The sequence below is a fragment of the Nocardioides sp. Iso805N genome, from assembly GCF_000364605.1.
In the GTDB taxonomy this organism is placed as follows: Bacteria; Actinomycetota; Actinomycetes; order Propionibacteriales; family Nocardioidaceae; genus Nocardioides.
Window position 1 is genome coordinate 48,237 of the sequence record NZ_KB822575.1, and the last position, 456,142, is coordinate 504,378.

General features: G+C 70.0%; 434 protein-coding genes, 4 tRNA genes and 1 riboswitch (1 of these 439 running past the window's edge). Of the genes, 140 read left to right on the top strand and 298 right to left on the bottom strand.

Annotated elements, in window-relative coordinates; genetic code table 11:
• Positions 1–444, top strand: a 444-nt coding sequence (locus H036_RS24725; protein WP_036487204.1) for an HNH endonuclease signature motif containing protein, incomplete at its 5' end; no start/stop codon positions are given.
• Between the two features lie 104 nt (positions 445–548).
• On the opposite strand, the gene H036_RS0100200 is transcribed toward H036_RS24725, so the two are convergent.
• The gene (locus H036_RS0100200) at positions 549–2,276 is read right to left on the bottom strand and encodes a glycerol-3-phosphate dehydrogenase/oxidase (RefSeq protein ID WP_017932746.1); all 1,728 of its coding nucleotides are present in this window, start codon (positions 2,274–2,276) and stop codon (positions 549–551) included.
• Positions 2,277–2,398: 122 nt separating this feature from the next.
• Here H036_RS0100200 and H036_RS0100205 point away from each other — a divergent pair, with 122 nt between their 5' ends.
• Entirely contained in the window at positions 2,399–2,788 is a 390-nt protein-coding gene (locus H036_RS0100205; protein ID WP_017932747.1) for a hypothetical protein, read from the top strand.
• A gap of 32 nt (positions 2,789–2,820) precedes the next feature.
• Here the strand turns inward: H036_RS0100205 and H036_RS0100210 are convergent, their stop codons facing one another.
• Genes H036_RS0100210 through H036_RS0100240 form a run of 7 tightly spaced genes read right to left on the bottom strand, consistent with a single transcriptional unit; the run spans position 2,821 to position 10,016 of the window.
• Positions 2,821–3,975, bottom strand: coding sequence for an acyl-CoA dehydrogenase family protein (locus H036_RS0100210; RefSeq protein ID WP_157416912.1), 1,155 nt, complete (start codon positions 3,973–3,975; stop codon positions 2,821–2,823).
• On the bottom strand, positions 3,972–5,159 hold the full coding sequence (locus H036_RS0100215) for an acyl-CoA dehydrogenase family protein (protein ID WP_017932749.1): 1,188 nt from the start codon (positions 5,157–5,159) through the stop codon (positions 3,972–3,974). The genes H036_RS0100210 and H036_RS0100215 overlap by 4 nt, the downstream gene beginning before the upstream one ends.
• Positions 5,156–6,394 (bottom strand): acyl-CoA dehydrogenase family protein, encoded by a 1,239-nt coding sequence (locus H036_RS0100220; protein ID WP_017932750.1) that lies wholly within the window; start codon positions 6,392–6,394, stop codon positions 5,156–5,158. The genes H036_RS0100215 and H036_RS0100220 overlap by 4 nt, the downstream gene beginning before the upstream one ends.
• 28 nt (positions 6,395–6,422) lie before the next feature.
• Positions 6,423–7,445 (bottom strand): phosphotransferase family protein, encoded by a 1,023-nt coding sequence (locus H036_RS0100225; protein ID WP_017932751.1) that lies wholly within the window; start codon positions 7,443–7,445, stop codon positions 6,423–6,425.
• Positions 7,442–8,467 (bottom strand): NADPH:quinone oxidoreductase family protein, encoded by a 1,026-nt coding sequence (locus H036_RS0100230; protein WP_017932752.1) that lies wholly within the window; start codon positions 8,465–8,467, stop codon positions 7,442–7,444. Before H036_RS0100230 ends, H036_RS0100225 begins: the two co-directional genes overlap by 4 nt.
• Positions 8,464–9,258 (bottom strand): SDR family oxidoreductase, encoded by a 795-nt coding sequence (locus H036_RS0100235; protein WP_017932753.1) that lies wholly within the window; start codon positions 9,256–9,258, stop codon positions 8,464–8,466. Before H036_RS0100235 ends, H036_RS0100230 begins: the two co-directional genes overlap by 4 nt.
• Complete coding sequence (locus H036_RS0100240) at positions 9,258–10,016, bottom strand: SDR family oxidoreductase (protein ID WP_026145672.1); 759 nt, start codon at positions 10,014–10,016, stop codon at positions 9,258–9,260. Before H036_RS0100240 ends, H036_RS0100235 begins: the two co-directional genes overlap by 1 nt.
• A gap of 56 nt (positions 10,017–10,072) precedes the next feature.
• Between H036_RS0100240 and H036_RS0100245 the strand changes: the two genes are divergently transcribed.
• Complete coding sequence (locus H036_RS0100245) at positions 10,073–10,720, top strand: TetR/AcrR family transcriptional regulator (RefSeq protein ID WP_017932755.1); 648 nt, start codon at positions 10,073–10,075, stop codon at positions 10,718–10,720.
• Between the two features lie 15 nt (positions 10,721–10,735).
• Here H036_RS0100245 and H036_RS0100250 read toward each other — a convergent pair whose 3' ends face one another.
• The 3 genes from H036_RS0100250 to H036_RS0100260 form a co-directional block, all read right to left on the bottom strand.
• Entirely contained in the window at positions 10,736–11,842 is a 1,107-nt protein-coding gene (locus H036_RS0100250; RefSeq protein ID WP_017932756.1) for a GuaB3 family IMP dehydrogenase-related protein, read from the bottom strand.
• A gap of 45 nt (positions 11,843–11,887) precedes the next feature.
• A complete protein-coding gene (gene guaB / locus H036_RS0100255) occupies positions 11,888–13,387 on the bottom strand; it encodes an IMP dehydrogenase (RefSeq protein WP_017932757.1) in 1,500 nt (499 codons plus the stop codon).
• Between the two features lie 68 nt (positions 13,388–13,455).
• Positions 13,456–14,385, bottom strand: a complete 930-nt coding sequence (locus H036_RS0100260) for a GNAT family N-acetyltransferase (RefSeq protein WP_017932758.1) — start codon at positions 14,383–14,385, stop codon at positions 13,456–13,458.
• An 85-nt stretch (positions 14,386–14,470) separates the two neighbouring features.
• Here H036_RS0100260 and H036_RS0100265 point away from each other — a divergent pair, with 85 nt between their 5' ends.
• On the top strand, positions 14,471–15,163 hold the full coding sequence (locus H036_RS0100265; RefSeq protein ID WP_017932759.1) for a CPBP family intramembrane glutamic endopeptidase: 693 nt from the start codon (positions 14,471–14,473) through the stop codon (positions 15,161–15,163).
• On the opposite strand, the gene H036_RS0100270 is transcribed toward H036_RS0100265, so the two are convergent.
• From H036_RS0100270 to H036_RS0100285, 4 genes are read right to left on the bottom strand one after another with little or no spacing between them, the layout of a single operon-like run.
• Positions 15,160–15,396 (bottom strand): hypothetical protein, encoded by a 237-nt coding sequence (locus H036_RS0100270; RefSeq protein ID WP_017932760.1) that lies wholly within the window; start codon positions 15,394–15,396, stop codon positions 15,160–15,162. The two genes, H036_RS0100265 and H036_RS0100270, sit on opposite strands and share 4 nt — an antisense overlap.
• Positions 15,396–15,899 (bottom strand): RNA polymerase sigma factor, encoded by a 504-nt coding sequence (locus tag H036_RS21325; protein WP_017932761.1) that lies wholly within the window; start codon positions 15,897–15,899, stop codon positions 15,396–15,398. Before H036_RS21325 ends, H036_RS0100270 begins: the two co-directional genes overlap by 1 nt.
• Before the next feature lie 19 nt (positions 15,900–15,918).
• Positions 15,919–16,437 (bottom strand): RNA polymerase sigma factor, encoded by a 519-nt coding sequence (locus H036_RS0100280; protein ID WP_017932762.1) that lies wholly within the window; start codon positions 16,435–16,437, stop codon positions 15,919–15,921.
• Positions 16,434–17,090 carry a hypothetical protein gene (locus H036_RS0100285; protein WP_017932763.1) on the bottom strand — a complete coding sequence of 219 codons (657 nt, stop codon included), beginning with the start codon at positions 17,088–17,090 and terminating at the stop codon, positions 16,434–16,436. Before H036_RS0100285 ends, H036_RS0100280 begins: the two co-directional genes overlap by 4 nt.
• 157 nt (positions 17,091–17,247) lie before the next feature.
• Between H036_RS0100285 and H036_RS0100290 the strand changes: the two genes are divergently transcribed.
• The 5 genes from H036_RS0100290 to H036_RS0100310 all read left to right on the top strand — a co-directional run bounded on the left by H036_RS0100290 (position 17,248) and on the right by H036_RS0100310 (position 21,949).
• Positions 17,248–17,664 (top strand): hypothetical protein, encoded by a 417-nt coding sequence (locus H036_RS0100290; protein WP_017932764.1) that lies wholly within the window; start codon positions 17,248–17,250, stop codon positions 17,662–17,664.
• A gap of 157 nt (positions 17,665–17,821) precedes the next feature.
• Positions 17,822–18,751 carry a hypothetical protein gene (locus H036_RS25190; protein WP_017932765.1) on the top strand — a complete coding sequence of 310 codons (930 nt, stop codon included), beginning with the start codon at positions 17,822–17,824 and terminating at the stop codon, positions 18,749–18,751.
• A complete protein-coding gene (locus H036_RS0100300) occupies positions 18,748–20,031 on the top strand; it encodes a peptidoglycan-binding protein (protein ID WP_017932766.1) in 1,284 nt (427 codons plus the stop codon). The genes H036_RS25190 and H036_RS0100300 overlap by 4 nt, the downstream gene beginning before the upstream one ends.
• A 6-nt stretch (positions 20,032–20,037) precedes the next feature.
• Positions 20,038–20,736, top strand: coding sequence for an ABC transporter ATP-binding protein (locus H036_RS0100305; RefSeq protein WP_017932767.1), 699 nt, complete (start codon positions 20,038–20,040; stop codon positions 20,734–20,736).
• Entirely contained in the window at positions 20,723–21,949 is a 1,227-nt protein-coding gene (locus H036_RS0100310; protein ID WP_017932768.1) for an ABC transporter permease, read from the top strand. Before H036_RS0100305 ends, H036_RS0100310 begins: the two co-directional genes overlap by 14 nt.
• A gap of 14 nt (positions 21,950–21,963) precedes the next feature.
• Here H036_RS0100310 and H036_RS0100315 read toward each other — a convergent pair whose 3' ends face one another.
• From H036_RS0100315 to groES, 12 genes are all read right to left on the bottom strand, one after another.
• Positions 21,964–22,881 (bottom strand): NAD(P)H-binding protein, encoded by a 918-nt coding sequence (locus tag H036_RS0100315; RefSeq protein ID WP_017932769.1) that lies wholly within the window; start codon positions 22,879–22,881, stop codon positions 21,964–21,966.
• Positions 22,878–24,167: an FAD-dependent oxidoreductase gene (locus tag H036_RS0100320; RefSeq protein ID WP_017932770.1), complete on the bottom strand. Its 1,290-nt coding sequence runs from the start codon at positions 24,165–24,167 to the stop codon at positions 22,878–22,880. Before H036_RS0100320 ends, H036_RS0100315 begins: the two co-directional genes overlap by 4 nt.
• A gap of 78 nt (positions 24,168–24,245) precedes the next feature.
• Positions 24,246–24,956 (bottom strand): DUF1684 domain-containing protein, encoded by a 711-nt coding sequence (locus tag H036_RS0100325; protein ID WP_017932771.1) that lies wholly within the window; start codon positions 24,954–24,956, stop codon positions 24,246–24,248.
• A 105-nt stretch (positions 24,957–25,061) separates the two neighbouring features.
• The gene (locus H036_RS0100330) at positions 25,062–25,859 is read right to left on the bottom strand and encodes a DUF1684 domain-containing protein (RefSeq protein WP_017932772.1); all 798 of its coding nucleotides are present in this window, start codon (positions 25,857–25,859) and stop codon (positions 25,062–25,064) included.
• Between the two features lie 29 nt (positions 25,860–25,888).
• Positions 25,889–26,854 (bottom strand): transporter substrate-binding domain-containing protein, encoded by a 966-nt coding sequence (locus H036_RS0100335; protein WP_017932773.1) that lies wholly within the window; start codon positions 26,852–26,854, stop codon positions 25,889–25,891.
• Between the two features lie 26 nt (positions 26,855–26,880).
• Positions 26,881–27,654, bottom strand: coding sequence for an amino acid ABC transporter ATP-binding protein (locus H036_RS0100340; protein ID WP_017932774.1), 774 nt, complete (start codon positions 27,652–27,654; stop codon positions 26,881–26,883).
• A complete protein-coding gene (locus tag H036_RS0100345; protein ID WP_232421777.1) occupies positions 27,651–28,628 on the bottom strand; it encodes an amino acid ABC transporter permease in 978 nt (325 codons plus the stop codon). Before H036_RS0100345 ends, H036_RS0100340 begins: the two co-directional genes overlap by 4 nt.
• A gap of 84 nt (positions 28,629–28,712) precedes the next feature.
• Positions 28,713–30,122 carry an MFS transporter gene (locus tag H036_RS0100350; RefSeq protein WP_017932776.1) on the bottom strand — a complete coding sequence of 470 codons (1,410 nt, stop codon included), beginning with the start codon at positions 30,120–30,122 and terminating at the stop codon, positions 28,713–28,715.
• Complete coding sequence (locus tag H036_RS0100355; RefSeq protein ID WP_017932777.1) at positions 30,119–31,501, bottom strand: LLM class flavin-dependent oxidoreductase; 1,383 nt, start codon at positions 31,499–31,501, stop codon at positions 30,119–30,121. The genes H036_RS0100350 and H036_RS0100355 overlap by 4 nt, the downstream gene beginning before the upstream one ends.
• Positions 31,502–31,511: 10 nt before the next feature.
• Positions 31,512–32,972, bottom strand: a complete 1,461-nt coding sequence (locus H036_RS24085) for an LLM class flavin-dependent oxidoreductase (protein ID WP_017932778.1) — start codon at positions 32,970–32,972, stop codon at positions 31,512–31,514.
• A gap of 145 nt (positions 32,973–33,117) precedes the next feature.
• Positions 33,118–34,746 carry a chaperonin GroEL gene (gene groL, locus H036_RS0100365; RefSeq protein WP_017932779.1) on the bottom strand — a complete coding sequence of 543 codons (1,629 nt, stop codon included), beginning with the start codon at positions 34,744–34,746 and terminating at the stop codon, positions 33,118–33,120.
• A gap of 98 nt (positions 34,747–34,844) precedes the next feature.
• On the bottom strand, positions 34,845–35,138 hold the full coding sequence (gene groES / locus H036_RS0100370) for a co-chaperone GroES (RefSeq protein ID WP_017932780.1): 294 nt from the start codon (positions 35,136–35,138) through the stop codon (positions 34,845–34,847).
• 258 nt (positions 35,139–35,396) lie between these two features.
• On the opposite strand from groES, the gene H036_RS0100375 reads away from it, so the two are divergent.
• Positions 35,397–36,575 (top strand): class I SAM-dependent methyltransferase, encoded by a 1,179-nt coding sequence (locus H036_RS0100375; protein ID WP_017932781.1) that lies wholly within the window; start codon positions 35,397–35,399, stop codon positions 36,573–36,575.
• Positions 36,576–36,763: 188 nt separating this feature from the next.
• Positions 36,764–38,899, top strand: a complete 2,136-nt coding sequence (locus H036_RS21330; protein ID WP_017932782.1) for an MMPL family transporter — start codon at positions 36,764–36,766, stop codon at positions 38,897–38,899.
• Between the two features lie 89 nt (positions 38,900–38,988).
• Here H036_RS21330 and tsaD read toward each other — a convergent pair whose 3' ends face one another.
• Positions 38,989–40,038: a tRNA (adenosine(37)-N6)-threonylcarbamoyltransferase complex transferase subunit TsaD gene (gene tsaD / locus H036_RS0100385; RefSeq protein ID WP_017932783.1), complete on the bottom strand. Its 1,050-nt coding sequence runs from the start codon at positions 40,036–40,038 to the stop codon at positions 38,989–38,991.
• 143 nt (positions 40,039–40,181) lie between these two features.
• On the opposite strand from tsaD, the gene H036_RS24090 reads away from it, so the two are divergent.
• Positions 40,182–42,119: an HAD family acid phosphatase gene (locus H036_RS24090; protein ID WP_157416913.1), complete on the top strand. Its 1,938-nt coding sequence runs from the start codon at positions 40,182–40,184 to the stop codon at positions 42,117–42,119.
• A 12-nt stretch (positions 42,120–42,131) separates the two neighbouring features.
• Here the strand turns inward: H036_RS24090 and rimI are convergent, their stop codons facing one another.
• From rimI to glmS, 9 genes are all read right to left on the bottom strand, one after another.
• Positions 42,132–42,614, bottom strand: a complete 483-nt coding sequence (gene rimI, locus H036_RS0100395; RefSeq protein ID WP_017932785.1) for a ribosomal protein S18-alanine N-acetyltransferase — start codon at positions 42,612–42,614, stop codon at positions 42,132–42,134.
• Positions 42,611–43,240 carry a tRNA (adenosine(37)-N6)-threonylcarbamoyltransferase complex dimerization subunit type 1 TsaB gene (gene tsaB / locus H036_RS0100400; protein WP_017932786.1) on the bottom strand — a complete coding sequence of 210 codons (630 nt, stop codon included), beginning with the start codon at positions 43,238–43,240 and terminating at the stop codon, positions 42,611–42,613. Before tsaB ends, rimI begins: the two co-directional genes overlap by 4 nt.
• The gene (tsaE, locus tag H036_RS0100405) at positions 43,237–44,178 is read right to left on the bottom strand and encodes a tRNA (adenosine(37)-N6)-threonylcarbamoyltransferase complex ATPase subunit type 1 TsaE (RefSeq protein ID WP_017932787.1); all 942 of its coding nucleotides are present in this window, start codon (positions 44,176–44,178) and stop codon (positions 43,237–43,239) included. Before tsaE ends, tsaB begins: the two co-directional genes overlap by 4 nt.
• Positions 44,175–45,233 (bottom strand): alpha/beta fold hydrolase, encoded by a 1,059-nt coding sequence (locus tag H036_RS0100410; RefSeq protein WP_017932788.1) that lies wholly within the window; start codon positions 45,231–45,233, stop codon positions 44,175–44,177. Before H036_RS0100410 ends, tsaE begins: the two co-directional genes overlap by 4 nt.
• Positions 45,230–46,420, bottom strand: a complete 1,191-nt coding sequence (gene alr / locus H036_RS0100415; RefSeq protein WP_017932789.1) for an alanine racemase — start codon at positions 46,418–46,420, stop codon at positions 45,230–45,232. The genes H036_RS0100410 and alr overlap by 4 nt, the downstream gene beginning before the upstream one ends.
• A 68-nt stretch (positions 46,421–46,488) precedes the next feature.
• On the bottom strand, positions 46,489–47,919 hold the full coding sequence (locus tag H036_RS0100420; RefSeq protein WP_026145680.1) for a bifunctional ADP-dependent NAD(P)H-hydrate dehydratase/NAD(P)H-hydrate epimerase: 1,431 nt from the start codon (positions 47,917–47,919) through the stop codon (positions 46,489–46,491).
• Positions 47,916–48,380: a hypothetical protein gene (locus tag H036_RS21340; RefSeq protein WP_017932791.1), complete on the bottom strand. Its 465-nt coding sequence runs from the start codon at positions 48,378–48,380 to the stop codon at positions 47,916–47,918. The genes H036_RS0100420 and H036_RS21340 overlap by 4 nt, the downstream gene beginning before the upstream one ends.
• Positions 48,381–48,439: 59 nt before the next feature.
• Positions 48,440–48,793, bottom strand: coding sequence for a holo-ACP synthase (locus H036_RS0100430; protein ID WP_017932792.1), 354 nt, complete (start codon positions 48,791–48,793; stop codon positions 48,440–48,442).
• Positions 48,794–48,844: 51 nt separating this feature from the next.
• Positions 48,845–50,698 carry a glutamine--fructose-6-phosphate transaminase (isomerizing) gene (gene glmS / locus H036_RS0100435; RefSeq protein ID WP_017932793.1) on the bottom strand — a complete coding sequence of 618 codons (1,854 nt, stop codon included), beginning with the start codon at positions 50,696–50,698 and terminating at the stop codon, positions 48,845–48,847.
• Between glmS and coaA the strand changes: the two genes are divergently transcribed.
• Complete coding sequence (gene coaA / locus H036_RS21345; protein WP_017932794.1) at positions 50,697–51,845, top strand: type I pantothenate kinase; 1,149 nt, start codon at positions 50,697–50,699, stop codon at positions 51,843–51,845. The two genes, glmS and coaA, sit on opposite strands and share 2 nt — an antisense overlap.
• 3 nt (positions 51,846–51,848) lie before the next feature.
• On the opposite strand, the gene H036_RS24095 is transcribed toward coaA, so the two are convergent.
• The 6 genes from H036_RS24095 to rplM are packed head-to-tail and all read right to left on the bottom strand — an operon-like array spanning position 51,849 to position 57,746.
• Complete coding sequence (locus H036_RS24095) at positions 51,849–53,567, bottom strand: hypothetical protein (protein WP_017932795.1); 1,719 nt, start codon at positions 53,565–53,567, stop codon at positions 51,849–51,851.
• Between the two features lie 55 nt (positions 53,568–53,622).
• Positions 53,623–54,723, bottom strand: coding sequence for a hypothetical protein (locus tag H036_RS0100450; protein ID WP_017932796.1), 1,101 nt, complete (start codon positions 54,721–54,723; stop codon positions 53,623–53,625).
• A gap of 39 nt (positions 54,724–54,762) precedes the next feature.
• Positions 54,763–55,344, bottom strand: coding sequence for a hypothetical protein (locus H036_RS0100455; protein ID WP_157416914.1), 582 nt, complete (start codon positions 55,342–55,344; stop codon positions 54,763–54,765).
• Positions 55,345–55,392: 48 nt separating this feature from the next.
• On the bottom strand, positions 55,393–56,754 hold the full coding sequence (glmM, locus tag H036_RS0100460) for a phosphoglucosamine mutase (RefSeq protein WP_017932798.1): 1,362 nt from the start codon (positions 56,752–56,754) through the stop codon (positions 55,393–55,395).
• A gap of 18 nt (positions 56,755–56,772) precedes the next feature.
• The gene (gene rpsI, locus H036_RS0100465) at positions 56,773–57,288 is read right to left on the bottom strand and encodes a 30S ribosomal protein S9 (protein ID WP_026145681.1); all 516 of its coding nucleotides are present in this window, start codon (positions 57,286–57,288) and stop codon (positions 56,773–56,775) included.
• 14 nt (positions 57,289–57,302) lie between these two features.
• Complete coding sequence (gene rplM / locus H036_RS0100470; protein WP_017932800.1) at positions 57,303–57,746, bottom strand: 50S ribosomal protein L13; 444 nt, start codon at positions 57,744–57,746, stop codon at positions 57,303–57,305.
• Positions 57,747–58,053: 307 nt separating this feature from the next.
• Between rplM and H036_RS0100475 the strand changes: the two genes are divergently transcribed.
• From H036_RS0100475 to H036_RS0100495, 5 genes are all read left to right on the top strand, one after another.
• Positions 58,054–59,343, top strand: coding sequence for a citrate synthase (locus H036_RS0100475; protein WP_036487077.1), 1,290 nt, complete (start codon positions 58,054–58,056; stop codon positions 59,341–59,343).
• Between the two features lie 11 nt (positions 59,344–59,354).
• Entirely contained in the window at positions 59,355–60,023 is a 669-nt protein-coding gene (locus H036_RS0100480; RefSeq protein WP_051068567.1) for an HAD family hydrolase, read from the top strand.
• Positions 60,020–60,610: a methyltransferase domain-containing protein gene (locus tag H036_RS0100485; protein ID WP_017932803.1), complete on the top strand. Its 591-nt coding sequence runs from the start codon at positions 60,020–60,022 to the stop codon at positions 60,608–60,610. Before H036_RS0100480 ends, H036_RS0100485 begins: the two co-directional genes overlap by 4 nt.
• Positions 60,611–60,686: 76 nt before the next feature.
• On the top strand, positions 60,687–60,989 hold the full coding sequence (locus H036_RS0100490) for a type VII secretion target (RefSeq protein WP_017932804.1): 303 nt from the start codon (positions 60,687–60,689) through the stop codon (positions 60,987–60,989).
• Positions 60,986–62,059, top strand: coding sequence for a hypothetical protein (locus tag H036_RS0100495; RefSeq protein ID WP_026145683.1), 1,074 nt, complete (start codon positions 60,986–60,988; stop codon positions 62,057–62,059). The genes H036_RS0100490 and H036_RS0100495 overlap by 4 nt, the downstream gene beginning before the upstream one ends.
• 5 nt (positions 62,060–62,064) lie before the next feature.
• Here the strand turns inward: H036_RS0100495 and H036_RS0100500 are convergent, their stop codons facing one another.
• Positions 62,065–62,655 carry a hypothetical protein gene (locus H036_RS0100500; protein ID WP_017932805.1) on the bottom strand — a complete coding sequence of 197 codons (591 nt, stop codon included), beginning with the start codon at positions 62,653–62,655 and terminating at the stop codon, positions 62,065–62,067.
• A 35-nt stretch (positions 62,656–62,690) separates the two neighbouring features.
• Between H036_RS0100500 and H036_RS0100505 the strand changes: the two genes are divergently transcribed.
• Positions 62,691–63,089, top strand: coding sequence for a YbaB/EbfC family nucleoid-associated protein (locus H036_RS0100505; RefSeq protein ID WP_017932806.1), 399 nt, complete (start codon positions 62,691–62,693; stop codon positions 63,087–63,089).
• A 16-nt stretch (positions 63,090–63,105) separates the two neighbouring features.
• On the opposite strand, the gene H036_RS0100510 is transcribed toward H036_RS0100505, so the two are convergent.
• Entirely contained in the window at positions 63,106–64,413 is a 1,308-nt protein-coding gene (locus H036_RS0100510) for a M1 family metallopeptidase (protein ID WP_017932807.1), read from the bottom strand.
• 101 nt (positions 64,414–64,514) lie between these two features.
• Here H036_RS0100510 and H036_RS0100515 point away from each other — a divergent pair, with 101 nt between their 5' ends.
• Positions 64,515–65,186, top strand: a complete 672-nt coding sequence (locus H036_RS0100515; protein WP_017932808.1) for a hypothetical protein — start codon at positions 64,515–64,517, stop codon at positions 65,184–65,186.
• A gap of 27 nt (positions 65,187–65,213) precedes the next feature.
• Here the strand turns inward: H036_RS0100515 and H036_RS0100520 are convergent, their stop codons facing one another.
• Positions 65,214–69,056 (bottom strand): Pls/PosA family non-ribosomal peptide synthetase, encoded by a 3,843-nt coding sequence (locus H036_RS0100520; protein ID WP_017932809.1) that lies wholly within the window; start codon positions 69,054–69,056, stop codon positions 65,214–65,216.
• Between the two features lie 208 nt (positions 69,057–69,264).
• On the opposite strand from H036_RS0100520, the gene H036_RS21355 reads away from it, so the two are divergent.
• Positions 69,265–70,869: a S1C family serine protease gene (locus H036_RS21355; RefSeq protein WP_017932810.1), complete on the top strand. Its 1,605-nt coding sequence runs from the start codon at positions 69,265–69,267 to the stop codon at positions 70,867–70,869.
• A 347-nt stretch (positions 70,870–71,216) separates the two neighbouring features.
• Here H036_RS21355 and H036_RS0100530 read toward each other — a convergent pair whose 3' ends face one another.
• Positions 71,217–72,920, bottom strand: coding sequence for an ABC-F family ATP-binding cassette domain-containing protein (locus H036_RS0100530; protein ID WP_017932811.1), 1,704 nt, complete (start codon positions 72,918–72,920; stop codon positions 71,217–71,219).
• A gap of 63 nt (positions 72,921–72,983) precedes the next feature.
• On the opposite strand from H036_RS0100530, the gene H036_RS0100535 reads away from it, so the two are divergent.
• From H036_RS0100535 to H036_RS0100555, 5 genes are all read left to right on the top strand, one after another.
• Complete coding sequence (locus H036_RS0100535) at positions 72,984–74,354, top strand: dihydrolipoyl dehydrogenase family protein (protein WP_026145684.1); 1,371 nt, start codon at positions 72,984–72,986, stop codon at positions 74,352–74,354.
• Positions 74,355–74,453: 99 nt separating this feature from the next.
• Positions 74,454–74,804, top strand: a complete 351-nt coding sequence (locus H036_RS0100540) for an ArsR/SmtB family transcription factor (protein ID WP_017932813.1) — start codon at positions 74,454–74,456, stop codon at positions 74,802–74,804.
• Positions 74,805–74,806: 2 nt separating this feature from the next.
• Positions 74,807–75,778, top strand: coding sequence for an SRPBCC family protein (locus tag H036_RS0100545; RefSeq protein ID WP_026145685.1), 972 nt, complete (start codon positions 74,807–74,809; stop codon positions 75,776–75,778).
• 101 nt (positions 75,779–75,879) lie between these two features.
• Positions 75,880–76,803 carry an alpha/beta hydrolase gene (locus H036_RS0100550; protein ID WP_017932815.1) on the top strand — a complete coding sequence of 308 codons (924 nt, stop codon included), beginning with the start codon at positions 75,880–75,882 and terminating at the stop codon, positions 76,801–76,803.
• An 87-nt stretch (positions 76,804–76,890) separates the two neighbouring features.
• Complete coding sequence (locus H036_RS0100555) at positions 76,891–78,195, top strand: cytochrome P450 (RefSeq protein ID WP_026145686.1); 1,305 nt, start codon at positions 76,891–76,893, stop codon at positions 78,193–78,195.
• A 63-nt stretch (positions 78,196–78,258) separates the two neighbouring features.
• Here the strand turns inward: H036_RS0100555 and H036_RS0100560 are convergent, their stop codons facing one another.
• Together H036_RS0100560 and truA are read right to left on the bottom strand one after the other, a co-directional pair.
• Complete coding sequence (locus H036_RS0100560; protein ID WP_017932817.1) at positions 78,259–78,861, bottom strand: class I SAM-dependent methyltransferase; 603 nt, start codon at positions 78,859–78,861, stop codon at positions 78,259–78,261.
• On the bottom strand, positions 78,854–79,702 hold the full coding sequence (gene truA / locus H036_RS0100565; RefSeq protein ID WP_017932818.1) for a tRNA pseudouridine(38-40) synthase TruA: 849 nt from the start codon (positions 79,700–79,702) through the stop codon (positions 78,854–78,856). Before truA ends, H036_RS0100560 begins: the two co-directional genes overlap by 8 nt.
• A gap of 37 nt (positions 79,703–79,739) precedes the next feature.
• On the opposite strand from truA, the gene H036_RS0100570 reads away from it, so the two are divergent.
• Entirely contained in the window at positions 79,740–80,483 is a 744-nt protein-coding gene (locus H036_RS0100570) for a DUF72 domain-containing protein (RefSeq protein WP_017932819.1), read from the top strand.
• A 125-nt stretch (positions 80,484–80,608) separates the two neighbouring features.
• Here H036_RS0100570 and rplQ read toward each other — a convergent pair whose 3' ends face one another.
• From rplQ to H036_RS21390, 17 genes are all read right to left on the bottom strand, one after another.
• On the bottom strand, positions 80,609–81,151 hold the full coding sequence (gene rplQ / locus H036_RS0100575) for a 50S ribosomal protein L17 (RefSeq protein WP_017932820.1): 543 nt from the start codon (positions 81,149–81,151) through the stop codon (positions 80,609–80,611).
• Between the two features lie 130 nt (positions 81,152–81,281).
• Positions 81,282–82,298 carry a DNA-directed RNA polymerase subunit alpha gene (locus tag H036_RS0100580; protein ID WP_017932821.1) on the bottom strand — a complete coding sequence of 339 codons (1,017 nt, stop codon included), beginning with the start codon at positions 82,296–82,298 and terminating at the stop codon, positions 81,282–81,284.
• Positions 82,299–82,410: 112 nt separating this feature from the next.
• The gene (gene rpsD, locus H036_RS0100585) at positions 82,411–83,019 is read right to left on the bottom strand and encodes a 30S ribosomal protein S4 (RefSeq protein WP_017932822.1); all 609 of its coding nucleotides are present in this window, start codon (positions 83,017–83,019) and stop codon (positions 82,411–82,413) included.
• A 31-nt stretch (positions 83,020–83,050) separates the two neighbouring features.
• Positions 83,051–83,458, bottom strand: coding sequence for a 30S ribosomal protein S11 (gene rpsK / locus H036_RS0100590; protein WP_017932823.1), 408 nt, complete (start codon positions 83,456–83,458; stop codon positions 83,051–83,053).
• A gap of 77 nt (positions 83,459–83,535) precedes the next feature.
• On the bottom strand, positions 83,536–83,913 hold the full coding sequence (gene rpsM, locus H036_RS0100595) for a 30S ribosomal protein S13 (RefSeq protein WP_017932824.1): 378 nt from the start codon (positions 83,911–83,913) through the stop codon (positions 83,536–83,538).
• Between the two features lie 177 nt (positions 83,914–84,090).
• Positions 84,091–84,204 (bottom strand): 50S ribosomal protein L36, encoded by a 114-nt coding sequence (rpmJ, locus tag H036_RS0100600; RefSeq protein ID WP_004008316.1) that lies wholly within the window; start codon positions 84,202–84,204, stop codon positions 84,091–84,093.
• Between the two features lie 29 nt (positions 84,205–84,233).
• Positions 84,234–84,455: a translation initiation factor IF-1 gene (gene infA / locus H036_RS0100605; RefSeq protein ID WP_026145687.1), complete on the bottom strand. Its 222-nt coding sequence runs from the start codon at positions 84,453–84,455 to the stop codon at positions 84,234–84,236.
• Positions 84,456–84,671: 216 nt separating this feature from the next.
• Positions 84,672–85,706 carry an LLM class flavin-dependent oxidoreductase gene (locus H036_RS0100610; RefSeq protein WP_017932826.1) on the bottom strand — a complete coding sequence of 345 codons (1,035 nt, stop codon included), beginning with the start codon at positions 85,704–85,706 and terminating at the stop codon, positions 84,672–84,674.
• 36 nt (positions 85,707–85,742) lie between these two features.
• A complete protein-coding gene (locus H036_RS21365; RefSeq protein ID WP_017932827.1) occupies positions 85,743–88,046 on the bottom strand; it encodes a transglutaminase-like domain-containing protein in 2,304 nt (767 codons plus the stop codon).
• Complete coding sequence (locus H036_RS21370) at positions 88,043–89,200, bottom strand: DUF58 domain-containing protein (protein WP_017932828.1); 1,158 nt, start codon at positions 89,198–89,200, stop codon at positions 88,043–88,045. Before H036_RS21370 ends, H036_RS21365 begins: the two co-directional genes overlap by 4 nt.
• Positions 89,200–90,168: an AAA family ATPase gene (locus tag H036_RS0100625; protein WP_017932829.1), complete on the bottom strand. Its 969-nt coding sequence runs from the start codon at positions 90,166–90,168 to the stop codon at positions 89,200–89,202. Before H036_RS0100625 ends, H036_RS21370 begins: the two co-directional genes overlap by 1 nt.
• Positions 90,169–90,187: 19 nt before the next feature.
• Positions 90,188–96,379, bottom strand: a complete 6,192-nt coding sequence (locus H036_RS21375; protein WP_051068568.1) for an Ig-like domain-containing protein — start codon at positions 96,377–96,379, stop codon at positions 90,188–90,190.
• Positions 96,380–96,520: 141 nt separating this feature from the next.
• The gene (locus H036_RS0100635) at positions 96,521–97,015 is read right to left on the bottom strand and encodes a hypothetical protein (protein WP_017932830.1); all 495 of its coding nucleotides are present in this window, start codon (positions 97,013–97,015) and stop codon (positions 96,521–96,523) included.
• Positions 97,012–97,452, bottom strand: a complete 441-nt coding sequence (locus tag H036_RS0100640; protein ID WP_017932831.1) for a hypothetical protein — start codon at positions 97,450–97,452, stop codon at positions 97,012–97,014. The genes H036_RS0100635 and H036_RS0100640 overlap by 4 nt, the downstream gene beginning before the upstream one ends.
• Positions 97,449–100,787, bottom strand: coding sequence for a hypothetical protein (locus H036_RS21380; protein WP_157416916.1), 3,339 nt, complete (start codon positions 100,785–100,787; stop codon positions 97,449–97,451). The genes H036_RS0100640 and H036_RS21380 overlap by 4 nt, the downstream gene beginning before the upstream one ends.
• Complete coding sequence (locus H036_RS24100) at positions 100,787–101,359, bottom strand: eCIS core domain-containing protein (protein WP_051068569.1); 573 nt, start codon at positions 101,357–101,359, stop codon at positions 100,787–100,789. The genes H036_RS21380 and H036_RS24100 overlap by 1 nt, the downstream gene beginning before the upstream one ends.
• Positions 101,360–101,497: 138 nt before the next feature.
• The gene (locus H036_RS21390) at positions 101,498–103,504 is read right to left on the bottom strand and encodes an ATP-binding protein (RefSeq protein ID WP_017932832.1); all 2,007 of its coding nucleotides are present in this window, start codon (positions 103,502–103,504) and stop codon (positions 101,498–101,500) included.
• 82 nt (positions 103,505–103,586) lie between these two features.
• Between H036_RS21390 and H036_RS25620 the strand changes: the two genes are divergently transcribed.
• Together H036_RS25620 and H036_RS21395 are read left to right on the top strand one after the other, a co-directional pair.
• On the top strand, positions 103,587–104,267 hold the full coding sequence (locus tag H036_RS25620; protein ID WP_017932833.1) for an FHA domain-containing protein: 681 nt from the start codon (positions 103,587–103,589) through the stop codon (positions 104,265–104,267).
• A 23-nt stretch (positions 104,268–104,290) separates the two neighbouring features.
• Positions 104,291–105,691 (top strand): serine/threonine-protein kinase, encoded by a 1,401-nt coding sequence (locus H036_RS21395; protein ID WP_017932834.1) that lies wholly within the window; start codon positions 104,291–104,293, stop codon positions 105,689–105,691.
• Positions 105,692–105,695: 4 nt separating this feature from the next.
• Here H036_RS21395 and map read toward each other — a convergent pair whose 3' ends face one another.
• The 24 genes from map to rpsJ form a co-directional block, all read right to left on the bottom strand.
• Positions 105,696–106,508 (bottom strand): type I methionyl aminopeptidase, encoded by an 813-nt coding sequence (gene map / locus H036_RS0100665; RefSeq protein WP_442852435.1) that lies wholly within the window; start codon positions 106,506–106,508, stop codon positions 105,696–105,698.
• Between the two features lie 11 nt (positions 106,509–106,519).
• A complete protein-coding gene (locus tag H036_RS0100670; protein WP_017932836.1) occupies positions 106,520–107,095 on the bottom strand; it encodes an adenylate kinase in 576 nt (191 codons plus the stop codon).
• The gene (gene secY, locus H036_RS0100675; protein WP_017932837.1) at positions 107,095–108,414 is read right to left on the bottom strand and encodes a preprotein translocase subunit SecY; all 1,320 of its coding nucleotides are present in this window, start codon (positions 108,412–108,414) and stop codon (positions 107,095–107,097) included. The genes H036_RS0100670 and secY overlap by 1 nt, the downstream gene beginning before the upstream one ends.
• Before the next feature lie 151 nt (positions 108,415–108,565).
• Entirely contained in the window at positions 108,566–109,006 is a 441-nt protein-coding gene (rplO, locus tag H036_RS0100680; protein WP_017932838.1) for a 50S ribosomal protein L15, read from the bottom strand.
• Position 109,007: 1 nt separating this feature from the next.
• Positions 109,008–109,190 carry a 50S ribosomal protein L30 gene (gene rpmD, locus H036_RS0100685; RefSeq protein ID WP_017932839.1) on the bottom strand — a complete coding sequence of 61 codons (183 nt, stop codon included), beginning with the start codon at positions 109,188–109,190 and terminating at the stop codon, positions 109,008–109,010.
• Positions 109,190–109,801, bottom strand: a complete 612-nt coding sequence (gene rpsE / locus H036_RS0100690; RefSeq protein ID WP_017932840.1) for a 30S ribosomal protein S5 — start codon at positions 109,799–109,801, stop codon at positions 109,190–109,192. Before rpsE ends, rpmD begins: the two co-directional genes overlap by 1 nt.
• A 31-nt stretch (positions 109,802–109,832) precedes the next feature.
• A complete protein-coding gene (gene rplR / locus H036_RS0100695; RefSeq protein ID WP_017932841.1) occupies positions 109,833–110,216 on the bottom strand; it encodes a 50S ribosomal protein L18 in 384 nt (127 codons plus the stop codon).
• Positions 110,216–110,755 (bottom strand): 50S ribosomal protein L6, encoded by a 540-nt coding sequence (gene rplF, locus H036_RS0100700; RefSeq protein WP_017932842.1) that lies wholly within the window; start codon positions 110,753–110,755, stop codon positions 110,216–110,218. The genes rplR and rplF overlap by 1 nt, the downstream gene beginning before the upstream one ends.
• A 28-nt stretch (positions 110,756–110,783) precedes the next feature.
• Positions 110,784–111,191 (bottom strand): 30S ribosomal protein S8, encoded by a 408-nt coding sequence (rpsH, locus tag H036_RS0100705; protein ID WP_017932843.1) that lies wholly within the window; start codon positions 111,189–111,191, stop codon positions 110,784–110,786.
• Between the two features lie 84 nt (positions 111,192–111,275).
• Complete coding sequence (locus tag H036_RS0100710; RefSeq protein WP_017932844.1) at positions 111,276–111,461, bottom strand: type Z 30S ribosomal protein S14; 186 nt, start codon at positions 111,459–111,461, stop codon at positions 111,276–111,278.
• 1 nt (position 111,462) lies between these two features.
• Complete coding sequence (rplE, locus tag H036_RS0100715; RefSeq protein ID WP_017932845.1) at positions 111,463–112,050, bottom strand: 50S ribosomal protein L5; 588 nt, start codon at positions 112,048–112,050, stop codon at positions 111,463–111,465.
• A 1-nt stretch (position 112,051) separates the two neighbouring features.
• Entirely contained in the window at positions 112,052–112,414 is a 363-nt protein-coding gene (rplX, locus tag H036_RS0100720) for a 50S ribosomal protein L24 (RefSeq protein ID WP_017932846.1), read from the bottom strand.
• Positions 112,414–112,782: a 50S ribosomal protein L14 gene (gene rplN, locus H036_RS0100725; RefSeq protein ID WP_017932847.1), complete on the bottom strand. Its 369-nt coding sequence runs from the start codon at positions 112,780–112,782 to the stop codon at positions 112,414–112,416. The genes rplX and rplN overlap by 1 nt, the downstream gene beginning before the upstream one ends.
• 187 nt (positions 112,783–112,969) lie before the next feature.
• Positions 112,970–113,242 (bottom strand): 30S ribosomal protein S17, encoded by a 273-nt coding sequence (gene rpsQ, locus H036_RS0100730; protein WP_017932848.1) that lies wholly within the window; start codon positions 113,240–113,242, stop codon positions 112,970–112,972.
• A complete protein-coding gene (gene rpmC, locus H036_RS0100735; RefSeq protein ID WP_017932849.1) occupies positions 113,239–113,484 on the bottom strand; it encodes a 50S ribosomal protein L29 in 246 nt (81 codons plus the stop codon). The genes rpsQ and rpmC overlap by 4 nt, the downstream gene beginning before the upstream one ends.
• A complete protein-coding gene (gene rplP, locus H036_RS0100740; protein WP_017932850.1) occupies positions 113,484–113,903 on the bottom strand; it encodes a 50S ribosomal protein L16 in 420 nt (139 codons plus the stop codon). Before rplP ends, rpmC begins: the two co-directional genes overlap by 1 nt.
• Before the next feature lie 5 nt (positions 113,904–113,908).
• Positions 113,909–114,733 (bottom strand): 30S ribosomal protein S3, encoded by an 825-nt coding sequence (gene rpsC, locus H036_RS0100745; protein ID WP_017932851.1) that lies wholly within the window; start codon positions 114,731–114,733, stop codon positions 113,909–113,911.
• The gene (gene rplV, locus H036_RS21400; RefSeq protein ID WP_017932852.1) at positions 114,733–115,158 is read right to left on the bottom strand and encodes a 50S ribosomal protein L22; all 426 of its coding nucleotides are present in this window, start codon (positions 115,156–115,158) and stop codon (positions 114,733–114,735) included. The genes rpsC and rplV overlap by 1 nt, the downstream gene beginning before the upstream one ends.
• Positions 115,155–115,436 carry a 30S ribosomal protein S19 gene (gene rpsS, locus H036_RS0100755; protein WP_017932853.1) on the bottom strand — a complete coding sequence of 94 codons (282 nt, stop codon included), beginning with the start codon at positions 115,434–115,436 and terminating at the stop codon, positions 115,155–115,157. The genes rplV and rpsS overlap by 4 nt, the downstream gene beginning before the upstream one ends.
• Positions 115,437–115,441: 5 nt before the next feature.
• Positions 115,442–116,278 carry a 50S ribosomal protein L2 gene (gene rplB / locus H036_RS0100760; protein WP_017932854.1) on the bottom strand — a complete coding sequence of 279 codons (837 nt, stop codon included), beginning with the start codon at positions 116,276–116,278 and terminating at the stop codon, positions 115,442–115,444.
• Positions 116,279–116,307: 29 nt separating this feature from the next.
• Positions 116,308–116,613: a 50S ribosomal protein L23 gene (gene rplW, locus H036_RS0100765; protein ID WP_017932855.1), complete on the bottom strand. Its 306-nt coding sequence runs from the start codon at positions 116,611–116,613 to the stop codon at positions 116,308–116,310.
• 2 nt (positions 116,614–116,615) lie between these two features.
• Positions 116,616–117,308: a 50S ribosomal protein L4 gene (gene rplD, locus H036_RS0100770; protein WP_017932856.1), complete on the bottom strand. Its 693-nt coding sequence runs from the start codon at positions 117,306–117,308 to the stop codon at positions 116,616–116,618.
• A 2-nt stretch (positions 117,309–117,310) separates the two neighbouring features.
• Positions 117,311–117,967, bottom strand: coding sequence for a 50S ribosomal protein L3 (gene rplC, locus H036_RS0100775; protein WP_017932857.1), 657 nt, complete (start codon positions 117,965–117,967; stop codon positions 117,311–117,313).
• Between the two features lie 11 nt (positions 117,968–117,978).
• Positions 117,979–118,287 carry a 30S ribosomal protein S10 gene (gene rpsJ / locus H036_RS0100780; protein ID WP_008360994.1) on the bottom strand — a complete coding sequence of 103 codons (309 nt, stop codon included), beginning with the start codon at positions 118,285–118,287 and terminating at the stop codon, positions 117,979–117,981.
• A gap of 580 nt (positions 118,288–118,867) precedes the next feature.
• Between rpsJ and H036_RS0100785 the strand changes: the two genes are divergently transcribed.
• The 3 genes from H036_RS0100785 (at position 118,868) to H036_RS0100795 (ending at position 122,246) form a co-directional block, all read left to right on the top strand.
• Positions 118,868–120,253 carry an ABC transporter substrate-binding protein gene (locus H036_RS0100785; protein ID WP_017932858.1) on the top strand — a complete coding sequence of 462 codons (1,386 nt, stop codon included), beginning with the start codon at positions 118,868–118,870 and terminating at the stop codon, positions 120,251–120,253.
• 104 nt (positions 120,254–120,357) lie between these two features.
• On the top strand, positions 120,358–121,314 hold the full coding sequence (locus H036_RS0100790; RefSeq protein WP_017932859.1) for a carbohydrate ABC transporter permease: 957 nt from the start codon (positions 120,358–120,360) through the stop codon (positions 121,312–121,314).
• Positions 121,311–122,246, top strand: a complete 936-nt coding sequence (locus tag H036_RS0100795; protein ID WP_026145689.1) for a carbohydrate ABC transporter permease — start codon at positions 121,311–121,313, stop codon at positions 122,244–122,246. Before H036_RS0100790 ends, H036_RS0100795 begins: the two co-directional genes overlap by 4 nt.
• 124 nt (positions 122,247–122,370) lie before the next feature.
• On the opposite strand, the gene H036_RS0100800 is transcribed toward H036_RS0100795, so the two are convergent.
• On the bottom strand, positions 122,371–123,747 hold the full coding sequence (locus H036_RS0100800) for a GH1 family beta-glucosidase (RefSeq protein WP_017932861.1): 1,377 nt from the start codon (positions 123,745–123,747) through the stop codon (positions 122,371–122,373).
• Positions 123,748–123,822: 75 nt separating this feature from the next.
• Entirely contained in the window at positions 123,823–124,539 is a 717-nt protein-coding gene (trmB, locus tag H036_RS0100805) for a tRNA (guanosine(46)-N7)-methyltransferase TrmB (RefSeq protein ID WP_017932862.1), read from the bottom strand.
• Between the two features lie 53 nt (positions 124,540–124,592).
• Here trmB and H036_RS0100810 point away from each other — a divergent pair, with 53 nt between their 5' ends.
• Positions 124,593–125,375 carry a hypothetical protein gene (locus H036_RS0100810; protein WP_017932863.1) on the top strand — a complete coding sequence of 261 codons (783 nt, stop codon included), beginning with the start codon at positions 124,593–124,595 and terminating at the stop codon, positions 125,373–125,375.
• A 147-nt stretch (positions 125,376–125,522) separates the two neighbouring features.
• On the opposite strand, the gene tuf is transcribed toward H036_RS0100810, so the two are convergent.
• From tuf to H036_RS0100840, 6 genes are all read right to left on the bottom strand, one after another.
• Complete coding sequence (gene tuf / locus H036_RS0100815; RefSeq protein ID WP_017932864.1) at positions 125,523–126,716, bottom strand: elongation factor Tu; 1,194 nt, start codon at positions 126,714–126,716, stop codon at positions 125,523–125,525.
• 71 nt (positions 126,717–126,787) lie between these two features.
• On the bottom strand, positions 126,788–128,902 hold the full coding sequence (gene fusA / locus H036_RS0100820; protein WP_017932865.1) for an elongation factor G: 2,115 nt from the start codon (positions 128,900–128,902) through the stop codon (positions 126,788–126,790).
• 74 nt (positions 128,903–128,976) lie between these two features.
• Positions 128,977–129,447 (bottom strand): 30S ribosomal protein S7, encoded by a 471-nt coding sequence (rpsG, locus tag H036_RS0100825; RefSeq protein ID WP_017932866.1) that lies wholly within the window; start codon positions 129,445–129,447, stop codon positions 128,977–128,979.
• Between the two features lies 1 nt (position 129,448).
• Positions 129,449–129,820, bottom strand: coding sequence for a 30S ribosomal protein S12 (rpsL, locus tag H036_RS0100830; protein ID WP_017932867.1), 372 nt, complete (start codon positions 129,818–129,820; stop codon positions 129,449–129,451).
• A 176-nt stretch (positions 129,821–129,996) separates the two neighbouring features.
• On the bottom strand, positions 129,997–131,301 hold the full coding sequence (locus tag H036_RS0100835) for an MFS transporter (protein WP_017932868.1): 1,305 nt from the start codon (positions 131,299–131,301) through the stop codon (positions 129,997–129,999).
• A gap of 234 nt (positions 131,302–131,535) precedes the next feature.
• A complete protein-coding gene (locus H036_RS0100840) occupies positions 131,536–131,979 on the bottom strand; it encodes a MarR family winged helix-turn-helix transcriptional regulator (RefSeq protein ID WP_017932869.1) in 444 nt (147 codons plus the stop codon).
• A gap of 58 nt (positions 131,980–132,037) precedes the next feature.
• Here H036_RS0100840 and H036_RS0100845 point away from each other — a divergent pair, with 58 nt between their 5' ends.
• Positions 132,038–132,277 carry a DUF2530 domain-containing protein gene (locus H036_RS0100845; protein ID WP_017932870.1) on the top strand — a complete coding sequence of 80 codons (240 nt, stop codon included), beginning with the start codon at positions 132,038–132,040 and terminating at the stop codon, positions 132,275–132,277.
• Positions 132,278–132,401: 124 nt separating this feature from the next.
• On the opposite strand, the gene H036_RS0100850 is transcribed toward H036_RS0100845, so the two are convergent.
• Entirely contained in the window at positions 132,402–133,187 is a 786-nt protein-coding gene (locus tag H036_RS0100850) for a DUF3027 domain-containing protein (RefSeq protein ID WP_051068570.1), read from the bottom strand.
• A gap of 25 nt (positions 133,188–133,212) precedes the next feature.
• On the opposite strand from H036_RS0100850, the gene H036_RS0100855 reads away from it, so the two are divergent.
• The gene (locus tag H036_RS0100855) at positions 133,213–134,655 is read left to right on the top strand and encodes an MFS transporter (RefSeq protein WP_017932872.1); all 1,443 of its coding nucleotides are present in this window, start codon (positions 133,213–133,215) and stop codon (positions 134,653–134,655) included.
• Positions 134,656–134,665: 10 nt separating this feature from the next.
• Here H036_RS0100855 and H036_RS0100860 read toward each other — a convergent pair whose 3' ends face one another.
• The 3 genes from H036_RS0100860 to H036_RS0100870 are packed head-to-tail and all read right to left on the bottom strand — an operon-like array spanning position 134,666 to position 136,458.
• The gene (locus H036_RS0100860; protein WP_017932873.1) at positions 134,666–135,064 is read right to left on the bottom strand and encodes a cold-shock protein; all 399 of its coding nucleotides are present in this window, start codon (positions 135,062–135,064) and stop codon (positions 134,666–134,668) included.
• 57 nt (positions 135,065–135,121) lie between these two features.
• Positions 135,122–135,823 carry a M50 family metallopeptidase gene (locus tag H036_RS0100865; protein ID WP_017932874.1) on the bottom strand — a complete coding sequence of 234 codons (702 nt, stop codon included), beginning with the start codon at positions 135,821–135,823 and terminating at the stop codon, positions 135,122–135,124.
• Positions 135,820–136,458 carry an HAD family hydrolase gene (locus tag H036_RS0100870; RefSeq protein ID WP_017932875.1) on the bottom strand — a complete coding sequence of 213 codons (639 nt, stop codon included), beginning with the start codon at positions 136,456–136,458 and terminating at the stop codon, positions 135,820–135,822. The genes H036_RS0100865 and H036_RS0100870 overlap by 4 nt, the downstream gene beginning before the upstream one ends.
• Before the next feature lie 55 nt (positions 136,459–136,513).
• On the opposite strand from H036_RS0100870, the gene lepB reads away from it, so the two are divergent.
• The gene (lepB, locus tag H036_RS21405) at positions 136,514–137,233 is read left to right on the top strand and encodes a signal peptidase I (protein ID WP_232421778.1); all 720 of its coding nucleotides are present in this window, start codon (positions 136,514–136,516) and stop codon (positions 137,231–137,233) included.
• 91 nt (positions 137,234–137,324) lie between these two features.
• Here lepB and H036_RS0100880 read toward each other — a convergent pair whose 3' ends face one another.
• From H036_RS0100880 to H036_RS0100890, 3 genes are read right to left on the bottom strand one after another with little or no spacing between them, the layout of a single operon-like run.
• Complete coding sequence (locus tag H036_RS0100880; RefSeq protein ID WP_017932877.1) at positions 137,325–138,353, bottom strand: RDD family protein; 1,029 nt, start codon at positions 138,351–138,353, stop codon at positions 137,325–137,327.
• A complete protein-coding gene (locus H036_RS24110; RefSeq protein WP_017932878.1) occupies positions 138,350–139,879 on the bottom strand; it encodes an FHA domain-containing protein in 1,530 nt (509 codons plus the stop codon). The genes H036_RS0100880 and H036_RS24110 overlap by 4 nt, the downstream gene beginning before the upstream one ends.
• Complete coding sequence (locus H036_RS0100890; protein WP_017932879.1) at positions 139,876–140,697, bottom strand: PP2C family protein-serine/threonine phosphatase; 822 nt, start codon at positions 140,695–140,697, stop codon at positions 139,876–139,878. Before H036_RS0100890 ends, H036_RS24110 begins: the two co-directional genes overlap by 4 nt.
• Before the next feature lie 36 nt (positions 140,698–140,733).
• Here H036_RS0100890 and H036_RS0100895 point away from each other — a divergent pair, with 36 nt between their 5' ends.
• Positions 140,734–142,707 carry a helicase-associated domain-containing protein gene (locus H036_RS0100895; protein WP_017932880.1) on the top strand — a complete coding sequence of 658 codons (1,974 nt, stop codon included), beginning with the start codon at positions 140,734–140,736 and terminating at the stop codon, positions 142,705–142,707.
• A 48-nt stretch (positions 142,708–142,755) separates the two neighbouring features.
• Positions 142,756–144,390: a DNA repair helicase XPB gene (locus tag H036_RS0100900; protein ID WP_017932881.1), complete on the top strand. Its 1,635-nt coding sequence runs from the start codon at positions 142,756–142,758 to the stop codon at positions 144,388–144,390.
• A gap of 45 nt (positions 144,391–144,435) precedes the next feature.
• Here H036_RS0100900 and H036_RS0100905 read toward each other — a convergent pair whose 3' ends face one another.
• Positions 144,436–144,990 carry a hemerythrin domain-containing protein gene (locus tag H036_RS0100905; protein ID WP_017932882.1) on the bottom strand — a complete coding sequence of 185 codons (555 nt, stop codon included), beginning with the start codon at positions 144,988–144,990 and terminating at the stop codon, positions 144,436–144,438.
• A 72-nt stretch (positions 144,991–145,062) separates the two neighbouring features.
• On the opposite strand from H036_RS0100905, the gene H036_RS21425 reads away from it, so the two are divergent.
• Positions 145,063–146,022, top strand: coding sequence for an alpha/beta hydrolase (locus tag H036_RS21425; RefSeq protein WP_017932883.1), 960 nt, complete (start codon positions 145,063–145,065; stop codon positions 146,020–146,022).
• Between the two features lies 1 nt (position 146,023).
• On the opposite strand, the gene H036_RS0100915 is transcribed toward H036_RS21425, so the two are convergent.
• Positions 146,024–146,560, bottom strand: a complete 537-nt coding sequence (locus H036_RS0100915; protein WP_017932884.1) for a SprT family zinc-dependent metalloprotease — start codon at positions 146,558–146,560, stop codon at positions 146,024–146,026.
• Between the two features lie 123 nt (positions 146,561–146,683).
• On the opposite strand from H036_RS0100915, the gene H036_RS0100920 reads away from it, so the two are divergent.
• From H036_RS0100920 to H036_RS0100935, 4 genes are read left to right on the top strand one after another with little or no spacing between them, the layout of a single operon-like run.
• A complete protein-coding gene (locus H036_RS0100920) occupies positions 146,684–147,145 on the top strand; it encodes a phage holin family protein (RefSeq protein ID WP_051068582.1) in 462 nt (153 codons plus the stop codon).
• Positions 147,142–147,381, top strand: coding sequence for a DUF3618 domain-containing protein (locus H036_RS0100925; RefSeq protein ID WP_017932886.1), 240 nt, complete (start codon positions 147,142–147,144; stop codon positions 147,379–147,381). Before H036_RS0100920 ends, H036_RS0100925 begins: the two co-directional genes overlap by 4 nt.
• Positions 147,378–148,421 carry a YihY/virulence factor BrkB family protein gene (locus H036_RS0100930; protein ID WP_017932887.1) on the top strand — a complete coding sequence of 348 codons (1,044 nt, stop codon included), beginning with the start codon at positions 147,378–147,380 and terminating at the stop codon, positions 148,419–148,421. The genes H036_RS0100925 and H036_RS0100930 overlap by 4 nt, the downstream gene beginning before the upstream one ends.
• On the top strand, positions 148,421–148,705 hold the full coding sequence (locus H036_RS0100935; RefSeq protein WP_017932888.1) for a DUF4235 domain-containing protein: 285 nt from the start codon (positions 148,421–148,423) through the stop codon (positions 148,703–148,705). Before H036_RS0100930 ends, H036_RS0100935 begins: the two co-directional genes overlap by 1 nt.
• A gap of 21 nt (positions 148,706–148,726) precedes the next feature.
• Here the strand turns inward: H036_RS0100935 and H036_RS0100940 are convergent, their stop codons facing one another.
• From H036_RS0100940 to H036_RS0100970, 7 genes are all read right to left on the bottom strand, one after another.
• The gene (locus H036_RS0100940) at positions 148,727–149,683 is read right to left on the bottom strand and encodes a formylglycine-generating enzyme family protein (protein WP_017932889.1); all 957 of its coding nucleotides are present in this window, start codon (positions 149,681–149,683) and stop codon (positions 148,727–148,729) included.
• Positions 149,680–151,113 (bottom strand): sulfatase family protein, encoded by a 1,434-nt coding sequence (locus tag H036_RS0100945; RefSeq protein ID WP_017932890.1) that lies wholly within the window; start codon positions 151,111–151,113, stop codon positions 149,680–149,682. Before H036_RS0100945 ends, H036_RS0100940 begins: the two co-directional genes overlap by 4 nt.
• A complete protein-coding gene (locus H036_RS0100950) occupies positions 151,110–152,714 on the bottom strand; it encodes a sulfatase-like hydrolase/transferase (protein WP_017932891.1) in 1,605 nt (534 codons plus the stop codon). The genes H036_RS0100945 and H036_RS0100950 overlap by 4 nt, the downstream gene beginning before the upstream one ends.
• Complete coding sequence (locus tag H036_RS0100955; protein WP_017932892.1) at positions 152,711–153,688, bottom strand: aliphatic sulfonate ABC transporter substrate-binding protein; 978 nt, start codon at positions 153,686–153,688, stop codon at positions 152,711–152,713. The genes H036_RS0100950 and H036_RS0100955 overlap by 4 nt, the downstream gene beginning before the upstream one ends.
• Positions 153,689–153,782: 94 nt before the next feature.
• Complete coding sequence (locus tag H036_RS0100960) at positions 153,783–154,568, bottom strand: ABC transporter ATP-binding protein (protein ID WP_017932893.1); 786 nt, start codon at positions 154,566–154,568, stop codon at positions 153,783–153,785.
• Positions 154,565–155,422: an ABC transporter permease gene (locus H036_RS0100965; protein ID WP_017932894.1), complete on the bottom strand. Its 858-nt coding sequence runs from the start codon at positions 155,420–155,422 to the stop codon at positions 154,565–154,567. The genes H036_RS0100960 and H036_RS0100965 overlap by 4 nt, the downstream gene beginning before the upstream one ends.
• Positions 155,415–156,611: an ROK family transcriptional regulator gene (locus H036_RS0100970; protein ID WP_198289866.1), complete on the bottom strand. Its 1,197-nt coding sequence runs from the start codon at positions 156,609–156,611 to the stop codon at positions 155,415–155,417. The genes H036_RS0100965 and H036_RS0100970 overlap by 8 nt, the downstream gene beginning before the upstream one ends.
• Positions 156,612–156,760: 149 nt before the next feature.
• On the opposite strand from H036_RS0100970, the gene H036_RS0100975 reads away from it, so the two are divergent.
• A complete protein-coding gene (locus H036_RS0100975; protein ID WP_017932896.1) occupies positions 156,761–157,279 on the top strand; it encodes a hypothetical protein in 519 nt (172 codons plus the stop codon).
• A 36-nt stretch (positions 157,280–157,315) separates the two neighbouring features.
• Here H036_RS0100975 and H036_RS0100980 read toward each other — a convergent pair whose 3' ends face one another.
• The 5 genes from H036_RS0100980 to nrdR form a co-directional block, all read right to left on the bottom strand.
• Positions 157,316–157,771, bottom strand: a complete 456-nt coding sequence (locus H036_RS0100980) for a hypothetical protein (RefSeq protein WP_017932897.1) — start codon at positions 157,769–157,771, stop codon at positions 157,316–157,318.
• A gap of 316 nt (positions 157,772–158,087) precedes the next feature.
• Positions 158,088–158,567, bottom strand: a complete 480-nt coding sequence (locus tag H036_RS0100990; RefSeq protein ID WP_017932899.1) for a hypothetical protein — start codon at positions 158,565–158,567, stop codon at positions 158,088–158,090.
• Positions 158,568–158,743: 176 nt separating this feature from the next.
• Positions 158,744–159,877, bottom strand: coding sequence for a peptidoglycan-binding domain-containing protein (locus H036_RS0100995; protein WP_017932900.1), 1,134 nt, complete (start codon positions 159,875–159,877; stop codon positions 158,744–158,746).
• Between the two features lie 421 nt (positions 159,878–160,298).
• Positions 160,299–163,202: a vitamin B12-dependent ribonucleotide reductase gene (locus tag H036_RS0101000; RefSeq protein WP_017932901.1), complete on the bottom strand. Its 2,904-nt coding sequence runs from the start codon at positions 163,200–163,202 to the stop codon at positions 160,299–160,301.
• 107 nt (positions 163,203–163,309) lie between these two features.
• The gene (gene nrdR, locus H036_RS0101005) at positions 163,310–163,801 is read right to left on the bottom strand and encodes a transcriptional regulator NrdR (protein WP_017932902.1); all 492 of its coding nucleotides are present in this window, start codon (positions 163,799–163,801) and stop codon (positions 163,310–163,312) included.
• 265 nt (positions 163,802–164,066) lie between these two features.
• Here nrdR and H036_RS25200 point away from each other — a divergent pair, with 265 nt between their 5' ends.
• A complete protein-coding gene (locus H036_RS25200; protein ID WP_157416921.1) occupies positions 164,067–164,408 on the top strand; it encodes a hypothetical protein in 342 nt (113 codons plus the stop codon).
• Here the strand turns inward: H036_RS25200 and H036_RS21430 are convergent.
• Positions 164,350–164,733, bottom strand: a complete 384-nt coding sequence (locus H036_RS21430; protein WP_017932903.1) for a LysM peptidoglycan-binding domain-containing protein — start codon at positions 164,731–164,733, stop codon at positions 164,350–164,352. The two genes, H036_RS25200 and H036_RS21430, sit on opposite strands and share 59 nt — an antisense overlap.
• Before the next feature lie 317 nt (positions 164,734–165,050).
• On the opposite strand from H036_RS21430, the gene lexA reads away from it, so the two are divergent.
• From lexA to H036_RS0101025, 3 genes are all read left to right on the top strand, one after another.
• On the top strand, positions 165,051–165,782 hold the full coding sequence (lexA, locus tag H036_RS0101015) for a transcriptional repressor LexA (protein ID WP_017932904.1): 732 nt from the start codon (positions 165,051–165,053) through the stop codon (positions 165,780–165,782).
• Positions 165,783–165,846: 64 nt separating this feature from the next.
• Positions 165,847–166,632 carry a phosphatase PAP2 family protein gene (locus H036_RS21435; protein ID WP_017932905.1) on the top strand — a complete coding sequence of 262 codons (786 nt, stop codon included), beginning with the start codon at positions 165,847–165,849 and terminating at the stop codon, positions 166,630–166,632.
• Entirely contained in the window at positions 166,629–168,170 is a 1,542-nt protein-coding gene (locus H036_RS0101025) for an MXAN_6640 family putative metalloprotease (RefSeq protein WP_017932906.1), read from the top strand. The genes H036_RS21435 and H036_RS0101025 overlap by 4 nt, the downstream gene beginning before the upstream one ends.
• Positions 168,171–168,245: 75 nt before the next feature.
• Here the strand turns inward: H036_RS0101025 and H036_RS0101030 are convergent, their stop codons facing one another.
• Positions 168,246–170,219, bottom strand: coding sequence for an ATP-dependent DNA helicase (locus H036_RS0101030; RefSeq protein WP_017932907.1), 1,974 nt, complete (start codon positions 170,217–170,219; stop codon positions 168,246–168,248).
• Between the two features lie 158 nt (positions 170,220–170,377).
• Between H036_RS0101030 and H036_RS0101035 the strand changes: the two genes are divergently transcribed.
• The 4 genes from H036_RS0101035 (at position 170,378) to H036_RS0101050 (ending at position 174,833) form a co-directional block, all read left to right on the top strand.
• Complete coding sequence (locus tag H036_RS0101035; RefSeq protein ID WP_017932908.1) at positions 170,378–171,550, top strand: RtcB family protein; 1,173 nt, start codon at positions 170,378–170,380, stop codon at positions 171,548–171,550.
• 133 nt (positions 171,551–171,683) lie between these two features.
• Positions 171,684–172,883, top strand: coding sequence for a phosphoglycerate dehydrogenase (gene serA, locus H036_RS0101040; RefSeq protein ID WP_017932909.1), 1,200 nt, complete (start codon positions 171,684–171,686; stop codon positions 172,881–172,883).
• 19 nt (positions 172,884–172,902) lie between these two features.
• Positions 172,903–173,517 carry an HD domain-containing protein gene (locus H036_RS0101045; protein ID WP_051068571.1) on the top strand — a complete coding sequence of 205 codons (615 nt, stop codon included), beginning with the start codon at positions 172,903–172,905 and terminating at the stop codon, positions 173,515–173,517.
• 41 nt (positions 173,518–173,558) lie between these two features.
• A complete protein-coding gene (locus H036_RS0101050) occupies positions 173,559–174,833 on the top strand; it encodes an MFS transporter (protein WP_017932911.1) in 1,275 nt (424 codons plus the stop codon).
• Here the strand turns inward: H036_RS0101050 and H036_RS0101055 are convergent.
• Together H036_RS0101055 and H036_RS0101060 are read right to left on the bottom strand one after the other, a co-directional pair.
• Entirely contained in the window at positions 174,801–176,018 is a 1,218-nt protein-coding gene (locus H036_RS0101055) for an RNA polymerase sigma factor (protein WP_017932912.1), read from the bottom strand. The genes H036_RS0101050 and H036_RS0101055 overlap by 33 nt on opposite strands.
• Positions 176,015–176,359 (bottom strand): YciI family protein, encoded by a 345-nt coding sequence (locus H036_RS0101060; RefSeq protein WP_017932913.1) that lies wholly within the window; start codon positions 176,357–176,359, stop codon positions 176,015–176,017. Before H036_RS0101060 ends, H036_RS0101055 begins: the two co-directional genes overlap by 4 nt.
• Positions 176,360–176,504: 145 nt before the next feature.
• Here H036_RS0101060 and H036_RS0101065 point away from each other — a divergent pair, with 145 nt between their 5' ends.
• Positions 176,505–176,849 carry a hypothetical protein gene (locus H036_RS0101065; RefSeq protein WP_017932914.1) on the top strand — a complete coding sequence of 115 codons (345 nt, stop codon included), beginning with the start codon at positions 176,505–176,507 and terminating at the stop codon, positions 176,847–176,849.
• Between the two features lie 57 nt (positions 176,850–176,906).
• On the opposite strand, the gene H036_RS0101070 is transcribed toward H036_RS0101065, so the two are convergent.
• The gene (locus H036_RS0101070; RefSeq protein WP_017932915.1) at positions 176,907–177,626 is read right to left on the bottom strand and encodes a GntR family transcriptional regulator; all 720 of its coding nucleotides are present in this window, start codon (positions 177,624–177,626) and stop codon (positions 176,907–176,909) included.
• 89 nt (positions 177,627–177,715) lie between these two features.
• Here H036_RS0101070 and H036_RS0101075 point away from each other — a divergent pair, with 89 nt between their 5' ends.
• On the top strand, positions 177,716–178,330 hold the full coding sequence (locus tag H036_RS0101075) for an alpha-ketoglutarate-dependent dioxygenase AlkB (RefSeq protein ID WP_017932916.1): 615 nt from the start codon (positions 177,716–177,718) through the stop codon (positions 178,328–178,330).
• Positions 178,331–178,547: 217 nt separating this feature from the next.
• Here H036_RS0101075 and H036_RS0101080 read toward each other — a convergent pair whose 3' ends face one another.
• The 4 genes from H036_RS0101080 to H036_RS0101095 are packed head-to-tail and all read right to left on the bottom strand — an operon-like array spanning position 178,548 to position 182,198.
• Positions 178,548–179,537, bottom strand: coding sequence for a glycine betaine ABC transporter substrate-binding protein (locus tag H036_RS0101080; protein WP_017932917.1), 990 nt, complete (start codon positions 179,535–179,537; stop codon positions 178,548–178,550).
• A complete protein-coding gene (locus tag H036_RS21440; RefSeq protein ID WP_017932918.1) occupies positions 179,537–180,364 on the bottom strand; it encodes an ABC transporter permease in 828 nt (275 codons plus the stop codon). The genes H036_RS0101080 and H036_RS21440 overlap by 1 nt, the downstream gene beginning before the upstream one ends.
• The gene (locus H036_RS0101090) at positions 180,361–181,560 is read right to left on the bottom strand and encodes an ABC transporter ATP-binding protein (RefSeq protein WP_017932919.1); all 1,200 of its coding nucleotides are present in this window, start codon (positions 181,558–181,560) and stop codon (positions 180,361–180,363) included. Before H036_RS0101090 ends, H036_RS21440 begins: the two co-directional genes overlap by 4 nt.
• Positions 181,560–182,198 (bottom strand): ABC transporter permease, encoded by a 639-nt coding sequence (locus H036_RS0101095; RefSeq protein WP_017932920.1) that lies wholly within the window; start codon positions 182,196–182,198, stop codon positions 181,560–181,562. Before H036_RS0101095 ends, H036_RS0101090 begins: the two co-directional genes overlap by 1 nt.
• A gap of 263 nt (positions 182,199–182,461) precedes the next feature.
• Between H036_RS0101095 and H036_RS0101100 the strand changes: the two genes are divergently transcribed.
• On the top strand, positions 182,462–183,703 hold the full coding sequence (locus H036_RS0101100; RefSeq protein WP_017932921.1) for a kynureninase: 1,242 nt from the start codon (positions 182,462–182,464) through the stop codon (positions 183,701–183,703).
• On the opposite strand, the gene H036_RS21445 is transcribed toward H036_RS0101100, so the two are convergent.
• Positions 183,700–186,912, bottom strand: a complete 3,213-nt coding sequence (locus H036_RS21445) for a glucan 1,4-alpha-glucosidase (protein WP_017932922.1) — start codon at positions 186,910–186,912, stop codon at positions 183,700–183,702. The two genes, H036_RS0101100 and H036_RS21445, sit on opposite strands and share 4 nt — an antisense overlap.
• Before the next feature lie 95 nt (positions 186,913–187,007).
• The gene (locus tag H036_RS0101110; protein WP_017932923.1) at positions 187,008–187,484 is read right to left on the bottom strand and encodes a hypothetical protein; all 477 of its coding nucleotides are present in this window, start codon (positions 187,482–187,484) and stop codon (positions 187,008–187,010) included.
• 88 nt (positions 187,485–187,572) lie between these two features.
• Here H036_RS0101110 and H036_RS0101115 point away from each other — a divergent pair, with 88 nt between their 5' ends.
• Together H036_RS0101115 and H036_RS0101120 are read left to right on the top strand one after the other, a co-directional pair.
• The gene (locus H036_RS0101115) at positions 187,573–188,022 is read left to right on the top strand and encodes an SRPBCC family protein (protein ID WP_017932924.1); all 450 of its coding nucleotides are present in this window, start codon (positions 187,573–187,575) and stop codon (positions 188,020–188,022) included.
• A gap of 6 nt (positions 188,023–188,028) precedes the next feature.
• On the top strand, positions 188,029–189,609 hold the full coding sequence (locus H036_RS0101120; protein ID WP_017932925.1) for a phytoene desaturase family protein: 1,581 nt from the start codon (positions 188,029–188,031) through the stop codon (positions 189,607–189,609).
• A 176-nt stretch (positions 189,610–189,785) separates the two neighbouring features.
• Here H036_RS0101120 and groL (H036_RS0101125) read toward each other — a convergent pair whose 3' ends face one another.
• Together groL (H036_RS0101125) and H036_RS0101130 are read right to left on the bottom strand one after the other, a co-directional pair.
• Positions 189,786–191,417 carry a chaperonin GroEL gene (gene groL / locus H036_RS0101125; RefSeq protein ID WP_017932926.1) on the bottom strand — a complete coding sequence of 544 codons (1,632 nt, stop codon included), beginning with the start codon at positions 191,415–191,417 and terminating at the stop codon, positions 189,786–189,788.
• 194 nt (positions 191,418–191,611) lie between these two features.
• Positions 191,612–192,127: a GNAT family N-acetyltransferase gene (locus H036_RS0101130; protein ID WP_017932927.1), complete on the bottom strand. Its 516-nt coding sequence runs from the start codon at positions 192,125–192,127 to the stop codon at positions 191,612–191,614.
• 100 nt (positions 192,128–192,227) lie between these two features.
• Between H036_RS0101130 and H036_RS0101135 the strand changes: the two genes are divergently transcribed.
• Positions 192,228–193,148 (top strand): NAD(P)H-dependent flavin oxidoreductase, encoded by a 921-nt coding sequence (locus tag H036_RS0101135; RefSeq protein WP_017932928.1) that lies wholly within the window; start codon positions 192,228–192,230, stop codon positions 193,146–193,148.
• A gap of 12 nt (positions 193,149–193,160) precedes the next feature.
• Here the strand turns inward: H036_RS0101135 and H036_RS0101140 are convergent, their stop codons facing one another.
• The 6 genes from H036_RS0101140 to H036_RS0101165 all read right to left on the bottom strand — a co-directional run bounded on the left by H036_RS0101140 (position 193,161) and on the right by H036_RS0101165 (position 198,416).
• On the bottom strand, positions 193,161–194,177 hold the full coding sequence (locus tag H036_RS0101140) for a LacI family DNA-binding transcriptional regulator (RefSeq protein ID WP_017932929.1): 1,017 nt from the start codon (positions 194,175–194,177) through the stop codon (positions 193,161–193,163).
• Positions 194,178–194,195: 18 nt separating this feature from the next.
• Entirely contained in the window at positions 194,196–195,047 is an 852-nt protein-coding gene (locus H036_RS0101145) for an SGNH/GDSL hydrolase family protein (protein ID WP_017932930.1), read from the bottom strand.
• Positions 195,048–195,149: 102 nt separating this feature from the next.
• Positions 195,150–196,436 (bottom strand): threonine synthase, encoded by a 1,287-nt coding sequence (thrC, locus tag H036_RS0101150; protein ID WP_017932931.1) that lies wholly within the window; start codon positions 196,434–196,436, stop codon positions 195,150–195,152.
• 9 nt (positions 196,437–196,445) lie between these two features.
• Positions 196,446–196,584: riboswitch (SAM riboswitch) on the bottom strand.
• An 88-nt stretch (positions 196,585–196,672) separates the two neighbouring features.
• Positions 196,673–197,506, bottom strand: a complete 834-nt coding sequence (otsB, locus tag H036_RS0101155) for a trehalose-phosphatase (RefSeq protein WP_017932932.1) — start codon at positions 197,504–197,506, stop codon at positions 196,673–196,675.
• Positions 197,507–197,614: 108 nt separating this feature from the next.
• Complete coding sequence (locus tag H036_RS0101160; protein ID WP_017932933.1) at positions 197,615–198,121, bottom strand: LytR C-terminal domain-containing protein; 507 nt, start codon at positions 198,119–198,121, stop codon at positions 197,615–197,617.
• Between the two features lies 1 nt (position 198,122).
• Positions 198,123–198,416: a DUF3263 domain-containing protein gene (locus H036_RS0101165; RefSeq protein ID WP_017932934.1), complete on the bottom strand. Its 294-nt coding sequence runs from the start codon at positions 198,414–198,416 to the stop codon at positions 198,123–198,125.
• A 119-nt stretch (positions 198,417–198,535) separates the two neighbouring features.
• Here H036_RS0101165 and H036_RS0101170 point away from each other — a divergent pair, with 119 nt between their 5' ends.
• Both H036_RS0101170 and H036_RS0101175 read left to right on the top strand, forming a co-directional pair.
• The gene (locus tag H036_RS0101170) at positions 198,536–199,588 is read left to right on the top strand and encodes a Gfo/Idh/MocA family protein (protein WP_017932935.1); all 1,053 of its coding nucleotides are present in this window, start codon (positions 198,536–198,538) and stop codon (positions 199,586–199,588) included.
• Between the two features lie 77 nt (positions 199,589–199,665).
• Entirely contained in the window at positions 199,666–201,021 is a 1,356-nt protein-coding gene (locus H036_RS0101175) for a helix-turn-helix domain-containing protein (protein ID WP_017932936.1), read from the top strand.
• Positions 201,022–201,080: 59 nt separating this feature from the next.
• Here the strand turns inward: H036_RS0101175 and H036_RS26035 are convergent, their stop codons facing one another.
• Complete coding sequence (locus H036_RS26035) at positions 201,081–201,209, bottom strand: hypothetical protein (protein ID WP_017932937.1); 129 nt, start codon at positions 201,207–201,209, stop codon at positions 201,081–201,083.
• Between the two features lie 388 nt (positions 201,210–201,597).
• On the opposite strand from H036_RS26035, the gene H036_RS0101185 reads away from it, so the two are divergent.
• Entirely contained in the window at positions 201,598–203,025 is a 1,428-nt protein-coding gene (locus H036_RS0101185) for an alpha,alpha-trehalose-phosphate synthase (UDP-forming) (RefSeq protein WP_442852431.1), read from the top strand.
• 49 nt (positions 203,026–203,074) lie between these two features.
• Here the strand turns inward: H036_RS0101185 and H036_RS0101190 are convergent, their stop codons facing one another.
• Complete coding sequence (locus H036_RS0101190; protein ID WP_017932939.1) at positions 203,075–204,070, bottom strand: LLM class F420-dependent oxidoreductase; 996 nt, start codon at positions 204,068–204,070, stop codon at positions 203,075–203,077.
• Positions 204,071–204,166: 96 nt separating this feature from the next.
• Here H036_RS0101190 and H036_RS0101195 point away from each other — a divergent pair, with 96 nt between their 5' ends.
• Positions 204,167–204,823: a uracil-DNA glycosylase gene (locus H036_RS0101195; protein WP_051068586.1), complete on the top strand. Its 657-nt coding sequence runs from the start codon at positions 204,167–204,169 to the stop codon at positions 204,821–204,823.
• Between the two features lie 29 nt (positions 204,824–204,852).
• Entirely contained in the window at positions 204,853–205,626 is a 774-nt protein-coding gene (locus H036_RS0101200) for a dioxygenase family protein (protein ID WP_017932941.1), read from the top strand.
• Positions 205,627–205,693: 67 nt separating this feature from the next.
• On the opposite strand, the gene H036_RS0101205 is transcribed toward H036_RS0101200, so the two are convergent.
• A complete protein-coding gene (locus H036_RS0101205) occupies positions 205,694–206,650 on the bottom strand; it encodes an aldo/keto reductase (protein WP_232421779.1) in 957 nt (318 codons plus the stop codon).
• 19 nt (positions 206,651–206,669) lie between these two features.
• Between H036_RS0101205 and pdxY the strand changes: the two genes are divergently transcribed.
• Positions 206,670–207,518: a pyridoxal kinase PdxY gene (pdxY, locus tag H036_RS0101210; RefSeq protein WP_017932943.1), complete on the top strand. Its 849-nt coding sequence runs from the start codon at positions 206,670–206,672 to the stop codon at positions 207,516–207,518.
• Here pdxY and H036_RS0101215 read toward each other — a convergent pair.
• Positions 207,506–208,117 (bottom strand): dienelactone hydrolase family protein, encoded by a 612-nt coding sequence (locus H036_RS0101215; RefSeq protein ID WP_017932944.1) that lies wholly within the window; start codon positions 208,115–208,117, stop codon positions 207,506–207,508. The genes pdxY and H036_RS0101215 overlap by 13 nt on opposite strands.
• Positions 208,118–208,313: 196 nt before the next feature.
• A tRNA-Thr gene (locus tag H036_RS0101220) sits at positions 208,314–208,386 on the bottom strand.
• A gap of 52 nt (positions 208,387–208,438) precedes the next feature.
• On the opposite strand from H036_RS0101220, the gene H036_RS0101225 reads away from it, so the two are divergent.
• Both H036_RS0101225 and H036_RS0101230 read left to right on the top strand, forming a co-directional pair.
• Positions 208,439–210,220: a glycoside hydrolase family 13 protein gene (locus H036_RS0101225; RefSeq protein ID WP_017932945.1), complete on the top strand. Its 1,782-nt coding sequence runs from the start codon at positions 208,439–208,441 to the stop codon at positions 210,218–210,220.
• A 33-nt stretch (positions 210,221–210,253) separates the two neighbouring features.
• A complete protein-coding gene (locus tag H036_RS0101230; protein ID WP_017932946.1) occupies positions 210,254–211,465 on the top strand; it encodes a DUF4032 domain-containing protein in 1,212 nt (403 codons plus the stop codon).
• Between the two features lie 79 nt (positions 211,466–211,544).
• On the opposite strand, the gene rlmB is transcribed toward H036_RS0101230, so the two are convergent.
• The 3 genes from rlmB to H036_RS0101245 form a co-directional block, all read right to left on the bottom strand.
• The gene (rlmB, locus tag H036_RS0101235; protein WP_017932947.1) at positions 211,545–212,534 is read right to left on the bottom strand and encodes a 23S rRNA (guanosine(2251)-2'-O)-methyltransferase RlmB; all 990 of its coding nucleotides are present in this window, start codon (positions 212,532–212,534) and stop codon (positions 211,545–211,547) included.
• A complete protein-coding gene (gene cysS / locus H036_RS0101240; RefSeq protein WP_017932948.1) occupies positions 212,534–213,943 on the bottom strand; it encodes a cysteine--tRNA ligase in 1,410 nt (469 codons plus the stop codon). Before cysS ends, rlmB begins: the two co-directional genes overlap by 1 nt.
• 69 nt (positions 213,944–214,012) lie before the next feature.
• Positions 214,013–215,518, bottom strand: coding sequence for a molybdopterin-dependent oxidoreductase (locus H036_RS0101245; protein WP_157416923.1), 1,506 nt, complete (start codon positions 215,516–215,518; stop codon positions 214,013–214,015).
• Between the two features lie 21 nt (positions 215,519–215,539).
• On the opposite strand from H036_RS0101245, the gene ispF reads away from it, so the two are divergent.
• Positions 215,540–216,037 carry a 2-C-methyl-D-erythritol 2,4-cyclodiphosphate synthase gene (gene ispF, locus H036_RS0101250; protein ID WP_017932950.1) on the top strand — a complete coding sequence of 166 codons (498 nt, stop codon included), beginning with the start codon at positions 215,540–215,542 and terminating at the stop codon, positions 216,035–216,037.
• A 76-nt stretch (positions 216,038–216,113) separates the two neighbouring features.
• Positions 216,114–217,781 (top strand): glycoside hydrolase family 13 protein, encoded by a 1,668-nt coding sequence (locus H036_RS0101255; RefSeq protein WP_017932951.1) that lies wholly within the window; start codon positions 216,114–216,116, stop codon positions 217,779–217,781.
• 1 nt (position 217,782) lies between these two features.
• On the opposite strand, the gene nirD is transcribed toward H036_RS0101255, so the two are convergent.
• A complete protein-coding gene (gene nirD, locus H036_RS0101260) occupies positions 217,783–218,142 on the bottom strand; it encodes a nitrite reductase small subunit NirD (protein ID WP_017932952.1) in 360 nt (119 codons plus the stop codon).
• Positions 218,143–218,251: 109 nt separating this feature from the next.
• Here nirD and H036_RS0101265 point away from each other — a divergent pair, with 109 nt between their 5' ends.
• Positions 218,252–218,974, top strand: a complete 723-nt coding sequence (locus H036_RS0101265) for an IspD/TarI family cytidylyltransferase (protein ID WP_017932953.1) — start codon at positions 218,252–218,254, stop codon at positions 218,972–218,974.
• A 53-nt stretch (positions 218,975–219,027) separates the two neighbouring features.
• On the opposite strand, the gene H036_RS0101270 is transcribed toward H036_RS0101265, so the two are convergent.
• The gene (locus tag H036_RS0101270; protein WP_081615391.1) at positions 219,028–219,579 is read right to left on the bottom strand and encodes a 2-C-methyl-D-erythritol 4-phosphate cytidylyltransferase; all 552 of its coding nucleotides are present in this window, start codon (positions 219,577–219,579) and stop codon (positions 219,028–219,030) included.
• Between the two features lie 115 nt (positions 219,580–219,694).
• Positions 219,695–220,180 (bottom strand): CarD family transcriptional regulator, encoded by a 486-nt coding sequence (locus H036_RS0101275; protein ID WP_017932955.1) that lies wholly within the window; start codon positions 220,178–220,180, stop codon positions 219,695–219,697.
• Between the two features lie 200 nt (positions 220,181–220,380).
• Between H036_RS0101275 and H036_RS0101280 the strand changes: the two genes are divergently transcribed.
• The 3 genes from H036_RS0101280 (at position 220,381) to H036_RS0101295 (ending at position 222,862) form a co-directional block, all read left to right on the top strand.
• Entirely contained in the window at positions 220,381–221,343 is a 963-nt protein-coding gene (locus H036_RS0101280; RefSeq protein WP_157416924.1) for a hypothetical protein, read from the top strand.
• A 102-nt stretch (positions 221,344–221,445) separates the two neighbouring features.
• Positions 221,446–222,117 carry a hypothetical protein gene (locus H036_RS0101290; protein WP_157416925.1) on the top strand — a complete coding sequence of 224 codons (672 nt, stop codon included), beginning with the start codon at positions 221,446–221,448 and terminating at the stop codon, positions 222,115–222,117.
• A gap of 7 nt (positions 222,118–222,124) precedes the next feature.
• Positions 222,125–222,862 carry a phosphoglyceromutase gene (locus H036_RS0101295; protein WP_017932959.1) on the top strand — a complete coding sequence of 246 codons (738 nt, stop codon included), beginning with the start codon at positions 222,125–222,127 and terminating at the stop codon, positions 222,860–222,862.
• 93 nt (positions 222,863–222,955) lie between these two features.
• Here H036_RS0101295 and phoU read toward each other — a convergent pair whose 3' ends face one another.
• Positions 222,956–223,606 carry a phosphate signaling complex protein PhoU gene (phoU, locus tag H036_RS0101300; protein ID WP_017932960.1) on the bottom strand — a complete coding sequence of 217 codons (651 nt, stop codon included), beginning with the start codon at positions 223,604–223,606 and terminating at the stop codon, positions 222,956–222,958.
• A 122-nt stretch (positions 223,607–223,728) separates the two neighbouring features.
• On the opposite strand from phoU, the gene H036_RS0101305 reads away from it, so the two are divergent.
• Positions 223,729–224,898 carry a sensor histidine kinase gene (locus H036_RS0101305; protein WP_017932961.1) on the top strand — a complete coding sequence of 390 codons (1,170 nt, stop codon included), beginning with the start codon at positions 223,729–223,731 and terminating at the stop codon, positions 224,896–224,898.
• 67 nt (positions 224,899–224,965) lie between these two features.
• Complete coding sequence (locus tag H036_RS0101310) at positions 224,966–225,643, top strand: response regulator transcription factor (protein ID WP_017932962.1); 678 nt, start codon at positions 224,966–224,968, stop codon at positions 225,641–225,643.
• Between the two features lie 136 nt (positions 225,644–225,779).
• Here the strand turns inward: H036_RS0101310 and fgd are convergent, their stop codons facing one another.
• Positions 225,780–226,790, bottom strand: a complete 1,011-nt coding sequence (fgd, locus tag H036_RS0101315) for a glucose-6-phosphate dehydrogenase (coenzyme-F420) (protein ID WP_036487271.1) — start codon at positions 226,788–226,790, stop codon at positions 225,780–225,782.
• Positions 226,791–226,837: 47 nt separating this feature from the next.
• Between fgd and H036_RS0101320 the strand changes: the two genes are divergently transcribed.
• The gene (locus H036_RS0101320; protein ID WP_017932964.1) at positions 226,838–227,956 is read left to right on the top strand and encodes a CaiB/BaiF CoA transferase family protein; all 1,119 of its coding nucleotides are present in this window, start codon (positions 226,838–226,840) and stop codon (positions 227,954–227,956) included.
• 107 nt (positions 227,957–228,063) lie between these two features.
• On the opposite strand, the gene typA is transcribed toward H036_RS0101320, so the two are convergent.
• Complete coding sequence (gene typA, locus H036_RS0101325) at positions 228,064–229,959, bottom strand: translational GTPase TypA (RefSeq protein WP_017932965.1); 1,896 nt, start codon at positions 229,957–229,959, stop codon at positions 228,064–228,066.
• A gap of 131 nt (positions 229,960–230,090) precedes the next feature.
• Here typA and H036_RS0101330 point away from each other — a divergent pair, with 131 nt between their 5' ends.
• From H036_RS0101330 to H036_RS25830, 3 genes are all read left to right on the top strand, one after another.
• Complete coding sequence (locus tag H036_RS0101330; RefSeq protein WP_017932966.1) at positions 230,091–230,555, top strand: PPOX class F420-dependent oxidoreductase; 465 nt, start codon at positions 230,091–230,093, stop codon at positions 230,553–230,555.
• Positions 230,556–230,619: 64 nt separating this feature from the next.
• Positions 230,620–231,603 carry a M4 family metallopeptidase gene (locus H036_RS0101335; protein WP_017932967.1) on the top strand — a complete coding sequence of 328 codons (984 nt, stop codon included), beginning with the start codon at positions 230,620–230,622 and terminating at the stop codon, positions 231,601–231,603.
• Positions 231,600–231,866, top strand: coding sequence for a protealysin inhibitor emfourin (locus tag H036_RS25830; RefSeq protein WP_017932968.1), 267 nt, complete (start codon positions 231,600–231,602; stop codon positions 231,864–231,866). The genes H036_RS0101335 and H036_RS25830 overlap by 4 nt, the downstream gene beginning before the upstream one ends.
• A gap of 11 nt (positions 231,867–231,877) precedes the next feature.
• Here the strand turns inward: H036_RS25830 and H036_RS0101345 are convergent, their stop codons facing one another.
• Together H036_RS0101345 and H036_RS0101350 are read right to left on the bottom strand one after the other, a co-directional pair.
• Entirely contained in the window at positions 231,878–232,567 is a 690-nt protein-coding gene (locus H036_RS0101345; RefSeq protein ID WP_017932969.1) for an aspartate/glutamate racemase family protein, read from the bottom strand.
• A 113-nt stretch (positions 232,568–232,680) separates the two neighbouring features.
• A complete protein-coding gene (locus H036_RS0101350) occupies positions 232,681–233,463 on the bottom strand; it encodes an SDR family NAD(P)-dependent oxidoreductase (RefSeq protein WP_017932970.1) in 783 nt (260 codons plus the stop codon).
• Positions 233,464–233,592: 129 nt separating this feature from the next.
• Here H036_RS0101350 and mshA point away from each other — a divergent pair, with 129 nt between their 5' ends.
• Positions 233,593–234,834: a D-inositol-3-phosphate glycosyltransferase gene (gene mshA / locus H036_RS0101355; RefSeq protein WP_017932971.1), complete on the top strand. Its 1,242-nt coding sequence runs from the start codon at positions 233,593–233,595 to the stop codon at positions 234,832–234,834.
• Positions 234,831–235,310, top strand: coding sequence for a YbjN domain-containing protein (locus H036_RS0101360; RefSeq protein WP_017932972.1), 480 nt, complete (start codon positions 234,831–234,833; stop codon positions 235,308–235,310). Before mshA ends, H036_RS0101360 begins: the two co-directional genes overlap by 4 nt.
• Before the next feature lie 71 nt (positions 235,311–235,381).
• On the opposite strand, the gene H036_RS0101365 is transcribed toward H036_RS0101360, so the two are convergent.
• Positions 235,382–236,254: a DMT family transporter gene (locus H036_RS0101365; RefSeq protein WP_036487115.1), complete on the bottom strand. Its 873-nt coding sequence runs from the start codon at positions 236,252–236,254 to the stop codon at positions 235,382–235,384.
• 74 nt (positions 236,255–236,328) lie between these two features.
• On the opposite strand from H036_RS0101365, the gene H036_RS0101370 reads away from it, so the two are divergent.
• The gene (locus H036_RS0101370; RefSeq protein WP_017932974.1) at positions 236,329–236,820 is read left to right on the top strand and encodes a MarR family transcriptional regulator; all 492 of its coding nucleotides are present in this window, start codon (positions 236,329–236,331) and stop codon (positions 236,818–236,820) included.
• 46 nt (positions 236,821–236,866) lie between these two features.
• Here the strand turns inward: H036_RS0101370 and H036_RS0101375 are convergent, their stop codons facing one another.
• The 4 genes from H036_RS0101375 to H036_RS0101390 all read right to left on the bottom strand — a co-directional run bounded on the left by H036_RS0101375 (position 236,867) and on the right by H036_RS0101390 (position 240,399).
• Positions 236,867–237,595: a GTP pyrophosphokinase gene (locus H036_RS0101375; RefSeq protein WP_017932975.1), complete on the bottom strand. Its 729-nt coding sequence runs from the start codon at positions 237,593–237,595 to the stop codon at positions 236,867–236,869.
• A gap of 289 nt (positions 237,596–237,884) precedes the next feature.
• Positions 237,885–238,274, bottom strand: coding sequence for an AsnC family protein (locus tag H036_RS0101380; protein WP_026145701.1), 390 nt, complete (start codon positions 238,272–238,274; stop codon positions 237,885–237,887).
• A gap of 68 nt (positions 238,275–238,342) precedes the next feature.
• Positions 238,343–239,530, bottom strand: coding sequence for an acyl-CoA dehydrogenase family protein (locus H036_RS0101385; protein WP_017932977.1), 1,188 nt, complete (start codon positions 239,528–239,530; stop codon positions 238,343–238,345).
• A 20-nt stretch (positions 239,531–239,550) separates the two neighbouring features.
• Entirely contained in the window at positions 239,551–240,399 is an 849-nt protein-coding gene (locus H036_RS0101390) for a 3-hydroxybutyryl-CoA dehydrogenase (protein ID WP_017932978.1), read from the bottom strand.
• Positions 240,400–240,488: 89 nt separating this feature from the next.
• Between H036_RS0101390 and icmF the strand changes: the two genes are divergently transcribed.
• Positions 240,489–243,725, top strand: a complete 3,237-nt coding sequence (gene icmF, locus H036_RS0101395) for a fused isobutyryl-CoA mutase/GTPase IcmF (RefSeq protein ID WP_017932979.1) — start codon at positions 240,489–240,491, stop codon at positions 243,723–243,725.
• 39 nt (positions 243,726–243,764) lie between these two features.
• Here icmF and H036_RS0101400 read toward each other — a convergent pair whose 3' ends face one another.
• The 4 genes from H036_RS0101400 to H036_RS0101415 all read right to left on the bottom strand — a co-directional run bounded on the left by H036_RS0101400 (position 243,765) and on the right by H036_RS0101415 (position 246,797).
• Complete coding sequence (locus H036_RS0101400) at positions 243,765–244,517, bottom strand: helical backbone metal receptor (RefSeq protein WP_017932980.1); 753 nt, start codon at positions 244,515–244,517, stop codon at positions 243,765–243,767.
• Between the two features lie 132 nt (positions 244,518–244,649).
• Positions 244,650–245,423 (bottom strand): enoyl-CoA hydratase-related protein, encoded by a 774-nt coding sequence (locus H036_RS0101405; protein ID WP_017932981.1) that lies wholly within the window; start codon positions 245,421–245,423, stop codon positions 244,650–244,652.
• A complete protein-coding gene (locus tag H036_RS21455; RefSeq protein ID WP_017932982.1) occupies positions 245,420–245,977 on the bottom strand; it encodes a dihydrofolate reductase family protein in 558 nt (185 codons plus the stop codon). The genes H036_RS0101405 and H036_RS21455 overlap by 4 nt, the downstream gene beginning before the upstream one ends.
• Before the next feature lie 10 nt (positions 245,978–245,987).
• Positions 245,988–246,797, bottom strand: a complete 810-nt coding sequence (locus H036_RS0101415; RefSeq protein ID WP_017932983.1) for an N-acetylmuramoyl-L-alanine amidase family protein — start codon at positions 246,795–246,797, stop codon at positions 245,988–245,990.
• Positions 246,798–246,890: 93 nt separating this feature from the next.
• Between H036_RS0101415 and galE the strand changes: the two genes are divergently transcribed.
• Entirely contained in the window at positions 246,891–247,868 is a 978-nt protein-coding gene (galE, locus tag H036_RS0101420; RefSeq protein WP_017932984.1) for a UDP-glucose 4-epimerase GalE, read from the top strand.
• A 41-nt stretch (positions 247,869–247,909) separates the two neighbouring features.
• A complete protein-coding gene (locus H036_RS0101425; protein WP_017932985.1) occupies positions 247,910–248,260 on the top strand; it encodes a phosphomannose isomerase type II C-terminal cupin domain in 351 nt (116 codons plus the stop codon).
• A 33-nt stretch (positions 248,261–248,293) separates the two neighbouring features.
• On the opposite strand, the gene H036_RS0101430 is transcribed toward H036_RS0101425, so the two are convergent.
• The 4 genes from H036_RS0101430 to H036_RS0101445 form a co-directional block, all read right to left on the bottom strand.
• Positions 248,294–248,578 (bottom strand): DUF2516 family protein, encoded by a 285-nt coding sequence (locus H036_RS0101430; protein WP_017932986.1) that lies wholly within the window; start codon positions 248,576–248,578, stop codon positions 248,294–248,296.
• A 75-nt stretch (positions 248,579–248,653) separates the two neighbouring features.
• Positions 248,654–249,088, bottom strand: coding sequence for a hypothetical protein (locus H036_RS25625; RefSeq protein WP_017932987.1), 435 nt, complete (start codon positions 249,086–249,088; stop codon positions 248,654–248,656).
• Positions 249,088–249,480, bottom strand: coding sequence for a helix-turn-helix domain-containing protein (locus H036_RS0101440; protein WP_017932988.1), 393 nt, complete (start codon positions 249,478–249,480; stop codon positions 249,088–249,090). Before H036_RS0101440 ends, H036_RS25625 begins: the two co-directional genes overlap by 1 nt.
• An 84-nt stretch (positions 249,481–249,564) precedes the next feature.
• On the bottom strand, positions 249,565–250,524 hold the full coding sequence (locus tag H036_RS0101445; protein ID WP_017932989.1) for an asparaginase: 960 nt from the start codon (positions 250,522–250,524) through the stop codon (positions 249,565–249,567).
• A 40-nt stretch (positions 250,525–250,564) separates the two neighbouring features.
• On the opposite strand from H036_RS0101445, the gene cysC reads away from it, so the two are divergent.
• On the top strand, positions 250,565–252,346 hold the full coding sequence (cysC, locus tag H036_RS0101450; protein ID WP_017932990.1) for an adenylyl-sulfate kinase: 1,782 nt from the start codon (positions 250,565–250,567) through the stop codon (positions 252,344–252,346).
• Between the two features lie 62 nt (positions 252,347–252,408).
• On the top strand, positions 252,409–253,332 hold the full coding sequence (locus H036_RS0101455; protein WP_017932991.1) for a sulfite exporter TauE/SafE family protein: 924 nt from the start codon (positions 252,409–252,411) through the stop codon (positions 253,330–253,332).
• Between the two features lie 44 nt (positions 253,333–253,376).
• On the opposite strand, the gene H036_RS24120 is transcribed toward H036_RS0101455, so the two are convergent.
• The 14 genes from H036_RS24120 to H036_RS0101525 all read right to left on the bottom strand — a co-directional run bounded on the left by H036_RS24120 (position 253,377) and on the right by H036_RS0101525 (position 266,090).
• Positions 253,377–254,939 (bottom strand): glycoside hydrolase domain-containing protein, encoded by a 1,563-nt coding sequence (locus tag H036_RS24120; protein ID WP_017932992.1) that lies wholly within the window; start codon positions 254,937–254,939, stop codon positions 253,377–253,379.
• Between the two features lie 212 nt (positions 254,940–255,151).
• On the bottom strand, positions 255,152–256,909 hold the full coding sequence (locus H036_RS24125) for a DUF1906 domain-containing protein (RefSeq protein ID WP_157416927.1): 1,758 nt from the start codon (positions 256,907–256,909) through the stop codon (positions 255,152–255,154).
• Positions 256,910–256,995: 86 nt separating this feature from the next.
• Complete coding sequence (locus H036_RS24130) at positions 256,996–258,417, bottom strand: glycoside hydrolase domain-containing protein (protein ID WP_081615393.1); 1,422 nt, start codon at positions 258,415–258,417, stop codon at positions 256,996–256,998.
• A 97-nt stretch (positions 258,418–258,514) separates the two neighbouring features.
• Positions 258,515–259,606 carry an acyltransferase family protein gene (locus tag H036_RS21480; RefSeq protein ID WP_017932995.1) on the bottom strand — a complete coding sequence of 364 codons (1,092 nt, stop codon included), beginning with the start codon at positions 259,604–259,606 and terminating at the stop codon, positions 258,515–258,517.
• A 118-nt stretch (positions 259,607–259,724) separates the two neighbouring features.
• Positions 259,725–260,768, bottom strand: coding sequence for a UDP-N-acetylmuramate dehydrogenase (locus H036_RS0101480; protein WP_017932996.1), 1,044 nt, complete (start codon positions 260,766–260,768; stop codon positions 259,725–259,727).
• Positions 260,761–261,195 (bottom strand): MaoC/PaaZ C-terminal domain-containing protein, encoded by a 435-nt coding sequence (locus H036_RS0101485; RefSeq protein WP_017932997.1) that lies wholly within the window; start codon positions 261,193–261,195, stop codon positions 260,761–260,763. Before H036_RS0101485 ends, H036_RS0101480 begins: the two co-directional genes overlap by 8 nt.
• On the bottom strand, positions 261,192–261,593 hold the full coding sequence (locus H036_RS0101490) for an FAS1-like dehydratase domain-containing protein (protein ID WP_017932998.1): 402 nt from the start codon (positions 261,591–261,593) through the stop codon (positions 261,192–261,194). Before H036_RS0101490 ends, H036_RS0101485 begins: the two co-directional genes overlap by 4 nt.
• A 134-nt stretch (positions 261,594–261,727) precedes the next feature.
• Positions 261,728–261,898 carry a 50S ribosomal protein L33 gene (rpmG, locus tag H036_RS0101495; RefSeq protein ID WP_017932999.1) on the bottom strand — a complete coding sequence of 57 codons (171 nt, stop codon included), beginning with the start codon at positions 261,896–261,898 and terminating at the stop codon, positions 261,728–261,730.
• A gap of 49 nt (positions 261,899–261,947) precedes the next feature.
• A tRNA-Met gene (locus tag H036_RS0101500) sits at positions 261,948–262,024 on the bottom strand.
• Positions 262,025–262,079: 55 nt separating this feature from the next.
• A tRNA-Thr gene (locus H036_RS0101505) sits at positions 262,080–262,152 on the bottom strand.
• Positions 262,153–262,234: 82 nt separating this feature from the next.
• A complete protein-coding gene (locus H036_RS0101510) occupies positions 262,235–263,635 on the bottom strand; it encodes an amidase (RefSeq protein ID WP_017933000.1) in 1,401 nt (466 codons plus the stop codon).
• 190 nt (positions 263,636–263,825) lie between these two features.
• Entirely contained in the window at positions 263,826–264,536 is a 711-nt protein-coding gene (locus tag H036_RS0101515) for an LrgB family protein (protein WP_017933001.1), read from the bottom strand.
• Positions 264,533–264,910 (bottom strand): CidA/LrgA family protein, encoded by a 378-nt coding sequence (locus H036_RS0101520; RefSeq protein WP_017933002.1) that lies wholly within the window; start codon positions 264,908–264,910, stop codon positions 264,533–264,535. The genes H036_RS0101515 and H036_RS0101520 overlap by 4 nt, the downstream gene beginning before the upstream one ends.
• Before the next feature lie 7 nt (positions 264,911–264,917).
• Complete coding sequence (locus H036_RS0101525) at positions 264,918–266,090, bottom strand: ROK family protein (RefSeq protein WP_017933003.1); 1,173 nt, start codon at positions 266,088–266,090, stop codon at positions 264,918–264,920.
• Between the two features lie 85 nt (positions 266,091–266,175).
• Between H036_RS0101525 and zwf the strand changes: the two genes are divergently transcribed.
• From zwf to eda, 3 genes are read left to right on the top strand one after another with little or no spacing between them, the layout of a single operon-like run.
• Positions 266,176–267,657, top strand: coding sequence for a glucose-6-phosphate dehydrogenase (gene zwf, locus H036_RS0101530; protein WP_017933004.1), 1,482 nt, complete (start codon positions 266,176–266,178; stop codon positions 267,655–267,657).
• Position 267,658: 1 nt separating this feature from the next.
• Positions 267,659–269,536: a phosphogluconate dehydratase gene (gene edd / locus H036_RS0101535; protein WP_017933005.1), complete on the top strand. Its 1,878-nt coding sequence runs from the start codon at positions 267,659–267,661 to the stop codon at positions 269,534–269,536.
• The gene (eda, locus tag H036_RS0101540) at positions 269,529–270,146 is read left to right on the top strand and encodes a bifunctional 4-hydroxy-2-oxoglutarate aldolase/2-dehydro-3-deoxy-phosphogluconate aldolase (RefSeq protein WP_036487123.1); all 618 of its coding nucleotides are present in this window, start codon (positions 269,529–269,531) and stop codon (positions 270,144–270,146) included. The genes edd and eda overlap by 8 nt, the downstream gene beginning before the upstream one ends.
• Positions 270,147–270,264: 118 nt before the next feature.
• Here the strand turns inward: eda and H036_RS0101545 are convergent, their stop codons facing one another.
• On the bottom strand, positions 270,265–270,822 hold the full coding sequence (locus H036_RS0101545) for a DNA-3-methyladenine glycosylase I (protein ID WP_017933007.1): 558 nt from the start codon (positions 270,820–270,822) through the stop codon (positions 270,265–270,267).
• A gap of 58 nt (positions 270,823–270,880) precedes the next feature.
• Positions 270,881–271,741 carry an oxidoreductase gene (locus tag H036_RS0101550; protein WP_017933008.1) on the bottom strand — a complete coding sequence of 287 codons (861 nt, stop codon included), beginning with the start codon at positions 271,739–271,741 and terminating at the stop codon, positions 270,881–270,883.
• Positions 271,742–271,842: 101 nt separating this feature from the next.
• Here H036_RS0101550 and H036_RS0101555 point away from each other — a divergent pair, with 101 nt between their 5' ends.
• A complete protein-coding gene (locus H036_RS0101555) occupies positions 271,843–272,676 on the top strand; it encodes a helix-turn-helix domain-containing protein (RefSeq protein WP_017933009.1) in 834 nt (277 codons plus the stop codon).
• A 69-nt stretch (positions 272,677–272,745) separates the two neighbouring features.
• On the opposite strand, the gene H036_RS0101560 is transcribed toward H036_RS0101555, so the two are convergent.
• The 12 genes from H036_RS0101560 to H036_RS0101615 form a co-directional block, all read right to left on the bottom strand.
• Positions 272,746–273,351: a hypothetical protein gene (locus H036_RS0101560; RefSeq protein ID WP_157416929.1), complete on the bottom strand. Its 606-nt coding sequence runs from the start codon at positions 273,349–273,351 to the stop codon at positions 272,746–272,748.
• Complete coding sequence (locus tag H036_RS24135; protein ID WP_017933011.1) at positions 273,348–274,007, bottom strand: hypothetical protein; 660 nt, start codon at positions 274,005–274,007, stop codon at positions 273,348–273,350. The genes H036_RS0101560 and H036_RS24135 overlap by 4 nt, the downstream gene beginning before the upstream one ends.
• Entirely contained in the window at positions 274,004–275,176 is a 1,173-nt protein-coding gene (locus H036_RS0101570) for an MlaD family protein (protein WP_017933012.1), read from the bottom strand. Before H036_RS0101570 ends, H036_RS24135 begins: the two co-directional genes overlap by 4 nt.
• Positions 275,177–275,181: 5 nt before the next feature.
• Entirely contained in the window at positions 275,182–276,567 is a 1,386-nt protein-coding gene (locus H036_RS21490) for an MCE family protein (protein WP_017933013.1), read from the bottom strand.
• Positions 276,564–277,604, bottom strand: coding sequence for an MCE family protein (locus tag H036_RS0101580; RefSeq protein ID WP_026145707.1), 1,041 nt, complete (start codon positions 277,602–277,604; stop codon positions 276,564–276,566). Before H036_RS0101580 ends, H036_RS21490 begins: the two co-directional genes overlap by 4 nt.
• Positions 277,601–278,617, bottom strand: a complete 1,017-nt coding sequence (locus tag H036_RS0101585) for an MCE family protein (protein ID WP_017933015.1) — start codon at positions 278,615–278,617, stop codon at positions 277,601–277,603. The genes H036_RS0101580 and H036_RS0101585 overlap by 4 nt, the downstream gene beginning before the upstream one ends.
• On the bottom strand, positions 278,617–279,630 hold the full coding sequence (locus H036_RS0101590) for an MCE family protein (protein WP_017933016.1): 1,014 nt from the start codon (positions 279,628–279,630) through the stop codon (positions 278,617–278,619). Before H036_RS0101590 ends, H036_RS0101585 begins: the two co-directional genes overlap by 1 nt.
• The gene (locus H036_RS0101595; RefSeq protein ID WP_017933017.1) at positions 279,627–281,054 is read right to left on the bottom strand and encodes an MCE family protein; all 1,428 of its coding nucleotides are present in this window, start codon (positions 281,052–281,054) and stop codon (positions 279,627–279,629) included. The genes H036_RS0101590 and H036_RS0101595 overlap by 4 nt, the downstream gene beginning before the upstream one ends.
• Positions 281,051–281,911 (bottom strand): MlaE family ABC transporter permease, encoded by an 861-nt coding sequence (locus H036_RS0101600; RefSeq protein ID WP_017933018.1) that lies wholly within the window; start codon positions 281,909–281,911, stop codon positions 281,051–281,053. Before H036_RS0101600 ends, H036_RS0101595 begins: the two co-directional genes overlap by 4 nt.
• Before the next feature lies 1 nt (position 281,912).
• A complete protein-coding gene (locus H036_RS26145) occupies positions 281,913–283,700 on the bottom strand; it encodes an ABC transporter permease (RefSeq protein WP_081615397.1) in 1,788 nt (595 codons plus the stop codon).
• A 281-nt stretch (positions 283,701–283,981) separates the two neighbouring features.
• A complete protein-coding gene (locus H036_RS0101610) occupies positions 283,982–285,763 on the bottom strand; it encodes an Ig-like domain repeat protein (RefSeq protein WP_017933019.1) in 1,782 nt (593 codons plus the stop codon).
• A gap of 300 nt (positions 285,764–286,063) precedes the next feature.
• Complete coding sequence (locus H036_RS0101615; RefSeq protein WP_017933020.1) at positions 286,064–287,821, bottom strand: Ig-like domain repeat protein; 1,758 nt, start codon at positions 287,819–287,821, stop codon at positions 286,064–286,066.
• A gap of 428 nt (positions 287,822–288,249) precedes the next feature.
• On the opposite strand from H036_RS0101615, the gene H036_RS0101620 reads away from it, so the two are divergent.
• The 4 genes from H036_RS0101620 to H036_RS0101635 all read left to right on the top strand — a co-directional run bounded on the left by H036_RS0101620 (position 288,250) and on the right by H036_RS0101635 (position 291,236).
• Positions 288,250–288,900 (top strand): hypothetical protein, encoded by a 651-nt coding sequence (locus H036_RS0101620; protein ID WP_017933021.1) that lies wholly within the window; start codon positions 288,250–288,252, stop codon positions 288,898–288,900.
• Between the two features lie 312 nt (positions 288,901–289,212).
• Complete coding sequence (locus H036_RS0101625) at positions 289,213–289,428, top strand: hypothetical protein (RefSeq protein WP_157416930.1); 216 nt, start codon at positions 289,213–289,215, stop codon at positions 289,426–289,428.
• Positions 289,429–289,477: 49 nt separating this feature from the next.
• On the top strand, positions 289,478–290,590 hold the full coding sequence (locus tag H036_RS0101630) for a hypothetical protein (protein ID WP_157416931.1): 1,113 nt from the start codon (positions 289,478–289,480) through the stop codon (positions 290,588–290,590).
• 31 nt (positions 290,591–290,621) lie between these two features.
• The gene (locus H036_RS0101635; protein WP_017933024.1) at positions 290,622–291,236 is read left to right on the top strand and encodes a hypothetical protein; all 615 of its coding nucleotides are present in this window, start codon (positions 290,622–290,624) and stop codon (positions 291,234–291,236) included.
• A 302-nt stretch (positions 291,237–291,538) separates the two neighbouring features.
• Here the strand turns inward: H036_RS0101635 and H036_RS24140 are convergent, their stop codons facing one another.
• On the bottom strand, positions 291,539–292,669 hold the full coding sequence (locus tag H036_RS24140) for a helix-turn-helix domain-containing protein (RefSeq protein WP_017933026.1): 1,131 nt from the start codon (positions 292,667–292,669) through the stop codon (positions 291,539–291,541).
• 451 nt (positions 292,670–293,120) lie between these two features.
• Between H036_RS24140 and H036_RS0101650 the strand changes: the two genes are divergently transcribed.
• Complete coding sequence (locus tag H036_RS0101650; RefSeq protein ID WP_017933027.1) at positions 293,121–293,465, top strand: DUF6907 domain-containing protein; 345 nt, start codon at positions 293,121–293,123, stop codon at positions 293,463–293,465.
• Between the two features lie 2 nt (positions 293,466–293,467).
• On the opposite strand, the gene H036_RS0101655 is transcribed toward H036_RS0101650, so the two are convergent.
• A complete protein-coding gene (locus tag H036_RS0101655) occupies positions 293,468–293,746 on the bottom strand; it encodes a helix-turn-helix domain-containing protein (protein WP_017933028.1) in 279 nt (92 codons plus the stop codon).
• A gap of 291 nt (positions 293,747–294,037) precedes the next feature.
• Here H036_RS0101655 and H036_RS0101660 point away from each other — a divergent pair, with 291 nt between their 5' ends.
• The 4 genes from H036_RS0101660 to H036_RS25095 all read left to right on the top strand — a co-directional run bounded on the left by H036_RS0101660 (position 294,038) and on the right by H036_RS25095 (position 298,354).
• On the top strand, positions 294,038–294,406 hold the full coding sequence (locus H036_RS0101660; protein WP_017933029.1) for a DUF6907 domain-containing protein: 369 nt from the start codon (positions 294,038–294,040) through the stop codon (positions 294,404–294,406).
• 231 nt (positions 294,407–294,637) lie between these two features.
• A complete protein-coding gene (locus H036_RS0101665) occupies positions 294,638–295,870 on the top strand; it encodes a helix-turn-helix domain-containing protein (RefSeq protein WP_017933030.1) in 1,233 nt (410 codons plus the stop codon).
• The gene (locus H036_RS0101670) at positions 295,867–297,111 is read left to right on the top strand and encodes a hypothetical protein (protein ID WP_157416932.1); all 1,245 of its coding nucleotides are present in this window, start codon (positions 295,867–295,869) and stop codon (positions 297,109–297,111) included. Before H036_RS0101665 ends, H036_RS0101670 begins: the two co-directional genes overlap by 4 nt.
• A gap of 193 nt (positions 297,112–297,304) precedes the next feature.
• Entirely contained in the window at positions 297,305–298,354 is a 1,050-nt protein-coding gene (locus H036_RS25095; protein WP_017933032.1) for a hypothetical protein, read from the top strand.
• Positions 298,355–298,456: 102 nt separating this feature from the next.
• Here H036_RS25095 and H036_RS0101680 read toward each other — a convergent pair whose 3' ends face one another.
• The 8 genes from H036_RS0101680 to hpnC all read right to left on the bottom strand — a co-directional run bounded on the left by H036_RS0101680 (position 298,457) and on the right by hpnC (position 308,277).
• Positions 298,457–299,455: a pirin family protein gene (locus tag H036_RS0101680; RefSeq protein ID WP_017933033.1), complete on the bottom strand. Its 999-nt coding sequence runs from the start codon at positions 299,453–299,455 to the stop codon at positions 298,457–298,459.
• Positions 299,456–299,529: 74 nt separating this feature from the next.
• Positions 299,530–300,534: an adenosyl-hopene transferase HpnH gene (gene hpnH, locus H036_RS0101685; RefSeq protein WP_017933034.1), complete on the bottom strand. Its 1,005-nt coding sequence runs from the start codon at positions 300,532–300,534 to the stop codon at positions 299,530–299,532.
• A 164-nt stretch (positions 300,535–300,698) separates the two neighbouring features.
• Positions 300,699–302,174 (bottom strand): 4-hydroxy-3-methylbut-2-enyl diphosphate reductase, encoded by a 1,476-nt coding sequence (gene ispH / locus H036_RS0101690; protein WP_017933035.1) that lies wholly within the window; start codon positions 302,172–302,174, stop codon positions 300,699–300,701.
• Positions 302,171–304,117 carry a squalene--hopene cyclase gene (gene shc, locus H036_RS0101695; RefSeq protein ID WP_017933036.1) on the bottom strand — a complete coding sequence of 649 codons (1,947 nt, stop codon included), beginning with the start codon at positions 304,115–304,117 and terminating at the stop codon, positions 302,171–302,173. Before shc ends, ispH begins: the two co-directional genes overlap by 4 nt.
• Positions 304,114–305,199: a polyprenyl synthetase family protein gene (locus H036_RS0101700; RefSeq protein WP_017933037.1), complete on the bottom strand. Its 1,086-nt coding sequence runs from the start codon at positions 305,197–305,199 to the stop codon at positions 304,114–304,116. The genes shc and H036_RS0101700 overlap by 4 nt, the downstream gene beginning before the upstream one ends.
• Positions 305,196–306,545, bottom strand: coding sequence for a hydroxysqualene dehydroxylase HpnE (gene hpnE, locus H036_RS0101705; protein WP_017933038.1), 1,350 nt, complete (start codon positions 306,543–306,545; stop codon positions 305,196–305,198). Before hpnE ends, H036_RS0101700 begins: the two co-directional genes overlap by 4 nt.
• Positions 306,542–307,441, bottom strand: a complete 900-nt coding sequence (hpnD, locus tag H036_RS0101710; protein ID WP_017933039.1) for a presqualene diphosphate synthase HpnD — start codon at positions 307,439–307,441, stop codon at positions 306,542–306,544. Before hpnD ends, hpnE begins: the two co-directional genes overlap by 4 nt.
• Positions 307,438–308,277 (bottom strand): squalene synthase HpnC, encoded by an 840-nt coding sequence (gene hpnC, locus H036_RS0101715; RefSeq protein ID WP_017933040.1) that lies wholly within the window; start codon positions 308,275–308,277, stop codon positions 307,438–307,440. The genes hpnD and hpnC overlap by 4 nt, the downstream gene beginning before the upstream one ends.
• A gap of 77 nt (positions 308,278–308,354) precedes the next feature.
• Between hpnC and H036_RS0101720 the strand changes: the two genes are divergently transcribed.
• Complete coding sequence (locus tag H036_RS0101720) at positions 308,355–309,545, top strand: PucR family transcriptional regulator (RefSeq protein ID WP_017933041.1); 1,191 nt, start codon at positions 308,355–308,357, stop codon at positions 309,543–309,545.
• Here H036_RS0101720 and H036_RS24145 read toward each other — a convergent pair.
• Genes H036_RS24145 through H036_RS0101735 form a run of 3 tightly spaced genes read right to left on the bottom strand, consistent with a single transcriptional unit; the run spans position 309,448 to position 313,161 of the window.
• Positions 309,448–311,487 carry a bifunctional phosphatase PAP2/O-acyltransferase family protein gene (locus H036_RS24145; RefSeq protein WP_157416933.1) on the bottom strand — a complete coding sequence of 680 codons (2,040 nt, stop codon included), beginning with the start codon at positions 311,485–311,487 and terminating at the stop codon, positions 309,448–309,450. The genes H036_RS0101720 and H036_RS24145 overlap by 98 nt on opposite strands.
• Positions 311,480–312,406, bottom strand: a complete 927-nt coding sequence (locus H036_RS21510; protein ID WP_017933042.1) for a DMT family transporter — start codon at positions 312,404–312,406, stop codon at positions 311,480–311,482. Before H036_RS21510 ends, H036_RS24145 begins: the two co-directional genes overlap by 8 nt.
• Complete coding sequence (locus H036_RS0101735; RefSeq protein WP_017933043.1) at positions 312,403–313,161, bottom strand: SDR family NAD(P)-dependent oxidoreductase; 759 nt, start codon at positions 313,159–313,161, stop codon at positions 312,403–312,405. The genes H036_RS21510 and H036_RS0101735 overlap by 4 nt, the downstream gene beginning before the upstream one ends.
• Positions 313,162–313,345: 184 nt before the next feature.
• Here H036_RS0101735 and H036_RS0101740 point away from each other — a divergent pair, with 184 nt between their 5' ends.
• Together H036_RS0101740 and H036_RS0101745 are read left to right on the top strand one after the other, a co-directional pair.
• Positions 313,346–314,989, top strand: coding sequence for a hypothetical protein (locus H036_RS0101740; protein ID WP_157416934.1), 1,644 nt, complete (start codon positions 313,346–313,348; stop codon positions 314,987–314,989).
• Positions 314,990–315,100: 111 nt separating this feature from the next.
• Positions 315,101–317,230, top strand: coding sequence for a catalase (locus H036_RS0101745; RefSeq protein WP_017933045.1), 2,130 nt, complete (start codon positions 315,101–315,103; stop codon positions 317,228–317,230).
• Between the two features lie 56 nt (positions 317,231–317,286).
• Here H036_RS0101745 and H036_RS0101750 read toward each other — a convergent pair whose 3' ends face one another.
• From H036_RS0101750 to H036_RS0101775, 5 genes are all read right to left on the bottom strand, one after another.
• Positions 317,287–318,021 carry an SDR family oxidoreductase gene (locus H036_RS0101750; RefSeq protein WP_017933046.1) on the bottom strand — a complete coding sequence of 245 codons (735 nt, stop codon included), beginning with the start codon at positions 318,019–318,021 and terminating at the stop codon, positions 317,287–317,289.
• Positions 318,022–318,041: 20 nt separating this feature from the next.
• Positions 318,042–318,257, bottom strand: a complete 216-nt coding sequence (locus H036_RS0101755) for a CDGSH iron-sulfur domain-containing protein (RefSeq protein WP_017933047.1) — start codon at positions 318,255–318,257, stop codon at positions 318,042–318,044.
• Entirely contained in the window at positions 318,254–319,207 is a 954-nt protein-coding gene (locus H036_RS0101760) for an iron-containing redox enzyme family protein (RefSeq protein ID WP_017933048.1), read from the bottom strand. Before H036_RS0101760 ends, H036_RS0101755 begins: the two co-directional genes overlap by 4 nt.
• Positions 319,208–319,377: 170 nt before the next feature.
• On the bottom strand, positions 319,378–320,049 hold the full coding sequence (locus H036_RS0101770) for an anti-sigma factor family protein (protein WP_017933050.1): 672 nt from the start codon (positions 320,047–320,049) through the stop codon (positions 319,378–319,380).
• Positions 320,046–320,549, bottom strand: coding sequence for a sigma-70 family RNA polymerase sigma factor (locus H036_RS0101775; RefSeq protein WP_017933051.1), 504 nt, complete (start codon positions 320,547–320,549; stop codon positions 320,046–320,048). Before H036_RS0101775 ends, H036_RS0101770 begins: the two co-directional genes overlap by 4 nt.
• A gap of 151 nt (positions 320,550–320,700) precedes the next feature.
• Between H036_RS0101775 and H036_RS0101780 the strand changes: the two genes are divergently transcribed.
• Entirely contained in the window at positions 320,701–322,272 is a 1,572-nt protein-coding gene (locus tag H036_RS0101780; RefSeq protein ID WP_017933052.1) for an MFS transporter, read from the top strand.
• A gap of 153 nt (positions 322,273–322,425) precedes the next feature.
• On the opposite strand, the gene H036_RS25635 is transcribed toward H036_RS0101780, so the two are convergent.
• The 5 genes from H036_RS25635 to H036_RS21520 all read right to left on the bottom strand — a co-directional run bounded on the left by H036_RS25635 (position 322,426) and on the right by H036_RS21520 (position 329,758).
• On the bottom strand, positions 322,426–322,722 hold the full coding sequence (locus tag H036_RS25635) for a hypothetical protein (protein ID WP_017933053.1): 297 nt from the start codon (positions 322,720–322,722) through the stop codon (positions 322,426–322,428).
• Positions 322,723–323,090: 368 nt separating this feature from the next.
• Entirely contained in the window at positions 323,091–324,836 is a 1,746-nt protein-coding gene (gene treZ, locus H036_RS0101790; RefSeq protein ID WP_017933054.1) for a malto-oligosyltrehalose trehalohydrolase, read from the bottom strand.
• Positions 324,833–327,223: a malto-oligosyltrehalose synthase gene (gene treY / locus H036_RS0101795; protein ID WP_232421780.1), complete on the bottom strand. Its 2,391-nt coding sequence runs from the start codon at positions 327,221–327,223 to the stop codon at positions 324,833–324,835. The genes treZ and treY overlap by 4 nt, the downstream gene beginning before the upstream one ends.
• Positions 327,220–329,379, bottom strand: coding sequence for a glycogen debranching protein GlgX (glgX, locus tag H036_RS0101800; protein ID WP_017933056.1), 2,160 nt, complete (start codon positions 329,377–329,379; stop codon positions 327,220–327,222). The genes treY and glgX overlap by 4 nt, the downstream gene beginning before the upstream one ends.
• 61 nt (positions 329,380–329,440) lie before the next feature.
• Positions 329,441–329,758 carry an STAS domain-containing protein gene (locus H036_RS21520; protein WP_017933057.1) on the bottom strand — a complete coding sequence of 106 codons (318 nt, stop codon included), beginning with the start codon at positions 329,756–329,758 and terminating at the stop codon, positions 329,441–329,443.
• Positions 329,759–329,788: 30 nt separating this feature from the next.
• Between H036_RS21520 and H036_RS0101810 the strand changes: the two genes are divergently transcribed.
• Positions 329,789–330,658, top strand: a complete 870-nt coding sequence (locus H036_RS0101810) for an oxygenase MpaB family protein (protein ID WP_017933058.1) — start codon at positions 329,789–329,791, stop codon at positions 330,656–330,658.
• A 10-nt stretch (positions 330,659–330,668) separates the two neighbouring features.
• Here H036_RS0101810 and H036_RS0101815 read toward each other — a convergent pair whose 3' ends face one another.
• From H036_RS0101815 to H036_RS0101835, 5 genes are all read right to left on the bottom strand, one after another.
• A complete protein-coding gene (locus H036_RS0101815; protein WP_017933059.1) occupies positions 330,669–331,697 on the bottom strand; it encodes a phosphotransferase family protein in 1,029 nt (342 codons plus the stop codon).
• The gene (locus H036_RS0101820) at positions 331,697–332,851 is read right to left on the bottom strand and encodes an acyl-CoA dehydrogenase family protein (RefSeq protein ID WP_017933060.1); all 1,155 of its coding nucleotides are present in this window, start codon (positions 332,849–332,851) and stop codon (positions 331,697–331,699) included. The genes H036_RS0101815 and H036_RS0101820 overlap by 1 nt, the downstream gene beginning before the upstream one ends.
• 180 nt (positions 332,852–333,031) lie before the next feature.
• Positions 333,032–333,652 carry a TetR/AcrR family transcriptional regulator gene (locus H036_RS0101825; protein ID WP_017933061.1) on the bottom strand — a complete coding sequence of 207 codons (621 nt, stop codon included), beginning with the start codon at positions 333,650–333,652 and terminating at the stop codon, positions 333,032–333,034.
• A 30-nt stretch (positions 333,653–333,682) separates the two neighbouring features.
• On the bottom strand, positions 333,683–334,336 hold the full coding sequence (locus H036_RS0101830; RefSeq protein WP_026145711.1) for an MBL fold metallo-hydrolase: 654 nt from the start codon (positions 334,334–334,336) through the stop codon (positions 333,683–333,685).
• Positions 334,333–335,445 carry an S-(hydroxymethyl)mycothiol dehydrogenase gene (locus tag H036_RS0101835; RefSeq protein WP_017933063.1) on the bottom strand — a complete coding sequence of 371 codons (1,113 nt, stop codon included), beginning with the start codon at positions 335,443–335,445 and terminating at the stop codon, positions 334,333–334,335. The genes H036_RS0101830 and H036_RS0101835 overlap by 4 nt, the downstream gene beginning before the upstream one ends.
• 221 nt (positions 335,446–335,666) lie before the next feature.
• Between H036_RS0101835 and H036_RS0101840 the strand changes: the two genes are divergently transcribed.
• The 4 genes from H036_RS0101840 to H036_RS0101855 all read left to right on the top strand — a co-directional run bounded on the left by H036_RS0101840 (position 335,667) and on the right by H036_RS0101855 (position 338,710).
• Positions 335,667–335,858, top strand: a complete 192-nt coding sequence (locus H036_RS0101840; protein WP_198289867.1) for a lipopolysaccharide assembly protein LapA domain-containing protein — start codon at positions 335,667–335,669, stop codon at positions 335,856–335,858.
• Positions 335,859–335,931: 73 nt separating this feature from the next.
• Positions 335,932–336,951 carry a lysylphosphatidylglycerol synthase domain-containing protein gene (locus tag H036_RS0101845; RefSeq protein WP_017933065.1) on the top strand — a complete coding sequence of 340 codons (1,020 nt, stop codon included), beginning with the start codon at positions 335,932–335,934 and terminating at the stop codon, positions 336,949–336,951.
• Complete coding sequence (locus H036_RS0101850) at positions 336,948–338,288, top strand: amidohydrolase family protein (protein WP_017933066.1); 1,341 nt, start codon at positions 336,948–336,950, stop codon at positions 338,286–338,288. Before H036_RS0101845 ends, H036_RS0101850 begins: the two co-directional genes overlap by 4 nt.
• A gap of 38 nt (positions 338,289–338,326) precedes the next feature.
• A complete protein-coding gene (locus H036_RS0101855; protein WP_017933067.1) occupies positions 338,327–338,710 on the top strand; it encodes an SHOCT domain-containing protein in 384 nt (127 codons plus the stop codon).
• Between the two features lie 82 nt (positions 338,711–338,792).
• Here the strand turns inward: H036_RS0101855 and H036_RS0101860 are convergent, their stop codons facing one another.
• Both H036_RS0101860 and H036_RS0101865 read right to left on the bottom strand, forming a co-directional pair.
• Positions 338,793–339,488 carry a tyrosine-protein phosphatase gene (locus H036_RS0101860; RefSeq protein ID WP_017933068.1) on the bottom strand — a complete coding sequence of 232 codons (696 nt, stop codon included), beginning with the start codon at positions 339,486–339,488 and terminating at the stop codon, positions 338,793–338,795.
• A 105-nt stretch (positions 339,489–339,593) separates the two neighbouring features.
• Positions 339,594–341,849 carry an MMPL family transporter gene (locus H036_RS0101865; RefSeq protein ID WP_017933069.1) on the bottom strand — a complete coding sequence of 752 codons (2,256 nt, stop codon included), beginning with the start codon at positions 341,847–341,849 and terminating at the stop codon, positions 339,594–339,596.
• Between the two features lie 114 nt (positions 341,850–341,963).
• Here H036_RS0101865 and H036_RS0101870 point away from each other — a divergent pair, with 114 nt between their 5' ends.
• Positions 341,964–342,575 (top strand): TetR/AcrR family transcriptional regulator, encoded by a 612-nt coding sequence (locus tag H036_RS0101870; protein WP_017933070.1) that lies wholly within the window; start codon positions 341,964–341,966, stop codon positions 342,573–342,575.
• Between the two features lie 15 nt (positions 342,576–342,590).
• Here H036_RS0101870 and H036_RS0101875 read toward each other — a convergent pair whose 3' ends face one another.
• A complete protein-coding gene (locus H036_RS0101875; protein WP_017933071.1) occupies positions 342,591–342,917 on the bottom strand; it encodes a cupin domain-containing protein in 327 nt (108 codons plus the stop codon).
• A 272-nt stretch (positions 342,918–343,189) separates the two neighbouring features.
• Between H036_RS0101875 and H036_RS21525 the strand changes: the two genes are divergently transcribed.
• The 4 genes from H036_RS21525 (at position 343,190) to H036_RS0101900 (ending at position 347,452) form a co-directional block, all read left to right on the top strand.
• Positions 343,190–343,660 (top strand): ATP-binding protein, encoded by a 471-nt coding sequence (locus H036_RS21525; protein WP_017933072.1) that lies wholly within the window; start codon positions 343,190–343,192, stop codon positions 343,658–343,660.
• Positions 343,661–344,181: 521 nt separating this feature from the next.
• Entirely contained in the window at positions 344,182–345,372 is a 1,191-nt protein-coding gene (locus H036_RS0101890; RefSeq protein WP_017933074.1) for a PP2C family protein-serine/threonine phosphatase, read from the top strand.
• Positions 345,369–347,012 carry a sensor histidine kinase gene (locus H036_RS0101895; RefSeq protein WP_198289868.1) on the top strand — a complete coding sequence of 548 codons (1,644 nt, stop codon included), beginning with the start codon at positions 345,369–345,371 and terminating at the stop codon, positions 347,010–347,012. Before H036_RS0101890 ends, H036_RS0101895 begins: the two co-directional genes overlap by 4 nt.
• Positions 347,009–347,452: a response regulator gene (locus tag H036_RS0101900; RefSeq protein ID WP_017933076.1), complete on the top strand. Its 444-nt coding sequence runs from the start codon at positions 347,009–347,011 to the stop codon at positions 347,450–347,452. Before H036_RS0101895 ends, H036_RS0101900 begins: the two co-directional genes overlap by 4 nt.
• On the opposite strand, the gene H036_RS21530 is transcribed toward H036_RS0101900, so the two are convergent.
• Positions 347,385–348,809: an MFS transporter gene (locus H036_RS21530; protein ID WP_198289869.1), complete on the bottom strand. Its 1,425-nt coding sequence runs from the start codon at positions 348,807–348,809 to the stop codon at positions 347,385–347,387. The two genes, H036_RS0101900 and H036_RS21530, sit on opposite strands and share 68 nt — an antisense overlap.
• Here H036_RS21530 and H036_RS0101910 point away from each other — a divergent pair.
• Positions 348,808–349,794 (top strand): LysR family transcriptional regulator, encoded by a 987-nt coding sequence (locus H036_RS0101910; protein ID WP_198289870.1) that lies wholly within the window; start codon positions 348,808–348,810, stop codon positions 349,792–349,794. The two genes, H036_RS21530 and H036_RS0101910, sit on opposite strands and share 2 nt — an antisense overlap.
• Positions 349,795–349,836: 42 nt before the next feature.
• On the top strand, positions 349,837–352,203 hold the full coding sequence (uvrA, locus tag H036_RS0101915) for an excinuclease ABC subunit UvrA (protein WP_017933079.1): 2,367 nt from the start codon (positions 349,837–349,839) through the stop codon (positions 352,201–352,203).
• A gap of 27 nt (positions 352,204–352,230) precedes the next feature.
• Here uvrA and H036_RS0101920 read toward each other — a convergent pair whose 3' ends face one another.
• The gene (locus tag H036_RS0101920) at positions 352,231–352,791 is read right to left on the bottom strand and encodes an NYN domain-containing protein (protein ID WP_017933080.1); all 561 of its coding nucleotides are present in this window, start codon (positions 352,789–352,791) and stop codon (positions 352,231–352,233) included.
• A 166-nt stretch (positions 352,792–352,957) separates the two neighbouring features.
• Here H036_RS0101920 and H036_RS24760 point away from each other — a divergent pair, with 166 nt between their 5' ends.
• On the top strand, positions 352,958–353,833 hold the full coding sequence (locus H036_RS24760; RefSeq protein WP_157416935.1) for a DUF5063 domain-containing protein: 876 nt from the start codon (positions 352,958–352,960) through the stop codon (positions 353,831–353,833).
• Between the two features lie 100 nt (positions 353,834–353,933).
• Positions 353,934–354,263, top strand: a complete 330-nt coding sequence (locus tag H036_RS0101935) for a hypothetical protein (protein WP_157416936.1) — start codon at positions 353,934–353,936, stop codon at positions 354,261–354,263.
• 6 nt (positions 354,264–354,269) lie between these two features.
• Here H036_RS0101935 and H036_RS0101940 read toward each other — a convergent pair whose 3' ends face one another.
• Positions 354,270–354,620, bottom strand: coding sequence for a hypothetical protein (locus H036_RS0101940; protein WP_017933084.1), 351 nt, complete (start codon positions 354,618–354,620; stop codon positions 354,270–354,272).
• A 192-nt stretch (positions 354,621–354,812) separates the two neighbouring features.
• A complete protein-coding gene (locus tag H036_RS0101945) occupies positions 354,813–355,631 on the bottom strand; it encodes an NAD-dependent epimerase/dehydratase family protein (protein ID WP_017933085.1) in 819 nt (272 codons plus the stop codon).
• 63 nt (positions 355,632–355,694) lie between these two features.
• Between H036_RS0101945 and H036_RS0101950 the strand changes: the two genes are divergently transcribed.
• Positions 355,695–356,147, top strand: a complete 453-nt coding sequence (locus H036_RS0101950) for a MarR family winged helix-turn-helix transcriptional regulator (protein ID WP_017933086.1) — start codon at positions 355,695–355,697, stop codon at positions 356,145–356,147.
• A gap of 156 nt (positions 356,148–356,303) precedes the next feature.
• The gene (locus H036_RS0101955) at positions 356,304–357,269 is read left to right on the top strand and encodes a beta-ketoacyl-ACP synthase III (RefSeq protein ID WP_017933087.1); all 966 of its coding nucleotides are present in this window, start codon (positions 356,304–356,306) and stop codon (positions 357,267–357,269) included.
• Positions 357,270–357,949: 680 nt separating this feature from the next.
• On the opposite strand, the gene H036_RS0101965 is transcribed toward H036_RS0101955, so the two are convergent.
• Together H036_RS0101965 and H036_RS0101970 are read right to left on the bottom strand one after the other, a co-directional pair.
• Positions 357,950–359,662, bottom strand: coding sequence for a hypothetical protein (locus tag H036_RS0101965; protein WP_157416937.1), 1,713 nt, complete (start codon positions 359,660–359,662; stop codon positions 357,950–357,952).
• 615 nt (positions 359,663–360,277) lie between these two features.
• Positions 360,278–361,666 carry a DUF1254 domain-containing protein gene (locus H036_RS0101970; protein ID WP_017933090.1) on the bottom strand — a complete coding sequence of 463 codons (1,389 nt, stop codon included), beginning with the start codon at positions 361,664–361,666 and terminating at the stop codon, positions 360,278–360,280.
• A gap of 179 nt (positions 361,667–361,845) precedes the next feature.
• On the opposite strand from H036_RS0101970, the gene H036_RS0101975 reads away from it, so the two are divergent.
• On the top strand, positions 361,846–362,529 hold the full coding sequence (locus H036_RS0101975) for a pyridoxamine 5'-phosphate oxidase family protein (RefSeq protein ID WP_017933091.1): 684 nt from the start codon (positions 361,846–361,848) through the stop codon (positions 362,527–362,529).
• 845 nt (positions 362,530–363,374) lie between these two features.
• Here the strand turns inward: H036_RS0101975 and H036_RS0101980 are convergent.
• Positions 363,375–363,821 carry a hypothetical protein gene (locus H036_RS0101980; RefSeq protein ID WP_157416938.1) on the bottom strand — a complete coding sequence of 149 codons (447 nt, stop codon included), beginning with the start codon at positions 363,819–363,821 and terminating at the stop codon, positions 363,375–363,377.
• Between the two features lie 249 nt (positions 363,822–364,070).
• Here H036_RS0101980 and H036_RS0101985 point away from each other — a divergent pair, with 249 nt between their 5' ends.
• Positions 364,071–365,183 (top strand): hypothetical protein, encoded by a 1,113-nt coding sequence (locus H036_RS0101985; RefSeq protein WP_017933093.1) that lies wholly within the window; start codon positions 364,071–364,073, stop codon positions 365,181–365,183.
• Between the two features lie 419 nt (positions 365,184–365,602).
• On the opposite strand, the gene H036_RS26150 is transcribed toward H036_RS0101985, so the two are convergent.
• Complete coding sequence (locus H036_RS26150) at positions 365,603–365,758, bottom strand: helix-turn-helix domain-containing protein (RefSeq protein ID WP_157416939.1); 156 nt, start codon at positions 365,756–365,758, stop codon at positions 365,603–365,605.
• Between the two features lie 350 nt (positions 365,759–366,108).
• Here H036_RS26150 and H036_RS0102000 point away from each other — a divergent pair, with 350 nt between their 5' ends.
• Complete coding sequence (locus H036_RS0102000; RefSeq protein WP_017933096.1) at positions 366,109–370,101, top strand: SIR2 family NAD-dependent protein deacylase; 3,993 nt, start codon at positions 366,109–366,111, stop codon at positions 370,099–370,101.
• A 287-nt stretch (positions 370,102–370,388) separates the two neighbouring features.
• Here H036_RS0102000 and H036_RS0102005 read toward each other — a convergent pair whose 3' ends face one another.
• From H036_RS0102005 to H036_RS0102060, 11 genes are all read right to left on the bottom strand, one after another.
• A complete protein-coding gene (locus tag H036_RS0102005; RefSeq protein WP_017933097.1) occupies positions 370,389–371,009 on the bottom strand; it encodes a hypothetical protein in 621 nt (206 codons plus the stop codon).
• A 4-nt stretch (positions 371,010–371,013) separates the two neighbouring features.
• A complete protein-coding gene (locus tag H036_RS0102010; protein ID WP_157416940.1) occupies positions 371,014–371,694 on the bottom strand; it encodes a hypothetical protein in 681 nt (226 codons plus the stop codon).
• A 432-nt stretch (positions 371,695–372,126) separates the two neighbouring features.
• Entirely contained in the window at positions 372,127–373,821 is a 1,695-nt protein-coding gene (locus H036_RS21535; RefSeq protein WP_157416941.1) for a DNA primase family protein, read from the bottom strand.
• Positions 373,822–374,098: 277 nt separating this feature from the next.
• Positions 374,099–374,797, bottom strand: coding sequence for a matrixin family metalloprotease (locus H036_RS0102020; RefSeq protein WP_017933100.1), 699 nt, complete (start codon positions 374,795–374,797; stop codon positions 374,099–374,101).
• 1,081 nt (positions 374,798–375,878) lie between these two features.
• Complete coding sequence (locus tag H036_RS0102030) at positions 375,879–379,031, bottom strand: type I restriction endonuclease subunit R (protein WP_017933102.1); 3,153 nt, start codon at positions 379,029–379,031, stop codon at positions 375,879–375,881.
• Entirely contained in the window at positions 379,024–379,305 is a 282-nt protein-coding gene (locus tag H036_RS0102035) for a hypothetical protein (protein ID WP_017933103.1), read from the bottom strand. Before H036_RS0102035 ends, H036_RS0102030 begins: the two co-directional genes overlap by 8 nt.
• Positions 379,298–380,263, bottom strand: coding sequence for a GIY-YIG nuclease family protein (locus tag H036_RS0102040; RefSeq protein WP_026145713.1), 966 nt, complete (start codon positions 380,261–380,263; stop codon positions 379,298–379,300). Before H036_RS0102040 ends, H036_RS0102035 begins: the two co-directional genes overlap by 8 nt.
• Positions 380,263–381,435, bottom strand: a complete 1,173-nt coding sequence (locus H036_RS24155; RefSeq protein WP_017933105.1) for a restriction endonuclease subunit S — start codon at positions 381,433–381,435, stop codon at positions 380,263–380,265. The genes H036_RS0102040 and H036_RS24155 overlap by 1 nt, the downstream gene beginning before the upstream one ends.
• Positions 381,436–381,506: 71 nt before the next feature.
• Positions 381,507–383,261 (bottom strand): type I restriction-modification system subunit M, encoded by a 1,755-nt coding sequence (locus H036_RS0102050; protein WP_017933106.1) that lies wholly within the window; start codon positions 383,259–383,261, stop codon positions 381,507–381,509.
• Positions 383,262–383,690: 429 nt separating this feature from the next.
• On the bottom strand, positions 383,691–383,861 hold the full coding sequence (locus tag H036_RS25210; protein WP_017933107.1) for a hypothetical protein: 171 nt from the start codon (positions 383,859–383,861) through the stop codon (positions 383,691–383,693).
• A gap of 269 nt (positions 383,862–384,130) precedes the next feature.
• Positions 384,131–384,451 (bottom strand): hypothetical protein, encoded by a 321-nt coding sequence (locus H036_RS0102060; RefSeq protein WP_017933108.1) that lies wholly within the window; start codon positions 384,449–384,451, stop codon positions 384,131–384,133.
• A 464-nt stretch (positions 384,452–384,915) separates the two neighbouring features.
• On the opposite strand from H036_RS0102060, the gene H036_RS25215 reads away from it, so the two are divergent.
• From H036_RS25215 to H036_RS0102070, 3 genes are read left to right on the top strand one after another with little or no spacing between them, the layout of a single operon-like run.
• Positions 384,916–385,083: a hypothetical protein gene (locus H036_RS25215; RefSeq protein WP_017933109.1), complete on the top strand. Its 168-nt coding sequence runs from the start codon at positions 384,916–384,918 to the stop codon at positions 385,081–385,083.
• Positions 385,084–385,085: 2 nt separating this feature from the next.
• Positions 385,086–385,982, top strand: coding sequence for a hypothetical protein (locus H036_RS25220; protein ID WP_157416942.1), 897 nt, complete (start codon positions 385,086–385,088; stop codon positions 385,980–385,982).
• Positions 385,979–386,641, top strand: a complete 663-nt coding sequence (locus H036_RS0102070) for a hypothetical protein (protein ID WP_017933110.1) — start codon at positions 385,979–385,981, stop codon at positions 386,639–386,641. Before H036_RS25220 ends, H036_RS0102070 begins: the two co-directional genes overlap by 4 nt.
• A gap of 79 nt (positions 386,642–386,720) precedes the next feature.
• Here H036_RS0102070 and H036_RS0102075 read toward each other — a convergent pair whose 3' ends face one another.
• From H036_RS0102075 to H036_RS0102085, 3 genes are all read right to left on the bottom strand, one after another.
• Positions 386,721–388,913 (bottom strand): tyrosine-type recombinase/integrase, encoded by a 2,193-nt coding sequence (locus H036_RS0102075; RefSeq protein WP_017933111.1) that lies wholly within the window; start codon positions 388,911–388,913, stop codon positions 386,721–386,723.
• Positions 388,910–389,317 carry a hypothetical protein gene (locus H036_RS0102080; protein ID WP_017933112.1) on the bottom strand — a complete coding sequence of 136 codons (408 nt, stop codon included), beginning with the start codon at positions 389,315–389,317 and terminating at the stop codon, positions 388,910–388,912. Before H036_RS0102080 ends, H036_RS0102075 begins: the two co-directional genes overlap by 4 nt.
• Before the next feature lie 311 nt (positions 389,318–389,628).
• Positions 389,629–389,709: transfer RNA gene (locus tag H036_RS0102085), tRNA-Tyr, on the bottom strand.
• An 84-nt stretch (positions 389,710–389,793) separates the two neighbouring features.
• Between H036_RS0102085 and H036_RS0102090 the strand changes: the two genes are divergently transcribed.
• Entirely contained in the window at positions 389,794–390,285 is a 492-nt protein-coding gene (locus tag H036_RS0102090) for a YajQ family cyclic di-GMP-binding protein (protein ID WP_017933113.1), read from the top strand.
• A gap of 187 nt (positions 390,286–390,472) precedes the next feature.
• Here H036_RS0102090 and H036_RS0102095 read toward each other — a convergent pair whose 3' ends face one another.
• Complete coding sequence (locus tag H036_RS0102095) at positions 390,473–391,528, bottom strand: hypothetical protein (RefSeq protein WP_017933114.1); 1,056 nt, start codon at positions 391,526–391,528, stop codon at positions 390,473–390,475.
• A 178-nt stretch (positions 391,529–391,706) separates the two neighbouring features.
• The gene (locus tag H036_RS0102100; RefSeq protein ID WP_017933115.1) at positions 391,707–392,828 is read right to left on the bottom strand and encodes a geranylgeranyl reductase family protein; all 1,122 of its coding nucleotides are present in this window, start codon (positions 392,826–392,828) and stop codon (positions 391,707–391,709) included.
• Between the two features lie 63 nt (positions 392,829–392,891).
• Between H036_RS0102100 and H036_RS0102105 the strand changes: the two genes are divergently transcribed.
• Positions 392,892–393,350, top strand: coding sequence for an RrF2 family transcriptional regulator (locus H036_RS0102105; protein ID WP_026145715.1), 459 nt, complete (start codon positions 392,892–392,894; stop codon positions 393,348–393,350).
• Between the two features lie 224 nt (positions 393,351–393,574).
• Here the strand turns inward: H036_RS0102105 and H036_RS0102110 are convergent, their stop codons facing one another.
• From H036_RS0102110 to H036_RS0102125, 4 genes are all read right to left on the bottom strand, one after another.
• Positions 393,575–394,531: a sulfate/molybdate ABC transporter ATP-binding protein gene (locus H036_RS0102110; protein ID WP_017933117.1), complete on the bottom strand. Its 957-nt coding sequence runs from the start codon at positions 394,529–394,531 to the stop codon at positions 393,575–393,577.
• On the bottom strand, positions 394,532–395,374 hold the full coding sequence (locus H036_RS0102115) for a sulfate ABC transporter permease (protein WP_232421783.1): 843 nt from the start codon (positions 395,372–395,374) through the stop codon (positions 394,532–394,534).
• The gene (cysT, locus tag H036_RS0102120; RefSeq protein WP_017933119.1) at positions 395,367–396,110 is read right to left on the bottom strand and encodes a sulfate ABC transporter permease subunit CysT; all 744 of its coding nucleotides are present in this window, start codon (positions 396,108–396,110) and stop codon (positions 395,367–395,369) included. Before cysT ends, H036_RS0102115 begins: the two co-directional genes overlap by 8 nt.
• Before the next feature lie 128 nt (positions 396,111–396,238).
• Complete coding sequence (locus tag H036_RS0102125; protein ID WP_017933120.1) at positions 396,239–397,264, bottom strand: sulfate ABC transporter substrate-binding protein; 1,026 nt, start codon at positions 397,262–397,264, stop codon at positions 396,239–396,241.
• A 277-nt stretch (positions 397,265–397,541) separates the two neighbouring features.
• Here H036_RS0102125 and H036_RS21545 point away from each other — a divergent pair, with 277 nt between their 5' ends.
• Together H036_RS21545 and H036_RS0102135 are read left to right on the top strand one after the other, a co-directional pair.
• A complete protein-coding gene (locus H036_RS21545) occupies positions 397,542–399,506 on the top strand; it encodes a 2-oxoacid:acceptor oxidoreductase subunit alpha (RefSeq protein WP_017933121.1) in 1,965 nt (654 codons plus the stop codon).
• Positions 399,506–400,618, top strand: a complete 1,113-nt coding sequence (locus tag H036_RS0102135; protein ID WP_017933122.1) for a 2-oxoacid:ferredoxin oxidoreductase subunit beta — start codon at positions 399,506–399,508, stop codon at positions 400,616–400,618. The genes H036_RS21545 and H036_RS0102135 overlap by 1 nt, the downstream gene beginning before the upstream one ends.
• A 97-nt stretch (positions 400,619–400,715) precedes the next feature.
• Here the strand turns inward: H036_RS0102135 and H036_RS0102140 are convergent, their stop codons facing one another.
• From H036_RS0102140 to H036_RS0102230, 19 genes are all read right to left on the bottom strand, one after another.
• Positions 400,716–401,453, bottom strand: a complete 738-nt coding sequence (locus tag H036_RS0102140) for a hypothetical protein (protein WP_017933123.1) — start codon at positions 401,451–401,453, stop codon at positions 400,716–400,718.
• A gap of 72 nt (positions 401,454–401,525) precedes the next feature.
• On the bottom strand, positions 401,526–402,446 hold the full coding sequence (gene rarD / locus H036_RS0102145; protein ID WP_198289872.1) for an EamA family transporter RarD: 921 nt from the start codon (positions 402,444–402,446) through the stop codon (positions 401,526–401,528).
• 28 nt (positions 402,447–402,474) lie between these two features.
• Entirely contained in the window at positions 402,475–403,473 is a 999-nt protein-coding gene (locus tag H036_RS0102150; protein ID WP_017933125.1) for a polyprenyl synthetase family protein, read from the bottom strand.
• Positions 403,470–405,065: an NADH-quinone oxidoreductase subunit NuoN gene (gene nuoN, locus H036_RS0102155; RefSeq protein ID WP_017933126.1), complete on the bottom strand. Its 1,596-nt coding sequence runs from the start codon at positions 405,063–405,065 to the stop codon at positions 403,470–403,472. The genes H036_RS0102150 and nuoN overlap by 4 nt, the downstream gene beginning before the upstream one ends.
• Positions 405,062–406,591, bottom strand: a complete 1,530-nt coding sequence (locus H036_RS0102160; RefSeq protein ID WP_017933127.1) for an NADH-quinone oxidoreductase subunit M — start codon at positions 406,589–406,591, stop codon at positions 405,062–405,064. The genes nuoN and H036_RS0102160 overlap by 4 nt, the downstream gene beginning before the upstream one ends.
• On the bottom strand, positions 406,588–408,483 hold the full coding sequence (gene nuoL, locus H036_RS0102165; protein WP_017933128.1) for an NADH-quinone oxidoreductase subunit L: 1,896 nt from the start codon (positions 408,481–408,483) through the stop codon (positions 406,588–406,590). The genes H036_RS0102160 and nuoL overlap by 4 nt, the downstream gene beginning before the upstream one ends.
• On the bottom strand, positions 408,477–408,785 hold the full coding sequence (gene nuoK / locus H036_RS0102170) for an NADH-quinone oxidoreductase subunit NuoK (protein WP_026145768.1): 309 nt from the start codon (positions 408,783–408,785) through the stop codon (positions 408,477–408,479). Before nuoK ends, nuoL begins: the two co-directional genes overlap by 7 nt.
• Positions 408,786–408,790: 5 nt before the next feature.
• Positions 408,791–409,498, bottom strand: a complete 708-nt coding sequence (locus H036_RS21550) for an NADH-quinone oxidoreductase subunit J (RefSeq protein WP_017933130.1) — start codon at positions 409,496–409,498, stop codon at positions 408,791–408,793.
• Positions 409,499–409,580: 82 nt separating this feature from the next.
• Positions 409,581–410,120, bottom strand: coding sequence for an NADH-quinone oxidoreductase subunit NuoI (gene nuoI / locus H036_RS0102180; protein WP_017933131.1), 540 nt, complete (start codon positions 410,118–410,120; stop codon positions 409,581–409,583).
• The gene (gene nuoH / locus H036_RS0102185) at positions 410,117–411,394 is read right to left on the bottom strand and encodes an NADH-quinone oxidoreductase subunit NuoH (protein WP_017933132.1); all 1,278 of its coding nucleotides are present in this window, start codon (positions 411,392–411,394) and stop codon (positions 410,117–410,119) included. The genes nuoI and nuoH overlap by 4 nt, the downstream gene beginning before the upstream one ends.
• Positions 411,391–413,676: an NADH-quinone oxidoreductase subunit G gene (locus tag H036_RS0102190; protein WP_017933133.1), complete on the bottom strand. Its 2,286-nt coding sequence runs from the start codon at positions 413,674–413,676 to the stop codon at positions 411,391–411,393. The genes nuoH and H036_RS0102190 overlap by 4 nt, the downstream gene beginning before the upstream one ends.
• Positions 413,673–414,965 carry an NADH-quinone oxidoreductase subunit NuoF gene (gene nuoF, locus H036_RS0102195; protein ID WP_036487316.1) on the bottom strand — a complete coding sequence of 431 codons (1,293 nt, stop codon included), beginning with the start codon at positions 414,963–414,965 and terminating at the stop codon, positions 413,673–413,675. Before nuoF ends, H036_RS0102190 begins: the two co-directional genes overlap by 4 nt.
• Before the next feature lie 77 nt (positions 414,966–415,042).
• The gene (nuoE, locus tag H036_RS0102200; RefSeq protein WP_017933135.1) at positions 415,043–415,750 is read right to left on the bottom strand and encodes an NADH-quinone oxidoreductase subunit NuoE; all 708 of its coding nucleotides are present in this window, start codon (positions 415,748–415,750) and stop codon (positions 415,043–415,045) included.
• On the bottom strand, positions 415,747–417,090 hold the full coding sequence (locus H036_RS0102205) for an NADH-quinone oxidoreductase subunit D (RefSeq protein ID WP_017933136.1): 1,344 nt from the start codon (positions 417,088–417,090) through the stop codon (positions 415,747–415,749). The genes nuoE and H036_RS0102205 overlap by 4 nt, the downstream gene beginning before the upstream one ends.
• Positions 417,087–417,860, bottom strand: coding sequence for an NADH-quinone oxidoreductase subunit C (locus tag H036_RS0102210; RefSeq protein ID WP_017933137.1), 774 nt, complete (start codon positions 417,858–417,860; stop codon positions 417,087–417,089). Before H036_RS0102210 ends, H036_RS0102205 begins: the two co-directional genes overlap by 4 nt.
• The gene (locus tag H036_RS0102215; RefSeq protein ID WP_017933138.1) at positions 417,857–418,411 is read right to left on the bottom strand and encodes a NuoB/complex I 20 kDa subunit family protein; all 555 of its coding nucleotides are present in this window, start codon (positions 418,409–418,411) and stop codon (positions 417,857–417,859) included. The genes H036_RS0102210 and H036_RS0102215 overlap by 4 nt, the downstream gene beginning before the upstream one ends.
• A 72-nt stretch (positions 418,412–418,483) precedes the next feature.
• Positions 418,484–418,840: an NADH-quinone oxidoreductase subunit A gene (locus H036_RS0102220; protein WP_017933139.1), complete on the bottom strand. Its 357-nt coding sequence runs from the start codon at positions 418,838–418,840 to the stop codon at positions 418,484–418,486.
• A gap of 204 nt (positions 418,841–419,044) precedes the next feature.
• Positions 419,045–419,734: a demethylmenaquinone methyltransferase gene (locus H036_RS0102225; RefSeq protein ID WP_017933140.1), complete on the bottom strand. Its 690-nt coding sequence runs from the start codon at positions 419,732–419,734 to the stop codon at positions 419,045–419,047.
• An 11-nt stretch (positions 419,735–419,745) separates the two neighbouring features.
• On the bottom strand, positions 419,746–420,360 hold the full coding sequence (locus tag H036_RS0102230) for a hypothetical protein (RefSeq protein ID WP_017933141.1): 615 nt from the start codon (positions 420,358–420,360) through the stop codon (positions 419,746–419,748).
• Between the two features lie 96 nt (positions 420,361–420,456).
• Between H036_RS0102230 and H036_RS0102235 the strand changes: the two genes are divergently transcribed.
• The gene (locus tag H036_RS0102235) at positions 420,457–421,710 is read left to right on the top strand and encodes an isochorismate synthase (protein WP_017933142.1); all 1,254 of its coding nucleotides are present in this window, start codon (positions 420,457–420,459) and stop codon (positions 421,708–421,710) included.
• Positions 421,711–421,772: 62 nt separating this feature from the next.
• Here H036_RS0102235 and H036_RS0102240 read toward each other — a convergent pair whose 3' ends face one another.
• The 7 genes from H036_RS0102240 to H036_RS0102270 form a co-directional block, all read right to left on the bottom strand.
• Positions 421,773–422,057 (bottom strand): YciI family protein, encoded by a 285-nt coding sequence (locus tag H036_RS0102240; RefSeq protein ID WP_017933143.1) that lies wholly within the window; start codon positions 422,055–422,057, stop codon positions 421,773–421,775.
• On the bottom strand, positions 422,057–422,692 hold the full coding sequence (locus tag H036_RS0102245; RefSeq protein ID WP_017933144.1) for an MBL fold metallo-hydrolase: 636 nt from the start codon (positions 422,690–422,692) through the stop codon (positions 422,057–422,059). The genes H036_RS0102240 and H036_RS0102245 overlap by 1 nt, the downstream gene beginning before the upstream one ends.
• Before the next feature lie 33 nt (positions 422,693–422,725).
• Positions 422,726–422,905 (bottom strand): DUF5999 family protein, encoded by a 180-nt coding sequence (locus tag H036_RS0102250; protein ID WP_017933145.1) that lies wholly within the window; start codon positions 422,903–422,905, stop codon positions 422,726–422,728.
• Positions 422,906–423,105: 200 nt separating this feature from the next.
• Positions 423,106–424,986 (bottom strand): Na+/H+ antiporter, encoded by a 1,881-nt coding sequence (locus H036_RS0102255; RefSeq protein ID WP_017933146.1) that lies wholly within the window; start codon positions 424,984–424,986, stop codon positions 423,106–423,108.
• Positions 424,987–425,014: 28 nt separating this feature from the next.
• A complete protein-coding gene (gene menD / locus H036_RS0102260; protein ID WP_017933147.1) occupies positions 425,015–426,670 on the bottom strand; it encodes a 2-succinyl-5-enolpyruvyl-6-hydroxy-3-cyclohexene-1-carboxylic-acid synthase in 1,656 nt (551 codons plus the stop codon).
• Positions 426,654–427,616 carry an o-succinylbenzoate synthase gene (locus H036_RS0102265; RefSeq protein ID WP_017933148.1) on the bottom strand — a complete coding sequence of 321 codons (963 nt, stop codon included), beginning with the start codon at positions 427,614–427,616 and terminating at the stop codon, positions 426,654–426,656. Before H036_RS0102265 ends, menD begins: the two co-directional genes overlap by 17 nt.
• Positions 427,613–428,653, bottom strand: a complete 1,041-nt coding sequence (locus H036_RS0102270; RefSeq protein ID WP_017933149.1) for an AMP-binding protein — start codon at positions 428,651–428,653, stop codon at positions 427,613–427,615. Before H036_RS0102270 ends, H036_RS0102265 begins: the two co-directional genes overlap by 4 nt.
• Positions 428,654–428,690: 37 nt before the next feature.
• Between H036_RS0102270 and H036_RS0102275 the strand changes: the two genes are divergently transcribed.
• The 4 genes from H036_RS0102275 to H036_RS0102290 are packed head-to-tail and all read left to right on the top strand — an operon-like array spanning position 428,691 to position 433,458.
• On the top strand, positions 428,691–430,019 hold the full coding sequence (locus H036_RS0102275) for an MFS transporter (RefSeq protein ID WP_157416944.1): 1,329 nt from the start codon (positions 428,691–428,693) through the stop codon (positions 430,017–430,019).
• Positions 430,020–430,031: 12 nt separating this feature from the next.
• Entirely contained in the window at positions 430,032–431,291 is a 1,260-nt protein-coding gene (locus H036_RS0102280; RefSeq protein WP_017933151.1) for an MFS transporter, read from the top strand.
• A gap of 32 nt (positions 431,292–431,323) precedes the next feature.
• The gene (locus H036_RS0102285) at positions 431,324–432,574 is read left to right on the top strand and encodes an MFS transporter (RefSeq protein WP_017933152.1); all 1,251 of its coding nucleotides are present in this window, start codon (positions 431,324–431,326) and stop codon (positions 432,572–432,574) included.
• A gap of 11 nt (positions 432,575–432,585) precedes the next feature.
• Complete coding sequence (locus tag H036_RS0102290) at positions 432,586–433,458, top strand: 1,4-dihydroxy-2-naphthoate polyprenyltransferase (RefSeq protein ID WP_026145718.1); 873 nt, start codon at positions 432,586–432,588, stop codon at positions 433,456–433,458.
• 25 nt (positions 433,459–433,483) lie between these two features.
• Here the strand turns inward: H036_RS0102290 and H036_RS21555 are convergent, their stop codons facing one another.
• A complete protein-coding gene (locus tag H036_RS21555; protein WP_017933154.1) occupies positions 433,484–433,798 on the bottom strand; it encodes a DUF4229 domain-containing protein in 315 nt (104 codons plus the stop codon).
• Positions 433,799–433,843: 45 nt separating this feature from the next.
• Between H036_RS21555 and H036_RS25225 the strand changes: the two genes are divergently transcribed.
• Both H036_RS25225 and H036_RS21560 read left to right on the top strand, forming a co-directional pair.
• On the top strand, positions 433,844–434,035 hold the full coding sequence (locus H036_RS25225) for a hypothetical protein (RefSeq protein WP_026145719.1): 192 nt from the start codon (positions 433,844–433,846) through the stop codon (positions 434,033–434,035).
• A 180-nt stretch (positions 434,036–434,215) separates the two neighbouring features.
• Positions 434,216–435,169 carry a type IV toxin-antitoxin system AbiEi family antitoxin domain-containing protein gene (locus H036_RS21560; RefSeq protein WP_017933156.1) on the top strand — a complete coding sequence of 318 codons (954 nt, stop codon included), beginning with the start codon at positions 434,216–434,218 and terminating at the stop codon, positions 435,167–435,169.
• A gap of 20 nt (positions 435,170–435,189) precedes the next feature.
• Here H036_RS21560 and ccsB read toward each other — a convergent pair whose 3' ends face one another.
• Genes ccsB through hemL form a run of 6 tightly spaced genes read right to left on the bottom strand, consistent with a single transcriptional unit; the run spans position 435,190 to position 441,228 of the window.
• Positions 435,190–436,254, bottom strand: coding sequence for a c-type cytochrome biogenesis protein CcsB (gene ccsB / locus H036_RS0102310; RefSeq protein ID WP_017933157.1), 1,065 nt, complete (start codon positions 436,252–436,254; stop codon positions 435,190–435,192).
• Positions 436,251–437,858: a cytochrome c biogenesis protein ResB gene (gene resB / locus H036_RS0102315; RefSeq protein ID WP_017933158.1), complete on the bottom strand. Its 1,608-nt coding sequence runs from the start codon at positions 437,856–437,858 to the stop codon at positions 436,251–436,253. Before resB ends, ccsB begins: the two co-directional genes overlap by 4 nt.
• Entirely contained in the window at positions 437,855–438,613 is a 759-nt protein-coding gene (locus tag H036_RS0102320) for a cytochrome c biogenesis CcdA family protein (RefSeq protein ID WP_017933159.1), read from the bottom strand. The genes resB and H036_RS0102320 overlap by 4 nt, the downstream gene beginning before the upstream one ends.
• Positions 438,606–439,223 (bottom strand): TlpA disulfide reductase family protein, encoded by a 618-nt coding sequence (locus tag H036_RS0102325; RefSeq protein ID WP_017933160.1) that lies wholly within the window; start codon positions 439,221–439,223, stop codon positions 438,606–438,608. The genes H036_RS0102320 and H036_RS0102325 overlap by 8 nt, the downstream gene beginning before the upstream one ends.
• A 2-nt stretch (positions 439,224–439,225) precedes the next feature.
• The gene (locus H036_RS0102330; RefSeq protein WP_017933161.1) at positions 439,226–439,897 is read right to left on the bottom strand and encodes a histidine phosphatase family protein; all 672 of its coding nucleotides are present in this window, start codon (positions 439,895–439,897) and stop codon (positions 439,226–439,228) included.
• The gene (gene hemL / locus H036_RS0102335) at positions 439,894–441,228 is read right to left on the bottom strand and encodes a glutamate-1-semialdehyde 2,1-aminomutase (RefSeq protein ID WP_017933162.1); all 1,335 of its coding nucleotides are present in this window, start codon (positions 441,226–441,228) and stop codon (positions 439,894–439,896) included. The genes H036_RS0102330 and hemL overlap by 4 nt, the downstream gene beginning before the upstream one ends.
• A 173-nt stretch (positions 441,229–441,401) precedes the next feature.
• Between hemL and H036_RS21565 the strand changes: the two genes are divergently transcribed.
• A complete protein-coding gene (locus H036_RS21565; RefSeq protein ID WP_017933163.1) occupies positions 441,402–442,661 on the top strand; it encodes a lytic transglycosylase domain-containing protein in 1,260 nt (419 codons plus the stop codon).
• 122 nt (positions 442,662–442,783) lie between these two features.
• Here the strand turns inward: H036_RS21565 and hemB are convergent, their stop codons facing one another.
• The 6 genes from hemB to H036_RS0102370 form a co-directional block, all read right to left on the bottom strand.
• Positions 442,784–443,767 (bottom strand): porphobilinogen synthase, encoded by a 984-nt coding sequence (gene hemB, locus H036_RS0102345; protein WP_017933164.1) that lies wholly within the window; start codon positions 443,765–443,767, stop codon positions 442,784–442,786.
• A gap of 111 nt (positions 443,768–443,878) precedes the next feature.
• Positions 443,879–445,513: a uroporphyrinogen-III synthase gene (locus H036_RS0102350; RefSeq protein ID WP_017933165.1), complete on the bottom strand. Its 1,635-nt coding sequence runs from the start codon at positions 445,511–445,513 to the stop codon at positions 443,879–443,881.
• A 103-nt stretch (positions 445,514–445,616) separates the two neighbouring features.
• Positions 445,617–446,522 carry a hydroxymethylbilane synthase gene (gene hemC, locus H036_RS0102355; protein ID WP_017933166.1) on the bottom strand — a complete coding sequence of 302 codons (906 nt, stop codon included), beginning with the start codon at positions 446,520–446,522 and terminating at the stop codon, positions 445,617–445,619.
• Positions 446,522–447,808 carry a glutamyl-tRNA reductase gene (locus tag H036_RS0102360; RefSeq protein ID WP_017933167.1) on the bottom strand — a complete coding sequence of 429 codons (1,287 nt, stop codon included), beginning with the start codon at positions 447,806–447,808 and terminating at the stop codon, positions 446,522–446,524. Before H036_RS0102360 ends, hemC begins: the two co-directional genes overlap by 1 nt.
• Positions 447,805–448,479 carry a redox-sensing transcriptional repressor Rex gene (locus H036_RS0102365; protein ID WP_036487136.1) on the bottom strand — a complete coding sequence of 225 codons (675 nt, stop codon included), beginning with the start codon at positions 448,477–448,479 and terminating at the stop codon, positions 447,805–447,807. Before H036_RS0102365 ends, H036_RS0102360 begins: the two co-directional genes overlap by 4 nt.
• 119 nt (positions 448,480–448,598) lie before the next feature.
• Entirely contained in the window at positions 448,599–448,847 is a 249-nt protein-coding gene (locus tag H036_RS0102370; protein ID WP_017933169.1) for a glutaredoxin family protein, read from the bottom strand.
• A gap of 45 nt (positions 448,848–448,892) precedes the next feature.
• On the opposite strand from H036_RS0102370, the gene H036_RS0102375 reads away from it, so the two are divergent.
• The 3 genes from H036_RS0102375 (at position 448,893) to H036_RS0102385 (ending at position 452,012) form a co-directional block, all read left to right on the top strand.
• Complete coding sequence (locus tag H036_RS0102375) at positions 448,893–449,795, top strand: HAD family hydrolase (RefSeq protein WP_017933170.1); 903 nt, start codon at positions 448,893–448,895, stop codon at positions 449,793–449,795.
• 125 nt (positions 449,796–449,920) lie between these two features.
• Positions 449,921–450,700 (top strand): sigma-70 family RNA polymerase sigma factor, encoded by a 780-nt coding sequence (locus H036_RS0102380; protein WP_017933171.1) that lies wholly within the window; start codon positions 449,921–449,923, stop codon positions 450,698–450,700.
• A gap of 136 nt (positions 450,701–450,836) precedes the next feature.
• Positions 450,837–452,012 carry a DUF5667 domain-containing protein gene (locus H036_RS0102385; RefSeq protein WP_017933172.1) on the top strand — a complete coding sequence of 392 codons (1,176 nt, stop codon included), beginning with the start codon at positions 450,837–450,839 and terminating at the stop codon, positions 452,010–452,012.
• A gap of 309 nt (positions 452,013–452,321) precedes the next feature.
• Here the strand turns inward: H036_RS0102385 and H036_RS0102390 are convergent, their stop codons facing one another.
• The 5 genes from H036_RS0102390 to H036_RS0102410 form a co-directional block, all read right to left on the bottom strand.
• Positions 452,322–453,473 carry a lysophospholipid acyltransferase family protein gene (locus H036_RS0102390; RefSeq protein ID WP_017933173.1) on the bottom strand — a complete coding sequence of 384 codons (1,152 nt, stop codon included), beginning with the start codon at positions 453,471–453,473 and terminating at the stop codon, positions 452,322–452,324.
• The gene (locus H036_RS0102395) at positions 453,466–454,530 is read right to left on the bottom strand and encodes an NAD-dependent epimerase/dehydratase family protein (protein ID WP_081615406.1); all 1,065 of its coding nucleotides are present in this window, start codon (positions 454,528–454,530) and stop codon (positions 453,466–453,468) included. The genes H036_RS0102390 and H036_RS0102395 overlap by 8 nt, the downstream gene beginning before the upstream one ends.
• A gap of 33 nt (positions 454,531–454,563) precedes the next feature.
• Entirely contained in the window at positions 454,564–454,665 is a 102-nt protein-coding gene (locus H036_RS24765; RefSeq protein WP_017933175.1) for a 30S ribosomal protein bS22, read from the bottom strand.
• Positions 454,666–454,831: 166 nt separating this feature from the next.
• The gene (locus tag H036_RS0102405) at positions 454,832–455,038 is read right to left on the bottom strand and encodes a helix-turn-helix domain-containing protein (RefSeq protein WP_017933176.1); all 207 of its coding nucleotides are present in this window, start codon (positions 455,036–455,038) and stop codon (positions 454,832–454,834) included.
• 195 nt (positions 455,039–455,233) lie between these two features.
• Positions 455,234–456,142 carry the 3' portion of an acetoin utilization protein AcuC gene (locus tag H036_RS0102410; protein WP_017933177.1) on the bottom strand. Its footprint extends 273 nt past the window's final position, so 909 of the gene's 1,182 nt are visible here — the last part of the coding sequence; its start codon lies beyond the right edge, outside the window — the gene reads right to left on this strand; the stop codon is at positions 455,234–455,236.

Here is a 456,142-nt window from a genome sequence, read left to right on the forward strand (position 1 = left end):
ATCCCCATCGAGTACCTGCACAGCGAGCTCGGCATCGCCCAACTCGGCGACACCAACGTCCCCGCCGGGGAAGCACGGCGACTGGCCTGCACCGCCGCGGTCATCCCCTACGTCCTCGGCGGCAAATCCGAACCCCTCGACCTCGGCCGAGCAAGACGCCTCTTCTCACCCGCCCAACACAAAGCCCTCAAGATCCGCGATCGGCACTGCCGCGCCGAAGGCTGCACCGTCCCCGCCACCTGGTGCGACGCCCACCACGAAAACCCCTGGAGCCAGGGCGGACCCACCGACCTGACCAACGCCGCCCTCCTCTGCGGCCACCACCACAGACGAGCCCACGACCCCACCTACGAAACCATCCAGCTCGCCAACGGCGACTACCGCTACCGCCGCAAGGTCAAGATCCGGACACCCCTCCGACACAACCGGCGAGTGTCTCCGTGACGCCCGAGACACTGACCGACGCGGCTCGGACGCGCTGTGGCACGACGGAGCGGCGTACGGCACCCGGCCCTGCGCAGGGGGCCGTCCAGGCGCCCGTCCACGCGTCAGACCAGATCGTCGACCCGGCGGCGCGCCTCATCGGCTTCGGCATCGGTCGTCATCGTCTGGCTCGCCCGCTCGGCGGCGACGCGATGGAGGTACCACTCCACCTGCCGCTCGGTCTCCGCGTCATCCCACCTGAGCTCCGCCGCCATCAGCCGTGCGACCCCCGGGGCCGCCGAGACCCCGCGGTCGAACGTCTCGATCGAGATCCGGGTCCGCCGCGCGAGCACGTCGTCGAGGTGCCGCGCGCCCTCGTGGGTCACCGCATAGACCACCTCGGCGGCGAGGTAGTCCTCCGCGCCCTCGAGCGGTGCGCCCAGCGGGCGACGGTCAGCGATCAGGTCGAGCAGCTCGTCGATGAGACCGCCGTAACGGCGCAGGAGGTGGTCGATCCGCGCCACGTGCAGGCCGGAGCGTCGCGCCAGCAGCACCCGCTGGTTCGAGCGGATCTCGAATCCCTCGGCGCCGAGCAGACGGACCTTGTCGGTGATCGACTCCTGGACGTGCATGTCGGTGGTCGTGCGCAACGAGTGCACAGCGGCGTCGACGGCGTCCCTGGCCATCACCCGGTACGTCGTCAGCTTGCCGCCGGCGATCATCACGAGCCCCGGAACGGGCGTGACGACGGTGTGCTCCCGAGAGATCTTCGAGGTCGGCTCGGATTCGCCGGACAGCAGCGGTCGGAGACCGGCGTACACGCCCTCGACGTCCTCGTGCCCGAGCGGTTCGCGCAGGATGGCGTTGACGTGATCGAGCACGTACTCGATGTCGGCGCGGCTGGCGGCCGGGTGCGCGAGGTCGTAGGTCCATGGGGTGTCGGTGGTGCCGATGATCCAGTGCCGACCCCAGGGGATCACGAAAAGAACCGATTTCTCGGTGCGCACGATGAAGCCGGACTCGCTACGGATCCGGTCGCGCGGAACGACCAGGTGGATGCCCTTGGACGCCTGCACGTGCAGCGCGCCACGGCCGCCGACCATCTCCTGGATGTCGTCGGTCCACACTCCGGCCGCATTGACCACGGTCTTGGCCCGAATCCGGTGCTCGGTGCCCCGCTCCAGATCGCGGGCGATCACGCCGACCACGCGCTCGCCCTCGCGCAGGAAGCCGGTGACCCGCATCCTGGTGGCGACGTGAGCACCGTGTCGCGCCGCGGTGCGGGCGATCGTCATCACCAGGCGGGCGTCGTCGACCTGAGCGTCGTAGTACTGGATCGCGCCGGTGATCGTGTCGGTGCGGAAGTCGGGCGCGATCCGGCTGACGGTCCTACGCGTCAGGTGCCGGTGTCGCGGCAGGCCCATCCCGGCGCTGCCCACCAGTGCCATGCCGTCATAGAGCGCGAGGCCGCTGCCGACGTACCCGCGCTCCCAGACAGGGTGGGTCAGCGGATAGAGGAACGGCACCGGCCGGACCAGGTGTGGCGCCAGCCGGGTGAGCAGCAGGCCACGCTCCTGCAACGCCTCGCGGACGAGCGCGAAATCAAGCATCTCCAGGTAGCGCAGGCCGCCGTGGATCAGCTTGCTGCTGCGACTGCTGGTGCCCGAGGCCAGGTCGCGCTGCTCCAGCAGACCGGTCGAGAGGCCACGGGTGACGGCGTCCAGCGCCACTCCGGTCCCCACCACTCCTCCCCCGACCACGAGCACGTCGAGCTCAGGCTCACCGGCCGAGCCGGTCATCGCCGCGAGCGCGGCGGCACGGGCATCGGGGCTCAGCACTCCGGGCCGGGTCATGTGGACAGTGTGTCAGGGACGACCAGGAAGGCCTCCAGGCAGGCGACCCGTGTGGCGCTGCGCCGGGCGGCCGGATCGGCGATCCGGCCGCCGTGACGGCTCACCTGCGGCACACTCCCGATATGCAAGAGACGGCCCTGGTCCGCGAGCAGACTGCCGGCTCCCGACGTGATCGAGGGGCCGGGTGGACGATCGTCGTGCTCTCGATCCTCGCCGGGGCCCTCCTCACCATCTTCCTCGCCGTGACCACCACGGACTCCTACGACCGGACCCACGGGCGGCGGATGGAGTTCGGCGCCCCGTTCGTCTCGGTCGTCCAGGACCAGACCGCCTCTGATCCGCCGCCGAACACCCGCTCCGGGCTCTCATCTCCGCTGGAGTTCCCGGTGCGCGTGCGGCCCCTGCCCGCGGCGACGGATGTCGTGGTGCTGGCCGCCCCGGTGGCCGTCGTCCTCGGCACGGGCTGGTGGCTCGTCCGTCGTTCGCGACGCGACATCTTCCGGGCCGACTGAGCGGACGGCCGGCCCGGCGACCTCGGCACCGATCAGACGGTGAGCCCCACCAGCTCGCCCAACCGCGCCCGGTGATGACCCGGCAGGCCGAGCGCGATCTGGTCGGCCTTGGCCCGCTTGAGGAAGAGATGGGTCGGGTGCTCCCACGTCATGCCGATGCCGCCGTGCAGCTGGACGGCCTCCTCGGCGGCGAGCACCGCCACCTCCGAGCACCACGCAGCCGCCGTGTGCGCCGCGATCTCCGCCTCCACCGCGCCGGGGTCGGCCGCGAGTGCGGCCGCCGCGTAGCGAGCCACCGCCGAGGCACCCTCCACGGCGGTGTAGAGATCGGCGAGACGGTGCTTGAGCGCCTGGAACCCGCCCACGATCCGGCCGAATTGCCGTCGCTCCTGCAGATAGCCCACCGTTGAGGCCAGGCACTGCTGGGCAACGCCGACCTGCTCGGAGGCGAGCAGAACGGTGCCGGCGAGCAGCCCCGCCCGTATGGCGGAGGTCGCATCACCCGCGACGACGACCGTGCCCGCGGCCGGGTCGACGACGACATCCGCCAGCTGGCGGCTCATGTCGAGCGAGACGACCGGAGTCAGCGTCGCCTCGCTCGCCGCGACGGCCCGCACCTCGATCCCGGTGCCGGCGGCCACCGGAACCAGCAGGGTGTCCGCCTCCAGCACGCCGGCCACGCTGCGCACCGTGGCAGCACCGACGAGCGGGACGGGCCAGGCGAACGCGGTCGGCAGCGGCACCACCAACGCGGCGGTACGCCGACCCGCGGCCAGCTCGGCCAGCAGCTCACGGCCCGCGTCGGTCGGGGCGTGCGCCAGCGCGGTCGCGGCGACGACGGCGCTGGTCAGGAACGGCACCGGGGCCACCGACCGGCCCAGCTCCTCCAGCACGATCGCGGCTTCGCGGGCGGTGGCGCCTGCCCCGGCGTACTGCTCGGGGACCAGCAGACCCGCCAGGCCGAGCTCGGTCGCGAGCCCACGCCACAGCGGCTCGACCATGCCTCGGTCGCCGTCGTAGAGCGCTGCGACCTCGCTCGCCGGGCAGCGATCGCCCAGGAACCCGGCGACCGCAGCACGCAGATCGCGATCGTCATCGGAGTCCAGGAGCTCGAGCTCGTCATAGGCCACGCTGCTCACCGGCTCATCCACCGGCCGATCCAGGGGCCGATCCAGGGGCTGAGTCATCGGGGCACCTCCTTCCAGGCGACGTCCTTGTCGACGCGCGGCTCAGCGGGCAGACCGAGCACCCGCTCGGCGACGATGTTGCGCAGGATCTCCGAGGTGCCGCCCTCGATGGAGTTCCCCTTGGCGCGCAGGTAGCGGTAGACCGCGTCACGCCCGGTGAAGTCGACGTGCTCGGGACGCCGCATGGTCCAGCCCGGCTCACTCTCGTAGCGCAGCCCGTCCTCGCCCCTGATCTCCAGGTCCAGGCCGGAGAGCTGCTGGTTGAGCCGCGCGAAGGTGAGCTTCATCGCCGAGCCGGCCGGTCCGGGCTGGCCGACGGCGAGCTGCTGGCGCAGTCGCTGCCCGGTGTAGCGGGCAACCTCGGCCTCGACGTACAGGCGCATCAACCGGTCGTGCAGCTCGGCCGTGTGCTGCTCCGGGTGCTCGCGCCAGGACGCCGCGACCAGGCCGAGCATGCCGCCCTCGCGGGGCGCCGCATGGCCGCCGATGGCGACACGTTCGTTGTTGAGGGTGCCGTTGGCGACCCGCCAGCCGTCGCCGACCTCACCGACCCGCATCGCGTCGGGGATGCGTACGTCGGTCAGGAAGACCTCGTTGAACTCCGCCTCCCCGGTGATCTGCCGCAGCGGCCGGACCTCGACGCCCGGATCATGCATGTCCACCAGGAAGTAGGTGATGCCACGGTGCTTGGGCACGTCCGGGTCGGTGCGCGCGACCAGGATCGCGAAGTCGGCGTTGTGCGCGCCCGAGGTCCACACCTTCTGGCCGTTGACCACCCACCCATCACCGTCCGGGACAGCCCGGGTCGCCAGACCGGCCAGGTCGGAGCCCGCCCCCGGCTCGGAGAAGAGCTGGCACCAGATCTCCTCGCCGCACCACAGCGGCTCCAAGAAGCGCTGCCGTTGCTCCTCGCTCGCATACCCGAGCAGGGTCGGTGCGACCATGCCGAGCCCGATGCCGTTCGCGCGTGGGTTGTTGTCGGGCGCGCCGGCTGCGGCGAAGAGGCCCTCGACCATCGGCTGCAGCCCCCGCGCCACACCGAGCCCGCCGTGCCCCTCCGGAAAGTGCACCCAGGCCAGCCCGGCGGCATAGCGCGCATGCAGGAACGCGCTCCGCTCGGTCGACGCCGGCGGATGCTCAGCCAGGAACGCCGCGACCCGGTCGCGCAGCTCGGCCGGGCTCATCGCGCCGCCTCCGCCGTACGACGGGCGTGCTGGCGACGCAGCTCGGCCTTGGCGAGCGCGTTCTTGTGCACCTCGTCGGGTCCGTCGGCGAAGCGCAGCGTGCGGATCCCGGCGTAGGCGCGTGCCAGCGGGAAGTCCTGCGAGAGCCCGCCGGCGCCGTGCGCCTGGATGGCCTTGTCCAGGATCCACTGCACGGTGGCCGGCGTGGCGATCTTGATCGCCTGGATCTCGGTGTGCGCACCCTTGTTGCCGACCGTGTCCATCAGCCACGCGGTCTTGAGCACCAGCAGCCGCAGCTGCTCGATGCGCACCCGCGACTCGGCGATCCACTCCCGGATGACGCCCTGGTCGGCGAGCGGCCGGCCGAACGCGACCCGCTCCTCGACCCGTGCGCACATCAGCTCGATCGCCTTCTCCGCCAGTCCGATCGACCGCATGCAGTGATGGATCCTGCCGGGACCGAGCCGGGCCTGAGCGATCGCGAAGCCCATCCCCTCGGCACCGATGAGGTTGCCGGCCGGCACCCGTACGTCGTCGAGCAGGATCTCCGCGTGACCGCCGTGCTCGTGGTCGTCGTACCCGAAGACCTCCATGCCCCGCTTGACCGTCACACCCGGGGCGTCGCGCGGCACCAGGATCATCGACTGCTGGCGGTGTCGCTCGGCGTCGGGGTCGGTCTTGCCCATCACGATGAGGATCCGGGCGTTGGGGTTCATCGCGCCCGTGATCCACCACTTGCGGCCGCTGACGACGTAGGCGGCGCCGTCACGGGTGATGCGGGTGCCGATGTTGGTCGCATCCGAGGAGGCGACATCGGGCTCGGTCATCGCGAACGCGGAGCGGATCTCGCCGCTCAGCAGCGGCTCCAGCCACTGCCGCCGCTGCTCCTCGTCGCCGAAGTCGTGCAGCAGCTCCATGTTGCCGGTGTCGGGAGCCGCGCAGTTCAGCACCGCCGGCGCGAGCGCACAGCGGCCGGTGATCTCGGCGAGCGGGGCGTACTGCAGGTTGGTCAGCCCGGCGCCCGCCTCGCCGGGCAGGAAGAGATTCCACAGTCCACGACGCTTGGTCTCGGCACGCAGCTCGACGAGCGCCGGCACGGTGTCCCACGCCCACGGATCGTCCTGGGCGGCCAGCTGCTGCTCGAACAGCTCCTCGGCGGGCTCGATCTGGCTGGTCATGAAGTCGAGCAGCTGAGCGCGCAGCTCCTCGGTACGGGCGTCGTGGGCGAAGTCCATCGGTGCTCCTCTGGTTGGTCGCTGGGTCTCAGTCTTGGTCGAGGGCGTCCAGCCCCACCGCGAGCAGCGGGTGGATGGCCTCCCCGATGTGCTCGAAGCCCGGCCCGACGGTCTGGCCGTGCAGGTAGCGGTAGTGGATCCCTTCCAAGATGACCGCGAGCTTGAACGCGGCCAGCCCGAGGTAGAACCCGAAGCGGCTCAGGTCACGGCCGCTGCCGTCGTCGTACCGCTGCAGGATCTCGGTCTCACCCAGGTAGCCGGGCGCCTCGCCGACGTCGGAGACAAGGCTGCCGAGACTCGCCCCGAGGCGCTGGTAGAGCAGCATCAACGCCAGGTCGGTGAGCGGGTCGCCCAGGGTCGCCATCTCCCAGTCGAGTACGGCGACCAGCTGGTCGTGCCCGTCCACGAGCACGTTGTCCAGCCGGTAGTCACCGTGCACGATCCCGGGGGCGGACTCCGGCGGCACGCTGCCCGCCAACCGGTGGTAAAGCTGCTCGGCCGCGGGCAGGTCGCGGGTGTGGGAGGCGTCGAGCTGGGTCTTCCAGCGGGCGACCTGGCGAGCCAGGAACCCCTCGGCCCGGCCGAAGTCGGCCAGGCCGACGGCGGCCGGGTCGACCGCGTGCAATGTGGCGAGGGTGTCGACCAGGCGGGTGGAGATGCCGCGCACGCGCTCCGCGCCGAGCGGGCTCAGCTCCGAGGCCCGACGGTAGGGAGTGCCGACGACCTTGGCCATCACGTAGAACGGCGACCCGATCACGTCGAGGTCCTCGCACAGCGCGAACGTCTCCGGCACCGGCACCGCCGTCGGGCGCAGCGCGCTCATCACGCGGTGCTCGCGGGACATGTCGTGGGCGGTGGCGAGGACGTGTCCCAGCGGTGGGCGCCGTAGGATCCAGACGCCGGTGCCGTCGGTGACCTCGTAGGTCAGGTTGGACTTCCCGCCCGCGATCAGGGTCGCTCGCAGGTCACCGTCGAGGGGCCCGACGTAGTCAGGCCACCAGATGCCGAGCCGGTCGAGATCGAGTCCCGGCGGGGTGCTCGGGGCGCTCATGGGTTCTGCCCCACGCCAGCGAGGGCCGGGATGAACACCACCCGGCCGACGGTGTCGCCGTCGGCGAGCCGCTGGACGCCGTCGGCGACCTGGTCCAGCCCCAGCCGCTCACTGACCAGTGGCTTGATCAGGCCCTGAGCGGCCAGCGCGGTCAGCTCGTCGTGGCATGCGCGCACCACCCCAGGGTTGCGGGTGTTGTAGAGCCCCCAGTGCAGACCGATGATCGAGTAGTTCTTGATCAGGGCGTGGTTGAGCGCGGCCTCCTGGATCCGGCCGCCGGCGAAGCCGATCACCAGGATCCTGCCCTCGAAGGCGATGCACTTGGTCGAGCGGTCGTAGGTGTCGCCGCCGACCGGGTCGTAGATCACGTCGGCGCCGCGGCCGTCGGTGTACTCCTTGACCACCGCCACGAAGTCCTCACGGTGCCGGTCGACGACGACGTCGGCGCCGAGCTGCCGCGCGACCTCGGCCTTCGCCTCACCGCCGACCACACCGATCACGGTCGCACCGGCGGCCTTGCCGAGCTGTACGGCGGCGCTCCCGACACCGCCCGCTGCCGCGTGCACCAGCAGGGTCTCCCCGGGTTGCAAGCGGGTACGACGGTGCAACGCGAACCAGCCGGTCTGGTAGCCGATGAAGAGCGAGGCCGCCTCCGCGTCATCGAGCGCCTCGGGGGCCGGGAACGTCATCGCCGCCTCCAGCAGCGCCAGCTCGGCGAACCCGCCGTACGGCATCGTCGGGGCTCCGATGACCCGGTCGCCCGGCGCGAGCCCGGTCACGCCGGCGCCGACCGCGACGACCTCGCCGCAGAGTTCGGCGCCCGGGGTGAAGGGCAGCTCGGGGCGCACCTGGTAGAGGCCGCGGCACATCAGCGCATCCGGGAAGTTGGCCGGCACCGCCAGCACCCGGACGACCAGCTGGCCGGGTCCCGGTGTGGGCCTCTCGACGTCGACCAGCCGGAGCACGTCCCTGGGCTCGCCGAGCTCGCTGACCCGCCATGCCAACATCCCGGTGCTCGTCACGCTCGTGCCTCCTCGATCTTGCGCTGCAGCCGGTTCATGCCGCCCAGCCAGGTGTCGGTGTTGCTGGCGCGGGCGGCGTAGTAACCGGCGACCTCGGGGTGCGGCAGGATCAGGAACCGCTCGCTGCCGAGTGCCTCCCACACCGTCTCCGCGACCACGTCCGGCGCCAGCGCCTCGTCCCGGCTGAGCAGCTGCTGCAGCTCACCGGAGCGGGTCAGCATGTCGGTCTGCACACCCTGCGGGCAGATGGCCTGGACCACGATCCCGCGGTGGCGGTAGGTCGCCGAGAGCCACTCGGCGAAGGCGACGGCCGCGTGCTTGCTCACCGAGTACGCCGGGGCGTCCAGCATGGTCAGCAGGCCGGCCGCGGAGGCCGTCACCACGAAGCGTCCCCTGCCCCGCTCCAGCCACTCCGGCACCAGCAGCCGGGCGGCGCGCACGTGCGCCATCACGTTGAGCTCGTGGGTGTCGGCCCAGTCCTGCTCGCTCATCTCCAGCCCGCGGCCGCGATCGATCCCGGCGTTGCCGAACCACGCGTCGATGCCGCCCAGGTGGTCGCGGGCAGCCTCGACCAGAGACGCGATCCCGGCCTCACCGGCCACGTCCCCAGGTACGGCGAGGGCATCGAGCCGATGCGCCACCTCTGCCAGCGGCTCGGCGTCGCGGTCCGCGACGACGACCCGGCAGCCGCCGGCGGCCAGCCTGCTCGCGAGCGCTCGGCCGATGCCGCGCGCGGCACCGGTGACGACCACCCGGGTGCCGGGCTCCAGGCCCGGCGGCTGCTCGCTCATCAGATCGCCGCCGACCCCACGGTGACACCGCCGTCGACGGTGACCAGCTGCCCGGTCATCCAGCCGGCGTCCTCGGAGAGCAGGAAGGCGACCACACCGGCGATGTCCTCCGGCACGCCGAGGCGCTTGAGCGGGTACGGCTCGGCGACCTTCTCCTCGCGGCCCTCGTAGAGAAGCGTCGCGAACTGCGTCTTGACCACGGCCGGCAGCACCGCGTTGATCCGCACGTTCGGGCCGAGCTCGACGGCCAGCTCCTGGGTGATGTAGTTGAGCATCGACTTGCTGGCGCCGTACATCGCGATCAGCGGGGTCGGGCCGAGGCCGGCGACCGAGGAGACGTTGACGATCGCGCCGCCGTGCTCGGCCATCCAGCCGCGGTGGACCTGCTGGACCAGGCTGATCCCGGCGAAGCAGTTGACGTCGACGGTCTTGCGGGCGGCCTCCAGGTCGAGCTGGAGCAGACCGCCGGCGACCGGGTTGATCCCGGCGTTGTTGACCAGGAGATCGGCGCTGCCGAAGGCCTCGATCGCGGTCGCGACGACCTCGGCCTGGTGGTCCACGTCGTCGACCCGGCCAGCGACCCCGCGGGCGTGGTCGGGACCGCCGAGCGCCGCCACGGCCTCCTCGAGCGGCTCGGGCTTGCGGGCGGTCAGGACCACCCGGGCGCCGTCGGCGACCAGTCGCTGGGCGATCCCGAGGCCGATGCCTCGGCTCGCCCCGGTGATGATCGCCGTCCTGCCCTCGAACCGTCCGGCCACGCGGGCCTCCTTCATGGGATAGTCATATGACTAAGCGCTTGCTTAGGATGGTCACGATGCCGTACGACGCGGCACGGGTCAACACCCTGGATGCGAGCACAGGAGGGCCGATGGGCGAGGTGGCGCAGGGGGCCGGACGTGGTGACCTCACCCGTGCCCGCCTGCTCGACGCGGCTGTGCACGCCTTCGGCGCGAAGGGCTTCCACGGCACGACGACGCGCGATATCGCCGCCGCGGCCGGGATGAGTCCGGCCGCCGTCTACGTGCACCACCGCTCCAAGGAGGAGCTCCTCCACGTCATCTCCCGCGAAGGTCACCGGACCACGCTGGAACTCATCCGCAGCGCCGGTGCGACCGGATCGCCGACGGAGCGGCTCGCGGCGATCGCGCGCGACTTCGGCCGCCACCACGCGCAGGGGCACACCTGGGCCCGGATCGTGAACTACGAGTTGGAGTCGCTCTCCCCCGAGCACCGCGAGGAGATCCGCGACCTGCGCATCGCCATCGAGCACGAGGTGCGCACCGTCATCGAGGCCGGGATGGCATCGGGCGAGTTCGACGTGGCCGACCCCAGCATGGCGACCACCGCAGTGCTGTCGCTGGGCATCGACATCGCCCGGTGGTACCGCGACGACGGCCGCTGGAGCCCCGACGACGTCGGGGACCACATGGCGGTGCTGGCGCTGCGGATCGTCGCCGCCTGAGTCAGACCGCCGGAGTCAGGCGAGCACGACCTCGACGCGCTGGAACTCCTTGACGTCGGTGTAGCCGGTGGTCGCCATCGAGCGCTTGAGGGCTCCGATGAGATTCATGGTGCCGTCGGCGACGTGGCTGGGACCGAGCAGGATCTCCTCGAAGCTGCCGACGGTCTCGAACTCCACACGCTGACCGCGCGGCAGGTCCTGGTGGTGCGCCTCGGCGCCCCAGTGGAAGCCGCGGCCGGGGGCGTCGCTGGCCCGGGCGAACGGGCTTCCCACCATCACCGCGTCGGCGCCGCAGGCGATCGCCTTGGCGACGTCACCCGAGCGGCCGATCGAGCCGTCGGCGATGACGTGGACGTAGCGGCCGCCGGACTCGTCGAGGTAGTCGCGGCGGGCGGCCGCGACATCGGCGACGGCGCTGGCCATCGGCACCGCGACGCCGAGCACGGTGCGGGTGGTGTGGGCCGCCCCGCCGCCGAAGCCGACGAGTACGCCGGCGGCGCCCGTGCGCATCAGGTGCAGCGCCGCCTGGTGGGTCGCGCAGCCGCCGACGATGACCGGCACGTCGAGCTCGTAGATGAACTCCTTGAGATTGAGCGGCTCGGCCTGGCCGCTCACGTGCTCGGCACTGACGGTGGTCCCGCGGATGACGAACAGGTCGACGCCGGCGTCGGTGACGGTCTTGGCGAACTCCTTGGTCCGCTGCGGGCTCAGCGCACCGGCGACGGTGACCCCCGCCTCGCGGACCTCGCGCAGCCGCTCGGTGATCAGCTCGGCCTTGATCGGCTCGGTGTAGATCTCCTGCAGCCGGCGGGTGGCGTCGACGCCGCGGAGCCCGGCGACCTCGGCCAGCAGCGGCTCGGGGTCGGCGTACCGGGTCCAGATGCCCTCGAGGTTGAGCACACCCAGACCACCGAGCTGACCGAGCTTGATCGCGGTGGCCGGCGACATGACCGAGTCCATCGGCGCGGCGAGCACCGGGATGTCGAAGCGGTAGGCGTCGATCTGCCAGTCAGTGCTGACCTCCTCCGGGTCACGCGTGCGGCGGCTCGGCACGATCGCCACGTCGTCGAAGGAGTAGGCGCGTCGGGCCCGCTTGGCACGTCCGATCTCGATCTCGGTCACCGGAGGAGTCTATGGCCCGGGGTGGCCACGCCCGCAAAGTGACGCTCAGCTGTGGTAGTTCGGCGCCTCGACCGTCATCTGTACGTCGTGCGGGTGGCTCTCCTTCAGCGAGGCCGAGGTGATCCGCATGAAGCGGCCCTTGTCCTGCAGCTCAGCGACGGTCCGCGCACCGACGTAGAACATCGTCTGGTGCAGGCCGCCGACGAGCTGGTGGGCGACGGTGGCGAGCGAGCCCTTGAAGGGGACCTGGCCCTCGATGCCCTCGGGGACGATCATGTCGTCGCTGGTGACCTCAGCCTGGAAGTAGCGGTCCTTGGAGTAGGACTTCTTGCCGCGGCTCGACATCGCACCCATCGACCCCATGCCCCGGTAGGCCTTGAACTGCTTGCCGTTGATCAGCAGCAGGTCGCCCGGAGCCTCCTCGGTGCCGGCCAGCATCGAGCCGAGCATGACCGTGTCGGCACCCGCCACGATCGCCTTGCCGATCTCGCCGGAGTAGCGCAGGCCGCCGTCGGCGATCACGGGTACGCCGGCGGGCTTGCACGCCAGCGAGGCCTCGTAGACAGCGCTGACCTGCGGCACGCCGACCCCGGTCACGACACGGGTGGTGCAGATGGAGCCCGGGCCCACGCCGACCTTGACCGCGTCGGCACCGGCGTCGACGAAGGACTGGGCGCCCTCCTTGGTCGCGACGTTGCCGCCGATGACCTGGACGTGCTTGGTGGCCGGGTCGGACTTGAGCCGCTTGACCATGTCGATCAGCATCTGCACGTTGCCGTGCGCGGTGTCCGCGACGAGCACGTCGACGCCGGCCTCGATCAGGGTGGTCGCGCGCAGCCAGGCGTCGCCGAAGTAGCCGATCGCGGCACCGACCAGAAGACGACCCTGAGCGTCGTAGGAGGCGTCCGGGAACTGCTCGCCCTTGACGAAGTCCTTGACCGTGATCAGGCCGGTCAGCTTGCCCTCGGCGTCGACCAGCGGGAGCCGCTCACGCTTGTGGCTGCGCAGCAGCGTGGTCGCGTCCTCGCGGGAGATGTCGGACGGCCCGGTGATCAGCGGCATCGGTGTCATCACCTCGTCGACCTTGGTCGTCGCCCACTCGGCAACCGGCGTGAACCGCAGGTCGCGGTTGGTGATCATGCCGATCAGGCGGGCGTCGGAGTCGACGACCGGGAAGCCGGAGATGCGGTACTCGCCGGCGAGCTTGTCGAGCTGCTCGAGGGTGGCGTCGGGGCCGATGGTGACCGGGTTGGAGATGATCCCGGTCTGGGTCCGCTTGACCAGGTCGACCTGGTAGGCCTGGTCCTCGATCGAGAGGTTGCGGTGCAGCACGCCGATGCCGCCCTGGCGGGCCATCGCGATCGCCATCCGCGACTCGGTGACGGTGTCCATCGCGGCCGAGATCAGCGGCACCTTGATCGAGATCTCGCGAGTGAGCCGACTGGTGGTGTCGATGTCGGACGGCGCGAGGTCCGAATAGCCGGGCAGGAGGAGGACGTCGTCGTAGGTGAGGCCGAGCGTCGCGAACTTCTCCGGGATCTCCATGACGGGATTCTACGTTCGGACCTCCGGCCGCGCCGAAACGAGGCACCAGCTGTTGGCCTGATGTTCGCTCAGAGCATCAGGGGCCGGAGCTTGTGCACCGGTACGCGCACGGTCAGCTCCCCGCCGGCCATCCGGATCAGCCCGCGCATGCCGGCCGCCAGCACCAGCGGCAGCACCGCCTGGTTGTCGGCGGTGGTGGCGAGCAGCAGCGCGTCCGCGCCCCGGGCACGGGCGAGACGGGAGACCTGCACGAGCAGACGGGTGCCGATGCCGCGGCGACGCCAGGCCGGCTCGACGCTGACGGTGATCCGGTAGGTCTCCTCGCCCACCGCACCGTCGACGGCGCCGTCCTGGTCGTGCACCGTGGCCCGGCCGACCACCACGCCGTCCAGCAGCGCCGTCACGGTGGGGCCGTCCACCACATACTCCGGTACGGCGTCGGCGCCCGGCAGCGGATCGCTCGCCCAGGACCCCGATGTCTCCCGGTCCCGCTGCAGGACGTCGCTGACCAGGTCGGCGAGCGCGGCCCCGCGGGCGTGCTCGGTCGCGGTGAAGGGCGTGCGGCGGCGTACCTGGACCTCGACGTCGCCGACCGTCATCTCCATCACGTCGTCGGGGCCGTCGGACCCCTCGGGCTGGAGCTCGGTGTCGGTGTCGAAGAGCCGGCTGACCACCTCGGGGAACGACAGCGGCCGCTCCAGGATCATCTGCGCGGCTCGGATGTAGCGGGTGGGCTGGTCGACCAGCGCGGCCTCCCGCGAGGGCAGCACCACCACCCCGCTGCCACCGCTCTCCTCCAGCAGCACGGCGACCTGTGCCGCGTCCCAGCCGAGGGGGGTGCGCAGCACCAGCTCGTCGGTCACGTCCTCGACGCCGGGGAAGATCTGCAGACCCAGGATGTTGACGCCCGCCTCGCCGCAGCGCTTCGCCAGCACGGCCAGGGCGCCGGGCCGGTCGGGAAGCGTGGTGCGTACCCGCCAGAGCATGGAGTCGATCATTCCTCCACCGTGCAGCGTCGATGTTGCACCGAGGTTTCAGGCGTGCAACGCATCCCGCGAGGCACTCTGGTGTACCTCCGAACCCATGGAAGGTGTCGTCGCGTGGTTGCGTCGGTCGCTGTGGGACGCCGTGCCGCGCGACCACCGCGAACCCCTGCCACGGCTGCGTCGGCGGCAGTGGACGACCGGCGCCTTCGCCGTGCTCGGGGCCGCCGTGCTCGGCCTCACCCTCCACCTGGAGCCCGGCAACGCGTGGTTCTACCCCGCCACGGTGGGGCTGGCGGCGGTGTGGATCGCGGGGGCGTTCGCGTCCGGGCAGCTCCACCTGGGCCGGATCGCCACCGCACGCGGGTTGGCCCGGCCCTGGGTCTCGCCCTTGCTGCTTGGTCTGGCGCTGGCCGCGGTGTTCACCGCCGGTGCGCTGGTGGTGCGCGAGATCCCCTACCTGGGCGACCGGGTCGCCGGCGTGCTCGACTACACCGGCTCCGGCCCGCTGCCGGTGCTGATGCTGGTCACGGCGCTCAACGGCGTGGCCGAGGAGTTGTTCTTCCGCGGCGCACTCTATGCGGCGGTGCCGTCGCGGCCGGTGCTGTGGACGACCCTGGCCTACACCGTGGTGACAGCGGCGAGCGGCAACGTGATGCTCGCCCTGGCCGCGGTCATCCTCGGCCTCGTGGTGGGGCTGGAGCGGCGCGCCTCCGGCGGCGTCCTCGCCCCGATCCTGACGCACGTGAGCTGGTCGCTGGTGGTCCTGCTGGTGCTGCCGCCGTTGTTCTAGGGCTCGTCTGAGGAAACGGCAGGCGCCGACCGGGCTCGCAGCCGCGCGAGAAGGCCGTCGGGGTCCTCGAACTCGGCTCGGGAGACGAGCTGCTCCGCGTCCGCGAATCCGATCTGCGCGGCGACCTTCTGTAGCCGGGCCGTCTCCGACTCATCGTCCGTGTTCTGCGTGCCCACCGAGGTCTCCTCCTGCTGCGTGTTTCCCCCGCTTCGGCTGCCTAACGGATCGCCCATCAACCGCCTTCTTCTTTGTACAGCCTCTCGATCGAGGCGCGCAGCCGACTCACCCGAGTGGTGTAGGCGGTGGCGGTGATCCCCAGGACTGAGGCCGCTTGGTCGGTGGTGAGTCCTCGGAGATGAGCCAGGTCGAAAAGCTCTCGTTGAGTCTCGGAAAGCCGCTGATAGACCCTCCTGCCGACCAGGGAGTCGACAACCTCGGCATCCGCTCCAGTTGTCCTCTGGTGCGCATGATGGGTGCCGTCGTCCAGGTCGGCCTCGGCCCGTCGATGCTTCCACCGCCGCCGGACCTCTTGGCGAATCTTGTTGCGCGCGACGCCGACCGTCCAGGCCGGCCAGTTCTCGTCCGAGCCCGGCGCGACGTTGCGCTTGCGCCAGACCACCTCGAAGGTCTCGCTGACGACGTCCTCGGCGGGCCCCGTGCCCAGGCGTCGCGCCGCGAACGCGAAGACGTCGTCGCGCATCCGGAGGTAGAGCGTGCGGAACTCGTCCTCGGTCACCGCGCCAGGCCCTCAAGACTCATGCCTCGCACCCTTCGAGATCGAACAGGGCGCTGCGTAGCTCGGCGCGGGCCGCCGCGTAACGACTACGCGCCGTCGACGGATTGAGGTCGAGGAGGTCCGCGGCCTCGGTGACGCTGAAGCCGTCCCAGTGCACCAGCAGCATCAGCTCACGCTGCTCATCCTTGAGCCGGTCGACCGCGTCACGCACCGCGATCGTGGTGGCCGGGTCGGCCACGACCACGGGTGCGGCGCGGAGCGACTCGCGCAGCCTCTCCACCAGTGCGCTTCGTCGTCGGCGTGAGCGGCGGTGGTTGCCCAGAACGAAACGGGCGATGCCGAAGAGCCACATCCGTTGGCGGGTGGCGTCGTCACACGGAAGCGCGTCGATGCGACGCCAGGCCGCCATCGCCGTCTCGGACAACAGGTCGGCGGCGTCCTGCCGGTCGGAGAGCCGGTTCTCGAAGTAGGCGATCAGGTCTCGACCGTTGGCCTCCAGCGCCTGCCGCAAGGCGGCGGCCTCGGCAGCCGCGGTCAACGCTGTGCCTCGGGACAGTCATCGCCTGTGATCGGTTGCAGCATGTCGGTGGCCAGCCCGCGGGCGCGCAAGGCGGTGTTCACGCCGCGCATCAGCTCGATGGCAGGGGCGCGGACTCGCATCTGTGTCTCAGTCTCGGGTGGCGCCAGCTCGTCGGGCGGCTCGATCGCCTCCTCACGCTTGTGTGCCGCGATGGCGTCTGCGCGATACCGGGCGAGGACCGCGGGCGAGAGGAGCGATTCCGGATCCACGCTCTTGACGTAGTCGGTGGCCACCTTCCAGACGTCCCGCCACTCGTCGGCATCGTGGGCGATCGGGTCCTCGTCCACCGGAACCACGGTGTAGTCGGCGTGGCAGGTGGTCCCGTCGGGAAGCGGGATCGCGAGCCTGACCGCCCAGGGGTCGTTGTCCCAGCTCTTGCCGTCGTGCGGCTGCGGGAGGAATCCGCCGGCGTCAGCGCCGGCGCCGGCCATCGCGAGGACGACGGCACCGGCGGCGAGACCGAGGAACGTGCGGCGGCGACGACGACGCGGGCGTCGTCTGGCCTCTGCCTCCGCCGCGCGCAGCACGTCGACCATCGCCTCGTGGGACCGCGCCGTCACTACGGATGCCGGCCTCGCCTCCACCAGCAGGCCGTCCAGCTCGTCGTCCATCAGATCTCCTCCGTGCAGTGGCGGTGTCACTCGCTACGTGTCCGCGAAGGCGATGAACGTCCATGCCATCAAGAAATTGTGACTGGATGTGACATCACCGGCCGAGGAGCGATGAGGGGATGGAACGCCGCACTGGGCGGCGTTGGGAAGGAACACGATGAACAAGCTCATCGCACTCACCATGGGTGCACTCGTCGCGACACTCGGCCTGACGACGATGCCGGCTCACGCCGGACCGGCAACGGGCAATGGGCAAGCCGGGCCTGGCGGCACGATCCGCAACCTGTTCGAGCAGAACGTCGACGGCAGCGGCTACACGTGGACGACCTATGGCACCAGCGCGTGTACTGCCACCACCTCCGACGTCGACGACTCGTACGCGGACATGGACAAGCAGCACAACTGGGACAACGTCGCCTCGTTCGCCCACGACTACAACGGCTGCGACACGAAGCTCTACCAGTTCACCAACTTCGACACGGCGCTGACGGGGTGGGTCAACTATGGGTCGGCAGGCCAGAGCCTTGCCGGCGCCGCCCTGAACAACAAGACCTCGTCCTACAAGCTCAGCTAGCTCCCTTCGCATCGGGCCGCGGCCGCAACCTTCCCGGGGCGGTCGCGGCCCGCTGCTCTCCATCTTCGTAAGCTCACGACATTTTGTCCAGATCTGTGTGGACGAATGAGATCTATCAGGACACATAGGTGGCGAGATCCCTTCTGAGGAGGCCACCATGAAGCCCACCCCATTCCCAGCCCGTCTGATCGCGACGATCGCCGTCCTCGGCGTCACTGTGATGTCCGCAGGAGCCTGCGACGCCACCTCGTCGACGCACGCCAACACCAAGCCGCCGGCGATCCACTCCGCCCGCCCCATCTCCTCATCGCGCCAGATCGAGCTTCCCCTCGCCAGCTACCTGGACACTGCCGCCGACGAGCAGGCCTACTTCGCGGCCGTGAGCGTGGAGCAGAAGCGATGTGCCGCGCGGTACGGCGTCACCTCGACCATGCCGATCACGAGCCAACCGAGCGAGCGCGATCTCGCGAGCACCCGCCGTTACGGTGTCGTCGACGCCGACGAGGTCGCCCGTTACGGCTATCACCTGCCGCCTGACATGGCCGGCTCCGATGACGACGACAAGGCCGACGGATGGAACCCGTCGGGTCACGAGCGCGTCGTGATGGATGGCACCGAGCCCGACAGCACCCCCGTCACCACCGACCCCGAGACCGGCAAGAAGCTTCCCCAAGGCGGCTGCGCCGCCGAGGGCTGGCGGGTCCTCGCCGAAGGACAGGCGGCTCCGGGCACCAACGACCTCGTCACAGATCTCCTGGGGCAGGCTTGGAAGGACACCGTCGCCGACCCTCGCGCCCTCACGGCGGCCAAGAAGTGGTCTGCGTGCATGGCCACGCACGGCTACGACTTCAAGCATCGCTGGGATGCCGGCAACTCGGTCGGCCAGGCGTCGCAGCAGACCCAGATCGCCATGGCCAAGCTCGACCTGGCCTGCGCGACCCAGACGGACTACATCGGCGTCTGGTACGCGGTCGACTCGGCCTACCAGCGGCGCCTGATCGACCAGCATCAGGACGAGCTCGAGGAGATCCTCGACGGCAACCGAGCCTTGATGACTCGGGTGAACAAGATCCTCCAGGGACGATGAGCTCGGCACGATCGGCCCGCCGTCCGGCGGCCAAGCTGCTCTGCGCGGCGCTCATGCTCACCATCGCAGCACTGTCGCTGGGCTTCGTCGCCGGACGGATGGTGAAGTCGCCGGCACAGGCACTCGCCGAGACCGCTGCGCCCGCGCCCACCGTCCTCACCGCGCCGGTGACCCGCCAGCGGGTCACAAGATCGGTCACCTTCGATGCGACCGTGACCCGGCGGCGCGTGACGCAGGTGCCTGCCCCGAGCGTGGATGCGCAGAGCGCTGTCGTCACCCGCCTGCCCGCCCGCACCGGGACCCGCATCCGCAGCGGAGATCTCATCGCCGAGATCTCGGGCCGACCGGTCTTCGTGCTGCCCGGTGTGCTGCCCAGCTACCGCACGCTCACCCCCGGGAGCCGCGGGCCCGACGTGCGGCAGCTGCAACAGGGCCTGGCAGCCGCCGGCTACGGCGTCACCGTCGACGGCGCGTACGGAGCGGCGACCGCAGCAGCCGTCGATCGGCTCTACCGCTCTCACGGCTACGAGCCCACCGTGGTCGGGGGCGACGGCGTCAGGAGCGCCGTCGACGCCGTGCGCCAGGCGCAGCGAACGCTGGCGGAGACCCGAGCGAGCAAGGCGGATCACAGCGCACTGAGCGATGCACGCGATGATCTCAGCCGCGCAGAGACCGCACTCATCGCCGCCCGGGCGAAGGCGGGGGCCGAGCTGCCGTGGGGCGAAGTCGTCTTCCTCCCGTCCTTGCCGGGCGAGGTGGGGGCGTTGAGCGTCGCCGTCGGCGACCGAGTCCAGGACGACCTGATGACGGTCACCAGCGGTCCCCTGGTGGTCGTGGGCGCTCCGGTCGCAGCCGACGCGCGGCAGATCAAGACGGGCGACGCTGCTCGAGCGCTGCTCACCCCCGGTGGTGACGTCTCCGGGACGGTCGTGGGCCACAGGGCCATGCCTGTGAGCGACAGCGACGGCGGGGACCAGGCCGCCGGCTCCACCGTCGCCTTCGTGATCCGACTCGCAACGCCACTCAAGCGCCGGCTCGCGGGGTCGCCGGCACGCGTCGTCGTCACGGTCGCCAGCACGCCGACACCGGTCCTGGCCGTGCCGCTGTCGGCGATCGAGTCATCGGCGAACGGATCCACGTCGGTCGCCGTGGTGCGAGGGCGGCGGCGGATCACGATCCCCGTGACCCCCGGCTTCAGTGGCGACGGCGTCGTGGAGATCACCCCTGACGCTGCCCTCAGCGAGGGCGAGCGGATCGTCGTCGGAACCCAGGACGGCTGATCGGCGATGGATCAGGACCTCGCCTTCGAGCTCACCGACGTCACCAAGGCCTACGGCGATCCTCGCGGCCACCACCCGACCTTCGTCGCTCTGCGCCGGGTGACGCTGCGCATCCCGGTCGGCGGCCTCACCACGATCGTGGGGCCGAGCGGCTCGGGGAAGTCCACCCTGCTCGGCCTGCTCGGCCTCCTGGACCGGCCCACCGAGGGCACCCTGCGCATCCTGGGACAGGACACGAGCACGGTGAGCGAGCGCCGCCGGTGCGCACTGCGCGGGCAACACCTCGGCTTCGTGTTCCAGGCCTTCCACCTGATGGCGCATCGCACCGTCCTCGACAACGTCATGGTCGGCGGCCTCTATCGCGGGCTGAGCCGTCCCGAACGCACCAGCGAGGCGATGCGTCGGCTGGAAGCCGTCGGTCTGAGAAATAAGTCGACCGGCCGGGTGGAGACGCTCAGCGGCGGCGAGCGTCAACGGGTGGCCATCGCACGAGCGCTCGTCGGATCGCCGGAGGTGCTGCTGTGCGATGAGCCCACCGGCAACTTGGACAGCAGGAACGGGGAGGCCGTCGCAGACCTCCTGGTGCGGCTGGCCGGCAGCGGCATCACCGTGGTCATGGTCACCCACGACCCGTCGATGGCCGGACTCGGCGACCGCACGATCACGGTGCGCGACGGAGAGGTCACCGACCATGCCACGTCCTGAAGGCCACCCCAGGCCGGACCGCCTCGGCATTCTCGACGAGGCGGTCGCGGCACTCACCCAGCGCAAGACCCGTACGGCGCTCACCTGCCTCGGCACGGTGCTGGGCATCGCCGTACTCGTCTCCGTGCTGGGCCTCACCGCGACGGCAACCTCGCAGATCGACAGTAGGTTCACAGCGCTGGCGGCCACCGAGGTGACGATCACGCAGGCGGACCAAGACGTCTCCGTGCGCACGCTCGCGTTCCCGGACGACTTCGCACAGCGCGCCGGCCAGATCAACGGTGTGGAGCGTGCCGGGCTGACGTGGAACGTGTCCTCGCAGGTCGCGTCGGTATCCGCCTCGGCGCTGCCCGGCCCGCCGGACCCCGGGGTAGCCCAGACGCCGGTGATGGCGGCCACGCCCGAGGCGCTCCAGGTCGCTCGCGCCCGGATGCGGGAGGGCACCGTCTTCAACGGCTTCGATCAGGCGCATGCTGCCCATGTGGCGCTGGTCGGTCCGGTGGTGGCCGCCGACCTCGGCATCGGCTCGCTGGAGGCCGCGCCCAGCATCCGGATAGGCGGCACCTCCTTCACCGTCATCGGCGTCATCGCCTCGGTCACCCGCCATCCCGAGCTGCTCAGCGGCGTGGTGATTCCCGCAGCCACCAGCCGCACCTTGTGGGGCGATCCCACGCCCGCAGACAAGCCGACGGGCTGGGTCGAAGTGCGCCGCGGCGCCGGCCAGGTCGTCGCCGACCAACTCGCGGTCGCGATCTCACCAGAGACGCCCGAGCGCTTCGAGGTCGTCCCGCCACCGGATCCGCGGCATCTGCGCGGCATGATCAGCGGCGACCTGCAGGGACTCTTCTTGATCCTCGCGCTCGTCTGCCTGGTCGTGGGCATGGTCGGCATCGCCAACACCACGTTCGTGACCGTCATGGAACGGGTCGGTGAGATCGGCCTGCGCCGCGCCCTCGGCGCGCGTCGTAGCCAGATCGCTGGACAGTTCTTGGCAGAGGCGGCAGTGATCGGGCTCCTCGGAGGCTTCGTCGGTGCGCTCCTCGGAACCGCCGCCGTGGTGTCGGTGGCGTTGCTGAAGCACTGGAGCGCCGTCGTCCCCTCGGGGCTGATCGTCGCCGGGCCGCTTCTGGGTGCCATCACGGCGGTCGTGGCCGCCACCTATCCGGCGCTACGTGGCGCGCGGGTGGAACCGCTGGAGGCGCTGCGTTCCTAACGGCGCGGAGTCGATCACTCGCCCAGCGCGCGGCGGACCGCTTGCCGGTAGCCCAGCGGCTCGCCGGGGACCAGCTCGCGGATGTCCTGGTCGTGCTGGACGACCTCGTTGCGCATCGAGTCGATCAGGTTGCGGGCGGTCACGGGATCGACGTCGGTCACCAGGGCGATCCAGTACGACGAGAGCCGCGGGGTCAGCACCGGCACCTCGAGGATCGGCAGCGACCGGCCGTGCAGCTCCTCGGCGGCCTGCTGCAGCATCGCGGTGTAGGTGAGCCGGTCGGCGCCGCCGAGCTCGAAGGTCCTCCCGAACGCCGCCTCGTTGCCGACCACGCCGGCCAGGTAGCGGACGACGTCGTCGATCGCGATCGGCTGGGTGCGGGTGCTCGCCCAGCGCGGCACCACCATCGCGGGCAGGTGCTTCACCAGCTGCCGGGTCAGCTCCCAGGAGATCCCGCCGGCACCGACGATGATCGCCGCGCGCAGCACCGTCAGCGGTACGCCGGAGCTGGCCAGCAGCTGCTCGACCTGGCGCCTCGACCGCAGGTGCGCGGAGAGGCCGTCCTGCTCCTCGCCGAGGCCACCCAGGTAGATCAGCTGCCGCACCCCCGCCTCCTGCGCCGCGATCGCGAACGCCCGCGCCGCCTCCGCGTCGCGGCGTTCGAAGTCGGCCTCCCCGAGCGAGTGCACCAGGTAGATCGCCACGTCCACGTCGGTCAGCGGTTCGAGCAGCGAGTCGGGGTCGCCGACATCGCCGTACACCGGCTCGCCGGAGCCGTCGTAGGCATCGGGGTGGCGGGTCATCGCCCGCACCCGATGGCCGGCCCGCGCGAGGACCGGGACCAGACGGCTGCCGACGAAGCCTGTCGCACCGGTGACCAGGACGGTCAGGCCCTCCCGGCCGCCGCCGGTCACCGCGCCCGCGGAGCTCACGCGAACTCGCCCAGCGAGGCGAAGGAGGCGAGCACGGCCCGCGCCGCCCGCGCGCCGCTGACCAGCGCACCCTGGGTCGAGGCGGTGTCGCGGTGGTCACCGCAGACCAGGGTGACCTCGTCGACGCGCTGGCGCGCCCGGAAGTGCAGCGGCGCAGGCTGCACCGGCAGCGCATGCGGTACGACGTCGCGGCGCAGCAGGGTCAGCCCGGCTTCGGAGCCGCCGAGCATCGCCGCGGCGTGGCGACGTACATCCGACTCGGGGGCGGGCTCCGCGCCTGCCGGCAGCAGGCTGGTCGCCTGCACCAGGTGGCGGCCTGCGGGCGCGTAGCTGGGAGCCGCCGCCGAGACGACGCACGCGTTCACGGCCGGACCCCGGTCCTGCCGCACGTCGAGGTGCAGCAGACCGGTGGTCTCGGGCGCCTCGTCGACGGCGTACCAGTCGGTGACCAGGCCCTTCGGCTCCGGCGCGACGAGCCGCGCCCGACCCAGCAGCGACTCCGCCGACCAGGCATCGGTGGCCACCACGACCCGGTCGGTCGTGATCGTCGAGCCGACGGTCCACACACGGGCGCGTCCGTCGATCTCCTCGACGTGCTCCACCTTCTCGCCGAACCGGATCCGGCCCGCCAGCGGTGCGGCCATCGCGTCCGGCAGAGCCTGCATGCCCGCTCGCGGCAGGCCCGGCCGGCCGCGCGCGAAGCTCCTCATCAGCAGCAGCGCGAACGCCGCAGACGTCTCGCCCTCGTCCTCCAGAACGACGCCGGCCAGGTAGCGCTCCAAGGTCGCGCGCAGCAACCCGTGGGCGCCGACCTTGTCCAGCGAGACGCGGAGCGAGGTGTCGGGACGAGCCTGGAGCAGGTGGCGCGCGAGGCCGTGCTCCTTCCGCATCCCGGTGAGCAGCGGCGCGGCCCACTTCCCCAGCGCCCACAGCTCGGCCGGTCGCGGCAGCGCGGTGAGCGCGCTCGCGCCGGCGAGCCGGAACGCACGGGCCGGGTCCGCGACGGTGTGGGCGCCGTCGTCGGCGAGCACCCGAGCGCCGGCCGGGAACGGTTGCACCTCCAGCGCGGCCACATCGACGGCGGCCCTCAGCGCGTTGTACGCCGGGTTGGCCACCTGGAAGCCGCGATCGAGCAGGAAGCCGTCCACCCGGTCGGTGCGGATGCGGCCGCCGACGCCGTCACCCGCCTCGAGGACCAGCACGCTGCGGCCCGCCGCCTGCAGCAGGCCGGCACAGCGCAGCCCGGCAACCCCGGCACCGACCACGACCACCTCGACGTCGTCCATGACGTGCTGTGCCCCGGAGAGGCGGTCGCCACACCCCGGTCGCGGCGGGGGCGCCGGCGGCGCTTCCCCGCCCACCGATCAGAGCCGGGCGAACTCCGGGATCTTCTCCCCCGCCTCGACGGCGAAGGGCAGCGTGTTGCCCGGCGGCGGCACCGGGCAGGTGGCGAAGTCGGTGTAGGCGCAGGGCATGTTCGTGGCGCGGTTGAAGTCGATCTCTGTCCGGCCCTCGGCATCCGGGGCGGGCAGCAGGAGCTGGCGCATCGCGGCGTAGGTCGTGACTCCCGAGGTGGCGTCACGGAACAGCACCCAGAGGCGACCATCGTCCTCGACCTCGGCGGCGAGGCGGTGCTCACCGCCGACGTGCTCGAAGACCACCCGGCCGTCCTCATACGTCGCGGCACGCACCCACCCCGGATCGGCCGGGTAGGTCGGGGTCTCGACGTAGGCGTGCAGGTTGGCGGCACCGGCACGGCGCGGCCGCACGATCGGGCCGCCCGGTCTGGCGGCCACCTCGGCGATCCCTCCCTCGAAGCCCAGCCGCACGCCGTCCTCGTCCAGCGGGCCGAGCACGTGCGTGCCGGGGCCGAGGTCGCCCAGGGACTCACCCTCGGCCAGCGTGACGATCGCGGTCGCGTCGCTGCCGGACCACTCGCCGGGCACGTCGGCGTATCGCTCCGGCTCGGCCCCGAGCCAGCGGATCGAGCTGATGGCGAGCCAGCCGTCAGTCGCCCGCAGGCCGGCCTCCCGCGCCTCGTGCCACGCCTGCCAAGCCTTCGCGAAGTCGCTCACGCGACCCATTGTCCCGCGATGGCGGCGCGGCGGTGCGAGGGCGCCGGCGAGGAGATGGGTGAAGGGGCACGACCGTGCCCCTTCACCCATGTCGGCGCGACGCCCCTAGACCGGCGTCTGCTCCCCCGCCTCGACCGGGAAGGGCAGCCGGTTGCCGGCGGGCGGCAGCGGGCAGGTCGCGTGCGGGGTGTAGGCGCACGGGAGGTTGGTGGCGCGGTTGAAGTCGATGACGACCTCGCCACCGCCCGCGCGTGCGGCCACGGTCAGGCTGCGGACCGCGCCGTACGTCGTGACGCCCGCCGTGGCATCGCTGAACAGCACCAGCACCGTGCCGGCGGCGAACCCCGGGAAGGCGGTCAGGGCGTACTGCTCGCCGTCATGCTCGAACTCGATGCGGCCGACGGCGCCGTACACGTGCTCCAGTCCGTCGACGACCGAGCCGACAGTGGTCGCGACGGGCTCCTCGAAGGGCACGTAGCGCCCGGACACGGCCCACTCCGGGCTCGGCCCGTAGGCAGGCGTGCCGGCGAAGGCCAGCCGCAGCGGGTTCTCCGGATGGCGGGGCCGGATCAGGTCGCTGCCACCGCGCTTGGCAACCTCGATGACGGCGTCGCCGAAGACCGCGTCGACGCCGCCGCGCTCGGGGATGACGCCGAACGCGTGCCGGCCGGTCACCTCGATGCCGTCGACCACCAGCGACTCGTCGGCGGCCAGCTCGACCACGACGCCGTCCGGACCGGTCGACCAGGCGCCGGGAGCGTCGTCCCAGCGACTCGGCTCGCGGGTGAGCCAGTGCAGCCCGGTCACCGCGAGGAAGCCGTGCGGGGAGGCGAAGCTCTCGTCCTTCGCCCGGTGCCAGCGCTGCCAGTCCTCGACGAAGGCGTCGGTCTCCTGGATCGTCATCTGTTGCTCCTGTGCTGTCGTGACGCCGGTCAGAAGGCCGGCGTGGGGTTGAACTCGGACTTGCTGATGCCCGACCCGCCGACGCCCCACTTCTCGAAGATCTTGGCGTAGGTGCCGTCCTGGATGAGCTCGTTGACCGCATCGACCAGCACGTGCGCGAGCGGGGCGCCCTTGGCGGTCACGAAGCCGACGTCGGTGGAGCTGACCTCGCCGAGGAACTTCAGGTTCGGCTGGTGCGCGACGAGATACTTGTCGCCCAGCGTCGGGCCGAAGTAGAGGTCGGTCTGGCCGTTCTGCAGGCCGAGCAGGATCGAGGAGGTGTCGCTGTAGTACTTCGGCGTGTACGGCTTGAGCCCGGCGGCGCTGCACTGCTTGATGCCCGCGTCCAGGATCTGCTGGAAGCTGGAGCCGGCACCGGTGGAGACGGTGTGCCCGCAGACATCGGTCAGCTTGGTCACGCTGGTCAGGTCGCTGCTCTTGGCGGCTACGAAGCCCTGGCCGTCCTTGAGGTAGGTGGCGAAGTCGACCACGGGCAACCGGGCCGAGGTGACGGCGAAGTTGTCCTGGCCGACGTCGTACTTGCCGCTCTGCACGCCGGGCACGATGGTCTCGAAGGCGCCGTAGGAGACCTTCCAGTCGACGCCAAGTACCTTGGCGACGGCGTCGCGCAGGTCGACGTCGAGGCCGATCTGCTTGTTGGAGGTGTCCGAGCCACTGTGCGGCAGGCCCGCCGAACCGGTCGCCTCGGTGGTGCCGAGGGTGAGCACGCCGCTGGACTTGATCGCCGCAGGCAGCTCGTCGTGCAGCTTCGCCACGGTCTGCACCGAGGAGACGACGTCCTGGGTCGGGATGGCGTCGGCCGAGGCAGCGGTCGTCGTCTGGGCGCCGACGGACTGGTCGGCCGCGCTGAGGGTGTCGGACGAGCTGCCGCAGCCGGCGAGTGCCACCAGGCTCACGGCGAGTCCGGCCAGGGCGGTCGGCTTGAGGATCTTCACGGGTTTCCTTCTCTCGGGTGGGGCCGCTAGAGCACGGCGGACAGGAATGCGCGGGCGCGCTCGTTCCTGGGGTTGGCGAGCACTTCGCCGGGAGGCCCGGCCTCGACGATCCGGCCGCCGTCGAGGAAGACGACCTGATCGGCCGCCTCGCGGGCGAAGCCGATCTCGTGGGTGACCACGATCATCGTCAGACCGGCGGCCGCGAGATCCTTCATGACGCCGAGGACCTCGCCGACCATCTCCGGGTCCAGCGCACTGGTCGGCTCGTCGAAGAGGATCAGCTGCGGGTCGTTCGCCACCGCCCGAGCGATGGCGACGCGTTGTTGCTGGCCGCCGCTGAGCTGGCGCGGGTAGGACGCCTCGCGACCGGCGAGACCGACCTTGGCCAGCAGCTCACTCGCACGGGACTCCGCAGCCTTGCGGCGTACGCCGGCGGCCAGCTGGCCCTCGACGATGTTCTCCAGCACGGTCTTGTGCGGGAACAGGTTGAACTGCTGGAAGACCATCCCGATCTTCGCGCGCTGGCGGGTGACGGCACGGTCGGGCAGCTCGCGCAGCCGCTCACCGTCCCGGCGGTAGCCGATGATCTCGCCGCCGACCTCGACGAAGCCCGCGTCCGGCTTCTCCAGGTGGTTCACGCAGCGCAGCAGGGTGGACTTGCCCGAGCCGGAGGGACCGAGCAGCACCGTCACCGAGCCGGCCGGTACGTCGAGGTCGATGCCCTCGAGCACCTGGTGGCGGCCGAAGTGCTTGTGCAGGCCACGGATCCGGACCAGCGCAGGGGTCACCGGGGCGCTCACACGAGCCCCGCCAGGTCGCGACGGACCGTGCCGGCGAACGGCAGGCTGCCGCGCGCGACCTCCCACAGGCCGCGCGGCGCCGGGCCGCCCTTGCCGCGGGCGTAGTGCCGCTCCACGAAGTACTGCCCGATCGAGAGGACCGTGGTCAGGATGATGTACCAGATCGTGGCGACCAGCAGCAGCGGGATGATCAGGTAGTTCTGCTCGTAGATCAGCTGGACGCTGTGCAGCAGGTCGTGCGCAGCCAGGACGCTGATGATCGAGGTGGCCTTGAGCATGCCGATCACCATGTTGCCGCTAGCCGGGACGATCGCCGGCATGGCCTGCGGCAGCACGATCCGCCAGAAGATCCGGGCCTTGCCGAGGCCGAGCGACTTGGCCGCCTCGCTCTGGCCGTTCTCCACCGAGAGCAGGCCGCCCCGGATGATCTCCGCCGAGAAGGCGGCGACGTCGAGGGTCAGCCCGACGTACGCCGCGAGCAGGGCGGTGAACAGATGCGCGGTGTGGATGGTGGCGAAGTGGTGCACGAACGGGACGTCGAGCGAGAGCGTCGGGTAGAGCGAGGCCAGGTTGGACCAGAGCAGGAGCTGCACCAGTGGCGGCACCGAGCGGAAGAACCAGACGAAGCCGAAGCTCACTGTGGCGAGCACGGGGTTGCGCGAGAGTCGCATCACGGCCAGGCCGATGCCGAGGATGTAGCCGGAGACGACCACCGCGACGGTCAGCCAGATGGTCAGCAGCAGACCCTCGAGGATCGAGGGACGCAGGAAGAAGTAGCGCACCACGTCCCACTGGAAGTGCGGGTTGGTGAGGACGCTGTGCACCAGCGCCGCGACGGCGACGAGCGCGACCAGCGCCGAGATCCATTGTCCGGGCTTGCGCCGCGCGACCAGCCGGGCCGCGACGAGCTCGTCGTCGCCCGGACGCCGGTCGAGCGTGTCCACCCCATCGGTGGGTTCCACTGCCAGGCTCACGTCGCCTCCTCGGTAAACTACAAAGTCGATTGATCTTATCGAATTACAAGACAGATGCTAGTACGTCGTCCACATCGCGTCGCCTCAGCCCCGCCGCACGGCGAAGACGAGCGACAGCAGCTGCAGCCCGACGCCCAGCCCCAGCGCCGCGCCGACCCGGCCCGGCGCCGGCACTCCCCCGGCCGTGAGCGCGATGCCGGTCGCGGCCGCGATGCAGACCGTCGCCGAGAGCCGCTGAGCGAGCTGCAGGAATCCGGCCGCCACCCCGCGCGACGCATCCGGCGTGTGGAGCAGCGTGGTGGCCCGGTTGGGCGCGTCCACGCAGCCGCCCGCGAGCCCGGAGACCGCGTTGGTGGCGCAGAGCGTGACCACGGCCGCGGCCGCGCCGAGATGGGGAAGGGCGAGGGCGAGCGCCAGGCAGACCAGCGCCTGGACCCCGATCGCCACCGCGATCAGCCGGGTGCCGAACCTCGCGGTCAGCCGCCAGCTGCGCGCCGAGCTCCAGGCGAACGCCGCCGCATTCGGCAGGAAGGCCGCCGCGACCAGCAGCGGCGTGACGTGCCGGTCCTCGAGCAGGAAGAGGGTGACCACCACGTTCTGGGCCTGCCCGGCCCCGAACCAGAACGTCGAGACCAGCGTCCCGCTGACGAAGCCCGGAGCCGCAGCCAGCGCGGGCGGGACGATCACCGCACCGGGTACGCGAGCGCCGGCGTACCTCTCCCAGGAGACGAACGCGATCAGGGCCGCCAGTGCCGCGGCCACCAGCCCGGCCGCGAGCGGGGTGGGCAGTCCCGGCTGCACGAACGGCAGCAGCAGCGCCATCGTCGCCACCGCCAGGAGGCTCAGGCCGAGCAGGTCCAGCCGGACCCGGGCGCCCGGGTCGCACGGCTCGGTCCGCGGCAGCCAGCGCAGCCCGAGGACCATCGTGCCGAGAGCCAGCGGGGCGCTGAGGGCCACCACCGCCCGCCACCCGATCGCGCCCGGAAGCACCGTGATCAGTGTCGCGCCGATCACCGGCCCGACCAGACCGGACAGGCCCCCAGCCACGCCGTACGCCGCCAGCGCCTTCACGCGGTCGGCGCCGTCGAAGAGATCCTGGACCAGGCCCAGCACCTGGGAGCTGATCACGCCGGCCCCGACGCCCTGCAGCAGGCGCGCCAGGATGACGAAGCCCGCCGCGGGCGCCAGCCCGGAGACCAGGCTGCCGATCCCGAAGAGCGCGATGCCGCCCAGGAAGAGCGGCCGGCGACCGCGGAGGTCGCCGAACCGCCCCGCCGGTACCAACGCCAGTCCGAAGGTCAGCGAGTAGCTCGCCAGCACCCACTGGACCTGCGCCGTCGAACCGCCCAGGTCGCGCGCCATCGAGGGCACGGCCAGGTTGATGACCGACTGGTCCACCAGCGTGGTGAAGCCCGCGGCCAGGCAGACCCACAGCCCCAGCGGCCGGGTCGGCGCCGCATCGATCGAGGTTGCCGACCCGGCTGCCAGGGTCACGCGGTCCGGGCCCCGACGGTCCCGCCGGCACCGTCCACGACACCGTCCACGACCCCCGGCAGGGCCAGGTGGTCGCGCAGCGTGGTGCCCTCGTAGGCGGCGCGGTAGACGCCACGCTCCTGCAGCTCGGGGACCAGCAGGTCGACGATCTCGGTGAGCTGTCCCGGCAGCTGGTACGGCGTGACGTTGAAGCCGTCCACCGCCCGGGTCCGGACATAGTGTGCCCACTCCTCGGCGATCTCCCCCGGCGTACCGATGAACGAGGGGTGCGCGAGCTGCACCTGCCGGGCGAGGTCGACGATGCTCAACCCCTGCTCCTTGGACAGCTCGCGCCAGGCCTGGACCTGCGCATGCTTCCCGGTACGCCGATCGATCGACAGCGTGCCTCGGGACGGATCGAGCTCGCCCTCGGCGGGCTCGATGTCCGGCAGCGGCCCGAACGGGTCGTAGGACGACAGGTCCGTGCCCCAGTACTGCTCGAAGAACGCCAGCGCGCGGGCCGGCGAGACTGTCTGCTCGTGGATCCAGCGCGCCTTGTCCTCCGCCTCGGCGCGGGTGGCGCCGAGCACGACGCCCGCGCCGGGCAGGATCCGGACCGCGTCGACGCTGCGGCCGATCCGGCGCAGCCGCGCGCGCAGGTCCACGGCGTACGCGACCGCCTTGTCGTAGGCCGTGTTGGCCGAGAAGACCACGTCGGCGTGGGCGGCGGCGAGCTCGCGGCCGCCATCGGAGTCGCCGGCCTGGAAGAGCACCGGCCGCCCCTGCGTGCTTCGCGGCACCGAGGCCACGGCTCGGAAGTCGACCAGGTCGGTGTGCCGCTCGACCGTCGTGCCGACCGGTGTGCCCCACAGCTCCTTGGCCGCGTCGACGAACTGGCCGGCGCGGTCGTAGCGACGCTCGTGCTCGAGCCAGCCCGGACGGCGGAAGTTGCCGCCGGTCCAGGCGTTGTCGGTGGTGACGATGTTCCAGCCCGCGCGACCGCCGGAGAGGTGGTCCAGGCCGGCGAGGCGACGCGCCAGGTCGGCGGGGTAGCTGTAGGTGGTGTTCTGGGTCGCCACCAGGCCGATCCGCTCGGTGACCGCCGCCAGCGCGGCGAGCTGGGTGATCGAGTCGGGCCGACCGGAGATGTCGAGCTCGTAGACCTTGCCGCGGTTCTCCCGCAGCCGCTGGCCGTCACCGAGGAAGAACGCGTCGAACAGGCCGCGCTCCAAGGTCGTGACGACCTCGACGAAGGTCGCGACGCTGGTGTGCGACGTCGATTCCGCCCACAGCAGCTGCGGGCCGACGCCGGGATAGAACACCCCGAGGTGGACGTGTGCGGACGGGTCGGGTGCAGCACCGGTGTCGGGGGTGCCGTAGCGCTCGGCGGGACTGGTCATGGGGCCCTCCTCAGGCGGGTACGGCGTAGCGGTTGGCGGGGCGGCGCAGTCCGAGCGACTCGCGCAGCGTCGAGCCGGGGACGGGCGGACGATGCAGTCCCGCCTCGCGCAGCCGCGGCAGCACCTGGGCCGCCAGGATCGCCAGGTCCGCGGCGGAGGTCGGGTGCAGCCGGACGCCGTCGACGGTCTCAGCAAGCCGGATCAGGCGGCCGGCCAGCTCCTCGGCGGCATCAGGCCGATCGTCCAGGTCGACCTGCAGGTCCGCGAAGATCCGGGCCACCCCGCTGGCGTGCGCCCGCTCGATCCCGTCGGGATCGGGGACCAGCGCGATGTCGGCGGCATCGCCGAGCCCCAGGGCGACGTCGGCGATCACGACCACCTGGCCCTGCGGCGGACGCGGCGTGATCAGCGGCCCGACGATGTCATAGGTCGCACCCTCGAAGTCGACCCGGTGCAGGCGGTCGCTGGCGACGAAGCGCCCGGTGGCGACGTCCTTGACGATCGCGTCGTCCTGCCAGGAGTCCCACAGCCGATGGGCCACCTCGACCGCGTCACGCGCCTCCTGGCGGGCCTGGTCGGTGGTCAACGCCGGGCTGCCGACGGTGGCCAGCGCCGCGGTCGAGTCGGGAGCCGTCACGATCCACCCGGCGCGGCCGTCGGTGGCGTGGTCCAGGCTGGCCAGCTGGGTGGCCAGGTGGAAGGGCTCGGCGGTGGTCACCGGCAGGGTCGGCGCCAGCCCGATCCGGTCGGTGAGCAGAGCGGCGTACGACGCCCGGGTGCCGGCATCGACCCCGACCTCCGCAGCGGCGCCGACGCCGGTCGGCGCGCTGGCCGGCGCGTCCGCGAATGTCACCAGCGCGAACCCCTCCTCCTCCGCCCAGCGCACCCACGTCCGCACTCCTGCGGCATCCCGCGTCAGGGCACCGAGCTCCACGGCGAGAACCAGCCCGCGTGCCTCCTGCGCGGCGCCGCCGTCGAGGTCGAGAGCGAACGCGTACAGCACCCGTCCGTCGTCGAGGACGTGGGTCTCGCGCTCGTGCAGCCGCCGGAAGCCCAGCCGTGCGTAGAGCGCGTGCGCGCCCGTCATCTGCGGGCCGCTGTTCATCACCACCCGGGCCCGGCCGCGGGCTCGGGCGAGCTCGATGACGTGCTCCACGAGGAGCCGACCGACACCGCGGCGTCGAGCGCCCGGCGCGACCGCGAGCAGTCGGAAGTCGAGGTCGTTGTGCCGGGCGACCCGGCCGACCGGCCCGTTCTCCCCCGGCGTGGTGACCGCGCCGAGGAGCTCGCCGGACGTCACGTCCTCGGCGACCCAGACCTGGTGGTCGCGGTCCCATCCGGCGACGTCGAGCAGCCGTTCCCGGTAGTCGGGGTCGAGCTGGTAGTCGTTCTCGTAGGCGGCCAGCGTCAGCTGGGCGACCGCGTCGTACTCCTCGCGCCGGATGCGGCGTACCTGTAACGTTGATGTCACAAAGACGATCATATTGATCGAGTTACATGTTTTACAATGTGTCCACGTTGCGAGAGTCCCGCAGCGCCTGAAATGCCGAGTCGGCGCGATCGCAGGCTGTTGCCTGCGATCGCGCCGACTCAGATGGGTCGAGCAATCTTAAAGATCAATGACCGTGGCCGTGCCCGTGGCCGTGACCGGCGGCGGCCGCCGGCTCCTCCTCCTCGGGCTTCTCCACGATCAGCGTCTCGGTGGTGAGCAGCATGGCCGCGATCGAGGTGGCGTTGACCAGCGCGGAGCGAGTCACCTTCACCGGGTCGATGACGCCCTGGGCGACCAGGTCGCCGTACTCGCCGGTGGCGCCGTTCCAACCGTTGCCGACGCCGGCCTCGCGGACCTTGCTGACCACGACGTAGCCGTTCTCGCCACCGTTCTCGGCGATCCAGCGCAGCGGCTCGTCGACGGCCTTGCGCACGATGCGCACGCCGGCGGCCTCGTCACCGGTGAGACCGAGGTCGTTCTCCAGCGCGGAGGCCGCGTGGACGAGGGCCGAGCCGCCGCCGGCGACGATGCCCTCCTCGATCGCGGCACGGGTCGCGGAGACGGCGTCCTCGATGCGGTGCTTCTTCTCCTTGAGCTCCACCTCGGTGTGCGCGCCGACCTTGATCACGCAGACACCGCCGGCGAGCTTGGCGAGACGCTCCTGGAGCTTCTCGCGGTCCCAGTCGGAGTCGGTGCTCTCGATCTCGGCCTTGATCTGACCGACGCGGCCGTTGACGGCGGCGGGGTCGCCGGCACCGTCTACGATCGTGGTGTTGTCCTTGGTGACCACGATGCGACGGGCCTGACCGAGCACCTCGAGGCCGACCTGGTCGAGCTTGAGACCGATCTCGGCAGCGATGACCTGACCGCCGGTCAGGATCGCGATGTCCTCCATGATCGCCTTGCGACGGTCACCGAAGGCCGGACTCTTGACCGCGACGGCGTTGAACGTGCCGCGGATCTTGTTGACCACCAGGGTCGAGAGCGCCTCGCCCTCGACGTCCTCGGCCAGGATGAACAGCGGCTTGCCCGCCTGCATGACCTTCTCCAGGATCGGGAGAAGCTCCTGCACCGAGGAGACCTTGCCCTGGACGAGCAGGATGTACGGGTCGTCGAGGACGGCCTCCATCCGCTCCGGGTCGGAGACGAAGTACGCCGAGATGAAGCCCTTGTCGAACTGCATGCCCTCGGTGAACTCGAGCTCGGTGCTCGGGGTGTTCGACTCCTCGACGGTGATGACACCGTCCTTGCCGACCTTGCTGAAAGCCTCGGCGAGCAGGTCGCCGATGTGGCTGTCACGGCTGGAGATGGTCGCGACCGAGGCCATGTCGGACTCGTCGTTGACCGGGCGGGCGGCGTCGCGCAGCGCCTCGCCGACCTTGGCGGCAGCGGCATCCATGCCGCGCTTGAGGCCCATCGGGTTGACGCCGGCAGCGACCGCGCGCAGGCCCTCGTGGACCATCGCCTGGGCGAGCACGGTGGCGGTGGTGGTGCCGTCGCCGGCAACATCGTTGGTCTTGGTGGCGACCTCCTTGGTGAGCTGGGCACCAAGGTTCTCGAAGGGGTCGTCGAGCTCGATCTCACGTGCGACGGTGACACCGTCGTTGGTGATGGTCGGCGCGCCCCACTTCTTGTCCAGGACGACGTAGCGGCCCTTGGGGCCCAGCGTCACCTTGACTGCGTCGGCGAGCTTGTCGACGCCACGCTCGAGGGCGCGACGGGCGTTCTCGTCGAACTCCAGGATCTTCGGCATGAAAATTTCCTCTGTCTGGTCAGAAATGGATCCGGGACGTCATACGAGTGGCTGCCGGGGCGGCCGGTTCGTATGACGTCCCGGAATCAGGCGCTGTGTCAGGCGATCACAGCGAGGATGTCGCGCGCGCCCAGGATGAGGAACTCCTCGCCCGCGTACTTCACCTCGGTGCCGCCGTACTTGCTGTAGATGACCTTGTCGCCGACCGCCACGTCGAGCGGGATGCGGTTGCCGTTGTCGTCGACACGACCCGGACCGACGGCCAGGACCTCGCCCTCCTGGGGCTTCTCCTTGGCGGTGTCCGGGATGACCAGGCCGGACGCGGTGGTCTGCTCAGCCTCGACCTGCTTGATGACGATGCGGTCCTCGAGAGGCTTGATGTTGATCGACACGGTGTCGACCTCCCCTTCACACTGATCTGCTGTTGGGTGATGAACGTGGTTTGCCTGTCTCCCGGGCACGCCGTCGCGGGGGTCGTGCTCGTGTCGCAGGCGTTGGCACACTCGATCCGAGAGTGCCAAGTCAGACGTTAGCACTCAGCCACAACGAGTGCCAGACCCTCCCCGCCCCGGAACCAGTAGGCCGAGCCTGTCGAGGCGCCTCGACAGGCTCGGCGTACTAGCTCGACGGCCTCGGCGTACGGTGTCGCCGTGGACCTCGATGCCTTCGCCTGGTTGCTCACCGACGCCGGCCAGGAAGTGCTCGCCCGCGCCGTGACGCTCGGCGGCGAGGACCCGCTGAAGGCACAGTCGGCGTTGCGGCGGGAGTTCGCGGATGTTCCCGCGCCGTACGTCGCCGTGGCGATGAGCCAGGCCGGTCTGCGACGCCGGGCGACGGCGAAGTTCGGTGCGCTGGCCTCCTCGATGTACTTCACTCCCGACGGGCTGGAGCAGGCGACCCGGCTGGCCGTGGCCGAGCACCGCGCCGCCCGGCTGGTGGCCTTCGGAGCCGGCACCGCCATCGACCTCGGCTGCGGCATCGGCGGCGACCTGATCGCGATGGCGCGGGCCGGCATCACCGCTGCGGGCGTCGACCTGGACCCCGAGCGGGTCGCGGTGGCGCGTGCCAACCTCGACGCCCTCGGCCTGCCCGTCGCGGTCTCCGTCGCGGACGCGACCGAACTCGACCACACGGCCTTCGCGGTGGCCTTCTCCGATCCGGCACGGCGGACCAACAACCGCTCCCGCGGGCGGCTGCTGGACACCGACGGCTGGACCCCGCCGTGGTCGTTCGTGCTCACGCTGCTCGCGCGCGACGCGTGTGTGAAGGTCGCGCCGGGCATCGCGCACGAGATCATCCCCGAGGGGGTGGAGGCCGAGTTCGTCAGCGATCACGGCGAGGTCAAGGAGGCGGCGCTGTGGTCGGGCCGGTTGGCCACCGTGCGCCGGCGGGCGACAGTGATCGGCGAGGGTGGCCTGGCGACGCTGACCGACGAGGACGACCCGGGCGCGGAGGTGCGGCCGATCGGCGAGTACCTCTACGAGCCCGACGGCGCCGTCATCCGGGCCGGCCTGGTCACCGCGGTCGCGGCCGGCGTCGGCGGTGGCCTGCTGGACGAGCAGATCGCCTACGTCACCGGCGACCAGTCCTTCCGTACGCCGTTCGCGCGCGGCTACCGGGTGCTCGAGGAGCTGCCCTACCGGGAGCGTGCGCTGCGGGCGGCGCTGCGCGAGCGCGGCATCGGCCGGCTGACGATCAAGAAGCGTGGGGTCGCGATCGTCCCCGAGGAACTGCGCCGGCGGCTCGCGCTCGAGGGTCCGAACGAGGCGACCATCGTGCTGACGCGGGTCGCCGACGAGGGCACCTGCCTGCTGGTGCAGCCGTTCTGAGGACCGGCGTACGGCTCTGGGGAACGGCTCCAGGCATGGCCCCGGCGCGCTCTTTTCGGGCACCCGGCGCGCATTTCGTGACACTTGTCAGGGGTCGAGGGTGCGGTTGGTCGTGAATCACCCTGACGTACCCCTGAGATGCCCCTGGCCGGAGCAGAAATGTCGCCTTGCTCGGTTAGGTTAAACCCATGTTCGGAGCCCTAGGCCGCGCCGCGGCCCGTCGTCCTTGGTACATCATCGCCGCCTGGCTGGTCCTGACCGTGCTCGTGGTGGCGTTCGCCCCCAAGCTCAAGTCGACCACCGACCAGTCCGACTTCCTGCCGCAGCACTACGAGTCGATCAAGGCCACCAACCTGATGTCCTCGGCGTTCCCGCAGCAGGACGACGCGGGTGCGACCATCGTCTTCTCGCGGCCCGACGGCTCCCCCCTGTCGACGGCTGACCTGGCCAAGGCGGGCCAGATCGCGAACGGTCTCAAGCTCGGCTCCGACTACACCTCCGTCGGCCAGGTGACGGCCTCGGACTCCAAGCAGGTGGCGATCGTCAACGTCGGGATGACCGACAACGTCACCGGCCAGGACCAGAAGGACTTCGACCAGGTCACCGACATGCGTGACCAGCTCACCGCCGCCACCAAGGGCACGGACCTGAAGGCTCAGACGACCGGCACGCTGCCGCAGTCCTACGACCAGGCGCAGTCGGGGCAGAACGCCGAGGCGATCGTCATGCTCGCCACCATCCTGCTGATCCTGATCCTGCTCGGCATCATCTTCCGCAGCGTGATGGCGGCCGTCTCCCCGATCCTCATGGTCGTGGTCGCCTTCCTGGTGTCCGAGGGCTTCATCGGCATCGCCGCCAAGGTGTTCAACCTCAAGGCCGACAGCTCGCTGACCGTCATCCTGGGCGTGGTGCTCTTCGGCATCGGCACCGACTACTTCCTCTTCTACCTCTTCCGCTTCCGCGAGCTGCGCCGCAAGGGCGTTCCGCACAAGGAGGCCGTGCTGGGCGCTGTCGAGCGTGCCGGGGAGGCAATCGCCTCGGCCGGCGGCGCGGTGATCGTCGCCTTCCTGACGCTCTCGCTGTCCTCGCTGGGCATGTTCCGGTCGATGGGTCCGGCGCTGGCGATCGCGGTGGCGGTCATGCTGGTCGCAGCTCTCACCCTCGTCCCCGCTGTGGTCAACGTGCTCGGCCGTGCGCTGTTCTGGCCGTCCAAGAAGTGGGACCAGGCGCCCAAGGACAGCCGTGGTTTCGGTGCGATCGGCACCTCGCTCGGCAAGCACCCTGCGCGCTTCGCGGCGGTCTCCGGCGGGCTGCTGGTGATCCTCACCCTGTTCATCTTCGTCGGCGGCGGCTACAACCCGACGTTCGACCTGAGCTCGTCCAACTCGGCCTCGGGTGTGGAGTCGGCGCAGGCCACCCAGACGATGGAGGACGGCGGCCTGTCTGCCGGCGCCACCCAGCCGACCCCGATCGTGCTGACCTCCGACAACGGCGCTGCGCTGGACAAGGCCGACTTCGCCGGCTTCCAGGCCACGCTGGCCAAGGTGCCCGGGGTCGCGCAGGTGGCCCCGCAGGCGATCCCGTCGAGCGACGGCAAGACCGCGCTCTTCATGGTCACACTGAAGGACGACCCGTCCTCCGATGCGGCGATCAGCACGGTCAAGAACGACCTGCGGCCCGCCGCCCACGACGCCGCCCCGCAAGGTTCCTCGGCGTACGTCGGGGGTCTGACCGGCGTCTTCGTCGACTTCCAGGCGGCGATGAACCGGGACTACTCGGTCGTCTTCCCCGTGGCGGCGATCATCATCATGATCATCCTGGGCCTGGTGCTGCGCTCGCTGGTCGCGCCGTGGTACCTGATGCTCTCGGTCGCGCTGGGCTTCGGCGCGACGCTGGGTGCGGCGGTCATCGTCTTCCAGCACATCAAGGGTGACGAGGGCCTGGTCTTCATGCTGCCGATCCTGATCTACCTCTTCGTCGTCGCCCTCGGCACCGACTACAACATCTTGATGCTGACCCGATTGCGCGAGGAGGCGCGGGAGGGTCGCGAGCCACGCGAGGCAGCCGCCGAGGCGGTCAAGCACGCCGGCCCGACCATCGCGGTCGCGGGCCTGATCCTGGCCGGCACCTTCGCCTCGTTGATGCTCGGCGGAAACAGCTTCCTGCTGACGCTCGGTTTCTCGGTCGCCTTCGGCATCGTGATGGCGGCGTTCGTGATGGCGATGTTCTTCACGCCGGCGCTGACCGCGCTCATCGGCCACGCGGCCTGGTGGCCGGGTCACGCCGACAAGGTGGACGAGAAGAAGGAGCTCACCAGCGTCTGAGCCGGACCACACACGTCGAGAGGTCACTTTCGGCCGCTTGAGTGTCCACCGCGGTGGACACTCAACGCCCCGAAAGTGACCTCTCGGCGTTAGGCGAGGACGTGGGTCACGGGCTGGGAGGAGTCGGCAGGAAGGTCGAGCGCGGAGGGGGTACGGCCGCGGGCGACCATCTCGGCCCCCAGCGCGGCCACCATCGCACCGTTGTCGGTGCACAGGCCCGGGCGCGGCACCCGGATTCGGATCCCCAGCTTGGCGCCGCGCTCCTCGGCCAGCACCCGCAGCCGACTGTTCGCGGCGACGCCGCCGCCGATGACGATGTCCTCGATGTCCAGCGAGGAGGCGGCGTCGAGCGCCTTGCGGACGAGTACGTCGCAGACCGCCTCTTGGAACGACGCGGCCACATCGGCGACGGGGACGGGCTCGCCGGATCGCTCCCGAGCCTCCACCCAGCGCGCGACGGCGGTCTTGAGTCCGGAGAACGAGAAGTCGAAGCGGTGCCGCTCCAGGTCCCGGCGCGAGCTCAGTCCGCGCGGGAAGTCGATCGCGACGCTCGAACCGGAGGTCGCGGTGCGATCGATGACCGGGCCGCCTGGGAATCCGAGACCGAGCAGCCGGGCCACCTTGTCGAAGGCCTCCCCCGCCGCATCGTCGATGGTGGCGCCCATCGGCTCGATGTCGCCGGTGACGTCACCGACCTTCAGCAGCGAGGAGTGACCGCCGGAGACCAGCATCGCGAGGCAAGGCTCGGGCAGCGCGCCGTGCTGGAGCTGGTCGACGGCGACATGGGCAGCCAGGTGGTTGACGCCGTACAGGGGCTTGTCCAGGCCGATCGCGAGCGCCTTGGCCGCGGCCACGCCGACCAGCAGGGCACCGGCCAGACCGGGGCCGGCGGTGACGGCGATCGCGTCCACGTCGCGCGGCGCGATACCGGCCGTCTCGCAAGCGCGTTGGATGGTCGGCACCATCGCCTCGAGGTGTGCCCGCGAGGCGACCTCGGGAACGACGCCGCCGAAACGGGCATGCTCCTCGACGCTGCTGGCGACGGCGTCGGCGAGCAAGGTGTGGCCCCGCACGATGCCGACACCGGTCTCGTCGCAGGACGTCTCGATGCCGAGGACGAGAGGCTCAGACGACGTCATGGGCCCATTGTGCCGGTCGGTGCCGCGCCGGCCGGCAACGGACCTGCGTCAGATCGTGACCCTTGCGACGCATCCCCGATACATGGTGTCTTTACCGTCAGTCCGTTCATCTCGTGTTCATCATCTCCCATTCCGGAGGCACCATGAGAGTCACCCGTTCCACCGTCGCCGTCGCCGCCTGTGCGGTGATCGCAACGGCCCTGGTCAGCGGCGCCCCGGCGCATGCCGCGGGCCAACTCAACCCGGCCACCACCTTCACCTACACGGTCAACCAGGACGGCAGCGTCGTCGCCCCCACCAACGGCGCGAACATCCCGAACATCGACTCGGTGAAGTCCACGATCCGGGCCTACTACGGCGCCTCCAAGGGTGCCAACCCCGCCCACGCGTTCGACAGCACCGCACCCGCGACGATCTACCTGCCCAACCTGGTCTCCTCCGCCTACGCGAAGAACACCGAGGCCGTCGCCCAGTCGCTGACCGACGGGTTGCCGGCCGCCGGCGCCGGCAAGGCAGTCGTCTTCGACGTCGACTCCACCCTCCTCTCGGACTACGCCAACGAGGAGGAGATGAACTACAACTACTCGGTCCCGCTGAACAACAACTGGGTCGACAACGAGCTCATGCCGGCCGTCCCCGGCATGGTCCAGGCGCTCGAGACCCTCAAGTCCGAGGGCTACGCCATCTACGGCGTCACGGGCCGGCCGGCCCACCAGGAGGCGGCCACGATCGGCAACCTCACCGAGGACGGGTTCACCGCGAACGGCACCGCTGGCGGCACCCCGCTGTTCGGCACCGACAACCTCTACACCAAGCCGGAGACCAACGCAGACCAGCCGGCCTACATCACCGGCTGCACGATCGTCGCCACGGCCACGCTCAGCAAGTGCACCACCGTCCAGTACAAGGCGCAGACGCGCGCGCACATCGCCGCTGCCGACGGCGTCGACATCGTGATGAACGTGGGCGACCAGTGGAGCGACCTCGAGGGCGGTGACGGGGCCGGACACCCGTTGGCATACACCAAGGTCCCGAACCCGACGTACTTCCTGCCCTCGGTCGACGTCGCGGGCGCGCCGGCATCGGACAGCACGATGGTCCCGCCGACGTCGTACACGATGAATCCCGACGGCTCCACCGGCGCCACCGTCACCGACGGTGACACGATCCCCAACGAGGGCAACGTCGTTTCGCTGATCCGGGCCTACTACAAGGCCACCGGCGGCGTCGCGGACAAGAGCAGCTCGCCCTACATCACCGAGCTCGCCTCGCTGGAGTCCACCTGGACGCCGCAGATCACGACCTCCTGCCGGCAGCAGGCTGCCAAGGTCGCCGCTGCGAAGGCGGCGATCGCCGCCACCGGCACCACCCTCGGCCTCGACACCAAGAACGCCGCCAAGGCGAAGAAGGCCGTCACGCAGGCCAAGAAGAAGGTCAAGAGGGCCCACGGCCACGCCAAGGTAGTGGCCAAGAAGAAGCTCAAGGCCGCCAAGAAGGCCTACGCCACGGCTATCGCGGCGGTCGCGCACGACAAGACCACCGGCGCAGGCATCACCATCCCGAGCTCCCCGGCCGTCGTCTTCGACGCCGATGACACCACGCTGTGGAACTACGACCTCGAGGACGGCGCGATGGGCTTCACCTACTCGCCCGCCACCGCCGCGACCTGGATCCAGCAGCAGAAGTTCCCGGCGGTGCCCGGGATGGTCGCCCTGGCCAAGGTCGCCAAGGCCGCCGGCTGCACGATCGTCGGCCTCACCGGCCGGACCTCCGACCAGCAGGCCGACACCATCGCCAACCTCACCAAGGACGGCTACGTCGACGCCGCTGGGGCGCCCCTGTTCACCGCGGCGAACTACTACACGAAGTGGGCCAGCAGCGCGCAGCCGCCGGCCTACATGGACTGTGGGGACGACAAGGTGTGCTCCACGATCGAGTACAAGTCCGGGACGCGCGAGTACCTGGAGACACAGAAGGGCCTCGACATCGTGGCCAACCTGGGTGACCAGTTCTCCGACCTGCACGGCGGGTACGCCGACGCGACGTACAAGATCCCGAACCCGACCTACTACCTGCCCTGAGGCAGGCAGGGGTCACAGTGACAGCTGCAGGATGATCGCGGTGGTTCCGTCCCGGTAGTAGCGGGGCCGCCGATCGATCTCGACGAAGCCGGTGCGCTCGTAGAACGCGAGCGCACCGGCGTTCGTCTCCCTGACCTCCAGCAGCAGCCGCTCGGCGCCCTTCCCCCGCGCGTCCTCCCGTACGGCGGAAAGCAGCGCCACGGCGAGACCACGGCGGCGCTGCTGCGGCGTCACGGCGATGCGTTGCAGTTCGGCGATCTCGTAGACCACCGAGGTGATCGCGTGCCCCACCACCACGCCGTCGGCCTCGGCCACCTGCACCACGACGCTGTGCAGCAACCCTGCGACCGCCTCGGCGAGGTACCCGGCCGGCCAGGGATCCTGCGGGAAGGACTCCGTCTCCAGGACGGCGATCGCGTCGATGTCGGCGGCACGCGCCGCGCGGACGGTCATCGCCTCGCCCGTCATCGCTCGCCGGTCATCGCCGCCGGTCATCGCTGGGCGCTGGCCACGGCGTCGGGCCGACGCAGGTAGAGCGGCTCGGGATCCATCAGCTCGAGCAGCTCCTCGCTGACCGCGTGTGCCAGCCAGCCCGCACTCGGCCGCGTCGGCCCGAAGGCGTTCGGGAACGCGTCCGGGTAGAGCAGGGCGCCCTCCCCCGCGGTGGGCTCGTCGGTGGCGGCCTCCTCGGGGCGGATCACGACCGGTCCGCTGAGGCGATGGCCCTCGGCGGAGTAGGAGGCCAGGTAGACCTCCTTGCGCCGGGCATCGGTGGCGACGGTGAAGGGCCCCGAGGCCACGGTCGCGGCCGCTTCGACGGCGATCACGTCCAGGGAGCAGGCGGCGTAGACCGGGATGTCCAGCGCGAAGCCGAGCGTGCGGGCCGTGACCAGACCGACCCGCAGTCCGGTGAAGGGGCCCGGGCCGGCGCCGACGGCGACGGCGGTGAGGTCCTGCCGGACAGCGCCCGCCTGCTCCAGCGCGGCGGCGATCAGCGGAGCGAGCTGCTCGCCGTGCTTCATCGCACGGTCGGAGACCAGCTCGACGAGGACCTGCTCCCCGTCGTGCAGCGCGACGCTCACCTGCGGGGTGGCGGTGTCGAAGGCCAGGAGCAGCGTCATGAGATCTCCTCGAAGGAGAGCGCGTGCCAACGCGGTCCGACGGGGGTGATCTCGACCCGGCGCGGGTCGGCCTCGCCGTCGAGCTCATCGACAGTGAGCGCGCGCACGATCCGGATCTCCAGGCGCGACTCGGCCAGCCCCTCGGCCAGTCCTTCGCCCCATTCGACTACCGTGACAGCATCCTCGAGGTCGGTGTCGAGGTCGAGGTCGTCGAGCTCCGCCATGCCGCCGAGCCGGTAGGCGTCCACGTGCACCAGGTCGGGGCCGCCGACCTCGGAGGGGTGCACGCGCGCGATCACGAAGGTGGGCGAGGTGACCTGGCCGCGTACGCCGAGCCCCTCCCCGAGGCCCTGGGTGAAGGTCGTCTTGCCCGCGCCGAGCTCACCGGTGAGCACCAGCAGGTCCCCGCGGCGCAGCTGCTTGGCCAGCGACCGGCCGAGCTCGCGCATCGAGTCGGCGTCGGGCACCTCGCTGACCAGGGTGCGCAACGGCCGGCGCATCTCGACGTACGGCGAGCGGCGGCCGATCTCGCGGAAGCCCTGTCGCCGCCAGAACCGCATCGTCCGGGGAAGCTCCTCGCGCGCCACGATGGTGAGGTCCTCATAGCCCTCCGACTCCGCGACCGCCGCCGCGACCATGGCGTGCGCGATGCCGTGGCCCTGCCGGTCCGGCAGCACCGCGAAGCGACGCAGGAACACCGAACGCCCGACGGGGTCGAGGATCAGCGCACCGACAGGCTCGCCATCGGCGTACGCCAGCAGGCCACCGCCCTCGACGAGCTGGATGCCGATCGACTCGACCGTCTCGTGCAGCGCGTCGGCGGGCGGGTCCAGCGCGGGGCGGGCGCCGAAGGCGGCCAGCACGATCGGCAGGACGTCGCCGGCAGCCTCCCGCCCGACGCGGCGCACCTCGACCGTCGCCAGGTCGTGCCCGCTCATGCCCGCTCCGCCGCGGAGAGGAGCTGGTCGAGCGCGGCGTTGACCTGGCCGTGCCGCTCCAGGACGACCATGTGGCCGGCGCCCTCGCACTCGATCAGCGTCGATCCCGGGATGCGACTGTGCAGCTTGCGGCTGTGGCCGACCGAGGTGAGCTTGTCGGAGGTGCCGCAGATGATGGTGGTGGGGATCGCCCCGAGCACGCCGACCGCATCGAACTTGTCCATGTCACGGAAGCCGGGGAAGAACTCCGCGACCACCTGGAACGGCGTCTGCGCGATCATCTCGTCCACGAAGTCCACGTAGCTGGCCGGCACCTTGTCGCCGAAGGCGAAGGTGTCGGTGACGACGGTGGCGAAGCTGGCGCCGAGGCGGCGGACGCCGTCGACCGCGCGATGGCCGCGGGCCAGCGTCCGGATCGCGCCGTCGGCCAGCCCGGCGCCGAGCTTGGCCGGCACCATCGGCATCAGCACGCGCGCCGGGTCCAGGCCACCGGCGGTGGTGCCGATCAGGGAGACGCCGATGATCCGGCCGCCCTGGCTGCGCGGCGCGAACAGCTCGGGGTGCTGCTCGGCCAGCGCGACGATCGTCATGCCGCCCATCGAGTGCCCTACCAGCACGACCGGACCCTCGGGAACGAAGGCGTCCAGCACGTGCAGGAGGTCGCGGCCTAGCTGGTCGATGGTGGCGTTCTCGTGCGACGAGCGGCCGCTGCGGCCGTGCGAGCGCTGGTCGTAGAAGACGCTGCGGACCAGTCCTCGGAACGCGGCCCGCTGGAAGTGCCAGCAGTCCAGGTTGAGGGTGTAGCCGTGCACGAAGACCAATGTCACCTCGGAGTCGGCCTCGTCGATCTCGACGTGCAGGTCCACACCGTCCTCGGTGACGAGGGTGCGGCCTGGCGTGTTCAGGCTGCCGAACGGCGTCGAGCGGCCGTTGCCCGCCTTGCCGTTGCGGCGTACCAGGGCGTGGCGCCTGCGAGTCACGCCGACCACGCCGCCCACCGCCGCCGCGCCCGCGGCCCCGGCAGCGACGGCCGCGATCTTCTTGGTCATGCTCATCGCTCACGCTCCCCCTGGGCGTCGTGCTGGGCGTCGTGCTGGTCGGTATCGCTGTCGACGTACCGCCTGGTCAGCCGGCCACCGATCCTGGTCACGACCTCATAGCTGATCGTGCCGCTCGCCAGGGCCCAGTCCTGCGCGGTCGGCTCCCCGCGCGTCCCCGGTCCCCACAACAGCACCTCGTCTCCCACCTCGGGGGTGTCCCCGTCTAGGTCGACCACGAACTGGTCCATGCAGACCGCTCCCCTGATCGGCCTGCGCCGACCGGCCACGAGCACTTGGGCGGCAGGCTGGTCGCCCGCGGCGGCGCGTCGGGCGATGCCCTCGGCGTACCCGATCGGGACCAGGCCGAGCGTGGTCGGCGCAGGCGCGGTCCAGGTGTGGCCGTAGGAGACCGAGTCACCGGCGTCGATGTGCTTGACCAAGGCCAGGTCGGCGCGCACGGTCATCGCCGGAACCAGCACCAGATCATGGCGCCCGGGCGCCGGATCGAGGCCGTACGACGCCAGGCCGCAGCGGACCAGGTCGTAGCGGCTGCTGGGCCGCAGCAGCGCCGCGGCGGAGTTGGCCAGGTGCCGGACCTCGGGGCGCAGGCCCGCCGCTGCGGCGACGGCGAGGGCCTCCTCGAAGACCTTCTCCTGCTCGGCGTTCGCCGGGTCCTCGGGCACCTCGCTGGTGGAGAAGTGCGACCAGATGCCGGTGATCCGCCAGGCGCCGCCCTGCTCGCCGTCGCGGGCCCGGGCGGCCAGCTCGGGCCATTGCGCGACGGTGGCACCGCCGCGGGAGAGGCCGGTGTCGATCTTGAGCTGGACCCGTGCCGGTCGGCCCGCCTCGCGAAGCCCGGCGCGGGCGGCGGCCTCGGCGACCCGCTCGAGCCCGTCGACGGTGTAGACGGTGACGTCGATGTCGGCGGCCAGTACGGGCGCGAGGTCGTCGGCCGGGACGGTGAGCCAGCACAGCACCCGGCCGGTATCGCCGGCCGCCCGCAGGGCGAGCGCCTCGTCGACGGTGGCCACGCCGAGCCACTCCGAGCCGGCGGCACGCGCTGCGCGGGCGCTGGCGAGCATGCCGTGGCCGTAGCCGTCGGCCTTGACCACCGTCATCATCGCGACGCCGGTGCGCTCGCGCAGGACACGGATGTTGCCCCGGATGGCGGCGAGGTCGACCACGATCTCGGCCCGGCTCATCCGCGGTCCCCGCGGAAGCGCGAGCGCAGCGAGCGCTTTCGTGGGGTGGAGCTCATACCCTCAGTGTTTCATCCCCGGAGGAGGTCTCGAAGCACCGCCCGGAGGTGGTGGGCGATGTCACGCGCGAGGATCGGGCCACCTGCGCTGGCCGCAGTCGCTGCTGCGCCGTGCAACCAGGCGGCTGTGCTGGCCGCGTCGAACGGCTCCAGGCCCGCCGCCAGGAGCGCGCCGACGAGGCCGCCGAGGACGTCTCCGGCACCGGCGGTCGCCAGCCACGGCGTACCGGTGGTGTTGACCCGGACGTGCCCGTCAGGGCGGGCGATCAGGGTGTGCCGTCCCTTGAGCAGCACCACCGCGCCGTACGCCGCAGCAGCGGCGCGGGCGTGCTCCAGCGGACGCGCCTCGATCTCGTCGCGATCCACCCTGAGCATCGAGGCGAGCTCGCCGGCGTGCGGAGTCAGCACCAGGCCGGGATGCGCGGCGGCGCTCGTCTCCGGGCTGAGATGGGCGAGCGCGTCGGCGTCGACCACGACCGGCACCCGGTCCCCGAGCGCCTGCTCGAGGTGGCCGGCAGCATCGGTGTCGGTGCCCGAGCCGACCACCCACGCCTGTACCCGGCCCTCGCCCACGACCTCGGGGTGCTGCTGCTTGACCGGGTCGGCCGCGGAGCCGACGTAGCGGACCATCCCGACCAGCCCGCACGCCGCCCCGCTGACGCTGAGCAGGGCCGCACCGGGGTAGCGCACGCTTCCGGCCCGCACGCCGACCACCCCGCGGCTGTACTTCTGCGCGTCCGGCGTCGGTCGCGGCAGCAACCGGGCGACGTCGGCGGCCTGCAGGCTCTCGACCGGCGCCGGCGGCAGCTCCAGCCCGATGTCGACCAGCTCCACGACGCCGCAGGCGCGCGCCGCCGGGTCGGCCAGGTGCGCGATCTTGTGCGTCCCGAAGGTGACCGTGAGAGCGGCCTCCACGTGCGGCCCGGTGACCTCGCCGGTGTCGGCCTCGACCCCGCTGGGCAGGTCGACAGCCACGATCGGGATGCCGGACAGCTGGGTGAGGATCTCGATGGCATCGGCACGCAGCCGTCCGTGGCCGCCGATCCCGACGATGCCGTCGATGACGATGTCGGGACGGTGGGATAGTCCGGGGCGGAAATCAGGAGTTACCGGCCGGTAGTGCTGATTTCCGCCCCGGACTATCCCGCCACCGGCTCGACGCAGCGCCTCCACGCCACCCGCATGCGCCCGGTCGCTGAGCAACCAGGCCTCCACCTGCACCCCGCGGCGGGCCAGCAGCGCGCCCGCGTGCAACGCGTCGCCGCCGTTGTCGCCGCTGCCGACCAGCAGCAGCACGCGGCGACCGTAGCCGCCGCCGAGCAGGTCGAGTACGGCGTAGGCCAGTCCGGTGGCTGCCCGTTGCATGAGCGCCCCGTCCGGGAGCGTCGCCATGAGGGCTGCCTCCGCCGTACGGACCTGGTCGACGGTGTGTGCTGACCTCACGGGCCCACGCTAGCCGCGCGTCCGCCGCCGGTGAACGCCTCGTCGTCGGTGACCTCGCGGATGACCGGCAGCCAGGCCGGCGGGTCGGCGGGTCGGTCCTCGCCTCCGTCGATCTCGGCGACCAGAGTGCCATCGGCGAACTCGTCGACGGCGATCGCCCTCCCGTCCCGCACCAGATGGTGACGGCGCTTGCGCAGCGACCGGGCCGGCAGGGTGGAGAGCAGCGCCCACTCGGCGTCGTCGAGGTAGAGCGTCGTGTGGGCGATCACCGCCGGCCCGGCCAGCCTCACCTTCTGGCTCAGCTTGCGCACCGTCATTCTGTCGCGGGTCACCTCGCGCAGCCGCAGCCGCGTGCCATCGAGGTAGTGGTCGACGATGTCGGAGACTCCGACGACACCATCGGGCAGGCCGCCGAGCAGGAATCGCCGCTCGGTCTCGAGATGGGCGTACTTCAGGCTCACGTACCCAGACTGGCAGAGCGCCGGGCATCCCTCCCGATGCGAGGGCGTCGACGAGCCGCTCAGCCCTCCAGGACCACCATCGCCGACGCGATGCCGGCGTCGTGCGAGAGCGAGAGATGCACCGTCGCCACCCCCGCGGCGGCGGTCGCGGCGGCCACCGTGCCACGCAGCTCGAAGCGCGGCCGGCCGGAGGCCTCGCAGACCACCTCGGCGTCGTGCCAGTCCAGCCCGGCCGGTGCACCCAGGGCCTTGGCGAGCGCCTCCTTGGCCGCGAACCGGGCCGCCAGCGAAGCCGCGGGGCGGCCCACCTCGTCGCCGACGAAGAGCTTGGCCGCGAGTGCCGGCGTGCGCTCGAGCGATGCGGCGAACCGGTCGATGTCGCACACGTCGATGCCGATCCCCAGCACGCTCACGGGGCCATCACTCGCCCCGGACGGAGGCCCGACTCAACCGGGACGGGTCCATCATTCGACGGTGACGGACTTGGCCAGGTTGCGCGGCTGATCGACGTCGTGGCCGAGCGCGGTCGCCAGCTCGCAGGCGAACAGCTGCAACGGCACCGTGGCGACCAGCGGCTGGAGCAGCACCGGGACCTTGGGCAGCCACACGATCTCGTCGGCGTACGGCGCGATCGACTCGTCGCCCTCCTCGACCAGGCAGATGGTGTGGGCGCCACGGGCACGGACCTCTTGGATGCCCGAGACCATCTTGTCGTGCAGGAAGTCGCGGCCCTCGGGAGGCACGACGCAGAACACCGGCAGGCCGTCGGCGACCAGCGCGATCGGGCCGTGCTTGAGCTCGCCGGCGGCGAACCCCTCGGCGTGCCGGTAGGCGAGCTCCTTGAGCTTGAGCGCGCCCTCGAGGGCGACCGGGTAGCCGGCGTGGCGGCCGAGGAAGAGGAAGGTCTGCGCCTCCAGGTACTCGCCGGCCAGCCGCTTCATCGTCCCAGCGGAGCTCTCCAGCACGGCGGCGATCTGGTCGGGTGCGGCCTCGAGCTGCTCGACCACGGTGGTGATCTCGTCGCCGTAACGGGTGCCCTTGACCTGCGCCAGGTAGAGCGCCAGCAGGTAGCACGCGACCAGCTGGGTCAGGAAGCCCTTGGTCGAGGCGACAGCGATCTCGGGGCCGGCATGGGTGTAGATCACCGCATCCGACTCGCGGGGGATCGTCGAGCCGTTGGTGTTGCAGATCGCCAGCACCTTGGAACGCTGGGTGCGCGCGTGCCGGATCGCCTGCAGCGTGTCGGCGGTCTCGCCGGACTGGGAGATCGCCACCACCAGGGTGGAGTGGTCCAGGATCGGGTCGCGGTAGCGGAACTCCGAGGAGAGCTCGACCTCGACCGCGATCCGGCACCAGTGCTCGATGGCGTACTTGGCGACCAGCCCGGCGTAGAACGATGTGCCCGCCGCGATGATGATGATCTTGGTGATGCCGCGCAGCTCGTCGTCGGAGAGCCGCATCTCGTCGAGCTGGAGCTGACCGTCGGCGTCGCGCCGCCCCAGCAGGGCATCGGCGACCGCCCGAGGCTGCTCGTGGATCTCCTTGCGCATGAACCAGTCGTAGCCGTCCTTCTGGGCGGCCGAGAGGTCCCAGTCGACGTGATAGCGCTGGCCCTGGCCCGGCGAGCCGTCGAAGCCGCTCACACTGACGCCGTCACGAGTGATCGTGACGACCTGGTCCTGGCCGAGCTCCATCGCCTCGGAGGTGTGCTCGATGAAGGCGGCCACGTCGGAGCCGAGGAAGTTCTCGCCCTCCCCGATGCCGACCACGAGCGGGCTGTTGCGCCGCGCGCCCACGATCCGGTCGGGATCCTCGGAGTCGATCGCGACGAACGTGAAGGCACCCTCGAGGCGCTGGCAGACCCGCTGCATCGCGACGGTCAGGTCGGCACCCGTGTCCAGCTCCGCCTCGAGCAGGTGCGCGGCGACCTCGGTGTCGGTCTGGGAGAGAAGGTCGTGACCGGCCGCCTCCAGCTCGAGCCGCAGCTCGGCGAAGTTCTCGATGATGCCGTTGTGCACGACCGCGAGCCGGCCGGCTCGGCCCAGGTGCGGGTGGGCGTTGGCGTCGGTGGGGCCGCCGTGCGTGGCCCACCGGGTGTGGCCGATGCCGATGGTGGAGTCGGGCAGCGGCTCCTCGGCGATCAGCTTCTCCAGATTGGCCAGCTTGCCGGACTTCTTCCGTACGGCGAGGCCCTCGTTGTCGGCGTCGAGGAGGGCGATCCCGGCGGAGTCGTACCCGCGGTACTCCATCCGGCGTAGGCCTTCGACGACGACGTCCTGGGCAGAGCGCTTGCCGACGTATCCCACGATCCCGCACATGGACGCCGAGTCTACCGTGGTGGACCCAGGGATGTGGGTCTCCTGGCAGGCTGCCAGAATCGACGTCATGTCGAGGACAGGGTCCACCCCGAGCCCCGCACCCGCGTCGGAGGCGCCCGATCGGGGCGACCCAGGCCACCGGGGCATCGGTGACCACCGGGGCAACGGTGAGCATCACGGCGAGCATCACGGCCACCACCACGGTGCGCAGGAGTCCTCGCCGTACCTGGAGGTGGACCGCGAGACCTGGGCGACGCTCGCCGCCGAGACACCGAACCCGCTCTCGGCCGAGGAGATCGCCCGGCTCCAGGGTCTCGGCGACACGATCGACCTGCGCGAGGTGCAGGAGGTCTACCTGCCCCTCTCCCGGCTGCTGAGCCTGCGGGTGGAGGCGGCCGGACGGCTGCACCGGGAGCAGGAGGAGTTCCTGCACCGCGAGATCCCGGCGCGCACCCCCTTCGTGATCGGCCTGGCGGGCTCGGTCGCAGTCGGCAAGTCGACCACCGCGCGCGTCCTGCAGCAGATGCTGGCGCACTGGCCCGAGCACCCCAACGTCGCGCTGGTGACCACCGACGGCTTCCTCTACCCCAACGCCGAGCTGGAGCGACGGGGGCTGATGCAGCGCAAGGGATTCCCGGAGTCCTACGACCGGCGGGCGCTGCTCAAGTTCGTGGTCGACATCAAGTCGGGCAAGGAGGAGGTCGAGGCCCCGATCTACTCGCACCTGGTCTACGACGTGGTCCCGGACGAGAAGATCGTGGTCAAGCGGCCCGACATCGTCATCGTCGAGGGCCTCAACGTGCTTCAGCCCGCCCGCACCCGCGAGGACGGCCGCACCGGGCTGGGCCTCTCGGACTTCTTCGACTTCTCCGTCTACGTGGATGCGGGCACCAGCTGCATCAAGGAGTGGTACGTCGAACGATTCCTGCGACTGCGCGAGACGGCCTTCCGCAACCCCTCGTCGTACTTCGCCAAGTACGCCTCGCTCAGCCACGAGGAGGCGGTCGCCGAGGCCTCCCGCATCTGGGACTCCATCAACGGCCCGAACCTGCTGGAGAACGTGCTGCCGACCCGGTCGCGGGCCACGCTGGTGCTGCGCAAGGACCGCGACCACTCGGTGCGCTACGTGCGCCTGCGCAAGCTCTGAGCGCTAGCGGCGCCGGCTCTCCTGCTCGCCGGCTTGCTGGCTCTCCTGCTGGCTCTCCTGCTGGCTGGCGGCGACCAGCCCGGCCAGCAGCAGGCCGGCGCTGGCGGCGGCCACCTGCGGCACAGCGCCCGCCGGCGTACCGGGTGGATCGAGCGCGGCCAGGTCGCCCTCGACCTCGAGCCGATGGCGCTGCACCGCGACCCTGATCTCGGCGGCGCGCTCCTGCGCCCAGGCCGCCACCTCGTCCGGTACGGCGCGGGACGGCTCGTGCTCCGCGGCCCTCATCCAGGCCAGTGCCGTCGCGGCGTACCGAGGGTGTTCGGCTGCGATCGCACGCACCGCGGCCAGCTCGTCGTAGGACCGCGCGGTAGCGGTCCCGACGACGACCGTGCCGGCGGTGGGACAGGCGACGTCCACGCTCGCCAGCAGCGCAGACAGCTCCTCGCTGCCGCCGGCGGCCAGGTGTCGCTCCCACGCGAGGAGGGCCTGGTCGAGCGGCGGGAGCACCACCGTCCGGGTCGGCGACCGACGCCGCCAGCGCCATGGCGGGGCCGGCACCTCGGTCTCCGGCGCAGCGCCGGCATCGGGCGCAGCACCGGCATCGGCCGCCGCCGCCGGCACACGCAGGTCCGGGTCCGGGCCGAGGGCGGGTGTGTCCGACAGCTGGGCACGCTCGACGATCGCCGATGCCGCGGCGACCACCTTCGGCACGCCCAGCAGCAGCGGCCCCCGGGCGGCCGGATCTGCGGCCGTCGGGGCCTGCGGCTCGGGGCCGTCGTGCCGCGGCGGCAACAGCCAGTCGAGCTCGCCGACCACCCGGACACCGAGGGACTGCAGCTCGGTCCAGTCGCGCCGGGTGATCTCCTCGACCTGCTCGTAGCGACCGGGAGACACCCGCGGCTTGCCCTCGGCACGGTCGGCGGCGAACGGCTTGAGCGCCCGCTTCACCCCGAAGCGCAGATAGTGCCGCAAGGCAGCGTCGGACCAGCCGCGCGCGTTGAACTCCACGTTGAGGCGGCGGATCATCTCGGCCTCGGCCCACGACAGCGAGCGGTTCTGGTACCGCGCGTCGCCGCCCGCCACCAGGAACCCGTCGGGGAGGCCCGTCAGCCGCTCCATCACGCGCAGCAGCCAGCCGCGGTCGGACTCGTTGACCACGACGACCGTCACGCGGTCCGCCCCGACGACCTCGGCCCACTGTCGGGTCAGGGTGGCGAAGCCGAACCGATCCCAGAACTGGCCGTCCGGCGCGTTCAGCGGCCTGCCGACGTAACGCTGCCAATGTCGGTCGTAGCCGTCGACGATCCGCTGCTGCCACAACGAGGGCAGGAGCGTGTCGTAGCGCCGGATCATCCGCACGATCTGCACCCGGTCGGCACCGAGGTCGTCGCGCAGCCGCGCGATCCGGTCCGGCGCCGCCCGGCTGAAGGACTCCGAGCTGATCAGGACGCGATCCTCGCCGTACTGCTCGATCTCACGCACGAGCCTCGGCCACGCCTCCGGATCGACCGCGCCGGTGCCGCGGTGGCCGGACGTGCCGGTCAGCGCGAGCGCCGGGCGGTAGACCTGCCAGGCGTCGCCGGGATAGTGGACGCCGTGCGCGCCGAGCCCGTCGCGCGCGTCGGCGAAGGCACCTTGGATGGCGGTCGTGCCGGTCTTGTGGGGACCGATGTGGACGATCCTGCTCCCCTCGGGGAGCAGCAGATCATCGAGGCCGGACATGGCTTGGACCCTATCGCCCGAAGTGAGGCCGCGCCGTGCGCGGCCTCACCCGCGGTCAGTTGCTCTTGTGCTGCATGAAGGTGACGGGCACGCCGTAGAGCCGCAGGTTCGCCACGAGATCGCAGGCACCGGTCGAGGTCGTGCATCGGACCAGGGACTTGTCGGGGTAGCCGATGTCCCCCTCGGGATCGACGGGTACGCCCTTGCCGCCGACGTGCAGAAGCAGCGCGTCGGAGTCCTCCCACACGGGCTGGACGCCGCGCTCGATGCCGAAGCTGCCGCTGAACTCCCGCAGCACCCGGCCGGTCCGGGCCGACCGCACGCGCAGCACCTGGGCCGCCGGCCACGGCGCACCCTCGGAGGTGAGGTTCGTCGCCGTCACCACACGGCGGTCGTCGGGCGAGAAGGAGAGCACGTACTCGTCGGTGCTCGTTCTCCACAGCAGGCGGTGGTCGCCGAGCCGACGGACCTGGTCCTTCCTCCCCGAGCGCGCCACGAAGAGCTTCGCGCCGAAGCTCGCCGGCAGCGCGATGGTCGTCTCCAGCCTGGCCGGCGCGGCGGTCTTGGCCAGCACGCTCACCCGGCGGTGAGCCACATCCCATGAGACCGTTCGGGTCGATTCGTGCACCAGGATCTTGCCCTTCCCGGCTGCCATCACGTTGGACCTACCGGGGAAGGTCCGGGTGGCCACGGTGCGCCCGTCGCTGATCCGCACGATCCGCACGTGCTGCTTGCGGGCGACACCGGTGGCATCGACGTCGCTGCTGAGGATGAGCCATCGACCGTTGGCGGAGACGATGTCGGCGGCGTACGCGCTCTTCGTGGCGATGACCCTGCTCTTGCCCGCGTAGCTGACGAACAGCAGCCGGTGGCGCACACCGGCGTCCTTGATGGACTCGACGACGTAGCCGCCCTTGGCATGCAAGAACGCCTGCGGGTTGGGGCCGTGCAGGGCGATGTTCGGCCGCTGCGGCTGGATGAGCGTCTTGCCCCGCACCCACGCGATGCCTGGAGCGGCACCCGTCGGCAGCGACGTTGGGTCCACGGCGGTGCTCGGAGCCGCGGAGGCTCCGGCCGGCGTGGTGAGGCCGGCGCTCAGGCCGACGACGAAGAGGGCCGCGACGACAGGTCGCAGCCAGGTCCGAGACAGGTTCATGCGTGCACCCTAGGCGGTGCTGACGCGGACGCACGGGAGTCAGGAATGTCCGGCGCGAGAAACAGGTCTGAGCGAGGCGACGATCGCGTCAGCCGCCGCTGCGGTCAGGTCACCGGGCTCGCCCACATCCCGGACGAGGACCAGCACCACCACGCCGGCGGCGGTGTTGCGGCCCACCAGGGTCAGGTGAGCGGTTGTCGGGGCACACGGCCCCACCGGCACGGGTACGTCGAGGTCAGCACGCGACTCCCTCACCACGGGCACCCGGATCGCGGCCGACCCGACGGCCGCCGCCCAGGTGCGGAGCTGGCGGGTCAGCACCTCAGGGACGGTGCCGGGCGCGGGAGCCAGCAGCCCGACGAACGCGCGGCTGCTGCTCGCGGAGGACGGGCAGAAGCCGCTGTCGAGCACTGCCGGGGCGCGCACCTGCGCGTCCGCGGCGTACTCGATCGCCGACGAGGACGGCTCGAGCCGCCAGCCCGTGCCGGGCACGGCCACCTCGACGCCGTAGGCGCCGAGCCACTGTCGTGACGACGAAGGTGAGACAGTGGCGGCCAGGGTGGCGCTGAGTGCGACGGCGAGCACGGCGAGGACGCCGAGCACCCACACGACCCGCCTCATCCGACCCCCGAAACGTCCGACGAACGCTCCGGCAGCCGATGCCGGAGACTAGCCGAGCGACAGCCTACGGCGGACGACGTCGGCGAGGCGGTCGGCGGCGTCCTGGGCGCGCTGCTGGGTCTCGGCCTCCACCATCACGCGCACCAACGGCTCGGTGCCGGAGGCGCGCAGCAGGATCCGGCCGGCGTCGCCGAGCTCCTTCTCCTCCGCCTCCACCGCTGCCAGCAGCTCGGCGTCGTCGGTGCGTGCCTTGTCCACGCCGGTGACGTTGATCAGCACCTGCGGGAAGCGGGTCATCACCGTGGCCAGATCGGCGAGCGAGCGACCGGTCTCGGCCATCCGCTGCAGCACCTGGAGTGCGGTGAGCGTGCCGTCGCCGGTGGTTGCGTGCTCGGACATGACGATGTGGCCAGACTGCTCACCACCGAGCCCGAAGCCGCCGGCTCGCATCTCCTCGCAGACGTAGCGGTCGCCGACCGCGGTCTGCCTCACGGAGATGCCGCGCTCCTGCATGGCTTTAAGGAACCCGAGGTTGCTCATCACGGTGACCACGACGGTGTCGTGCGGCAGCCGGCCCTGCGCCTGCAATGCCTCCGCCATGATGGCGATCAGCTGGTCGCCGTCGACGATCGCGCCCTGGTGGTCGACCCCGATGCAACGGTCGGCGTCGCCGTCGAAGGCGAAGCCGCAGTCGGCGCCGTGCTCGACGACGGCGCGTTGCAGTGCCTCGACATGGGTGGCGCCGGAGCCCTCGTTGATGTCCAGGCCGGTCGGCGTGTGATGGATCGCGATGACCTTCGCGCCGGCGTTCTCGAGGGCTAGCGGCGCCGACTCCGAGGCCGCGCCCTGGGCGCAGTCGATGACGACGGTGAGCCCGGCCAGCGGCTTGGTCAGGGTGCGGTTGAGGTGGGCGGCGTACTCCTGGACCGCAGTGGGGTGGGAGCTGATCCGGCCGACCTCGCCACCGGTGGGGCGGCCGTCCTGCTTGCCGAGCAGCGCCTGGATCTCGTCCTCGAGGGCGTCGTCGAGCTTCACGCCGCCGCGCTGGAGGAACTTGATGCCGTTGTCGGGCATCGGATTGTGCGAGGCGGTGATCACCACACCGAGGTCGACGCCCATGGCGTCGGTGAGGTGGGCGATGCCCGGCGTGGGGATGACCCCGAGGTCGATCACGTCGACGCCGGCCGAGGCGAGACCGGCCATCACCGCGGCCTGGAGGAACTCTCCCGAGATGCGGGTGTCGCGGCCGACCACCGCCATCGGGCGACCCGAGGGCCGCTGGGTCTGGTACTCCCGGTGGTTGAGCAGGACCCGGGCCGCGGAAAAGGAGAGGTCCAGGGCCAGCGACGCGGTGAGAACCTCACCGTTCGCCAGGCCCCGGACCCCGTCCGTGCCGAAAAGGCGTGCCATATGGCGGAAACTACTCGATCAGCGCTTCGAGAACTGCGACGCCTTGCGGGCCTTCTTGAGACCGGCCTTCTTGCGCTCCACGACGCGGGCGTCGCGGGTCAGCAGACCGGCCTTCTTCAGGACCGGGCGGTTGGTCTCGTTGTCGACGTCGTTCAGCGAGCGGGCCACGCCGAGACGCAGCGCACCGGCCTGGCCGGCGATGCCGCCGCCGTGGATGCGGGCGATGACGTCGAAGCGACCCTCGAGCTGCAGCGCGGCGAAGGGCTCGCTGGCGATCTGACGGTGCAGCGCGTTCGGGAAGTAGTCCTCGAACGAGCGGCCGTTGATGGTCCAGCTGCCGGTGCCCGGAACGATCCGGACGCGGGCGACGGCCTCCTTGCGGCGGCCGGTGGCGCGGGCCGGCGCGATGGTGGCCGGGCGGGCCGGCGTCTCGGCCGACGCGTCGGACTCGGAGGTGTAGGCAACGCCCTCGGCGTTGGTCTCGAAGGTCTCCTCGACCTCGCCCTCAGCGGTGTTCACGGTGTTCTCAGTCATGTCCTGGTCCTGGCTCACTGGGCGATCTGCTTGATCTCGAACGGAACGGCCTTCTGGGCCTCGTGCGGGTGCGTCGGGCCCGAGTAGACCTTCAGCTTCTTCAGCTGCTGCCGACCGAGCTTGTTCTTCGGGAGCATGCCCCACACGGCCTTCTCGATCGCCTTGCGAGCGTCCTTCTCGAGGATCTCGCCGATCGGGGTCGCCGTCAGACCGCCCGGGTAGCCCGAGTGGCGGTAGGCGACCTTGGTGGTCGCCTTGTCTCCGGAGAGGGAGACCTTCTCGGCGTTGATGACGATGACGAAGTCACCGGTGTCGGCGTTGGGGGCGTAGATCGCCTTGTGCTTGCCGCGGAGCAGGTTCGCGATCTGGACGGACAGACGGCCCAGACGGACGTCGGTCGCGTCGATCACGTGCCAGGCGCGCTCGATGTCGCCGGGCTTGGGAGCGTAAGTGCGCACGGGTGTGCCTCTTCGTTCGTTCGGCCTCCGGGACGGTTGCCTCGGAGGTGGTGCCTCATCGCGAATCTGACGAACACGGCCGGCTCCCCCATCGCGCATCGAGAGACTCGGCGAGCGACGGGACCGGGCTGCCCCCTCGCGGGAGCGGCAGGAATCACGACCGGACAAGGCTACGCGGGCGCTCCGAGACGGTCAAAACGTCGTACGCACGCCTGGGAGAGGTCACCCCTGGGAGAGGTGTGGAACGCGCCACCTGTTGGGACACCGGCTTACAGGTTGTCAACCACTCCGGTTAACGTTGACTTCCGTGACTGATTCTCTCACCGTGCGTGACAACCGCACCGGGGTGGAGTACGACGTCCCGATCATCGACGGCACCATCCGCGCTGCCGACATCGGGAACATCAAGGCTGCCGATGACGCACCCGGCTTGGCCGTCTACGACCCCGGGTTCGTGAACACCGCTTCGTGCCGTTCCTCCATCACCTACATCGATGGCGACAAGGGCATCCTCGAATACCGGGGATACCCGATCGAGCAGCTGGCGGAGAACTCCAGCTTCCTCGAGGTGGCCTACCTCCTCGTCCACGGCGAGCTGCCCGCCAAGGAGCAGTTCGAGCACTGGGTGCACGAGATCACCTACCACACCTTCGTGCACGAGAACATCAAGGGCTTCATGCAGGGGTTCCGCTACGACGCGCACCCCATGGGCATGCTGATGGCCTCGGTCGGCGCCATGTCGACGTTCTACCCCGACGCCAGCCTCATCGGCGACCCGGAGAACCGTCGTCTGCAGATCATCCGGATGATCGCCAAGATGCCGACGCTGGGCGCCTGGGCGTTCCGGCACGCGCAGGGCAAGCCGTACGTCTACCCGGACAACGAGCTGTCCTACACCGGCAACTTCCTCTCCATGCTCTTCAAGATGAGCGAGCCGCGGTACGCCGCGGACGAGCGCATCGAGAAGGCACTGGACACGCTCTTCATCCTGCACGCCGACCACGAGCAGAACGCCTCGGCCAACGCCGTGCGCGCCGTCGGCTCGACCCAGGTCGACCCCTACTCGGCCGTCGCGGCCGGCGTCGGCGCCCTCTACGGCCCGCTGCACGGCGGTGCCAACGAGGCGGTCCTGCGGATGCTCAAGCGGATCGGGTCGGTGGAGAACATCCCAGCGTTCATCGAGGGCGTCAAGAACGGCAACGAGCGCCTGATGGGCTTCGGACACCGGGTCTACAAGAACTACGACCCGCGCGCCAAGCTGATCAAGAAGGCCTGCGACGACGTCTTCGAGGTCACCGGGGTCAACCCGCTGCTGAAGATCGCCCGGGAGCTGGAGAAGATCGCGCTCGAGGACGAGTACTTCGTCAAGCGTCGTCTCTACCCCAACGTGGACTTCTACTCCGGCCTGATCTACGAGGCGCTGCAGTTCCCGCCGGAGATGTTCACCGTCCTGTTCGCGATCGGCCGCACGCCGGGCTGGCTGGCCCAGTGGCTCGAGCTGACCACGGACAAGGAGCAGAAGATCGCTCGCCCGAAGCAGATCTACACCGGCGACCGCCAGCTCACCTTCACCCCCGCCAGCCAGCGCTGGGCCTGAGCACCGACGCCATGAGCAGCACGCCTCGACAGGCTCGACGTACGGACGTCGAGCCTGTCGAGGTGCATTTCGGGGTCGTCTTCGACTTCGGCGGCGTCCTGATCGACTGGGACCCGGTGCCCGCCGTCGCCGCAGGAGTCGGGGAGGAGGAGGCGCGTCGGTTCTTCGCCGAGTTCGACTTCGCCTCCTGGAACCACGCCCAGGACGCCGGCCGAAGCTGGGACGACGCCCTGCTCGAGCTCGAGGCCAGCCATCCGCACCTCCTACGGCACGGCCAGGCCTACCGCACCCACTTCGACCACGCGCTGGTCGGCGAGATCCCCGGTACGGCGCAGGTCCTGCGCGACCTGCACTCCGCCGGCGTACCGCTCCTGGGGCTGACGAACTGGTCCGACGAGCTGTTCCACGACCACGCACCGCAGCGCTTCGACTTCCTTGCGCTCTTCGACGACATCGTCGTCTCGGGGACCGAGGGGCTGGCCAAGCCTGATGCGACGATCTACCGGCTCGCGATCGAGCGCAGCGGTCTGCCAGCCGAGGAGCTGGTCTTCATCGACGACCGGGTCGAGAACGTCTCCGCGGCCGAGGCGGTCGGGATGCACGGCATCCACTTCACCGACGCCGCGTCGCTGCGCCTCGCCCTGGCCGGACTCGGCCTGCCGATCGAGCACGCATCGTGAGCGAGGTCGACTGGGAGGCCCGGTACGTCGCCGGCGACACGCCCTGGGACCAGGGCGGCCCGATCCCGCTGCTCACCGACGCGCTGGCCACCGGCCTCCTCGGTGAGGCCGGCTCGGCGTTCGCGCCCGGCGCCGGCCGGGGCCACGACGCGGCTGCGCTGGCGGCCGCCGGCTGGGCCACCACCGTGGTCGACCTCTCCCCCACCGCGGTCGGCTACGCCACCGAGCACTACCCCGCCGTGCGCTTCGTCCTGGGCGATGCCCTCGACCCCGACTTCGTGCTGGCGCAGACGGGCGGCCAGGTGGACCTGTTGTGGGACCACACGTTCTTCTGCGCCCTCCCGCCCGCGCTGCGTCGGCAGGTCGGCGTGCTCGCCGCGGCCCTGGTGCGACCCGGCGGGCTGCTGGCCAGCGGTGTCTTCCCGATCGACCATCCGCCGTCCGAAGGTGGCCCACCCTGGTCCTACCGGCCCGAGGACATGGACGCGGTGCTCGACGGCTTCGAGCGAGTGCACACCGGCGACCCGGTCCACCTCAACCCGCACTTCTCCTTCCATCACCGGCTGGCGATCTGGCGGCGCGGCTGAGCGACGCTCGCTCGTGGGCTTGTTTACCTCCGCGACGTGCCGGGTAGGAGGCGCGCACCCCCTCGGAGGAGACGCGATGGTGATCAAGCTCGACCACGACCAGCTCCGCACCCACGCCGGCAAGATCGCGACAGCCGCCGCTTCGGTCGATCAGGCGGCCGACGCCGCCGCCACGGTGACGCTGAGCGGCGACTCGTTCGGCAAGATGTGCGCCTGGGTGCCGCCGGTGTTCAGCTCGCTGATGCCCACCCAGACGGGTGCGATCCGAGCCGCCGGCCGCGCCCTGGACAACGCGCACGACGCGTTGGACTGGGCTGCCGACGACATGCGCGACACCGACGTCGAGATCGCCGCCTCGCTCAACAGGCTGATGCCGTGAGCAACCCCCTGGTCGCGGACAAGGAGCAGCCGACAGCCACCGCGGGCACGTTCCTGCTCGACGACGTCGTCACCCTGTCCGGCGAGCTCTCCTCGGGCAGCTGGCTGGCCGTCGGTCTGACCGGCGTGGGCACCACCTTCGACCTGGCCGCCACCGTCTCGGACCCGATCGGCTCGTTGATCGGCGCGGGCCTGGGCTGGGCGATCGACCACCTGGACCCGGTGAAGACCTGGTTCGACGAGCTGGTCGGCGACCCCGGCCAGGTCGAGGCGTTCGCGAAGACCTACGAGAACATCGCCGGCCGGCTCTCCGGGGAGGCGGAGTTCGTCCGCACCCGGCTGGAGAGCGACCTCAGCGACCAGACGAGCGAGGCGCTCTCGGCCTACATCGCCAAGATGACCGAGTTCGCCGACTCGATCGAGGCGCTGGCCAAGGCCTGCGAGGGCACGGCCGGTGGTCTGAAGTACGCCAGCATGATCGTCGAGGTGGTCCACACCACCGTGCGCGACGCGCTCGCACAGCTGGTCGGCGCCATCATCAGCTGGGCCGCCGAGGAGTTCCTCTCCCTCGGCCTCGCGACGGGTTGGGTGATCGAGCAGATCTCCACCCGGGTCGCCCAGATCACCAGCGAGCTCGGCGGCATGATCCACGACCTGGTCACCTCGATGAAGGCCCTGGAGAAGCTCGTCAACGACCTGGACAAGGCGGTCGGGAAGGGCCGCGACTTCCTCGACCTGTTCCATCCCCACGCCGCCCGCGGCGACCACACCGCGCCGTGGCTGAACCCGCACCAGTCGGCGCACGCTGCGGCGCCGCACACCTCCGCCCACGGCGGAGGGGGTCACGCGCCCGCGAGCGACCACGTGCCGCAGCATGCGAAGTCCGACGCTCCCGGTAGCCACGAGCAGAGCGACCCGCCTGCGCCGCACGAGCCGAAGCACCAGAAGGAGCAGACCCCGGCCGACCGGCTCAAGGACCGGCTCGGGGAGACGGTGAAGACGGAGTTCCCGCGCGACCCGATCGTCGAGGGCCTGATCGGTTCGGGCAACTACTACGCGAACGAGGAGTAGCCGGTCTAGACGGACTGGTCGGGTACGTCGCCCGAGCGTGACGTCAGCACGCCGCGCTCGACGAAGTAGCCCTCGGCATTGGTGCCGCGGACGAGCTCCGGGCGCAGTCGGACCCACCCCTCGACCACCTCGAAGGCCTCGTTCACGTGCGTCAGGCCGCCCTGCAGCAACGCACGCAGCGGGTAGCGTCCAGCGGCGTCGCTGTGCACGAGCAGGCGCTGCGCGGGCAGCTGCGCCGTACCGGTGTGGATGCTGTAGCCCTGGAACTCGACCTTGGTCAGCGATGCCAGGGGCAGCCGCCAGGTCCGCACCACCTTGCGCACGGTGGCGCCGTCGGCGCCGAACGTCTGCTTCTGGAACAGCAGGAACAGCGCCAGGTAGCTGATGCCGATGCCGACGGGGATCAGGATCACCCACAGCACCACCACACCGAAGGTGCCGGGATGCATCGACCGGATCGGCCAGTCGGCCTCGCCGGTCGCGACGGCGGCCACCGCACCCCACCAGATCCCGACTGCGAAGATGCCGACGCCCAGCGCCCCACCGAACCGCAGCGCCGGCCTGACCCGTACGACGACCTCACCGATGCGTCCCATGGTTGGAGTATGCCGTGCCTGGGTAGCGTCCCGGCATGACCTACCACAGCGCGGAGGACGCGCTCGCCGCCCTCGACCGCCAGACCCGCGAGGCGACCGAGCGCGCGCGTGCCGCCGCGGCATTCCGGCAGGGCGTCGACCGGATGCGCGGTACGGCGGGGGTGGGCGGCCTGCGTGTCACCGTCGACCCGACCGGCTCGCTGGTCGGGCTGGAGCTCCCCCGCGACCTGGGCCATCGCAACGGCGAGAGCCTGGCCCGGCAGATCCTCCAGGCCGTGCGCGACGCGCATGCCGAGGTGGCGCGGCAGGTCGAGACCGCGGCGGCGGAGACGTTCGGCCCCGACTCCGGTGCTGCTCGGCAGCTGCGCGCGGAGCTGGACAGGCGGGCCGAGCTGATCGCCCAGGACGTGCCGCCCGGTGAGGTGTTGCGCTAGCTCGGAGGGCTCCGGATCAGGGCAGTGCGGGCAGCGGGAGCCCCCGGAGCCAGGCGTCGAACAGCCCGCTGAGGTCGGTGCCAACGACCTCGGCGGCCAGCGCCTCGAAGTCCGCGGTCGTCACCGTGCCGCCGTCGTGCCGCGCCACCCAGGTGCGCAACAGCCGGAAGAACGTCTCGTCACCGACCGTCAGGCGCAGCGCGTGCAGGGTGAGCGCTCCGCGCTTGTAGACCCGGTCGTCGAACATCATCGCCGGGCCGGGGTCGGCCAGGACCAGGTCCTTGCCCAGCCGCGCCAGCCGGGCGTGGTGCCGACGGGCGTGGGTGTCGCACGACTCGTAGCCGCCGGCCTCGGACCACAGCCACTCGGCGTAGCACGCGAAGCCCTCGTGCAGCCAGATGTCCTTCCACTGCCGCAGCGTGACGGCGTTGCCGAACCACTGGTGCGCCAGCTCGTGGGCGACCAGCCGCACTTCCTCCCACCGGCCGGTGAGGTAGTTGCGGCCGAAGGTCGAGAGCGACTGCGACTCGAGTGGAATCTCGAGGGCGTCGTCGGTGATCACGGCGGTGTAGCGCCCGAACGGGTAGGGCCCGAACGCTTCGCTGAAGTAGTCCAGCATCTCGCGCTGGCGGCCGAAGGAGCGGGTGTAGCCGGCCATCGCACCCTCCGGCACCGCGCCCAGGATCGGGATCCCGTCACCGTCGTCCTCGACCAGCCGATAGCGACCGATCTGCACGGTGGCCAGGTAGGAGGCCATCGGCTCGTCCTGCTCGTAGCGCCAGGTCTCCCCGCTCCCCCGCCGGGTGCGACCGACGAGGGCGCCGTTCGCGACCACGGTGTAGTTCTGCGCGGCCGTCACCGAGATCGAGTACGGCGCTTTGTCGTCCGGCCGGTCGTTGCACGGGAACCACGACGGCGCCCCGTGCGGCTGACCGGCCACGATGACGCCGTCGCTGAGCTCCTCCCAGCCGGCGTCCCCGTGCGGGGCGAGCACCACCGGACGCGGGCGCCCGGCGTACTTGACCTGGACGGCGAACGCCTGGCCCGAGCGCACCTCGCGCTTGAGCGTCAGCACGAGGCGGTGGTCGCGGTGAGCCCACTTCGCCGGTGCCTTGCCGTCGACGGTGACCTTCTGCACCTGCAGGTGGGCCAGGTCGAGAACGACGCGGGTGATGTCCTCATCGGCGACGGCCTGGATCACGGCCGTGCCGGCCAGCCTGTTGCTGACCAGGTCGTAGTCGAGGTCGAGGGCGTAGTGGGTGGCGCTCCAGGACGGATCGCCGTGGCCGGGCAGGTACGGGTCGGCGGTCGGCAGCGAAGTCATGACGCCCCGAGGTTACCGAGGCCGACGTCACGAAACGGTTTTGCCGACGTTTCTTCAGGGAAGGTAGAGCACAACCGACCACAGACCGGACGAGGACACCCATGAACCTCCGCAAGACCGTTGCCAGGGTCGCTGCCCTGGCGCTGCTGGCGACCCCCGTCGCCGTGATCGCCTCCGGCGAGGCCGCCGAGGCCGCTCCGGCCTCCTCGGGTACCACCAGCGCAATCCAGCCGATCTCCGGCGCCATCACGTACGGCACCTCCGATACCGTGAGCATCTACGGCCGGGTCAGCGCGACCGACGGGTCGTATGTCGACAACGGCACCGTCACGCTCCAGGCTGCGCCCTACCCGTACACGAGGTGGACCTCCATCGCCACGTCCACTAACCCGTCCTATGCCGACTTCGACGGCCTCAAGCCGACGATCAGCACCGCCTACCGCATCGTCTACAGCGGCTACAAGACGACCAATGACTATGACGAGACGTACACATCCTCGATCAGCAAGCCGGTCATCGCCCCGGTGGCCCGCAAGCTCACCATCAAGCACAAGGGCCTGAAGATGTGGGGCACGGTCAAGCCGGCCTCCAAGCTCAAGCTGCACTTCAAGATCAAGAAGGGCCACAAGTACAAGAAGTGGTTCACCGTGAAGACCAACAAGAAGGGCAAGTGGACCAAGCACATCCACGGCAAGCCCGGCACGAAGTTCGTCGTCGTGCTGCCCTCGAGCGGTGGCTACGCGGGCGCTGCTGACGCCTACGTCATCTACTGATCGCACCGCCTCGATCGGCCCCTGGACCTACTCGGCCCAGGGGCCGATCGGATTTCCGATCCACAGCGTCTTGTCCGGCAGCGACTCACCCCGCATCACCAGGGAGACCGGGCCGACGACGCTGTGCCGCCCGAGCGTCGCCGCGGGCAGGATCACCGAGTTCGGGCCGAGCGTCGCGCCGCGGCGCAGCGTGACGGTGTCCAGGGCGAGCATCCGGTCGTGGAACAGGTGGGTCTGCACGACCGTGCCGGCGTTGACGGTGGCGCCGTCGCCGAGCGCGACAAGATCGGTCTCCGGCAGCCAGTGCGTCTCGATCCAGACGCCGCGCCCGATCTTCGCGCCCATCAGCCGGAGCCACAGGTTGAGCACCGGCGTCCCCGCCACGGCGAAGGCGAACCACGGCGCCGCCAGCACCTCCACGAACGTGTCGGTCAGCTCGTTGCGCCACACGAAGGAACTCCACAACGGGTGCGTGCCCGGCCGCATCCGGCCCACCAGCAGCCACTTGGCAGCCACCGTGATCGCGGCCGCGACGGCACCGGCGAGCGCGAGCAGCGGCCCTATCAGCACCAGTGCGACCACGACATCGGTGGCGTGCCACAGCCGGATGATCAGATACCCGACCGCGGACGGGAGCAGGGCACCGAGGGTCGCCGGCACCAGCCGGCAGACCTCGATCACCGCACGAGCCACCTTCAGACGCAGCGGCGGCCGGTAGGTACGCCCCGAGTCCGTCTCGGCAGCAGTACGCCGCAACGGCGCCGGCGGCGAGCCCAGGTAGCTGGCACCGGCATGTGCCTTCTTCCGCCGGGGCGCGGCGCTGAGCACCGCGACCAGCGACGCCTTCGGCACCTTGCGACCCGGCGCCGCCATGCCGGAGTTGCCCACGAACGCGCGCTTGCCGATCTTGACCCGCTCGACCCGCACCCAGCCACCGTGCAGCTCGTAGCCCCCGATCAGGGTGTCGTCCGCGAGGAACGCCTCGTCGTTGACCTGGGTGAGCCGCGGGATCATCAGCACGGTCGAGGCCTCGACGTCGTGCCCGATCCGCGCCCCCATCGCCCGCAGCCACAGCGGGGTGAGCATCGAGGAGTACAGCGGGAACAGCCAGGTCCGGGCGTCGTCGAGGACGCGCATGGTCGCCCACACCGACAGGCCGGACATGCTGCGCACCGCGTGCACGCCGGGCTTGATCAGCGTGCCGGCGAGCCGGACCGTGACGAAGACGAGCACGGCGAGCGTCAGGTAACCGATCAGCACCGCGAGCGGGCTCCAGGCCAGCAGCGCACCCACGTCGCCGAGCGACGTCGGCCTGCCGGCGAGTCCCACGGCCGACAGCACACCGACGCCGATCGCCACCGCGGGCAAGAGGGCGAGCACGACCGCTGCTGCGGCGTACAGGCCCACCCAGAGTCGTGAGCGGTGCACCCGCGCCTCCCAGGGCCCTCGGGCGGAGCGGCTGCCGCGCACGGCGGGCGACCCGGACCAGTACTCACCGGGTGGCACCGCCCCGAACACCGCCGACCCGGCGCCGATCTCGGCCTCGGCGCCGACGTCGGCTCCGGGCAGCAGCATCGACCTGGCGCCGACCCGGGCACCGGCGCCGACCGAGATCTGGCCGAGATGGACCACGTCGCCCTCGATCCAGTAGCCGGAGAGGTCGACCTCGGGTTCGATCGAGGCGCCCTGGTCCAGCCGCAGCATGCCCGTGACCGGCGGCAGGCTGTGCAGGTCGACGTTGTCGCCGATCCGGGCGCCGAGCAGCCGCGCGTACCAGGTCATCAGCGGCGCACCTGCCAACCCGTGCGCGCCGAGCTCGTCCACCGCGTGGCTGGCCAGCCACAGTCGCAGGTGCACCTTGCCGCCACGCGGGTGGTCGCCCGGGGCGATGCCGCGCAGGATGAGCCGCGCGGCCGCCGCGGCCAGCAACATCCGACCGGGCGGGGTGAGGAAGACCAGGACCGCCGGCACCAGCAGCCACGGGCTGGGGTCGGGCAGCCCGATCGCCGCCAGTGCGTCATCGCGACCCGCCAGCCAGCAACCCAGAGCCAGCCAGGTCAGCCATCGCGGAGCCGCCAGGCAGCGCACCAGCAGGGCGCCCACGATCTGGCCGGCCTGAGTCTTGACCGGCACGACCGGGATCTCCCGGTCCGAGACCGCGCCGGAGGCGCCCATCGCGTCCAGGTACGCCGCCAGCGCGCCCAGCCGCGGGTGGTCGTAGATGTCGCCCATCGCGACCTCGGGGAAGCGCGTCCGGATCCGGCTGACCATCTGTGCCGCGCTGAGGCTGCCGCCGCCGAGGTCGAAGAAGTCCTCGCGCGGGTCGGTGACACCGGCGCCGAGGACCTCGTTCCACAGCTCGGCGAGCCACGACTCGGTCTCGGTGAGCCCGGCTGGCGCGTCGACGCGGGTCGGCAGCGGCCACGGAAGCGCGTCGCGGTCGACCTTGCCGCTGGTACGGGTGGGCAGCGAGTCCACCACCGCGATGCGCGGCACCATCGCCGCAGGCATCTCCTTGCGCAGCTGGGCGAGCGCGGCGGCCTGGTCGAAGCCGTCCGTGACCGTCACGTAGCCGACCAGGAGGCTGTTGCCGGCCTTGGTCTTGCGCACCGCTGCGGCGGCACTGACCACGTCCGGGAGCTGCAGCAGCGCCGAATCTATCTCCCCGAGCTCGATCCGGCGACCGCCCAGCTTCACCTGGTCGTCGGCTCGGCCGCCGAAGAGCAGGCCCTCGGGGTCGTGCACGACCAGGTCGCCGGAGCGGTAGGCCCGGTCCCAGCCCAGCGTCGGCATCGGCGCGTACTTCTCCGCGTCCCTGGCCGGGTCCAGGTAGCGGGCCAGGCCGACGCCGCCGATGATCAGTTCGCCGGTGGCCCCGACCGCGACCCGCTCGCCGGTGGACGGGTCGACCACCGCGAGGTCCCAGCCGGCCAGCGGCAGACCGATCCGGACCGGACCCTCCCCGGTCATCAGCGCGCCGCAGGCCACCACTGTGGCCTCGGTCGGTCCGTAGGTGTTCCAGACCTCGCGGCCCGGCGCCTGCAGACGAGCTGCCAGCTCGGGCGGGCAGGCCTCACCGCCCATGATCAGCAGGCGCACCTTCGCCAGTGACTCCGCAGGCCACAGCGCGACCAGGGTCGGCACGGTCGAGACGATAGTGATCCGATTGGCGATCAGCCAGGGGCCGACGTCGACGCCGCTGCGCACGAGGGCACGCGGCGCCGGAACCAGGCAGGCGCCGTACCGCCAGGCGAGCCAGATCTCCTCGCAGCTGGCGTCGAAGGCGACCGAGAGCCCGGCCATCACCCGGTCCCCCACCCCGATCGGATCCGCCTGGAGGAACATCAGCGACTCGGCGTCGACGAACGCGGCAGCGTTGCGGTGCGTCACCGCGACGCCCTTCGGCTTCCCCGTCGAGCCCGAGGTGAAGATCACCCAGGCGTCGTCCTCGGGGGTCGGCTCCTCGGGCTCCCGCACCGCTCCCGGGCGCCGTACGTCGATCTGCAGGTCGTTGCCGACCACCGCCGCCACGTCGGCCTCGCCGAACACCAGCCGGGCACGCTCGTCCGGGTCGTCAGCGTCGACAGGGACGTAGGCCGCCCCGGCGAACAGGATCCCGAGGATCGCCGTGTAGAGCTCGGTGGTCCCGCTGGCGAGCCGCACGCCGACCTTGTCCCCGCGGCCGACGCCCGCCTCGTTCAGCTCGACCGCGACGCTCTCCGCGGCCTCCTCGAGCTCGGCATAGGTGAGGACGCCGTTGGCCGCGTCGAGCGCTGGCTCGTCCGCGGCCTGGGCAATGGTCTCGCGGACGATGTCGACCAGGGTGCGGGAGGGTGGAGCCTCGGCACGGCGCAGCAACGGGTCAGGCACACGCGGACCCTCTCGGGATCAGGTGAACAGAAGGTGGCCGGCTCCGGAGCCTGGACAGGGTCGACGCGGTCCGCATGATGGCCATCCTGCCTGTTTTGAGAGGGTGGAAGCATCGGTCGTCCAGGGACTCGTACGGATGACACGAGATTTTGGATCCACGCAGCAGCCTTTCAGGGAACCATCAGAGACCACAGGCAGAGTTGACGACATGAACGACTTCCCTCCTCCGTCAGGTGACGAGCGGCCGGCTGGCGAGCCGACGGGCGAGCAGTCCGACGAGCAGCGCCCGCAGCAGGCTCCCGAGACGCCCGCCGAGCAGACGACCGAGTCCACTCAGCCGCTCTTCGGCGCTCAGCAGCCCTCCCCCTACGGCGGCCAGTTCGGCGGGCCCTCCGGTCCGCCGCCGCCTCCGCCGACCCAGCACCTCTTCGACAGCTTCGGCGGCTTCGGCACCACCGCCGTCGCGGAGAAGCCCGCGCACAACGCGCGCCCGCGCCGGCGCAGCGCCGGCCTGGTGGCCGGCGTGGTCGCCGCGGCCGTGGTGATCGGCGGCGGTGCCGGCTACGCCGGCGCCGCGCTCTACCACCACAACGACTCCGGCGGCGGCAGCGTCTTCAGCTCGTCGGGCACCACCTCGAATGTCGCCAACGAGAAGGCGCCCGCCGCCACTCAGGGCAGCGTCGAGGCGGTGGCCAAGAAGGTGCTCCCCGCGGTGGTCAAGATCGAGGTCTCCGGCTCGACAGAGGCCGGTTCCGGCTCGGGCATCATCATCAGCTCCGAGGGCCTGATCATGACCAACAACCACGTGGTCGCGATCGCCGGCAAGACCGGCACCATCAAGGTCGACTTCAACGACGGCTCGCAGGCCAACGCGACCATCGTCGGCACCGACCCGCTGACCGACACCGCGGTGATCAAGGCCGCCGGCGTCTCCAACCTGACGCCCGCCACGATCGGCAAGTCCAGCCAGCTCGCCGTCGGCCAGAGCGTGGTCGCGATCGGTTCGCCCTTCGGCCTCGACTCGACCGTCACCTCCGGCATCGTCAGCGCGCTCAACCGCCCGGTGAACGTCGGCTCGGACAGCGACGGCAACGCCACCGTCTACCCCGCCATCCAGACCGATGCGGCGATCAACCCCGGCAACTCCGGTGGTGCGCTGGTCGACCTCAACGGCAACGTCGTGGGCATCAACGCCTCGATCCGCTCGACCACCTCCTCCAGCGACGAGGAGGCCGGCTCGATCGGCCTCGGCTTCGCGATCCCGATCGACGAGGTGATGCCGATCATGGATCAGATGATCAAGGGCGAGACGCCGACGCACGCTCGACTGGGAATCTCGGTCGCCGACGTGCCCTCCACGGGCTCGACCGGCTCCCAGGGTCAGAGCGACGGCTCGCAGGGTGACGGCTCGCAGGGTGACGGCTCCCAAGGCGACGGCTCCCAGGGCCTGATCCCCGGCTTCCCCGGCTTCGGCAGCACCCCGGGCGACGGCTCCGGCTCGGACGGCTCCGGTGGCTCCGGTTCCGGCGGTTCCGGCGGTTCCGGCGGCGACAGCGAGTCCGACGTCTTCACCACGCTCGGCGCCCTGGTGAAGTCAGTCAACAAGGGCTCGGCCGCGGCCACCGCCGGGATCAAGACGGGCGACATCGTCACCAAGGTCGACGACCACGTCATCGCCGGCTCCGACTCCCTGGTCGCCACCATCCGGGCCTACCGCCCCGGCGACAAGGTCACCATCACCTGGACCCACAGCGGCAAGACCAAGACCGCACAGATCACCCTCGACTCGGACGCCTCGACCTCCACTTCCTGAGCCGTCCGTCTCAGGCGGCCCCGAAGTCCTCTCCTTGCTGCGGGGCCGCTGCTTATTTCCAGATAGACCGCAACTGCGTTGCTCAGGCGCTGCCGTCAGCCCTGGTAGCGGGTCCGGGCCGGCGCTGCCGTGAGCCAGGTAGCGGATGCGGCCCGGCGTGGACGGGCGCGTGGCGCCCGCAGAGGCGCTGCCGGACGACGCGCCGGCGAGGAACGAGCCGCGCGCGGCGGTAGGCCTGCCTCCAGGACGTCACGCGCCCATCCACGGCGGGGCGCCCATCCACCCCAGGGCGTCCACCCACCCCAGGGCGCCCACCCACGCCCCCGCCGCGCTCACCGCACAGAGCGCTACCGCGTCCGATCGACCCGCCGCTCATCCCACACCGGCTCGGGCGACTCATAGACCCCACCGTCAGCGCCGTACACGACGAACCGGTCGAACCCTCGGGCGAACCAGCGATCGTGCGTGACGGCCAGCACCGTCCCCTCGAACGACTGCAGACCTGCCTCCAGCGCCTCTGCGGACTGCACGTCGAGATTGTCGGTCGGCTCGTCGAGCAGCAACAGCGTGGCTCCCGACAGCTCCAGCAGCAGGATCTGGAAGCGCGCCTGCTGCCCGCCGGAGAGCGAGTCGAAGGTCTGCTCGGCGGCATGGGCCAGCTCGTAGCGGTCCAGCACCCGGCTGGCGGCCTCGCGGCCCATGCCGGCGCGTCCGCTGCCATCGGTACGGCCGTCGCCGCGATGCAGGATGTCGAGCAGGGTCCGGCCGGCCAGCTCCGGGTGGGCATGGGTCTGCACGAACCAGCCTGGCCGCACTCGCGCGCCCAACCGGGCGATCCCGCGGTGCGCGACCGGCTCGATGTGGACCTCGCCGACCGGCTCGTGCTCGCGATCGGGCCGCGTCCCGCCAGCAGCCAGCAGCCGGAGGAAGTGGGACTTCCCCGACCCGTTGGAGCCGAGTACGGCGACGCGCTCGCCGTACCAGACCTCGAGGTCGAAGGGACGCATCAGGCCGGTGAGCTCGAGGTCCTCGCACACCACCGCCCGCTTGCCGGTCCTGCCTCCGGCCAGTCGCATCACCACGTGCTGCTCGCGCGGCTGCTCGGTCGGCGGCCCGGCCTCCTCGAACTTGCGGAGCCGGGTCTGCGCTGCGCGGTACTGGCTCGACATCCCGTCGTTGTACTCGGCCTTGATCTTGAGCCTCAGCACCAGCGCCTTGATCTTGGCGTGCTCCTCGTCCCAGCGGCGCCGCAGCTCCTCGAAGCGGGCGAAGCGGTCCGTGCGCGCCTCGTGGTAGGACGTGAAGCCGCCGGGGTGGGTCCAGACGCTGTTGCCGACACCGTGGCCGCCGCTGGCAAGCTCGACGGTGACGACGCGGGTGGCGGTGTTGGCGAGCAGCTCGCGGTCATGGCTGACGTAGAGGATCGTCTTCTCCGACTCGCGGATGCGCTGCTCGAGCCAGACCTTCCCGGGCACGTCGAGGTAGTTGTCCGGCTCGTCGAGCAGCAGCACCTGGTCGGGCCCGCGCAGGAGGTACTCGAGCACCAGCCGCTTCTGCTCCCCGCCCGAGAGGGTGTCCAGCGAGCGGTGCCGCGCGCGGTCGTAGGGCACGCCGAGACCGGCCGTGGTGCAGACGTCCCAGGTGACCTCGAGGTCGTAGCCGCCGGCATCGGCGTACTCGGCCAGGGCGGTGGCGTAGCGCAGCTGGGTCGGCTCGTCGTCGACGTCCATCATCGCCACCTCGCAGGCGTCGACCTCCGCGGCGGCAGCCCGGACCCGCGGGGGCGCGACCGAGAGCAGCAGCTCGCCGACGGTGGTCGATCCCCGGCCGACCTGCTGGCGCATCACGCCCAGTCCGCCGGATCGGGTGAGGGTGCCGGCGTGTGGCGCGAGCTCGCCGGTCACCAGTCGCAGCAGCGTGGTCTTGCCAGCACCGTTGGCGCCGACGAGCGCGACCTTCGCCCCGTCGCCGACCCGGAACGAGACGTCGTCGAGCAGCACCCGCCCGTCCGGCAGCTCGTAGCGCACCCCAGCGACGTCGACATGACCCACAGTGACGATTCTGCTGCAACACACTCGTGTCGGGCATCTGCTTTACCCGGGTACCGTCGCCCCATGGACGCAGACGTGGTGGTGATCGGTACCGGTCCCGGTGGCGAGTCCCTGGCCAACAAGGCAGCCCAGGCAGGGCTGAAGGTGGTGGCGATCGAGAAACACCTGGTCGGGGGCGAGTGTCCCTACTACGGCTGCATCCCCTCGAAGATGATGCTGCGTGCCGCCGACGCGCTGGCGGAGGCACACCGCGCCGGACAGCTCGCCGGCGACGTGACGATCACGCCGTCGTGGGCGCCGGTGGCGAAGCGGATCGCCGAAGAGGCGACCGACCACTGGAACGACGAGGCAGCCGTACGCCGGCTGCAGGACTCCGGTGCCACGGTGCTGCGCGGCACCGGCCGGCTGGACGGCTCGCGTCACGTCGTCGTCACCCCGAGCGACGGCTCAGCCGAGATCGAGATCGACGCCCGCATCGGCGTGGTGCTCAACCCCGGCACCCGGCCGGCCGCTCCCCCGATCGCCGGCCTGGAGGGCACGCCCTACTGGACCAACCGGGAGGCCCTGCAGACCACCGAGGTCCCGGCGGAGCTGATCGTGATCGGCGGCGGCCCGATCGGCTGCGAGCTGACCCAGGTCTTCGCCCGCTTCGGCAGCCGGGTCACGCTCGTCCAACACGGTCCGCGGCTGCTGCCCGGCGACGAGCCGGACGCGAGCGCCCTGCTGGAGAAGGTGCTGGTCGAGGAGGGCGTGCGGGTGCTGACCGGTGCGGAGCCCGCCGAGGTTCAGTACGCCGAGGGTCGCTTCACCCTGCGCCTCGGCGACGGCCAGCGGCTCGAGGCCGACCGCCTGCTGGTCGCCGCCGGCCGCATCCCCAACCTCGACAGCCTGGGCCTGGAGAGCGTGGGGCTCGACCCCAGGCGGATCGAGGTCGACGAGCGGATGCGCGCCGGGGGCGCCGACTCCGGGCTCTGGATCATCGGCGACGTGACCGGCCACGGTGCCTTCACCCACGTCTCGATGTACCAGTCCGACATCGCGCTGCGCGACGTCCAGGGCACGGACGGGGCGCCGGCGTACTACCACGCCGTACCGCACACGACGTTCACCGATCCCGAGGTCGGCGGTGTGGGGCTGACCGAGGAGGCCGCCCGCAAGCAGGGCCTGAACGTCCGGGTCGGGCAGGCCGACCTGGGTGCGTCCTCGCGCGGTTTCACCCACGGCCCCGGCGCGGCCGGCTTCATCAAGGTGGTCGAGGCGGACGGCGTGCTCGTCGGCGCCACGGCCGTCGGCCCGGCCGGCGGCGAGATCCTGGCCGCCCTGACCCTCGCCGTACACGCGCGGGTGCCGGTGGAGACGTTGCGGACGATGATCTACGCCTACCCGACGTTCCACCGCACCATCGAGAGCGCGCTGCAGGACCTCGACGGCTGACCCCGCCGGCTGACCCCGCTGACTGACCCCGCCGACTGACAGCTCGTCGAAGGCATCGCCCCTTGACGCGCCGCGAAGCGCGGCCTAACGTACAACCAAATGGTTGTAGATGATCGTGCTCTGAGCGACGACGAGGTGGACCGGATCTTCCGGGCCCTCGCCGATGCGACCCGTCGCGACATCCTGCGCCGCACCCTCTCGGGTGAGGCGTCGGTGTCCCAGCTGGCCGCGGCGTACGACATGTCCTTCGCGGCCGTGCAGAAGCACGTCGCGGTCCTGGAGGGAGCCGGCCTGGTGACCAAGCACCCGCAGGGCCGCGAACGCGTCGTCCGCGGCAATCCCGAGACGATCGAGCGGGCCAAGTCGCTGCTCGATCGCTACGAACAGATCTGGCGCGCCCGCATCGATCGGCTCGACGCGCTGCTCGCCGACACCACCGAAAGGCAGTGACCATGCCCATCACCTCCGTGACCAAGGACCCGACCGCTCTGACCATGACCGTGGTCGCCGACTTCCCCGCTCCCGTGGAGCGGCTGTGGGACGCCTACGTCGACCCTCGGCAGCTCGAGCGGTTCTGGGGTCCGCCGACCTACCCGGCACAGTTCACCCGGCACGACGCCGCCACCGGCGGGCTGTCCCACTACGCCATGACCGGTCCCGAGGGCGACGTCTCCCGCGGCTACTGGGAATGGCTGAGCGTGGAGACCCACCGCGGCTTCGAGGTCCTCGACGGCTTCGCGCTGGCGAGCGGCGAACCCAATCGCGAGATGCCCTCCATGCGGATGGCGTTCACCTTCGAGGCGACCGGGGAGGGCTCACGGGTGACGACCACCACCTACTTCAACACCGCCGAGGAGCTCTCCCAGATGCTCGAGATGGGCATGGAGGAGGGCATGCGCGAGGCGATGGGCCAGATGGACGAGGTGCTGGCCGACCTGCGCACGTTCTCCACTGAGCTGCCGATCAGCACCCAGGTCCTCAGCGACACCCAGGTGCGGATCAGCCGGGTCATCCGCGGGTCGGTGGAGGCGGTCTGGCGCGCCCACCACGAGCCGGCGCTGCTGCAGCGGTGGCTGCTCGGTCCCGACGGCTGGACGATGCCGGTGTGCGAGGTCGCCGCCAACGTCGGCGAGAGCTACCGCTACGAGTGGGAGAAGGGATCGGACCGGTTCGGGTTCGAGGGTGAGCTGCTGGAGGCTGCGGCGCCGTACCGCTCGGTCACCAGCGAGCGGATGATCGGGCTGGATGCGCCAGGAACCACCAACGAGCTCACCCTGACCCCTGTCGAGGGTGGCACCCTGCTCTCCCTCGTGATCACCTATCCCGACGCTCAGGTCCGCGACACCGTGCTCGCCACCGGCATGACCACGGGCATGGAGACCAGCTACCAGCGGCTCGAGTCGCAGGTGCTGACCCCCGCCTGACGGACCGGAACGTCCGCCGAGCCTGCCGAGGCGCCTCGACAGGCTCGGCGGACGTGTCCGAGACGCCGTGGGGCTGCCGAACTCGCTGGTAACGTCGCGGCATGCCGCTGGATCCCGAGCTCGCCGTCCTCCTCGACTTCCTCGCCGCCGCCGAAGCCCCATCGATGTGGGAGCAGACGCCGGCCGAGGCACGCGCCGGGTTCCGGACGCTCGCGGTGGACCTGCGGGACCCGGCGCTGCTGCCCGAGATGGCGAAGGTCGAGGACACCACGATCCCCGGGCCGGCCGGGCAGATCCCGATCCGGATCTACCGCCCGCAGGCCGACGGCCCGTTGCCGACGGTGGCGTTCTTCCACGGCGGAGGCTGGGTGATCGGCGACCTCGACACCCATGACCTGACCTGCCGCACGCTGGCCGACGAGACCTCCGCGGTGGTCGTCTCCGTCGACTACCGGCTGGCTCCCGAGCACCGCTTCCCGGCAGCCGTCGAGGACGCACTGGCGGCCGCGACCTGGATCGCCGAGCACCTCGATGAGCTCGGCGGCACCTCGGCCCTCGGTGTGGCGGGCGACTCCGCCGGCGGCAACCTGGCCGCCGTGGTCGCCCAGCAGCTGCGCGAGCGCGTCAGCGCCCAGCTGCTCCTCTACCCGGCCACCGACGTGCCCGGCGAGTACGCCTCGCGGACCGACAATGCCGAGGGCTTCTTCCTCGACCTGCGCACGATGCTCTGGTTCATGGAGCAGTACGTCGCCCCCGACGCCGACCTGACCGACCCGCTGCTCTCGCCGCTGTACGGCGACCTCCAGGCCCTGGCCCCGGCCGTCGTGGTGGTGGCCGAGCTGGACCCGTTGCGCGACGAGGGCCTCGCGTACGCCGCTGCGCTCGAGGCCGCCGGCGTACCCGTGAGCGTGCGCCGTTTCGAGGGGTTGATCCACGGCTTCGTCGACATGGGCCGCCACTCCAAGGCGGCCCAGGCGGCGGTCTCGGAGACGTGCGAGCTGTTCCGCGCACTGCTCCATCCGTGACCCTGAACCGACGCGATCGGCATCCCGGGGAAGGACACGGGGCGACCCGCATGGCAATTGTCAGGTTCGGCAGGCGAGACTAGTGCCATGCTGTTGTCTTCGGTGAAGGATCGGGTGCGCAAGTTCGCCCTGCGGCGAGCGATGCGCAACAGGACCTCGGTGGTCCCCGACATCACCACCCTCCGCAAGGTGCCCGAGCACCTGACGTTCCCGCTGCGCCGTGACGGCGTCGACCCGGTGCCGGCACTCGCCGAGTCCCGCGCCGACGGGCCGGTGTCACTGCTGGGCAGCGTGCTCGGCCTCGACATCTTCCTGGTCACCGGCCACCAGGCCGCCAAGCAGGTGCTCGCGGACTCGCGTTCCTACAGCAACGACATGCGCCACCTGCTGGGCGACCGGCCGCGAACCGACGCCGAGCAGATCGGCGGACTGGGCATGACCGATCCGCCGGACCACACCCGGCTACGCGGCCTGCTGACGCCCGAGTTCACCATGCGTCGGTTGCAGCGGCTCCAGGAGCCGATCGAGCGCATCGTCGAGGAGGCACTCGACGCGATGGAGGCGAGCGGCCCGGTCGTCGACCTGGTGGACGCGTTCGGCTTCGAGATCCCCTTCCAGGTGATCTGCGAGCTGCTCGGGCTGCCCAGCGAGGTCCGCGAGGAGTTCCACCACCTGGGTGTGGCGCGCTTCGATGTCTCCGAGGGCGGCACAGGTGTGTTCGGCGCCGCCGCCGAGACCCGCACCTTCCTCATCGACGCCGTGCGCCAGCAGCGCCAGGACCCCGGCGACGGCCTGATCGGCGAGATCATCCGGACCAAGGGCGAGGAGTTCAGCGACCTCGAGTTGGGCGGCCTGGCCGACGGCGCGTTCCTGGGCGGCTACGAGACCTCCGCGGCGATGCTGTCGATGGGCACCTACGTGCTGCTGCAGCGTCCCGAGGTCTTCGAGCTGCTGCGCACCGGCGACAAGGAGCAGGTCGACGCAGTCATCGACGAGCTGCTGCGCTACCTGTGCCCCGTGCAGATCGCCTTCCCGCGCTTCGCGCGCGAGGACCATGACCTCTTCGGGCAGAAGGTCACCAAGGGCTCGGTCGTGATCGTCTCGCTCGCGGGCGCCAACCGCGACCCGGAAGCGATGGCCAATCCCGAGCAGTTCGACCTGCGCAACACCAAGACCATGAACTTCGCCTTCGGCCACGGCATGCACCGCTGCGTCGGCGCCGAGCTGGCCCGGATGGAGCTGCGCGCCGCGCTGACCGCGCTGGCCAAGCGCTTCCCCCACCTGGCGATGGCGACGGACGACCCGGGCGAGCTCGGCTTCCGCAACCTCTCGATCGTCTACGGCCTCGACCGGCTGCCGGTGCGCCTGGACAGCACGCTCGAGCGCGTCTGAGCCTGGCTGGATCAGCCGAACAGCACGCCTGGCGTCCGGCTTCAGCAGAGTGGCACCTGCAGGTCAGGTCCGCAGCGACTCCAGCACCCGGAAGCCCTTGGCCGACGCCAGCCGCGTCGTGGGATAGCCCTGCTCGATCAGCCAGCGCTGCAGACTGTCGGCGCCCAGGTTCTTGCCGACCACCATCACGGCCCGCCCACCCGGGCGCACCCGGGGCAGCCAGGTCAGCAGCAGGTCGTGCAGCGCTTCCTTGCCGATCCGGATCGGCGGGTTGCTCCAGATCTCCTCGTACGTCGCCGACGGGTCGATCCCCGCTGGCGTCGCCGCACGGTAGCGGTCGGTGACCTGCAGCGCTACGGCGTTGTCGTTCGCCAGCATCACCGCCCGCTCGTTGACGTCGACTGCGGTGACGTCGGCACCCGGGACGAGGGCGGCGATGGCCAGGCCGATGACACCGTAGCCGCAGCCCAGGTCGAGGATGCGGCCGGCAGTGGGGGGCTCGGTCTCGCGGAAGAGGATCGCCGTACCGATGTCCAGGCGGCCCTTGGCGAAGACGCCCGATCCGCTCGTCAGGTGCAGGGTGGTGCCCCACACCTCCGCCTCGACCGGGATCCGCTCGAACGCCACGCTCGGGTCCGCGGAGAAGTAGTGCTCGTCCTCAGTCACGTCCCTGCACCTCGTGCTCCCCTCGTCGCGCTCTGGTCACCAGCAGCCGGCCGGCCAGCTCGTCGTCGCTGGGGTAGCCGACCTCCTCCAGCGTCAGCCCGCGGGCCGAGGCGATGTGGATGTCGGAGGACCGCTCGGCGCGGGCCAGCATCTCGCCGGCCCAGGTCACGTCGCGACGGCCCTCCCCGATCGCGAGCAGACAGCCCACCAGCGCACGCACCATCGAGTGGCAGAACGCGTCGGCCAGCACCGTCATCGTGGCCGTCCCGCGCGCGTCTCGGGCCCACCCGAGCCGGTTGACCTGGCGGATGCTGGTCGCGCCCTCGCGCGCCTTGCAGAAGCTGGTGTAGTCGTTGAGCCCGAGCAGGTCTGCGGCCGCGAGGTTCATCGCCTCCAGGTCGAGCGGCCGCGGCCAGTGCAGCACATGGTTGCGGGTCAACGGGTCGTACGCCGCGGGCGTGTCCGCGACGCGGTAGGCGTAGCGGCGCCAGAGCGCGGAGAACCGGGCGTCGAACGCCTCGGGCACCACCCTCGCGGCATGCACCCGGACATCGGCGTCCAGGATGCCGTTGAGCTTGCGCACCAGCGCCTCCACCGGTGGCACCTGGGCGCGGCCCGCGCTGGCAACGAGCTCGGCCTCCTCGACGTCGAGGTGGATGACCTGTCCGCGGGCATGCACGCCGGTGTCGGTGCGGCCGGCGCAGGTGACCCAGACCTCCTCGCGGCGAAGCGACATCGCGAGCGCTCGCTGGACCTCGCCCTGCACGGTGCGTAGTCCGGGCTGGACGGCCCAGCCGTGGAAGTTGCTGCCGTCGTACGACAGGTCGATCCGGATGCGCACGGGGAGCATCCTCCCATCCCGGGGTACCTCATCGCGCATGGACGGCGTGCACCTCGGCACCTCTGGCTGGACCTACGACCATTGGGCCGGCTCCTTCTACCCCGACGGGCTGGCCAAGGCTCGCTGGCGCGACTTCTACGCGGAGCGGTTCGACACCGTGGAGCTCAACGCCAGCTTCTACCGGTGGCCGGGGATCAAGCCGTTCGAGGGGTGGTCGCGCAGCCTGCCAGACGGCTTCCGGATGGCGGTGAAGGCCTCGCGCTGGCTCAGCCACGGTCGGCGGCTGCGCGATCCCGACGGAGCGTGGGCAAGACGGCTGACCGAGGCGGTGCACGCGCTGGGAGAGCGTGCGGGTCCCGTGCTGGTGCAGCTGCCCGACGACTTCGAGCGCGACGACGACCGACTCGAGGCGTTCCTGGGCACGATGCCCGCCGACGTACCCGTGGCGATGGAGCTGCGTCATGCCTCCTGGGACCACGACGAGGTGGCGGCCGTCCTGGAGCGCCATCGAGCGGCGTACGTCGTCACGCACGGCACGGGGCTGCACACCGTGCTGCGTGCGACCGCGCCCTTCGTCTACTGCCGCTGGCACGGGCCCACGAACCGACCCCGGTACGCCGGTCGCTACTCCCCCGCCGAGCTGCGGCAGTGGGCGGAGCGGATCGACACGTGGCGCCGCCAGGGCCGCGAGGTGTGGGGCTACTTCGACAACGACGGCGGCGGCAACGCGCCGGCCGACGCGCTCGCGCTGCGCGAGCTGCTGGACGGCTCTAAGGGATAGTCCTGGACGCTCTGGTCGGGTCACGGGCGGCTAGGGGAGCCAGAACGTCCAGGACTATCCCCGCTCCACCGACGACAAGAGCCCGTCACCCTCGCGGGTGACGGGCTCTTGCAGTGATCGGTGGATCAGGCCTCGGTGGTCTCCTCGGCGGTCGACTCCGCAACGGCGGTCTCGGTGTCGGTAGCCTCGGTCTCGACGACCTCGGTCTCACCGGTCTCGTCCTCGGCGACGACCTCGGCGGGCGCCTCCTCGGCAGGCTTCTCGACCTTGGCCGGTGCCTGCTTCTTGGCGGCGGCCGGCTTCGGCTGGTAGGCCTCGGTGACGAGCTCGATCACGGCCATCGGCGCGTTGTCACCCTTGCGGGGGCCGATCTTGGTGATGCGGGTGTAGCCGCCCGGACGCTCAGCGAACGTCTCGGCGATCTCAGTGAAGAGGACGTGCACGACGGACTTGTCGCGGATGGTCTTGAGGACCTCGCGGCGATTGTGCAGGTCACCCTTCTTGGCCTTGGTGATCAGCTTCTCCGCGAGCGGGCGCAGGGTGCGCGCCTTGGCCTCGGTGGTGGTGATCCGGCCGTGCTCGAACAGCGCGGTGGCGAGGTTCGAGAGGATGAGCTTCTGGTGGGCCGGGCTGCCGCCGAGGCGGGCGCCCTTCTTGGGAGTAGGCATGTGCCACTTCCTTCCTCTCCGGCCGTGCTAGGTACCGGGGTAGACGATCCGCGGGGTGCGGATCGGTTTTGATTGATCGCTGGTCGAGCCTGCCGAGACCGGGATCTCGACAAGCTCGATCAACGAGTGATCAGTACTGCTCGTCCTCGACGAACGCGTCGTCGTCATCGTCGCCGTAGGCGGCCAGGGCGGCCGACGGGTCGAAGCCGGGAGCGCTGTCCTTGAGCGAGAGACCCATCTCGTGCAGCTTCGCCTTGACCTCGTCGATCGACTTGGCACCGAAGTTGCGGATGTCCAGGAGGTCCTGCTCCGAGCGACTGATGAGCTCACCCACGGTGTGGATGCCCTCGCGCTTGAGGCAGTTGTAGGACCGGACGGTGAGCTGCAGGTCCTCGACCGGCAGGGCCAGGTCGGCGGCGAGCTGCTCGTCGACCGGCGACGGGCCGATGTCGATGCCCTCGGCCTCGACGTTGAGCTCACGGGCGAGGCCGAAGAGCTCGACGAGGGTCTTACCGGCCGACGCGACCGAGTCGGACGGCCGGATCGAGGGCTTGGTCTCGACGTCGATGACAAGCTTGTCGAAGTCGGTGCGCTGCTCGACACGGGTGGCCTCGACCTTGTACGAGACCTTGAGCACCGGGCTGTAGATCGAGTCGACCGGGATCCGGCCGATCTCGTTGTCCGCGCCCTTGTTCTGCACCGCGGAGACGTAGCCACGACCGCGCTCGACGACAAGCTCGAGGTCGAGCTTGCCCTTGTCGGACAGGGTCGCGATCTTCAGGTCCGGGTTGTGCACCTCGACACCGGCCGGGGGCGCGATGTCAGCGGCGGTCACGTCACCGGCACCCGACTTGCGCAGGTACATGGTGACCGGCTCGTCGTGCTCCGAGGAGACGACGAGACCCTTGAGGTTGAGGATGATCTCGGTGACATCCTCCTTGACACCCTCGATGGTGGAGAACTCGTGGAGCACGCCGTCGATCTTGATGCTGGTGACGGCGGCACCCGGGATCGAGGAGAGGAGGGTACGGCGCAGGGAGTTGCCGAGCGTGTAACCGAAGCCCGGCTCAAGGGGCTCGATCACGAAACGCGAGCGGAACTCGTCGACGGTCTCTTCCGACAGGGTGGGGCGCTGTGCGATAAGCACTGATTCTTTCCTTCCCGGACCTACCCGCTATTTGACAGGCCCGAACTTCAGGTGCGACGGAAGTGGTGGTGCCGTCGCCCCGGATGGTGCTCCGGGGCGACGGCGGGGTTCATCAGAGCTTCGAGTAGTACTCGACGATGAGCTGCTCCTGGACCGGGATGTCGATCTGGGCCCGGACGGGGAGCTGGTGGACGAGGATCCGCATGCGGTTGGGGAAGGCCTCCAGCCACGCGGGAACGACGCGCTCGCCGTGGGTCTCGCGAGCCACGATGAACGGGGTCATCTCCCACGACTTCGTCCGCACGTCGATGACGTCGTGCGCCTCGACCTGGTAGGACGGGATGTTGACCTTCACGCCGTTGACCAGGAAGTGGCCGTGGTTGACCAGCTGGCGGGCGTGGCGGCGGGTGCGGGCGAAGCCGGCACGGTAGACGACGTTGTCCAGGCGGCCCTCGAGCAGCTGGAGCAGGTTGTCACCGGTCTTGCCGGCGCGACGGTGCGCCTCGGTGTAGTAGTTCGAGAACTGCTTCTCGAGCACGCCGTAGGTGAAACGAGCCTTCTGCTTCTCACGAAGCTGAAGCAGGTACTCGCTCTCCTTGATGCGGCCACGGCCGTGCTGGCCCGGGGGGTAGGGACGGCGCTCGTAGGACGAGTCGCCACCGATGAGGTCGACACCGAGACGGCGCGACTTCTTGGTCATGGGGCCGGTGTAACGGGCCATGTTTCAGTCTCCTTCTATCGTCTCGGTGAGATCAAACGCGGCGGCGCTTGGGCGGGCGGCAGCCGTTGTGCGGGGTCGGCGTGACGTCCTGGATGGTGCCGACCTCGAGGCCGATGGCACCCAGCGAACGGATCGCGGTCTCGCGGCCCGAACCCGGACCCTTCACGAAGACGTCGATCTTCTTCATGCCGTGGTCCATCGCACGACGCCCGGCGGCCTCGGCGGCCATCTGAGCGGCGAACGGCGTCGACTTGCGCGAGCCCTTGAAGCCGACGGTGCCGGCAGAGGCCCATGAGATCACCGCGCCGGTCGGGTCGGTGATGGTGACGATGGTGTTGTTGAACGTGCTCTTGATGTGGGCTTCGCCCTGAGCGATGTTCTTCTTCTCCTTGCGGCGGACCTTGGTCTTCGCCGCAGCCTGACGGCTCTTCGGAGGCATTCAGTAACTCCTGGGTTGGCTGGTCGGTGAGATCTGCGAGAAAGCAGGCGAGTGATCAACGCGCACAGCGCGTCGGATCACTTGGCCTTCTTCTTGCCGGCGACGGTCCGCTTCGGACCCTTACGGGTGCGAGCGTTGGTCTTGGTGCGCTGGCCGCGGACCGGGAGGCCCATGCGGTGGCGGCGACCCTGGTAGCTGCCGATCTCGATCTTGCGGCGGATATCGGCCTGCACCTCGCGACGGAGGTCACCCTCGATCGTCAGGTTGCGGGACTCGATCTCCTTCGCGAGCTTGACCAGCTCGTCCTCGGAAAGCGCGTGGACGCGGGTGTTGCCATCAACACCGGTCGCGGCCAGGAGTTCCTTGGAGGTGGTACGGCCGATGCCGTAGATGTACGTGAGAGCGATCTCGACGCGCTTCTCGCGCGGGAGGTCGACACCAACGAGGCGTGCCATGGTGTTCCTTCGTGTTCTCGCCAGAGGTGTCGGTCGGCGTACGTCTCGGGGTGGCGCCCCGGGCTCCGGCCTCTGGTCCGGAGGTGGTTCGGCCCCTTCCACGAAGGTCGGGACCTAGTACGTCGATGAGTATTCAGTTCTGTCTGCGACCGGGGACCGGGCTCAGCCCGGCCACCATCAGCCCTGGCGCTGCTTGTGGCGCGGGTTCTCGCAGATCACCATGACGCGGCCGTGGCGACGGATCACCTTGCACTTGTCACAGATCGGCTTCACGCTCGGGTTGACCTTCATGTCAGCCCTTTCTTGATCGTTTCGGCTGCTTACTTGTACCGGTAGACGATCCGACCGCGGGTCAGGTCGTAGGGAGACAGCTCCACCACCACGCGGTCCTCGGGGAGGATCCGGATGTAGTGCTGGCGCATCTTGCCGCTGATGTGGGCGAGAACCTTGTGCCCGTTGCTCAGCTCCACGCGGAACATGGCATTCGGCAGGGCCTCCGTGATGGTGCCCTCGAGCTCGATCACGCCTTCTTTCTTCGGCATGCCCTCTGCAATCTGTTGGTCGGTGACTTACGGTTACTGCGTCGGTCCGCGAACCTCCGCCCGGCGGGAGCCGGGCTGGTGGACCTCGTGATGCCGCCCGCGCGCCCCCAAACCCTCACCGAAGTGAGGACAGCCGCGGGACGCGACTAGGCAAGCCCACGTTGGGCCGACGCATCAGTCTATGCCGAGGCACAACTGATCTCCCAATCCGCACTATCAGACGGCTGCGGCGAGCAGCCGCAGGGTCTCCTCACGCGCCGGAGCGGCCGCCGGGTCCGTGCCGCGGCTCGCACTGGCGATCGGGTTCACCATCACCTCGTCGACGCCGTACGTCGCGGCGAGGTCCTTGATCTGCTGAGCCGCCTGATCCGGGGTCCCGATCACCCAGCGGCCCTCCATCGACTCGGCGATGGGGCGGTGCGCGTCAGGGATCTCGACCTCCTCGGCATCCTCGACCAGCCGCAGCTGCGCGAGCGGAGCGCCGGTGCGCAGCGCCACCATGGACAGCAGCTGCGGGCGGGCCAGGCGACGGGCCTCCTCCTCGGTCTCCGCAACGACCGCGTTGACGGTCAGGAACGTCCGCGGGGCGGCGAGCTCGGGCGAGGGCCGGAACTCCGAGCGGTAGAGGTCCAACGCCTCCGCCGTGCCGGAGCCGGAGAAGTGGTGCGCGAAGACGTACGGCAGCCCCTCCCTCGCGGCCAGCCGGGCCGAGAAGTCCGAGGACCCGAGCAGCCACACGACCGGCTCGGAGTGTGCTGCCGGCGTGGCTCGCAGCTCGTGGCGGCGTCCGCCCACCGACAGCGCCACTCCCTCGGGGCTGAGCATGGCCCGGATGTTGTTCACGTACTCCGGGAAGTGCTCGGCGGCGTCGGACTCGACCGGGCCGCCGTGACGCAGCGCCCACGAGGTCACCGGGTCGGTGCCGGGCGCGCGGCCCAGACCGAGATCGATGCGGTTCGGGTAGGCGGCTTCGAGCAACGCGAACTGCTCGGCGACCACGAGGGGCGCGTGGTTGGGCAGCATCACGCCACCACTGCCCACCCGGATCCGTTCGGTGGCGCCGGCGATCATCGCGATCAGCACCGGCGGGTTCGTCGATCCGACAGCTGGCATGTTGTGGTGCTCCGCCAGCCAGTAACGGGTGTAGCCCAGCTCGTCGGCGGTCCTCGCCAGCCGCAGGGTCGCCGCGAGCGCGTCGGAGGAGGACTGGTCAGTGCGGACGGGGATCAGATCGAGAACGGAGAGCTGCACGTGAGGTGACAACCCCGCGGGGACTGGTGTTGTTCCTCAGCGGGACTGGGTGGCTGGGTGGGGTGTGGCGCCGGGGCGGGTGCCGCGCCGGCGGTGGCGGAAGGTGGTGAGGCTGATCGCTGCCTTGACTCGCTGCCAGCGGGTGGCGGCGTGGGAGAGGCGGGCGCGCTCGTCGTCGACCGCACGCCAGTAGTCGGCAGCCTGCTCAGCCGCGGGCGCGGTGGGTCCGAACACGAGGGCGTCTGCGCCGTGGGCGAGGTGGGGTGCGGCCGGGATGCCGAGGATCACGGCCTGCTCGCGACGCGTCGCCCCGTCGACCGGAAGGCGGTGGCCGAGGTCCCGGGCGTGATCGACCAGCTCGTGCCAGGCGCCCGCGATCCGCGCCGAGGTGCGCTCGGCACCGCGCCGGCGTCGTCGCCGGAGCGCCTTCGCCCCGACGATCCCTCCGATGACGAGAGCGATCAGGAGCAGCGGCACGCCGGCGGCCGCCGCGGTGACCTTCACCCAGCCCGGGATCGCGAACTGATGCTCGCCGGGGTGCCTGGCGATGCTCCGGGCCTTGAGCTGGGACTCCGAGGACTCCCCCGCCGTCGACGGCGGTGGCACCGGTGCCGGCGGCGGGACCACCGAGCCGCTGAGCTGCTCCTGCTGCTGCGGCGGCTGGTTGGCCGGCTTGTCGTGCGACATGAACTGCTCGGTCGGCAGGGTGCGCCAGGTGCCGTCGGCGGCCTGCACCTCAACCCAGGCGTGCACATCGGCACCGGTGACCACCCCGCCCGCTGGCACCACAGCGCCCATCACCACCCGGGCCGGTACGCCGACGCGGTTGGCCATCAGCGCCATCGTCGCGGCGTACTGCTCGTCGTCGCCGACGATGATCGGAGCGTTGACGAACTCGTCCGAGAGCCGCTTGACGTAGTGCCCGGCGTGGTAGATCCGCTCGGTTGAGGCGACCCCGTCGGAGTACTTGCCGTGACTGCGCAGGTAGTCGGCGATCGCGAACACCCGCTTCATCGGCTCGCTCACGCCCTGGGTCCACTGAGTTGCCTGGGTGTCAAGGAAGGCCGCGGCGGTGTTGTTGTCGTCCAGCCGGGTCGAGGGCGATGTCTCGGCCGAGAGCGCGTCATCCCCGAGCACGCCACGGAAGTGGTAGCTGTCGCCGCTCTTCAGCCCGGTGGGCACGATGCCGGTCGAGGTGGCCAGGTCGTAGCGGAACGCGTCCGCCTTCAGCCCCGGGTCGTCGTTGTCGAAGTGCATGGACTGCAGAGCGCCGACGGTCGGCAGCCAGACGCCGTCGTACCCCTGACCCAGCGTCACCTCGACGTCGAGCCGCTTGCCCGCGGTCGGGTTGTCGATCGTGCTCGAGACCCGCTGGAAGGAGTCCGCGCCGGCCTGCTGAGAGGCCCCCCAGACGGTGCCGTCGTAGTGGTCCAGGGCGGCGAAGCGGACCCGGGTGCCGGCCGGGACGCCGGTGATGGTGAAGAGGGTCTTGTCGTGCAGGTTCGCCGGATCGGGCCTGTCCTCGCCCTTGTCGTCGACGTAACGACGGAACGACGACAGCGGCGAGCCGTAGCGGCCGACGTCGAACGGCGGCGTCACGTGGCTGCGCAGCACCGTGCGCTGGTCCCCGGCCGCGGCGCGGCCCAGCGGCAGTGCCACCACCCCGGCGACGAGGAGCATCGCCAACCCGGCGCCGGCCCGCCTGGCCACCACCGACCGCCGCCGACCGGTGGCGATCGCACCGTCCTGCGCGCGCAGGGCCAGCCACGCCAGGGCGAGTACGCCGATGAGCGCACCCTGGATCAGCACCGAGGACGCCCGGTCCACGCCCAGCAGGATCACGGCGACCAGCAGCGCCAGCGGTGCCGCCACCGGCGGTGCACTCGGCCGCAGGCCGAGAAGCAGGGCCCCGACGAGACCGGTGGTCAGACCGAGCAGCCAGGGCAGCACCAGCAGCGGCCCGGTCCCGTCGAGCGGGGGCAGGGTGGTCAGCAGGTCCTTCCAGCCGCCGATGGCCTGGTCGAACAGGGTGGCCGGGTCGAACGGCGTGCGCAGGCACAGCGGCCCGCCGAGCAGCACGAAGAGGGCCGCGGTGACCAGCACCGGAGCGACGATCGGCCAACCGAGCCGACGGCAGAGCTCGACGGACCCCGCGCCGACCAGGAGGCCGACGACACCGACGACCAGGAACATCGCACCGGTGAAGGTGGTGGCGAACCCGGACAGCGCGAGCGCGCCGAGCAGCGCCAGGAAGGCGAGGTCACGCCAGCGAGCGACGCCGGCATGGTGACCGGCACCGAGGCTCCCGGGCGATGGCACGCGGCTCGACGCACGGGTCATCCCAGGCTCCAGCGCAGCAGGCCGGCCAGGTCGTCTCGCGCCGCCAGGTGCAGCACGGTGAGGTCTTCGAGGGCGCTCACCGAGCTCTTCTCGACAGGCTCCACCCGGATGGCGATGCGGCGTACCTCCGGCTCGAAGCAGGTCGCCGCACGACGCAACGTCTCGAGCGTGGTCCCGCTACCGCCCAGCAGGAAGACCAGACTGGTCTCGCGCGCGGTCTGCGCCGCGGCCCGAGCCGCCCGCAGCAGACCCTTCCCTCCGAGGCCGGCACGGCAGACGGTGTCGAGGGCGCGCTGGCCGTGCCCCGCCTGCTCGCCGCACACCATGGTGGTGCCGAACTCGTCGATCAGCGCGCGCATCACGATCGAGCCGGCCACCTCCATCGCGGTCTCGAAGTCGTCCTCGCTCCCCCAGCCATCGCGAGCGTCGTCCACGACCAGGGTGGCGTGACTGCGGCGGGTGTCCAGGTACTGCCGCACCAGCAGACCACTGCCGCCGCTGGAGCCGGCCAGCTTCGCCGAGGAGCGCCAGTGCACGTGCCGCAGGTCGTCGCCGGGCACGTATTCGCGCAAGGCGTGGAAGGCCAGGTCGGCCGGGGAGAGGCTCTCGGTCGAGACGCCCTCGAGGTCACGCAACAGCCCTCCGCCGAGGGACTCCAGCGCGACCAGCTGAGGTCGCACCAGCACCTCGCGCACACCCGAGCTGCGCACGTCGCGAGAGACCAACCCGAGTGGGTCGGCGCGTCGGGTGGTCGCCGGCCCGACCGGGATCACACCGCGACGCTGGGTGCGGATGGTGAAGGTCTCCTCGTGACGCGCCCCCGGTGCCAGCCCGGGCAGGTCGTAGCGCTGCGTGGACCCGCCGACCGGCAGGTCCAGGAGCAGCGACCGGGTACGCCGCTCGGCCGGGTTGGTAGCACTCAGCGAGGCCGTCACGGTGCCGCCGGCGGTCACCCGCTCGGGATCGAGCTGCAGCTCCAGCTCAACTCGGGTCCGGCCCAGCAGCCACGGCAGCGCCAGCAGGAGTACGACGAGGGCAGCGATGCCCACAACCGCCAGCTCGGCCCAGCCGAGCGCAGCACCCACGAGGAGAAGCACCACGCCGCCGCCGAGGGTCACCCAGCCGAGCGGGCGGATCACGCCGAGGAGTCGCATCAGGCCACCCGGTCGGTCGGTGGCACCACCTGCTGCAGCAGTCGCTCGATCACCGACTCCACACCGATCCCGCTGAACTGTGCCTCGGCGTCGAGCAGCAGCCGATGACACAGCACGGGCTCGGCGAGCTGCTTCACGTCGTCGGGCACTACGTGGTCACGGCCGTCCGCGGCCGCCCAGGTCTTGGCCACCCGGATCAGAGCCAGGCAGCCACGGGCGGAGAGTCCGAGTCGCACGTGCTGGGCGCGCCGCGACTCCTCGGCCAGCTCCGCGACGTAGGAGATGACAGCGGGGTCGACGTAGACCTCGTCGGCCAGCTCGCTCATCTGCGCGAGCGCGGTGGCGGTGATGACCGGCTTGACCAGGGCCGCCCGGTCGCGGACCTTGGCATTGACCAGCAGCTCTACGGTGGCCTGCCGGTCCGGGTAGCCCATCGACGTCTTCATCAAGAAGCGGTCGAGCTGGGCCTCGGGCAGGCGGTAGGTGCCGGCCTGCTCGATGGGGTTCTGGGTGGCGATCACCAGGAAGGGGCGCCCCACCTCCCGCGCGACGCCATCGACGGTGACCTGACCCTCCTCCATCACCTCCAGCAGTGCCGACTGGGTCTTGGGCGAGGCACGGTTGATCTCGTCGGCGAGCACAATGGTGTGGAAGATCGGCCCGGGGTGGAACTCGAAGGTGCCCTTGTGCTGGTCGTAGACAGTCACACCGGTGACGTCGGAGGGCAGCAGGTCGGGCGTGAACTGGATGCGCGCGTGGCCGCCCTGCACCGCGTTGGCAAGCGCCCGGGCCAGCATCGTCTTGCCGGTCCCCGGGTAGTCCTCGAGCAGCACGTGGCCCTCGGAGAGCAGGCAGGTCAACGCCAGCCGGACGACGTGCCGCTTGCCCAGCACCGCCTGCTCGATGGCATCGGTGAGGGTGTCGAACGTCTGGCGGAACCAGGCGGCCTGGTCGTGGGTGATGGTCACGTGGTGCTCCTGTACGGGGTCAGTTCGTTGGCCAGGTGCCGGAGAAGTCGGTGGTGGCGCCGCGGCTGTCGGTACAGGAGCCGTGATAGCTCCCGCCGGCCTCGCCGTACGAGCGGGTCAGGTCCTCGTCCACATCACCGGTCATCGGCCCGAACCGGCCCAGCTCGGAGCTGAGGCAGCTCCATCGCACCGAGCCGGTGCTGTCGCCGTACCCCTGGGTGGTGATGTGGATGTAGCCGCAGCTCGGACCGGTGCAGCCGGGCGTGTCGGAGCACGCGTTCGCGGTGTCGCCGCCACACTTCGCGCCCCGCCCCACGCTGATCTTGAGGTCGGGCGTCTTGCCGCTCGTCGCCGACTTCTGGCCGTTGCGCCGCCCGATGTCGCTGATCTTGACCGTCACGGTCTGGGACGCGTTGTAGCCGACGTAGGACGGATCGACTTCGAAGGACTGCACATCGGCATCGGTGGTGGTCCAGCTGCCGAGCTGATTGTTGTCGCCGTCCCTCAGCACCACCGACACGCCCGACCTGCCGTTGCTGTCCACGGTGACCCGCCAGCCCACGTCGTACCCGCTCATGACCGGGTCGATGCCGACGATGTCGTTGTCCCCGAGCGGGCCGTACGTCGTCACGGTCTTCGTGGAGGAGCTGCTGCACTCGTCGTTCTCGTTGCACACCTCGAGATGGAACGAGTAGGCCCGGTCGTTGTCGGGCGTGTTCACGGTGAGGTTCGAAGGCGGGTTGGTGGAGGAGTAGACGACGTCGTTGCCGCGCACCACCTTGAACGTCGAGGTTCCGCCGTGCGCGTTCGGGACGTTGAACCCGTGCACCGACGCCTCCTCGTCGTTGCCGGTGGCGTCGAGCGACCAGCCGCCCCACGGCGCCGGCAGGCCGACCGCCTTCCAGCTCCGCTTGGGCCCGGTCGAGCGGCGCGGCTGGCCGCCGGTGACACCGCTGCCGATACCGGGGCTGAGGGCCTCGACCTGGAACTCGTAGGGGGTGCCGTCGTAGGCGATGTCGGAGAAGGTGCACGAGGTGCCGGTGATGCCGTCGGGGTCCTGGGTGCAGGCGCCGCCGTCGGCATAGGGCACCGCGATGACCCGGTAGCGGACCGGGCCCGGGCCGTTGGGGTCGACCGCGCCCCAGCTGACGGTGACCACTGCGGTGTCCTCGGCGGAGGGCGTGGTGGCGATGGTGGGGGCCGCAGGCGTCCCCGGCGAGCCGACGGACTGGTACGGCGCCGACTGGGCGGGCTCGCTGGTCTGGCCCTTGGCGTTGGCCGCGACGATGGTGAAGACGTAGGTGTTGTCGTTGCTCAATCCCGACACCGTCGCCTCCGGCCGCGGGGTGGAGATCGGCGCACCACCCGGATAGGTCACCGTGTAGGTCACCTTCGAGGTCCTGTTGGCCGGTGCCGTCCAGTGCAGCGTGATCGATCCGTCCGCGACGGCGGTCTGGTTGATGCCGGTGACCGGGAACGGCACGGCGTCAGGCATCGCCGTCGCCGAGGTCGGACTCCAGTCGGACGACCCGACAGCGTTGATCGCGCGCACCTGGAAGCGGTAGTCGACGCCGTTCTTCAGGCCGCCGACCGCGCAGCGGGTGGTCGGGCAGGTCACGCCCGCACCACCGTGGTCGGCGCGCACCTCGTAGGTGGTGATCGGGGAGCCGTTGGCCGCGGGTGCGGCCCACGACAGCTCGACCTGGCCGTCGTCGACCGCGCCCGGATGGGGGGCGGCCGGCCGGTCAGGGGTGGCCTGCAGCGAGAGGGTCAGCGTCCCCTCCACGGTCCGATTGGGCGGCGGGTTGCCGGCGACATCGGACATGACCAGGCGGAAGGACGCCTTGCCGAAGGCCTTCGGTCCGGCGCTCAACGTCAGCGCCGCGCCGTGCGCGGTGGCGTGCACGTCGAGCGCGCTGGTCTGGCTCACCGACACCACCTGCGGTTGGGGCACCGGCACGCCCGCGTGCAGGTACGGCGCAAGGTCGATCGTGCGACTCTGGCCGGCCTTGAGGTCGGAGATGGTGATCGGGGCCAGGGTGGGCGGTGGCACCGCGACGACCGTGATCGGCAGGTAGGCAGGGTCGCTGCCGTTGGCACGCAGCTGCAGGGTGGCGCGGGTCCCGGGTGCCGCGTCGGCCGCAGCCGCAACGCTGACCTGGGCCCCTTGCCCCTGGACGATGGAGAGGCCGGCCGACGAGGTCTTCCAGTCGGCTGCGTAGGTCAGCGACTGGCCGGCCTCGGCGGTCCAGACGTGGCAGATGCTCGCCACGTCGAGCACGATCCGCTGACCCTGCGCCACCGGCAGCGCGGCATTCGGGCAGCGCAGCACCGGCTTGGTCTCGCCCACCTGGACGGGGACGGTCAGGATCGCTGTCACGCGGCCGGTGGTGACCTCGAAGCTGACCGCGCCGGGGCCGGCGTAGTCCTGGGCGGCATGGACGGTGAAGGTGCCCTTGCCGGTGACGGTGGCGCTGACGCTGGCCGCGGGCGCCGCCCAGATCCGGTCCTTGAGGGTGAAGGCCACCGGCCCCCGGGACGGGTTGACCACGTAGTCCGCCAGGTTCGCCTGCACGTCCTGACCGGGTGGCACCGTGATCAGCGCATCGGTGGCGACGTAGGGCGTCGCGTCGCCCTTGGCCGGCACGTAGAGCCGGGCGGTGGCGCTTCCGCCGTCGGCGTCGGTGACCACGAAGGGCACCACCATCGGACGGGCGCCGCGCTCGATGGTGACGGTGCCGCCCCGCACCTGCGCCGTGATGCCCGACGGCGCCGCCACACTGGTGACCTTCAGCGCCGAGGAGGCGCCGTCGGGGTCGTAGGCGCCCCGGAGCACGTTCACGCTGACCCGGGCTGCGCTCGCACCTCCTGCCGCATCAGTGCCGTAGGCGTCCTCGACCACCGGCGGGTTGTCGTAGCCGGTCTGGGTGCGCAGCGTGACGGTCGCCTGCGAACTGCGGACCCCGTCACTGATCGTGTAGTTGACCTGCACCTCGCGGCCGTCGGCCTTGGCCGGTGCCTTGATCCGCATCTCGCCGGTGTCCGCGTCGACGGAGACACCCCTGGGTGCGGGGCGGACCGGCGCCACGGTGACGCGGTCGGTTGCCGCGACCTGGTCGTTGGCCAGCACGTCGACGGTCATCGTTCTGCTCGGTGCCACCGTCGCGGTGTCGTCGACCGCCACCGGCGCCGGAGGCAGGGCCGGTGGGACGACGCCGACGCGCACCGTGCCCGTCGCCGTACCTCCGTTGGGGTCGGCGACCGTGTAGGTGAAGTCGTCGGTGCCAGCGCTGTCGGGGAACGCCTGGTAGACCAATGAGTCCGCGCCGGCCCTCAGCACCCGCCCCAGACTCGGCGGAGAGGAGATCCCGGTCAGGGTGACCGGGTCGCCGTCCGGATCGACACCGGAGCCGGGTAGCTGCAGCCGGACCTGGTCGCCCGCGACGACGCGGCCCTCGAGCACCGTCGGCTCCGGCGGCTGGTTGGGATGATCGGCAGGCACGATGGTGACGCGGAGCGTGCCGGGTGCGGTGTCGCCGCGCTCGTTGGCGGCCACATAGGTGACCGTCTCGGTCACCGTGTCGGTGATGCTCGCCGGTGCGTTGAAGCGCACCGTCTTCCCACTCACGAAGGCCTGTCCGAGTGCGCTCCGCTCCCCCGGGACGTCGACGCCGAGCTGCCCGGCCCCAGCGGTGCCCGCGGCCGGGTCGGTGACCAGGTGAAGCTGCTCACCGTCGGGGCTGTAGTCGTTGTCGAGCACCCCCACCTGCGTGCCGCTGCCGGCCCGCACGGTGACCTCGTCGCCCTGGGTGACGGGGGTGTCGTCCTGGGGCTCGGGCCGCTGACTGACCACGATGTCGCCCTGGATGCCGGAGCGGTCGCCGTCGCTGATCGTGTAGTGCACGACCTGCGGGTTGGGATTGATGTCGGGCCGGGTGGCAGCGATCCGCACCCAGCGTCCGGCCACCACCGCCACGTCGAGCTGGCCGGTGGAGGTGGCGGCAGCGGTCTGCACCACCAGCACCTGTCCAGCGGGATCCACGTCGTTGGCCAGTACGTCGACCATCCCGGCCGACTGCCCGTAGAGCGTCAGACTGTCCGGCATCGCCACCGGAGCCTTGGGCGGATGGTCGGCGGCACGCACGTCGACTCGGACCCGCCCGCGCGAGAAGGGCGCGTTGCCGAAGGCCGCGTCGTAGTCGAGGAAGTAGGTCCTGGGCTCCTCGGAGCGGAAGGTCACGGTGCCGTTGGCGACGTCGGTGTCGACCTGGCCGCCGCCGGTCGAGGTCACCTTGCCGGCCAGCTTTAGACTGGCGTCGGGGCTGATCGGGTCGGACCCGGGCAGATCGTTCTCGAGCGGGTGGATGGCGATCGGCTTGCCCGCCTGTCCGACCACGACGTCCGGCTGCGCGGTGGCGGCGTGCGCCTGATGGTCGGTGCGTGCCTGGACGTGCACCTTCACCTGCTCGGTGACAGGCGCCGCGATGCCGTCGCTGACGCCGTACTCGACGGTGGCGTCGCCGCCTTCTGCCGGCGCGGTGAAGCGCACCTGGCCGGCCGCTGTCACCCGAGCGGTCGCGCCCTGCGGGCCCGAGACCACCCTCGCCGAGGCGAGGCTCAACGGATCGCCGTCGGCGTCGTCACGCCAGTCCGGTAGCACCGGAAGGCTGATCACGCCGTCGGCGGGCACGTCCCAGTGCGGGGCCTGGTAGCCCTTGCGGAGTGCCGGAGGCTGGTTCTCGGCCGCCGTGCGGGCCGCGACCGTGACAGTGGCGTGCGCCGAGACGCCCTGACGGCCGTCGTTGATGTAGTACTCGAAGGTCGTGGTGGCCGCGGCAGCGGCCGGCATGGTGATCTCGACCGTCTGTCCGTCGGGGCTCACCGAGACCGCGGCCCCGGCGGGGCGGACGTCCTGCACCGCCGAGATGGCCAGCAGCCGCCCGGCCGAGGTGGCGTCGTTGTCGAGCGGATGCAGCACGGTGGTCCGGCCCGGCCGCGCGCCGAACTGGTCGGGCCGCGCCTTCGGCGGGCTGCGGTCGGCGGCGGAGGAGTTCTGCTGCTGGTCGTCCTTCTTGTGCTGCACGATCTTCTTCTGGAACGACTGCCAGTCGTCGAGCCTCGTCGGCTGCTTGTCGTCGATGTTCCAGACCGCGCCGGAGCCGGCGTCGTTGAGCACGATCATCCCGCGGTTGATCCGGAAGACCAGGCTGCTGGTCGTGTCGGCGCCCAGCTGGCCGACCTGCGCGGCGCCGCTGCCGCACCGGGTGACGACCAGGCCCGCGGCGCCGCCCCAGGCGCCGTACTGGCATGCGCCCAGACGCGCCGGTCGGGCCGGGGCCCCGCCGAGGTCCTGGGCGAGCGCTGTGGTGGTGCCGTCGTCGAGACCGATCGACAGCAGCCTGCTGCCGTCGGCGACCAGCACCGAGTCGGCCTGCGGGCCCGGCTGCTGCAGCAGCGCGTCGGCGCCGACCTGGGCGTGGGCCCCGACCCGCCCGCCGGCCAGCACCGTCACGGCCGAGGTCGCCGGGTCGAGCAGCACCACCCGGTCGCCCACCGCCGTGAGGCTCAGCCCCTCGCCCGGCCGGTGGGCCAACGTCACGCTGGAGCGGGTGAACCTGCCGACACCAGGGGTCAGGGTCGTCAACCTGTCCGAGCCGGCTGCGGCCAGCACCACCCGGCCACTCGCGGTCAGGGTCATCGCCGCATCAGCGCCGACGGTGGCGATGGGCTTGCCACCGGAGTCGATGGCGCTGACGAGCGGGTCGCCGGTCTCGTCGTCCACCGGCATCGCCCACACCTTGCCGGTGTGGGGGTCGAGCACGGCGAGCGTTCCGCCGTACAGCTCGACCTGGCTGCCGACCGGGATCTGGGCGGTCGAGCCGCCCGGCACCGCGACCGACGACGGATCGATGGCCGAGACGCTGCCGCCCGCGGCGTCGACGCCGACCACTGCGGCACCCTCCTGGGCGATGTCGAGGGTGGCGTCGGTCCGGGCGAACAGCGCGCCGTCCAGCTGCCCGATCGGCTTGTTGAGCCGGCCGTAGTAGCCGAGGCTGGAGTCGGTCACCCAGATCCCACCGTCGTTCAGCTCGGCCTTGTGGGTCTGGTAACCCTGGGCCTGCATCGCGAAGACGACCACCCCGGCGACGACCAGGACGAGCGCGAGGTAGGGCGCGATCCACCATCGACCGCGCCCGCCCCTGAGTCCCACGCAGGGCTTTTACCGCAACGCCGACGGTCGAAACCTGCGCGGCCGAGGAGATCTGGGCCATCAGTGGTCATGACGGGGCCGTCACACCCCAGCGCGCCGGGCCGAGCCGCCGGAAAGCCGCTCGGATGCGGGGTCAGATCATCACGGTCGCGCCGGCAGCAGCCGGATCGAGCCGAGCATGTGGTCGAAGATCGGCAGGTCGCGTTCCTGATGAGCCGCCGACGTCGACGCGCTGAACTGGTACATGCGGGTGCTGCCCGCCCATATCCACGCCTGCAGCTGGAACGTCTCCGGCACGCTCGGATCGGGCGAGTGCCACCGCGCTGTCACGACGTACACTTCGGCGCCGAGCGAGGAGAGCAGGAACTCGCGCTGCCCGACGAACTCGAACTCCGGCGAGCTGTCGATGAGGTGCCCGACGATCTGCTCGGTGAAGTCGTCCCACCAGTCGTGCCCCGGCTCCTCCGGCTCGCCCTCCTGCAGCGTGACGGTCGGGGTGTAGTCGGCATCGGCCGGCCCGTGCAGCGTGACGGCGTACTCGGCGGGGGTCGCCTCCCACTCGTGCGGCACCTGCAGGGAGACCAGCAGGTCGCTGAGGGTGACGTTCGCCCAGGTCGGGGTGGTCTCGGTGCTCACAGCGTGATGAACCTCATCGACTCGAGGGCGGCGTCCCAGATTGCGAAGTCGTCGCGTGCGGTGCTCCGGCCGGCGATGGAGATCAGCCGTCCGTCCGCTGCCGCCGCGCTCAGGTGCAGGTAGGTCCCGTCGCGCTCCACCTCGACCGTGGTCACCGGGCACTCGTCCACGATCCGGTCGACGCGGCCGAGCAGCGAACCCGAGGCGGCGAGCTGGTCGGCCAGCCGCGCCAGCGCCGCGGACCCCTCCGGATCGTCGTCAGGTACGGCGGCGACCACTCGGACCTGGAGGGCCGGGGTGTCGGGGCCGACGGCATCGGCGTCGTCCAGCGCTGCGTAGCTCGCCACGGACTCGCCCTCCTCGACGCACTGGAAGCCGACGGGCAGCTCCAGCGAGACGCCGGTGGCGTAGCTGTAGAAGTGGGTGAGGGTGCTCATTTGCCCTTCAACTTGAACTTCTTGACCTTGCCGTCGGTGACGACGAGGGTCTCGATGGCACCGGCGTCGAAGCCGGCCTCGATCGCCTGCTTGATGGCTTCATCGCGTTCCTCGGTCTTGAAGCGCATCGCGTGCTTGTCCACGACGCGCTGCAGCGTGTCGGGGCGGCGGAACTTGATCCCCGCGTTGCGGATCTCCTGGGTGATCGCGCTGATGGCGGCGCCCTTTCCGGTGCCGTTCTTCCGGTCATTGGCCAGTGTCTGACCCCAGCCGGCCTGCTCCACCAACGTCAGCTTCAGGTCGACGACCGTCGTCCTGGCGGCGTCGACCATCGGGAACCGCTCCGTGATCGCCTGCAGCACGGCCTGGTCGCCGACCGCACCGCGCACGTCCTTGGCGACCGACTTCATCGTCTTGTCGATGATGGCCTGGAGCATCTCCTGGTTCAGCTTGGCACTCGGGTTGGCCAGCACCGTGCGCATGTGGCTCTGCTGCGCCTTCGTCAAGGGGTCACGGAGCTTGTCCATCACCATGCTGCGCCGGACGTTGTCGAGCTCGGAGCCGCCCTGAAGCATGCCCTTGCCGTTCTCCGTGCGCTTCTTCTTCGCCTCTGCCATGCCAGGCACGGTGGGCTCGGCCGTCAGCTGTCCGTTCGTGACGGTGACGACTCCCTGCACGGGAGTGAGCGCCTCCTCGACCCATGCCTTGATCTCCGCATCGCGGGCGCCCGCTGCCAATGCGGCCGAGATCGGCGCCGTGTGCTCCTTGAGGCGCTTGTTGATGCCGTCCTTCTTGACGCCGTTGTCGCCCTGGCCGGTCTTCTTCTCCAGGTAGGCGGCGACCGAGGAGATGACCTTCTTCTTGACCGCCTCGGTCTGCGCGTCGCCCTGCATCCGGGTGATGTTGGAGCTGACCAGCATCAGAGTCTCGATGCGGCAGTCCTTGGTCGTCACCGTGGCGGCAGCGTCACCGAGGGCCGACTTGATGGTGTGGGCGACGATCTCGTTGAGGCCGGGCGTGTCGACCTTGAGCTTCGCGGCGTGCTTGTCGACGATCTTCACCACGCCGGGCTTGTTGAAGTCCTTCTTCTTCGCCATCCCCTGGCTGACATAGGACTTCAGGTCCGACTCGAGGTCGTTGAGCTGGCCGAGCATCGAGCGCATCGCCTGGCTGGTCTTGTACTCGTCCTTGATGTTCTTCGAGCCGGTCGTGTCGATCTTCGCGGCCGTCAGCAGCTTGCCCTGGGCGTCCACGGCGAAGGTGCCGGCCTCGAAGTACTTGTCCATCCGCGCGAGCTCGGCGGCGTACTTGACCAACTCCTGGGCGTCCGCCCCGAAGGTGGTGGAGATCTCGGTCCAGTGCTTGTCGATGATCGCCTGCACCTTGTCGCGCTTGACGCCGTTGTTGCCCTCGGACTCCTTCTTGGAGGCGTACTCGGCGAAGGAGTTGCGGAGCTTGTCTCGGCTCTTGCGCCAGCCCTCCTCCTGCTTCATCCGGCCCTTGAAGTCCTTGACGTCGGTATCGGACTCGTCGACCCACGTCTTGATCTGACCGGCCTCGATCTCGACGTCCTTGGCCTGGCCGCGGAAGGCGTCCTTCGCGGCCTGGGTCATGCCCTTGTCGGTCTCCTTGAAGGTGAAGTAGGGCCGCATGAGGGGGTTGATCTCGTCGAGGATCGTCTGCACCTTGTCGCGCTTGACCCCGTTGTTGCCGTTCATCGCCTTGCTCTGGGCGTAGGCCTGGAAGCTGGCGTAGACCCCCTCGTACCCCTTGGCGAACATCCGCTTCGCCATCGGGTGGTCGGCCGGCAGGTCCTCGCGCTTGAAGTCGGGACCCATCCGGTCCAACGACTTCTGGTCGTCGGTGCGCCCCAGCTCGGTGATGCCCAGGACGATGACCTCGCCGATGCCGGAGAGGTCGACCTCCGCCTCGAGCTCGACCGCGGCGCCGATGCCCAGCGCGGCGCCGAGCGCGCCGCCGAACTTCAGCGTGCCGTCCTTGTCGATCTCGAAGGGCGCCTTGACGTCGTCGTCCTTCGCGCCGTACGCCGACGACTTCAGCTCGGACTCGTTGTAGGTGCCGCTCCCCTTGCCGGCCTTCGACCAGTCACCGCCGATGCCGAAGCTGCCCTTGGCCTTGCCGCCGACACCCGCGTAGACCTCGATCTCGCCCTTGACGCTGACCAGCTTGCGGCCGCGGATCCGGATTCCGGCCGTGCCGCCGACCGACGCCTTCGCACCGGCGAAGGCGGACGCCTCGAACTTGGCCTGGACACCGGTGAGCGAGACGCGGAAGCCGCCCTCGAACTTGCCCTGGACTCCGGCGAAGGCAGCCGCCTCGGCGCTGACGTCGAAGCCCAGCGGGCCGAGGTCGATGGAACCTGACGCCGAGCCCTCCACCCCGGCGCCGGCCTGCGCCTTGGCCTCGATCGAGGCACCGATCCCCTTGGCGGCATTGGCGAAGACCTCGGCCTTGAAGTCGGCCTGCGCGCCGGCCCACGCCTCGATCTTGGCGGCGACCATGAAGGCGAGCGGGCCGAGCTTGGCGACGGCCTGCGCCGACCCGCTGCCCCAGATGCCGGCCTTGATGCCGGCCTCGACGGCGGCGGCGAGCTGCGGGATTCGCTTGCTGCGGTCGATGCTCGCCTCGGCCTTGAGCTCCGCCTGTACGCCGGCGCCGCCCTCGCCCTCGACCTTGCCACGCACCTGGGCCCGGCCGTAGCGGGCACTGCCCTCGGCCGATCCCTTGCCGAAGGCACCCGCGCGCGCCAGCATCTCGACGGCGACCTTGAGCTCCTCGTCGGAGACGCGTGCGAGGGCCTCCAGCTTGGTCTGGGCGCCGACCAGCGTCTCGGTCTCCGTGCGCGAGGTGGTCACGCCTCCGCCCGAGCCGACGACCATGCTCTCGTGCTCGGTCTCGGCAAGGACGCCGGTCGAGGCCTCCTTGGTGGTGGTCTTGTCGACACCGTTGACGATGCCGTTGGCGTTGTAGGTTCTCTCCGCCGTGGTCTCGCTCGAGGAGTGCCGCCCGTACTTCGTCTCGGGCGCACCGTGCTTCTCGGTGAGCTCCTCGATAGGCGTCTTCGGACCGCCCGACTCCTCCGGGGCGCCGCTGCGGATGGACTGGAGGCCGATGTTCTCGGTGCGCCAGCGCTTCGGCGCCGGCGGCGTGGTCACGGTCGGAGTCGGTGTCGGCGCCGGCGCCGGCGGTCGGGAGGCACCCATCACCGGCGGGGTCACCGTCGGCGTGGATGTCGGCGCGCCGGGCCGCGGCTGCGGGCGCGGCGGGATGGGCGGCGGTGTCTTCTTCGCAATTGGGGTCGGGGTGGTGGTCATCAGTGCTCCTGCCCGCAGCCGCACTTCTTCGCCTGGCGCCGAAGGGCGCCCATCACGTCGTGTGCGGCCGCCTCGGCCTCGTGCTCGAGTGGATCGTTCGCCTTGCCGACCGTGCCGCCGGTGCCTCGGTCACGACCTTGGCGCTGCTGGACCACGTGGGTCAGCTCGTGCGCGATGGTGTGCATGCCGGACTCGCTGGCGAGGTCGGTGCCGTTCCCGAGAACGATGTTGTTGCCTGATGTGTACGCCTGGGCGGAGACGTCCGCCGCCGATCGCTCGGCGGCGGAGCCGGTGTGGAGGCGCACCCCCGAGAAGTCGCTGCCGAGCGACGTCTCCATGGTGCGTCGCAGCCCCGCCGGTAGCGGGGAGCCGGTCCCGCGCAGCACCGCGCCCACCGAGGACGGTGCCGCGGCGCCGCCCATCGGATCGAGGGCGTCCACCGGGCGGCTCAGTCCGCCGATGGGGTTGGCCGGCTCGGCCTCGCGCTCGCCGATGACGCTCTCGGCGCCCGGCCGGGCGGGGGCAGGCTCGGAGACGGCGTGCTGCTGCTCCTGCACCGCCAGCTCGCTCATCGTTCCCTCAGCCTTCCGTGGGGCACGGCCGTGCGGCACCGCGCGCCTGCTGGCCGGCGCGAGGCCGGACCGGCCTCATTATGGCGGGGTTGCGGCCTTCGCGGACCGGAATCGCCCAGGACGCTCGGCCAGAAGCCCTCAGCTGCGATGGAACAGGTGGTCGGGCACCATCCGGCCGAGCTTGCGGTACTCCCGGACGGCGGCATGCGCGAGGTGCCGTTGGCCCACGACCCCATGACTCCCCGGTACGGCGCCGGCAGCGGCGTGATAGGCAGCGGCCAACACGATGTTGCGGATGTCGCCGCCCGCGACCTCCGCCGTCTCGGCGAGGTAGGCCACGTCGACCGGGTCGTCGGCGTCGAGCTCCGGCAGCTGCGCCAGGTGGTGCTCCCACAGCCGCGCCCGGGTGGCGGCGTCGGGATCGGGGAAGTTGACGATGAAGCTCATCCGGCGGCTGAAGGCCTTGTCCAGGTTGCCGCGCAGGTTGGTCGACAAGACGGTGATGCCGTCGAAGTTCTCCATCCGCTGCAGCAGGTAGGCGACCTCCTGGTTCGCGTAGCGGTCCCGGGCGTCGCTGACGTCCGAGCGCTTGCCGAACAGCGAGTCGGCCTCGTCGAAGAAGAGCACCACGTCGAGCGCCTCGGCGGCCTGGAAGACCCGTTCGAGGTTCTTCTCGGTCTCGCCGATGTACTTGTCCACGATGCTGGACAGATCCACCTGGTAGAGCTCGATGGCGAGCTCCTCCGCGATCACGTGCGCGGCCAGCGTCTTCCCGGTGCCGGGGTTGCCGGTGAAGAGCGCGGAGATCCCGCGGCCCCGGCCACGCAGGATGCCGGTGGCGCCGAGGCTGTCGCGGTGCCGGGCCCAGCTGACGATGTTGTGCAGGTCCTCGGTGGTGCCCTCGGGCAGCATCAGGTCCGCGAAGGTCGGCCCGCGACCCGTGGCGAGCCCGGAGAACCTGTCGCCGCCACCCGCGCCTCCCACGCGACGGGCGGCCTCGCGGATCTCCGCCGGCCCCAGCTCGGTACGTCGCGCCGCGGCGACGTCGCGCGCGTAGCGGGCCGCCTCGACGATGCTCTCGCCGGGCAGCCGCAGGCCGAGGAGCTGCTCACGCAGACCCACCTGGTCCTCGACGTCGTCGCCCAGCTCGCGTGTCCACAGCTCGACCCGGTCCTCGGGGGTGAAGGGCTCGGCCTCGACCAGGAGCGGCATCTGAGCGCCCCACCCGGCGTTCCACGCCTTGCTGCTGACCACCACGACCGGCGTCGCGGCCGCGCTCAGGACGTCGTAGACACCACGCTCCGCGCCGTCGGCCGCCGCCTCGCCGCCGAGCACGACCAGCCCCCACCCCCGCAACCCTGCGTTGCGGGCGGCTGCGGTGAGCACCTCGGAGAGTCGCTGGGAAGGGTCGTGCCGGTGCAGGTCCACCGCCATCCAGTGCAGCCGCAGCCAGGCGAACGCACCGGCTGCCACGGCGGATCCGCTGTGCGCCGTCGCCGAGCGCACCCACACCAGCGGGACGCCGACCGAGAGAGCATCGGCGACCAGCGCGGTGGCCTCGCCGGCGACGGGGGCCAGCTCGACGTGCAGACGATCGACGTCCGGGTCGGTGGGCAGCCCACCGGCCAGCGTCGCGAGCACCGGCTCAGGACAGCGCAGCTCACCGACCAGCCACGGCACCGAGGCATCCACCACCTCGACCAGACGGTGGCGCTGCAGCCGCGAGCCGGAGCCGAGCAGGGCGAACGCGTCGCCGCTCGCTGTCGGGATGCCGGCGAGCTCCAGCGCGAGCGCGACGGTGGCCCGGCCGCTCGTCGGCAGGCCGCGCAGCAGGCCGTAGGCGATCCCCGAGTTGGCGTCCAGGTCGGGAGCCGCGACGGCCCAGAGCAGTGCCGTCTCGGCGGCGGTCAGGCCGAAGACGTCGGCGATGCGCTCCAACGGCTCGGCACCGATGTCCGGCAGCCCCTCGGCACGTCGGTGCTCCTCCGCCATCGTCGCCAGGCAGTCGGCGAAGGCGAGGCTGTGCGTCCACTCCCCACCCGAGCGTCGGCTCCCCGCCAGGTCCAGGCGGGCGCGCAGGTCGAGCATCGGCGAGTCCTCGACGGGTTCGAGGCGCTCGGGAGCCGGCTGCCGCAACGAGACCATGACACCGCAGCATGCCGCATCCAGGGACCTCTCCTGACGAGAACCGGAGGTTCAGCACGCCGGATCCGGAGATGATGGGGCTGTGGAGGACGATGACGGGTTGATCACCGAGGTGCCGGCGCACCTCCGTGGCCAGTCGGCCCCTCCCCCAGAGCTTCGGCGCGAGCCGGCAGAGCAGCACCTCGAGCCGGCGCTCGAACCTGCGCTCGACGCGCCGCCGGCGGACCACGGTCGGCCCACGGAGCGCACCCAGGTCCGCGCCGGCACCACGCACGCCGGCGGGGTGCTGCGCCAGCCGACCGGCGCGACGGTGCCTGCGGTGTGGTGTCCGGCGGGGCACTTCTCGCCGCCTGACGCGCCGTACTGTCGCTGCTGCGGAGAGCCGGTGCCTGCGCAGCAGCCCCTGCGGGTGCCGCGACCACCCCTCGGCGCACTGCACCTCCCCGAGGGGCAGCGGGTGCTGCTCGACAGACCCGCCGTCCTCGGCCGCCGGCCGCTGCCGCTGCCCGACGGCGACCCGTGGCCGCACCTGGTCGAGCTGCCCGCCGACCTGACGCACCTGTCGCGCAACCACGTCGCTGTCGAGCTCGACGGCTGGCACGTGCTGGCCCGCGACCTCGGCTCGAGCGGCGGTACGGCGCTGCACGCGCCCGGCCGTCCGCCGATCCGACTGCGCCCGCACGACCCCCACGTCCTCGAACCCGGGCAGTCCCTGATGCTGTCAGGAGACTTCACCGTGGCCTTCCGGGCCGCGACCACCTGAAGCAGACCCACGAAAGGCACTCGGTGTCCCAGCCCCAGATCCCCGGATTCACGTTCGTGCAGCACCTCGGCACGGGCGGATTCGCCGACGTCCTGCTCTACGAGCAGGAGTGGCCGCGGCAGCGGGTCGCGGTCAAGGTCGTCCGCGCCGACCTGGTGCTCTCGGAGCGGGAGAAGGAGCTGTTCCGCAGCGAGGCCGACGCGATGGCGCGGCTGGCCGACCACCCCTACATCGTCTCGGTGCTGACCGCCGGACGGACCACCGACGCCCGTCCCTACCTCGTGATGCGCTACTGCCCGCCACCCGACCTCGGTGCGCGGGTGCGGGTCACGCCGTTGAGCGTCGCCGAGACGCTGTCGACCGGCGTGAAGCTGGCCAGCGCGGTGGAGACCGCACACCGCTCCGGCATCCTGCACCGCGACATCAAACCCTCCAACGTGCTGGTCACCGCCTACTCCGAGCCGGCGCTGACCGACTTCGGCATCGCCGGCCTGGTGCACGAGGTCGAGGCGGAGGGCGAGGTGCGGATGTCCTACCCCTGGGCGCCGCCGGAGATGATCGACGGTCGCTCGCACGGCTCGGTCGCCTCCGACGTCTACTCCCTCGGCGCCACCATCTGGAACCTGCTGGTCGGGCGGTCCCCCTTCGCGGCGCCGCACGGCGACAACTCCGATCGGGCGCTCGTGGCACGGATCCTGCACGCACCGCCGCCGGCCACCCAGCGTCCCGACGTACCGCCTGCGCTGGACCGGCTGCTGCAGCAGTGCCTGGCCAAGGACCCCTCCCACCGCCCGCAGTCGGCACTGGAGGTCGCGCGCTCGCTGCAACGGATCGAGGCCGAGCTGGGCTTCGCCCGGACGGCGGTCGCCGTCGAGTCCTCGCAGACGTACGCCGCGACACCCTCCGACGACGCCACCCGGGTCAAGCCGGTCAGCCTCGCGGGCTCGCAGTCGAGCTCGCGCCCCGGTGCGGCGGCGCCCGGCGTCGCGTCGGAGCCGGCCGCCGCCGATGCCCCGGCGCGGGGTCGCGGCTGGATGTGGACCGCCGCCGCCGTGGCGGTCGCGGCCGCCGTACTCGTCGGACTCTTCGTCCGGGGCGGGGGGAAGGACGACCAGGGCGGCGTACCGCCGGTGACGCCGTCCGACTCGACTGCCGTCACCGAGACGGTCAAGCCGCCGACCCCGTCGGTGACGAGCGCCGTCGACGGCTCGAAGGTGCGGTTCGACTGGGTGGTGCCCGGCGGGGCGCAGGACGGCGACACGTTCCTGTGGCAGGAGAGCGTGACCGGTCGCCAGCAGCGGACCGAGGCGACCAGCCTGACGCTTCCTCATCACGGCAAGCGTTGCCTGGAGGTGACGTTGTTGCGAGGTGTCGGCGCGACGTCGGCGCAGTCGGCGCCGTCCTCACCCGTGTGTGCCGGGTGAGGGCTCAGCGACCGCCGAAGGGGACGCCCAGCTTGGCGAGCATCTCCTCGCCGCCGTCGATGGCGGTCAGCACCCACACGCCGGAGCTGGTGACGGTCATGGTGTGCTCGAAGTGGGCGGCGTAGGAGCCGTCCGTCGTGATGACCGTCCAGTCATCGTCGAGGACCACCGTCTCCTTGGTGCCGAGGGTGATCATCGGCTCGATCGCGAGGGCGAGGCCCTCCACGATCTTCGGACCCTTGCCGGCGCGGCCGAAGTTGGGCACGTTCGGCGGCTGGTGCATCGCCGATCCGATCCCGTGTCCGACATAGTCCTCGACGATGCCGTAGCGACCGCTGCGCTTCACGAAGCCCTCGACGGCGTGTGAGATGTCGGTGACGCGGCCACCGAGGCGTGCAGCAGCGATACCGCGCCACATCGCTCCCTCGGTGACCTCCATCAAGGTGGTCACCTCGGCGGGGACCTCACCGACGGCCACGCTGATGGCGGCATCGCCGTGCCAGCCGTCCACGATCGCGCCGCAGTCGATCGAGATGACGTCTCCCGCCGCAAGCACGCGATCGCCGGGGATGCCGTGCACGACCTCGTCGTTGACCGAGGCACAGATCGAGCCGGTGAAACCCTCGTAGCCCAGGAACGACGGGGTCGCACCCCTGCCGCGGATCGAGTCCTCGGCGATGGCGTCCAGCTCTCTGGTCGAGATGCCCGCCCGTACGGCGCCGCGCAGGATCTCGAGCGTCTCGCCGACGACAAGGCCCGCGCGTCGCATGGCATCGATCTGCTCCGGCGCCTTGATCTCGACGCCCCGGTCGAGCAAGCCCATCAGACTCAGGACTCCCGGACGACTTCGAGAGCGTCGAAGATGCGCTTGGTGACGTCGTCGACCTCGCCGAGGCCGTCGATCTCGTGCACCACGCCGCGCTCCTTGTAGACCTCGATCAGCGGCTGCGTCTGCTCGACGTAGACCTCCTGACGGCGGCGGATGACATCCTCGGTGTCATCGGCACGCCCCTCGGTCTGCGCGCGCTGCAGCAGCCGCTGGACGATCTCCTCGGAGTCGACCGTCAGCACCACGACGCCGTCGAGCTCGTGACCGGTGAACTTGATCATCCCGTCGAGCTCCTCCACCTGCGCGAGGGTGCGCGGATAGCCGTCGAGCAGGAAGCCGTGCGCCGCGTCGGGCTCGTCGATGCGGTTGCGCACCATCCGGTTGGTGACCTCGTCGGGCACGTACTCGCCGGCGTCCATGTATCGCTTCGCCTCGACACCCAAAGGCGTCCCCTGGGAGACGTTCGCCCGGAAGATGTCGCCGGTCGAGATCGCCGGGATGCCGAAGTGATCGGCGATGAACTTGGCCTGTGTGCCCTTGCCCGCACCTGGCGGGCCCATGATCAGCAACCTCATCAGCGGAGGAATCCTTCGTAGTTGCGCTGCTGGAGCTGGCTCTCGATCTGCTTCACCGTGTCAAGAGCGACACCGACCATGATCAGGATCGAGGTGCCACCGAAGGGGAAGTTGTTGTTGGCGTTGATCAGCGCGAGTGCGATCAGCGGGATGAGCGCGATCAGACCAAGGTACAGAGAGCCCGGCAGCGTGATGCGGGACAGAACGTAGGACAGGTAGTCCTCGGTCGGCTTGCCCGCCCGGATCCCGGGGATGAAGCCGCCGTACTTCTTCATGTTGTCGGCCACCTCGACGGGGTTGAAGGTGATCGACACGTAGAAGTAGGTGAAGAAGACGATGAGGAGGAAGAAGATCGCCATGTAGAGCGGGTGATCGCCGCGCACCAGGTAGTTGTTGACCCAATCCACCCAGGCCGGCGGGTTGCTCGAGTTCGCCTGGAACTGGGCGGCCATCGCCGGCAGGTAGAGCAACGAGCTGGCGAAGATGACGGGGATGACGCCGGCCTGGTTCACCTTGAGCGGGATGTAGGTCGAGGATCCGCCGAACATGCGACGCCCGACCATCCGCCGGGCGTACTGCACCGGGATCCGTCGCTGCGCCTGCTCGATGAAGATGACCGCAGCCACGAGCGCCAGACCGATCACCATCACGATGCTGAAGGTGCCCCAGCCGTGGTCCTGCTTGACCGCCCACATGGTGGCCGGGAAGGTCGCGACGACCTGGGTGAAGATGAGGATCGACATGCCGTTGCCGATGCCGCGCTCGGTGACGAGCTCGCCCAGCCACATGATCACCGCGGTGCCCGCCGTCATGGTGACCACCATGACGAGGAAGGTCTTGGTGTCGTTGGAGTGCAGCAGCGGGTGCGTGTCGGTGTCGCAGCCCTGGAGCAGGCTGCCGGAGCGCGCGAGGGCGACGATGCCCGTCGCCTGCAGCACCGCCAGGCCCAGCGTGAGGTAACGCGTGTACTGCGTGATCTTCGTCTGCCCCGCCTGACCCTCGTTCTTGAGGGCCTCCAGGCGAGGGATCACGACGACGAGCAACTGCAGGATGATGCTCGCGGTGATGTAGGGCATGATGCCGAGCGCGAAGATCGTCAGCTTCAGCAGCGCTCCGCCGGAGAAGAGGTTGACGAGGTTGTAGAGACCCGCTCCGGAGCCTGACTTGGTCAGGTCGATGCACTCGCGAACGTTCGCAACGTTGACGCCAGGGGCAGGGATCTGCGAGCCGGCCCGGAAGATCACGATGATCAGCAGGACGAACAACAGCTTGCGACGCAGGTCCGGGGTACGGAATGCGTTTGCGAACGCGCCAAGCACGAGAGTTCCTCTTTCGACAACCAGCAAGGAGGCCTCTGCAGGGCGTACCGGCGAGAAACCCCGGGCAGCCTAACAGGCCCTACGACGACGCAAGCGCGGCAGGGGCAGTCTTACGACAGCCCCGGCCGCGCTCGCGTTGGATCTATACCTCTCAGAGAACCGTGATGGTTCCGCCTGCGGCCTCGATCTTCTCCTTGGCGGAGCTCGAGAACGCATCGGCGCTGACCTCGACCTTGACGGTCAGGTCCCCCTGGCCGAGGACCTTCACCGGCTCGCCCTTGCGGACGGCGCCCTTGGTGACGAGGTTCTCGGGGGTGACAGCGCCACCCTCGGGGAACAGCTCGCTGATCTTGTCGAGGTTGACCACCTGGAACTCCACCTTGAAGGGGTTCTTGAACCCCTTCAGCTTGGGGAGTCGCATGTGGATCGGCATCTGGCCGCCCTCAAAGGCGACCGGAACCTGGTAACGAGCCTTCGTACCCTTGGTACCGCGGCCCGCGGTCTTACCTTTGGAGGCCTCACCACGACCCACGCGGGTCTTGGCGGTCTTGGCACCCTGGGCGGGACGCAGGTGGTGCAGCTTGAGCGTCATGTCAGTCGACCTCCTCGACCGTCACGAGGTGACGGACGGTGTTGACCATGCCGCGGATCTCGGGGCGGTCCTCCTTGACGACCACGTCGTTGATCCGCTTGAGACCGAGCGTACGCAGGGTCTCGCGCTGGTTCTTCTTCAGGCCCACGAGGCCCCTGTGCTGGGTGACCTTGAGCTGAGCCATCAGGCCGACACCTCCGCAGCACCGGGAGCGACCTCGGCGCGCGCCTTGAGCAGCGCGGCCGGGGCAACCTCCTCGACCGGGAGGCCACGACGAGCCGCAACAGCCTCAGGCTGCTCAAGCTGCTGGAGCGCAGCCACGGTCGCGTGCACGATGTTGATCTGGTTGGACGAGCCGAGCGACTTGCTCAGCACGTCGTGGATACCCGCGCACTCGAGCACGGCGCGCACCGGGCCACCGGCGATCACGCCGGTACCGGGGGCGGCCGGACGAAGCAGGACCACACCAGCGGCCTTCTCGCCCTGCACCGGGTGCGGGATCGTGCCCTGGATGCGGGGAACGCGGAAGAAGTGCTTCTTCGCTTCCTCGACACCCTTGGCGATCGCCGCGGGAACTTCCTTCGCCTTGCCGTAGCCGACGCCGACCAGACCTTCACCGTCACCGACGATCACGAGGGCGGTGAAGCTGAAGCGACGACCACCCTTCACGACCTTGGCGACACGGTTGATCGCAACGACGCGCTCGATGTAGGCGGTCTTCTCAGCACCCTGGTTGCGACGATCGTCGCGACCACGGCGCTCGCCACCACGCTGTCCGCGCTGGGCTCCGCTCATGAGACTTTCCTCTACTCTCTCTGTCTTGCGATCAGAAGGACAGGCCGGCCTCGCGCGCCGCGTCAGCGAGCGCCGCGATGCGACCGGTGTACTTGTTGCCGGCACGGTCGAAGACGACAGTCTCGACACCTGCGGCCTTGGCACGCGACGCGACCAGCTCGCCGATCTGCTTGGCCTTGGCGGTCTTGTCGCCCGCGGTCGCCCGCAGGTCCGCCTCCATGGTGGAGGCGTACGCGATGGTCTTGCCCACCTGGTCGTCGACCAGCTGCACGCTGAGGTGCTTGGCAGACTTCGTGACCACGAGGCGCGGACGCTCCGCAGTACCGGCGACCTTCTTGCGACCACGGACCTGGCGCTTGAGGCGCGCCTTGACCTTGGCGGCGGTGTGCTTGTTGTTCGACAGCGAGATGGCCATCACTTACCAGCCTTTCCGACCTTGCGGCGGACGTTCTCGCCGGCGTAACGAACACCCTTGCCCTTGTAGGGCTCGGGCTTGCGCAGCTTGCGAATGTTCGCGGCGACCTCGCCGACCTGCTGCTTGTCGATGCCGGAGACACCGAACTTGGTGGCGCTCTCGACCGTGAAGCTGATGCCCTCGGGCGCCTTGAAGTGGATCGGGTGCGAGTAGCCAAGCTGGAACTCCAGCTCGGTCGGGCCCTTCGACAGGACGCGGTAACCCACGCCCACGATCTCGAGCTTCTTCTCGTAGCCCTCGGTCACACCGACGACCATGTTGTTGACGAGCGTGCGGGTCAGGCCGTGGAGGGCCTTGCTCTTGCGCTCGTCGTCGGGGCGCTGGACGTCCAGGACGCCCTCACCCTTCTCGATGGTGATCGGCTCGGCGACCGTGTGGGTCAGGGTGCCCTTCGGGCCCTTGACGGTTACGACAGCCCCATCGATCTGGACGTCGACGCCAGCCGGGACCGCGACGGGGAGCTTGCCAATGCGCGACATGCTTCTTCTCTCCTATCTCGGTCTCAGGTCACCAGACGTAGGCGAGGACTTCCCCACCCACGCCCTTCTGGTTTGCCTGGCGGTCGGTCAGCAGACCCTGGCTCGTCGAGATGATCGCGACGCCCAGGCCGCCCAGCACCTTCGGCAGGCCGGTGTGCTTGGCGTAGACACGCAGGCCGGGCTTGCTGATGCGGCGAACGCCGGCGATCGAACGCTCACGGCTGCGGCCGTACTTCAGGGTGATGGTCAGCGTCTTGCCGACCTCGCCCTCGGCGGGCTCCGTGACGTCGTACGACGTGATGTAGCCCTCCTGCTTGAGGATCTCAGCGACGCCAGCCTTGAGCTTGCTGTAAGGCATCGACACCGCGTCGTGGTACGCCTGGTTGGCGTTACGCAGACGAGTAAGCATGTCTGCGATCGGGTCAGTCATCGTCATGGCCGATTTGGCCCTTTCTCGTTGTGGTTTCCGCCCGCTTTCGCGGAGCGGACCTTCAGCGTCAGTTGGAGGTGGTGAACCGGGTCACCAGGAGGACTTGGTCACGCCGGGGAGCTCGCCGCGGTGGGCCATCTCACGCAGGCAGATACGGCACAGGCCGAACTTGCGGAACACAGCCTTCGGGCGGCCGCAGCGCTGGCAGCGGGTGTAGCCGCGAACAGCGAACTTCGGCTTGCGCGCGGCCTTGACCTTGAGCGCGGTCTTCGCCATGTCAGTTCTCCTTGAACGGGAAGCCGAGCGCCTTGAGCAGCGCGCGACCCTGGTCGTCGTTGGTGGCCGTCGTCACGAGGGTGATGTCCATACCTCGCGTGCGGTCGATCCGGTCCTGGTCGATCTCGTGGAACATGACCTGCTCGGTGAGACCGAAGGTGTAGTTGCCACGGCCGTCGAACTGGTTGCCGTTGAGACCACGGAAGTCGCGGATACGCGGCAGGGCCAGCGAGAGCAGGCGGTCCAGGAACTCCCACATCCGGTCGCCACGCAGCGTGACGTGCGCGCCGATCGGCATGCCCTCACGCAGCTTGAACTGGGCGATCGACTTCTTGGCGCGGTTGACCAGCGGCTTCTGACCGGTGATGGCGGTCAGGTCCTTGATCGCACCCTCGATCAGCTTGGAGTCACGAGCAGCCTCGCCGACACCCATGTTGACCACGATCTTGGTCAGGCCGGGGACCTGCATGACGTTCGCGATGTCGAACTGCTCGCGCAGGGCGGGAGCGATCTCCTCGCGGTACTTGGTCTTGAACCGCGGAGTCGTCGGAGCCGACGACGCCGGACGCTCGATGGTGGTGTCGGTCATCTCAGATCTCCTTCCCGGACTTGCGCGAGACGCGGACGCTGCGCTCGGCGGCGTACGTCGAACCGTCGCGGCGGCGCTTCGTCACGGCCTCGCGCTTGAAGCCCACGCGGACCGGCTTGCCGTCCTCGACCAGCATCACGTTGGACACGTGGATCGCGGCCTCGGTGGTCACGATGCCGCCGGTGGTGCCGGCGCGACCGCCCTGGTCCTGGACCTTGGTGTGCTTCTTGATGCGGTTGACGCCCTCGACGATCACGCGCTCGTCCTCGATGAGAACGGCGATGACCTTGCCCTCGGCGCCCTTGTCCTTGCCGGCGATGACCTTGACGGTGTCGCCCTTCTTGATGTTCAGGCCCTTACCCATCACAGCACCTCCGGAGCGAGCGAGATGATCTTCATGAACTTCTTCTCGCGCAGCTCGCGGCCCACCGGGCCGAAGATGCGGGTGCCTCGCGGCTCGCCGTCGTTCTTGAGGATGACGGCGGCGTTCTCGTCGAAGCGGATGTAGGAACCGTCGGGACGACGGCGCTCCTTCACGGTGCGCACGATTACGGCCTTGACGACGTCACCCTTCTTGACGTTGCCACCCGGGATCGCGTCCTTCACGGTGGCGACGATGACGTCGCCGATGCCGGCGTAGCGACGACCAGAGCCACCGAGCACACGGATGCACAGGATTTCCTTGGCACCCGTGTTGTCGGCGACCTTGAGTCGCGACTCCTGCTGGATCATTACTTCTCCTTGTCGAGCTGGTTCTCATCCGCAATCGCGGCAGATGAGCCTTGCCGAACCAATATGGCCCCAGAAATTGGGATTCGTGGCGGGCGACAGGCCCAGCCACCAATGGTCGCTGGGCCTGCCCCCCAGGGTCAATTTGGCGCTGTACGGCGACACCGAGGGCCTCGCCGTACAGCGTCGATCACTTGGCCTTCTCGAGGATCTCGACGACGCGCCAGCGCTTCGACTTCGACAGCGGCCGGGTCTCCATGACCAGGACGCGGTCGCCGATGCCGGCCTCGTTGTTCTCGTCGTGCGCCTTCAGCTTGGAGCTGCGGCGCAGCACCTTGCCGTAGAGCGCGTGCTTGACGCGGTCCTCGACCTCAACGACGACGGTCTTGTCCATCTTGTCGCTGACGACCAGACCCTCGCGAACCTTGCGGTCGTTGCGCTTCTCTGCAGTCTGCTCGCTCATGCGGCACCATCCTCGTTGCTTGCACCCGGCGCCGTACGGATCCCGAGCTCGCGCTCGCGAACGACGGTGTAGATCCGGGCGATGTCCTTCTTGACCGTACGGAGACGGCCGTGGCTCTCCAGCTGGCCGGTCGCGGCCTGGAACCGGAGGTTGAAAAGCTCCTCCTTGGCCTCGCGCAGCTTGGCCTCCAGGTCGACGGCGTTGAGCTCATCGAGCTCGTGAGCCTTCAGGTCGTTCGCCATCAGAACTCACCTGCCTCTCGCGTGATGAAACGGCACTTCATGGGGAGCTTGTGGATGGCGCGGCGCATCGCCTCGCGGGCCACGTCCTCCGGAACACCGGAGAGCTCGAACATGACACGGCCGGGCTTGACGTTGGCGACCCACCACTCCGGCGAACCCTTACCGGAACCCATGCGGGTCTCGGCAGGCTTCTTGGTCAGCGGGCGGTCCGGGTAGATGTTGATCCAGACCTTGCCGCCACGCTTGATGTGACGGGTCATGGCGATACGAGCCGACTCGATCTGTCGGTTGGTCACGTAGTGACCCTCGAGCGCCTGGATACCGAACTCACCGAAGGCGAGCGAGGTGCCACCCTTGGCCGCACCGGTCCGCTTCGGGTGGTGCTGCTTGCGGTGCTTGACGCGACGGGGCATCAGCATGACGGTCAGCCCTCCTGGCTCGTCGTCTCGGCGGCGGCACCCTCGACCTGGGGAGCCGACGCCTCGGTGGCGGGGGCCTCGGCGTTGCGCTCGCCACGAGCCGGGCGCGAGCCACGGTTCGGACGGTCGCCACCTCGGCTCGGACGGCCGCTGCGGCCGGGGACGCCGGCGCGGGCAGCCTGCTGAGCCTGACGCTCGGCACGGGTGCCGGCGACCTCGCCCTTGTAGATCCAGACCTTCACGCCGATGCGGCCGAAGGTCGTGCGGGCCTCGTAGAAGCCGTAGTCGATGTCGGCACGCAGCGTGTGCAGCGGAACGCGGCCCTCGCGGTAGAACTCGGTGCGCGACATCTCGGCGCCGTTGAGGCGGCCCGAGCACTGGATCCGGATGCCCTTGGCACCCGAGCGCATCGTGGTCTGCATGGCCTTGCGCATCGCGCGGCGGAACTGCACGCGACCCGACAGCTGCTCGGCAACACCCTGGGCGACCAGCTGAGCGTCGACCTCGGGGTTCTTGACCTCGAGGATGTTCAGCTGGACCTGCTTGCCGGTGAGCTTCTCGAGCTCGCCGCGGATGCGGTCCGCCTCGGCGCCACGGCGACCGATCACGATGCCCGGACGCGCAGTGTGGATGTCCACACGGACGCGGTCACGGGTGCGCTCGATCTCGACCTTGGAGATGCCGGCCCGCTCCATGCCCTTGCTGAGCAGCTTGCGGATGGCGACGTCCTCGCCGACGTACGACTTGTACAGCTTGTCGGCGTACCAACGGGACTTGTGGTCCGTCGAGATGCCGAGGCGGAAGCCGTTCGGGTTGATCTTCTGGCCCATTACTTCTTGCCACCCTTCTTGGCCGCCACGATCTGAGCCGGCTGAACGGCCAGGGTGATGTGGCTGGTGCGCTTGTTGATCCGCGTCGCACGACCCTGGGCACGGGGGCGCCAGCGCTTCATGGTCGGGCCCTCGTCGACGTGGGCGACGGAGACGACCAGGTCACCGCGGTCGAGACCCTCAGTGGTCTCGGCGTTGGCGATGGCGCTCTCCAGCACCTTGTAGACGGTCTCCGAGGCGGCCTGCGGCGCGAAGGCCAGCAGCGACAGAGCGTCGTCCACGGGCAGGCCGCGGACCAGGTCGACGACCCGGCGAGCCTTCAGGGGCGTGATCCGCTGGTAGCGGGCGCTCGCGAAGGCGCCCGGCTCGTCGCCGAGCAGCGACTCGCGGCGCGCGCTGACGCGCTGACGGTCGGTGGTAGTCATCGACGACGTCCCTTCCGGTCTTCCTTGACGTGACCCTTGTACGTGCGGGTCGGGGCGAACTCGCCCAGCTTGTGACCGACCATGGAGTCAGTCACGAAGACCGGGACGTGCTTGCGACCGTCGTGCACGGCGATGGTGTGACCGATCATGTCCGGCACGATCATCGAGCGGCGCGACCAGGTCTTGATGACGTTGTGGGTGCCCTTCTCGTTCTCGGCGTCCACCTTCTTCTGAAGGTGGTCGTCGATGAAGGGGCCCTTCTTCAGGCTGCGAGGCATGTCGGTTACTTCCTACCCTTGCCGCTCTTGCGACGGCGGATGATCTGCGAGTCGGAGGCCTTGCGCTTGCGCGTGCGGCCCTCGGGCTTGCCCCACGGGGTCACGGGGTTACGACCACCAGAGGTCTTACCCTCACCACCACCGTGCGGGTGGTCGACCGGGTTCATCACGACACCACGGACGGTCGGGCGGACGCCCTTCCAGCGCATACGGCCGGCCTTGCCCCAGTTGATGTTCGACTGCTCGGCGTTGCCGACCTCGCCGACCGTGGCGCGGCAGCGGATGTCGACGAACCGCATCTCGCCCGAGGGCAGACGGAGCGTCGCTCGGCTGCCCTCACGGGCGACCAGCTGAGCCGAGTTACCGGCCGAGCGGGCGATCTTGGCACCGCCGCCGGGGCGGAGCTCGATGTTGTGGATCGTCGTACCGACCGGGATGTTGCGCAGCGGCAGGTTGTTGCCGATCTTGATGTCGGCGTTGACGCCCGACTCGATCAGCTGGCCCTGCTCGATGCCCTTCGGCGCGATGATGTAGCGCTTCTCGCCGTCCGCGTAGTGCAGCAGGGCGATACGGGCGGTGCGGTTGGGGTCGTACTCGATGTGAGCGACCTTGGCCGGAACGCCGTCCTTGTCGTAGCGACGGAAGTCGATGATGCGGTACGCGCGCTTGTGACCGCCACCGATGTGCCGGGTGGTGATCCGGCCCTGGTTGTTGCGGCCACCCGTCTTGGGCAGCGGGCGGGTCAGCGACTTCTCGGGGGTCGTCCGGGTGATCTCGACGAAGTCGGCCACCGAGGAGCCACGACGGCCCGGGGTAGTCGGCTTGTACTTGCGGATAGCCATGTGTCAGTCAGTCCTTCACTTCAGCCCGGTCAGGAGACCGGACCCCCGAAGATGTCGATGCGGTCACCCTCGGCCAGGCTCACGATCGCGCGCTTGGTGTCCTTGCGCTTGCCGAGGCCGACGCGCGTGCGGCGCGTCTTGCCCTTGCGGTTGATCGTGTTGACCGATGTCACCTTGACGTTGAACACCTTCTCGACCGCGATCTTGATCTCGGTCTTGTTGGCGTCCGGACGGACGATGAAGGTGTACTTGTTGGCGTCGAGGAGGCCGTAGCTCTTCTCGGACACCACCGGCGCCAACAGGATGTCGCGCGGGTCATAGTGCAGCGTGCTCATGCTCAGGCCTCCTCGGCAGAAGTCTCGTCAGCCGCGGCAGCCTTGGCCGGAGCCTTCTTGGCGGCCGTCTTCTTGGCAGCGGTCTTCTTCGCCGGGGCGACCGTCACCTCAGCGCCGGTGAAGGCGGAGTAGGCGGCGGTGGAGAAGACCACGTCGTCGGCGGCCAGCACGTCGTAGGTGTTGAGCTGGTCGGCAGCGACGATGTGCACCTCAGGCAGGTTGCGCAGCGACAGCCAGGCGGCCGACTCGACGCGGTCCAGGACCACGAGGAACTTCGTGCGCTCGGTCAGCCCGGCCAGGCCCGCGGCAGCGGCCTTGGTCGACGGCTTGTCGAGCGCGAAGTCCACGACGTGGACGCGACCGCTCTGGGCCCGGTCGGAGAGGGCACCGCGCAGGGCGGCGGCCTTCATCTTCTTGGGGGTGCGCTGGCTGTAGTCGCGCGGCTGCGGGCCGTGAACGACGCCACCGCCGCGGTGCTCCGGAGCGCGGACCGAGCCCTGACGGCTGCGGCCGGTGCCCTTCTGCTTGAACGGCTTGACACCCGAACCGGAGACCTCGCCGCGGTTCTTGGTCTTGTGCGTGCCCTGGCGAGCAGCAGCCTGCTGGGCGACGACGACCTGGTGGATCAGCGGAACGTTGACGGCAACGTCGAAGATCTCGGCGGGCAGGTCGACCTTGACAGTGTTCAGAGCCATGATCAGGCCTCCGTCTTCTTCGCGGCCGAGCGGAGGACCACAAGACCACCCTTGGGGCCGGGGACGGCGCCCTTGAGGAGGATGAGGCCCTTCTCGGTGTCGACGGCGTGCACGGTCAGGTTCTGGGTGGTGACGGTGTCAGTACCCATCTGGCCGGCCATGCGGACGCCCTTGAACACGCGACCCGGGGTGGCGCAGGCGCCAATCGAACCCGGCTTGCGGTGGTTGCGGTGGGCGCCGTGCGACGCCGAGACACCATGGAAGCCGTGACGCTTCATCGTGCCGGCGAAGCCCTTGCCCTTGCTGGTGCCGGTGACGTCGATCTCCTGGCCCGCAGCGAACGTGTCGACCGCGAGCTCCTGGCCCACGGTGTACGACGAAGCGTCGGCGGTGCGGATCTCGACGACATGGCGACGCGGGGTGGTGCCGGCCTTGGCGAACTGCCCGGCCTGCGGCTTGTTCACCTTGCGGCCCTCGATCTCGCCGTACCCGACCTGGACGGCGTTGTAGCCGTCGGTCTCGGGCGTGCGGATCTGGGTGACCACGTTGGTGCCCGCGGCGATCACGGTGACAGGGACGACGCGGTTGTTCTCGTCCCAGAGCTGGGTCATGCCGAGCTTGGTGCCCAGCAGCCCCTTCACGTTGCGTTCGATCGTCATGTCAGTGGACCTCAGAGCTTGATCTCGATGTCGACACCGGCCGGCAGGTCAAGCCGCATGAGCGAGTCGACGGTCTTCGGGGTGGGGTCGATGATGTCGATGAGGCGCTTGTGGGTGCGCATCTCAAAGTGCTCGCGGGAGTCCTTGTACTTGTGGGGCGAGCGGATGACGCAGTACACGTTCTTCTCGGTCGGCAGCGGCACCGGGCCGGCGACCTTGGCACCCGTGCGGGTGACCGTGTCCACGATCTTGCGCGCCGAGGTGTCGATCACCTCGTGGTCATAGGCCTTGAGCCTGATGCGGATCTTCTGTCCCGCCATCTGTCTCTCTCGTCCTTCTCGTCTGCGTTGCCGCGTGCGTACTCAGGACGTCCTCGGGGTTGAGTCGGTCCAGCCCAGCTACTCGCCGCCCCGCAGACCTTCGACCCCCGAGGTCGGGTGTGTCGCATTAAGAGCTAGCGCTCTGCGACACTGGCCCCTTGACCAGGATCTCCACTCTGCGGTTGTTTCGGCAGCTCCCGACGGTTCGTCGGGTGCGAATCGGGCCTCCCGGTGCGGCGCGGACACAACTGATCACCGACCGACACCCCAGGCCCACAAGAGGCCCTGTTGGGGAGACGCGATTCAGTAATCAAGATGTGCCGCACCCCGGCAGCCCGCCGGAGCAACTAGAGAATCTTGGCAGACGACGGGCCTGAGACCAAATTCGGCCGAACGTCCTTGGCTCAAGCACTTGTGGGAGCGCTCCCAAACTGATGTGATACGCGTTACGCAACCGTTACGGCTGAGGCTCGCCTGAGTCTTGACCAAGAGGAACCTGAACGATTGCATCTGGATGTACGGAGCGGACACAGGTCGGCCCTACCGACCGCTGCTCTCAACGATGAGAGGAAGTAAGCAGATGCGTGCACGCAAGACGCGTCGTGGTGCGGCGGTCGCTGCCGTCGTGGCGAGCGCAGCGCTCGTTCTCGCCGGCTGTGCCAGCTCGGACGACGACAGCTCGAAGGTCTCCGGCACCTGGCCGGGCGCGAAGCTGTCCGAGTGCTCCGGCCTCAGCCAGCTCTCGCAGTACGGCGACCTGACGGGGAAGACGATCGAGGCATACACCTCGATCACCGCGCCCGAGGGTGACGCCCAGGTCCGCTCCTACGCACTGTTCGAGAAGTGCACCGGCGCCAAGATCAAGTACAACGCCAACAAGGACTTCGAGAAGAACGTCCTCGTACGTGCCCAGGGCAACGACCTGCCCGACGTCGCCTACGTGCCGCAGCCGGGCCTGCTCAAGCAGCTCGTCGACACCGGCACCGTGGTCAAGCCGCCGAAGGACGTCGAGACCAACGTCGACAAGTTCTGGAGCACCGACTGGAAGAACTACGGCACGGTCGACGGCACGTTCTACGCCGCCCCGCTGGGTGCGAACGTGAAGTCCTTCGTCTGGTACTCCCCCTCCATGTTCCAGAAGAACGGCTGGAAGATCCCCACCACGTGGGCCGACATGATGACGCTGACCGCCCAGATCCAGAAGTCCGGTACGACGCCGTGGTGCGCGGGCTTCGAGTCCGGCGACGCCTCCGGCTGGCCGGGTACCGACTGGCTCGAGGAGGTCATGCTCCGGACCGCCGGACCGGACGTCTACGACCAGTGGGTCGCGCACAAGATCCCGTTCAACGACCCGCAGGTCTCCAAGGCCCTCGACCAGGTCGGCGAGATCCTCAAGAATCCCAAGTACGTCAACGGCGGGATCGGTGACGTGAAGTCGATCGCCGGTACGGCGTTCGGCGACGCGGGCCTGCCGATCCTCAAGAACAAGTGCGCGATGATGCAGATGGCCGGTTTCTACGCCGCCAACTGGCCCAAGGGCACCAAGGTCGGCCCCGACGGCGACGTCTACGCGTTCTATGAGCCCACCGTCGACCCGTCGAAGGGCTCGCCCGTCGAGGGTGGCGGCGAGTTCGTGGTCGCCTTCAACCACAACCCGGCGACCGAGGCCTTCCAGACCTACCTGTCGACCGACGTCTGGGCGAACGAGAAGGCCAAGGCCACGCCCGACGGCGGCTGGGTCAGCGCGAACAAGGGCTTGGACGTCACCAACCTGACCAGCCCGATCGACCAGCTGTCCGCCAAGACGCTGGCCGACCCCAAGGCGGTGTTCCGCTTCGACGCCTCCGACTCGATGCCCGGCGCCGTCGGCTCGGGCACCTTCTGGAAGGAGATGATCAACTGGATCTCCGGCCAGTCGACGAAGGACACCCTCGACAACATCGAGGCGTCCTGGCCGTCCTCGTGATCGCAGCCATGCAGCACTGAGCATCTGCGCAACAGGCCGGGTCGTGCGGTTCGCCGCACGACCCGGCCTCCCGCCGTCTTCCTCCCGAATCCACCAGGAGTGCCATGTCCACAGGCGAGAAGCTCCTCCAGATGGTCATCGCCATCGTGCTCTTCTTCGCAGTCGTCTCCGTGATCCTGCTGCTGACCCAGCGTCTGCGCTCACGCCGAGGCGAGCTCGTCCAGTCGGCAGCGTTCCTGCTGCCGGCCGTCTTCCTCATCGCCGTCGGGCTGCTCTACCCGGCGATCAACACCATCATCTGGTCCTTCCGCGACAACCTCAGCAAGAACTGGGTCGGGCTGGACAACTACCACGAGATCTTCGGTAGCAACGCCGAGCTCAAGGTTCTCGGTACGACCGCGCTGTGGGTGATCGTGACGCCCGTCGCCGCCACCGTGATCGGTCTGGTCTATGCCGTGCTGATCGACCGGGCCGCCTTCGAGCGGTTCGCGAAGGCACTGATCTTCCTGCCGATGGCGATCTCGCTGGTCGGCGCCTCGATCATCTGGAAGTTCGTCTACGCACCGCAGATCGGCCTGCTCAACGCCGTCTCCGGCTCGCTCGGACTCGGCGGGAACCACTCCTGGTACCAGGACCTCAGCCACTCCCCCTGGAACAGCCTCTACCTGATCGCGATCATGGTCTGGGTCCAGACCGGGTTCGCGATGACGGTGCTGTCCGCCTCGATCAAGGCCATCCCGACCGACATCGTCGAGGCCGCCCGGCTGGACGGCGTCGGCGGCTGGAAGATGTTCCGCTACATCACCGTCCCGAGCATCCGTCCGACCATCATCGTGGTGCTCACGGCCATCACGATCACCACGCTCAAGGCCTTCGACATCGTGCAGAGCATCGGCGCAGGCGGGGCCTGGCACACCAACGTGCTGGCCTACGACTTCTACATCCGGCAGTCGCAGGGCCAGAACGGCACCGCCTCGGTGCTCGCCGTACTGATCTTCATCCTGGTCAGTCCGGTCGTGATCTACAACGTCCGGCAGATGCGAAAGGCTGAGGCTCGATGACGACAGTCGTACCCGAAGGAGCGATGGCCGCCGCGCCGGTCATCTCCGCCCCCAAGGCCGCCAAGCACGCGCTGACCTCACCGTGGGCCTCGCTGGCCGCGGTCGTGCTCGCGATCGTGTGGACGGTGCCGACGGCCGGCCTGCTGATCTCCTCGTTCCGACCCGAGACCGACGTGAAGACGACCGGCTGGTGGCACGTGTTCACCAGCCCGAGCTTCACCCTCGACAACTACCGTCAGGTGCTGTCGTCGGGCTCGCAGACGAACCTGACCGGCAACCTGGTCAACACCATCGTCATCACGCTGCCCGCGGTGATCATCCCGATCTTCCTGGCCACGATGGCGGCGTACGCGTTCGCCTGGATGAAGTTCCCCGCCAAGAACCTCCTGTTCGTGCTGGTCTTCGCCCTGCAGATCGTGCCGATCCAGGTCTGCCTGATCCCACTGCTGAAGCTCTACAACAAGCCGCCGTTCCACCTGATGCCGATCCACGGTGGCGAGAACCCGCCCGCTGGCGGTCTCTACTCGGTGTGGCTCTCGCACACGATCTTCGCGCTGCCGCTGGCGATCTTCCTGTTGCACAACTTCATGCGGGAGATCCCCGGCGAGCTGATCGAGTCGGCCCGCGTCGACGGAGCCGGTCACGTCCAGATCTTCTCCCGGATCATGCTGCCGCTGATGATGCCCGCGATCGCGGCGTTCGGGGTGCTGCAGTTCCTGTGGGTGTGGAACGACCTGCTCGTGGCGATGATCTTCGGGCAGTCGACGCCACCGCTGACCAAGGCGCTGACCGACCTGACCGGTACCCGCGGCCAGGACTGGCCGCTGCTGACGGCCGGTGCCTTCGTGTCGATGGTGATCCCGCTGATCGTGTTCATCGCCATGCAGCGCTTCTTCGTCCGCGGCCTGCTCGCCGGCAGCGTCAAGGGCTGACGCGCGAGCCCGCGGCGAAGGAGCCGGCCGAGGAGCCAGGCCACACCCTGCGACACAACAGGGGCCCGCCACCCAGAGAGAGGTGGCGGGCCCCTGCGCTTGGCGCGGTGGCAGGCAACGGAGGTCAGCCGCGCAAGCGCTCCTGGAGCCAGCGGTACGACGCCTTGGGCGTCCGCTCCTGGGTCTGGGGATCGACGTGCACGATGCCGAAGTACTTCGTGTAGCCCTCGGCCCACTCGAAGTTGTCCAGCAGCGTCCAGACGATGTAGCCGCGGATGTCCGCGCCGGCCTGGCGGGCCCGCTCGGTGGCGGCGATGTGATCCTCGAGGTAGGCGCGCCGGTCCTCGTCCTGCACGCAGCGACCGACTCCCGGCACGTCAGCCACCACGTCGTCGGCGTACGCCGCGCCGTTCTCGGTGACCATCAGAGGCAAGCCGGTGCGCTTGTAGGTCTCCAGGAGCAGCTCCTCGAGACCGTAGGCGTCGACCTCCCAGCCGATGTCGGTGCGCGGCTCGCGGACGACGAAGGTCACCGGCTCGGCGCCTGGGTAGGCGTCGGTCTCCGGATGCCGGACATCCCCCGCCGGGGTCGGCTCCACCGGCCCGGGCCGGACAGGCGTGTAGTAGTTGACGCCCATCCAGTCGGCCGAGCCGCGAATCAGGTCCAGGTCGCCCTCCCGCACCAGCTCGGGGTCGGCGAGCACCGGGGCGACGCGCAGCAGGCCGGCGTCGTACGCGCCGTCGACGAGCGGACCGAGCCAGACCCGGTTGCGGATCGCGTCGATGCCGTCCGCGGCCTCGGGCGGGAGGCCGGGCTCGGGCCAGATCGGGGCCAGGTTGAGCACGATCCCGACATCCTGCGAGCCAGCGGCATGGAGCCGCTCGGCGGCCAGGCCGTGGCCGAGCAGCAGGTGGTGCGCGGCGCGGTGGGCCTCGCCGCCCTCACGGCGGCCGGGAGCGTGCACCGCCGCGGCATAGCCGAGGTACGCCGCACACCACGGCTCGTTGTGGGTAGCCCACACCTTCACCCGGTCGCCGAGGCGCTCGTGGACGACCATCGCATAGTCGGCGAAGGCGTAGGCGGTGTCCCGGTCGAGCCACCCGCCCTTGTCCTCCAGCGCCTGCGGCAGGTCCCAGTGGTAGAAGGTGCCGGTCGGCGTGACGCCGCGCGCGAGCAGCGCGTCGACCAGCCGGTCGTAGTAGGCCAGGCCGCGCTCCTCCACCGAGCCGACGCCGGTCGGGATGATGCGCGGCCACGCCACCGAGAAGCGGTAGAGGTCGGCGCCGAGGTCGGCTACCAGGTCCACGTCGTCCTGGTAGCGGTGGTAGGAGTCGCAGGCGACCGAGCCGTCCTTGCCGTCCTTGGTCGCACCCGGCACCAGGGAGAAGGTGTCCCAGATCGAGACGCCCCGTCCGTCCTCGGCGGTGGCGCCTTCGATCTGGTACGAGGCACTTGCGGCGCCGAGCGCCAGCGCCGGGCCGGAGGGGAGATGCAGGGTCATGGGCGCCATCGTAGCCGGAAAGTGGGAGCGCTCCCATAGCGGGGCGCGAGCAATTCCGGACGGGCGCCAGGACGATCAGGAGCGCGTGTAGGCCAGGTCGGTGATGACTCGGCCCTTGGCGACGCCCTTGCGTTCGAACTTCGTCTCCGGGCGCTCGGCCCAGCGCGGCACCACGCCCCCGCTCAGCGCGGGCTCGGCGTCGAGCACCTCGACCATCTGCTCGGCGTACTCGACCCAGTCGGTCGCCAGCCGCCACGTCCCGCCCGGCGCGAGCCGCGAGGCGACCAGGCGGGCGAAGGACGCGCTGACCAGCCGGCGCTTGTGGTGCCGGGCCTTGTGCCACGGGTCGGGGAAGAAGGTCCACAGCTCGCTGAGCTGCCCCGGAGCCACGGTGTGCTCGAGCACCCAGACCGCATCGACGCTGCACATCCGGACGTTGCCGATGTCGACCTTCTCCAGCCGGCGCAGGGTGTCAGCGACACCTGGCTTCCAGACCTCGATCCCGATGACGTTGTGTGCGGGCCGAGGCACGGCCGCCAGGGTCTCCCCCACACCCGAGCCGATCTCGATGAGGAGCGGCGCCTCACGTCCGAACCGCTCGCTCCAGCTGAAACCCGGGGCGGCGACGTCCTCCTCGGGCACGACCCACTCCGCCTCGCGGGCGTCCCAGGCGCGCTGCTGGCCAGGCGTGAACCGGGCGCCTCGGCGGGTGTAGCTGACCACCTCACGCAGCGGGCGACCGTCCTCGGTGAGACGGGCTCCGGGACGGGCGGGATCGACGATGCCAGACATGTGCCCATTGTCCAGGATGTGGCCGCGATCTCCCGCCTCGGTAGCCTGGCGCGATGTTCTCGGAACGTCTCACCCGTACCGCGGCAGCGACGGCCGGCCTGATGGCGCTGCCGTTGCTCGTCGCGCCCGCCTCCGCCGCGCCGATTCCCGGGCCCATCCACGCCGGCAACACGTTCGGCTGGTACCCGGTCGCCAAGCGCTACGAGTTCGTCAGCCCGCTCGGCTCGGACTGGCAGACCCACGGCAACGTGCGCACCCAGAACGGCATGCTGACCCTGCTCAGCGGCACGCGTGGCGACGTCACCGCCACCCTGCGGGGTGCCGGACATGCCCACGGACGCTGGGAGATCCGCTGGCGCGGACGCCAGTACGGCCACGCACACACCTCCTACCGACTGCAGTCCGCGCTGGTCCCGGTCGCGTCGAGGGCACGCCACTGCGGCGCCCAGGACGTCACCTTCGAGGACAAGACGGCCGGCCAGAACAAGGCCGGGCTGGCGATCAACGCGCTGCCCAACCTCGCCTTCACCAAGACCGTGCGGCCGCGCGGGCAGTCGTTCACCGGCGACCACTGGCACACCTTCGCCGTCGAGGTCACCGGCAAGCGGATCTCGTGGTTCGTCGATGCGCACGTGGTGGCGACGGAGACCCGTCCAGCGGCGCTCTCCGGCGTGCCGCTGACGGTGCGGTTCCGGCTCAAGAGCACCAAGGGCGAGCGGATGGCCCCGGCGCGGATGCAGATGGACTGGCTGCGCTACTGGACGCTGAGCAAGCCGGACGACAAGTCCACCAAGGCGCCGCGACCACACAAGACGACGTACGACGACGCCTGCTGAGTCCGACTCCGGCGCCGAACGACCAGGACCCCCGAGCCACACCGGCTCGGGGGTCCTTGCTTCTTCGCAGCCGTCAGGGCCGCGAAAGGCGAAGGGCGCCCGGCCGAAGCCGGACGCCCTTCAGGGTTGCGGGCTAGCCCGCGAAGATCACTTGTTGATCTTGGTGACGCGGCCGGCACCGACGGTGCGGCCACCCTCACGGATCGCGAAGCGAAGGCCCTCGTCCATCGCGATGGGCTGGATGAGCTCGACCGACATCTCGGTGTTGTCACCCGGCATGACCATCTCGGTGCCCTCGGGCAGGGTCACGACGCCCGTCACGTCCGTGGTACGGAAGTAGAACTGCGGGCGGTAGTTGTTGAAGAACGGCGTGTGACGGCCGCCCTCCTCCTTCGAGAGGATGTAGACCGAGGCCTCGAAGTTGGTGTGCGGGGTGGTCGTGCCCGGCTTGATCACGACCATGCCGCGCTCGACGTCCTCGCGCTTGGTGCCACGGAGGAGCAGACCGACGTTCTCGCCGGCCTGGCCCTCGTCGAGGAGCTTACGGAACATCTCGACGCCGGTGACGGTCGACTTCTGCGAGGTCTCGCGGATGCCGACGATCTCGACCTCCTCACCAACCTTGACGATGCCGCGCTCGATACGACCGGTGATGACGGTGCCACGACCGGTGATCGTGAAGACGTCCTCGACCGGCATGAGGAACGGCTTGTCCGTCTCACGCTCGGGGGTCGGGATGGCCTCGTCGACAGCGTTCATGAGCTCGAGGATCGACTCGCCCCACTTGGCGTCGCCCTGCAGCGCCGGGAAGGCAGCCACACGCACGACCGGGATGTCGTCGCCCGGGAACTCGTACTCGTTGAGGAGCTCGCGCACCTCCATCTCGACGAGCTCGATGAGCTCCTCGTCGTCGACCATGTCGCACTTGTTGAGCGCCACGACCAGGGCCGGCACGCCGACCTGGCGGGCGAGCAGCACGTGCTCGCGGGTCTGCGGCATCGGGCCGTCGGTGGCGGCGACCACGAGGATCGCGCCGTCCATCTGGGCCGCACCGGTGATCATGTTCTTGATGTAGTCCGCGTGACCGGGGCAGTCAACGTGCGCGTAGTGGCGCGCCTCGGTCTGGTACTCGACGTGCGCGATCGAGATCGTGATGCCGCGCTGACGCTCCTCGGGAGCCTTGTCGATCTCGTCGAACGCCGAGGCGGCGTTCAGGTCCGGGTACTTGTCGTGCAGGACCTTGGTGATCGCCGCAGTCAGCGTGGTCTTGCCGTGGTCGATGTGACCGATCGTACCGATGTTGACGTGCGGCTTGGTCCGCTCGAACTTCGCCTTAGCCACTGGGGCTCCTCCTGGTGTGTTTTTTACTTGACTCGTACTGATGGTGGTGTTGCCGAAGTCCCGAAGGCGAATTACTCGCCGCGAGCCTTCTTGATGATCTCGTCGGCGACGTTCGTGGGAACCTCGGCGTACGAGTCGAACTCCATCGAGTACGACGCCTGACCACTGGTCTTGGACCGGAGGTCACCGACGTACCCGAACATCTCGGAAAGCGGCACAAGGGCGGACACGACGAGGTCGCCGTGGTTCTCCTCCTGCGCGCGGATCTGGCCACGACGGGAGTTGATGTCACCGATGACCGTACCGAGGAAGTCCTCGGGGGTGGTCACCTCAACGGCGAACATCGGCTCCAGCAGGACCGGCTTGGCCTGACGAGCGGCCTCCTTGAAGGCCTGGTTGCCGGCGATCTTGAACGCGAGCTCCGACGAGTCGACGTCGTGGTAGGCGCCGTCCTCGAGGGTGAACTTCACGTCGACCATCGGGTAGCCGGCGAGCACGCCGAACTGCATGGCGTCCTGGCCACCGTTGTCGACCGACGGGATGTACTCACGCGGAACGCGACCACCGGAGACGGCGTTCACGAACTCGTAGCCCGCACCGAGACCGGTCTCCGGGTCGATGTTCGGCTCGACCGAGATGACGACCTTGGCGAACTGACCCGAACCACCGGTCTGCTTCTTGTGGGTGTAGCTGTGGTTCGCGACCTTCTGGCGGATGGTCTCGCGGTAGGCGACCTGCGGCTTGCCGACGGTGGCCTCGACGCGGAACTCGCGCTTCATCCGGTCGACCAGGATCTCCAGGTGGAGCTCGCCCATGCCGGCGATGATCGTCTGGCCGGTCTCCTCGTCGGTCTTGACGACGAAGGTCGGGTCCTCCTCGGACAGACGCTGGATCGCGACGCCGAGCTTCTCCTGGTCCGACTTGGTCTTCGGCTCGATCGCGACCTCGATCACCGGGGCCGGGAACGTCATCGACTCGAGCACGACCGGGTTGGCCGGGTCGGAGAGCGTGTGACCGGTCTTGGTGTCCTTCAGACCCATCACGGCCACAATCTGGCCGGCGCCGACCGACGCGATCTCCTCACGCTTGTTGGCGTGCATCTGGTAGACCTTGCCGATGCGCTCCTTGCGACCGTTGGTCGCGTTGAGCACGGTCCCGCCGGCCTCGAGCTTGCCGGAGTAGACGCGGACGTAGATCAGCTTGCCCAGGTGCGGGTCGGTCGCGATCTTGAACGCGAGCGCGCTGAGCGGCTCGTCGTCCGACGGCTGACGGGTGACCTCGACCTCGTCGTTGTTCGGCTTGTGGCCGACGATGGACTCCACGTCCACCGGCGAGGGCAGGTAGTCGACGACGGCGTCGAGCAGGGGCTGGACGCCCTTGTTCTTGAACGCCGTGCCGCACAGGATCGGGTTGAGCTTGTCGGCGAGGGTCGCGCGGCGGATCGCTGCCTTCAGGGTGGGCACGTCGAAGACGTCGCCGTCCTCGAGGTAGACCTCCATGATCTCGTCGTCAGCCTCTGCGAGCGTCTCGACGAGCTTCTCGCGCCACTCGGCCGCCTTGTCGGTGAGGTCCGCGGGGATCTCCTCGACGACGTAGTCCTCGCCCTGCTGGGTCTCGCCACGCCACACCTTGGCGTTCATCTCGACCAGGTCGACGACGCCGATGAAGTCGCCCTCGGCGCCGATCGGCAGCTGAAGGACGAGCGGGGTGCTGTTGAGCTTCGCCACGATCGTGCCGAGCACGCGGTAGAAGTCGGCACCGGTGCGGTCGAGCTTGTTGACGAAGCACATCCGCGGGACGGCGTACTTGTTGGCCTGGCGCCACACAGTCATCGACTGGGGCTCGACACCGGCAACGCCGTCGAAGACGGCGACGGCGCCGTCGAGGACACGGAGCGACCGCTCGACCTCGACGGTGAAGTCGACGTGGCCGGGGGTGTCGATGATGTTGATCTGGTGGTTCTTCCACCAGCAGGTCGTCGCGGCGGACGTGATCGTGATGCCGCGCTCCTGCTCCTGCTCCATCCAGTCCATCGTGGCAGCGCCCTCGTGGACCTCACCGATCTTGTACGAGATACCGGTGTAGAACAGGATGCGCTCGGTGGTGGTGGTCTTACCGGCATCGATGTGCGCCATGATGCCGATGTTTCGGACGGTCTTGAGGTCCGTGGTGATGTCGACAGCCACTGTGTCAGCGTTCCTTTAAGTCTCGGGTGGAGCAGGTGGAGCAGGGGCCCGCGGTGGGGGCCCCTGCCCTTAGGTCACCAGCGGTAGTGCGCGAAGGCCTTGTTCGACTCGGCCATCTTGTGGGTGTCCTCACGCTTCTTCACCGCGGCACCGAGGCCGTTGCTCGCGTCGAGGATCTCGTTCATGAGGCGCTCGGCCATCGTCTTCTCACGACGGTCGGCGGCATAGCCGACGAGCCAGCGCAGCGCGAGCGTGGTGCCACGCGTGCCCTTGACCTCGATCGGAACCTGGTAGGTCGCACCGCCGACGCGGCGGGACTTGACCTCGATAGCCGGCTTCACGTTGTCCATCGCACGCTTGAGCGTGACGACGGGGTCGGTGCCGGTCTTCTCGCGGCAGCCCTCGAGGGCGGTGTAGACGATGCGCTGGGCGACCTGCTTCTTGCCGTCCTGCAGCACCTTGCTCACCAGCTGGGTGACCAGCTGGGAGCCGTAGACCGGGTCGACGTCGATCGGACGCTTGGGAGCGGGACCCTTACGAGGCATCTCACTTCTCCTTCTTCGCGCCGTAACGCGACCGGGCCTGCTTGCGGTTCTTCACACCCTGGGTGTCGAGGGTGCCACGAATGATCTTGTAGCGAACACCGGGAAGGTCCTTCACACGGCCGCCACGAACGAGCACGATCGAGTGCTCCTGGAGGTTGTGACCGACGCCGGGGATGTAAGCGGTGACCTCGACGCCACTGGACAGGCGCACGCGGGCGACCTTCCGGAGGGCGGAGTTCGGCTTCTTCGGCGTGGTGGTGTAGACGCGGGTGCAGACGCCACGGCGCTGCGGAGACCCCTTCAGGGCGGGCGTCTTCGTCTTGGACGCCTTGTCCTGGCGGCCCTTGCGGACCAACTGGTTGATAGTGGGCACCTGGTGGTTCCCCTTCTTTTCTGCTCTCACACCGCGACGACCTGCCGCGGCGGATTCCTACCGATGTGTCGAGGTGGTGCGCTACCGACCGGCCGCTTCTCGCCCCCGAGGTCGGGCGTGTCGCCCTCTGTCAGCGTGGCGTGCGCCCCCGGGAACCTCGATCCTGATCCGAGGCTCTACTTCCGAACACGCGCGACGGCCTGGTCGTCCCAGACACGATCCACAAGGCTACCGGCCGGCTTGAGGGGGGTCAAAACGCTGGACAGGCCCCCACGCAGCCGGACGAGGAGCGCGATCGCCAGCACGACGCCCAGCAACACCATGCTGCCACCCACCCACAAGGTCCAGCGCGGCCCCCACGCCTGTCCGACCCAGCCGATGATCGGGGCGCCGATCGGCGTACCGCCCTGGACGACTGTCATGTACAGCGCCATCGAGCGACCCCGCATGGCCGGCTCCGAGGTGAGCTGGATGGTGGCGTTGGAGCTGTTGAGGAGCGTGATCGTGCAGAAGCCGATGATCGGCGAGAAGACCGCGAAGGCGACGTAGGAGGGCAGGCTTCCCGCGATGATCTCCGCGACTCCGAACCCGGTCGCCGCGAACGCGAGCAGCCGCAGCGGGATGCTGGCGCGCCGGGCCGCCATCAGGGCCCCGGCCAGCGAGCCGACCGCCAGGGTCGAGCCGAGCAGGCCGAACTCGCCGGCGCCCTTGCCGAAGACCTGGGTGGCCATCAAGGAGGAGGTGAGCTGGAAGTTCATGCCGAAGGTGCCGGCGAAGAAGACCAGCACGAGCACGAAGAGCATCTTGGGCTGCGTGCGGACGTAGCGCACGCCCTCCATCAGGGCACCTCGACCACGGATGCGGCCGGGGATGATGCGCAGCAGCGAGGTGTTCATCCGCTGCAGCTGCACGATCACCGCGAGGTAGGACACCGCATTGAGGAGGATGACGATGCCGGTCGCCGTCGCTCCCCCGCCGAACACGGCGATCAGCAGCCCGGCCAGCGCCGGGCCGATGATGCGGGCGGTGTTGAAGGCGGCGGAGTTGAGGCCCACCGCGTTGGTCAGGTCATCGGGCCCGACCATCTCCGAGACGAACGACTGCCGGGCCGGTACGTCGAAGGCGGCACCGACACCGAACATGAAGCTGAGGACGTAGACCATCCAGATCTGCGCCTGCCCGCTGAGCGCGAGGACGCCGAGCATCAGCGAGACCGTCGCCATCGAGAGCTGGGTCAGCTGCAGCATGCGGCGCTTGGAGAAGCGGTCGGCAATGACCCCGGCGTACGGCGTCAGCAGCAGGACGGGAAGGAACTGCAGGGCCGTGACCACACCCAGGTCGGTGCCGCCGCCGTGCAGCGGCTTGAGCACGAGCCAGTCCTGAGCCGTGCGCTGCAGCCAGGTGCCGGTGTTGGAGACGACGCTCCCCACCAGGAACAGGCGGTAGTTGGGGTTGCGCAGCGCTCGGAACGTGGGGCTCAAAGCATGACCTCTCTCTCCTGGCCGTCGCGAGCGGCGGCCAGGGCGTGGGATGGCAAGGCGACTGAGTGAGGCGTCGAGTCGAGCTTGCTCGATCTCGGACGCCGAGCGAGGGAGCCACCGCGCGCAGCGCGGTCGGCGGAGGAGGGAGCCGTGGCGGAGCCACGGTGACCGACGACAACGCAGCCAGCGCGCGTCATGGGTGCCGCGCAGCAGGCTGGGAGGGAGAGGTCGTGCTTATTCGTTGGCGATCCTCTCGAGGATGGGAGCGGCGTCGCGCAGGATCGCGCGCTCAGCGTCGGTCAGGTCGCCGAACCGCCGGGCCAGCCACTCGTTGCGGCGGGCACGGTCGGCGAGCAGGGTGTCTCGGCCCTTGTCGGTCAGCGAGACCACCACCTGGCGGCGGTCGGTCTCGCTCGGCTGGCGCAGGGCGTAGCCGCCCTCCTCCAGGCAGTTGACGGTGCGAGTCATGCTGGGCGGCTGGACCCGCTCGCGCTGCGCCAAGGCGCCCAGCGTCATGTCGCCGAACCGCTCGAGGCCCGCCAGCACGGCCATCGCGCCGATCGACAGGTCGTTGTCGGGGTGACGCTCGGAGACGAGGCGGCGCCGCAGCCGCATGACCGACAGGCGCAGCTCGCTGGCCAGGCTGGCGTCGCTGCTGGATGCACCCGATGAAGTCATATCGTTAGCGTAACTCATTAACATCGCTAACTATTCCTCCGCGCGCTAGGTTGTGCGCGTGCAGGACAAGCCCCGGCGACCGATCGCCGACGTACCGCCTCTCGACGTGGACGGCGTCCGCGCGGTCGAGGTCGGGACCATCATCTGGCTGGTCGCCTTCATCGGGATGCTGCCGTTCTACGGCCGCCTCAAGGACGACGGGCACGGCTGGTGGCTGTGGACCTGCTTGGCCGGCTTCGGCCTCGGCGCGCTCGGCGTCGAGTACTGCCGACGCCGGCGCGCCCGCCACCAGGAGTGAGGGCCCGACGCGCCGCTAGGCGTCGCTGACGTGCGCGGCGCCGAGGCGGAGGCTCGAAGGCGGCCTGGGCGCGAAGCGGCCGTCGAGAGCCGACAACATAGGCGACGTGCCGTCAGCGACGCCTCTAGAAGTTCTCGAGCTCGTCGGGGGTGATGGTGTCGATGACCGGCTCCGGCACGGGAAGGGGCTCCTGCTTCTTCGACAGCCGCACCTCGGAGTGCGCGCCGCAGCCGTGATCCATGCTCACCACCCGGCCGTCGTCGTTGGCATCGCCGTTGGCGCACACCCCGAAGTGCTGCGCCAGGTGTCCCGCGATGCGCATCAGGAAGCCGCAGCTGTGACAGTGGTGCGGCGCGGCCTGCGCGATCGGCGCAAGCGGACCGCTCTCGCTCTCGTACCACCGCTCCGCGGCGGCGTCGTAGCCCTCGGGGCTGAGCGTGCGCACCCGACCCAGGCCGAGGTCCAGGGCGACCTGGCGCACCTGCGCCTTCGCGTCCGCGTCGAGCGGGTCGTCGCCGAAGAAGTAGGTCGGGACCAGCCGCGGGTCGTCGTCACCGACCGGGAGCAGGTCGCCGGGCGAGAGGTCGCCGGGCTGGATCCGCTCGCGGTAGGGCACCCAGGCCGGGGCCACGATCGCCTCGTCGCCGGGGATGAGCACCAGCTCGTCGACGGTGATGGGGCCGCCGTCCAACTGCACCACGGTGACCGACCAGCGCCAGCCGACGTAGCCCTTGCGGGTGCAGGCGAAGAGGTGGGTGACGACGCCGTCGCTCTCGACGACGTTGCCCAGGTGGTCACCGACATCGGAGGCATCACGGCCGAGATCGGCGACGAGCGCAGAGCGAGCGTCCTCGACGGCGGTCAGGACGTTCGGGCCGGCGTACGGCGTGGCGGTGCTGGTCACCCGCATATCCTAGACGTGAAGAATGGAGCGTATGACCTCGGACGAGCAGCGCTGGCGGGATCCGCACCTGGATCCCGACGACGCATACGACGACGAAGCGCTGTCCGGGGCCCACCGTGCGGCAGGTGCTGCGCGCGCGACAGCACGCGGCGTGGCCGCCACTGGACGCGGCCTGAAGGGCTTCGGCCGCTACGCCGTCACACAGGCGCGACGGGCGGCCGATGCCCAGGGAGCCGACAAGTCGGGGCTCAACCGGCTCCTCGAGATGCATGCGTTCAACACGGCCGGCGACGCCGCGGTCGCGATCGCTCTGGCGGGTTCGCTGTTCTTCTCGGCCAGCGACGCCGCAGCCGGCGCGTCGTGGGGTGCTCGTGGACACGTGGCCCTGTTCCTGGCCCTGACGATGGTCCCCTTCGCGGTCGTGGCGCCGCTGCTCGGACCGCTGCTGGATCGCTTCTCCCACGGCCGCCGCTGGGCGATCGGCACCACGATGGCAGCGCGTGCCTTCTTCTGCTGGATTCTCGCCGGAGCCCTCCCCCACCAGTCGGTGATGATGTACCCCGCCGCGCTGCTCGTCCTCGTCCTCTCGAAGGCGTACGGCGTGACGCGGGCCGCCGCCACACCGCGCCTGATCCCGCAGGGCTTCACCCTGGTGAAGACCAACGGGCGGGTGTCGATGGCCGGCATGGTCGGCGTCGCGATCTCCGCACCGATCGCGGGACTGTGCTCACTGGCCGGGGCCGAGTGGGTGCTGCGCTGGGCGACGGTGCTGTTCGTCGTCGCGACGGTGCTCGCCATCCGGCTGCCGGCCCAGGTCGACCACAGCGAGGGCGAGGGCACGATGACCTTCCGTGGCGACCTGACTGCGCCGGCCGATCATGGTGGCGGCACGCTGCGCGTGCCTCAATCGGTGGCCTACGCCCTGCGCGCCAACTGCGGTCCGAAGTTCCTCTCGGGCTTTCTCCTGATGTTCATGGCGTTCCTGCTGCAGGGCCCCCACCATCCGCTCCCGAGCTGGAACTCGACGCTCGTCCTCGGCCTGGTCGCGGGCGGAGCGGGCGCAGGCAACTTCCTCGGCACCGTCCTCGCCTCGCTGCTGCGGCGCGTCAACCCTCGACTGACCCTGGCCGTCGTCCTCGTCTCAGGCAGCGCGGTCGTGCTGCTCACGGCCTTGCGCGCCAACATGATCACCCTGCTGGCGCTCGGAGTCGTCGCCGGCGGCGGCGCCGCGCTGGCGAAGTTCGCGCTCGACTCGAGCATCCAGCAGGACGTCCCGGCGCGGGTGCAGACCAGCGCCTTCGCACGCTCCGACACCACCTGCCAGCTCGCCTGGGTGGTGGGCGGTTTCGTGGGGATCGCGCTGACCCCGCACCAGCACCTCGGCCTCTACGTCGCCTTCGCCCTCCTGACGGCGTGGGCGATCCACGTGCTCTCGCACCGGCCGGGCACGCGCCGGGGCGACGACGTGCTCTGAGACGGGCGGCTCAGACCTCGAACTCGTCGGCGATCGAGCGCAGCGCCGGGCTGACCTTCTTGGCCAGCTCTCGGGTCGGCGGACGACCGTGCTCGTAGCCCTCGCGGATGTCGTCGAGCAGCTTGATGACGTTCTCGATGATCAGGACCATCTCCTCGGGCTTGCGGCGCTGGGCGGCGCGCTGGTTGCGCGCGACCGACTTCGGCGCCTCGAGGATGCGGACCTGCAGCGCCTGGTCGCCGCGGCGCCCCTGCGCGATGCCGAACTCGACACGGGTGCCGGCCTTCAGCGTCTTGGCCGTGCCTTCGGGGAGCGCCTCGGCGTGGACGTACACGTCGGGGCCGTCATCCTGCGACAGGAAGCCGAAGCCCTTGTCGGCGTCGAACCACTTCACCTTGCCAGTGGGCACGGATCCAACCTCTTCTTATTCGGTACGTCTGCCCCGCCGGATCGGGGCCGCAAAAGCCTACAGGCGCGGGACCAGGGTCGCGCCACCAACGACGAGACCGGCCAGGTTGGCGGCGAGCAGGACGAGGATCCACAACACGGTCGGGAGCCTGGTCAGCCGGGCCAGCTGATCGGGATCCGAGCCCCGGCGGCTCGCCTTCGAGCGGCGCAGCAGGTCCACCAGCGGCCGAGGGGCGGCCAGCAGCAGGACCCAGGCGACCAGGCAGGCCAGCACGGCCTGGGTGTGGGCTCCGGCGTACCGGGTGACGGCGGCGAGCCCCGCACCCAGGGCGACGACCGTGAGCAGGCCGTAGCCGTTGCGCACCCACACCAGCACCCCCACCAGGACGACGATCAACAGCCACAGCAGCACCAGCGCCTGACCGTGGCTGAACAGCAGCGTCGCAACGAGGCCAAGTACGGCGGGGGCCAGGTAGCCGGCCATCAGCATCACGACCATGCCGGGACCGCGTGGCCTGCCACGGGAGACGGTCACACCGGAGGTGTCGGAGTGCACCTTGATCCCGGCGAGCCTGCGACCGACCAGCACCGCGACCAGGGCGTGTCCGGCCTCGTGCACGACCGTGACGGCGAGCCGGATCCAGGGCCAGGTCAGGTGCCAGCCGACCAGCACGAATGCGACCAGGCCGCATCCGACCACCCAGCGCGCGTCCGGCACCGGCTGGGTGGCGGTGAGCTGATCCCAGAGGCGGGCGATCACCGAGGCTGGGCGGCGAGGTGGTCCTCGAGCCAGTCCGGGAACTCGTGCAGCGACTCCAGCACGACGTGGGTGCCGGCATCGACGAGCTCGGCGCGCGTGCAGCCGCCGGTGAGGACGCTGACACTGGTCACCCCGGCCGCGAGGGCGCCCTCGACGTCGTGGATGTGGTCGCCGACGTAGATGCTGGCGCCCTCGCGCTGCAGCACCGAGGCCTTGCCGATCCCCCAGACCTCGCCCTCGAGGTGGTCGGCGACCAGCTCCAGGTGATCGAGGTGGAGCCGCGCGTTGCGGGCGAACTTGCCGGTCACCACCAGGATCCGGCCGCCCCGGTCGGCCACCGCCGCCAGTGCCTCGCGCGCGCCGCCGAGGGCGGGCGTGCCGGCCACGGCATAGGACGGGTAGAGCGCCCGGAACCGATCGATCGCAGCAGCCATCCGATCCGCCTCGACGTACGGCCCCAGCAGGAGGTCGAGCGGCGGGCCGAGCTTCGCGGTGAGCTCGACGACGGGCAGCTCGACACCGAGCTCGGAGCCGAGCGCCGTCAGCACGTCGCGGAACCCGGGAGCGGTGTCGATCAGCGTCATGTCGAGGTCGAAGCCGACCACCAGGTCAGCAGGGCGCGACGGCTTCGGCATGGCTTCAGCCTAGTTCGCCACGTCGGCCGACCAGGTGGCGGATAGGGTCCGGGACGTGACGCGAGACGAGACGAAGAGATCCGGCCCGTTGAAGGTCGTCATCGAGACGGTCGTGCTGGTCCTGGTGGCCGTCGTGCTGGCGGTGGGGGTCAAGACGTTCTTCGTCCAGGCGTTCTACATCCCGTCGGGTTCGATGGAGCCGGGACTGCAGGTCAACGACCGGATCCTGGTGGAGAAGCCGTCGTACTGGTTCGGGAACGGGCCCAGCCGGGGCGACATCATCGTGTTCAAGGACCCGGGCGGCTGGCTCACCCCGGCAGACGACGCCAAGCCGAGCGGTCCGATGGCGTCCGTGCTGGCCAAGATCGGGCTCTACCCGAGCGGGGGCCACCTGGTGAAGAGGGTCATCGGCGTCGCCGGCGACAAGGTGGTCTGCTGCGACGCGCAGGGCAGGATCACCGTCAACGGCACCCCGCTGGACGAGGACTCCTACATAGCGCCCCAGAGCGCCTGCAACGGCCCGATGGCGGGGTGCAAGGGCTGGAGCGCGACCGTGCCAAAGGGCAAGCTCTTCGTGATGGGAGACAACCGCGGCGAGTCCGCCGACAGCTCCTACCACCTGTGCACCGCCGCCGAGTCCGCCAGCTGCAACCCCGAGGATGCCTACGTGCCGGTCTCCGACGTGGTCGGCAAGGTCTTCGCGCTGGTCTGGCCGGCAAGCGACGCCAAGTGGATCAAGCGGCCCGCTGACTTCGCCAAGATCGCCAGCCCGTAGCTCGGCCGATGGCGCGGCCCGGCCGATGTCGCGGCCCGGCCGATGTCGGGCGGGTCGGGTCGGGCGGGTCGGGTCGGGTCGGGTCGGGTCCTCACGCCTCGCGGGCGACCGCCATCTCGCGATCGCCGAACCGGACCCGGTCACCCGGCAGCAGCGTGGCCGGCTGGCGAGGAGGCAGCGGCTTGGCCACCCCGCCTCGCAGCAGCACGGAGCCGTTGGTCGAGCCGCGGTCCATCACCACGAGCGTCCCATCGGGTACGACGCCGAACTGCGCGTGCGTCTTCGACAGCGACATGTCGTTGGACTGCAGCGGAACCAGGTGGGCCGCCTGCTCGCCCTGCCGCGGCTCCGGGCTGCGACCGACCAGGGCGAGGCCCGCGACGACGAAGCTCTGGCCGGTGTCGAACGTGACCCGCCAACGCGGCGGGGGCGACGTCGGGGCGGGCGGCTGGGCCGGCGCCGCGACGGACGCCGCAACGGGCACCGGGACAGGCGGCGGGACCCGTGCCGGTGAGGGCGCCTGGGCGGGTGCCTGCGTGGGCCTCGGCGCGGGGGGCGGCGTGGGAACCGGTGTCGGCGCTGACGCCTCGGCCGGCATCAACCGCAGCGCGGTGAGGTTCACGACCCGATCCGGGATCTCCTCCGCGGGCGCTGGGGCGACCGGCTGCGGTCGTACGTCGACGACCACCGACCCGACCACCCGGTCGTGCCAGGCACGGCGCAGACCGGTGCCGTCGAGCGTCGCCATCCAGGCCAGGGTGGCATCGCCGATCCCGAGCGTCGGATAGCCGCCGAGGCCGACGATCGCCTGCCTCGCGAACGCTGCCCCCAGCCCGATCGGCTCGCCGGTCGCGACGCTGACCACCTGCAGGCCGCGTATCGACTTGCCTGGCGTGACGCCCGCCAATCCGGTCATGAGAACGCCGATGAACCAGACCACCAGTGCCACCACCACGACCGCGACCACGCCGAGCACGGTGTGGCCGGGCCGGATGAGGGCGAAGTAGGCGGCGACGCCCGCGACGGCGTACGCGACCAGCGCGATCAGCCTGTCGATCACCCAGGCGTAGAAGCGGCGGTCCGGATCAGCGACAACCCGTCCCGGGACGGGCGGCCTCACGGCTGGCTGACCCTGATGGTGAGGCCGTCACCGAGGTCGATGAGCGCACCGGGCATCAGCTGGACGGGCACGCCGGGGCGCAGCTCCTCCGGGCCCAGGCCGGGCTGCACCACCACGGTGCCGTTGGTGGAGCCGAGGTCGGTGACGACCGCTGCGCCGTGGTCGACGCCCGAGCCCGGCCGGATCTCGACGTGGGTCGAGGAGATCTCCTGGTGAGGGCTCGGCACCGTGACCAGCAGCGGCTGCTCCGCCAGCGAGAACCGACCCGCCTCCGGCGCCCGGCCGATGATCACGACCCGGTCGACGTCGACGCGCTCGCCATGGGAGAACTCCAGCTTCGCGACCGGATAGGCGGTTACGGCAGGCGCAGCCTGCTGGCCCGGGATGCCCGGCGGCGGGGGCAGCAGACCGGCGTCGGGCGCACCGGCTCGAGTGAGACCGTCGTGGTCGTCCTGCGGCGCTGCGGCAGGCTCGGCCGACGACTCCGCCGGCGGCTCGACGCTCGCCGCGGCGCCCCACGAGGGCATGGCCGGCGGCTCGGGCAGAGGCGGCTCCGGCACCGGCGGCACCGGCCCGGCCGGCGGGAACGGCGGTGGGGGCGGGACAGCACCCGGCGCCGGGGATCCCGGCGTCCACGCCGGCGGCTCCGCGGAGTGCTCCGGCTCGGTCGTGGGCTCCTCGGCCGGCACCACCGGGATCACTCCGGTCGGCTCGTCGGCCCAGGACTCGTCCGCCCAGGACTCGTCGATCGGGCCCGACAGCGGATCGCTGGACGCGGACGCCCACGGCGGTACGTCGAGGTCCTCGTCAGACTCCTCCGCGGGCTCCGCGACGGGCTCCGCGACCGGCTCGTCAGCGGGCGCCCCCGAAGCCTCGGCGGCAGCCGACTCCGGCTCGAAGGGATCGCCGAGCGGAAGGTCCGCCGGGGGAAGGACCGGCGAGAGCGGAGCGACCGGCGGCGGCACCGACGGCCCACTTGCCGGGAACGGCAGCACAGCCGCGTAGGGCCCTGAGACCTCGGGCGCATCCGCGACGGGCGGCGTCACCGCGAGCGGCACCGGCGCCGGCGCCGGGGGTCCGAGCGGGCCCGGTGCCGGGACGCTCTGCACCCGACCGGGCGAGACCAGCGCGGCCAGCCGCACCAGGCCGCCGTGCAGCGTCAGCAGCGGCTCCTCGACATCCTCGAGCACGACCGTGAAACCGGTGACCCCGCTCAGCGATCGCTCGACCCAGGTCGAGGAGGCGGAGCCCTCCACCACGACATCGCCAGCATCGGCGACGAAGGTGGCCTTCGACGGTCCACGCACCACGATCCGGGTGGTCGACTCGTCGGTGGAGAGCAGCACGAACCCGGGCAGCGCGCGCAGTCCATCGGAGACGAGCGCATCCAGGACCTCGTCGAAGCCGGCGCCATCGTCGACCAAGGCCCACAGGGTGCCGGCGCGGGCCTTCTCCGAAGGCGGCAGCAGCACCGTCGCGCGCTCACCGACGATGCCGAACCAGGTTCCAGGACGGTAGGAGATCACGGAAGGACTCCGAGTTTCTGCTCGAGACTCTGCCGTTGCACGACAGCGTCGTAGGGACTCTCGTCGGCCCATCCCACCACATCGACGACCACAGCTGTCGCGTTGTCACGCCCACCTGCGGCCACAGCAGCGTCCACGAGCCGCCGAGCGGCGTCCCTGGCATCGCCTTGCCGACCCAGGATCTCGGCGATGGCCGTCGGCCCGATCATGCCGCTGACGCCGTCGGAGCACAGCAGGACGCGCGACCCGGGCGGCAGCATCATGTGGAAGAAGTCGGGTACGGCGGAGGCCACTCCCCCGAGCGCGCGGGTGATCACGTGCCGATCCGGGTGCTTCTCGGCCTGCTCGGGGGTCAGCGTGCCGGCATCGACCAGCTCCTGGACCAGGCTGTGGTCGACGCTCAGCTGGGTGAGCGCACCCTCGAAGAAGCGGTAGATGCGCGAGTCGCCCAGGTTCGCGATCAGCCACTGCGGCCCGGCCGGCGCCTCCACGACCAGGGCCGCGACCACCGTGGTGCCGGAGTGGAAGTCGAGCTGGCCACGGGCCCGCTGGCCGGCGGCGTACTCGCTGATCCGGGTGTCGGCGCTGCGCAGCGCCTCGACGATGGCGTCGATGCCCGCGTCGAGCGTGAACGACCGGCCCGCGAGCCGGGCGAACTCCTGCACCGCGATGCCGCTGGCGACGTCGCCGCCGTCGTGGCCGCCCATGCCGTCCGCGACGACGAAGACAGGCTCCTCGGCGAAGAGGGAGTCTTCGTTGACCTCGCGCACGAGGCCCACGTCGGTGGCGCTGCCGTGGTCCACGACGAGGCGCTTCACGAGCACTCCATCGGCTGTCCCACTAGATTGGGCGGGATGGACAGGGGGTATCGCTCGCTCGCCGACCAGGTGCGTGCCTGGCCGGACGATCGGCTGTCCCGACTGCTGGTCGCTCGACCCGATCTCGCCACTCCTGCCCCTCAAGACTCGGCGCAGCTCGCCGCGCGTGCGGCCACCCGGTCGTCGCTGGTCCGTGCGCTCGATGGTCTGGACCGGCTCGAGCTCACGGTTCTTGATGCCCTGATCTCGGCCGGTCAAACCACCGATGATCAAATCTTGAACAACGTCTCCGCTGACCGGCATTCCACCCGCGCCGCGCTCGATCGGCTGCGCGATCTCGCCTTGGCCTGGGACTCCACCGGCGGCCTGCGCGCCGTCACCGGCCTGGCCGACCTGCCTCTGGTGGCGCCCGACGTCTCCCTCGCCGGACCCGCGGACGGCCCGCCCGCGCTGGCCACTTCCCCGCGGGACGCGACCCTGGTGGACCGGGCCGGGGCGGGAGCGGCGTTCGAGGCCGTGCGTCGCGTCGAGCTTCTCCTCGACGGTTGGGGCGCCGCCCCACCGGGTGCGCTGCGCTCCGGTGGCCTCGGCGTGCGCGACCTCAAGGCGGCGGCCGCGCGCCTCCACGTCGACGAGCCGACGGTGGCGCTGTTCATCGAGGTCGCTGCCGCCGCCGGTCTGCTGGCCACCGGACCCGACGACGACGGCACCCTCGGCTGGCTGCCCACGGTCGCCTTCGACGGCTGGCTGGCGCAGATGCCGGCGGAGCGGTGGACGGTGCTCGCCCGCGCCTGGATCGGCTCGAACCGCACCTCCGCGCTGGTCGGCCATCGCGACCCGGCGGGCAAGGTCTGGAACGCCCTCGTGCCCGAGCTCGTCTCGCCCACCGTCATCGAGACCCGGCGGATGACGCTGACGGCGATGGCCGCACTCCCGACCGGCGAGGTGCTGGCGGCCGGCACCGGCGGACCGTCCGTGCTCGCGCGGCTGGAGTGGCTGCGACCCCGCCGGCCCAAGTCGCGGGCGGCCGAGATCGCCTGGACGTTCACCGAGTCGGCCGTTCTGGGCATCACCGCCCTGGGCGGCCTGGCGTCGTACGCCGGATCGCTGCTCGACGGCGAGGACCCGTCCGACGCCCTCGCCGCCCTGCTGCCCGAGCCCGTCGACCACATCCTGCTGCAGGCCGACCTGACAGCTGTCGCGCCCGGTCCGCTGGAGGCGTCGCTGGCCCGTCGGCTCGGGGTGGTCGCCGAGGTGGAGTCGCGCGGCGGTGCCACCGTCTACCGCTTCACCCCCGCCTCGGTCCGGCGCGCGATGGACCTGGGCTGGTCCGCGGTGGAGCTGCACGACTTCGTGGCCGACGTCTCGCGCACGCCGGTCCCGCAGCCGCTGACCTACCTGATCGACGACACCGCCCGGACCTTCGGCGTGGTGCGGATCGGCTTCGCCGAGGCGTTCCTGCGTGCCGACGACGAGCACGCGCTCACCGAGCTGCTGCACCACCCCGCCGCCGCCGGCATGGGGCTGCGGCGGCTGGCGCCGACGGTGCTCATCTCGACCACGCCGCTCGACGTGCTGCTGCCGCAGCTGCGCGAGGCAGGGGTCGCCCCGGTCGTCGAGGCGCCGGACGGCTCACTGCACGTCGCTCGGCCCGATGCCCAACGCGCCCGCACGCCACGACGGACGCCGGACGGCGTCGGCACCGCCCGGGACGCGGCGCGGGTCGCCGCCGTGGTCACCGCCGTACGTGCCGGGGACCAGGCCGCCGCGGCACGGCCCGCGGCCACCACCGAGACGCTGACCCCGATCGGCTCCCTGGCCGCGCTGCGCGAGGCGATCGACGCAGGGGTGAGCGTGGTGATCGGGTACGTCGACAACCACGGTACCCGGACCGATCGGGTGATCGACCCGCTCTCGGTCGACGGCGGACAGCTGCGGGCCCACGACCGGCGGGCCGACGAGGTGCGGCTGTTCGCGGTGCACAGGATCAGCTCGGTGCGACCCGCGTGACGGTTGTGAGCGTCAGGGTCACAACCACCGCCCCGTAGAATCAGCCCAGTGAACGACGGCCCCCTCATCGTCCAGTCGGACAAGACCCTGCTCCTCGAGGTCGACCATGCGCGGGCCGGTGACGCACGCAAGGCGATCGCACCGTTCGCCGAGCTCGAGCGCTCCCCCGAGCACGTGCACACCTATCGCCTCACCCCGCTCGGTCTGTGGAACGCCCGCGCGGCCGGCCACGACGCGGAGCAGGTCGTCGACACCTTGCTGAGCTACTCGCGCTACGCCGTACCGCACGCGCTGCTGGTCGACATCGCCGAGACGATGGCCCGCTACGGCCGGCTGCGGCTGGAGAAGCACCCGGTCCACGGCCTGGTGCTGGCCAGCAACGACCGGCCCGTGCTGGAGGAGGTGCTGCGCGCGAAGAAGGTCGCCGGCATGCTCGGCGACCGGCTGGACCAGGACACCGTGGCCGTCCACCCCTCCGAGCGCGGCAACCTCAAGCAGGCGCTGCTGAAGCTGGGCTGGCCGGCCGAGGACTTCGCCGGGTACGTCGACGGCGAGGCGCACGCGATCAAGCTCGCCGAGGACGGCTGGTCGCTGCGTCCCTACCAGGCCGAGGCGGCGGAGTCCTTCTGGCACGGCGGCTCCGGCGTGGTGGTGCTGCCGTGCGGCGCCGGCAAGACGCTGGTCGGCGCGGCCGCGATGGCGCACGCACAGGCGACCACGCTGATCCTGGTGACCAACACGGTCAGCGCACGGCAGTGGAAGGACGAGCTGGTCAAGCGCACCTCGCTGACCGCCGACGAGATCGGCGAGTACAGCGGGACGACCAAGGAGATCCGCCCCGTCACCATCGCGACGTACCAGGTGCTCACCACCCGCCGGAAGGGCGTCTACCCCCACCTGGAGCTGCTCGACGCCCGCGACTGGGGCCTGATCGTGTACGACGAGGTTCACCTCCTCCCCGCGCCGATCTTCCGGATGACGGCCGACCTGCAGGCCCGGCGCCGGATCGGCCTGACCGCGACCCTGGTGCGCGAGGACGGCCGGGAGGGCGACGTGTTCTCGCTGATCGGGCCCAAGCGCTACGACGCGCCCTGGAAGGACATCGAGGCGCAGGGCTACATCGCGCCCGCTGACTGCGTCGAGGTTCGGGTGACGCTGCCCTCCGCCGATCGGCTCGCCTACGCCACCGCCGAACCGGAGGAGCGCTACCGGCTCGCCTCGTGCGCCCGGGAGAAGGTCTCCGTCGTCGAACGTCTCGTCGCCAAGCACCAGGGCGCTCCGACGCTGGTCATCGGCCAGTACCTCGACCAGCTGCACGAGCTGGCCGAGGACCTGGATGCACCGGTGATCTCGGGCGAGACGCCGGTCAAGGAGCGGCAGCGGCTCTTCGAGGCCTTCCGCAGTGGCGAGATCGGTCTGCTGGTGGTCTCGAAGGTCGCCAACTTCTCCATCGACCTGCCCTCGGCGGAGGTCGCCATCCAGGTCTCGGGCTCCTACGGCTCACGCCAGGAGGAGGCGCAGCGTCTCGGCCGGCTGCTCCGGCCCGGACGCGACGGCAAGGTGGCGCACTTCTACACCGTGGTCTCGCGCGACACCGTCGACGCCGACTTCGCCGCCAACCGGCAGCGGTTCCTGGCCGAGCAGGGTTATGCCTACCGGATCATGGACGCCGACGACATCTGAGAGGCGGATCGACGCCTGGGTCCACCGAGATATCCAGCCGAACCGTCACTTCTCCTCGTCCAGGACGCCTTCGCGCTTCGCCTCCTCGACGATGCGGCGGACGTTCGCGATCGCGCCGCAGTGCTCGTCGATGAGCTGGTTGCGGCGCGCGGCCCACGTCGTGCCGAGGTCGCGACGTACGCGCTCCCCCACCTCCGTGCGCGCGGGCGAGAGGATGGTCAGCTCCTCCTCGGCGATGTGGTGGGTGATGAGGTTGCTGAGCTCCTCGACCGCATCGGTGAACGCCTGGGTGTCGGTGCCCTTGAGCTCGAGCACGGCAAGGAGCGCCTCGTTGCCCTCGGCGTGCTCCTCGCGGCCGTGCTCGACCTCGTGCTCACCGATGTCGGCGGCCTTGCGCCGCAAGATCGGGTAGACGAGCTCCTCCTCGGCCTCGCCGTGCGCGATGAGTACGTCGGCGAAGGCCCGACGGACCGCGTCCCGGTCCTGGGTCGAGTCGCGCAGCTGGCGCAGGAGCTGCTCGAAGAGGCGGTGGTCGTCGACGATCAGGTCGATCACGTCGCCGGAGAGGGGACGGCCGAGCTCGATGCTGCTGGTGATCATGTGGCGCAGTAGCCCAACGGCGGGAACTTCATTCGGTACCGCGCGCCGGGGATTGTTCGGCAGGATGCCTCCATGGCCGCACCTCTCGCCCTGCGCACCCGGATCTTCGCCACCGTGCTCAAGCGGCTCGCTCCCGAGCCCTCCGACGCGAACGAGATGGTCGCCCTGCGCGGCCGCCGGGACCGCCTGCGCGAGACCTTCGCCGGGCGGCAGATCTTCGGCCGGATCGCGGCCGGCGTGGCGACCAGTGAACGCACGGTCGAGCTCGACGGCAGCACGCAGCGGCTGCTGATCCACCGCCCGACCTCGGCGGGGGTGCGGGACACCCTGCCGATCGTGGTCAACATCCACGGCGGCGGCTGGTGCCTCGGCGCCCCCGAGCAGTCCGCCTGGCTCGCCTCGCACATCGCCGCCGCCACGGGCGCGGTGGTGATCTCGCCGAGCTACCGGCTCGCGCCGGAGAACCCCTATCCGGCCGCGGCCGACGACAGCTGGGCGACGCTGCGATGGGTCGTCGACCACGCCGCCGAGCTCGGCGGCGACGCCGGCCGCGTCGCCGTGATGGGTGACAGCGCGGGCGGCAACCTGGCCGCCGTGTGCGCACTCGAGGCGCGCGAGGCGGGTACGCCGGCGCTGCGCGCGCAGGTGCTGATCTACCCGGCGGTCGAGATGTACGAGAGCTATCCCTCCGAGCAGGAGCACGCACACGCCCCGGTGCTGACCTCGACGCAGATGCACAACTTCGGCCGCCTCTACCTCGGCGAGCGGTACGGCGTGGAGGACTGGCAGGCATCTCCGCTGCGCGCCGCCTCGCACGCCGGGCTGCCGCCGGCACTGATCCTCACGGCGGGCCACGACCCGCTGCGCGACCACGGTCTCCGGTATGCCGAGAAGCTGCGGGCAGCGGGCGTCGAGGTGGACCAGCGCGACTACGGGCCGGCGATCCACGGCTTCCTGTCGCTGCCCGGCGTCGTACCGGTGGCGCGGGATGCTCTCCGCGACATCGCCGCCTTCCTGCGCGAACGGCTCTGACTCAGCTCCGCACTCCGAGCAGATAGCGCTGCCGCGCCCCGCGGATGAACTCGAGCTCCTGCAGGTAGGCAGGGTGCATCGGTGCGAGCTCGCCGTGGCGCCGCCACTCCAGGACGTGGTCGACGGAGAAGCCGCGCGGGTGGCACGTCCGACACGACCGCACCCGCTGCGGGCTCCGGTGCATCGCCACGGTGTGCCCCGCCCGGCACGAGCCCACCCAGGCGCCCGCGACCTGGGGCGCGTCCGGCGAGACACAGCGCTCCCCCGACGAGCCGATCCGACGCGCGACCACCTGCCAGTGGGGCCCGTGCCCGGCCTTCGGCCCGACCAGCGCGTGCGCGATCTCGTGCAGCACCGTCTCGCGGACCTCGGCCTCGTCGTAGAGCCGCATCAGCGGAGCCGAGAGCCCGATCACCCTGCGGTCGTAGCGGCAGATTCCGGCGCGGCGCCGGGCCCGGTCGAGCACGAGCCGCCACTGCGGCAGCCCGTGTCGGTCCATCAGCTCCCGGCCGAGCCGGCGCACCTCCTCCAGATCCATGGCCAGAGGCTAAGCGGCGCCACCGACAGTCCCGGCAACGGCGCCACGAGGCGGGAAGCATCAGTGAGCGCCGGCTGGGCACCGTGAGAGGTGCACGACCTGGTCGACGCTCAGGAGGGCACCATGACCAACGACATTCCCGCGGTCGGGCCGGAAGGCCGGACCGACGTCCGGGCCGACGACCGGACACAGACCCCATCCAAGCCTGCCTCGACACCCGAACTCGTCACCCAGCTCTCGAACGAGGTCACCCGCCTGGTCCGTGACGAGCTGCGGCTCGCGCAGCTGGAGGTGAGCGGCAAGGCGAAGAAGGCCGGCGTGGGCATCGGCATGTTCGGTGCCGCCGGGATCATAGCCCTGTACGGCCTCGGCACGCTGATCGCCACCGCCGTACTCGCTCTCGCGCTCGCCGTCGACGCGTGGCTGGCGGCCCTGATCGTCGCCGTGGTGCTGCTCGTCGTCGCGGGCATCGCCGCGCTCGTCGGCCGCCGCTCGGTGCGCGCGGCGGCTCCCCCCGTCCCGACGGAGGCACTGGCGAGTGCGCAGCGCGACCTCGAGACCGCGAAGGAGGCGGCACACCGATGAGCGAGCACGACAACACCCCGCAGACGCCCGAGGCGCTGCGCGCCGACATCGAGCGCACTCGCGCCGAGCTCGCCGACACCGTCGGCGCGCTCGCGGACCGCGCCGACGTGAAGGGACGCGCAGAGGCCCGGGCACAAGAGCTCGCGCACGATCCCCGCGCACGTGGCGTCGGTGTCGGCCTCGCTGTCGCGGCCGTGCTCACGATCGCGTTCATCGTGTGGAGGAAGCGCCGATGAGCACACCCGCGCACACGCACCGCCACGGGAGCCAGGAGGAGGCGAAGCCCGACTCCCCCACGGACATCAAGAAGCCGTCGTGGCGCTACATCGTGCGGCGGACGTTCCGGGAGTTCGGCACCGACCAGTGCACCGACCTGGCGGCGGCGCTGACCTACTACTCGGTGCTGGCGTTGTTCCCGGCCGTGATCGCGGTGCTCTCCCTGATCGGCCTGGTCGGCCAGGGCCAGAGCACCATCAACGCGATCGTCGACATCTTCAAGCAGATCGGGATCACCTCGGTCGCCAACAACATCGAACCGCTGCTGACCGAGCTCAGCGCCTCGCGCGGGAACGGCCTCGCCCTGATCATCGGCATCGCGGTGGCGCTGTGGTCGGCGTCGGGCTACGTCAACGCCTTCGGCCGTGGGATGAACCGGATCTACGGCTTCACCGAGGGGCGCCCGGTCTGGAAGCTGCGTCCGGTGATGCTGCTCGTCACGCTGATCACCGTCGTGCTCTGTGCGGCCGTGCTGCTGGGCCTGGTCGTCACCGGCCCCGCCGCGAAGGCCGTCGGCGACCAGATCGGCATCGGGAGCACCGCCGTACTCGTCTGGGACATCGTCAAGTGGCCGGTCATGCTGGTGATGGTGATGCTGGTGGTCGCGCTGCTCTACTGGGCCACCCCCAACGTCAAGCAGCCGAAGTTCCGCTGGATCAGCGTCGGGGCGGGCGTGGCCATCATCATCTGGATCGTCGCGTCGGCCGCCTTCGGCCTGTACGTCGCGGGCTTCAGCCACTACGGACGCACCTACGGCTCCCTCGCCGGCGTGATCGTGTTCCTGCTGTGGCTGTGGATCACCAACCTCGCCCTGCTCTTCGGTGCCGAGCTGGACGCCGAGCTCGAGCGCGGCCGCCAGCTCCAGGCCGGGATCCCCGCCGAGCGCGATCTGCAGTTGGAGCCCCGCGACACCAGGACCGCCGAGAAGGCCGAGCGCAAGCAGGAGAAGGACATCGAGCTAGGACGACGGCTCCGGGAGAGCCGCGGCAAGGAGGAATGATGGCGACCAGCACATCCGCGAAGATCCTGTACCGGCCCTGGGGTCTCATCGCCAGCATGCTCGGCGGCCTGATCGCCGGGCAGATCGTGCAGCTGATCTGGCGCAAGGCGGTCCCCGGCGACGAGGACCACCCGCCGAAGCCGCTGGAGTCGGACTACGGGCTGGGCCAGGTGGTGGCGGCCGCACTGGTGCAGGGCGCGATCTTCGCCGCCGTACGCGCGTTGATCGATCGCGGTGGCGCGCGGCTCTTCGAGCGTGCCACCGGGGAGTGGCCCGGCGAGTGAGGCCTGCTTCCGGGCTGTCGCTCAGCGGGCGACGGTCCGGAAGCCCATGTTGCTGGTCGAGGAGTCGGGAGTGTTCGCCGAACGGGCCGCGCTGCGGTAGCGGTTGCAGTAGGAGTCGTGGCACAGGAACGATCCGCCGCGGATGACGCGCATCGTGCCGTCCTGCGGGCCGGTGGGCGAGTCGAGTGGCGAACGGCCGTACCAATCCGGTGCGAACCAGTCGGCGCACCACTCCCACACGTTCCCGACCATCTGGAACAGCCCGTAGCCCTGGGCCGGGAACGCCCGCACGGGGGCGGTGCCCGACCAGCCGTCGGCAGCGGTGTCCACGGTGGGAAACGTTCCCTGGAAGATGTTGGCCAGCCAGGGGTCGGTGGAGAGCTCGTCGCCCCAGGGGTAGCGCTCGCCGGGACGGCCCCCGCGGGCGGCACACTCCCACTCGGCCTCGGTCGGCAGCCGTCGACCCGTCCAGCGGCAGTAGGCCTGGGCGTCGTTCCAGCTCACGTGGGTGACCGGGTGGTCGTCGCACCCGGCGACGGACGACGACGGGCCGCCCGGGTGCCGCCAGTCGGCGCCGCGCACCCCGAGCCACCACGGCGTCTGCGGGGGCTGGCCGACCACCGCGTCGTGGTCGGCCCGCTCCAGGTGGAGATGGAAGACGGCGGAGAAGCCGAAGCTCTCCGCCTCGGTGACGTAGCCGGTCGCGTCCACGAAGGCCGCGAAGTCGGCCACCGTCACCGACGTGGCATCGATCCCGTACGCCGCCACGCGCACCGGGTGGACCGGCGTCTCACCATCGGCTCGGTCACCGTCGCCGTGGGCGTCGCCCATCGCGAACTCCTGGGCCGGAACCGCGACCTGCTCGATCGCGTGAACGCCGTCCGGCCGGGCTCCGATATCGAGCAGATCCGGACCGTGGGCGTGGGCGGCTTGCCGGTCCGGGTCACCGTCGCGGCCGGGCACGCAGCACGAGCTCATGCGTCCTCCTCCAGCAGCGCCGGACGCGGCTGCCCCGGATGGGGTGCGTCGCCGACGCACGCTTGAGCCTGCCACATCTTCGCCTCCAGCCGGGCGCGTAGCTCGCGGTACGCCGGATCCTCGGCGACGTTGCGCAGCTCGTGCGGGTCCTCGAGCAGGTCATAGAGCTCCCACTCGGCCGGATAGGTCCACTCGCCGGTGCCGGGCAGCCCGAGCCCGTCGTTGTAGAAGTAGACGAGCTTGTGCCGCTCGGTGCGGTAGCCGTAGTGCGCGGGCGCCTTGTGGAAGACGTCGTCGTGCTCCCAGTAGCGGTAGTACATCCCCTCGGCCGGCGGTTGTGCCGGCTCACCGAGGAGGTCGGGCCAGAACGAGCGGCCCTGCATCCGCGGGTGTGGCTCGACCTCGCACGCCTCTAGGATCGTGCGGGCCCAGTCGACGTTGGTGACGATGCCGTCGAAGACCCGGCCGCCCTGCAGTCGTCGCGGATAGCTGAGCAGCAGCGGCATCCGCAGCGACTCCTCGTACATGAACCGCTTGTCGAACCAGCCGTGGTCGCCGAGGAAGAAGCCCTGATCGGACGCGTACAGCAGCAGGGTGTCGTCCAGGTCGCCGCGCTCGCGCAGCCGGTCGGTGATCCTGCCGACGCTGTCGTCGACGGAGTCCACGCAGGCCAGGTAGTCGGCCATGAACCGTTGGTACTTCCACTGCGCCAGCTCGTCGTAGGTCAGTCCCGCCGGCGGGTCGACCTTGAGGTCCTCGGCGGTCAGGTGCTCGGCGATCCGCATCGCCGCGCGGCGTGCCGACGACGTACGGGTGGCGTAGTCGTCGTCGAACGTCGCCGGGAGGGGGACCGACCCGGCCGCGTGGGAGGTGGGGCGGGCCGGGTCGGGGATCCAGGGCCGGTGCGGCGCCTTGTGCCACACCAGCACGCACCACGGGTCGTCGCCGGGGAGCGAGTCGACCCAGTCCAGGGCCAGGTCGGTGATGATCTCGGTGGCGTAGCCGGGCACGACGCGCACGCCGTCGGCCGAGAGCAGCTGCGGGTCGACGTACTCGCCCTGGTCGAGGAGGACCTGCCACTCCTCGAAGCCCTCAGGGTCGTGCCCCGGCCCCTCCCCCATGTGCCACTTGCCGAAGATCGCCGTGCGGTAGCCCGCAGCTCTGAGCTGGGAGACGAACGTGGGCTGGCTCGCGTCGATCGGCGTGACCAGGGTCGTGACGCCGTTGACGTGGCTGTAGGTGCCGGTCAGGATCGAGGCCCGGCTCGGCGAGCAGAGGCTGTTGGTGGCGAAGCAGCTCTCGAAGCGCCAGCCGAGCTCGCCGATCTCGTCGATGCGCGGCGTCCGGTTGACCACCGAGCCGTACGCCGAGATCGCGTGCGCCGCGTGGTCGTCGGTGAGGACGAGGACCACGTTGGGTCGCCGTGTCATGCCGGCGCTGCCGGAGCGGCCTCCGTCGCGACGCCCTCTGCCACGACGCCCTCTGCCACGACGCCCTCGGCCATGCCGGCGTACGTCGACTCGTCCAGCCCGCTCATCATCGGGTCGTAGTCGAGCTCGCCGACGTCGTACATCGAGGTCATCCAGTGGTAGAAGCGGTCATCGCGCTCGCGCAGGATCGTGTACAGCCGCCGCATCATCCGCGCGCGCACCTGCCCCATCTCCGGGTGGTGGAACCGGTTCTGCAGCTCGTCGGGGTCGGTGTGGAGGTCGTAGAGCTCGCAGGTGTCGGTCGGGTTGACCACCAGCTTGTAGCGATCCTCGCGCAGCATCCGCTGCGGGTAGGGGAAGTGGTGCCCGTGGAACTCCGCGACGAGGTCGGGCTCCCACGAGGGATGCTCACCAGCGACCAGCGGCAGCAGGCTGCGCGAGTCGACCGCCGGCCCTGCGTCCAGCCCGGCCAGCTCGAGGATCGTGGCCGTGCAGTCGAGCAGGCTGACGAACTCCTCGCGCACCTGACCCTGCGGGCCGCCGGGGATCCTGACGATGCCGGGGGTCCGGTAGATGTCCTCGTACATCGCCGGGCCCTTGTCGTGCAGGCGGTGGCTGCCGGTGAACTCGCCGTGGTCGCAGGTGAAGAAGACAGCCGTGTCCTCGACCAGCCCGAGTCGCTCCATCGCGTCGAGGACCCGCTGGATCTGCTCGTCGATCAGCGCGACATAGCCCCAGTAGACAGCGATCAGCTTGCGGGTGACCTCGATCGGCATGGTGTCGAAGGTCCAGTGGGCGCTGTAGTTGGCCTGCACCGGAGGCTTGTCGGCGAACGTCTCGGCGATCGAGCGCGGCAGGTCAACGGTCTCCGGGTCGATGAGGTCGAAGTACTCGTCGGGGATGACGTAGGGCAGGTGCGGCCCGAAGAAGTGCAGCCCCAGGTAGAAGGGCTTGTCCTCCCGGTGCGCGTCGGCGGCGTACTGCTCGAGGAGCTCGATGGCGCGGGTGGCCAGGTAGTACTCGAAGGTGGCCTCGACCGGCTGGTGCAGGCGCGCCGCCAGCAGGTTGCCCGGTCCTCCGTTCGGGAGCGTGCCCCGCACCCGGTCACTGATCCGGTACGGCGGTAGACCTCGCTCGGCGAGATAGGCCAGGTAGTCGGGATGGTCGACGGGGTTGTGCCAGCCCGGCAGGTGGATGCCGTCCAGCCCGAAGTCGGCCGGCTGGCGGCGGCTGCCGGCGTGCCACTTGCCGATCAGGCCGGTGTTGTAGCCGGCCTCGCTCAGGGCGACGGGGAAGGTGAAGACGTCCTCGGGGAGATCCTCGACGTACCCGACGTTGCGCTCGGCGTTGGCCAGGACCTTGTGCCGGAACGGCGCCTGCCCGGTGAGGAGGCTGGCCCGCGCGGGGGTGCAGATGGCGGTGGGGGTGTACCAACTGTCGAACCGCGTGCCGCTGCGGGCCAGCCCGTCCAAGGCGGGTGTCGGCACCTGGCTGTTGCCGTAGGCGCCGAGGGTGTCCACCCGGTGCTGGTCGGTCATCAGGAAGAGCACGTTGGTGCGCTTCGCGGACCTCCCGAGATCCTGAGGTACGGCGTGGGTCACTTGCCGGCCGCCACGAAGTCGTCGCCGAGGTAGAACGTCTTCGGGTCGACCGCCGAGGTGAGCTTGCCGGCACCGACGAAGTAGTTCTCCAGCGAGGACAGCCACGTGTCGACGGTGCCGTTCTGGGTCATCGTGTCGAGCTGCGCCGAGGTCAGCAGCTTGTCGTGGCTGGCGTCGGCGGTGACGGCGGCCACGGTCTGCTTGAGCATGGAGGCGGTGTCGGCGATCGCCTCGGTGGTGTGGGCGGCGCGATAGTCCATCGCCTCGCGCAGCACCGTGTCCACCATGGCCGTGGTGGCCGCGTTCGGCTTCTCGCCGGACACGAAGGCGGTCGGGAAGCCGAAGTCCTGCTCGAAGTCGCTGTCCTGGGCGAGCTCGACCAGGTTCGGCACCTTCTGCTTGATGGTGTCGATGGTCGGGTAGTAGATGCCTGCGGCGTCGATCTTGCCGGTGTCGAAGGCCGCCACGATGGTCGCGGCGTCCATCGGCACGATGTCGACGTCCTTCTCGGTCATCCCGGCCTTCTTCAGCGCCAGGCCGAGGATCATGTCGCCCGACGTACCGGCCGGCACGCCGATCTTCTTGCCCTTCAGATCGGCCATCGAGGTGATGCCCGGCTGGGCGATGACCCGGTCGGCCCCGCCGAGGGTGTCCACCGCGATGATCTTGGCCTTGCCGGAAGCGGGCAGCCAGATCGCTCCGGGACCGATGTAGCCGTAGTCGAGATCGCCCGCGCCCAGCGCCTGGATCTGGGTGGGGCCATCGGTGAACACCTTCGTGTCCACGTCGAGCCCCTCCTTCTTCCACAGGCCCTGCTTGTCCGCGATCGCCAGCAGGCTGGTGCCGTTGAAGTCGCCGATGTAGCCGAAGGTGATCTTGGTGGCATCACTGGCGGAGTCGCTGCCCGAGCCGCAGGCGGTGAGGGTGAGGGCCAGGGAGGCGGTCGCGCCGGCGAGGGCCAGGAGCTTCTTCATGTCGTTTCATTTCCTTCGTGATGGCGCGGCCGAGCGGCCACAGGCAGTGGAGGGCCGCGCTCCCGGCGGGCCGGGAGCGTGATGGATGGGTGGTTCAGCGAGACGCCGGCGGCGGCCCCTGGTGATAGACGGCGCCCCACACCCGGTTGCGGAGCGCGGTGAACTCGGGACTGAGCCGGACCTGCTCGGTCCTGGGGTAGGGCAGGTCGACGTCGACGATCTCCTGGATCCGGCCTGGCCCGGAGGCCATCACCACCACCCGGTTGGCGAGGAAGACGGCCTCATCGACGTCGTGGGTGATGAACAGCACCGTGCGCCGTTCCTGACTCCACGTCTCCAGCAGCTGCTCCTGGAGCCGGACCCGAGTCAGCGCGTCGACAGCGCCGAAGGGCTCGTCCATCAGCAGGATCGCCGGATCGGCGGCGTAGGCGCGGGCGATCGCACAGCGCTGCTTCATGCCGCCCGACAGCGTCTTGGGCAGCTTGTCGGCGAAGGCGGAGAGTCCGACCAGCTCGAGGTAGTGGTCGACGCGTCGGCGCCGCTCCTGCTTCGGCACCCGCGCCGTACGCAGGCCGAACTCGACGTTCGCGCGCACGGTGAGCCAGGGGAACAGCGCGTACTGCTGGAAGATGACGCCGCGTTCGGGGCTGGGACCGTCGACGGGGACGCCGTCGACGAGGGCCTCACCGCTGGTCGGCTCCTCCAGCCCTGCCAGGATGTTGAGCAAGGTGCTCTTGCCGCATCCGGACGGGCCGACGATCGTGACGAACTCGTTGGCGACCAGGTCCAGGTCGACCTCGCCGAGCGCGGTGAAGTCCCCGAACCGCTTGCCGACCCCCCGTACGGCGATCTTGGGCTGCGCCGCGGGCGTGGTGGTCATCGGCGCTCCTGCCAGACGGTGAGGCGGCGCTCGGCCATGAGCAGGACCCGGTCCATCAGCAGGCCGAGGATGCCGATGGTGATGATGCCGACGAAGATGGTGGGGAGGTCGTAGTAGAGCTCGGCGCTCTGCATCCGGTGGCCCAAGCCCTCCTGCGCGGCGATCAGCTCGGCCGCGACCACTGTCGCCCAGGAGGAGCCGAGACCGATCCGCATGCCCACGAGGATGTAGGGCATCGAGGCCGGGATGACCACGCGCCGGAAGATGGTGAGGTCGCCGGCGCCGAGCACCCGGGCGGCGTTGATCAGCGTGCGGTCGATGCTGACGACGCCCTGGAACGCGGCGATCACGCAGGCCAGGAAGGCCGCCAGGAAGATGACGATGATCTTCGGCGTCTCGTCGATGCCGAAGAGCACCACCGCGAGTGGGATCAGCGCCAGCGGCGGGATGGTGCGGAAGAACTGCACCCAGGGCTCGATCAGGGCGCGGGCGACGGGATACCACCCCATCAGGAACCCGACGGGCACCGCGACGGCGCAGCCGAGGCAGAACCCGATCAGCACGCGGCGGAGGCTGGCCATTGCGTCCTGCTCGAGGGTCCCGTCGGCGAGGAGGTGACCGGCCTGCTTCGCCACGGCCGCCGGCGTGGGGAGGTTGAAGCCGACCTTCGCCAGCGTCCACCAGATCAGGATGCCGGCCACGGCCGAGAGCACGTTGAGACCCAGGCTCCCGGCCCGGGTGAGCGGCCGACGGCGGCGCCTGCCGCGTGGGCGGGCGGAAGCTGAGGTGGGGGTGATGGCCACACCGGCCGCGCTGGCGGACGGAGTGAGGACCGTGTCGGGATGGTCAGGCACGTGCTCTCCAGGTTTCGGCGTCGTCGGGCCGCTCGGCCGAGGACGCGAGGTCGTACTCCGCCAGCAGCGGGGATTGGTGGTAGAGGGCGGCGATCGCACCGCGGGCGCCGTCCTCGTCGTCGAGGCGCGCCGCACGGACCGTCGGCAGGCCGGTGCCGACGGCCTCGAGCTCGGTGGCGATGATGGCGGCGACCCGGTCCACGACGTACGGCGCCAGCACGGGAAGCTGTCCCCCGATCACCACGCGCGCCGGGCTGAGCATGAGCGCCGCGTCCGCGAGCACCCGGCCCAGCAGGTCCGCAGCGCGATCGACCGCCGCGAGGGCCGCCGGCTCGCCCTCGGCGATGGCGCGGCCCAGGTCGTCGCCGTCCACCACCTGCGCGCCGGCGCGGCTGGCCTGGGCGAGCAGCGCTCCGATCGAGGCGACCGTCTCCAGGCAGCCGTGCTTGCCGCAGCGACAGCGGGCGCCGTCCTCGACAACACGGACGTGGCCGAACTCACCGGCGCCTCCGCGACCGCCGGGGACGAGACGGCCGCCGATCACCAGCCCGCCGCCGATGCCTTCGGAGACCCGCACGTAGGCGAGGTCTCCTGTCGCGCCCTCCTCGTCCGACATCGCCTCGGCGAGCGCAGCGAACCGGGTGTTGTTGTCGACCAGCACCGGCGCGCCGAGCCGGTCTGCGAAGGCGTCACGGACCTGGCGACGCATGCTCGCGTCCGGGCCCGCGACCCCGACAGCGACACCTTGGAGCGCGCCGAAGTGCAGTCCATGCTCCGCTGCGACTCGGTCTAGCAGGTCGAAGCCGGCGGCGAGCCGGTCCGGCCACGGGGTGCTGGCGGCGTAGGCGTGGACGCCTGACGCGACCACCTCGTGCGCCGCATCCGCGATCACCACCCGTACTCGGCTGTGCCCCAGGTCGACGCCGACGAACTGCCCGGCACCCGGGTCCAGCGCGAGCAGCTCGGCCGGCCGGCCGCTCCCCTGCCGCAGGTCGAGGTCGGTCCTGGCCACGACCACGGCGCCGCGCCCGATGAGCTCCGCGGTGATCTCCGAGAGCGTGGTCCGGGAGAGACCGACCCGCGCGGCGATCTGGGCGCGGCTCATCGCGCCGCGCTCGCGCAGCACGGCGAGCACACGCTGCTCGTGCGTCCGGCGGACGAGCGCCTGGACGGTTGCGGATCTGGACACGTAAGTCACGTTAGGAACTCGTATTTTTTCCGTCAACCTGGCGGCAGAAATATTGTGCAGTTATTCAGTCAACAAACCTGCTGTCAGCGGAGGGCAGCCCTCTCGCGACGAGCCTTGTGCGCGGCCGGTTAGCGAGTAATTATGATTACATGAGTACAGAGGAGATCCGGGGCTGGCTGAACGGCCGCCTGCCGGAGGAGTTGTGGGAGGCGCTGGTCGAGGTCAGCGTCGATCGTGAGGAGATCACCGTCATCGGCCGCATCGGCGAGCCCGAGCTGGCGGCGGAGGTGAGCCCCGCCGAGCGCGAGGCGACCGTGGAGGGCAAGATCGCGGAGTTCCGCGAGCGGACGCGGGAAGCCCGGATGGGCGTGGCACGGGAGGCCGAGCGCCGGTTCGACCGGAAGGTGTCGTGGGGGGTCGAGTGCGGCGGCGTACGCGCGTTGTTCACGCACGTGTCGGCGCCGGTGATGACCCGGTTGCGCCAGCCCGAGCGGCAGGTGCTCGACCTGCTCGTCGAGGCCGGCGTCGCGCGCAGTCGCAGCGATGCGCTCGGGTGGTGCGTGCGGTTGGTGCAGCAGCACAGCGAAGAGTGGCTGACCGAGCTGCGCGAGTCCTTGGAGCACGTCCGCAAGGTGCGGGCGCAAGGGCCGGATCGAACGGCCGACTGAGGCTGCGGGGTCGCTTGCGGCGTACGCCGTGGGCGCTCAGGGTGCGTCGCTGGCGAGGGCCGACTCGAGGATGATGATCGCCGCGTTGATGTCTTCGGGCCAAGGCCCTCCGCGCGGACCTCCTGTCGCGTTCTCGACAGTTGTCCCTGCGGCGCGGAGCGCGTCTCTCAACACGCGTGCCCGGGCCGCATCGGCGTGATTCCTGGTGCTGGATCCGAGCACCGTCAGTTGGTCCCCCAGCGTCGCGATTTGAGGTTGGAGCGCCCGCCAGGCGCTGGCGATGCGATCCGGGTCGCCTGCCGCCTGCACCTGCGGCAGGACGGTGCGTGCCGTCCATGCCACCTCTGCCTGTGCGGCCCGAAAGTCGGAGTCCCACGCTCGGCGACGTCGCGATCGCGCGAGGAGGAGCACTATCAGGGCCACCGCCACCACTCCGAGCGCTGCCACCAGCGCCCACACCCAGGCGGTCTTGGTGTGGTCGTCGGCGGCCACCTCGCCGTCCGAGGTGCTCGATCCGGATCCCTCCGAGGGGGCAGAGGCTGCCGAGGACCTGTCCTCCTGCTGCCCGGCGGGTGAGCTCGGCTGAGGGTCGGCGGGTCTCTCCGTGCGGGCCGGGCTCCGCGTCGGCGCCGGCGCCGTCCGCGTCGGCGCTACCGAGGCCGAGAGAGCCGGACCTTCTCCACTCCCATCCCCGCCCGTGCCACAACCGACGGCCGTTGCGAGAAGCAACCCCAGGAGTAGCGCGCAGGAGAGAGCTCTCCCCGCGCAAGGAGCGGTCAGGCGAGCTTGCGACACAGGGCGACGCGCCCTAACCCGACACAGCGTCTCGCACGCGGTCGACCATGTCTCGTTCACGGTCACTGACCTGCTGGGCATGAAAACCCATGAACCCGCCGTCCTTGGCGGCCTTGGCGGCAGCCTCTGCCGCGGCGACCAGCCACGCGGCGAACGCGGTGGCCTCTTCAGGCGTCGCCTTGGCCGCGACTGCCGAGTGAACCTCGCGAAGCTCGTTCAGCACGTCCTCACCGACGCCCACGGTCTTGTCGGGCTTGAACCCTTTCAGTGGGTTGTGATGCTGCTGCGTAGCGGCCTGGATCTCGAGTGCCACCTCCGCGAGCAACTCCTCCCGGCTCGGCGGATTGGTGGCCACCTTGAACGTCGCCATCGTCTCCTTGGCGGCCTCGATGGGACCGCCCGGGTCTGCCAGCGAGATGGCGAGCCCCGCCACGAAGGGCGCTCGCACGACCCGCGTCCACTCGTCCTCGGTGAAGTCGCTCTTCGTTGTCACGCGAAACTCCTCTTCCTCGGTGCCTCGGGGCCGGGAGAAGGCCAGGTCACGAGCACAACCACCGGTACCGCGATCGTTCGTCCCCGTCTCGAACGTGCGGCACCCCCATTTCGGGTGACACCTACGTGCCGCGGGCTGCAGCGACGGATCGGAGCCCCGACGTGAACCTCATGCCATCAGCCCGTACCGCCGGGCGTCGTCGACGAGGGTGCGGCGGTCGTCGGAACGGAGCCCGCTGCGGTCGGTGAGCCGGGGACATTCGCGGATCCGGCCTGCTTGGCAGTCGCGATGGCCGCCTCAAGGGCCGCCAGGGTCGCTGCATCTACCGCGCCCGTCGGCGCCACACCGAGGTCCTTCTGGAGCTCTTTCACGGCGTCGGTGAGTTCGGGTGTCCACGTGCCATCGACCGGGCCGTCCCAGTAACCGGCGAGTCTCAGGGTCTGCTGGACCGCCGCCGTACCGGCCGCCGCCTCCTGAGCCGCAGCACCGCCGGCCTGCTGGAGGTCGGCCTGCAAGGCGGCACTCGTCGCCTTGTCGACGGCCCCGGTGACGGGGAGGTCGTGCGCGCGCTGGAGCGCTTCCACGGCCGCCACGGTCGCGGGCCCGTACACGCCATCGCTGGGGCCGTCGTAGTAGCCGGCCTGCGCCAGTGAGGTCTGGATCGACTTCGTTGCGGCATGAACGACGGACTCGGCCTGCTGCTGCTCGTCCTCGGTGAGACATCCGGCGTCGGTGACCAGCCGTGTCCACGCCACCTCGAGGGCGACCGTCGCGCTGTTGAATTCCTGCGACGCCTGGGCAAGGGGCGTCTGGTCGGTGATCCCGCGCATTGCCGTGTCGTAGTCGGACTCGGCGGTCTTGACCTGGGTGACGGTGGCGGCAGGGACGAGGGGCGTCGGGCTACTCGTGCCGGCCGTCGCGGAGGCTTCACCGCTTGGACTCGCGGAGGTTGAGCCACCACGGGCTCGCTCGAGCGCCGCCTGCGCCTCCGCGAGATCTCGCTCGGCCTGCACGACGTGGTCGTGGGCCTCGACCGCATCCTGGGCCGACTGCCCCGCCTCCTCCCCCGGGTCCGCCAGGTCCTTGCCGGCATCCTTGACGTCGCCCACGGTCGGGGCCGTCGCATGCAGCAGGTCGCCGTAGCGGTCGAGGGCGACGATGTAGGCACGTGAGGACTGGCAGAAGCTCGCTGATGCCGTCGTGAACGTCTCCCGCGCGTCGTCGAGTTCCCTCTGCTGGTGAGCGACCTGAGCCTCGGCACGCTTCACCTGCTTGTCCGCGTCGTCGCTGCCACAGGACGCGAGCGCCATCACGACCGACAGTCCGAGAACGGGAGCGCACCACCGAAAGGCGCCCCGCACGCGCAGTCGAGGCCAGCCACCAGGACTCACGAGATCGGGCAACCGCGACACCGTCCCTCTCGTCGACGCCTGGCGGGTGCCAGGCCTCGAGGACACGCTAGGGGCGCCGTGACGGTGTCCGGGTCCCCCGGGACAGGTGAGCCAGTGAGCTGGCACGCCGATCGTCCGAGGTGCCGCAGCACCGACGATCCGACGCAACCGCAGATCGGCGGACGACCGAAACAGGAGACCCGGCTCGCACACGCGAGGCCGGGTCTCCTGTTGGTTCGTGAGATGTCGGGAGTGTGTCCTACTGACCGCGCCTGGGACAGCAGGGACGGATCAAGACATTGCTGACCGATCCAGCCGTGACACTCCCTGCCTGCTCACCTCAGCTGCAGCCGCTGGTCGAGCCGCAGCCCTCGCAGACGTAGCAGGAGCCGGCGGGGCGCATCTTGGTGCCGCAGGTGAAGCAGAGCGGGCTGTCGACGGCCATGCCGGAGATCTGCTCGAGCAGCTCGGCGGTGGTGTGGGCGGCCTTGGGGGCGTCGGTGGCAGCCGCGGTGACGGCCTCCTCGGCCTCGGTCTCGAGCACGTCCAGCTCGTCCTGCGAGAGCAGATGGGCCGAGGTCGACTGCTTCGGCGTGATCGACGGGGCGTCCTCGATCAGCTCCGCGGCGGACCCGGTCTCCTCGACCACGTCGTAGGAGCCGGTCTCCAGGTAGCGCTGGCGCTCGTCGGCCGAGTAGATGCCGAGGGCGGCCCGGTCCTCGAAGGACAGGTAGTCCAGAGCCAGGCGACGGAAGATGTAGTCCATGATCGACTGCGCCATCCGCACGTCCGCGTCGTCGGTCAGGCCGGCCGGCTCGAAGCGCAGGTTGGTGAACTTCGAGACGAACGTCTCCAGCGGGACGCCGTACTGCAGACCGATCGAGGTTGCGATCGAGAAGGCGTCCATCACGCCGGCCAGGGTCGAGCCCTGCTTGCCGAGCTTGAGGAAGACCTCGCCGAGCGTGCCGTCGTCGTGCGCACCGGAGGTCATGTAGCCCTCGGCGCCACCCACCGTGAAGGAGGTGGTGCGCGAGACCCGCGACTTCGGCAGGCGCTTGCGGGTCGGGGCGTAGACGACCTTCTCGACGACCTTGGTCTCCACGACCGCGTCGGCGGCCTTCACGCTCTTGTCCTCGGCCTTGGCGTCGGAGAGCGGCTGGCCGACCTTGCAGTTGTCGCGGTAGATCGCGGTCGCCTTGAGGCCCAGCTTCCAGGACTGCAGGTAGACGTCCTCGATCTCCTCGACGGTCGCCGACTCCGGCAGGTTGACCGTCTTCGAGATCGCGCCGGACAGGAACGGCTGGGTGGCCGCCATCATCCGGACATGGCCCATCGGCTGCAGGGCACGCTTGCCCATCGCGGTGTCGAAGACCTCGTAGTGCTCCGGCTTCAGGCCGGGGGCGTCGATGACGTGGCCGTTCTCGGCGATGTAGTCGACGATCGCCTCGACCTGCTCGGCCTGGTAGCCCAGCCGGCGCAGCGCCCGCGGGATGGTCTGGTTCACGATCTGCAGCGAGCCGCCGCCGACGAGCTTCTTGAACTTCACCAGCGAGAAGTCGGGCTCGATGCCGGTGGTGTCGCAGTCCATCATGAAGCCGATGGTGCCGGTCGGGGCGAGCAGCGAGGCCTGGGCGTTGCGGAAGCCGTTGGCCTTGCCCAGCTCGATGACCTTGGCCCACGCCTTGGTCGCCACCTCGAGGACGTTGCGGTCCGCCGGGTTGATCGAGCGTACGACGTCGTTCGCGGCCTGGTGCTTGCGCATGACCCGCTGGTGCGCCTCGGCGTTGCGGGCGTAGCCGGCGTAGGGACCGACGACGCCGGCCAGCTCGGCCGAGCGCTTGTAGGAGACGCCGGTCATCAGCGAGGTGATGGCCGCGGCCATCGTGCGACCGCCCTCGGAGTCGTAGCCGAGGCCCATCGCCATCAGCAGGGCGCCGAGGTTGGCGTAGCCGATACCGAGCTGGCGGTAGTCGCGGGTGGTCTGGCCGATCGCCTCGGTCGGGAAGTCGGCGAAGCAGATCGAGATGTCCATCGCGGTGAAGACGAACTCGCAGGCCTGGGCGAAGCGCTCGGCGTCGAAGGTGTCGTCGTCCTTGAGGAACTTCAACAGGTTCAGCGAGGCCAGGTTGCAGGAGGAGTTGTCCAGCGACATGTACTCCGAGCACGGGTTCGATGCGGTGATGCGGCCGGTCTCGGGGTTGGTGTGCCAGTCGTTGATGGTGTCGTCGTACTGCAGGCCCGGGTCGGCGCACTCCCACGCGGCCACGGCGATCTTGTGGAACAGCTCGCGGGCGTCGACCTCCTCGATGACCTCACCGGTCATGCGCGCCCGGAGACCGAACTTCCTGCCCTCCTCGACGGCGCGCATGAACTCGTCGGTGACGCGCACGGAGTTGTTGGCGTTCTGGTACTGCACCGAGGTGATGTCGTGGCCGCCGAGGTCCATGTCGAAGCCGGCGTCGCGCAGGGCGCGGATCTTGTCCTCCTCGCGCGCCTTGGTCATCACGAACTCCTCGATGTCGGGGTGGTCGACATCGAGCACGACCATCTTGGCCGCACGACGCGTGGCGCCGCCGGACTTGATGGTGCCGGCCGAGGCGTCGGCACCGCGCATGAAGGAGACGGGGCCCGATGCGGTGCCGCCAGAGGAGAGGAGCTCCTTGGAGGAACGGATCCGGGAGAGGTTCAGACCGGCGCCGGAGCCGCCCTTGAAGATGAAGCCCTCCTCCTTGTACCAGTTGAGGATCGAGTCCATCGAGTCGTCGACCGAGAGGATGAAGCAGGCGCTGACCTGCTGGGGCGACTGGGTGCCGACGTTGAACCAGACCGGGGAGTTGAAGGCGAAGTACTGGTTGGCCAGCAGCCAGGTCAGCTCCTCCTCGAAGACCTGTGCGTCCTGGTCGGTGGCGAAGTAGCCGTGCTCGGCACCGGCCTTGGTGTAGGTCTTCACCACGCGGTCGATCAGCTGCTTGAGGCTGGTCTCACGCTGCGGCGTCCCGACAGCACCACGGAAGTACTTGGTGGTGACGATGGTGGAGGCGTTGACCGACCAGGAGTCCGGGAACTCCACGCCGCGCTGCTCGAAGACCGTCTCCCCGGTCTTCCAGTTGGTCTGGACGACATCGCGTCGCTCCCAGGTGATCTGGTCGTAGGGGTGAACACCCTCGGTGCTGAACACCCGCTCGAGGTGAAGCCCCGCACCGGAGCGGGCCTTGTGACCCGCGCCGCTCACCGTCTCGGTCATTGCCTTGTCCCCTTGTCGCGTGATTGTCATTCGTACGTCGTTGCGCTCTGTCTTGCTTGGAAGCCCGGGCAGGCACGCTTCCCCACGGCCTGCCCGGGCGGTCTGTGTCAGCCGGTGCTGACCGGCTGCATGTCCTCCGCCGTCGAGCGCAGCCTGCGCTCGGTGCGGAGCACCGCGATCTCGTCCTCGAAGTCGTCCGCCGACTCGAACTGCCGGTAGACACTGGCGAAGCGGAGGTAGGCGACCTCGTCGAGCTGGCGCAGCGGCGCCAGGATCGCCATCCCCACCTCGTGGGCCGGCACCTCGGCGTAGCCACTGGTACGCAGCGCGTCCTCGACCTCCTGGCCCAAGCAGGCCAGCTGGTCCTCGGTGACCGGGCGGCCCTTGCACGCCTTGCGCACGCCGGCCACCGCCTTGTCCCGGGTGAACGGCTCGGTCGCACCGGAACGCTTCAACACCGTCAGCTGCATCAGCTCGACCGTGCTGAACCGCTTCTCACAGCCCTGGCACTGTCGACGCCGCCGGATCGAGCCGCCGTCCTCAGCCACCCGCGAGTCGAGGACCTTGGTGTCGCCGTGCCGGCAGTAGGGGCAGTGCATCGCAGTCCTCCTTCAAGGGTCTCGGCAAGGTCGATGTGTGGATTCGGCTGTGGACGATGTCGCTTCAGCTGTGGAGAACCGGCTGTGAGATGTGCAACCACGCCGCTCAATTGTGAACTAGATGTGGATAACTACACCGGTGTAAGTACTAGATGTAGTGGTGAGCCTACGCCGCGACCACGAGGCTTGCAAGTGTCGGCGCGCCGTCCCGGCGTGTCGCGCTGAACGGGCAACGAACGACGCCCGGAGAGGGGAGAATGTCGCCGTGGCGGAGCGCAGCGGAGGCAAGCGAAGAGGTGCTCGCAAGGGTGCGCGGCCGCCGCGCAGGTTCCGTCGGGACGTGTTCGCGCTCTCGCTCGGAACGACCGTCGCCGTGGTCGCCTGGGGCTACCTGGTCTACGCCGCCATCGACTTCGGCTCCGACGCCCGCGGCGGCGAGGGGCGGGCGTGGGCACTGCTGGCACTCGCAGCCGTAGGCGCTGCGGCTTGCCTGTTCGCAGCACTCCTGCTGCTGGCCCGCGTACTGCGAGCCCTGAGCACGGCTCCGGTCAGTCCGGAATCCGCAGGGTCTGACCGGCCGACAGGCTCACACCAGAAAGACCATTGATCTGCTCGATGTGATCGATCATCGCCCGCACGTCACCACCATGCGCAGCCTTGGACGCGAGGTCCCACAACGTGTCGCCCGGTGCGACGACCACCGAGTGGGTCGCCTCGGGCGTGCCGGAGTGGAGCGCGGCGCCCGCGCCGTTGGAGATCAGCAGACCGAGCCCTAGCAGGACAAGCAGGGCGGCCACGAACACCACGACACGACCGCGACGAGTGAGCCTGACGGCGGCGCCCTGACGGATCGGCCGAGCGGCCTGCGCCGAGTCCGGGCGCGGCGTGCGACGCGGCGAGTCGAGCAGCTGGTCGAGAGTCATGGTGCTCATGTCAGTCTCCTGGGGAAGTCGGGACCTTGCGTGTTCGATCCGATGTCTACCGACGACCTCTGACAGTTTTGAAGAAGCCGTTTCGATCAAACGTTCGATCGAACACATGAGCGAGACTAGATCAGGTGTTCGAACGCATTCAAGCAATCGCGTCGGCCCGGCGTGTCGAACGCGCGTTCGATCGACGGCGTTGGCTACCACCCGGCGCGGCGTCCGCGGTCGACGCCAGCGCCGACGAGCGTTCGCCGCGTCGTCGCCGACACGCCGAGTTCGAACAGATGTTTGAACGGGGCGTGACCGAGCACTACGTTCGGCCCATGACCTCGAAGCAGGAGCCGACGGAGACCAACCTCGCCGAGCTGCCCGATGGCCCGCCGGACGCCACCGGCCTGACGCCGCGCCAGCAGCGCATCCTGGCCCACCTGCGTGACTGCATCGAGAAGCGCGGCTATCCGCCGAGCATGCGCGAGATCGGCTCCGCCGTGGGCCTGACGTCGACCAGCTCGGTGGCCCACCAGCTGAAGGTGCTGGAGCAGAAGGGCTTCATCAAGCGCGATCCGCACCGGCCGCGTGCGCTCGAGGTCTTCCTGCCCGAGGTGCTGGCCGCCCGCAAGGCGATCAGCAGCGCCGAGGAGTCGTCCTACGACGAGACCGACATCGGCGACGCGATGCCCGAGGCCCGCTACATCCCGCTGGTCGGCACCATCGCGGCCGGCGCCCCGATCCTGGCCGCGGAGCAGACCGAGGCGGTCTTCCCGCTGCCCAAGGAACTCGTCGGCGACGGCCAGCTGTTCCTTCTGCGGGTCAAGGGCGACTCGATGATCGAGGCGGCCATCTGCGATGGCGACTACATCGTCATCCAGCAGACCCAGACCGCGAGCAACGGCGAGTTCGTCGCGGCCCTCCTCGACGGGGAGGCCACCGTCAAGGAGTTCCGTCGCAAGGACGGCAAGGTCTGGCTGATCCCGCACAACTCCGCACTGGAGCCGATCGATGGCACCAACGCGAGCATCCTGGGCAAGGTCACGGCGGTTCTGAGAAGTCTGTGAGAGCACCGGCATAGGATCAGTGGGATCGGGCAGCCCCGGTCCCACTGTCGTGAGGGAGCAACGAGTGCGGGAGAACGTGATCGCCGAGAGCGAGGCGATCATCGGTACGCCGGGGTTCCGGCGTACCTTCTGGCGTCGGCTCGCCCCGGTCGGCGCCGGCCTGCGCGAGCTGGTCCTCATCACGGTCCTCTACGTCGGCTACACCTCCTCCCGGCTGCTCGCCAGCAACGACCGGGAGGCGGCGGTCCATCGGGCCAACGAGCTGCTGCGCATCGAACGTGCGGTGCGGCTCAACTGGGAACACCCGATCAACGAGTTCTTCGTCCGGCACGACACCATCGGCCTGCTGGCCTGCTTCTGGTACGCGACCGCCCACTACATCGTCACCGCAGGCGTGCTGGTGTGGGTCTACTTCAAGGGCCGCGATGCCTACGTCCCGGCTCGCCGCGCACTGATGGTGGCCACGATCTTCGCGCTCACCCTCTACCTCATGCTGCCCACCGCTCCCCCGCGGTTCATGGACGGCTTCACCGACGTGCTCGCGCTGCACGCCGACCAGGGCTGGTGGGGCGGCGATGCGTCCGCGCCCAAGGGGATGGGCCACATCACCAACGAGCTGGCGGCGTTCCCTTCGCTGCATGCCGGCTGGTCGCTGTGGTGTGCTCTGGTGCTGCAGCGCTACGCCCGCTGGCGGATCGTGAAGGTCCTCGGCTGGATCGGCGCCTTCGTGACCGCCGCCGTCGTGGTCGGGACGGCCAACCACTGGGTGCTCGATGTGATGGTCGGCTGGATGGTCGTGATCGGCGGCGTCGTGGCAGTTTGGGAGCTGACACCTAGACTGCCCGAGTGAAACGCGCCTTCCCCCGCCCCGTCGCACTCGTTGTCGCGCTCCTCGCCCTGGTGGCGTCGGGGCTGGCGATCACGACCAGCACCCCGGCTCAGGCCCAGGTCGCATCGCATTCGTCACTGCCGTTGCTCCCGCGCATCTCGGCCAGCGGGGACGCGGATGGTGACACCTCGGGCGACGCGACCATGTACATGCGCCGCCTCGCGCTGACCCACGACGCGCTGCGAGGCGCAGCGCGCAAGCAGGCGGAGTCGTCGCTGAGCCGTCCGCGCCTGACGAACGAGAAGAGGACGTGCTCGGCGACGCTGCCGATCTGCGTGCACTACTCCGACACGCCCTATACCTCCACGGGCGACGCGCCCAATCCGCGTGGACCCGTCACACCCGCGGTCGTGCTCTCCACGCTGGAGCACATCTACAGCACGTACAAGGCGGCCGGCTACCGGATGCCCGAGTCGGACGGCACCATGGGCGGCGACAGCCGCACCGACATCTACCTGGCCGACGTCGGCTCACAGGGCTACTACGGCTACTGCGCTCCCGAGCCGCGGGCCGGCTCGAACGCGCACGACACGCCGGCGTTCTGCGTGCTGGACAACGACTTCTCGCCCGCGCAGTTCGGCAGCCGCGGCACGCCGATCAGCAACCTGGACGTGACGGCCGCGCACGAGTTCTTCCACGCCGTGCAGTTCGCCTACGACGCGACCGAGGACTCCTGGTTCATGGAGTCGACGGCGGTGTGGGTCGAGGACGAGGTCTTCAACAGCATCAACGACAACACCCAGTACCTGCCCTTCGGTCCGCTCGGGAAGCCCACGCTGTCCTTGGACAAGAACACCACCTTCGGCGTGTACGGCGGCTGGATCTTCTTCCGCTGGGTCACCGAGCACCGCCCCCAGGCCCAGGGCGGTCCAGGCTTGCCGAAGCTGCCGACGATCATCCGCTCGATGTGGGAGCGCGCCGCAGCCACCAGCGGATCCGACCATTACTCACTGCAGGCCATCACCGGCGCCCTGAAGGCGGCCGGCCTGCCGCTGCAGCGAGCTTTCGCCCAGTTCGCGGCAGCCAACCGCAACCCTGCGCACACCTACAGTGAGGGCGCTGCCAACCACTACCCGCTCGCCAAGCCGACCGCCTCGCACAAGGTCCGCACCACCGGCAAGCACACCACCGGGACGGTGCAGATCAACCACCTGGCGGCCGCTACTGAGCGGTTCGTGCCCAAGGGCAAGAAGCTGAAGAACAAGCACACCAAGCTCCGGCTCAGCCTCGACATGGCCGACAAGAAGCTCGGCCCGGGTGCGGTCGTCACGGTCTTCCTGCGCAACGGCACCACCAAGGTGAAGACGATCAAGCTCTCCAAGTCGGGCAAGGGCGCGGTCAGCGTGCCGTTCAGCACCAAGACCGTCAAGCGCGTCGAGCTGACCATGACCAACGCCAGCACCCGGATGACGTGCTGGGTCGGCGGTCTCTACTCCTGCGAGGGCCAGCCCAAGGACATGCACCAGCTGGAGAAGTTCAGCGTGCTGGCCAAGCGCTGACCAGAAGCTTCCGAGACCCCGCGCCGACCTTCGGGTCGCGCGGGGTCTCGTCGGTTTGAGAGCGAGGTCGAGGCCTCAGGATGCCGACTCGGCGAGCCGACGCAGCGCCTGGCGAGCGATGGCCGGATCCACCGTGGGCCACATCGGCGGCAGGCTCGCCTTGAGGAACCCGCCGTAGCGGGCGGTGGCCAGCCGCGGGTCCAGGACGGCGACGACGCCGCGGTCGGTGGTCGTGCGGATCAGCCGCCCCGCACCCTGGGCCAGCAGCAGGGCCGCGTGCGTGGCGGCGACCTGCATGAAGCCGTTGCCGCCGGCCTTGTCGGCGGCCTGCTGTCGCGCGCTCATCAGCGGGTCGTCGGGACGCGGGAACGGGATCCTGTCGATCAGCACCAGCTGACAGGTGTCGCCGGGCACGTCGAGGCCCTGCCACAGGCTCAGCGTGCCGAACAGCACGGTGTGGGGGTCGCCCACGAACTGTGCGGCCAGCTCCGGCAGCTGGGCATCGCCCTGCGCGAGCGTGGTCAGGTGCGGCAGCCGCTGCCGTACGGCCTCGGCGGCCGCATCGGCAGCGCGCCGGCTGGAGAACAGCCCCAGCGTGCGGCCCTCCGCGGCGTCGATCAGCTCGACGATCTCGTCCAGAACCGCGGGGGCCATGCCGTCGCGTCCCGGCGTCGGGAGGTGCCGGGCGACGTAGAGGATGCCCTGCTTGGCGTAGTCGAACGGGCTGCCGACGTCGAGACCGCGCCAGGGCAGCTCGGCGTCGTCCTTGCGCAGCCCGAGCGAGCCCGCGACCACGCCGAAGTCGCCGCCCAGCTTGAGCGTGGCGCTGGCGAAGACGACTGTCTTGTCGGTCAGGAGCCGCTCGCGCATCTGCGCCCACACCTGCAGCGGGGCCACGCAGAGCCGCGGAGGGATCCTCTCCCCGCCCTCGGCGAGCCAGAGCACGTCGGAGTCCTTGTGCTCGGCCATCCGCTCGGCGATCTGGAAGACCTCCTGCACGGTGCCCTTGGCCTGCTGCAGGCCCGGATCCGGGGTGTCGTCCCCGCTCTGCTTCGGGTATGCCGACAGGCACGCCCGAGCCGCGTCGCGGACCAGCACCAGCGCATCGGCCAGATCCACCGGCAGCGACGCGAACCGTCCCGGGTTGGCATCACCCATCGCCACCCGAAGCGCCTCGCCGGCATCGGCCAGGTCGTCGGCCTCGGTGCCGTCGACGTGGCGCTGCGAACGCCGAGCGGCGCGGTCGATGTCGTTGCTGGTCAGCTCGTCGGTCGCCGCCTGCGTCACCCGCGCGACCAGCTCGTGCGCCTCGTCGATCACGACCGCGTCGTACTCGGGGATCATCGGCACGCCCTCGATCGCGTCGATCGCGAGGAGGGAGTGGTTGGTGACGACGAGGTGGGACTTCTGCGCCTTCTCCTTGGCGCGCTCGGCGAAGCACTCCTCGCCGAAGGGGCACTTGGCGGCGCCGAGGCAGTCGCGGTGGGTGACCGACACCTGGCGCCACTCGCGGTCGGTGTGGCGCGGCGCGTTGTCGCGCTCGCCGGTGTCCTGGCTCTCGGCCTGCTTCTCGGCCCACGTCCTCAGCTCGAGCACCTTGGTGGCCATGTCGCCCATCGGGATGTCCATCGAGAGCGTGCCCTGGTCGTCCGGGACGCCCTCGCGGATGCGATGCAGGCACGCATAGTTGGAGCGGCCCTTGAGGACGGCGTAGGAGGTGTCGAGGCGGCGCCCCTTGAGCGCGCCGACCAGACGCGGCAGGTCCCGCTCGACCAGCTGGTGCTGCAGGGCGAGCGTCGCGGTGGCGACCACGACCCGCTTGTCGTGCAGCAGGCTGGGCACGAGGTAGGCGAGCGACTTGCCGGTGCCGGTGCCGGCCTGGACGAGCAGGTGCTCCTCGGCGCTCAGCGCGTGCGCGACCGCCTCGGCCATCTGGACCTGCCCGTCGCGGGTGCTACCACCCAACGCCGCGACCGCCGTGGCCAGCGTCTCGGCGACCGGGGTCGTCGATGCGGCTGCAGGCTCTGCGGCAGGGGTCTCGGGAGGCACCGGAGCACCTTAGCCGCGGGCTGTGACAACGACCGTCTCGGCGCCCACAGCACGGGGTAAACCCTTCGTACAACCCGATTTCGGGCCCGTAGCGTCATCCCTCGGGCCGCACCTCGCGGGCCGCAGGTACGAGAAGGGCTACGACACAGGAAATCACGATGAAGCAGATCAATCCGAAGCTCATCAGCTGGGCTTCGATCCTCGAGGACGGCACCCGCGACCAGGCACTCACCACGGCGCGGATGCCGTTCATCCACCCGCACCTGGCCCTGATGCCCGATGCCCACCTGGGTCTCGGCGCCACGGTCGGCTCAGTCATCCCGACCCTCGGTGCCATCATCCCCGCAGCCGTCGGGGTGGACATCGGCTGCGGCATGATCGCCGTCCGCACCCAGTTCACCACCGACCGGCTGCCCGCTGACCGGCGACCGGTCCGCGAGGCGATCGAGCGGGCCGTGCCGCTGAGCGCCGGCGCGGCCAACGGCACGATCAGCCGCGAGCACACCGAGCAGCGGCTCGAGACGCTCGCGGCGGCAGCGGAAGCGGTCGGGTTCGACCCCGCGGCGTACGGCAGGCGCTGGCAGCTGCAGCTGGGCACCCTCGGGTCGGGCAACCACTTCATCGAGATCACCGCGGACGAGGAGCACCGGGTCTGGCTGTTCCTGCACTCGGGCTCGCGCGGCGTCGGCAACAAGATCGCCCAGCACCACATCGACGTCGCGCGGCGCCTGTGCGCCGGCGTCGACCTGCCGCACCGCGACCTGGCCTACCTCACCGAGGGCACCGAGGAGTTCGACTCCTACATCGCCCAGATGCGGTGGGCACAGCAGTACGCGCTGCTCAACCGCGAGGAGATGATGGACCGGGTGGTGCGGCAGTTCGGCGAGTGGGTCGGCGGCGGGGCCGCGAGCGTGGTGCGTGCCGAGGAGATCAACTGCCACCACAACTACACCGAGCAGGAGACCCACTTCGGTGAGCGGGTGTGGCTCTCCCGCAAGGGCGCCATCAACGCCGAGCGCGGGCGCGCGGGTCTGATCCCGGGGAGCATGGGCACGGCGTCGTACGTCGTCAGCGGGCTGGGCAACACCATGGCCCTGAACTCGGCGCCGCACGGTGCCGGCCGGGAGTACTCCCGGACCCGGGCGCGCAAGACCTTCACCCGCGAGCAGCTGCGCGCTGCGATGGCCGGCATCGAGTACCGGGACACGGATGCATTCATCGACGAGATCCCAGCGGCCTACAAGGACATCGACCAGGTGATGGCTGACGCGGCCGACCTGGTCGAGATCCGGCACACGCTGCGCCAGCTGGTCAACGTGAAGGGCGACTGAGCCGGCCGGGAGGGGTAACACGCTGTTACGGACGGTAAGTGCCTGTTGCAACAGGCACTTACCTGCAAGGACAGCGTGTTACCCCCGTGGACACCGTGTTATCCCCACCCCAGCGCCCCCGTAGGCTTGTCCCGTGAAGGTGCTGCTCCTGGAGAACATCCACCCGCTGGCCGTCGAGAACCTCGAGCGCGCCGGCTACGAGGTCGACCTGCGCTCGGCCAGCATGTCCGAGGACGAGCTGATCGCCGCGCTGCCGGGCGTCACCCTGCTGGGCATCCGCTCCAACACCCACATCACGCCGCGGGTCCTGGACAACGCGGCGGACCTGCAGGCGATCGGCTGCTTCTGCATCGGCACCAACCAGGTCGACCTGGAGTACGCCGCCGAGAAGGGCATCGCGGTCTTCAACGCGCCCTACTCCAACACCCGCTCGGTGGTCGAGCTGGTCATCGCCGAGATCATCAGCCTGGCGCGTCGGCTGCCGGACAAGACCCAGAAGATGCACGCCGGCGTCTGGGACAAGTCGGCCAAGGGCAGCCACGAGGTCCGCGGCCGCACGCTCGGCATCGTCGGCTACGGCAACATCGGCACCCAGCTGTCAAACATCGCCGAGGCGCTGGGCCTCTACGTGATCTTCTACGACATCGCCGACCGCCTCGCCCACGGCAACGCCCGCCGGATGCTGTCGCTGGACGACCTGCTGGCCGAGGCGGACGTGGTCAGCCTGCACGTCGACGGCCGCCCCGGCAACGCCGGCATCTTCGGCGCCGAGCAGTTCGCCAAGATGAAGCCGCGCTCGATCTTCATCAACGCCTCCCGCGGCATGGTGGTCGACACCGAGTCGCTGCGCGAGAACATCCTCTCGGGCCACATCGCTGGCGCCGCGCTCGACGTCTTCCCGATCGAGCCCAAGGCCCAGGGCGACGAGTTCGAGTCGCCGCTGCGCGGGCTGGACAACGTCATCCTGACCCCGCACGTGGGCGGCTCGACGATGGAGGCGCAGGAGGAGATCGGCTACTTCGTCTCCAACAAGCTCCGCGCCTTCCAGAAGGAGGGCTCCACGGCCCTCTCGGTCGACCTGCCGGCCGTGCAGCCGCCGCCGCTGACCGAGGGCCACCGGCTGGCCTACCTGCACGTCAACGTCCCGGGCGTGCTCGCCGAGGTCAACAACGTGCTGGCCGCCGAGGGCGCCAACGTGGTGGGCCAGTACCTCGCCACCAAGGGCGAGAAGGGGTACGTCGTCACCGACAGCACCGAGCCGATCTCCGAGAACGCGCTCGGCAAGCTGCAGGCCTCCCCGCACACCATCTGGCTGCGGTCCTATTCGGCCTGACCGCGTATGGTCTACCGCCATGGAGTTGCCTCAACATTGGCCGCTGCCCCAGGCAGCATCCCTGCGTGACGAGCTCGTGGCCGCCTATGCCGAGCCGGGCCGGCACTACCACGACCAGCGGCACCTGACCGAGCTGCTGGCACGGCTCGATGAGCTTGCGGCCGCCGGGACGGCGTACGACGACGTACCCGTCCGGCTGGCCGGCTGGTTCCATGACGCGGTCTACGACTGTGAGCGCGACGCCGAGGAGCGCAGCGCCGTCCGGGCGGAGCACGCGCTCACGGGGCTGTGCCCCGATGACGTCGTCGCCGAGGTGGTGCGGCTTGTCCGCGGCACCGAGACGCACGCTCCCGAGGACGGCGACGTCAACGGCGCGGCGCTCTCCGACGCCGACCTGGCCGTGCTCGCGTCCTCCCCCGCCCGCTACGCCGAGTACGCCGCCGACGTGCGGCAGGAGTACTCCCACCTGAGCGACGACGAGTGGCAGCACGGGCGGTCCGACCTGTTGCGCAGCCTCCTCGAGCGGGAACGGCTCTTCCACACCGCCATCGGGCACGACCAGTGGGAGCCGGTGGCGCGGGTCAACCTCGAGGCGGAGCTCGCCGGGCTGAACGACCTGGCGACGGCCGAATAACGATTGGATCACCACCGCCTCGGGCTGGGACCCTGGACGGTGTGACCTTCTCGTCGTACGCCGCCCTCACCCGCCACCCCGTGGTGCGCCAGGTGCTGGTGCTCGGCTTCTTCGTGCGGGTTCCGTTGTGGGCGGTCAACATCGCCGTCACGCTGCACGTGGTCACCCATCTGCACCGCTCCTACGCCGAGGCCGGGGTGGTCTCGATGGTCGCCGCCGGCGCGCTGGCGATCAGCAGCCCGTGGCGCGGTCGGCTGCTCGACAAGGTCGGGCTGCGGGCCTCGATCACGCCGTCCCTGGTCGTGACGGCATGCGCCTGGTCGATCGCCCCGTTCGTCGGCTACTGGCCGCTGCTCGTCCTGGTCGCGATCGCCAACCTGATGGCGGTGCCGACCTTCTCCATCATCCGCTCGGTGCTCATCGCCGCGGTCTCGGAGGAGGAGCGCACCACCGTGCTGGCGATCGACTCGGTCGCCACCGAGATCTCGTTCATGGTAGGACCGATCCTCGGCGTGCTGGCGGCGACGTACATGCCGACCCCCATCGCGCTGCTGCTCTGCCAGGTCTGCGCGCTCGCCGCCGGCATCCTGCTGTGGCTGTCCAACCCGCCCCTGGGTCACCACGCCGACGACGCGGCCGGGCCGCGGCCCACCCGACGCACCTGGGTGACCCCGCGAGTGCTGATGATCCTGCTCGTCTCGCTGACCGCCACCGTCATCCTCACCAGCGAGGACCTCGGCTCGGTCGCAGCGATGCGCAGCCTGCACCACGCCGGCTCGCTGGGCTGGGTGCTGGCGTTGTGGGGCCTCGGCTCCGCAGTCGGCGGCGTCGTGTACGGCGGGATGCACCGGCACCCGCCCGCCGCCCTGCTGCTGGTGCTGCTCGCGGCCACCACCGCACTGGTCTCGGTCGCGCCGAACGAGACCTGGTTCGTGGTGCTGCTCTTCATCAGCGGCGTGTTCTGCGCACCGACGATCACCGCGACCGTCGACGACCTCTCGCGTGCTGTGCCGGCGTCGGTTCGCAACGAGGCGATGGGCTGGCACGGCTCCGCGCTGACGCTCGGCAGCGCGCTCGGCGCCCCGGCGATCGGCCAGGCGATCGACTCCGGCGGGTGGGCCGACGGCTTCCTGTACGGCGGCCTCGCCGGTCTGCTGATCGCGCTGGCGGCCCTGACGGTGACCTCGCGCCGCCGGCCGGTCCCCGCCGCGGTCCCGGTCGAGGCGGTGCCGATCGCAGCCGTGCCGATCGCCACGGTGGAGGCCACCGAGACCGTCCCGCCGCTATCCGACGAGGCCGTCTCGACGACCCGCTAGGTGGGCCGCCTCGGCTGGGTTGCCGGCCAGCCTGATCGCCCGCTCGTAGGCGATCCTCGCCTCCTCCGGGCGGCCCAGCCGGCGCAGCAGCTCGGCGCGAGCGACGTGCCAGGCGTGGTAGCCGTCCAGGTCGAGGGCGTCGATCTCCGCCAGCGCCTGGGCGGGGTCGTGCAGCTCGGCTCGTGCCACCGCCCGGTTGAGCCGCACGATCGGGCTCGGCTGGATCGCGACCATGTGGTCGTAGAGCGACACCACCTGGCTCCAGTCCGTCTCCTCGAAGCGGGCGGCCGAGGTGTGCACCGCGTTGATGGCCGCCTGCAGCTGGTAGGGACCAGGCGGCTCTCCCGTCGCCAACCGCTCGCGGACCAGGGCGTGGCCCTCGGAGACCAGCTGCCGCGACCAGCGGGTGCGGTCCTGGTCGGCCAGCGTGACGAGCGTGCCGTCCGGTGCCAGCCGGGCCTCGCGCCGGGCCTCGGTGAGCAGCATCAGCGCCAGCAGCCCGGCGACCTCGCCGTCGGCGGGTAGCAACCGGCGCAGCAACCGGGCCAGCCGGATGGCCTCCACGCTCAGGTCTGCCCGGATCGGGTCGTCGCCCGAGCTGGCCAGGTAGCCCTCGTTGAACACCAGGTAGAGGACCCCGAGCACGCCCTGGACCCGCTCGGTGATGTCCTGCGCCGACGGCACCCGGAAGGGGATCCGGGCGGTCTTGATCTTGGACTTCGCGCGGGTGATCCGCTGCGCGACAGTGGTCTCCGGCACCAGGTAGGCATGCGCGATCTCGGCCACGCTCAGGCCACCGAGCAGGCGCAGCGTCAGAGCCGTGCGAGCCTCGATCGAGAGTGCCGGGTGGCAGCACACGAACATCAGTCGCAGGGTGTCGTCCTCGACCGGCCCGGTGGGCTCCGGCGTACCGCCGTGGATGGTGCTCGCCGCCACCTGCTTCGCCTCCCTCTTGGCCTCGCGACGGATCCGGTCGATCGCCTTGCGCTGGGCGGTGGTGAACAACCAGCCCGTCGGATTCGGCGGTACGCCGTCGACGGGCCAGCGCTCGACCGCCGTCAAGAACGCCTCCCCGGCCGCCTCCTCGGCGACGTCGAGGTCACCGAAGCGGCGGGCGAGGGAGGCGACCAGGTGGGGCCAGGCCTCCTGGTGGAGGCGCTCGACGACCGTCGCGGCCTGGGTCACGGCGCCGACTGGAACGGCCGCACCTCGACCGGAACCGCGCACGCCTTGGAGCCGCGTGCGGCGATCTCGAGGGCGGCGTCGAGGTCGGGCGCGTCGATGACCCAGAAGCCACCGAGGTGCTCCTTGGTCTCCACGTACGGCCCGTCGGTCATGGTGACGGCGGAGCCGGTGCCGTCCACGACGGTGGCCGACTCGGGGCCCTCCAGGCCGCCGGCGAAGACCCAGGCCGAGGAGGCCTGCAGCTCGGCGTTGAAGGCATCCACAGCCGCGAAGATCTCCTGGGACTGTTCCTCGGTGTAGCTGAGCTCGGCGTGGTGCACTGACAGCAGGTACTGCGTCATGTCGTCTCTCCTCGATCCGTGACGCTCCGTGCGAGCGTCCTCACCCACTCCACGAAGGGGAGCAGGCGGTCACGACAACCCTCCCCGAAAAACTTTGCGCCGACCACCGTGGTTCGGGTTGAACGGTTTGGGACGATGGAGGGCAATGGATGCCGCCACCCTGCTCGATGCCCGCGCCCGCGTGCTGGCCGACCTCGCCGCTCGCCGGATGGACAGCCCGACCGCTGTCTCCCTGCTCGAGGATGCCGTCTCCGAGCGCGGCTGGTGGGCCGACCAGTGGCCGGCCGGGGTGCAGTACGTCGCCGGCCTGGTCGCCCAGGACGTCCAGGATGCGCTCTTCGAGTCGGTCGGCCGCTGGCCGCTGTGCCGCAGCTGCGGCGACGCGGCCCCGGAGCACTCGCTCTACATCCAGCCGGACCTCGGCGGACCCGACCCGGTGTGGGTGTGCGAGGAGAGCGGCGACATGATCGCCCCGCTCGGCGGCCTCTAGCGGCGCTCGTGGGTGTGACAGTGACCGGGAGGTCACTCTGCCACTCACACGGGTGAGCTACTCCCCCGCGCCCAGCCGCAGCCGCAGGGTGAACCGGTCCGAGCGGTAGGTGGAACGGGAGACCTCGACGGCCCTCTCCTCGGCGAAGGCTCGGCGCTGCTGCCGCAGCACCGCCGCCCCGCTCGCGATTTCGAGCTGCCCTGCCTCCTCGGCGGTGGCGACGTCGGCGGCGATGTTGTCCTCCACCCACGTCGGTCGCATCCCGCGGTCCGCGAGGTCGTCATAGAGCGAGGTAGGCATGCCACCCTGCAGGAAGCCGGGCAGCAGCACCTCGTTGAGGTAGACGTCCTCGATGCACATCGGGGCGCCGTCGGCGCGACGCAGCCGCTTCCAGTGGATGATCGCGTCGCCGACGGTGATGCCCAGCGCCCGCGCGACCCCGGGACCGGCCTGGTCGCGGCGGGCGAACAGCGTGACCGACTCCGGCAGCATGCCCCGGTGGCGCATCTCCTCGGTGAAGCTGGTGACCGGCGTCGCCGTACGGCGCGGGCGGGCGACGAACGTGCCTCGGCCCGGGACCCGCTCGAGCAGGCCCTCGGCGACCAGCGCGTCCATCGCCTGGCGCACCGTCATCCGCGCGACTCCGAACAGATTCACCAGCTCGCGCTCGGACGGCGCCGCCGATCCCGGCGAGCCGCCCGCGATGACCGACCTGACGTACTCGCGCACCTGAACGTGCTTGAGGCCGCGTACCCCCACGGTGACCCCCTGTTCCATACCGCCTTACCGTAGGAGACGCGACACGCCGCGTCCCGGAAATCTCCAACTTCGAACACTCGTTCGAGTGATGTGTCTACAGTGGAGGCATGGACTTCCAGGGCACGCTCTTCGCGGCACCGCAGACGGCCGCGCCACGCTGCGACGCCATCAGCCGGACCCCGCTGAGCAACGGCGCCTGGATCGACGTGGCGCGGGGATGGCTCCCCGCGGCCGACGATGTCTTCGACACCCTGCACCATGCCGTGCCGTGGCGGGCGGAGCGCCGGCAGATGTATGACCGGATGGTCGACGTACCGCGGCTGGTGCACACCTACCTCGCCGACGACGCGCTCCCGCACCCCATGCTGGAGCTGGCTCGGGACGCGCTGAGCGGGCACTACCTGCCCGAGCTGGGCGAGCGATTCCGCACCGCCGGATGCTGCTTCTACCGGGACGGCAACGACTCGGTCGCCTGGCACGGCGACCGGATCGGCCGAGGGCGCAGCCACGACACCATGGTCGCGATCGTCAGCCTCGGCGACCCGCGCCGGCTCGCGCTACGCCCCCGCGGCGGCGGCGAGTCGATCTCCGTGGAGATGGGCCACGGCGACCTGCTCGTGATGGGCGGCAGCTGCCAACGCACCTGGGAGCACGCCGTCCCCAAGGTCGCCGCCGCCGGCCCGCGGATGTCGGTCCAGTTCCGCCCGCTCAACGTCTTCTAGAGACGCCACCCGATGGCACCCGCGCCGCACCGCGGTCCGAGGTGCCGCGATCGCGGTCTGGCGACGCGGCCGACTGCGGGGGCGCCCGCAGCGGCGCTGCCGGACGACGCGCCGGCGAGGAACGAGCCGCGCGCGGCGGTAGGCCTGCCGCCAGGGCGTCCCCGCGGTCGTCCGCGTCGCACGCCCGGCCAGCGCCGCACGCCCGGCTCAGCGCGGATCAGCGCACCAGCCCCTGCTGCTTCAGCCAGTCCCACGCCACATCCGCCGGGTCGCGCCCCTCCACGTCGACCTCGGCGTTGAGCTTCGCGATCACGTCGTTGGTCAGCCGCTGAGCCAGCGGCGCGAAGAGCTGCCGGAGAGCGGGGTGCTCGTCGAGCACATCCTTGCGCACCACCATCGAGGCGTTGTACTTGGGGAAGAAGTTCTTGTCGTCCTCCAGCGCCGTCAGGTGCAGCGCCTGGATCCGGCCGTCGGTGGTGAAGACCTCGCCGAAGGTACAGGCGCCCTTGGCGACGGCGTCATAGATCGCGCCGGTCTGCAGCGTGCGCAGGTTGCTGCGCGGGATCCCGTCGGCCGCACCGAGTGGGAGCCCGTAGGTCTCGAGCATGCCGTTGAGGCCGTCCGGCCGGTTGGTGAACTCCGACTCGACGCAGTAGGTCCGCTGCGCCGGCGGGATCTTCGCCATCTGGGACAGCTTGGTGATCCCGTACTTCTTCGCCGTCGCCTGGTTGACCGCCATCGTGTAGGTGTCGTTCATCGGGGCGGGCGGCAGCCAGACCAGGTTGTTCTTCTTGAGATCCTCGTCGCGGGTCGCGGCGTACTGCTGCTGGGCGTCCGGGATGGGCTTGGTGTTGCCGAGGTAGGTCAGCCAGGCGGTCCCGGTGTAGTCCCAGGCGATCTGCACCTGACCGGCCAGCTGGGCCTGGCGGGCGGCCGCACTGCCCGGGATGTCGGTCAGGTCCTTCACCTTCGCTCCGGCGGACTTGAGCAGGATCACCGTCATCTTCCCGAGCAGGATCTGCTCGGTGAAGTTCTTCGAGCCGACCGAGAAGGTCGCGTCGTCGAGTCCCTTCACGCCGGCGACCGGGCCGGCCAGCGTGCCGCTGGCGGTGTAGCCGCCGGCAGTGCCGAGGCCGATGCCGCAGCCGGAGACGGCGGCGCCGAGTGCGAGGGCCACCACGAGGGTGGCGATCCGCTTGAGACGCATCAGATCCCCTTCGGACGCAAGGCGAGCTCGAGCACCCGGCCGGCCCACTCGACCAGCAGCGCAAGCATCGCGATGAGCAGCGAGGCGGCCACCATCACCGAGAACCGGAACAGGTTGATGCCCGAGACGAGGGTGTCGCCGAGACCGCCGGCGCCGATGAAGCTCACCAGCGCGGCGGTGCCCACCACCAGGACCAGCGCGGTCCTGACGCCGGCCATGATCACCGGAAGGGCGAGAGGCAGCTCGATCCGCAGGAGCACGGAGCCGGCGGACATGCCGATGCCGCGACCGGCCTCGACCAGTGTCGGGTCGACGCCCTGCAGCCCGGTGATGGTGTTGCGCAGCACCGGCAGCAGGCCGTAGACGACCAGACCAAGGATCGCGGTCCAGAAGGTGAAGCCGAGCCAGATGGCCAGCAGCACGATCAGCCCGATCGCGGGTGCGGCCTGACCGGCGTTGGCGATGCCGACCACGATCGGGGCGACGACGCGAGCGCGGCCGCGGGTCAGCAGCACCCCGAGCGGAACGGCGATGGCCACCACGATCAGCGATGCCACCACTGTCAGCTTGATGTGCTCGACGAACTGCGCACGCAACGCCGGCCACGCCAGCGCGGACTGCTCGATGGAGTCCAGGTCGGCGGTCTGACGCCACCACACGAAGCCGAGGAACAGGAGCACGACCAGCACCGGGAGCACCAGCAGCATCGCCGCGCTCTCGCCGGCGGGCAGCCGCAGCCGCGAGCGCCGTACGGCGGGGTTTCCGTCAGGCTCCCCCGAGAGACCGGGCCGCGATGCGGCCGGGATCGGGTCGTGCGTCGTCGTCACGCCCTCGCCTCCTGCGCCGCCACCGCGTCACGCTCGATCGAGCGCATGTGGTCGGTGACGCTGTGGAAGTCGACGATGCCCAGGTACTGGTCGCGGTCTCCGCAGACGATGGCGCCGCCGTGACTCGAGGTCAGCATGGTGTCGAGCGCGTCGTTGAGAGTGGCCCGCTGGTCGAGGGTGACCAGGCTCTCCCGGTCGCCGTCCTGGATGCGATCGTGGCGTCGGAGCTGGCGCAGGAAGCGCCAGGCGACCGGGCGGTTCCGCTCGTCGAGGATCACGACGGCAGCGTCGCCGGCTTCCTCGGCCCGAGCGATGGCCGCCGCGCTGGACTCGCCCACCTTCGCGGTCGTCCTGGCGCTCAGCTCCACGTCGGAGACCCGGGCGAGGGTGAGCTGCTTGAGGCTGGAGCCGGAGCCGACGAAGTCGTCCACGAAGTCGTTGGCCGGCGCAGCCAGGATCGCCTCGGGGGTGTCGTACTGCGCGATCTGCGCACCCTCCTGGAGGATCAGCACCCGGTCGCCGAGCTTGATCGCCTCGTCGATGTCGTGGGTGACCACCACGATCGTCTTGTGCAGCTCGCGCTGGATGCTCAGCAACTCGTCCTGGAGCCGCTGGCGCGTGATCGGGTCGACGGCGCCGAACGGCTCGTCCATCAAGATCACCGGCGGGTCGGCAGCCAGACCGCGGGCGACGCCCACCCGCTGCTGCTGGCCACCGGAGAGCTCGCGCGGGTAGCGGTCGCGATAGCGGGCCGGGTCCAGCCCGACCAGGTCGAGCAGCTCCTCGACGCGGGCAGCGATCCGCTTCCGGTCCCAGCCGAGCATCCGGGGCACGATCTCGATGTTGCGGGCCACCGTCATGTGCGGGAAGAGGCTGCCACCCTGGATGACGTACCCGATGTGGCGGCGCAGGTCGTCGGCGCTCTTGGTGCGGATGTCCTCACCACCGATCCGGATCGTGCCCGAGGTGGGCTCGATCAACCGGTTGATCATCTTCAGCGAGGTGGTCTTGCCGCAGCCGGAGGGTCCGACGAACATCACCATCTTGCCTGCCGGGATCGTCAGGCTCAGCGAATCCACCGCGGCGGCCTTCTGCCCCGGGTAGCGCTTGACGACGTTCTCCAGGGCGATCTCGACACCGCTGACGTCGCCGTCGCTGGGGCGCTCGGCCGTGGTGCGGTGGGGTGTGGCAGTCATCAGACTCGGATTCCCTTCGAGGTGGTCACGCGCCCGACCAGCAGCAGAGCCAGGTCCAGGATGAGGGCCAGGATGACGACGCCGAGCGTCCCGACCAGCGCGTAGTTGAGTGCGTTCTTGCCACCGATCTGGCTCAGACCGGTGAAGATGTAGCTGCCTAGACCGGGGCCGATGACGTACGCCGCGATCGCCGCGATGCCCATCGACATCTGCGTGGAGGTGCGGATGCCGGCCAGGATCACCGGCCAGGCCAGCGGCAGCCTGACGCGGACCAGCACCGAGAGCTCGCTCATGCCCATCCCGCGGGCGGACTCCAGCAGGGTGGCGTCAACGCCCTGCAGGCCCACGACGGCGTTGCGCAGGATCGGCAGCACGGCGTAGAAGCACACGCAGATGAAGGCGGTGGTGGCGCCGATCCCGGTGGCGGGCATCAGCAGCCCGACCAGCGCGAAGCCGGGGATGGTCAGGCCGATCGCACTGAGCGTGTTGGCCAGGCCGGTCAGCCGCAGCTTGGTGACCAGCGCCGCCAGCAGCACCGCGATCACCGTCGCTACCGCGACGGCCAGCACGACCAGGTAGGCGTGCTGGAAGGCGTCGTAGAGGATCTGCTGGTGGCGCTCCTTGATGAAGTCCCACACGACCGAACCACCTCACGACCCTCGACCAAACAAAAACGGCGGACGCCGGGCAGGCGCCGCCGTGGCGAGGATTGTCCCTCGCGTCTCGGGGCAGGTACCCCGTCGATCGATTCTCATGCGTGCGCGACCCCCATCGGGCCGCCGATGCCGCCCTTCAGCCACCGAGGAGGCGGCCCCAACCGCGTCGGAGGCCCTCGGATATGGTCCACGTCACACCGCCGCGGGCTTCAATCCCGGCGGTCGCCACCACGGGAAGGAGCACCATGACCGACCGGCTCGCCACCCGCGCCGCCGAGCTCGATGCCGCGGATCCGCTGGCGCACGTCCGAGACGCCTTCGTGCGCACCGACGGCGTCACCGCCTACCTCGACGGCAACTCGCTCGGCCGGCCGCTGCACGCCACCCGCGCCGCGCTGGCCGACTTCGTCGACGGCGCCTGGGGCGAGCGCCTCATCCGCGCCTGGGACGAGCAGTGGATGGACGCTCCCACCGAGCTCGGTGACCGGATCGGCCGGGTGCTGCTCGGGGCCCTGCCGGGCCAGACCGTGGTCGGCGACTCGACGAGCGTGATGCTCTACAAGCTCTCCAGCGCGGCGTTGGGCGCCCAGCACGGCCGTGACGAGATCGTGGCCTGCGCCGACGACTTCCCGACCGACAGGTTCGTGGTCGAGGGGTTGGCCGCCGAGCACGGGCACACCGTGCGCTGGCTGAGCGTCGACCCACGTACCGGGGTGACCCTCGACCAGGTCCGCGAGCAGATCGGCGAGCGCACTGCGCTCGTCCTGCTCAGCCACATCTCCTACCGGTCCGCCTGGGTCGCCGACATGGCCGCCATCACCGCCGCCGTGCACGACATCGGCGGCCTGGTCCTGTGGGACCTGTGCCACTCCGTGGGTGCACTCGACCTCGCCCTCGACGCAGCCAGCGTCGACCTGGCGGTCGGCTGCACCTACAAGTACCTCAACGGCGGCCCCGGCGCCCCCGCCTTCGGGTACGTCGCCAGCAGGCTGCAGGGCCGATTGCGGCAGCCGATCCAGGGGTGGATGGGCGCCGCCGACCCGTTCGCGATGGGCGAGAGCTATGAGCCGGCCACCGGCATCCGACGCTTCATCAGCGGTACACCCCCGATCCTCGGGATGCTGCCGATGCGCGACATGCTCGACCTGCTGGAGTCGGCCGGGATCGCGGCCGTGCGGGCCAAGTCGGTGGCACTGACGGACTACGCGATCGAGGTGCACGACGCGCTGCTGGCGGCGTACGGCGTGGAGCTGGCCTCGCCCCGCGACCCCGCACTCCGCGGCGGCCACGTGATCCTCGACCATCCCGACTTCCGCGAGGTCACCGCCAGCCTGTGGGAGCGCGGTGTCATCCCCGACTTCCGGCCACCGCACGGGCTGCGCGTCGGCCTCTCGCCGTTGAGCACCAGCTTCGCGGAGGTGCTGGCCGGGCTCCGGGCGGTCGCGGACCTTCTCGGCGAGCGACCGCCCCTGGCAGCCGCTCCCTAGCCGAGCCCGACGTAGGGAAGCACGACCGGCGAGCCTCCCCGCCAGTCGAGCACCGTCGATTGCGCCGAGCCCGCGGGCGTGAAGATGTCGAGCACGTTGGGGTCGGAGGTGTCGGTGTCCTTGGCCGCGTTGTCACCGGTCCACTGGCCCGCGCCGCCACCGAAGCGGTAGTCGTGGATCCAGGACATGTCGGTGCCGACCGTGCTGGCCCAGTAGGCGCCGTCGTAGACCGGGCGGATGCCGCCGAGTCCCTCACCGCCCGCGTCGTCGGCGTGGCTCATCGCGGTGACGGCATAGCCGGCGGTGGCCAGGTCGACGCCGCCGAGCACCGAGGCCGGCACGGTGACGATCAGCTCGTGGGCCTGCGGCACGGCCCGCAGCGTCGCCGATCCGACGGTGGCGCCGGAGGCGTCCTTGACGCCCGAGGACCAACCGTCGGCCGTGATGACGTAGGAGTACGGCGAGGCCAGGTCGGCGTTGGTGCCCGGCAGGGCAGGAACCGCTGAGCCGGAGGCGCCGCGGAGGTAGATGTCGAAGCGCTGAGTCGAGATCTGGTTGCCGCCCCACGGGTTGGTCAGCGCCCCGGCGATGCCGAGCGCGAGGTTGACCTGGTCGCCGTCGCGGTAGACGCCGAGACGGGTGAGGTCGAACGCGCCGGGGACGAAGTCACCGCTGGCCGGGTAGGTGTAGGAGCCCGGGCCGTGGTCGTCACCGGTCGGGTCGGTGAGCGCGCCGACCTGGGTGCCGAGGTTGGTGGAGACGACGGTACGGCGCAGCAGCGTCGTACCGCCGTCGGCGCCGACCGCGACCACCGAGACGGTGTTGCCGCCGAGCACCAGCGGGACGTCGAGGGAGAAGGTCCCGTCAGGTCCGACGGTCGCGGTGAGCGTCTGCGAGCCGACGTGGACATAGATCGCCTGCGCGTCGGTGCTGCCGGCAACGGTGGTCGTCGCCGCATCGGTCTGCAGCCCATCGGCAGGGCTGGTCAGGGTCAGCGACGGACCCTGGGGCACGCCACCGCCGTCCACGTAGCGGTCCCGGACGAGCGTGGGTGTCTCGACAGGCCGACCGGCGTCGATCGAGCGAGCGAGCCGGACGAACTGCGCCATCGACCAGGCCAACGGCGTGGCCGATCCGGTGCCCTCGCCGAAGGTGAACTGTCCCGTCGACGGCTGGTCCCACACCTGCTCGGGGATCATGTAGCCGGCGTTGGCGGCACCGGCCATGGTGCGCAGGTAGGAGGTCGCGGATCCGCCGGCGGCCAGGGAGTACTCCCCGCGCTCGCCGGAGAGCAACGGCCACAACCGGCCCACGCCGGTGCCGTCGTACGGGCTGCCGTCGGCCTTCTCGCCGTAGCCGTCGTGGTTGTAGCGGTACCACATCGGGCCCTCGGGGGTCTGCACCCGGATCGTCGAGTCCACCACCGGCAGCGACCCGACGACATCGGGGTCGTCAGCGGGGAGCACCCCGAGCCGGACGAGCTCGAGGAAGCCGGCGTCGACGATCGAGCGCTCGTCGTAGCTGCCACCGCCATTGTTGATGTCGAGCTGGTGCCCGTCGTTGGGGTCGGTGTTGTCGTCGATCCGGATGAAGTAGTGGCCGTCGCCGAGCGGGCCGGTCGTGGTGACCGTCCACTGCTTGAGGCTCCGCTGCCAGTCGTCGGCGGTGGCGAGGTAGAGGGCCCCCGACGCTTCGTCGCCGTTCGCGCGGGCGATCGATGCCGCACTGACCAGGCCGGCGATCTCGGCAGCGATGGTCGAGGGCGAGTAGCCGCCCTCCTCCTCCCAGCGCTCCTGCGGTGTGGCCGGGCCGTTCCCGACGATGAAATCGGCGGCCCTCTTCACGTGACTCCAGGTAGCGGCGTCGTCCCGGCCGAGCTGCGAGGCGAGCACGATCGGGAAGGCGACCTCGTCGAGCTGGAGGGAGCCCCAGTACGGCGTCCCGTCCAGCCGGCTGTTCTGCGGGAACGACCCGTCCGGCTTCTGCTGCACGTCGAACAGGTAGTCCAGGGATCGGTTCGCGGCCGCCGTGTCGCCCGCGGCCATCTGGGCGGTGGCGACCTCGTAGAGGTCGCGCGCCCACACCAGGTGATAGCCTCCGACGCCCGCCTCGTCGGCGTTGACCGCCTCGCCCCACGGCACGGTCAGCGAGGCGATGTTGGCGCCGCGGTAGGTCTTGTCCTCATGGGCGCGCAGCGTCATCACCGCCACGTCGTACTGCGTCAGCAGGCCCGCGTCGTGCCGCACGCTCCTGGGCGCCCGGTCCAGGGAGCCGAGGTAGCGCGACCAGCCCTGATCGTAGCTGCGGCTGGCCCTGCCGAAGCCGGTGCGCAGCGACCCCGAGGCCGCCCGGCTCGCGGCGGCAGTGTCGGCGCCGAAGCCGAGCGCGATGGTGGCGTGGGTGGTGCCGCTCCGGTCGGCCGCGAGCCGGCCGATCTGGACGACGTTCCCGTCGGGCGCCGACGCGTACTGGTGGTCCAGGGTGTGGTCGGTGGCCAGGTCGGTCCAGCCGTCACTGCTGTCGGCGTACCCGCTGGAGACGGCGGTGAAGGCCGGCTCGGCCCTCAGCGCGCTGGCGACCGGCGTGTCGGTGGAGGTGTCGGAGGCCAGCAGGGTGCTGCCGCTCGTGGTCGCCGAGTCGTGCTTGCCGGAGTTGGCCAGGGAGGGGTCGTAGAGGACGTAGGCGGTGTAGTGCCCGCGGTCCAGGCTCGTCACCGAGACGTCGAGCAGGACGGTGTTGCGGCCAGGGTCGGTCGTGTAGGTCTTGGTGATCCGGTAGCGGTGGTCCTTGTCGGTGTCGATCTGACGGTAGGAGAGCGACTCCCGGTCGAGCAGCTGGATCCGGTGGGTGGTGTCGGTGTCCTCCCGGTCGGTGAACGTGCGCCCGTCGGTGACGACGAGCTGCAGGCTGGTGACGTCGGCGATGTCCACCCGGGGGTAGTAGACCTCCGACATCGCGCCCGACGCCAGGCTGAACCACACCTTCGACGCCGTACCGGCGCTGGTTCCGAGGCCGTCCTTGGCGCCGGTCGTCCAGGAGGAGGCAGCGCCCGGCGCTCCGGGGGCGGTCCCGGCGGCAGGCGGTGCGGGCGGATCGTGCCGCGCGTGCCCGTGGCCCGGCGCGGCGAGCGCCGGCGGTCCCGACAGCGAGACGAGTACGACGGCGAGTGTGCCGGCGACGGCGGATCCGACGACTGCTGTGCGGCGCATGTGCCCTCCCGAGTGTGACTGTGACCTGAATCACAGCTGACTCTCACACCCTAGGGCGTGCAGCGCCTCCCGTCACCGGGTGCGCGCGGCTCGGATCAGCCGAACGCCTTGGTGTAGAGGCTCTGCAGGTCGCCGGTGGACTTGCCGCTCAGGCCGCAGCCGGCCAGCGAGCCGTCCGCTGAGACGGCGAGCAGGTAGTTGTCGCCGACGGTGAACGTCGGCACGTTGACCTCGGTGACGCCCGGCGTGGGCAGCTGGACGGTGATCTCACCGACCTGCGGACCGGACAGCACGCGGCTGACCCGCAGCTGGGCCGTCGATGAGTTCACCGACGTCACACTGGCCTCCACAGCCGTCGACTGCTGGGAGAGCTGTTCGGAGGTCGGTACGGCGCAGCGTCCGACCTGGAGCGGCACCGTCACCGTCATGTCGCTGGTGGCGGCCGAGGGCGTCTCGTCGTCGACGTGCACGAAGAAGACACGCGTCAGGATCGCCCCCACCAGGATGCCGGGGATCAGGAGCAGCCACAGCAGCCGCAGATCGAAGTTCTGGTTCTCTTCCACCGCACTCACCGCCCCATCATCCCTCCCCGGCCCAGCCACGCGAAAAGCGGCCCGCGCGTGCTGTTTCGAGGCCCGCCGAACAGGACACCTCGAAGACATGATCACTGTCCGGCGCCGCGTCGCCGCGCCCCCCGACCAGGTATGGGCCGTGCTCGCCGACGGCTGGCTCTATCCGCTCTGGGTGGTCGGCGCCTCCTCGATCCGCGACGTGGATGCCGGCTGGCCGGCGCCGGGGACCGAGATCCACCACTCGGTCGGCGCCTGGCCCGCCCTGGTGCACGACAGCACCAACGTGGTGGAGGCCGAGCCGGGACGCTCACTGCTGCTGCGCGCGAGGCTGTGGCCGGCGGGCGCGGCCGATGTCCGACTGACCCTGACGCCGGACGGCGATGGCACCCTCGTGGTGCTGGAGGAGCAGGTAGCGTCGGGCCCGATGTCCCTGATCCCCAAGCCGGTCTACGGCCCTCTGCTCAAGGCCCGCAACGTCGAGAGTGCTCGACGCCTCGCCAACCTCGCCGAGAACGGCGCCTCCCGGCGCCGTAGCTGAGCGCCGGTGAGCGCCTTCGACGCGGTGGTGATCGGGGCCGGGCCCAATGGCCTGGTCGCGGCCAACCATCTCCTCGACGCCGGTCGCTCGGTGCTCGTCCTGGAGGCGCAACCCACTCCGGGCGGCGCGGTCTCCAGCGACCGCGAGCTCGGCGAGGACTTCGTGCTGGACACCTGCAGCGCCTTCTACCCGTTGGCAGCGGCCTCGCCGTGGCTGCAGCGGATGCGGCTGGAGGAGCACGGGCTGGTGTGGCGGCACGCACCCGCAGTGCTGGGGCATCCCCTGCCCGACGGACGCTGGGCGATGCTGCACCGGGACCGCGAGGTGACAGCGCGCCTGCTCGAGGAGCAGTACGCCGGGGACGGGGACGCGTGGCTGGCGCTGTGCGAGCAGTGGGACACCATCGGCGAGCACCTGGTCGGCGCTCTGCTCTCGCCGTTCCCGCCGGTGGCGCACGCGTTTGGCGGGCTGACCCGACTGCGCCGTGCCGGTGGCTACGGCTTCGTCCGCGACCTGCTGACCCCCCTGGTCGACTTCGGCCGGACCCGGTTCGGCGGCGAGGCGCCGACGTTGCTGCTGGGCGGCAACGCCGGTCACGCCGACATCCCGTTGACCTCGCCGGGCTCGACGCTCTTCGGACTCCTGATGAGCATGCTAGGGCAGACGGTCGGCTTCCCTGTTCCCGAGGGAGGCGCTCAGCAGCTCAGCGCCGCGATGGTGTCGCGGCTGACGGCGCTCGGCGGCGTCCTGCGCTGTGACGCCGAGGTGGTGCGAATCGTGGTGGAGTCCGGCCGCGCGAGCGGCGTCGTGCTGCACGACGGCGAGCGGATCGAGGCTCGCACGGTGATCGCCGACGTGACCGCGCCGCGGCTCTTCGGCGGCCTGGTCCCTGTCGAGGAGCTGCCCGCGCGAGTCGTCCGCGGCATGCGGGGCTTCCAGCTCGATCCTGGCACCGTGAAGGTCGACTGGACGCTCTCCGGGCCGGTGCCCTGGGCCTCGCCGGCGCCGTACGCTCCGGGGACCTTCCACGTCTCGGACTCGGTCGACCAGATGGTCGACTCGCTGCAGAAGGTGGCCGCGCGCACGATCCCGGCCAAGCCGTTCCTGCTGGGCGGCCAGATGACCACCACCGACCCCACCCGCTCCCCCGCCGGCACCGAGACCGTCTGGGCCTACACCCACGTGCCGCAAGAGGTCGCCCATGACGAGGGCGAGGACGGCCTGACCGGGCGATGGGACCGCGACGAGTGCGAGCGCTTCGCGGACCGCATCCAGGGCCGGATCGAGGCACTCGCGCCGGGCTTCGGCTCCCGCGTGCTCGGCCGGCGGGTGCTGGGTCCGCACCAGTTCGAGGCCCGCGACGCCAACCTCATCGGGGGCGCCATCAACGGAGGTACGGCGCAGCTGCACCAGCAGCTGGTCTTCCGTCCCGTACCCGGGCTGGGCCGCGCCGAGACCGGCATCCGTGGCCTCTACCTCGGCTCCGCCTCGGCCCACCCCGGCGGCGGCGTCCACGGTGCTCCGGGGATGAACGCGGCTCGCGCGGCACTCGCGCACGACCGGCTGCGCCGGCTCGTCGGGCGCTGAGGATGCGGCGGTTCTGACCCCTGAGGGTCAAAACCGCAGGTTGTCGGGCAATGCTTTGACCCCCAAGGTGCGGTTCTGACCCCTGAGGGTCAAAACCGCCCACCCCCCGCCCACCCACAAGCAAAGGTGCCCCGGCTGCCGAAGCAGCCGGGGCACCTGGGGTTGAACTCAGGGACTCAGAAGTCCATGCCACCCATGCCGCCGGTCGGGTCGCCACCCATGGGGGCGGCCTTCTCCGGCTTGTCGGCCACGACGGCCTCGGTGGTGAGGAACAGCGCGGCGATGGACGCGGCGTTCTGCAGCGCCGAGCGCGTCACCTTGGCCGGGTCGATGATGCCCGCTGCCATCAGGTCGACGTACTCGCCGGTTGCGGCGTTGAGGCCGTAGCCCGGCTCGAGACCGGCGACCTTCTCCGCCACGACGCCGCCCTCGAGGCCGGCGTTGATAGCGATCTGCTTCAGCGGAGCCGAGATGGCGACCTTCACGATGTTCGCGCCGGTGGCCTCGTCACCCTCGAGGTCGAGCTTCTCGAAGGCCTGCTTGCCGGCCTGGACCAGAGCGACGCCGCCGCCGGCGACGATGCCCTCCTCGACCGCAGCCTTGGCGTTGCGGACGGCGTCCTCGATGCGGTGCTTGCGCTCCTTGAGCTCGACCTCGGTGGCCGCGCCGACCTTGATGACGGCCACGCCGCCGGCCAGCTTGGCGAGGCGCTCCTGCAGCTTCTCGCGGTCGTAGTCGGAGTCCGACTTCTCGATCTCGGCACGGATCTGGTTGACCCGACCCTCGATCTGGGCCTGGTCACCGGCACCGTCGACGATGGTGGTCTCGTCCTTGGTGATGACGACCTTGCGGGCCTGGCCGAGCAGCTCCACACCGGTGGTCTCAAGCTTGAGGCCGACCTCCTCGGAGATGACCTGGCCACCGGTCAGGATCGCGATGTCCTGCAGCTGGGCCTTGCGACGGTCACCGAAGCCCGGAGCCTTGACGGCGACGGACTTGAAGGTGCCGCGGATCTTGTTCACGACCAGGGTCGAGAGGGCCTCGCCGTCGACGTCCTCGGCGATGATGACGAGCGGCTTGCCCGACTGCATGACCTTCTCCAGCAGCGGGAGCAGGTCCTTGACGTTGGAGATCTTCTGGTTGGCCAGCAGGACGTAGGCGTCCTCCAGGACCGTCTCCATGCGCTCGGGGTCGGTGACGAAGTAGGCCGAGATGTAGCCCTTGTCGAACCGCATGCCCTCGGTCAGCTCGAGGTCGATGCCGAAGGTGTTCGACTCCTCGACCGTGATGACGCCCTCCTTGCCGACCTTGTCCATCGCCTCGGCGATGGCGTCACCGACGGTGACGTCGCCACCGGCGGAGATGGTGGCGGTGGCGGCGATCTGCTCGCGCGTCTCGACGTCCTTGGCCTGGCCGAGCAGGTGCTCGGAGACGGCGGAGACGGCGGCCTCGATGCCGCGCTTGAGGCCCATCGGGTTCGCACCCGCGGCGACGTTGCGCAGACCCTCGCGGACCAGCGCCTGGGCGAGGACGGTCGCGGTGGTGGTGCCGTCACCGGCGACGTCGTCGGTCTTCTTCGCGACCTCCTTGACCAGCTCGGCGCCGATCTTCTCGTAGGGGTCCTCGAGCTCGATCTCCTTGGCGATGGAGACACCGTCGTTGGTGATCGTGGGGGCGCCCCACTTCTTCTCCAGCACGACGTTGCGGCCCTTGGGGCCGAGGGTGACCTTGACGGCGTCGGCGAGGGTGTTCATACCCCGCTCGAGGCCGCGACGGGCCTCCTCGTTGAAAGCAATCAGCTTCGGCATTGCCTGCGATCCTTCACATGGGAAGTTCGTGTGATCCGGAACGATGAGTTGCCCGCGACGGACGGTCCCGAGCATCCGGCGAACCCTTTCTCGCCAGCCTCCGAGACCTCAACGCCACCGGTCCGGTGTTGTCACTCTCATGGTACGAGTGCCAACGTCATGTTTAGCACTCGCCCACCCCGAGTGCAAGAAAGTCAGAGAGGCTTGACCAGCAGCTCGAAGGCCAGGTCGTCGCGCTGGGGCAGTCCGAAGCGAGGATCGCCGTACGGGAAGGGGCTGCGCTCGCCGCTACGGCGATACCCGCGACGCTGGTAGTAGGCGATCAGCTCCTCGCGCTGCACGATGACCGTCATGTGCAGCTCCCGAGCGCCCCACCCGCGCGCCAACCGCTCAGCCTCGGCGAGCACCTCGCGGCCCACCCCGCCGCCCTGATCTCCTGGCCTGACCGCGAACATGCCGAAGTACCCCACCTCGTCGCGCTGCTCGAGCTGGCAGCAGGCCACCAGCTGGCCGTCACGCTCGGCCACCACCATCCTGCTACCAGGGGCGGTGAGCACCGCCCGTACGCCGTCGGCGTCGGTGCGCTGGCCGTGCAGCAGGTCGGCCTCGGTGGTCCAGCCCCCTCGACTGGAGTCGCCGCGGTAGGCGGATTCGATCAACTCCACCAGGGGGTCGACGTCGGCCGGCGTGGCATCGCGAAAGGTCAGCACGAACGGGAGCCTAGGTGAGGCGGGCGCGGCGCGCAGCGGCGAGCCGTCGCGTCTGTGCGCAGCGCCTTGTCGAACCAGCACAGCGGGCTAGCCTCGAACCATGCGTCTGCCTGAGCCGCTTCGCACCCCCGTCCCGCTGATCAGCGCACCGATGGCCGGTCCGGGCGGCGGCCGTCTCGCCCATGCCGTCTCGGTCGCCGGCGGACTGGGCATGTTCGGCGTCAACGACTCCCGCACACCCGAGTGGATCCGGGCCGAGGCGGAGGTCGCCGGCGCCGCCGGCACGCCCTACGGCGTCGGCCTGGCCGCGTGGGCGCTGGAGAAGCACGGCGAGCAGCTCGACGCCGTCATCGAGCTGCGCCCGACCCTCGTCTCGGTCAGCTTCGGCGACTATGCACCCGCCATCGGGCTGCTCCGCGAGGCCGAGGTCCTGACGGCCACCCAGATCGGCTCGCTGGACGACCTCGAGACCGCGATCGATGCCGGCGTCGACGTGATCGTCGCGCGCGGCGGCGAGGGCGGCGGCCACGGTCGCAACGTGATGGCGACGCTGCCGCTGCTGCAGCTGGTGCTGGATCGCACCGAGCTGCCCGTCTACGCGGCCGGCGGCATCCTCAACCACCGCGGGCTGGCCGCCGTACTCGCCGCCGGGGCGGCCGGCGCCTGGGTCGGCACCGCCTTCCTCGGCACCAGCGAGACCGCGTCGACGACCGCGGCGAAGCAGGCGCTGTTCGCCGCCCACAGCACCGGCTACGGCCGGGTCTTCGACGAGGCCCAGGAGGTCGCCTGGCCGCAGGAGTACGGCGGGCGCTCCATCGCCAACCGGTTCTTCGAGGAGTGGGTCGGGCGCGAGGAGGAGCTCGATGAGCCCGCACGGTCCCGGTTCCGCGCCGCGGTCTCGGGGCAGGACTACTCGGTCGCGCATCTCTACGCCGGCGAAGGGGTCGCCGCGCTCACCCACGAGGTCAGCGCGGCCGACGTGGTGGCTGAGTTCGGGCGTGCGGTCAAGCACGACGGCTGACGCCTCGGCCGGCTAGCTCGACTCGCGCTCCACCAGGTGCGTCGGCAGCACCCGCGCCTCGGGAGTGACCTCGCCGTTGATCAGGTCGAGCAGCAGCGCCACCATCTCCCGGCCCATCGCCTCGGCGGACTGGTGCACCGAGGTCAGCCGAGGATCGGTCGACAGCGCGAGCCGGGAGTCGTCGAAGCCGACCACTGACACGTCCTCCGGCACCCGCCGGTCCGCCTCGCGCAGCACCCGCAGAGCGCCCGCCGCCATCGGATCATTGGCACAGAAGACCGCATCCAGGTCGGGGCGTCGTTCCAGCAGGGTGCGCATGGCGAGCTCGCCGGACTGCTGGGAGAAGTCGCCGACCCCGATCAGCTCCTCCGCGGGCTCGATGCCGGCCGCCTCCAGCGCGGCACGGAAGGCGCGCAGACGGACCCGGCCGACCTCCATGTCGAGCGGGCCGGTGATGGTCGCGATCCGGCTGCGGCCGCGGGCGAGCAGGTGCGCCACCGCCAGCTGGGTGCCCATCTCGTTGTCGTTGTCGACGTAGCCGATCGCCGGCCCCGGCCGGGTGCCCCCGCCGATCACCACCGGCACGCCGTGCTCGGCGATCCGGGTGGCGAGGGTGTCGTCGTCGTGCAACGAGAGCAGCAGTACGCCGTCGACGTGCTGCTGGGTGAGGTAGTCGGTGAGCGTGTCGGTCCGGTCGGCGGGCGCCAGGAGCAGGACGAGCTGACGGTCGCCGGCTGTGAGCGCCGTTCCGATGCCGCGGACGACACCGGCGAAGAACGGCTCACCGAAGACCCGCTCCTCCGACTCGGCGATCACCAGGGCGACCGCGTCGGTGCGCTGGCTGGCGAGTGAGCGCGCGGCCCGGTTGGGCACGTAGCCGAGGTCGGCGATCGCCTCCTCGACGGCCTGCCTGGCCCGGTCGGATACGCGGGCGCCGCCGTTGATGACGCGGGAGGCGGTGCCCCGGCCGACGCCGGCAAGCGTGGCGACGTCCTCCAGGGTGGGACGGCGAGCAGCACTGCGCGGCATGGCCGCCAGATTAGGGCATCAGGGCCTCGTCGGCGCCTGGTGACCGAACGGCACCTGGTCGCGCACCCCGAGGGCGGCCAGCACCGAGGGCAGCATCGCCTTCGCGGTGCGCTTGTAGCCGACAGCGCTCGGATGGAACCTGTCGAGGCTGAACATCTCGTCCGGGTTGGTGATGAAGAACGGCCCGACGACGTGCGCCAGCGAGACCACATAGGCGCCGGCACCGTGCGCCGCCTCGGCCTGCGCGGCAGCGAGCTGGCGCGAGGCGCGGGCACCCAAGGAGCGCAGCGGCTGTGGCAGGGCCCGCAGCGCACTGAGATCGGGGCAGGTGCCGACCACGACCGCGGCTCCTCGGACGCGCAGCGCCTCGATCGTCTCGGTGAGGTGCCTGACCGAGTCGGAGACGGGGATGCGATGGGTGACGTCGTTGCCGCCGACGATGACCACCGCCACGTCGGGACGGTAGGACGGCAGCAGGGACATCAGCTGCTCGGGCAGCATCCACGACTCGCTGCCGACCTTGGCGGCCGTGGTCAGTCGCACCGCCCGCCGGGTCTTCTTCGCGATACCCGTGGCCAGCCGGGCGCCGAGCGTGCCGTCGGCGTCCTCCGCACCGAGACCCGCCGCGATCGAGTCGCCGAGGAGCAGCAGCTCGACGCGGTCGCCGTACTTCTTCTTGTAGACCTTGTCCGCCAACGGCGCGATCTCGCCGAACGGCTTGCCGATGACCGCTCGCGCGTGGGCGGCCTGCCGCTTGAGAAGCACCACGAAGCCCGCGCCGAGCGCGGCGCCGATAGCACCCACGGCTCCCGCGACGCCGGCTCCGACAGCGATCCGGCCGAGCTGACGTGCTTCCTCGCCTCGGGTCATGCCTTGCTTGTAGCCCCGCGAGGTGAACAGATGCTCAACGCAGCCGGAATGGCCGCACCGCGCTGCGCGTCCGTTCAGCGCGGCCGTTCAGCGCGGCCGAGCTCAGGCCTGCGAGAGCCCCGCGGCCTCGAAAGCGTCGTACGACGCCTTGATCGTGGCCCGCGGGCCGACGATGCCGCTGACCGCATCGAGCGTCTTGAGACCGTGACCGGTGTTGATGATGACCGTCTCCAGGGAGGGGTCGAGCTGGCCGGTCTCGATGAGCTTCTTGGTGACGGCGAGCGTCGTGCCGCCGGCGGTCTCGGTGAAGATGCCCTCCGTGCGAGCCAGCAGCACGATCGCCTGCCGGATCTCCTCGTCGCTGACCTCCTCGACCGCACCGCCGGTGCGGCGGGTGGAGTCCAGGACGTAGATGCCGTCGGCAGGGTTTCCGATCGCCAGCGACTTGGCGATGGTGTCCGGCTTGACCGGGCGGATGGCGTCGACGCCGGACTTGAAGGCGGTTGCGACCGGGTTGCAGCCGGTGGCCTGGGCACCGTAGATCTTGTAGGGCTTGTCCTCGACCAGCCCGAGCTTGATCAGCTCACCGAAGGCCTTGTCGACCTTGGTCAGCTGGGACCCCGAGGCGACCGGGATGACGATCTGGTCGGGCAGCCGCCAGCCGAGCTGTTCGGCGATCTCGAAGCCCAGCGTCTTGGAGCCCTCGGCGTAGAAGGGGCGGACGTTGACGTTCACGAACGCCCAGCCGTCCTCCTCGGCCGCGATCTCCTGTGCCAGCTTGTTGACGTCGTCGTAGTTGCCCTCGACGGCGACCAGGTTGTCGGTGAAGATCGCCGAGTTGACCTGCTTGGGCTGCTCGAGGTTGCTCGGGATGAAGACGACGGTCGTGATGCCGGCACGGGCGCCCGCAGCGGCGACGGCGTTGGCCAGGTTGCCGGTGGAGGGACAGGCGAAGACCTTGGCGCCGAGCTCGCGAGCGGCGCTGAGCGCACATGCCACCACCCGGTCCTTGAACGAGTTGGTGGGGTTGGTGCTGTCGTCCTTGACCCACAGCTTGGTGAGGCCGAGCTCGCGGGCGAGGTTGTCGGCCCGCAGGAGGCGGGTGAAGCCGGGCTCGGTGTTGGGACTCTCCTCGATGTCCGTGGGGACCGGGAGCAGCGCCTTGTAGCGCCAGATGTTGCGCGGACCGGCCTCGATCTCGGCGCGGGTCACGGCCGGGAACTCGTAGGCGACCTCCAGCGGGCCGAAGCACTCCGGACAGGCGTAGTGCGGCCCGAGGTCGACGCGGTGCCCGCACTCGCGACAGGCGAGGGCGACAGCGTTGCCGAACGCGCCCTCCCGCAGGGATGCCTTCTCGGTACCGTGCTCGACGGTGTTGGCAGCGCTCATGAGTCCTCCTCCTCATCTTCCCCGACACGTCTCTCGTGCTGGGCCGGAATTAGCACCTGCTCCGCGACCTGCCCACGGGGTGGGAGGAGACACGCGGTCGGTTGCCGGGACTTCACTGGGCCGTTCCCTCAGTCCCTCTCGATGAGCAGTAGCGATGCTACGGGAGCACCCGCGCACGCAACGAACCGGATGCCCGAATGCCGGACAGCCGTCTCACTAGCTGGACAGGCGTGGCGTCAGCCGGCGTCGGTGGCGAGCTGGCGCAGCAGCTCAAGCACACCGTCGGGCCCCTTGACCACCACATCGGCCAACGGCGTCAACGCGCTCTCCTCGGAGGAGGCGGAGCAGACCTTGAGGGTGCTCAGCCCCTCGTTCTCCCACGCGGTCAGCGCCTCGAACGCCTCGACGTCACCCAGGTCGTCGCCGGCGAAGAGGATCGCCTTCGCCCCCAGCGTGTCGACCAGCTTGTCGACCACCAGGCCCTTGTCCATCCCCGGCGATCGCACCTCGATGACCTGCTTGCCGGGCTCGACCGCGAGGTCGTGCGCCTCCGCCGCGGCGCGCAGTGGCGCGAGCAGCCGTTCGAAGGCGCCCTGCGCGTCGGCCAGCCGGCGAGTGTGCACGGCGACGGCAAGGCCCTTCTCCTCCACGTAGGCGTCCGCGGCGTCGTACTTCCGCAGGATCCTCGGCAGCTCCCGCAGGAAGGTGGCCAGCCCGACCGGTGGCCGGGGCCCGACGATCGCCCGATGACTGGAGTTCCAGTGCTCGTTGCCGTACTGCCCGTAGACCAGCAGCTCGGTGCCGGTCGCGGCGAGCGCGTCGGCGACCTCCTCGAGCCCGCCGAGCGCGAGCACCTGGCGAGCGGGGCGCCCGGTGACGACAGCGATCGCCTTGACCTTCGGCGCCAGCGCGGTCAGCGCCGCCCCCGCATCCGGATGGATGTGGGCCTGGGCGGGGTCCTCGACGATCGGCGAGAGCGTGCCGTCGAAGTCGAGTGCCACCACCGCCTGGGAGGCGAGGGCCGCGAAGGCGGCGTACTTCTGCTCAGCTCGGGCCGACGCGAAGTCCATGTCCCTAGCCTCCCACGTGCCGATGAACGCCGTGCAGGAGCCCGCGGGTTGAGGCGCGATCGAGCCCCTGCCGTTCCGGCGCTGCCGTGCGGCGAGCCTAAACCGCGCTCAGTCGAGCGGCGCGGTCAAGATGACGGTGAGGCGGTCCATCTTCATCGGGTCGATGGCCGGCGCCGTACGACGGATGCCGAGGTCGAGGGCGAGCTGCTTCCCCGCGGCCTTGAGCCGCTGCGGGTAGTACACGGTCGTGGTCGGGATGGACCCGTACCAGTTGTCCGTGCCGACGACGTTCCAGCCGACCTTGGTCGCCTTGGTGCTCACGGTGGCGGCCAGGCCCTTCACGCGCGAGTTGTTGAAGACCTCGACGTAGACCTTGCCGCGCTTGACGGTCTTGGCCTTCTTCACCGACTGCGTGCTCGGGCCGCTGCTCGGCGAAGGTGTCACCGACGGCGCCGTCGCAACGTTGGCGGTCGGCACGAGCGCACGCTCGTTGTCGCCGTGGCCACGAGTGACCACGAAGGCGACCAGGGCCATCGCGATCGCGACGATGCTGAGCAGGACGACCGGAGAGGGCAGCGCGATGCCGCGCTGGTCGCGCATCCACAGGCGGCTCATGTCAGATCTCGAATCCGAGGCGACGGGCCGAGCGCTGCCGCTGCCGTGCGGCGCGCAGCCGACGCAGCCGACGGACCAGCAGCGGGTCGGCGGCGAGCGCCTCCGGGCGGTCGATCAGCGCGTTGAGGACCTGGTAGTAACGCGTGGAGGACATGTCGAACTTCTCCCGCACCGCGGCCTCCTTGGCGCCGGCGTACTTCCACCACTGACGCTCGAAGGCGAGGATCTCCTGGTCCCGCTCGCTCAGGCCCGGGGCGTTGTTCGCGTCCTCATCGGGCAGCGCGTTGGCGACCATCGATCATCCTCCCTGCTCCTTGCTCGTCCACCAGTCAGTTGCTCACTGTAGACGAGGAATGACACACGTGTGATTCGGTTGCACGGCGTGGCGGCGAACCTGGGACTACCGTGGCGGTTGTGACGAATGAGGTAATCCGCTGGGGCATCCTGGCCACCGGGAAGATCGCCCACGCCTTCGCCCGCGACCTGCTGCTGGTGCCCGACGCCGAGCTGGTGGCCGTCGGATCGCGCCGGCTCCCCTCCGCCGAGGCCTTCGCCGCCCAGTACGGCGAGGGCGTCCGCGCCTACGGCTCCTACGAGGACCTGGTCGCCGACCCGGATGTGGATGTCATCTACATCGCAACCCCGCACGCGTTCCACCTGGAGAACGCGCGGCTGGCGTTCGAGGGCGGCAAGCACGTGCTGTGCGAGAAGCCGCTGACCCTCTCGGTCGCCGACTCCGAGGAGATGATCGCGCTGGCGGGCCAGCACGGCCGCTTCCTGATGGAGGCGATGTGGACCGCGTGCCACCCGGGTGTGCGCGCACTGCAGCGTCGGCTCGCCGCCGGGGAGTTCGGCGTCCCTGCGCACGTCCACGCCGAGCTCGGCTTCGTGGTGCAGGCCGCTGCCGATGACCGGATGCTCGACCCCGACCTGGGCGCAGGCGCCCTGCTCGACATGGGCATCTACCCGCTCACCTTCGCCCACCTGATGCTGGGCGAGGCCACCTCGCTCACCGCGCAGGCGGACCTGCACGTCACGCCCGGCACCGCCAGCGGCAAGGAGGGCGCGATCGACATGGCGATCGCGATGACCGGCGCGTACGCCGGCGGCGCGCTGGCCACCATGCACGCCTCCATGCGGTCGTGGACCACCAGCGCGGCAGCGATCGCGACCGACCGCGGCCGGATCGAGGTGCCCGAGTTCCACCACCCGAGCCGGATCACCTTCACCCCGAAGGCGACGATGGCCGACTGGACCGCCGACGCCGGCCCGCTGGAGCCGATCGAGATCGAGCCCGACGAGCCCGTCATCGGCAGTGGTTACGGCAACGAGGCCGCCGAGGTGAACCGCTGCCTGCGCGCCGGCCTGCTCGAGTCGCCGCTCGTGCCGCACTCGCAGACGCTGACCCTGATGCGGCAGATGGAGGAGATCCGGCGCCAGACGGGCATCCGCTACCCGGGCGAGTGACGCTCGGGCGAACTGCCAGGACATGCCGCCGAACGGGTGGGTGTCGTCATGACACCCGACCGGGCAGAATGACACGCGTGACCCCAGAGCTTGCCGAGATCAGCCGCACCATCGATCCAGCCGAGCTCGGCAAGCGGCTGCGGCTGGCCCGCGTCGCGGCGGGCATGACCCAGACGGACCTGGCGGGCGGCGAGGTGACGGCGGCCTACATCTCCCGCATCGAGGCCGGCGCCCGCCGGCCCGAGTCGGGCCTGCTGGAGCGGATGGCCGGACGCCTCGGCGTACCGCTGGAGCACCTGCTGCTGGGCGTCAGCGTCGACCAGCAGCGCGAGATCGAGCTCGCCCTGGACTACGCCGAGCTTGCCGCCGCGTCCGGTGATGCCGCCGGGGCGCTGCAACAGTCCGAGACGGTGCTGGCCGGCCTCACCGAGACCTCGCCGCGCGCGCTGCGCCGACGCGCCGAGCACGTGCGGGCACTCGCCCTGGAGTCGAACGGACGGATCGACGAGGCGATCATCGCGCTCGAGGACCTGACCGCCGCGCCGTCCGCGGACCCGGTGTGGCTGCGCGAGCTGATCGCGCTGAGCCGGTGCTACCGCGAGACCGGTGAGTTCTCCCGCGCCGTGGCCGTCGGCGAGCGAGCGAGCGAGACGATCACCAAGCTGGGCATCGAGGGGCTGACCGAGGCCATCCAGCTGACCGTCACGGTGGCGGCTGCCTACATGCAGAGCGGCGACACCGAGCACGCGAAGCGGATGTGCCTGCGCGCCATCGCGGCTGCCGAGCGCTACGGCTCCCCCATCGCCCAGGCCTCCGGCTACTGGAACGCGAGCCTGGTCGAGTCCCGCAACGGCGACCACGTCGCCGCACTCGGCCTGGCGAAGAAGGCGATCGCACTGTTCGAGCTGGGCGAGGACTCACGCAACCTCGGTCGGCTGCGCGCCCAGATCGCCTCGATGGAGCTGCGGGCGACGCCGCCGGACATCGAGGCGGCCCGGATCGGTCTCGAGCAGGCCGCCCGCGAGATGGAGTGGTCCGCGGCCGGACCGGTCGACATGGCGGGACTCCACCTGGTCCAGGCCCGTGCCGAGCTGCTCGGCGGCGACATCGCGGCCGCGCGCGAGCACATCGTCAAGAGCTCCGACCTGGCGCGGGACCTCGCGCCGACGATCCACGCCGAGGCGCTGGTGCTGCACGGTCGGATCGCGGCCAGCGACGGCGCCCTGCAGGAGGCGCGCGACCACTACCAGCAGGCCGTCGCCGTCCTCACCGCCGTCGGGGCCGACCGCCAGGCCGCACAACTGTGGTTCGAGCTCGGCGCGCTGTTGCGCGAGGCCGGCGACACCGACGCGGCAATGGACGCCTTCCAGCGCGCGAGCATCTCCACCGGACTGTTCGCACCCAACACGATGGTCAGCCAGCCCACGGCCTGACCGACCGCTCCAGCCCGAACGCGGGCGCCGGGACTCCCGGCGCCCGCGTTCGGTATTTCTCAGCAGCAGGCGAAGTCGTGCGTCGCCTGCAACGAGCCCGGCTCAGGTGAGCTGGCTGCAGCGGTGGCGCCGCACACGGCGAGCAGAGCGGCGAGAGCGACCAGAGCGAGCTTCTTGGTGCGAGACATGAACGATTCCTCCTTGATGGGCGCGGATTGCGCGGGAGGAGTCGTAACATTTTGTTAAGTCATGTAACGCGACGATTGCCTAGATGTGTCCTAAGCCTCATCGTCGCCGGTTCGAGAGATGCACGCCGGATTCGCCGGCGGAACGGGACGGAAGAAGACGGAGCCCGATCCCCCACATGGACCGGGCTCCGCCTCGATAGTGCCGCCCCCACGGCGGCAGCTGGGAGCACGATGACTCCCGAATGTGCCTCAGCACCGTTCCGGAGTGTAACTACTCCTGTCCAGATTGATCCATAGTCCGGTCGATACGCGGACATCGACGAGCGACACGGATCACAGGTGTGAGGGGTGCCCGACCGGGTAACTGATCCCGGCTATGGTCGACAACATGCAGGCCGATCTCGTCATCGTTGCCAATCGTCTCCCCGTCGATCGGGTCGAGCTGGCCGACGGAACGCGGAGCTGGCGACGCTCACCCGGTGGCCTGGTCACCGCCCTCGAACCCGTGCTGCGCGCCAACGACGGCGTGTGGATCGGCTGGCCGGGCGGCACCGAGCAGGATCTCGCGCCGTTGGAGGACGACGGCATGCGGCTCCTGCCGATGTCGATGACCCCGGAAGAGATCGAGGGCCACTACGAGGGTTTCTCCAACGCCACGATCTGGCCGCTCTACCACGACCTGGTTGCCAAGCCGGCCTTCCACCGGGAGTGGTGGGACTCCTATCGCGACGTCAACCGGCGCTTCGCCGAGCAGGCCGCCGAGGTCGCCGCCGAGGGCGGCACGGTGTGGATCCAGGACTACCAGCTGCAGCTCGTGCCCGAGATGCTGCGCGAGCTGCGACCGGACCTGCGGATCGGCTTCTACCTGCACATCCCCTTCCCGCCGGCCGAGCTCTTCCAGCAGCTGCCCTGGCGTCGGCAGATCCTCGAGGGGCTGCTCGGCGCGGACCTGGTCGGCTTCCAGCTTCCCGGCGCTGCGCAGAACTTCATCCGGCTGGTGCGCCAGCGGGTCGGCCACAAGACCCACCGTGACCTGGTCTACCTGCCCGATGGGCGCACCGTGAAGGCCGCGGCCTTCCCGATCTCGATCGATGCCGCCGGATTCGAGGAGCTGGCCCGCTCCGAGAGCGTGAACGCCCGCGCCAAGGAGATCCGGGAGGCGCTCGGCAATCCGCGCAAGATCTTCCTCGGGGTCGACCGGCTCGACTACACCAAGGGCATCTATGCCCGTCTGCGTGCCTTCTCCGAGCTGATGCGCGATGACCACATCGAGGTCGAGGATGCCGTCTTCGTGCAGGTGGCGGTGCCCTCGCGCGAGCGGGTGGAGCAGTACCGCGTGCTGCGTGACGACATCGACCGGCTGGTGGGCCGGATCAACGGCGACCTGGGCCGGATCGGGCGCCCGGCCATCTCCTACATGCACTCGTCCTATCCCCGCGAGGAGATGGCCGCGCTCTACCGCGCCGCCGACGTGATGGTGGTGACGCCCTACCGGGACGGGATGAACCTGGTCTGCAAGGAGTACGTCGCCTGCCGGTACGAGAACGACGGTGCGCTGGTGCTCTCGGAGTTCGCCGGAGCGGCCGACGAGCTGCGCCAGGCCTGGCTGGTCAACCCCTACGACCTCAACGGGATGAAGTCGGCGCTGCTCGAGGCCTACAACGCCGACCATCGCGAGCAGACCCGCCGGATGAAGGCCATGCGTCGCACCGTCGCCACCAACGACATCGACGCGTGGGCGAGCTCCTTCCTCACCGAGCTGGCGAGCGTGCCCGCGGATCACGGCAAGCTGGTGCGCCCCGCCGGTGGCAGCTGAGGTCCGCTGCCTCCGGCGGTCTCCTCCTCGTCGTACGTCGGCTTCGTGATCAGCGCAGAGCCGGGATGACCTGCTGCTCGAAGAGGTCGATGCTGGAGCGGTCGTAGGCAGCGTCGGCGAAGTAGGTGATCGCATACGTCATGCCCAGACCCTCGAGCGTCTTGAGCCTAGCCGCAATCTGCTCCGGCGTGCCGACGAGGCCCTGGGCACTGGTCCGTCGGGCGTGCTCGGCGCCGGCGGCCTCACCCAGGGACTTCTGCAGGTGGTCGGCGAACCAGGCGACCTTGTCGTCGATCTCGCGCTGGGTCTCCCCGATGAAGACGTTGTAGTTCGCCGAGCGGGTGATCTCGCCGAAGTCGCGACCGAGGTTGGCGCAGTGCTCGGCCAGGAGGTCGGACTTGGTCCGGAAGGTCTCCTCGTCGCCGGCGAAGTTGGTGTAGTCGGCGTACTGGGCCGCGATCTTGAGGGTGACCTTCTCGCCGCCGCCGGCGATCCACAGCGGGATGCCGGAGCGGCCCTGCTGGATCGGCAGCGGCTGACAGATGGCGCCGTCGACCTGGTAGTACTTCCCCTGCAGCGAGGAGACGCCCTTCGTCCAGGCCTGCTGGAAGATCTGCACACCCTCGCGCAGCATCCCGAGCCGGTCGCGGGCCTCGGGGAACCCGTAGCCGTAGGCGCGCCACTCGTGCTCGTACCAGCCGGCGCCGATGCCCATCTCGACCCGGCCACCGGAGACGTGGTCGACGGTCGCGGCGACCTTGGCGAGGTAGGCGGGGTTGCGGTAGCTCATGCACGTGCACATCTGGCCGAGCCGGATCCGCTCGGTAGAAGCGGCGAACGCGCTCATCAGCGTCCACGCCTCGTGGGTGGCCTGGTCGGAGGGCTGCGGCGTGGTGTGGAAGTGGTCGTAGACCCAGAGCGACTCCCAGTCCGAGACCTTGTCGGCACGGATCGCCAGGTCGCGCATCGTCGCCCACTGCCGGGCGGGATCGATGCCGACCAGGTCGAAGCGCCAACCCTGCGGGATGAAGAGACCGAACTTCATGGACGTGCTCCTTGCTCAGGCACCCGGACTGCTTGTCGTCGGCAACGCTAACGTGCCCGTGTGAACGCACTCAACGGCCTGGTCGAGCGAGAGCTGATGGCGGCGGACTGGGCCGAGGCCCTGGCGCCCGTCGAGGAGCGGGTCGCCGCGATGGGCGCCTTCCTGCGCGAGCAGCTCGCGCTCGGACGCCCCTACCTGCCCGAGGGCGACCGGGTCTTCGCGGCGTTCCGCAGGCCGCTGGCCGACGTACGCGTGCTGATCGTCGGCCAGGATCCCTATCCGACGATCGGCCACCCGATCGGGCTCTCCTTCGCCGTCGAACGGCACGTGCGGCCGCTGCCGGCGTCGCTGCGCAACATCTACACCGAGCTGGGGAGCGATCTGGGCATCGAGCCACCGGAGCACGGCGACCTGACGGCCTGGTCGGAGCGCGGCGTGATGCTGCTGAACCGGTCCCTGACCGTGCGACCAGGCGCACCGGCCTCGCACTCCGGCAAGGGCTGGGAGGAGGTCACCGGCCGCGCGATCTCGGCCCTCGTGGAGCGCGGCGGCCCACTGGTGGCGGTGCTCTGGGGTCGGCACGCGCAGTCGCTCAAGCCGGTGCTCGGAGAGATCCCGTACGTCGAGTCCGCGCACCCCTCGCCGCTGTCGGCCTATCGCGGCTTCTTCGGATCGCGGCCGTTCTCCCGGGTCAACGACCTCCTGGTCGCCCAGGGCGGCGTACCGATGGACTGGACGTTGCCGGCGGAATAAGTTTAATCCTCAACTAGTTGAGGAGTGTCATGACCGACCGGATGCCTGCTCTGTACATCGGCCACGGCGCGCCGCCGCTTCTCGACGACCCGACCTGGTCGGGCCAGCTCGCCGCGTGGGCCGCCGACCTGCCGCGCCCGCGGGCGATCCTGATCGTCTCGGCGCACTGGGAGTCGGCCCCGGTGATGCTGAGCGCCCCTGGCGCCCCGCTCGTCTACGACTTCGGCGGCTTCGACCCGAAGTACTACCGGATGACCTACGAGACACCCGACGCCTCCTGGCTGGCGCAGCGGGTGGCGGCGATGATGCCGGCCACCGAGCCGGTCCACCAGCACGCCACCCGCGGTCTCGACCACGGCGCCTGGGTGCCGCTGCGGATCATGTACCCGGCGGCGGACATCCCGGTGCTGCAGATGTCGCTGCCGACCCAGGATCCGACGCGGCTGCTGGCGCTGGGCGAGCGGCTGCGGTCGCTGCGCGACGAAGGCGTGCTGATCATCGGCTCCGGCTTCCTGACCCACGGCCTGCCGTTCCTGACCTCATGGCGGATCGACGCAGAGGCTCCGGGTTGGTCGGCGGACTTCGACGCCTGGGCCGGCGAGGCGCTCGCCCGCGGCGACGTGGACGCGCTCGCCGACTACCAGCATCGGGCACCCGGCATGCCCTACGCCCACCCGACGGTGGAGCACTACACGCCGCTGTTCGTCACGCTCGGCGCGGCGACCACGCCCGACGAGCCCGGCATCCAGGTGATCGACGGGTTCTGGATGGGGCTCTCGAAGCGGTCGCTGCAGGTCGCCTGAGGCGTCGAGAGGTCACTTTCGGTGGGTTGAGTGCACGCTGGACACTCGACCCACCGAAAGTGACCTCTCAACCGGTGATCTCGTCCAGCTCCGCGAGGTCGGCCTCGGTCGGGTCCCAGCGCAGCGCGGCCGCGTTGGTCCGCACCTGGTCGCCGCTGGTGGCGCCGGAGATCACCGAGGAGACGCCCGGCTGCGCGGCGAGACCGCCGATGGCGACGTCGATCGGGGTGAGATCGCGCGCCGCGGCGTATGCCTCGAAGTCCTCGATCCTGTCCCAGTCGGCGTTCTCCAGCCAGTCGCCGCGACCGCGCTCCTGGGCGAACCGGGTGCCTGCCGGCGGCGCCTGGTCGCGCTTGTACTTGCCGGTCAGCAGGCCGGCCTCGAGCGGGAAGAACGGCAGTACGCCGACGCCGAAGTGCTCGGCCGCAGGCACGACCTCCTCCTCGACGTCGCGGGTCAGCAGGGAGTACTGGTTCTGGATCGAGACGAACCGCTCCAGACCTGCGGTCCGGGCGGTCCAGTCAGCGTCGGCGAGCTCCCAGGCGGAGAAGTTCGAGCAGCCCAGGTAGCCGACCTTGCCCTCGCGGACCAGATCGGTCAGCACCGCGAGGGTCTCCTCGATCGGCGTGACCGGGTCGGGCCGATGCAGCTGGTAGAGGTCGATGTGGTCGGTCCGCAGCCGGCGCAGCGAGCCCTCCACCGCGCGACGGACGTAGCGGCGGGCGCCACGGGCGCCGAAGTCCTCGCCGTACTCGCCGCCCATCGACATGCCGAACTTGGTCGCCACCACGAAGTGCTCGCGCTGGCCCTGCAGCGCCTCACCGAGAAGCGTCTCGCTGGCACCCGCACCGCCGTAGATGTCGGCGGTGTCGAGCAGCGTCACGCCGACATCGCGCGCCGCGGCCAGGATGTCCTTGACACCGTCGAGACCGACCCGGCGACCGAAGGCGTTGCAGCCGATGCCGACAGCGCTCACCATCAGGCCCGAGTCGCCGAGGGACCGGTAGACCATCGCATCGCTCATGTCAGGCACGATACCGACCATGCAGATCCTCTCGATCCAGTCGCAGGTGGCCTTCGGGTACGTCGGCAACTCGGCGGCCGTCTTCCCGCTCCAGCGGCTGGGCCACGAGGTCTGGCCCGTGCTCACGGTGAACTTCTCCAACCACACCGGGTACGGCGAGTGGCGCGGACCGGTGCAGGCTCCGACGGACGTCGCTGCCGTGATCGAGGGGATCTCCGAGCGCGGCGCCCTGCCGGAGGTCTCCGCCGTACTGTCCGGCTATCAGGGCGACCCTGCAGTCGGTGCCGTCGTGCTCGATGCCGTCGCCCGCGTCAAGGCGGCGAACCCGCACGCGATCTACTGCTGCGACCCGGTGATGGGCGACGTCGGCCGGGGCATGTTCGTCCGGCCGGGGATCCCGGAGTTCATGCGCGACCAGGTGGTACCGGCGGCGGACGTGATCACGCCCAACCACTTCGAGCTCAACTTCCTCGCCGGACTCGAGGCGACGCCGCGGCTGGCCGACGTACTCGATGCCGTCGAGCGCGTGCGCGCGACCGGTCCCCGCAACGTGCTGGTCACCTCGGTGGTCACCGACAGGTCTGACACCCTGTCGTTGGTCGCTGTCGATGACTCGGGCGCCTGGCGGGTCACCACACCCCACCTGCCGATCACGCCCAACGGCGGCGGCGACGTGACGGCGGCGGTCTACCTGGCACACCTGCTCGGCAGCGGGTCGACGCCGACCGCGCTGGAGCGCACCGCCAACACCATGTTCGCGATCCTGGAACGGACGCTGGAGTCGGGCCGGCGCGAGCTCGAGCTGATCGCCTCGCAGGAGGACATCGCCCACCCGCCGACGCGCTTCGAGGCGACTCAGCTGAGCTGAGCGCCCTCGCTCTTCCCGTCCTTGCCGTCCAGCGCGTCGAGCCACGCCAGGATGTGGGTGGTGGCCCGCCCGGCGATCACCGGGTCGTAGTCGTCGGTGCTGTCGTCGAGGAACAGATGCCCGCTGCCGGGATAGTCCACGAGCTGACCGCCCGGCACGCGCTCCCGGAACCCCTCGTCCTCCTCGGCCTCCCGCCACGGGTCGTCGAGGGTCTGGTGCGCGACTGCCGGCAGTCCCTCGGGCCAGTCCGCCTCGAACCATCTCGGGTCCGGCGCACCAAAGAGGAAGAGCATCCCCCGCGCGCTCCCGGGGCGGTGCTTGAGGGCCAGCCAGGTGGCATAGCCGCAGCCCATCGACATCCCCGCGTAGACGAGTCCTGTCGCCGGCAGCGCATCAGCCGCCGCGGCCGCGCGGCGGCTGAGGACCTCGTCGCCGAGCTCGCGCATATGTGCGACGCCCGCGTCGGTGTCGTCGAAGAGGCGCCCCTCGTAGAGGTCAGGAGCGTGCACGGGGTGGCCTGCGTCGCGCAGCGTGTCGGCGAAGTGCCGTACGCCGTCGGTCAGGCCACGGGCGTGGTGGAGCAGCAGTATCTCGGCCATACCTCCTACAACGCCACAGGTATGGCGCTGTGGCAAGTGGGCGGGACGCAGGGTTGCGACGCTCGGACGATGGGCGGCGCCGGCTGCCGTTGCCGTACCCACCCTGGACGGACGTGGGTAAAGGGGCACACCTGTGCCCCTTTACCCATCTCCAGATCAAGCTGCCCCGTGAAGCCGCCAAGACCGGGGAACGCAGAGCCGGTGACAGGAATCGAACCCGCGACCCTCTTATTACAAGTAAGACGCTCTACCAACTGAGCTACACCGGCATGCCGCCGAGGCAGCGCGCCAATCCTAGACAGCCTCCGCTTGAATGGCTGCATGAGCCTGCTCTCCGAGCCGCATCACGACGGATCCCCGCTGTATGTCGACCAGCCCTCGCCGACGCTCGGCGAACACGTCACGGTCCGCCTCAGGGTCTCGGCCGACGACCCGGCGCAGCGGGTCTGGGTGCGCACGACGTACGACGCCGAGCCGACCTATCACGCGTGCGAGCGCGTCGACGCGACCTGGTGGACGGGCACCATCCCGGTGCACAACCCGATCACGCACTACCGCTTCCTGATCGAGGACCGCGACGGTGACCAGCGCTGGGTCACGGCGAACGGCACGGTCACGCACGACCCGTCCGACACGTTCGACTTCAAGCTGAGCGCGCATACCCCGGCGCCGGCATGGACCAGGCACGCGGTGGTCTACCAGATCTTCCCCGACCGGTTCGCGCGCAGCTCGGCGGCCGACGACCGTCCGACACCCGCCTGGGCCAAGCCGCAACCATGGGACAGCCTGCCGGCCTACGAGCCCACCGACGACCGCACCTGGCTGGGCTTCTACGGCGGCGATCTGGACGGCATCATCGACCACCTCGACCACGTCGACCGGGTCGGTGGCACCACGGTCTACCTCACCCCGGTCTTCCCGGGCGAGAGCAACCACCGCTACAACGCCTCGACGTTCGACCGGATCGACCCGCTGCTCGGAGGCGACGAGGCCTACGCACGGCTCGCCGAGGCGGTGCACGAGCGCGGCTGGCACCTGCTCGGCGACCTGACCGCCAACCACACCGGGGACACCCACGAGTGGTTCCAGCAGGCCCTCGAGGGTGGCTCCACCCGCGACTGGTACTTCTTCGGCCACGACGGCTCCTACGAGTGCTGGATGGGCCACGAAACGCTGCCCAAGCTGGACCACACCCGCGCGGACATGCGCCGGGCGATGACCGAGGGCCCGGACTCGACGGTCGCGCGATGGCTGCGGGCGCCGTACTCGCTGGACGGGTGGCGGATCGATGTGGCCAACATGAGCGGCCGGCTCGGCGCGACCGACGTCAACCACGACGTCGCCCGCACGATTCGCGACACCGCCACCGTGGTCAACCCCGAGGCGTGGGTCATCGGCGAGCACAACCACGATGCCAGCGGCGACATCGACGGCGACGGCTGGCACGGCACGATGAACTACTCCGGCTTCTCCTGGCCGATCTGGTCCTGGCTGCGCGCCGAGCGGACCGAGGCACGGGCCTTCGGCCGACCGGTCCCGGTCGCCAGGCGCGGCGGCGGGACGGTGATGCGGGAACTGCGCGAGTGGCGGGCCCGCTACGGCTGGCGGGCGGCCCAGCAGTCCTGGAACATCCTGTCCTCGCACGACTCCGCGCGCATCCGCACCCTGGTCGTCGACCCGGCCGTGCACCGCGTCGCGGCCGGCCTGCAGTTCACCCTGCCGGGCGTGCCGATGGTCTTCGCCGGCGACGAGATCGGGCTGGAGGGCGTGCTCGGCGAGGACGGCCGCCGGCCGATGCCCTGGGCGCACCACGAGACCTGGGACACCGCGACCCTCGAGGTCTACGGCGCCCTCGCCCGGCTACGCCGTGAGCACCCGGCCCTGATCGAGGGCGGCCTGCGCTGGGCGTACGCCGACGACGACGCGCTGGCCTACCTGCGCGAGCACCCCAACGGATCCCTGCTGATCGTCGCGCGCCGCACCGCCGGCCCGGATCCGCTCGCCGGGCTCGAGGGGCTCGAGGGACTCGGGGAGCTCGACGGCGAGGTGCTGCTGAGCACCGGCCCGCAGGACGGTGCGTGGCTGCAGATCCGGGCGCTCTGAGCGTTGCCGCCGTTGGCTCACTAGGGTTGCACCATGGCTCTGCGCATCGTCGCCAGCCGCCCCGATCCGGCGATCGTGCGGCTGCCCTGGTCGACGCCCCTCGAGGAGTGGCCGCCCGACGTCGTGGTGCCGCTCGCGCGCGGCCTGTCCCGGCACGTGGTGCGGATCGTGCGGCTCGGGCAGCGGATCTACGCGGTCAAGGAGACCCAGGAGCCGATCGCGTTCCGGGAGTACCAGACGCTGCGCGACCTCCAGCGGCTCGGCCTGCCCGCAGTGGTGCCGCAGGCCGTGGTCACCGGCCGCGTCGACGCGGATGGCGCCGAGCTGCCCGCGGCACTGATGACCGAGCACCTGCGGTTCTCGCTGCCCTATCGCAGCCTCTTCGAGCACGGCCTCACCGCCGACCACCTCCCGGCGATCATCGACGCCCTCGTCGTACTCCTGGTGCGGCTGCACCTGGCGGACTTCTACTGGGGCGACGTGTCGCTGTCCAACGTCCTGTTCCGCCGCGACGCCGGCGGCTTCGCCGCCTACCTCGTCGACGCCGAGACCGGTGAGCTGCGGCCCTCGCTCTCCGCGCAGCTGCGCGCCTACGACCTCGATGTCGCCGGCGAGAACGTGTACGCCGAGATCATGGACCTCCAGGCCAGCGGCGCGCTACCCAAGGACTTCCCGCTCGAGGCGGTGGTCGAGCGCCTGCACAGCCGCTACCAGGCGCTGTGGGACGAGCTCACCGCCGAGACCCACTTCCCCGCCGACGAGATGTGGCAGATCGAGCAGCGCATCGAGCGACTCAACGATCTCGGCTTCGACGTGGAGGAGCTCGACATCGTCACCGACTACGACGGCGACACCGTCCTGCTGCGGCCCCGGGTGGTCGAGCTCGGCCATCACCAGCGCACGCTGCGTGCGCTGACCGGCATCGAGGCCGAGGACGCCCAGGCTCGCCGGATGCTCAACGACATCGCCGCCTACACCGCCTCACGCGACCTGGGCGGACTCCCCCGCGAGGTCGTCGCCCAGCGCTGGCTGAAGGAGATCTACGAGCCGATCGTGGCGATGATCCCCGAGACGGCCACCGGCAAGCTAGAGCCGGCGGAGATCTTCCACGAGATCCTCGTGCACCGCTGGCTCCTCTCCGAGCGCGCCGGCCACAGCATCAAGCTGCTCGACGCCGCGCGGGACTACATCGCCTCGATCCTGCCCGAACGCCCCGACGAGGCACTGACGACACCGACCGACTAGGTCGAGAGGTCAGTTTCTGCGGGTCGAGTGTCCACGGCACTCGCCGAAAGTGACCACTCGACCCGCGGAAGGTGACGTCTCAACGCAGGTTGGCGCGCGCCTGAGCCACCGCGTAGAGGGTCACCGACGCCGCCACACCCGCATTGAGCGACTCGACGGCGTTGGCCATCGGGATCGACACGATCCGGTCGCAGGTCTGGGTGACCAGCCGCGCCAGGCCGCCACCTTCGGCACCGACCACGACGACGAGCGGACCGTCGGCGACCTCGGCGACGTCGGTCAGCTGCAGGTCGCCGTCCATGTCGAGGCCGATCACCTGGCAGCCCGCCTCCTGGTACTCCTTGAGCACCCGGCTCACGTTGACCACCTGTGCCACCGGGATCCGCGCCGCGGCGCCGGCCGAGGTCTTCCACGCCGACGCCGTCACACCAGCCGCGCGTCGCTCCGGGATCACCACGCCGTGCGCGCCGAAGGCAGCCGCCGAGCGCACGATGGCACCCAGGTTCCGCGGGTCGGTGACGTGGTCGAGTACGACGATCAGCGCGTCCTCGCCGGCCTCGGCCGCACGGTCGAGCAGATCCGCGGGGTGCGCGTACTCGTACGCCGGCACTCGGGCGGCGAGGCCCTGGTGCCCGTTGAAGCCGGTGAGCCGGTCCAGCTCGGGCTTGGGCACCTCGAGCAGACCGATGCCGAGGTCGGCGGCGAGCTGGAAGGCCTCACGCAACCGGCCGTCGCGCTCAGCACCCTCGGCGACGTAGACCGCGTTGACCGGGACGCCCTCGCGCAGGGCCTCCACGACCGGGTTGCGGCCGATGATCCACTCGGCGTCACCGGAGCCGCGCTTGCGCTGGGCACCGCCGCTGCCGCCGCTGCCCTTCGGCGAGCGCCGTGCCGCCGAGCGATCGGCGAGCTCCGCGGAGCGGTAGGCCTTGTGATAGGGGCGGTCCTTCGCCTTCGGTGTCGGGCCCTTGCCCTCCAGGCCGCGACGGACCTTCCCACCGGAGCCGATCGTGGCGCCCTTCTTGTTGCTCTTCTGAATAGCGCCGCGGCGCTGCGAGTTTCCAGCCATCAGGAAAGGCTCCACTTCGGTCCGTCGGGGGTGTCCTCGAGGTCGATCCCGGCCGCCTTCAGCTGGTCGCGGATCTCGTCGGCGCGCGCCCAGTCCTTGGCCACGCGTGCCGCCGCGCGCTGCTCCAGCAGCCCGGCGACCAGAGCGCCGACAGCGGCCACGGCCTTGTCGTCGTCCTGCGCCGTACTGCCCCAGGCGGGGTCGGCGGGGTTGAGTCCTAGTACGTCGAGCATCGCCACCACGGCGGCGACGCTGAGCGAGGGGTCCTCGCCGGCAGCGAGCTGCCGGTTGCCCTCGCGCACCGTGTCGTAGAGCACCGCGACCGCACCCGGCGTACCGAGATCGTCGTCCATCGACGCGGCGAACGCGTCGGGCACCCGCGCCTCGACGGGCTCGGAGTCGGTTCCCCGAGCTTGAGCGGCGCGCTCCAGAAAGTGCTCGATCCGGCGAAAGCCGACAGCAGCCTCCTCCAACGCCTCGAAGCTGAACTCGACGTGCGAGCGGTAGTGCGCGGCGACCAGGTAGTAGCGCAGCTCGATGCCGCGGAAGCGCTGCAGCACGGCCGGGATCGTCAGCGAGTTGCCGAGCGACTTCGACATCTTCTCGCCGGCCGTGGTGATCCAGGCGTTGTGCATCCAGTACGTCGAGAACGGGCGCCCGGCCGCGCGGGCCTGCGCCAGCTCGTTCTCGTGGTGCGGGAAGCGCAGGTCGAGCCCGCCTCCGTGGATGTCGAACGCGTCCCCGAGGTACTTGCCCGCCATCGCGGTGCACTCGATGTGCCACCCGGGCCGGCCGCGGCCCCAGGGCGAGGGCCAGGACGCCGTCTCGGGCTCGCTGTCCTTGCGGCCCTTCCACAGCGCGAAGTCGCGGGCGTCGCGCTTGCCGCGCGGATCTGCGTCCTCGGCCGCGACCATGTCCTCGACCTTCTGCCCCGACAGCTCGCCGTACGCCGACCACGTGCGGACGTCGAAGTAGACATCGCCGGAGCCGTCCTCGGCCGGGTAGGCGTGCCCCCGCTCGATCAGCTCGGCGATCAGCTCGACCATCTCCGGGATGTGCCCGGTGGCGGCCGGCTCGTAGGTCGGCGCGGCCACGTTGAGCGAGGCGTAGGCCTGGGCGAGCTCGCGGTGCATCTCGTAGGCCAGGTTGTACCAGGGACGGCCCTGGTCCCGTGCCTTGAGGAGGATCTTGTCGTCGATGTCGGTGACGTTGCGGATGAACGTGGTCTCGTAGCCCCGGTGGCGCAGCCAGCGCTGCAGCACGTCGAAGTTGACGCCGCTGCGCACGTGACCGACATGGGGCTCGGACTGGACGGTCAGACCGCAGACATAGAGCGACGCCTTGCCCTCGACGAGAGGCACGAAGTCACGCACTTCGCGGGTCGCGCTGTCATAGATCCGGAACGTCACCTGCTGAGTCTAGGGATGGTGCTGGGGCTATCGGAAAAGTCGAGACACCGACGCCCATCCGCGGCCGGGTCAGGAGACCTCGAAGTCGACCCGGTGCCAGCCGGTGGCACCGTCCGGGACGACGTCGCGGCGTACGGGTGTCTGCACCTCGCCGCTGCTGCTCACCGCCCGGACCTGCGCCTGGTGCGCCCCACTCGTGAGAGGTACGTCGATGCGCCACTGCACCCAGGTCTCGTCGTCCGGCACCCGACCGAGCGTCGCCTTCTGCCAGGCGCCGCCGTCGACGGAGACCTCGACCGACGCGATGCCGGTCTCCTGCTGCCAGGCCACCCCGGCGATCGTGTATGTCCCTGCCGGCACGACATCGCCCGACGCCGGCCGGTCGATCCGGCTGGCGAGCTTGACGGGCCCCTTCACCGCCCAGCCCAGCGGAATCCAGTAGCCGACCGCGTCGTCCATGGTGGTGACCTTGAGGTCGACCACCCACTTGCACGCGCTGACGTAGCCGTAGAGCCCGGGCACGATCGTGCGCACCGGGAAGCCGTGGTTGATCGGCAGCGGCGCGCCGTTCATCGCCACCGCCAGCATCGCGTTGCGATCGTCCTGCAGCGCCGAGAGCGGCGTACCGCAGGTCCATCCGTCGGCGCTGGTCTGCAGCACCGCATCCGCGCCGCTCTTCACACCTGCCTCGGCGAGCAGCGAACGCAGCAGCACCCCACTCCACCAGGCGTTGCCGATCAGGTCGCCGCCGACCGGGTTGGAGACGCAGTTGAGCGTGATCCAGGCCTGGGTGCGCTGCCGGGCGAGCAGATCGTCGAGGGACAGCGTCAGCTCACGCTCGACCATGCCGTGGATCCGCACCCGCCACGTCGACGGGTCCAGTGCCGGCGGTGAGACGGCGGTGTCGATCCGGTAGAACGCGCCGGTCGGGGTCGCCCACGGCAGCGCCAGCCCGAGATCGGCGCCGGTCGGCACCACCGGAGGTGTCACGCCGGTGAGACGGAGCCGGGAGCGGGCCTGTTCGACGGCTCGACGCCCCCGTCCGACGTACGGCGCGAACGCGCCCACCACGACCGCGCCGGCAGCCACCAGTCCCAGTCGGAGCGCTGCCCGCCGGCCCTCCGGCGGCTGGTAGCGCAGCGGCTCGGTGATCAGCCCGAAGACGCCGACCCAGGTCAGCAGGCCGATCATCACCGCGATCTGGCCGTGGCCACCCTCGGCACGCTCGGCCGCGACCGCCAGGCCACCGACGACCCCGAGCACCAGGAAGCCGAGGATCGGCACCCACCAGTGCCGGCGTCCGGCTGCGCCGAGCAGCGCGAAGATCACGGTCAGCAGCGCCACGATGATGCTGACCAGCACCGGCTTGTCCCGGTGTCCGAGGTGCTGGATGGCCGTCTCGGCCACGTGACCGGGCGTGTGCCGGATCACCCACTCGGCGACGGCGACCACCGGCCAGGCCCGCACGTGCAGCGCGTTCGCGGCGAACCAGCTGGTGGCGAGGCCGGAGGCGCCCGCGACCACACCAGCCACGGGCCACTGCCAGCTGGGCCCCCGTGGTCCGGACTGCGTCACGGGCTCCAGTGTGCCTCGGGCATGATCGAGTGCGTGAACCCGCCACGGATCGGCATCGGAACAGACGTCCACCGGCTCGCACCCGGCGTACCCATGCACCTGGCAGGCCTGGCGTGGCCGGACTCGCCGGTCGGCCTGGAGGGCCATTCCGACGGCGACGTCGCCGCCCACGCCGCCTGTGACGCGCTGCTCTCCGCGGCCGGGCTGGGCGACCTCGGCTCCAACTTCGGTACGGCGGAGCCCGCGTGGGCCGGCGCCGCCGGAGCGACACTGCTGGGCGAGACCGCCCGCCGGGTCCGCGAGGCGGGCTTCACGATCGGCAACGTGACGATCCAGGTGATCGGCAACCAGCCGAAGCTAGGTCCGCGCCGGGCCGAGGCGCAGGCGGCCCTGTCCGCCGCACTCGGCGCTCCGGTGACGGTCTCGGCCACCACCACCGACGGACTCGGCCTGACCGGCCGTGGCGAGGGGCTGGCCGCGATCGCGACGGCGCTCATCGTCGGGCCCACTGCCGGGTAGCTGTCTGTTTGCGACACCGCGGACACCCGCACCGAACGGCGCAGAGCATCGCGCGCAACCGAGCCGAAGGAACCAGATGAGCAACCAGGACATGTCCGACCGCGACTGGTGGCGGCAGGCGGTCGTCTACCAGGTCTACCCGCGCAGCTTCGCCGACCACGACGGCGACGGCGTCGGCGACCTGCCGGGCATCACGTCCCGGGTCGGCTACCTGAAGGCGCTGGGCGTGGACGCGATCTGGCTCAGCCCGTTCTATCCCTCGGCGCTGGCCGACGGCGGCTACGACGTCGACGACTACCGCGACGTCGACCCGCTGCTGGGCACGCTGGCCGACTTCGACGCGATGGTCGCGGCGCTGCACGACGCGGGGATCAAGCTGATCATCGACATCGTGCCCAACCACACCTCCAACCGGCACCGTTGGTTCCGGGAGGCGCTCGCGGCTGCACCCGGCTCCCCCGCCCGCGAGCGCTACCACTTCCGCGACGGCACCGGTCCCGACGGCAGTGAGCCGCCGAGCGACTGGCCCTCGATGTTCGGCGGTCCGGCCTGGCACCGGGTCCCGGATGGCCAGTGGTACCTCCACCTCTTCGCCCCCGAGCAGCCCGACCTCAACTGGGACAACCCCGAGGTTCGCGAGGACTTCCTCACCACCTTGCGGTTCTGGTCCGACCGGGGGGTGGACGGCTTCCGGATCGACGTCGCGCACGCGTTGACCAAGGACATGAGCGACCCGCTCCCCTCCGCACCGGACCTGCCCGACCAGCAGCAGCCGCTCGTCGGCGACCACCCGATCTGGGATCGTGACGATGCCCAGGAGGTCTTCCGCGGCTGGCGCAAGGTGTTCGACGAGTACGACCCGCCACGCACCGCGGTGGCCGAGGCGTGGTGCCACCCCAGCCGCCGGGCTCGCTACGCGCAGCCGGAGAGCCTCGGCCAGGCGTTCAACTTCGACCTCCTCCAGGCCGACTGGGACGCGAGCACGTTCCGCACCGTGATCACCCGCAACCTGGAGGCCAGCGAGGAGTCCGGCTCGTCCTCCACATGGGTGCTCTCCAACCACGACGTGGTCCGGCACGCCTCCCGCTACGGCCTGCCGATCGGGCCGAACGGCTCCGGTGCGCCCGCACAGCTCGGCCAGGACGGCCGGGGCTGGGTGAACAGCGACGGTACGACGCCCCAGCTCGACCCGGAGCTCGGGCTGCAACGAGCACGGGCCGCCTCGCTGCTGCTGCTCGCGCTGCCGGGATCGGCGTACCTCTTCCAGGGCGAGGAGCTGGGCCTGCACGAGGTCGCCGACCTCCCCCACGACGCGCTGCAGGACCCCACCTACGAGCGCTCCGGGCACCAGCAGAAGGGCCGCGACGGCTGCCGGGTACCGATCCCGTGGAACCGCGAGGGCTCGTCGTTCGGCTTCGGCACCGGCGGCGCGCACCTGCCGCAGCCGCGATGGTTCGCGTCGGTGTCCGTCCAGGCGGAGCAGGACGATCCGTCCTCGACGCTGAGCCTCTACCGAGCAGCCATCGCCGTACGGGCCCGGCTGCAGGGCGAGGAGTCCCTGACCTGGGTCGACTCGGCTCCGAACCTGCTGCACTTCACCCGGCCCGGGGGCTGGCACTGCCTGACCAACCTCGGTGCGGCGCCGGTCGACCTGCCCGACGGCGAGGTGATGGTGACCAGCGGGCCGCTGCGCGACGGTCTGCTTCCGCAGGACACCACCGCCTGGGTGGTGACCCGGCGCTGAGTCACGACCTGACCCGACGCCCCACGTGGACGACGCCGTCGATGATCTGGACCGCGTAGACCGGCACCGCCACGTGGGGATCGTCCAAGCATCGGCCGGTGCGCAGGTCGAAGCCGTGCCGATGGGTCGGCGAGGCCACGAACGGCACTCCCGCCCGGAGGCCGACGATGCCGCGGGCCAGCATCGAGGTCCGGGCGAAGGGATCGTGGTTGCCGAGCGCGTAGACGGTGTCGTCGACCGTGCGGAACAGCGCCATCGCCTGGCCGTGCACGAGCGCCGTCGCGCCGCGCTCGACTTCGAGGTCATCGAGTCGGCAGACCGCCTGCCACTCGGCGGCGCCCGGAGCCTGTCGCGGTGTCATGGTGCGCTCGACCGTAGGGCGGCCAGGTTCTCGGATCGTTTCTGGATGTAACAGCCATGAAAACGATTGCTCCCGACCGCCCTTCGAAGCCGGCCAGTAGCCTTCCGGCATGCCTGCCGCGATCGTGCTCCTCGCCGCCGGGTCCGGTTCCCGGGTCGGCGCCGGGATCAACAAGATCCTGCTCCCGCTGGGCGGCTCGACGGTGCTCGGCCACTCGCTGAGCACCGCACTGTCGGTGCCCGACGTCGCTCGCTTCGTGCTGGTCGTCCGGGCGGGCGAGCAGGACGAGGTCGCCGAGGCGGTGGTGCCACTGCTCGGCGATCACGAGGTGGCGGTCGTGGCCGGCGGCGAGACCCGGCATGCGTCGGAGTGGCAGGCGCTCCAGGTGCTGGCCGCCGACATCGAGGGCGGCGCGATCGACGTGGTCACGATCCACGACGCCGCCCGGCCGCTGGCCGAGGCACAGCTCTACAGCGCCACGATCGCGGCCGCGCGCGAGCACGGTGGCGCGATACCGGCGGCGCCGCTCGGTCACCTGCTGACCCGTGCGCTCGCCCCGGTCGCTGGAGGCGCTGGAGGCGCTGGAGACGTCGGGGATGTCGGAGATGGCGGTGGGCAAGCTCTGGTCGGCGTGCAGACCCCACAATCGTTCCGGGCCGTCGACTTGCTTGCGGCCTACCGGGTGGCGGCCGCGGAAGGGACGGAGTTCACCGACACCGCCGGCTGCCTGGAGCGCTATGGCCGGGTCCGGATCGCCGCCGTACCCTCCACGCGGGCCAACCTGAAGGTGACCTTCCCCGAGGACGTCGCACTGGCCGAGGCGCTGGGATAGTCCGGGGCGGAAATCATGGGTTACCCGCTGGTAGCCCTGATTTCCGCCCCGGACTATCCCAGCGTCAGCGCTTCCAGCACACGTACGTCGTCAAGATCCGCGACCCGGCGCCCTTCAGCAGGGGCCTCCAGCGTGACGACTCTGAAGCGCGTCGCCAGGGCGGCGGCGATGGCGGCGAAGTCGCCGCTCGGGGCGACGTCGAGCTGGGCCACGACGGAGGCCGGCAGCACGATGGGGGAGGTGACCTCGACCAGGTCGGAGCGATCGAGGGTGCCTCCCACCATCCCGTCGGCGACGGTCTTGACGGTGTCGGTGACGGGCCGGAACGCCACCACGACGGCGTCATGCTCGACGGCCTGCTGGACGCATTCGGCGACGAAACTCGCCGGCGTCATGGGGCACAGCGCATCGTGCAGGACATAGGCCTCCCCTGCCTCGGCGACGGCCTCCCACGGCACGGTGAAGTCGACCGGCGTCACACCGGCCTCGCCGAGCGCCCAGACCGCACACGCGACCAGGGCCTCGCCGTGGATCAGGGCAAACGGCAGGGATCCGCGGTCGGCCTCGACCACGGATCCCAGAGCCGGTGTTTCGAATTCAGTCATACGTTCCCCTGACGACGTCCGGTACGTGCCCTGGCAAGGCGCCCGGCGCGAAGGCGGCCTTTGAGCGAAGCGGCCGTCGAGCGACGACAACGCCGGCGACGCGCCGTCTCTGACGTCAGGAAGCGAGGACCTCATCGAGGAGGGCTTCAGCCTTGTCCTCGTTGGTGTGCTCGCACAGGGCGAGCTCCGAGACCAGGATCTGGCGCGCCTTGGCCAGCATCCGCTTCTCGCCGGCCGACAGGCCGCGGTCACGCTCACGACGCCACAGGTCACGCACGACCTCGGCGACCTTCATGACATCGCCGCTGTGCAGCTTCTCGAGGTTGGCCTTGTAGCGTCGCGACCAGTTGGTCGGCTCCTCCACGTGCGCAGCGCGAAGGACCTCGAACACGCGGTCGAGACCGTCACGGTCGACGACATCGCGGACTCCGACAAGGTCGAGGTTGTTGGCCGGGACCCGGACGACCAGGTCCTGCTGAGCGATGATCCTCAGCACGAGGTACTGTCGCTCCTCGCCCTTGATGGTCCGCATCTCGATGTCCTCGATGACAGCGGCCCCGTGGTTCGGATAGACGACGGTCTCGCCGACGGTGAAAGTCATATGTCAGGTACCCCTTCCTAGACGGCCAAGTCTATCACGACCTGAACGCAATGGAATTCGCGTTTGCGCAGGTCAGAGGCCCAATCAGGGCTTGACAGAACCAGTCAGGCTGTGGTGCGCCCACTATTTGGGACACGGGGGACGCGCCCGGGGCAGTGGTTTGCATGACCCCGGCCTGATCGGTTGGGGATACTGCGCGCATGCCAAACTCGCGTCCACGGCGTATGCCTTTCGCCCGTGCGCGGGGACTCGACGACGCCACCGTCGCGCCCGCGGCGGAGCCCGATGCCCCCGCATCCCCCGGCCCGGACCAGGACCAGGACGAGACCGCGAGCCGCGACACGGGCCACCCCTCGAACCACGACTCGAGCCAGACCACGAGTGAGACCCTCACGAGTTCCGCGGCCGACGAGTCGGGCAGGGCGGTCGCCCGGGCGGCCGCACGTCCCCGGCGCGGCTTCCGCGACTGGATGCCGTTCTTGCTGGTCCGCGCCGCACACCCGCGCCAGGCCGTGCTGACGGCCCTGGTCCTGGCAGGCGCTGCGGCCGTGGATGGGCGGCCGGTGCGCGAGGTCGGGTTGGTCTTCGGCACGGTGCTGGTCGGGCAGGTCATCCTCGGCTGGCACAACGACCTCGTCGACGACGCCGCCGACCGGGCCCACGAGCGCTCCGGCAAGCCGATCGCCGACGGTCGGCTCGATGCGGGCAACGTCTGGTTCGCGCTGTGCTGCGCCGTGCTCCTCGTCGTACCTCTGGCGATCGCCAACGGCGTGACAGCGGGTCTGTGCTACCTCGCCTCGGTCGCGGTCGGCATGATCGGCAACGTGGTGCTGCGCCGCGGACTGCTCTCCTTCCTCACCTGGGCGATCGCCTTCGCGCTCTACCCGGCGTTCCTCTCCTACGGCGGATGGGGCGGCGGTCAGCACGGTGCCGCACCGCAGCCGGCGATGGTGGCGCTCTCCGCGTTGCTCGGCATCGGCGTGCACGTCCTGCTGGCGCTGTGGGGGCTTGTCGCCGACAACGCCGACGGCTGGACCTACCTGCCCCTCAAGCTCGGCCTGCGGCTGGGCGCGACCCGGCTGCTGGTCGGCGCGAGCGTCTACACCGCCGCCGTTGCGATCGCCCTGGCGTACGTCGCCAGTCAGGTCGGACTGCGTCAGTAGCGGCTCGCGACCGCTTGTCTGCACGCGCGCGAGGGGCCGGCGTACGCCTCAATGACCGGGCTGGCGAAGACGGCCGGGCGGACGGCCGCTAGCATGGCGGCCGTGACGACCATTCTTAGCCGCAAGCTCGCCCTGGCCGCTGGCCTCGTCTGCCTGGCGACCCCGGTGCTGAGTTCCTGCGGGTTCGACTACGCCACCGACCGCCCGAACGTGATCGCCAACGGCGGCTACGTGCAGTCCGGTAACGGCATGCGCGTGCTCGCGACGCGGATCGTCGCCGACACCAGCCACCGTGGCGTCTTCATCGCCACCCTGGCGCTCAACCCGACGGCCAACCCCGTCGTGGCTGCGAAGACTGCGCCGACGCTCGTCGGGCTCACGACCCGCTCCGACAGCCCCTTCCAGATGACGGCGGCGCCCTTCACGCCGATCGCTGTCACCGACACCGGCGCGGTCAACATGGCCGACAGCAGCGCCGGCGGCATCAAGGTGACCGGCAACTTCGGGGCCGGCGCGATGATCCCGGTGACGCTGAAGTTCAGCGACGGCGAGGAGGTCTCGGTGCAGACCCCCGTCGTCACCCAGTGCCACGAGTTCGCCTCGGTGGCGCCGCAGGCCAGCACCGCTGCTGGCCACCACAAGTCGTCGGCCTCGAGCGAGCCGACGGGCTCGGCGAGTGCCTCGGTGAGCGACTCGGCCACCGCCGAGCCATCGGCTGAGCCCACCGCGCCATACGACTGCTCGTTCCCGTCGCTGCCCGCCATCGGTGAGTGATCCGGGCATGACCGCCACCCTGATCCTGCTCCGCCACGGCGAGAGCGAGTGGAACGCACTCAACCTCTCCACCGGCTGGGTCGACGTCGCGCTGACCGACAAGGGCCGCGCCGAGGCCCTCAACGGTGGCCAGCTGCTGCGCGACAAAGGCGTGCTTCCGGACGTCGTGCACACCTCGCTGCTGCGCCGCGCGATCAACACCGCCGCGATCGCGCTCGACGTCGCCGACCGGCACTGGATCCCGGTCAAGCGCGACTGGCGCCTCAACGAGCGCCACTACGGCGCTCTGCAGGGCAAGAACAAGTCGGAGACGCTGCAGAAGTTCGGCGAGGAGCAGTTCCAGCTCTGGCGTCGCTCGTACGACGTCCCGCCGCCGCCGCTGGCCGACGACGACGAGTACTCGCAGGTCGGCGACCCGCGCTACGCCGGTATCGACGTCCCCCGCACCGAGTGCCTCAAGGACGTCGTCGAGCGCCTGATCCCCTACTGGGAGCAGGAGATCGTGCCGGACCTGCAGGCCGGCAAGACCGTGCTGGTCACGGCGCACGGCAACAGCCTGCGGGCGCTGGTCAAGCACCTCGATGGCATCTCCGACGCGGACATCGCCGCGCTCAACATCCCGACCGCGCAGCCGCTGGTTTACCGTCTCGACGATTCGCTCGAGCCGACAGTCGCGGGGGGCGAGTACCTCGACCCCGACGCGGCTGCGGCGGCCGCCCTCGCTGTCGCCAACCAAGGTCGCTGAGAGGTCACTCTCCGTCGGTTGAGAGGTCACTTTCCGCGCGTTGAGTGTCCAGCGATGGACACTCAACCAGCAGAAAGTGACCTCTCGACCATTTCAGGAGGACGCGGGCGCCGCGCCGGTGACGACGAAGATCACCCGGCCGGCCACCGCCACGGCGTGGTCGGCGATGCGCTCGTAATAACGGCCCAGCAGCGCCACGTCAACCGCTGCCTCGATGCCACCGGTCCACTCCTTGCCGAGCAGCTGGGTGAAGGTGGAGCGACGCAGCGTGTCCATCTCCTCGTCGTCCTTGCGGACTGCCTCGGCCTGCTCGACGTTGCGCTCGTCGATGATGTCCGCGACCCGCGAGACCATGTCCTCGGCCACCGCGGCCATCCGCGCCATCGTCTCGCGTGCCTGCTCGGGCACGGCCAGGTTCGGGGTGCGCAGCCGGGCGATCTTGGCCACGTGCACGGCGAGGTCACCCATCCGCTCGAGCTCGCTGACCATCCGCAGCGCGGCGACGACGGTGCGGAGATCCCCGGCCACCGGGGCCTGCAGCGAGAGCAGGGCGAGCGCGGTGTCCTCGACCCGCTCCCGAGCCCGATCGATCTGGACATCGCCGCTGATGACCTGCTCGGCCACATCGGCCCGGCCGGTCAGCAGCGCCTCGGTGGCGAGCCGCACCGCCGTCTCGACCTGGCGGCAGATGTCAGCCAGGTCCGAGAAGATGCTGTCGAGCTGGTCATGGAAGGCGTAACGCATGAGGGCGAGCCTACGCAGGATAGATGAAGGCCTGGGGAGGACGGGTGAACCGTGGATGAACGTTCGTCGCGCCAGCGTCCAGATCGCGAATCCTGGGTGAAGCGGAGCCTTACCCTGTACGTGTGGATTCGACGACGCAGGCGTTCCTCGCCGCTCTTCTCGGTGCAGTCGTCGCTGCCTCCGCCGTGATCGCCTGGCACGTCAGCGAGAGCCAGCAGCGTCACGTCACCATGGTCGAGGAGCCGGTGGTGCCGCCGGAGGTCGCCACCGTGCTCTCGGTGCTGCGCAGCAGCGCAGTCGTGGTCGACGATGACGACACTGTGCTGAAGGCATCGGCTCCGGCGTACGCGCTGGGCCTGGTGCGCGGGACCGCGCTGCTCTCCGCCGAGCTGGCCGACCTGGTCCACCAGGTCCGCCGCGACGGCCAGATCCGCGAGACCGAGCTGGTGATGACCCGCCCCGGTGTCCCGCCCCGGCACGTCACCGCCCGCGTGGCCCCGCTGGGTTCGCGGCTGGTGCTGGCCCTGGTCGAGGACCGCACCCGCGAGCGCCGCGTGGAGGCCGTACGCCGCGACTTCGTCGCCAACGTGTCGCACGAGCTGAAGACCCCGGTCGGGGCGATCCGCCTGCTCGCCGACGCCGTCGCCGACGCTGCCGAGGATCCCGACGCCGTACGCCGCTTCGCAGGTCGCATGCTGACCGAGAGCGATCGACTGACCCAGCTGGTGCTGCAGATCATCGAGCTCTCCCGGCTCCAGGGCGACGAGCCGCTCGAAGCCCCCGAGGCCGTCGACGTCGACGCGGTCATCGCGACCGCCGTGGACACCAGCGCGATCGATGCCGGCAAGAAGGACATCACGGTGCGCACCGGCAACACCCACGGGCTGCAGGTCTTCGGCAACGAGGAGCAGGTGCTCGCCGCCGTCGCCAACCTGATTTCGAACGCCATCGCCTACTCCGACCCCGGTTCGAGCGTCTCGGTAACCACCAAGGCCGAGCACGGCTCGGTCGAGATCTCCGTCGTGGACCAGGGCATCGGCATCCCCCAGGACGAGATCGACCGGATCTTCGAGCGGTTCTACCGCGTCGACCCCGCCCGACACCGCTCCACCGGCGGTACCGGCCTCGGCCTCTCCATCGTCAAGCACGTCGCCGCCACCCACGGCGGCGAGGTGCGGGTGTGGTCGGTCGAGGGCCAGGGCTCGACGTTCACCCTCACCCTGCCGCAACATCTGCCGAGCAGGTCGACCCCTCTCGTCTCCACTGCATCTACCAAGGAGGACCGCCCATGAGCACCCCACCGAGTTCTTCCCTCCCCCCGCAGCGCTTCGCCGGCGAACGACTCGTCGGGGACCTCGCGTGACCCGGGTACTCGTCGTCGAGGACGAGGAGAGCTACAGCGAGGCACTCTCCTACATGCTGCGCAAGGAGGGCTTCGAGGTCGCCATCGCGGCCGACGGCGACACCGCGCTCAAGGAGTTCGACCGCAACGGCGCCGACATCGTCCTGCTCGACCTCATGCTGCCAGGCATCTCGGGGACCGAGGTCTGCCGGCAGATCCGCACCACCTCATCGGTGCCGGTGATCATGGTCAGCGCCAAGGACGACGAGGTCGACAAGGTGGTCGGCCTCGAGCTGGGCGCCGACGACTACGTCACCAAGCCGTACTCCCCGCGTGAGCTCGTCGCGCGCATCCGCGCCGTACTGCGCCGTGGGATCGAGCCGGACCTGGCTCCCGCGACGCTCGAGGCCGGCCCGGTGCGGATGGACGTCGAGCGCCACGTCGTCACCGTCGGCGGCAACGAGCAGCGACTGCCGCTCAAGGAGTTCGAGCTGCTGGAGATGTTCCTGCGCAATCCCGGCCGCGTGCTCACCCGTGGGCAGCTCATCGACCGCGTCTGGGGCAGCGACTACGTCGGCGACACCAAGACGCTCGACGTCCACGTGAAGCGGCTGCGGGCCAAGCTCGAGCCCGACCCGAGCGAGCCGAAGTTCCTGGTGACCGTGCGCGGGCTGGGCTACAAGCTCGACCTCTGAGTCAGAAGGTCGGTCCGGCCCAGCCCCGTGGCACCTTGCGGCAGGCCTCGCTCCGTGCCCGCTCGTCCCTCACGGGCGCTACGGCTGCGGCAGCGCCCCTGCGGTGCCACGGGTCCTGCCCGGACCGACCGCTGATTCAGCCGAGCTCGCGCAGCGCCGGCACGACCTCGTCGGCGAAGGACTTCAAGAAGCCGCCCTGGTCATCACCCGGCGGGTGGAAGACGAGGTGGTTGAAGCCCTGCTCGACGTAGGGCTTCAGCCCGACGACCACCTCCTCGGGCGTGGTCGCGACGATCCAGCGCTTGGCGACCTGCTCGATCGGCAGCGCGTCGGCGAGCGCCTGCATCTCGGAGGGGTCGTGCACGCTGTGCTTCTGCTCGGGGGTGAGCGCGAGGGCAGCCCAGAAGCGGGTGTTCTCCAGCGCCTCCTCACGGGTGGGGGCGTAGGAGAGCTTGATCTCGATCATCTTGTCGATGCCGCTGACGTCGCGGCCAGCGGCCTCGGCCGCCTCGCCCAACGCACCGAGCAGCGAGGCGTACAGCTCCTCGCCCTTACCCGAGGTGCAGATGAAGCCGTCGGCGTTGCGGCCGACGCTCTTGGCCATCTGCGGGCCGCCCGCGGCCATGTAAACCGGGATCGGCTCTCCCGGCTTGTCATAGATGGTGGCGTCCTTGGTGTGGTAGTAGGTCCCCTCGAAGGTGACCCGGTCCTCGCTCCACAGCCGGCGCATCAGCTGGATCGACTCGCGCAGCCGCCCCGAGCGCTCCTTGAAGTCCGGCCACTCACCTTCGTTCGGCACCGAACCCACGGCGATCTCGTTGAGCGCCTCGCCGGAGCCGACCCCCAGCGCGATCCGGCCCGGGTAGAGCGAGCCGAGGGTGGCGAACACCTGCGCCAGCACCGCCGGGTTGTAGCGGAACGTCGGCGTGAGCACAGATGTCCCGAGCAGGACGCGCTCGGTGCGCTCGCCGACGGCGGCCAGCCACGGCAGCGCCTGCGGCGCATGACCACCCTCGTGGCGCCACGGCTGGAAGTGGTCGCTGATCCAGACGCTGTCCAGGCCCACCTCCTCGGCCAGCACGGCGTACTCGACGAGATCACGGGGGCCGAACTGCTCGGCCGAGGCCTTGTATCCGATCTTCAGCACGTGGACGACGCTACCGCCCGCACCCACACGTCGGCATGATGCCACCCATGACTGGACCTCTTGCTGGCCTGCGCGTCATCGAGTTCGCGGGTATCGGCCCCGGCCCGTACGCGTGTCTCCTGCTCGCCGAGCTGGGCGCGGAGGTGATCCGCATCGATCGTCCGAAGACGGGCGGCCTGGACACCGCGGTGCTCAACCGCAGCCGGCCCAACATCGCCGTCGACCTCAAGAACCCGGCCGGCATCGAGGCGGTGCTGCGACTGATCGACGACGCCGACGTGGTCGTCGAGGGCCTACGCCCGGGCGTGATGGAGCGGCTCGGCCTCGGTCCGGACACGTGTCTGGAGCGCAACCCCCGTCTCGTCTACGGCCGGATGACGGGCTGGGGCCAGACCGGCCCGATGGCCGACCGGGCCGGCCACGACATCACCTACGCGGCGCTGAGCGGCGCGCTGCATGCCACCGGCTCGGCGGACAAGCCGCGCAACGCGGTCAACTTGGTCGCCGACTTCGGCGGCGGCACGCTCTTCTTGGTGATGGGGATCCTGGCCGCGCTGCACGAGCGCACGGTGTCCGGCAAGGGCCAGATCGTCGACGCAGCCATGGTCGACGGCGCCGCCTCGCTGATGACGATGGTCTACGGCATGAAGGCCGACGGCCTGTGGCAGGACCAGCGTGAGGCCAACCTCCTGGACGGCGGGACACCGTTCTACGACACCTACGAGTGCGCCGACGGCAAGCACGTCGCCGTCGGCGCTCTGGAGCCCCAGTTCTTCGCCGAGCTGATGCGGGGCACCGGGTTGGAGTTCGACCAGTACGACATCGCCCGGTGGCCGCAGATGCGGACGGCGCTGAGCGAGACGTTCAGGTCCAAGACGCGCGACGAATGGACGGAGATCTTCGACTCGACGGACGCCTGCGTGGCGCCGGTGCTGTCACTGGAGGAGGCACCGTCGCATCCGCACAACGTCGCGCGCGGGATCTTCGCGCCGTACAACGGCGGGCAGGCACCACGGGCGGCCCCCGTCTTCTCCCGTACGCCGGGGCTGCCGCCGGGCGAGGTGCACGTCGCGGGGCAGGACACCTGCGCCGTGCTGCTGGCGGCGGGCTTCACCGAGAGCGATGTGGATGCGCTGCTCGAGCAGGGCGCTGTCACGCAGACGTAGGCGGAAATGGACTGACCCCCAGGGGTCAAAACCGAACGCTGGGGGGCAAAGCACCGCCCAACAACCTTCGGCTTTGACCCCTGGGGGTCAAACCGTCAGAGCCAGTCTCAGCCCTTGTTGGCCTTGCGCTGTCGGCTCGCCGACTTGGCCCGCTCGTTGGCATCGAGGACCACCTTGCGGATGCGGACCATCTCCGGGGTCACCTCGACGCACTCGTCGTCGCGGCAGAACTCCAGGCACTGCTCGAGCGAGAGCTTCTTCGGCGGCGTCAGCTTCTCGAAGTTGTCCGACGTGGCCGAGCGGATGTTCGTCTGCTGCTTCTCGCGGGTGATGTTGACGTCCATGTCGTCGGCGCGGCTGTTCTCGCCGACGATCATGCCTTCGTAGACCTCAGTGCTCGGCTCGACGAAGATCGTGCCGCGCTCCTGCAGTGAGGTCATCGCGTAAGCGGTGGCGGCACCGCTGCGGTCGGCGACCAGCGAGCCGTTGTTGCGGGCGCGGATCTCGCCGGCCCACGGCATGTAGCCCTCCGAGATCGAGGACGACATGCCGGTGCCGCGGGTCTCGGTGAGGAAGTCGGTGCGGAAGCCGATCAGGCCACGCGCCGGTACGACGAACTCCATCCGCACCCAGCCGGTGCCGTGGTTCGTCATGTTCTCCATCCGGCCCTTGCGGTTGGCCAGCAGCTCGGTGATCGCGCCGAGGAACTCCTCGGGAGCGTCAACGGTCAGGCGCTCGACCGGCTCGTGGACCTTGCCGTTGATCTCCTTGGTCACGACCTGCGGCTTGCCGACAGTGAGCTCGAAGCCCTCGCGGCGCATCTGCTCGACCAGGATCGCCAGCGCGAGCTCACCACGGCCCTGGACCTCCCAGGCGTCGGGGCGCTCGGTCGGCAGGACCTTGAGCGAGACGTTGCCGATCAGCTCCGAGTCGAGCCGGTCCTTGACCATCCGCGCGGTGACCTTGGAGCCCTTGACCTTGCCGACCAGCGGCGAGGTGTTGGTGCCGATGGTCATCGAGATCGCCGGGTCGTCGACGTGGATCAGCGGCAGCGCGATCGGGTTCTCGGCGTCGGCGAGGGTCTCGCCGATCATGATCTCCGGGATGCCCGCGACCGCGACGATGTCACCGGGGCCGGCCTCCTCGCCGGGCTCGCGGTGCAGGCCCTTGGTGATGAGCAGCTCGGTGATCTTGACGTTCTTGACGTCGCCGTTGCGCTGCATCCACGCGACCGTCTGACCCTTGCGGATAGTGCCCTGGTGGATGCGCAGCAACGCGAGCCGACCGAGGAACGGCGAGGCGTCGAGGTTGGTGACGTGGGCCTGGAGCGGCGCGCCCTCGGTGTAGACCGGGGCCGGGATGGTCTCGAGGATCGTCTTGAACAGCGGCTCGAGGTTGTCGCCGTCGGGCAGCGTGCCGTTCTCCGGCTTCTCCAGCGAGGCGATGCCCGCCTTGCCGCTGGCGTAGACCACCGGGAAGTCCAGGGCGTCTTGGGAGTGCGAGTCGTCAAGAAGGTCCATGAACAGCTCGTAGGTCTCGTCGACGACCTCGTCGATCCGGGCGTCGGAACGGTCCACCTTGTTGAGCACCAGCACGACCGGCATGTCCGCGTTCAGCGCCTTGCGCAGCACGAAGCGGGTCTGGGGCAGCGGGCCCTCCGAGGCGTCGACCAGCAGCACGATGCCGTCGACCATCGACAGACCGCGCTCGACCTCGCCACCGAAGTCGGCGTGGCCGGGGGTGTCGATGATGTTGATGGTCATGCCGCCCTCGGGGGCGTAGGAACCGTTGTAGCGGATCGCGGTGTTCTTCGCGAGGATGGTGATGCCCTTCTCGCGCTCGAGGTCACCCGAGTCCATGACACGATCGGCCACCGACTCGACCTCGTGCGCGGTGAAGGCGCCGCCCTGACGGAGCATCGCGTCGACCAGGGTGGTCTTACCGTGGTCGACGTGAGCAACGATGGCGACGTTGCGCAGGTTTGCCAGCTTGTTCTCGGACATGCGGGAGCACTCGACTTTCGCTTTGGGATTCCGTTCAAGCCTATCGGCGCCGGGCGCTCCGCCCCGCATCCGCGAACGGCGGTGGGGCCGCCGGCGCCGGCTGCTGCTCACTGGTCCGATCGCATACCGTCATGACCATGCCGAAGATCGCCACCAACACACATGTCTCCCGCAATGAGCTCCTGGACTTCGTCCGTCCCCGCCACCGGATGATCCTGGTGACCACCCGCGCCGATGGCAGCCCCCAGCTCTCCCCCGTCTCAGGCGGGGTGGACGAGGCAGGCCGGATCGTGATCTCGACCTACCCCGAACGGGCGAAGGTCGCCAACCTCCGCCGTACGCCGAAGGCATCGGTGCTGGTGCTCTCCGAGGACTGGAACGACGCGTGGGTGCAGGTGGACGGCGACGCCGAGGTGCTCGACCTTCCCGAGGCCCTGGAGCCGCTGGTCGACTACTTCCGGTCCATCTCCGGCGAGCACCCCGATTGGGACGACTACCGCGCGGCGATGGTGCGCCAGGGCAAGTCGCTGATCCGGGTCACGCCGATCTCGTGGGGCCCGGTGGCCACGGGCGGATTCCCGGCGCGGCTGGGCTGAGCACTGGTCTGAACCAGCTGCGGTTCTTCTGGAAACTGTCGGTGGCGCGGTGTTCAGTGGGCCCATGACATCTCGGGTCCGCTGCCATTTCATCCCGCCCTACCTCATCGAGCGGCTGCAGCCGCACCTGGTCGCCACCGACCAGGCGCTGCGAGCCCGCCGCGAGGCCGGGCCCCATCCCGTGCCGCAGTCGGCCGCCGGCGCACCTGCCTGGTCGGTGCACACCTGCCACAACACCGCCGACCTTCCTGGCGACCTGGTCCGGTCCGCCGGCCAGCCCGCCTCCGGCGACGACGCGGTGGACGAGGCGGCCAGCGGGATCACCGCCACCCTCGACCTCTACCAGGAGGTCTACGACCGGTCCTCGTTCGACGGCAAGGGCGCCCCGGTCTCGCTCTCGGTGCACTACGAGCAGGGTTATGACAACGCCTACTGGGACGGCACCCAGCTGGTCTTCGGCGACGGTGACGGCAAGATCTTCGGCCGGTTCACCAAACCGGTCGACGTCCTCGGGCACGAGCTGACCCACGCAGTCACCGAGCGCACCGCCGCCCTGACCTACTCCGGCCAGTCCGGTGCCCTCAACGAGTCGATCTCGGACGTGTTCGGCTCGTGCGTCAAGCAGCGCCTGCTCGGCCAGAGCGCCGACCAGGCCGATTGGCTGATCGGCGAGGGGCTCTTCCTGCCGGGCGTACAGGGTCGCGCGCTGCGCGACATGGCCCGCCCCGGCACCGCCTACGACGACCCCCAGCTCGGCAAGGATCCGCAGGCCTCCGACATGAGCGGCTACGTGGACACCGACGATGACAACGGCGGCGTGCACACCAACTCCGGCATCCCCAACCGGGCCTTCTACCTCGCGGCGATCGCCGTCGGCGGCAACAGCTGGGAGGGCGCCGGCCGGATCTGGTACGCCGCACTGACCGGCAGCGACGTCGGCCCCGACACCGACTTCGCGGGCTTCGCGGCAGCGACCGTCGCAGCGGCCGGCAACCACGCCGACGGGGTGCGTGCGGCCTGGACCACGGTGGGAGTGACACCGACATGAGCCGGATCGTCGCCGTACGGCGCAGTGGCGGGTTCGCCGGCCTCAACCGCTCCGGTGAGGTCGATCTGGACAGTGACGACGACCGCGTGCCGGAGCTGAGCACGCTGGTGGGGGCGGTCGACCTGGCGGCGATCGCCGAGGCGCGTCCGCGGGCCGACGGCTTCGTCTACCGCTTCGACCTGTGCGGCGACACCGGCTCGGTGCCGGAGCAGGCGCTCACGGCAGATCTGCGCCGGGTGATCGAGCTGGTGCTGGGCCAGTGACGCCGGAGATCTCAGGCGAGAGCGCGCTCGAGCGCTGCCTCGACGTGCACGGTGATGACGTCGAGCACCGGCACCTCGACGTCCTCCGGCCGCACCAGCAGGGACAGCTCGGACGCTCCGAGGATGACGCCCTGGGCGCCGCTGTCCCACAGCTCGTCGACGATGGTCGCGACCCTGCGTCGCGAGCTCGGGTTCACCGTCCGGAAGACGAGCTCGTTGTAGATGATCGAGTCGAGCGTCTCGATGTGCACCGGGTCGGGCAGGTTGACGTCGAGCCCGTGGCTGGCGATCCGCTGGGCGAAGAAGTCGTTCTCCATGGTGTAGGCGGTGCTCAGGAAGCCCACAGTGGAGATGCCGAGCTCCTGGCACTTGGCCGCGAGCACGTCGGCGAGGTGGACCACCGGGACCGACACCGCTGCGGCGATCGCGTCGTAGACCTGGTGGAACGTCGTGGCGCACAGCAGGATGAAGTCGGCGCCCGCCTTCTCAAGGCCCTTCGCAGCATCCGCCAGCAGGACACCGGCCGCGTCCCAGTCCCCCGACTGCTGGTGCGCCGTGACCTCGGCGAAGTCGACCGAGGCGAGCACGACCTTGGCCGAGTGGAGACCGCCAAGCCGCTCCTGCACGCCCTTGTTGAGGCTCTCGTAGTAGGCGGCGCTGCTCTCCCAGCTCATGCCACCGATGAGTCCGATCGTCTGCACATTCGGCAGTCTGGCACCCGCAGGGGACCGGCGAAGAATCCTCGGCGCGACCGTTCAGCGCCGCCCAGAACTGCACAGAAGCGCACAGAACCGCCCGCGGCGTCGTGAGCCGCTCAGGCCCGGCGGTGCACCTTGTGCTGTGCGGCTTGGGCGCGCGGCTTGATCACCAGGGTGTCGATGTTGACGTGAGCAGGCCGCGTCACCATCCACGCGATCGCGTCGGCGACGTCCTCGGCGACCAGCGGCTCGTCCACACCCGCGTAGACCGCGTCGGCCCGTGCCTGGTCGCCATTGAAACGGGTGAGCGCGAACTCGTCGGTGCGCACCATTCCGGGGTCGATCTCCATCACCCGCACCGGCTGGTCGAAGAGCTCGAGTCGCAGCGCCTCGGTCACAGCACGCTCGCCGAACTTGGCCGCGTTGTAGCCGGCGCCGCCCTCGTACGCCGTCCGCGCAGCCGTGGAGCCGAGGTTCACGATGGCACCTGCGCCACTGGCCACCAGCGCCGGCACCAGCGCCTTGATGACGCGGGTCGTGCCCAGCACGTTCACGTCGTACATCCGCTGCCAGGCGTCGAGGTCGGCCGCGGTGACCGGCTCCATCCCGAAGGCACCGCCGGCGTTGTTGACCAGCACGTCGAGCCGGTCGCCCACCACGGCGGCCAGCTGCGCGACCGACTCCGCCGACGTGACGTCGGCGGCGACCGCCGTTCCGCCGATCTCCGCAGCGAGGGCCTCGATCCGATCGCTGCGCCGCGCGGCACAGAACACGTGATACCCGGCGGCGGCGAGCGCCCGCGCGGTGGCGGCTCCGATGCCGCTGGACGCCCCGGTGACGACGGCGGTCTTGGCTGCGCGCGAGGCGGCGGGCGAGGCGGCGGATGAGTCGGCGGTCATGTCCCGATTCTGGCGCACCGACACCGTGCCGCCGACGGCGGCTCGGAGTACGGCGGGAACATGCGGGACACTGGGCAGGTTGTGGCTGCGCAGCCATGCAGAAAAACAAGGCCGTCGAAGGGGTGGGGTATGAAGCGGGTGGCGATGATCAGCCTGCACACCTCTCCGCTCGACCAACCCGGCACCGGCGACGCCGGCGGCATGAACGTCTACGTCCTCGAGCTGGCCCGGCGACTCGGTCAGCAGGGCGTGGCGGTCGACATCTTCACTCGGGCGACCTCCTCCCAGCTCGCGCCGTTGGTTGAGGCCGCGGACGGCGTCGTCGTGCGGCACATCCCGGCCGGCCCGTTCGAGGGCCTGACCAAGGCGGAGCTGCCGGGTCAGCTGTGCGTCTTCGCCCGTGAGGTGCTGCGCGCCGAAGCAGCGCACCCGATCGGCTACTACGACGTCGTGCACTCGCACTACTGGCTCTCCGGTCAGGTCGGGGCTCTGGCCCGGGACCGCTGGGGCGTCCCGCTGGTGCACTCGATGCACACCATGGCCAAGGTCAAGAACGAGGCGCTCGCCGAGGGCGACACCCCGGAGCCGAGCGCCCGGCTGATCGGTGAGGAGCAGGTGGTCGAGGCCGCCGATCTGCTCATCGCCAACACGGACCTCGAGGCCAAGCAACTGATCAACCTCTACGACGCCGACCCCGGCCGGGTCGAAGTCGTGCACCCCGGCGTCGACCTGGACGTCTTCCAGCCGCGGGATCGGGCGGCCGCACGAGCGGCGCTCGGCCTGCCCGCCCACGCCACGGTGCTGCTCTTCGCCGGCCGGATCCAGCCGCTGAAGGCACCCGACGTGCTGCTGCGCGCCGTCGCTGTCCTGCTCGCGCGCGACCCGGCGCTGCGGCAGCGACTGGTCGTTCCCGTGGTCGGCGGCCCCTCGGGCACCGGCCTGGAGCACCCCGAGTCCCTCGCCCAGCTGGCCGACGAGCTGGGGATCAACGACGTGGTGCGATTCGTGCCGCCGGTCTCGCAGGCAGACCTCGCCCGTTGGTACGCCGCCGCATCGCTGGTGGCGGTGCCCTCCTACAACGAGTCGTTCGGCCTGGTGGCTGCCGAGGCCCAGGCGTGCGGCACGCCGGTGGTGGCGGCGGCCGTCGGCGGCCTGACCACGGCTGTCCGCGACGGTCGCAGCGGCCTGCTGGTCGAGGGCCACGGCGCCGCGCAGTGGGCCGATGCGCTCGGCCGGGTGGCGACCGACGACTCGCTGCGGGCCAGACTCGCAGCGGGTGCGCTGGTGCACGCCCAGGACTTCTCCTGGGAGGCCACCGCGCGGCACACCCTCGACGTCTACGAGCGGGCCCGGGAGCTGGTGCGGGTATGACCGGGCCCGGCGAGGTGATCGAGGACTGGCTGCGCGCCAACGAGCTGGAGTGGACCGGTGAGGACGGCACCTACTCCTTCGCACTCCCCGGCGAGAAGAAGCTGCAGACGCCGGTGCGCCTCGACGTGGGCCCGCACGCCCTCGGCGTACACGCGTTCGTGTGCCGACGACCGGACGAGAACTTCGAGGGCGTCTACCGCTGGCTGCTGGAGCGCAACCTGCGGATGTACGCGGTCGCGTTCGGGCTCGACCGCCTCGGCGACATCTACCTCGACGCCCGGCTGCCGCTCTCCACGCTCACGCCCGACGAGCTCGATCGCGTCCTCGGGTCGGTGCTGACCTACGCGGACGAGTCGTTCAACACGATCCTCGAGCTCGGGTTCGCCAGCTCCATCCGCAAGGAGTGGGAGTGGCGCAAGCTCCGGGGTGAGTCGACCGCGAACCTGGAGGCCTTCCGCGGCTGGCTGGAGCGTTGAGAGGTCACCTTTCGCGCGTTGAGAGGGCAGTTCCGGTGGACACTCGACCCGCAGGATGTGACCTCTCGGGATCAGCGTCGGCGCGCGACGGCGACGCCGAGTAGCGCGAGCGCTCCTCCGACGTACGCCATCGCGGGCGGGGTCTCACCCAGCCAGGCCCAGGCCAGCAGCACGGTGATCACCGGGACCAGGTAGGTCGTGATCCCCAGCGAGGACGCGCTCATGTGAGTGAGCGCGAAGCCGTAGGTGGTGAAGGCGATCGCCGTCGGGAAGACGCCGAGGTAGATCACCCACAGCGTCGCGCTGAGCGGCGCGGCGCGTACGTCGGAGACGAGCTGTCCTGCGAAGGGCAGGCACGCGATCGCGCCGATGGTGCAGGCCATCCAGGTCACCTGGATCGAGGCGTAGCGGCCCATCAGCGGCTTCTGCAGGATCAGCGAGACGGCATAGGCGACGGCGGAGACCAGACACAGCAGTACGCCGAGGACATCGTGGCCGCCGCTCCCGCCGGAGCCGAGGCTGATCACGACCACGCCCGCGAAGGCCAGCACCAGGCCGAGCACGATCCAGCGGGTGAACCGCTCGCCGAGGAAGAGCGCCGCGAGCACCGCGATCAGGATCGGCGAGAGCTGGATCAGCATCGCCGAGGTGCCGGCGTCGATCCGGCGCTCACCGGCGTTGAGCGCGACCATGTAGAGGGCGTACCAGAGCAGCCCGATCGTCACGAACCGCCACCAGTCGATCCGCTGCGGTCGCACCAGCTGACGGCGGCGCCGCAGTGCCACGGCACCGAGGCAGAGGGCTCCGGTGCCGAGGCGGCCCAGCGCGAGCGCGCCGGGACGAAAGTCATCGGCGAGATGTCGGATCGCGACGAACGCGGATGCCCAGAGCACCAGGGTCACGACGACGGCGAGCACAGGGAGCCAGGGGCGCGCGGGGGTCACCGGCTGAGATTAAGCGACGCGGGTCTCGACACACGAGCGGGTTCCGGACCTCGCTGCCCTTTACGATCGTCCCCATGTCCGATCCGATCAGCGAGGCGCACCGGCAGTGGGTGGCGCACGGCTGGGCCGAGGCCGCCGACGGGATGGCACTGGTGACGTCGGTCGTCCGGGTGCACCAGCTGCTGATGGAGCGGATCGACGCCGTGCTCCGGCCGCTCGACCTGAGCTTCGCCCGCTACGAGGTGCTGCAGCTGCTCGACTTCACCCGGCACGGACAGCTGCCGATGACCAAGCTCGGCTCGCTGCTGCAGGTCCATCCCACCAGCGTGACGAGCGCGGTGGACCGGCTGGAGAAGCAGGGCTGGGTGGTGCGCTCCCGTGGTGAGCAGGATCGCCGGATCGTGCTGGCGGCGATCACCGACGACGGCCGCGCGATCGTCGCCCGGGCGACCGCCGGGCTGAACGGCGACGTTTTCGCAGATCCCGGGGCGTCCGGCGCCCAGCTGCTCGACCTCACCCGGCAGCTGACCGCACTGCGGGCTGCCGCCGGCGACCCGGTGGCCTAGAGGCGACGGTTCTGACCCCCAGGGTCAGAACCACGAACGCCGACACCTACTCCTCGACCGACGGGTGCGGCACCCCCGCACCCCGCAGCGACTCACGCAGGTCGCTCATCCGCTGGTCGAGCTCGTGCGCCACCGTGGCGGCCTCCGCGAGCTCGTCGCCGAGCTGGAGCGGGATCTCCTGACGGAACTTGTAGTAGATCTTGTGCTCGACGCTGGCCCAGAAGTCCATCGCGACGGTGCGGACCTGGAGCTCGACGCAGACCTCGCGGATGGAGTCGGAGAGGAACACCGGGATCTGGACGATCGCGTGCAGGCTGCGATAGCCGTTCGGCTTCGGGTTGCCGATGTAGTCCTTGATCTCGATGACCTTGACGTCGGGCTGACTGGTCAGCATCGAGAGCACCCAGTAGGCGTCCTCGATGAAGCTGCAGACGATCCGGATGCCGGCGACGTCGAAGATCTGGTGCGCGATGGCCTCGGGGGTGAACTCGCAGCCGAGACGCTCGGCCTTCTGCCGGAGGCTGTCGATCGACTTGAGCCGGGAGCTGACGTGCTCGATCGGGCTGCCGTCGGGCCGGAAGCTGAGCTCCTCGCGGATGATGTTGATCTTGGTCATCATCTCCTCGAGCGCGAACCGGTAGGGCATCAGCAGCTGCCCGAGCTCCTGGGCGGCCTCGGAGAGGGCCGCGCTGTGCGGGTGGAGCTCTGTCGCCGAGACCAGCTGCGCGGCACTCGCCAGCTTCGCCGGCGAGCCGTCGTGCTCCGGGTCGCTCATCGGGTCGTCCTCCTCGACTGGGCTACGGCCCACGATGGCCGACGCTTCTGACCATCCTGCGCGATGCCACCAACCCGGCCGCTTCCGGGCCGCGCAACACCGCCGCACAACGCCGGCGGCTGAGCGGCGACGGCAAGATCCGACTGCCCGAGGGACGCAGCCCCCACGCCACGTCACCTCGGGCAGTCCGATGACGCAGAACGTATCACTTGTCAGGTTGTCCCTGACACGCCTTCATTCCTCGACGTCGTCGTCCGCGCGACGCCGGCACGATCGCGTACGCGGGAGCTCAGGCCGACGAGGCGGATGACGTGACCACGCTCATCCGTGGCGCGAACCGCTCCCAGGCGGCCTGGCGGCTGATGCCGAGCGCCTTCCCGATCTCGGCCCAGGAGATCTTCCGCTCCCGCACCAGCTCGACCCACTCGACCAGGAACTCGGAGACCTGGTCGGCGTTCGCCGAGATCAGCGGGATCTTGCTGAGGAGCTCGGCGTCGGTCATCGCCTCCCACGGCGGTCGCGCGGCCTTGCTGAGCCGCTCGGGCGAGCCGAAGAGCTCGTGGAAGTGCTGGACACACGGCTCGCAGATCATCGCCCCGAGCCCGCCGGCCAACCCCATGCCCTTCTGGCCGCGTACGCCGCAGAACGAGCACGACTTACGCTCAACACTGGTGTCCACGCCTCACCCTTCCACCGCCACGCACCGACCCCGGGCGGCGCGCGACCCGGTCAGGATAGCGGCCGATGTCAGATATTGCTCTGTACGCCGGCGAGCAGCTGCCGTGCCATCACGATCCGCTGGACCTGGTTGGTGCCCTCGTAGATCTGGGTGATCTTGGCGTCGCGCATCATCCGCTCGACGGGGTAGTCGCGGGTGTAGCCATAGCCCCCGAGCAGCTGGACCGCGTTGGTGGTCACCTCCATCGCCACATCCGAGGCGAAGCACTTGGCGGCTGCCCCGAAGAACGTCAGGTCCGCGTCCCCGCGCTCGGAGCGACCCGCGGCGGCATAGGTCATCTGGCGGGCCGCCTCGACCTTCATGCCCATGTCGGCGAGCATGAACTCGATCCCCTGGAAGGACGCGATCGGCTTGCCGAACTGCTGACGTTCCTGGACATAGCCCAGCGCGTAGTCGAGCGCACCCTGCGCGACCCCGACCGCCTGGGCAGCGATCGTGATCCGGGTGTGGTCCAGGGTCTTCATCGCGTACTCGAACCCGCGGCCCTCCTCCCCGATCAGCCGATCAGCCGGGATGTGGACGTTGTCGAAGTAGACCTCACGCGTCGGGGAGCCCTTGATGCCCAGCTTCTTCTCCGGAGCACCGAACGAGACACCCTCATCCGACTTCTCCACCACGAACGCGCTGATCCCCCGCGAGCGCTTCTCCGGGTCGGTCACCGCGAGCACCGTGTAGAACTGGGAGGCTCCGGCGTTGGTGATCCAGCGCTTGGTGCCGTTGAGCACCCACCCAGCGTCCGGTCCCGCACCGTCACGTACGGCGCGGGTCTTCTGCGCGGCCGCGTCCGACCCGGCGTCCGGCTCGGAGAGGCAGTAGGAGAACCCGCCCTCGCCGGCGGCGAGCGCGCCCAGGTACTTCCGCTTCAGCTCCTCCGAGCCCGCGATCTGCACCGGCAGCGAGCCCAGCTTGTTCACCGCCGGGATCAGCGAGGCCGAGACGTCGGCGCGGGCGATCTCCTCGATCACCAGCACGGTGGCCAACGCATCGGCGCCCACCCCGCCGTACGCCTCGGGCACGTGCGGCGCGAAGAAGTCCGAGGCCAGCAACGCGTCGTGCGCCTCCTGCGGGTAGCGCGCCTCCTCATCCACCGCCGCAGCAGCGGGCGCGATCTTGTCATCGCAGATCTCCCGGATCACCCGGCGGATCTCCTGGTGCTCCCGGGAGAGGGCGAACAGGGGGTACTCGTTCACGTTCATCGTTCCTCTTCGGTCAGGGCTCAGTAGGCGTAGAAGCCGTGGCCGCTCTTCTTGCCCATCAGGCCGGCATCGACCATCCGGTCCAGCAGCGGCGGCGGGGAGTAGAGCGGCTCTTTGAACTCCTCATACATCGAGATCCCGATCGCCCGGATGGTGTCCAGTCCGATCAGGTCCGAGAGCGCCAGCGGGCCCATCGGGTGACCACAGCCCAACACCATGCCCTTGTCGATGTCGGCAGCCGAGGCGTAGCCAGCCTCATACATCCGGATCGCGGAGAGCAGGTAGGGCACCAGCAAGCTGTTGACCACGAACCCGGCCCGGTCGGTGGCCTCGATCGGCTGCTTGCCCAGCTTGTCGGTCACGAACGCCTGCATCCGCGCCAGGGTCTCGGGCGAGGTGGTCAGCGAGGGGATCAGCTCGACCAGCTGCATCACGGGTGCGGGGTTGAAGAAGTGCACGCCCATCACCCGGTCGGCGCGCCCGGCGACAGCGCCGAGCTTCACGATCGGGATCGAGGAGGTGTTGGAGGTCAGGATCGCGTCGTCCTTCTCCAGGATCGCGCCAACACGACGGAACAGGTCCAGCTTGACGTCCTCGCGCTCGCTGGCGGCCTCGACCACCAGGTCACGGTCGGCCAGCGCCTCCAGGTCGGTCGCGACAGTGATCCGGCCCAGCACCGCGGCCAGCTCGGCCTCGTCGATCTTGCCCCGCGACAGCGCTCGCTCCAGCGAGGACCGGATCTTGTCCTCGGCGACCTGGGCCGCCTCCTGGCTCACCTCGACCACCACGGTGTCGATGCCCGCCCGGGCCGTCACCTCGGCGATGCCCGATCCCATCAGCCCGCCGCCGATCACGCCGATCCGCTCCATGAGTCCTCTTCCTCGCGTCGACATCGATACTTGGATGTCCTAGTATCGATGGTTACTAGGAGATCCTACTAATGCCTCGGGAGTCCTCCATGGCAGATCTGCACACCCCCGCTCACCATGTGCGCGTTGTCACAGCGAGCGCCCTCTTCGACGGCCACGACGCCGCCATCAACATCATGCGCCGGATCTTCCAGGCGCAGGGCTGCGAGGTCGTGCACCTGGGTCACAACCGCTCCGTCCAGGAGGTCGTCGACGCGGCGATCGAGGAGGACGCGCACGGCATCGCCGTCTCCTCCTACCAGGGCGGTCACGTGGAGTACTTCGAGTACCTCGTCGCCATGCTGCGCGAGCGCGGCGCCTCCCACATCAAGGTGTACGGCGGGGGCGGCGGCGTGATCATCCCCGCCGAGATCGCCCGGCTCCAGGAGTCTGGGGTCACCATCTTCTCCCCCGAGGACGGCCAGCGACTGGGGCTGGCCGGCATGATCAACACCGTTGTCGCTGATCTCGACGTCGACCTGTGGGGCGAGCACCCCGCCGAGGTCGCCGACGTACTGGCCGGTGACCGGCTGGCGCTGGCTCGGGCGATCACCGGCGCCGAGCAGGGCCGGCTGCCTGCCTCGTTCGCCGAGCTCGTCGGGGAGCGCGCCTCGACAGGCTCGGCGTCCGGCCACCCCGTGGTGCTCGGCATCACGGGCACCGGCGGGTCCGGCAAGTCGTCGCTCACCGACGAGCTGCTCCGCCGGCTGCGCACCGACCAGCAGAACCGCCTGCGGGTGGCCGTCATCGCGATCGACCCGACCCGTCGCCGCGGCGGCGGTGCCTTGTTGGGCGACCGGATCCGGATGACGGTGCTCGACCCGACAGGGGTCGAGGGCCATCAGGTCTTCTACCGCTCGATCGCCACCCGGGGCGCCCATGAGGTGCCCGAGCACCTGAGCGACGTGATCGACGTCGTCAAGGCCGCCGGATTCGACCTGGTCATCGTGGAGACGCCCGGCATCGGCCAGGGCGACGCCGCGATCGTGCCCTTCGTGGACACCTCGCTGTATGTGATGACGCCGGAGTTCGGGGCAGCCAGCCAGCTGGAGAAGATCGACATGCTCGACTTCGCCGACGCGGTCGCGATCAACAAGTTCGAGCGTCGCGGGGCCCTCGACGCGCTGCGCGACGTCTCCCGCCAGCTGGTGCGCAATCGCGAGGCGTTCAATTCTTTGCCCGAGGAAATGCCGGTCTTCGGGACATCCGCCGCCACGTTCGGTGACGATGGAGTGACAGCGCTCTACCAGCACCTGAGGGGGGTGCTGGAGGGCCAGGGGCTCCGAGTCGAGGAGCCGGTCCTGGCACCCGTGACGGTGCGTCACTCCAGCGGCATCAGGCCGGTGCTGCCGGGCGACCGCGCGCGCTACCTTGCCGAGATCAGCGCGACCGTGCACGCCTACCACGACGAGACCGAGCGGCTGGTCGAGCTCGCCCGACGGGCGCAGGCCTACCAGCGGGTCGCGGGCGAGCTGCACCGGCACGCCGAGCCTCACCCGCACGCCGAGCTTGTCGAGGCGGATGACCAGCGCGCGTCGACGAGTTCGGCGTACGTGGGAGAGCTGGCGGCGAAGGCGCAGCGCGACGTACCGGCCGAGCTGCAGGAGCGTCTGGACTCCTGGCCCAAGACCGTCGCCGAGTACGACGCCGACGAGGGCCGCATCTCGCTGAGCGGCACCCGGGTGCCGCGCGTCGCCGTACCCCGGTTCGAGGACCACGGCGACCTCGTCCGGTTCTGGCGGCGCGAGAACCTGCCCGGCCACTTCCCCTTCACCGCCGGGGTGTTCCCCCACCGGCGGATCGGCGAGGACCCGGCCCGGATGTTCGCCGGCGAGGGCGACCCGTTCCGGACCAACCGGCGCTTCAAGCTGCTCTCCGAGGGTCAGCCCGCGACCCGCTTGTCCACGGCGTTCGACTCGGTCACCCTCTACGGTCGCGACCCCGACGAGCGGCCGGACATCTACGGCAAGGTCGGCACGTCCGGCGTCAGCGTGGCGACCCTGGACGACATGCGGGCGCTCTACGACGGCTTCGACCTGCTCTCGCCCTCCACGAGCGTGAGCATGACGATCAACGGACCGGCGCCGACGATCCTCGCCTTCTTCCTCAACACCGTGCTGGATCAGGCGGCCGAGCGCGGCATCTCGCCGGCTGAGGCGCTGCGGACGGTCCGCGGCACCGTGCAGGCCGACATCCTCAAGGAGGACCAGGGCCAGAACACCTGCCTGTTCTCGACCGAGTTCAGCCTGCGCTGCATGGCCGACGTGCAGGAGTGGTTCATCGCGAACCAGGTCCGCAACTTCTACTCGGTCTCCATCTCGGGCTATCACATCGCCGAGGCCGGCGCGAACCCCATCAGCCAGCTCGCCTTCACCCTCGCCAACGGCTTCACCTACGTCGAGTCCTACCTGGCCCGCGGCATGGACATCGACGACTTCGCGCCCAACCTCTCGTTCTTCTTCTCCAACGGGATGGACCCGGAGTACACCGTGATCGGCCGGGTCGCGCGCCGGATCTGGGCGGTGGCGATGAAGGAGAAGTACGGCGCGAACGAGCGCTCGCAGAAGCTGAAGTACCACGTCCAGACCTCAGGACGCTCGCTGCACGCCCAGGAGATGGCGTTCAACGACATCCGTACCACGCTCCAGGCGCTGTGCGCGATCTACGACAACGCCAACTCGCTGCACACCAACGCCTACGACGAGGCCGTCACCACCCCGTCGGCCGAATCCGTACGCCGCGCCCTCGCGATCCAGCTGGTCATCAACCGCGAGTGGGGGCTGGCCGCCAACGAGAACCCGCTGCAGGGCTCCTTCGTGGTCGACGAGCTGACGGAACTCGTCGAGGAGGCGGTGCTGGCGGAGTTCGAGCGGCTCTCCGAGCGCGGCGGCGTCCTAGGCGCGATGGAGACCGGCTACCAGCGCGGCAGGATCCAGGACGAGTCGATGCTCTACGAGCACCGCAAGCACGACGGCTCGCTGCCGATCATCGGCGTCAACACCTTCCGCCCCTCGACAGGCTCGGGGTCCGATGCGCCGATCGAGCCTGTCGAGATCACGCTCGCCCGTGGCACCTCGGAGGAGAAGGAGTCCCAGCTGGGCCGGGTGCGCGCGTTCCAGGCCGAGCACGCGGAGGAGGCCGGGCTAGCACTCGCTCGGCTCAAGGACGCGGCCGCGAGCGGGGAGAACGTGTTCGCGGCGCTGATGGATGCCGCGCGGGTGTGCACCCTGGGCCAGGTCACGGAGGCGTTCTTCGAGGTCGGCGGGGCCTACCGGCGCAACGTCTAGCTCGAGTGATGGGTCCGTCCCGGTCGAGTGATGGCTCCGTCACCGTTGAGTGATGGACGCGGCCTCGACCAGGCTGGGCCCGTACCACGTGATCAGCCGCCCGCTGACCAGCTCGGTCGGCGTACGCACGAACGCTTCGGGCCCGTCATCCGCGGTGAAGATGTAGGGCTCGTCGGGCAGCAGGATCGCGTCGGCCCCGGCCGCGTCGATAGCTGCGACCTCGACGTGCGGGTAGCGCTCGCTGCCGGGGTTGAGGGCGGGGTCGGCGTAGGCGTTGAGCCAGCCCAGCCGGCGCAACAGGTCGCCGGTGAACGTGTCGGCGCCGACCACCATCCACGGATCGCGCCAGATCGGCACCACCACCCGGCGGGAGACGGGTGGCAGCGGTCCGCACCACAGGTCACGCGCTCTCGCCAGCCAGGCAGGACGCCCCCAGCCCAGCGCGTCGAAGAGCCGCTCCATCGAGGCCACCGCATCGGGCACCGTCCGGATATCCGTCACCCAGACTGCGATCCCGGCGGTGCGCAGGCGGCGTACGTCGAGCTCGCGGTTCTCCTCCTTGTTGGCCACGACGACATCGGGCCGTAGCTCGGCGATCGCGGCCAGGTCGGCGTTCTTGGTGCCGCGCACGCGTACGACGTCGAGGTCCCCGGGGTGCGTGCACCACTGCGTGGCGCCGACGAGTCGACCCTCCGCGACGCTCGCCAACGCCTCGGTCAGCGACGGCACCAGCGAGACCACGCGCGAGGCCGGACCCTCGCCGGCGTACGGCGTGCCCAGGTCGTCTCGCATTTCATGCACGCTATCCGACCCGGGTGGCGGGACGGTGGCCCGACTCAACCCGGACGCAGGCCCGACTCAACCCGGACGCAGGCCCGACTCAACCCGGACGCAGGCCCGACTCAACCCGGACGCAGGCCCGACTCAACCGAAATGGGGTCGGGACTTCGCCAGGAACGCACGCACGCCCTCGGCGAAGTCCGGGCCGGCGTAGACCGCACCCAGCAGCTCCTCCTCGCCGTCCGGCACGGGCTCGAGCGCGGCGGCCCGGAATCCGAGCTGCGACTTGGTCGTCCGCAGCGTCACCGAGGAGAGCCCGAGGATCGAGGAGACCAGCTCGGCCACGTCCTCCTCCAGCGTCGAGGTCACCGCGAGCAGCGCGCCCACGCCGTAGGCACGCTCCGCCGACTGCAGCCGGGCGGTCAGCAGCATCTCCCGGGTCAACGACTCCCCGAAGATCGCGGCGCAGCGGAACAGCACCGGAGAGGAGAGCGCATTGCCGAGGGTGCGAGCGATGGGATAGCCGAACCGCGAGGTCGGGGTCGCGATGCGTAGGTCGCAGTGCGTGGCGATGGCCAGACCACCGCCGACGCAGGCCCCGTCGATCGCCGCAATGGTCACCTGCGGCAGCTCGAAGAGCGCCGTGAACATCGCCCGGATCTCCTCCTCGTAGGGCACCTGGTCCTGGCCGAGGAAGTCCTCGATGTCGTTGCCGGCCGCGAACGCCTTGCCGCCTGCGCCGCGAAGCACCAGCGCCTTGACGGTCGGGTCCTCGGCCAGCGAGCGGCACAGCTCGTGCAGCCCCTGGTACATCCCACGGGTGAACGCGTTGAGCTTCTCCGGCCGGTTGAAGGTCACCTCGACCCAGTGCTGTCCGGTCTCGGCCGTCCGTCGCTCGATCAGCAGCTCGTCAGTCACGACCTGGACACTAGCCAGCGAGCGAGCAGGGTGCCGTCCTGCTCCACCAGGGAAGACAGCGTGAGCGGTACGTCGAGGCTCGGGCCGTCGACGATCCGCTTGCCCGGACCGCCGACCAGGTGCGGCGCGGTGGTCAGGCAGAGCTCGTCGACCAGCCCGGCGGCGAGCAGACCCCCCAGCAGGGTGGGACCGCCCTCGCACAGGATCCGGTGGTGCCCCTCGGCGTGGATGCCGGCGATCAGCTCGGGCAGCGGACCCGCGGCGAGTCGGACGTTGGCCGCATCGGCGAGCAGCGCCGGCAGCTCGTGCCCGATCACCACCATCGGCGTCGCCGAAGGGCGATACTCCTCGGCCCGCGCCGTACCCGCCCCGACCAGGATCACGTCGGCCGTGCGGCGTAGCTCGTGAAAGACCTGGACGTCGACGTCGTTGTTGATCGACCCGCTGCGGCCGTCCCGACCCTGCGCCGAGCCGTCCACGCTGGTGACGAAGTTGACCCGCAGCCAGTGGCCCTGCGGCCAGTCCCAGGTGCCGTCCCCGACCAGCGTCCTCATGGCCCCGACCCTAGCGGGCAGCCAGGAAGCCGCGGATCCCCTGCACCAGGGCATGCGCATAGGCGGCCTGTCCCCGCGCCGAGGTCATCCGGGCGGCGTCGCCGGCGTCGCGCATGTTGCCGCACTCGACCATCACCGTCGCCATGTCCGACAGGTTGAGGGTGCCGAGGTCGGAGCGGACGTCGAGGCCGTCGCCGCCGGCGATGTAGTTCGCCCGAGCGAAGCCGGCGCGACCCATCGCCGCCCTGGTGCCGAGCGCGAGCCTCTTCGATGCCCGGTAGGTGTCGGCGGTGAGGCCGCTGTCGGGCGCATAGATGACGTGGAAGCCGTGCGCTCCCGGGGCGTAGCTGCCGTCGCCGTGGATGCTGATCTTGACGTCGGCGTGCACCACGTCGCCGCGCCGGCCGCGTGCATCGACGCACGGGCCCCACAGCGCCGTGCTGTTGGTCGGTCGGGTGAGGATCACCCGCGCACCCAGCCGCTCGAGCCTGCCCTTCATCCGGTGCGCGACGCGCCAGGCGAACGTGGCCTCAGGATAGCCCGCGGCCGTCGCCGTACCGGTGGTGTTGCAGGGCTTGCGACCGTTGCCGATCCAGACCAGCCGATCGATCCGGGCGAGGTGGCGGCTGTTGCCGAGCTGGTGTCCCGGATCGATCACCACGATCCGGCCGGCGAGCGGAGCGGCCGCCCGTCCCCCGTCCCCAGCGCTCACCACGCCGCTCGCGAGGCCACTCGCGAGGCCGCCGACGACGCTGCCCGTGGCGCCGCCGGAGAGGACACTCGCCACGGCGAGCACCAGGGCGAGCAGGAGCGACGGCATGGCCACAACCCTGCCACGCTCCACATTCCGGCCGCCCCGCTCGGCCCTCACCGGGAGGCTCGTCGGATTCGACTGCTCCCCTAGGATGACCCCATGACGTGGCTGGTCACCGGAGGCGCTGGATACATCGGTTCGCATGTGGTAGCGGCCCTGAAAGAGGCAGGGATGGCGCCGGTCGTCATCGACGACCTCTCCTCGGGCTTCCGCCGGTTCGTGCCCGACGACGTCCCTCTCATCGAGGCGACCCTGCTCGACCGCGACGCCGTCGAGCGCACCCTGCGCGAGCACAAGGTAGAGGGCGTCATCCACCTGGCCGGATTCAAGTACGCCGGGGTCTCGGTGCAGCGCCCGCTGCACACCTACGCCCAGAACGTCCAGGGCACGGCCACCCTGCTCGAGGCGATGCAGGCCACCGAGGTCGACAACCTGGTCTTCTCCAGCAGCGCCGCCACCTTCGGCACACCCGACGTCGACCTGGTCACCGAGCAGACCCCGACCAACCCCGAGAGCCCCTACGGCGAGAGCAAGTTGATCGGCGAGTGGCTGATCGCCGACGTCGCCCGCGCCCACGGCCTCAAGCACACCAGCCTGCGCTACTTCAACGTGGTCGGCTCCGGCTCGCCGGAGCTCTACGACACCAGCCCGCACAACCTCTTCCCGCTCGTCTTCGACGCTCTCGCCAAGGGCGAGACGCCGCGGATCAACGGCGACGACTACCCCACCCCGGACGGCACCTGCGTGCGCGACTACGTGCACGTGGCCGACCTGGCCCACTCCCACGTCGTCGCCGCCCGCCGGCTCCTGGCCGGAGAGACCCTGGAGCCGGTCTACAACCTGGGCTCGGGCGAGGGGGTCAGCGTGCGTCAGATCATGGACACGATCCGCGAGGTGACAGGCATCGACTTCACGCCCACGATCAGCCCGCGGCGCCCCGGCGACCCGGCCCGGATCGTGGCGACCGGCGAGCTGGCGACCCGCGACCTGGACTGGCGGATGCGGCACGACCTGCGCTCGATGGTCGCCACCGCCTGGGAGGCACGGCAGCACGCGGGCGCCGACTTCCCGGCCTGAGACCATGACCCCCGACAACCACCGCACAGGGAGCGAGCACGATGATCGGTGAGTCTGACACCCGCCCCTGGGGCAGCTGGCACATCCTCGACGAGGGTGACGGCTTCAAGGTGAAGCGCCTGGAGGTGCTGCCGCACTCGCGGCTGTCCTACCAGACCCACGCGCACCGCTCCGAGCACTGGGTCGTCGTCACCGGCAGGGCGTCCTCGATCATCGAGGGTCAGACGGTCGTCAGCGGTCCGGGCGAGTGCGTCGACATCCCGATCGGCATGCCGCACCGGATCGTCAACGCGGAGGACGAGCTGCTGGTGATCATCGAGGTCCAGCGCGGCGACTACTGCGGCGAGGACGACATCGTCCGGCTCGAGGACGACTACGGCCGGCAGGCCTGAGCGACGCGCTGCTTACGTCGAGCGCCGTCGCCCTCAGCGGCGACGCAACGAGCTGAGCGCCGGGCGCACGTCGGCCAAGAACACCAGTGCCGCGATCAACATCGCCAGCGAGATCAGCATCCCGCCCACCGGCACGAACTGCAGCAGCAGCGCGATGCCGAGCACGATGCCCCACCCCTGCTTGGACCACTTGCCCGCTGCGCGGTAGGCCTCGGCCGGGTAGGTCAAGCAGCTGACGAAGGCGAAGATGACGACGGCCAGCATGGCCAGATCGACCAGCAACATGATCGTGTTCTGGACCGCGAAGATGCCTCCCATGCCGCCATCGTAGTCGGGAACGCAGCGAGGCCCCGCAAGCATCCGCTTGCGGGGCCTCGCCGTACGAGAGCCGGGTCAGGCCTTCTTGGCGGCCGGAGCCTTCTTCGCCGGGGCCTTCTTCGCGGGGGCCTTCTTCGCCGGCGCCTTCTTGGCCGCCGTGGCGGCGGTCGAGGTGCTGGGCTTGCCGGCCGGGGCCTTCTTGGCCACCGACTTGGTCGCCGGAGCCTTCTTCGCGGCCGGCTTGGCCTCGACCTTCCGGCCGCGCAGCCTGGCCACGATCGCCTTGGCATCCAGCGAGGTGACCACGTGGGTGGCGTTGACCACCTGGGTCTTGACGCCACCGACGGTCGGCAGCTCCAGCTTCTTGAGGTCAGCCAGCGTGGGCAGCTCGACCTTGGGCAGGTCCAGCTTCGGCAGCTCCACCTTGCGGAGCTTGGACAGATCCACCTTGGGCAGCTTGGGCAGCTCCACCTTGGGGATATCGATCTTGGGCAGCTCGAGCTTCGGCATCAGGAATCTCCTTGAGTCGTCTCCGCGTCATCGACACGGCTGTTGAGGGCGAGGAACGACGCATAGACATCGAGCAGGGAGCGCTTCTGTCGTTCCGTCAATCGGCTGTCCGCCAGCACGGCCAGCTCCACCGAGCTGCCGCGGTCCTCGTCGGGATCGAGGATCCCGGCCCGGACGTAGACCTGCTCGGCAGAGATCCGAAGAGCCTTGGCGATCTGCTGCAGGACCTCGGCCGAGGGTTTGCGCAGGCCGCGCTCGATCTGGCTCAGGTACGGATTGGACACGCCGGCCTGGTCGGCGAGCTGGCGCAGCGACAGCTGCGCTGCGACCCGCTGCTCCCGGAGGTACTCCCCCAGGGATTCGACGGTCTTGCCGACCCTGCTCTTGACCATGCCTTCCATAGTGCTAACTCTTGCTAGCAAATAGCAAGCAGAGTTAGCACGATCTTCGTCACACCATGTCGGTCGAGCTCGCGGTCAGCTCGCCACATCCGCCTCGACATGGTGCAGCAGAGGGCGCAGCTCGCCGACGACCACGCCGCCGCCGTACAGGAGGTGGCGGCCAGTCGCCGCGATCTCCTCGCCCTCGATGCCGAGGCGGGCGAGGGCCGCCGCCATCACCACGGGGCGGGCTCGGTCGCCACCGTCGTCGATCTTGAGCGCCACCGTGCGGCCGTCGGGCAGGGCGACCACGTAGACCGCCTCGGCGCCGAACTTGCCGATGGCTCCCGGAATCGCGCACAGCAGCCGGTACTCGTCGCGCGTGGTCCCCGAGACCAGCTCGGGGTGACGACGGATCGCTTCGGCGACCCGCCAGGCGTCGCCGTCGGTGGCGGTCGCCAGCAGCTGGTAGGCACGGGCCAGGCCAACGAGCGACGTGGAGAGCAGCGGCGCGCCGCACCCGTCGACCGTGACCTGAGCCGGCTCGCCGGTGACCGCCTCGAAGCGGTGCTTGATGCCGAGCTGGAGCGGGTGGTCGTGCTCGAAGTAGCCCGAGAGCGGCCAGTCACGGGCAGCGCAGGTGGCGAGCATGGCGGCGTGCTTGCCCGAACAGTTCTGAGCGAGCTTCGTGGGCTCGCCGCCGGCCCGGATCCAGGCCTCCTTCACGTCCGGCGCGAGCGGATAGTCCGCGATGTTGCCCAGCGCCAGCTCGGCCAGCCCGGCGCTCGCGAGCAGGCGCCGTACGCCGTCGAGGTGGATCTGCTCGCCACTGTGCGAGGAGCACGCCAGCGCCAGCAGGTCCGGTGGCAGGTCGAGCCCGAGGCCGAGCATGCCGAGCGCCTGCAGCGGCTTGTTGGCCGAGCGCGGCAGGATCTGGTTGCCGGCGTCCCCGAGGGACCAGGCCACCGACCCGTCGGCTGCAAGAGCGACGACGGAGCCGTGGTGACGGCCCTCGACGAATCCGGAACGGACGATCTCCACAAGCGGTACGGACATGCCCGAAGCCTACGAGTGCTCGCGTGGAAGACTGAGCGCCGTGCCCGACGCGCCCCAATTCAACCCCACGCCCCGCGAGCTCGACGACCTCGAGCTGATCACCCATGGCGCCCTCGACGGTCCTTTCAACGCCCCCGGCAGCGTGGTCACGCTGACCCTGCCGGACGACGTCGCGGCGGCCGCCACCGAGGCCGGCGAGGTCGAGCTCGTCGATCCCGAGGGGCTCCCGTTGGCGCGGGTGAGCTGGCCGGCAGGTGACGTCACGCCGCTCGGCACTCCGGCGTACGGTCCGTTCCGCAGGCTGTACCTGACCCCGGCGCAAGTCCAGGAGCAGTACGCCGGACGCACGTTCGTCCCCGTCACCGGCCCGCTGACCCACGGCGAGCTCGCCGAGCTGGCGAGCGCCGGCCCCCTCGTCCTGCTGGCACTGGTGGGCTCCGGCACCCCCGACCTCTCGGCCGTGGCGCTGCTCCGGGCCACCCTCGCCGCCGCGGCTCAGCTGCCTGACGCGGCCGTGGTCGCCGTACCCCTTGCCGCGCACGGGGATCCCGAGGCCGATCACGCGCTCGGCGTGCAGGTGGTCGGCGCCTACGCCGGCACCGGTCGCGTGCAGGCACTGGGTGGACCAGGCGCTGGAGGTTCGTCCTCGACCGCCGAGAACGAGAGCGACGGCGAGGAGTTCCCCGACGAGATCGCCGCGATCATCGACGCCGACCGGCCAGCACCGGACGCGCAAGGCCTGGTGCTCTTCTTCACCGGGCTGTCCGGCTCCGGCAAGTCGACGCTGGCGCGTGCGCTGATGGACCGCCTGCTCGAGACCGGCCAGCGCACGGTCACCTCGTTGGACGGCGACGTCGTACGCCGCAACCTCTCGGCCGGGCTGACCTTCTCCAAGCAGGACCGGGAGACCAACATCCGCCGGATCGGCTGGGTCGCCGCGGAGATCTCCCGGCACGGCGGGGTGGCCGTGTGCAGCCCGATCGCACCGTTCGACGCCACCCGCCAGGACGTGCGCCAGTACGTCGAGGATGCGGGCGGCGCGTTCTTCCTCATCCACGTGGCCACGCCGCTGGAGGAGTGCGAGCGGCGCGACCGCAAGGGGCTCTACGCCAAGGCGCGGGCCGGCGTGATCCCGGAGTTCACCGGCATCTCCTCGCCGTACGAGGTGCCGGCGGATGCCGACGTCCGGGTCGACACCACCGGCCGGACGATCGAGGCGGCTCTGGACGACGTCCTGGCCGCGCTCCGCGAGGCCGGCTACCTCGACCTGGCGACCTCGACCGCCGAGCCGACCCCGTTGCGGGTGCTCTTCGTGTGCACCGCGAACATCTGCCGCTCGCCGTTCATGGAGCTGACCGCACGCCGGCTCGCGGGTGCGGACTCGGGGCTGCACTTCAGCAGCGCCGGCACGCACGGCTGGAACGACAAGCCGATGGACGCCGCCATGGTCGAGGTGCTGGCCGAGGGCCTGGAGGCCGGCGACTTCCGCAGCCGAACGGTCACTCGTGAGCTGCTGGAGGAGGCCGACCTGGTGCTCACGGCCGAGGCGGCCCAGCGCGGATACCTTCTGGAGGACCATCCCGCGCTCTTCCGCAAGATCTTCACGCTCGGGCAGGCGGCGGAGGCCGTCAGTCGGCTCGAGCCCGGCCTGACCCCGACCGAGGTCGTGGAGCGGCTGGGCTCCGCGCGAGGGAATGCCGACCCGGCCCTCGACGTACCGGACCCGTATCGACGTGGACCCGAGGCAGCGGCCGCCGCGGCCGAGCAGATCGGGCGGCTCCTGCAGACGGTCCTGCCTGCGCTGAGCGGGCACCGCCGCTAGCCAGAAGGTCGACTAGTCTCTGGATCCGACCAACTGAATCGACCAACGGAAGAAGTCGTAGGGTGCACGATCTCTTCACCACGTCGGCGCTGGACGTCCTCATCGTCAGCTTCGGCATCGGCATCGTCGTCGGCCTGACCGGCATGGGCGGCGGAGCGCTGATGACCCCTGCCCTGATCCTGCTCGGCATCAACCCGAGCACCGCCGTGGCCAACGACCTGGTCGCGGCCTCGGTCAACAAGAGCGTCGGGGCGGCGGTGCACTGGCGGCACGGCTCCCCCAACCTGCGACTGGCCGGGTTCTTGGTGATCGGCTCGGTGCCCTTCGCGTTCCTCGGCACGTTCATCACCCGCTGGGTCGGCGACCAGGAGACGTTCCTCAAGACGGCGCTGGGCTGCGCGCTGCTGTTCGCCGCGGCGACCTACACCCTGCGGATGTATCTCCAGCTGCGGCACGTCACCAGCGGCAACGCCGCTCCCGAGGGCGACCCCCGGATCCGGCCACTGCTGACCATCGCGATCGGCGCGGTAGGCGGCCTCCTCGTCGGCATCACCTCGGTCGGCTCCGGCTCGGTCATCATGATCGCGCTGCTGCTGCTCTACCCGACCCTCTCGGCGGTGAAGCTGGTCGGCACCGACCTGGTCCAGGCCGTGCCGCTGGTGCTCTCGGCCGCGATCGGCCAGTGGATCAACCACGGCGTCGAGTGGTCGGTGCTGATCCCGTTGATCGTCGGCGGCTCCCCGGGCACGCTGCTCGGCTCGCGGATGGCGCGCTGGGTCTCGCAGTCGGTGATCCGGCGCGGCATCGTCATCGTGCTGACCATGTCCGGCGCGAAGATGCTCGGCGCGGGCTCCAACGCGCTGCTGATCATCGCCGGCGCGATGCTGCTGCTCGGCCCGCTGGTGTGGGGCTTCGTGCGTCAGACCCGCGGCATCCCGGCGTTCGACAACAACTCCGGCGCCTGGCGGCTGGTGGACCGCAACTAGCTTGGGGGCGGCGGTTCTGACACCAGGGGTCACAACCGACGGCCTCAGCGCGGTGCCAGCGCGAACCCGTCCACCGCGATCCGTGCGGAGCGCGCGACCAGCGTGACAGCACCGGCACGCGGCGAGGGCGCCCAGCGCATGCCACCGGCGCGCAGCACGCCCACGCGGTGACCGCCGACGCGGACCGTCACCGCGCCCCTCCCCCTCAGCAGTACGCCGACTGCTCCCGGCTCGGCGTGCCCGAGCCGCAGCACGGCATGGCGCCGCCGGGCAGTCGTCACCGCGTGTCGGTAGGCGCCGCGGACGCGGGTCCGGTGCCAGCCGTGGCCGTGCCGCAGCAGGCGGTCATCGGCCAGCCGACTGGTGCACTGCCGGCTCCAGCCGGTGGCGTTGCCGGCCGCGTCGCTGGCACGCATCCGCACGCAGACCTGCTCCCCGGCGCGGAGCTGGAGCCGCACCGTTCGGGGACTCGCGGCCGGAGCGCTCCAGGCAGCGACGGGCGCGCCGGAGGCCGTGCGGCGTACCTGCATCTGGAGGGCGACGCGCGCCGACACGTCGTCGACGGCCGCCCAGCGCAGCGCGGCGTGCTTGCGGGTCGTCACGGCGGTGGACTCGCCTGTGGTGAGGATCGGTGCGGCGGTGTCAGGCGTCGTCGTACGGGTCGCGGTCCAGACGCCGTCGTCCACCACGCTGTCGTCGACGTGCAGGCGCTTGCCGCCGTAGCGACGAGTGACGTCGAGGGCGAACTGGTTGGCCCGGCGCCCGTGCCACGCCTTGCCCGGAAGCGCCCGCACGGCGGTGGACGCCGACCCGTTGGCCGTGACCGCCCAGAGCACGTCGGGCTGGACGTAGTCGGCACCGGCGTGCAGGAGGTCGCGACCCAGTGAGGTCGGCGAACCGTAGATGCCGGCGCGCCGGCCGAGCTGGTGCAGTCGCATGGTCCAGCCGAGGAAGAAGGACCGCACTGCCGCGCCACAGCCGGCGCCGTACTGCTCCATGTCGTACACCACCGGAGCCGTGCTCAGCCCCAGCTTCGCCGTCGCGCGGGCGGCGACATCAGCTGCCGCGACGCCCTGTCGCTGGGCCCTGACGGGGTCGGCGCTCATCGCGTGGAAGCGACCGCTCTGGCACCGTCGCGGCGCCTGGGCGCCCAGGTAGATCGGCAGGACGTTCCAGCCGCCCGCGCGGACGTGTGCCACCCACGGCGCGGTGAGGTGTCGCTGGACCTTGTCGAATCGGTCGTCGACGGCCCGTGCCACGTGCACGTAGACCCCGATGGCGCGGTACGGCGAGGTCCCCTGCCAGCTTCGGACCGTGCGAAGCGGCGGCGCGCTCGCCATGTCCATCATGAGATGGGTACCGGTCGCCGGCGAGGGCAGCGAAGCGACCGGCTCGGTCGCGGTGCGCTCGACCCCACCCCGCGATACCTCCGGAGCCCGGGCGACGCCGAGGCTCGCCTGCGCACGGTGGGTCGGCGAGTGCGCCGCGAGCGGTGAATCGTCGAGCAGCAGCGCCAGCGTCAAAGCCAGTACGACCGCGAGTGCGGTCAGGCCGCCGGCGAGAAGTCCGGTGCGGGCACGGCGTCGTGGCGTCGTCGTGCTGGTCATGCTGTGCCTCCAAAATCACCGGCGGAAGAGACCCTCTCTCACGCGCGGCGCAGCGACGCTAACCCGATGCTCGGGCGTTCGCCGAAAGAACGGAGACGCCGGCCGGACACACCTCGATGGCCCGATCGAGTCACCGACGGGCTATGCCGATCGGGGCCCGATCGGTCGATCTGCGCAGGTCAGCGCGGGGTTGGGCCGGCGCGGACGCCGGCTCAGCGGGGGGTCAGCACGAAGCCGTCGACCAACACCTTTCGACGGTTCACTGTGGTGAGAGTCACCTTGCCCTTCCGGGGAAGCGCTACCCAGTGGGTCCCCGTACCCCTTAGGATGCCGACCCGCTTTCCGCCGACCTTGACGAGGAGCTGGCCACGGCCGGACATGGTCACCGCGAGGCGGCCACCCGCCGTACGGCCGAGGTTGAGCACCGCGTGCGAGCGCTTGCCGGTGGTCACGGTGCGCCGGTAGGCCGCACGCGCGTGGCCACGGTGCCAGCCGGCACCCGGCTTGGCCGATCGGTCGTCGTCGAGCCTGCTGGTGCAGTCAGCGAAGGTCCAGTCGGACGCGTTGCCGGCGGCGTCCACGGCGCGCACCTGCGCGCAGACCTGCTCGCCGCGACGGATCTTGACCGCGGTGCTGGCGCGCGTCGAGGGCGGCATCGACGCGGGCGCGCTCCAGACCCCGGCGGCGTGGCCACCGGCCGTGTGCCGGGTGCGGAGCTGATAGCTGGCGATCCCGGAGCCGGCGTCCACACCGGACCAGGCGAAGCTCGTCGTACCGGTCCGGATCAGGTCCGGCGCATTGCCCATCGCCACGATCGGGGCGGTCGTGTCAGGGGGCGGGTCCGAGCGAGTGCTGCTCCAGACGGTGCTGTCGACGGCGGTCTCATCGACCGTCAGCGACGTCGCGCCGTAGGTCCGCGTGACATCGAAGATGTACTGGTTGGCCACCTTCCAGGTGGCCGCAGGAAGGTCGGAGACCGAGTTGACGGCGGCCCGGCGGTTGTTGGTCGCAGCCCAGAACAGGTCCGGCAGTACGTACGTCGGATCAGCCGCGGCGGCATCGGTGAGGTCGTGGGCGGCCGACTTCGGGACCCCGTAGACGCCGGCCGTGCGGTTGAGCGCGTGGAGCTCGGTCGTCCAGCCGAGCAGGAACGCCTGGACGGCGGTGCTGCACCCGGTGGTGTAGGCCTCGAGGTCGTAGACGACAGGCAGCGCGGCGTCGATGCCGAGGTTGTTCGCCTCGCCGACCGCCTCGCCGGCCGCGTCGGCACCTTGGCTCTGCGCCGTCTCGGCATCGCTGGCCATGGCATGGAAGGAGCCGGTCTCGCATGCGGTCGGCGCCTGGAGGCCGACGTAGATCGGGACCACGTGCCAGCCACCCTCCAGCACGGCGGTGACCCACGGTTGGGTCAGGTTGCTCTGGACCTTGTCGTGTCGGTTGTCGGCTGATGGGTCGACGGGCACATAGACGCCGATGGCGTCGTACGGAGCGCTCCGCTGCCAGGCCTGCACCGTGGCAAGAGCCGGGGCCGAGCCGGTATCCACCATCAGGTGCGTGCCGGCGGCGGGTGTCGGCCCCGTCGCGGTGTGCTTGATGGCCAAGGTGACGTTGACGGAAGCGTGGCTCACCGTGTCGGTGAAGGTCAGCGTGTAGGTGCCGAAGGGGTCGCCGTTGCTCCACACCCAGACCCAGTCGAACGCGCCGGACGCGCCGGCCTGGTGGGTCTTGGTGTACGCGCCCGCGTAAGGGCTGCCGTTGACTCGGACGGTCACGTTCACCGAGGCGTTCGCGGTGAAGCCGCTGCCCGATCCGCGGAATGCGGTCAGCTCGTCACCGGCGTACGTCGAGACGCTGACCGTCGGGCTCGCAGCCGGGGCAGCCTGCGCCGGCGCGGCACCGAGGGCACCGCCCACCATGCCGGTCAGCACGGCGAGAAGCACCGCGACGAGGCCAACCCGGATCCGAGACACCCAGCGAGGCTAACCCCGAGAACGAGCTCGGGCGTTGGTTTCGACCCCTGAGGGTCGAAACCAACGCCCGATTCGGGTGAGACGACTCAGACCTGCGCCAGCGCCAGGCCGTCGATCGCCACCTTGTGCTTCGAGACGGTCTTGAGCCGGATCACGCCGTGGTGGGCCTTCGTCAGGTGCAGCCACTGCAGTCCGCTGCCGGAGACGGTGCCGACCTTGTGATGCCCGATCAGGACGTTCACCGTGCCGGTGCCGTGCAGCAGCACGCCGATCGAGCGGGCGTGCACCTTGCCGGTGCTCAGGGTCAGCCGCTTGTGCTTGGCCACCATCGTGGTGCGGCCGTACGCCGCGGCGTTGTGGGCCTTGTGCCAGCCCTTGCTCGCGCTGAGGCGACGATCGTCGGCGTACCGCGTGGTGCAGACGGTGCGCGACCATCCGCTGGTGTTGCCCGCCCGATCGGTGGCGCGGACCTGCAGGCAGTACTGCTCCCCGCCGCTGAGCTTGGTGTGCCGCACGCTCGCCGACACCGTCTTCGCCTTGCTCCACTTGCCCAAGGACTTGCCGAAGCCGGCGTCCTTGGTGCGGACCTGGTAGTGCGCCACGCCGCTGCCGCCGGTATCGGCCCCGGTCCAGTCGACGCTCACCTTGGCGTTGCCGGTGGCGGGCGCGATCGTCGGCATCGTGACCGTGGGCGCGGTGGTGTCCCACACGAAGTCGTCGACGGCGCTCTCATCGATGTTGATCGAGGCGCCGCCGTAGGTGCGGGTCACGCCGAGGTTGAACTGGTTGAGCCGCTTGCCGCTCCAGGTGCCGTTGGCCAGCGGCGGCAGCGAGGCGGTCTGCGCCTGGCCGCTGGCCGTGGCGACCCAGACGACGTCGGGACTGACCTGGCCGTGTGCGGGCAGCGATGCCACGTCGGTGATGGTGCTGGCTCGCGAGCCGTAGATGCCCGACATCCGGCCCAGCTCGTGCAGCTTGGTCGTCCAGGCCGCGTAGAACGCCCGCAGCGCGGTGCTGCAGCCGCTGTTGTAGGCCTCCATGTCGTAGACGATCGGCGCACCTGCGGAGAGACCGAGCGCCTTGGCCGAGGCGGCCGCGTCGGCCGCCGCGTCCCGGCCCTGCTGGGCGGCGGTGGTGGCGTTGTTGCTGACGTAGTGGAAGGACCGGGTGGTGCACTTGTTCGGCGCCTGCCGGCCGACGTAGATCGGCAGGACCTGCCAACCGCCGCCTCGCACCGCGCTGACCCACGAGGAGGTGAGGTTGGTCTGGGCCTTGTCGTAGCGGTCGTCCACCGAGGCGGAGACCGGGATGTAGACGCCGATGGCGGAGTAGGGCGACTTCTGCTGCCAGGTCTTCATCGTCGTCGGTGACGGTGCGGAGGCAGCATCCATCATCAGATGGGTACCGGGGCTGGGAGTCGGGGGTCCCGCTGCGTTAGCGGCCGGCACTGCGAGCATCGCCGTACCCGCGAGCACGACGGCGGCAGCGGCCAGAGTCTTGACGCGCATGAGAGGGAATGGGTCCTTCCGGGTCCGAGAGGGGTGATGGCTCTGGGGCTCAGCGACGGACTCAGCGCGATGCTCAGCCGGACACTCAGCGAGGGGCTCAGCGAGAAGCGCGGCCCCGGTTGAGGATGGGCTTCTCGACGAGTCGCCAGGAGAGCTCGGCGACGCCGAGCGAGGCCACAGCGAGGGCGACCTTCCCGGCCAGGTCGATGCCCGGGAAGAAGTACGGCGCCGACAGCGCGATCGGCACGCTCCACAGATAGATGCCGTAGGACCGGCGGCCGAACCAGGCGACCACGGCTGAGACGCTCACGCCGCTCGAGCCGCTCGAGCCGTCGCTGCGCAGGGCCAGACCGGCGAGCAGCAGGACGACGCCGAGCGGCAGGCCGACCGTCGGGCCGATGACGTTGTGGTTGAGGTCGCTGGCGATCAGGCCGACCACGACGGCGGCGCTCAGCGCCCACCCGGCCGCGACCATGTCGATCCGCGGGAGCCGGATCCCGCTGTGCGCCAGCACGGCGATCGCGCAGCCGGCGAGCAGCGCGTCCGCGCGAGCGTCGGTGCCCTCGTAGATGCGCAGCGGCGCCGCACCGGAGGCGTAGAGCGACCAGCGCACCGCGGTGGACGCGAGCATCAGGACCGCGAGCGCGGGAGCCAGCCGGATCGGCCGGACCGCGCGTAGCGCCAGCACCAGCAGGACCGGCCAGACCAGGTAGAACTGCTCCTCGATCGCCAGGCTCCAGGTGTGCTGCACCCACGTCATCTGTACGCCGTTGATGTAGGCCCAGTTGCTGACGTAGAGCAGCACCGACTCCAGTGAGCCCTTCCACTGCACGCCGAGGTGCGCCTTGACCGCGGAGACCACCACGATCATCACCACCATCGCCGGCAGCAGCCGCCGCGCGCGTCGGACGTAGAACGCCTTGAAGTCGATGCGGCCCTTGTCGCGACGCTCCTCCAGGAGCAGCGCGGTGATCAGGAAGCCCGAGAGGACGAAGAAGATGCTGACGCCGATCGAACCCTCCGAACGCCACCCGTGACGCAGGTGGCTGATCATCACCATCAGGATGGCGATGCCACGTACGACATCGAGTCCCGGACGCCGTCCCAGCCGCCACTGACGCTGCTCGGCAGCGCTGTCGACAGACGCGGCGGTCTGCGGGCGCGACGGTGCGACGAGGGTGGTGGGCATGGCCCCACGGTGCCCCACGCCCCTGTCCCTCACACAATCGGACGCTGAGAATTGGCTAGGAGTGGGGCGCTGTTGCGTGCGTTTGGTTGGGGTGAAGCGCCGTTGGCTCGGGTAACACTCAGAGACGAACGCCCACCATCACCGGCTCGTTGACGAGTTCGATCCCGAACCTCGCGACCACGCCGCCCTGGATCTCCCGGGCGAGTGCGAGCAGGTCGGCCGTGGTCGCCTCGCCGCGGTTGGTGAGCGCCAGGGTGTGCTTGGTGGACAGCGAGACCGGTCCGGAGCCTGGATAGCCCTTGCCGTAGCCGGCGTGCTCGATCAGCCAGGCCGCCGAGGTCTTCGCGGTGCCATCGCCCTGCGGCCAGGACGGCGCGCCGGCGGGGACCTGGTCGAGGGGCACGACCGGATTGGTGAAGAACGAGCCGGCGCTCCAGGTGTCGTGGTCCGCGGCATCGAGCACCATGCCCTTGCCGCGGCGCAGCCCGAGCACCGCCTGCCGTACGTCGGCCAGCGGGGCGCGCTCGCCGATCTCGACGCCGAGGGTCCGGGCGAGCTCGGCGTACGCGATCGGGGCCGACAAGGTGCCCAGTCGCAGCTGGAAGGTCACCGAGAGCACGACGTGGCGCTCAGGGTCGGCCTTGAAGCGCGAGTGCCGGTAGCCGAAGAGGCACTCGGCTGCCGCGAAGGTCCGCACGCCGCGCAGCATCCGGTCCCAGACCCGCACCTGCGCGATGGTCTGGGAGACGTCCTGCCCGTAGGCGCCGACGTTCTGGATCGGCGTGGCGCCGGCCGAGCCCGGGATGCCGGAGAGAGCCTCGAGGCCCACCCAGCCGCGCTCGACGGCCCGGTCGACGACGTCGTCCCACGCCTCCCCCGCGGCCACCGTCACCATCGCGCCGCCACACGTCGGGTCGGGGTCGTCATGATCGCTGGTGATCCCCCGCGTGCCCACCTCGACCACGGTGCCGTCGAAGCCGGCGTCGGCGACGACCAGGTTGCTGCCGCCTCCGAGCACGAGCAGGCGCTCCCCGGCCGCATCGGCCGCCGCGACGGCCTCGATCAGCTCGGCCTCGGTGGTGGCGCTCACCCATGCCTTCGCCGGGCCGCCGAGGCGCAGGGTGGTGTGCTCGGCGAGCCGGGCCGGGCCGGGCTCAGCCACGCACGACCGCCTTGGGCATGCCGAGGACCTTGTCCGCGCCGCAGCGAACCTCCATCGCGATGCTCACCGTGCCATTGTCGCGGGTCACCTTCGTCGCCGCGATCTCGACCACGACGCCCTGCTCGTCATCGGGTACGACGACGGGTGCGGTGAACTTCGCCCCCAGCTCGAGCACCTCCGCGCCGCCGGTCCAGGCCGCGACAGCGGAGCCGACCAGGCCGAGGGTGAGCATCCCGTGCGCGATCACGCCCGGAAGGCCGACCGCGCCGGCCACCCGGTCCGACCAGTGGATCGGGTTGAAGTCGCCCGAGGCTCCGGCGTACCGGACCAGGTCGGCCCGGGTGAGGGTGAACCGCTGCGGCTCGAACTCCACGCCCGCCACGTCCGCCGAGCCTGTCGAGCCTGCCGAGCCTGTCGAGGCGCTCATGCCGCACCTTCCTCGGTCGTGCCGGTGTGGACCAGGGTCGCCTTGGCCTCGCAGACCACCTCGCCGGCGGCGTCGGTGATGGTGGAGAGCGTGCCGATCACGTCGGCGCCACCCAGGCTGCGCAGGGTTGCGACCCGCAGCGTCGCGGTCAGCTCATCGCCGACGACCAGCGGTCGGCGATAGCTGAAGCGCTGCTCGCCGTGCACGATCCGCTCCAGCGAGGCGCCGACGTCGGCGAGGAAGGCCAGCATCGCGTCGTTGAGTAGCAGGATCGGGAAGGTCGGGGGCACGCCGGTGCCACGCCACTGGGTAGCGGTGGCGAACTCGGTCACCTTGGCGGTGCTGACGACGTAGGGCCCGACGGGCGGGAAGGTCCGGTCGACGACGGTGGGGTCCATGCCGCCCGACGCTAGCGGTTACCGCTCAGTCCTCGAAATGCGATCGGGAATGCAGCGATGCCCCGACCGGTCGGTCGGGGCATCGCGCGCTTGGTCCGGGGAGGAGCCGCAGCTCTCCCCGGATCAGCGTGATGTCAGCGGGTCTCGCGGTGCGCCTGGTGCTTGCGGCAACGCGGGCAGAACTTCGCCAGCTCGAGCCGATCAGGGTCGTTGCGGCGGTTCTTCTTGGTGATGTAGTTCCGCTCCTTGCACTCCACGCATGCGAGAGTGATCTTCGGGCGAACGTCGCTGCTCTTGCTGGCCACTTTGAAGTCCTTCGGTCATTGCTGTCGGCTGCCCCAGATCCGGGCTCTGTGGTAGCGAGGGCGGGACTCGAACCCGCGACACCACGATTATGAGTCGTGTGCTCTAACCACCTGAGCTACCCCGCCAGGGCGGGCATCAGGAAGGCCCGCCAGACTACTCCAGCGGGCTTCCGTTACCCAGAGCCCCTTTACGGAATCGAACCGTAGACCTTCTCCTTACCATGGAGACGCTCTGCCGACTGAGCTAAAGGGGCGAACGACGAGAACAGTACAGATGCTCGTTGGCGGTGCCAAATCGAGGCCGTTTCACGCTCAAACAGGCCGATTCGGGGCAGATCACGCGTCCTGGATCCGGGCGAATCCGAAAGCCTCCTCGAGCTCGTAGGACAACCCGAGCAGCAGTCCCTCGCAGCCCATCCCGGCCCCGAACATCATTCCCTGCGGCAATCCGCGCGACGTGGTCTGCAGCGGCAGCGACACGGCCGGCAACCCGGTGATGTTCTGCCACGGCGTGAAGGACACCCACGCCATCAGGCGGTCGAGGATCTCCTCGAAGTCGAGCGTCGGGTCGAGGTGGCCCACCTCGGGCGTCTCGGCGGACACCGTCGGGGTGAGGACCACGTCGTACGTCTGGTGGAAGTCCTCGGCGAGCGCGCGGGCCTGCTGCAGTCGTCGTACGGCGCCGGGCAGTCGACGCACGCTGCGGGTGGAGTAGTGCGCCAGCCCGATGGTGAGGTTGTCCAGCCTGGTGGCGTCCCAGGTCGAACCGTGCAGGCCGCCGCTGCGGATGACCAGGTTGGCCAGCAGGCTCCAGTAGGTGATGAAGTCCACCCCGATACCCGGCGGGACCGGCGCCTCGACCTCTTCCACCCGATGGCCGAGCTCCTCGAGCTGACGGGCGGTCTTCAGGGTCAGGTCGGCCACCTCGGGGCTCGCCGAGCGCCCATCGGCCGTGGTGCAGACCGCGATCCGCAGCCGTCGGCGGCTGGGACCGCCGATGTCGCCGATCGGCCGCAACCCCGACGCCGGCTTGATCAGCTCGGCTTCACGCAGGAACGCGGCGGTGTCGCGCACGGTGCGGGTCAGTACGCCGTCGGCGACGAGCCGGATCGGCATCAACCGGAAGTAGGCGTCCTGGGCCACCCGGTCACGCGACGGCTTCAGCCCGACCAGGCCGTTGACGGAGGCGGGGATGCGGATCGAGCCGCCGCCGTCGTTGCCGTGCGCCAGCGGCACCGCGCCGGCCGCGACCAGCGCCGCCGAACCCGCCGAGGAGGCGCCGGCGACCCGGGAGGTGTCCCACGGGCTGCGCACCGCCCCGAGACGAGGATGCTCGGCGGCTCCGGAGAAGCCGTACTCGGAGAGCTGGCTCTTGGCGACCGGAACGACACCGGTCTTGAGGAACATGTGGGCGAAGTCGCCCGTACGCCGGGCGTTGGTCGCGACGTAGGCATCGGTGCCGTGCTGGGTCGGCAGGCCGACGAGGTCGACGTTGTCCTTGATCAGCGTCGGCACGCCCGCGAAGGCGCCGGTGCGCTTGTGTCCGGCCAGGTCGCGGGCCTGGTCATACATCCGCAGCGCCACCGCATTGAGCGTGCCGTCCACCCGCTCGATCCGCTCGATCGCGGCCTCGACCACCTCCAGCGCGCTCAGCTCGCCGCCGGCGATCGCCTCTGCCACGCCGACAGCATCGAGGTCGCTCAGGGCGTCGTCGGTGAAGGTGTGCAGGCGTGCCATGTGGTCACGTTACCCGCCGGTCTGGTTCTGTCAGGCGCTCGCCCGGCGGGGGTGCTGGCGGGGTAACACGTCGTTCGCCCAGGTAGACGGTCGTTGCAACGACCGTCTACCTGCTGCAACAGCGTGTTACCGACCCCGACAGCGTGTTACCGACCCCGACAGCGTGTTACCCCGACCGCGCCCCTGAGACTCACAGCAGCGCCGCCGCGACGACCGGCAGCACGAGGCAGGTCAGCAGCGCGGTCAGCCCCATGCTCAGCCCAGCGAATGCGCCCTCGGCGGCATCGTCGTGGAGCGCCCGCGACGTACCGATCCCGTGCGAGACGGCCCCCAGAGCCAACCCCCGGGCGCGATGGTCGCGGATCCGCAGCAGGTCGAGCACCGTCGGCCCGGCGACCGCACCGAGCGTGCCGACCAGGATCGCGAAGACCGCCGCGAGCGCGGGGATGCCGTCGAAGCGGTCGGCGAGGGCGATCGCCACGGGCGTCGTGGTCGCCTTCGGCGCCATCGTGCGGGCGAGCGTCTCGCCACCGCCACACCATTCCACCAGCAGGATCCCGCCCGCGGTGGAGACGACCGTGCCTGCCAGGAGTCCCAGCAGCATCGGTACGGCGAGGCCACGCAGCCGGCGGCTCTGGCGGTGCAGCGGGATCGCCAGCGCGACGGTCGCCGGACCGAGGAAGAAAGCGATCAGTCCGGTTGCCGAGCGATATACGGCATAGCTCGTCCCGGTGGCCTCGATCGCGACGCAGACGATCACCAGCGCGACCAGTACCGGCTGAGCGAGCGGGTGACCGGTTCGGGCGCGCAGGCGCCGGCCGAGCTCGTAGGCGGCGAGCGTGAGCACCAGCCACGGCAGCGGGGAGGTGTGCAGCCACACCCAGGTCGCGTGCAGCCTCACTCGACCTCCTCCGGCACGGCCCCGCCCGTTGTCGCGCGACCACGCACCAGCAGCGTGACGATCCAGCCGACCGATGCGAGCGCCACCAGCCAGGTGCCGAGCAGGCCCACCGCGATCGGCAACGCGTGCTGGCGCAGCAGTGTCAGGTAGACGACCACCCCGGCTCCCGCCGGCACGAAGAAAAGCTGCAGGTGCGAGAGCAGGAAGTCACCGGCGCGCACCACCGGGCTGTCGTCACCGACCCGGCGCCAGCGCAGCACCACGAAGAGGAGCACCATCCCTACGACGGCGCCGGGGATCGGCGCGTCGGTCAGCCGGACCACGATCTCGCCGGCGAGCTGACAGGCCAGCAACCAGAGCAGGCCGACGATCACGAGCCGCTCAGTCGTCGGTGCTGTCGATGGTCCCGAGCCGCTGGTCCACGCTGCCCGGCGCCAGGATGTGGTCGATGGCCAGCGCTGCGCAGCCCACCAGGCCGGAGGAGTCGCCGTGGATGGCCGGCACGAAGCGGAGGTCGCGGGTGGCCAGCGCGGTCGAGCGGGCATAGACGCTCTCCCGCACACCGGCGGTGTAGAGATCGAAGGCCTGGCCCATGTCGCCGCCGACCACGACCACCTCGGGGTTGAGCAGGTTGATCGCGATCGCGAGCAGCTCGCCGAGGTGTCGCCCGGACTCGCGCAGCAGCCCACGGGCGACGGCGTCGCCGGCCAGGGCCGAGGCGACCAGGTCACGGACGTGACCGGCCGGGACCCCCGAGTCGACCAGCTTGGCGACCAGAGCCCAGCCTGCGGCGACGGTCTCCAGGCAGCCGTTGGAGCCGCAGCGACACGGCAGGTCGCCGGCGGCGTCGAGGCGGGTGTGGCCGATCTCACCGGCGGCGCCGATCGCACCGGCCAGGATCTGCCCGTCCGCGATGACGCCGAGGCCGAGGCCGGTCGAGGCCTTCACCACCAGCGCGTTGCGCGGCTTGGGCCCGGGCCCGAACAGCTCGGAGCGCGCCAGCACGTCGGCGTCGTTGGCCAAGAAGATCGGCGCGTCGGCGACCTCCTTGAAGTAAGGCGCCAGCTCGACCCCGTCCCAGCCGCCCATCACCGGCGAGTCAACGCTCACGCAGCGGACCGGGTCCACCACGCCGGGCAGGCTCATCCCGATGCCGAGCACCGGCGGCTCGACGGTGGCAAGCATGGCGGTGAGCCGCTCGGCCAGCTGCGGCATCAGCTCCTCGGCGGCGATGCCGACGCCGTGGTCCCGGGTGTCACCCGCCAGCTCGCGGCCCTGCAGGTCGAAGATCGCCAGCTGGCTGCGGCTGCGGCCGACGGCCACGCCGAGCACGACGCCCGCGTCGTGGTTGAAGACCAGCGCCCCGGGGGGACGGCCACCGGTGGAGGCCAGCTCCTCACCGAGCACGAGCAGGCCGGCGTCGAGGAGTGCGGAAACCCTCGCCACCACCGCCGTACGGGAGAGGCCGGTCAATCGACGCAGGTCGGTACGGGTGCTCGCCTGGCCCGTACGGACCAGCTCGAGCAGCTCACCGGCAGTTGCCATCTCGGACATGCGGGGGATCATAGAGGGATACTTATGTCGCAAAAAAACCGATGTCCTGCTTGTATCGATCCAAAATCAGTGGGACCGTAATCACATGCATCTGCCAGAGGCCTGTGACTTCGTCGTCTTCGGTGGCACGGGCGACCTCGCGCTGCGTAAGTTGCTGCCCGCGCTCTACCAATGCGTCGTCGAGGACCGGCTGCCCGCCGACACCCGCGTCATCGCCGTCTCGCGTAGTGAGCTGGACGACGACGCCTATCGCTCGCAGGTGCGGCTCGCCCTCGCCGAGCACGTCTCCCCCGAGCACCACGACCTCGGCGCCGTCGAGCGCCTTCTCTCCCAGCTGCACCACGTCGCCGTCGACGTCGAGGACGACCACGACTGGCACACGCTCTTCGGCATGCTCAAGGACCGGCCGGGCGCCGAGAACACCGTCCGGATCTTCTACCTGGCCGTGGCGCCGTCGCTGTTCGGGCCCATCTGCCGTCACCTGGGCCAGGGCGGGCTGGCCGATGCGCCCGCACGCGTGGTGCTGGAGAAGCCGATCGGGCACGACCTCGCCTCGGCACGCGCGGTCAACGACGTGGTCGGCAGCGTCTTCGACGAGTCCCAGATCTTCCGCATCGACCACTACCTGGGCAAGGAGTCGGTGCAGAACCTGCTGGTCACCCGCTTCGCCAATACCTTCCTCGAGCCGCTGTGGAACAGCCACTCGATCGATCACGTCCAGATCACCGTCAGCGAGACCCTCGGCGCCGGCGCGCGGGCCGGCTACTACGACCGCTCCGGAGCCATGCGCGACATGGTGCAGAACCACCTGCTCCAGCTGCTGTGCCTGGTCGCGATGGAGCCACCGATCGAGATCGGTGGCGGGCGTGAGGACGTCCGCGACGAGAAGCTCAAGGTCCTCCAGGCGCTGCGGCCGATGCGGCCCGAGGACGTCGACCGCGACACCGTCCGCGGTCGCTACGCCGCCGGCTGGGTCGCGGGCCAGCCCGTCCCCGGGTACGTCGAGGAGCTCGGCGAGGCAGGCCGGGACTCGCTGACCGAGACCTACGTCGCGCTGCGCGCCGAGGTGCAGAACTGGCGCTGGGCCGGCGTCCCCTTCTACCTGCGCACCGGCAAGCGGCTGGACCGCCGCGCCTCGGAGATCGTGGTCGTGTTCAAGGATGCGCCGTACGACCCGTTCCGCCAGCGCGAGGGAGCCACCGAGCCCAACCGGCTCACCATCCAGGTGCAGCCCGAGGAGGGCATGCGCATCCACCTCAACGCCAAGGAGCCGGGCCCCGGCGGCTACCGGCTCAAGCCCGTCTCGCTGGACCTGAGCTACGCGAACGCCTTCGACAAGCGCTCCCCCGACGCCTACGAGCGGCTGCTCATGGACGTCATCCGCGGCAACATGACGCTCTTCATGCGGCGCGACGAGGTCGAGGCCGCCTGGGCGTGGTGCGAGCCGATCCTGCGGCACTGGGAGTCCTCCGCGATGCCGCCCAAGACCTACCCGGCCGGTTCGGCCGGACCGACCGCCTCGTTCACGCTCATCGAGCGTGACGGCCGATCCTGGCAGGAGTCCTGACATGACCACTCCCCCGAGCTCGACACCGCTGCATCCCACCATCGCCGCGGTCACCGACCGCCTGATCGAGCGCTCCGCCGGCACGCGTACGGCGTACCTCGCACGCCTCCGTGCCGCCGCCGAGGAGGGGCCCGCCCGCGGACGACTGGGCTGCGCCAACCTCGCGCACGGCTTCGCCGCCGCCGACGCGGGCGACAAGGAGATGCTCAAGCTCACCACCCGCGGCGCCGGTGCCAAGCCGAACGTCGCGATCGTGACCTCCTACAACGACATGCTCTCCGCGCACGCCCCCTACGCGGACTACCCGCCGGTGCTGAAGAAGGCCGTGCTGCGGGCGGGCGGCATCGCCCAGGTCGCCGGCGGCGTGCCGGCGATGTGCGACGGCATCACCCAGGGCCGTGCGGGCATGGAGCTGTCCCTCTTCTCCCGCGACGTGATCGCGATGTCCGCGGCGATCGCGCTCTCGCACGACATGTTCGACGGCGCGCTGATGCTCGGCGTGTGCGACAAGATCGTGCCCGGCCTGATGATCGGCTCGCTCTCCTTCGGCCACCTGCCGATGGTCTTCGTGCCCGCCGGGCCGATGAAGTCGGGGCTGCCGAACGGCGAGAAGGCGAAGGTCCGCCAGCTGCACGCAGAGGGCAAGGTCGGCCGCGAGGAACTGCTCGAGGCCGAGTCCGCGTCGTACCACTCCCGCGGCACCTGCACGTTCTACGGCACCGCCAACTCCAACCAGCTGGTGATGGAGGTGATGGGTCTGCACCTGCCCGGCGCGTCCTTCACCAACCCCGACACCGGCCTGCGCGACGCGCTGACCCGCGCCGCCGCGACGCGGGTGACCGAGCTGACCCTCCAGGGCGGCCCCGGCATCGGCGAGCTGGTCGACGAGCGCGCCATCGTCAACGCCTGCATCGCGCTGCTCGCCTCGGGCGGCTCGACCAACCACACCATGCACCTGGTCGCGATGGCGCGCGCCGCCGGCATCCAGCTGACCTGGGACGACCTCACCCAGCTCTCCGCCGTGGTGCCGCTGCTGGCCCGGGTCTACCCCAACGGCTCGGCCGACGTGAACCACTTCCACGCCGCCGGCGGCATCGCGTTCCTGATCCACACCCTGCTCGAGCACGGCCTGATCCACGAGGACGTCGAGACGATCATGGGACGCGGCCTCTCGCGCTACTGCGTCGAGCCGGTGCTCGACGCCTCCGGCGAGGTGGTCTGGCGCGACGGTCCGAGCCAGTCGTACGACGAGGCGGTGCTGCGGCCGGCCTCCGACCCGTTCCAGGCCGACGGTGGCCTGCGGGTGCTGCACGGCGAGCTCGGCACGGCCGTCATCAAGACCTCGGCCGTCGCTGCCGAGCACCGCGTCGTCACCGCCCCGGCGGTGGTCTTCGACGACCAGGCGCACTTCCTCGCGGCGTTCGCCGAGGGTCGCTTCGACCACGACCTGGTCGCGGTGATCCGCTACCAGGGACCGGCTGCCAACGGCATGCCGGAGCTGCACAAGCTCACCCCTGCCCTCGGCGTACTGCAGGATCGTGGGCACCGTGTCGCCATCGTCACCGACGGGCGGATGTCGGGCGCGTCGGGCAAGGTCCCGGCCGCGATCCACGTCACGCCGGAGGCGGCCCTCGGCGGCCCGCTGGCCCGGGTGCAGGATGGCGACGTGATCACCGTCGACGCCGTGAACGGGACACTGTCGATCGCCGTGGATGCCGGGGAGTTCGCCCGCCGCGAAGCCACCGGCAGCGCGCCGCTCGACGTCACCGGCACCGGCCGCGAGCTGTTCGCGTCCTTCCGGGCCGCGGTCGGCTCGGCCGACACCGGCGCCTCCGTCTTCCCCCTCCTCACCGCTACCCAGGAGCCCTCCCTTGTCTGAGTCCTTGCTCTCGCTCTCGCCCGTCATCCCGGTCGTCGTGGTCGACTCGGCCGAGCAGGGCGTCGGCGTCGCTCGGGCGCTGGTCGCCGGCGGCATCAAGGTGATCGAGCTGACGCTGCGCACCGACGCCGCGCTGGACGCGATCCGTGCCATCGCCGCCGAGGTGCCCGACATCGTCGTCGGTGCCGGGACCGTCACCACGCCGGCGAGGGCCAAGCTGGCAGCCGAGGCGGGCTCGAAGTTCCTGGTCTCACCGGGCCTGACGCCGTCGCTGCTGAAGGCGATGGCCGACACCGGCCTGCCGTTCCTGCCCGGTACGGCGACGGTCTCCGAGGTGCTGTCGGTGCTGGAGGCGGGCTACACCGAGATGAAGTTCTTCCCGGCCGAGGCATCGGGCGGCGTCGCCTACCTGGGCTCGCTGCCGACCGTGACTCCGGACGCCCGCTTCTGCCCGACCGGCGGGATCCGGCTCACGACCGCGCCCGACTACCTGAAGCTGGCCAATGTCGGCTGCGTCGGCGGCACCTGGCTGACCCCGGCCGACGCGCTGGCCACGGGCGACTGGGACCGGGTCACCGCACTGGCTGCTGAGGCTGCGGCGCTGGGCTGAGGCTGGCTCGGGGTAACACGACGTTCGGTGGGAGTAGCAGCACGTCTGGACGTGCTGCTACTCAGGTGGACAGCGTGTTACTCCTAGAAACAGCGTGTTACTCCCCCGCGGTCTGACGTCAGACGCCGGCGCGGAAGCACCCCGGCAGGTGCGGGTCGAAGATCCCGATCGCCTGCATGAGGGCATACATCGTCGTCGGCCCGACGAAGACGAAGCCGCGCTTCTTCAGCGCCTTGGACAGGGCGAGCGACTCGGGCGAGGTGGTGGCCGCGTGGTCGACGGGGCCATCGGGGGCGTGCGCCAGCACCAGCGCCTCGAGACCCTCGGCCTCGCGCAGGGCGACGGTGGCACGGGCGTTGGTGATGGTCGCGCTGATCTTGAGCCGGTTGCGGACGATGCCGGCGTCGCTCATCAGCCGGGTGTGGTCCTCGTCGGTGAAGGCCGCGACAGCCTCGGCGTCGAAGTCGCAGAACGCCTTGCGGAAGGCCGGTCGCTTGGCCAGGATCGTCGACCACGACAGCCCGGACTGGAACGCCTCCAGGGTCAGCCGCTCGAAGTAGGACGCCTCGCCGCTGGTCCGCACGCCCCACTCGGTGTCGTGATAGTCCCGCATCGGCCCCGGGCCGCCGGCCCACGCGCAGCGACCGATGCCGTCCTCACCCTGCACTGCCTCCATGGCACCCATCCTGCCGGAGACCACTGACAGTCCGTGGCCTCCGGCGTACGGGAGAGGGTCAGCCGGCGATCGCGTCCAGCTCCGCGACCGCATCGGCGGGCAGCTCGAGCCGGGCTCCGGCGACGTTCTCGCGCAGGTGTGCGACCGAGGAGGTGCCGGGGATGAGCAGGATGTTCGGCGAGCGCTGCAGCAGCCACGCCTGCGCCACCGACAGCGGCGTCGCGTCGAGCCGCTTCGCGACCACGTCGAGGGCGTCGGACTGCAGCGGTGAGAAGCCACCGAGCGGGAAGTAGGGCACGAACGCGATGCCCTGCTCGGCGGTGAGGTCGACCAGCGCGTCGTCGACGCGGTGCGCGAGGTTGTAGAAGTTCTGCACGCACACCACCGGCGCGATCTGCTGGGCCTCGGCGAGCTGCTCGGCGTTGACCGTGCTCAGCCCGAGGTGCCGGATCAGGCCCTGCTCGCGCAGCTCGGCCAGGGCCTCGAACATCTCCGCGATCGAGCCCGGCTCGGCCGCGTCGAGGCCGCCGACCCGCAGGTTGACCACGTCGATGACGTCGCGTCCGAGGTGCTCGAGGTTGTCGTGCACCTGCTGACGCAGCTCGTCGGGGGTGCGGGCGTGCGGCCAGCCACCCTCCGCATCGCGACGGGCGCCGACCTTGGTCACGATCACCAGGTCCTCCGGGTACGGCGCCAGCGCCTCGCGGATGATCTCGTTGGTCACCACCGGTCCGTAGAAGTCAGCGGTGTCGATGTGCCGGATGCCCAGCTCGACGGCGGTGCGCAGCACGGCGATGGCCTCGTCGCGGTCACGGGGCGGCCCGAACACTCCGGGGCCGGCGAGCTGCATCGCGCCGTACCCGACGCGGGGGACGGTGAGGTCGCCGAGGGAGAAGGTTCCACCAAGTTCGTCTGCCATGTCCCCCACCCTGCCTCGTGGGCCCTGAGCGCGGGAGTGCCCCCTCCATCCTGGGAGTGACAGGACCAGAACGGCGTCGCTCGCATGCCTAGGCTGAGAGGGTGACGAACGCGCTCGGCGACTACCTGCGTGCCCGCCGTGCCCAGGTGGACCCGGCCTCGGCCGGCATCGTGGTGACCGGGATCCGCCGTACGCCGGGCCTGCGCCGCGAGGAGGTCGCCACCCTCGCCGGGATCAGCGCCGACTACTACCTGCGCCTGGAGCAGGGCCGCGACCGCAACCCGTCGCCGCAGGTGCTGGAGTCCCTGGCCCGCGTGCTCGGGCTGGATGCCACCGCCACGGCGTACCTGCTCGGGCTGCCGTCCCCGACCAGCCGGCGGCGCTCGAGCTCACCGGCGCGTCGTACGCCGCAGCAGCGGGTGCCGGTGGGCGTCCTGCAGCTGCTCGGCTCGCTGACGCTGCCCGCGTTCGTGGAGAGCCGGACCTTCGACGTACTGGCGGCCAATCCGCTCGCGCACGCGCTCTACCCGAGCATCGTCCCGGGTGCCAACCGGCTGCGCTCGACCTTCCTGGACCCCGAGGACCGCGCCCGCAACCCGCACTGGGAGCGGGACGTGGCCGGCATGGTGGCTGCCTTCCGCGCCTCCCTCGGTGCCGAGGTCGGCGACCCCGCGACCGTCACCCTGGTGGGCGAGCTCTCCCTGGCCAGCGAGCACTTCCGCGAGTTGTGGGCGCGCCACGACGTCCGCCCACTGGCGGGCGGGGTGGCCGAGCTCGAGCACCCCGCCGTGGGCCGGCTCGAGCTGCGCCGCGAGAAGCTCGGCGTCGGCGACTCGGACGGGCAGCTGCTGGTCATCTACCACGCCGAGCCGGGCTCGGAGACGGCCCGCTCGCTGGCGCTGCTGGGGTCGTTGAGTGCTGTTGAGCTGGGATAGTCCGGGGCGGAAATCAGGGGTGACCGACCAGTAGACCTGATTTGCGCCCCGGACTATCCCGAAATGCGATCAGAGCGGCTTGAGGCCGGTGACCTTCCAGACGCCGCCGATCTTGGTGGCATCCACACTGATCTGTGCCGCCGAGACGCTGGCCTCGCTGTCGGTCTTGCGCTGCGAGGACTGATCCAGGAAGACCAGGAGAGTGGCGGTCGAGTCGGTCAGCGTCTTCACCGCGGCGCTCTGCACCTGGGCGCTGAGCACCAGCTGCTGGCCCGGCGCCTTCGCCTGCAGTGTCTTGAACAGCGTGTCGTACTGCGACCGGGCCTGCCCCGCGAGCAGCTTGGCCGCCGCGTCCTGGGTCGTGGTCGGGTCGGCGTAGTCGTAGCTGAAGACCTTGACCATTGCCTGCGAGACCTGTGACTGCACCTCGGCCGTCGCTGTCGCGTCGACCAGGGCGTGGTTGCGGGACGCGTCGTCGGAGCGCAGGCTGTGCGCCTGCCAGAAGCCGACGATCCCGACCGCGAGCATCACCGCGGCGGCGACCAGCGCCACCCACTGCAGCAGCCGGCGGCGCAGTCGGCGGCGCAGTCGGCTCGCCTCGACAGGCTCGGCGGACGGGCTCGACGCCTCGACAGGGTCGGCGGACATGTTCATGGGGCTCGCTTCCGTGCTCATGAGATGTCCACCGCAACCTGCTGCAGGCTCTCCACCAGCCACCGACCGTGTACGTCGACCAGGTCGGCCTTGAAGCGGTTGCGCTTCACCGTCGGCGCTGCGGTCTTGTCCAGCCCATCGCGCACCGTCACCTCGACCGAGGCCAGCACCGTGGCGGTGTCATCGGAGAGCGAGAACACCGCAGCGTCGACGACCTTGCCGGTCGAGATCTTCTTCTGGTCCTCGAGCAGCTTGCGCTGGTCGGCGGTGACCTGACCGAGCTGATCGTGCAGGGTGCCGGTGGTGACAGCACCCCACGCCTTCAGCCCTGCATCGACGTGCTCGTAGTCCAACGAGTTGAGTGTCTCGATGTGCGAGGTCGCGGCGATCAGCACCGCGTCCCGCGTCTGGGCGAGGGCCCGGTCGCTGTCGTGGTCTGCCCGCCACCACGAGACCGACCCGGCGACCAGCACCAGCAGCGCCACGACGACCACGGCAGCCGGCCACCAGCGTGGTACGCCGCGGCTGCGGCGTACGGGGTCCTCGACAGGAGCCTCCGCGACGCCGTCGTCCTCCTGCACAGCGGGCTCCTGGTCCACGACAGCGTCCTTCATCGACTCGTCCTCGCTCTGTGCCGTCATCTCGGCCGTCATCTCGGCCGTCATCTCCGTGGTCACTGGTCGCCGCCGAGAAGATCCGCCAGCGTGCTCGGCACCGAGACCCGTGCGGTCGCCGCCCCGCCGGAACCGGAGCTCACGGCGTTGGGCCCGAGGACGTCGGCCCCCGAGGAGGTGGAGGCGGTGCAGCCGGCATCGAGATTGAGCGCGCCGCTGCTCGAGGTGTCGGTCCCGGAGTGCATCGTGGTGCCACCGTAGCCCTGGGTGCAGGGCAGCGGGTCGAAGAACGTCGGAATCATGCCGAAGTTCATCCCCTGGGAGCCGCTGATCGCGTAGCCGACGCTGACCGCCTCGGGGACCCGGACCAGGGTGTCCTGGAGTCCGTCGGCATTGGTGCCGAAGATCTGCGCGGTGGTGATGAGGTTGCCCATCAGGGTGCCGAGCGGCTTGCCGACCTGGTCGAAGAGCTCGCCCAGCTGGCGGGCGGCGTCGGGCGAGTTCTGGATCAGGGTGCGCAGGTCGCCGTCGGAGCTCTTCAGCGTCTTGGCGATCACGTCCAGGTCGGAGCTGTAGCCGCGGATGTCGGCCGCCGACTCCTCCTGGGTCTTGAGCACCGTGGCCGAGTCGTGGATCAGGGCCTGACTCACCAGCCAGTTGTCGTCGGCCTGCTTCTGGAACTCCTGCGAGGTGGAGACCAGCCGGCGCAGGTCGCCGGAGGCGCCCTGGGAGAGGTTGTAGCTCTCGTCGATCACGGTCTTGAGGTCGTCGGTGGGCACCGAGGCGGTGAAGTCAGCAGTGTCCTGGAGCAACCCGGACAGATCCGGCGGCAGCGTCGCCGAGGCCGCCTCGATCCTGTCGCCGTCGCTCAGGTGCTTGCCGCCCGAGGGGCTGGGGCCGGCGAGGTCGAGGTACTGCTCACCGATGGTCGACCGGTCCGCGACGGTGACCGTCGGGTCGGCCGGGATGTCGGGGGCGCCGGAGGAGATCCGCAGGGTCGCCTCGACGCCGTCGGTCGTCGGCTTGAGCTCCTTGATCCGGCCCACCGGGACACCCCGGTAGGTGACCTCGCCGTTGGCGAACAGGCCGCCGGCGTCGGTCAGCTCGACCCGGACGGTGTAGCCGGAGCTGACGAAGCCGATCCCGGCGTACTTGGCGCCGAGGTAGGCCGAGGCGACCAACGCGATGATGACGAAGGCGATCAGCTTGATGCGCACCGAGCTCGTGACCACTCCGGTCACCTCCCTTCACTGGCGGACGAGGCGGGAGCGTCCGATCCGGACGGCGACGAAGAGCCAGACGCCGAGCCCGACGAGCCACCGGCTGTCGGTGACGCCGACCCCGAACCCCTCGCGCCCGAGGACGAGGACCCGGACGAGGACGAGGACGAGGACGGGCCCTGGGACAGGATGCTCGGCCCCGGCACCGAGTCCGAGGATGCGCCGGCGATCGGCGAATCGGTGGCCGGCAGCAACGTCGGGGGCGCCTCGGATGCGGTGGGAGGGGCGGGAGGGAGTCCGCCTGTCCGCTTCGAGGCACCCGCCGACGTGCGACCCACCGCAGGCCACGCGCAGCCTTCTTCCGCGCACCCGGAGGGGATCGTGCGGAAATTGGTGGTCATGAACACGTTGAGGTAGTCGCCCTTGATGGCCCCCAGAACCGAGTCGGGGAAGGGATACGTCAACAGGATCTGCAGGGAGTTCGGCAGATCCGAGCCCGCCTGCGCGAGCTTGGTCAGGATCGGGTCGAGGGTCTTGAAGTCCGCGACCATGTCCTTCTGGGACTTGTCGAGGGTGGAGACGGTGATGTCGGAGAGCTTGTTCAGCGACTCGAGCATCGCCACCAGCTGCGGGCGCTGATCGGAGAGCACCTTCATCCCGGGACTGAGGTTGTCCAGCGCGTTGGAGATCTTGTCGTCGTCCTTCTGCAGCGCGGTGGAGAGGTGATCGAGGCCGTCGAGGGCCGAGGTGATCGCGCCCTTGCGCTGGTCCAGGGTGGAGACGAACCGGTTGACCTCGTCGAGGAAGTCACGGATCTGCTCGGTGCGGCCGGAGCCGACCTTCTGCAACTCGCGGGAGATCTCCTGGAACTGGCCGATCCCGCCGCCGTTGAGCACCAGCGAGAGCGCACCGAGGACCTGCTCGACCTCGACCGACTCGGAGGTCGAGGACAGCGGCAGCTTGGCGCCGTCCTTGAGCTGCGGTCCTGCCTGCACGCTCGCGGCCGGCGCCGCGTCGGTGCCGTCGGCGGCCTCGCTGCCCGGCGGCACCAGGGCGACGTACTTCTCCCCCAGCAGGGACGTCTGCTCGATCCGAGCCGTGGTGCCGACCGGCAGGCTGGCGTCCCGATTGACCTGGAGGGTCACCTTCGCGCTGTGCCCGTCGGGCTCCAGGGAGATGTGCGAGACCCGTCCGACGGCGACGTTGTTGACCTTCACGCTGGACTGAGGGACCAGATCCAGTACGTCGGAGAAGTCTGCGGTCAGCGTCAGCGGGTGCGAGCCGAGCTTGGCGCCACCGGGGAGGTCGGCGTTGTAGACCCAGCCGCCGAACGAGCAGCTGGACAGCGCGAGGGTGGCGGCGGTCGTGCCGACGACCGTGGCGAGCAGGCGACGGCGCTTCACTGGTCGTCTCCCATCCCCGGGATCAGCGTCGGCGGCGCGTTGGTGGAGGTGCGGGCCGAGAGCCCGTCCTTCGCCCACAGGCTGAGCTCGTTGAGGTCGGCCCGGCCCTCAATGGTGTTGGACTTCACGTCGTAGGCCTGCAGGAAGTCCTGCAGCGCCAGCGGCATCAGCTTGACCGCCTCCCGCAGCGACTTCTTCTGGTTCACCAGCACCTGGGTGGGGCCGACCAGCTTCTGCACGCTGGACTTCAGCTGATCGCGGTTGTCCTTGATGAACCCATCGAGGTCGGCCATCGCATCGCCGAGGTTGGCCACCGCGGCGGCCATGTCGTCGCGGTCCCCGGCAAGCTCGTCGGTGACGGCGGCGAACTGGCGGTTGATCCCCGCCACGCTGGTGTCGTGCTGGGCAAGCACCTTGTTGATCGACTCCAGGTTGCCGATGGTGGCGAACAGGTCGTCGCCCGAGTCGGCGAGCGTGCCGGTGGCCTTGCCGAACTCGCCGATCATGGTGTTGATGTCCGTGCCGTTGCCCTTCAGGTTGGCGGCGGCGACCTTCAGCAGCCGCGACAGCGCGCCGTTCTTGTTGGCGCCGTCGGGGCCGAGGTCCTTCGCGATGCTGTCGAGGCTCTGGTAGAGCTTGTCGACCTCGACCGGGACGGCCGTCTGGGTGATGGTCGCGCCGCTGGCGAGCCTCTTGCCCGACGTGTACGGCTTGGTCAGCTGCACGTAGCGGTCGCTGACCAGCGTCGGCGCGACGATGACGGCCGCCGTGTCCGCCGCGACCTTCTGGCCCCGGTCGAGCCGCATGCTGACCCGGACCTTGTCACCGCTGGGCTTGACGGCGGTGACGGTCCCCACGGGTACGCCGAGGATCTCGACGTCCGAGCCCTTGTAGAGCCCGACCGTGGAGTCGAAGAGTGCGCTGAAGGTCGTCCCACCACCGCGCACCATCCGCATGCCGGTGAACCCGGTGCAGACGAGCACGACCAGGACGATGACCGGCACGAGGACGCGGCGGCTCCCCCAAGATGTCGTCACTTGGCACCTCCCGGGTGGCAGTTGCGGACCACGTCGTTCTGCAGGACGGGCGCGTCCTTGTCGTCGAAGAGGCCGCAGGCGTAGGCGTCGATCCAGCGGCCGTTGCCCATCGCGGAGGTGAGCATCCGGTAGTAGGGACCGATCTTCTGCACGGCCGCGTCGAGGTTGTCCTGGTTCTGCTGCAGGATCTCGGAGACCTTGTCGAGCTTCTCCAGGGCGGGCGTGAGCTGCTTCTGGTTGTCGTGCACGAGGCCGCTGACCTGCGTCGCCAGCGCCGCCGTGCCCTGCAGCATCTGCTTGATCGCGTCACGGCGCTGGTCGAGCACGGTGAGCAGGTCGTTGCCGTTGTCGACGATCTTGGCCAGCTCGTCGTCGCGGTTGGAGATGGTCTTGGTGACCGAGCTCGTCTTCGCGAACAGCTCGGCGAGCTGGGTGTCCCTGCTGGAGATCGTCTTGGACAGCGCGGTCAGGCCGCTGACCATCGAGCGCACCGAGGCCGGAGTGTCCTTGAACGCCGCCGAGAGCGTGTCGAGGCTCTTCTCCAGCTGGCCGGTGTCGATCTGGCCGACATCGGTGGCCAGGTCGGAGAAGGCCGCGTTCACGTCGTACGGCGTGGTGGTGTGATCGGTCGGGATCGGGTGCTGCAGCGGCTTGGTGCCGGCCGGGTCGAGCGCGAGGTACTTCTGCCCGAGCAGGGTCTTCACGTCGACCGCCGCGGTGGTCTGGTCACCCAGGCTGACGCCCTTGGTGCGGAAGGAGACCACCACCTTGTCGCCATCGAGCGCGATGCCGGTGACCTTGCCGACCTTGACGCCGGCGACGCGGACCTCGTTGCCCTTCTTCAAGCCACCGGACTCGGCGAAGTAGGCCTTGGTCACCTTGCCGCCGCCGATCACCGGCAGCGCGTCGGCGCGGAAGGTCACGAAGAACGCGAGTCCGAGGAGCACCAGGCCCACCACGGCGATCACGATCTTGTTGCGCTCCGCGAAGGAGAGGGGATAGCGCTTGGTCATCAGCTGCACCTCGACGCGACGGGGTTGGCTCCGAGATCGCCCATGTAGCCCTCGGGGAGCGGGATCTTGCCCTGGATCGAGCAGACGTAGAAGTTGAGCCACGAGCCGTAGCTGGCGGTGCGGCCGATCGCGTCCAACTTGGTCGGCAGGGTCTTCAGGAAGCTGTTCAGCTGGTCGCCGCTGGACAGGTTGCCGGACAGGTCGCTCAGCGAGGCGATGTCCTTCTTCAGCGGTGCCCGGCTCTGGCCCAGCAGGTCGGCCACGCTGGTGGTCAGCTGACCCAGACCACTGATGGTGTCGCCGATGGTGGTCCGGTCCGAGGCCAGCCCGCTGACCAGCTGCTCCAAGGTGACCAGGGTGGTGTCGAGCTGGTCGGAGTGTGCGTCGACCACGCCCATCACGTCGTTGAGGTTGGTGATGAGGTCGCCGATCACCTGGTCGCGGTCGGCCAGGGTGGAGGTCAGGCTGGCGGTGCTGGAGAGCAGGTCGTTGACGGTCGGGCCCTCGCCCTGGAAGACGGCGATGATCTCGCCGCTGAGGGTGTTGACGTCCTTCGGGTCGAGGAACTGGAACAGCGGCTGGAAGCCGTTGAACAGCAGCGTCAGGTCCAGCGCGGGCTTGGTCTGGTCAAGCGAGAACGTGTAGCCGGCGGGCAGCGCGGGCGACGTGGTGTCGGCCGGGTGCAGGTCGACGTAGCGCTGCCCCACCAGGTTGCGGAAGCGCAGTTCGGCGGTGGAGCCCTGGTCCAGCGGCGCCGAGTCGGCGACGGTGAAGGTCACCTTGGCCTCGTTCGCCTGCCCGTTCTGGTCCAGGCTGATGTGGGTGACGGTGCCGATCTTCACGCCGGCCATCCGGACGTCGTCACCCTTGTTGAGGCTGGTGACGTCGGAGAACATCGCGCTGTAGGTCCGGTGCGGCCCCGAGGAGCCGTTCCGGATCACGCTGGCGAGGGTGACGGTGGCCAGCACCGTCACGACGGTGAAGACGACGCTCTTGATCAGGGTTGCTCTCATCGCAGCGTCACCTCCGTGCCGCGCAGCACCGGGCCGAGCAGCAGGCTGCCCCACTGGGGATACTGCGAGGGCGACATGCCCACGCTCGGCGCGACCAGCTCGGCGATCAGCTCGTTCTCGGCAGGCGAGTTCGCATCGCCGAGACCGGCTGCGGCCAGGTCGGCGGCCGGGTTGGTGCTGGTGGTGTCAGCGCTGCCGCTGGCAGCCTTCGGGCTGCTCTTCGGACTGCTGCTCGGGGTGGCGCTGCTGCTCGGGCTCCCCGGCGTGCTCGGCGAGGTCAGCTCGCTCGGCAGCAGGTCGGACGGCGGCGCCGGGATGGTCGGCGGGTCATCGGTGGAACTGCCCGAGGTCGACGTCCGGCCGACGGCGGTGGTGCCGACCTGGCCGGTCTGGTAGGGACAGCGCGGGCCTCCGGAGGTCGAGGCGTAGGTGTCCTTGCCGGCGACGTACTTGCCGCGGGAGGGCTCGACGTTGAGCACCACGTGCATGCCCGGCTCGTTGGTGCCCTTGCCGAGGTTCTTGTCCATCACCGGCACGAAGTCGGAGGTCGCCTTGAGCAGGCACGGGAACTCCGAGGCGTACGGCGCGACGGCCTCCAGCGCCTTGCGGCTCTGCTTGGACAGCACCGTGATGGTCTGCGAGTTGTCGTCCATCCAGCCGGTGGTGATGTTGGAGGCGGAGAGGACGTTGGCGAAGACGCTGCTGAGCTGGGTCTGCTCCTGCACCAGCGTGTGCGAGGTCGTGGTCATCGTGTCGAGGGCGTCCAGCAGGTCAGGGACCGCATCGGCGTAGGTGTCGGCGACCTTGCCCAGAGAGGCGAAGTCGTCGGCCATCTGCGGCACGTCGGGGTTGATCTTGTGGAGGTAGGCCGCCCACGAGGCCAGGTTGTCGCCGATGGCGTCGCCCTCGCCGCGCAGCATCGCGGCCAGCTCGCCGAGGGTGGCCTGCAGCTTCTGCGGCTCCAGCGCCTGCAGCATCGGCAGCAGGTGGTCGAAGACGTCCTGCAGCTGGACCGCCTCGTCCGAGCTCTCCTGGGCGATGGTGTCACCGGCGGCGAGACCGCCGGGGCTGCTCGTGCTCGGAGCGACCAGATCGACGTACCGCTCGCCGAAGAGGGTCTTGGGCAGCAGCAGCGCCGTAGTGTCGGCCGGCAGCGTCTTGACCACCGACGGCTTGAGCGCGAGCGTCAGGCGGGCGCCGTTCTCGGTGGGCGCGATCGCGGAGACCTCGCCGACCGGTACGCCGTGGTACTTCACGTCCGACCCCTTCTGCAGGGCGTTGCCCATCGAGGAGGTGGTCAGCGTGATGTCCGCGTTGTTGCTGAAGGCCTTGTTGTAGATCAGCACCACGCTGGCCAGGAACGCCACCACCACGAGCAGGTAGCCGAGCCCGAGGAAGGCGTCGATGATGCGGGTGCGGCTCATCCGGCGATCCTCACCGTCGTCGTGCTGCCCCACATGGCCAGTGAGAGCAGCAGGTCGAGGACCGCGACGGTGACGATGGTGCGCCGCACCGAGTGGCCCACCGCGATGCCGACGCCGGCGGGGCCGCCGGTCGCGCGGTAGCCGGTCCGGCAGTGGATCATGATCGTGATCACCGCGAAGATCAGCACCTTGAGGAACGAGAGCCCGATGTCGACCGGTGGCAGGAACAGGTGGAAGTAGTGGTCGTAGGTGCCCGGTGACTGTCCACGGAAGTAGACAGTCACGATCCGCGAGCCGGCATAGGACGTCAGCAGGCCGATCACGTAGAGCGGGATGATCGCGATGAAGCCGGCGATCACCCGGGTGGTCACCAGGAACGGCACCGCCGGGATGCCGATGACCCGCAGCGCGTCGATCTCCTCGCTGATCCGCATCGACCCGAGCTGGGCGGTGAAGCCCGCGCCGACCGTCGCGGACAGCGCGAGGGCGGCGACCAGCGGGGCGATCTCACGGGTGTTGAAGTAGGCCGAGATGAAGCCGTTGAGGGTGGCGGTGCCGATCTGGTCGAGCGCGGCGTACCCCTGCATGCCGACGACCGTGCCGACGAACAGGGACATGCCGACCATCACGCCGATGGTGCCGCCGATGACCGCGAGGGCGCCCGAGCCGAAGCTGACCTCGGAGAGCAGCGCGAGGATCTCCTTGGGGTAGCGGCGCAGCGCGTAGGGGATCGCGGCCAGGACCCGGCCGTAGAAGCGCAGGTCGGCGCCGGCCTGGACCAGGCCGTCGAGCGACCTGTCCCACCACGGCCGCTTCGCCGGACCCCGAGCCCGTCGAGGGGCCGTCGCGTCAGCCATGTCAGGCTCCCTTGCCCGGCACCAGCTGCAGGTACAGCGTGGTCACCACGAAGTTGACGAAGAAGAGCAGCAGGAAGGTGATCACGACCGACTGGTTGACCGCCTCCCCCACGCCCTTCGGGCCCGGCTTGGTGTTGAGCCCGCGATGGGCTGCCACCACGCCGGCGAGGAAGCCGAACATTAGGGCCTTGATCTCGCCGACCACGAGGTCGGAGACCTGCGCGAGGGCGGTGAAGCTGGCCAGGTAGGCGCCCGGCGTACCGCCTTGGACGTTGACATTGAAGAAGTAGCCGCCGAGCACGCCGACGACCGAGACCAGCCCGTTGAGCAGTACGGCGGCGCCCATGCAGGCGAGCACGCGCGGGACGACGAGCCGTTGCACGGGAGAGACGCCGATGACCTTCATCGCGTCGATCTCCTCGCGGATGGTGCGGGCGCCGAGGTCCGCACAGATGGCGGCACCGCCCGCCCCGGCGATGACCAGGGTGGTCACGATCGGGGCGGCCTGCTGCACCACCGCGAGCACGCTGGCCGCACCGGTGAACGACTGCGCGCCGACCTGGACCGTCAGGGTGCCGAGCTGCAGCGCGATGACAGCACCGAAGGGGATCGCCACCAGCATCGCGGGGATCCAGGAGACGCTGGTGACGAACCAGAACTGGTCGAGCAGCTCGCGCCAGGCGAACGGGCGGCGGAAGGTCATCCGCACCGTGTCGAGCGCCAGCGCGAACATGTCTCCGGTCTGGGTCAGCGCCTGGCTGACGATGTCGGGCGGTCGGAATCGGACCGCTCGGTCATGCTCCTCGTCGTCGGCGACGTACAGTCTCGAGGCCCCGCGCTCGACCCTGCTGGCGTGCCGCTGGCCGGCCGCGCGCGGCATGCCGCCCGAGGGCATCAGCTGGCGGGGCAGGACCTCGATCGCGCGGGCGCCGCTGCGCACCATCACCACGGCGCCGCCGGGGTGGCCCGGGTGACCGCCGGGGTAGGCCGGCTCCTCGAGGTCGACGTCCTCGACCAGGCTGTGGTCGACCTCCTCGCTCATCCCGATCGGGCCGATCGGGTCGCCGCTCATGAACTGCGAGACGACCGGGTGGTCGGTGAGCAGGAAGTCCTCGCGCGGGCCGAACATCACCAGCCGGCGACGGTAGAGCATGCCGAGGTTGTCGGGCAGGGTGCGGGCGAGCTCGATGTTGTGGGTGACCACCAGCATGGTGGCGTCGGTCTGGGCGTTGACGTCCATCAGGAGCTGGGCGAGGTTCGCGGTCCGGACCGGGTCGAGGCCCGAGTCGGGCTCGTCGCACAGGATGATCTCGGGGTCGGTCACCAGCGAGCGGGCCAGGCCGGCGCGCTTCTTCATGCCACCGGACATCTCACCGGGGAGCTTGTGCTCCTGTCCGAGCAGGCCGACCATGTCGAGCCGGTCGAAGACGATCTGGCGGATCTCCGCCTCGGTCTTGTGGGTGTGCTGGCGCAGCGGGAAGGCGATGTTGTCGTAGACGCTCATCGAGCCGAAGAGCGCACCGTCCTGGAAGAGCACGCCGAACCGCTTGCGCAGCTCCAGGCGCTGGGACTCGCGGGCCTTGACCATGTCGACGCCGTTGACCAGGCACTCCCCCTCCTCGGGGCGGATCAGGCCCATCAGCGACTTGAGGAAGACCGACTTGCCGGTGCCGGAGGGACCGAGCAGCGCGGTGATCTCACCCGGCGGAAGCTCGAGCGTGACGTCGCTCCAGATGTTCTGGCTGCCAAAGCTCTTGGTCAGCCCGCGCACCTCAACTGTGCCGCCCATGGATCCTCCGACTTCGTGGATGAGAGCGCCGACCCTGCCCACAACAGGGCCGGCGCATCGCAGACGCTAGGTGTGATCGCCCTCACGCGCACCAGGAAGCGCGCGAATCACAGGTGTTTGCTCAGAACTGCGGCGGTTCTTGTCAGGCGGGTGACAACTCAACATGAATCGCGATCGCGCGCGCCCGTGCGTCTCTGCTTCGCCTGGGCGAATCGCCCGAAATGGCGTCGCCGGCCCGGGGCAGCGCCCCGGGCCGGCGATCTGGCGTTGGTGCTATCGGCTCACTTGCCGGCCTTGACCTTCTTCTTGTCCTTCTTGACCGTCTTCTTGAGCTTGGCGATCTTCTTCTTCAGCTTGGACTTCTTGGCGCCGTGCGCCTTCTTGTACTGCTTCTTGGCCTTGGTCAGCGCGGCCTGGTCCTTGGCCAGCTTCTTCTGTGCCGCCGTCTGCTGGGGCGTGACGACCGGGGGCTTGACGACCGCTGCGGCGTTCACCTTGTACGTCGCCGTGCCCGTCGAGGCCAGCACCCGATCGGCGACGACCCCGGCGTAGGAGGCGGTCAGGGTGTAGCTGCCGACCCCGAGCGTGGCCGGCAGGTCGAACGTCACGTTGCCGTTGGCGTCGATCGCCTTGGTCTGCGCGGGCCCGGCACCGGTCAGGGTGACATCACCCGTGGCGGTCGCACCGGTCGCCGCGACCTTGACGGCCACGTGTCCGGCGGCACCGACGGTCGTGGCCGGAGCCGTGACCGTGGTGGTGGAGGCGAAGGCCGGCGTGGTCACCGTGAACGTGCTGCTGCTCGCCGCGTAGGTGTCGTCACCGCTGTACTTGACCGTCAGGGTGTTGTCGCCGGGAGCCAGATCCGCATACGGGACGGTGACCGAGGCGCCGCCCGTGCCGTTGAGCTGCACACCGCTGGACGCGGTGAGGATGGTGTTGCCCTTCCAGATGCTGACCACACCGGTCGGGGTTGCTCCGCCCTCAGTGGCCTGCTCCACGGTGATCGAGGAGAGCAGGTCCTGTCCGGCGGTCACGGTGGCGTCGGGAGCACTGACCGTTGAGGCCGTGCTGCCCGCCTCGAGGGTCACCGTCGCGTGGATGGTGGCTGGCGTGTAGGTGGCGTCGCCGTTGTAGTGCACGGTCACGTCGTACGCGCCGGGGGCCAGACCCGCGGTACCGATGATGCCGACCGCGTGGCCGGTTCCCGCCGAGCCGATCCCGCCCTCGTTGCTGACGTGGTCGGCGTGGTCGGTGAAGGTGACCTGGACCGTGCCGGTGGGCGTGCCGTCGTCACCCGCGGCGGTCACCGCGACGTACGCCGTGCCGAGCCGCGTCGGCCAGGCCGTGTGGCCGCTGGCGAGGAAGGCGATGTACTGGGTGGTGTCCGCGGTGATCGTCGGCGCGATCCGCGTGGCCAAGGACGTGCTGTTCGCGGGGGTCGGGCCGGCCCAGGTGAGGTCCGTGGCGTTGTTGTCGGTGTCTGCGCCGGAGTCGGCGCGGTTGATGCTGTTGTGTGTGGTGCTCAACGTCGAGGGCAGGTCGGCGGCCGCGGCCTCGAAGGAGGAGGCCCCAGCGAAGCCGGCCATGTCGGTCACCTCCGCGGCGCCGGCCAGGTTGCCCGTGCCGTAGGTCGCGGCGTTGCCCAGGACGACCTCGGCGGCGTCTGCCACGTCGGCCATGTCCAGCGAGCCGGTCGCATCGGGGGTGGGCAGATCCAGGTGGCTGGCGGACGGCTCGCCGGCCTCGTCGAGCTGCACCAGGAAGTGCGTCCCGGCCGCGACGCTACCCGCCAGCGGCACGGTGCCGATCACGGTGTCGTCGGCCTTGCGCACCTGCAGCGACAGCCCGCTGAGGCTGAGCGCTCCCGCCGTCGGGTTGTACAGCTCGGCGTAGTCGGCGTCGTACGGCGCGGCAGCGTTGGTGGCGCCGGTGAAGACCTCGGAGATCACCAGGCCGGTGCCGGCCGGGTTGGCACTGGCGGCGCCGGCCCCGGCGACCTGGATCCCGGCCAGGGCGAGGGCCGCGCTGGCGACCGCGCCGACCGCGGCAAGTGGACGATTCATCAGGAGGGACTCCCCACATGACAGCGGGCGCCGAGTCGGCCCGCGATGATGAGCCGGCAGGTGCGACTCTCAGGACGCCTCATTGCATCCTTGGCCGGGACCGGGCGCCAGCGGAGCGGAGAAACCCGCCGCCGCTACTGGCAAACCTTGTGACGCGCGTTACAACTTCCTGTTCGTCGAGGTTGGATCGCCGCAGGGCGATGGCGCCGATCGAGGCGCCGATCGGCGCCTGCGATGGGCGCACATGCAAGCGGTCCCGCCCCGGAGAACCGAAGCGGGACCGCGCGTGTACGGGGTGGATCACTTGCCAGCGGCGACCTTCTTCTTGTCGGCCTTGATGGTCTTCTTGAGCTTGGCGATCTTCTTCTTCAGCTTGGCCTTCTTGGCACCGTGCGCCTTCTTCAGCGCCTTCTTGTCCTTCGCCAGCTTCGCCTGGTCCTTGGCCAGCTTCTTCTGTGCGGCCGTCGGAGCGGTGACATGCGGCGCACCTCCGCCGGCCGGGGACTTGACGACCGCCGCCGGGCTCACCGTGAACGTGGCCTTGCCCGTCGACGCCTGCACCCCACTACCGCCCGCGTAGGAGGCAGTCAGCGCATAGCTGCCGGCCGCGAGCGTGGCGGGCAGACTGAAGGTCACCGTGTTGCCGGCGCCGAGCGGCTTGGTCTGCGCGGCACCGGCGCCGGTCAGGGTGACATCACCCGTGGCGGTGGCGCCCGATGCCTTGATCTTCACCGTCACCTGACCCGCGGTCCCCTGCTTCGTGGCGGGAGCGGTGATCGTGGTGCTGGATGCCACCGGGACAGTGACCGTGAAGGTGGTACTGCTCGGCGCGTACGTCGCGTCTCCGCTGTAGTGCAGCGTGAGGGTGTTCACGCCCGGGGAAAGAAACGTGTCGTTGTACTCGTGGTAGAGCGACACGGACGCCGAACCGGTGTCGTCCAGGTCTCCGTCGCTGTACGAAGTGCCATAATCGATCCACACAAATCCGGTAGGCACCGGGCCGCTATCCGCAGCCGCGACTGAGACCGACTCCTCGAGTACGGAGGTCTCCGTCACTGGCGGATAGAGCGCATCCGGCACGGTCAGCATGGTTGGGGCGCCGCCGGCGGTGACCGAGACCGTGACGGTGTCAGTCGCGGAGCCGTACGTGAGGTCTCCGACGTAGCGCGCGGTGAGCGTGAAGGTGCCCGCCTGCAACGACTGTGAGTCCGAGGCCAGCCTCGACAGGCTCACGTTCGCTACGCCCCCGGCGCCGATCATCGCACCACCCAGATAGGCGTCTCCAGCATGGATCTCGACGAATCCGCCTGGGGTCGCGCCCGCACCGCTGACCGTGATCGGCACGGTGACGACGTGCTGCCCGGCGACGGTGGAGGTGTCCTGTCCGGTGACCGTCGGGGTCAACCGGGTGGGCTGCAGCTGGGTGCTGTTGACCGGCGTCGGTCCCCCTGCGGTGAAGTCGGAGGCGTTGTTGTCGGTATCGTCACCGGCGGCATCCCGGGACTGGGACTCGGCGGCGGTATCGTCGGCGAACGCCGCAGGTGTGCCCTCGAACGACCAGACGTGCGAGTCACCCGTCGCCTCACCGATACCGAGCGCGTCGATGACCCCGGCCGCGCCGGCGAGATTACCGGTGCCGTAGGTGGCAGCCGTCCCCAGGATGACCTCGCCGTTGGAAGTCACCCGGGCCGACGCAGCCACCTGATCCGGCTGCGGCAGCGCCAAGCCCGCTGGGACGGTCGCACCGAACTGGACCAGCCAGGTCCGCCCGGCCGGCACCGTGCCGCTGAGGGGCACCGTGCTCAGCACCATGTCGAAGGGGCCGCGAGTCTGCAGACTCTTCCCGGCCAGGTCGATCGGCGACGACGTGGGGTTGTCGAGCTCGACGAAGCTGGCGTCGTATACACCGTTGACCGCATCGGTTTGGTAGACCTCATTGATCACCAGTCCGGTGCCAGTGGTGTTGGCGCTGGCGGCACCGGACCCCGCGACCTCCAGACCTGACAGGGCGAGAGCCACGACGGCGACGGTGCCGATCGCGGCAAGGGGGCGAATCATCAGGACAGACTCCTTACGGACGAGCGGACGTGCTCCCACCGAGCCGCCCCGCGACGACGAAGCCGCCCGATGCGACCCCTCCGTCCGGCCCATTGCACCGCTCGTGCCGGCGGGACACCACCGAGACCGAGGATTTGAGAGCGTCTCGACAGCCAACCTTGTGACGTGCGTAACAACTTCCGGACCCAATCCAACCCCAACGGCTCCAGGCTCTTGCTGACCGCTCCGCTGTTGCCGTGAAGTAACCGCCGTAGCACCCAGCACCTCGAACTCACCGCGACGCCCGAGCCAGTCCGCTCCCGCCGCACCGAGCGCGGGGGCTCACGTCCGGCACGGCAACGGTCGGTCTGCTCATCTCAGGAAGGCGTCACCGATTGCGCCCTCTGTGCTTCACCACCGAGATTCATCTCAAAGGGGAGAGAACAACCATGAACGTCGCATCCATCTCCAAGTTGGCCGCCACCGCCGCCGCGGCGGTCGTCGCCGTCGGTGTCAGCGCCACCGCCGCCACCGCCGCCACCACCTACACTCCGAGCGGCGGGCCGAACGTCAACTTCGTCGGCAGCAGCGTCTCGTTCACCGACACCAACGCCGGCGCGGTGCTGACCTGTTCGACGTTCAACCTGTCGGGCTCGCTGATCAGTGCGGGGACCAGCCGGGCCTACGGCGCCAACGCCGGCAGCCTCGGCAGCCTCAGCTCCAGCGGCTGCACCAACTCGTTCTTCGGGTCGACCACGGTGACCCCGGTCGGCACGTGGACCGTCTCCATCGACGGCGACCCGACGGGCACCACCTACCCGGCCACGCTGCGCAACGTGCAGGCGAACGTCAGCGCTGTGGGCTGCAGCTTCACCGCCGGCGGTGGCACCGCGAGCAGCGCCGGCACCGTGTCGGGCACGTTCAACACCAGCACCGGGAAGTTCACCCCGACCAGCAGCACGCTGAAGATCAACACCGGCTCGGTCTCCGGCACCTGCTTCCTGATCGGCGTGGCCGCCGGCGACTCGGTCTCGGTGGGTGGCTCCTGGACCAACACCCCGCCGTCGGGCAGCACCGCGGTGAGCATCACCAACCCGTGATCCAACACCGCTAGCGACACCCTGACGGGGCGCGCCGAAAGGCGCGTCCCGTCAGCCGCACTTCCGGCCTGTTGGGCCGGGCCTCTGTCAACATCACCGAAGCACCGACCACAGCAACCAGGGAAACCACCATGATTCGTCGTCGGCTCACCGTCGGCCGCAAACGTGATCACATGTCCGACTTTCGAGTTGTCGGGCTCGTTGCTGACCTCCGGCGCCAGCCGGGCCGACGGTTCAGCGGCCGGCTGGCTCAACGCGGGGTACTTCAGCGGTTGCTCAAACGCATGGTGGGGACCGCTCACCGTGACGCCAGTGGGGAGTTGGTCACTCTCGATGAACGGCGATCCGACCGGCACTGTCTACCCGGCGACCCTGTGCAACATCCTGGCGACCATCAGCATGGTCGGCTGCTCGTACACCATGGGCGGCGGCCCGCTCAGCATCGCCGGGACTGTGTCCGGCACCTTCGACACCCGCACCGGGAAGTTCATCCCGACCAGCAGCGCGCTGAGCATCAGCACGCCGTGACCGACGCCTCACCCTGCCGCACCGCCCGACCTGTGACCAGGAGCTCATCGTGCCTCATCCCGTCGACACCACTCGCGCCGTGACCCCCCGAACGACCGCGCGCCGCCGGGCCCGACGCATCGTGGTGGGGTTACTCGCGTCCGGCGCCGTGGCCGCCGCGGCGGGGGCGACGCCGTCCGGCGCCTCCGGCGCCCTCTCCGGCCCAGGGGGCGGCTTTCCAGAACCACCCGCCCAAAGCCTGACCGACGGCACGGCCGCCACCTCGCAGGGCGTGGTGGTGCAGCGCTCCAAGCAGTACGTCACCACCAGCCCCGATGCCCCCATCTACATCGTGGCCTACTACGGCGCCGACTTGGGCACCGCGGCCCGCGTTCCCAATCCCTTTGACCAGCCCGCGTGCGCAAAGGGATTGACGGACCCAGCCCAGTTGGCAGATACGGAGTACATCCGAGTCTTCGGCTACTCGGGCTGGCCAGCAACGGGTGGTGCCGTCCCGGGAGCCTTCCCGCCGATCCAGGTCAAGACCGTCGCCTTCGGCTCCATCCCAGTCACCGCCGAGATGCACCTGACCCAGGCCACTGATCACGGAACGCTCAAGCCACTTCTGATCCAGAGCTGGGGTCAGGCCGCCCCCACCCCTTTGCACCCTGCACCATGCGATCCCAGCTATACCCCACCCATCAGCACGCTCGTGACGGGAGAGGTGAACGTCACGCTGACAGACCTGAAGGTGGATGGCGTTCCGGTCGATGTCGGCTCCTCGTGTCGCACCGCCTCGTCGCTCAAGATTGCGTTGTGGGGTGTCAATGGCTACGTCAACCCAAACTTCGGCGGACCGCTGGGGCAGTACGACGGCGCCCACGCCGCCTCGCTCTTCCCGCTGGACGACCCGGCCTACAAGGCACAGAACGGCACCACCATCCCGGCCTCGACCGGCCTCGACATCCCGGCGTTCACCGGCTGCAAGGGCAGCAGCGGGGACGACATCAGCCCGCTGGTGACGTCGTTCGCCTCCGGACCGGATAACCCGGTGGCGGCGTTCCAGAGCATCATCACCCAGTCCGGCGTCGACCTTAACGACCTGACGGCGTGCGACACCAGCTCCAGCCGGTGCCCGACGATCCCGGACGACGAGAACCCGCCGCCTGCACCCCCGCACTGACCCCCGCGCTCCCACCACCAAAGGACTGCGGATGCGACTCCGCACGATGACCGCCAGCGCTGCCACCGCCGTCGCCCTCGTCGGCCTCACGGCAACCGCCGCCCAGGCTTACACGACCTACACACCGAGCGGTGGACCGAGCCTCGACCTGATCGGCTCCACCATCAGCTTCGCTGACACCACGGCGTCGTACCCGCTGGGCACCTGCACGACGTTCGACCTGGTGGGTTCGATCACCAGTCCCGGCATCAGTCGGGCCTACCCGGCCAGCGTCGGCACGCTGGCTCCGAGCATCAGCGACTGCCCGATCACGGCAAACGCGACAAACCTGTCGATCACCGCGGACGCGGCCGCGGGCACGACACTGTGGCCGGCCCAGCTGGACAACGTCGCCATCACCTACAACACCGTGGGGTGCACCTTCACAGCCGGCGGTGGCGCGGCCGGGAGAGCGGCGACCATCTCCGGCACCTTCGACACCAGCCGCCGGACCTTCACGGCGACCGCAAGCACCCTGGACATCAACGCCGGCTCCGTCGCGGGCGTGTGCTTCCTGTACGGCATCTCTGCGGGCGACGCGGTCGGCATAGGCGTTGGCGCGTCGTGGACCAACATCGGCAGCACACTCAGCATCACCAACCCTTGACCGTCACGACCCACGGAGCCCGTCGGGCCACGTCGGCATTGCTAGTGACGATGGGCGGGTCGTTGACGAACGTCCCACCCAGCGGCAGCACGGCGCTCGTCGTCACTCCGCGAGCCACCGTGAGGAACAAGGCCGGCGACGGGTGATCGGCTGAGCCGATCACCCGTCTCTTCCTCATCTCAGGAAGGCCGACCACCTCGGGAGGAGGCGTCCAACTCCCGTGACCTTACCAATATGGTCCCAAGATAACCATGCCCGACGAGTTATCACGCATCACAGCGCGCATGGCGGCCTCGGCGCGGTCAGCGACCGCCCAGCTCGGTACGCCATCGCGGCAATGCGGTCTCCAGTGCCAGTATCAGGGCTGCGCGCTGCTGCGGCTCGTGCAGCTGCTCGCCGAAAAGGTCCTGAAGCACCCGCAGATGACCGCGCACGGTGTTGGCGTGGACACCGAGCCGCTGTGCCAGCGCCGGAGCGCTCTCATCCGTCTCCAGCCAGCCCTGCAAGGTCTCGGCCAGCACCAGCCGGCGGCGCGCCTTCACTCCGTCCAGGGGCTCGAGCAGCTCATGACTGATGTCGTCAGCGAGCGCCTGGTCAGCAGCTAGCCACAGCATCATCCGATATCTGGCGCACGGCACGACGCGACTCTCCGCGCGCACCTCGCCATTGCGTAGCAGCCCGAGCGCACGACGCGCCCAACGATAGGCATGCCGAGCATGCAGCAGCGGGACCGACCAGGACTGCGCCACCTGAACGCGCGGATCGAGGCGCAAAAGCGCGTCGGTCACCTCGGAGAGTCGCTCCTCGACCGTGATCACCACCAGCCGGTCGCCGTCCGCCCAGACCAGCGCCTCCTGCGGCAGTCCCGCGACCCGCTCGGGCACGAAGCCGTAGAGCTGCGCCATCACCACGATCACCCGATCCGGCATCGGCCACTCGGCGGCCGACGCCAGCTCGGAGACCAGCCGGGGCTGGATGCCGGTCGACTCCTGCATCAACGCCGACACCAGCCGCGCGCGCACATCGACCATCGCGTGGCGCTGCTCCGCCATCCCACGCTGGACCTCGGCCGAGAGGTGCCCGAGATAGCGGCTCACCGCCATGCCGAGCTCTGCGACGAGACTGCCCGACATCTCCTCGCGGGCGACCATGGTGTGGATCGTCTGCCAGACACTCTCGCCAGCGACCTGGATCGCCGCCAGTACGCGTTGACCGCCCGTGCCGGCGGCCACCTCAGCGCGGCCGAGGCCACGGAAGTAGGCCTCCACGCGATGCCGTGAGTCCTCCTCGCCGGCGGCGAGACGGAGGAAGCCGTCGACAGCGACCCCGATGGCCTCTCGGAGAAGCCGGTACAGGCGGTCGTGACCGGCGCCGGCGAAGGCCGGCACTTCGGCACGGATCCGCACAGCGGCGTGCTCCGGCAGGGTCGGCACCGCTATGCATAGCGTGGGCACCAAGGCGGCCGGAAGCCGGCGTATGAGCTGCAACGCCTCGGCCTGAGCACGAGCATGAGGAACTGCTGCGCCGCGGGCGCTCGCGCCGCGCGGCTCTGACCGAGAAAACCCCATCATTACCCTCCGACGGGCTCAGTGTCTGCTCCCTCACGAGCGTGACCCGCCCCGACGATGGACCCACAGCGAGGGCCGCGCTGTCGCCCGAAATGCGGAGTTCGGGACCTGCCGCGAGGCGTTCTTGTCATCTCGGTAACAAGAATGTGGAAAAGCGCGTGAGGCCTCCCGACACATCCGGGTAATGCGGACGTGATCAAATCCCATACTTGTATGGTCCTCCTTGAATGAGATTCGCGGCCGGTAGCGCTTGCCGACCCCCGGCGTTGATACCTGTACCGATGCACAACAGCGCGGGCGACGACACGGAGGAGACATGACCGAACTCCTGCCCACATGGCAGCGCGAGCCGTGCCCACGCTGGTGCATCCGCGACCACGACGAGGACGACATCGCCCTCGATCGCTACCACCAGGGCAGCGCGACGACCGTCCCCGTCCTGATGAGCACCGACTCCGAGGAGCCGCGCAGCGCGACGTACGTGCCCGTCGACCTGGCGATCCGCGTCGGTCGGTACGCCGGGGAGCTCATCGACTGGGTGGCCATCGAGCCCGTCCGACTGACGGCGCCCCGGCTGGTCCTCACTGCCGAGTCAGCAGCGCGTCTGGCCGAGCAGGTCACGGCACAGCTGGCCGAGCACGTCGCCCTCGACCAGGCGTGAGCTCAGGCGTCGTCGTCCTGGCCGGGCAACGGGCCGGCGAGCAGCTCCGAGACCGAGAGGCCCAGCACCTGGCAGACCGCCACCAGCGTCCGCAGCTGCGGATTCAACGGCGTACCGGGGCGAGACTCGCCCTTCTCGAACTTCTGATAGGTGTAGGTCGAGACGCCGGCGAGATGGGCGACGCGCTCCTGGCTGGCGCCCATCGCGGTGCGCGCGCGCAGGAACTCCTCACCCATGGCGCGCGCGAAGGCCTCCCACGTCGGTCGCTGCTCTTGCGTCACCCGGGCATTGTCGCGCAGATCCCACATAAGTACGACCACACCGATGCCATTCCCTGGACCCGCATCAGCGCGATCCGCGCCCTCCGACTCGGTGCTTGCTGGCCAGTGCCGGCGAAATTCTCTCGCCACGCCGCAGATCCGCGGGCAATCCTGAACAAAAATGACCATACTTATATGTGCATCCAGCAATGGGTGCCACGTGACTGTGGGGGCCGCGGCTTCGTCTGTCGGCGATGTCGGTGGGCGCCGTTAGTGTCGCGGTCGGAGAGACGAATGGCACAGGGGGCAGCGATGACGCGAGGCGACCCGGAGTCGACGACGGGGCACCAGGCGCAGCACCCGACGTGGCTGACGGAAGGCTGTCCGGCGTGGTGCACGCGTGAGCACCGGCAGCTCGATCATCCCGACGACCGCTATCACCGCACCGAGGCCTCCATCGTCCCCGGCGTGGCGGCGGCCCGGCCCAGCATCCCCATCTCCGCATCGCTGCAGGGGCTCGACCTGGTCGTGTGGCTGGGGCGCTACGTCGGCGAGAGCGTCGAGTGGGTGGTGATCGAGCCGATCGAGCGGCGCGAGCCACGTCTGGTCCTCACCGTCGAGACCGGCCGGAGCCTGGTCCAGCACCTCTCCGGTCAGCTCGCCCGTCTCCAGCCGCGTTGACAGGCGGCCTTGTCACCCGGATCACAAGAAAACGGCATGAGGACGAATCCGCGGGGCCTGTGCCCCTTGGTCCCTTGCCCACTCCCCCACCCCACGTGACACTCCTGGCGGGGGGCACGGCGGGTCACGACGAATCGGTCACTCGATCGGATCAGACGTGGGAGTGTGATGACCGACACACCGGGAGAGGGAGCACAGCATGACCATGACGCGGTCGGGCAAGGCCGCCGGATGAGCGAGGCACGTCTCGACGCTCCCGTCCTCATGCTCCCTGCCACCGTCGTGCGGCGGCTGCGCGAGAGCATCCCCGACTTCGCGGAGAGCGTGACGCGCAGGATCCAGGACGAGGTAGTCGCCTACGCGGGCTCCGCGGACGGTCGCCGGCGCCAGCTCATCGCGATGGCTGTGGCCGAGTCGGCCAGCCTCTTCCTCACCACGCTGGGCTCCCGCTCGGTCTCCACCGCGGGTGTCGACGATCTCTTCCGCCGGATGGGTTATGGCGAGGCCGGCGAGGGCAACGACCTCGACTCCCTGGAGAGTGCTCTGCGCATCGCCGGCCGCGAGGCCTGGCGGAGCCTGCAGGAGGTGGTGATCAGCGCCGGCCTCCCGGCGGCCACCCTCGGTCGACTCGGCGACGACCTGCTCTCCTTCGTCGATCGGCTGGTCGGGCAGGCCCGCGCCGGCGAAGCGATGGCCGGGCGCGTGCGCGAGCGCGACGTCGCCACCAACCGGCTGCTGCTGCTGCGCGCGCTGTGCCAAGGACACGACGACGCCGTACGGATCCGGGCCGATCTCGCCGGCTGGCCCCTGCCCGACCGGGTCACGGTGATCGCGGGGACGGCACCCGAAGGCACCACCTGGCCCGATCGAGAGGGCCTGGTGGGCAAGGCCCTGGCCGACACCGGCACGTCACCGGCCGTGTTCGTTGCCCCCGCCGAGGGCGCCGAGGACGTGATCCGCCAGCTCCGGGCGGTGCACCCCGACGTGACGCTGGCGCGGAGCTGGGCGGTGCCGCTCGACGAGGCCGGCCATGCCCGCCGATGGACGGTGCGGACCATCGAGCTCGCCGCCAACGGCGGGATCCCGCGTCAGCCGGTGATCGACTGTGCCCGCTATCGCACCCAGCTGTGGCTGCACGCCGAGCCGGCCCTGCGGCGCCAGATGGCGCAGGAGTTGCTCAAGCCGCTGTTCGCGGAGACGCCGAACTCGCGCGAGATCCTGTCGGCGACACTGTTGGTATGGCTGGAGACCCGGGAGAGCGCGCCGGCGATCGCGGCGATCCTGGGGGTCCATCCGCAGACGGTCCGGTACCGATGGCGCCGGATCAACGAGCTCTTCGGGGAGTCCCTGCACGACCCGGAGTTCGTGGTGCAGCTGACGATGGTGCTGAAGGCGAGCGTCCCGCTGTGGGTCGCCGGCGACCAGAGCGACTTCGAGCGCTACTGGAGCGAGGAGTCCTCGTGACCAGTGTCTCGGCTGCGTTCGGGCGCAGCTCCCCTAGGACCTCGAGACTCGCCGCGCGGCTCCCCCTGCATCGACTCGGACTCACGGTGCTGGCCCTGCTGGCCTCCTATGCGCTCGCCCTCGCCGTACGCACCCCGACCGCGATCATCGCCGCCGCGCTGGCGACCCTGCTCTTCCTCTCCGCCGCCGTCCTGCTGCGCCGGATCGCCGGTGTGACGGGGCCGCGTCCGGTGCCGCGCTGGTACTCCCCGTCGGCACTCTTCGTCGTTGCGGCCGTCTTCCTGGGGCGGGGCGCGCTCGACAGCTGGAGCGCGGGCGCGGCGGCCGGGGTGGCGACCCTGCTCACGATCGCGCCCGGCGCGCTGCTGGCCGCCTCCGAGACGCCGCTGCGGCAAGCCGTACGCCGTGGGCAGTCCGATGGCATCGTGCTGCTCCGGACCGAGGCACTGGACGCCGCGCGGACCGTCGAGGCCCTGGCGCTCGACGGCCTCGACACCGTCGTCTCGGGCAAGGTGGTGGACCAGGTCCAGCCGCTCGACGAGAGTCACCTGCGCAACCTGCGCTGGTTCGCCGGGGCGCTTGCGCACGGCCTGGACAGCTCGCTCGGGCGCGCCATGGCCAAGCTGTCCGCCGCCGGCAACCTCACCGACGTGACCCGTCACCCCGACCAGGGCATCAGCGGCTCGGTCGACCGTCACCCGACCCGGATCGGCCGGCCCGCCTGGCTCGGCCTCGAGCCGGTGAACAGTCCCTGGGAGGTCATCGGGGTCGAGGTCGACGGCCGGCCGCTGGGCTACATCACCGTCGCCGACGCGCTGCGCGCCGGCGCCGCGGAGCAGATCACGACCCTGCGGTCCTCCGGGCTCGACGTGGTCCTGGTCGAGGTGCCCAGCCCGCGCGTCGACGCGGTCGCCGAGCAGGCCGGCATCGTCACGGTGCTCTCCGACGTGCCGGCTGGAGCGGCCGTGGTCTCTCCGCGGGCGCCCTCCGCACCTCTCCTGCTCGGTCCGGCCGGCCAGGACATCCGCGTGGAGCAGGCCGAGATCGTCTCCGCCGCCAAGGCGCTGGAGCTGCTCCGCAGCACCGACCGCGACCAACGCCGCAGCATCCGGATCGCGCTGGGCTGGCACGGCGTCGCCGCTGCGCTCGCCGCCGCCGGGCTGCTGGCCTGCTGGTCGGCCGCCGCGGTCGCCGTCCTCGGTACCGGTGTGCTCTGGGCGGTCGCGCGGGCTTCGCGGTAGGACTGGTTGTTCTGTCTGTCTGTCGGTTGGTCTGTCAGTGTGTCTGTCTGTCGGGATAGTCCGGGGCGGAAATCAGGGGTTACCAGCGAGTAGGGCTGATTTGCGCCCCGGACTATCCCGCCGCTGCCCACCCTCCCAAAACTGCCCTGTGGATAACCCTCCCGACCACTGATCCCCGGGGAACGCTGGGGTGGTGGCCACGGCAGCGACCGACTTCGAGCCGCCGGAGTTCCACCCCCGGCGGCCCGGGCTCGTGCGCCCGGTATCGATCGATCCGGCCGGGCAGCTGGGCCCGACCCGCGGTCAGACCATGTCCGGAGCGTGGCGCCGCACCGGCCACGGCCTCTACCTTCCAGCGCACATCGACGGCGGGGGCCTGGATCAGCGCCTCGTCGAGATCGGTACGGCGCTGCCGGCTCAGAGTGCCCTGACCGGATGGGCGGCGTTGCACTGGCTAGGTGCCCCGTGGACCGAGGGCACAGCCGGCGACGGATCGCGGCTCCCTGTCCCGATCCTGGTCCCGAACCATCGCACCCGGTCACGGCCCGGCGTCCTGATCACTGCCGAACGGTTCCGCCCGGGTTGGATCCACGATGTCGACGGTCTGCCGATCACTGCCGCGCTGGCCTCGGTGTGCTTCGAGGCGCGCCATGCTCCGAGCCTCGAGCAGGCAGTGCGCTGGCTCGACATCGCCCTGGCTGCCGATCTGGTCTCGCTCGAGACGCTGGCGGCGTACGCGCCGTTGCTGACGGCGTGGACCGGAGTTCAGCAGCTTCGCGATGCGATGGCGCTGGCCTGCGAGAACTCCTGGTCGCCGATGGAGACCGAGATGAGGCTCCTCTGGGTCCTGCGACTCCAGCGTCATTCGGTGGTGGCGAACCACCCGGTGTTCGTGGACGGCAGGTTCATCGGGACTCCGGACCTCCTTGACGTGGAGGCCGGTGTCGTCGGTGAGTACGACGGCGCACTGCACCTTGAAGGTCAGCGAAGGGCGATGGACATCCGTCGTGAGGGCATCTTCCGCAGGGTCGGGCTGGAGTACGTCATGATGACATCCGCCGACCGTCGCGATCCGAGCGACTTCCTGCTTCGCGCCCGCGACGCCATCGCGCGGGCGGCTCGCCAGCCCGGGCCGCGTCGCTGGACCATCGACCCGCCGCCTCGTTGGATCGCTACCACGACCGTCGCTGCTCGATTAGCGCTTTCCGCTGAGCAGCGGGCACGGCTGTTGCGGGCTGGCTGAGCGGATCGTGGGTGGGTGGCTTGGCTCGTGCCGGGGTAGTCCGGGGCGCAAATCAGGCCTACTGGCCGGTAACCCCTGATTTGCGCCCCGGACTATCCCCTTTCAACCCCGTGACCGCAACCGCACATTGTTCGGCAGGGGCGGGGCCGGGATCGGGGGCAGGTGATCGCCCAGGACCCGGCCGAAGCGACCGTCCGCCACCTCCTGCGAGTCGGCGACGACCTCGCCGGTCGGCCCCGTGATCTGGGCCTGCCAGGCGTCCCGGTAGCCGACGATCTCCTCGTGGGTGCGGCCCACGAAGTTCCACCACATCACGATCGACTCGCCGAACGGCGGCCCACCGAGCAGCAGCAGGCGGCTCCACTCGCTGGCGACGATGGTCCGCTCGGCAGCACCGACCGGGAGGTAGGCGAGCGCATCCTTGCCGACGGGTACGCCGTCGACGACCACAGCGCCGGTGTCCAGCAGGATCCCGTGCTCGAAGGCAACCTCGACCGGGATCTGCAACGTCGTACCGGCCTCGAGGAGGAGCTCGACGCCCAGCAGCGGGGTGAAGGTGGCCACCGGCGAGGTGGAGCCGAGGGCCGATCCGAGGAAGACCCGCGCCTCCCAGCCCGGGCCGCGAACCGGCGTGGGCGCGTAGTGCTGGAAGCCGGGTGCGGCGTCGCGCACGGCGTCGGGCAGCGCCGTCCACAACTGCGCGCCGTGCAGGACGGAGCTGGCGTCGGTGGAGATCTCGGAGTGGCTGATGCCGTGACCGCCGGTCATGAGGTTCACCTCGCCGGGGCGCACGATGGCGTGGTTGCCGGCGCTGTCGCGGTGTTCGATCTCGCCGGTGAACAGCCACGAGACCGTCTGCAGGCCGGTGTGCGGGTGCGGCGCCACCTGCATCCCGCCCGTCGCCGCGACGTCATCGGGCCCGTAGTGATCCACGAAGCACCACGCGCCGATCAACGAGCGCTCCCGCGAGGGCAGCGTACGGCGGACGTTCATCGCCCGCGGGCCACCGAGCGGCACGTCGCGCGGGCCGATGACCTGGATGCCGCGGGCGGCCTCGGCCTCGCAGACGACCTCGGCCGGGCGGGTCTCGGTGTTGCTCATGGGATCAACGTACGACAGCTCGGCGACCGGGGCTCGGCGGGCGTGGCTCGGCGACGCGGGGCTCGGCGACCGCGTCAGACCGACACCGCCGCCCGGATCGACTCCTTGAGCGAGCTCATCGTCGCCAGCACGGCGGTCGGCTCGTAGCCGCAGTGCGCCATGCAGTTGGCGCAGCGCGGGTCCTTGCCGCGGCCGTAGGAGTCCCAGTCGGTGGTTTCGAGGAGCTCGTCGTAGGTCTCGGCGTACCCGTCCGCCATCAGGTAGCAGGGCTTCTGCCAGCCCTTGAGGGAGAAGGACGGGATCGCCCACGCGGTGCAGTCGAACTCGACCTTGCCCTCCAAGAAGTCCAGGAAGAGCGGGCTGTGGTTGAGGCGCCACTTCTTGCGCCGGCCGTCGCCGAAGGCCTTCTTGAACAGCTCGCGGGTCTGGGTCACGCCGAGCCAGTGCTCCTGGTCGGGCGCCTTCTCGTAGGCGAAGCCGGGCGAGATCTGCATGTTGTCGACCTTGAGGTCATCGTTGAGGTAGTCGAGGACGTCGATCACGTCCTGCGGGGTGTCGGTGTCGAAGAACGTCGTGTTCGTCATCACCCGGAAGCCGAGCGCCTGCGCCTCCTTGATCGCCGCGACGGCCTGCTGGAAGACGCCCTGCTTGGAGACCGAGGCGTCGTGCCGCTCCTCCAGGCCGTCGATGTGCACCATCCAGGCGAAGTTCTTGTGCGGGGTGAACTTGTGGATGTGCTTGGGCAGCAGCACCGCGTTGGTGCACAGGAAGACAAACTTCCCCTTGTCGAGCAGCTGCCGGGTGATCTCGTCGATCTGCGGGTGCATCAGCGGCTCGCCGCCGGCGATCGAGACCATCGGCGCGCCGGAGTCGACGACCGCGCCCACGGCCCGCTCCACGGGCATCCGCTGCTTGAGCAGGTTGGCCGGCTCCTGGATCTTGCCGCAGCCGGCGCACTTGAGGTTGCACGCGAACAGCGGCTCCAGCTCGACCAGCAGCGGGAACTTCTTGCGGCCCTTGATCTTCTGCAGGAGCAGGTACTTGCCGATCGCGACGGACTGGTGCAGTGGCATGGACATGGGCGTATCTCCTTATCTGGCGCCGTTGCGAGCGGCGTCCGGTGCGTGCGATGGCAAGGCGGAGGAGGGAGCCGTGGCGGAGCCACGGCGACTGACGACAACGCAGCCAGCGTGCGTGCCGGGGGACGCGCAGCCGGCGTCCAGATGAGGCGATGCGCCCACCCTCATGAGACCTCTCGTGGGAGTGTGAAGTGCACGGACTCCTCGACACCGTCGGACTCGCGGACGCTGACGGCCCCGAGGCCCGTCAGGCCGGCGACGACCTGGTCGACGAGGTACGGCGGAGCAGACGCCCCGGCCGTGATTCCCACCCGGCTCACTCCTTGCAGCCAGGACAGCTCGATCTCCTCCAGTTCGTCGACGAGGTACGCCGGCGTGCCCTCGGCCCGCGCGACCTCGGCCAGGCGCAGGGAGTTGGAGGAGTTGCGGGACCCGAGCACGATCACCAGCCCGGTGCTCCCGACCTCGCGGGCCACCGCACGCACCGCCTGCTGGCGGTTGGTGGTGGCGTAGCAGATGTCATCGCGGCGCGGCGCGCTCAGCGCCGGGAACCGCTCCCGCAGCACCGCCGCAGTCCGCTCGGCCTCGTCGACCGCGAGCGTGGTCTGCATGACGTAGGAGACCTTCGCCGGGTCCCGCGCTTCAACGGTGCGGGCCTGCTCGGCATCGTTGACGACCACGATGTTGGCGGGCGCCTCGCCGTAGGTGCCCTCGACCTCCTCGTGCTCGGCATGGCCGATCAGGAAGACGGTGTGGTCGAGGCCTGCGAAGCGGCGTACCTCGGCGTGCACCTTGGCCACCAGCGGGCAGGTCGCGTCGATGACGCTGAGCCGCCGGGCATCCGCCTCGGCCCGGACGCCCGGGGCGACACCGTGCGCGGCGAGCACGACTGTCGCGCCCTCCGGCACCTCGGCGACCTCCTCGACGAAGACCGCCCCCTTGCGCTCCAGGCTGCTGACCACGTGCCGGTTGTGCACGATCTGACGGCGTACGTAGACCGGGCTGCCGAACCGGTCCAGCGCCCGGTCGACGATGTCGATGGCGCGGTGCACCCCGGCGCAGAAGCTGCGCGGCATCGCCATCACCACCTCCCGGTCGGCGGTGGCGTCGCTCCACTCGGCCAGCACCGGAGCGGCCTTGCGCAGCGCGTGCAGCGCGTGGATGGCCCGGGCGGGCGTGCCGGGTGACACCAGCCGGTGCAGCGGGGTGTCCACGATCGCGCGTACGACGACGGCGTGCTGCACGCCTTGGAGCAGCAACGAGGACTCGGTGTCCACCGCGATGGCGCCGGTGGCGGCGAGCTCAGCCCGCGCCGCCGGGTCGTCGACGATGTGCTCGGCGGTGACGATCGGACCGAGGTGGACCCGCAGGCCGGCGCGGCGCAGCGCACCGGCGAGCAGCGCGGCGGCCGGCAGCTCCCGCTCGGTCGCGTTATGCGCGTCGATGACCTTGGTCGCCACCACCAGGTCACCCGGCGCGAGGTCGGTGGTCAGCGCACCCGCGACCCCCGCGACCACGACCGGCCCGGTGGGCGGCTGCGGGAGCGGGCGCGAGCGGCCGGTACGCCGGAGCTGGCCCGGCAGTGTCGATCGCAGCGCGAGCCACTCGGTGCGCAGCGGGGTGAGGAAGGTGGCGGTCATGGCACCTCGACAGGCTCGGTGTAGGTACGGCGGAAGTAGCGACCCAGGGCCCACATCGGGAAGACCTGCCGGTACATCTCGTAGCCGATGTAGAAGAAGCCCGGGAACCCGGTGCCGGTGTAGAGCTCCTCGTCCCAGCCGCCGTCGGGGCGCTGGGTGGCGATCAGGTGCTCGATGCCACGCTCCACGACGGGGCCGGTCTCGCCGGCGGCGAGCAGGGCGAGCAACGCCCAGGCGCTCTGCGAGGGCGTCGAGGCACCCCGGCCGACCCAGGCCTTCTCGTGATAGCTGCGCAGGTCCTCGCCCCAGCCGCCGTCGACGTTCTGGTGATCCTCGAGCCAGGCGACGGCGGTGCGCACGGCCAGGTGCTCGGCGCCCACGCCCGCGGCGACCAGCGCGGGCACCGCCGCGCCGGTGCCGTAGAGGTGGTTGGCTCCCCAGCGCCCGAACCACGAGCCGTCAGCCTCCTGGTTCGCCAGCAGCCAGTCCACGCCGCGGCGGCACTCCGGCGAGTCGGCCAGCCCCTCGATCGCCATCATCTCGACCACGTGCGCGGTGACATCGGCCGAGGGCGGGTCGATCACGTTGCCGAAGTCGCAGAACGGCAGCCTGGCCGGCAGCAGGTGCGTGTTGTCCGCGTCGAACGCCCCCCAGCCGCCGTCGCGCGACTGCATCCCGACCGTCCAGGCGACGGCCCGGTCCAGCGCGCCTCGCAGTCGCGAATGCTCCGGATGCGCGACCGCGCGCAGCGCCAGCACGATCTCGGCGGTGTCGTCGGTGTCCGGGTAGACGTCGTTGGCGAACTCGAAGGCCCAGCCCGCGCTGGGCAGGTCCGGGCGACGCACCTGCCAGTCGCCGTCCGCACTCACCTGCTCGGCCAGCAGCCAGTCCGCGGCACGGAGGACCGCGGGATCGTCCGGCGGCGTACCTGCCTCGAGGAGGGCGGCGAGGGAGAGTCCGGTGTCCCAGACCGGGGACTGGCAGGCCTCCAGCCAGCGCAGCGGACCGCCTGGCGCGTCCGGCACCTCGACGAAGAAGTCGTCGAGACCCGCGAGCGCCGCCTTCATGGCCGGATGCTCCAGCGAGTAGCCCATCTGCCACAGCGCGAGGATCGAGTAGACCCACGGCGGCTGGATGCCGCCCCACCCGCCATCGGCCTCCTGCCGGGCCAGGATCCACTCCGCGGCCTGCCGCATCGCGAGGCGGCGCAGCGGGTTGGGCGGCAGCTTCCCGAAGGCCCGTACGCCGACGTCGAGGCGCTGGAAGACCCCGGCGACGGACCACAGCGGGGCGAACCGGGCCGGTGGCGCGCCGGTGAGCAACGGCGCGGCGTCGAACGGCACCGGCACCACCGGCCGGGTGGCGCTGACGATGGAGAGGGGCACGATCGTCTGCCGCGCCCAGCAGCCCCATTGGTAGATGTTCAGCGGTGCCCACGAGGGCAGGAACATGATCTCCGGCGGCAGGGTCGGGCAGGCGTCCCAGCTCCACAGCCCGACCAGCGAGAGCCACATGTGGGTGAAGACGCGGGTCTTCTCCAGCCCTCCGGCGGCCCGCACCCAGGCGGCTGCCCGGACCAGGTGCTCGGCGTCCTCGGCATCGCCGGCCAGCCGCAGCGCGACCCACGCCTCGACCGTGGTCGAGAGCGAGCCGGGCGCGCCCGGGAAGTCGCCCCAGCTGCCGTCGCGGCGCTGCTGCGAGCGGATCCAGCGGGCGCTGCGCTCCTGATCGTCGGGTACGACGATGCCGAGCACGTGCCGCAGCAGCATGTCCTCGGCGTCCATGGTCACGTTGGTGGCCAGGTCGCCCTTCCACCAGCCGTCGGGGTGCTGGCGGCGCTTCAGGTGGGCGATGGCGGCGTCGAGTGCGGCTCCCACGTCGGTCGCGGAAAGTGACTCCTCGACCGGCGGAAGGTGACCTCTCGACGTGTCCTCGATGGTCACAGCTTGCGCTCCGTCACGAAGTGGGCCAGATCGATCAGGGTGTGGTGGGCCGTCTCGTCCAGGCCCAGGTCGGCCAGCGCGCCGAGCGCGCTCGCCACGTGACTGTCAGCGGCGGCCGTCGCCCACTCCCGGCCACCGGCCTTCTCGATCAGGTCGGCGGCCCGCTTCAGCTCGTCGGGCTCGACCACGGTCCGGGAGCCGTGGGTGGCGAACCAGGCGGCGAGGTCGGCGCCCGCATCCCCGCCGTACTCGATCGACCAGACCACCAGCAGGGTCTTCTTGGCGGCGGCCAGGTCGGCGAAGACCGGCTTGCCGGTCACCTGCGGGCTGCCCCAGATGCCGAGCAGGTCGTCGACGATCTGGAAGGCCAGACCCAGCTCCGCACCGAAGGTGTGGCAGCCGTCCACCACCGGCTGCGGCGCGCCGGCCAGGATCGCGCCGATCGAGGCGCTCACCGCCAGCAGTGCGCCGGTCTTGTCCTGCTCCATCGCGAGGCACTCGGCCAGGGTGACGTCGTCGCGCCGCTCGAACTCCACGTCGCGCGCCTGCCCCCTGATCACCTCACGGGTGGCGCGGGCCAGCGCCAGACTCGCGGCGTCGGCGTGCGGGCCCGCGTCGGCGAGCACCTCGTGCGCCAGCGAGAGCATCGCGTCGCCGGCCAGGATCGCGGTGGTGTCGTCCCACACCGACCAGACCGTCGGGCGGTGCCGCCGCTCGCGGTCGCGGTCGATGATGTCGTCGTGCACCAGCGAGAAGTTGTGCACCAGCTCGACCGCGACGGCACCGGGGATCGCCGCGTCCACGGCGCCTCGACGAGCTCGGCGGACGTCGGACTCGCCTCGGCTGGCGTCGGCGTCGGCGTCGGCGTCGACGGCCTCGGCGACCAGCAGCGCCAGGCCGGGACGCAGTGCCTTCCCGGCGGGGCCGCTGGTCGGCGTACCGTCCGGCTCGCACCAGCCCAGGTGGTAGGACGTCACCCGGCCCAGGAACGGATCGAGTCGCCCCACCGCCTCCCGCATCGCCGGATCGACGAGCGAGCGGGCGTGGGTCAGCCACTCGACGGCGTTGGTCCTCTGGCTCATGCGACCACCTCCAGGCGGCTCGGCTGGTCCTGGAGCACGGCTGTCGCGGCGGCCTCGCCGCTGCGCACCGCGCCCTCCATCGTGGCGGGCCACCCGGTGGCGGTCCACGCACCGGCGACGTAGAGGCCGGGCTGCCGGGTCCGCGCCGTCGGCCGGAACCGCGCCGTGCCCGGCGTCGGGTCGAAGGTCGCGTGCCGCTCCCGGGTGACGAAGAAGTCCAGCAGCGTGGCCTGCCGTGCCCGCGGCAGGAGCGCCTCCAGGTGCGGGACGAAGCGCGCCCGCAGCTCGGCGACGGGCAGGTCGACATAGGCCTGCGCGGCCGAGAGCGAGACGGCGACGTACTGGCGTGGGCCCCGAGGCGCCTCGACAAGCTCGGCGGTCGTGGCGGCCAGGCCGCTGTGGCCGGTCCTGTCGAAGACCCACTGCAACGGACTGTCGACGGCGGCGACGAACGGCTCCTCCAGCACGACACGGTCATAGACCAGGTGCAGGTTGAGGATCGGCGCGCTGCCGAGACCCTCGACCCAGCCGTCCGGCAGGTCCAGCGAGGAGGGCGGCAGCAGGCGGCGCGCCTGATCGGGAGGTACGGCGAGGATGACGGCGTCGGTCCCGATCTCCTCCAAGGTGCTCACCTTGTCACCGGTCCGGACCTCGACACCGGCCTTGGTCAGCGCTCGGAGCGCGGCGTCCCCGTGCAGCTGCTGCAGGGGCACGCGCGACCAGCCGATGTCGGACGCGTCGGCGCGGTCGAGGAGGCCGAGCTGGAAGACGGTCGCGGCCAGCGCCAGCGACGCCCGCTCCGCGGTGGCGTTGAGGGTGGCCACGCCGATCAGGTCCCACAGCGCCTCGATCGCGCGGGGTCCCTGGCGATGTGCCCGGAGCCAGGCGCCGAAGCTGTCCCGGTCGGTCGCGGGCGCCTCTCGGTCCACCCGGCCGAGCGCGACGACCGCGGGCAGGAGGCGCGCCTTGGCGGCGAGCCCGAGCCAGGGGTAACCGGCCAGCGCGCCGCCGAGGTGCAGCGGGGGCGGGAGGGCGCCGCGGCGCAGACGCCCGACGCGGGTGGATGCCTCGCTGCGCACGGTCACGTCGAGGCGCGGTTGCAGCTCGACCTGGTCGGTGACGCCCAGCCGGTCGAGCAGGCCGGTGTAGGCGGTGCAGCAGCGCAGGAAGACGTGCTGCCCGTTGTCGATCCAGAGGTCCTGGCCGGCCACGGTCCGCTGGAAGCTGTAGGTCAGGCCGCCCAGGCGCGGGCGCGCCTCCCGCAGGGTGACCTGCCAGCCGGCGTCGGCGATTCTGAGCGCGGCCGAGATCCCGGCGAGGCCGCCGCCGACGACGGTCGCCCTCACGAGCGCCCCCTCACCAGGGCGGTCACAGCGACCCGGGCCTTCTCCGCGCCGGAGAGCCGCAGCCGCTTGTCGTAGACCTGCACCGGGTCGGCGGCGATGCGCTGGTTGAGGTGGCGGTAGATGCCGGCCATCGCGGTGCAGCAGGCGGCGCTGCGCCGGTCCAGGTGCGGGACCAGCCGCAGGCCGAGGCCGTACCAGTCCTCGGCCCGCGCCGCCGCGTGCCGCAGGTAGGCGGCGAGCCGGCCCTCGGGGTCGTCCAGGTCGCCGGCCGCGTCGGTACGCAGCTCGATCCCCCACTGCGCCAGCTCGCTCTGCGGCAGGTAGATCCGCCGGTTGCCCAGGTCCTCGCGGACGTCACGCAGGATGTTGGTCTGCTGCAGCGCGATCCCGAGCTGGTCGGCGAAGAGCTCGGCGCGGGGCTCGGGCACTGAGCCGGTCGCCTCCCCGGTCGCCTCGGTGCCGAAGATCGACAGGCACAGCCGGCCGATCGCGCCGGCGACCCGCCGGCAGTAGACCACCAGCTCGTCCCAGTCGGCGATAGTGACGAACTCCGCCAGGTCGGTCTCGACCCCGTCGATCAGCTCACCGAACGCACCCAACGGCACCGGGTAGCGCCGGGCCGCGTCGGCCAGGGCGAGCAGGACCGGGTCCGAGCTGTCGTCGAGGTGATCGAGGTCGGCGCGGATCTCCCCCAGGGCCTTCAGCTTGGTCTCGCGGGGCAGGTCGCCGTCGCCGATGTCGTCGACCCGGCGGGCCAGGGCGTAGACGGCACACAGCGCGGTGCGCTTCGGAGCGGGCAGGAGCCGGATGCCGTAGTAGAAGTTGCCTGCCTCGGTGCGGGTGATCCGCTCGCACTCGAGGTAGGCCTCCTGGACCGTGCTCCTGCTCTGGCTCATGCTCTTCCCCTCACCAGCACCTTCATCGCCAACGCCGCGGTCCGGGCCTTGCCCGGCCGGGCGTCGTGGGCGAGTACGTCGCCCTCCGCGCGGCGCAGTGCCGCGGCAGTGGCCAGCCCCCCGGCGACGAACCCGGCGACCGCGATCCGCGCCCACCCGCTGAGCTGGCCGACCAGCTGCGATCCCTCCCGCAGCCACTGCTCGGCGCGATCGGTCTCGGCCAGCACGCACCGGCGCAGTGCGGGGGTCGCGCGGGCGAGGTCGAGGTCGGCCTCGACGACGCCGAACTGCTGCAGGGAGCGTTGTGGCAGGTAGACCCGGCCCGCGCGCCGGTCCTCGGCGACGTCCTGCAGGTGCTCGACCAGCTGCAGCCCGGTGCAGACCCGGTCGGAGAGCGCGATCCGGGCCGGCGTCGACTGGCCGAAGAGCTCGAGCACGATCCGGCCGACCGGGTCGGCGGAGAGCCGGCAGTAGCCGACCAGATCCTCGAAGGTCGGGTAGCGGTGCACGCGCTGGTCGCGCAGGTTCGCCTCGACCAGGTCGAGGAACGGCTGCTCGGAGAGGCCGCACTCGTGCACCGTGTCAGCCAGCCGCCGCAGCGTCGGGCTGATCGGGGTGGCGTCACGCCAGATGCTGCGGGTCTCCTCGCGCAGCCGCACCAGCGCCGCGGCGCGATCTCCGGCGTACGCGTCGCCGAGCTCGTCGACCTCGCGGGCGAACCCGTAGACCGCGTGCAGGTGCTCACGGTGCCGGGCCGGGAGCAGGCGCAGTGCGACAGGGAAATTCTCCCCAGCCTCCCGCTGCTGCCAGGAGGCCGAGGTCTGCACGGCGCTCATATCGCCATGTAACACCTTCGGCGACGCCGAACTCTGCCCTTTACGCTCGCCAATTTTGGGACGAAACTTGGCACCAGATGACAAACCTCACCGATCCCCACAGCGAGAGCGCGGTCGACAGTCGCCTGCTGGCCGAGCTCGAGCGCCGCCTCAACGACCGCCTTCCGGACCTGCTCCTGGAGGTGCGGGACCGGCTCGCCCAGGACTGGCCTGACTACGCCGCCTTCCTGGAGAGCGAGCTGAGCAGCATCGAGGAAGGTGCCGGCGGCTTCCTGCACGGCCTGCTGATGGCCGCCACCTGGCCGAGCAGCCAGCCCGCCGAGAACCAGGAGGCCATGCAGCTGCTCTTCGAGCAGATCGGCCACCTGCAGTGGCAGGCCGGCCACGACCTGACCCGGCTGCTGACCGCCTACCAGCTCGGCGCGCGGGTCGCCTGGCGGCACGTCTCGGAGGTGGTCCGCACCGTCGACCTCCCGTCGGACGTGATCGCGGTGCTCGCCGAGCGGCTCTTCGACTTCGTCAGCCACCTCTCCCAGGCCTCCACCACCGGCTACCTCCAGGCCCAGGGCGCCGACTCGCGGGCACGCGAGCACCACCGTGAGGACCTCGCCGACCTGCTGCTCTCCGAGCGGGCGACCGTCGCCGCCGTACGCGCTGCTGCGGACCGGGCCCGCTGGCGGCTACCGGACCAGGCCGCGGTCGTGCTGGTCGGCGGCGCCGAGCCCTCGGCCCGTGACCTCATCTCCCGGCTGGACAGCACGGCGCTGCCGGTGCGCCAGGGCACCCTTGTCGGCGCCATCGTCGCCGACCCGCTCGGACCCCGCCGCGAGCAGTTGCGTACGGCGCTGGCAGGCGTCGGCTGCGTCGTCGGCATCAGCGTGCCCATCGACACCCTGGCTCGCAGTGTGGAGCTCACCCAGCTCGCGCTGCGGATGAGCGCGGAGGGCGTGCTGCAGGGCGCCCCGGTCTTCGTCGACGACCACCTCGACACGATCATCGTGCACCGCGACGATCGGCTGCTGAGCTTCCTGCGGGCCCAGGTGCTCGCCCCGCTCGACGAGCTCTCGCCGGGTGCGCGCGAGCGGCTGATCGAGACGCTGGTCTCCTGGCTGCGCCACCACGGCGACCGGCTGGCCGTCGCCGCCGACCTGCACGTGCACCCGCAGACGGTCAGCTATCGGCTGGGGCGGCTGAGGGATCTGTTCGGCGAACGGCTGGACTCTCCGCGGGAGCGGTCGCGGCTGCTGCTGGCGCTGGCGTGGGGGTGAGGGCCGTCGCGGACAGGGTCGCCAGCCGCTCCACGATCGCCGCCGCCACCCGATCGGCGTCGATGAGCGCCGGGTCGGTGGCCAGGCCGACGCTGAGCACGCCGTTCCAGCTCAGCGCGCCGAGCACGAACGGCGCGCCCGGGGCCAGCGGCAGCACCGGGTAGACCTCCACCAGCGGGATGCCCGCCATGCTGAGCTGCTCGGTGGGACCGGGCATGTTGGACACGATGCCGTGGAAGAACCGGTGGCCGTAGACCGTCCTGGCGAACCACCCCACCGCAGGCTCGGGGAACACCCGCAGCAGGTGTGCCATCACCCAGCGGCTGGCCAACGCACGGGTCGGGGTGCGCAGGCGCGCGGTGTGCCGGCTGATCTCGTCGTACAGCTCCTCGGTGGGGGCCGGTCGCAGCGGTACGTCGACCATTACCGCCGCCGTGGCGTTGCCCTCGGCCGCCGCGCCGGGCGCCCGCACCATCAGCGGCACCGCGATCCGCAGCGTCCCGCCTGCCGGAGCGATCAGCTCGGGGTGCACGTCGGCGATCGCGCCCGCGGTCAGCGCGAGCATCAGGTCGGTGACCCGGCGCCCGGCGGCAGCCTGCTTCACCTCGGCCATCGGCAGCCCCGCGGTGGTGAAGGCGCGCCGGTCCCCAGACGCACCGTGCCCACCGCGCTCACCGAGGGAGCGCGGCCGACCCCCGTCGGTGGCCAGCTGGGCGAACCCGACAGCCGTGGCGAGTGCGGTCTGCAGCGCGGTCGGCCGGGCGGGCGGGGTGGGCAGCTCGATCAGCGGCCGGAGCAGCCGCAGCGCCTGGAGCACGGTGCCGATCCCGTCCGCGATGGTGTGGTGCATCAGGATCACGAACGACCGCTCACCGGTGGGCTGCTCGAAGACCGCCGCCCGCCACAGCGGCCGGTCTCGCGGCATCCGCTCGGCGGCCAGCGCCGCGACCCCGGCGTGCACGCCGGCCCGATCGGCGACCGGGACCGCCCGCAGGTGCCACGACCAGTCGATCTCCGGCGCCGGCACCCAGCGCGCCCGCCGCCAGCGCGACTGCTGCACCCGCTGGGTGAACCGCGGCAGGTGCGGCAGCTCGGCGGCGATCACGTCGCGCACCTCCGCCAGGCTCGGTACGCCGCCGGCGCCCTCGTAGAAGACCAGCCCGCCGACGATCTGCGGCGCGCCGGTCTCCTCGACGTGCAGGAAGAACGCGTCCGCCGAAGCCACCACCTCGTGCTCGTCGGCCGGGTGGATCAGCCCGGCGACGCGGTCGGCGGCCCAGACCAGCACGAACGCGGCCACCGCGTCGAGCAGGTAGTGGTTCGCCGTCGACATGATCACCAGCAGCGTCACCACCACGTGCAGCGCGGAGAGCACCTGCAGCCAGCCCCGCGCGCCGGCGGCGGCCAGCACCACGCTGACCCACAGCGCCCACGCCATGTGCAGCGACGGCATCGCGGCCAGCTCGTTGGCGCCGGAGACCACCGAGGATCCCCAGGACCCGACGGTGTGGCCGTGCGTGACGGTGTCGTAGAACGTGTTGCCCGGCAGCATCCGCGGCGGCGTGGTCGGGAACAGCCAGAAGCAGGTGATGCCGACCGCGGTGAGCAACACGAAGGACGTCCGTGCCCGGCGGTAGAGGTCGGGGCGCTTCCACAGCAGGAAGACGAAGGTGGCGAGCGCACTGAGGATGTAGGTGTAGGCGTACTCGTAGTTGGCCAGCGTCTGCAACAGGTCGTGCCGCGCCAGCCAGTCGTTGAGCGGCTGCTCCACGTCGATCCGCAGGTGCCGCTCCAGGTCGAGCAGCCACTGCCCGTCCCGGTCGGCCCGCGCGCGACGGGCGTCGGAGTCCAGGCTGTCGACCAGGAGGTAGTAGCCGAACAGCAGTAGGCCGATCATCACCTGCCGCCAGACCACGATCCTGCGCGCGGGCGCTTCAGGCACTGCTCACCTCCGGCGTGGGATCGGTCGGGGACCAGGCTCTGATCGAGGGTGAGTGCACCAGCCCGATCACGCCGAGGATCAGCAGCGCGGCAGCACCGGCGATGCCGGCGAGGGCGCCCGCACTGGTGGGCAGGTCGGCGCCGAAGGCGATCATGCCCGAGATGTAGCTGACGACCGGGTTGACGATGTTCATCGCCGACATCGACCACGGCAGCGGTCCGGCAGCGTGCGAGAGCTGGCCCAGCGCGAGCCCGACACTGGTGCTGACGGCGAGCCCGTAGCCCACCCAGTCGCGGGCGGTCGCCGCGACGCCCTTGTCGATCAGGTCGTCGGTGGTCAGCTTCATGAACATCGCCGTCATCGCGAAGCAGACCCCCGCAGCACAGGCAAGCAGCAGCGCGGCGAGCGCCGGCGAGGGCCGGAACCGGCTGGCCACCACGAGTACGGCGACGGCGCCGGCTGCGGCTGCGGTCACCAGCAGCACCCGGCCGCGGTCGGCCTCGCCGGTCAGCGGCGCGGCCCCGTCGACCATCATCAGCAAGGTGATGCCGCCGCAGATCGAGGCGCCGGCCAGCCAGTCGAGGGTCGTCGGCCAACGCCGCGCGGTCCAGGACGAGAGCCCGATGGTGAACAGCACCTGGGTGGTCATCAGCGGCTGCACCGCGGCGATCGAGCCGAGGTGCAGGGCGGCCGCCTGCACCACGAACGCCAGCAGGTTGACCACCCAGCCGACGAACCACGCCCGGCTGTGCACCAGCCGACCCATCAGCCGGACGGCGCCGGGCAGGCCCTTGCGGGACAGCGCCGCGCCGGGCCGACCGGCCAGGTGGGTGCTGGCCCGCTGCTGCAGGAAGGCGGACCAGGCGAACCCGAACGCAGCGAGCGCGCCCAGGACGAAGACCACCTCCGGTCGGTTCACCGGCTCCTCACGTCCTCGCCGTACCGCAGCGAGAGCCGGCGGAAGGCGGCGGGCGCGACCGCGCGCACGGCCGGCGCGATCCGGGTCCAGCCGGGCACGAAGACCTCGGCCCGGTCCGCCTCGATCGCGCGCACGACGGCAGCCGCGACCTGGTGCGACGGCACCGGCCGTGGCGAGCGCCGCTCGTAGGGCCGACCACGACGGGCGAAGAAGCCGGTCTCCACCACGGCCGGGACCACCACGCTGACCCCGACACCCGATCCCGCCAGCTCCAGGCGCAGGCTCTCGGCGAAGGCATCGAGCCCGGCCTTCGCCGCGGCGTACACCGCCTCTCCGGCCACCCCCGTCCGGCCGGCGATGCTGGAGACGAAGCACAGCTGCCCGCGGCCGCGCGCCAGCATCCCGGGGAGCAGCGCGTGCGTGAGCCGGATCGCGCCGGTCAGGTCGAGCGCGAGCAGCTCCTCGATCAGGTCGGCCTGCATCTCCAAGAACGGACCGGCGTGACCGGCCCCCGCGTTGAGCACGAGTACGTCGACGGCGCCGGCCCCGGCGGCCAACTCATCGACCCCTGCCGCGGTGGCGAGGTCGGCGAGGATCGGCCGCCCCCCGATCCTGTCGGCGACCGCGGCGGTGCGGTCGGCGTCGCGACCGTGCACCAGCACCCGCGCGCCGCGCTCGCCGAGGAGCTCGGCGACGTCCGCGCCGATGCCCGCGGACGCACCGGTGACCAAGGCAGCTGCGTCGCGCACCTGCATCTGTCACCTCGCTAGGGGTCACTCGGGCATTCCTCAGCAAAGTAGCACCGGCCACCGGCCTGTCATCGCGTGGTTCTGCCCTGCGATCGCACCGGTCCCGAGACGGCGCCCTCCCCGGGTCCGAGCGTCGGGTCCGAGCGCGGCGTAGGGTGAGGGTGCCGATCGCGACGGGCTCGGGAGGCGTATGACCACACGTGCGGCTGGCCCCCGGGGGTTGCCCCTGGCCCGGTACGGCGCACCGATCGGCGCCCTGATCCTCGCCCTCGCCACCGCGGCGCCCGCGGTCGCGGCGACGGCGGGGTGGGTCGGCGCGGACGGGGACGACTGGTCCGCCGGCTCCTCGTGGTCGATCGGGGCCCCGCCCGTCGATGGCGATGCGGTCACCTTCCCGATCGCGCCGCCGGACGCGTCGAGTGTGGACGACCTCCCCAACGTCACTCTCGGCGGCATCACCTCGGCGGGCGCGTGGACGGTCGAGCCGGCGAACGACGCCGCCGTCACCCTGGCCGGCCCGATGAGCGTCGACCTGGCCGGGCAGGATCCGGAGGGCTCGAGGCAGTTCCTCTGGCTCGTCCCCCTGATCACGACCGAGCCGGTCGTGATCACTTCCTCGTACGACGCCGGGATCCTCAGCCTGCGCGCCCCCGTCACAGGCGGGCAGCCGCTGACCGTCGCCGGCCCGGGACAGGTGCTGTTCCAGCGCGGGCCGAACGCGATCAGCGACCTCGTCGTGGACGGAGCCACCGCGGGACGCGCGGACCTCAACGTCCCCGACGCCTCCCCCGCGACCGCGCGGGTCGAACCGGGGGCGGCGCTCGGATTCGGCGACGGGACCTACGACTTCCCGATCGAGGTCGGCGGGGACGGTACGGCCTCGCCCGTGGACCCGTCGTCGTGGGCCCCGGGAGCGCTTCGGGTCAGGTCCAACGGCCAGGACGTCCAGCCGGTGCTCGCCGGCCCTGTCACGCTCACCGCGGCCGCCACCTTCGCGACGGCAGCCGCGACGGATACCTCGGCGCTCACCTTCGCCGGGCCGGTCGACGGGGGCGCCCCGCTCACCGTCGTCGGCGCCGGCACGATGACCTTCTCGGGGTCGGTCTCCGTCGCCTCGCTGACCAGCACCGTACGTCGACTCGTCGTGACCGGGCCCGTCGACGGGCCGGTGAGCGTCGGGGCCGGCTCCACGATCTCCGGGTCCGGGAGCGTCGCGGGCCTCGAGGTGAACCCGGACGGCGGCCTCGACGTCACGGTCGACGGTGACACCTCGAGCCACCTCACGAGCAGCGGCCCGGTGACGGTGAACGGCGCTCTCACGGTGGATGCCACGAGTCTTCCCGCGACCGGGCAGCAGGTGCTTCTCGTGGACAACCGCAGCGGGCAGCCTGTCACCGGGACGTTCGCGGGGTTGCCCGAAGGCGCCTCGCTCACCCTCGGCGGCGAACCGTGGCAGATCAGCTACGTCGGCGGCGACGGCAACGACATCGTGATCCGTCGTACGGTCGACGCGACACCGTCCTCGACGCCCTCCCCGACCGCCTCGGTCGCGCCGACGCAGAAACCCTCCACCTCGGAGGCCGAGCCCACACTGCTGCCCGTCGGATCCGCCGAGCAGTCACCCGCCCCGTCGCCGACGCCTGGAGCGGCCGCCTTGTCGAGTGCGCCCCCGCAGGACTGGACTACCGGTCCTGCCGACCTGGCCGACACCGGATCGTCACTCGGACGGGCCGCGGCGCTCCTCGGCCCGGCCCTGGTCCTGGCCGGAGCAGGGATGCTCGCGCTCCGCCGCCGGGCGCGACGGCTGGAACGAGGGCGGGAAGGAGGGCGGTGAGTGCCGGGCCCCTCACGGCCGCCCGCAGTACGCGGATGTCGACGGGCTCCATGGGTACGGGATACGTCGAGCCCGACGGGCTCCCCCACCCCAGATATTCGGAGGATCCCTATGACCGACGAAAACGTTCCCGGCGTACCAGGCACAGAGCCGGCTCCCCTCGACGAGCCCACCACCCCTCGCGAGCCGCTGCCCCCGAAGCCCGACCAGAGCGGGCCGGAGGTGCGTACGCCGACGGGCGTGGAGGCGAACGAGGACCAGGCCGTCAACGCCCAGCAGGGTGCGTTCCTCACCACGTCGGCGGGTGCCCGGCTGCGCGACACCGACCACTCCCTCAAGGCCGGTGAGCGTGGCCCGACGCTGCTGCAGGACCACCACCTGCGCGAGAAGATCACCCACTTCGACCACGAGCGGATCCCGGAGCGCGTCGTACACGCACGCGGTGCGGCGGCCCACGGTGTCTTCACCGGCTACGGCACCGCCGACGAGGTGACGAGCGCGGCGTTCCTCGGCAAGGGCGTCGAGACGCCGACCTTCACCCGGTTCTCCACCGTCCTCGGGTCGCGCGGCTCGGCCGACACGGTGCGCGACACCCGCGGCTTCGCGACGAAGTTCTACACCGACGAGGGCATCTTCGACCTGGTCGGCAACAACATCCCGGTCTTCTTCATCCAGGACGGGATCAAGTTCCCCGACGTCATCCACGCCGGCAAGCCGCACCCCGACCGCGAGATCCCGCAGGCGCAGAGCGCGCACGACACGTTCTGGGACTTCGTCTCGCTGCACACCGAGGGCCAGGCGCACACGATGTGGAACATGTCCGACCGGGGCATCCCGCGCTCGCTGCGGATGATGGAGGGCTTCGGCGTCCACACCTTCCGGCTGATGAACGCGGCCGGAGAGACGTCGCTGGCGAAGTTCCACTGGAAGCCGAAGCTGGGCGCACACGCGCTGACCTGGGAGGAGGCCCAGCTCGCCTGCGGCTTCGACCCCGACCTCCACCGCCGCGACCTCGCCGACGCGATCGAGTCCGGCGCCTTCCCGGAGTGGGAGCTGGGCGTCCAGGTCTTCCCCGACACCCCGGAGCAGATGTTCCACGGCATCGACCTGCTCGACCCGACCAAGTTCGTGCCCGAGGAGCTGGCACCGGTGCAGCCCGTCGGCAAGCTGGTGCTCAACCGCAACCCGTCGAACTACTTCGCCGAGACCGAGCAGGTCGCCTTCCACCCCGGCAACCTGGTGCGCGGGATCGACGTCACCGACGACGCCCTCCTGCAGGCCCGGCTGTTCTCCTACATCGACACCCAGCTGACCCGGCTCGGCGGCCCGAACTTCAACCAGATCCCGATCAACCGGCCGCACTCACCGGTCAACGACATGCTGCGTGACGGCTTCCACCAGGACGCGGTGCACCGCGGCGTCGCGCCGTACCGGCCCAACTCGCTGGACGGCGGCTGCCCCTTCCACGCCGGCGCCGACGACCAGGCCTTCGTGGAGGCACCCGTCCAGGTGGCGGCGGCGCCCAAGACGCGCGCCCAGGCGGCGTCCTTCGACGACCACTTCAGCCAGGTGCGGCTGTTCTGGCTCTCGATGACGCCGGTCGAGCAGGACCACATCGTCTCGGCGTACTCCTTCGAGCTGGGCAAGGTCTACGAGCAGGCGATCAAGGAGCGGCAGCTGCAGTGCCTGGCCAACATCGACGCCACGCTGTGCTCCCGGGTGGCCGCGAACCTGGGGCTGCCGGCACCGAAGGCGACGGTCAAGCTCGCGGAACCCGACCCGAGCCCGGCGCTGTCGATGATCGGCGAGAGCTGGCCGATCGACGGCCGGATCATCGGCGTGGTGACCTGCCCCGACTGCCCCGAGGAGGAGATCGCAGCGCTACGTACGGCGGTCTTCGACGCTGGGCTGGTGCCGCTGCTGATCGGGCCGACGGGTGGTCAGCTGCCGTCCGGGATCCCGTTGCAGCGCTCCTTCGACACGGCCCGCTCGATCGAGTTCGACGCGGTGCTGCTCGCCTCGGGCATCGGCGCCCACGCAGACGACCCGCGGGTCTCGCTGCTGCTCACCGAGACCTTCCGGCAGAACAAGGCTATCGGCGCCTGGGGTGACGGTGAGGCGGCCCTCGTCGCGGCCCGGCTCCAGCCGTCGGCGGCCGGCGTGATCGTCGGCGACGCGGGTGAGGCGGTCTTCACCGAGGTCGCAGGGCTGCTGGCCGAGCACCGGGTCTGGGAGCGGTAGCGCCGGTGGGGCGGTTGTGACCCTCAGGGGTCACAACCGCCCCACTCACCGCCCCACTACCGCCCGCCCGCCACCCGCAGCGTCGTCGCCGTGACGTAACCGGCCTCGTCGCTCATCAGCCACGCGACCGCACCGGCGATCTCGGCGCCCTCAGCGGCGCGGCGCAGCGGGATGGCGGCGGCCATCCGCTCGACCCGGTCGGCATCGCCCGTCGCCGCGTGCAGGTCGGTGTCGACCAGGCCGGGCGCCACCCCGACCACCCGGATGCCCTGGTCGGCGACCTCCAGGCCGAGCCCCCGGGTGAACGCGTCGACGCCCGCCTTCGCGGCCGCATAGTGCACGTACTCACCCGGCGAGCCGAGCGTGGCCGCGCCGGAGGAGATGTTGAGGAGCACGCCGCCCGCTCCGCCGTACGTCGTGCTCATCGCCAGCACCGCGGCCCGCGCCACCAGCAGCGGTGCGGTCAGGTTGACCTCGACCGTACGCCGGATCTCCTCGACCGGCGTCTGCGCCAGCGGGGCGTAGCGGTAGGTCGCGCCGGCGTTGTTGACCACGCCGGTGAGCTGCTCGGAGACGGCACCGAAGAGGCGCTCGACACCGTCCGGCTCGGCCAGGTCCGCACGCACGGTCTGGCACCGTACGCCGCACGAGCGCACCTCGGCCGCAGTGGCCGCGGCAGCATCCTCGTCGGAGCGATAGCCGAGGACGAGGTCATGGCCGGCCGCGGCCAGCCGCCTCGCGATGGCCGCGCCGATGCCGCGGGTGCCGCCGGTGATCAGAGTCCATCCCATGGCGGCATTCTCTCGGGCGGCTAGGGCCTGTTGCGCGCCGGGATGGCCTTGTGGGTGCCGTCGCACCACGGCTTGGTCGCCGACTTGCCGCAGCGGCAGACCGCCGAGATCGGGCGGGTGGTGGTGTGCTCGACGCCGTCCTCGTCGGCGATCACGTGATCGCCGCGCAGCAGCAGCGGGCCGCCGGGACAGATGATCACGTCGGCCGAGGCACGGGACGCGCCCTGCCCGCTCACGCGACGCCCCAGCGCTCGAGCAGGTGCTGGGCGACCCGGCTCTCGGTCTCCAGGCACGTCCAGGCGCCGAACCACACGTCGTCCTCCGTGTCAGGCTCCGCCTCGATCAGCGGCAGGCAGATCAGCCGGGTGGCGAGCTGTTCGTGCACCGCGTCGGCCTCGACGTGCTCCTCGTAGTAGGCCCGGACCTCCTCGGGCAGGCCGAGGCGAGCGAGGCCCTGCGCCATCCGGCGACACGGTAGCGAGCTGGTCGCCTCGAAGGCTGCCAGGTGGCCCACCGCGGCGCCCCGCAGGCGGCGGTTGAGCCCGAACAGGCTCATCGCGTTGTTCTGCTCGAGCACCTCCAGAGGCGCCTGGTCGACGTACGTGCCCTCGGTCGACTCCAGCCCGAGGGCCGCCATGCCCTCGGCGAAGAGGTGCGCGTGCAGACGCTCGGGTCGGCCGCCGCCGTACTCGTCGTACTGCAGCTCGGCCAACGCGGCGCGCGCCGCGACGGGCATCCGCGGCAGCGCGAAGGCGACCGGGTCGGACTCCTTGAGGTGGTAGAGCGAGCGGTGCTGGAGCAGCTCGATCGCCTGGTCAGCTGTGGCTTCGCGCTGCACGAACCGCGCCAGCGAGGGGCCGTCGTCGGCCTCGATCATGGCGAAGAACGCCTCGGCGAAGTCGGCATCCGCAGCCACGTCGGGGCGTCCGGGCCAGCGTGCCCGCAGCCGCTGCTCGAGGTCGTCCTCCAGCCGGCGACGGACCCGGACCAGCTCAGGGTCGTGCTCGAGCCGGTCGTCGACCTCGGCGTACCCGCGATAGCTGAGCTCGTAGAGGATCCACAGGCTCAGGGCGGCATCCTCCGGACTCCCGGGCTCCACAGCGAGGGGCGCCACCTTTCCGCCCGCGACGAGCCTTCCCACGAGCTCCTCGCTGAGCGGACCGCGCGGCTTGGGCAGCACCGCCATCAGTCGTCCGCCTCGTCCCACGTGTGCAGCACGCCGCGGCAGTCGACGAAGCCGTCGGAGGGGGCGTCGTCGACGGCCAAGGGTGGCTGGTCCAGAACGTCGAGGAGCGTGTTCATGAGCACCTGTACCCGCAAACACCCGGCGGGTGCGCGTGGAATTCGTCGCGTGGGTCACCCGGCCGAGGAGAGCAGCACGGTGTCGGTGGCGACGTCGCGCAGCTCCACCCGCGTGATGTCGCCGAGCTCGAGGTCGGTCGAACCGGTGGTGCGGGCGGTCTCGCCCGGCCCGCTGCGCCACGTCGAGACGCGCTGCTTGTGCCCGTCGGCGTCGACGACGTAGAGCGCGTAGGCGTGGCTGGCGTAGGCGGAGCCGGTGGAGGCATAGGTGCAGGTCATCTCCACCCGCGTCCCCCACTGCTCGGGCGCCAGCGCCACGTCCGCGCTCAGTGGCATCGCCGAACCCGTCGCACTGTGCAGCGCGACGTCGACCAGCCCGGCCGCATGATCCTGGCCGAGGGTCATCGGGAGGAGGACCGCCGCGATCACGGCAGCGGCGGCGGCCAGGCCGAGCGCGACCCGCGTCGACGTACGCCGCCACCAGACGGGCCGCGCGGCCGCCATCAGCCGTCGCTCCAGGTCGGCGGGGGGAAGCTCGTCGACCGAGTCGAGGGTGTCCGGGTCGACCCGCGCGAGCAGGCCCGGCAGCGGGGTGAGCTCGGCGACCGCGTCCTGGCACAGCAGGCACTCGGCGAGGTGTCGCTCGTACTCGCCGCGCTCGAACGGGGTCAACGCACCCAGCACGTAGGCACCGTCCCAGTCGGCGTAGCGCTCGTGCTCCCTCATCGCGTCACTCCCCTCTCCTGCAGCGCCAGTCGCAGCGCGCGCAGTCCGTAGTGCAGGCGCGACTTCACCGTGCCCGCCGGGATGGCCAGCTCGGCGGCGATCTCGGCCACGGTCAGTCGGGCGTAGTAGGCCCTCAGCACGACCGAGCGGTGGTCCTCCGACAGCGCCCGCAGCGCGTCGGCCACGAGCAGCGACTCGAACAGCGCATCGACCTCGTCCTCGACGGACTCCTCGGGCAGCCGGTCGCTGGTCGACTCGTGTCGAGCGCGGGCGCTGCGGGCGTCGTCGACGACCAGGTTGCGGGCCACGGTGAAGAGCCACGCCCGGGCGGACCCGCCCCCGTCGATGTCGGTGATCCCGCGCCGCCAGGCGCGCAGCATGGTCTCCTGCACGACGTCCTCGGCCCGCGCTCGATCCCCCGTCAGTCGTACGACGTAGGCCCACAGGGGTGCTGCATGGGCATGGTGCAGTGCCCGCAGCGCCTCCGGGTCGCCGGCCATCGCTCACCTCCATGGCTGACACGAGATCGGACATCGTCCGGTTCAACCGAGCCCGCCGGTTCCTGGGACAGGGACCTCGTGCCTCCAGCATGACGCTGATCACGCGCAACCCCCAGGGGTATCGGACTCCGATTCGGGACACCTGCCTTCCATGAGTCATCTCGCCACGACCGAGGACCGCGCCCAGGGCACCGAGTGGTGGACCCTGGCCGCGGTCTGCACGGGCGTCTTCATGCTGTTGCTCGACGTCACCATCGTGAACGTCGCCCTGCCCGACATCCAGCAGCAGCTCCACGCCGACCTGTCCGGGCTGCAGTGGGTGATCGACGCCTACGCCCTGAGCCTGGCGGCGCTGCTGCTCACCGCCGGATCGCTGGCAGACCTCTACGGCCGGCGACGGCTGTTCCTGATCGGCACGGTGCTGTTCACCATCGGCTCGGCAGCGTGCGGCGCCGCCCAGACCATCACCGTCCTGCAGCTCTCGCGGGCGTTCCAGGGAATCGGTGGGGCGGCGATGTTCGCGACGGCGCTGGCGCTGCTGGCCTCGGCGTACCGGGGGCGGGAGCGCGGGATCGCATTCGGTGCCTTCGGTGCGACCACGGGCGTGGCGGTGGCGGTCGGCCCGGTGCTGGGTGGCCTCCTCACCTCGGGGCTGTCGTGGCGCTGGATCTTCTTCGTGAACATCCCGATCTGCGTGGTGGCGCTGGCGATCACGGTCGCGAAGGTGCAGGAGTCGCGCGACCCGAAGGCGGGCCGTCCGGACTGGTTCGGCTTCGTCAGCTTCAGCCTGGCGCTGGGCGCGCTCGTCTACGGCCTGATCGAGGCCGGCCGGCCCGCTCTGGGCTGGGGGTCGACGCGGGTGATCGCGTGCCTGGTGGCAGCGGTGGTGCTGCTGGCGGTCTTCGTGATCGGCGAGCTTCGCCAGCAGCACCCGATGTTCGACCTGGCCCTGCTGCGCAAGCCGACGTTCTGCGGCGGCCTGATCGCGGCCTTCGGCGTCTCCTCGTCGGTCTTCTCGCTGCTGACCTACCTGGTGATCTACGTGCAGGACGTCCTCGGCTACTCCGCCGTCGCGACGGGCCTGCGCTTCCTCTTCCTCTCGGCCGCCTCCTTCGTCGCGGCCGCGATCGCCGGCCGGCTGACCGAGCGGGTGGCGACCAAGCTCCTGATCGGCCCCGGCTTCGTGCTCCTCTCGGCTGGGCTGTTCCTGCTGCTCGGCATCGACGCCGACAGCACGTGGAAGCACCTCATCCCGGGCCTGATCGTGTGCGGCGTGGGCGTCGGCATGATCAACCCGCCGCTGGCCTCCACGGCTGTCGGTGTCGTCTCCCCCGACCGGTCGGGGATGGCGTCGGGGGTCAACTCCACCTTCCGCCAGGTCGGCATCGCGACCGGCATCGCTGCGCTCGGCTCGATCTTCGCCACCCGCATCTCGGACGGCATCTCCGAGCGCCTGGCCGGCAGCCAGACCGCGCCGTACGCCGGCAAGGTGGCCGAGGGGGTCACCGGCGGCCAGCTGAAGACCGTCGTCGCTCAGGTGCCGGCCGCCGCACGGCAGAAGGTCTCGGCAGCGGCGGTCGACAGCTTCACCAGCGCGCTGGACCACATCATCCTGATCGCGGCGGTGATCGCACTGGTCGCGGCGATCAGCAGCTTCGTCCTGATCCGTCAGCAGGACTTCGTCGCCGAGTCCGGCCCGGACCAGGGTCCCGCGGCCGGCTGAGCCGCGTTCTCGCACCCCGGGCAGATTCTCGAGGGGACGACGCGAGATGGGCATAGGGGCACACGTGTGCCCCTATGCCCATCTCGGCTCAACCGGCTCACCCATATCGACGGCGCCACCGGGTGTGCCGATCCACGTCGACGACCTCGACACCTAGCTGCGAGCCTGGGCAGGATCCGGAGCCTTCCCGCCGAACTCGATCCCGCGCGCCTCGTGCCCGACCAGGGTGATGCCCGCGACCAGGATCAGCACCGGCACGATCGTGACCGTCAGCGCGAACGGGTAGGAGTGGGCGCTCGCCAGGTGCTCCTGGAGGGGCAGGTTGAGCGCGGCGAACAGATTCCCGAGCCGATAGGTGACGCCAGGATAGAAGCCGCGGATCGCGTCTGGCGAGAGCTCGGTGAGGTGGGCCGGGATGACGCCCCACGCGCCCTGCACGAAGAACTGCATGAGGAAGGCGCCCAGTGCCAGCCATCCGGCGGTCTGGGAGAACGCCGAAGAGCAGGCCGCCGCCGATCGCGCCCACGTTGTAGATCATCGCGATCACCAGCGCCGTGGTCTCACCGAGACCGGGCCCGCCCTGGTCGGTCGACTTGAGGAAGGTCGGATAGACGTCCTGGGTGCCGTGGCTCATCCAGTTGAGGCCGTCATCAAGACGATCAGGTAGATGAAGCGTCCATCGTCCAGCCCAGCACCGCCGCGAGGAACGCGTTTCGCTGGTCGCGGTCGAGTCGTTGGGTACTCACCCGCTGCGGTTACCCCGAAGCCGAGCCAGTCATGTGACGTGCACCTCACCCGCCCCTGGGATAGTCCGGTCCTCAGCCGTAGAGGAGCGCCCCGGCGTGCGCGGGCAGGCGCAACGTCCCGCCCTCGTACGCCGCACCGCCCGGCGTACTGAAGAGCAGCTCACCGCTGTCCGGCGTCAGCTCGAGGTGGTGCGGCGCGTTCGCGAAGTTCACGACGACGAGCACCTGCCCGCGCTGGAGCATGAACAGACCGTCCTCGACCGTGCACTCCACGTGCGTGAACCGCGGGTCGGTGAGGTCGGGGAGGGTACGCCGCAGCTCGGCGAGACGCCGGTAGACCGCCAGCATCCGCGCGCCCCGCTCGGACTCCAGCTCCGACCAGTCCAGCTTCGACCGCCGGAAGGTCGCCGGATCCTGCGGGTCCGGCACCGACGCCGGATCCCAGCCGTGCTCGGCGAACTCCGCGATCCTGCCCTCGGCGGTCGCCTTGCCGAGCTCCTCCTCGGGGTGGGAGGTGAAGAACTGGAACGGCGTCGAGGCCGCCCACTCCTCCCCCTGGAACAGCATCGGGGTGAATGGTCCTGCCAGGGTCAGCAGCGCCGCGCAGGCGAGCTGGTCGTCATCGAGTCGCTCGGTGAGCCGGTCCCCGCGAGCGCGGTTGCCGATCTGGTCGTGGTTCTGGCTGCACACCACCAGCCGCCAGGTGGGCATCCGGGCGCGGTCGATCGGCACGCCGTGCGACCGGTCGCGGAACGACGACCAGGTGCCGTCGTGGAAGAACCCGCGCTCGTACACCTTCGCCAGCGCCGAGAGCGGCGCGAAGTCGGCGTAGTAGCCCTGGGTCTCGCCGGTCAGGGCGACGTGCACGGCGTGGTGGAAGTCGTCGCTCCACTGCGCGTCGAGACCGTAGCCACCGGCCTCCTTCGGCGTGACCATCACCGGATCGTTGAGGTCCGACTCCGCGATCAGCGTCAGCGGCCTGCGCTGGTACGCCGACAGTGCCGCCACGTCGTCGGCCAGCTGGGCCAGCAGATGCGGCCGGGAGGAGTCGGAGAGCGCGTGCACGGCGTCGAGCCGCAGCCCGTCGACGTGGTAGTCCTCCAGCCACATCCGCACGTTGTCCCGGATGTAGGCCCGCACCTCCGTGGAGCCCTCGCCGTCGAGGTTGAGCAGGTCACCCCAGGTGTTGCGGCCGTCCTTGAGGTAGGGGCCGAAGAGTGGCAGGTAGTTCCCGGACGGGCCGAGGTGGTTGTAGACCACGTCCTGGATCACCCCGAGCCCGGCGGCATGGCAGCCGTCGACGAACCGCTGGTAGGCGGCGGGGCCGCCGTACTCCTCCTGGACCGCGAACCACGCGACGCCGTCATAGCCCCAGTTGTGGGTGCCGTTGAACGCGTTGACCGGCAGCAGCTCGACGAGATCGACCCCGATCGAGCGCAGGTGGTCCAGCCTGCCCAGCGCGGCGTCCAGCGTCCCCTCCGGCGTGAAGGTCCCGACGTGGAGCTCGTAGATCACCGATCCCGCCAGCTGGCGTCCGGTCCACGCCTGGTCCGTCCAGGCGAAGCCCGACGGGTCGTAGGAACGCGAGCGCCCGTGGACGCCCGCAGGCTGACGCCGCGATCTCGGGTCGGGCCGCGGCACCTCATCACCGTCGATCAGGTAGCCGTAGTCCGGCTCGTCGGTCGCGTCGGGCACGGGCGCCGTCGGCGTCCACCAGTCGTCGTCGCCCTTGGTCATCTCGACCGTCGCCTCGCCGACGGACAGCCTCAGCGAGGCCGGGCGCGGCGCCCACACGTCGTAGGGTCCACGGCGACTCATCGGCTCTCCTTGACCAGCAACGCGACGGGGTAGGTGGCCAGGAGGTCACGCAGCAGCACCGAGGACCGCTCGGTGGTCGGGCCGGCCTCGGCACCCGCAAGCGCGTCATGCCAGTTCCCCGGCGGCAGCTCGATCCGGGTGTCGCCCCAGCCGCCGCGCGCGGCCAACCCGACGGGCAGCCGGGTGGCGACGGTGAGCGCCCCGCCCCGGTCGAAGGCAACCACGTGCTCGGCGGCCGGGCCGACCGCCCGCACCGGTGTGTAGGTGCGGAACAGTGTCGGGCGGTCGCGCCGCAACGTCAGGGCGCGCTGCGTCAGGAGCAGCTTCGCGGCGCCCACGTCGTCGAGTCCGTACGGCGCGGCGGCCCCCGCGCCTGCGGCCACCGCCGAGAGCAACGAGCGCCGCGGATCGAAGTCGACCGACCGCCGGTTGTCCGGGTCGACCAGGCTCTGCTCCCACAGCTCGCTGCCCTGGTAGACGTCGGGCACACCCGGCATGGTCAGCGCGATCAGCTTCGCGGCCAGGGCGTTGCTCCAGCCGGGCGCGACCACCTCGTCGAGCAGCTCGCGGAAGGCCTGGCCGACGGCGGCGTCGTCGTACAGCGCATCCACCGCGGCGTGCACCGCGCCCTCGTACTCCTGGTTCGGCGAGGTCCAGGTGGTGTGGTCGGCTGCCTCGCGCATCGCCTTCTCGGCGTAGCCGTGCAGCCGCTCGCGGCTGATCGGCCAGGCGCCCAGCGCCGCCTGCCACAGCAGCGCCCCGAAGCCAGGGTCGGGCACAGGTGCCAGCGACAGCAGCCGGGTCAATGTCCGCGACCAGGCCGAGGGCAGCTCGGCCAGCACGGCGATCCGGGCGCGCACGTCCTCACCGCGCTTGGTGTCGTGGGTGGAGGTGGTCGTCATCGCGTCGGGCCAATAGCGCTGCCGCTCGACCATCGCGGCGTGGAAGGCCTCGGTGTCGAGCGCGAAGATCGAGGGGTCGCCCCCCACCTCGTTGAGCGAGGTCAGCCGCGACCAGCGGTAGAACGCGCAGTCCTCGACCCCCTTGGCCATCACCATCCCGCTGGTCTGCTGGAACCGCTTGCTCGCGGCCAGGTCGGCACTGTTCAGCCACGGCTCCAAGGCGTCGTACGTCGCGGCCAGGTCCGGCCGGTGCGACCGGGCGAGCGCGAACGCCTGCTCGAGGTGCTCCCGGCCCTCGGGCAGGTAGGAGCGATAGACCGGGAAGCAGGCCAGCAGCTCGGCGACCGCGTCCTCGGCCCGGAAGGCGGGGACGACCGGAAGGTGCCGGCGCAGGTCGCGGACGATCCGCTTGACCTCCGAGTGCAGCATCCCGTCGGCAACCTCACGCTTGCGCTCGTGCACCATCGCCGGCCAGTCGACCGGCCCGCCGCGCAGCCGGCTCTCGAGGGCGTCCAACGGCTCCTCGCCGGCCGGGTCGGTGAGCACCCGGTCGATCAGCCCGAGCACGTCGTAGCCGGTGGTGCCGGCGGTCGCCCAGGACGCAGGCAGCTTCTCACCGGGCTCCAGGATCTTCTCCACCAGCACGTAGGCGCCGCCCGTCAGGCCCGCCAGATCGGCAAGATACTTGCGCGGGTCGCGCAGCCCGTCGGGGTGGTCGACCCGCAGCCCGTCGACCAGCCCCTCGCTCACCCAGCGACGGATCTCCGCATGGGTCTGGGTGAAGACGTCCGGCTCCTCCACCCGGACCGCGGCGAGCGTGTTGACCGCAAAGAAGCGGCGGTAGTTCAGGTCGTCGTCCGCGCTGTGCCACGAGGCCAGCTCGTAGTGCTGCCGATCGTGCACGGCGTTGGCATCGACACCCGTCGGGCCGTAGTCGTCGGCGGTGCCGGGGGCGATGGGATAGAGGTTGTCGTGGTAGGCCAGCTCGGGGCCGTCCTCCCCGTCGACCACGCTCAGGTGGTCGATCCGACCCCCCGGCAGCAGGTCGTCGTCGCCGACGACCGGTACGAGCAGGCGCTCGTGGCCGGCGTTCCAGTCGATGTCGAACGCCGCCGCGTGCGGGGAGTCGCGGCCCAGCCGCAGCACGTCCCACCACCACGGATCCTCGCGCGGGGTGGCGATGCCGACGTGGTTGGGCACGATGTCGACCAGCACCCCCATGCCCAGGCGACGCGCCTCGGCCGAGAGCGCCTTCAGCCCCGCGGCACCGCCACGCGACTCGTCGATGTGGTCGTGCGCGACCACGTCGTACCCGTGCTCGCTGCCCGGCTCTGCCGCCAGCAGTGGCGAGAGGTAGACCCAGTCGACGCCGAGCTCGTGCAGGTAGCCCAGCAGGTCGGCCGCGGCGTAGAGGTCGAAGTCGGCGGTGATCTGCAGTCGGTAGGTGCTCGCCGGCACCCGCATCCCGCCGGACACCCGCGTCACCGACCCTGCTGCGCGGCGACCGATGCGGCCACCGAGAGGTCCGGCGTCGCCACCGGGTCGTGGTGCTGACGCAGCACGACCACGCTGCGCGAGGCCACGGCCAGCACCGAGCCCGCCGGCACCGGATCCGGTACGACGGAGGTCTCGGCACCGGTGTCGATCAGCACGTCCCAGGCCTCGGCGTACTCCGCGCCGGGCAGCGTGGCCTCCGTGTCGCCATCGGCGTTGAAGTAGAGCAGGAAGTGGTCGTCGACCACCCGCTGTCCGCGGGAGTCGGTGCCGGGGATGCGCTGGCCGTTGAGATACATCCCGACCGCCTGGCTCTGCGGGCTGGTCCAGTCCTCGTCCGCCATCGGCTCACCGGAGAGGCGCAGCCAGACGATGTCGTCGAGCTGGTCCACGTCGGCGTCGATGCCGGTGAAGAACCGGCGCCGCCGGAAGGTCGGGTGCGCACGCCGGAGGTGGATCACCGCTGCGGTGAACTCGAGCAGCGGCTGGTCCGCCTCGTCCCAGTGCACCCAGCTCAGCTCGTTGTCCTGGGCGTAGGTGTTGTTGTTGCCCTGCTGGGTGCGGCCGAGCTCGTCGCCGTGCAGCAGCATCGGGACGCCCTGGGAGAGCAGCAGTGTGGCCAGCAGGTTGCGCTGGGTGCGGGCCCGTGCGGCGAGGATCTCGGGATCGTCGGTGGGACCCTCGACGCCGAAGTTCTGCGACCGGTTGTGGCTCTCGCCGTCGTTGTTGTCCTCCCCGTTGGCCTCGTTGTGCTTCTGCTCGTAGGAGACCAGGTCTCGCAGGGTGAAGCCGTCGTGCGCGGTGACGAAGTTGATCGAGGCGAACGGCTTGCGCCCGGAGCGCTCGTAGAGGTCGCTGGAGCCGGACAGCCGGTTGGCGAAGTCGCCCAGCGACGGCTCGCCGCGCCAGAAGTCGCGCACGGTGTCGCGGAACTTCCCGTTCCACTCGCTCCACAACGGCGGGAATCCGCCGACCTGGTAGCCGCCCGGGCCGATGTCCCAGGGCTCGGCGATCAGCTTGACCCGGGAGACCACCGGGTCCTGCTGCACGAGCTCGAAGAAGGAGGAGAGCCGGTCGACGTCGTAGAACTCGCGGGCCAGCGTGGCGGCCAGGTCGAAGCGGAAGCCGTCGACGTGCATCTCGCTGACCCAGTAGCGCAGCGAGTCCATCAGCAGCTGGAGGCTGTGTGGCTGGCGCACGTTGAGGCTGTTGCCGGTGCCGGTGTAGTCCATGTAGTAGCGCTGGTCGTCCTCGACGAGCCGGTAGTACGCCGGGTTGTCGATGCCCTTGAACGACAGCGTCGGGCCCAGGTGGTTGCCCTCGGCGGTGTGGTTGTAGACCACGTCCAGGATGACTTCGATCCCCGCCTCGTGCAGGGTCTTCACCATCTGCTTGAACTCCTGCACCTGCTGGCCCGCGTCCTTGCTGGTCGCGTACGCCGCGTGCGGCGCGAAGAAGCCGAGGGTGTTGTAGCCCCAGTAGTTGGACAGGCCCTTTTCCAGCAACGTGCTGTCCTGCACGAACTGGTGCACCGGCATCAGCTCGATCGCGGTCACGCCCACCTTCTGCAGGTGCTCGATCACGGCGGGGTGCGCGATGCCCAGGTAGGTGCCGCGCAGCTCCTCGGGCACCTCGGGGTGCAGCTGCGTCAGACCCTTCACGTGGGCCTCGTAGATCACCGACTCGCTGTAGAGGCAGCCCGGGGGCCGGTCACCCTCCCAGTCGAAGTAGGGATTGGTCACCACCCCGAGCATCATGTGGGGGGCCGAGTCCTCGTCGTTGCGGGAGTCGGGGTCGCCGAAGTTGTAGCCGAACAGGCTCTGGTCCCAGTCGATGTCGCCGGTCGTCGCCTTGGCGTAAGGGTCCAGCAGCAGCTTCGCGGGGTTGCAACGCAGGCCCCGGGCGGGGTCCCACGGCCCGTGCACCCGGTAGCCGTAGCGCTGGCCAGGCTGCACCGAGGGCAGGTAGCCGTGCCAGACGTAGGCATCGACCTCCGTCAGCTCGATCCGGGTCTCGTTGCGCTCCGGGGAGTCGTCGAAAAGGCACAGCTCAACGCCCTCTGCGACCTCGCTGAACAGTGCGAAATTGGTGCCGTTGCCGTCGAACGTGGCACCGAGCGGATACGGCTGGCCGGGCCAGATCTCCACGCGTCCCTCTCCCTGTTTTCGTCATGATGAACGCGCACCGGGTACCCCGGTACGGCGGGGTTCAGCCGTGACGTTGGTCGCGTACGCTCATCCCGCAGCGCGGCAGCACGACCCGAGCGACCGAGCCAGGTGCGGCGACCAGCTCCAGCCGTTGGAAACGGGCGCGCATGTCGGCACGGGCCGCGGCTATCACCCCGATGGCCGTGCTCGGCAGCGACGCGACACCACTGAGGTCCATCACCAGGGAGCGGTTGTGGGCGGCCATCAGGGCGGCGAGCTGCTGGCGGAGCAGGTGCGCTCCGGCCTCGTCCAGGTCGCCGGAGAGGGTGAGGGTGCGGGTGTCCTCGTCGTAAGCGCTGGCGAAGGAAGAGCCGGGCATGCCGCCCTGTTCCCGAGTAGCGTCCTGACCATGCCCAAGCCGGTGCGCAACGCCACCCTCGACCCCGAGGTCGACTTCCACCGGATCTACCGCGACCTTTGCGAGTACGAGTTCCCCTGGGACTTCAACCAGGCGCTCAGCTTCGCGCTGTTCCGCACCTACGCGGTGCCGAGCATCGGGCGGCTGCTCGGGCGGACGCACGAGTTCACCGAGCGTCCGCAGAAGCGGTACGACGACACCGCGCTGCTGCTCGAGGAGGTGCTGATCCACGGCTTCGACAGTGCCGCGGGCAAGGCCGCGCTGCGCCGGATCAACGGCATGCACCGGATGTATGCGATCAGCAACGACGACATGCGCTACGTGCTGGCCACCTTCGTGGTGGTGCCCAAGCGCTGGATCGACGACTTCGGCTGGCGCCCGCTGACCGCCGCCGACGTGCTCGCCTCGGTCCGCTACTACCAGGCCCTCGGCCGGCACATGGGGATCACGGAGGTCCCCGACAGCTACGACTCCTTCGCCTCGCTGATGGACGACTACGAGGCCGAGCACTTCGGCTACGACGAGGGCGGACGGCGCGTCGCCGATGCCACCCTCGAGCTGGTGACCACCTTCTACCCCCGGCCGCTCGCCCCCGCGCTGCGGGTGTTCAGTCGCGCGCTGATGGATCCACCGCTGCTGGCGGCGTTCGGGTACGACGAGCCGGGGCGGACGGCCCGCGCGCTCTCCAGGGGCGCGCTGCGGCTGCGTGCCCGGCTGGTCGCGCTGCTGCCGCCGCGGCGCAGGCCCTCGCTGGTGCGGGACATGCGCCGGATCAGGAGCTACCCCGACGGCCTCGACGTACCGGCGATGGGGACGTTCGTGCCCGGGTGCCCGGTGCACCGCTCCTCCGCGGCGTCGTAGCGGTGCGTGGTCAGTCTCCGCCCAGCGCGGCCCGCGCCAGCTCGAGATAGGGCTCGACCGACTCGCCGGCGGTGTCGAAGCCCGGTCCGGATCCGGACCCGGAGCGGCGCCGGTGGTCGATGCCGGCCGCGATCACGGCGACCTTGAAGTAGGCCAGCGCGAGGTGGAAGTCCCAGTCGGCCAGCACGCCGCCGGACACGCGCTCGTAGAGCGCCGCCAGCTCGGCGACGTCGGGCAGCATCGGGCTGGTCCAGGCACACGGCGCACCGATCAACAGGTCGAAGACCGGCGTCCGGTAGGCGCACATCGTCGCCACGTCGGCGACCGGGTCGCCGATCGTCGAGAGCTCCCAGTCGACGACCGCCGCGATCCGCGGGTCCGCACCGTCGAGATCGACGATGGTGTTGTCGATCCGATAGTCGCCGTGCACGATGCCGGTCGCCCGCTGCACAGGTACGGCGGAGCCCAGCGCGGCACTGACCTCTCGCGCCAGCCCGTCCACGCCGGGGGTGCCGACGAGCTCCCACTGTCCCGACCAGCGCCGCAGCTGGCGGGCGGCGTACTCGTCGGGCCGGCCGAACCGCTCCAGGCCGACGGCCACGTGGTCGACGGCGTGCAGGGCGGCCAGCGTCTCCACCAGCGTCTCCACCAGGGCGCTGACCGTCTCGCGACCGAGATCCTCGAGCTCGGTGCGGACCTGGATCGAGCGACCGCCGACGTACTCGCTGATCAGGAACGGGCCGCCGATCAGCCCCTCGTCCTCACACACTGCGACCGCCGCCGGCACCGGCACGGCACTCGTGCGCAGCGCCGCGGTGACGCGGTACTCGCGAGCGACGTCGTGGGCCGAGGGCGTGCGACCACGGCGGGGTGGGGTGCGCAACACCCAGCTGTGCGCACCGTCGGTGAGCCGGAAGGTGAGGTTGGAGCGACCGCCGGCGATCAGATCGGAGTGCAGCGGCGCTGCTACTGAGACCCCGGCGCCGTCGAGCACCTCGGCGATGGCGACCAGATCGCTGGCCGACAGTGTCTCGGCCATCAGTCCTCCGCGCCGTAGCGGCGTGCGGCCCGCTTGGCGATCGACCAGCGGTGCACCTCCGACGGCCCGTCGTAGACCCGGAAGGGTCGCAGCTCGCGAGCGATCTTGGCGACCGGAAGCTCGCGGGAGACGCCGAGGCCGCCGCACAGCTGCACCGAGCGGTCGGCGACCCGGCCGAGTGCCTCGGCGGCGAAGGTCTTGGCGATCGAGGTCTCCTGAGAGGCCCGCTCGCCCGCGTCCAGGGCGGCGCAGGCCTCGCGCAGCAGGGCGCGGGTGGCGGCCAGGTCGATCTCGTTGTCGGCGATCAGCTGCTGGGCCATGCCGAGGTCGGCGAGCCGGGAGCCGAACATCCTGCGCTCGGTCGCGTAGCGCACCGCCGTCTCGTGGGCTCGTTGGGCGGCACCGGTCCAGCGCATCACGTGCGTCATCCGCGCCGGCCCCAGTCGCACCTGGGCGTAGCGGAAGCCCTGGCCGGGCTCGCCGAGCACGTCCTCGTCGGAGACGAACAGGTCGGTGAAGGTCAGCTCGCAGTGGCCGCCGATCATCGAGCGGTCCATCGTGCCGAGGTGCCGGTCCAGCGTGATCCCGGGAGCGTCGGCCGGCGCGAGGAACATGGTGGCACCGCCTGGCGTCTGTGCCATCACGATGTAGAACCCGGTGCCGTCCGCGCCGGTGATGAACCGCTTGCGGCCGTTGATCCGCCAGCCGCCGTCGACCTTGGCCGCCTCGGTCGTCAGGGACTCCGGGTCGGAGCCCGCACCGGGCGCAGGCTCGGTCATCGCGAAGGCCGAGCGGCACTCACCGGCGACCAGCGGCCGCAGGTAGCGCTCGCGCTGGGTCGGGGTGCCGACGTGGTCGAGCAGGTGGATGTTCCCCTCGTCGGGCGCGTTGACGTTGATCGCCATCGGCCCGAAGAGCGAGTAGCCGGCCTCCTCGAAGACCGGCGCCCGCTCGGTCATGTTCAGCCCGAGTCCGCCCAAGTCGCGGGGTCCGTGGGGCGTCAGCAGGCCGAGCTCGGAGGCCCGGGCCTGGAGGCGCACCCGCAACTGGTCCCCGCCGGCCGCCTCGACGTCGCCGTCGAACTCATCGTCGATCGGCAACACCTCGCCGCGCACGAACGCGCGCGTGTCCGCGACCAGCTTCCGGAGATCCATCTGCCCCACTCCTCACCGACCGAGCGATCGCTCGGTCGGTGTCGAGGATGACATCGGGCAGGGCCACGGTCAAGGCCGACGGAGCAACGGCCGGGCCGATGGCCGACGAACGACTCGACCGGAACGGAGGCCCGACTCGACCCGAACGGAGGCCCGACTCGACCGGGACGGAGGCCCGACTCAGACCGCGTTGGGCAGTGCCCGGGCGAGCATCAGCTGGCGCCGCACCACCTCTTCGGGCGCGAGCGGGCCGTCCTCGCGGTACCACGTCGCGATCCCCACGCAGAGCATCGCGACAGCGCGGGCGGCGTCATCCGGATACGGCGTGGCGAACACGCCGGTGGCACAGCCCTCGCGGATCGCCTGCGCGATCAGCCGCTGCAGCTCGTCACGCAGGGCGACGCAGCTCGCCCGGTTGTCGGCGTCCAGGCTGCGCAGCTCGGTGGAGGCGACGAAGGACTCGGCGCGGCGGAACATGTGGAAGCGGATCAGGCACTCGGCGAGCGCATCGAAGCGCTCCCGCGGCCCGGCACCGGCAACCGTGCCGGCGGCGGAGACCGACGCGAGGGCGTCCTGGCACCGCGCCAGCAGGTCCTTCAGCACCACCTGCATCAGCGAGACCAGGATCTGCTGCTTGGAGGCGTAGTGGTGGTAGACGCCCGGCACCGATAGCCCGGCACCGGCCGCGACGTCGCGGATGCTGGTCGCGTCGTACCCGCGCTCGGCGAACGCGTCCAGCGCGGAGCGCAGGATGCCTGTCAGCGGCGTCGGTCCATACTCGCGCCAGGTCTCGGCCGTCACGGTGGCTGAGCCTAGCCACCACGCCCGGCGTCAGGCCCCGAGCACAGCCCTTTCGGCACCGATCGTGGTGTCCTCACCGTGGCCGGTATGCACCACGGTCTCGTCCGGCAGTGCGAACAGCGCTGCCCGGATCGAGGCCTCCAACGTCGGCCGGTCGCTGTAGGAGCGGCCGGTGGCGCCCGGTCCGCCGTGGAAGAGCGTGTCACCGGTGAAGACGCAGCCCAGCTCGGGCGCATAGAGGCAGACCGCGCCGGGCGCGTGGCCGGGGGTGTGCAGCACCCGCAGCGTCGTCCCGGCGACCTCCAGCGACATCCCGTCGGCCAGGTCGAGGTCCCACAGCTCGCCGTCGACGTCGTCCGGGCCGCCGTGCGTCAGCTCCCACAGCGGCCTGTCGTCGGGGTGCAGCATGATGGGCGCACCCGAGCCGCCATTGACGGCGACGCGCAGGGCGGGGGCGACGCGCACGTGGTCGTCGTGGGCGTGGGTGCACACGATCGCCTTGACCCGCCGGTCACCGACGATCGCCAAGATGTCCTCGACCGAGTGGGGTGCATCGATCACGATGCACTCGGTGTCGTCGCCGACGACCCAGACGTTGTTGTCCACCTGATGCGTCTCACCGTCGAGGCTGAAGGTCCCCGAGGTCACGCCGTGGTCGACGCGCACCGACCCGGAGCCACTCACAGCACGACCACCGAGCGCAGCACGTCGCCGTGGTGCATCTTCTCGAAGGCAGCCTCCACCTCGTCGATGGCGATCTCCTCGGAGACGAAGGCGTCCAGGTCCAGGCGGCCCTGCCGATACAGGTCGATCAGCATCGGGAAGTCGCGCGAGGGCAGGCAGTCGCCGTACCAGCTGGACTTCAGTGCCCCGCCACGACCGAAGACGTCGATCAGCGGCAGGTCCGGCACCTTCATGTCCGGAGTCGGTACGCCGACAAGCACCACGGTGCCGGCCAGGTCGCGGGCATAGAACGCCTGCTTCCACGTCTCCGGGCGCCCGACGGCCTCGATGACCACGTCGGCACCCTCCGCGCCCTCGTGGAACTGCGCCGAGATCCGCTTGATCTCCTCGACCGCGTCGACCTGGGAGGAGTCGACGGTGTGGGTCGCGCCGAGCGCCTCGGCCTGGGCCAGCTTCTTGGCGTCGATGTCGACGGCGATGATCGGGTTGGCACCGGCCAGGGCCGCCCCCGCGATCGCCGCCACCCCGACGCCACCGCAGCCGATCACCGCGACCGACTTGCCGCGGGTCGCTCCGCCGGTGTTGATCGCCGCGCCGATGCCGGCCATCACGCCGCAGCCCAGCAGGCCGGCCGCTGCCGGTCGGGCCTCGGGGTCGACCTTGGTGCACTGCCCCGCCGCGACCAGCGTCTTGTCCGCGAAGGCGCCGATGCCGAGCGCGGGCGAGAGCTCGGTGCCGGCCCCCTCCCCCTCAGCGAGGCTCATCTTCTGCGTCGCGTTGTGGGTGTTGAAGCAGTACTGCGGCTCGCCGCGCTTGCACGCCCGGCACTGGCCGCACACCGCACGCCAGTTCAGCACCACGAAGTCGCCCGGTGCCACCTCCGTCACGCCCGAGCCGACCGACTCCACCACGCCCGCGGCCTCGTGGCCCAGCAGGAAGGGGAAGTCGTCGTTGATGCCGCCCTCGCGGTAGTGCAGGTCGGTGTGGCAGACCCCGCACGCCTGGATCGCGACCACCGCCTCGCCCGGACCGGGATCGGGGATGTTGATGGTGACGAGCTCGACGGGCGCACCCTTGGACCGGGCGATGACACCCTTGACCTGCTGCATGTCGCGAACCTTTCGGCGTCGGAGGCGATAGCCACAGCATGCCCCACCCGCGTGCACCCAAGCGCAGCGGGCGGGGGCTGTCTTTTACATCGCGGCAGTGGTCAAATGTCGGTCAGGTGGCCAAGATGACAATCGAGCGGACCATCCGGCGCCGCGCAGGAGAGCCACTGGCACGGGGGTTCGACATGGCAGGACCGGTCTCAGAGTCGAAGACGGTGCGCGTGAGGGCCGTCATCGCGGGGATCCTCGTGGTCCTCGCCCTGGTGTTCGTCTTCCAGAACACCTCCTCGCGCCGGGTGCACTTCCTGTTCTGGTCCGTCTCGATGCCGACCTGGATCTGGCTGCTGATCATCTTCGCGGTCGGTGTGGTGGTCGGCTCGATGTTCCCCTGGCTGCGGAAGAAGCGCACTTGAGGCGACCGGTGACAGGGTCGGTGACGCCCTGAACGGCCAACGCCGCGCCTGGCTGCTTCGAGGTGTCCTGGTCGTGGTGGCCGCGGTGGTCACCGTCGTCGCGGTGCGGCTGATCGGTCAGGTCGACTGGGGCGAGGTGTGGGACGCGCTCAACCACCTGGACTGGTGGCAGGTGCCGGTGCTGATCGCCCTGCTCCTGGTGCGCCAGACGCTCAACGCGCTGCCGCTCTCCCTCTACATCGAGGGCGTCTCGCCCTACCGGGCGACGCTCAACGACCAGGTGGCCATCCTGATGTCGACGATCGCGCCGCCGCCCAGCGACCTGGCCATCCGCACGGCGATGTTCAGCTCGTGGGGCGTCTCGGTCGCGCGCGGCATGGCCGGCACGGTGATGAACACGCTCACCTTCTACATCGTCCGGTTCAGCGCCCCGGCCGCCGGGCTCCTGCTCGTGATGATCAAGGGCGACGCGCTGGGCATCCGGCTGATCGACCTGGCCAGCATCGGCATCGCCACCACCATGGTGGTCGTGCTGATGCTGGTGATGCGCAGCGAGGCGCTCGCGGGCACGATCGGCCGGCGCGCCGGCCGCGTCGCTCGACGGTTCCGCGACGTCGATCCGGAGGCCTGGGCACAGCGCTGCATCAGGTTCCGGGAGGACGTCGCGGCGCGCTTCCGCTACGGGTTCCCGCGCTCGCTGATGTCGCTGAGCGCGATGCTCCTGGTGGACGCGACCATGCTGATCCTGTGCCTGCGCTTCGTGGGTCTGGGCCCGGCCGACGCACCGATCGTCGAGGTCGTCGCCGCCTACCTGATCGCCTACCCACTCACCCTCTTCCCGTTCTCCGGCCTCGGGCTCGTCGACGCGGTGGTGCTGGCAGCCGTCTGTGCCGTCGGCGGACAGGACGTCGAGGCCGTCGCCGTCGCCGCCCTGATCGTGTGGCGGGTCTTCATCGTCGGCGGTCCGATCGTCCTCGGAGTCGTCGCGATGGCGATCTGGCGGCGTACGGCCGAGGGCCCGACCACCATCAAGAGCATCGTCCGCAGCGCACGCAAGGGCACCGACCCCACCGGAAGGGAAGCAGCACCATGAGCGCACCATTCGCCCTGGTCGAGGCCACGGTCGTGACCGGCGACAGCGCCGGCACCGTCGTGCCGGGGATGACGATCGTGGTCGACGACGACGGCCGCATCGGGCAGGTCGGCAGCACCGCCGCGGTCACCGTGCCGAGCGGCTACCGCCGCATCGAGGCGAGCGGACTCTTCGTCGTACCTGGGCTGATCAACGCCCATGCGCACCTGTTCGCCGACGGCAAGCCGCTGCCGCCGATCCTGCTCAAGGAGTCCGCCGAGTCGCTGGTCTCGGCGTTCATGCACAGCCCCGCCGGCGGCTGGATGCTCAAGCGACGCACCAGGACCAACGTGCTCACCCAGCTGCACTCCGGCGTGACCACGCTGCGCAGCGTGGGCGATGTGGGCTACGAGGTCGTCGCCGTCGCCAACGAGATCGCCGCGGGCAAGTACGTCGGGCCCCGCGTGCTCGCGTCCGGTCCGCTGATGGCCATCACCGGCGGCCACGGCGCTCCCCAGATCGCGCTGATCAGCGACTCTCCCTGGGACGCGCGCCGCAACGTGCGCCGCAGCCTGCGCAAGGGCGTGACGGCGATCAAGATCGCCGCCACCGGCGGTGTCACCGACGCTCGGGTCGTCGGCGAGGCGGGTCGCCCTCAGATGACCGAGGAGGAGATGACAGCGATCTGCGAGGAGGCGCACAACGCCGGCATCGTGGTCGCCGCACACGCGCAGAGCCAGGCCGGCATCACCGCCGCGCTGCGCGCCGGAGTCGACACCATCGAGCACGGCTCGAGCATGAGCGACGAGATGACCAGCCTGTTCAAGGACAACCCGCGCTCGCTGCACGGCACCTCGGCGCTGATCCCGACCCTGCAGGCGTGCCTGCCCCTGGTCAAGCTCGATCCGAGGATCACCGGCATCAACGCCATCGCCCGGGCGAACGCCGAGATGATCGGCGAGGAGATGCTGCAGGGCATCAGGGACGCCCTGGCCAACGACATCGCGATCGGCATGGGCACCGACTCGGCGCTGACCCATGTCACCCACTACAACACCTGGCGCGAGCTCGACATGCTCGTGCGCTTCGGCGGCCTGACCCCGGCCCAGGCACTGCACGCGGCGACCCAGTCCAACGCCCGCATCCTGGGCCTCGACACCGTCACCGGGTCGATCCGGACCGGGCTGGCCGCCGACCTCGTCGTCCTCGACGAGAACCCGCTGACGAGCTTCAGGACCTTCACCGCACCGCGCTACGTCGTGGTCGGCGGAGCCGTCCTGGAGGCGCCGGCCGTCACCCGTTTCGCCGAGATCGACGAGCGGCTCGACTCCCTCGAGAACGACCCGTCCGCCCGCTAGAGAGAACCGTCCTCCCGCCACCACCGAAAGGCACTGTCATGCATGGCTTCTGGGAATTCTTCTGGTTCGTCGTCGTCTTCTTCCTCCTGATGGCCTATCTGGTGCTGTTCTTCCAGATCATGGTCGACATCTTCCGCGACCGCGGCCTGAGCGGCTTCGCGAAGGCGGTCTGGGTCTTCTTCCTGATCGTGCTTCCGATCATCACCTCGCTGATCTACGTCGTCACCCGCGGGCGCGAGATGACCGAGCGCACGATCGCCCGCGAGCAGGCGGCCCAGTCCGAGGCCGACACCTACATCCGCACCGTCGCGGCCGGCGCGGCATCCCCGGCTGAGGAGATCGCCCGCGCGAAGAGCCTGCTCGACACCGGCGCGATCAATGAGACCGAGTACCAGACGCTGAAGGCCAAGGCGCTCGCCTGAGCGCACGCCACGGCCCTGGCCGTACGTCGATCGAGGCGACGGACGCCTGACCTGCACCTCGCAGATCAGGCGCCCGTCGTGCTCAGCGGCCCACGAAGCGGGCGCGGAAGCGCTCGAGCGCGGCCAGGTCGCCGCCGTGCTCGACGTACCAGCCCTCGACGCCACCCGGGTGCCCGGTCACCGTCTCCACCACCAGGCGGCCGGCCTCCTCCGGCGCGGCGAACCACTCCTCGCGGGCCCGCTCCGGCTTGAGGCCGCCCGCGGCGGTGAGCCGGGCGATGACGCCGTCCATCTGAGCCGCGGTCAACAGGTAGTCGGCCACGACGGCCTCGGGCTCGACGTCGGCGAGCAGCAGCAGCACGGCGACCACGATGCCGGTGCGGTCCTTGCCGGCGGCACAGTGGATGAGGGTCGGGCCGTCCGCCGCCAGCAGGCCGGGTACGGCGGTGACGCGCTCGGCCGCGGTCTCCAGGATCGAGGCGTAGACAGCGACCAGCCCCAGATCCGGCATCCGGCCGAGATCGCCCGCATCGTGCAGCTCGTGCGCGACGGTGACGGTGCTGGTCGGCCACGGGTACGGCGAGCGAGCCCGCTCCCGATCCGCCCGCAGGTCGATCACCGCCGCCGGTGGCCAGGCGACACCGTCGGGAAGGCCCGCCGGATCCAGGTCGCCGGCGTAGGGGGCGTCGCTGCGCAGCAGGACGCCGGGCAGCGTGCGGCCACCGGAGGTGAGCGGCAGGCCGCCGAGGTCACGGAGGTTGGCGAGGCGGGTAGTCACACCGAATCTCTATCACCCGCGTGCGAACGCCGGACGCCGGACGCCGAGAGCGGGCCCCGGCCGGTGGCCGGGGCCCGCTCTCGGCGGAAAGGGTGGTCGTCGTGCTCAGACCGCCACGGTCTGCGGCTCGGGCTGCTGCTCCCGCAGCCGTCGCTCCAGGCCCTCCCCCTCGATGTCGAGGTCGGGCAGCAGCCGGTCGAGCCAGCGCGGCAGCCACCAGATGTGCTTGCCGACGATCGACATCAGCGCCGGGACCAGCGTCATCCGGACCAGGAAGGCATCCGCGATCACGCCGACCGCGAGGGCGAAGCCGATGGTCTTGATCATCACGTCGTCGCCGAGCGCGAACCCGGCGAAGACGCCGGTCATGATCACCGCTGCGGCGGTCACGACGCGGGCGCTGTGGCTGAACCCGGAGCGGACCGCGGCGCGTGCCTCCTCGCCGTGTACGAAGGCCTCCCGCATCCGGGTGACCAGGAAGACCTCGTAGTCCATCGCAAGGCCGAAGAGCACGCCGGTGAGCAGCAGCGGCAGGATGAAGATCACCGGCGTGGTGACGTCCAGCCCGATCAGGTTGTTCAGCCAGCCCCACTGGAAGACGGCCACCGTGGTGCCCAGTGAGATGCCGACCGAGAGCAGGAACCCGATGGCTGCCTTCAGCGGCACCAGGATGGAGCGGAAGACCAGCACCAGCAGGATGAAGGCGAGCCCCACCACGACCAGGAGGTAGCGCGGGAAGACGTCGGTCAGCTTCTGCGAGATGTCCACGCCCACCGCGGTCTGTCCGCTGACCAGCGCTCGCGCTCCGGTCTCGCCCGGCAGGTCGGTGAGGTCGGCCCGCATCGTGGTGACCAGATCCTTGGTCGCCTGGTCGGAGGGGCCGCTGGTCGGGATCACTGTCACGGTGGCGTACTGCACCGCATCGAGCTGCTTGACCAGCTGTTGCTGCGCGGCCGGCGTGGCGTCGCTGCCGGCGCCGGCCGGTGGGATCACGGAGACGACGTCGGTCTTGACGGCTTCGATCTTGGCGACGGCGGTGTTCACCGCGGCGAGGGCCTTCTGGCCCGAGCCCGCGCCCGAGGTGTCGACCACGACCACCAGCGGACCGTTGGCCCCGGCACCGAACGAGTCGGCGATCAGGTCGTAGGCGACACGCTGGTCGCTGCCGGCCGCCGCGGTGGCGTTGTCGGGCAGCGCGAGCTGCATCTTGGCCACCGGGAGGGACAGCACCGCGGCGAGCAGGACACCACCGATCAGGAACGGCACCCGCAGGCGGGCGACGAGCTCGACCCAGCGGCGACCGTTGGTGCGCACGTCGCCGGCCTCGGCGTCGCGCGCCTTGAGGAAGCGCAGCTTCCCGCCGAGCACGCGCTTGCCGGCGAAGCCGAGGAGCGCGGGCAGCAGGGTGAGGGCGATCAGTACGGCGAGGGCGACCATCCCGGCACCGCCGAGGCCCATCTGGGTGAGGAAGCCGATGCCGCAGATCGACAGACCGGCCAGCGCGATGATCACGGTGAGCCCGGCGAAGACCACGGCCGAGCCGGCCGTGCCGACGGCGCGTCCGATCGCCTCCTCCGGATCACGACCCCGGCGCACCTCGTGCTGGTAGCGGGACATGATGAACAGGGCGTAGTCGATTCCGACGGCCAGGCCGAGCATGCTGCCCAGCGCCGACGTGGTCGAGCTCAGGCTGAGGAAGCCGGTCAGCGTGGTGATGCCGAGCATCCCGATGCCTACGCCGATGATCGCCGTCAGCAGCGGCATCCCGGCAGCGATCAGCGAGCCGAAGGTGATGACCAGCACGAAGAGTGCGACCAGGACGCCGATCCCCTCGGCGGCCCCGCCTGCACTCTTCGCCTGGAAGGCGTCGCCGCCGATGGCGACGGTCAGACCCGCCTTCTCGCCGGTCGACCTGGCCGCGTCGGCGGCGCTCTTGTCGGCGTCGGTCAGGTCGACGGCCTGCTTGGTGTAGCTGACCGATGCGTAGGCCACCGTGGCGTCCTTCGACACCGTCCCGGTGGTGAACGGATCCGAGACCGAGGCGACGTCTCCGGTCTTGACCTTGGCGAGCGCCTGCTCGACCGCGGCCTTGTTGGCGGCCGACGTGAGCTGCTCACCCTTCGGCGCCTTGAACACCACCTGGGCGGTGGCGCCGTCGGGCGAGGCATTCGGCGTACGGGCCTTGATCAGGTCGAAGGCCTGGGTGGACTCGATCCCCTTGAGGGAGAACTGGTCGTCGGTGTTGCCGGCCAGCGTCTTCGAGCCGACGCCGACGCCGACCAGCAGCACCAGCCAGAAGGCGACCACGATGCGGCGGTGCCGGAAACACCAGCGGCCGAGCCGGAACAACTGCCATGCCATGCGATCAAGCCCTTCGTCGAGTGCGTGGGACACGTCGACCGAGGTCGGCGGCTCTCGAAGCCTATCGAATTTGAAAGTTACTACCAAACGAGAGTCTGTGTTACGTTCGCCACCATGGGCTTGCGCGAGATGAAGGCGGCACGGACGCACGACGCGATCCTCAAGGCGGCGCTGCACCTCTTCGAGACACAGGGGTACGACGCGACGACCATGGAGGAGATCGCGGCGGCGGCAGAGGTCGGCACCTCGACCCTCTACCGCTACTTCCCCACCAAGGAGCTGCTCCTCGTCACGCCCCTGAGCATCCGCGGGCACATGGTGGCCGAGTTCCGCAGCCGGTCGGCCGACGAACCGCTCGAGGAAGCACTCGGGCACGCCATCGAGGCCCTGATGACGGCACCGCGGGCCGAGATCGCCGAGCGCCGGGCGATCTACAAGATCCTGGAGGTCGCCGCGGCGCCGCGGATGCGGCTGCACTCAGAGGTCCGAGCCGAGCGCACCGAGCTCGAGGAGGCGGTCGCCGATCGCCTCGGCCGCCCGCGCGGGGACGTCTTCAGCGTGGTCACCGCCCGGCTGGCCGTCGCGATCCTGGAGACCATCTCGGACCACGCGCCCGACGTACACGAAGACCCGGAGGACGCGCGCAAGGCGGCCCGTGCCGCCGTGCGCGCCGTCGGCGCGGCACTTCAGGCCGAAGCACCGGCCGTGCCGACCTTCGACGTCTGAGCGACCTGGCCCGAGTCAGGCCAGGTAGAGCTTGCGCAAGGTCGAGGCTACCTCCCAGACGGTCGTGTCGCCGGCGCTGAGACGCACCACCGTGCCCGGCCGCAGCTCGATGACCTCACCGTCCTCGAAGGTGACGGTGCCCTCGCCGGACAGGACGACGAAGACCTCGTCGGCCTCGACGTCGGTCGCGACCCCGGGAGTCATCTCCCAGACCCCGACCTCGAGCCCACGGAGCGTGGTGAGTTCACGGGAACCGGTCAGCGGGTCGCCCGCCACGACCTGCTCTGAGGGCTGGGCCGCCAGCGCGAGGTCGGCGTCGGTGTCAAGGAGTCTGCTCGTCATGCGTCCTATTCTCGGGGCGCGCGGATGCCGGCGCCGTTTAGGAGTCCTGGACCAAGGGCAATGATCGATTCGACAGACAAAAGCGAGAGCGGCCAGCCGAGCTCCGGAGGCGCCCGCGTCGATGCACCACGCTCGCAGCCTGGGGAGTGAGAGCGGTGCATGCACCGCACCGAGCCACGGATGCGAGAAGGTTCTGTCACGAGGTGAGCGGCGAAAGGAACCAGACCAGTGTCGAACGGCGGGAGCCGCGCAGTCGAGCCGGCCGTACGGCTATGAGCCACAGCGAGTCCCACGAGCTCGCCGCGACCGTCACCTCGATCGCAGCAGCGAGATCGATCGTGGCAGGCGCCGGGATGGCCCTGCCGTCGCCTGTTCGTGACGACGCCGTGCTGCTGGTGTCCGAGCTGATGAGCAACGCCGTTCGCCACGGCGGATCATGGGTCCGCTTGAAGCTCACGATCAGCGAGGATGCGTTCACCGTGGCCGTGCACGACGATGGGCCGGGCATGCCCATCATGCGCAACGGCACGCGCGACGCCTCGTTGGGTTCGGGCCGAGGGCTGCAGATCGTCGACAGGATCGCCGACCAGTGGGGCGTGGACGTGGACCAGGCCGGAAAGACGGTGTGGTTCCGGTTCAAGAGCGCGACCACGTCGACGGGCCTGGGTATGACCGACGCCTCCACCGACGACACAGCACCCTCGGCTCCACCGTGTGCAGACACCGGCGGCCAGGTGCCGTGACCTGAGGTCTTCGGTTCCGGACGGGCGGTCGCCGAGGTCGAACTCCCGATTTGTTTGGAAATGCCACTGCTCGGGAAGCCATGGAGCGTCAGTCTCGTCAAACCGTCGAGGAGTGAGTTGCGCAGCCGCCCGCCACGTGTCCGACGCGACCGGACGACAGCCGCCGCCTTGCGCGTGCCGCTCGTGGCCACCGACCGCGGACCCAGGCACATCCACTCGTGGCACGTGGCCCTGAGCGAGGAGGACGACTTCGGTTCCGTGCGCATGTATGAGTGCGGCTGCGGCGCTCGGCACTACGCCGCCTGCGCGTGACCGAGATGTCGACGGACCAGCCAACCCCCGAACGCGCACCGGACCAGGAACTCCGATCGAGCGCGCCGGAGCCGAGGGACCTAGTCTTCCTTGACGTTGCAGGACCTCCCTCAGCCGAAAGTGACGTTCAGGCCTTGACGCAAGCACCAGCCCCGCGCGGTCGAGCACGACCTCCAGCGACGACTCCTGCCGCATCCGGGGGACTCGATATGCGGACCTGGGACTCACCGGACCCGGTCGTGCTGCTGGTGGAGGACGACCTCGGCGACGCGCTCCTCGTGGAGGAACTCGTCGCCGACTGCCAACCTCGCATGACGTTGCGCCGAGCCGGCTCGCTGGCGGAGGCGGCACAGGTGCTCACCTCGGGCCGACCCGACTGCGTCCTCCTGGACCTGCACCTGCCCGACGCGCAGGGGCTGGACGCCCTGGCGGCCGTCCAGCGGCTGGCTGACGGCGTGGCCGTCGTGGTGCTCACAGGCCTGGCCGAAGAGGGCACCGGCCTGGCAGCCATGGCCGCGGGCGCGCAGGACTACCTGGTCAAGGGTCGTGTCGACTCCCAGTGGCTCGGACGTGCCGTGCGCTACGCGATGCAGCGCAAGGAGGCCGAGCGAGCCGCGGTCGCGTTGCAGGCCAGTCAGCTGCTCGCCCAGGAGAATGCCCGGTTGGAGCGTGGCCTTCTTCCCAAGCCGCTCGTCAACGATGCGCACGACCTGGACGTGGTCAGCCGCTACCAGCCCGGCCGCGCCCAGGCGTTGCTCGGCGGCGACTTCTACGACGTGATCCAGGGCGACGACGGCACCGTCGAGGCGCTCATCGGTGACGTCTCCGGCCACGGTCCCGACGAGGCGGCCCTGGGGGTGGCGCTGCGCATCGCCTGGCGCACGCTGGTCCTCAGCGGCGTCGAGCGCACGGAACGCCTGCGCCACCTGGAGCAGATCCTGGTGGCCGAACGCCAGCAGGAGCACACCTTCGCCACCTTGACCGCGATCTCCCTGCACCCCGACCGGCGGCACGCGCACATCATCCGCGCCGGCCATCCCGGACTGATGCTGCGGACGCGGAGCGGGGTGGAATGGATCGAGGTGCCGGGAGGCCCGGCGCTCGGCATCCTGCCCGACATCTCCTGGACCACGCACGAGCTGCACGTGCCATCGGATCCCTGGGCACTGGTCCTGTTCACCGACGGCCTGTTCGAGGGCCGCATCGACGTACGCGGCGACCGCCTGGGCGAGGACAGGCTCCTGGCGGCCGCGCGCGAGCTCTCCGGAGCCGACGCGGAAGAGTTCGTCGACGGCCTGATCGGCCACGCACAGACGCGCGCCGAGCAGTTCGGCGGACTCGACGACGACCTGGCGATCCTGCACCTGCAGTGGAACGAAGAGAAGAGACATCAGTGGTGACCCCCTCCCCCGCCGCGTCCACCGCGCGGCGCCGGCCATGGCGCGAGATGACCGTGCAGTCGTGGTTCTACGTGACCTTGGCCGTCATGGCGGTGCTGGTGGCGGCCGGCGCCGTCATCGGGGCCCGGCTGCTGTCGCAGACCACCGCGGCGTCCGACCGGCTGATCCAGCAGATCCAGCCGGCGCGCGTAGCGGCGTACCAGCTCCAAGCGACGTTGATCGACCAGGAGACCGGTGAGCGCGGCTATGCGTTGACCGCGAACCGCCAGTTCCTGGCCCCCTACACCAGCGGACAGAGCAGCGAGCACGCTCTCGCCGGCCAGATCAGGAAGCTCCTTCCGGACGATCCGCAGGTCATCGCCGACCTCGATCGCGTGGAGAGCTCCGCCGCGCACTGGCGCAGCCAGTTCGCCGACCCGATCGTGGCGGGTGTCACGCCCGGGCGTCCACGCCCGTTGGACGAGAACGCAGCCGACGCAGCCAAGAGTGCCTTCGACGACCTGCGTGCCCTCTTCGACGTCCAGAACACCCACCTGCAGCAGGCCCGCGAGACCAGCGTTGCCCAGCTGCGGCACAAGGAGCACGTCCGTGACGCGGTCCTCGCCGCCATGATGGCCGTGTTCTTCCTGACCGTGTTGCTGATGATCCTGATCGTCCGGGTGCTGGTGATCCGACCGCTCGAGACCCTGCGCCGGTCGACGCGCATGATCGCGGGGGGCGCCTTCGACCACCCGATCTCCCAGGACGGGCCCAGCGACCTCCGTGGCCTTGCGGACGACGTGGACAGCATGCGCGGGCGCATCATGGAGGATCTGGACGCCGCTCAGGAGCAGCAGCGCAAGCTGTCCGAGCTCGCCGAGAGCCTGGACAGCCAGGCGCTGGAGCTGCGGCGCTCGAACGCCGAGCTCGAGCAGTTCGCGTACGTCGCCTCGCACGATCTCCAGGAGCCACTGCGCAAGGTCGCCTCCTTCTGCCAGCTGCTGGAGAAGCGGTACGGCGACGTACTCGACGAACGCGGTCAGCAGTACATCGACTTCGCGGTCGACGGGGCCAAGCGCATGCAGGTGCTGATCACCGACCTGCTGACGTTCTCCCGCGTCGGCAGGATCAGCGACACCCACGTCGCGGTGCCCCTCGACACCGTCGTCGACAAGGCGCTGGCCAACCTCGCGACAGCGATCGAGGAGTCGGGAGCCCAGATCGACTGCCCCGACACGCTTCCCCAGGTGTCCGGCGACCCGACGCTGCTGGTGATGCTGTGGCAGAACCTGGTGGGCAACGCGATCAAGTTCCGCGCCGAGGACCGCCCGCCCCGGATCTCGCTGACCTGCGAGGACGATCCCGACAGCCCCGACGGCGAAGCGTGGCTGTTCGCCCTCACCGACAACGGCATCGGCATCCCCGCGGAGTTCATCGAGAAGGTCTTCGTCATCTTCCAGCGCCTGCACTCCCGCGAGCAGTACGCCGGCACCGGCATCGGGCTGGCGCTGTGCCGCAAGATCGTCGAGTACCACGGCGGCCGGATCTGGATCGACACCACCTACACGACCGGAACGCGAGTGTGCTTTACGCTGCCGTTCGACTCTGATGCCGGACGCACCCCCACGCCGGTCGCCCCCATGGAAGGAAGCGCCGCATGATGGCACCTGCGCAGCCGATCGAGGTCCTGCTCGTCGAGGACGACCCCGGCGACGAGCTGATGACCCGCGAAGCGTTCCAGGACAACAAGATCGCGAACACCCTCCACGTCGTACGCGATGGCGAGGAGGCGCTCGACTTCCTCTACCGGCGCAACGGCCACACCGACGCGCCCCAGCCCGACCTGATCCTGCTCGATCTCAACCTGCCCAAGTACGACGGACGGCAGGTCCTCCAGCAGATCAAGTCGGACGCCGACCTCGCTCACATCCCGGTGGTGGTCCTGACGACCTCCTCGGCCGAGGAGGACATCCTGCGCAGCTACAAGCTGCACGCGAACGCCTACGTCACCAAGCCCGTCGATCTCGATCAGTTCATCGCCGCGGTGCGGCAGATCGACGAGTTCTTCGTGACAGTGGTCCGTCTGCCCAAACGGAGCTGAGTCTCGGACGCCCAGGCACCGGCGGGAAACCACGGTGACCGGGGCCCGCCTCTGCGAGGGCGTTGCGCAGGGAGACGATCAAGGCTGCGCCGACGACCGCGGCGGAGAGGCCGAGCGCCTCGGCTGTCCCGGTCCGTGACCCCGAGCCAGCGACGACCGCGCCCAGGACCGCCACCCCCATCCCGCCGCCGAACTGCCGGAACGCGTTGAAGAGTCCGCCGGCGGTGCCCCCGGTGCCGGCTGGCGCCGACCCGACGACCTGGCCGGTGAGTGGCACCAGCAGGAGGGGAAGTCCCGCCCCGACCAGGAGGAGCGCAAGCGAGATCAGCACCACCGGTGCATCCCGCGCGACCGCCGCTGCGGTGAGGGCGTTGCCGAGGACGGTGAGGGCCAGTCCGGTCACGATCAGGGGCGGCGCCCCGGTCCGCGTTGCGAGACGGCCCACCACCGGCGCCAGCAGCGGCCCCGCCGTCATCGGGAGGAACGCGATCCCCGCGAGGGCCGGGCTCTGCCCGCGGCCGTCGAGAAGGTAGAGCCCGAGGACGAACAGGGCACCCGACATCTGGAACTGGACGACCGCTCCGAGCATCAGGGCCTGACGCAGCCTGGGGACGCGGAGGACCACGGGCGAGAACGCCGGCGACGTGCTGCGTCGCTCGACCGCGACGAGGCACAACACCGCCACGACGGTGAGCGCCCCCGGCAGGAGGGCTCGTCCGCGCGGGACCTCGATCACGGTGTCGATGAGCAGCGCGAGCGCACCGACGGCCACCACCTGTGCGCGGAGGTCGAGGGGCCTGTCGCGGGTGACGGGGCGAGGCAGGTTCCGGGTCATCATCAGGCCGAGGACCGCGACGGGGACGTTGACCAGGAAGACCGCGCGCCACCCGCACCACCCCACCAGGACGCCACCGAGCAGTGGCCCGGCCGCGAAGCCGAGGCCCGTGACGGCCGCCCACAGCCCGATCGCTCGGGCCCGCTCGCCTGGCTCGGTGTAGAGCAGGCCGAGCAGCGCCAAGGTGCTCGAGGGCAGCGCCGCCGCCGTGGCGCCCTGGACCGCCCGCAGTCCGATCAGCACCGGCATCGTCGGCGACAGCGCGCACAGCAGGGAGACCAGACCGAATCCGGCGAGCCCGATGCGGAAGACACGGGATGCGCCGTACCGATCGGCGATCGCTCCGCTGGAGAGCAGCAGCGATCCGAAGGCGACGGTGTAGGCGTTGACCGCCCACTGCTGCGAGGCGACGTCGCCACCGAGATCGCGGGTGATGTCGGGCAGCGCCACGTTGAGGATGGTGGCGTCGAGCAGGACCATGAAGTAGCCCAGGGAGATGCCGAGCAGGCGTGGCGAGATCATGCCCACGACCATCCGCCAGATGCTGATGTGGCTCGACCGGAACAACCACAGGGGGCGTTCGGTTTCGCCGAACATGGAACTGCGCCAGCTTCGCACCTTCATGGCAGTCGTCGAGCACCGGACCGTGACCGGCGCTGCCGTGGCGCTGGACCTTGCGCCTTCCTCGGTCTCCCAGCAGATCCGCACCTTGGAGGGCTCGCTGGGGGTGCGGCTGTTCCACCGGGCCCCGACCGGCCTGTCCCTCACCGCCGCCGGCCGCCGGCTCGCACCACGGGCCGCCCGACTGGTCGACGACGCCGCGCGCGTACGCCGAGAGGTCGTCGGCGTACCCACCCCGTTGCGATTCGGAGCCCTGGAGACCGTGATGGCGACCCAGGTGCCCACCCTCCTCAGCGAGATGGCCGCCTCTCATCCCGAGCTGCCGATCGAGCCGGTGCGCTCCGCCGACCGAGCCGAGCTGCTTCGGCAGGTGGTCGCCGGCGAGCTCGACGCCGGGCTGATCCTCGACACGACCGGCGAGCTCGGAGCGCTCGGCTTCGACCCGCCGGTCGAGGCGGCGACGCTCTCCTCACTCGACCTCGAACCCTGCCCCGTGGTGCTCGCCGCCCATCCGGGCCACCCGCTCATCGGCCGCCGTGGACTCACGGTCGCCGACCTGCGCGAACACCGCATGATCCTCGGTCCTCGACTGTGCTCGTTCCACCTCGCCGTCGACCTCTTCCTCGGCCCGGAGGGCGACCGGATCGAGGTCCCCAGCGTCTTCGTCGCCACGAACTGGGCTGTCCAACGCCTCGGCCTCGTGCTCGTCCCGGAGTTCACCGCGATCGAGCACCTCGACGCCGGTCGGCTGGTGCGGCTCGACCTCGCCGACCAGCCCCCTGCGGTCTGGCTGCGACTGGTGTGGCGCACCGACCGGGAGGACGAGCCCGGCCTACGCACCCTGCTCTACGGCGCGACCCGTTCGCTGCCGCCGTCGGCCGCCTGACCGAGACCCGTGCGTCACGCTCGGACTGGGTACAAGGGGCGCGTGACCACCGACGCGATCGACGGCTTCGTGCGCGTGCGCGACGCCAACGAGCACAACCTCCGCCACGTCGACGTCGACATCCCCCGGAACGCCATGGTGGCGTTCACCGGGCTCTCCGGCTCGGGGAAGTCGTCGCTGGCCTTCGGCACGCTGTACGCCGAGGCGCAGCGTCGCTACTTCGAGTCGGTGGCGCCCTACGCGCGCCGGCTGCTGCAGCAGGTCGGTGCTCCGCATGTCCAGGAGGTCTCCGGGATGCCGCCGGCGGTGGCGCTGCAGCAGCGTCGTGGCGCGGCTACCTCCCGCTCGTCGGTCGGCACCCTCACCACGCTGTCCAACCTGCTGCGGATCCTCTACTCGCGAGCGGGCGACTATCCGGCCGGGGCCGGCCACCTGCCGGCCGAGGCGTTCTCACCCAACACCGCGGCGGGCGCGTGCCCACGCTGCCATGGTCTGGGTGTCGTGCACGACGTCACCGAGGAGCTGCTCGTCCCCGACCCGTCCCTGAGCATCCGCGAGGGCGCGATCGCGGCTTGGCCCGGCGCCTGGCAGGGTGCCAACCTGCGCAGCATCGTCACCGGTCTCGGTATCGACATCGACAAGCCGTGGCGCACGCTCAAGAAGAAGGACCGCGACTGGCTGCTCTTCACCGACGAGCAGCCGTCGGTGCTCATCGAGCCCCAACGCGATCGCATCGACTACGGCTACTACGGGAAGTTCTGGAGCGCGCACAAGCACGTCATGCACGTCCTGGCCGACTCCAAGAGCGAGCGGATGCGCGAGCGTGCACTGCGGTTCGTGGAGGACGCGCCCTGCCCGGACTGCCAGGGCAGCGGACTGCGGCCGGAGGCCCTCGCCGTGTCCTTCCTCGGGCGTTCGATCGCCGAGGTCAACGACCTGCCGTTCACCCAGCTGGTCACGCTCCTGCGGCCGGTCGCCGAGCTGCCCGAGGAGACCAACGAGGTAGCGGTGCGGATCTGCGCTGATCTGGTCGCCCGCATCGAGGTGCTCCTCGACCTGGGCCTGGGCTACCTGAGTCTGGGACGGAGCTCGACGACCCTGTCACCCGGTGAGGCGCAGCGGCTGCGGATCGCCACCCAGCTGCGTTCCGGGCTGTTCGGCGTCGTCTACGTCCTTGACGAGCCCTCGGCCGGCCTGCACCCGGCCGACGCGGAGCCGCTGCTGGACGTCTTGGACCGCCTGAAGGCGTCCGGCAACTCGCTGTTCGTCGTGGAGCACGACCTCGACGTCGTACGGCGTGCGGACTGGGTCGTCGACATCGGCCCCGGTGCGGGCGAGGCCGGCGGCCGCGTGCTCTACAGCGGCCCGGTCGCGGGTCTCGAGGAGGTCACCGAGTCGGTCACCAGCGCCTACCTGTTCGGTCGTGCCGAGCGGCTGGTGCACGACGTACGCGCCCCGCAGGGCTGGTTGCGGTTGGCCGGGGTGCGCCGCCACAACCTGCACGACCTGTCCGTCGACATCCCGCTCTGCGTGCTGACCGCCGTCACCGGAGTGTCCGGTTCCGGCAAGTCGACCCTGGTCAGCCAGGTGCTCGCAGAGGACCCGGCGGCCCTCGAGTCGTTCGACCGCCTGGTGCTCGTCGACCAACGTCCGATCGGCCGCACGCCACGGTCCAACCTCGCGACGTACACCGGACTGTTCGACGCCGTGCGCAAGCTGTACGCCGCCACCGACGCTGCCCGGGCCCGCGGCTACGGCGCGGGCCGCTTCTCCTTCAACGTCCCCGAGGGTCGCTGCGAGACCTGTCAGGGCGAGGGATTCGTCTCCGTCGAGCTGCTTTTCCTGCCCGGCACCTACGCACCCTGCCCGACGTGCCACGGCGGCCGCTACAACGCCGAGACGCTCGAGGTCACCTACCGCGACAAGAACATCGCGGAGGTCCTGGCCCTGTCCATCGACGAGGCCGCGACGTTCCTCGCCGACGTACCGGCCGCCGCGCGCAGCCTTCAGACGCTGCGCGAGGTGGGCCTGGGCTACCTGCGACTGGGACAGCCGGCGACCGAGCTCAGCGGCGGTGAGGCACAACGCATCAAGCTCGCCACCGAGCTCCAGCGGGCGCACCGCGGCCACGCGCTCTACCTGCTCGACGAGCCGACCTCGGGGCTGCACCCCGCTGACACCGCGCTCCTGCTGCGCCAGCTGCACCGGCTCGTCGACGCCGGCAACACGGTGGTTCTCGTCGAGCACGACCTCGACGCGATCGCCACCGCCGACTGGGTCATCGACCTCGGCCCGGGCGGAGGAGACGCCGGCGGTCGGGTGGTCGCGACCGGCACGCCGGCCGACATCGCGAAGGCAGAAGGCAGCGCGACCGCGCCGTACCTCGCGCGGCGGCTCGCGCGAACCTGAGCTTGCTCCTCCTGGACGGTCCAGCGGTCAGAGGAAGTCGGCAGGATCGAACTCGTCGATCGGGATGATGCGTACGCGCGGCAGTCGAGCGTTGAACGCACGGACGTCGTGCTCGAGGTCGAAGGACTGCAGTCCGTTCTCGATCAGCTCGCTGAACCGAGAGTTGCGGAACTCCACGAAGCCCACGATGCCGAGGCGCCGACCGTCTTGGAGCGCTCGCATCTCCTCGATGAAGTCCCCGTCGTTGCTGACCAGCACCACGTCGGCGTCGCGATCACGAAGTGCGGTCAGGGTGCGCTGGATCGCGATGTCGACAACCTTCTCCTCGGCGCCGCCGGAGAGTGCCACGGGTCGATACCCGATGGCCAGCAGTGCCTGGACGAACGGCATCGGGAGGTCGTTGTGAGCGGCCAAGAAGAAGAGTCCCGTTGCTGGCTGTCCCCAGCGCTCCTGCACGAACTGCAGCAATCGCTCCCACCGCGGTCGCTCGTCGGGGCGTGGTCGCCGACCGAGGATCGAGGTGCCGATCGTGGCGTCGATGTTCTCCCCGTCGACAAGGACGTAGGTTGTACGCGGACTGTCCCCCATGACCTGAGAGTACGGGGCCGAGGAGCCAGGTGTCGGCCTGCATCGCGCTCGAGGTAGCAACACGCACCCACCCCGCGAAGCCCCTCTGTCGATCCTCCGCCCCCGGGTCCCGAGGCTGATCCTCCTCGACTCCGCGGACTGGCGAGCTGTGCACCAGACTGATTGTGTGACCACAGCGAAGTCATCACACCTGAGTCTGACAGCCGGTGAGCTGAACATCCTCGCCGATGCTCAAGGTGACGATGTGTCGATCCTCTGGGTTCTTGAGCAGCTCGGACTTCGTGAGGGTGACGCGCTCAACGGAGATGCTCGACCCGAACCCGCCGATGTCGAGCTCGCTTTCGCCAGCATCACCCGTCTCGTAGATCGCAGGCTCATCACCGTCGGGCACTTCGAAACGCCTGACGGAGCCGAACCGAAGGATGCGATCTACGTCGAGGAGTCACCGGCATCGGCCAAAGCCCGCGTGACCGCCGCGCTCGCGCAACCAAACGACGACTGGACGAGAGCGTGTTGGGTCGTGCAAGCCGACGGTGCCGATCTCAAGGCGGTGGGAGAACAGGCCTCGTTCGAACGCTTCACGGAAGAGGTCGATGACTTCTGCAACATCCCGTTCCGCTTCGCGGCATATCGCCCCGATGAACGAGCGAACCTGCTCCTTCACTCGCTGGCCACGTTGGTCGCCCTTGCCTCCGACCTCCCCGACATCAGCGCCCCCAGCCATGCCGCTGGAGCGCTCGTCTCCAAGGCCGAGCGAGCCGACATCGCCGGCAGGTTGGTGAACGGCTTCGGCGGCGAGATCACGTTCTGGACAGTCGAGAAGCCACTCTCAGGAGCTCGACCCGGTATGACCCTCACTCGTCTCGCCGAAGACCTGGCCGACATGTGGAGCGTTCTCGTCAGCGGACTGCGTGACCTCGAGGCCGGCGTTGCCCCCGATGACGTATATGCGCGGTGGAGATCGAGCTACCACTCCGCATGGGGCTCACGCGCGATCCGTGCCCTCAGCGCCCTGCACGAACTCGAAACAGCCAGCCGGTAGGACGGGCCACGGTGACCCACCGGCCGCGATTGCGATGGGGGCTCGCGATGGCCGGATTCGAAGAGCAGACGGTGGCATCGCCGACAGATACAGTCCACTCATGCCGCGGAGTCGACGTATTCAACGGGTGACGGCCCAACGTCTCGCCGGGCTCGCGGCAGTCGTCGGCGTCATGGCCTGGGAAGTATGGGGCGACTCGTTCGGTGAAGATCTCCGCGTCGTTCTCGTAGGGATCGTCGTGGGCCTTGCGATTCCGCGCATGCTCCAGCGGTTCGACGACCGTACGGGGCTGCGGGACTTCCACCTCGATGCCGGAGATCAGCCCCGCGATGTCTCCACGACCTCAGGTAGCGGCATCACGATGCTGCCGATCTCCGAGATCATCAGCGCCGTCAGACGCCACGACCCACCGCCCGACCGCCGCGTGTAGCCCGGCCTAGCCGCCGGGAGCGCGAACGGACCGAAGCAGGTGCCGGACCGTCGCACGGTCACTGTCAGCGGCGTACACGACCAGATCTCCGGCGCCGACGTAGCCTTCCCAGGCAACCGCATCATCGACGCCGTCGCTGTGCCTGATACCCGGGCCGTGGGCTGGATCGTAGGTTGCTGAGCGGTAGAAGAAGACGCCGCCGTTGAGACTGCACGCGCCCACCCCGGGCGGCGTCCAGCGCTCGAGCTTGAAGGCGCAGTCGCTGGTATCGGCGTGGCGCCAGCTCCCGGGAACATCGACCCGCACGTGTTGATACTCGATGGTCTTCCAACCGTCAGCGTTCGGGTCGTTCGCCACGACTGAATCCGAATCGCCGCACGATGTGGACGCGGCGGCGAGCAGAGTGCCCAAGGCGGCAGTCGCGAGACGACGAACCTGCGGGGATCGGTGCATGCACCTCATCGTCCACCGGACCGGTGCTCCCGCGTAAGTACGTCGGCTCGCCGCACGGGGACGACCCGACCGACAGGCAGGTCTGGCGTCCGAACCTCAGAGGATCCCTTCCGCAGCGGCCATGCGGATGGTGGGCACGCCCGGCCGGAAGCCGAGCTCTCGCGCCAGCGACCCGTCCATGCGGCCCGCCCACGGGTTCTCCAGCGGCGCGGCCGAACCCTCGATCGACCCGCCCGCGAGCTCGGCCATCTCCCAGACGGTGACAGGTGCATCGTCGGTGAGGTTGACGATCCGGCGGTCTGCGGCGCCGGACAGCGCCAACCGGACGATTGCGGCGACGTCGCGATGGTGGGCCACGGAGTAGGCGTGGGCGGGGTGGAGCCCGAAGCGGGCGGCGAGCGCCGGCATGGAGGCCAAGTGCCCGTCGCCGTCGCCGTACACGAACGGGAGGCGCAGGATCGACCAGGTCAGCCCGCACTCCCGCAGCAGGTCCTCCGCCGCCAGCTTGCTCGCCGGATACGCCGCGGTCGGGGAGCAGCTGTCGCTCTCGCGGCTCGGACGCTCGGCGGTCGCGTCGTAGACGTTGCCCGTGCTGGCCATGATGAACCGGGCCGCCGGCGCGTGCGCGGCGACGGCCTCGACGAGGTGGCGGGTTCCGTCGAGGTTCGCCCGCCAGATCGCGTCCTCGTCACCGGTGCGGAAGAGCGCCGCGAGGTGCACGACGGCGTCGATCCCCTCCACGGCCGAGGCCAGCGTTGCGGGATCGTCGAGATCGCCACGTACGGCGGAGACGCCACCGGGCAACGCGATGTCGCGGCGTACGAGGGCTCGACACTCGAACCCCGCGTCAACGAGGCGCGGCAGGAGGCGGGAGCCGACCAGTCCGGTCGCGCCGGTCAGAAGAAGAGTCGTCATTGATCGTCCGTCCCTATGATCGTCAGCATTACTGATGATTAGTCTACACCCTAGACTTCGGTCATGGCTGATGACCGCGATCTCGGGCCGATGCTTCGAGGCCGGCTGACCTACCTGCTCAAGTACGCCCTGCTGGAGCTGGACCGGCTGCACGAGGCGCACCTCGAGTCGTTCGGCATCAACGCGCGGGAGCTGGCCGTGCTCCTTCTGCTCGCCGACCGCGAGCCGGAGTCGCAGCAGCAAGCGGCCCAGCGTCTCCGCGTCGACCGCACGACCATGGTCGGCCTCCTCGACGCCCTCGAGGCCAAATCCCTCGTCGTACGTCGACCCGACGCCGCTGACCGCCGTCGCAACGTCGTCGAGCTCACCGACCACGGCCGGGCAACGCTCGAGAAGGCGACGCGGGCGAGCGATGAGGCGGAACGGCAGCTCCTCGCGGGCCTCGGCGAGGCCGACGCCGCCAGCCTGCGCCAGCTGCTGGCCCGCATCGCTGCCGGCGACGCGGTCGCCCACTGAGTGCCGCGTCGTCTTCGGTCGCGCGCCGCCGGCCCGCACTCACCGGCCGGCGAGTCCGTCATGGCGATGGAGCACAATGCCTGCAGGGCCCGTTCACTGCGTGACCAGCTCACCAGGCGGCACGTATGTGGCCCCGAACCCTGTCGACGAGGAGCAGTGTTGAACGTTCTCACTCACCAGACCCGCCCGGGATCCCAGATCCTCTCCTTCGCCGGCTACCAACCCGACCGGGTCGTCACCAACGATGAGCTGGCGGCCGTCCTCGACACCGATGACGAGTGGATCCGCTCCCGGGTAGGCATCCAAGAACGCCGGATCGCCGGGCCCTCCGAGGACGTCCTCGACCTGGCGGTCGAAGCTGGGCGCAGAGCGCTGGCCGGCAGTGGCCTGGCTGCCGACCAGATCGATCTGGTGATCGTCGCCACGTGTTCAGCAGAGTCCCCGATGCCGGGACAAGCACCGCGGGTGGCAAGCAGGCTCGGCATCACGTCGCCCGGCGCCTTCGACATCAATGCCGCCTGCGCCGGGTTCTGCTACTCCCTCGGGATCGCCGACGGACTGGTGCGAAGCGGAGCCGCGACGAACGTCCTGGTCATCGGCGCCGAGAAGATGTCCCAGTGGACCGACGCGCACGACCGCACGACCGCCATCATCTTCGCGGACGGGGCCGGCGCCGCCGTGGTCAGCGGAGCGGACGCACCTGCGATCGGTCCGACCGCGTGGGGCAGCGCCGGCGATCTGGCCGACAAGCTGGTCATCGCGACACGACACTCCTCCATCGTCCAGGACGGCCAGGCGGTGTTTCGCTGGGCTACGCAGGCAGTGGCCCCGGTGGCTCTCGAGGCCTGCCGCCGAGCCGGAGTCGATCCGGCCGACCTCGTCCTCGTCGCACCGCACCAAGCCAATCTCCGGATCATCCGGTCGATCGCCAAGGCCATCGGTGCGTCCCAGGCGCTCGTTGCCGAAGACATCGTCCGATCGGGAAACACCTCGGCGGCATCGGTTCCCCTGGCCGTGAGCCGGATGATGGAACAACATCCGTTCCCCTCGGGTGCGCCTGCTTTGCTGGTCGGATTCGGGGCAGGGCTCGCGTTCGCCGCGCAGGTCGTGCTGCTGCCGTGAGGTCTGGCCCATCGGAACGACGCAGGTGGGCCCTTCGCCATACCTTGCTCTCTAAGGCAGCGTGCCTTCGAGGGTCGGCGCTTCCAGCGGGCCGCCGGCGCTCAGCACCACGCGGAGCGGGTCTCCATGCTTCCCTGCGCACGAGAAGGCCTTGCGGAGGGTGACGGTGCTACCGGGTTGTACGGCGGAAGGCGCCGGGCCTCCGATGCCTTGGGCCGGGTCGATGATGGGGGTGCATGGACCGGCATCTGTCTGTGCCCGCGCTTTGAAGCGCCCAGGGTCCCACGTTCGCTGATCGCTGTGGTTGGCGACGGTGAAGGCGATCTGCAGGTGGATGTCTCCGACGACCACGCCGCTGGCTCCTTCGGCTCCTCCGGTCGAAGGCTTGAACAGTTGGGCTGGCGTCGACGTCACGGTCAGGGTCCGAGACAGAGGACTGGTTCCTCCCAGGACGTCGCCTGCTGTGGATGGTGTCTCCGAGGTTGCGCTCGTGGCCGTTGGCGACATCGCGGCAGTCTGCTGTGTCGACCGTTGAGTCGTCTGGGGGCCGCCCGGCCTCGGCGTGGCTGTTGTGCTGCTGCCACCGGGAGAGGTGCCGCCGCAGGAGGCCATAAGCGTGATCGAGGCCATGGCAAGGGTGGCGCCCCAGAGCGGGGCGCCACCGTGCCATCGTCGCCGAATCAACGGGGCTGGTACTTCAACAGCTGCCAGCCAGCGCGCCGCGGTGGGTCGGACGCGGCCTTGGTCGGGTAGTTCGATCCGCCCTGGGTCCCGATGAACATCTCCTTGTTACCGATCGGGAAGAAGTCGCGAGCGCCCCACTGCTCGGCGTTGTTGAACCCGCTGTTGGTCAGGGGCTTGGCGGGCTGGTTCGGGCTGGACACCGTCCAGATCGGGAACCCGTCCTGAGACTCGTCGGAGGGCAGCAGCCTGTTGAGGTACCGCAACTCGAGCGGACTGACCCGGTAGCCGAAGATGCTGGAGATGAAGTCGGTGTTCGGGTTCGTGCTGATCTCGCGCATGACGCGAGTCAGGTCCATGCCCCCGAAGTAGGCCTTGCCACGGAAGGTGGCGCTGCCCCATCCGATGTAGTAGTTGAACTTCTGGCCGAATCCAGGCTTGCCATACAGCGGTCGCTGGTGGAGAAGGTTGCGCTCGTGGTGCCATTGGCCGTTGTCGTCGAGGGTCCAGTAGCGGTACTTGCCGTAGAGGACCTGGACCTGCTGGTTGGGCTGCCCCAGGTGGCGGACCCGGAAGAGCTCGCCACCGACCTCGAGTCGGTTGAACCAGCGCATGAAGGCCGGGAACGTCTTCGGGGCGATGTCGGGAAGGCGGCCCATATGGAAGAACGTGGAACTCCCGGGGAAGTTGCTCTTGCCGAAGTAGAGCCAGTTGCCGACCTGTTCCATCCCTGTTCCGCCGGCGCCGGCTGCGGCTGTGGTCGGATCGGGATAGAAGTCGTCGAATCCCCAGTCGCGCTTCCAGTTGTTCTTGTCCGCGGGGAGGATGCCGTTCGGCCGGGTGGACAGTCGCGGACTGGTGAACAGGGCGGCCGCCTCCTGTCCCAGATCGGCTTGGGTCAGGTCGGTGGGCCCTGCCGGCCACGCCGAGACGATCATGCGACCCTCGAACTCGGTCAGATAGGTCGGCTGAGATCCGAACCGGCCCACGATCTGCCACTGGAACGGGTCGTTGACGTTGCCCACCCACTTCAGCAGGTGCCCGTTGGTGGCGTGACTGGTGCTACCGGGACCTTCCGGCGTGCCCAGGCCGACTCCCATGTACAGCTGACCGTCGATCTTCTTGACGACCTTCACGTTGCTGTACTGGGGGTAGGTGTGCGAGCCGAGGTAGGCACCGTCGCTCTCCCGGAACGCGAAGAGGTTCACCTGGCCGCCCTGCCCGGAGGCGAGGTCGGGTGAGGTCTGGAGACCTGCGACGAACATGACTCCGTTCGCGGCGCCGGCGGCACGGAACCCGCCGGTCGTGGCGAACAGCGGGTCGCTGTAGGGGCTGCGGTCGATGAGCCGGTTGCTGTGGATGTCGTACTGGTAGATGTAGGGCTGGCGCTGGTCGCCGGTGATCCCCAGATCCGGGTTCTGCTGGGCGTTCCAGGAGTGGCTCCACTCACACGTGACCTCCTTGGACTGCAGGGTGTCGGGGAAGTTCAGCCCGGCCACGGTGAGGAAGTTGTTGTAGGCGGTGAAGTTGTCGCACAGCCCGCTGGACCAGGTGCCGAACCACAGGCTCTTCTGGTCCTCCGCCGTAGCGAAGCCCCAGACGTAGTCCTGCATCGTGCGAGGTACGCCGCCGGCAGTGCAGTTGCCGTTCGCGATGGGGCCCGGCTTCACGCCGATGCCGCGGAAGCACTCCGTCGGCTGTGCCTGGGCCATCACGCGCACACTGTTCAACGGGTCATCGCCCGGAACGGGACCGTGGCTGCGGTCGATACGGGTGGTAGCCGCAGCGGCGCCCGGAGTCGGGTCGCCGCCGTTCCGCGACGATGCCGTCGCCGGTGCGGCAATGAGCGTCGCTACCGAGACACACGCGACGCAGACACTGGCGAGGAGGGCGCGCACCCCTCTGCGCCGCCTTGCAGGTGTTGCGCCGGATGCGGTCACGCGATGTTGAAATCGTTGCTTTGCCATCAGGGAACTCCGAGCGATCACGCACGTGGCCCGTGGCGCAGGGCAGCGTCGAGGCGCCGTGCCGTGCAGCCACTCGGCGAGCAGTGCGACTGTGATTGATGATCGGAGGCGCTGCTGTTCCCATGTGCGCAGCAACGTCATGCGGCTTGGGCGCACGCATCGGGAAACGACGGTTGGTCCCGAGATCTCGCGTCATAGCCGTGAACCGTCCTGCGATCCTTACACCGCAACGTGTACGTCGGCAAGCCCTCCCGATCATGCTTTGCACAGGTCACATGAGCCCCTTCACGACCGTGAGCACGGAGGAGAACATCCGGATCCGCCGCGATCGTGAATCTGCCGAGCGAGCTGGTGCCCGCGTCAGACAGGGGTGATGTCGCCGAGCTTCCAGGAGCGGTCGAAGTACGGCGCGAGCGGACCGTAGAACCGGAAGTAGGAGAACCAGTGCTGACCCGGGATGGTCTGCACCCAGTTCGACTCCCTGCCCTCCGGCGCCGTCGGCCCGAACCACAGGTCGACCGAGCCATCGTCGTTGTGGACCAGATCGGCGTCGCGCGAGCCACGGTCGCCCCGCTGCTGCTCGTTGTCGATCAGGCAGCGGGTCCACACGTCGTAGACGGTCGCCGACCAGAACAACTTCGCCGGTGGATCGGCCGGCACGTGCAGCGTGTACGACGCCCCGCCGGCCAGCCACTCCCCGTCCGCGTCGACGTAGGAGCCCAGGTAGGCCTGTCCGACCCCCGGCGTCTGGCTCTTCATCGCGGCCGAGAAGCTGACCGCCTCGTAGAACCACGACGCCCGCTCGAGCAGCTCGTCGTAGTTCTCGCCGCGCTGGGCCGAGTTGTCCAGCACGATCGCGGTGTCCCACTGCCGGTCCGGCCAGTAGCGCGAGCCTTCGAACCGCTTGGCGAACGTGTTGGCCTGCGCCATCAGCTCGCCTGACGCGGTCGCCGTCGTCAGCAGCGCGGTCAGCCGCTCGTCGGGCTCGAACGGCTTCCCCTTCTCGATGCCGAGCTGCTTGAGCATGGCCAGGTAGAAGCGGTCCCGCTCGTCGATGACCTCGTCCTGGTAGATCTCGTGCAGCCGCACCCAGTAGTCGAGTCCCCGGGGCTGGTCACCGGTCCACGGCCGACCTCCCGGGGAGAGGATCCGCGTTGCAGGTGACTCGCGGCCGTCGTACGAGGTGATCCGGACGGCGTTGGCCAGCTCCTGGGCCCGCTGCGGGTCGGTGTCGAGGGTGCGGAAGCCGAACATGACGTTCATTCCGCTCGCCCGGTGCACGAAGTAGGAGTCGTCGACGTCCGGTGCTTCCTGACCCGGCGGAACGATCAGGTGCCTGCCGCCGCGGCCCTGGTCAGGACCCATCTCGCCGAGGATGCCGCACTCGCGCTGCCAGAAGTCCGAGAGACCGCCCGCGGTCGGGCCCGGGGGAAGCTCGACGACCAGCGGACCGGTCTGCGCGAGGTCGATGAAGTTGAGGGTGTACGGCGTCGTCGCGTTGGCCGTGATGATCCCGAGCCGGTCCCGGTAGGTGACGTAGTGGACCAGGTCGTAGTCGGTCGCGCCGAAGATGTCGCGGTGCTGGGTCTTCCACTGCGCGTAGGACACCAGCGGCAGCGCCCACAGGTAGGCCTGGCACGCCATCTGGTGATCGAGCTCGTCGAAGACGAGCCCCAGATCCTCTCGGCGCGGGAGCTCGCCGTCCATCCGGACCTGTCCGAGTCGTCCCGGCAGCGCCTCATCAACCATGACCGCAGCCTTGCCGGAACGGGCAAGCGGCCGGTTCACCCGAAACGGACCACACGAGGACGTCCCAGCGATGACGTCGAGGGCGCCAGGCCGCAGAAGGAGCGGGCCGGTTAGTGGCGTGTCAGAATAGCTTCGAATTGGCCGATGCATACAGGCCACTCTTGACCGAGGATGGGGCCATGCCGGACCTATCACCCACTGCACGCACCACCGTCAACCGCGGGCGCAAACGCGCTCTCGCCGACCGCGAGCGGCTTCACCAGCTCCTAGCCGACGGGCTGGTCGCCCATCTCGGTGTGACGATGGGCGAGCACCCCGTGGTGCTGCCAGCGGCGTACGGCGTCGACCTCGAGGGGCCGGACGAGGGCGGCACGCTCTACCTGCACGGCTCGGTCGCAGCCGGCTGGCTCGCGGCGGCGATGGTCGGCGATGTCTGCGTGACGATCACGGAACTGGACGGCCTGGTGGCGGCCCGCAGCGGCTTCCACCACTCGATGAACTACCGCAGCGCCGTCCTCATCGGCCGGCCGCGAGCGGTGGAGGACCCCATGGAGCGCGGCCGGGCGCTGGACCTGATCGTCGATCAGATGATCCCTGGGCGGGCCGCCACGCTGCGCGAGCCGACCCGCAAGGAGCTCGCCGCCACCGCTGTGCTCGCGCTGCCGCTGGTCGAGGCCAGCATGAAGGAGCGCGACGGCGGTCCCGTCGATGAGCCGGCCGACGTCGAGGCCGGCACCTGGGCAGGTGTGATCCCGCTGCGCCGAGTCAGCCCGGGCGCCATCACCGCCGCCGACTCACACGGCGTCGTGCCGCCTCACGTCCGCGAACGCGTCGCGGCGCTGGGCTGCGGAACGCGCGTGTAGGTCGCGTGGGCTTACCAGCCAGCTCCCGGGCGAGCGAGTAGGCACCTTGGAGCGTTCCCGACGCCCATCCGCGCCCAACCGTGGGACACGTCGTTGGCCACGAGCCAAAACCCGAACGGCCTCTGATCTGCGTTTCCGCAAGTCAGAGGCCGTCTTCGGAGTGTGGCAGGTGGTGTCTGCGGACCCACGCAAGTACTCCGACGCATCTCTACTTTCACGCTCGATTCCCTAGGTCTGACCCCAGGTTGGGCCCGTGGTCCTTTGGTCACAGAGCCCCAGCATCGATAATCAACCCGACATTCAGCGGCGCGGTCCTGCGCCGCCCATGACACACAGATCAAACCACGGATCGGCGACGCCGAGCAGGAGCCGCCTTGCTGGACGCTCCGCAACTTCCAGCGCACCCAGTGAGGCCGACGGCACGGCGCAGCGGTCTCCAACGTAGCGGCTCGGTTCTCGGCAGCCGAGGCTCGGCGGAACGGTGGATGAGGATCACAGCCTCACGCGCTACGCGGGGACTCATGGCGCCTGCGATCAGGCGGTGCCACTCCTCGACCTTGTGGGCGGGCCACGTTAGCCGCACTTCGCGACACAGCTGCAGCAGGTTTCCTATCCGCCGCGCCACTTCAACCGACGGGGCACACGAACCGAAGCACTCCAACCGGAGACGTCTGACGTGGTATTCGGCGTACAGAACGTTCAACGAGGTGAGTGACCCGTTGACGCCGACGTTCTCGAAGAAGTCAGCACGCCTCACGGCTGCCGCGTGGCTACTCGTCGACTTCATCCCTCCGGGTCCCGTCGCCAGCAGCCGCGAGCCCGACTATTCGTAGTGATAGCAGTCCTCAGTCGGTCTTCCACGCCCACGCCTGGCGCACGTCCCACAGCTGCTTTTCGAGTTCGGCAGCACTACCGACTTCGCCGCGCAGAACCCAGTTGCCGCCTGCCGTCTCCTCGAGCAGCCTCCAGGCACCGTCGCTTAGGAACGAGCGCGTGCGGCCTTGCAGTCCCAGCACCGCTTGGGCGACGCCGACGGTGCAAAGGGGCTGGACCTCCGGGCATGGCTCCTCTGTGTGCATCACGCACCGGTGCGGGGCGACCGGGGTGGCGAACGTACTCCCGCAAGAGTGGCAGGCGGCACAGGAGGTCTTCAGGCGCCTCTCGTCTGTCCGCAGTCGCTCATTCGGAAGGTCGAGCGCCGTCAGCACGGCCTGTGCACACGTGTGAGAGCACATGAAGATCACTCCACCGTCCCGATGTTCAACTCTGTAGCCGACGATGCAGTTCTTCACGACGCCCTCCGCGGTGGGATAAGGAGCCACGAGGCCGGAATGCCGGTGGGCCCGACGACCAAGTTGCCTGCCCTGTCCACGGCGTCATTCGAGGCGCCGGGTAGTCACCATGCGAAGCGCAGCGACCCTTGCCGAGGAGTCCCAAACCTCCGAAGTCGCGCGGAGTCCGCCGGGTGCGAGGACACGTTGCACCGAGCGAGGCGGCGCGCCAGCGCAGCGCGACCACCGCACCGGCGGCAGGATTCGCACGTGGCTAGCCTGAGCGATCCATTCGCGCCGCTTGATCAGTCGTTCGTCGATCTCGTCGCTGAGGGGTACAACCTCAGCGGTCGGTGGCCGGTCTGGCAGTTCGTGCAGTTGCACCTACAGCGCACCGGTGCCGATGCCGTCGAGATCTTCCGGCGGCTGCCCACCTGGCAGCAGAACTATCGCGCCGCGAATTGTGGGAGCGGTACGGTCCCAGAACCGGCCACGCAGGTCTGGCTGACAACCGCCGGGATCGCCCACGTATCGAAGCCCCTGCGCACCCAACGGCTCGACCAGTTGATCGCGGCGCTTCTCGCCTCGCTGCGACTGGCGAATGAACGTGCTCGCAGGGTCGAGCCCGACCCACTCCAGGCGCTCGACGAACGCGTGGACGGCACAGAGTTCACCGCTGTGGTCAACATGACCGCCGGCACAGGTCTGTCCGCCGAGCAGTTGTACAGACTTCTCTCCCATGAACCACCGTTTTGGGGTGCCCTACGCGGCTCTGAAGGGCTGTGGAGCTTGGAGTACCTGAAGCCGTGGATCTCGCGATGTGACGACGTGGGCAGCATCGAGGACTACCTCGACCGCATCGAGTCGCTCGTCGGCTGGCCTACTCCGACGCCCGCGGCAAGCGCCGAGGACCCATTCGCACTCGTGACTGATTTCGACCACCTCGACCTTGTGTGGCGGCTGGTCGCGGGAGAGCCTCTTCTTCGCATTCCGCGTGTCGCCATCGGAGCCAAGCTGGCTCGAGAAGCGACGACCCATGAGGAGTTCGAGTCCTGTTTGAGCGCCCTCGCAGACGTCCTCTCCAGCCTGAACGTCACTGGTGACGAGACAGGCGCCTTGCAGAAGCTGAAGGGACGGATCTCCGAACTGCGAGAGGGCGGGGTACCCGGCGTGGACGCCCCGATTGAGATGCTGCGCAGAGTCACAGCGATCAGAAACGGTGCACAGCACCAGGGCGCCGCAGCGCGCGCCGTACGCGCCCGCGGCGACCTTGGACTTCCGGCGTTCGGCACCGACCCCGCAACGAGTTGGCGACAAGTCAGGGGAATTGCTGCCATGGCGGTGCGTCAGATTCGTGAAGAGCTCGAGACGCTGCTGCCGTGAGCAACGCGGGCAGCCGGTAGCGACTAATCCGGCGTCCGGGCCGTCCGGACGCCCTCTGACTACGCCCTGGCGCCGCACCCGCCGTCATCGGGGCCCGCTGTAAGGACGGTCGTCAGCTCAAGGTTCGCGGGCACGTCGCAGGGCCTCGTAGCCCTCACCCGGGGGAGCCGGCTGAGTACATCTGGGACGTCGGACGATGACTCATCCACGATCGGGCTCCCGATCGGAGGCCACCGGCTTGATGATGCGTGCCGCGTAGCGGACCGCGCTGAGCTGTGAGCGTGCACGCTCAAGGCGTGCCTCCAGCGCGGCACTACGCGCACCCTCAGCGGCTAGGAGTTCCAGTAGGTACGTGACGTCCCCCCGGTAGGCATCCTCCTTCAGGCGCACACGGATCGCCTCGAGACGGTCCGGGATGCTCACTTAAGCACGCCCATGCGGAACCCGAGCGCGACCGCGTGAGAACGGTTGCAGGCGTCCAACTTCGAGTACACATGGTCGAGGTGGGCCTTCACGGTCTGTGGCGACAAATTCAGGATGCCAGCGACGCCCTGGTTCGTGAGTCCTTCAGCCACATTCGCAAGGACAACGACCTCACGGGGCGTGAGCTCTCGACTTCTCATCGCGTTCTTCCTGAGGCCGGCGGTCGGAAAGGGATCCGGCCCTCGTCGCATACAGTCGCCTTCCTGACACCGATCGCACGGAAGTTCGGCGTCCCCGATGCCGGTGCTGCTCGAAAGCTGAACAGTTGCGACGGAACCGACCAGAATTCGAGCGTCGTCGACGATCGGGAATCGGAGTGGCCCGCCGGCCCGTGGCTGCGGGCCGTAGCCTGAGGCCACGGGCCGCGCTCGGCAGGCTGCGATGTGCGCGGTCCGACACAGTTCACGGCACGCTGCGTCCGAGATAACGGCATCATCGGGGTATGACGTCCCTCGGTGATCCTGCCGCGCCAGTTCTCACCGAGCGCGAGGTCTTCGGCCAACTCCGCGTGAACCACCAGAAGGTGGTTCCCGTTGTCGGATCAGGTCTGACCGCTGACGCCGGAGCTCCCGGATTCTCAGCGCTGCTTGCCACCCTCCGGGCGGAGGCGGTGAAGGATGGAGCCGACCTGCTCGAGCAGCCCACCGCCACGGAGGCATTCGATCAGGTCGAGATGCTGGTTCGGGCAACCTCTGAGGAGTGGGTCGCAACACGCGTGGCCAGCATCTACAGCCGGGCGGTAATCACGCCAACGCCGACTCTGATGGCGCTCGCGAAGGTGCGGTCAGGTCTCATCATCACCACGAACTACGACACGGCGATCGAGGAAGCCGCCAACCAGATCGGCCGGCCCTCGGTATCACTAGGCGTCGACCAACTCCGGCAAGCACTCGACGCGCCTACGGACCGACTGCGCGTCCTCCACCTCCATGGCCTCGTATCTGATCCGTCCTCCATCGTCTTGTCCAAGGCGAGCTATTCCCGGGTCCATGGCGACGAGAGAGTGTCCCTGCTGTTGCGCGACATTGGGCTGCGCTATCAGCTGGTGTTTCTCGGGCACAGCCTGGCTTCTGAGGAGAGCCACATCCGGCGAGACCTTGCTTGGGTCCGCGCTCTCGATCCCCCCACCGACAACGGTGCGCACATCCTGATTGCCGACAAGGCGGACCCGGCCGCGGAGGAGACCGCTCTCTACGGCGCCGAGATCGAGAATTCCACCGGGGTCCGTGTGAGCCTTCATGCAGATCCGGCAAGGACGTATCAAGCGACCCGTCGGGCAGCAGCCGTCATCGCAGGCCCAGCCGTGCCTCACCAGGCTGCGGCAGAGGCGCTCCCTCCCACCCGCATCGACCAGCACTACGTGCCGGTTGCGGTCGGCGACTACCAAACCGTTCGCACGCCCGGCGGCCACGGCTCTCACATGTACGAGACGTGGCGCCACGGACCGACCTACTGCGAAGACCTTGACTCCCGGGTAGACCGGTTGGCCCTGGTTGGGCCTGGCGGAACCGGCAAGACCGAGGAACTCATCCGGATCGGCCTTCGGTCCTCCCTGCCCGCCCTTCTCCAGCCCGTTGCTGGCTGGGTTCCCGCACTCGACCATGCCGATCCAAGCCGCCAATTCGTGACGGCCATGAGCACTGCACGCGGGGTGAGCCAGGGTGGCGGCCAGACCCCCCAGCTCACCGGCGAACTCCTGGATACCGGGGCGTTCGTCTTTCTCCTCGACGGGCTGGACGAGATCCCCACGGCCCTTGGACGCCGCGCGGCTGTGTCACTCATCAACCAAGTGGCTGACCTCTACCCGCAGCACCGATACGTCGTCAGCAGCCGCCCCTTGGCCGAGCTAGATGACCTCGTCGGTTTCGAACAGCACGTGTTGATGCCCGACGGAGAGTGGCTCGAGCGCTACTGCAGCGCGCGGGGTCTTGCTCCTGTGGACCTGCAGGACAAACTGCCCGTCGCTGTTCGAATGAGCGATGTCCTACAGATCCCGGTCTATGCCGCTGCTGCGGTCAACCGCGTGATCGCGGGCGACGAGCTGCCCGCCACCCCGCTCCGCCTGATCTGCAGTCTCGCCGATGAGCGAACAGACACTGACAATCTCGCCCCGTCCCAGCCAGGGGACACGCGGGTTTGGCTTGACCGTGTCGCGGTCTTGATGGAGGCGGCGGAGACTTCCGAAGTCCCGACCAGCGCCCTGGTGGAAGGCGGCCTTCATACCGGCTTGAGCTCGATCAAGTCCGTGCCAGAATTCATCGAGCACCTGATCACACGCGCCCTGCTCAACGAGGACGGCACCTCGGTGCGGTTCCCAGCCAACGTGCTGGGTGAAGCACGCGCTGGCCGCGCGATCCTGGATGCCGGTGAACTCGGACTTGCGCTCCTTCAAGAGCACGCGTTGGTCGCACTAGCCGACGAAGCCACCGGCGGCGCCTCAGTGCCGGCTGTGCGGCTGTCGTGGGTGAACACGCTCGAGAGACTGCTCGAGGACGCACCGCAGCAGTGGCGCGACGCAGTCGCTGCTTACGACCCGCTTCTTGCTGCGGGAGCGACACCGGCCTCGAGCAGCGTGGAAGAACGCGAGGCAGCGATCTGGACGATCTGGAACACGTACGATGCGCGGCTGGTGTGGATGTCGCACGGCTCCGATGAGCACGGTCAGGGCGATCTGAACCGTCTACACCGGCTCCTGTCGGTATCGACCCCACCGGGATTCATGGCGGCCGTTGAGGAGGCCCTGGGAGGCAGCGAGTCGACGGGGCGTGGCAACGCGTTGATGGTGCTGCCGACCATCGCGAAGGACCTCGACTCGATCGTGGTGTTGGACCAGGTTCGAGAACGGCTCACCGATGAGGACTCCGTCGTACGACGGCTTGCCGCGGTCGCGGCGAAAGAGCTGGATCTCGTCGTGCTGTCCACCGAGATGGCGGCACAGGCGAACATCGACGAGGACAAGATGGCCGCCGAGACACTCCTGACCTTCGCGATGGATCTGGTCAGTCATGAGGTCGCGATCGAGATGGCGATGACGAGTTCGACACGGCCTCGTGAAGCTGGCATCCGACATCTTCGCGGTCACGCCACCCGGGCGGCGCTGCTTGAAGCAGTCACCCGGTATGACTTCAGTCTTGCGCTGCTGGAGGCGGCGGTCGAACCCTTCGGCCGTGGAAGACATGAGGCTTGGGATAGCGCCGAAGTGAGCCAGCTGGCCACGATCGTCGTCCTACATACCGAAGAGGCTGCGTGGAAGCACGAGATCAATGACGTGTTGAGGCAGTACCCCCAAGCCGCTGCACGCGGGATCGCCAGCCACAGCCTCACCGACGACGCGGCTTTCTGGGTCCGGCGCTGGGTGAGCAGCCTCTCGGACCAGGCCCTGACGGAGGTCGAGGGCACGCTCGCGTCATTGGGAGGGGATCCTGCCGCCGTACCGGACACGATCGCCACGATGGCCGAGGCAACCGCAACCCAGCGTTCGATACGCGCACAGCCGACTGACAAGGAGGCTGGCGCCACGACGACGGAGACCCTGCCCACCTCAACGTCGGCGACAGCGCAGCCGGTAGATCCCGAGCTCGTGAACGAGGCGTTCGCGAATGGCGGAGTCGCGGCCGCTTTCGACCCAAAGACCAGGACCGTCCCCACCAAGGTCGTCCGCCTCCTTGAGGCAGGAGCCGCGCAGGAGATCTCCCTCGGCGTGGCCGAACTCGATCAGCTCTTCGCGTTCTTGCTGAACTGGCGAGATCACCGGCTGGAGCAGTGGTTCGCGGCGCAGTGCAGCAACCATCCCGATGGTTCGGAACGCAGAACCGAAGATCTCATCGGTGATCAACTCATCCGTGCCGCCGAGCTACTTCCTTCTCCGTGGGCGCCCGGTCTCAGCGCTCGCGTGCTGGAGGCCGCTTCCGCGTCTAAGGATGCGGCAGTCTCGCTCGAGCGCACCGCCCACCTCGTCGCCGAGAGGGACTCGGGTCAAGCACTACGTGAGTGGGCAGCCACCCACCCCGACGACTCGCGGCTCGACGAAGCACTCGTGCGACTGGGCGACGCCGAGGCAGAGGCACGACTTCTGCGTGGCCTCACACCACGGGTCGGCGACGTCGTGGCCCACCGAAATGAGCACCAGTGGATCTCTGACCTGCGGCAGCCAGGCAGTGCGCCCCTGATCGTCAGCTTGATCCGCTCAGCGTTGGTGGCTGGGAAGCCTTCCTACGATCTGAACGCGCTCTACGACGCGCTAACAACATGCGCGGGCCTCAAAACGGTCACCTACTGGGATGCGCTGATCGCCGACCCCGAGATACCCGGAGCCGCGTTCCTCCACCATCAGCGACGCCGCGCGATCGACGTACTCGTCCAGAAGACGAAGGCCCCCGAGCCCGAGAGCACCGCCCTGCAAAGCGCCATCAGGGACCTGGTGCCGAGACCGTAGTTGGTATTGCGCTGTCGAGGTTCAGGCCAAAAGACGCTCCCCGTCTGCACGCGACCGCCACAGGGGATAGACAGGACGAATCCGGAGGCACCTACCCAACACGGGTCCGCCCGCGGGAGGCGTAGACCATCGCAGGGAAGAGAGATGGCGCCCGGCTCCGCGTACAGGAGAGCGTTGTCACGGCACGTCCCCAAGCTCTCCTTCTCCGATAGGTCCGGCGACCCCGGATGCGCTCTCCGGGACCTTAGTGGAGCGAACTGGGATCGAGCCGGGTGGGTCACCCGGCGTTAGGACTCAGGTGCCGTTGGTCCAGATGCCGGGGGGACGTCGGGGGCGTGGAGGCCGTCGGTGAAGGCCGAGATGGCGAGGTCGATGAGAAGTATGCGGCCGTTGGTCACCTCGTCCAGGTCGAGGTCGGGGTACTCATCGAACGTCCCGTATCCGGCCTCGACCTCGGTCCAGAAGCGGGACAACGACTTGAGCGTCTTGAGGGCTTCAACGAACAACTCGTAGTTGGGCTCGAGGTTCGGGTCGACCAGGTACTTCGCGAGTTCGTGCGTGAGTTCGTGTCGGTGGGCGTAGATGTCGTCGAGCCGCGCGGCTTGGTCGGCATCGAGAGCGTGCATGGTTTGGAGCCAGAGAAGCGATGCGGTGAAACGGTTCTGATGGAGGCCGATGACTTCGCGTCGGTACTCGTGCTCACCTCGTTCAGAGATCCACGTGTCTTCACCAGCGATATCGAGATGTCCGAAGAACGACTTCACGTCGTCGAGGACCATCGACTTGAGCATCTCGTGAGTGAGTTGGAAGAGGCCGGCGAACGCAAGGGTCGAGCGGACCTGGGCCGGCTCTAGCTTGGCGCGCAGTCGCTCCTCGTAGCCTTTCGGTTCGGTCGCGTAATCGGTCATCTGGTCACATCCAAGCTCGCGCCAAGCCGGCGCGCTCGCCCTCCCACTTGGGGGGCAGCGCCTTCGTCATGTCCTCGATGTCGGACTGATTGTCGAGGTGGCTCGGAGCGATCGCGAGGAGGGCGCCCACGAACTCGGCGTAGCTCATGCCGGAGTCAGCGAGCTTGGGCAGGTAGTAGGCCGACGCGCGGCGCCCCACCTCCTTGTGGGACCAGCCGTTGTAGAGCTGGCTGACGAAGAGATCGAGCATCTTGCGCTGTTCGTCGGTTCGGGTGTCTTGGGTGACCTCATTGGTCGAGAGATCGACGGCACCGACGACCATGGCCCACCCTCGAAGCGGCAAGGTCGGCGTCTCAGTCACGGCGATGGCGTGGTCACGTGCGGTGTGCATAGCGGTGGCCAGCAGCTTGATGTCGGCGTGGGCGAGGTAGGTGGCACCGGGGCCGGCCGGGGAGCGATAGGTGGCGACCGAGGCGCCGGCCTGTGCGAGCAGGCCTTCAACGCCACCAGATTCGCCCACCTGGCGCGCATGTGATGCGGCTTGTACGACCAGTGCACTGCCGTCAGCTCGGGATCGGGCGGCCAGCCAAGCGCCGGCGACCTTGTCGCGACGCAGCAGCCACTCCCGGTCGCCGTCGCCCCAGGGGGCCCATGCCGCTGCCGTGAGATTTGGTTCCGTACTCATGGGTCCTCCGCTCGTGGCCGTTGTTCGATCGCCGCACGGCGAAGGTAGCGGCCAGGTCCGACAGTCCGGCCGCGCGCCGCTGCTTGTAGACCGCCGTACAACGTCTTCCTCTTGGTGCGTTCGCCGGCAGGCACGAGATCAGTGCCGGACTTCCGGCCACGGGACCGGTGGCTCCCCGTGAACCGATGAACCCATCGAGACCACGGATCGGGTTCTCTGGTCTTGTGCCGGCACGTCATTTCTCTCTCTTCTCTGAACTTGGACAGTGATGGGTTCTATGGGTTCTTCTCCTGGTCAGCGGTCAGATCGATGGGTTCGGAAGGGTTCCCCGATGGGTTCTGGACGGGGCCCTCTCCAGTGCTGCAACGACGATGCCCCGCCTCCGGGGTGGAGGCGGGGCATCGCGGTCGGGTTGCCGAGAAGCAGTGGGTGTCAGAAGGGGCTCTGCCCGGTCGGGGTGTTGGGCTTCAAGCCGATGCCGAAGTAGTAGGCCCGGCGCTCGGGGCCGTGCTTCCCTTTATCCAGGCCGCGTTCGGTGAGCTTCGTTCCGAACGCCTTCTGTGACTCGACCTTCTCCCCCGCGTTGGTCGCCCAGGTGGAGTACGCGGCGTAAAGGTGATTCGCGCTGATCTTGAGGGGTGCCTCGGACAGGGTCTCCTCCTCAAGGAACCGGCCTAGGGTGTCTTGCTCCGTCTTGTACTCGCGTGTCGCGTCCCGGACCGCCGAAGCCGTGCCCAGTCCGTGCGCCTGCCACTCCAGGGCGCCTTCGATGACCCACTGGAGGATGCCGGGCAGCTCGGCGAGGAGCTTGTTCTTCAGGTCGAGGTCCTTCTCCTCGTCGCTGAACTTGCGGTTGAACGGAATGAGTCTGAGGCGGCGCCAGATGCCGTCGTCGCTGCCCGTGATACGAGGCTTGTGGTTGGTTGCAAGCCAGATTTTTGCTTCTGGGACGAATTCGAAGAACTCGGCGTGGAGGTAGCGTGCGGTGACGGTGTCGCCGCCGGTCAGTGACTTGACCTGGGCCTCGGCGAGCCGGCGTTCCTCGGCGGTCTCGACAGCTGCAGCGAAGCGTGCCCCCCGTAGGCGTGCTACGTCGTTGTTGGGACCCGAGTCGGACCCTCGCTTCTCCAAGAGTGTCGAGGCCGGCATCTGCTGGGAGAAGTCGCCGAAGATGAGGCGCAGAATCTCCAGGAAGGTGGACTTACCGTTGCTGCCGCCGCCCGTCAGGACGAACATGACCTGCTCGCGGGTCGACGCGGTGGCCGAGTAGCCGACCGCACGCTTCACGTAGTCCTTCAGGCCCTCATTGCCCTCAAAGATGTCGTCGAGGAACTTCAACCAGGCCGGGCAGGCGGCGCCGGGGGCGAACTCGACGGTGGTCATCTTCGTGCACAGGTTGGTTGGGTCGTGAGGCAGGAGCCGGCCGGTGCGCAGGTCGATAGTGCCGTTGCCGCAGGTGAAGTACGCGTCGTTGGCGTCCAACTGGTCGGGTGATATGGCCACGGCAGGCTCACTCGAGGCGAGCCTAACCATGGCGCTGATGCGGGCGTCGGCCTCCGACCTCTGCGCCCACTTGGCGTGCCCCGCATCGCCGGGCACCTCCCGGGCGATGCTTCGGACGGTCTGCTTGGCGTAGTAGGTGATGAGGTTGTTGTCATCGCCCACCCATCGGCGGCCGTCCCAGATGAGCCACTTGCGCCAGCTGCCGACGTAGCTGACGACGGCGCCGTACTGGTCCACGAGGCGCTCGCAGTTTCCGAGGTCGGTGTGCGGACGGACGAGAGGCACCGAGGTGGCCGGCGGCGCCATTGCGAGCACGGCGAAGGGGTCGTCGACGGGTTCTTCGATGTACGCAGGGGCGTCGGCGTCGGCAGGGTTCCAACCGTGCCAGAGGTCGATGATCAAGGGGGCCTCCTTGGGGCTTCTGTCGTCGACGTTCCGACCGGCGGCCGGGTGGTAGGTCGTTCGACGACCCCGCGGAAGGTGATTCCCGAGACGGGATGCGCAAGGAGGTCTCGCCTTGACGGTGCGCCGGGTTGTCCATACCGGCGTCAGGACATGGGAGGGCCCCCGCCGGCTACCACCCCGGCGGGGGCCCCAACAGGGCAAGGAGGACCTGTTGTTCACTTGATCCTTCGACGTGATCCAGAAGGCCGATCCACCAAGGGGGATCTATGGATCACTGTGCCGACGAACTGCCGGGCAACCACCATCTCTTCGAGCAGCGAAGCCGAATCTGGGCTCCGGGGTAGTGAGGTGCAGCGCCTCGACTTCCTCTTCTTGTTGGGCGTATTGGAGCACAGCGGTTCGGATCTGCGTTGATGCGCAGAGCCGCAGGTCACGCGCCGAATTTTCGCGTTGCGACCTTGTCCGCAAGGCAATCGGGCTAAGCGCCCGACTTGACTCAGAGCGGGCAACGTGCGCCGCGGTCGTCGGCGGGGCCGAGCTCCCGCAGGCCGAGAAGGTCACCGGCCGTCAGACCGGTACGTCGCAGCACCTGCGGGAACATGATGGATCGGCGATCCCCAACGTGATCCAGGCCGATGAGGTGGCCGAGTTCGTGCTCGAACAGTCGCACCCGGGAGGGCCGGCCGTCGGTGCCGTCGCCGTACACGTCGTTCTGTTCCGCGTTGATCAGCATCTCGCCAGTGACGTACCGATCATGTCCGTCAGATTCTGTGATCCAGCTGGTGGTCGTCTCAGCGGAACTGCCCTCATCTGACAACAGGTGGTCGCGACGCTGAACGAAGGCGACCAGAACATCCGGCCATTGCCCGGCACTCTGGATGTCGCCGTAGTCAGCCGACGGCTGCGTGCTCGTGTCACCGACGAGACGAACCGTTAGCCTAGTCGCGCGGCGGATCACCTTCGTGACCTCATTGAGTTCGTGGCGTGCCCCCGCAGGCGCGTTCGAGAGGTTGAAGAGCAGTTGGATTTGGCCGCAGGGGTCCCACCGAACCGCACGCCCCTCCCCGTCACGCACCGCAAAGTGGAAGACAAGACTCGGGTGGGCCGGTGGAGTTCGCGAGATCGCGCCGTCGGGCGTCGGGGTGGGCGCCAGCAGGGAGACCGTCAGGAGGGCAGCGGCGATGCGGAGGATCATGCCGGCACCGTGCTGGGCCTGCCTGTTGAGCCAGTCAACACGGCACAGGCCGGTCTCGGACTCGGCTGAGTCGAGGAGGCTCCCTGGAGCTCTGTAGTCCGTCCGCTTCCAGGTCTCTCGATGAGCGCCTACGAACGGCAGGAGTGCAGCGGTGAGTCTCCGGCCGTTGGAGAGCGTCGGAGGTCCCAAAGGAAAGCAGCCTATAAGACATTGATCAACGACCGCGCCCCTAACGGTCTGTGACATGAGCCAACAAGCCAAGAAGCCGGTCCACTGGATCGAGACGCCGTTCTCCTACGTCGCCGTGATCCTCGAATGTTCGTGGTTCGGCACATGCGAGTGGTGCGCAGCGACGTCCGAGCAACCCGAGTCGTGCGCCATCATCTCGTCAGCAGGGGCGCTTCGATGATCCGCCCGACACCGGTCGGCGGAACGTGCGCATACTGCGCCCACGAGATCGACGTCCACGTGATGCACCTCGTCATAGAGAAACCACTTCCCGCCGGATACGTCACATGCCCCCAGCCCGCCTGTATGTGCTGGGCCACCTGGGGCATCAACCCTCATCGCCGCAAAGAGGTCGCTGACATGCTCCGGGACGCGGTCCTCGCGAAACTCGACGCAGACGGATATCCCATACCCGAGTCCGTTCGATAGCCCGAAGCCCCCCGCACCGGATCTGGCGCGGGGGACTTCCAATGTGCAACCGCCGAAACGCGTGAGCAGCCGCCAGACAGCCGCCTGGCTGTGATGTCCGGGCAAGTTGTTGAGCCTGCCCGGACGTAGCGGATCCTGCCTCAGAGCTCCCGGATTGAGCGCGAGGTCACATGTCGAACCGGTCTGCGTTCATGATCTTGACCCAGGCGGCAACGAAGTCATTGACGAACTTGTCCTGAAGTCCTGAAGTACCGGCCCCGGTCGCTTCTTGCCCGAGAGCACGAATGAAAGACGGCGGCAGACCCGGTCGCCGTCTACACACTGACGGTGGGCGGGTCGGACCGGAGCGTGGCTGACTCAATGCCTAGCTGGCACGCCTCAATGGCCGTGCAGACTGCCGACGAGCTTCACTCCTGGTCCTCAGTCACGCATCAAGAACCTGGTGGTCGCCATTGTCTGTCGCTGCCTCATAGAAGGCATCCGCGAGGGCCAGAATGATCGATGCGATGGCGGGGCCGTCGGTGAAGAAGTAGTCGGCCATGGTGTTGTGAGCGCTCTGGTTGTCCGCCACGGCCTCGATCACAGCGGCCTGGAAGTCCTGCGACTCCAAGAACTGCTTCTTGCTGTTGGCCTTGGTCTGCTTCACCAGGTCCGGGTCGAGCAGCAAGCGCTGCACCAGGCCCGTGACGAACTCGCGGACCTGAGACTCGGCGAAGGTCTCGGCTCCGAAGAGGTCGTTCATCTTCTCGATCACGACCTGCAGCGCGACGTACTTCGGCTCCTTGCGTGCACCGGTGCCGGCGGCGGTGATGCCTTTGAGCTCCCCGTCCCCCACCAGCGCGATATCGACGGCTACGGCCTTGGTGTGCCGCACCCCGACCAGCACAACGTCAGACAGGTCGACCTCGGCGGACCAGGAGGATTCCGCGATTACCTTCTCCAGGAGCCGCAGGAAGATCGAGAGCATCTCCATGTACGGGTCGCCGTAGTCGACGATCTGGGACATGAAGTCGTAGAGCCGGACGTAGGTGGAGACGTCCTTGCGGAACAGTTCCAGCGTGTTGAGGGTGACCTTGTCGTCGGCCTCGATCGCGGCCGCATACCGGCGGGCGAACTCGTGCTGGACCGGGCTGATCGCCGCCGAGAGGGCATTGTTGCCCTTGCGAAGCGTCCACAGCTCGGCGACCTGCCGCACTTGGTCGGGGGTGTAGATCCCAGCCTGGGCGAGCTTGTTCATCAGGTGCGAGACCACGTACGGGTCGGTCTCGGTCTCCAGGGTGGCGTTCTTGAAGTAGGGCTCGAAGGCGGCCTTGATGTCATCGGGTTTGTTCTGGAAGTCGATAACGAAGGTCTTGCGCTTGATCTCACCGCCCGCCGTGCGGTGGGTCCGGTTCAGGCGCGACAGCGTCTGGACGGCGGTGACCCCGGAGAGCTTCTTGTCGACGTACATCGCACACAGCAGCGGCTGATCGAAGCCGGTCTGGAACTTGTTGGCCACCAGCATCACCTTGTAGGTGTCGCCCTTGAACGCGGCCGCGAGATCCGCGCCGGCGCCAGGGTTCATGTTGGCCTCGGTGAACTCGTCGTCCCTGGCCGGTGCGGGGCCCCAGTCCTCGCCCCAGGTCTCGTCCTCGTCCATCGTCACGCCGCCGGAGAATGCGACCAGGGTGCGGTAGGTGTAGGTCGGGTCCTCGGCCTGGCGCTTGGCGAGGTAGGCGTCGATCGCCTTCTTGTACTTCACCGCGGCCTTGCGCGAGTCGGTCACGACCATGGCCTTGGCCTTGCCCTCCAACAGGTGGGCAACGTTGGCGTGGAAGTGCTCGACGATGATCTGGACCTTCTGGCTGATGTTGGTCGGGTGCAGGCGCACCCACCGCATCAGGCCCTTGCGGGCAGCTGACTCGTCGACCTCATCGGATTCGGAGGTGGCGTTGCCGGCGATCTTCAGCGCGGTGTCGTAGGTCTGGTAGCCCTTCAGCACGTCGAGGATGTAGCCCTCCTCGATCGCCTGCTTCATCGAGTACAGGTGGAACTCGACCGGTGTGCCATCGGGGCCCTTGCGGCCGAACAGCTCCAGCGTCTTGTTCTTCGGAGTCGCGGTGAACGCGAGGTAGGAGATGTTCTTCGACTCCGCGCGCTCGGTCATCTCCGCGGCCAAGATCGCCTCGACATCGATCCCGCCGCCGTCCTCAGCGTCCTTGATCTCCTCCGCGGTCAGGACGGCCTTGAGCTTCGAGGCGACCTGTCCCGACTGCGAGGAGTGCGCCTCATCGGCGATGACGGCGAACTTCTTGCCCGCCAGCGCGGAGTCCTGGCGGATCTCGTTCAATGCGTGCGGGAACGTCTGCACCGTCACCGCAATGATCAGCTCGCCATTCTTCAACGCAGTCGCCAGCAGGCTCGACTTCGACTTCGCGCCGGCCTTGCGGACGTCCTCGGGACCGATCGTGGCCACGATCTTCCCAGTGCCGTCGATCTGACGGATCGCGTCCTGCAGCTGCCCATCGAGCACCGTGCGGTCAACAACCACGATGACCGAATCGAAGACCTTCTGATCGTTCACGTGCAGCCGCGCGAGACGGTGCGCGGTCCACGCGATCGTGTTCGTCTTCCCCGACCCGGCCGAGTGCTCGATCAGATACCTCTGACCCACTCCCTCCTCGCGGATGGCGTTCTCAATCTCGGTGACGGCCTCCCACTGGTGGAACCGCGGGAACAACATCGACGTACGGCGCACCGAGGTCCCGGACGCGACGTCCCACTCCTCGCGGGACTGGACGATCATCAGCCGGCCAATGATGTTCAGCCAAGCGTCGCGCTGCCAGACCCGCTCCCATAGGTAAGCGGTCGCCGAGCGTCCATCGGAGCCGGGCGCGTTGCCCGCTCCCCCATCGTTGCCGATGTTGAACGGCAGGAAGTGGGTCTTCTCTCCCTCCAGCTTGGTCGTCATCGCGGCCAGCTCGTTCGAGACCGCGAAGTGCACCAACGCACGGTGTCCGAACGATAACAACGGCTCCACTCGGCCGTTGGTCAGCGGGTTGCGATCACGCTTGTACTGGTTCGTCGCCTCGTCGAGTGACTGGGTGAAGTCGGTCTTCAGCTCCACAGTGGCGACCGGAAGGCCGTTGATGAAGAACACCAGGTCGATCGAGCGTTGGTCCGCGGTGGAGAAGTGCACCTGCCGGATCACGCGCATCCGCATCGACGCGTACTCCGCGCTCGTGGTCGCGTTCAGCGACGTCTCGGGGCGGAAGGTGGCCATCTTCAGTCGGCCGCCGCCGATGTATTGCACCCCGTTCCGCAGGATGTTCAATGTCCCGCCGCCATGCTCCAACGGCTTGTCCAGCGCCGCAGTCAGCACATCGAGGAACTTGCCCTCGCTGCCGGCCGCCTTCAGACCCTTCGCGTAGGCCTCCGGCTGGGTCGCATCGAGCCAGGCGAACAGATCAGCCGGGAACAGCGCCCGTTCCCGGTCGTAGATCCCGCCGTCGCGGTCGTTGCGCGAGTACAGCCAGCCCTTCGACTCGAGGTACTCGCAGATCTCGGTCTCGAACACGACCTCGTTGTGATCAGCCACGGCGGTTCTTTCCAAGAGTCGGGAGACCACCCGAGACCGTCTTGATGCTGAGGTCGACGACACGGACGTCTTCGAAGCAGACATCGCAGACCTCGTGGTGGTAGTCGTCGACAACTGGAGCGAACAGGACCGGCCCTAAGACCTCTCGTCCGCGAGGGATGAAAGAGCACAGGGGGTCCGCGTGCCAGTGAGTCCTCACGAGATCGATGTCGCCCAAACCGTATGGGTTGTCGACGCGTCCGCCGGACCGGTAGAAGTACGCCTTCTCAGTCATCAGCCGTCTCCCTTACGCCCGCCTCGACGAGGCTCTGCTCCTGCCAGCGGCCGTACGACATGCCGCTCTCGGTCCTCCACTCCAGACGACCGTTCGCATTCCGACCGAGGACGACAGCGGCAGCAGCGCTCGGCGAGGCGAATACGTAGTCCCGGGAGAAGATTCGTGCCCCGCTCTCCACGTCGACGAGCAGGACCTTGTCCGTCACGAGTTGGCGGTAGAGCTTCTCGTAGTTGTGTTCGACGGACGCGACCCAATCGCGCCGAGCAAGTGAGCCGGCGCGCACCGTGAACTCACCATCGACCTCCTGCGCGGTGGCGGTGACGCCGTCCCTCTTGTGGCTCAAAGAGAACGTCGGTGTCTCCGTCTCCAAGAACAGTGAGGATCCGTACTTGACGCGACGCACCTCAAGACCCGGATCCGGTGCAACGCGGGTGGACCGCAACAGGTTCACTCCCAGGACAGGCAGGACGATGCGCAACTGATCGATGAACGCGTCCATGTCGGAGGCGTCAGCCTCGGGGAGAGTCGACTGCGGCGGGGTGTTTCCGTTCAGCAGCCGAGCTCGACCTGCCTCGACCGAGAGCGCTACGAAGCGGGACTCGAGAAACTTCGCGTGGGCCTTGGTGACGTTGAGGTCTTTGCTCGTCATCACGACCGCACGGTCCCAGAAGTCCTTACCCCGCTGATCCTCCGGCCGCGCGTGCTGTAGCAGTCGGCTAGCAACGTCATCGCTCTCCCCGATGTACGCGAGCGTGTTCCCCGGGCTCTCAGGGTCGTCACCGAGAAGTACGTAGATACCGGTGCGCCGCGCGACCTCGGGTCGCTTCACCAACGCCGCGAGATCCGAACGCGGACCAGCAACAACCTGGCCCGACCAGTTCATGATCTCCGCAGTGATCAAGCCACCCGGCGTGCCATCGGCCAAGAACAGACGAACAGACTTACCCAGCCCCATCACGCCACCTCGTCCCGCACGTCGATCTGCCCCGTCACCGCAGCCGTGATCAGCGCTGCACGGCGCTCCCTCGAAAGCTCGATGAACCGCTCGGCCTCAACGATCAAGGCGTCCACCTTGGCCGTCTCCGCGTCCAAGAAGCGAACGATCCTCCGCTGCTCGTCAAGTGGCGGGCGCAGAAACGGAGCTCCCCCAAGCTCTTCGCGATTCACCTTCGGCATCTTCACCCGCAGTGACGCGAGGGTCGCGAAGGTGTGAAATGGCTTCGCCAGCATGAAGTAGACGACGAAACGGTGATCGTCGCCGTGTGTGCTCGACATCGCGTACATGTCCGCGCTCGTAAGACAGTCCTCAGGCGCCACGGCAACCTTGTTGAGAGCTGGTCGAATCTTCGAGTAGAGAACCTGCCCAGCGGCGGCAACGTACTTCCCGCTGTCGGCAGCCTGCTCCCGGGCACTCTGGCGACCGATGATTCGGCCGGTACCCGGCTCAATGTGGTTCGGTGCGACGAGCACCATGTCGGACCACGGCTCGGTTCTGGGGTCAACCTGCCCGCCGTTGATCTCCATCTCTCTGCTGAGCCGGCTAACAGTCCAATGCGCGGGAACGTGCCCAAGATAGATGTTGCCGCTGTCAACGAGCGGCGCATCATCAACTCCGGTCGTGGCCACTTGCGTGATCAGGGCCGAGCGCCGCTCGCGGAGCATCTCGATCAGGAGTTGCTGCTCGTCGATGAGGGTGTCGATGCGGGCGGTTTCGCGGTCGAGGTAGTCGGCGATGGCGCGCTGCTCAGCAAGCGGCGGAACCGGGACCGAGATCGTTCGAAGCTGTTCCCAATACAGACGCCACTGCGACGGGCGAATGCCAGTCGAACGTATGCCGTACTCATCGATCAGCGGCGCCGAACGCAGCAGCAGGTGCGCGAACCGTGGATCGAGTTCATCGGAAGTCGGAGCGAGAACTTCGTAGTCAGGGCTGACGAGCCCGTCATACCCAGAGACGCCGAGCGAGCCCTGCCAGGCCTTCATGCGGTTCACGACCACGTCGCCAGCGCGGACCGCCTGATACGACTTGGCCCCTTCCGGAGTCCGGTTGAAGTTGTCGGTACGCGAGTCCTTCGGAATCACCCCGTAGTCGCGGTACACGCTGAGAACCTCGAGCTCCGGCTCCATCGGGCGAGATTGAGGGGCGAAGAGCGTCGCAAGTCGCCGAGATGGCCATGTTGCTCGCCACCAGGTCTCGCTCACTGCTCGACCTCGCGGAGGAGGTCGAGGATCTTGGCGACCTGCTTCTCCAGGTCGGCGTCGATCTCGGCAAGAGGGCGGGGCGGGACGTACTTGTAGAAGTGGCGGGTGAAGGGGATCTCGTAGCCGGTCTTGAGCTTCGACCAGTCGATCCACGCATCACCGACGTGGGGCTTCACCTCGGCGTCGAAGTATGTCTGGATGACCTCGAGCTTCCCGCCGGCGCCAGCGGTCGAGCCTCCGTAGGTGAAGGGCACGTTCTCGGTGTCGCGCTTCTTCGCATCGGCCTTGGGCTTGCCCTTGCGATCCACGACCGGGTTGCCGTCCTCGTCCAGGAGCGGGCGTTCGACTGTGATTGTCCAGTAGCCAAACTCGTCGTTGCGCAGCACCTTGGAGAAGTCGCCGTCCGCGTCGCCGTACTCGCTGTAAAGCTTCACCACATCGGCACGGTTCTCGTCGGAGATCTCGCGGCCCTTGGAGCCGAGGTTCTTGCGCATCTTGGTCCAGAACGACGTCCCGTCGATCAACTGCACCGTGCCCCGGCGCTCAGCGTGCTTGGTGTTGTCGAGGATCCAGATGTAGGTCGCGATGCCGGTGTTGAAGAACATGTTGGTCGGCAGCGCGACGATCGCCTCGACCAGGTCGTTCTCCAGCAGGTACTTACGAATGTTCGACGGCCCGGACTCGGCGGCGCCGTTGAACAGCGGCGAGCCGTTCATGACGATCCCGACCCGACCGCCACCGTCCTCAGGGGCACGCATCTTGTGCGCCAGGTGCAGCAGGAACAGCATCTGCCCATCCGAAGTCGCCGGCAGGCCGGGGGCGAAGCGGCCATACGGGCCTGCAGAGTCACGCTCGGTGGTGATGGCCTTGGCGTACTGCTTCCAATCCACGCCATAAGGCGGGTTGGACATGCAGAAGTCGAACTTGCGGCCAGTGAAGGCGTCGTCGGTCAGCGTGTTGCCGAAGGCAATGTTCGTGGCGTCATGTCCCTTGGCAAGCAGATCTGACTTGCAGATCGCGTACGACTGCGGGTTGTACTCCTGGCCGTACAGCGTGAGCTTGGCGTTGGGGTTCTGCTCGAGCAGGTGCTCCTCGGCCAAGGCGAGCATGCCGCCGGTGCCTGCAGTCGGGTCATACAGACTGCGGACGATGTCTCCTGTGAGGTCGACGTCCTTCTCTGCGAAGAGCAGATCGACGAGGAGCCTGATCGCGTCACGCGGTGTGTAGTGATCACCCGAGGTCTCGTTCGCCGCCTCGTTGAACTTGCGGATGATGTACTCGAACGCGTCACCCATGTCGGCATTCGACACCGCTTGGGGGTGGAGGTCGACGGCACCGAAGGCCTTGATGACCTCGCGCAGGAGGCCCGCCTTCTCGAGGGCGAAAATCTCCTTCTTGAAGTCGAAGTACTCGAAGACGTCGACATCGGGGCTGAACCGGTCGAGGTAGTCCGTGAGGTTGTCCGCCAGGCCGTCCGCGTCAGCGAGGAGATTGGCGAACGAGTAGTTCGAGGTGTTGTAGAACGGCCGGCCGGTGGCCTTCTTGACCTCGACCCTGAGCCGAACCGGGTTGTCGTACTGCTTCGCGAGCTCACGGACCGCGTCGCGGTCCGGCTCGAGGATGCAGTCGAGGCGGCGCAGGATCGTCAGAGGCAGGATCACGTTGCCGTACTGGTTGGGCCGGTACGGACCTCGAAGCTGGTCGGCGATCGACCAGATGAAGCTACCGAGATTGCTGCCCTGCTGACTCACTGCTGCGTTTCCTGCCGACGACCGGGGATGACCTGTTCGCGCCATCCTGCCGTAGCCGGACTGCCGTGTCCTCGGCTTGGTCCTCCGTGGGGCTTCCTCCGCGCACTTTGATGTGCAATCCCTGTTGCGTCCGACCGCACGTGAGCGCCCCGGTCGCACTCACCGTGTTCAGGAACGGCCGCAAGTCCGGCGCAGCTCCGCGAGAACAGAGGCAGCCCGGGCGTGGTCGCGACTCACCGGCAGCGGGTTGAGCAGGCAAGGAGCGATGCCCGGCCCACCACCCCCTGACCCGCTCGATCGATGACTCCGGCGCACAAGTAATCGCGCCACTAAACGGATATCCCGCTCCCGACTCAGCTCGGCAAAACACCAAGACCCCCGCACGTGTGCGGGGTCTTCGGGTTTCAGGAGGCTGCTGCGAGCTGATCACTAGCCGCCCGGGGCTGTTCGCTGGTCAGGTGCCAGCAGCGACACCTGTGGCAAAAGGTAGGCGCGCTTCTCGGTCTTGGGCCGAGTGGTTGAGTCACGGTGTTGGATGCGAGCGAGGACGATCAGGGCGTCGACGCGGGTGGCGTAGCGGTGCTTGCGGCAGGCGGGCATGGGATCTCCTCTTCGGCGTCTTTGACATGAGGCACCGTGCAGGCAGGCGATGGGAACCCAACCCCGCTCCGCACGAAGAAGAGCCAGCGTGCCGCTTTGCTTACCGTCGTCGTCCACCTACGCGAACCATCCGGTCGGCGACCTCACACGATCACCTGCTCCGGGTCGTTCAGCTCGACGATGTCCCAGCGCACGACCTTGCCGTACGGGCTCTCATCGACCTCGTCGCCGACCTCGCCATAGTTGTCGATCGCCCAATCGTTCGCCGCCTAGCGGTCCTCGAACGGTCCGACGGCCAAAGCGGGCCGACCGTCCTCTCCGTACGTGTACAGCATCGCAGCGCGCTTGTCGGTCGAGGACTTAGACGTGCATGGCTGCTTAACGACCTGCCCGCAGCCAGTGACGTGCTCGAGCACACCCCCATAGAGGAGTACCTCGATCTCGCCGGCAACCGCCGCCCGGGAGACCCCAAGCCAGGCGGCGATTTCGTCTGGCGGCTGGATCGGCGTACCCCGCTCTGCCTCCATGACGAAGTTGCGCAAATACGCGGCCGCCCGGACACAGTCACGCTGGAACTTGGTGGTGCTCATTGGCTCTTCTCCTGACGCGGCCCAGGCCTTCTGGCTGCCGCATCATGGATCGGTCCCGGCCTCCGAGGGGAGCGCAATCCCCAGAAAGGAGAGCAGGTGAAACGGAGAACCACACATGGCCGCCTCACTGCCGCTAGCGCGCCGGGCACCTACGCTGTAGTCGTGGACCTAGACCGCACGATCACCTCGCTGTACCGGATAAATGCTGTCGCAACCGGCTGCCCCGAATCACGCTCGTCGCGCGAACCTGGGACACGTCTCACAGCATCGATTGAGACTGTCGACAACGACCGCGCAGCCGCGCTTCTCGCCGTCGGCGTGCTCCGCTGACGCGGCGCTAGCGCGACACGGTAGGCCTGCCGCCGCGATCGGTCCCCGGTCAGATCTGGCTGTAGACCGTCCGATGCGGACCCAGCATGCGGCGATTCGCCGCGGGCGTCACGGTCTGGCTCTAACCTGGATAGATGACCGCAGATGACACGACCATGTCGCTGTACCGCCTCAACGCCGTTGCCGTCGCCGCGCCAGGTGGCGGCCCGTCCGATTGGCCCGGCACCGTGATGACTCACGCGGTCGAGACCGTCGACAACGACCGGGCATCTGCCATGCTTCCCATCGGGGTCATCCGCTGAGCATGCCGCTCATCGTCGGTGACCCGCGTGATCCGCATGTTGCAGCCGTCGCTCAGCTGCTGACAACGGCGCCGGTCATCATTGACGCTGCGACGTGGGCGACCGCGCCAGTCACCCTTGACACGAATGGGCTGAGAGTCGCGGGCACCAAGGCGCTGCCCGGCCGCGGGTGGATTCGGCGTCTGGCACCAGCTGGTTGGAACGTACCGCTCCCGCGCGAAGACGCTGCGGCCTCGGCGGAGCGTTCCGCCGCTCTGTCCGGACTAGCGGCAGTCGTGCGTCTAACCGAGATCGAGTGGCTGAGCCCGGTAGAGGCGCTGGGTGCAGCGGAGAACAAGCCTCACCAGTACCGCCTGCTGCATCAGGTTGGTATCGCCATCCCCGGGTGGGTGGTGACCACCGATCCGGCCGCCGCACCCGTTGATAATGGATGGGTAGCCAAGCCCCTCGGCTCGGGAACCTTCGGCGACGCGGCAGGAATCGGATACGTCGTACCCACCACAGCATTCGATCCGGGCCAAAGTGCAGCTCTCGCGGGGGCGCCGTTCCTGCTGCAGCAACGTGTGATCGCCGCCGCCCATGCACGAATCGTCACCGTCGGCTCTTCGGCCTTCTCAGGGACGCTGCCGGCCACTGGCTTGCCGCTCGACTGGCGCATGGATGCCGCCGCACATCACAGCTTCACCGACCAACCCGCGCCGGATGAAGTCTGCGAACTAGCGGTCATGGCGGCCTCCACCCTCGGCGTCGGATACAGCTCCCAGGACTGGATCTGTGACACCGATGGCGGATGGTGGTTCATTGATCTCAACCCAGCCGGCCAATGGTTGTTCCTCCCAACTGGACCAGCCACCGGCGTCACGGCAGCCGTCGCGGCCTTCCTCAACGAGGGCCGATGAGCCGGCGCCGCGAGATCAGAGACGAGCTGTGGCTCTTCCTCGGATACGCGCTCGTAGTCTTCCGGCCCGGGACCCTGCCGCCCACGCACCCCGATCCAGGTGTACCGCCGATTGCGCCCCCGCCTTCTTGGACCGACGACGACGTCCGCGTCTATCTCGAGGAAGCGCGTCGGGACCTTGACCAGCAGCGGGCGGACAAGAGCGACGTGCGAGCGCGGGCGCAACTGGTGTTCACCACGACGCTCGTCCTCGGCACCGGGATCGCTGCGGCCTACCGCCACAGCGACCCAACGCTGGTTGCCAAGGTCATCTACGCCGTTTCCGGGCTTCTGACGTTGCTGGCCGGGCTTGCAGCAGCTGGCGCGATCACGGCGAAATCGCTGGTTGGAGCGCCGAATGTCGCCGGTCTGCCGAACACGGCAGCAGGGAAGGTGGCGCGACGGATCGCCGAAGAGTACGCAGCAACGCGATACTTTGGTGCAGCGACTGTCGCAGTACTGGTCACGGTCCTACGAGACTGCGTCCTCGCCTTGGTCGTCGCTTTCGCCGCGTTTGTGATCGCCTACAGCCTTCCCGACGCTGGCACTGACAAAGCACCAGACCATCACCCGATCACCCCCCAGCGCGATGCGGCACCGACGCCCCGCGGATCGGCCTAGCAGGCCCAGTCCCAACGGAGTACGCGCAGGCGATCGCGGTACAGCCATCTGGCCGCACCCGTCTGTCGCCACCGGCCCGCTACCAGCGACGCTTCCGACGCCCTCCCATCGCGCGGTACCGATCAAGACTGACTTTGGTGATCGACTGGACGCCGCCGTGGAAGCGGATGTCCTCGACCAGAATCCCGTGCTTGACCAGCGTCTTGATCGCAGGAACACTCACGCCTAGCTGAGTCGCGACCACCGGCATACGGATGGCTCGCTCCTCAAGCTCACGCTGTTCGAAGAAGTACCTGCGAGTGTGCTCGATGACGTGCTCAGGCACGCGGTCATCCCGACCCGGGCCGGCGTCGTACTCAAGCGCTGGGTGACGCTTGATGTACTGGCGAACCTTGTCGTACGGCAACTCAAGAACTTCCGCCAGCGCACGAATCGCTGAGCCATCACCCAGGCGCTCGCCCAGGGCGAGGACATCGACGAGCTTCACCAAGTGGCGCTCGCCCCTGTTGCCGATCCGGGTCGAGGCAAGCCGGCCGGCGGCAATCTCGGCGCGGATCTGGCTGCCCGTGACACCGAGGATCGCTGCCGCGTCTTCCACGCTAATCAAGCCTTCATCGGTGGCTTCGCCGCCAGCGAGCCAGCCAGCATCCATGAGCGCGGCGTCGATCCGAGCGGCATCGAGCGCGAGCGCACGTTGCGAACCAGTCGTGCAGGAGGCGCCAGTGGGGACCACCAAGTTGCCCCCGAGCTCTTCGGCGACGGCCTTGGCGGTCGCATCAGCAACCCGTTGCTGTCCCTTGAGCGCGGGATCTGCGATCAGGTAGTGGAGGTGAAAGATCTCACCGCCCGCGCGATGGCCGAGGCTGGCGCGGATGTCCTCGACCTGGGCCGCGTCCGCTTGCAGAGCGGTACTGAAGCTCTTGCGTAGGTGGTGCGGGGTGGGGGTCACAGTGACCAGATGGGCATACTCCGCACTGCGGCGCGTGCCGTCCATGACTACGTCGAGGCCCTCGGCCGCAGCCGCCAACATGAGCGCTCGCCGAAACGCACTCTGACCTCCGGCGTTCGTGCGATTGAGCCCTGGGATGAGCCGATTCTTGGTCTGGATCTGGCCATCTGAACTGGTGTGAAAGATCTCGATGACGAGCCGCAGAAGCACGATGAGCGGATCAGGAATGACAAGCACGCGGCACTTACGGCCCTTGGTCTCATCGATGTGGTCGGAGACCTCGATGGTTCCGCCCGCGGCACGCCGCCTGAACTTCGTTCCGCCCTGCGACTGAACGATCAGCAGGTTGGGCTTGCCCGGCCCACCCTCGATGATGTCTTCGACTAGCAGGCCGTAGGCCTCGGAGATCCGGAGGCCGACGGTCATGAGGAGCCAGAACACGACCTGGTGGACGACGTGGAGCCGAGCAGCGATTCGGGCAGCTTCCTTGAGTGTGATGGCGCGCTTTAACTTGCCGGATTGGGGGGACTCATCCTTGGGCAGCTTGATGTCGCAGAGCCCGTCTTGGACTGCGACCCCCTTGCGCTTGGCGTACTTGACCACCTGGGTGAACACCCACCGCACCGTGCCAAGGGTGCTGTGGCTGTACCGATCCTGAGCAGCATCGCGACGCGCGACCATGCTGGCGGCCACACGGAAGACATCCCCGGCTCGGTATACGTAAGCGTTGCCACGGCTGCCGGCCCGCACGAGCCCGCCTTCAGCGCCTGCACGCTTGAGGGCAGCGCGCGACACGTCGTAGCCGCAACTTGTCACAAGCGAGTGGGCCTCCTTGGCGGTGAGCAGTTCGTCGGCGCCGATGCCAGCAGGCACGCTGGCGGTCGCCGCGACCGGCTCGGCCCTGAGCAGCGTGCGGTACATGTCGCGGACATTGTCATCGGTGACCGACTCCAGTGACAGACCCCGGGAGCTCAGGTGATTCTCGATCACGTCGGCGTAGTGGGTGATCTGATCCTGCCGGTCGACGTTGCCGTGGTGGTCCTCTTCGTAGCGTTCGCGGATCCATCGCTCCGCGTAGGTCTTGAACCGGCTCGTGCCACGCCGAGTGTGGTTAGCGCCGACCGGGCTCTTGAAGCGCCCCGCATCGGGGACGAGCTGGCCGGCCTCGATCGCGGCGACCGCGGCAGCGAGCCATCGCTGAGCGGCAGCTTTGGTCTCGAAAGTGCCAGACGCTCGTCGGCTCGAGCCGCGGACGGTCGGAACGCTGGCGGTCCAGGTGCCGGAGGGGTTGAGCTTCAGTGAGCCGGTCAGTGGCTTGCTCATGCTGCCACCGCCGTCCGCGCCAGGACCGACTCGAGGATCTTGACCATGCCGCGACGCTCTTCGGCGAGCGCGGTGGCCGTGTTCAGGGCATCCTCGAGCTCGATGATCCGGGCCTTGAGCTCAGCAACCTGCTTCGTCTCACGGGCGGCCTCCAGCGTCGAGGCGACTTCGGCGACTTCCTCGGGCCTGAGGTCGCCTGCCGCCACCAGGTCCTTGACTGGGATGTGCCAGGCCCGGCGGCCCTTCTGCTCCTGCCACGCGTTCGCGTAGTGGCCCGCCGAGCGCCGGTCCTTGATCGTGTCAGGGTGCAGACCCGTGGCGAAGGCAGCTTCTTTGATCGTGAGGTTTTCGTTGGACGTGTAGGCCGGCGCGTGCTGCGCCGACTGCTTCTTGGTATCTGGCATGCGGATCGACCGTGAGGCGACCGAAGTTGGGCGCAATCGATCACGCAAGAAAGTTCTCGCGCCCCAGGTCGCCCTAGGTGGCCGTGGGCCCAAGCCAGCGAAAGGCGCCGCATTGGGCACGAGATCCGACTTGGAGACACCAGGTGCGACCTGGGGTAGCGGCCCCTGATTGTCGAGATTCGCCTCGACAATCGCCGGCGCGGTGGAGGGAAGCGCGCCTCTGACGGCCCGCTTCTGGGCGGAAAGCCCGCAAAATGCACTAGACCCCCACCGTCGGTGGGGGTCTAGCACCTGGATGATGGTCCAACCAGTGGCAGGTGAAGGATTCGAACCTTCGAAGCTTTCGCGACGGATTTACAGTCCGCTCCCATTGGCCGCTCGGGCAACCTGCCATGTCACGCCCCCGGCTAGGCGGGAACAGCAACGGTTCGGAAGAATAGCCCAGTCAGCGCCCCCAAGAGAAAACGGAGCAGCCCATGGCGGACTCAACGTTCGACATCGTGAGCAAGTTCGACCGCCAGGAGGTCGACAACGCGCTCGGCCAGACCGCCCGTGAGGTGGCCACCCGGTTCGACTTCAAGGGCACCAACGCCAGCATCGAGTGGAAGGGTGAGAGCGCGATCGAGATCACCGCATCCGCCGATGACCGCGCCAGCGCCGTACTCGATGTCTTCAAGGGCAAGCTGGTCAAGCGGGACGTGTCGCTGAAGGTGCTCGACGCCTCCGAGCCCCGTCAGTCCGGCCAGCAGTCGAAGATCGACATCGCGCTCAAGGAGGGCATCTCCACCGAGAACGCCAAGAAGATCGCCAAGCTGATCCGTGACGAGGGCCCCAAGGCCGTCAAGGCCCAGATCCAGGGCGACGAGCTGCGGGTCTCCTCCAAGTCCCGCGACGACCTGCAGGCGGTCATCTCGCTGGTCAAGGGCCAGGACTACGACTTCGCGGTGCAGTTCCAGAACTACCGCTGAGCGGACAACGTCTGTGCAGGTCAGGCCGCGTAAGCGCTGTCCGGTCCGCATCCAGTCCGCAAGAATCTAGGAGCAGCACGGGGCATCGCCCCGTGCTGCGCCCGTTCACAACGCGGCCGCCGTCGATGTCGACGTTCGATGACTGCCATGACGATGGGCCGAGATCACCGCCGGGCCGCCCGGAGGGTCAGGCCTTGTGGACGACTGCCTTCTTGCCGGCCGTCGTCACGTCGTAGGACACGTGCGCGTGGGTGAACGGGTTGGTGCCGGTGATCCGCGCGCCGTGAGGGAGCGACTTGGTGCTGAAGATCTTCGCGTCGACGAAGCGGTTCGCGAACTTCGCGAACCTCTTGGCGTATGTGCGAATGGCCTCTGCCTTCACGGTGTGCTTGTGCGGGCGCTTCGTCGCCTCCTTGGTCGCCTCCTTCGCCAGCTCCGTCGCAGCGGACTTCACCTCGGTGGACAGGTCCGAGAGGATGGAGCCCTCGTTGAACTGCTCGAAGGTGATGGTGCTCTTCCTTGACGGCAGCGTGACGTGCTGCGCGCCGTAGGAGTAGCCGATCGTCGTCGTGTCCGAGCTGCTGACCGTCTTGACGGAGGTCACGACCCCGCTGGGGTTGAGCCTCAGCGTGCCGGTCTCGTACACCCCCTCCGAGTCGAGGTCCGCCCCTGCGAAGGTGTACGTCTTGGAACCGTCAGCACCCGTGGCCACGGTCGGGGTGCCGACCAGCGTCGTGTGCTTCGGGTCGACGAGCTCCTTGAGCAGCAGGTCGGGCGCGAGCTGAGCGACCGCACTGTCGCCGTCGGGGTCGCGCAGGTCCAGCGACGTGTCCCGCAAGAACATCCAGGTGGCGTGCGGACGCTTGATCGCCTTGAGCGCACGCTTCACGGAACGGTGGGAACCGAGCGTGCTCAGGGTCATGTAGGTGCCCGAGTGCTCGGCCTCGACCATGCTGCCGTCGGCGCCGGCGTCGGCCAAGCCAAGGTTCACGGCGTAGATCGCCTTGATGGTGCTGTTCCCGAAATCGCTGCTCGCGTCGCCACCCTGAGCCAGCCACCCGGCCTTCGCCGCGGCCACCGTCGGCGTCTCGGCGGCCGTCAGTGCGGCGACGAGGTCCGCGTTGGAGATGGCCGGGTCAGGGGTGGGCGTCGGGTCGTTGGCGAACGCGCTGGCGGGAACGAGCGCGGCGCCCACGACGAGCGCGGCAGAGGCGAGCAGGGCTGAGGAACGGTACGGCAACATGAGTGAGCAGACTCTCGAGAAGGGCGCGCCCGGACGATCGGTTCGGTACGGCCGAAGTGAAGGATGCACAGGATCACACGCAGCGGCATCACCTGAAGTCAGAATCAAGCAATTCGGCTGCGCTGCCGCTGGCGGCGACGTCAAGGTGATGGATCGGCGATCAGTCGGCGCAGACCGCTCAGCGAGCGAGCAACCCCAGCCCGAGCCGCACCGACGGGTGCGCCATCGCCCGAGCGAGCGTGCTCTCTCCCGATGCCAGGCGGACGAAGCTACGCCATCCGACCCCTGTGTGAGCGAAGAGCTCGTGGAAGAGGCGCGGCCACCGCTCGAACGCAACGCGGCAGCGCTCGCCGGCTTCCATCTCGGGCAGCAGCTCGGCCTCGAGCGCAGCTCGGTAGGTGGCGGCCACGTCCACCTCGGCGCAGGCCGCACCGGCTGCCGCGCCCGAGCGCAGTGCGAAGGAGATGCCCTCCCGCGTCCACGGTTCGAGCAGGCCGGCCGCATCGCCGACGGCGAGGATGCGTCCGGCGGCTACGGGCGAGGATGTCGTGCGGCAGCGGGTGAGATGGCCGGAGTCCTGCACCACCTCGAGTCCCTCCAGCTGCTGCTGCCGCAAGAAGTCGCGCAGGTAGGCACGCGTCGCCTCCCCCCAGCCGCGGGCCGCGATCACCCCGACGGTGAGCGTGTCGCCCTTCGGGAACACCCATCCATAGGAGCCGGGCAGCCGGCCCCAGTCCACGTGGATCCGGCCGGCCCACTCGGAGGCGACAGCGGGCGGTGCGGCCAGCTCGACCTCGAGACCGAGGTCCACTCGGCCGACCTCGACCCCGACCAGGCGCGAGAGCCGGCCGGAAGCACCGTCGGCGGCGATGACGGTGTCGGCGCGGACCTCGCCGTACGCGGTCGACACCAGTGCGCCGGATCCGTCCTGCTCGACCGATCGCACCGCGCACGCGTCCCGGAACTCCGCGCCGGCCGCCACGGCCTCGGAGATCAGCCAGTGGTCGAACTCCGACCGGACCACCGTCCTGATGACCGGCGTCGGCGAGGAGCGCAGCGCGGCCCGCCCACCGCGGTAGGAGAAGCCACACCGGACGATGTCCGCTCGCGTGGGCAGCTCCGGCAGGCGCTCGATCGAGCGCATCGACGGTCCGATCAGTCCACCGCCACAGGTCTTGTAGCGCGGGAAGGCGGCCCGGTCCAGCACCAGCACGTCGAGGCCGGAAGCGGCCGCAACCCGGGCCGCCGACGAGCCGGCAGGGCCCGCGCCGACCACGACCACGTCGTACTTCTTTCCCACGGCACGCAACCCTAGACCCCATATGTCGAGTGAACTGATCGGATCATCTGGGACACTAGACGCGTGCGAGTATCAGCCAAGTCCGATTACGCCCTCCGCGCGCTCATCGAGATGGCCGCCCGTGAGGACGGGAAGGCCGTCAGCGCCGAGGAGCTGGGCCGGCTGCAGGAGATCCCCCACGGGTTCCTGCAGGCGATCCTCGCCGACCTGCGCAAGAGCGGCATCGTGATCTCCCAGCGCGGCCAGTCCGGCGGGTGGCGCCTCGCCAAGGCGCCCGGCGACGTCTCCGTCGCCGACGTGATCCGGGCCGTCGACGGCCCGCTGGTCAGCGTCTACGGCCTGCGCCCCGAGGCAGTCACCTACAACGAGCGTGCCGACGTTCTCCAGCACGTGTGGATCGCGGCCCGCGACGCGCTGCGCGACGTGTTCGAGAAGGTCTCCATCGACCAGCTCGCCCACCAACAGCTGCCCGACGAGGTCACCTCCCGCACCGCCGACGAAGACGCCTGGCAGCCGCACTGAGCCGCACCCTCGATCACCGTGGCCGGACCATACGTGTGGCCGCGACGGGACGGTGGCCGGCACGTGCCGCAGGGGCGCTGCCGCAGCCGGAGCGCCTCGTGAGGGACAAGCGAGGCGCGTAGCGAGGCCTGCCCCCAGGCACGCGCCGGCCACCGTCCCGGCGCGGCACCCGGCCCGGCACCCAGCGCGGCGCCGCGACCACACGAGCCGCCGCGCCGTACGCCTCAGACCGTCGTCGCCCCCAGTACGGCGGAGAGGAACACGGTCGTCCCCTCCTCCACCCCCAGCCGTCGCGCGTGCGTACGGGTCATCTCGACCGTGACGACCTCGCCGGCGTCGGTCAGCACCGTCAGCCGCACCTCGAAGCCGATCCGCAGCACCCGTGAGACGGTGCCCTCGACCGACTCGGGGCCTGACGGCGACAGCGTCACCTCGATGTCGTGCGGCCGGATCAGCGATCCGCCCAGGGTGGTCACGTCGCCCAGGAAAGACATCACGAAGTCGTTGGCCGGCGCGTCGTAGAGCTGGTCGGGCGATCCCACCTGCTCGACCCTGCCGTTGTTGATCACCACGATCTCGTCGGCGACCTCCAGGGCCTCCTCCTGGTCGTGGGTGACGAACACGGTGGTCACGTGCACCTCGTCGTGCAGCCGGCGCAGCCAGTCGCGCAGCTCCTTGCGGACCTTCGCGTCCAGCGCGCCGAACGGCTCGTCGAGCAGCAGCACCGACGGCGAGACCGCCAGCGCACGAGCCAGCGCCATCCGCTGCCGCTGACCGCCGGAGAGCTGCGAGGGCAGCCGACCGGCGAACTGCGAGAGGTGCACCAGGTCCAGCAGCTCGGCGACCCTGGCCGCCACCTCTGCCTTCGGCTTCTTGCGGATCTCCAGGCCGAAGGCGACGTTCTTGGCCACCGTCATGTGCTTGAAGACCGCGTAGTGCTGGAAGACGAAGCCCACGTTGCGCTTCTGCGGCGGCAGGTGGGTGGCCTCCATGCCCTCGATCGACACGGTCCCGGTGTCGGCGGAGTCCAGCCCCGCGATGATCCGCAGCAGGGTGGACTTGCCACCCCCGGACGGGCCGAGCAGGGCGGTCAGCTGCCCGGTGGGCAGCGACACGTTCACGTCGTCGAGCGCGACGAAGTCACCGAAGCGCTTCGAGACGCCACGTACCTCGATGCTCACTTAGTTCTCCTTGGGAGTCTTGGGCCGCAGCAGCGCCACCACCACGAGGCAGAGCACGGCCGCGAACGCGAGCATGAACGAGACGGAGTACGCCGTCTCCTGCTCGAAGTTCTGATACTTCTGCTGGACCAGGACGGTCGCGACCTGGCTCTGGCCCGACACGTTGCCGGCCACCACCTTGACCGCGCCGAACTCGCCCAGGGAGCGCGCCAGCGAGAGGACGACGCCGTACACGATCGCCCAGCGGATGCCTGGCAAGGTGACCCGCCAGAACGCCTGCCACGAGTTCGCGCCCAGCGACCGGGCGGCCTGCTCCTGGTCGTCGCCGGCCTCCTCGAGAACGGGGACGACCTCACGGATGATCAGGGGCAGCGAGACGAAGCAGGTCGCCATCACCATGCCCGGCACCGCGAAGATGACCTGCATCCCGTGCGCCTCGAGCCACGGCCCGAACCAGCCGTAGCGGCCGTTGTAGACCAGCACCAGAGCAAGGCCCACCACGATCGGCGAGACCGCCAGCGGCAGATCGATGAAGGCCGACAGCAACCGCTTGCAGGGGAAGTCGTAGCGCACCAGCAACAGCGACATGCCCACGCCGAAGACCAGGTTGATCAGGACGGAGATGACCGAGATCTTCGCGGTCAGCGCGAGCGAGCTCTGCACGTCCGGATCGGCCAGGGCCGTGCGGATGCCCTGCAGCCCATGGGCGAAGGTGTGCTGGACGACGAACCAGGTCGGCCACAGCACCAGCATCAGCAGGTAGCCGATGACCAGGAGGCGCAGCGCCCACGTCAACGGCACGCTGCGCTGGCCCACCCGGGAGCTGCGCACCGCGCTAGCCACGGCGCGACACCCGCCGCTGGATGATGTCGAGCGCCACGATCGCCAGCAGGGCCACGACCAGCAGGACGGTCGCCACGGACGCGGCCGCGGCGGTGTCACCGCCCTCGAGGTAGGACAGCACCCGCACGGAGGTGACCTCGGTGCGGTGCGGCAGGTTGCCCGAGAGCAGCACCAACGAGCCGTACTCGCTGATCCCGCGCGCGAAGGAGAGCGACGCGCCCGCGAAGATCGCCGGCACGAGGGTCGGCAGCACGATCCGGCGGAACGTGGTCATCCGGGAGGCGCCCAGCGACGCGGCAGCGTCCTCGACGTCGGTCTCCATCTCCTCCAGCACCGGCTGCACGGTGCGTACGACGAAGGGCAGCGTGACGAACGCCAACGCCAGGAAGACCGCCTTGCGGCTGTTGGCGAAGTGCAGCCCGATGGGGCTGTCGGGGCCGTACAGCGAGAGCAGCACCAGGCCCGCGACGATGGTGGGCAGCGCGAACGGGATGTCGATCACCACGTCGAGCACGCTCTTGCCGGGGAACCGGTCGCGGACCAGCACCCAGGCGATGATCGTGCCCATCACCATGTTGAGCAGTGTGACCAGTGCCGAGGTGATCACCGTCAGCTTGATCGCGTCGAGGGTCTGGCCGTTGCTGAGCGTGTGCGTGTAGGTGTGCCAGCCGCCACCGCTCGCCTTCACGACGACCGCGGCCAGCGGGATCAGGACCAGCAGGCTGAACCAGATCATGGCAACGCCCAGGCCGAGGCCGGACGCGGGCGACAGGGTCCGGGAAGAGGACCGGGCCGGCCGGCGCCGACCACCCGTGTTGCGGGGTGGTCGGACGTCCGGTCGGCCCTCCAGGATCGGAGCGGTCGTCACTTGCCTGCGGCTGCCTGCAGCTTGGTCAGGATGCCGTTGTCGGCGTCGAAGTACTTGGTGTTGGCAGCGGTCCAGCCACCGAAGTCCTTGTCGATGGTCAGCAGCTTGGCCGGCGCCGGGAACGGGTTGCTCGGGTCATTGGCACCCTTCACGGTGACCTGGCCGACCTGGCTGGCGACGTTGTCGAGCGGCCGGTAGCCGGTCTCGGCGTACAGCTTCTGGCCGGCGGCGCTCTTCTGGAAGTCGATCCACTTCTGCGTGACGGCCGAGGCGTCCTTGGTCGCGGCGCAGGGGTTCTGGATCAGCAGCGAGCTGTCCGGGACGACGTAGTCGAGCTGGGTGCCGGACTGGCGCGCCAGGATCGTCTCGTTCTCATAGGAGAGCAGCACGTCGCCGGTGCCGCCGGTGAAGGCGGTGGTGGCGTCGCGGCCCGAGTCGGGCATCGAGACGACGTTGGCGAAGAACTTCTTCATGTAGGCCTGTGCCGCGGTGTCGTCCCCGCCGGAGGCGATCTCCGAGCCGTAGGCGGCCAGCAGGTTCCACTTCGCCGAACCCGAGGAGGCGGGGTTGGGGGTCACGATCTTGACGCCCGGCTTGACCAGGTCGGCCCAGGTCTTGATGTTCTTGGGGTTACCCGGGCGGACGCCGAAGACGACGATCGACTGGGTGCAGATGCCCTTGGTGGCGTTGTTCTTCCAGTCGCTGTCCACGACCCCGCCGTCGACGAGCTTCTGCACGTCGGGCTCGAGCGAGAGGTGGACCGTGTCGGCCTTCGCGCCGGCCAGCACGGAGCGGGCCTGGTCACCGGACGCCCCGTAGGACTCCTTGAAGGTGACGCCCTTGCCCTCGGAGGTCTTCTGGAAGGCCGCCTCGACGCCCTTGTTGGCCTGCTGGAGCACGGAATATCCGACGATATTGATCGTGTCAGCACTCGAGCTGGATGAACCGGAGCCGCTACCGCACCCGGTCAAGGCCAGCACCCCGGCTGCGACGAGCGCAACCGTGACCTTGATCGACTTCATGAGTCCTCGTTTCCTCGCGTTCAGGCAGTAGTCGATCGACCACTGTTTTTCAGTAATGTCACCTACTCTACGCGACTTAATCACCCCTGTCCGCTTCGTGGACACGCAGTGCGTCGAGACGAGAACACGTTCTGATTTCACGCTTTGGCCAATGGCGCGGTGTGCGTCAGGAGCGCCGACTACCCTGGGAAGTCGCGTGACCGTACGTCGGAGCGACCGGCACGGCCACGGCCGTGGGTGCGAGCAGTAGCTCGGCGGGTTCGAAGGAGTGCACAGCGTGACGAAGCAGGTCAAGCAGCTCGATCGAGTGGTCATCCGGTTCGCAGGTGACTCCGGTGATGGCATGCAGCTCACCGGCGATCGGTTCACCCAGGAGTCGGCGGTCTTCGGCAACGACCTGATGACCCTGCCCAACTTCCCCGCCGAGATCCGGGCGCCGCAGGGCACGATCCCCGGGGTGTCATCGTTCCAGGTCCACTTCGCCGACCACGACATCATGACCGCGGGCGATGCGCCCGACGTACTCGTGGCGATGAACCCGGCGGCGCTGAAGGCGAATCTGGGCGACCTGCCCAAGGGCGCGACGATCATCGTCGACACCGCCGACTTCACCACCCGCAACCTGGCCAAGGCCGGGTACGACGCCAACCCCCTCGACGACGCTGGCTCCGATGGCGGGGGTGGCCCGCTCGCCGCCTACCAGGTCCATCCGGTCGACCTGACCGGCATGACCGTCGAGGCGGTCAAGGAGTTCGGCCTCTCCCGCAAGGACGCCTCGCGCGCGAAGAACATGTTCGCCCTGGGCCTGCTCTCGTGGATGTACGGCCGGCCGACGGAATCCACGATCGCGTTCCTGAACAAGAGGTTCGCCAAGGTCCCCGACATCCGCGACGCGAACATCACCGCGTTCAAGACCGGCTGGAACTTCGGCGAGACCACCGAGGCGTTCGCCGTCTCCTACGAGATCAAGCCGGCACCGGTCTCGGCCGGCACCTACCGCAACATCACCGGCAACCTGGCGCTCGCCTACGGCCTCATCGCCGCCGGTGTCCGCTCGGGCCTGCCGGTGTTCCTGGGCTCCTACCCGATCACCCCGGCCTCCGACATCCTGCACGAGCTCTCCAAGCACAAGTCGTTCGGTGTGACCACGTTCCAGGCCGAGGACGAGATCGCCGGCGTCGGCTCGGCGATCGGCGCCGCGTACGCCGGCTCGCTCGGGGTCACCACCACCTCGGGCCCCGGTGTCGCGCTCAAGGGCGAGGCGATCGGCCTGGCCGTGATGACCGAGCTGCCGCTGGTGGTCGTCAACGTCCAGCGTGGCGGCCCCTCGACCGGCCTGCCGACCAAGACCGAGCAGTCCGACCTGCTCCAGGCGATGTTCGGCCGCAACGGCGAGGCACCGGTGCCGATCGTCGCGCCGGCCACGCCCGGCGACTGCTTCGACGCAGCGCTGGAGGCCGCCCGGATCGCCGTCACCTACCGCACGCCGGTGATGCTGCTCTCCGACGGTTACCTCGCCAACGGCTCCGAGCCTTGGCGCATCCCCGATGTCGACGAGCTGCCCACCATGGACCCGGCCTTCGCGACCGGCCCCAATCACGTCTCGCCCCGCTCGACGACCGGTGAGCAGGACGAGTTCTGGCCCTACCTGCGCGACGAGGAGACCCTCGCGCGGCCGTGGGCGGTCCCCGGCACGGCGGCCCTCGAGCACCGCATCGGCGGTCTGGAGAAGGGCGATGGCCACGGCAACATCTCCTACGACCCGGCCAACCACGACCAGATGGTCCGCAGCCGCGCCGCCAAGGTGGCCAAGATCGCCGAGACGCTGCCGCCGCTGGAGATCGACGATCCCTCCGGGCCGCCGGGCGAGGGAAGGGCCAAGGTGCTGGTGCTCGGCTGGGGTTCGACCTACGGGCCGATCGGGTCGGCCGTGCGCCTGGTCCGCAAGGCCGGCTTCAACGTCGCGCAGGTCCACCTGCGTCACCTCAACCCGTTCCCCAACGATCTCGGCGACATCCTCAAGCGCTACGACAAGGTGCTGGTTCCCGAGATGAACATGGGCCAGCTCTCGCTGCTGCTGCGCGCGAAGTACCTGGTCGACGCGGTCGGCTTCAACGTCGTCCGCGGCCTGCCGCTGAAGTCCTCGGAGCTGGCCGAGGCGATCGGCGCCCTGGTCGCCGACGCCGAGGACGTGACCGTCGACCTCTCGAACACTGCCATCGACACCGGCGAGGAGCTGTGATGACCTCCCCCACCACCGTCAGCGACCTGGGAACTCCGGCGTTCCGCTCCGGCATCGACCTGGTCCCCACCACGGACCGGCCGCAGACCGGCAAGGAGTTCACCTCCGACCAGGAGGTGCGGTGGTGCCCCGGTTGCGGTGACTACGCCGTACTCAAGGCCGTGCAGGGCTTCCTGCCCGACCTCGGCCTCAAGCGGGAGAACATCGTCTTCGTCTCCGGCATCGGCTGCTCCTCGCGATTCCCCTACTACCTCGACACCTACGGCATGCACTCGATCCACGGGCGCGCCCCGTCGATCGCGACCGGCATCGCCACCGCCCGTGAGGACCTGTCGGTGTGGGTCGTCACCGGGGACGGCGACGCGCTCTCGATCGGCGGCAACCACCTGATCCATGCGCTGCGCCGCAACGTCAACATGACGATCCTGCTGTTCAACAACCGGATCTACGGCCTGACCAAGGGCCAGTACTCCCCCACCTCGGAGACCGGCAAGGTGACCAAGTCGACCCCGTCCGGCTCGATCGACCACCCGTTCAACCCGGTCTCGCTGGCGCTGGGCGCCGAGGCGTCCTTCGTCGCCCGCACCGTCGACTCCGACCGCAAGCACCTGACCTCCGTGCTGTCGGCGGCGGCCGCCCACCGCGGTACGGCGCTGGTCGAGATCTACCAGAACTGCCCGATCTTCAACGACGGTGCCTTCGACGACCTCAAGGGTCCCGACACCAAGGCAGACGCGATCATCCCGCTGGTCCACGGCGAGCCCATCCTCTTCGGCGCTCCCGATGCAACCGGGCAGCCCGCCAAGGGACTGATCCGCGACAGCCTCACCGGCGGCGTCAAGGTCGCTCAGGTGGCCGAGGTCGGCCTCGAGAGCGTGCTCGTCCACGACGTGCACAACCCCGACCCGACCACGGCCTTCGCGATCTCGCGACTGACCGACGCCGGGGTGCTGCACCAGTCGCCGATCGGCATCTTCCGCCAGGTCCAGCGGCCCACCTACGACGACCAGGCGCGTGCCCAGATCGCCGATGCCCGGGCCTCCTCCACCGCCCCCGCCGAGGACCGCCTCACCGCGCTGCTCAACTCAGGTGACACCTGGACGGTCGCCTGACCCCGACTTGGTGGAAATGGCCGCCGAGTCTGCAGACTCGACGGCCATTTCGACTGATTCGGCGCGGATTCAGCGGGTCAGCCGCACCGTGATCGGCTCAGCGCTGGAGCTGGAACGTCTCCGAACCGATGTGCACGGTCAGGTCGGTGACCGTCACCGACGCCTCGGAGAACGAGTCCAGCTGCTTCACGCCGGTCATCGACGCCTCGGCCGCACCGATGGTGCCGGCGGTCCGGACCGTGGTCCAGTGCCTGGTGCCCGCCTTCGTCCGCACCGTGAAGTTGAAGAGGAAGCGGTGGTGGGCCTCGCCGGCGACGTAGGCCTCCACGGCGGGCTTCGAGTCCACGCGGACGCCGACGCCACCATCGTTGCCGCCGACGGCGAACTGTCCACCGTCGGTCCCGAGCGAGATGCTGCACATCTCCACGCCGGAGGTGAACGTCGCCGTCGCATCCAGCGAGCGCGAGTCGCGCATCTTGCGAGACTGGCTGAAGCGGCCGTGCTTGGCCACGAAGATCTTGCGGGGTCCGTCGATGAGGGACTCCAGCTCGCTGTCGCTGAGGTCACCGTCCGCGGCCGCAGCGGCGTAGGCCGCTTCCGGGTTGAGCTGCAGACCACCCCTCCAGCGCTTGTTGCCCAGCCCGCTGAGTGCGACCTTGCCCCGCTCGGTGCCGTTGTGGTTGACGGAGGTGTCGAGCTTGGCCCGGCCCTGGTCACAGCTGACGCTGCCGCTCAGCTTGTGGCCGAACGAGGCCGCCTGGGCGGTCGGAGCGATCAGCACGAGGGCTGCCGCCGCGGCGGTCACGGCCGTGGCGATGGTGGTACGACGACGCAAGGGGACTCCCGGGAACGGTGGTCGCGTGAGGCGACCGGGCGAGAAAGTCAAACACGTACCTGTGATTCGCGTTCACGCTTTCTCAGAATTTGCTGTGTATGCGGATCGGCTCGGCGCCACCACGGGCCGGCGCGCCCTCAGCGAGTCGTAGGTGAACACGGCCAGCGACACCCAGACGATCGCGAAGCCGATCCAACGGCCGGTCGACATGTCCTCGTGGAAGTGCAGCACGCCGAGGCCGAACTGCAGGATCGGCGCCAGGTACTGCAGCAGCCCGAGCGTCACCAACGGCACCCGTACGGCGGCAGCACCGAAGCAGATCAACGGCACCACCGTCACCACGCCGGCCGAGACGAAGAGCGCCGCGTGCCCCGGGCCCTCGGAGGTGAAGTGCGACCTGCCCGTCAGGCCGAGGCCGACCAGGAAGACCAATGCCAGCGGCGCCATCAGGGCCGTCTCCAGCGCCAGCGACTCGAACGCGCCCGCGTCGGCCTTCTTCTTCGCGAGCCCGTAGGTGCCGAAGGAGAGCGCGAGCACCAGCGCGAGCCACGGCAGCCGGCCGTAGTCCACGGTCAGCACCACGACAGCGAGGGTCGCGATGCCGACAGCGACCCACTGCACCGTCCGCATCCGCTCGTGCAGCACCAGCACGCCGAGCAGCATCGTCACCAGCGGGTTCACGAAGTAGCCCAGCGACGTCTCGACCACACGGCCGTGGTTGACGCCCCAGATGTACGTCGCCCAGTTGCAGGTCACCGTCACCGCCGCGAGTGCCAGCAGGGCGAGCTTGCGTCGGTCGCGCACCAGCGCGAGGAGCTGCGGCGTACGGCGCAGGGCGATGATCAGGACGGTCATCACCACCAGCGACCAGATCAACCGGTGCGCCAGGATCTCGAAAGCCCCGGCCGGCTCCAGCAGTGGCCAGTAGAGCGGGAACGCGCCCCAGATCAGGTAGGCGACGACCCCGAACACCACACCACGCGAGCGCTCCACCCGCTGAGGCTAGAGCGCTGCCCGAGGTCTAGGCGGAGCGCACCGCCACCACATCGGCGAACCGCTCCAGCGCCTCGCGCACCGCCCCCTGCGGCAGGACGGTCAGCAGCGCCTTGGCCTTCTGGGCCTCCGCCACCACGTAGGCGCGCGCCTCGTCCATCGCCGGGTGGGCCCGCAGCAGCGCGAGGCACTCGGCCAGGGACTCGTCGTCGCTGAGGTCGGTGTCGAGCAGCTCCAGCAGCCGGGCGTCCTCCGGCGCCGTCGACCGCCGCGCGATCAGCACCGGCAGCGTCGGCACCGCCTCGCGCAGGTCGGTGCCGGGGGTCTTGCCGGACTCGACGGAGTCGGAGGCGATGTCGAGGATGTCGTCGGAGATCTGGAAGGCGACGCCGACGATCTCGCCGTACGCCGTCAGCGCCTCCTCGATCTCCCGCGACGCGCCACCGAACCGAGCGCCGTAGAGCGCCGAGGTGGCGATCAGCGCGCCGGTCTTGCCGGCGACCACCTCGAGGTGGTGGGCGACCGGGTCCTCGCCCGGACCCGGCGCGACCCCCTCGAGGATCTGGCCCTCGACCAACCGGGCGAAGGCCCGCGACTGGATGCCGACGGCGTCGGCGCCCAGGTCGGCGGTGAGCTCGGAAGAACGGGCGAAGAGCAGGTCGCCGGTCAGGATGGCGATGTTGTTGTCGAAGCGCGCGTTGGCCGAGTCGGCGGCGCGGCGTACGAGGGCCTCGTCCATCACATCGTCGTGGTAGAGGGAGGCGAGGTGGGTGAGCTCCACGACGCACGCCGCGGTGATCACGTCGTCGGAGTCCGCGCGGTCACCGGTCTCGGCGGCGAGCAGCACCAGCAGCGGACGGAACCGCTTCCCGCCCGCCTCCAGCAGGTGCGCGGCGGCCTCGCTGACGAACGGGGAGCGGCTGCGGACGTGGTCGGCCAGCGCCTTCTCCACCAGCCCCAGGCGCGCGCTCAGGCGCTGGGCGAGGGCCTGGTCGGAGATGGGCAGGGCCAGATCAGCAGTGCTCACCCGAGGAATGATCCCGCATTGTCGATCAGATGCAGAACGGGGTCCGGAACCACGCCCAGGAAAATCGTGCCCGCGGCACACACCGCGATGACGGCGACACTCCCCCAGGCCGGTACGGCGACGGCTCCGAGGGACCCGTTGGCAGCCCCTCCCGAGGTCTCCGGCTCGACGAAGAACAGCAGCAGCACGAACCGCACGTAGAAGAAGACCGAGACGATGCTCGCCACGATCGCCGCCACCACCACCGGCCAGTAGCCTGCGCGAAGGGCGACCGTGAAGACCTCCCACTTCGCGATGAAGCCGCCCGTCAGCGGGATGCCGGCCATCGAGAACAGGAACAGCGCGAACAGCACCGCCACCACCGGCGAGCGCCTGCCCAGGCCGGTCCACTTGGCGAACGAGGTGGCCTCGCCGTTGCTGTCGCGCACCACCGTGACCAGCGCGAAGGCGCCGATGGTCGCCACCGAGTAGGCGACCAGGTAGAAGAGCACCGCGTGGGTGGCGTCGGCGCCGTCACCGTTGCCGGCGGAGAAGCCGATCACGCCGGTGAGCAGGAAGCCGGTGTGGGCGACGGCACTGTAGGCCAGCATCCGCTTCACGTCGGTCTGCACCACCGCGATCGCCGCGCCGAAGAGCATCGTCGCGATCGCGATCACGCCCAGGACCGGCTGCCAGGAGAGCCGGTCGTGTCCGAAGGCGACGATGAAGAGCCGCAGCAGCGCTCCGAAGGCGGCGACCTTGGTCGCGGCGCTCATCCATGCCGTCACGGCCGTCGGCGCGCCCTGGTAGACGTCGGGGGTCCAGGCGTGGAACGGCACCGCGCCGACCTTGAACAGCAGTCCGACGGCCATCAGGCCCATCCCGACGACCAGCAGCGGATGGTTCGGGCCACCGTGCCGCACCACCTCGCCGATGCCGGCCAGGTCGAGGGTGCCGGCGTACCCGTAGACCAGGGCAAGGCCGTAGAGGAAGAAGCCGGAGGAGAAGGCGCCGAGCAGGAAGTACTTCAGCGCCGCCTCCTGCGACAGCAGCCGGCGACGCCGGGCGAGCCCGACGAGCAGGTAGAGCGGCAGACTGAGCACCTCGAGCGCGACGAAGAGCATCAGCAGGTCGCCGGCGACCGGGAAGAGCATCATCCCGCCGACGGCGAAGAGCAGCAGCGGGTAGACCTCGGTGTGGTCCATGCCCTGCTGGGAGGCGGTCCGCTCGGCAGCTGTGCCGGGAAGCGCGGCCGCCTGGCCGGCGAACGCCGAGACACCGCCGTCGAGCTGGCGCTCGGCGAAGAGGAGTACGCCGGCCAGCGCCACCACCAGGATCACGCCCCAGAGGAACACTCCCGGCCCGTCGAGCACGATCGCACCCTCGGCGACGGTGTGCGGCGCGACGCCACCGGTGTTGAGGTCGGTGGCGATCCAGATGACCCGCACCAGCGCGACCACCAGGCCGACACCGGTCATGGTGACCTGCAGCCCGAACCGACGCTGCCGCGGCGCGAATCCCTCGATCAGGACGCCAACGCAGGCCAGGGCGAAGACCAGCAGGATCGGCCACAGGACGCCGTACTCCAGGTGCGGCTGTTGGAACGTACTCACTGGACCACCGCCGCGAGTGCGGGCTGCAGGGCCGTGACCACCGGGTTGGCCAGGTCCAGCAGCGGAGCCGGATAGAACCCGAACAGCACCAGCGCCACCACCAGCGGCGCCAGCACCGCGACCTCGGCCCGGGTCAGGTCAGCGATCTCAACCGCTCGCGCTCGAGGCACCTCGACAGGCTCGGCGACCGTGGCCCCGACAGGCTCGGCGACCGCGATGTCCGGCGGACCGGTCATGGTGCGCTGGTACATCCACAGCACGTAGATGGCCGCGAGCACGATGCCGGTGACGGCGACGGCACCGACCCACCAGTGGTAGTCGAAGGCACCGATCAGCACCAGGATCTCCGAGACGAACTGCGAGAGCCCGGGCAGGCCGGCGGTGGCCAGACCCGCGACCAGAAGGAGCCCGGCCAGGACCGGCGCGCCCTGCTCCACCCCGCGGATGCCGCGGATCGACGCGGTGCCCCGGCGCTGGATGAGGTACCCGGCGGCCAGGAACATCGCCGCCGTGGCGACGCCGTGGTTGACCATGTAGAGGATCGCGCCCGAGGCGCCCTGCTCCGAGCGCGCGGGGCTGGTGAAGGCGAAGATGCCCAGCGCGATGAAGCCGAAGTGGCTCAGCGAGGTCAGACCGATCAGCCGCAGGATGTCGTCCTGGCCGATGGCGAGGAACGCGCCGTACACGATCGAGATCAGGCACAGCGTGACCACCACCGGCGTCGCCCACGCGCTGGCGTCGGGAAGCAGTCCCAGGCAGTAGCGCAGCATGCCGAAGGTGCCGATCTTGTCGAGCACGCAGACCAGCAGCACGCTGGTCTGCGGGGTGGCGCTCTCGGTGGTGTCGGCCAGCCAGGTGTGGAACGGGAACAGCGGCGCCTTGACCGCGAACCCGATGAAGAACGCCACGAAGATCCAGCGCCCCGAAGCCGTCGAGATGTCGACGTGCTGCAGGTCGGCGAACCGGTAGGACGGCGAGCCGTCCTGGACCGCGTAGAGCCCGATCACGCCGCCGAGCAGCACCAGGCCGCCGCCCAGCTGGTACATCAGGAACTTCAGCGCGGCGCCTGCCCGCTTGGGTCCGCCCCAGCCGCCGATCATGAAGTACGCCGGGATCAGCGTGGCCTCGAAGAACACGTAGAACAAGAAGACGTCGGTCGCGCAGAAGACGATCAGGCCGAAGGACTCCAGCGCGAGCGCCCAGGCGAACCAGCCGTGGTCGTGGCTGCGCCAGGCGCTGAGCATCACGATCGGCACCAGCACCGCGGTGAGCAGCACCAGCAGCACCGCCATCCCGTCCAGGCCCAGCGACCAGTGCACGCCGATGCGCTGGATCCAGTCGACGTCCACGCTCTCCTGGAAGCCCCGGCCGGACTTGTCGAAGCGGATCGCCGCGACGATCGCCGCCACCAGGGTGGCCACCGCGAAGCCGAGTGCCACAGGACGGGCCGCGGCGGGGGCCCGCAGCCCGATGAGGAAGCAGCACACCGCGCCGACCAGCGGAAGGATGCAGAGCGTCGTGATCACTGCCAGTTCACCACCATCAGGGCGAGGACGACGACGAGGCCGCCGCCGAGGATCGAGAGGGCGTAGGAGCGCACGTAGCCGTTCTGAAGCTGGCGGAAGACGCCCGCGAAGGCACCGACGGCGACCGGGCCACCCGTCAGTACGCCGTCGACGCCGTAGCGGTCGATCTGGACCAGCGCACCGGTGAGCCGTCGACCGGGCTCGACGACGAACGTCTCGTTGATGGCGTCGCCGTACAGGTCGTGACGGGCCACCGTCACGGGCCAGGCGACGTCCGTCGGCGCGGTCGCCGGGACCGGCCGCCTGCCGACCAGGACCCAGGCCAGCGCGACGCCGATCGCGACCACCACGACCGCCAGCACCGAGATCACCCAGCCGGGCAGGCCCCCCGACTCCTCCGGCGGCTCGCCGACGACGGGCGCCAGGTAGTCCTGGATCCAGCCGCCGAGCAGCATCAGGCCACCGAGGACCGAGAGCGCCGCCAGCACGACCAGCGGCCCGGTCATCACCCGCGGCGACTCGTGCGGGTGCACGCCGTCGAGCCACCGCCGATCGCCGAAGAACGTCAGCAGCATCAGCCGCGTCATGTAGAACGCCGTGATGCCGGCGCCGAGCAGCGCGAGGGCGCCGATCCACCAATGCTGGTGCCAGGCGGCGTCGATGATCTTGTCCTTGGACCAGAACCCCGAGAACCCGGGGAAGCCGATGATCGCGAGATAGCCCATCGCGAAGGTCAGGAACGTCACCGGCATCGCCTTGCTCAGCGCGCCGTAGTGCCGCATGTCCACGTCGTCGTCCATCGCGTGCATCACCGAGCCGGCACCCAGGAACATGTTGGCCTTGAAGAACCCGTGCGTGAGCAGGTGGAAGATCGCGAACGCGTAGCCCGCGGGACCGAGCCCGGCGGCCAGCATCATGTAGCCGATCTGGCTCATCGTGGAGCCGGCCAGCACCTTCTTGATGTCGTCCTTCGCGGTTCCGATGATCGCGCCCCACAGCAGGGTGACCACCGCCACCACCACGACCGCGGTGCGGGCGCCGGGCGCGGCGTCCAGGATCGCGTGCGAGCGGACCATCAGGTAGACCCCGGCGGTGACCATGGTGGCCGCGTGGATCAGCGCGGAGACCGGCGTCGGGCCCTCCATCGCGTCCAGGAGCCAGGCCTGAAGCGGGACCTGGGCCGACTTGCCGCAGGCGCCCAGCAGGAGCAGCAGGCCCAGCCAGGTCATCCGGGTCTCGCTGGCGTGGCCGACCCCGGCGTTGACCACGTCGAAGGCCGTCGACCCGAAGGTGGTGAAGCACAGCGCGATCGCCAGCGAGAGCCCCATGTCGCCGACCCGGTTCATCACGAACGCCTTCTTGGCCGCCGCGGCGGCACTGGGCTTGTGCTGCCAGAACCCGATCAGCAGGTACGACGCCAGGCCGACGCCCTCCCAGCCCAGGAACAGCACGAGGTAGTTGGCGGCCAGGACCAGGGTGAGCATGGCGGCGACGAAGAGGTTGAGGTAGCCGAAGAACCGGCGCTTGCGCGGGTCGTGGGCCATGTAGCCCAGCGAGTAGATGTGGATCAGCGATCCGACCCCGGTGATGAGCAGCAGGAAGAGGCCGGAGAGCTGGTCGTAGAGCAGGTCCGCGCCGACGTCGAGCCGACCGGTCTGGATCCAGGTGTAGAGGTGGACGACGTGGCTTCGAGCATCGTGACTTCCTTCCCCACCTCCCGAGGGAAGGCTCAGGTTGTGCAGGAAGAGGATCAGCGCGAAGACGAAGGAGACGATCGGCAGCAGGGTCGCCAGGTAGGGCCCCCAGCGGTCGGTCAGCCGGCCGCCGACGAGCAGGACGGCCGCGCCCGCCAGCGGCAGCGCGATGACGAGGGTGACCAGTGCGCTCACCACTTGAGCTGGCTCACGCTGTCGAGGGACGCCGTGTCGATGGACGCCGATCGGCGGGTCCGGAAGATGGTCATGATGATCGCCAGCCCGATCACCACCTCGGCCGCCGCGACCACCATCACGAAGAAGGCCGTCACCTGGCCGTCGAGGTTGCCGTGCAGCCGGCTGAAGGCCACCAGCGCGAGGTTGCCGGCGTTGAGCATCAGCTCCACGCACATGAAGACCACGATCGCGTTGCGGCGGATCAGCACGCCCGTGCAGCCGATGGTGAACAGGACCGCACTCAAGATGAGGTACGGCGTCACGTCGCTCACTTGTGTTCCTCCAGCTCCCGCGGGCCGTGCAGGGTGCTCGGCACGCTCTTCGAGGACGGGCTGCCGTCGGGCAGCAGCGCCGGGGTACCGACGGCGTTGTGCCGTGCCAGCGTGCCCGGCGGCGGCAGCGGCCCGAGGTGCAGTCCGGTCTCGCCGTAGCTGCGGACCCGATCGCGGGCCAGCTCGGCCTGCGACGGCTTCGGCTCGGTGCGCTCGCGGTGCGCGAGCACCATCGCCCCGACCGCGGCCGTGATCAGCAACGCACTGGTCGCCTCGAACGCAACGACGTACCGGCCGAAGAGCTGATCGGCGAGCGCCTCGAGGTTGCCCCCGGCATTGGCCTGGGCGAGACCCTTCATGGTGCCGAGCGAGAGCTGCCCGATCATCACCACCAGCAGCACGCCCAGGAGCAGGCCGGCCGCCAGCGAGGCGACCCGATGGCCCTTGATCGTCTCCACCACCGAGTCCGAGACGTCCACCCCGACCAGCATCAGCACGAACAGGAAGAGCATCAGCACCGCGCCGGTGTAGACGATGATCTGGACCGCGAACAGGAAGGGCGCGTCCAGGCTGGCGTAGACCAGGGCCAGGTTGATCATCACCACCGCCAGCAGCAGGGCGGCGTGCACGGCCTTGCGGACCACCAGGATCCCGAGCGCCGCCAGGATCATCATCGGCGCGGTGATGACATAGGTGGCCGTCATGCGGGGTCCCCGATCGATGGGTGGGCCGAGGGGCCGCTGGCGGCGAAGCGAGTCCGGCGAGCCGGAGAACCGAGCGGCGTACTCATCGGACGATGCTCTCCGGCGCGTAGTAGCTCTGCTCGTCATCGCCCAGGAGCATCGGGTGCGGCGGCTGCTCCATGCCCGGCTGGAGTGGGGCGAGCAGGTCGGACTTCTCGTAGATCAGGCTCTCCCGCGAGGTGTCGGCGAGCTCGTACTCGTTCGTCATCGTCAGCGCCCGGGTCGGGCAGGCCTCGATGCACAGGCCGCACAGGATGCAGCGCAGGTAGTTGATCTGATAGACGCGGCCATAGCGCTCCCCGGGGCTGAAGCGCTGGCTGTTGCCCTCGGCGTCGGGCTCATCGGAGTTCTCCGCGCCCTCGACGTAGATCGCGTCCGCCGGGCACGCCCACGCGCACAGCTCGCAGCCGATGCACTTCTCCAGCCCGTCGGGGTGACGGTTGAGCTGGTGCCGGCCGTGGAAGCGGGGGGCCGTCGGCATCTTCTCGAACGGGTACTGCTCGGTGACCGGCTTCTTGAACTGGGTGGTGAAGGTGACCGCGAAGCCTGCCACCGGGTCCCACAGATTCTCGCGGATGTTCACGATGCCTCCTCGATCGAGCGTGTGGGAGCCGGGGACGGGAAGACCAGCGCCTCGGCGCGGCCGCGGACAGCGCCACCGATCGGCATCGGCGGCACGGGGAACGCCCCCTGGTGCTCGGCGACCGGCATCTCGGGAGCCTTCGGCCCGCGCAGCAGGACGACCAGCATGCCGGCGGTGAAAAGCACGGCGGGTACGGCGACCCAGCGCGGGTCGAAGCCGTTCTCCAGCGCGATGACGCGGACGGTGGCGACCACCAGGATCCAGACCAGCGCGAGCGGGATCAGCCGCTTCCAGCCCAGCGCCATGAACTGGTCGTAGCGCAACCGCGGCAGCGAGCCGCGCAGCCAGATGAAGACCCAGACGAAGCCGAGCAGCTTGCCGAAGAACCACAGCAGCGGCCAGTAGCCCTCGTTCGCCCCCGCCCAGACGTGGTCGATCCAGAGGGGCGCGTGCCACCCGCCCAGGAAGAGCGTGGTCGCCAGCGCGGAGACCGTCGCCATGTTGACGTACTCGGCCAGGAAGAAGAGCGCGAACTTCAGCGAGGAGTACTCGGTGTGGAAGCCGCCGACCAGCTCGCCCTCGGCCTCAGGCAGGTCGAACGGCGCCCGGTTGGTCTCGCCGACCATCGAGATCGCGTAGATCAAGAAGCTGGGCATCAGCACCAGCCCGAACCACATGTCGCCCTGCGCGGCCACGATCGCGCTGGTGGACAGGCTGCCGGCGTACATGAAGACCGAGACCAGCGCGAGGCCCATCGCGACCTCATAGGAGATCATCTGCGCGCTCGAGCGCAGACCGCCCAGGAGCGAGTACGTCGACCCGCTCGCCCAACCGCCGAGCACGATGCCGTAGATGCCGACGCTGGCGATCGCCATCACGAACAGCACCGCGACCGGCAGGTCGGTCAGCTGCAGCGGCGTGCGCTGGCCCAAGAAGTCCACCACCGGCCCGAACGGGATCACGCTGAACGTCACGAACGAGGGCACCACCGCCAGGATCGGCGCGATGATGAAGACGATCCGGTCGGCCTTGTCGGGGGTCAGGTCCTCCTTGAGCGCCAGCTTCACACCGTCGGCGAGACTCTGCAGCAGGCCGAAGGGGCCGTTCACGTTGGGCCCGATCCGGTGCTGCATCCGGGCCACCACCCGGCGCTCCCACCAGATGTTGAACAACGTCAGGACGACGCAGACCCCGAAGATCAGCACCACCTTGATCAACACGACCCACCAGGTGTCGTTGCCGAAGTCGGCCAGGCTCCGCTGCGTCGGGCTCATGCCGAGGTCACCTCCACGCCCGAGCCGGGCGAAGCCAGATCCGCCAGTACGCCGCGGCCGGTGCTGTTGCTCGGCAGCCACACCACGTCGTCGGCGACATCGGCCGCCTGCGCCGGCAGGGTGATCGAGCCGCGATCGCCGGTGACGGTGACCGTCGTACCGAGGCGGTGCAGGTTGGCGCGGCTCAGCAGCGCGATCGCGGGCCGGGCGGTCGCCGCGTAGGACTTGTCACCCATCTGGAGGCTGCCGTTGTCGATCATCAGCTTCCAGGTGCTCAGGCGGAACGCCCCCGCGCCTACGGCCGCCCCGGCCGCTGCGCGGCGCGGGTGCTTGCCTGCGAGGCCCTCCGGCAGGGGCGGAGCGGCGGACTCCATGGCGACGTAGCGGTCCGCGATCTGGCCGAGGATCTCGGCGTCGGAGTAGGTGGCGGGCTTGTCGAAGACCTTCGGGAACGGCCGTGGGCGGCCCTCCCAGGTGAGGAACGTGCCGGTCTTCTCGGTCACGGCAGCGACGGGCAGAACCACGTCCGCGCGGCGGGTGACCTCGGAGGGGTGCAGCTCGAGGCTGACCACGAACTCGGCCCGGTCGAGGGCGGCCAGGAACGCCGCCGGGTCGCCGGTGTCATCGGGGTCGACGCCGCCGACCAGCAGCGCACGCACGTCGCCGGCGAGGACACCCTCGATGATCTGGTCGGCATCGCGTGCGTGCGCGTCGAGGGGGAAGGCGCCCGCCTCGACCGCCCCGCGGTCGCCGGCGCGCCGGGGCACCCAGCCGAGCTTGGCTCCGGTGGTGTCCGCCAGCGCCGCCGCAGCATCCAGCGCGCCCGGCGAGGTGGCCAACCGCTCCCCCACCAGGATCACGGCGGTCGGCGCGACGTCGGTCAGACCCGCGATCGCGGCGGCCTCGTCCCCCGGCGTACAACGCACCAGCTCGGCACCCAGCTTGGCCGAGCCCGGCGAGAGCAGCGGGGCGATGGTCCGGATCCGCTGCGCGCCGGCCTGAGCCTGTCGAAGGGTCGAGGCCCGCAGCCGCAGGAAGATCGTGCCGGCCTCGTCCTCGGGCTCGAGCCCGATGAGCACCACCTCGGTGGCCGCATCGAGGTCGGCATAGGTGACCTCGCTCCTGCCGCGCACGTGCTCGGCGAGGAACCGGGTCTCCTCGGCCGACAGCGGCCGAGCACGGAAGTCGATGTCGGCCCCGCCGAGCGTGTCCCGGGCGAAGGAGGAGTACGCCGCGGCGTCCTGCACCGTCCCGCGGCCACCCGGCAGTACCCCCACCGCGCCGACGCCACCGGCCGCGGCGAGCCCGCGGGCCGCCAGCTCGAAGGCCTCCAGCCACGACGCCGGCCGCAACGGCGCGCGGTGCCCCGAGGCTGTCGAAGGATCGTCGGCGTCACGGACCATCGGGTAGCGCAGCCGGTCCTCGGCGTCGGCGTACCGGAACGCGAACCGATCCTTGTCGCTGATCCACTCCTGGTTGACCTCGGGGTCGTTGCCGGCCAGCCGCCGCATCACCTTGCCGCGGCGGTGGTCGATCCGGATCGCCGCGCCGCACGCGTCGTGCTCGGCGACGCCGGGGCTGGAGACCAGGTCGAAGGGGCGCGAGCGGAAGCGGTACTCGGCCGAGGTGAGGGCGCCGACCGGGCAGATCTGGATGACGTTGCCGGAGAAGTAGGAGGAGAAGTCGCGGCCCTCGGCGATGCCGATCTGCTGACGGGCACCGCGGTCGATCAGCGCGATGCCGGGGTCGCCGGGGATCTCGGCGGCGAACCGGGTGCATCGCTGGCACACGATGCAGCGCTCGCGGTCGAGCAGGATGTTCGGGGAGAGGTTGATCGGCTTGGCGAAGGTGCGCTTCTGGCCGTCGAACCGGCTCTCCCCACGGCCGTTGCTCATCGCCTGGTTCTGTAGCGGGCACTCACCGCCCTTGTCGCAGACCGGGCAGTCCAGCGGGTGGTTGACCAGCAGGAACTCCATGATCCCCTGCTGCGCCTTGCTGGCGGTGGCGTTGTCGGTCTCCACCACCATGCCCTCCGCGACCGGGATGGTGCAGGAGGCCTGCGGCTTCGGGAAGCCACGGCCGTTGCCGGCGTCGGGGATGTCGACCAGGCACTGTCGGCAGGCGCCCACCGGTGCGAGCAGCGGGTGGTCGCAGAACCGTGGGATCTGTACGCCGACCTCCTCGGCGGCCCGGATCACCAACGTGCCCTCCGGCACCGTCACCGGCATGCCGTCGATGGTCAGGTTGACAGTCGTGGTGTCGCCGGTCGAGACCTCGCTCATGCCAGGACCTCCTGCGCGAAGAGGGTCGAGGCGGCCGGGTCGAACGGGCAGCCGCCGTGGGTGAGGTGGTCGAGGTACTCCTGGCGGAAGTACTTGATGCTGGAGGTGATCGGCGAGGTGGCACCGTCGCCGAGGGCGCAGAACGAGCGGCCCAGGATGTTGTCGCACTGGTCGAGCAGCAGGTCGAGGTCGTCCTCGGACCCGTGACCCTGCTCGAGCCGGGCGAGCACCTGCGCCAGCCAGTAGGTCCCCTCGCGGCACGGCGTGCACTTGCCGCAGGACTCGTGCTTGTAGAACTCCGTCCAGCGCAGCACGGCACGCACCACGCAGACCGTCTCGTCGAAGATCTGCAGCGCCCGGGTGCCGAGCATCGAGCCCGCGGCGGCCACCGACTCGAAGTCGAGCGGCACGTCGAGGTGCTCGGCGGTGAACAGCGGGGTCGAGGAGCCGCCGGGCGTCCAGAACTTCAGCTCATGGCCCGCCCGCACCCCGCCGGCGAGGTCGAGCAGCTCGCGCAGAGTGATCCCCAGCGGCGCCTCGTACTGCCCGGGCCGGGTGACGTGGCCCGAGAGCGAGAAGATCCCGACGCCGTTGGACTTCTCGGTGCCCATCGCGGCGAACCACTCGGCACCGTTCTTCAGGATCGCCGGCACCGAGGCGATCGACTCGGCGTTGTTGATCACCGTCGGGCTGGCGTACAGACCGGCGACGGCCGGGAAGGGCGGGCGCAGCCGCGGTTGACCGCGGCGGCCCTCCAGCGAGTCGAGCAGGGCGGTCTCCTCGCCGCAGATGTAGGCACCCGCTCCGGCATGCACGACCAGCTCGAGGTCATAGCCGCTGCCGTGGATGTCGGTGCCGAGGTGACCTGCGGCGTACGCCTCCCGGACCGCGGCCTGAAGACGGCGGATCACGTGCAGCACCTCGCCCCGCACGTAGATGAACGCTCGGTTGGCCTTGATCGCGTAGCTGGAGATGATCACGCCCTCGACCAGCGTGTGCGGCGAGGCCATCATCAGCGGGATGTCCTTGCAGGTCCCGGGCTCGGACTCGTCCGCGTTGACGACCAGGTAGCGCGGCTTCTCGCTCTCGGCGGGCAGGAAGCCCCACTTCATGCCGGTCGGGAAGCCCGCGCCGCCGCGGCCGCGCAGGCCGCTGGCCTTGACCGTCTCGACGACGTCCTCCGGCGTCATCCCCAGGGCCACGTCGAGCGCCTGGTAGCCACCGAACGCGGCGTACGACGCCAGCGTCCACGCGCGCTCGAGGCCCCAGTTGGCGGTGAGGACCGGCATCAGTGCGCCGGTGCCGGAGGGTCCGGTGGCCGAGGAGCCATTGGCCGAGGACCCGTTGGCCGAGGCGTCGGGGAGGGTCATGCGTCGTACTCCTCGTTCGTCAGGCCGTGCCGAGGTGCGTCGGCGAGCTGGACCAGCCCGGCGATCTCGGCCTGGGTGGCATGCACCTGCAGCCCGGCCAGTGACGCCGGCCCGGCGGCCGGCCCCTCATCCGCGAGGCCGTCGTCGAAGCCGGCGAGCACCCGCTCGGCCTGGCGCCAGGTGCAGATCCGCGGACCGCGGGTGGAGGCCACCGGGTGGCCCGCGCGCAGCGCCTCGACCGTGCGGACCAGCCCGTCGGGGGTCTGGTTGTCGAGGAACTCCCAGTTGACCATCACGACCGGCGCGAAGTCACAGGCGGCGTTGCACTCGACGTGCTCCAGGCTGACGGAGTACTGGTCGCCCTGGCGCTTGGGCGCGACCTCGTCGTTGCCCACGCCGAGGTGCTCCTCGAGCCGGGCCAGGATGGCGTCGCCGCCCATCACCGCGCACAGCGTGTTGGTGCAGACCCCGACGTGGAAGTCGCCCACCCGGTGGCGCTTGTACATCGTGTAGAACGTCGCCACCGCGCTGACCTCGGCCGGTGTCAGTCCGAGCACCTCCGCGCAGGCCTCGATGCCGGCAGGCGTCACCGAACCCTCGGCCGACTGGACCAGGTGCAACATCGGCAGCAGGCCCGACCGGGCCTGCGGATAGCGGCCGGCGATGTCGCGCAGCTCGCTGCGTGTCTCCTCGGAGATGGTCACCTGTCAACGCCTCCCATCACCGGGTCGATCGAGGCGATCGCGACGATCACGTCGGCCACCATGCCGCCTTCGCTCATCACCGACGTCGCTTGGAGATTGGTGAACGACGGGTCGCGGAAGTGCACCCGGTAGGGCCGGGTGCCGCCGTCGCTGACCACGTGCGCGCCCATCTCGCCCCGGGGCGACTCGATGGCGGCGTAGGCCTGACCGGCCGGCACCCGGAAGCCCTCGGTGACCAGCTTGAAGTGATGGATCAGCGCCTCCATCGACTCGCCCATGATGTGCCGGATGTGGTCGAGGCTGTTGCCCATCCCGTCGGTGCCGATCGCCAGCTGGGAGGGCCAGGCGATCTTCTTGTCGGCCACCATCACCGGAGCGCCGTCGAGGTGGCCGAGACGGTCGGCCGCCTGCTCCACGATCCGCAGCGACTCCTCCATCTCGTCGAGCCGGATCCGGAACCGGCCGTAGGAGTCGGCGGTGTCCCAGGTGATGACGTCGAAGCTGTAGTCCTCGTAGCCGCAGTAGGGCTGGGTCTTGCGCAGGTCCCACGGATATCCGGTCGAGCGCAGGACCGGACCGGTGATGCCCAGCGCCAGGCAGCCCTCGAGGTCGAGATGGCCCACGCCCTCGAGCCGGCCGCGGAAGATCGGGTTGGCGTTGCACAGCGCGGCGTACTCCTTGAGCCGCTCGCGCATCAGCACGACGAAGGCACGGATCTCATCGAGCGCGCCCGGCGGCAGATCCTGGGCGACGCCACCGGGTCGGATGAACGCATGGTTCATCCGCAGGCCGGTGATCAGCTCGAAGAGGTCGAGCACCAGCTCACGCTCGCGGAAGCCGATCGTCATCACGGTCAGCGCGCCGATCTCCATGCCGCCGGTGGCGATCGCGACCAGGTGCGAGGAGATCCGGTTGAGCTCCATCAGGAGCACGCGCATGACCTGCGCCTTCTCCGGCACGTCGTCCTCGATGCCGAGCAGGCGCTCAACGCCCAGGGCGTATGCGGTCTCGTTGAACAGCGGGCTGAGGTAGTCCATCCGGGTGACGAACGTGGTGCCCTGCACCCAGCTGCGGTACTCGAGGTTCTTCTCGATGCCGGTGTGCAGGTAGCCGATGCCGCAGCGGGCCTCGGTGACCGTCTCGCCCTCGAGCTCGAGGATCAGCCTGAGCACGCCGTGGGTCGAGGGGTGCTGCGGGCCCATGTTGACGATGACCCGCTCCTCGGGCGTCTCCTTGAGCAGGTCGGTGAGCTCGTCCCAGTCCTGGCCGGTGGCGGTGAAGACCGTCTCCTCTCCGGTCGCCGAGCCTGCCCCGGACGCCGAGCCTGTCGAGGTGGTCATGCGTAGCTCCTGCGCTCGTCCGGCGGCGGGATGGTGGCGCCGTGGTAGTCGACCGGGATGCCGCCCAGCGGGTAGTCCTTGCGCTGCGGGTGGCCCGGCCAGTCGTCCGGCATCAGGATCCGGGTCAGCGCGGGGTGTCCGTCGAAGACGATCCCGAACATGTCGAAGGTCTCCCGCTCGTGCCAGTCGAGGGTCGGGTAGACCGGCACCAGGCTGGGGACGTGCGGTTCGCTGTCGGGAGCACTGGCCTCGACCCGGATCCGCCGGTTGTAGGTCATCGAGAGCAGGTGGTAGACCGCGTGCAGCTCAGCGCCCACCTGGTCGGGGTAGTGCACCCCGCTGACCCCGCTGCACAGCTCGAAGCGGAGCCGCTCGTCGTCGCGCAGGTGCCGCATCAGCGTCGGCAGCTCCTCACGGCGTACGACGACGGTCAGCTCGCCGGCGTGCAGCACCACCCGCGGCTCCTCGCCGAGGTGGTCGGCGACCGCATCGGCCAGCTCGTCGTACCAGCCCCCGTAGGGACGCTTGGCCAGCGGCGGGAGCGCGATGCGACGCAGCAGTCCGCCGTACCCGCTGGTGTCGCCGCTGCCCTGCACGCCGAACATGCCGGTGCGGGCACCGACCGCGCCCGAGCCCGGGAAGCCGCTGGTCGACTCGGTGGTCGGCTCCGGCATCAGGCCGGTACCGACGACCTCGTCGTGGCCGGTGTCGTGGCGGTCGTCGCCGTGCGACGCCGCGCCGCCGCCCGCGGGGCCCGTCGAGGGGCTCATCGCAGCAGCCCCCGCTGGTCGATCAGCGGCAGCGCGCGGAGAGCGACGTTCTCGCGCTCCTCGACGACGGCCGCCTCGTTGCTGCCGAGCTTGCCATGCTGGATCTGGTCGTGCAGCTTGAGGATCGCATCGATGAGCATCTCGGGGCGCGGTGGGCAGCCGGGGAGATACATGTCGACCGGGACGACGTGGTCGACGCCCTGGACGATGGCGTAGTTGTTGAACATCCCGCCGGAGCTGGCACACACGCCCATCGCCAGCACCCACTTGGGCTCCGGCATCTGGTCGTAGATCTGGCGCAGGACCGGCGCCATCTTCTGGCTGACCCGGCCGGCCACGATCATCAGGTCGGCCTGACGGGGGCTGGCCCGGAAGACCTCCATGCCGAAGCGCGCCAGGTCGTACTTCGGGCCGCCGCTGGTCATCATCTCGATCGCGCAGCAGGCCAGCCCGAACGTCGCCGGCCACAACGACGCCTTGCGCATATAGCCCGCCACACCCTCGACGGTGGTCAGCAGGACGCCGCTGGGGAGCTTCTCCTCTAGACCCACGGCCGTCCTCGCTTCGCTCCGGGCAGCCGCGGATCCCCGACGATGCTGCGTTCCATGACTCGCTCGATCACGTCAGTCCCAGTCCAATCCGCCGCGGCGCCAGACGTACACGTAGGCGACGAACACGGCGAGGATGAAGACGGCCATCTCGACCAGGCCGTAGACCCGCAGCTGGTCGATCCGGACGGCCAGCGGGAGCAGGAAGATGATCTCCACGTCGAAGACGATGAAGAGCATCGCGATCACGTAGTACTTCACCGGGAAGCGGCCGTCGAGGGCCTGCGGTGTGGGCTCGATGCCGCACTCGTAGGCGTCCGCCTTGGCGCGGTTGGCCCGACGCGGGCCGACCAGGCTGCTCATCGCCACCGAGCCGATGGCGAAGGCGGCGGCGAGCGCGAACAGCACCAGGATCGGTGCGTAGAGATGCATCGACAGCTCCTCCCAACCCACCGTCTTGCGACTTTGTGAATCGGATCACATGTGGGTCGAATCACATATTGCCACCCTGGGAGGTAAATGCAAGGCCCAATCAGCGAGCCCCCGGACGTGTCACGGTGACACGTCGGGGGCTCGGCGACAGATCGGAGGCGTCACGGTGACGCGGATGGTCACCGTGACGCTTGGCGGCTCGGGCTAGGCCCGACCGTGGTGCAGGGCGACGATGCCGCCCGAGAGGTTCGACCAGCCGACCTCGGACCAGCCGGCCTGCTCGATGAGGCGCGCGAGACCGGGCTGGTCGGGCCATGCCCGGATCGACTCGGCGAGGTAGACATAGGCGTCCGGGGAGGAGGAGACGGCGCGCGCGACGGCCGGGAGCGCCTTCATGAGGTACTCCACGTAGACGGTCCGGAACGGCTTCCAGGTCGGGTGGCTGAACTCGCAGACCACGATCCGGCCGCCCGGCTTGGTGACGCGGCGCAGCTCGCTCAGCCCGGCCAGCGGGTCGACGATGTTGCGCAGCCCGAAGGAGATGGTGACGGCGTCGAAGGTGCCGTCAGCGAAGGGGAGCCGGGTGCCGTCGCCCGCCGTGAACGGCAGATACGGCTTGGCGGCCTTGCCCACCTGGAGCATGCCCAGCGAGAAGTCGCACGGCACCACTTCTGCGCCGGCATCGGCGAAGGGCTGCGACGACGTACCGGTGCCGGCGGCGAGGTCGAGGACCAGCTCGCCCGGCTGGGGCGCCACCGCCGCGATGACGTGCTTGCGCCAGCGCCGGTCCTGGCCCAGCGACAGCACGTCGTTGGTCACGTCGTAGCGACGCGCCACCGCGTCGAACATCCGGCGTACGTCGCCGGGCTGCTTGCCGAGGTCGGCTCGGGTCACCGCCGGTGACCTCAGCGGACCTTGGCGAGGACCAGGTCCGCGACCTTGGCGACGTCGGAGGCGGCGACGGACGGGGCCATCACCTGCACGGTCACGTTGCCCTCGCTGCGCTGGCACTGGGTCTGGCTGGGCGTGACCTGTCCAGCGGTCGCGGTGGTGCCGTCGACGATGCAGGTCGAGTTGCCGACCTTGACCAGCTGCTGGACCGAGCTGCCCTGCTGGAGCTTGCTCGGGTCGGAGATCTCGCCCGGCGAGAACGCGCCGCCGGCGGCGCGGAAGACCTGGACGAAGAAGATCTCGGAACTGCCCTTGATGTAGATCCGGTTGCCGAAGCCGCCACCGGTGGTCTTCTGCAGCGCGGCGTCGCCGTACTTGATCTCGGCCTTCACCTCGGCGGCGACCTGGGCCTCGTTGCCGGCCACGTTGGCGTTGCCCTTCCACGCGCTGGCGTTGTCGGCCGCGACGTAGCCACCCGGGAGGCTGCTGGGCATGTCGATGCGTGAGGTGTCGGCCTCGTCGCCCTGGGCCTTGGGCAGGAGCACCGCGAAGACGACGACAAGCGCGAGCGCGACGGCGCCGATGGCAATGCCGGTCAGGGGAACATCGCTGTTGCGAGTCTTGCTCACGGATCACTCCTCGTTCGTGGTCGCGACCACGCTACCGGGCAGGCTGCAACCGACCGCAACCGGGGCGATGGTCCCAGGCCCGGATAGGCTCCCCACGTGAGCCCTGACGTACCGGCCCTCGTAGCGCGCACCACGGTGGTCGACGACGTCGGCGAGCTGCTCGACCTGCTGCCCACCTCCGGCGAGCTCGTCTCGTGGGTACGCCGCGGCGAGGGCCTGGTCGGCTGGGGCACCGCCGCCGCGCTGCGCACCGCCGGGCCGACCCGCTTCGCCGACGCCGCCAAGTGGTGGTCGGAGCTGGTCGCCCGCGCCTCTGTCAGCGACGAGGTCGGCGAGCCCGGCAGCGGGCTGGTCTCCTTCGGGTCCTTCGCCTTCGCGGAGTCGACCGGCGACTCGGTCCTGGTGGTGCCGGCGGTGGTCGTCGGCCGACGCGGTCCGATCACGTGGGTCACCACCATCGCCGACTCTGCAGGAGTGGCCGCCGAGGGTGCTGACCCGGCGGCCATGTCGACCTACGCGGCGCCGGTGCCGCCGCGGGACATCGTCTTCAGTGACGGCGCCCTGGACGGCGAGACCTGGATGAGCGTGGTCGCCGACGCGGTGGCCCGGATCAACCGCGGAGACCTGGAGAAGGTCGTGCTGGCCCGCGACCTGATCGCGACGGCGAGCGACGAGATCGACCTGCGCTGGCCGCTGAGCCGGCTGGCCGAGTCGTACCCGATGTGCTGGACGTTCCACGTGGACGGGCTGTTCGGCGCGACGCCGGAGCTGCTGGTGCGCCGCGAGCGCGGCCTGGTGACCTCACGGGTGCTGGCCGGGACCATCCGGCGGACCGGCGATGACGGGCACGACCTCGCCCTGGCCGCGACGCTGGCGCGGTCCTCGAAGGACCTGGAGGAGCACGAGTACGCCGTCAGGTCCGTGGCCGACGCGCTCGAGCCGCACTGCTCGTCGATGAACGTGCCGGAGTCGCCGTTCGTGCTGCACCTGCCCAACGTCATGCACCTGGCGACCGACGTCACGGGCGTGGCGCACGACGACCGCACCTCGCTGGAGCTGGCCGAGGCCCTGCATCCCTCCGCCGCCGTCGGCGGCACCCCGACTCCGGACGCGGTCGCCCTGATCGCGGAGATCGAGGGAATGGACCGCGGCCGCTACGCCGGCCCGGTCGGCTGGATGGACGCCTCCGGCGACGGCGAGTGGGGCATCGCGCTGCGCTCTGCACTGCTGTCGGGCAACACGGTGCGGCTCTTCGCCGGCTGTGGCGTGGTCGGCTCCTCCGATCCGGCCGACGAGCTGGCGGAGTCGCAGGCCAAGCTGGTGCCGGTGCGGGACGCCCTCGGCGGCTGATCCTGACGGACCGGGCGGGGCGTCCGAGCCGTGCTCGTCTCGCCCCACCCGGACGTGGGCCCTCAGATGCCCAGCTGCGCCTTCCAGGAGCCCATCCCGATCGTCCATTCGGTCACGATCCGCTTGGCGATCGCACCGGCGCCCCAGAACGGGTCGCCGTCCAGCCATGCCTCCAGCTCGGTCGGCTCGGCCTGGTAGACGATCACCGCGCCGCCAGCGGCGGTCGGGCCGCTGAGGAGCAGACCCGCGCGGGAGTCGAGGAACTCACGGTGCGCCGGGCGCAGCTCGTCGCGCACCGCGGTGGTGCCGTCGCCGTACTCGTAGAGCACCACGCTGATCTGGGACATCAGAGGTCCTCCCCGTCCTTGAGCCGCTTGAACTCCTGACCCTGCTTGGGCAGGAAGGCACCTGCGAGGCCGTCGAAGACACCGTGGCCGGCCTCGCTGTAGATCCGATCGTGGATCGCGATGTTGATCGGGGCCTTGACCTCGCGCATGAAGTCGACCAGCTCGCTCGAGCGCGCCCAGGGAGCGGAGGCAGGCGCGAGCAGTACGTCGATGTCCACACCCGGACCGGTCAGCGCGTCGCCGGGGTGGAAGACCTTCTGGTCCCCCAGGGTGAGCAGGTAGCCGCTGTTGTGGAAGCGCGGCAGCTCGGGGTGGATCACGGCGTGCAGCTCGCCGACCGCCGTGACCGGAAGGCCGACGTCGAAGGAATCGCCGGGGGCGACCACGGTGGTGCGCTCGAAGACCTCAGGTGCGTCCTCGCGGATCTTGGCCGCGACGGCGTCGATGGTCCACACCGGGGCGTCGACCGCCTTGAGGAGGTCGGGCACGTAGTGGTCCATGTGCTCGTGGGTGATCAGGATCGCGTCAGCGCCGTCGAGCGCCTCGCGGTCGGTGAAGATGCCGGGGTCGAGGACCAGCGTGGTGCCCTCGTGCTCGATCCGGACACAGGCATGGCCGAACTTGGTGATCCGCATGGCGCCAGCCTAGGCGACCGGCGTAGTGCGGAATCAGACGAGGTGTGGCACCCGGCCGACCCCTCCGTCGGGCGTCAGGTAGGCGCCGTCGTCGAAGAGGATCACGCCGTTGCACAGGCACTCCCAGCCCTGCTCGCTGTGGTCCGATACGACGTGTGCGCTGCAGCACTCGGGCGCGGTGGCGTCCGGGCAACGCGGTGTGTGGTTACACATGCTTCCCCCAGGTCGTGCGTCCGGAGCCGGTGTGCTCCGGACTGGTCTTGTCCGGTACACCGATCATGCGCCTCGGGGCTGACAGATTCGGGCTAGTCGGGCGGTTCTGTGGAAAAAGTCGCCAGAACGTTTCCCGGCCATCACCCGATCGGGCTACTCCCGCCCCCGGCCTCGAGGCGAAAGGGACTACTTGGGGTCGCTCAGGCCGTCTGGTGGTGCAGGTAGCACCAGCGCCAGTCCTCACCCGGCTCGCTGGACTGCATCACCGGGTGCGAGCTGTCGTGGAAGTGCCGGGTCGCGTGCTGCCGCGGTGAGGAGTCGCAACAGCCGAGGTTGCCGCAGACCAGGCAGCGGCGCAGCGCCACCCAGCGGGTGCCCTCCTTCAGGCAGTCCTGGCAGACCAGGCCGGCGGCCTGCTCGGCGTCGATCACCGGCTCGGCCGGATAGCGCTCCAGGTCCGGGCAGACCCCTCCCGGCGCGCGCCGCGACCGCTCGGTCTCGCGGGCCTCGTTCCGCTCCGCCTCGGCGATGCCGAGCATGGACTCCTCGACGTCGAGCATCGTCAGCACGTCCGCGACCACGTCGGAGGGCACCGTGCCCGACTTGCGGATCTCCAGGATGCGGGTGCGCTCGGCGTCGATCATGGTGTTGCGCACCCGGTTGTAGAGCTCGCTGGGCGACTCCTCGCCGGCCGCCGTCCCCAGCCGCTCCCACGCCGCGAAGTTACGCATGTCCACGCGCTGGCGGACGATGTCGACCACGCCGTGCGGATCGTCGTACTCCATCTTCTCCAGCGCCGCCATCCCCGCCTTGCTGGCCTGCTGGAGCAGCGTGGCCCGCGCAAGGGCGTCCTCCACCGGGTCGGGCGAGGGCACCCGCAGCACCCGCGCCAGCCAGGGCAGCGTCAGACCCTGGATGAACAGCGTCCCGGCGACCACCGTGAACGCGATCAGCAGCAGCACCTCGCGGTGGGGGGCGGTCTTCGGGATGAGGTACGCCGCGGCGAGCGTCACCACGCCGCGCATCCCGGCCCAACCGAGGATCGCGGTGTTGGTCCAGGGCGTCGGCAGACCGGTGGCCGGATCCGGGCCCGGGCGGATCAACAGGTAGCGGGTCACGAAGACCCAGACCATCCGGATCACGATGACGCCCAGCAGCGTGGCCACGCAGACGGCCACGATCCGCCCCGCTGAGACCGGACTGCGGCGTACGTCGGCGAGCAGCCAGTCCACCTGCAGACCGATCAGCAGGAAGACGGTGTTCTCCAGGACGTAGGAGATGGTGCGCCAGTTCATCCGCTCGGCGATCCGGGACTGGGCCGTCTGCAGCACGGGCGCTCGGTGGCCGAGCAGCAGGCCGGCCACGACCACGGCGATGACGCCGGATGCCTTGAGCTCCTCGGCGAGCAGGTAGGCGGCGAACGGCACCACCAGCGACATCCCGGTGTCGAAGACCGGGTCGGTGACCTTCTTGCGCAGGAAGCCCACCAGCGCGTACATCGCGATACCGACCAGCACGCCGCCGCCGGCCGCCCGGACGAAGTCCAGCCCGATGTGCCACAGCTGCACGCCACCGGCGACGGCGAGGATGGCGGTGCGAAGCGAGACCAGCGCGGTGGCGTCGTTGAGCAGGGACTCGCCCTCCAGGATCGTCACGATGCGGCGTGGCAGACCGATGTGCCGGGCCACCGCGACCGCCGCCACCGCATCCGGCGGCGCCACCACCGCGCCGATCGCGAAGCTCGCCGGCCAGCCCGCGTCGGGCAGCAGGGCGTGCACGATCAGGCCGATCCCCAACGTGGTAGCCACCACCAGCCCGACCGAGAGCAGCAGGATCGAGCGGCGGTTGGCGTTGAAGTCGACCAGCGAGGTCTGGATCGCGGTCGAGTAGAGCAGGGGTGGCAGCAGGCCGAGCAGCACCACCTCCGGCTCGAGGTGCACCTCCGGCATCGAGGGGATGTAGGAGATGGCGACGCCCGCCGTGATCAGCACGAGTGGTGCGGGCACGTCGATCCTGCTGGAGAGCGCTGTCACCGCCAGGACGCCGACAGCGAGCGCGGTCAGGAAGATCGCGATGTGCACGGGCCCATCATGTCGTGCCCCCGGTCGCTCAGGCGGGCCGCAGGGCGCGAATGCGCTCCTCGAGCTCGCGGCGGTCGGCGCGGCCCACCACCGCCTCGATGACCTCGATGCCGCCGTTGGGGTTGGCCAGCGCCTGCTCCAGCTCGGGTCGGGAGCCGACCTTGAGGTGGGGGGTGCGGGTCGCAGCACACAGCGCGGCGAGATCGACCCGGTGGGGCGTGGCGAAGAGTCGCTCGAAGGGATCGGCGTACGCCGGATCGCCCTGCTCGAGGGTGGCGAAGATCGACCCGCCGTCGTCGTTGACGACCACGATGGTCAGGTCGGGGCGCGGCTCGTCCGGGCCGAGGATCAGTCCGTTGGCGTCGTGCAGGAACGTCACGTCGCCCATCAGCGCCAGATCGCGGCTCGAGTCACGGCCCAGGGCCGCCCCGATCGCCGTCGAGACCAGGCCGTCGATGCCGGCGAGGCCGCGGCTGGCGAGCACCTTGCGTCGCGCGCCGACGTCGTAGGAAGGCACCATCAGGTCGAGATCGCGGATGGGGTTGGATGGACCGACCACGAGCTGGCCGCCCGGCGGCAGTGCCCGGGCGACGGCACCGGCGACCTGGTGCGGGGTCAGTCCCTCCTCGCTCGCCAGCAGCCGGTCGAGCTGGCGACCCACCGAGCGGTCGGCCTCCTGCCACTCCTCCAGCCAACCGAGACCTGGCTCCGTCCCGGTCGAGTCGGGGATCCGTCCCGGTCGAGTCGGGGATCCGGCCCCGTCGAGCGCCGGATCGAGCCACCGGTCCACCCGGTGCGGCGGGGTGGACCACACCCCTCGCCCACGGATGCCGAGGACCTCGACGTCCTCGCGCGCCAGCAGCCGCGCCACCGGACGCGAGAGCGTGGGATGCCCCAGCACGACGACCCGCTCGATCCGACCGGCGAGCTCGCTGCCGAGCAGCAGCCGGTAGGTGCGGATCGCGTGGGTGCCGGTGCGGGCACCGCTCGACGGCTCGGCCAGCAGCGGCGAGCCGGACCGCTCGGCGAGCACCCGAGCGAGTGGGCCGGCGTCGTCACCGGCGACCACGACGGTGCGCCGGCCATCGGCGATCGCCGCGACCAGAGCGTCCTCGTCAGGCCTCATCGGTGCTCCCGACGGGCGCGCGGCCCTGGCCAGCCCGGCCGGGACCGTCCAACGGTCGGTGGGCGTGAGCGGCTCGTCGAGCTGGACGTTCCAGTGCACCGGGCCGGCCGCGTCGGCACCCAGCGCGGCCAGCGCTGCCAGGTCGGCCGCTGTCGCGATGTCGTGGGTGGTCACGAGCGGTCCGAAGATGCCGACCTGCTGCGTGGTCTGGTTGGCGCTGGTCTCGCGCAGCCGCGCCGGCCGGTCGGCCGAGACGACCATCAGCGGGACGCCCGAGTGCGCCGCCTCGAGCACGGCCGGGTGGAGGTTGGCCACCGCCGTACCGCTGGTGCACAGCACCGCCGCCCGCGAACCGGTCTTGCTCAGTCCCAGCGCGAGGAAGCCGGCCGAGCGCTCGTCGATGCGGGTGTGCAGCCGCAGCAGGCCTGCCTGCTCGGCGTCGTAGACGGCGAAGGAGAGCGGGGCGTTGCGCGAGCCGGGGGCGAGCACGATCTCGCGTATGCCGGCCTCGACGAGGGCCGTAACCACCGCACGGGCGAGCTCAGTCGAGGAGCCCACTGACCCTCCTCACCCGGTCCTGCCACCACGCGGTCCGCTCGGGCGAGGCCGTTGCGCGTGCCAGCGCCGAGGGATCGACACTCGGCCGCACGACCGGCAGCATGCCATCGACCACCGACAGCGGCTGCATCACGACGTCCTCGGCCAGCAGCGCACCCGTCGCCAGCCCGCAGGCGTAGTGCAGCTCGGGCAGCGCCGCGGCGAGTGCCACGCCGGCGGCCAGACCGACCGATGACTCCAGCGCCGAGGAGACCACCACCGGCAGGCCGATGTCCTCGGCGATCCGCAGGCAGGCACGTACGCCGCCCAGCGGCTGCACCTTCAGCACCGCCACGTCGGCAGCCTCCAGCTCGCGCACCCGGTAGGGGTCGACCGCGCGACGGATCGACTCGTCGGCTGCGATGGGGACGTCCACGCGGCGACGTACGAGTGCCAGGTCCTCGACCGCCATGCACGGCTGCTCGACGTACTCCAGCCCGCCCGCCGACCGGTCCAGCACCGGGATACCGGCGAGCGCCTCGTCCACCGACCACAGCCCGTTCACGTCGATCCGGATCCGGCCGTCGGGGCCGAGCGCGTCCCTGACCGCCTCGAGCCGCGCCTGCGCCTCGGCCAGGGTCTCGCCCGGGTCGGCGACCTTGACCTTCGCTGTCCGGCAGCCCGCCGAGGCGAGCACGATCCGGTGCGCCTGCTCCGGTCCGACCGCCGGCACGGTGACGTTGACCGGAACGGCCGAGCGCAACGGGGCCGGCCAGTCGCCGCGAGCGGCTTCGTGGGCGCTGGCGAGCCAGGGCGCGGCGACATCGTCGTCGTACTCGATGAACGGGGAGAACTCGCCCCATCCGGCGCCGCCACCAGAGGTGGTGGTCTCGATCAGGACGCCCTCGCGCACGGTGATGCCGCGGAACCTGGTCGTCATCGGGATCGACCAGACGTGCACCCTCATGCCGCCACCACGAGCTCGCGGAGCGCGAGGCGGTCGGTCTTGCCGTTGGCCAGCAGTGGCAGGTCGGGCAAGGTGATCAGCTGGCGCGGCGCCCACGACCGCGGGTGCGCGTCCCCGACCCAGTCGCGCAGCTCGTCGAGGCTGGGTGCCTTCGGGCCGGGCGCCAGTGCGCCGTCCTCGGGCCTCGCCACCACGAAGGCGACCAGGCGGTTGCCCCACTCCTCGTCAGGTACGCCGAGGACCTCGGCCGCGGTGATCGAGGGATGCTCGCGCAGCCGCCGGGCGACCAGGGCCGCCGGCACGTTGACGCCGCCGGTGATGACCATGTCGTCGATCCTGCCGAGCAGCTGCAGACGCCCGTCCTCGTCGAGACGACCGGCGTCGGAGGTGAGGAACCAGCCGTCCACCAGCACCTCGCCGGTCAGCTCGGGGGCACCGTCGTAGCCGCCGAATAGCGTCGGCCCGCTGATCCGCACCCGGCCGTCGGTGCCGATCGCCAGACCGACCCCGTCGAGTGGGAGGCCGTCGTACACACAACCGCCGCAGGTCTCCGCCGAGCCGTAGGTGGCCACGACCCGTACGCCGGCCGCCGCGGCGCGGGCGCGCAGCGCGGGGTCGACGGGCCCGCCGCCGACCAGGACCCTGTCGAAGTCCGCCAGCACGCCGGCGTCGGTGTCCAGCAGCCGATGCAGCTGGGTCGGCACCAGGGAGACGAAGCCGCCAGGACCGAGCTCGGCAGCGGCCTCAGCGAAGGAGTCATGGTCGGCCAGCCGCACCGGCGCGACACCGGCGGCCAGCGACCGGGTGATGACGTTGAGGCCGGCCACGAAGGTCTCCGGCAGCGCCAGCAGCCAACGCCCGGAGCCACCGAGACGACGGGCGGAGAGCTCGATCGAGGCTTGGACGGCGGCGCGCGAGAGCAGCACCCGCTTCGGCTTCCCGGTCGAGCCGGAGGTCTCCACGACCCATGGTCCCGGGTCGCCGGGGGCTTCCAGCCATCGCGCCAGCGCACCGAGCGTGGGGCTGGCGATATCCATGTGACGAACGCTAGTCCCACGTGATCCGATGACCCACATGCCCTCCCGTCTCGGTGGCTTCTTCGGGCGGCTGATCCCACCTACGCCCCTGTCCCGCCAGCTCGCCGTCCAGTCGCTGCTCTTCGCCACCGGCGCCGGCACGTTCAACACCGGCAGCGCGGTCTTCTTCACCCAGGTCGTCGGGCTCTCGGCGGCCAAGGTCGGGCTCGGGATGACGATCGCCGGCGTGGTCGCCTTCCTGGTGGCCTATCCCCTGGGCAAGCTGGTCGACCGCATCGGCAGCAAGCCGATGTGGGCGCTGGGAGCGTTCCTCGGCGCGATGATGTTCGCGGTCTGGCCGTGGCTGCACGGTTTCTCCCAGTACGTGGCGATGAGCATCGTCTTCGAGGTGGTCAACAACATCGGGCAGGCCGGCTACAGCGCCTACGTCCTCAACGTCCTGCCCGAGCGGGAGCGGATCGAGACCCAGGCGCACCTCTACTCCGCACTCAACCTCGGCTTCACCATCGGTGCCGTGATCGGCGGGGTCGCACTCGCCTTCGACAACCTCACCCTGATCCGGTGGCTGCCGCTGCTGACCACCGCGATCGGCCTGGTCAACGCCGTCCGGATCACCCGGCTGCCGTCGCCGCCCCGACGGGCGACTACGCATCCGGTCGCGGAGCCCCGTGCCGAGGCCCTCGAGTCGATCAGCGCCGGTACGCCGCAGGCTCCCGGCGCGATGCGCAACAAGGGCTGGCTGGCCACGTCGTTCTTCACCGGCGTGCTGTGGACCAACCAGACGCTGCTCAACGTGGTGATCCCGCTGTGGCTGGTCCAGCGCACCGACGCGCCGCACTGGATCCTGGCCTGGCTCTTCGGCACCAACACCGTGCTGTGCGTCTTCCTGCCGCAGTTCACCTCACGCGGTGTGGCCACCATCGGCGACGCACTGCGGCGGGTGCGCTGGTCCAGCGCGTTCTTCGTGCTTTCCTGCCTGATCACGATGGCCTCGCACTCGGTGGCTGCGTTCTGGGCCGCGTTGCTGGTGTGGCTGGGCCACGTCGCCGTCACCGGCGCCGAGCTCGCGGTCGGGTCGGGCACCTGGGTGTTCCAGGCCAAGCTGATGGATCCGCAGCACCGGGGCGAGTACGGCGGCGCCGGCGAGGTGGCGCGCACGCTCGGGCAGTGGTGGGCGCCCGCGGCGTACACCTGGCTGGCGATGGAACGCGGCGACGTCGGCTGGCTCGTGATCGCCCTCATCTCGGTGCTCGCGGCCGTCGGCATGCACCCCTCCGCGCGGACGGCCGAGCGGTTCGCGCAGCGGCACTTCGAGGTGCGCGGCGGCCGATCCGAGCCCGGTTCGGAGGCTGTCGGTGCGGTCTGATCTGATGCGCCCATGAGCGCTCTCGGCCGCCTTGTGCCACCCCCTGGGCTGACCCGACGGCTCTCGCTCCAGTCCGTGCTCCTCAAGACCGGCGACGGCGTCTTCAACACCGGCAGCGCGGTCTTCTTCACCCAGGTCGTCGGGCTCTCGATCATCCAGGTCGGCATCGGGCTGAGCATCGCCGGTGTGCTCTCGGGCGTCGCTGCCATCCCCGCGGGCCGGCTCGCCGACCGGATCGGTCCCAAGCGGGCGTGGGCGCTCGGTGCGGCACTGTGTGCGGCCGCCTTCGTGGCCTGGCCGTTCATCGACGGGTTCGCCGCCTACGTCGTGATGGTCACCCTCTACTCGATCGTGGAGAACACCGCCGATGCCGGCCGGCAGGCCTACGTGCTCGACGTGATGCCGCCAGCGGAGCGGATCCCCACCCAGGCCTACATCTACTCGGCGATGAACGTCGGGTCGACCGTCGGAGCCCTGCTCGGCGGCATCGCGCTGGCCTTCGACAGCACCACCCTGCTGCGCTGGCTGCCGTTCGTCACCGTCGTGCTGTTCGGGCTGAACGCGTTCTTCGTGGCCCGCCTGCCCGGGGCTCCGCGCGACCTGCGCACCCGCGAGGAGGCGAAGGTCCGGCCCGAGGGCCCCTCCGCGCTGGCCAACAGGGGTTACCTGGCGCTGCAGTTCTGCATGGGCTCGCTGTGGACCAACCAGACCCTGCTCAGCGTGCTGATCCCGCTGTGGCTGGTCCAGGAGACCGACTCGCCACACTGGCTGCTCGCGTGGCTCTTCGGCACCAACACGGTGCTGTGCATCTTCCTGCCGCAGGTCACCTCGGCCGGTGTGAAGACGCTCGGCGACGGGCTGCGTCGGGTGCGGTGGTCGGCGGCGTTCTTCATGGCCTCCTGCCTCATCACGATGGTCACCCACTCCACCACCGGCATGGTCACGGGCCTGTTGGTCTGGCTCGGCCACCTGACCGTCACCGGTGCCGAGCTGGCGACAGGTTCGGCGGGCTGGATGTTCCAGGCCAAGCTGCAGGACCCCCGTCGACGGGCCGAGTACGCGTCGGTCGGCGGTCTGCTCAGCCAGCTCGGCGGCCGGTTCGCGCCCGCGCTCTACACCTGGCTGGCGATGGAGTGGCGGCACGTCGGCTGGATGTTGATCGGTCTGATGGTGGTGACCGCAGCCGCCGGCGCCCACCCGGCGCTGCGCAGGGCCGAGCGGTTCGCCGAGGAGGAGTTCCCCGGCGAGGCTACGCTCGCAATAATATCTTGACATCAAGAAACTTGAGGTAAAGAGTTTTACGTATGCGCCGCCTGCTGAACCGGATCCTGTCCGACGACCCCCTCATCCGCGCGATGTCCTATCAGTCGGTGCTCTCCGCCTTCGGCGAGGGCGCCTTCCTGGCCGGCAGCGCCGTCTACTTCACCCAGATCGTGGGGCTCTCGGCCGCCCAGGTCGGCCTCGGGATGACCATCGCCGGCATCGCCACGTTCTTCGCCTCGGTTCCGCTCGGCCGGGCAGCGGACGCGTTCGGGACCCGCCGGACGTGGATCGTCGCGTCGCTGCTGGAGGCGTTGCTGTTCGCCTCCTGGCTGGCGGCACGGGACTTCGCGGCGTACGTCGCCGTCACCACGGCGCTGGAGCTCGCCGAGACCTGGATGCGCGCAGGCCGCAACGCCTACCGCTTCGCGGTCTTCCCCCGGGAGACCCGGGTGCGGTCGCTGGCCTACATGCGGGCCGCGCGCAACGTCGGCTACACGCTGGGCGCGGCCGCCGGCGGTCTGGCCCTGGCGGCGCACAGCAACCGCCTGATCGAGGCGGTGCCGATCGTGACGGCGCTGATCCTGCTGGCCAACACCGGCTGGGTCACCCGGCTGCCGCGGATCCAGGAGCGCTCGGACCACGGCAGCGAGTCGGCGATCGACGAGCTCGTCGGCGGCGGTGCGCTGCGCAACCACGGCTTCCTGGCGGCCTCCGTCTTCGACGGCGTCCTGGCGACCCACCAGGTGCTGCTCAACGTGGTGATCCCGCTCTGGCTGGTCGAGGAGACCGACGCGCCCCGGGTGCTGCTCGCGTGGCTGTTCGGCACCAACACCGTGCTGGCAGTGCTGCTGCAGGTGCCCGCTGCCCGCGGCGTGACCGACGTACGCACGTCGGTGCGGGCCGAGCGTCGCGGCGCGTTCTGCTTCGTGCTCTCCTGCCTCATCGTGCTGGTCACGCACGACACGACCGGCTGGGTGACGATCGCGCTGGTGTGGCTGGGGCACATCACCGTGACCGGCGCGGAGCTGTTCCAGTCCGCCGGGCAGTGGGGGATCCAGGCCGAGCTGTCCGACCCGCGGCTGCGCGGCGAGTACCAGGGGGTCGCGAACCTCGGCAACACGCTCGGCAGCGTGTGGGCGCCGGCGCTCTACACCTTCCTGGCAATGACCTGGGGCGCGGCCGGCTGGCTGCTCATCGCGGCGATCATCTGCACCGCCGCCGTCCTGATCGCGCCGGCCACGCGGGCCGCGGAGCGCTACCTCGATCGGACGATGACCCCCGCGACCGCCTAGAGTGACCGCTCGTGGCGACTCCTTCCCAGTGGCTCGAAGGAGCCCGGCCCCGCACCCTTCCCGCAGCGATCAGCCCCGTGCTCGCCGGCACCGGCGTGGCGGCGTACGTCGACGGCTTCTCCTGGTGGCGTGCCCTGCTGGCCCTGGTGGTGAGCCTGGCGCTGCAGGTCGGGGTCAACTACGCGAACGACTACTCCGACGGCATCCGCGGCACCGACGACGACCGGGTCGGCCCACTGCGGCTGGTCGGCTCCGGGGCCGCCTCGCCGCGGGCGGTCAAGCTGGCCGCCTTCGCCTGCTTCGGCGTCGCCGGCGTCGCCGGCCTGGCGCTCGCCGCCGCGACCGCCTGGTGGCTGGTGCTGGTCGGCGTGCTGTGCGTGGTCGCGGCCTGGTACTACACCGGCGGCAAGCGGCCCTACGGCTACTCCGGCCTCGGCGAGGTGATGGTCTTCGTCTTCTTCGGCCTGGTCGCGGTGATCGGCACCGTCTACGTGCAGAGCCGGACCTGGGAGTGGGCGGCCCTGTGGGCGGCGATCGGCATCGGCGGCCTGGCCTGCGCGATCCTCGTCGCCAACAACCTGCGCGACATCCCCACCGACCGGATCGCGCGCAAGCACACCCTCGCGGTCCGCCTCGGCGACGCCCGCACCCGCGCGCTCTACGTGGCGCTGATCGGCCTCGCGGCCGCTGCGGTGATCGCGGTCGCCGCCGCCACCACCTGGTGGGCGCTGATCGGCCTCGGCTTCCTCGCGGTCGCGCTGCCCGGCGTGAGGACCGTACGCAGCGGTGCTGTCGGGCCGGCACTCATCCCGGCGCTGCAGCAGACGGGCCGTGCCGAGCTGGTCTGGGCGCTGCTGGTCGCCGTACCGCTGATCCTGGTCTGACGTCCTCGTCCTGAGCCGGGTTGGCTCAGTCCTGCTTGGCGTCCTGCGCAAGATCCTGCGTGGTGTCCTGAGCGGTGTCCTGCTTGGCGTCCTCCTTGGCCTTCAGCGCCTCGAACGCCGCCGTGGCCTTCTGGGCGCGGGCGTCCACGCGGGCGGCGAAGGCCATCCGCTGGCGGTTGAGGACGGTGTAGGACGCCAGTCCACTGACCAGGAATGCGATCACGAGACACCAGAACCAGTCGAGGTTGCCCGCGGCCAGGATCCAGATTCCGGCGACGATGGCGAACGTGGCGACCAGCACGACGAGACGCAACAGGGTGTAGACGACGAACTCCTTCACAACTCAAGGGTACGGAGGAGCCCACCTTCGACCTAAACTCGAACCGTGCTCTGGTTTTGGCTGGTGGTTCTGCTAGCCGCGGGCCCGACGTACCTCGTCTGGAGGTACGCGAGTCCGACCGGACGTCTGCGCGCAGCCGCCCGGCGACTGCAGCGCGAGTCCCGGCCCTTCGCCCCCGATGACGACGACGAGTTCCTGCGTGAGCTCGACAAGCGGCGGCTGCACGGCGACGACTGAGTGGCGGGGGCTGACGCGTCGGTTTTGACCCCTGGGGGTCAAAACCGCAGGTTGTTGGGCAATGCTTTGGGCCTCAACGTTCGGTTCTGACCCCTGGGGGTCAAAACCGAACGCCCGACGGTTATCCACAGCAGCGATCCGGGTGGTTCAGGCTCCTGCCACGGCGGGCATGCGGCCGTCATGACGATGATGCTCTCCCCCGAAGATCCCTGCTTCACCACCATCCGCCGTCGTCGCGATCTGCTGGCAGACGGCTACACCGACACCACCATCCGCGCCGCGGTCAGAGACGGCGCGTTGCATCGCATCCGGCACGGCGCGTACGTCGACGGCCACGTGTGGCTGAGCCTCGACCGCGAGGCGAGGCATGCGCTGCTGGCACGTGCGGCGTACGCCACTGCGCGCACCGGCAGTGTGGTCTCCCACGTCTCGGCGCTGCCCTTCCACGGGGCTCCGACGTGGGGGTTCGACGTCGGCGAGGCACACCTGACGCGCGAGGACCACAAAGCGGGCCGGCATGAGGCCGGCGTGCAACAGCACCGAGGCGTGGTGCTTCCCGAGGACGTCGTCGACGTCCACGGCTTGCGCGTCATGTCCGCCACCAGGACAGCTCTCGAGCTCACCACGCTCGATCATCCGGAGGCGGCTCTGGTGGCGATCTGCTTCCTTCTGCACACCGAGCGCACGACGGCCGACGCACTGCTCGCGAGACTCGACCACTCGATCACGCTGTGGCCCGACACGCTCAGCACGCGACGCATCCTCCGCTTGGCCGATCGGAGGATCGAGACACCCGCAGAGGCGCGCGTCGTGCATCTGTGCTGGCTCACCGGCCTGCCACTGCCCGAACCCCAGGTCGAGATCCGGGATCACAACGGTCGGTTCGTCGGACGGGTCGACTTCGCATGGCAAGAGTTCGGCGTGTTCCTGGAGGTCGACGGACGCGAGAAGTACGTCAAGTACCTGCGCGAGGGCGAGACCGCCACCGACGCCGTGTTGCGCGAGAAGCGGCGCGAGGACCGGATCCGGGCCGTCACCGGGTGGCGCTGCATCCGCCTCACGTGGGCAGATCTGGCGACGCCCGAACGCACCGCCGCGCGGATCCGCGCCGTACTTTCGGGGCTGGCAGCCTGAGCGGGACTGACCCCTGAGGGTCAAACCCGAAGGTTGTGGCCCAAAGCATTGCCCGTCAACGTGGGGTTCTGACCCTCAGGGGTCAAAACCGAGCTCACCGCAGGCAGCGACGCATACGAGTGCTGCGACGTCGTCGAGAAGTAGTTGATCCCGATGAAGTTGAACCACAGCGTGGCCAGGCCGACCATCGCCAGGATCGCGGCGTTGCGGCCCCGCCACCCGGCGGTGGCGCGGGCGTGCAGGTAGCCGGCGTAGACGACCCAGGTGATGAACGCCCAGACCTCCTTGGGGTCCCAGTTCCAGTAGGAGCCCCAGGCCTGGTGAGCCCAGATCGGACCGGTGATGAGCACGGCGAAGGTCCACAGCACGAACCCGAAGGCGTGGATGCGGTAGGCGACCCTGTCCAGCGAGACCAGCGACGGCACCCGCGACATCCAGCCGCTGGTCGCGTCGGGGTGGCGTCGCTTGAGCAGGTAGATGCCGGACGCGATGCCACCGAGGGTGAAGGCACCGGTGGCCAGCGCCGCCGAGATGACGTGGATGACCAGCCAGTAGGAGTTGAGCGCCTCGGTCAGCGGCTCGACCGGGGTGTAGAGGACCAGCACGCCGACCATGAGGATGACCAGCACGAAGGCGACCACGACCGGCGCCATCCAGGCCAGCTTGAGCCGGGCGTAGAGCAGCACGTAGGCGACGGCGACGATGCAAGTGCCGGCCACGGTGAACTCGTACATGTTGCCCCACGGCACCCGGTGTGCCGCCATGCCGCGACTGATCACGGCGGTCAGGTGGGCGGCGGCGGCGATGCAGGTCAGCAGGTAACCGAGCCGGCCGAACATCGCGACCCGCTCCTCGCGGCTCTCATCGGCTGCGGCGACATTGCCGGAGGCATCGGCCGAGACAGGCTCCGCAGGGCCACCGGCGACGTCACCGGCGTTGACCAGCGCAGGCGCCTCCACGGCAGTACGCCGCCGGCCGACCAGCGCCGACCACTCCACCAGGTGGCTCAGGAGCGCCAGGAAGTAGACGACCGCCGCCGTGGCGACGGCGCGGTTGCTCAGCAGCTCCCACGCATGCGTACTCACGAAAGTTCCTCCTCAACGCGGCCCTGCAGCTGTGCCACCAGACCGGAGACCACGACACCGACCTCGTCGTTGCCCGAGCGATCCAGGACCGCCACCTCGACCAGAGTGCCACCGTCGGTCTCCCGGGCGCGAACCCAGACCCGTCGGGGACGAATGAAGAGCGACCCGAGCAGGCCGATCAGGGCCAGCGTGACACCGCCGAGCGCGACGTGCTTGAACGGGGTCTGACTGATCTGCAGCTTGTTCCACCGGGTGACGTCGTCGAACGTCACCGATCCCAGCCCGTCGGGCAGCTTCGCCGTCTGGCCCATGTGCAGGTTGAACGCCTTGCCGCCCGCCGCGGTGACCTGCTTCAGGCCAGCGGTGTTGAGCGTGTAGACCGACTGGCCCTCGTTGGCCTTGGCGACGTCGCCCGTCCAGACCTGGAAGGAGAGGACCGCTGCCGACTTGTCACCGATGTCGCCGGTGATGTTGGTGACCGACCCGTCCGAGAGGCTCAGCGCGGAGGGGTAGAACAGCCCTTCCAGCGCCACGTTGCCGGTCGGGGGCTTGACCGCGCCGAACGAGAGGAAGCTCTGGTTCTCCGGCAGGAAGATCTGCGGTCCGGAGTAGGTGATGTTCCCCTTGGCGTCGCGCACCGTGATGATCGGCGCGTAGCCGTGGCCGATCAGGAAGACCTCGGTGCCACCGATGTCGAGCGGGTGGTTGACCTCGAGGCGGTAGCTCTTGGTCGCCCCGTCGGTCGAGGTCTGGTACTGAAGGTCGGACTTGAAGCCCTTGGCCATCCCCTGCCGCGGACCCGACTGCAGCCAGTCCACGTGGAAGTCGTGGATGTGCAGGTCGAAGGAGTTCAGCATCGAGGGCCGGAACAGGCTGCCGGGCGCGAAGTCGTCGTACTGGGTCAGCTCGTTGGAGAAGCCGTACTGATCGCCGACCAGGACGTTGACGCCGCCCTTGTAGCCGAACAGCGAGCCCACCGCGAAGCCCACCAGCACCACGATCACCGAGACGTGGAAGAGCAGGTTGCCCGCCTCGCGCAGGTAGCCGCGCTCGGCCGAGATGGCGCCATCGGCCGCCGGCTCGCGCCGGATCCGGTAACGCTTGCGGCGCAGCACCTGCCGGGCACGGGCGGTCACCTCCTCGGCGCTCTCGCTGGTCGTGTACGACGCGGAGTCCGGCATCCGACCCAGGTTGCGTGGTGCGGCCGGCGGCTGGGCGCGCAGCCCGCGCCAGTAGACGGCGAGCCGCGGCACGATGCAGCCCACCAACGAGATCATCAGCAGGATGTAGATCGCGGCGAACCACGGCGTCCCGTAGACGTCGAAGAGGCCGAGCCGGCGGTAGACCGGCGTCAGGGTGGTGTGCGCGGCCTGCCAGTTGGTGGTCTTGACGGAGTCGATGTTCTCCTGCGGGATCAGCGATCCAGGCACCGCCGCCAGAGCAAGCAGCAGGAGGAGGAGCAGCGCCGTCCGCATCGAGGTGAGCTGACGCCAGGACCAGCGGGCGAGCTCACGGAGGGTCAGCTCACGGATCGGCGAGGGGTGCTGCCGCTCGCGCTCGGCCCGGGCGGCCCTGCTCGCGGCCGACTCCTTCAGGTCACTCACAGGGTCACTCCAGACCAGTGGTCGACGAGATGGATTTGCAGCCAGTCCAGCGAGTACTGCCACCAGCCGGTCAGCAGCGCGAGCCCCACCACGATGAGCATCACACCGCCGATCCGGGTGACCCAGCGCTGGTGGCGCCGCAGGACCTTCAGCGTCCCGAGGGCACGGCGCCACAGCACCGCGAAGACGACGAACGGCACACCGAGGCCGAGGGAGTAGAACGCCAGCAGTACGCCGCCGCGCGTCGCCGTACCGGATGTGGCGGCCAGGCCGAAGATGACGCCGAGCGTCGGCCCGACGCACGGCGCCCACCCGAGGCCGAACAAGAAGCCGAGGAGCGGCGCCGCGACCAGGCCCACCGCCGGCACCTTGTGCACGCGCACGTCGCGCTGCAGCCACGGCACCGCGCCGAGGAACGCCAGGCCCATCACGATGGTGAACACGCCGAGGACGCGGTTGACCAGCACCCGGTGCTCGTAATACCAGAACCCCAGGCTGCCGGAGGCCACGCCGAGCGCCACGAAGACGACCGAGAAGCCGAGCACGAACAGCACCGAGCCGAGCAGCATCCGGCTACGCCGGACATCACCCCGAGCGAGCTCGGAGCCGGACAGTCCGGTGGCGTAGGAGAGGTAGCCGGGCAGCATCGGCAGCACGCACGGCGAGAGGAACGAGGCGAGCCCGGCCACGACCGCGACCGGGATCGCCAGCACCAGGGAGCCGGAGCCGGCGGTCTGGGAGAACCAGTTACTCAAAGCCCTTGCACCCCTGACCGCTGGGATCGATCACGCACTGCACGGTCTCGGTCAGGGTGAGCTTGGAGGGGATCGAGCCGCGGATGATCGCTGCCACCCGGCCCTGGGTGTCGAGCACGGCGGTGGCCGGGATGGTGCGCGGGGCGTACTTCGCCGGGAAGGCCAGCACCGCCTTCCCGTCCGGCGAGTAGAGCGAGGGGTAGGTCACGCCGTGCTGGCGCTGGAAGGCCAGGCCGTTGGCGGCCGAGGTGTCACGGATGTTGATGCCGACGAACGTGGCGCTGTCGCCGAGCGCCGCGGACGCCTGCTGCAGCATCGGCATCTCGGTGTTGCACGGCCCGCACCCCGACCACCAGGTGTTCACCACCACGACCTTGCCGCGGTCCGACGCGAGGCTGAGCTGCTTGCCGTCCAGCGTCGTACCGGAGAGGTCGACGGGCTTGCCCCGGTCGGCCGCCGCGACCGCCTGGACCTGGCCGTCGCCGACGAGGTAGCCGCCGGTGCTGGTGCCGGACATGCCGCACGCCGCCAGCAGGGCGAGCAGCGGAGCGAGTACGGCGAGGAGGCGCGGGCTGCGCCGGGGCGCGCGGGACCGAAGCAGGCTGGACATGATCAGGGCCGGAGCTCCTCCGGGGCGTCACCGGCCGAGAACGGCGCCCGACGGTCCTTCTCCGGGATCATGTCGCCGGCGGGCTCGCTGTAGCTGATCCGATCGAGCCGGTCGTCGACGAAGTGGAACGAGGTCAGCGAGCACAGCGTGCACTGGCGCTTGCGCGGGTCGTGCAGGAAGCTGCGCTTCTCGGCGGCCAGGCGGGTCGTCCAGATCGGCAGCTGGTGGGAGACCGCGACGGCCTCGTGACCGGTCGCCGCGTCGCGTGCGTCGTGCACGGCCGCCATCATCCGAGCGACGATCTCCTTGTAGGGCTCGCCCCACGACGGCTTCCAGGGGTTCCACAGCCTGACCCAGGACGAGGGGTGCCGCAGCGCGTTGTCGCCCACGCCGAAGGTCTTGCCCTCGAACCAGTTGGCGCTCTCGATCACGCGCGGGTCGAGCGTGACCTCGACGCCGCGGGCCTTGGCCAGCGGCCGGGCGGTCTCCTGGGCACGCTCGAGCGGGCTGGAGACGATGTGGGTGATGTCGCGCCCACCGATCACCTCGGCGACCCGGTCGGCCATCTTCGCGCCGCGCTCGGAGAGGTGGAAGCCGTCCCGGCGGCCGTAGAGCACGCCGTCCGGGTTGTGCACCTCGCCATGACGCAGCAGGTGGACGATCGTCTCGGTCACTTCTTCTCCCCCTCGGACGCCGCCGCGGCGGCCCGTGCGGCGGCCGGCAGTGCGTCGATGATCTGCTGGACGGCACGCTCGTCGTGCGCCGAGGACAGGAACCACGCCTCGTACGCGCTCGGCGGCAGGTAGACGCCCTGGTCGAGCATGCTGTGGAAGAGCGCGGCGTACGCCTGCTCGTCGGTGCGCTTGGCGCCCTCGAAGTCGGTCACCGGCTCGTCGGTCAGGAAGACCGAGAACATCGTGCCGGCGTTCTGGATGACGTGGGGCAGGCCGGCCGCACCGAAGGCCTCGGCGATGGCGCCCTTGACCGTCTCCGCGGCCGCGGAGATGTGCGCATAGACGTCGTCGGTGGCCAGCCGCAGCGTGGCCAGCCCGGCGGTGGTGGCGATCGGGTTCCCGGCGAGCGTGCCCGCCTGGTAGACCGGCCCCTCCGGGCTCAGTCGCCGCATGATCTCGGCCCGGCCGCCGAATGCGGCGGCCGGGAAGCCGCCACCCATCACCTTGCCGAAGGTGACCAGGTCAGGCGTCCAGCCCTCGACCTTGCCGTCGAGGCCCCAGTGACCCTGCGCCGACGCTCGGAAGCCGGTCATCACCTCGTCGCTGATGAACAGCGCGCCGTTCGTGGCACAGATCTCGGCGAGGAACGCGTTGAAGCCCGGCAGCGGCGGTACGACGCCCATGTTGCCCGGGCTCGCCTCGGTGATCAGGCAGGCGATGCGGTCGCCGTACTCGGCGAAGGCCTTGCTCACCGCGTCGCGGTCGTTGTAGGGCAGCACCACGGTCAGCTCGGTGCTGCTCGCCGGCACCCCGGGCGTCCCCGGTACGGCGAAGGTCGCCAGGCCGCTGCCCGCGCTGGCCAGCAACGCGTCAACGTGGCCGTGGTAGCACCCGGCGAACTTGATCACCACGTCGCGGCCGGTAAAGCCGCGGGCCAGCCGGATCGCCGACATGGTGGCCTCGGTGCCCGACGAGACGAACCGGACCTCCTCGACCGGAGCCCTGTGCACGAGCTCCTCGGCAAGCTCGACCTCGGGCTCGGTCGGGGTGCCGTAGGAGGTGCCTCGGGCGACCGCAGCGCTCACCGCGGCCAGGACCTCGGGGTGGGCGTGGCCGAGCAGCATCGGGCCCCAGCTGCAGATGAGGTCGACGTAGTCGTTGCCGTCGACGTCGGTGAGCCAGGCGCCCTGGGCGGAGCGGATGAATCGGGGCGTGCCGCCGACGGCGTTGAACGCTCGCACCGGCGAGTTGACCCCGCCGGGCGTCACGGCCTTCGCGCGCGCGAAGAGAGCCTCGGATGCGGGCACGGAGCCGGGCGGATCATAGGGCACCGCGTCATTGTCGCTCAGCACCCCAAGACGATCCCAACCGGGCGGACGCTTGAGCCGGGAGGTTCCGGGGAAACGTGACGAGCGTAACTTCCTCGCGGGTAACGTCGTTGGGACGGTCACGTGAGGGAGCACGCAGTCGCACGATGCTGTGCGATGGACCAGGGAGAAGAAGAATGACCGCTCGTTTCGGCAAGGCCCAGAAGGCCGCCGCGCTCGTGCCGCTGGCCGCTCTGTCGGCGGCTTGGACCATCAGCCTGACCGGCCTCGGCGCCGGATCCGCGGAGGCCACCGGCGGCTCGTCGCCGGCGCTGCCGGACGGCACCGTCGTCCCCGCCAAGGCGATCAACGCCCCGGCGACCGTCAGCGACCCGACCACCGGCGCCGACCTCTCCGGCGGCAAGGGAGCTCAGATCGTCTCCACCGCCGACAGCTCGGGCATCCCCGCGGCGGCGCTGGCCGCCTACCAGCGCGCCGCCACCGTCATCGACAAGGCCGACCCGACCTGCAACCTGGACTGGCAGCTCCTCGCCGCCATCGGCCGGGTCGAGTCCAACCACGGCCGCGCCGACGGCAACACGCTGAACGCCAAGGGGATCGCCACCCCCGGGATCTTCGGCCCCGAGCTCAACGGCGCCAACGCCACCACCGCGATCGCCGACACCGACGGCGGTCAGTTCGACGGTGACACCACCTTCGACCGTGCGGTCGGGCCGATGCAGTTCATCCCCTCGACCTGGTCGGTCGTCGGGGTGGACGCCGATGGCGACGGCCAGCGCAACCCCCAGGACATCAACGACGCAGCCCTCGCCGGCGCGGTCTACCTGTGCGCGGGCGACGACGACCTGGCGACCACGGCCGGTCAGCGCGCTGCGGTCTTCCGCTACAACCACAGCCAGTCCTACGTCGACACGGTGCTCGGCGTGGCCTCCGCCTACACGGCCGGCGACTACTCCTCGGTGCCCAACTACACCGTGCCGGCGGCGTACCTGACGCCCTCGACCTACGTCGGACCCCCCGCGCCAAAGTCCAAGCATCACCAGGCGAGCGGTCCCCATCACCACGCCAGTGCCACGAGTACGCCGAGCGGAGCCGCCGCCGGTAGCGCGCCGCAGTCCGACCCGACCCCCGACTCAAAGCCGAGCAGTACGACGACGTCGAAGGCTCCTGATCTGTCGCACGTCACCAAGCCGGTCCAGCAGGCTCTTGCGTCGGCGACGCAGTTGACCACTGTCTGCACCAGCGCGCTGACGGCCAAGTACGACGGGCTCGCGGGCAGCAATCTTCAGCAAGCGGTGACCAAGTGCGTCAACCAGCTCACCGGCAAGACGTTGCCGGAGGCCACGGCAGCGGTCGGCGGTGTCGTCACGGGATTGGCCGACTTTGCGACGGGCCTACTCGGCGGCCTCCTCGGTGGCTTACTCGGCGGCAAGTAGCACCTCGCCGACACGTCTCGGCCCCGGCTGCTTCGCGGCCGGGGTCGAGGTGTGTCAGGGGCCGGCGCGACGGTTCTGACCCCTGGGGGTCAACAGTTCTGACCCTCGGGGGTCAGAACCGCTCAGAGCAGCCGCGCGGCCGCCTCGGCAGCCCAGTAGGTCAGGATCACGTCGGCGCCGGCACGCCGGAACGCGATCAGCGACTCGAGGATCGCCGCGTCGCGGTCGATCCAGCCGCGCTCGGCGGCAGCCTCGACCATGGCGTACTCGCCGGAGATGTTGTAGGCCGCCACAGGCACGTCGACCGCCTCGCGCACGGCCCGCAGGACGTCGAGGTAGGGCAGGCCCGGCTTGACCATCACGATGTCTGCCCCCTGCTCGACGTCGAGCAGCGCCTCACGGACGCCCTCGAGCGCGTTGGCCGGGTCCTGCTGGTAGGTCCGCCGGTCGCCCACCAGCGAGGAGTCCACCGCCTCGCGGAAGGGGCCGTAGAACGCCGAGGAGTACTTCGCCGAGTAGGCCATGATCACGACGTCCTCGTACGCGGCGGCGTCGAGCGCCTCGCGGATGACGCCTACCTGGCCGTCCATCATCCCGGACGGCCCGACGACCCGGGCGCCGGCCGCGGCCTGGGCGCGCGCCATCTCGGCGTACACCGCGAGGGTGGCGTCGTTGTCGATCCGGCCGCGGGCGTCGAGCACGCCGCAGTGACCGTGGTCGGTGAACTCGTCGAGGCACAGGTCCGCCATCACCGGGAGCGCATCCCCGACCTCGGCGACGCAGTCGGCGATGGCGAGGTTGAGGATCCCCTCGGGGTCGCAGGCGCCTGTTCCGGCGGCGTCCTTGTGCTCGGGTACGCCGAAGAGCATCACGCCGCCGATGCCGAGCTCGGCGGCCTCGGCAACGGCGCGCTTGAGGCTGTCGCGGGTGTGCTGCACGACGCCGGGCATCGAGCTGATCGGGACCGGCTCAACGATCCCCTCGCGGACGAAGACCGGCAGCACCAGCTGTCGCGCCTCGACCGAGGTCTCGGCGACGAGCCGACGCAGGGCCGGCGTCGCACGCAGCCGGCGCGGACGGATCGTGGGTCGCTCGATGTCAGGCATCTGTGATCTCCTCGCTGCTGGTCGGTCGAGGTATGCCGGCTAGGCCGCGCTTCCCGTGCTGAATTCCGCGCGGGAAGCGTCGGTTCGGCTGCATACCTCGACGAACCGACGCTACTTGGCTCGCGCGCGCCGACCGGCAGGCTTGCGCTCGCTCGGCTTGGTGACCGGCTGACCGGCCTCGACCAGCGCGGTACGGCGGGCGGCACCGAAGTCGGCGAGCGCCGCGGTCAGCGCCTCGACCGACGGCGAACTCGCCATCACGTCAACGCGCAGACCGTGCTCCTCGGCCGTCTTCGCGGTGGCCGGACCGATCGCCGCGATGATGGTCGAGGCGTGCGGCTTGCCGGCGATGCCGACCAGGTTGCGCACCGTCGAGGACGAGGTGAAGACGACGGCGTCGAACTTGCCGGTCTTGATCGCGTCCCGGGTCGGCGCCGGCGGCGGCGCGGCCCGGACGGTGCGGTAGGCGGTCACGTCGTCGCACTCCCAGCCGAGGTCGACCAGGCCCGCGATGAGGTTCTCGGTGGCGATGTCGGCGCGCGGCAGGAAGACACGGTTGATCGGGTCGATCAGCTCGTCGAACTCGGGCCAGACCTCCAGCAGACCGGCAGCCGACTGGTTCTCGGCCTCGGGCATCAGGTCGGGCCGCAGGCCCCAGTCCAGCAGCGCCGCCGAGGTCTTGTCGCCGACGGCGGCGATCTTCAGACCGGAGAAGGCGCGGGCGTCGAGGCCGTACTCGTCGAACTTCTCCCGGACCGCCTTGACGGCGTTGACCGACGTGAAGGCGATCCACTCGTAGCGGCCCTCGACCAGACCACGGATCGCCTTGTCCATCTGCTGCGGGTTCCGCGGCGGCTCCACCGAGATCGTGGGCACCTCCTCGGGCACCGCTCCGAAGGAGCGCAGCCGCTGCGAGAGCGCCGGGGCCTGCTCCTTGGTGCGTGGGACCAGCACCCGCCAGCCGAACAGCGGCTTGGTCTCGAACCAGGACAGCGTCTGACGCAGGTCGACGACCTTGCCCACCACGATGATCGCCGGCGGGGCGATCCGAGCGGCGCGTACGTCGGCGGCGACGTTCGCCAGCGTCGAGGTCAGCGTCGACTGCTCGGTGGTGGTGCCGACGCGGGTGATCGATACGGGGGTCTCAGGCTTGCGGCCCGCTGCGACCAGCTCGGCCGCCACCTCGCCGATCAGGCCGACACCCGAGAGCAGCACGAGGGTGCGCTCGTCGGCGTACCGGCTCCAGTCCACCTTCTCCCCGCAGGTGACCACGGCGATCTCGCGGTGGTCCTTGGTGGTCAGCGGGATGCCCGCGTACGCCGGGACGGCACTCACGCTGGAGACGCCGGGAACGATCTCGAAGCCGATGCCGGCCTTGGCACAGGCCTGCGCCTCCTCCGGACCCGAGGCGTAGAGGAACGGGTCGCCGTTCATCAGGCGCACCACGTGCCCACCGCGCTTGGCGCGCTTGACCACGACCTTGGCGCGCGCAGCGTGGGTCATCGGCTGGCCGTCCTCGCCGAAGCCGCCGTCGATCAGCTCGGGACCGCCCTCGGTCTCCTCGGTGAGACCCAGCAGGGTGCGCACCATCGCAGCATGCTCGGGCGCCTCGGTGACGACCGCGTCGGCCCGCCTGAGGAGCTCGACCGCCCGCACGGTCAGCAGGTCCGGATCGCCCGGGCCGCTGCCCACGAACGACACCCAGCCCAGCTCACTGTGCCCGTTGTTGGGGCTCTTGTTGGTCATGCCGTGTGCACCATTCCCTGCTCGAGAGCGTCGACGCCGGATGCGCCGCTGCCCATGTCCCTCGTCTGTGCCCGCTTCGGGGCCCGTCTGTGAATCCGTGCCGTCACAGCTCCGCCGCCCCGTCGGCGAGTATGTCCTTGGCGAGCCGCTCCCCCACGCCACCGGCATCGGTGACCGGACCCGACGCCGAACGCCGGATCGCCACCGCGCCGTCGGCCGAGAGCACGACCGCCCGCACCCAGAGCTCGTCTCCGTCGTCACCCTCGACGACCTCGGCGAGCGTCCCGATCGGGGCCGCGCAGCCACCCTCGAGGGTGGCCAGCACGACCCGCTCAGCCGTGACGGCGGCACGTGTGTGAGTGTCGTCGAGCCGGCTCAGCACAGCGATCAGCTCGGTGTCGTCGCTGCGACACTCGATCGCCAGCGCACCCTGCCCCGGGGCCGGCAGCACCTGCAGCGGATCGAGCACCTCGGTGACGTCATCGAGCCGGTCGATGCGGGCGAGACCGGCGCGGGCGAGCACGACGGCGTCGTACTCACCGCTCCGGACCTTGCCGATGCGGGTGTCGACGTTGCCACGCACACCGCTGATCTCCAAACCGAGGCCGAGCGCGTGCACCTGCGCGGTGCGTCGCGGCGAACCGGTCCCGACCCTCGAGCCCTGCGGCAGCTCGCCGAGGGTCAGGCCGTCGCGGGCCACCACGACGTCGCGCGGGTCCTCGCGGGGCGGGATCGCGACCAGCGTGACGCCTTCGTGCGGATAGGTCGGCAGGTCCTTGAGCGAGTGCACGGCCAGGTCGATCTCGCCGGCGAGCAGGGCGTCGCGCAGCGCGTTGACGAACACGCCGGTCGACGTGGTGCCGGTGATCGGCGTGCCAGCGGCCTGGGTGCGATCGCCGGCGGAGACGACCTCGACCAGCTCCACGTCGTGACCGAGCTCGCGGATCGCGTCGGCGACGTGGCCGGACTGGGTCATCGCGAGGTGGGAGCGGCGGGTACCGAGACGCATCACTGCTCCACCTCCCCGAGCCCGGGCCGGGTGACAGCACTGACTGCCTCCGGGTCGAGCGCGAACAGCTCGGCGAGCGCGCGCTCGTAGGAGATCGCGCCGGTCTCGTTCGCCAGCTCCTTGACCCGCACCGTCGGCTCGTGCAGCAGCTTGTCGGCGACGCGGCGTACGGCGCGCAGCACCTCGTCGCGCGTTGTCGGATCGAGCGCCGGCAGGCGACCGTCCAGGCGCGCCATCTCGGCCTCGACGACGTTGGTCGCCATCGTCCGCAGCGCCACCACCGTCGGCGTGACCTGAGCCTGCCTGCGGGCGGCGAGGAAGGCGGTGACCTCCTGGGAGACGATCCCGCGGACCGCGACGACCTCCTGGCCGGCCTCGGAGGCCTGCAGCTCGTCGGCGAGGGTGCCCAGGTCGATCAGCGTCGCCCCGGGTACGTCGGCACACGCGGGGTCGATGTCGTGCGGCAGCGCGAGGTCGATCAGCGCGACCGGCCGCGTCCCCACCATCTGCGGTGTCACCAGCACGCTCCGGGCGCCGGCACAGGCGATCACCACGTCGGCCTGGGCGACCTCGATGGCGATGTCGGCCAGCGCGGCGGCGCGTCCGCCGTACTCGGCGGCGAGACGCTCGGCCCGCTCGGGCGTGCGGTTGACGACGACGATCTCGCGGGCGCCGAGCCGGGAGACGGTGGCGGTGGCCAGCCCGGCCATCGCGCCGGCGCCCAGGACGACGACGCGCAACCCGCTGACGTCACCCACGGTGGCGCGGGCACGCTCCAGGGACGCGCTGACCAGCGACGGCGCGGCCTTGTCGATGTCGGTCTCGGCATGGCTGCGCTTGCCGACCCGCAGCGCCTGCTGGAAGAGAGTGTTGAGCGCCGGGCCGACAGTGCCCAGCTCCTGGCCGAGCTGGAGCGCGGCCCGGGTCTGGCCGAGGATCTGGCCCTCGCCGACCGCCATCGAGTCGAGGCCGGCAGCGACCTTGAAGAGGTGGGAGACGGCACCGTCGTCGTAGTGCACGTACAGGTGGGGCAGGACGTCCTCGACCCGGACGCCGGACCGCTCGACCAGCAGCCGGGAGAGCTGCTCCACCGAACCGTGGAACCGGTCGACCTCGGAGTAGACCTCGAGCCGGTTGCAGGTCGCGATGACCGTCGCCTCGGTGACGTGCTCGGTGTGGGCGACGTCCTGGAGGAGCTTGTGCAGCCCGTCGTGATCGATCGCGAGCTGCTCGAGCAGTTGGACCGGGGCCGAGTTGTGGCTGATACCGACGACAAGGATGCTCACAGCGTCTGAACCGCCTTCCGCTGCTCGTGGTACGCCAGGATCTGGAGCTCGATGGAGAGATCGACCTTGCGTACGTCGACCCGCTCCGGCACCGACAGCACGGTCGGAGCGAAGTTGAGGATGCTGGTGATGCCGGCGGCGACCAGCGCGTCGGCGACGTCCTGGGCGGCGACCGCCGGCACCGCGATGACGCCGATCGCGACGCCGTTCTCGGTGGCGATCTCGGGCAGGTCGTCGAACGGACGCACCTGCAGGCCCGCCACGGTCTGGTCCTTCATGTCCGGGTCCGCGTCGAGCAGGCCGACCACCCGGAAGCCGCGGCTGCGGAAGCCGGAGAAGTTGGCCAGGGCGTGGCCCAGGTTGCCGATGCCGACGATGACCACAGGCCAGTCCTGGGTCACGCCGATCTCGCGGGCGATCTGGTAGCGCAGGTAGTCGACGTCGTACCCGACCCCGCGGGTGCCATAGGAGCCCAGGTAGGAGAGGTCCTTGCGCAGCTTCGCGGAGTTGACCCCGGCGGCGGCGGCGAGCTCCTCGCTGGAGCAGGTGCTGATCTGCTGCTCGGCCAGGGCGACGAGCGCACGGAGGTAGACGGGAAGCCGGGCGACGGTGGCCTCGGGGATGTCCCGGGCACTGTCGTTGCTTCGTGCCGTCACTGTGTGCTCTTTCATGCCACGCCGAGGGTGGGGGTCTGTCACAACCCGGGGTCGCCCAGCGGCCTGATCACTCTAGGAGTTTGTGAACGGGAGAACAAAACGAGCCGAGCCGACTAGCACAACGGTGTGAGCCATCAGACAACAGGGTGCGCCAGGGCCGCCCGCAGCCGAGCCTCGTCGACCCGCCAGAAGTCGTGCTGCCGACCGTCCACGAGGGTCACCGGGATCTCCTCGCCGTACCGCGCCCGCAGGGCCGGATCCTCGTCGATGGAGTGCTCGACGTAGCTCTCGCCGAGGTCGGCGCAGACCCGCTCGATGACGGTGCGGGCCTCGTCGCACAGATGACAGCCGGGACGGGAGAAGAGTGTGATGCGTGCAGCCACGGGACCAGTGTCGCCCATCGTCGTACAACCCCTAGGGTGGCAGGCATGAGCACCGCTCGTGATCGTCAGCGACGCCGCGACGAGCTGCGCCGCAAGGATCTGCAGCGACGCTCGGTGCTGGCCGGCGAGGCCTCCGCCGCGTCCGCCGAGGTCGAGTCGGCGTTGTCGACTCCGAACGAGAAGGTCAGCGCCGCGTTCTTCGACGTGGACAACACGGTGATGCAGGGCGCCTCGATCTTCCACCTCGCGCGGGGCCTGTACCGGCGCAAGTTCTTCACGACCAGCGACATCGTGGGCGCGGCCTGGAAGCAGGCCTACTTCCGCTTCGTCGGGGTGGAGAACCCCGAGCACGTCGAGGCCGCTCGCAACTCCGCGCTCAGCTTCATCGCCGGCCACACCGTGCGCGAGCTGCAGGAGGTCGGCGAGGAGATCTTCGACGAGGCGATGTCGGACCGGATCTGGCCCGGCACCCGAGCGTTGGCCCAGCTCCACCTCGACCAGGGCGAGCGGGTCTGGCTGGTCACCGCCGCCCCCGTCGAGATCGCCCAGATCATCGCCCGCAAGCTCGGCCTGACCGGAGCGATGGGCACGGTCGCCGAGCACGTCGACGGTGTCTACACCGGCCAGCTGGTCGGCGACATGCTGCACGGGCCGGCCAAGGCCGAGGCGGTCAAGGCGCTCGCCGCGCGCGAGGGCCTCGATCTCAGCCAGTGCGCCGCCTACTCCGACTCGGCCAACGACCTGCCCCTGCTGCAGCTGGTCGGCCGACCCTGCGCGGTCAATCCCGACGCCCGGTTGCGCCGCCACGCCAAGGCGCACGGCTGGCCGATCCGCGACTACCGCACCGGTCGGAAGGCGGCCCGGGTCGGCTTCGCGGCCGGTCTGGTGGGCGGCGCTGCCGCGGGAGCCGTCGCGGCGGCGTCGACGCTGCGCGAGAAGCGTCGCTAGTCACACCGATCGTCCGGGTCGCCACATGACCCGAACTGCCAGCTGGCGTCTGGACGCCTGACAAGCGACTTGAGCGGACCGTAGAGTGGCGTTCGTCTCGGGGGACAGTGGGGAGGGACCACACGATGCCGCAGTACGGCAAGGACGTCGCGCGTGGGCTCCATGCCCTTCGTGTGGCGGTTGCTGCCCTGCTGGTGGAGCCCGCCCTAGCGGGCACTGCAGCCCACATCCTCCACTCCGAGGCCGCCTCCTCGGCCTCCGCCCCCGAGCGCGGCAGCGGTGGTCCGGCGCGGGGCGATGGCGAGGGCCCCGATGACGAGGCCCTGGCGGCCTCCTCAGAGGTCTCGGCTGCCGAGCGCACGCGCCTGATCGGGCTGGTCGAGCTGGCCCGCAAGGGCGACTCCGAAGCGTTCGGGATGCTCTACGACCACTACCACACCGCGGTCTATCGCTTCCTCTTCTACCGGACCCGTTCGGCCACCCTGGCCGAGGACCTGACCTCGGAGACCTTCTTCCGGGCGCTGCGCTCGATGAACGGGTTCCGCTGGCAGGGCAAGGACTTCGGCGCCTGGCTGATGACGATCGCCCGGAATCTCGCCACCGACCACTTCAAGGCGGGTCGCACGCGGCTGGAGCTGACCACCGAGGACATGGGGCAGCACGACGACGCGACCGAGGGGCCGGAAGCCGCAGTGCTGGCCGGCCTCACGAACGAGGCCCTGCTCAAGGCCCTGGCCAAGCTGCCCGACGAGCAGCGTGACTGCGTCGTGATGCGGTTCCTGCAGGGGCTCTCGATCGCCGAGACGGCCGCGGTGCTCGGTCGCAGCGACGGCGCCGTCAAGCAGTTGCAGCTGCGCGGCGTACGCAATCTGGCGAAGCTGCTGCCCGAAGGGCTGCGTGGGTGATGCAGCACACGAGGATCACGCCTGCAACGGCCGTAACCTATGGCGACCGCGGTTCGTTGGCGATGCGGAGCGACACCACCCCGCACGCTCTGCCCTTCCCTGCACTCGCCCACACCGACCGAGTAGGACCACCGCGATGAGCCCGGCGTTCAGCATGCGTCGTCGTGCCGACGACTTCGACCGCCTGGTCGAGGCCGCCCGGCAGGGCACCCCTGCCTCCGGGCCCGTTCCCGCCGAGCTGGCCGAACTGGCCACCTTCGCCGCCGGCCTGGCAGACGTCCCGCAGGTGACGCCTCGGGCGGACTTCTCCGCCGATCTTCGCGAGCGGCTGATGGCCGCCGCCGCCACCGAGCTCACACCGGCGACCGAGGTCGAGGAGCGACTCACCGTCCGCGGCAACCCTGCCACTCGGCGGCGGCACGAGCGCCGCCTCACGGCCGGGATCGCCTCGCTTGCGATCATCGGTGCGAGTGCCGGTACGGCGCTGGCCTCCCAGGGCGCTCTGCCCGGCGAGACGCTCTACCCGGTCAAGCGGGCCATCGAGAACGTCCGTGCCGGCTTCACCCCCAGCGACAACGGCAAGGGCACGGCGTTGCTCAGCGACGCCGGCACCCGTCTGGAGGAGGTCGGGGACCTCGCTCGCAGCTCGTCGGACAACAGCGACGAGATCAACAGCACCCTGAACGCCTTCAGCCAGCAGGCGAAGAAGGCCTCGGATCTGCTGCTGAGCAACTACGAGCAGCACGACGATGCCGCGTCCATCGCGAAGCTGCAGCGGTTCACCGCCGACAGCATCGACCAGCTCACCGTGCTCGAGCCACTGGTGCCCGACTCGTCCCAGCAGGCGCTGACCGAAGCCGCTCAGACAGTGCTCACGATCGACACCGCCGCCCACAACGCCTGCCCGAGCTGCGGCGGCAGTCCGATCACCTCCCTGCCCGAGTCGCTCCTGACGCCTGTCTCCAACTCGCTGGACGCGCTGACCAGGTCGCTGCAGTCCCCGTCGTCGAGCAAGGCCAAGGACCCCAAGCCGATCAAGCTCCCCTCGGTCCCGTCCACTGTCGGCCCGGCGAACGTCGACCCCTCCTCGCAGGCCTCCACCCAGCCCTCGACGGGGGCCGTCTCGACGGATGGCGGTTCGGACCCCGTCACGAAGGTCCTGCCACACACGCCGACGTCGACACCGACCTCGCTCGGCGACGCGGTCAAGGGCGTCACCAACGGCGTCGACGGCACGGTCGACGGCCTCCTCGGCACCGTCAACGGTCTGGTCGGCGGCCTGCTCGGCACCGGCCAGACGCCCGCCCCGTAACCCACCTGACCAACGCGAGCACAAGCCCCCGATCATCGGGGCGCGGCGTTGTGGGGCACGGCTGACCCTGGGCACGGAAATCGTGGGGCACGGCTGACCCTGGGCACGGAAGTCGTGGGGCACGGCTGACCCTGGGGCGCCGCCAGGGGCGCTGCCGGACGACGCGCCGGCGAGGAACGAGCCGCGCGCGGCGGTAGGCCTGCCCCCACGCGCCGCCAGGGCCAGCCGGGCCCCACATCAGCCGGGCCCCACACAACCGGACCCCACACAACCGCGCCCACCCGACGACCGCCGGACGACCGGCGGACCTCAGTGAAAGACGGACTGCCGCTGCATCAGCAGCGAGTACAGCGTCTGCTGGATGGTCTCTCGCACCTGGTCGGTGACGTTGAAGACGAGCATCGGGTCGTCGGCCGCGCTGGCGTCGTACTCGTCGGTGCGCACCGGCTCGCCGAACTCCATCAGCCACTTCGACGGCAGGGGGATCAGCCCCAGCGGGCCGAGCAGCGGGAAGAACGGCGTGACCGGCAGATACGGCACGCCCAGCACCTTGGCAAGCGCCGGAACGTTGCCGACGAGCGGATAGATCTCCTCGGCCCCGACGACCGAGAGCGGCACGATCGGCACGCCGGTGCGCAGCGCGGCAGAGACGAACCCGCCGCGGCCGAACCGCTGCAGCTTGTAGCGCTCGCTGTAAGGCTTGCCGATGCCCTTGAAGCCCTCCGGCCAGACCCCGACCAGCTCACCGCTGCGCAACAGCCGCTCGGCGTCCTCGTTGCAGGCGAGCGTGACACCACCCTTGCGGGCGAGCGAGCCGATGAACGGCAGCTTGAAGACGAGGTCCGCACCGAGCGGGCGCAGCGAGCGAGCGGCGTGGTCGTGCAGCGTCACCATCGTCATGAGACCGTCGATCGGCAGCGTGCCGGAGTGGTTGGAGACCACCAGTGCGCCGCCGTCGGCGGGGATGTTCTCCAGACCGCGGACCTCGATCCGGAACCACTTCTGCGCGATCGGGCGCAGCAGGCTGACGAAGAACCGCTGGGTGAGCTCGGCGTCGAAGCCGAACTCGTCGACGGCGTAGTCCCCCGTCACACGCCGGCGCAGGAACGCCAGAAAGCCGGCCAGCTGCGGCTCCCAATCCTCGCCGAAGACCTCGCGGGCGGCGACATCCAGGGCGGCCTGCCAGTCGGCGAGCGGGATGCCCTTGAGCGGCCCCCTGTCCTGGCTGTACGCCGGACCCTGGGTCGTGACCGTCTCCGCGGGGGCGACGACCTCCGTGGGCACGACCGGGTCGTCGTGGCCACTCGACTCTCCGGATGTGACCTCTGGGACCGCGGAAGGTGACTTCTCGACCGGCTTCTTCGGCTTCGCGAGTGCGCGGGCTGCTGCGGACGGCGCGCGACCGGTCCCGCGACCGGGGCGGCCACGGGTGCCGATCGGGATGATCTCGGCGTCACCCATGCTCGTGGTCCTCACCGGCGGCCTGGCCGATGGCGTGGAGCTGGTGCTCGACGCCCCGGTTGGAGGGCAGGCGCTCCTCGACCGCGGCCAGCAGGCTGTCGATCCGTCCACCGGTGGGCACAAGGCCGGCGGCGAAGTCGTCGAGCGCCCCAGCGGTGGTGTAAGCGGGCTCGAAGCCGAGCACCTCGCGGGTCCGGGTGGTGTCGATGCCGCGGCCGAAGGTCAGCAGCGCGCGGAGCTCGGGCGAGACCGGTGCGACGTGGGCGGGGCGCAGCAGGCCGAGGCCGAACGACGGCACCGGCAATGTCGGGCGCTGCAGCCGGCGGACCACCTGCGAGAGCGGCATCACCCCGGCGCCGGCGACGTTGAAGGTCCCGGAGATCTCCGAGCGCACCGCGTGCGCGAGAGCGGCGTAGAGATCCGACTCGTGCAGGAACTGCAGGCGAGGATCGAATCCGATCCGGCGCGGGATCAACGGCAGCCGCAGATAGCTCGCCATCGGGCTCTCGACCTTCGGTCCGATCACGTTGGTGCAGCGCAGCGTGGTCACGCAGACGTCGGGGCGGCGGCGGGCGAAGCCACGGACGTAGCCCTCGATCTCGGCGACGTCCTTGGCATAGCCACCACCGGCACGCCGGGTCTCGGACGTCTCGGTGAACATCGCCGGGTCGCGATTGCTCGCGCCGTAGACGTGAGCGGTGGACTTGACCACGAGGTGACGCACCGTCGCCGCCTTCTGGCAGGCAGCGAGGAGCTGCATCGTGCCGATGACGTTGAGCTCCTTCATCGTCGACCGCCCGCCGGTGCTGCCGGGGGTCGAGATGATGCTCATGTGGACGACGGTGTCGACGTCCTCCTTGGCGATCACCTTGGCGATCACCGGGTTGCGGATATCGGCGCGGACGAACGACATCCCGCCGATGTCTCCACGCGGCGGGACGACGTCGACGCCGATCACCCGCTCGACGTTGGGGTGAGCAGCGGCTGCGCGCGCAAACCTGCGCCCGAGGTCTCGGGAGACCCCGGTGACGAGAACGACCCGCCCTGCGCTAGCCACCGGCTCTAACGCGAGATCAGCGTGATCCGAGCGTCACTTGCCGAGCTTGCGACGGGCGACGCGCGTCTTCTTCAGCAGCTTGCGGTGCTTCTTCTTCGCCATCCGCTTGCGACGCTTCTTGATGACAGAACCCACGGATCAACCTTTCGACTCAACCGGCGACCTTCGCCGGTGAACCGGCAGAGTTGCGTCCGCCGGTCGGGCCAGCCTAACGGTCGCGGCGAAGCGGTGCGGAATCGGTGCGCGGCACGAGACGTCGCGCACCCCACCGACAGCGCCTCGACCGGCGGCCGGCGGCTTCTCAGCCGGCGTTGTAGAAGGAGTTCTTCAGGTATTCGTTCGCGTCCTCCTCGCGGACGCGGAAGGATCGGCCGACCCGAACGGCCGGCATCTCGCCACTGTGGACGAGTCGGTAGACGGTCATCTTGGAGACGCGCATCATCGCGGCCACCTCGGCGACGGTCAGGAAGGTGCTGTCAGAGATGTCACCGGGCTTGTTGGCAGCCATCGTGTTCCACACTTTCTAAAGGGCCAGCCTGTTCAACGCGCCATCGGCTTCCCCACCGATGCTCACACGCGCTGTGCTGTCCGTGAGATTAGTGCCCGCTGTGACTGATGGGGAAGAGGAAACCTGTGGGAATTTCAAACCTACGGCGTGTCGCCTTGCATGCAAGCCGTTTCGTCCTCCCGCACGGACCCTCTGTCAGGGCAGCGGGTCGAGCCCGAGCAGGGGAAAGACCGCGGTGCGGGTGGCGTTTACCTGCCGGTCCAGCCACGTGTTGGGGTCATATCCCTGCCTCCAGTCACGGTACGCCGGGACCTTGCCGTCGGTCATCAATCGCGGCGCATCGAGCCCGACCAGCTCGCGGACGTGCTCGCGCCAGCCCGCCGGCACCTCGACCCACGGCTCGACCGGCGTACCGCTGAGGACGGCGAGCAGGTGGGTCCAGGCCCGCGGCACCACGTCGACCACGGCGTACCCCCCGCCGCCGAAGGCGACCCACTTGCCGCCCGCGACCTCGTGGGCGAGCTCGTGCAGGGCGAGGTAGGCGGCGCGCTGGCCGTCCACGCTGAGCATCAGGTCGGCGAGCGGGTCCTCGGCGTGCGAGTCACAGCCCTGCTGGGTCACGAGCACCTCGGGGCGGAACTCGCGCACCAGGTCGGGCACCACCGCGTGGAACGCCCGCAGCCAGCCGTGGTCGGCGGTCCCCGGCGGCAGCGCCACGTTGGCGGCGCTGCCCTGCGCGTCCCGGCCACCGACGTCGTTGGCGAAGCCGGTCCCCGGGAAGAGCATCTGCCCGGTCTCGTGCAGGCTGATGGTGAGCACCCGCGGGTCGTCGTAGAACACCCGCTCCACGCCGTCGCCGTGGTGGACGTCGACGTCGACGTACGCGATCCGCTGCGCACCGTGGTCGAGCAGCCACTGGATGCCGACAGCGACGTCGTTGTAGATGCAGAAGCCGCTCGCCCGGCCGGGCATGGCGTGGTGCAGGCCGCCCATCGGGTTGGCGGCGTGGATGTTCTCGCCCTCCCACACCCGGCGGCACGCCTCCACGCTGGCGCCGACGATGTGCGCGCTCGCGTGATGGATCTGCGGGAACAGCGGGTTGTC

Excerpts from the sequence above, each read along its gene's own strand:
- H036_RS0100200 (WP_017932746.1), bottom strand. The coding sequence starts at position 2,276 with ATGACCCGGCCCGGAGTGCTGAGCCCCGATGCCCGTGCCGCCGCGCTC.
- H036_RS0100205 (WP_017932747.1), top strand. The coding sequence starts at position 2,399 with ATGCAAGAGACGGCCCTGGTCCGCGAGCAGACTGCCGGCTCCCGACGT.
- H036_RS0100210 (WP_157416912.1), bottom strand. The coding sequence starts at position 3,975 with ATGACTCAGCCCCTGGATCGGCCCCTGGATCGGCCGGTGGATGAGCCG.
- H036_RS0100215 (WP_017932749.1), bottom strand. The coding sequence starts at position 5,159 with ATGAGCCCGGCCGAGCTGCGCGACCGGGTCGCGGCGTTCCTGGCTGAG.
- H036_RS0100220 (WP_017932750.1), bottom strand. The coding sequence starts at position 6,394 with ATGGACTTCGCCCACGACGCCCGTACCGAGGAGCTGCGCGCTCAGCTG.
- H036_RS0100225 (WP_017932751.1), bottom strand. The coding sequence starts at position 7,445 with ATGAGCGCCCCGAGCACCCCGCCGGGACTCGATCTCGACCGGCTCGGC.
- H036_RS0100235 (WP_017932753.1), bottom strand. The coding sequence starts at position 9,258 with ATGAGCGAGCAGCCGCCGGGCCTGGAGCCCGGCACCCGGGTGGTCGTC.
- H036_RS0100245 (WP_017932755.1), top strand. The coding sequence starts at position 10,073 with ATGCCGTACGACGCGGCACGGGTCAACACCCTGGATGCGAGCACAGGA.
- guaB (WP_017932757.1), bottom strand. The coding sequence starts at position 13,387 with ATGGAGATCCCGGAGAAGTTCGCGACGCTCGGCCTCACCTACGACGAC.
- H036_RS0100260 (WP_017932758.1), bottom strand. The coding sequence starts at position 14,385 with ATGATCGACTCCATGCTCTGGCGGGTACGCACCACGCTTCCCGACCGG.
- H036_RS0100265 (WP_017932759.1), top strand. The coding sequence starts at position 14,471 with ATGGAAGGTGTCGTCGCGTGGTTGCGTCGGTCGCTGTGGGACGCCGTG.
- H036_RS0100270 (WP_017932760.1), bottom strand. The coding sequence starts at position 15,396 with ATGGGCGATCCGTTAGGCAGCCGAAGCGGGGGAAACACGCAGCAGGAG.
- H036_RS0100285 (WP_017932763.1), bottom strand. The coding sequence starts at position 17,090 with ATGGACGACGAGCTGGACGGCCTGCTGGTGGAGGCGAGGCCGGCATCC.
- H036_RS0100290 (WP_017932764.1), top strand. The coding sequence starts at position 17,248 with ATGAACAAGCTCATCGCACTCACCATGGGTGCACTCGTCGCGACACTC.
- H036_RS25190 (WP_017932765.1), top strand. The coding sequence starts at position 17,822 with ATGAAGCCCACCCCATTCCCAGCCCGTCTGATCGCGACGATCGCCGTC.
- H036_RS0100300 (WP_017932766.1), top strand. The coding sequence starts at position 18,748 with ATGAGCTCGGCACGATCGGCCCGCCGTCCGGCGGCCAAGCTGCTCTGC.
- H036_RS0100305 (WP_017932767.1), top strand. The coding sequence starts at position 20,038 with ATGGATCAGGACCTCGCCTTCGAGCTCACCGACGTCACCAAGGCCTAC.
- H036_RS0100310 (WP_017932768.1), top strand. The coding sequence starts at position 20,723 with ATGCCACGTCCTGAAGGCCACCCCAGGCCGGACCGCCTCGGCATTCTC.
- H036_RS0100320 (WP_017932770.1), bottom strand. The coding sequence starts at position 24,167 with ATGGACGACGTCGAGGTGGTCGTGGTCGGTGCCGGGGTTGCCGGGCTG.
- H036_RS0100330 (WP_017932772.1), bottom strand. The coding sequence starts at position 25,859 with ATGACGATCCAGGAGACCGACGCCTTCGTCGAGGACTGGCAGCGCTGG.
- H036_RS0100355 (WP_017932777.1), bottom strand. The coding sequence starts at position 31,501 with ATGACCAGTCCCGCCGAGCGCTACGGCACCCCCGACACCGGTGCTGCA.
- groL (WP_017932779.1), bottom strand. The coding sequence starts at position 34,746 with ATGCCGAAGATCCTGGAGTTCGACGAGAACGCCCGTCGCGCCCTCGAG.
- H036_RS21330 (WP_017932782.1), top strand. The coding sequence starts at position 36,764 with ATGTTCGGAGCCCTAGGCCGCGCCGCGGCCCGTCGTCCTTGGTACATC.
- tsaD (WP_017932783.1), bottom strand. The coding sequence starts at position 40,038 with ATGACGTCGTCTGAGCCTCTCGTCCTCGGCATCGAGACGTCCTGCGAC.
- H036_RS24090 (WP_157416913.1), top strand. The coding sequence starts at position 40,182 with ATGAGAGTCACCCGTTCCACCGTCGCCGTCGCCGCCTGTGCGGTGATC.
- rimI (WP_017932785.1), bottom strand. The coding sequence starts at position 42,614 with ATGACCGGCGGCGATGACCGGCGAGCGATGACGGGCGAGGCGATGACC.
- tsaB (WP_017932786.1), bottom strand. The coding sequence starts at position 43,240 with ATGACGCTGCTCCTGGCCTTCGACACCGCCACCCCGCAGGTGAGCGTC.
- tsaE (WP_017932787.1), bottom strand. The coding sequence starts at position 44,178 with ATGAGCGGGCACGACCTGGCGACGGTCGAGGTGCGCCGCGTCGGGCGG.
- H036_RS0100410 (WP_017932788.1), bottom strand. The coding sequence starts at position 45,233 with ATGAGCATGACCAAGAAGATCGCGGCCGTCGCTGCCGGGGCCGCGGGC.
- alr (WP_017932789.1), bottom strand. The coding sequence starts at position 46,420 with ATGAGCCGGGCCGAGATCGTGGTCGACCTCGCCGCCATCCGGGGCAAC.
- coaA (WP_017932794.1), top strand. The coding sequence starts at position 50,697 with ATGGACGCCGAGTCTACCGTGGTGGACCCAGGGATGTGGGTCTCCTGG.
- glmS (WP_017932793.1), bottom strand. The coding sequence starts at position 50,698 with ATGTGCGGGATCGTGGGATACGTCGGCAAGCGCTCTGCCCAGGACGTC.
- H036_RS24095 (WP_017932795.1), bottom strand. The coding sequence starts at position 53,567 with ATGTCCGGCCTCGATGATCTGCTGCTCCCCGAGGGGAGCAGGATCGTC.
- H036_RS0100450 (WP_017932796.1), bottom strand. The coding sequence starts at position 54,723 with ATGAACCTGTCTCGGACCTGGCTGCGACCTGTCGTCGCGGCCCTCTTC.
- H036_RS0100455 (WP_157416914.1), bottom strand. The coding sequence starts at position 55,344 with ATGAGGCGGGTCGTGTGGGTGCTCGGCGTCCTCGCCGTGCTCGCCGTC.
- glmM (WP_017932798.1), bottom strand. The coding sequence starts at position 56,754 with ATGGCACGCCTTTTCGGCACGGACGGGGTCCGGGGCCTGGCGAACGGT.
- rpsI (WP_026145681.1), bottom strand. The coding sequence starts at position 57,288 with ATGACTGAGAACACCGTGAACACCGCTGAGGGCGAGGTCGAGGAGACC.
- H036_RS0100480 (WP_051068567.1), top strand. The coding sequence starts at position 59,355 with ATGAGCAGCACGCCTCGACAGGCTCGACGTACGGACGTCGAGCCTGTC.
- H036_RS0100490 (WP_017932804.1), top strand. The coding sequence starts at position 60,687 with ATGGTGATCAAGCTCGACCACGACCAGCTCCGCACCCACGCCGGCAAG.
- H036_RS0100500 (WP_017932805.1), bottom strand. The coding sequence starts at position 62,655 with ATGGGACGCATCGGTGAGGTCGTCGTACGGGTCAGGCCGGCGCTGCGG.
- H036_RS0100505 (WP_017932806.1), top strand. The coding sequence starts at position 62,691 with ATGACCTACCACAGCGCGGAGGACGCGCTCGCCGCCCTCGACCGCCAG.
- H036_RS0100510 (WP_017932807.1), bottom strand. The coding sequence starts at position 64,413 with ATGACTTCGCTGCCGACCGCCGACCCGTACCTGCCCGGCCACGGCGAT.
- H036_RS0100515 (WP_017932808.1), top strand. The coding sequence starts at position 64,515 with ATGAACCTCCGCAAGACCGTTGCCAGGGTCGCTGCCCTGGCGCTGCTG.
- H036_RS21355 (WP_017932810.1), top strand. The coding sequence starts at position 69,265 with ATGAACGACTTCCCTCCTCCGTCAGGTGACGAGCGGCCGGCTGGCGAG.
- H036_RS0100535 (WP_026145684.1), top strand. The coding sequence starts at position 72,984 with ATGGACGCAGACGTGGTGGTGATCGGTACCGGTCCCGGTGGCGAGTCC.
- H036_RS0100540 (WP_017932813.1), top strand. The coding sequence starts at position 74,454 with ATGGTTGTAGATGATCGTGCTCTGAGCGACGACGAGGTGGACCGGATC.
- H036_RS0100545 (WP_026145685.1), top strand. The coding sequence starts at position 74,807 with ATGCCCATCACCTCCGTGACCAAGGACCCGACCGCTCTGACCATGACC.
- H036_RS0100550 (WP_017932815.1), top strand. The coding sequence starts at position 75,880 with ATGCCGCTGGATCCCGAGCTCGCCGTCCTCCTCGACTTCCTCGCCGCC.
- H036_RS0100555 (WP_026145686.1), top strand. The coding sequence starts at position 76,891 with ATGCTGTTGTCTTCGGTGAAGGATCGGGTGCGCAAGTTCGCCCTGCGG.
- H036_RS0100570 (WP_017932819.1), top strand. The coding sequence starts at position 79,740 with ATGGACGGCGTGCACCTCGGCACCTCTGGCTGGACCTACGACCATTGG.
- rplQ (WP_017932820.1), bottom strand. The coding sequence starts at position 81,151 with ATGCCTACTCCCAAGAAGGGCGCCCGCCTCGGCGGCAGCCCGGCCCAC.
- rpsD (WP_017932822.1), bottom strand. The coding sequence starts at position 83,019 with ATGGCCCGTTACACCGGCCCCATGACCAAGAAGTCGCGCCGTCTCGGT.
- rpsK (WP_017932823.1), bottom strand. The coding sequence starts at position 83,458 with ATGCCTCCGAAGAGCCGTCAGGCTGCGGCGAAGACCAAGGTCCGCCGC.
- rpsM (WP_017932824.1), bottom strand. The coding sequence starts at position 83,913 with ATGGCACGCCTCGTTGGTGTCGACCTCCCGCGCGAGAAGCGCGTCGAG.
- rpmJ (WP_004008316.1), bottom strand. The coding sequence starts at position 84,204 with ATGAAGGTCAACCCGAGCGTGAAGCCGATCTGTGACAAGTGCAAGGTG.
- infA (WP_026145687.1), bottom strand. The coding sequence starts at position 84,455 with ATGCCGAAGAAAGAAGGCGTGATCGAGCTCGAGGGCACCATCACGGAG.
- H036_RS21365 (WP_017932827.1), bottom strand. The coding sequence starts at position 88,046 with ATGACCCGTGCGTCGAGCCGCGTGCCATCGCCCGGGAGCCTCGGTGCC.
- H036_RS21370 (WP_017932828.1), bottom strand. The coding sequence starts at position 89,200 with ATGCGACTCCTCGGCGTGATCCGCCCGCTCGGCTGGGTGACCCTCGGC.
- H036_RS0100640 (WP_017932831.1), bottom strand. The coding sequence starts at position 97,452 with ATGAGCACCCTCACCCACTTCTACAGCTACGCCACCGGCGTCTCGCTG.
- H036_RS21380 (WP_157416916.1), bottom strand. The coding sequence starts at position 100,787 with ATGACCACCACCCCGACCCCAATTGCGAAGAAGACACCGCCGCCCATC.
- H036_RS24100 (WP_051068569.1), bottom strand. The coding sequence starts at position 101,359 with ATGAGCGAGCTGGCGGTGCAGGAGCAGCAGCACGCCGTCTCCGAGCCT.
- H036_RS21390 (WP_017932832.1), bottom strand. The coding sequence starts at position 103,504 with ATGGTCTCGTTGCGGCAGCCGGCTCCCGAGCGCCTCGAACCCGTCGAG.
- H036_RS0100670 (WP_017932836.1), bottom strand. The coding sequence starts at position 107,095 with ATGAGGTTGCTGATCATGGGCCCGCCAGGTGCGGGCAAGGGCACACAG.
- rplO (WP_017932838.1), bottom strand. The coding sequence starts at position 109,006 with ATGACGCTCAAGCTGCACCACCTGCGTCCCGCCCAGGGTGCCAAGACC.
- rpmD (WP_017932839.1), bottom strand. The coding sequence starts at position 109,190 with ATGGCTCAGCTCAAGGTCACCCAGCACAGGGGCCTCGTGGGCCTGAAG.
- rpsE (WP_017932840.1), bottom strand. The coding sequence starts at position 109,801 with ATGAGCGGAGCCCAGCGCGGACAGCGTGGTGGCGAGCGCCGTGGTCGC.
- rplR (WP_017932841.1), bottom strand. The coding sequence starts at position 110,216 with ATGGCCATCTCGCTGTCGAACAACAAGCACACCGCCGCCAAGGTCAAG.
- rplF (WP_017932842.1), bottom strand. The coding sequence starts at position 110,755 with ATGTCGCGCATTGGCAAGCTCCCCGTCGCGGTCCCGGCTGGCGTCGAC.
- rpsH (WP_017932843.1), bottom strand. The coding sequence starts at position 111,191 with ATGACGATGACTGACCCGATCGCAGACATGCTTACTCGTCTGCGTAAC.
- H036_RS0100710 (WP_017932844.1), bottom strand. The coding sequence starts at position 111,461 with ATGGCGAAGACCGCGCTCAAGGTCAAGGCCGCGCGCAAGCCGAAGTTC.
- rplE (WP_017932845.1), bottom strand. The coding sequence starts at position 112,050 with ATGACCGACACCACCATCGAGCGTCCGGCGTCGTCGGCTCCGACGACT.
- rplX (WP_017932846.1), bottom strand. The coding sequence starts at position 112,414 with ATGGGTAAGGGCCTGAACATCAAGAAGGGCGACACCGTCAAGGTCATC.
- rplN (WP_017932847.1), bottom strand. The coding sequence starts at position 112,782 with ATGATCCAGCAGGAGTCGCGACTCAAGGTCGCCGACAACACGGGTGCC.
- rpsQ (WP_017932848.1), bottom strand. The coding sequence starts at position 113,242 with ATGAGCGAGCAGACTGCAGAGAAGCGCAACGACCGCAAGGTTCGCGAG.
- rpmC (WP_017932849.1), bottom strand. The coding sequence starts at position 113,484 with ATGGCGAACGACCTGAAGGCTCACGAGCTCGATGAGCTCAACGCCGTC.
- rplP (WP_017932850.1), bottom strand. The coding sequence starts at position 113,903 with ATGCTGATGCCCCGTCGCGTCAAGCACCGCAAGCAGCACCACCCGAAG.
- rpsC (WP_017932851.1), bottom strand. The coding sequence starts at position 114,733 with ATGGGCCAGAAGATCAACCCGAACGGCTTCCGCCTCGGCATCTCGACG.
- rplV (WP_017932852.1), bottom strand. The coding sequence starts at position 115,158 with ATGACTACCACCGACCGTCAGCGCGTCAGCGCGCGCCGCGAGTCGCTG.
- rpsS (WP_017932853.1), bottom strand. The coding sequence starts at position 115,436 with ATGCCTCGCAGCCTGAAGAAGGGCCCCTTCATCGACGACCACCTTCAG.
- rplB (WP_017932854.1), bottom strand. The coding sequence starts at position 116,278 with ATGGCTATCCGCAAGTACAAGCCGACTACCCCGGGCCGTCGTGGCTCC.
- rplW (WP_017932855.1), bottom strand. The coding sequence starts at position 116,613 with ATGAGCACGCTGCACTATGACCCGCGCGACATCCTGTTGGCGCCGGTG.
- rplD (WP_017932856.1), bottom strand. The coding sequence starts at position 117,308 with ATGGCTCTGAACACTGTCAAGGTCGACCTGCCCGCCGAGATCTTCGAC.
- rplC (WP_017932857.1), bottom strand. The coding sequence starts at position 117,967 with ATGACGATCGAACGCAACGTGAAGGGGCTGCTGGGCACCAAGCTCGGC.
- rpsJ (WP_008360994.1), bottom strand. The coding sequence starts at position 118,287 with ATGGCGGGACAGAAGATCCGCATCAGGCTCAAGGCCTATGACCACGAG.
- H036_RS0100785 (WP_017932858.1), top strand. The coding sequence starts at position 118,868 with ATGCGTGCACGCAAGACGCGTCGTGGTGCGGCGGTCGCTGCCGTCGTG.
- H036_RS0100790 (WP_017932859.1), top strand. The coding sequence starts at position 120,358 with ATGTCCACAGGCGAGAAGCTCCTCCAGATGGTCATCGCCATCGTGCTC.
- H036_RS0100795 (WP_026145689.1), top strand. The coding sequence starts at position 121,311 with ATGACGACAGTCGTACCCGAAGGAGCGATGGCCGCCGCGCCGGTCATC.
- H036_RS0100800 (WP_017932861.1), bottom strand. The coding sequence starts at position 123,747 with ATGACCCTGCATCTCCCCTCCGGCCCGGCGCTGGCGCTCGGCGCCGCA.
- trmB (WP_017932862.1), bottom strand. The coding sequence starts at position 124,539 with ATGTCTGGCATCGTCGATCCCGCCCGTCCCGGAGCCCGTCTCACCGAG.
- H036_RS0100810 (WP_017932863.1), top strand. The coding sequence starts at position 124,593 with ATGTTCTCGGAACGTCTCACCCGTACCGCGGCAGCGACGGCCGGCCTG.
- rpsG (WP_017932866.1), bottom strand. The coding sequence starts at position 129,447 with ATGCCTCGTAAGGGTCCCGCTCCCAAGCGTCCGATCGACGTCGACCCG.
- H036_RS0100840 (WP_017932869.1), bottom strand. The coding sequence starts at position 131,979 with ATGACTTCATCGGGTGCATCCAGCAGCGACGCCAGCCTGGCCAGCGAG.
- H036_RS0100850 (WP_051068570.1), bottom strand. The coding sequence starts at position 133,187 with ATGCGGGTGACCAGCACCGCCACGCCGTACGCCGGCCCGAACGTCCTG.
- H036_RS0100855 (WP_017932872.1), top strand. The coding sequence starts at position 133,213 with ATGACCTCGGACGAGCAGCGCTGGCGGGATCCGCACCTGGATCCCGAC.
- H036_RS0100870 (WP_017932875.1), bottom strand. The coding sequence starts at position 136,458 with ATGCCGAAGCCGTCGCGCCCTGCTGACCTGGTGGTCGGCTTCGACCTC.
- H036_RS0100895 (WP_017932880.1), top strand. The coding sequence starts at position 140,734 with ATGGACAGGGGGTATCGCTCGCTCGCCGACCAGGTGCGTGCCTGGCCG.
- H036_RS0100905 (WP_017932882.1), bottom strand. The coding sequence starts at position 144,990 with ATGATCACCAGCAGCATCGAGCTCGGCCGTCCCCTCTCCGGCGACGTG.
- H036_RS21425 (WP_017932883.1), top strand. The coding sequence starts at position 145,063 with ATGGCCGCACCTCTCGCCCTGCGCACCCGGATCTTCGCCACCGTGCTC.
- H036_RS0100915 (WP_017932884.1), bottom strand. The coding sequence starts at position 146,560 with ATGGATCTGGAGGAGGTGCGCCGGCTCGGCCGGGAGCTGATGGACCGA.
- H036_RS0100920 (WP_051068582.1), top strand. The coding sequence starts at position 146,684 with ATGACCAACGACATTCCCGCGGTCGGGCCGGAAGGCCGGACCGACGTC.
- H036_RS0100925 (WP_017932886.1), top strand. The coding sequence starts at position 147,142 with ATGAGCGAGCACGACAACACCCCGCAGACGCCCGAGGCGCTGCGCGCC.
- H036_RS0100930 (WP_017932887.1), top strand. The coding sequence starts at position 147,378 with ATGAGCACACCCGCGCACACGCACCGCCACGGGAGCCAGGAGGAGGCG.
- H036_RS0100935 (WP_017932888.1), top strand. The coding sequence starts at position 148,421 with ATGGCGACCAGCACATCCGCGAAGATCCTGTACCGGCCCTGGGGTCTC.
- H036_RS0100940 (WP_017932889.1), bottom strand. The coding sequence starts at position 149,683 with ATGAGCTCGTGCTGCGTGCCCGGCCGCGACGGTGACCCGGACCGGCAA.
- H036_RS0100945 (WP_017932890.1), bottom strand. The coding sequence starts at position 151,113 with ATGACACGGCGACCCAACGTGGTCCTCGTCCTCACCGACGACCACGCG.
- H036_RS0100955 (WP_017932892.1), bottom strand. The coding sequence starts at position 153,688 with ATGAAGAAGCTCCTGGCCCTCGCCGGCGCGACCGCCTCCCTGGCCCTC.
- H036_RS0100960 (WP_017932893.1), bottom strand. The coding sequence starts at position 154,568 with ATGACCACCACGCCCGCGGCGCAGCCCAAGATCGCCGTACGGGGGGTC.
- H036_RS0100975 (WP_017932896.1), top strand. The coding sequence starts at position 156,761 with ATGAGTACAGAGGAGATCCGGGGCTGGCTGAACGGCCGCCTGCCGGAG.
- H036_RS0100995 (WP_017932900.1), bottom strand. The coding sequence starts at position 159,877 with ATGGCGCTCGCGTCCTGTGGCAGCGACGACGCGGACAAGCAGGTGAAG.
- H036_RS0101000 (WP_017932901.1), bottom strand. The coding sequence starts at position 163,202 with ATGACCGAGACGGTGAGCGGCGCGGGTCACAAGGCCCGCTCCGGTGCG.
- nrdR (WP_017932902.1), bottom strand. The coding sequence starts at position 163,801 with ATGCACTGCCCCTACTGCCGGCACGGCGACACCAAGGTCCTCGACTCG.
- H036_RS21430 (WP_017932903.1), bottom strand. The coding sequence starts at position 164,733 with ATGAGCACCATGACTCTCGACCAGCTGCTCGACTCGCCGCGTCGCACG.
- lexA (WP_017932904.1), top strand. The coding sequence starts at position 165,051 with ATGACCTCGAAGCAGGAGCCGACGGAGACCAACCTCGCCGAGCTGCCC.
- H036_RS0101035 (WP_017932908.1), top strand. The coding sequence starts at position 170,378 with ATGAAGCAGATCAATCCGAAGCTCATCAGCTGGGCTTCGATCCTCGAG.
- H036_RS0101045 (WP_051068571.1), top strand. The coding sequence starts at position 172,903 with ATGGAGTTGCCTCAACATTGGCCGCTGCCCCAGGCAGCATCCCTGCGT.
- H036_RS0101060 (WP_017932913.1), bottom strand. The coding sequence starts at position 176,359 with ATGACGCAGTACCTGCTGTCAGTGCACCACGCCGAGCTCAGCTACACC.
- H036_RS0101065 (WP_017932914.1), top strand. The coding sequence starts at position 176,505 with ATGGATGCCGCCACCCTGCTCGATGCCCGCGCCCGCGTGCTGGCCGAC.
- H036_RS0101070 (WP_017932915.1), bottom strand. The coding sequence starts at position 177,626 with ATGGAACAGGGGGTCACCGTGGGGGTACGCGGCCTCAAGCACGTTCAG.
- H036_RS0101075 (WP_017932916.1), top strand. The coding sequence starts at position 177,716 with ATGGACTTCCAGGGCACGCTCTTCGCGGCACCGCAGACGGCCGCGCCA.
- H036_RS0101080 (WP_017932917.1), bottom strand. The coding sequence starts at position 179,537 with ATGCGTCTCAAGCGGATCGCCACCCTCGTGGTGGCCCTCGCACTCGGC.
- H036_RS0101090 (WP_017932919.1), bottom strand. The coding sequence starts at position 181,560 with ATGACTGCCACACCCCACCGCACCACGGCCGAGCGCCCCAGCGACGGC.
- H036_RS0101100 (WP_017932921.1), top strand. The coding sequence starts at position 182,462 with ATGACCGACCGGCTCGCCACCCGCGCCGCCGAGCTCGATGCCGCGGAT.
- H036_RS21445 (WP_017932922.1), bottom strand. The coding sequence starts at position 186,912 with ATGCGCCGCACAGCAGTCGTCGGATCCGCCGTCGCCGGCACACTCGCC.
- H036_RS0101115 (WP_017932924.1), top strand. The coding sequence starts at position 187,573 with ATGATCACTGTCCGGCGCCGCGTCGCCGCGCCCCCCGACCAGGTATGG.
- groL (WP_017932926.1), bottom strand. The coding sequence starts at position 191,417 with ATGCCGAAGCTGATTGCTTTCAACGAGGAGGCCCGTCGCGGCCTCGAG.
- H036_RS0101135 (WP_017932928.1), top strand. The coding sequence starts at position 192,228 with ATGCGTCTGCCTGAGCCGCTTCGCACCCCCGTCCCGCTGATCAGCGCA.
- H036_RS0101140 (WP_017932929.1), bottom strand. The coding sequence starts at position 194,177 with ATGCCGCGCAGTGCTGCTCGCCGTCCCACCCTGGAGGACGTCGCCACG.
- H036_RS0101145 (WP_017932930.1), bottom strand. The coding sequence starts at position 195,047 with ATGACCCGAGGCGAGGAAGCACGTCAGCTCGGCCGGATCGCTGTCGGA.
- thrC (WP_017932931.1), bottom strand. The coding sequence starts at position 196,436 with ATGAGCGCTGCCAACACCGTCGAGCACGGTACCGAGAAGGCATCCCTG.
- otsB (WP_017932932.1), bottom strand. The coding sequence starts at position 197,506 with ATGGACTTCGCGTCGGCCCGAGCTGAGCAGAAGTACGCCGCCTTCGCG.
- H036_RS0101160 (WP_017932933.1), bottom strand. The coding sequence starts at position 198,121 with ATGAGCCGCCTGTGGATGCGCGACCAGCGCGGCATCGCGCTGCCCTCT.
- H036_RS0101165 (WP_017932934.1), bottom strand. The coding sequence starts at position 198,416 with ATGGTCGCCAACGCGCTGCCCGATGAGGACGCGAACAACGCCCCGGGC.
- H036_RS26035 (WP_017932937.1), bottom strand. The coding sequence starts at position 201,209 with ATGTCTCGCACCAAGAAGCTCGCTCTGGTCGCTCTCGCCGCTCTGCTC.
- H036_RS0101185 (WP_442852431.1), top strand. The coding sequence starts at position 201,598 with ATGCAGGCCGATCTCGTCATCGTTGCCAATCGTCTCCCCGTCGATCGG.
- H036_RS0101190 (WP_017932939.1), bottom strand. The coding sequence starts at position 204,070 with ATGAAGTTCGGTCTCTTCATCCCGCAGGGTTGGCGCTTCGACCTGGTC.
- H036_RS0101195 (WP_051068586.1), top strand. The coding sequence starts at position 204,167 with ATGGCGGCGGACTGGGCCGAGGCCCTGGCGCCCGTCGAGGAGCGGGTC.
- H036_RS0101200 (WP_017932941.1), top strand. The coding sequence starts at position 204,853 with ATGACCGACCGGATGCCTGCTCTGTACATCGGCCACGGCGCGCCGCCG.
- H036_RS0101205 (WP_232421779.1), bottom strand. The coding sequence starts at position 206,650 with ATGAGCGATGCGATGGTCTACCGGTCCCTCGGCGACTCGGGCCTGATG.
- pdxY (WP_017932943.1), top strand. The coding sequence starts at position 206,670 with ATGCAGATCCTCTCGATCCAGTCGCAGGTGGCCTTCGGGTACGTCGGC.
- H036_RS0101215 (WP_017932944.1), bottom strand. The coding sequence starts at position 208,117 with ATGGCCGAGATACTGCTGCTCCACCACGCCCGTGGCCTGACCGACGGC.
- H036_RS0101225 (WP_017932945.1), top strand. The coding sequence starts at position 208,439 with ATGAGCCTGCTCTCCGAGCCGCATCACGACGGATCCCCGCTGTATGTC.
- H036_RS0101230 (WP_017932946.1), top strand. The coding sequence starts at position 210,254 with ATGGCTCTGCGCATCGTCGCCAGCCGCCCCGATCCGGCGATCGTGCGG.
- rlmB (WP_017932947.1), bottom strand. The coding sequence starts at position 212,534 with ATGGCTGGAAACTCGCAGCGCCGCGGCGCTATTCAGAAGAGCAACAAG.
- ispF (WP_017932950.1), top strand. The coding sequence starts at position 215,540 with ATGATCGAGTGCGTGAACCCGCCACGGATCGGCATCGGAACAGACGTC.
- H036_RS0101255 (WP_017932951.1), top strand. The coding sequence starts at position 216,114 with ATGAGCAACCAGGACATGTCCGACCGCGACTGGTGGCGGCAGGCGGTC.
- nirD (WP_017932952.1), bottom strand. The coding sequence starts at position 218,142 with ATGACACCGCGACAGGCTCCGGGCGCCGCCGAGTGGCAGGCGGTCTGC.
- H036_RS0101265 (WP_017932953.1), top strand. The coding sequence starts at position 218,252 with ATGCCTGCCGCGATCGTGCTCCTCGCCGCCGGGTCCGGTTCCCGGGTC.
- H036_RS0101270 (WP_081615391.1), bottom strand. The coding sequence starts at position 219,579 with ATGACTGAATTCGAAACACCGGCTCTGGGATCCGTGGTCGAGGCCGAC.
- H036_RS0101275 (WP_017932955.1), bottom strand. The coding sequence starts at position 220,180 with ATGACTTTCACCGTCGGCGAGACCGTCGTCTATCCGAACCACGGGGCC.
- H036_RS0101280 (WP_157416924.1), top strand. The coding sequence starts at position 220,381 with ATGCCAAACTCGCGTCCACGGCGTATGCCTTTCGCCCGTGCGCGGGGA.
- H036_RS0101295 (WP_017932959.1), top strand. The coding sequence starts at position 222,125 with ATGACCGCCACCCTGATCCTGCTCCGCCACGGCGAGAGCGAGTGGAAC.
- phoU (WP_017932960.1), bottom strand. The coding sequence starts at position 223,606 with ATGCGTTACGCCTTCCATGACCAGCTCGACAGCATCTTCTCGGACCTG.
- H036_RS0101320 (WP_017932964.1), top strand. The coding sequence starts at position 226,838 with ATGACTGGACCTCTTGCTGGCCTGCGCGTCATCGAGTTCGCGGGTATC.
- typA (WP_017932965.1), bottom strand. The coding sequence starts at position 229,959 with ATGTCCGAGAACAAGCTGGCAAACCTGCGCAACGTCGCCATCGTTGCT.
- H036_RS0101330 (WP_017932966.1), top strand. The coding sequence starts at position 230,091 with ATGACCATGCCGAAGATCGCCACCAACACACATGTCTCCCGCAATGAG.
- H036_RS0101335 (WP_017932967.1), top strand. The coding sequence starts at position 230,620 with ATGACATCTCGGGTCCGCTGCCATTTCATCCCGCCCTACCTCATCGAG.
- H036_RS25830 (WP_017932968.1), top strand. The coding sequence starts at position 231,600 with ATGAGCCGGATCGTCGCCGTACGGCGCAGTGGCGGGTTCGCCGGCCTC.
- H036_RS0101350 (WP_017932970.1), bottom strand. The coding sequence starts at position 233,463 with ATGACCGCCGACTCATCCGCCGCCTCGCCCGCCGCCTCGCGCGCAGCC.
- mshA (WP_017932971.1), top strand. The coding sequence starts at position 233,593 with ATGAAGCGGGTGGCGATGATCAGCCTGCACACCTCTCCGCTCGACCAA.
- H036_RS0101360 (WP_017932972.1), top strand. The coding sequence starts at position 234,831 with ATGACCGGGCCCGGCGAGGTGATCGAGGACTGGCTGCGCGCCAACGAG.
- H036_RS0101370 (WP_017932974.1), top strand. The coding sequence starts at position 236,329 with ATGTCCGATCCGATCAGCGAGGCGCACCGGCAGTGGGTGGCGCACGGC.
- H036_RS0101375 (WP_017932975.1), bottom strand. The coding sequence starts at position 237,595 with ATGAGCGACCCGGAGCACGACGGCTCGCCGGCGAAGCTGGCGAGTGCC.
- H036_RS0101385 (WP_017932977.1), bottom strand. The coding sequence starts at position 239,530 with ATGAACGTGAACGAGTACCCCCTGTTCGCCCTCTCCCGGGAGCACCAG.
- H036_RS0101390 (WP_017932978.1), bottom strand. The coding sequence starts at position 240,399 with ATGGAGCGGATCGGCGTGATCGGCGGCGGGCTGATGGGATCGGGCATC.
- icmF (WP_017932979.1), top strand. The coding sequence starts at position 240,489 with ATGGCAGATCTGCACACCCCCGCTCACCATGTGCGCGTTGTCACAGCG.
- H036_RS0101400 (WP_017932980.1), bottom strand. The coding sequence starts at position 244,517 with ATGCGAGACGACCTGGGCACGCCGTACGCCGGCGAGGGTCCGGCCTCG.
- H036_RS21455 (WP_017932982.1), bottom strand. The coding sequence starts at position 245,977 with ATGAGGACGCTGGTCGGGGACGGCACCTGGGACTGGCCGCAGGGCCAC.
- H036_RS0101415 (WP_017932983.1), bottom strand. The coding sequence starts at position 246,797 with ATGCCGTCGCTCCTGCTCGCCCTGGTGCTCGCCGTGGCGAGTGTCCTC.
- galE (WP_017932984.1), top strand. The coding sequence starts at position 246,891 with ATGACGTGGCTGGTCACCGGAGGCGCTGGATACATCGGTTCGCATGTG.
- H036_RS0101425 (WP_017932985.1), top strand. The coding sequence starts at position 247,910 with ATGATCGGTGAGTCTGACACCCGCCCCTGGGGCAGCTGGCACATCCTC.
- H036_RS0101430 (WP_017932986.1), bottom strand. The coding sequence starts at position 248,578 with ATGGGAGGCATCTTCGCGGTCCAGAACACGATCATGTTGCTGGTCGAT.
- H036_RS25625 (WP_017932987.1), bottom strand. The coding sequence starts at position 249,088 with ATGCCGAAGCTCGAGCTGCCCAAGATCGATATCCCCAAGGTGGAGCTG.
- H036_RS0101440 (WP_017932988.1), bottom strand. The coding sequence starts at position 249,480 with ATGGTCAAGAGCAGGGTCGGCAAGACCGTCGAATCCCTGGGGGAGTAC.
- H036_RS0101445 (WP_017932989.1), bottom strand. The coding sequence starts at position 250,524 with ATGTCCGTACCGCTTGTGGAGATCGTCCGTTCCGGATTCGTCGAGGGC.
- H036_RS24120 (WP_017932992.1), bottom strand. The coding sequence starts at position 254,939 with ATGACCAGCACGACGACGCCACGACGCCGTGCCCGCACCGGACTTCTC.
- H036_RS24130 (WP_081615393.1), bottom strand. The coding sequence starts at position 258,417 with ATGCGCGTCAAGACTCTGGCCGCTGCCGCCGTCGTGCTCGCGGGTACG.
- H036_RS21480 (WP_017932995.1), bottom strand. The coding sequence starts at position 259,606 with ATGCCCACCACCCTCGTCGCACCGTCGCGCCCGCAGACCGCCGCGTCT.
- H036_RS0101485 (WP_017932997.1), bottom strand. The coding sequence starts at position 261,195 with ATGAGCGCCTCGACAGGCTCGGCAGGCTCGACAGGCTCGGCGGACGTG.
- H036_RS0101490 (WP_017932998.1), bottom strand. The coding sequence starts at position 261,593 with ATGGACCCCACCGTCGTCGACCGGACCTTCCCGCCCGTCGGGCCCTAC.
- H036_RS0101510 (WP_017933000.1), bottom strand. The coding sequence starts at position 263,635 with ATGGCACGCCTGCACACCTTCACCGACGACGCCCTGAGCGACCTCGAT.
- H036_RS0101525 (WP_017933003.1), bottom strand. The coding sequence starts at position 266,090 with ATGTCCGAGATGGCAACTGCCGGTGAGCTGCTCGAGCTGGTCCGTACG.
- zwf (WP_017933004.1), top strand. The coding sequence starts at position 266,176 with ATGCATCTGCCAGAGGCCTGTGACTTCGTCGTCTTCGGTGGCACGGGC.
- edd (WP_017933005.1), top strand. The coding sequence starts at position 267,659 with ATGACCACTCCCCCGAGCTCGACACCGCTGCATCCCACCATCGCCGCG.
- H036_RS0101545 (WP_017933007.1), bottom strand. The coding sequence starts at position 270,822 with ATGGAGGCAGTGCAGGGTGAGGACGGCATCGGTCGCTGCGCGTGGGCC.
- H036_RS0101550 (WP_017933008.1), bottom strand. The coding sequence starts at position 271,741 with ATGGCAGACGAACTTGGTGGAACCTTCTCCCTCGGCGACCTCACCGTC.
- H036_RS0101560 (WP_157416929.1), bottom strand. The coding sequence starts at position 273,351 with ATGAGCACGGAAGCGAGCCCCATGAACATGTCCGCCGACCCTGTCGAG.
- H036_RS0101585 (WP_017933015.1), bottom strand. The coding sequence starts at position 278,617 with ATGACCAAGCGCTATCCCCTCTCCTTCGCGGAGCGCAACAAGATCGTG.
- H036_RS0101590 (WP_017933016.1), bottom strand. The coding sequence starts at position 279,630 with ATGAGAGCAACCCTGATCAAGAGCGTCGTCTTCACCGTCGTGACGGTG.
- H036_RS0101595 (WP_017933017.1), bottom strand. The coding sequence starts at position 281,054 with ATGAGCCGCACCCGCATCATCGACGCCTTCCTCGGGCTCGGCTACCTG.
- H036_RS0101600 (WP_017933018.1), bottom strand. The coding sequence starts at position 281,911 with ATGGCTGACGCGACGGCCCCTCGACGGGCTCGGGGTCCGGCGAAGCGG.
- H036_RS26145 (WP_081615397.1), bottom strand. The coding sequence starts at position 283,700 with ATGGGCGGCACAGTTGAGGTGCGCGGGCTGACCAAGAGCTTTGGCAGC.
- H036_RS0101610 (WP_017933019.1), bottom strand. The coding sequence starts at position 285,763 with ATGAATCGTCCACTTGCCGCGGTCGGCGCGGTCGCCAGCGCGGCCCTC.
- H036_RS0101615 (WP_017933020.1), bottom strand. The coding sequence starts at position 287,821 with ATGATTCGCCCCCTTGCCGCGATCGGCACCGTCGCCGTCGTGGCTCTC.
- H036_RS0101620 (WP_017933021.1), top strand. The coding sequence starts at position 288,250 with ATGAACGTCGCATCCATCTCCAAGTTGGCCGCCACCGCCGCCGCGGCG.
- H036_RS0101635 (WP_017933024.1), top strand. The coding sequence starts at position 290,622 with ATGCGACTCCGCACGATGACCGCCAGCGCTGCCACCGCCGTCGCCCTC.
- H036_RS0101650 (WP_017933027.1), top strand. The coding sequence starts at position 293,121 with ATGACCGAACTCCTGCCCACATGGCAGCGCGAGCCGTGCCCACGCTGG.
- H036_RS0101660 (WP_017933029.1), top strand. The coding sequence starts at position 294,038 with ATGACGCGAGGCGACCCGGAGTCGACGACGGGGCACCAGGCGCAGCAC.
- H036_RS0101665 (WP_017933030.1), top strand. The coding sequence starts at position 294,638 with ATGAGCGAGGCACGTCTCGACGCTCCCGTCCTCATGCTCCCTGCCACC.
- H036_RS0101680 (WP_017933033.1), bottom strand. The coding sequence starts at position 299,455 with ATGAGCAACACCGAGACCCGCCCGGCCGAGGTCGTCTGCGAGGCCGAG.
- hpnH (WP_017933034.1), bottom strand. The coding sequence starts at position 300,534 with ATGTCCATGCCACTGCACCAGTCCGTCGCGATCGGCAAGTACCTGCTC.
- ispH (WP_017933035.1), bottom strand. The coding sequence starts at position 302,174 with ATGACCGCCACCTTCCTCACCCCGCTGCGCACCGAGTGGCTCGCGCTG.
- H036_RS0101700 (WP_017933037.1), bottom strand. The coding sequence starts at position 305,199 with ATGAGCCAGAGGACCAACGCCGTCGAGTGGCTGACCCACGCCCGCTCG.
- hpnD (WP_017933039.1), bottom strand. The coding sequence starts at position 307,441 with ATGAGCCAGAGCAGGAGCACGGTCCAGGAGGCCTACCTCGAGTGCGAG.
- hpnC (WP_017933040.1), bottom strand. The coding sequence starts at position 308,277 with ATGAGCGCCGTGCAGACCTCGGCCTCCTGGCAGCAGCGGGAGGCTGGG.
- H036_RS0101720 (WP_017933041.1), top strand. The coding sequence starts at position 308,355 with ATGACAAACCTCACCGATCCCCACAGCGAGAGCGCGGTCGACAGTCGC.
- H036_RS0101735 (WP_017933043.1), bottom strand. The coding sequence starts at position 313,161 with ATGCAGGTGCGCGACGCAGCTGCCTTGGTCACCGGTGCGTCCGCGGGC.
- H036_RS0101740 (WP_157416934.1), top strand. The coding sequence starts at position 313,346 with ATGACCACACGTGCGGCTGGCCCCCGGGGGTTGCCCCTGGCCCGGTAC.
- H036_RS0101745 (WP_017933045.1), top strand. The coding sequence starts at position 315,101 with ATGACCGACGAAAACGTTCCCGGCGTACCAGGCACAGAGCCGGCTCCC.
- H036_RS0101750 (WP_017933046.1), bottom strand. The coding sequence starts at position 318,021 with ATGGGATGGACTCTGATCACCGGCGGCACCCGCGGCATCGGCGCGGCC.
- H036_RS0101760 (WP_017933048.1), bottom strand. The coding sequence starts at position 319,207 with ATGGCGGTGCTGCCCAAGCCGCGCGGTCCGCTCAGCGAGGAGCTCGTG.
- H036_RS0101770 (WP_017933050.1), bottom strand. The coding sequence starts at position 320,049 with ATGAGGGAGCACGAGCGCTACGCCGACTGGGACGGTGCCTACGTGCTG.
- H036_RS0101775 (WP_017933051.1), bottom strand. The coding sequence starts at position 320,549 with ATGGCCGGCGACCCGGAGGCGCTGCGGGCACTGCACCATGCCCATGCA.
- H036_RS0101780 (WP_017933052.1), top strand. The coding sequence starts at position 320,701 with ATGAGTCATCTCGCCACGACCGAGGACCGCGCCCAGGGCACCGAGTGG.
- H036_RS25635 (WP_017933053.1), bottom strand. The coding sequence starts at position 322,722 with ATGCAGTTCTTCGTGCAGGGCGCGTGGGGCGTCATCCCGGCCCACCTC.
- treZ (WP_017933054.1), bottom strand. The coding sequence starts at position 324,836 with ATGAGTCGCCGTGGACCCTACGACGTGTGGGCGCCGCGCCCGGCCTCG.
- H036_RS21520 (WP_017933057.1), bottom strand. The coding sequence starts at position 329,758 with ATGCCCGGCTCTTCCTTCGCCAGCGCTTACGACGAGGACACCCGCACC.
- H036_RS0101810 (WP_017933058.1), top strand. The coding sequence starts at position 329,789 with ATGCCCAAGCCGGTGCGCAACGCCACCCTCGACCCCGAGGTCGACTTC.
- H036_RS0101815 (WP_017933059.1), bottom strand. The coding sequence starts at position 331,697 with ATGGCCGAGACACTGTCGGCCAGCGATCTGGTCGCCATCGCCGAGGTG.
- H036_RS0101820 (WP_017933060.1), bottom strand. The coding sequence starts at position 332,851 with ATGGATCTCCGGAAGCTGGTCGCGGACACGCGCGCGTTCGTGCGCGGC.
- H036_RS0101835 (WP_017933063.1), bottom strand. The coding sequence starts at position 335,445 with ATGCAGCAGGTCAAGGGTGTCATCGCCCGGTCCAAGGGTGCGCCCGTC.
- H036_RS0101850 (WP_017933066.1), top strand. The coding sequence starts at position 336,948 with ATGAGCGCACCATTCGCCCTGGTCGAGGCCACGGTCGTGACCGGCGAC.
- H036_RS0101855 (WP_017933067.1), top strand. The coding sequence starts at position 338,327 with ATGCATGGCTTCTGGGAATTCTTCTGGTTCGTCGTCGTCTTCTTCCTC.
- H036_RS0101865 (WP_017933069.1), bottom strand. The coding sequence starts at position 341,849 with ATGGCATGGCAGTTGTTCCGGCTCGGCCGCTGGTGTTTCCGGCACCGC.
- H036_RS0101870 (WP_017933070.1), top strand. The coding sequence starts at position 341,964 with ATGGGCTTGCGCGAGATGAAGGCGGCACGGACGCACGACGCGATCCTC.
- H036_RS0101875 (WP_017933071.1), bottom strand. The coding sequence starts at position 342,917 with ATGACGAGCAGACTCCTTGACACCGACGCCGACCTCGCGCTGGCGGCC.
- H036_RS21525 (WP_017933072.1), top strand. The coding sequence starts at position 343,190 with ATGAGCCACAGCGAGTCCCACGAGCTCGCCGCGACCGTCACCTCGATC.
- H036_RS0101890 (WP_017933074.1), top strand. The coding sequence starts at position 344,182 with ATGCGGACCTGGGACTCACCGGACCCGGTCGTGCTGCTGGTGGAGGAC.
- H036_RS0101900 (WP_017933076.1), top strand. The coding sequence starts at position 347,009 with ATGATGGCACCTGCGCAGCCGATCGAGGTCCTGCTCGTCGAGGACGAC.
- H036_RS0101910 (WP_198289870.1), top strand. The coding sequence starts at position 348,808 with ATGCCCACGACCATCCGCCAGATGCTGATGTGGCTCGACCGGAACAAC.
- H036_RS21530 (WP_198289869.1), bottom strand. The coding sequence starts at position 348,809 with ATGATCTCGCCACGCCTGCTCGGCATCTCCCTGGGCTACTTCATGGTC.
- H036_RS0101920 (WP_017933080.1), bottom strand. The coding sequence starts at position 352,791 with ATGGGGGACAGTCCGCGTACAACCTACGTCCTTGTCGACGGGGAGAAC.
- H036_RS0101935 (WP_157416936.1), top strand. The coding sequence starts at position 353,934 with ATGCCGCGGAGTCGACGTATTCAACGGGTGACGGCCCAACGTCTCGCC.
- H036_RS0101945 (WP_017933085.1), bottom strand. The coding sequence starts at position 355,631 with ATGACGACTCTTCTTCTGACCGGCGCGACCGGACTGGTCGGCTCCCGC.
- H036_RS0101950 (WP_017933086.1), top strand. The coding sequence starts at position 355,695 with ATGGCTGATGACCGCGATCTCGGGCCGATGCTTCGAGGCCGGCTGACC.
- H036_RS0101965 (WP_157416937.1), bottom strand. The coding sequence starts at position 359,662 with ATGGCCCAGGCACAGCCGACGGAGTGCTTCCGCGGCATCGGCGTGAAG.
- H036_RS0101970 (WP_017933090.1), bottom strand. The coding sequence starts at position 361,666 with ATGGTTGATGAGGCGCTGCCGGGACGACTCGGACAGGTCCGGATGGAC.
- H036_RS0101975 (WP_017933091.1), top strand. The coding sequence starts at position 361,846 with ATGCCGGACCTATCACCCACTGCACGCACCACCGTCAACCGCGGGCGC.
- H036_RS0102000 (WP_017933096.1), top strand. The coding sequence starts at position 366,109 with ATGACGTCCCTCGGTGATCCTGCCGCGCCAGTTCTCACCGAGCGCGAG.
- H036_RS0102005 (WP_017933097.1), bottom strand. The coding sequence starts at position 371,009 with ATGACCGATTACGCGACCGAACCGAAAGGCTACGAGGAGCGACTGCGC.
- H036_RS0102010 (WP_157416940.1), bottom strand. The coding sequence starts at position 371,694 with ATGAGTACGGAACCAAATCTCACGGCAGCGGCATGGGCCCCCTGGGGC.
- H036_RS0102020 (WP_017933100.1), bottom strand. The coding sequence starts at position 374,797 with ATGATCCTCCGCATCGCCGCTGCCCTCCTGACGGTCTCCCTGCTGGCG.
- H036_RS0102035 (WP_017933103.1), bottom strand. The coding sequence starts at position 379,305 with ATGACTGAGAAGGCGTACTTCTACCGGTCCGGCGGACGCGTCGACAAC.
- H036_RS0102040 (WP_026145713.1), bottom strand. The coding sequence starts at position 380,263 with ATGGGGCTGGGTAAGTCTGTTCGTCTGTTCTTGGCCGATGGCACGCCG.
- H036_RS24155 (WP_017933105.1), bottom strand. The coding sequence starts at position 381,435 with ATGGAGCCGGAGCTCGAGGTTCTCAGCGTGTACCGCGACTACGGGGTG.
- H036_RS25210 (WP_017933107.1), bottom strand. The coding sequence starts at position 383,861 with ATGCCCGCCTGCCGCAAGCACCGCTACGCCACCCGCGTCGACGCCCTG.
- H036_RS0102060 (WP_017933108.1), bottom strand. The coding sequence starts at position 384,451 with ATGAGCACCACCAAGTTCCAGCGTGACTGTGTCCGGGCGGCCGCGTAT.
- H036_RS25215 (WP_017933109.1), top strand. The coding sequence starts at position 384,916 with ATGACCGCAGATGACACGACCATGTCGCTGTACCGCCTCAACGCCGTT.
- H036_RS25220 (WP_157416942.1), top strand. The coding sequence starts at position 385,086 with ATGCCGCTCATCGTCGGTGACCCGCGTGATCCGCATGTTGCAGCCGTC.
- H036_RS0102070 (WP_017933110.1), top strand. The coding sequence starts at position 385,979 with ATGAGCCGGCGCCGCGAGATCAGAGACGAGCTGTGGCTCTTCCTCGGA.
- H036_RS0102075 (WP_017933111.1), bottom strand. The coding sequence starts at position 388,913 with ATGAGCAAGCCACTGACCGGCTCACTGAAGCTCAACCCCTCCGGCACC.
- H036_RS0102080 (WP_017933112.1), bottom strand. The coding sequence starts at position 389,317 with ATGCCAGATACCAAGAAGCAGTCGGCGCAGCACGCGCCGGCCTACACG.
- H036_RS0102090 (WP_017933113.1), top strand. The coding sequence starts at position 389,794 with ATGGCGGACTCAACGTTCGACATCGTGAGCAAGTTCGACCGCCAGGAG.
- H036_RS0102095 (WP_017933114.1), bottom strand. The coding sequence starts at position 391,528 with ATGTTGCCGTACCGTTCCTCAGCCCTGCTCGCCTCTGCCGCGCTCGTC.
- cysT (WP_017933119.1), bottom strand. The coding sequence starts at position 396,110 with ATGATCTGGTTCAGCCTGCTGGTCCTGATCCCGCTGGCCGCGGTCGTC.
- H036_RS0102125 (WP_017933120.1), bottom strand. The coding sequence starts at position 397,264 with ATGAAGTCGATCAAGGTCACGGTTGCGCTCGTCGCAGCCGGGGTGCTG.
- H036_RS0102135 (WP_017933122.1), top strand. The coding sequence starts at position 399,506 with ATGACCTCCCCCACCACCGTCAGCGACCTGGGAACTCCGGCGTTCCGC.
- H036_RS21550 (WP_017933130.1), bottom strand. The coding sequence starts at position 409,498 with ATGACGGCCACCTATGTCATCACCGCGCCGATGATGATCCTGGCGGCG.
- nuoH (WP_017933132.1), bottom strand. The coding sequence starts at position 411,394 with ATGAGCCCGACGCAGCGGAGCCTGGCCGACTTCGGCAACGACACCTGG.
- H036_RS0102190 (WP_017933133.1), bottom strand. The coding sequence starts at position 413,676 with ATGAGCGAGGTCTCGACCGGCGACACCACGACTGTCAACCTGACCATC.
- nuoF (WP_036487316.1), bottom strand. The coding sequence starts at position 414,965 with ATGCCGGTCCTCACCGCCAACTGGGGCCTCGAGCGCGCGTGGACGCTG.
- H036_RS0102205 (WP_017933136.1), bottom strand. The coding sequence starts at position 417,090 with ATGACCACCTCGACAGGCTCGGCGTCCGGGGCAGGCTCGGCGACCGGA.
- H036_RS0102210 (WP_017933137.1), bottom strand. The coding sequence starts at position 417,860 with ATGAGCCCCTCGACGGGCCCCGCGGGCGGCGGCGCGGCGTCGCACGGC.
- H036_RS0102220 (WP_017933139.1), bottom strand. The coding sequence starts at position 418,840 with ATGCATCTCTACGCACCGATCCTGGTGCTGTTCGCGCTCGCCGCCGCC.
- H036_RS0102240 (WP_017933143.1), bottom strand. The coding sequence starts at position 422,057 with ATGTCCCAGATCAGCGTGGTGCTCTACGAGTACGGCGACGGCACCACC.
- H036_RS0102245 (WP_017933144.1), bottom strand. The coding sequence starts at position 422,692 with ATGCGGATCACCAAGTTCGGCCATGCCTGTGTCCGGATCGAGCACGAG.
- H036_RS0102250 (WP_017933145.1), bottom strand. The coding sequence starts at position 422,905 with ATGTGTAACCACACACCGCGTTGCCCGGACGCCACCGCGCCCGAGTGC.
- H036_RS0102265 (WP_017933148.1), bottom strand. The coding sequence starts at position 427,616 with ATGAGGGTGCACGTCTGGTCGATCCCGATGACGACCAGGTTCCGCGGC.
- H036_RS0102270 (WP_017933149.1), bottom strand. The coding sequence starts at position 428,653 with ATGGATATCGCCAGCCCCACGCTCGGTGCGCTGGCGCGATGGCTGGAA.
- H036_RS0102275 (WP_157416944.1), top strand. The coding sequence starts at position 428,691 with ATGCCCTCCCGTCTCGGTGGCTTCTTCGGGCGGCTGATCCCACCTACG.
- H036_RS0102280 (WP_017933151.1), top strand. The coding sequence starts at position 430,032 with ATGAGCGCTCTCGGCCGCCTTGTGCCACCCCCTGGGCTGACCCGACGG.
- H036_RS0102285 (WP_017933152.1), top strand. The coding sequence starts at position 431,324 with ATGCGCCGCCTGCTGAACCGGATCCTGTCCGACGACCCCCTCATCCGC.
- H036_RS21560 (WP_017933156.1), top strand. The coding sequence starts at position 434,216 with ATGACGATGATGCTCTCCCCCGAAGATCCCTGCTTCACCACCATCCGC.
- H036_RS0102325 (WP_017933160.1), bottom strand. The coding sequence starts at position 439,223 with ATGTCCAGCCTGCTTCGGTCCCGCGCGCCCCGGCGCAGCCCGCGCCTC.
- H036_RS21565 (WP_017933163.1), top strand. The coding sequence starts at position 441,402 with ATGACCGCTCGTTTCGGCAAGGCCCAGAAGGCCGCCGCGCTCGTGCCG.
- hemB (WP_017933164.1), bottom strand. The coding sequence starts at position 443,767 with ATGCCTGACATCGAGCGACCCACGATCCGTCCGCGCCGGCTGCGTGCG.
- H036_RS0102350 (WP_017933165.1), bottom strand. The coding sequence starts at position 445,513 with ATGACCAACAAGAGCCCCAACAACGGGCACAGTGAGCTGGGCTGGGTG.
- hemC (WP_017933166.1), bottom strand. The coding sequence starts at position 446,522 with ATGCGTCTCGGTACCCGCCGCTCCCACCTCGCGATGACCCAGTCCGGC.
- H036_RS0102365 (WP_036487136.1), bottom strand. The coding sequence starts at position 448,479 with ATGAAAGAGCACACAGTGACGGCACGAAGCAACGACAGTGCCCGGGAC.
- H036_RS0102375 (WP_017933170.1), top strand. The coding sequence starts at position 448,893 with ATGAGCACCGCTCGTGATCGTCAGCGACGCCGCGACGAGCTGCGCCGC.
- H036_RS0102380 (WP_017933171.1), top strand. The coding sequence starts at position 449,921 with ATGCCGCAGTACGGCAAGGACGTCGCGCGTGGGCTCCATGCCCTTCGT.
- H036_RS0102385 (WP_017933172.1), top strand. The coding sequence starts at position 450,837 with ATGAGCCCGGCGTTCAGCATGCGTCGTCGTGCCGACGACTTCGACCGC.
- H036_RS0102390 (WP_017933173.1), bottom strand. The coding sequence starts at position 453,473 with ATGGGTGACGCCGAGATCATCCCGATCGGCACCCGTGGCCGCCCCGGT.
- H036_RS0102405 (WP_017933176.1), bottom strand. The coding sequence starts at position 455,038 with ATGGCTGCCAACAAGCCCGGTGACATCTCTGACAGCACCTTCCTGACC.